Annotated in this window: 362 protein-coding genes, 10 tRNA genes, 1 rRNA gene and 4 pseudogenes (1 of these 377 cut by a window edge); 117 read left to right on the forward strand and 260 right to left on the reverse strand. The window is 50.8% G+C overall.

From position 1 onward, the window contains the following. From Q8P05_03525 to Q8P05_03565, 9 genes are all read right to left on the reverse strand, one after another. A protein-coding gene (locus tag Q8P05_03525) for a glycosyltransferase family 4 protein (GenBank protein ID MDP2666544.1) crosses the window boundary here: on the reverse strand, positions 1-888 show its 5' portion. Its footprint begins 246 nt before the window's first position; the window shows 888 of its 1,134 coding nt (coding positions 1-888); the start codon lies at positions 886-888; its stop codon lies off the left edge, out of view. Next, positions 885-1,874: a glycosyltransferase gene (locus tag Q8P05_03530; protein ID MDP2666545.1), complete on the reverse strand. Its 990-nt coding sequence runs from the start codon at positions 1,872-1,874 to the stop codon at positions 885-887. The genes Q8P05_03525 and Q8P05_03530 overlap by 4 nt, the downstream gene beginning before the upstream one ends. Before the next feature lie 59 nt (positions 1,875-1,933). Further along, positions 1,934-3,370 (reverse strand): radical SAM protein, encoded by a 1,437-nt coding sequence (locus Q8P05_03535; GenBank protein MDP2666546.1) that lies wholly within the window; start codon positions 3,368-3,370, stop codon positions 1,934-1,936. A 159-nt stretch (positions 3,371-3,529) separates the two neighbouring features. Further along, positions 3,530-4,129 carry a methyltransferase domain-containing protein gene (locus Q8P05_03540; protein ID MDP2666547.1) on the reverse strand — a complete coding sequence of 200 codons (600 nt, stop codon included), beginning with the start codon at positions 4,127-4,129 and terminating at the stop codon, positions 3,530-3,532. A gap of 3 nt (positions 4,130-4,132) precedes the next feature. Continuing rightward, positions 4,133-4,870: a sugar phosphate nucleotidyltransferase gene (locus Q8P05_03545; protein MDP2666548.1), complete on the reverse strand. Its 738-nt coding sequence runs from the start codon at positions 4,868-4,870 to the stop codon at positions 4,133-4,135. Continuing rightward, a complete protein-coding gene (locus Q8P05_03550) occupies positions 4,867-5,838 on the reverse strand; it encodes a GDP-mannose 4,6-dehydratase (GenBank protein ID MDP2666549.1) in 972 nt (323 codons plus the stop codon). Before Q8P05_03550 ends, Q8P05_03545 begins: the two co-directional genes overlap by 4 nt. A gap of 14 nt (positions 5,839-5,852) precedes the next feature. After that, positions 5,853-7,220 (reverse strand): glycosyltransferase, encoded by a 1,368-nt coding sequence (locus Q8P05_03555; protein MDP2666550.1) that lies wholly within the window; start codon positions 7,218-7,220, stop codon positions 5,853-5,855. A gap of 35 nt (positions 7,221-7,255) precedes the next feature. Continuing rightward, positions 7,256-7,726: a PssD/Cps14F family polysaccharide biosynthesis glycosyltransferase gene (gene pssD, locus Q8P05_03560; GenBank protein ID MDP2666551.1), complete on the reverse strand. Its 471-nt coding sequence runs from the start codon at positions 7,724-7,726 to the stop codon at positions 7,256-7,258. Beyond that, complete coding sequence (locus tag Q8P05_03565; GenBank protein ID MDP2666552.1) at positions 7,723-8,772, reverse strand: hypothetical protein; 1,050 nt, start codon at positions 8,770-8,772, stop codon at positions 7,723-7,725. Before Q8P05_03565 ends, pssD begins: the two co-directional genes overlap by 4 nt. A 157-nt stretch (positions 8,773-8,929) precedes the next feature. Between Q8P05_03565 and Q8P05_03570 the strand changes: the two genes are divergently transcribed. Then, complete coding sequence (locus Q8P05_03570; protein MDP2666553.1) at positions 8,930-9,619, forward strand: methyltransferase domain-containing protein; 690 nt, start codon at positions 8,930-8,932, stop codon at positions 9,617-9,619. On the opposite strand, the gene Q8P05_03575 is transcribed toward Q8P05_03570, so the two are convergent. The 3 genes from Q8P05_03575 to Q8P05_03585 form a co-directional block, all read right to left on the reverse strand. Next, positions 9,580-11,760: an STT3 domain-containing protein gene (locus Q8P05_03575; GenBank protein MDP2666554.1), complete on the reverse strand. Its 2,181-nt coding sequence runs from the start codon at positions 11,758-11,760 to the stop codon at positions 9,580-9,582. The two genes, Q8P05_03570 and Q8P05_03575, sit on opposite strands and share 40 nt — an antisense overlap. Before the next feature lie 276 nt (positions 11,761-12,036). Further along, positions 12,037-12,153 (reverse strand): 5S ribosomal RNA (gene rrf / locus Q8P05_03580). Positions 12,154-12,204: 51 nt separating this feature from the next. Beyond that, the gene (locus Q8P05_03585) at positions 12,205-12,918 is read right to left on the reverse strand and encodes a TATA-box-binding protein (protein MDP2666555.1); all 714 of its coding nucleotides are present in this window, start codon (positions 12,916-12,918) and stop codon (positions 12,205-12,207) included. A 472-nt stretch (positions 12,919-13,390) separates the two neighbouring features. On the opposite strand from Q8P05_03585, the gene Q8P05_03590 reads away from it, so the two are divergent. From Q8P05_03590 to rsmA, 4 genes are all read left to right on the forward strand, one after another. Beyond that, complete coding sequence (locus Q8P05_03590; protein ID MDP2666556.1) at positions 13,391-13,711, forward strand: 50S ribosomal protein L21e; 321 nt, start codon at positions 13,391-13,393, stop codon at positions 13,709-13,711. Then, on the forward strand, positions 13,708-14,043 hold the full coding sequence (locus Q8P05_03595; GenBank protein ID MDP2666557.1) for an RNA polymerase Rpb4 family protein: 336 nt from the start codon (positions 13,708-13,710) through the stop codon (positions 14,041-14,043). The genes Q8P05_03590 and Q8P05_03595 overlap by 4 nt, the downstream gene beginning before the upstream one ends. 86 nt (positions 14,044-14,129) lie before the next feature. After that, on the forward strand, positions 14,130-14,705 hold the full coding sequence (locus tag Q8P05_03600) for a DUF655 domain-containing protein (GenBank protein ID MDP2666558.1): 576 nt from the start codon (positions 14,130-14,132) through the stop codon (positions 14,703-14,705). A 5-nt stretch (positions 14,706-14,710) separates the two neighbouring features. Then, on the forward strand, positions 14,711-15,547 hold the full coding sequence (rsmA, locus tag Q8P05_03605; protein ID MDP2666559.1) for a 16S rRNA (adenine(1518)-N(6)/adenine(1519)-N(6))-dimethyltransferase RsmA: 837 nt from the start codon (positions 14,711-14,713) through the stop codon (positions 15,545-15,547). Between the two features lie 20 nt (positions 15,548-15,567). On the opposite strand, the gene Q8P05_03610 is transcribed toward rsmA, so the two are convergent. Continuing rightward, entirely contained in the window at positions 15,568-16,374 is an 807-nt protein-coding gene (locus Q8P05_03610; protein ID MDP2666560.1) for a hypothetical protein, read from the reverse strand. 318 nt (positions 16,375-16,692) lie between these two features. Here Q8P05_03610 and ftsZ point away from each other — a divergent pair, with 318 nt between their 5' ends. The 5 genes from ftsZ (at position 16,693) to Q8P05_03635 (ending at position 20,090) form a co-directional block, all read left to right on the forward strand. Next, positions 16,693-17,868, forward strand: coding sequence for a cell division protein FtsZ (gene ftsZ / locus Q8P05_03615; protein MDP2666561.1), 1,176 nt, complete (start codon positions 16,693-16,695; stop codon positions 17,866-17,868). Between the two features lie 6 nt (positions 17,869-17,874). Further along, positions 17,875-18,063, forward strand: coding sequence for a protein translocase SEC61 complex subunit gamma (locus tag Q8P05_03620; GenBank protein ID MDP2666562.1), 189 nt, complete (start codon positions 17,875-17,877; stop codon positions 18,061-18,063). 72 nt (positions 18,064-18,135) lie between these two features. Beyond that, on the forward strand, positions 18,136-18,576 hold the full coding sequence (locus tag Q8P05_03625) for a transcription elongation factor Spt5 (protein ID MDP2666563.1): 441 nt from the start codon (positions 18,136-18,138) through the stop codon (positions 18,574-18,576). Between the two features lie 12 nt (positions 18,577-18,588). Further along, positions 18,589-19,596 carry a glycosyltransferase family A protein gene (locus Q8P05_03630; protein MDP2666564.1) on the forward strand — a complete coding sequence of 336 codons (1,008 nt, stop codon included), beginning with the start codon at positions 18,589-18,591 and terminating at the stop codon, positions 19,594-19,596. A 23-nt stretch (positions 19,597-19,619) separates the two neighbouring features. Next, on the forward strand, positions 19,620-20,090 hold the full coding sequence (locus tag Q8P05_03635; protein ID MDP2666565.1) for a 50S ribosomal protein L11: 471 nt from the start codon (positions 19,620-19,622) through the stop codon (positions 20,088-20,090). A gap of 235 nt (positions 20,091-20,325) precedes the next feature. On the opposite strand, the gene Q8P05_03640 is transcribed toward Q8P05_03635, so the two are convergent. Beyond that, positions 20,326-21,177 carry an NAD(P)H-hydrate dehydratase gene (locus Q8P05_03640; GenBank protein ID MDP2666566.1) on the reverse strand — a complete coding sequence of 284 codons (852 nt, stop codon included), beginning with the start codon at positions 21,175-21,177 and terminating at the stop codon, positions 20,326-20,328. Between the two features lie 113 nt (positions 21,178-21,290). On the opposite strand from Q8P05_03640, the gene Q8P05_03645 reads away from it, so the two are divergent. From Q8P05_03645 to rpl12p, 3 genes are all read left to right on the forward strand, one after another. After that, on the forward strand, positions 21,291-21,971 hold the full coding sequence (locus Q8P05_03645; GenBank protein MDP2666567.1) for a hypothetical protein: 681 nt from the start codon (positions 21,291-21,293) through the stop codon (positions 21,969-21,971). Further along, positions 21,968-22,816, forward strand: coding sequence for a 50S ribosomal protein L10 (gene rplJ, locus Q8P05_03650; protein MDP2666568.1), 849 nt, complete (start codon positions 21,968-21,970; stop codon positions 22,814-22,816). The genes Q8P05_03645 and rplJ overlap by 4 nt, the downstream gene beginning before the upstream one ends. Before the next feature lie 87 nt (positions 22,817-22,903). Next, positions 22,904-23,206, forward strand: coding sequence for a 50S ribosomal protein P1 (rpl12p, locus tag Q8P05_03655; protein MDP2666569.1), 303 nt, complete (start codon positions 22,904-22,906; stop codon positions 23,204-23,206). Between the two features lie 39 nt (positions 23,207-23,245). On the opposite strand, the gene Q8P05_03660 is transcribed toward rpl12p, so the two are convergent. Together Q8P05_03660 and thrC are read right to left on the reverse strand one after the other, a co-directional pair. Next, positions 23,246-25,552, reverse strand: a complete 2,307-nt coding sequence (locus Q8P05_03660; GenBank protein ID MDP2666570.1) for a S16 family serine protease — start codon at positions 25,550-25,552, stop codon at positions 23,246-23,248. A 175-nt stretch (positions 25,553-25,727) separates the two neighbouring features. Beyond that, positions 25,728-26,687, reverse strand: a complete 960-nt coding sequence (thrC, locus tag Q8P05_03665) for a threonine synthase (GenBank protein ID MDP2666571.1) — start codon at positions 26,685-26,687, stop codon at positions 25,728-25,730. Between the two features lie 84 nt (positions 26,688-26,771). Here thrC and Q8P05_03670 point away from each other — a divergent pair, with 84 nt between their 5' ends. Next, positions 26,772-27,302 (forward strand): hypothetical protein, encoded by a 531-nt coding sequence (locus tag Q8P05_03670; GenBank protein MDP2666572.1) that lies wholly within the window; start codon positions 26,772-26,774, stop codon positions 27,300-27,302. A gap of 475 nt (positions 27,303-27,777) precedes the next feature. Here the strand turns inward: Q8P05_03670 and Q8P05_03675 are convergent, their stop codons facing one another. The 7 genes from Q8P05_03675 to Q8P05_03705 all read right to left on the reverse strand — a co-directional run bounded on the left by Q8P05_03675 (position 27,778) and on the right by Q8P05_03705 (position 47,140). Beyond that, positions 27,778-29,439: a glutamate--tRNA ligase family protein gene (locus tag Q8P05_03675; GenBank protein MDP2666573.1), complete on the reverse strand. Its 1,662-nt coding sequence runs from the start codon at positions 29,437-29,439 to the stop codon at positions 27,778-27,780. A 38-nt stretch (positions 29,440-29,477) separates the two neighbouring features. Further along, positions 29,478-30,242 (reverse strand): helix-turn-helix domain-containing protein, encoded by a 765-nt coding sequence (locus Q8P05_03680; GenBank protein MDP2666574.1) that lies wholly within the window; start codon positions 30,240-30,242, stop codon positions 29,478-29,480. Positions 30,243-30,319: 77 nt separating this feature from the next. After that, positions 30,320-30,781, reverse strand: coding sequence for a hypothetical protein (locus tag Q8P05_03685; GenBank protein MDP2666575.1), 462 nt, complete (start codon positions 30,779-30,781; stop codon positions 30,320-30,322). A 3-nt stretch (positions 30,782-30,784) separates the two neighbouring features. Next, on the reverse strand, positions 30,785-31,192 hold the full coding sequence (locus Q8P05_03690) for a hypothetical protein (GenBank protein ID MDP2666576.1): 408 nt from the start codon (positions 31,190-31,192) through the stop codon (positions 30,785-30,787). Between the two features lie 69 nt (positions 31,193-31,261). Then, positions 31,262-38,401 (reverse strand): hypothetical protein, encoded by a 7,140-nt coding sequence (locus Q8P05_03695; protein ID MDP2666577.1) that lies wholly within the window; start codon positions 38,399-38,401, stop codon positions 31,262-31,264. Positions 38,402-38,483: 82 nt separating this feature from the next. After that, complete coding sequence (locus Q8P05_03700) at positions 38,484-39,545, reverse strand: hypothetical protein (GenBank protein ID MDP2666578.1); 1,062 nt, start codon at positions 39,543-39,545, stop codon at positions 38,484-38,486. 158 nt (positions 39,546-39,703) lie between these two features. Further along, a complete protein-coding gene (locus Q8P05_03705; protein ID MDP2666579.1) occupies positions 39,704-47,140 on the reverse strand; it encodes a carboxypeptidase-like regulatory domain-containing protein in 7,437 nt (2,478 codons plus the stop codon). Between the two features lie 177 nt (positions 47,141-47,317). On the opposite strand from Q8P05_03705, the gene Q8P05_03710 reads away from it, so the two are divergent. Beyond that, positions 47,318-47,860 (forward strand): hypothetical protein, encoded by a 543-nt coding sequence (locus Q8P05_03710; GenBank protein MDP2666580.1) that lies wholly within the window; start codon positions 47,318-47,320, stop codon positions 47,858-47,860. Between the two features lie 278 nt (positions 47,861-48,138). Here Q8P05_03710 and Q8P05_03715 read toward each other — a convergent pair whose 3' ends face one another. From Q8P05_03715 to Q8P05_03745, 7 genes are all read right to left on the reverse strand, one after another. Further along, positions 48,139-48,573 carry a hypothetical protein gene (locus tag Q8P05_03715; protein MDP2666581.1) on the reverse strand — a complete coding sequence of 145 codons (435 nt, stop codon included), beginning with the start codon at positions 48,571-48,573 and terminating at the stop codon, positions 48,139-48,141. 898 nt (positions 48,574-49,471) lie between these two features. Beyond that, the gene (locus tag Q8P05_03720) at positions 49,472-49,939 is read right to left on the reverse strand and encodes a hypothetical protein (protein MDP2666582.1); all 468 of its coding nucleotides are present in this window, start codon (positions 49,937-49,939) and stop codon (positions 49,472-49,474) included. Between the two features lie 25 nt (positions 49,940-49,964). Then, complete coding sequence (locus tag Q8P05_03725) at positions 49,965-57,542, reverse strand: carboxypeptidase-like regulatory domain-containing protein (protein MDP2666583.1); 7,578 nt, start codon at positions 57,540-57,542, stop codon at positions 49,965-49,967. Positions 57,543-57,627: 85 nt separating this feature from the next. Then, positions 57,628-59,379: a hypothetical protein gene (locus Q8P05_03730; protein MDP2666584.1), complete on the reverse strand. Its 1,752-nt coding sequence runs from the start codon at positions 59,377-59,379 to the stop codon at positions 57,628-57,630. 49 nt (positions 59,380-59,428) lie between these two features. Then, complete coding sequence (locus Q8P05_03735) at positions 59,429-67,072, reverse strand: carboxypeptidase-like regulatory domain-containing protein (GenBank protein MDP2666585.1); 7,644 nt, start codon at positions 67,070-67,072, stop codon at positions 59,429-59,431. Positions 67,073-67,901: 829 nt separating this feature from the next. Further along, a complete protein-coding gene (locus tag Q8P05_03740) occupies positions 67,902-68,048 on the reverse strand; it encodes a lmo0937 family membrane protein (protein ID MDP2666586.1) in 147 nt (48 codons plus the stop codon). Positions 68,049-68,167: 119 nt separating this feature from the next. Further along, on the reverse strand, positions 68,168-68,710 hold the full coding sequence (locus tag Q8P05_03745) for an exosortase/archaeosortase family protein (GenBank protein MDP2666587.1): 543 nt from the start codon (positions 68,708-68,710) through the stop codon (positions 68,168-68,170). A 43-nt stretch (positions 68,711-68,753) separates the two neighbouring features. Between Q8P05_03745 and Q8P05_03750 the strand changes: the two genes are divergently transcribed. From Q8P05_03750 to Q8P05_03790, 9 genes are all read left to right on the forward strand, one after another. After that, a complete protein-coding gene (locus tag Q8P05_03750; GenBank protein ID MDP2666588.1) occupies positions 68,754-69,785 on the forward strand; it encodes a hypothetical protein in 1,032 nt (343 codons plus the stop codon). 165 nt (positions 69,786-69,950) lie between these two features. Continuing rightward, on the forward strand, positions 69,951-72,248 hold the full coding sequence (locus tag Q8P05_03755; GenBank protein MDP2666589.1) for a type II/IV secretion system ATPase subunit: 2,298 nt from the start codon (positions 69,951-69,953) through the stop codon (positions 72,246-72,248). A 1-nt stretch (position 72,249) separates the two neighbouring features. Then, a complete protein-coding gene (locus Q8P05_03760; GenBank protein ID MDP2666590.1) occupies positions 72,250-72,624 on the forward strand; it encodes a hypothetical protein in 375 nt (124 codons plus the stop codon). Positions 72,625-72,686: 62 nt separating this feature from the next. After that, a complete protein-coding gene (locus Q8P05_03765; GenBank protein MDP2666591.1) occupies positions 72,687-75,017 on the forward strand; it encodes a hypothetical protein in 2,331 nt (776 codons plus the stop codon). Positions 75,018-75,098: 81 nt separating this feature from the next. Further along, a complete protein-coding gene (locus tag Q8P05_03770; GenBank protein ID MDP2666592.1) occupies positions 75,099-75,689 on the forward strand; it encodes a hypothetical protein in 591 nt (196 codons plus the stop codon). 51 nt (positions 75,690-75,740) lie between these two features. Continuing rightward, positions 75,741-76,283, forward strand: coding sequence for a hypothetical protein (locus Q8P05_03775; protein MDP2666593.1), 543 nt, complete (start codon positions 75,741-75,743; stop codon positions 76,281-76,283). An 18-nt stretch (positions 76,284-76,301) separates the two neighbouring features. Beyond that, positions 76,302-76,829 (forward strand): hypothetical protein, encoded by a 528-nt coding sequence (locus Q8P05_03780; GenBank protein MDP2666594.1) that lies wholly within the window; start codon positions 76,302-76,304, stop codon positions 76,827-76,829. 284 nt (positions 76,830-77,113) lie between these two features. Then, positions 77,114-77,278 (forward strand): hypothetical protein, encoded by a 165-nt coding sequence (locus Q8P05_03785; GenBank protein MDP2666595.1) that lies wholly within the window; start codon positions 77,114-77,116, stop codon positions 77,276-77,278. A gap of 102 nt (positions 77,279-77,380) precedes the next feature. Beyond that, positions 77,381-77,923 (forward strand): hypothetical protein, encoded by a 543-nt coding sequence (locus tag Q8P05_03790; GenBank protein ID MDP2666596.1) that lies wholly within the window; start codon positions 77,381-77,383, stop codon positions 77,921-77,923. A 75-nt stretch (positions 77,924-77,998) separates the two neighbouring features. Here the strand turns inward: Q8P05_03790 and Q8P05_03795 are convergent, their stop codons facing one another. Both Q8P05_03795 and Q8P05_03800 read right to left on the reverse strand, forming a co-directional pair. After that, on the reverse strand, positions 77,999-78,514 hold the full coding sequence (locus Q8P05_03795) for a DUF2391 family protein (GenBank protein ID MDP2666597.1): 516 nt from the start codon (positions 78,512-78,514) through the stop codon (positions 77,999-78,001). Between the two features lie 56 nt (positions 78,515-78,570). Next, positions 78,571-79,038: a hypothetical protein gene (locus Q8P05_03800; GenBank protein ID MDP2666598.1), complete on the reverse strand. Its 468-nt coding sequence runs from the start codon at positions 79,036-79,038 to the stop codon at positions 78,571-78,573. Positions 79,039-79,165: 127 nt separating this feature from the next. Between Q8P05_03800 and Q8P05_03805 the strand changes: the two genes are divergently transcribed. The 4 genes from Q8P05_03805 (at position 79,166) to Q8P05_03820 (ending at position 84,109) form a co-directional block, all read left to right on the forward strand. After that, complete coding sequence (locus Q8P05_03805; protein ID MDP2666599.1) at positions 79,166-80,458, forward strand: hypothetical protein; 1,293 nt, start codon at positions 79,166-79,168, stop codon at positions 80,456-80,458. A gap of 107 nt (positions 80,459-80,565) precedes the next feature. Next, positions 80,566-81,282: an SDR family NAD(P)-dependent oxidoreductase gene (locus Q8P05_03810; protein MDP2666600.1), complete on the forward strand. Its 717-nt coding sequence runs from the start codon at positions 80,566-80,568 to the stop codon at positions 81,280-81,282. Between the two features lie 187 nt (positions 81,283-81,469). Next, a complete protein-coding gene (locus Q8P05_03815; protein ID MDP2666601.1) occupies positions 81,470-83,056 on the forward strand; it encodes an ABC-F family ATP-binding cassette domain-containing protein in 1,587 nt (528 codons plus the stop codon). 192 nt (positions 83,057-83,248) lie between these two features. Continuing rightward, positions 83,249-84,109: a hypothetical protein gene (locus Q8P05_03820; protein MDP2666602.1), complete on the forward strand. Its 861-nt coding sequence runs from the start codon at positions 83,249-83,251 to the stop codon at positions 84,107-84,109. Positions 84,110-84,203: 94 nt separating this feature from the next. On the opposite strand, the gene Q8P05_03825 is transcribed toward Q8P05_03820, so the two are convergent. Beyond that, positions 84,204-84,274, reverse strand: a tRNA-Asp gene (locus Q8P05_03825). Positions 84,275-84,431: 157 nt separating this feature from the next. Here Q8P05_03825 and Q8P05_03830 point away from each other — a divergent pair. Further along, positions 84,432-85,016: a YdeI/OmpD-associated family protein gene (locus Q8P05_03830; GenBank protein MDP2666603.1), complete on the forward strand. Its 585-nt coding sequence runs from the start codon at positions 84,432-84,434 to the stop codon at positions 85,014-85,016. 94 nt (positions 85,017-85,110) lie between these two features. Then, positions 85,111-85,569, forward strand: coding sequence for a hypothetical protein (locus Q8P05_03835; protein MDP2666604.1), 459 nt, complete (start codon positions 85,111-85,113; stop codon positions 85,567-85,569). A gap of 18 nt (positions 85,570-85,587) precedes the next feature. On the opposite strand, the gene Q8P05_03840 is transcribed toward Q8P05_03835, so the two are convergent. The 5 genes and pseudogenes from Q8P05_03840 to Q8P05_03860 all read right to left on the reverse strand — a co-directional run bounded on the left by Q8P05_03840 (position 85,588) and on the right by Q8P05_03860 (position 88,293). Next, entirely contained in the window at positions 85,588-86,412 is an 825-nt protein-coding gene (locus tag Q8P05_03840; protein MDP2666605.1) for a hypothetical protein, read from the reverse strand. 55 nt (positions 86,413-86,467) lie between these two features. Next, positions 86,468-86,929 (reverse strand): thioredoxin-dependent thiol peroxidase, encoded by a 462-nt coding sequence (gene bcp, locus Q8P05_03845; GenBank protein MDP2666606.1) that lies wholly within the window; start codon positions 86,927-86,929, stop codon positions 86,468-86,470. 53 nt (positions 86,930-86,982) lie between these two features. After that, complete coding sequence (locus Q8P05_03850; GenBank protein ID MDP2666607.1) at positions 86,983-87,375, reverse strand: iron-sulfur cluster assembly accessory protein; 393 nt, start codon at positions 87,373-87,375, stop codon at positions 86,983-86,985. Positions 87,376-87,501: 126 nt separating this feature from the next. After that, positions 87,502-87,651, reverse strand: a pseudogene (locus Q8P05_03855) (SWIB/MDM2 domain-containing protein). A gap of 102 nt (positions 87,652-87,753) precedes the next feature. Beyond that, positions 87,754-88,293, reverse strand: a complete 540-nt coding sequence (locus Q8P05_03860; GenBank protein MDP2666608.1) for a 2'-5' RNA ligase family protein — start codon at positions 88,291-88,293, stop codon at positions 87,754-87,756. A gap of 125 nt (positions 88,294-88,418) precedes the next feature. Here Q8P05_03860 and gatD point away from each other — a divergent pair, with 125 nt between their 5' ends. From gatD to Q8P05_03880, 4 genes are all read left to right on the forward strand, one after another. Continuing rightward, positions 88,419-89,723: a Glu-tRNA(Gln) amidotransferase subunit GatD gene (gene gatD, locus Q8P05_03865; protein MDP2666609.1), complete on the forward strand. Its 1,305-nt coding sequence runs from the start codon at positions 88,419-88,421 to the stop codon at positions 89,721-89,723. A gap of 44 nt (positions 89,724-89,767) precedes the next feature. Beyond that, positions 89,768-90,439, forward strand: a complete 672-nt coding sequence (locus Q8P05_03870) for a hypothetical protein (GenBank protein MDP2666610.1) — start codon at positions 89,768-89,770, stop codon at positions 90,437-90,439. Between the two features lie 108 nt (positions 90,440-90,547). Then, a complete protein-coding gene (locus Q8P05_03875) occupies positions 90,548-91,630 on the forward strand; it encodes a redoxin domain-containing protein (GenBank protein MDP2666611.1) in 1,083 nt (360 codons plus the stop codon). Positions 91,631-91,670: 40 nt separating this feature from the next. Next, positions 91,671-92,390, forward strand: coding sequence for a pirin family protein (locus tag Q8P05_03880; GenBank protein MDP2666612.1), 720 nt, complete (start codon positions 91,671-91,673; stop codon positions 92,388-92,390). A gap of 68 nt (positions 92,391-92,458) precedes the next feature. Here Q8P05_03880 and Q8P05_03885 read toward each other — a convergent pair whose 3' ends face one another. Beyond that, the gene (locus tag Q8P05_03885) at positions 92,459-93,196 is read right to left on the reverse strand and encodes a heparan-alpha-glucosaminide N-acetyltransferase (GenBank protein MDP2666613.1); all 738 of its coding nucleotides are present in this window, start codon (positions 93,194-93,196) and stop codon (positions 92,459-92,461) included. Positions 93,197-93,496: 300 nt separating this feature from the next. On the opposite strand from Q8P05_03885, the gene Q8P05_03890 reads away from it, so the two are divergent. From Q8P05_03890 to Q8P05_03900, 3 genes are all read left to right on the forward strand, one after another. After that, a complete protein-coding gene (locus Q8P05_03890; GenBank protein MDP2666614.1) occupies positions 93,497-93,700 on the forward strand; it encodes a hypothetical protein in 204 nt (67 codons plus the stop codon). Between the two features lie 3 nt (positions 93,701-93,703). Continuing rightward, complete coding sequence (locus Q8P05_03895; protein MDP2666615.1) at positions 93,704-94,027, forward strand: hypothetical protein; 324 nt, start codon at positions 93,704-93,706, stop codon at positions 94,025-94,027. A gap of 122 nt (positions 94,028-94,149) precedes the next feature. Beyond that, positions 94,150-94,800 carry a hypothetical protein gene (locus Q8P05_03900; protein MDP2666616.1) on the forward strand — a complete coding sequence of 217 codons (651 nt, stop codon included), beginning with the start codon at positions 94,150-94,152 and terminating at the stop codon, positions 94,798-94,800. A gap of 76 nt (positions 94,801-94,876) precedes the next feature. Here the strand turns inward: Q8P05_03900 and Q8P05_03905 are convergent, their stop codons facing one another. From Q8P05_03905 to Q8P05_03940, 8 genes are all read right to left on the reverse strand, one after another. Further along, positions 94,877-95,251, reverse strand: a complete 375-nt coding sequence (locus Q8P05_03905; GenBank protein MDP2666617.1) for a DUF1428 domain-containing protein — start codon at positions 95,249-95,251, stop codon at positions 94,877-94,879. A gap of 162 nt (positions 95,252-95,413) precedes the next feature. Next, on the reverse strand, positions 95,414-95,917 hold the full coding sequence (locus tag Q8P05_03910) for a hypothetical protein (GenBank protein MDP2666618.1): 504 nt from the start codon (positions 95,915-95,917) through the stop codon (positions 95,414-95,416). Between the two features lie 472 nt (positions 95,918-96,389). Further along, a complete protein-coding gene (locus Q8P05_03915) occupies positions 96,390-96,569 on the reverse strand; it encodes a DUF2683 family protein (protein ID MDP2666619.1) in 180 nt (59 codons plus the stop codon). Positions 96,570-96,624: 55 nt separating this feature from the next. Continuing rightward, positions 96,625-96,936 (reverse strand): hypothetical protein, encoded by a 312-nt coding sequence (locus tag Q8P05_03920; protein ID MDP2666620.1) that lies wholly within the window; start codon positions 96,934-96,936, stop codon positions 96,625-96,627. Positions 96,937-96,939: 3 nt separating this feature from the next. Next, positions 96,940-97,176: a hypothetical protein gene (locus Q8P05_03925; protein ID MDP2666621.1), complete on the reverse strand. Its 237-nt coding sequence runs from the start codon at positions 97,174-97,176 to the stop codon at positions 96,940-96,942. 179 nt (positions 97,177-97,355) lie between these two features. Next, positions 97,356-97,841, reverse strand: a complete 486-nt coding sequence (locus tag Q8P05_03930) for a PRC-barrel domain-containing protein (protein MDP2666622.1) — start codon at positions 97,839-97,841, stop codon at positions 97,356-97,358. Positions 97,842-98,135: 294 nt separating this feature from the next. Then, positions 98,136-99,122, reverse strand: coding sequence for an AI-2E family transporter (locus Q8P05_03935; protein MDP2666623.1), 987 nt, complete (start codon positions 99,120-99,122; stop codon positions 98,136-98,138). Between the two features lie 739 nt (positions 99,123-99,861). Then, entirely contained in the window at positions 99,862-101,877 is a 2,016-nt protein-coding gene (locus Q8P05_03940; GenBank protein ID MDP2666624.1) for a hypothetical protein, read from the reverse strand. A 92-nt stretch (positions 101,878-101,969) separates the two neighbouring features. On the opposite strand from Q8P05_03940, the gene Q8P05_03945 reads away from it, so the two are divergent. After that, positions 101,970-102,491, forward strand: coding sequence for a hypothetical protein (locus tag Q8P05_03945; GenBank protein ID MDP2666625.1), 522 nt, complete (start codon positions 101,970-101,972; stop codon positions 102,489-102,491). 106 nt (positions 102,492-102,597) lie between these two features. Here Q8P05_03945 and Q8P05_03950 read toward each other — a convergent pair whose 3' ends face one another. From Q8P05_03950 to Q8P05_03975, 6 genes are all read right to left on the reverse strand, one after another. Further along, positions 102,598-102,951, reverse strand: coding sequence for a type II toxin-antitoxin system PemK/MazF family toxin (locus Q8P05_03950; GenBank protein ID MDP2666626.1), 354 nt, complete (start codon positions 102,949-102,951; stop codon positions 102,598-102,600). Then, positions 102,932-103,147 carry a hypothetical protein gene (locus Q8P05_03955; GenBank protein ID MDP2666627.1) on the reverse strand — a complete coding sequence of 72 codons (216 nt, stop codon included), beginning with the start codon at positions 103,145-103,147 and terminating at the stop codon, positions 102,932-102,934. Before Q8P05_03955 ends, Q8P05_03950 begins: the two co-directional genes overlap by 20 nt. A gap of 243 nt (positions 103,148-103,390) precedes the next feature. Next, positions 103,391-104,281, reverse strand: coding sequence for an NAD(P)-binding domain-containing protein (locus Q8P05_03960; GenBank protein MDP2666628.1), 891 nt, complete (start codon positions 104,279-104,281; stop codon positions 103,391-103,393). A gap of 136 nt (positions 104,282-104,417) precedes the next feature. Further along, positions 104,418-105,695 carry an ATP-binding protein gene (locus tag Q8P05_03965; protein MDP2666629.1) on the reverse strand — a complete coding sequence of 426 codons (1,278 nt, stop codon included), beginning with the start codon at positions 105,693-105,695 and terminating at the stop codon, positions 104,418-104,420. Between the two features lie 128 nt (positions 105,696-105,823). After that, positions 105,824-106,078 carry a hypothetical protein gene (locus Q8P05_03970; GenBank protein MDP2666630.1) on the reverse strand — a complete coding sequence of 85 codons (255 nt, stop codon included), beginning with the start codon at positions 106,076-106,078 and terminating at the stop codon, positions 105,824-105,826. A 52-nt stretch (positions 106,079-106,130) separates the two neighbouring features. Beyond that, positions 106,131-106,433 (reverse strand): hypothetical protein, encoded by a 303-nt coding sequence (locus Q8P05_03975; GenBank protein MDP2666631.1) that lies wholly within the window; start codon positions 106,431-106,433, stop codon positions 106,131-106,133. A gap of 224 nt (positions 106,434-106,657) precedes the next feature. On the opposite strand from Q8P05_03975, the gene surE reads away from it, so the two are divergent. After that, the gene (surE, locus tag Q8P05_03980; GenBank protein MDP2666632.1) at positions 106,658-107,497 is read left to right on the forward strand and encodes a 5'/3'-nucleotidase SurE; all 840 of its coding nucleotides are present in this window, start codon (positions 106,658-106,660) and stop codon (positions 107,495-107,497) included. 133 nt (positions 107,498-107,630) lie between these two features. Here surE and Q8P05_03985 read toward each other — a convergent pair whose 3' ends face one another. Next, positions 107,631-107,906 (reverse strand): addiction module toxin RelE, encoded by a 276-nt coding sequence (locus Q8P05_03985; protein MDP2666633.1) that lies wholly within the window; start codon positions 107,904-107,906, stop codon positions 107,631-107,633. Positions 107,907-107,912: 6 nt separating this feature from the next. Next, a complete protein-coding gene (locus tag Q8P05_03990; protein MDP2666634.1) occupies positions 107,913-108,173 on the reverse strand; it encodes a DUF2683 family protein in 261 nt (86 codons plus the stop codon). Positions 108,174-108,385: 212 nt separating this feature from the next. Here Q8P05_03990 and Q8P05_03995 point away from each other — a divergent pair, with 212 nt between their 5' ends. Then, complete coding sequence (locus Q8P05_03995; protein ID MDP2666635.1) at positions 108,386-108,919, forward strand: hypothetical protein; 534 nt, start codon at positions 108,386-108,388, stop codon at positions 108,917-108,919. 162 nt (positions 108,920-109,081) lie between these two features. Here the strand turns inward: Q8P05_03995 and Q8P05_04000 are convergent, their stop codons facing one another. From Q8P05_04000 to Q8P05_04035, 8 genes are all read right to left on the reverse strand, one after another. Beyond that, positions 109,082-109,633, reverse strand: a complete 552-nt coding sequence (locus tag Q8P05_04000; GenBank protein MDP2666636.1) for an NUDIX hydrolase — start codon at positions 109,631-109,633, stop codon at positions 109,082-109,084. A 197-nt stretch (positions 109,634-109,830) separates the two neighbouring features. Next, positions 109,831-110,301: a hypothetical protein gene (locus Q8P05_04005; GenBank protein ID MDP2666637.1), complete on the reverse strand. Its 471-nt coding sequence runs from the start codon at positions 110,299-110,301 to the stop codon at positions 109,831-109,833. A gap of 170 nt (positions 110,302-110,471) precedes the next feature. Beyond that, positions 110,472-110,678, reverse strand: coding sequence for a type II toxin-antitoxin system HicA family toxin (locus Q8P05_04010; protein MDP2666638.1), 207 nt, complete (start codon positions 110,676-110,678; stop codon positions 110,472-110,474). Continuing rightward, entirely contained in the window at positions 110,675-110,890 is a 216-nt protein-coding gene (locus Q8P05_04015; protein MDP2666639.1) for a type II toxin-antitoxin system HicB family antitoxin, read from the reverse strand. Before Q8P05_04015 ends, Q8P05_04010 begins: the two co-directional genes overlap by 4 nt. Before the next feature lie 138 nt (positions 110,891-111,028). Then, the gene (locus Q8P05_04020) at positions 111,029-111,535 is read right to left on the reverse strand and encodes an adenylyltransferase/cytidyltransferase family protein (protein MDP2666640.1); all 507 of its coding nucleotides are present in this window, start codon (positions 111,533-111,535) and stop codon (positions 111,029-111,031) included. A 219-nt stretch (positions 111,536-111,754) separates the two neighbouring features. After that, positions 111,755-111,940: a UPF0175 family protein gene (locus Q8P05_04025; protein MDP2666641.1), complete on the reverse strand. Its 186-nt coding sequence runs from the start codon at positions 111,938-111,940 to the stop codon at positions 111,755-111,757. Then, positions 111,937-112,167, reverse strand: a complete 231-nt coding sequence (locus Q8P05_04030) for a type II toxin-antitoxin system HicA family toxin (protein MDP2666642.1) — start codon at positions 112,165-112,167, stop codon at positions 111,937-111,939. Before Q8P05_04030 ends, Q8P05_04025 begins: the two co-directional genes overlap by 4 nt. A 5-nt stretch (positions 112,168-112,172) precedes the next feature. Next, a complete protein-coding gene (locus Q8P05_04035) occupies positions 112,173-112,403 on the reverse strand; it encodes a type II toxin-antitoxin system HicB family antitoxin (protein ID MDP2666643.1) in 231 nt (76 codons plus the stop codon). 245 nt (positions 112,404-112,648) lie between these two features. Between Q8P05_04035 and Q8P05_04040 the strand changes: the two genes are divergently transcribed. Further along, positions 112,649-113,500, forward strand: a complete 852-nt coding sequence (locus tag Q8P05_04040) for a hypothetical protein (protein ID MDP2666644.1) — start codon at positions 112,649-112,651, stop codon at positions 113,498-113,500. Between the two features lie 117 nt (positions 113,501-113,617). Here the strand turns inward: Q8P05_04040 and Q8P05_04045 are convergent. Next, positions 113,618-113,690, reverse strand: a tRNA-Tyr gene (locus tag Q8P05_04045). 612 nt (positions 113,691-114,302) lie between these two features. Between Q8P05_04045 and Q8P05_04050 the strand changes: the two genes are divergently transcribed. From Q8P05_04050 to Q8P05_04080, 7 genes are all read left to right on the forward strand, one after another. Then, entirely contained in the window at positions 114,303-115,397 is a 1,095-nt protein-coding gene (locus Q8P05_04050; protein MDP2666645.1) for a hypothetical protein, read from the forward strand. A gap of 58 nt (positions 115,398-115,455) precedes the next feature. Beyond that, the gene (locus tag Q8P05_04055; GenBank protein MDP2666646.1) at positions 115,456-116,061 is read left to right on the forward strand and encodes a ferredoxin; all 606 of its coding nucleotides are present in this window, start codon (positions 115,456-115,458) and stop codon (positions 116,059-116,061) included. 30 nt (positions 116,062-116,091) lie between these two features. After that, positions 116,092-117,180 (forward strand): A/G-specific adenine glycosylase, encoded by a 1,089-nt coding sequence (mutY, locus tag Q8P05_04060; protein ID MDP2666647.1) that lies wholly within the window; start codon positions 116,092-116,094, stop codon positions 117,178-117,180. 139 nt (positions 117,181-117,319) lie between these two features. Continuing rightward, on the forward strand, positions 117,320-117,625 hold the full coding sequence (locus Q8P05_04065; protein MDP2666648.1) for a winged helix-turn-helix domain-containing protein: 306 nt from the start codon (positions 117,320-117,322) through the stop codon (positions 117,623-117,625). 23 nt (positions 117,626-117,648) lie between these two features. Further along, entirely contained in the window at positions 117,649-117,936 is a 288-nt protein-coding gene (locus Q8P05_04070) for a hypothetical protein (GenBank protein MDP2666649.1), read from the forward strand. 250 nt (positions 117,937-118,186) lie between these two features. Next, entirely contained in the window at positions 118,187-118,747 is a 561-nt protein-coding gene (locus Q8P05_04075; protein ID MDP2666650.1) for a thioredoxin family protein, read from the forward strand. A 24-nt stretch (positions 118,748-118,771) separates the two neighbouring features. Then, the gene (locus Q8P05_04080) at positions 118,772-119,497 is read left to right on the forward strand and encodes a cytochrome c biogenesis protein CcdA (GenBank protein ID MDP2666651.1); all 726 of its coding nucleotides are present in this window, start codon (positions 118,772-118,774) and stop codon (positions 119,495-119,497) included. Between the two features lie 212 nt (positions 119,498-119,709). On the opposite strand, the gene Q8P05_04085 is transcribed toward Q8P05_04080, so the two are convergent. The 4 genes from Q8P05_04085 to Q8P05_04100 all read right to left on the reverse strand — a co-directional run bounded on the left by Q8P05_04085 (position 119,710) and on the right by Q8P05_04100 (position 122,283). Then, positions 119,710-120,609: a phosphatase PAP2 family protein gene (locus Q8P05_04085; GenBank protein MDP2666652.1), complete on the reverse strand. Its 900-nt coding sequence runs from the start codon at positions 120,607-120,609 to the stop codon at positions 119,710-119,712. Positions 120,610-120,774: 165 nt separating this feature from the next. Continuing rightward, a tRNA-Pro gene (locus Q8P05_04090) sits at positions 120,775-120,847 on the reverse strand. Between the two features lie 62 nt (positions 120,848-120,909). Next, complete coding sequence (locus Q8P05_04095) at positions 120,910-121,416, reverse strand: hypothetical protein (protein MDP2666653.1); 507 nt, start codon at positions 121,414-121,416, stop codon at positions 120,910-120,912. A gap of 63 nt (positions 121,417-121,479) precedes the next feature. Further along, entirely contained in the window at positions 121,480-122,283 is an 804-nt protein-coding gene (locus Q8P05_04100) for a hypothetical protein (protein MDP2666654.1), read from the reverse strand. Between the two features lie 158 nt (positions 122,284-122,441). Between Q8P05_04100 and Q8P05_04105 the strand changes: the two genes are divergently transcribed. Further along, positions 122,442-122,720 (forward strand): hypothetical protein, encoded by a 279-nt coding sequence (locus Q8P05_04105; GenBank protein ID MDP2666655.1) that lies wholly within the window; start codon positions 122,442-122,444, stop codon positions 122,718-122,720. 78 nt (positions 122,721-122,798) lie between these two features. On the opposite strand, the gene Q8P05_04110 is transcribed toward Q8P05_04105, so the two are convergent. The 9 genes from Q8P05_04110 to Q8P05_04150 form a co-directional block, all read right to left on the reverse strand. Continuing rightward, positions 122,799-130,517, reverse strand: coding sequence for a MopE-related protein (locus Q8P05_04110; protein ID MDP2666656.1), 7,719 nt, complete (start codon positions 130,515-130,517; stop codon positions 122,799-122,801). A gap of 54 nt (positions 130,518-130,571) precedes the next feature. After that, entirely contained in the window at positions 130,572-131,852 is a 1,281-nt protein-coding gene (locus Q8P05_04115) for an APC family permease (GenBank protein MDP2666657.1), read from the reverse strand. 144 nt (positions 131,853-131,996) lie between these two features. Next, on the reverse strand, positions 131,997-132,350 hold the full coding sequence (locus Q8P05_04120) for a hypothetical protein (GenBank protein ID MDP2666658.1): 354 nt from the start codon (positions 132,348-132,350) through the stop codon (positions 131,997-131,999). Positions 132,351-132,446: 96 nt separating this feature from the next. After that, positions 132,447-132,740, reverse strand: coding sequence for a pro-sigmaK processing inhibitor BofA family protein (locus Q8P05_04125; GenBank protein ID MDP2666659.1), 294 nt, complete (start codon positions 132,738-132,740; stop codon positions 132,447-132,449). Then, positions 132,727-133,017 (reverse strand): hypothetical protein, encoded by a 291-nt coding sequence (locus Q8P05_04130; protein ID MDP2666660.1) that lies wholly within the window; start codon positions 133,015-133,017, stop codon positions 132,727-132,729. Before Q8P05_04130 ends, Q8P05_04125 begins: the two co-directional genes overlap by 14 nt. A gap of 9 nt (positions 133,018-133,026) precedes the next feature. Beyond that, complete coding sequence (locus Q8P05_04135; protein MDP2666661.1) at positions 133,027-133,287, reverse strand: pro-sigmaK processing inhibitor BofA family protein; 261 nt, start codon at positions 133,285-133,287, stop codon at positions 133,027-133,029. 57 nt (positions 133,288-133,344) lie between these two features. Continuing rightward, positions 133,345-133,941, reverse strand: a complete 597-nt coding sequence (locus Q8P05_04140) for a hypothetical protein (protein ID MDP2666662.1) — start codon at positions 133,939-133,941, stop codon at positions 133,345-133,347. 121 nt (positions 133,942-134,062) lie between these two features. Then, on the reverse strand, positions 134,063-134,518 hold the full coding sequence (locus tag Q8P05_04145; GenBank protein ID MDP2666663.1) for a PRC-barrel domain-containing protein: 456 nt from the start codon (positions 134,516-134,518) through the stop codon (positions 134,063-134,065). A gap of 121 nt (positions 134,519-134,639) precedes the next feature. Then, positions 134,640-135,329, reverse strand: a complete 690-nt coding sequence (locus tag Q8P05_04150) for a hypothetical protein (protein ID MDP2666664.1) — start codon at positions 135,327-135,329, stop codon at positions 134,640-134,642. A gap of 265 nt (positions 135,330-135,594) precedes the next feature. On the opposite strand from Q8P05_04150, the pseudogene Q8P05_04155 reads away from it, so the two are divergent. Beyond that, positions 135,595-135,798: pseudogene (locus Q8P05_04155) on the forward strand (PRC-barrel domain-containing protein). Positions 135,799-135,866: 68 nt separating this feature from the next. Beyond that, positions 135,867-136,013: pseudogene (locus Q8P05_04160) on the forward strand (plasmid stabilization protein). A gap of 288 nt (positions 136,014-136,301) precedes the next feature. Here Q8P05_04160 and Q8P05_04165 read toward each other — a convergent pair. From Q8P05_04165 to Q8P05_04210, 10 genes are all read right to left on the reverse strand, one after another. Next, on the reverse strand, positions 136,302-136,745 hold the full coding sequence (locus Q8P05_04165; GenBank protein MDP2666665.1) for a cupredoxin domain-containing protein: 444 nt from the start codon (positions 136,743-136,745) through the stop codon (positions 136,302-136,304). A gap of 177 nt (positions 136,746-136,922) precedes the next feature. After that, the gene (locus Q8P05_04170) at positions 136,923-137,360 is read right to left on the reverse strand and encodes a hypothetical protein (GenBank protein ID MDP2666666.1); all 438 of its coding nucleotides are present in this window, start codon (positions 137,358-137,360) and stop codon (positions 136,923-136,925) included. Positions 137,361-137,404: 44 nt separating this feature from the next. Further along, positions 137,405-139,684, reverse strand: coding sequence for a heavy metal translocating P-type ATPase (locus Q8P05_04175; GenBank protein ID MDP2666667.1), 2,280 nt, complete (start codon positions 139,682-139,684; stop codon positions 137,405-137,407). A 170-nt stretch (positions 139,685-139,854) separates the two neighbouring features. Then, on the reverse strand, positions 139,855-140,100 hold the full coding sequence (locus Q8P05_04180; GenBank protein MDP2666668.1) for a DUF5676 family membrane protein: 246 nt from the start codon (positions 140,098-140,100) through the stop codon (positions 139,855-139,857). Between the two features lie 139 nt (positions 140,101-140,239). After that, positions 140,240-140,713, reverse strand: a complete 474-nt coding sequence (locus Q8P05_04185) for a hypothetical protein (protein MDP2666669.1) — start codon at positions 140,711-140,713, stop codon at positions 140,240-140,242. A gap of 1 nt (position 140,714) precedes the next feature. Next, positions 140,715-141,188, reverse strand: coding sequence for a hypothetical protein (locus tag Q8P05_04190; GenBank protein MDP2666670.1), 474 nt, complete (start codon positions 141,186-141,188; stop codon positions 140,715-140,717). Between the two features lie 5 nt (positions 141,189-141,193). Beyond that, the gene (locus Q8P05_04195; protein MDP2666671.1) at positions 141,194-141,736 is read right to left on the reverse strand and encodes a hypothetical protein; all 543 of its coding nucleotides are present in this window, start codon (positions 141,734-141,736) and stop codon (positions 141,194-141,196) included. Position 141,737: 1 nt separating this feature from the next. Then, complete coding sequence (locus tag Q8P05_04200; GenBank protein ID MDP2666672.1) at positions 141,738-142,277, reverse strand: hypothetical protein; 540 nt, start codon at positions 142,275-142,277, stop codon at positions 141,738-141,740. A gap of 1 nt (position 142,278) precedes the next feature. Continuing rightward, positions 142,279-142,599 carry a hypothetical protein gene (locus tag Q8P05_04205; GenBank protein ID MDP2666673.1) on the reverse strand — a complete coding sequence of 107 codons (321 nt, stop codon included), beginning with the start codon at positions 142,597-142,599 and terminating at the stop codon, positions 142,279-142,281. Between the two features lies 1 nt (position 142,600). After that, entirely contained in the window at positions 142,601-143,281 is a 681-nt protein-coding gene (locus Q8P05_04210; protein ID MDP2666674.1) for a hypothetical protein, read from the reverse strand. A 151-nt stretch (positions 143,282-143,432) separates the two neighbouring features. Here Q8P05_04210 and Q8P05_04215 point away from each other — a divergent pair, with 151 nt between their 5' ends. Then, on the forward strand, positions 143,433-143,933 hold the full coding sequence (locus tag Q8P05_04215) for a hypothetical protein (GenBank protein MDP2666675.1): 501 nt from the start codon (positions 143,433-143,435) through the stop codon (positions 143,931-143,933). A 69-nt stretch (positions 143,934-144,002) separates the two neighbouring features. On the opposite strand, the gene Q8P05_04220 is transcribed toward Q8P05_04215, so the two are convergent. Together Q8P05_04220 and Q8P05_04225 are read right to left on the reverse strand one after the other, a co-directional pair. Then, complete coding sequence (locus tag Q8P05_04220) at positions 144,003-144,389, reverse strand: PIN domain-containing protein (GenBank protein ID MDP2666676.1); 387 nt, start codon at positions 144,387-144,389, stop codon at positions 144,003-144,005. After that, positions 144,389-144,571, reverse strand: a complete 183-nt coding sequence (locus Q8P05_04225; GenBank protein MDP2666677.1) for a hypothetical protein — start codon at positions 144,569-144,571, stop codon at positions 144,389-144,391. Before Q8P05_04225 ends, Q8P05_04220 begins: the two co-directional genes overlap by 1 nt. 146 nt (positions 144,572-144,717) lie before the next feature. On the opposite strand from Q8P05_04225, the gene Q8P05_04230 reads away from it, so the two are divergent. Then, complete coding sequence (locus Q8P05_04230; protein ID MDP2666678.1) at positions 144,718-145,149, forward strand: GNAT family N-acetyltransferase; 432 nt, start codon at positions 144,718-144,720, stop codon at positions 145,147-145,149. Between the two features lie 57 nt (positions 145,150-145,206). On the opposite strand, the gene Q8P05_04235 is transcribed toward Q8P05_04230, so the two are convergent. Then, entirely contained in the window at positions 145,207-146,553 is a 1,347-nt protein-coding gene (locus Q8P05_04235; GenBank protein ID MDP2666679.1) for a DASS family sodium-coupled anion symporter, read from the reverse strand. Positions 146,554-146,769: 216 nt separating this feature from the next. On the opposite strand from Q8P05_04235, the gene Q8P05_04240 reads away from it, so the two are divergent. Then, positions 146,770-147,609: a hypothetical protein gene (locus Q8P05_04240; GenBank protein ID MDP2666680.1), complete on the forward strand. Its 840-nt coding sequence runs from the start codon at positions 146,770-146,772 to the stop codon at positions 147,607-147,609. 184 nt (positions 147,610-147,793) lie between these two features. Further along, the gene (locus Q8P05_04245) at positions 147,794-148,738 is read left to right on the forward strand and encodes a Fic family protein (GenBank protein MDP2666681.1); all 945 of its coding nucleotides are present in this window, start codon (positions 147,794-147,796) and stop codon (positions 148,736-148,738) included. 199 nt (positions 148,739-148,937) lie between these two features. On the opposite strand, the gene Q8P05_04250 is transcribed toward Q8P05_04245, so the two are convergent. Together Q8P05_04250 and Q8P05_04255 are read right to left on the reverse strand one after the other, a co-directional pair. After that, a complete protein-coding gene (locus tag Q8P05_04250; protein ID MDP2666682.1) occupies positions 148,938-149,114 on the reverse strand; it encodes a hypothetical protein in 177 nt (58 codons plus the stop codon). Then, a complete protein-coding gene (locus Q8P05_04255; protein MDP2666683.1) occupies positions 149,105-149,710 on the reverse strand; it encodes a hypothetical protein in 606 nt (201 codons plus the stop codon). The genes Q8P05_04250 and Q8P05_04255 overlap by 10 nt, the downstream gene beginning before the upstream one ends. A gap of 189 nt (positions 149,711-149,899) precedes the next feature. Between Q8P05_04255 and Q8P05_04260 the strand changes: the two genes are divergently transcribed. After that, a complete protein-coding gene (locus Q8P05_04260) occupies positions 149,900-150,583 on the forward strand; it encodes a hypothetical protein (protein ID MDP2666684.1) in 684 nt (227 codons plus the stop codon). Between the two features lie 227 nt (positions 150,584-150,810). Here the strand turns inward: Q8P05_04260 and Q8P05_04265 are convergent, their stop codons facing one another. After that, entirely contained in the window at positions 150,811-151,149 is a 339-nt protein-coding gene (locus Q8P05_04265; GenBank protein ID MDP2666685.1) for a hypothetical protein, read from the reverse strand. After that, a complete protein-coding gene (locus tag Q8P05_04270) occupies positions 151,131-151,343 on the reverse strand; it encodes a hypothetical protein (protein MDP2666686.1) in 213 nt (70 codons plus the stop codon). The genes Q8P05_04265 and Q8P05_04270 overlap by 19 nt, the downstream gene beginning before the upstream one ends. 215 nt (positions 151,344-151,558) lie before the next feature. Here Q8P05_04270 and Q8P05_04275 point away from each other — a divergent pair, with 215 nt between their 5' ends. Both Q8P05_04275 and Q8P05_04280 read left to right on the forward strand, forming a co-directional pair. Next, positions 151,559-152,248 carry an SDR family oxidoreductase gene (locus Q8P05_04275; GenBank protein ID MDP2666687.1) on the forward strand — a complete coding sequence of 230 codons (690 nt, stop codon included), beginning with the start codon at positions 151,559-151,561 and terminating at the stop codon, positions 152,246-152,248. 108 nt (positions 152,249-152,356) lie between these two features. After that, positions 152,357-153,160: an alpha/beta fold hydrolase gene (locus tag Q8P05_04280; protein ID MDP2666688.1), complete on the forward strand. Its 804-nt coding sequence runs from the start codon at positions 152,357-152,359 to the stop codon at positions 153,158-153,160. 110 nt (positions 153,161-153,270) lie between these two features. Here Q8P05_04280 and Q8P05_04285 read toward each other — a convergent pair. Continuing rightward, a tRNA-Thr gene (locus Q8P05_04285) sits at positions 153,271-153,342 on the reverse strand. Positions 153,343-153,485: 143 nt separating this feature from the next. Then, entirely contained in the window at positions 153,486-153,677 is a 192-nt protein-coding gene (locus Q8P05_04290) for a hypothetical protein (protein ID MDP2666689.1), read from the reverse strand. Between the two features lie 215 nt (positions 153,678-153,892). Between Q8P05_04290 and Q8P05_04295 the strand changes: the two genes are divergently transcribed. Together Q8P05_04295 and Q8P05_04300 are read left to right on the forward strand one after the other, a co-directional pair. Further along, positions 153,893-154,582, forward strand: coding sequence for a YkgJ family cysteine cluster protein (locus Q8P05_04295; protein MDP2666690.1), 690 nt, complete (start codon positions 153,893-153,895; stop codon positions 154,580-154,582). A 73-nt stretch (positions 154,583-154,655) separates the two neighbouring features. Then, complete coding sequence (locus Q8P05_04300) at positions 154,656-155,420, forward strand: DUF4382 domain-containing protein (GenBank protein MDP2666691.1); 765 nt, start codon at positions 154,656-154,658, stop codon at positions 155,418-155,420. 71 nt (positions 155,421-155,491) lie between these two features. On the opposite strand, the gene Q8P05_04305 is transcribed toward Q8P05_04300, so the two are convergent. Continuing rightward, a complete protein-coding gene (locus tag Q8P05_04305) occupies positions 155,492-155,920 on the reverse strand; it encodes a DUF296 domain-containing protein (GenBank protein MDP2666692.1) in 429 nt (142 codons plus the stop codon). Between the two features lie 100 nt (positions 155,921-156,020). On the opposite strand from Q8P05_04305, the gene Q8P05_04310 reads away from it, so the two are divergent. Both Q8P05_04310 and Q8P05_04315 read left to right on the forward strand, forming a co-directional pair. After that, a complete protein-coding gene (locus tag Q8P05_04310) occupies positions 156,021-156,587 on the forward strand; it encodes a uracil-DNA glycosylase (protein MDP2666693.1) in 567 nt (188 codons plus the stop codon). Continuing rightward, positions 156,574-157,113: a hypothetical protein gene (locus tag Q8P05_04315; GenBank protein ID MDP2666694.1), complete on the forward strand. Its 540-nt coding sequence runs from the start codon at positions 156,574-156,576 to the stop codon at positions 157,111-157,113. Before Q8P05_04310 ends, Q8P05_04315 begins: the two co-directional genes overlap by 14 nt. A gap of 35 nt (positions 157,114-157,148) precedes the next feature. Here Q8P05_04315 and Q8P05_04320 read toward each other — a convergent pair whose 3' ends face one another. The 3 genes from Q8P05_04320 to Q8P05_04330 form a co-directional block, all read right to left on the reverse strand. After that, complete coding sequence (locus Q8P05_04320) at positions 157,149-157,322, reverse strand: hypothetical protein (GenBank protein ID MDP2666695.1); 174 nt, start codon at positions 157,320-157,322, stop codon at positions 157,149-157,151. Further along, the gene (locus Q8P05_04325) at positions 157,298-157,648 is read right to left on the reverse strand and encodes a hypothetical protein (GenBank protein ID MDP2666696.1); all 351 of its coding nucleotides are present in this window, start codon (positions 157,646-157,648) and stop codon (positions 157,298-157,300) included. Before Q8P05_04325 ends, Q8P05_04320 begins: the two co-directional genes overlap by 25 nt. A gap of 194 nt (positions 157,649-157,842) precedes the next feature. After that, entirely contained in the window at positions 157,843-158,334 is a 492-nt protein-coding gene (locus Q8P05_04330) for a TspO/MBR family protein (protein MDP2666697.1), read from the reverse strand. A 332-nt stretch (positions 158,335-158,666) separates the two neighbouring features. On the opposite strand from Q8P05_04330, the gene Q8P05_04335 reads away from it, so the two are divergent. Further along, positions 158,667-160,028 carry an NAD(P)/FAD-dependent oxidoreductase gene (locus Q8P05_04335; GenBank protein MDP2666698.1) on the forward strand — a complete coding sequence of 454 codons (1,362 nt, stop codon included), beginning with the start codon at positions 158,667-158,669 and terminating at the stop codon, positions 160,026-160,028. A gap of 84 nt (positions 160,029-160,112) precedes the next feature. Next, on the forward strand, positions 160,113-161,315 hold the full coding sequence (locus Q8P05_04340; protein MDP2666699.1) for an amidohydrolase family protein: 1,203 nt from the start codon (positions 160,113-160,115) through the stop codon (positions 161,313-161,315). 177 nt (positions 161,316-161,492) lie between these two features. On the opposite strand, the gene Q8P05_04345 is transcribed toward Q8P05_04340, so the two are convergent. Continuing rightward, positions 161,493-161,567 (reverse strand) — tRNA-Glu (locus Q8P05_04345). A 185-nt stretch (positions 161,568-161,752) separates the two neighbouring features. Here Q8P05_04345 and Q8P05_04350 point away from each other — a divergent pair. Beyond that, complete coding sequence (locus Q8P05_04350) at positions 161,753-162,340, forward strand: hypothetical protein (protein MDP2666700.1); 588 nt, start codon at positions 161,753-161,755, stop codon at positions 162,338-162,340. A 50-nt stretch (positions 162,341-162,390) separates the two neighbouring features. Here the strand turns inward: Q8P05_04350 and Q8P05_04355 are convergent, their stop codons facing one another. From Q8P05_04355 to Q8P05_04370, 4 genes are all read right to left on the reverse strand, one after another. Then, the gene (locus tag Q8P05_04355; protein ID MDP2666701.1) at positions 162,391-162,819 is read right to left on the reverse strand and encodes a hypothetical protein; all 429 of its coding nucleotides are present in this window, start codon (positions 162,817-162,819) and stop codon (positions 162,391-162,393) included. Between the two features lie 196 nt (positions 162,820-163,015). Beyond that, positions 163,016-163,453 carry a hypothetical protein gene (locus Q8P05_04360; GenBank protein ID MDP2666702.1) on the reverse strand — a complete coding sequence of 146 codons (438 nt, stop codon included), beginning with the start codon at positions 163,451-163,453 and terminating at the stop codon, positions 163,016-163,018. Positions 163,454-163,568: 115 nt separating this feature from the next. After that, positions 163,569-163,994: a hypothetical protein gene (locus Q8P05_04365; GenBank protein MDP2666703.1), complete on the reverse strand. Its 426-nt coding sequence runs from the start codon at positions 163,992-163,994 to the stop codon at positions 163,569-163,571. 115 nt (positions 163,995-164,109) lie between these two features. Beyond that, positions 164,110-164,577 carry a peptidylprolyl isomerase gene (locus Q8P05_04370; GenBank protein MDP2666704.1) on the reverse strand — a complete coding sequence of 156 codons (468 nt, stop codon included), beginning with the start codon at positions 164,575-164,577 and terminating at the stop codon, positions 164,110-164,112. A 154-nt stretch (positions 164,578-164,731) separates the two neighbouring features. Here Q8P05_04370 and Q8P05_04375 point away from each other — a divergent pair, with 154 nt between their 5' ends. After that, positions 164,732-165,394, forward strand: a complete 663-nt coding sequence (locus Q8P05_04375) for an NAD(P)H-dependent oxidoreductase (GenBank protein ID MDP2666705.1) — start codon at positions 164,732-164,734, stop codon at positions 165,392-165,394. An 18-nt stretch (positions 165,395-165,412) separates the two neighbouring features. Here Q8P05_04375 and Q8P05_04380 read toward each other — a convergent pair whose 3' ends face one another. The 9 genes from Q8P05_04380 to Q8P05_04420 form a co-directional block, all read right to left on the reverse strand. After that, positions 165,413-165,847 (reverse strand): VOC family protein, encoded by a 435-nt coding sequence (locus Q8P05_04380; protein MDP2666706.1) that lies wholly within the window; start codon positions 165,845-165,847, stop codon positions 165,413-165,415. 25 nt (positions 165,848-165,872) lie between these two features. Continuing rightward, positions 165,873-166,781: a VOC family protein gene (locus Q8P05_04385; protein ID MDP2666707.1), complete on the reverse strand. Its 909-nt coding sequence runs from the start codon at positions 166,779-166,781 to the stop codon at positions 165,873-165,875. A 305-nt stretch (positions 166,782-167,086) separates the two neighbouring features. Then, positions 167,087-168,583 carry a multicopper oxidase family protein gene (locus tag Q8P05_04390; GenBank protein ID MDP2666708.1) on the reverse strand — a complete coding sequence of 499 codons (1,497 nt, stop codon included), beginning with the start codon at positions 168,581-168,583 and terminating at the stop codon, positions 167,087-167,089. Positions 168,584-169,190: 607 nt separating this feature from the next. After that, positions 169,191-169,853, reverse strand: coding sequence for an RNA 2',3'-cyclic phosphodiesterase (thpR, locus tag Q8P05_04395; GenBank protein ID MDP2666709.1), 663 nt, complete (start codon positions 169,851-169,853; stop codon positions 169,191-169,193). Between the two features lie 32 nt (positions 169,854-169,885). Continuing rightward, positions 169,886-169,959, reverse strand: a tRNA-Met gene (locus Q8P05_04400). A 158-nt stretch (positions 169,960-170,117) separates the two neighbouring features. Further along, positions 170,118-170,828: a methyltransferase domain-containing protein gene (locus tag Q8P05_04405; protein MDP2666710.1), complete on the reverse strand. Its 711-nt coding sequence runs from the start codon at positions 170,826-170,828 to the stop codon at positions 170,118-170,120. Positions 170,829-170,836: 8 nt separating this feature from the next. Continuing rightward, positions 170,837-171,508 (reverse strand): ribose-5-phosphate isomerase A, encoded by a 672-nt coding sequence (locus Q8P05_04410; GenBank protein MDP2666711.1) that lies wholly within the window; start codon positions 171,506-171,508, stop codon positions 170,837-170,839. A 527-nt stretch (positions 171,509-172,035) separates the two neighbouring features. After that, positions 172,036-172,500: a YbhB/YbcL family Raf kinase inhibitor-like protein gene (locus tag Q8P05_04415; protein ID MDP2666712.1), complete on the reverse strand. Its 465-nt coding sequence runs from the start codon at positions 172,498-172,500 to the stop codon at positions 172,036-172,038. Positions 172,501-172,708: 208 nt separating this feature from the next. Continuing rightward, positions 172,709-172,780, reverse strand: a tRNA-Thr gene (locus Q8P05_04420). A gap of 307 nt (positions 172,781-173,087) precedes the next feature. Between Q8P05_04420 and Q8P05_04425 the strand changes: the two genes are divergently transcribed. Further along, positions 173,088-173,351, forward strand: coding sequence for a hypothetical protein (locus tag Q8P05_04425; protein ID MDP2666713.1), 264 nt, complete (start codon positions 173,088-173,090; stop codon positions 173,349-173,351). A 1-nt stretch (position 173,352) separates the two neighbouring features. Here Q8P05_04425 and hisS read toward each other — a convergent pair whose 3' ends face one another. Both hisS and Q8P05_04435 read right to left on the reverse strand, forming a co-directional pair. Further along, on the reverse strand, positions 173,353-174,663 hold the full coding sequence (hisS, locus tag Q8P05_04430) for a histidine--tRNA ligase (protein ID MDP2666714.1): 1,311 nt from the start codon (positions 174,661-174,663) through the stop codon (positions 173,353-173,355). 48 nt (positions 174,664-174,711) lie between these two features. Further along, positions 174,712-175,515 carry a hypothetical protein gene (locus Q8P05_04435; protein ID MDP2666715.1) on the reverse strand — a complete coding sequence of 268 codons (804 nt, stop codon included), beginning with the start codon at positions 175,513-175,515 and terminating at the stop codon, positions 174,712-174,714. A gap of 155 nt (positions 175,516-175,670) precedes the next feature. Between Q8P05_04435 and Q8P05_04440 the strand changes: the two genes are divergently transcribed. Continuing rightward, a tRNA-His gene (locus tag Q8P05_04440) sits at positions 175,671-175,741 on the forward strand. 49 nt (positions 175,742-175,790) lie between these two features. Here Q8P05_04440 and Q8P05_04445 read toward each other — a convergent pair. Then, positions 175,791-176,426, reverse strand: a complete 636-nt coding sequence (locus Q8P05_04445; protein ID MDP2666716.1) for a YIP1 family protein — start codon at positions 176,424-176,426, stop codon at positions 175,791-175,793. Positions 176,427-176,569: 143 nt separating this feature from the next. Here Q8P05_04445 and Q8P05_04450 point away from each other — a divergent pair. Next, positions 176,570-176,643: transfer RNA gene (locus Q8P05_04450), tRNA-Arg, on the forward strand. 177 nt (positions 176,644-176,820) lie between these two features. Here Q8P05_04450 and Q8P05_04455 read toward each other — a convergent pair. The 4 genes from Q8P05_04455 to Q8P05_04470 form a co-directional block, all read right to left on the reverse strand. Continuing rightward, a complete protein-coding gene (locus tag Q8P05_04455) occupies positions 176,821-178,011 on the reverse strand; it encodes a hypothetical protein (GenBank protein MDP2666717.1) in 1,191 nt (396 codons plus the stop codon). Further along, positions 178,008-178,913, reverse strand: coding sequence for a type II methionyl aminopeptidase (gene map / locus Q8P05_04460; protein MDP2666718.1), 906 nt, complete (start codon positions 178,911-178,913; stop codon positions 178,008-178,010). The genes Q8P05_04455 and map overlap by 4 nt, the downstream gene beginning before the upstream one ends. Positions 178,914-179,050: 137 nt before the next feature. Continuing rightward, the gene (locus tag Q8P05_04465; GenBank protein MDP2666719.1) at positions 179,051-179,872 is read right to left on the reverse strand and encodes a class 1 isoprenoid biosynthesis enzyme; all 822 of its coding nucleotides are present in this window, start codon (positions 179,870-179,872) and stop codon (positions 179,051-179,053) included. Positions 179,873-179,985: 113 nt separating this feature from the next. Continuing rightward, complete coding sequence (locus Q8P05_04470; GenBank protein MDP2666720.1) at positions 179,986-182,400, reverse strand: DNA-directed DNA polymerase; 2,415 nt, start codon at positions 182,398-182,400, stop codon at positions 179,986-179,988. 35 nt (positions 182,401-182,435) lie between these two features. On the opposite strand from Q8P05_04470, the gene Q8P05_04475 reads away from it, so the two are divergent. Further along, positions 182,436-182,903 carry a hypothetical protein gene (locus tag Q8P05_04475; protein MDP2666721.1) on the forward strand — a complete coding sequence of 156 codons (468 nt, stop codon included), beginning with the start codon at positions 182,436-182,438 and terminating at the stop codon, positions 182,901-182,903. A gap of 170 nt (positions 182,904-183,073) precedes the next feature. Here Q8P05_04475 and Q8P05_04480 read toward each other — a convergent pair whose 3' ends face one another. Further along, a complete protein-coding gene (locus Q8P05_04480; protein MDP2666722.1) occupies positions 183,074-184,615 on the reverse strand; it encodes a hypothetical protein in 1,542 nt (513 codons plus the stop codon). A gap of 69 nt (positions 184,616-184,684) precedes the next feature. Between Q8P05_04480 and Q8P05_04485 the strand changes: the two genes are divergently transcribed. Continuing rightward, complete coding sequence (locus Q8P05_04485) at positions 184,685-185,290, forward strand: hypothetical protein (protein ID MDP2666723.1); 606 nt, start codon at positions 184,685-184,687, stop codon at positions 185,288-185,290. 208 nt (positions 185,291-185,498) lie between these two features. On the opposite strand, the gene Q8P05_04490 is transcribed toward Q8P05_04485, so the two are convergent. The 41 genes from Q8P05_04490 to Q8P05_04690 form a co-directional block, all read right to left on the reverse strand. Next, entirely contained in the window at positions 185,499-185,903 is a 405-nt protein-coding gene (locus Q8P05_04490) for a hypothetical protein (protein MDP2666724.1), read from the reverse strand. Further along, positions 185,903-186,268 (reverse strand): hypothetical protein, encoded by a 366-nt coding sequence (locus Q8P05_04495; protein ID MDP2666725.1) that lies wholly within the window; start codon positions 186,266-186,268, stop codon positions 185,903-185,905. The genes Q8P05_04490 and Q8P05_04495 overlap by 1 nt, the downstream gene beginning before the upstream one ends. Before the next feature lie 7 nt (positions 186,269-186,275). Beyond that, positions 186,276-186,518 (reverse strand): hypothetical protein, encoded by a 243-nt coding sequence (locus tag Q8P05_04500; protein MDP2666726.1) that lies wholly within the window; start codon positions 186,516-186,518, stop codon positions 186,276-186,278. Positions 186,519-186,576: 58 nt separating this feature from the next. Then, on the reverse strand, positions 186,577-187,311 hold the full coding sequence (rpsB, locus tag Q8P05_04505) for a 30S ribosomal protein S2 (protein ID MDP2666727.1): 735 nt from the start codon (positions 187,309-187,311) through the stop codon (positions 186,577-186,579). Positions 187,312-187,317: 6 nt separating this feature from the next. Continuing rightward, on the reverse strand, positions 187,318-187,512 hold the full coding sequence (locus tag Q8P05_04510; protein MDP2666728.1) for a DNA-directed RNA polymerase subunit N: 195 nt from the start codon (positions 187,510-187,512) through the stop codon (positions 187,318-187,320). Positions 187,513-187,527: 15 nt separating this feature from the next. Then, entirely contained in the window at positions 187,528-187,935 is a 408-nt protein-coding gene (gene rpsI, locus Q8P05_04515) for a 30S ribosomal protein S9 (GenBank protein MDP2666729.1), read from the reverse strand. Positions 187,936-187,940: 5 nt separating this feature from the next. Then, positions 187,941-188,435 carry a 50S ribosomal protein L13 gene (rplM, locus tag Q8P05_04520; GenBank protein MDP2666730.1) on the reverse strand — a complete coding sequence of 165 codons (495 nt, stop codon included), beginning with the start codon at positions 188,433-188,435 and terminating at the stop codon, positions 187,941-187,943. A 1-nt stretch (position 188,436) separates the two neighbouring features. Beyond that, entirely contained in the window at positions 188,437-188,805 is a 369-nt protein-coding gene (locus Q8P05_04525) for a 50S ribosomal protein L18e (protein ID MDP2666731.1), read from the reverse strand. A gap of 131 nt (positions 188,806-188,936) precedes the next feature. Continuing rightward, positions 188,937-189,020, reverse strand: a tRNA-Leu gene (locus Q8P05_04530). A 244-nt stretch (positions 189,021-189,264) separates the two neighbouring features. Beyond that, entirely contained in the window at positions 189,265-190,032 is a 768-nt protein-coding gene (locus tag Q8P05_04535) for a DNA-directed RNA polymerase subunit D (protein ID MDP2666732.1), read from the reverse strand. A gap of 12 nt (positions 190,033-190,044) precedes the next feature. After that, positions 190,045-190,434, reverse strand: a complete 390-nt coding sequence (gene rpsK / locus Q8P05_04540; GenBank protein ID MDP2666733.1) for a 30S ribosomal protein S11 — start codon at positions 190,432-190,434, stop codon at positions 190,045-190,047. Positions 190,435-190,440: 6 nt separating this feature from the next. Then, positions 190,441-191,082, reverse strand: a complete 642-nt coding sequence (locus Q8P05_04545) for a 30S ribosomal protein S4 (protein MDP2666734.1) — start codon at positions 191,080-191,082, stop codon at positions 190,441-190,443. Positions 191,083-191,088: 6 nt separating this feature from the next. Further along, the gene (gene rpsM, locus Q8P05_04550; protein ID MDP2666735.1) at positions 191,089-191,574 is read right to left on the reverse strand and encodes a 30S ribosomal protein S13; all 486 of its coding nucleotides are present in this window, start codon (positions 191,572-191,574) and stop codon (positions 191,089-191,091) included. 17 nt (positions 191,575-191,591) lie between these two features. Then, a complete protein-coding gene (locus tag Q8P05_04555) occupies positions 191,592-191,816 on the reverse strand; it encodes a 50S ribosomal protein L14e (protein MDP2666736.1) in 225 nt (74 codons plus the stop codon). Continuing rightward, positions 191,813-192,154, reverse strand: coding sequence for a 50S ribosomal protein L34e (locus tag Q8P05_04560; GenBank protein MDP2666737.1), 342 nt, complete (start codon positions 192,152-192,154; stop codon positions 191,813-191,815). Before Q8P05_04560 ends, Q8P05_04555 begins: the two co-directional genes overlap by 4 nt. Positions 192,155-192,160: 6 nt before the next feature. Continuing rightward, entirely contained in the window at positions 192,161-192,628 is a 468-nt protein-coding gene (locus tag Q8P05_04565) for an EMC3/TMCO1 family protein (protein MDP2666738.1), read from the reverse strand. Positions 192,629-192,737: 109 nt separating this feature from the next. Further along, positions 192,738-194,123 (reverse strand): preprotein translocase subunit SecY, encoded by a 1,386-nt coding sequence (gene secY, locus Q8P05_04570; GenBank protein ID MDP2666739.1) that lies wholly within the window; start codon positions 194,121-194,123, stop codon positions 192,738-192,740. After that, on the reverse strand, positions 194,120-194,605 hold the full coding sequence (locus Q8P05_04575; protein MDP2666740.1) for an uL15m family ribosomal protein: 486 nt from the start codon (positions 194,603-194,605) through the stop codon (positions 194,120-194,122). The genes secY and Q8P05_04575 overlap by 4 nt, the downstream gene beginning before the upstream one ends. Before the next feature lie 10 nt (positions 194,606-194,615). Next, positions 194,616-195,077: a 50S ribosomal protein L30 gene (locus Q8P05_04580; protein MDP2666741.1), complete on the reverse strand. Its 462-nt coding sequence runs from the start codon at positions 195,075-195,077 to the stop codon at positions 194,616-194,618. Beyond that, positions 195,077-195,871 carry a 30S ribosomal protein S5 gene (gene rpsE / locus Q8P05_04585; protein ID MDP2666742.1) on the reverse strand — a complete coding sequence of 265 codons (795 nt, stop codon included), beginning with the start codon at positions 195,869-195,871 and terminating at the stop codon, positions 195,077-195,079. Before rpsE ends, Q8P05_04580 begins: the two co-directional genes overlap by 1 nt. Next, positions 195,868-196,452 carry a 50S ribosomal protein L18 gene (locus tag Q8P05_04590; GenBank protein ID MDP2666743.1) on the reverse strand — a complete coding sequence of 195 codons (585 nt, stop codon included), beginning with the start codon at positions 196,450-196,452 and terminating at the stop codon, positions 195,868-195,870. Before Q8P05_04590 ends, rpsE begins: the two co-directional genes overlap by 4 nt. Continuing rightward, positions 196,449-196,886, reverse strand: coding sequence for a 50S ribosomal protein L19e (locus tag Q8P05_04595; GenBank protein MDP2666744.1), 438 nt, complete (start codon positions 196,884-196,886; stop codon positions 196,449-196,451). The genes Q8P05_04590 and Q8P05_04595 overlap by 4 nt, the downstream gene beginning before the upstream one ends. A gap of 13 nt (positions 196,887-196,899) precedes the next feature. Then, complete coding sequence (locus Q8P05_04600) at positions 196,900-197,604, reverse strand: eL32 family ribosomal protein (GenBank protein ID MDP2666745.1); 705 nt, start codon at positions 197,602-197,604, stop codon at positions 196,900-196,902. Then, on the reverse strand, positions 197,601-198,152 hold the full coding sequence (rplF, locus tag Q8P05_04605) for a 50S ribosomal protein L6 (protein ID MDP2666746.1): 552 nt from the start codon (positions 198,150-198,152) through the stop codon (positions 197,601-197,603). Before rplF ends, Q8P05_04600 begins: the two co-directional genes overlap by 4 nt. 17 nt (positions 198,153-198,169) lie before the next feature. Then, positions 198,170-198,562 (reverse strand): 30S ribosomal protein S8, encoded by a 393-nt coding sequence (locus Q8P05_04610; GenBank protein MDP2666747.1) that lies wholly within the window; start codon positions 198,560-198,562, stop codon positions 198,170-198,172. A gap of 14 nt (positions 198,563-198,576) precedes the next feature. Continuing rightward, on the reverse strand, positions 198,577-198,723 hold the full coding sequence (locus tag Q8P05_04615) for a 30S ribosomal protein S14 (protein MDP2666748.1): 147 nt from the start codon (positions 198,721-198,723) through the stop codon (positions 198,577-198,579). A gap of 22 nt (positions 198,724-198,745) precedes the next feature. After that, positions 198,746-199,261: a 50S ribosomal protein L5 gene (locus tag Q8P05_04620; protein ID MDP2666749.1), complete on the reverse strand. Its 516-nt coding sequence runs from the start codon at positions 199,259-199,261 to the stop codon at positions 198,746-198,748. After that, entirely contained in the window at positions 199,258-200,025 is a 768-nt protein-coding gene (locus Q8P05_04625) for a S4 domain-containing protein (protein ID MDP2666750.1), read from the reverse strand. Before Q8P05_04625 ends, Q8P05_04620 begins: the two co-directional genes overlap by 4 nt. A 7-nt stretch (positions 200,026-200,032) precedes the next feature. Beyond that, positions 200,033-200,518 (reverse strand): 50S ribosomal protein L24, encoded by a 486-nt coding sequence (gene rplX / locus Q8P05_04630; protein ID MDP2666751.1) that lies wholly within the window; start codon positions 200,516-200,518, stop codon positions 200,033-200,035. A 10-nt stretch (positions 200,519-200,528) separates the two neighbouring features. Next, entirely contained in the window at positions 200,529-200,927 is a 399-nt protein-coding gene (locus tag Q8P05_04635) for a 50S ribosomal protein L14 (GenBank protein ID MDP2666752.1), read from the reverse strand. Then, the gene (rpsQ, locus tag Q8P05_04640; GenBank protein ID MDP2666753.1) at positions 200,924-201,307 is read right to left on the reverse strand and encodes a 30S ribosomal protein S17; all 384 of its coding nucleotides are present in this window, start codon (positions 201,305-201,307) and stop codon (positions 200,924-200,926) included. Before rpsQ ends, Q8P05_04635 begins: the two co-directional genes overlap by 4 nt. After that, a complete protein-coding gene (locus Q8P05_04645; GenBank protein ID MDP2666754.1) occupies positions 201,307-201,603 on the reverse strand; it encodes a ribonuclease P protein subunit in 297 nt (98 codons plus the stop codon). The genes rpsQ and Q8P05_04645 overlap by 1 nt, the downstream gene beginning before the upstream one ends. Continuing rightward, positions 201,596-201,895 (reverse strand): stress response translation initiation inhibitor YciH, encoded by a 300-nt coding sequence (gene yciH / locus Q8P05_04650; GenBank protein MDP2666755.1) that lies wholly within the window; start codon positions 201,893-201,895, stop codon positions 201,596-201,598. The genes Q8P05_04645 and yciH overlap by 8 nt, the downstream gene beginning before the upstream one ends. Positions 201,896-201,897: 2 nt before the next feature. After that, entirely contained in the window at positions 201,898-202,128 is a 231-nt protein-coding gene (rpmC, locus tag Q8P05_04655) for a 50S ribosomal protein L29 (GenBank protein MDP2666756.1), read from the reverse strand. After that, positions 202,125-203,156 carry a 30S ribosomal protein S3 gene (locus Q8P05_04660; protein MDP2666757.1) on the reverse strand — a complete coding sequence of 344 codons (1,032 nt, stop codon included), beginning with the start codon at positions 203,154-203,156 and terminating at the stop codon, positions 202,125-202,127. The genes rpmC and Q8P05_04660 overlap by 4 nt, the downstream gene beginning before the upstream one ends. Then, a complete protein-coding gene (locus tag Q8P05_04665; protein ID MDP2666758.1) occupies positions 203,153-203,629 on the reverse strand; it encodes a 50S ribosomal protein L22 in 477 nt (158 codons plus the stop codon). Before Q8P05_04665 ends, Q8P05_04660 begins: the two co-directional genes overlap by 4 nt. Before the next feature lie 10 nt (positions 203,630-203,639). Next, positions 203,640-204,038 carry a 30S ribosomal protein S19 gene (locus Q8P05_04670; protein ID MDP2666759.1) on the reverse strand — a complete coding sequence of 133 codons (399 nt, stop codon included), beginning with the start codon at positions 204,036-204,038 and terminating at the stop codon, positions 203,640-203,642. A 16-nt stretch (positions 204,039-204,054) separates the two neighbouring features. After that, a complete protein-coding gene (locus Q8P05_04675; protein ID MDP2666760.1) occupies positions 204,055-204,780 on the reverse strand; it encodes a 50S ribosomal protein L2 in 726 nt (241 codons plus the stop codon). A gap of 1 nt (position 204,781) precedes the next feature. Then, complete coding sequence (locus Q8P05_04680; protein ID MDP2666761.1) at positions 204,782-205,174, reverse strand: 50S ribosomal protein L23; 393 nt, start codon at positions 205,172-205,174, stop codon at positions 204,782-204,784. Between the two features lies 1 nt (position 205,175). Next, positions 205,176-205,985 carry a 50S ribosomal protein L4 gene (rpl4p, locus tag Q8P05_04685; protein ID MDP2666762.1) on the reverse strand — a complete coding sequence of 270 codons (810 nt, stop codon included), beginning with the start codon at positions 205,983-205,985 and terminating at the stop codon, positions 205,176-205,178. Then, positions 205,985-207,022, reverse strand: coding sequence for a 50S ribosomal protein L3 (locus Q8P05_04690; protein MDP2666763.1), 1,038 nt, complete (start codon positions 207,020-207,022; stop codon positions 205,985-205,987). The genes rpl4p and Q8P05_04690 overlap by 1 nt, the downstream gene beginning before the upstream one ends. A gap of 213 nt (positions 207,023-207,235) precedes the next feature. Here Q8P05_04690 and Q8P05_04695 point away from each other — a divergent pair, with 213 nt between their 5' ends. Beyond that, the gene (locus Q8P05_04695) at positions 207,236-207,781 is read left to right on the forward strand and encodes a hypothetical protein (GenBank protein MDP2666764.1); all 546 of its coding nucleotides are present in this window, start codon (positions 207,236-207,238) and stop codon (positions 207,779-207,781) included. Positions 207,782-207,852: 71 nt separating this feature from the next. Here Q8P05_04695 and Q8P05_04700 read toward each other — a convergent pair whose 3' ends face one another. After that, entirely contained in the window at positions 207,853-210,054 is a 2,202-nt protein-coding gene (locus Q8P05_04700) for a hypothetical protein (GenBank protein MDP2666765.1), read from the reverse strand. A gap of 164 nt (positions 210,055-210,218) precedes the next feature. Then, entirely contained in the window at positions 210,219-212,123 is a 1,905-nt protein-coding gene (locus Q8P05_04705) for a hypothetical protein (protein MDP2666766.1), read from the reverse strand. A 208-nt stretch (positions 212,124-212,331) separates the two neighbouring features. On the opposite strand from Q8P05_04705, the gene Q8P05_04710 reads away from it, so the two are divergent. Next, positions 212,332-212,829: a class I SAM-dependent methyltransferase gene (locus tag Q8P05_04710; protein MDP2666767.1), complete on the forward strand. Its 498-nt coding sequence runs from the start codon at positions 212,332-212,334 to the stop codon at positions 212,827-212,829. 243 nt (positions 212,830-213,072) lie between these two features. On the opposite strand, the gene Q8P05_04715 is transcribed toward Q8P05_04710, so the two are convergent. The 13 genes from Q8P05_04715 to Q8P05_04775 form a co-directional block, all read right to left on the reverse strand. Continuing rightward, positions 213,073-213,228, reverse strand: a complete 156-nt coding sequence (locus Q8P05_04715) for a hypothetical protein (GenBank protein MDP2666768.1) — start codon at positions 213,226-213,228, stop codon at positions 213,073-213,075. Between the two features lie 85 nt (positions 213,229-213,313). Beyond that, complete coding sequence (locus Q8P05_04720) at positions 213,314-214,240, reverse strand: hypothetical protein (protein MDP2666769.1); 927 nt, start codon at positions 214,238-214,240, stop codon at positions 213,314-213,316. Between the two features lie 115 nt (positions 214,241-214,355). Further along, the gene (locus tag Q8P05_04725) at positions 214,356-215,291 is read right to left on the reverse strand and encodes a TPM domain-containing protein (protein ID MDP2666770.1); all 936 of its coding nucleotides are present in this window, start codon (positions 215,289-215,291) and stop codon (positions 214,356-214,358) included. A gap of 9 nt (positions 215,292-215,300) precedes the next feature. Continuing rightward, a complete protein-coding gene (locus tag Q8P05_04730) occupies positions 215,301-215,882 on the reverse strand; it encodes a LemA family protein (GenBank protein ID MDP2666771.1) in 582 nt (193 codons plus the stop codon). Positions 215,883-215,986: 104 nt separating this feature from the next. Beyond that, entirely contained in the window at positions 215,987-216,328 is a 342-nt protein-coding gene (locus Q8P05_04735) for a hypothetical protein (protein MDP2666772.1), read from the reverse strand. A gap of 82 nt (positions 216,329-216,410) precedes the next feature. Beyond that, a complete protein-coding gene (locus Q8P05_04740) occupies positions 216,411-216,560 on the reverse strand; it encodes a hypothetical protein (protein MDP2666773.1) in 150 nt (49 codons plus the stop codon). Between the two features lie 58 nt (positions 216,561-216,618). Then, a complete protein-coding gene (rpsJ, locus tag Q8P05_04745; GenBank protein MDP2666774.1) occupies positions 216,619-216,930 on the reverse strand; it encodes a 30S ribosomal protein S10 in 312 nt (103 codons plus the stop codon). A 19-nt stretch (positions 216,931-216,949) separates the two neighbouring features. Beyond that, positions 216,950-218,218 (reverse strand): translation elongation factor EF-1 subunit alpha, encoded by a 1,269-nt coding sequence (gene tuf / locus Q8P05_04750; GenBank protein ID MDP2666775.1) that lies wholly within the window; start codon positions 218,216-218,218, stop codon positions 216,950-216,952. 461 nt (positions 218,219-218,679) lie between these two features. Beyond that, positions 218,680-220,332, reverse strand: a complete 1,653-nt coding sequence (locus Q8P05_04755) for a hypothetical protein (protein ID MDP2666776.1) — start codon at positions 220,330-220,332, stop codon at positions 218,680-218,682. A gap of 66 nt (positions 220,333-220,398) precedes the next feature. Next, positions 220,399-222,585: an elongation factor EF-2 gene (locus tag Q8P05_04760; GenBank protein MDP2666777.1), complete on the reverse strand. Its 2,187-nt coding sequence runs from the start codon at positions 222,583-222,585 to the stop codon at positions 220,399-220,401. Between the two features lie 319 nt (positions 222,586-222,904). Continuing rightward, the gene (locus Q8P05_04765; GenBank protein MDP2666778.1) at positions 222,905-223,513 is read right to left on the reverse strand and encodes a 30S ribosomal protein S7; all 609 of its coding nucleotides are present in this window, start codon (positions 223,511-223,513) and stop codon (positions 222,905-222,907) included. A gap of 15 nt (positions 223,514-223,528) precedes the next feature. After that, complete coding sequence (locus Q8P05_04770) at positions 223,529-223,957, reverse strand: 30S ribosomal protein S12 (GenBank protein MDP2666779.1); 429 nt, start codon at positions 223,955-223,957, stop codon at positions 223,529-223,531. Between the two features lie 50 nt (positions 223,958-224,007). Further along, the gene (locus Q8P05_04775; GenBank protein ID MDP2666780.1) at positions 224,008-224,370 is read right to left on the reverse strand and encodes a 50S ribosomal protein L30e; all 363 of its coding nucleotides are present in this window, start codon (positions 224,368-224,370) and stop codon (positions 224,008-224,010) included. 171 nt (positions 224,371-224,541) lie between these two features. Between Q8P05_04775 and Q8P05_04780 the strand changes: the two genes are divergently transcribed. Then, a complete protein-coding gene (locus tag Q8P05_04780; protein MDP2666781.1) occupies positions 224,542-224,790 on the forward strand; it encodes an AbrB/MazE/SpoVT family DNA-binding domain-containing protein in 249 nt (82 codons plus the stop codon). Further along, positions 224,775-225,110 (forward strand): type II toxin-antitoxin system PemK/MazF family toxin, encoded by a 336-nt coding sequence (locus tag Q8P05_04785; GenBank protein MDP2666782.1) that lies wholly within the window; start codon positions 224,775-224,777, stop codon positions 225,108-225,110. Before Q8P05_04780 ends, Q8P05_04785 begins: the two co-directional genes overlap by 16 nt. Position 225,111: 1 nt before the next feature. Here Q8P05_04785 and Q8P05_04790 read toward each other — a convergent pair whose 3' ends face one another. Genes Q8P05_04790 through Q8P05_04810 form a run of 5 tightly spaced genes read right to left on the reverse strand, consistent with a single transcriptional unit; the run spans position 225,112 to position 232,497 of the window. Beyond that, positions 225,112-226,305, reverse strand: coding sequence for a DNA-directed RNA polymerase subunit A'' (locus tag Q8P05_04790; GenBank protein MDP2666783.1), 1,194 nt, complete (start codon positions 226,303-226,305; stop codon positions 225,112-225,114). 30 nt (positions 226,306-226,335) lie between these two features. Beyond that, positions 226,336-228,945, reverse strand: a complete 2,610-nt coding sequence (locus tag Q8P05_04795) for a DNA-directed RNA polymerase subunit A' (protein ID MDP2666784.1) — start codon at positions 228,943-228,945, stop codon at positions 226,336-226,338. A gap of 13 nt (positions 228,946-228,958) precedes the next feature. Continuing rightward, positions 228,959-230,776, reverse strand: a complete 1,818-nt coding sequence (gene rpoB / locus Q8P05_04800; GenBank protein ID MDP2666785.1) for a DNA-directed RNA polymerase subunit B — start codon at positions 230,774-230,776, stop codon at positions 228,959-228,961. A 12-nt stretch (positions 230,777-230,788) separates the two neighbouring features. Beyond that, positions 230,789-232,264: a DNA-directed RNA polymerase subunit B'' gene (locus Q8P05_04805; protein ID MDP2666786.1), complete on the reverse strand. Its 1,476-nt coding sequence runs from the start codon at positions 232,262-232,264 to the stop codon at positions 230,789-230,791. Positions 232,265-232,266: 2 nt separating this feature from the next. Further along, on the reverse strand, positions 232,267-232,497 hold the full coding sequence (locus Q8P05_04810) for a DNA-directed RNA polymerase subunit H (GenBank protein ID MDP2666787.1): 231 nt from the start codon (positions 232,495-232,497) through the stop codon (positions 232,267-232,269). Positions 232,498-232,720: 223 nt separating this feature from the next. Here Q8P05_04810 and Q8P05_04815 point away from each other — a divergent pair, with 223 nt between their 5' ends. Further along, entirely contained in the window at positions 232,721-233,821 is a 1,101-nt protein-coding gene (locus Q8P05_04815; protein ID MDP2666788.1) for a mechanosensitive ion channel family protein, read from the forward strand. A 166-nt stretch (positions 233,822-233,987) separates the two neighbouring features. Then, positions 233,988-234,320: a hypothetical protein gene (locus Q8P05_04820; protein ID MDP2666789.1), complete on the forward strand. Its 333-nt coding sequence runs from the start codon at positions 233,988-233,990 to the stop codon at positions 234,318-234,320. On the opposite strand, the gene Q8P05_04825 is transcribed toward Q8P05_04820, so the two are convergent. Beyond that, complete coding sequence (locus tag Q8P05_04825; GenBank protein ID MDP2666790.1) at positions 234,313-234,540, reverse strand: hypothetical protein; 228 nt, start codon at positions 234,538-234,540, stop codon at positions 234,313-234,315. The genes Q8P05_04820 and Q8P05_04825 overlap by 8 nt on opposite strands. A 129-nt stretch (positions 234,541-234,669) precedes the next feature. Between Q8P05_04825 and Q8P05_04830 the strand changes: the two genes are divergently transcribed. From Q8P05_04830 to Q8P05_04845, 4 genes are read left to right on the forward strand one after another with little or no spacing between them, the layout of a single operon-like run. Beyond that, the gene (locus Q8P05_04830; GenBank protein ID MDP2666791.1) at positions 234,670-235,647 is read left to right on the forward strand and encodes a glycosyltransferase family 2 protein; all 978 of its coding nucleotides are present in this window, start codon (positions 234,670-234,672) and stop codon (positions 235,645-235,647) included. A gap of 38 nt (positions 235,648-235,685) precedes the next feature. Next, positions 235,686-236,000: a lycopene cyclase domain-containing protein gene (locus Q8P05_04835; protein MDP2666792.1), complete on the forward strand. Its 315-nt coding sequence runs from the start codon at positions 235,686-235,688 to the stop codon at positions 235,998-236,000. Next, positions 236,000-236,410, forward strand: a complete 411-nt coding sequence (locus Q8P05_04840; protein MDP2666793.1) for a lycopene cyclase domain-containing protein — start codon at positions 236,000-236,002, stop codon at positions 236,408-236,410. The genes Q8P05_04835 and Q8P05_04840 overlap by 1 nt, the downstream gene beginning before the upstream one ends. After that, positions 236,292-236,846 (forward strand): hypothetical protein, encoded by a 555-nt coding sequence (locus tag Q8P05_04845; protein MDP2666794.1) that lies wholly within the window; start codon positions 236,292-236,294, stop codon positions 236,844-236,846. Before Q8P05_04840 ends, Q8P05_04845 begins: the two co-directional genes overlap by 119 nt. On the opposite strand, the gene crtI is transcribed toward Q8P05_04845, so the two are convergent. From crtI to Q8P05_04905, 12 genes are all read right to left on the reverse strand, one after another. Continuing rightward, positions 236,840-238,369: a phytoene desaturase family protein gene (crtI, locus tag Q8P05_04850; protein MDP2666795.1), complete on the reverse strand. Its 1,530-nt coding sequence runs from the start codon at positions 238,367-238,369 to the stop codon at positions 236,840-236,842. The two genes, Q8P05_04845 and crtI, sit on opposite strands and share 7 nt — an antisense overlap. A 27-nt stretch (positions 238,370-238,396) precedes the next feature. Beyond that, the gene (locus Q8P05_04855) at positions 238,397-239,257 is read right to left on the reverse strand and encodes a phytoene/squalene synthase family protein (GenBank protein MDP2666796.1); all 861 of its coding nucleotides are present in this window, start codon (positions 239,255-239,257) and stop codon (positions 238,397-238,399) included. A gap of 99 nt (positions 239,258-239,356) precedes the next feature. Then, entirely contained in the window at positions 239,357-240,535 is a 1,179-nt protein-coding gene (locus Q8P05_04860; GenBank protein ID MDP2666797.1) for an NAD(P)/FAD-dependent oxidoreductase, read from the reverse strand. 94 nt (positions 240,536-240,629) lie between these two features. Continuing rightward, the gene (locus Q8P05_04865; GenBank protein ID MDP2666798.1) at positions 240,630-241,241 is read right to left on the reverse strand and encodes a Fe-Mn family superoxide dismutase; all 612 of its coding nucleotides are present in this window, start codon (positions 241,239-241,241) and stop codon (positions 240,630-240,632) included. A 118-nt stretch (positions 241,242-241,359) separates the two neighbouring features. Next, positions 241,360-242,001, reverse strand: a complete 642-nt coding sequence (locus Q8P05_04870) for a class I SAM-dependent methyltransferase (protein MDP2666799.1) — start codon at positions 241,999-242,001, stop codon at positions 241,360-241,362. Between the two features lie 2 nt (positions 242,002-242,003). Further along, positions 242,004-242,432 (reverse strand): DUF2203 domain-containing protein, encoded by a 429-nt coding sequence (locus tag Q8P05_04875; protein ID MDP2666800.1) that lies wholly within the window; start codon positions 242,430-242,432, stop codon positions 242,004-242,006. Positions 242,433-242,634: 202 nt separating this feature from the next. Continuing rightward, entirely contained in the window at positions 242,635-243,558 is a 924-nt protein-coding gene (locus Q8P05_04880) for a 2Fe-2S iron-sulfur cluster-binding protein (protein MDP2666801.1), read from the reverse strand. After that, the gene (locus Q8P05_04885; protein ID MDP2666802.1) at positions 243,533-245,248 is read right to left on the reverse strand and encodes an FAD-binding protein; all 1,716 of its coding nucleotides are present in this window, start codon (positions 245,246-245,248) and stop codon (positions 243,533-243,535) included. Before Q8P05_04885 ends, Q8P05_04880 begins: the two co-directional genes overlap by 26 nt. A 24-nt stretch (positions 245,249-245,272) precedes the next feature. Then, entirely contained in the window at positions 245,273-246,424 is a 1,152-nt protein-coding gene (locus tag Q8P05_04890; GenBank protein MDP2666803.1) for a glycosyltransferase, read from the reverse strand. 108 nt (positions 246,425-246,532) lie between these two features. Then, on the reverse strand, positions 246,533-247,258 hold the full coding sequence (locus Q8P05_04895) for a glycosyltransferase (GenBank protein MDP2666804.1): 726 nt from the start codon (positions 247,256-247,258) through the stop codon (positions 246,533-246,535). 131 nt (positions 247,259-247,389) lie between these two features. Further along, entirely contained in the window at positions 247,390-248,700 is a 1,311-nt protein-coding gene (locus Q8P05_04900; GenBank protein ID MDP2666805.1) for a geranylgeranyl reductase family protein, read from the reverse strand. A gap of 71 nt (positions 248,701-248,771) precedes the next feature. Continuing rightward, entirely contained in the window at positions 248,772-250,040 is a 1,269-nt protein-coding gene (locus Q8P05_04905; protein MDP2666806.1) for a DEAD/DEAH box helicase, read from the reverse strand. Positions 250,041-250,130: 90 nt separating this feature from the next. Here Q8P05_04905 and radC point away from each other — a divergent pair, with 90 nt between their 5' ends. After that, positions 250,131-250,796, forward strand: coding sequence for a DNA repair protein RadC (gene radC / locus Q8P05_04910; protein ID MDP2666807.1), 666 nt, complete (start codon positions 250,131-250,133; stop codon positions 250,794-250,796). Here radC and Q8P05_04915 read toward each other — a convergent pair. Further along, positions 250,793-252,520: a hypothetical protein gene (locus Q8P05_04915; GenBank protein ID MDP2666808.1), complete on the reverse strand. Its 1,728-nt coding sequence runs from the start codon at positions 252,518-252,520 to the stop codon at positions 250,793-250,795. The genes radC and Q8P05_04915 overlap by 4 nt on opposite strands. 58 nt (positions 252,521-252,578) lie before the next feature. Next, positions 252,579-253,109, reverse strand: a complete 531-nt coding sequence (locus Q8P05_04920) for an NUDIX domain-containing protein (GenBank protein MDP2666809.1) — start codon at positions 253,107-253,109, stop codon at positions 252,579-252,581. A gap of 62 nt (positions 253,110-253,171) precedes the next feature. Here Q8P05_04920 and Q8P05_04925 point away from each other — a divergent pair, with 62 nt between their 5' ends. Beyond that, positions 253,172-253,918, forward strand: a complete 747-nt coding sequence (locus tag Q8P05_04925; GenBank protein MDP2666810.1) for a DUF4013 domain-containing protein — start codon at positions 253,172-253,174, stop codon at positions 253,916-253,918. A 54-nt stretch (positions 253,919-253,972) separates the two neighbouring features. Here Q8P05_04925 and Q8P05_04930 read toward each other — a convergent pair whose 3' ends face one another. From Q8P05_04930 to Q8P05_04955, 6 genes are all read right to left on the reverse strand, one after another. Further along, complete coding sequence (locus Q8P05_04930) at positions 253,973-254,260, reverse strand: TRAM domain-containing protein (GenBank protein ID MDP2666811.1); 288 nt, start codon at positions 254,258-254,260, stop codon at positions 253,973-253,975. A 185-nt stretch (positions 254,261-254,445) separates the two neighbouring features. Continuing rightward, positions 254,446-255,687 carry a hypothetical protein gene (locus Q8P05_04935; protein MDP2666812.1) on the reverse strand — a complete coding sequence of 414 codons (1,242 nt, stop codon included), beginning with the start codon at positions 255,685-255,687 and terminating at the stop codon, positions 254,446-254,448. Continuing rightward, on the reverse strand, positions 255,680-256,225 hold the full coding sequence (locus Q8P05_04940) for an AAA family ATPase (GenBank protein ID MDP2666813.1): 546 nt from the start codon (positions 256,223-256,225) through the stop codon (positions 255,680-255,682). Before Q8P05_04940 ends, Q8P05_04935 begins: the two co-directional genes overlap by 8 nt. A 159-nt stretch (positions 256,226-256,384) precedes the next feature. After that, complete coding sequence (locus Q8P05_04945) at positions 256,385-256,615, reverse strand: hypothetical protein (GenBank protein ID MDP2666814.1); 231 nt, start codon at positions 256,613-256,615, stop codon at positions 256,385-256,387. Between the two features lie 324 nt (positions 256,616-256,939). Further along, positions 256,940-258,832 (reverse strand): beta-CASP ribonuclease aCPSF1, encoded by a 1,893-nt coding sequence (locus tag Q8P05_04950; GenBank protein ID MDP2666815.1) that lies wholly within the window; start codon positions 258,830-258,832, stop codon positions 256,940-256,942. Between the two features lie 146 nt (positions 258,833-258,978). Continuing rightward, entirely contained in the window at positions 258,979-259,623 is a 645-nt protein-coding gene (locus Q8P05_04955; GenBank protein ID MDP2666816.1) for a proteasome subunit beta, read from the reverse strand. 434 nt (positions 259,624-260,057) lie between these two features. On the opposite strand from Q8P05_04955, the gene Q8P05_04960 reads away from it, so the two are divergent. The 4 genes from Q8P05_04960 to Q8P05_04975 all read left to right on the forward strand — a co-directional run bounded on the left by Q8P05_04960 (position 260,058) and on the right by Q8P05_04975 (position 261,365). Then, positions 260,058-260,435, forward strand: a complete 378-nt coding sequence (locus Q8P05_04960; protein ID MDP2666817.1) for a hypothetical protein — start codon at positions 260,058-260,060, stop codon at positions 260,433-260,435. A gap of 59 nt (positions 260,436-260,494) precedes the next feature. After that, entirely contained in the window at positions 260,495-260,767 is a 273-nt protein-coding gene (locus Q8P05_04965) for a hypothetical protein (protein MDP2666818.1), read from the forward strand. Further along, on the forward strand, positions 260,746-261,087 hold the full coding sequence (locus tag Q8P05_04970; protein MDP2666819.1) for a YgiT-type zinc finger protein: 342 nt from the start codon (positions 260,746-260,748) through the stop codon (positions 261,085-261,087). Before Q8P05_04965 ends, Q8P05_04970 begins: the two co-directional genes overlap by 22 nt. 95 nt (positions 261,088-261,182) lie before the next feature. Next, on the forward strand, positions 261,183-261,365 hold the full coding sequence (locus tag Q8P05_04975) for a hypothetical protein (protein MDP2666820.1): 183 nt from the start codon (positions 261,183-261,185) through the stop codon (positions 261,363-261,365). Positions 261,366-261,371: 6 nt separating this feature from the next. Here the strand turns inward: Q8P05_04975 and Q8P05_04980 are convergent, their stop codons facing one another. Then, positions 261,372-262,094, reverse strand: a complete 723-nt coding sequence (locus Q8P05_04980) for a peptidylprolyl isomerase (GenBank protein MDP2666821.1) — start codon at positions 262,092-262,094, stop codon at positions 261,372-261,374. Positions 262,095-262,219: 125 nt separating this feature from the next. On the opposite strand from Q8P05_04980, the gene Q8P05_04985 reads away from it, so the two are divergent. Continuing rightward, the gene (locus Q8P05_04985; protein ID MDP2666822.1) at positions 262,220-263,800 is read left to right on the forward strand and encodes a hypothetical protein; all 1,581 of its coding nucleotides are present in this window, start codon (positions 262,220-262,222) and stop codon (positions 263,798-263,800) included. A 148-nt stretch (positions 263,801-263,948) separates the two neighbouring features. Continuing rightward, the gene (locus Q8P05_04990; GenBank protein ID MDP2666823.1) at positions 263,949-264,137 is read left to right on the forward strand and encodes a hypothetical protein; all 189 of its coding nucleotides are present in this window, start codon (positions 263,949-263,951) and stop codon (positions 264,135-264,137) included. 125 nt (positions 264,138-264,262) lie between these two features. Here Q8P05_04990 and Q8P05_04995 read toward each other — a convergent pair whose 3' ends face one another. After that, a complete protein-coding gene (locus Q8P05_04995; GenBank protein MDP2666824.1) occupies positions 264,263-264,625 on the reverse strand; it encodes a nascent polypeptide-associated complex protein in 363 nt (120 codons plus the stop codon). 80 nt (positions 264,626-264,705) lie between these two features. Here Q8P05_04995 and Q8P05_05000 point away from each other — a divergent pair, with 80 nt between their 5' ends. Genes Q8P05_05000 through Q8P05_05010 form a run of 3 tightly spaced genes read left to right on the forward strand, consistent with a single transcriptional unit; the run spans position 264,706 to position 266,030 of the window. After that, positions 264,706-265,371 carry a hypothetical protein gene (locus Q8P05_05000; protein MDP2666825.1) on the forward strand — a complete coding sequence of 222 codons (666 nt, stop codon included), beginning with the start codon at positions 264,706-264,708 and terminating at the stop codon, positions 265,369-265,371. 24 nt (positions 265,372-265,395) lie between these two features. After that, positions 265,396-265,707, forward strand: a complete 312-nt coding sequence (locus tag Q8P05_05005; protein MDP2666826.1) for a hypothetical protein — start codon at positions 265,396-265,398, stop codon at positions 265,705-265,707. 8 nt (positions 265,708-265,715) lie between these two features. Continuing rightward, complete coding sequence (locus tag Q8P05_05010) at positions 265,716-266,030, forward strand: hypothetical protein (protein ID MDP2666827.1); 315 nt, start codon at positions 265,716-265,718, stop codon at positions 266,028-266,030. A gap of 50 nt (positions 266,031-266,080) precedes the next feature. Here the strand turns inward: Q8P05_05010 and Q8P05_05015 are convergent, their stop codons facing one another. Next, complete coding sequence (locus tag Q8P05_05015) at positions 266,081-266,443, reverse strand: hypothetical protein (GenBank protein MDP2666828.1); 363 nt, start codon at positions 266,441-266,443, stop codon at positions 266,081-266,083. Between the two features lie 85 nt (positions 266,444-266,528). On the opposite strand from Q8P05_05015, the gene Q8P05_05020 reads away from it, so the two are divergent. The 4 genes from Q8P05_05020 to Q8P05_05035 are packed head-to-tail and all read left to right on the forward strand — an operon-like array spanning position 266,529 to position 270,894. Next, the gene (locus Q8P05_05020) at positions 266,529-267,959 is read left to right on the forward strand and encodes a thymidylate synthase (GenBank protein ID MDP2666829.1); all 1,431 of its coding nucleotides are present in this window, start codon (positions 266,529-266,531) and stop codon (positions 267,957-267,959) included. Between the two features lie 59 nt (positions 267,960-268,018). Next, positions 268,019-270,184 (forward strand): DEAD/DEAH box helicase, encoded by a 2,166-nt coding sequence (locus Q8P05_05025; protein MDP2666830.1) that lies wholly within the window; start codon positions 268,019-268,021, stop codon positions 270,182-270,184. 43 nt (positions 270,185-270,227) lie between these two features. Then, entirely contained in the window at positions 270,228-270,500 is a 273-nt protein-coding gene (locus Q8P05_05030; GenBank protein ID MDP2666831.1) for a ribbon-helix-helix domain-containing protein, read from the forward strand. After that, complete coding sequence (locus Q8P05_05035) at positions 270,463-270,894, forward strand: PIN domain-containing protein (GenBank protein MDP2666832.1); 432 nt, start codon at positions 270,463-270,465, stop codon at positions 270,892-270,894. The genes Q8P05_05030 and Q8P05_05035 overlap by 38 nt, the downstream gene beginning before the upstream one ends. Here Q8P05_05035 and Q8P05_05040 read toward each other — a convergent pair. Next, complete coding sequence (locus Q8P05_05040) at positions 270,887-271,252, reverse strand: NUDIX domain-containing protein (GenBank protein ID MDP2666833.1); 366 nt, start codon at positions 271,250-271,252, stop codon at positions 270,887-270,889. The genes Q8P05_05035 and Q8P05_05040 overlap by 8 nt on opposite strands. A 343-nt stretch (positions 271,253-271,595) precedes the next feature. Beyond that, entirely contained in the window at positions 271,596-272,816 is a 1,221-nt protein-coding gene (locus Q8P05_05045) for an AAA family ATPase (protein ID MDP2666834.1), read from the reverse strand. 136 nt (positions 272,817-272,952) lie between these two features. On the opposite strand from Q8P05_05045, the gene sepF reads away from it, so the two are divergent. Together sepF and Q8P05_05055 are read left to right on the forward strand one after the other, a co-directional pair. Beyond that, positions 272,953-273,321: a cell division protein SepF gene (gene sepF, locus Q8P05_05050; GenBank protein ID MDP2666835.1), complete on the forward strand. Its 369-nt coding sequence runs from the start codon at positions 272,953-272,955 to the stop codon at positions 273,319-273,321. A 103-nt stretch (positions 273,322-273,424) separates the two neighbouring features. After that, positions 273,425-274,195, forward strand: a complete 771-nt coding sequence (locus tag Q8P05_05055) for a hypothetical protein (GenBank protein MDP2666836.1) — start codon at positions 273,425-273,427, stop codon at positions 274,193-274,195. A gap of 115 nt (positions 274,196-274,310) precedes the next feature. Here the strand turns inward: Q8P05_05055 and polC are convergent, their stop codons facing one another. Genes polC through Q8P05_05070 form a run of 3 tightly spaced genes read right to left on the reverse strand, consistent with a single transcriptional unit; the run spans position 274,311 to position 279,797 of the window. Further along, complete coding sequence (polC, locus tag Q8P05_05060) at positions 274,311-277,751, reverse strand: DNA polymerase II large subunit (protein MDP2666837.1); 3,441 nt, start codon at positions 277,749-277,751, stop codon at positions 274,311-274,313. Next, positions 277,748-279,343, reverse strand: coding sequence for a metallophosphoesterase (locus Q8P05_05065; GenBank protein ID MDP2666838.1), 1,596 nt, complete (start codon positions 279,341-279,343; stop codon positions 277,748-277,750). The genes polC and Q8P05_05065 overlap by 4 nt, the downstream gene beginning before the upstream one ends. A 7-nt stretch (positions 279,344-279,350) precedes the next feature. Further along, positions 279,351-279,797 (reverse strand): UPF0147 family protein, encoded by a 447-nt coding sequence (locus tag Q8P05_05070; GenBank protein MDP2666839.1) that lies wholly within the window; start codon positions 279,795-279,797, stop codon positions 279,351-279,353. Positions 279,798-279,840: 43 nt separating this feature from the next. Here Q8P05_05070 and Q8P05_05075 point away from each other — a divergent pair, with 43 nt between their 5' ends. Further along, positions 279,841-280,500, forward strand: coding sequence for a hypothetical protein (locus Q8P05_05075; protein ID MDP2666840.1), 660 nt, complete (start codon positions 279,841-279,843; stop codon positions 280,498-280,500). A 19-nt stretch (positions 280,501-280,519) separates the two neighbouring features. Here Q8P05_05075 and Q8P05_05080 read toward each other — a convergent pair whose 3' ends face one another. Then, positions 280,520-281,506 carry a GTPase gene (locus Q8P05_05080; protein MDP2666841.1) on the reverse strand — a complete coding sequence of 329 codons (987 nt, stop codon included), beginning with the start codon at positions 281,504-281,506 and terminating at the stop codon, positions 280,520-280,522. Positions 281,507-281,601: 95 nt separating this feature from the next. Between Q8P05_05080 and Q8P05_05085 the strand changes: the two genes are divergently transcribed. Continuing rightward, positions 281,602-282,654 carry a hypothetical protein gene (locus tag Q8P05_05085; GenBank protein ID MDP2666842.1) on the forward strand — a complete coding sequence of 351 codons (1,053 nt, stop codon included), beginning with the start codon at positions 281,602-281,604 and terminating at the stop codon, positions 282,652-282,654. Beyond that, positions 282,651-284,330, forward strand: a complete 1,680-nt coding sequence (locus tag Q8P05_05090; GenBank protein ID MDP2666843.1) for a hypothetical protein — start codon at positions 282,651-282,653, stop codon at positions 284,328-284,330. Before Q8P05_05085 ends, Q8P05_05090 begins: the two co-directional genes overlap by 4 nt. Before the next feature lie 202 nt (positions 284,331-284,532). Here Q8P05_05090 and Q8P05_05095 read toward each other — a convergent pair whose 3' ends face one another. Together Q8P05_05095 and Q8P05_05100 are read right to left on the reverse strand one after the other, a co-directional pair. Next, entirely contained in the window at positions 284,533-285,042 is a 510-nt protein-coding gene (locus Q8P05_05095; protein ID MDP2666844.1) for a hypothetical protein, read from the reverse strand. Positions 285,043-285,046: 4 nt separating this feature from the next. Further along, complete coding sequence (locus tag Q8P05_05100; protein MDP2666845.1) at positions 285,047-285,559, reverse strand: CDP-2,3-bis-(O-geranylgeranyl)-sn-glycerol synthase; 513 nt, start codon at positions 285,557-285,559, stop codon at positions 285,047-285,049. Between the two features lie 58 nt (positions 285,560-285,617). Between Q8P05_05100 and sppA the strand changes: the two genes are divergently transcribed. Further along, entirely contained in the window at positions 285,618-286,628 is a 1,011-nt protein-coding gene (sppA, locus tag Q8P05_05105) for a signal peptide peptidase SppA (protein MDP2666846.1), read from the forward strand. Positions 286,629-286,891: 263 nt separating this feature from the next. Here the strand turns inward: sppA and Q8P05_05110 are convergent, their stop codons facing one another. From Q8P05_05110 to Q8P05_05120, 3 genes are read right to left on the reverse strand one after another with little or no spacing between them, the layout of a single operon-like run. Next, the gene (locus tag Q8P05_05110; GenBank protein MDP2666847.1) at positions 286,892-287,566 is read right to left on the reverse strand and encodes a DUF92 domain-containing protein; all 675 of its coding nucleotides are present in this window, start codon (positions 287,564-287,566) and stop codon (positions 286,892-286,894) included. 14 nt (positions 287,567-287,580) lie between these two features. After that, a complete protein-coding gene (locus tag Q8P05_05115; protein ID MDP2666848.1) occupies positions 287,581-288,177 on the reverse strand; it encodes a hypothetical protein in 597 nt (198 codons plus the stop codon). A gap of 11 nt (positions 288,178-288,188) precedes the next feature. Beyond that, positions 288,189-288,599, reverse strand: a complete 411-nt coding sequence (locus tag Q8P05_05120) for a 30S ribosomal protein S15 (GenBank protein MDP2666849.1) — start codon at positions 288,597-288,599, stop codon at positions 288,189-288,191. A 148-nt stretch (positions 288,600-288,747) separates the two neighbouring features. Here Q8P05_05120 and Q8P05_05125 point away from each other — a divergent pair, with 148 nt between their 5' ends. Further along, positions 288,748-289,239 (forward strand): hypothetical protein, encoded by a 492-nt coding sequence (locus Q8P05_05125; protein MDP2666850.1) that lies wholly within the window; start codon positions 288,748-288,750, stop codon positions 289,237-289,239. Between the two features lie 13 nt (positions 289,240-289,252). Here Q8P05_05125 and Q8P05_05130 read toward each other — a convergent pair whose 3' ends face one another. From Q8P05_05130 to Q8P05_05140, 3 genes are read right to left on the reverse strand one after another with little or no spacing between them, the layout of a single operon-like run. Continuing rightward, on the reverse strand, positions 289,253-289,891 hold the full coding sequence (locus tag Q8P05_05130) for a KEOPS complex kinase/ATPase Bud32 (protein MDP2666851.1): 639 nt from the start codon (positions 289,889-289,891) through the stop codon (positions 289,253-289,255). 34 nt (positions 289,892-289,925) lie between these two features. Then, a complete protein-coding gene (locus Q8P05_05135) occupies positions 289,926-290,471 on the reverse strand; it encodes a hypothetical protein (protein ID MDP2666852.1) in 546 nt (181 codons plus the stop codon). 20 nt (positions 290,472-290,491) lie between these two features. Next, positions 290,492-292,882, reverse strand: a complete 2,391-nt coding sequence (locus Q8P05_05140) for a valine--tRNA ligase (protein MDP2666853.1) — start codon at positions 292,880-292,882, stop codon at positions 290,492-290,494. 87 nt (positions 292,883-292,969) lie between these two features. Between Q8P05_05140 and Q8P05_05145 the strand changes: the two genes are divergently transcribed. Further along, positions 292,970-293,656 carry a hypothetical protein gene (locus tag Q8P05_05145; protein MDP2666854.1) on the forward strand — a complete coding sequence of 229 codons (687 nt, stop codon included), beginning with the start codon at positions 292,970-292,972 and terminating at the stop codon, positions 293,654-293,656. Here Q8P05_05145 and dnaJ read toward each other — a convergent pair. From dnaJ to grpE, 3 genes are all read right to left on the reverse strand, one after another. Further along, the gene (gene dnaJ, locus Q8P05_05150) at positions 293,645-294,772 is read right to left on the reverse strand and encodes a molecular chaperone DnaJ (GenBank protein MDP2666855.1); all 1,128 of its coding nucleotides are present in this window, start codon (positions 294,770-294,772) and stop codon (positions 293,645-293,647) included. The genes Q8P05_05145 and dnaJ overlap by 12 nt on opposite strands. A 73-nt stretch (positions 294,773-294,845) precedes the next feature. Next, positions 294,846-296,702 carry a molecular chaperone DnaK gene (dnaK, locus tag Q8P05_05155; protein ID MDP2666856.1) on the reverse strand — a complete coding sequence of 619 codons (1,857 nt, stop codon included), beginning with the start codon at positions 296,700-296,702 and terminating at the stop codon, positions 294,846-294,848. Continuing rightward, entirely contained in the window at positions 296,695-297,297 is a 603-nt protein-coding gene (grpE, locus tag Q8P05_05160; GenBank protein ID MDP2666857.1) for a nucleotide exchange factor GrpE, read from the reverse strand. The genes dnaK and grpE overlap by 8 nt, the downstream gene beginning before the upstream one ends. A 96-nt stretch (positions 297,298-297,393) precedes the next feature. Between grpE and Q8P05_05165 the strand changes: the two genes are divergently transcribed. The 5 genes from Q8P05_05165 (at position 297,394) to Q8P05_05185 (ending at position 301,599) form a co-directional block, all read left to right on the forward strand. Continuing rightward, complete coding sequence (locus Q8P05_05165) at positions 297,394-297,831, forward strand: hypothetical protein (GenBank protein ID MDP2666858.1); 438 nt, start codon at positions 297,394-297,396, stop codon at positions 297,829-297,831. A 69-nt stretch (positions 297,832-297,900) separates the two neighbouring features. Then, complete coding sequence (locus Q8P05_05170) at positions 297,901-298,416, forward strand: metalloprotease family protein (GenBank protein MDP2666859.1); 516 nt, start codon at positions 297,901-297,903, stop codon at positions 298,414-298,416. Between the two features lie 30 nt (positions 298,417-298,446). Further along, positions 298,447-300,273: a hypothetical protein gene (locus Q8P05_05175; protein MDP2666860.1), complete on the forward strand. Its 1,827-nt coding sequence runs from the start codon at positions 298,447-298,449 to the stop codon at positions 300,271-300,273. Beyond that, positions 300,270-300,578: a hypothetical protein gene (locus Q8P05_05180; GenBank protein ID MDP2666861.1), complete on the forward strand. Its 309-nt coding sequence runs from the start codon at positions 300,270-300,272 to the stop codon at positions 300,576-300,578. Before Q8P05_05175 ends, Q8P05_05180 begins: the two co-directional genes overlap by 4 nt. 535 nt (positions 300,579-301,113) lie before the next feature. After that, complete coding sequence (locus Q8P05_05185; GenBank protein MDP2666862.1) at positions 301,114-301,599, forward strand: adenylyltransferase/cytidyltransferase family protein; 486 nt, start codon at positions 301,114-301,116, stop codon at positions 301,597-301,599. Here the strand turns inward: Q8P05_05185 and kae1 are convergent. Genes kae1 through Q8P05_05220 form a run of 7 tightly spaced genes read right to left on the reverse strand, consistent with a single transcriptional unit; the run spans position 301,589 to position 304,925 of the window. Beyond that, complete coding sequence (gene kae1 / locus Q8P05_05190) at positions 301,589-302,566, reverse strand: KEOPS complex N(6)-L-threonylcarbamoyladenine synthase Kae1 (protein ID MDP2666863.1); 978 nt, start codon at positions 302,564-302,566, stop codon at positions 301,589-301,591. The genes Q8P05_05185 and kae1 overlap by 11 nt on opposite strands. 6 nt (positions 302,567-302,572) lie before the next feature. Then, the gene (locus tag Q8P05_05195; GenBank protein MDP2666864.1) at positions 302,573-303,103 is read right to left on the reverse strand and encodes a CPBP family intramembrane metalloprotease; all 531 of its coding nucleotides are present in this window, start codon (positions 303,101-303,103) and stop codon (positions 302,573-302,575) included. Next, positions 303,085-303,279: a 30S ribosomal protein S27ae gene (locus Q8P05_05200; GenBank protein MDP2666865.1), complete on the reverse strand. Its 195-nt coding sequence runs from the start codon at positions 303,277-303,279 to the stop codon at positions 303,085-303,087. Before Q8P05_05200 ends, Q8P05_05195 begins: the two co-directional genes overlap by 19 nt. Positions 303,280-303,296: 17 nt before the next feature. Continuing rightward, positions 303,297-303,680 (reverse strand): hypothetical protein, encoded by a 384-nt coding sequence (locus Q8P05_05205; protein MDP2666866.1) that lies wholly within the window; start codon positions 303,678-303,680, stop codon positions 303,297-303,299. A 10-nt stretch (positions 303,681-303,690) separates the two neighbouring features. Beyond that, positions 303,691-303,882: a transcription elongation factor subunit Spt4 gene (gene spt4 / locus Q8P05_05210; protein ID MDP2666867.1), complete on the reverse strand. Its 192-nt coding sequence runs from the start codon at positions 303,880-303,882 to the stop codon at positions 303,691-303,693. After that, positions 303,879-304,472 carry a DNA-directed RNA polymerase gene (locus tag Q8P05_05215; protein ID MDP2666868.1) on the reverse strand — a complete coding sequence of 198 codons (594 nt, stop codon included), beginning with the start codon at positions 304,470-304,472 and terminating at the stop codon, positions 303,879-303,881. Before Q8P05_05215 ends, spt4 begins: the two co-directional genes overlap by 4 nt. Positions 304,473-304,481: 9 nt before the next feature. After that, positions 304,482-304,925, reverse strand: coding sequence for a hypothetical protein (locus Q8P05_05220; protein MDP2666869.1), 444 nt, complete (start codon positions 304,923-304,925; stop codon positions 304,482-304,484). A 20-nt stretch (positions 304,926-304,945) separates the two neighbouring features. Here Q8P05_05220 and Q8P05_05225 point away from each other — a divergent pair, with 20 nt between their 5' ends. After that, positions 304,946-305,578, forward strand: a complete 633-nt coding sequence (locus Q8P05_05225) for a Yip1 family protein (protein ID MDP2666870.1) — start codon at positions 304,946-304,948, stop codon at positions 305,576-305,578. A gap of 25 nt (positions 305,579-305,603) precedes the next feature. Here Q8P05_05225 and Q8P05_05230 read toward each other — a convergent pair whose 3' ends face one another. The 6 genes and pseudogenes from Q8P05_05230 to dut all read right to left on the reverse strand — a co-directional run bounded on the left by Q8P05_05230 (position 305,604) and on the right by dut (position 310,729). Then, complete coding sequence (locus tag Q8P05_05230) at positions 305,604-306,830, reverse strand: translation initiation factor IF-2 subunit gamma (GenBank protein ID MDP2666871.1); 1,227 nt, start codon at positions 306,828-306,830, stop codon at positions 305,604-305,606. A gap of 106 nt (positions 306,831-306,936) precedes the next feature. Continuing rightward, the gene (locus Q8P05_05235; GenBank protein ID MDP2666872.1) at positions 306,937-307,326 is read right to left on the reverse strand and encodes a S6e family ribosomal protein; all 390 of its coding nucleotides are present in this window, start codon (positions 307,324-307,326) and stop codon (positions 306,937-306,939) included. Further along, positions 307,323-309,107: a translation initiation factor IF-2 gene (gene infB, locus Q8P05_05240; GenBank protein ID MDP2666873.1), complete on the reverse strand. Its 1,785-nt coding sequence runs from the start codon at positions 309,105-309,107 to the stop codon at positions 307,323-307,325. The genes Q8P05_05235 and infB overlap by 4 nt, the downstream gene beginning before the upstream one ends. A 121-nt stretch (positions 309,108-309,228) precedes the next feature. Then, a complete protein-coding gene (locus Q8P05_05245) occupies positions 309,229-309,738 on the reverse strand; it encodes a cytidine/deoxycytidylate deaminase family protein (GenBank protein MDP2666874.1) in 510 nt (169 codons plus the stop codon). Between the two features lie 135 nt (positions 309,739-309,873). Further along, a pseudogene (locus Q8P05_05250) lies at positions 309,874-310,248 on the reverse strand (AAA family ATPase). Positions 310,249-310,303: 55 nt separating this feature from the next. Beyond that, complete coding sequence (gene dut, locus Q8P05_05255) at positions 310,304-310,729, reverse strand: dUTP diphosphatase (GenBank protein MDP2666875.1); 426 nt, start codon at positions 310,727-310,729, stop codon at positions 310,304-310,306. A gap of 41 nt (positions 310,730-310,770) precedes the next feature. On the opposite strand from dut, the gene Q8P05_05260 reads away from it, so the two are divergent. Beyond that, on the forward strand, positions 310,771-311,073 hold the full coding sequence (locus Q8P05_05260; GenBank protein ID MDP2666876.1) for a hypothetical protein: 303 nt from the start codon (positions 310,771-310,773) through the stop codon (positions 311,071-311,073). A gap of 61 nt (positions 311,074-311,134) precedes the next feature. Here the strand turns inward: Q8P05_05260 and Q8P05_05265 are convergent, their stop codons facing one another. From Q8P05_05265 to Q8P05_05320, 12 genes are all read right to left on the reverse strand, one after another. Beyond that, positions 311,135-311,629 carry a nucleoside-diphosphate kinase gene (locus Q8P05_05265; GenBank protein ID MDP2666877.1) on the reverse strand — a complete coding sequence of 165 codons (495 nt, stop codon included), beginning with the start codon at positions 311,627-311,629 and terminating at the stop codon, positions 311,135-311,137. A gap of 4 nt (positions 311,630-311,633) precedes the next feature. Then, positions 311,634-311,867: a 50S ribosomal protein L24e gene (locus Q8P05_05270; protein ID MDP2666878.1), complete on the reverse strand. Its 234-nt coding sequence runs from the start codon at positions 311,865-311,867 to the stop codon at positions 311,634-311,636. Positions 311,868-311,882: 15 nt separating this feature from the next. Beyond that, positions 311,883-312,092 (reverse strand): 30S ribosomal protein S28e, encoded by a 210-nt coding sequence (locus Q8P05_05275; protein ID MDP2666879.1) that lies wholly within the window; start codon positions 312,090-312,092, stop codon positions 311,883-311,885. Positions 312,093-312,102: 10 nt separating this feature from the next. Beyond that, positions 312,103-312,465: a ribosomal L7Ae/L30e/S12e/Gadd45 family protein gene (locus Q8P05_05280; protein MDP2666880.1), complete on the reverse strand. Its 363-nt coding sequence runs from the start codon at positions 312,463-312,465 to the stop codon at positions 312,103-312,105. An 89-nt stretch (positions 312,466-312,554) separates the two neighbouring features. Beyond that, positions 312,555-313,472 (reverse strand): hypothetical protein, encoded by a 918-nt coding sequence (locus Q8P05_05285; protein MDP2666881.1) that lies wholly within the window; start codon positions 313,470-313,472, stop codon positions 312,555-312,557. Positions 313,473-313,478: 6 nt separating this feature from the next. Continuing rightward, on the reverse strand, positions 313,479-314,387 hold the full coding sequence (locus Q8P05_05290) for a glycosyltransferase family 2 protein (protein ID MDP2666882.1): 909 nt from the start codon (positions 314,385-314,387) through the stop codon (positions 313,479-313,481). A 34-nt stretch (positions 314,388-314,421) separates the two neighbouring features. Further along, positions 314,422-314,901, reverse strand: coding sequence for a YbaK/EbsC family protein (locus tag Q8P05_05295; protein ID MDP2666883.1), 480 nt, complete (start codon positions 314,899-314,901; stop codon positions 314,422-314,424). Positions 314,902-314,925: 24 nt separating this feature from the next. Further along, complete coding sequence (locus Q8P05_05300) at positions 314,926-315,150, reverse strand: hypothetical protein (protein MDP2666884.1); 225 nt, start codon at positions 315,148-315,150, stop codon at positions 314,926-314,928. A 6-nt stretch (positions 315,151-315,156) separates the two neighbouring features. Then, positions 315,157-315,429, reverse strand: a complete 273-nt coding sequence (locus Q8P05_05305) for a hypothetical protein (GenBank protein MDP2666885.1) — start codon at positions 315,427-315,429, stop codon at positions 315,157-315,159. Beyond that, on the reverse strand, positions 315,423-317,402 hold the full coding sequence (locus Q8P05_05310) for a FixH family protein (GenBank protein MDP2666886.1): 1,980 nt from the start codon (positions 317,400-317,402) through the stop codon (positions 315,423-315,425). The genes Q8P05_05305 and Q8P05_05310 overlap by 7 nt, the downstream gene beginning before the upstream one ends. 287 nt (positions 317,403-317,689) lie before the next feature. Beyond that, positions 317,690-318,730 carry a hypothetical protein gene (locus Q8P05_05315; protein ID MDP2666887.1) on the reverse strand — a complete coding sequence of 347 codons (1,041 nt, stop codon included), beginning with the start codon at positions 318,728-318,730 and terminating at the stop codon, positions 317,690-317,692. Between the two features lie 66 nt (positions 318,731-318,796). Beyond that, complete coding sequence (locus tag Q8P05_05320) at positions 318,797-319,426, reverse strand: hypothetical protein (GenBank protein MDP2666888.1); 630 nt, start codon at positions 319,424-319,426, stop codon at positions 318,797-318,799. A gap of 101 nt (positions 319,427-319,527) precedes the next feature. On the opposite strand from Q8P05_05320, the gene Q8P05_05325 reads away from it, so the two are divergent. Further along, complete coding sequence (locus Q8P05_05325; GenBank protein ID MDP2666889.1) at positions 319,528-320,715, forward strand: hypothetical protein; 1,188 nt, start codon at positions 319,528-319,530, stop codon at positions 320,713-320,715. On the opposite strand, the gene Q8P05_05330 is transcribed toward Q8P05_05325, so the two are convergent. Both Q8P05_05330 and Q8P05_05335 read right to left on the reverse strand, forming a co-directional pair. Then, positions 320,702-321,517 carry a hypothetical protein gene (locus Q8P05_05330; protein ID MDP2666890.1) on the reverse strand — a complete coding sequence of 272 codons (816 nt, stop codon included), beginning with the start codon at positions 321,515-321,517 and terminating at the stop codon, positions 320,702-320,704. The two genes, Q8P05_05325 and Q8P05_05330, sit on opposite strands and share 14 nt — an antisense overlap. Positions 321,518-321,614: 97 nt before the next feature. Further along, the gene (locus Q8P05_05335) at positions 321,615-322,136 is read right to left on the reverse strand and encodes a hypothetical protein (protein MDP2666891.1); all 522 of its coding nucleotides are present in this window, start codon (positions 322,134-322,136) and stop codon (positions 321,615-321,617) included. A gap of 289 nt (positions 322,137-322,425) precedes the next feature. Between Q8P05_05335 and gvpD the strand changes: the two genes are divergently transcribed. The 5 genes from gvpD (at position 322,426) to Q8P05_05360 (ending at position 326,398) form a co-directional block, all read left to right on the forward strand. Continuing rightward, complete coding sequence (gene gvpD / locus Q8P05_05340; protein MDP2666892.1) at positions 322,426-323,130, forward strand: gas vesicle protein GvpD; 705 nt, start codon at positions 322,426-322,428, stop codon at positions 323,128-323,130. Positions 323,131-323,280: 150 nt separating this feature from the next. Further along, positions 323,281-323,478 (forward strand): ribbon-helix-helix domain-containing protein, encoded by a 198-nt coding sequence (locus Q8P05_05345; protein ID MDP2666893.1) that lies wholly within the window; start codon positions 323,281-323,283, stop codon positions 323,476-323,478. Next, the gene (locus Q8P05_05350; protein MDP2666894.1) at positions 323,471-323,947 is read left to right on the forward strand and encodes a hypothetical protein; all 477 of its coding nucleotides are present in this window, start codon (positions 323,471-323,473) and stop codon (positions 323,945-323,947) included. Before Q8P05_05345 ends, Q8P05_05350 begins: the two co-directional genes overlap by 8 nt. A 341-nt stretch (positions 323,948-324,288) precedes the next feature. After that, entirely contained in the window at positions 324,289-325,560 is a 1,272-nt protein-coding gene (locus tag Q8P05_05355) for a tyrosine-type recombinase/integrase (protein ID MDP2666895.1), read from the forward strand. A 58-nt stretch (positions 325,561-325,618) separates the two neighbouring features. Next, a complete protein-coding gene (locus Q8P05_05360) occupies positions 325,619-326,398 on the forward strand; it encodes a hypothetical protein (GenBank protein MDP2666896.1) in 780 nt (259 codons plus the stop codon). Positions 326,399-326,451: 53 nt separating this feature from the next. On the opposite strand, the gene Q8P05_05365 is transcribed toward Q8P05_05360, so the two are convergent. The 9 genes from Q8P05_05365 to Q8P05_05405 form a co-directional block, all read right to left on the reverse strand. Beyond that, a complete protein-coding gene (locus tag Q8P05_05365) occupies positions 326,452-326,721 on the reverse strand; it encodes a hypothetical protein (GenBank protein MDP2666897.1) in 270 nt (89 codons plus the stop codon). Between the two features lie 40 nt (positions 326,722-326,761). Then, positions 326,762-327,061, reverse strand: a complete 300-nt coding sequence (locus Q8P05_05370) for a hypothetical protein (protein MDP2666898.1) — start codon at positions 327,059-327,061, stop codon at positions 326,762-326,764. Continuing rightward, the gene (locus Q8P05_05375; protein MDP2666899.1) at positions 327,061-328,038 is read right to left on the reverse strand and encodes a hypothetical protein; all 978 of its coding nucleotides are present in this window, start codon (positions 328,036-328,038) and stop codon (positions 327,061-327,063) included. The genes Q8P05_05370 and Q8P05_05375 overlap by 1 nt, the downstream gene beginning before the upstream one ends. 2 nt (positions 328,039-328,040) lie before the next feature. Continuing rightward, the gene (locus Q8P05_05380; protein MDP2666900.1) at positions 328,041-328,286 is read right to left on the reverse strand and encodes a hypothetical protein; all 246 of its coding nucleotides are present in this window, start codon (positions 328,284-328,286) and stop codon (positions 328,041-328,043) included. Between the two features lie 9 nt (positions 328,287-328,295). Next, a complete protein-coding gene (locus tag Q8P05_05385; GenBank protein ID MDP2666901.1) occupies positions 328,296-328,547 on the reverse strand; it encodes a hypothetical protein in 252 nt (83 codons plus the stop codon). Between the two features lie 28 nt (positions 328,548-328,575). Further along, positions 328,576-329,379, reverse strand: coding sequence for a hypothetical protein (locus tag Q8P05_05390; protein MDP2666902.1), 804 nt, complete (start codon positions 329,377-329,379; stop codon positions 328,576-328,578). A gap of 29 nt (positions 329,380-329,408) precedes the next feature. Next, positions 329,409-329,894, reverse strand: coding sequence for a hypothetical protein (locus tag Q8P05_05395; protein ID MDP2666903.1), 486 nt, complete (start codon positions 329,892-329,894; stop codon positions 329,409-329,411). A gap of 17 nt (positions 329,895-329,911) precedes the next feature. Further along, positions 329,912-330,376, reverse strand: coding sequence for a hypothetical protein (locus tag Q8P05_05400; protein ID MDP2666904.1), 465 nt, complete (start codon positions 330,374-330,376; stop codon positions 329,912-329,914). Beyond that, positions 330,373-331,502, reverse strand: a 1,130-nt coding sequence (locus tag Q8P05_05405; GenBank protein ID MDP2666905.1) for a LamG-like jellyroll fold domain-containing protein, incomplete at its 5' end; no start/stop codon positions are given. The genes Q8P05_05400 and Q8P05_05405, both read right to left, overlap by 4 nt.

A 331,502-nucleotide genomic window follows, 5' to 3' on the forward strand; every position in this document is an offset into this window, starting at 1 on the left:
TGCCATGGCTTCGATCGTGGATATCCCGAAACCCTCATATTCGGATGCAGAGGCGAAAATCCCGCTTTTCCTATATAGAGCCAAAAGGTTTTCGTCTACCATCTTCCCATGAAACCAAACGAAATCTTCCACCCCTTCTTCTTTGGCAATTTCTTTCAGTTCGGGCATCAATCCTTCCCAGTCCGCCCCCACGATATGCAATCGCGCACGAGGTTCTCGTTGATAGGCATGCGCAAATGCCCGAATGAGATTGTCCACCCGTTTATTCTTGGACAATCGGCCCACAAATAGAATGCTCCTTGGATCCTTTTCCGATTTAAAAGGTTGGAAAAAATCCTCCTGGACCCCATTAGGAATGAGGTGCGCCTTCCCTCCCTTATTTTCGACGAATGTTTTATCGGAAGGACTGATGGCGATTATTCCGTCAATTTGGCGAAGGGTGTGGGGGAGAATTATCATCTCATAAATTTGTTTTGGGATCATTCGATTCGCCGTATGATAGAAACCACCGTGCGTGGTGAGGACCAATTTTCCTCTTATACGGGATTTGTTGCCGCTCCAGGCCATAATATCCAGCCAGGCGCCATATCCATGAACATGAATAATATCCTTATCGAGGGTATGCTTCAAAAATAGTCTAATTGGCGGGATGGGGTAGAATGTTGGACCCCTTGATGGAACACGATGGATTGTGATCCCGGAATTTTTCTCTAATGGAGACAGCTTTTCTGTCCCGCGGGGACAGGTATTGAACACTATCACTTCTACGCGATGTCCATTAGCCGCTTGGCGGGTAGCCGTTTCCCAGATAACTTTCTCAATTCCCCCTATACAAGGAAAGGTATGGTTTCCCACATGGAGGATGCGTAGTTTTTTTCCTTGGCTCATGCCCACACCTTTTCATCCAAAAAACCCCGGATCATGCCCGTGGCGAAGGCAATGGACCGGAGGAAGTAAAGGCCGAAGGCGATGGCAACAAAATGAATCCCGTGTCTCCAGATATGGGGGATGGAAAAAAGGAATGTGAATACGTAGGCGAGGGCACTCACGCGGACCCAGAAGGTATAGTCCGGAATGGGAATCGAAATTAGAGCGAAAAATAGAATTCCAAGTGAAAAGGCCACATTGAATTTGAGCATGGTAGGAGTATAACTGTCCTGCACCGCTTTACGGGGGTGCTTGAGATACATGCGCATACGCCAATAGGCCCGCACGTGTTTCACGTGAATATACCTTTCGACTGTATCCGGGTGGGAATGGTAAACAATGGCCGCCGGATTGAATACCAGTCGATACCCTTTTTCAGATAACCGGTAGGAAAATTCCGCGTCCTCTCCCGAAGCGCGGGGAAAATGTTCATCGAATCCCCCATGGGAAAGGAAAATGTCTTTTCGGTAGGCCGCGCTGTAGCTCCCGATCCAATCCAGGAAAGATGAGCGCTTCATCTTCTCATAGCGAAATTCAATATCCGCTTGGTCAAATCGGGCCACCAGGGACTTTTGATGAGTACGGTAAGCCCCTTGCACGCCCGCCACTTTCTCATCGATGAATGGTTTCACCATTTCAGCCAACCAATTCTTTTCAGGGACGCAGTCGCTGTCCAAAAAAACAATGATTGGATTTTTTGATTCCCTTGCCCCCTTATTCCGTGCTTTAGCCGGTCCTTGATTTTCCTGCGAAATCACTCTCACCGATCGATATGATTTAGCCATTTCAGGGGTTCCATCCGTACTCCCGTCATCCACCACGATGATTTCATCCGGGGACAAGCTTTGTTCTTGAAGCGCATCCAGGCATGCCCGCAGCGTCCTGGTCGCGTTGTAGGCAGGAATGATGACGGTGGCCGGGGGGACTATTTTTTTTCGGGACACCATGCGATAACCTGGTTGCGTGAATTAAAAACGGATTGGATACATCCGTAGAATGATTCCCTTTATGGGGTGTTAAAGAGAGCCGTTCGTTGGTTGGTCTCGCCAAGAGAGGGTTTAGCCTGCGATTCAAATAGATATTTGAAAAAGGTCCTCCCACTCTTCATCAGACGCGGAAATTCATGAGGCGTGGTAATACCCTCCCATATCTTGGCGGCGATGAAAGTAGGCCGCATGTAAAAGTTTCGCCGTGCGTCATCACAGGCCTGCACCAATTCTTCCGCAGTAAGCTGATCCGTACTCACAATCGTGTTGTGCGTGCCATCCTCTAACAGCCAGTTCTCCCAATTTTCAGCTTTGATGGTGAGAAAATTGTTGGTTTTCGCCCACTCATAGGCTTCCGTTCCCGGATACACCATGATGGGGAAGAATTGCACCGTGTCGGGATTGACTTTCTTGGCAAACTCGACTGTCTTCTCAATCGTTTCGTGTGTTTCGCCCCGGTTCCCCATCATGAAGCACGCATGAACGAGCACGTTGGCTTCTTTGGTGTCGTTGAAGAATTGTTCGATCTTCTGGACATTCGTCCCTTTCTTGATGTTATTGAGTATTTCCTGGGTCGCGCTCTCCACTCCCACGCATACCAATCGACACCCGGCCTTTTTCATGATTTTCAATGTTTCCAGGTCCACGTCACAGCGAGCGTTTACCGTCCAGGTGACTTGGAGTCCACGATCGATGACCTCCTGGCAGATATCCTTTACCCGGTTCTTATCCAAAGTAAAGGTATCATCCTCGATCATGATATCCTTCACGTAAGGGAGGTTGTGTTTCACCCATTCGAATTCGTCCACGATGTTCTTCACCGAGCGCGAGCGAAAAATGTGACCGGTAAAATTCTGCGGCCAATCGCAAAAGGTACACCGGAAGGGGCAGCCTCGGCCCGTCATAATGGTAACCTCTGGGTATAGCACGGAGGGGTAAAAGTAATCACGGATGTTAAGATGTTCCGCCCAGACCTGCGAGGCGAACGGGAGTTTATCCAGATAGTCCGAGGGGACATCGGGGGCGTCCTCATTCTGGATGATGTTCCCTTGGCCGTCCCGGAAGGTAATGCCTTTCATCTTCTCATACGACGTCCCCTTTTCCAAATGGCCAGCTAATTCTACCGCCGTGAGATCGTATTCGCGTCGGAGTACCATATCGACGGCCGGGGCGATGGTTAAAGTATTTCCGGACACCGCCGATACGTGCGGCCCCACCATCGCAATGACAATTTCCGGATATTCTTGCTTGATGGCGGCCGCGACTTTGGCATCATTCACCACGGATGAGGTGACGGTGTGCATGATCAATAGTTTGGGTTGGAATTCCTTTACAACTTCGATCACTCGCTCGATGGACATCACGTCCTTGGAGGCAGTGGCGTCCACCAGCTTGGTACGATGACCATTCATCTCAAGGGAACCAGTGGCATAGCCAAGGAATATGGGGTAATACACGCACCCTCCCTTGCTCACGGCCGGGCTGCGCGAGTTTTTTGAAAACTGGGGAAAGTATGGCGGATTTAGCAATAATACGTTGATGCCCATGAGTTACCTCGTGAATACTGAACGAGTTTCTTTCAGTTTAAAAGGATAGTTACCATTTCGATATTTGTCCTATCCTTTCGTCATCATTCGATTGCGCGCTATTTTCCGTGCGATCACCACCATCTGCTCTCGCAGGGAATCCGGGAAAATATGATGGATTGTTTTCCGGATAGGAAAAAACCATTTGTGCGTGGCCCCGTCGGACGATTCTTCCGTATAGGGAAAGAAAACCATCTTTTGAATGGTGAATCCTCCTTGTTCCAGAAGCCCCCTTATTGAAACCGGGTCGAACAGTGATAGGTGAAGCGGCATCTCATAAGAGTGGGTGATGCGGTTGAGCCAGCTTTTTTGGTTGGGGGTGGAGAGGGCAAGTACGCCATTGTGTTCCAGCACGCGCCAGCATTCATCGATGAAAGCTTTCGGGTTCGCCACATGTTCGATAACTTCCCCCGCAAGAATACTATTGAAAGAACGATCTTCGAATGGCATTCGCTGACCGTCCCCCAATACTTGATTCGTGCGCACGTGAATGAGCTCGATGTCCAAGGAAACGATTTGGCTATCGGGAAACCGTTTCTTCAGCTCGTCATGCAGGGTTCCCGCACTCCCCCCAATATCAAGAACTTTCCCCGATAACGAGGCCAGCAATGTGTCGATGCGATTACGCATGGATCATTTCCTGTTTCCGTTTTGAGCCCATTCCTTCATCAGGACATTGGCCCTCTGGAGTTCCTCGATGCTTCCGGCGTCCAACCAGTGCCCAGTGAGTTTGGAGGCCGCGAGCGTGCCACGTTGGATATAATTATTGTGGATGTCCGTCACTTCCAGTTCCCCCCGAGCGCTGGGTTTCAGATTTTGGATGATGCTAAACACATGAGGGGTGAAGAAATACACCCCAATAGAGGCCCAAAGGCTGGGCGGCTGGGCGGGTTTTTCCACGAGTTTAACCACTTTCTCCCCCTCCAATACCGCGACCCCCATCTTCTTGGCTTCTTCATTCGTCGTCTCGAATAGCAGGATTCGAGCCTCTTCCTTCCCCGATTCGAAGGCTTCCACATGCGGTCGGATGCTCTGGGTGAGGATATTATCCCCATTGATGGCCACGAATCGCTCGTTTCCCACAAAATCCTCCGCCAGTCCGATGGCTTGGGGAATCCCCCCCGCCTCGTCCTGCACACGATAGGTAAATTTGACTCCGAATTGTTTCCCGGAGCCCATGAGCTTGAAGATGTTTCCCGCGTGCTCGGTGCCCGTCACGATGAGGATGTCAGTGATTCCAGCCGTTTTGAGAGTATTCAGAGGATAGAATATCATGGGCTGGTCATACACCGGCAACAGATGCTTATTGGTGACTGATGTCAGCGGACGCAAACGCGTCCCATTTCCACCAGCTAAGATGACTCCTTTCATTCCTTCTCACCTCCATGAGCGAAATGGTTCTCGTACCATTGTAATGTCCGTTTCAACCCTTCCGTCAATGAATGGGTGGGCCGCCACCCCAGTTCTTTTTGTGTGACAGAGATGTCACAGGTCACTTGGTCACGATCCTGCAGGGGTTGTTCGGTCTGCCATTCAATTGTGATATCATTCCGGGGCAGGAGGGCAAGCGCCTTCTCCACGATGTCACCAACCGAAACATTTTCTCCGCTCGCGAATGTATATTCCATTCTTTTCAAGTGGGGGGCACGCAATGCCAGGGCGAGCATTCCTTCCACGGCGTCTTCCACATACATGAAATCCCTCCGCACCTTCCCATCGCCCCGCAATACTATTTTCTTTTCAGTGAAAATTCCTTTCATGATGCGCGGCACTAACCGAGAAAAATTAAGGTCATTCCCCCCATAAGTATTGGTATTCCGCGCGACCGCTCCGGGGAGACTATAGGCATGCAAATAGCTGGCCACTATGACCTCAGCCGCCACTTTGCTGGCATCGTAGGGGTGGAGGGCCTCGGAGTAATTCGCCTTTCCTCCATGAGTAGAAAAATGAAATACTCGTACTGAACCGGCGAACACGGAAATCGGGGGATGTGGGGCTAACCGGATGGCCTCGAGCAGGTTCAGCGTTCCCATGACATTCGTTTGAATGGTATCATACGGTTGCTGGATGGATTGCCAGGTATCCGCTTGCGAGGCGAGATGAAACACATACGAATATTCCTCCTCTCGCAGGAGGCGGGCGATACCATTTCCATCCCGTATGTCAAGAGGATGGATTTCAATCGCCTTTCGAATGGAGGAAGTTAAGTTGGGGGCATCAGTTCGACGTGAAATACCATGCACCCGCGCTCCCCGTTCAATAAGAGAACGAGCAAGATGGCCACCGATAAACCCCGTGATGCCAGTCACGAGCACTTTTTCCCCTTTGAAGCTATCCATACCTCATTCCTCACCTAAACCAATAAATGCCCATGCCGGATGCTCCCAGCGAGTCGGGCGACCTTGATGGCCAACGCATAGCCTATCCCGATGAATGTGATAGCCGCAAAATGGAAAATCCCTCTATTAGAGAGGAATGTCAATCCTCGGGGGGAAGATAATACTGGTTCTTTCTCGTCATCTTCCCATAACCCGGTGGCGACCTTGAAATCCGCCACGGGATCGATGAAAACCTTGCCGCGAACATGGAGAAATGTATCGCAAAGAGGGGTGCGATGTTTTTTGCGGAGCAGCACATCATTCATGTGATAGCGTAACCGTTGAAGGGTATATCCCAGGATGTTCATTATTCCCTTGGGAGTGACTAGGGTCCTATCTTCCGTATACCGAGCGCCCGTGATCTTTTGGTAAGCGAATCCCAATTCAATTATGCGAAATGACAGATCGGTGTCCTCCCGGTAATAAAAGAAATCTTCATCATAGCCTCCCAGATGATTCAAAAGATCTTTCTTAAATCCCGTGCTGGTGCCTCCATAATGCCCATACGCGCTGACCGCCCCCACATCGGGGGAATTAAATCCATTCACCATGGTTTGCAACCAATCCGCATGGGGAATACAGTCATGATCCATATTGATGATCACCTCTCCCGAGGCGGCTTGAATCCCGGTATTGCGTGCCTTACATACCCCGGATCGGGGGAGAGTAATTATTTTTACTTTTTTGTTTTTTCCGAAATGGTTTCGCAATTGTTGCGGGGTGTTTCCATCAAAGCTCCCGTCATCCACTACGATAATTTCAAATTTTCCATCGAACTTTTGCCCAAGCATTGCATCCACCGCCCGGATGAGGGGTTCGCCCCCATTGAGGGTGGCAACGACGATGCTCGCGCTCTTTGGAGGGGTTGATTTTTTTTTCTTTGAGGGTAGTGAACTAAGAAGAGGATTGTTTGTCTCTCGCGCGATCCGTTCGAGGATGCGGGGAATGTACCCGATGGATTTTGAAGAGAATTTTATCCATCTTTTTTTTTGGATATGCGCCGCCAGTCCTTCCATGTCTTCAACAACATTCCCAAATTGTTCCACGTGAGATGCATGAGCGAGTTCAAGTTGATGGTCATCCGTGTGTTCACCCCATTTTTTCAACCGGGGAACGATAATCATCCGTTTCCTCGCGAGAATACCGGTGCCAATGTTCCCTTCTCCAGCGTGGGTGATGAATAATCGGGCGCGCCGCACGTGATTTTCGAATGCGTCAATGGGAAGGAATGGGATGCACTCCATTTTGGGATGAGTGAAAGGTGTATGTCCGGTCTGAAATACCACCTTCTCCCGGATAATACCTTGGTCCACCAGCCGTGCCACGGCGTCGGCGAGACGCATGAATGGTTGAGGATGCGTTCCTACCGAAATAAATATCATCCCAGATCATCTCCCGGCCGGACGAAAATGCTCCCTCCGAATATGCCCGATGGATACCATTTTTTGAGGGTTTTCCATTGATAAATGACATGATCCGCGAGGGGGGATATGATTCTCCCCGTCCATCCGGGAGTGGTGACGCGGCAGAAGCTCTCGATGAATACGATGGGAACCCCTTTGATTTTGGCCGCGAGGCAAACCGGAACGGTGACATCCGCCCCCGTGCTGATCACCAAATCCGGTTGTTCTTGGGAAATGATTTTCCATGCCCTGAAAAAAGCCTGTATCGTCTTGATCGGGTGGCGGGCCGGGCGGGAAATAAAATGCACTCTTTCGTATTGGGAAAGGGATAGGGTGTCGTCGCGCTGGAAGGTGACGAATACATGGTCGTGCTTGGAATAGAAGGGGGCCAGTTGCCGCATCTCAGTGAGGTGTCCGCCGGCCGAGCAGGTGAGGAGCAGCTTCATAACATTCCCCGTGTCCCGCCACCGGTGGCGGTGAAATTGCTCCAGAATACGAAAAGGGCAAATAGGGCCACGATAACCTGCAAGCCCAGGATGATAAGTACCACTTGCTTTTCTGAAAATTTTCCAAACCGCATCACCACATGCGTTAAACTTCCAATTTTTTCAGGAGATTGGAGCGTGCCGTCCTCTTGGATTATTCCAAAGCTCTGGGCCTGCATTTTCATACGGGCTTTCAATATGAGTTCGATGAAATAGAGGAGAAATAGCATCAGGCCCAATTTTTCGAGGTTTCCGATGATGGATACGGACGCGAATGCGGCTCCCATCATGAGGGTGAAAGAGTCTCCCGGGAATACTCTTGCCGGGAACCAGTTGTAGGCCAGAAAAGCCAATATTACTCCGATGAGGGCAAGCATGAGGATAATCACCTCGATCTCTCCCAACGCTAACCCGACGATGAGGAAAACGATGGCATTAATCAGCCCCATCCCCCCTTCCAGTCCATTCAGTCCCGCGAGCATGTTCATGGCATTGCTGGCCCCCGTCACCGCAATGGGCACAACGAGGAGCGAATAGAATAGTCCCAGGTTGACGAGTCCCAGGAGGGGAATGTCCATGGTAGGATCCCCGATCACTTGAGGCAAAACCATGAGAGGGAGTGCCGCGAACAAGGGAAATAGGGCGTGTTGGTATTGCCGTATTCCTTTGGTCCAACCAATGACATCGTCCACGATCCCAATCAACCCCACCACGACGATAGTAAGAATGGCCGCCAGGAGAGGGAGCAATTCCAATGGGGCGAATAACCCCACATAGGAATGAAAAAAAAGCGCGATCATCACCGCGAAAATAAACCCGAGCAACACGACCGTGCCCCCCATCCCGGCAACAATCGGTTTTCCTTTCTTGTTGAAATCCCCCCATTCGATTTTCTGGAGATGCATACGGCGGATGAAAAAAGGGTAGACGATGTAGTCGATGAGGAAGGCACTCAGAAGGATCAGCACGTAACCCAAGATCAACAAGTAGCCCAAGAATGGTTCCATTATATGAAGTCCCCCGTATTCGTATTATAATTCCGATGAAAAGAGGCGAATCCCCGCTTAAATGGAAATGTGGTTCATCCGTCGAAAGGAAATCTATTTAACTCGGACACTGATGGGAGTTCTTCGTGGTCAAATGGAAAAACAAGAATACGTAAAAATGCAGAGTCTGGAAAATGAGAATTGGTGGTACCAGTCGCGGAAACATCTCATTCATTTATTGGTGACTAAATTTGCCATGAAAATAGATTACATGATTGACGTGGGGTGCGGGAATGGAATGATTTTACATTCCTTTTCCAACATAGAAAAAAGGATTGGGATTGAAACCCATCCGTTGGCAGTTTCAAATGCTCGGGAAAAAGGTTTAACAATCATGGATAGCATCCGGGAAACACCCGATCAAGCAGACCTGGTCCTCCTCATGGATGTCATCGAGCATGTTCCAGATGACGTGACTTTTTTAAAAGAAGTATTGGCAAAATTAAGCTCGGATGGAAAAGCCATCATCACCGTACCCGCTTTCCAATGGCTGTGGAGCATTCATGATGAAAAAGTGCACCACTTTCGACGTTACTCCAAAAAAAGTCTAAACGCATGCATCCAGAAAGCCGGTGGGAAAGTGGATCATTTGTCTTATTGGAATGCCATTTTCTTTTTACCCGCGATGGCCCGAAAATGGTTTCCGCATGGGAAAGATGAAAGCGATTTGAAACCAATCTGGGGCCCCTTGAATAATTTGATGTATCATTTGGTATGTTTCGAGAATTCATTCAGTTCGAAGATTTCCATCCCTTTCGGGACGAGTGTCTATGCGGTAGTATCCAAGGGCGATTCATCAATGGAATAGATGCGCACGCCCCCCGCATTGCGGTAGACTTCGGTGTAATGAGATTGCACCGAAGCTTCCCCGAACCAGAGGCGCACCAGCATGCTCTCATTGGCCGCGCGGGAGAAGAAATAGACCTTACGATTATCGAAATCCCGATACATGAACAAGGGGGGGTCCCTATTCGTCTGATTGGGATTACTAGTCCAAGTGGTGGGGGTGGCATTCATCTGGGCCTCTGAAAATTGGTTGCCCCCGCAATTGTAATTAACCTCTTTTGTCAAAACCGTTTCCTCCCGAGAACAATTCATCACGAAACCCAACACCCCTTGGATGCGGGGATCATTGATGTTGGTGACTCCATAAGCATAAAATCCGAGGTTGGGAAGTTTCCCTAGCAAATCGTCCCCGAAGATGAGGTGGGTACTCCCATAGTTGGCGACGATAGCATTGGCCTGGTCCACGTCCCGAGCAAGGATGAACCGCGCCACATCGGAGGTAGCTTTAGTATCTGCATTCCGGTTATCGATGATGACCTTCCGATTGGCCAGGAAGGATATCCAGTGCCCTTCGTCCCACCAATTGAAGAACTTCGTTTCTCCTGGCAGATTTTCGTCGGCCCAGAACAGGGCTGTTTTCCATCCGGGGGAAAGTTCGATGTTGGGCACGTTTTGGGTTACAAATAAGGTGCCGATGCCCACGCTCAAGACAATCATGAATCCCATGGCCGCCGTCACCATCTTTTTCCGACGGATGGATTTATGGGAGACCCATCGCCAACCAAGCATCATCACGACGGCTCCCATCAAGGCAAGAGGCAACCCCCAATAGTAGGTGAACTTGAGTTTTCCCCAGGCCATGAAAAAGGTGACGAGCAACCAAATCAGGGGGATAACCAGGAATTCGAAATGCCTGGATCTCCGCAGGAGCAGATAGCCTATCGCGGGAATCCCGATGATGGCAAAGAGGACGAGGAAACTGTATTTGTTTCCGAAATAGTTTTTCCCTTCGCTCTCTTCCCCCACGGTTTGCCCCAACACATCCCCTGTTTGCAGACTGAAATTGAACATTGTCACGAGTAATGGGGATAAAATGAGGGCCAGGATGATGAGGATGTACAACCATTTGACAACGGTTCCCCCCCATTCCATCCGCTTCTTGGTGAACCATAACCCGGCCGATAGGATGGCCATTCCCAGGATGACAAGAATGGTATCCGCATATCCCAGTGTGGGATTTTTGAGAATCACCCCCAATATCCCCCCAAACTGATCAAGCCAACCCAGATTAGTTTGGATGGTGGCGCTGATGGCCAACAGGATGAATGCGACGAGCCATAATCCAGCGTAATGTTTCGCCTTCTCCAATTCATCCTCGCGCACCCAGAGAAGGAACTGCACGAATCCCACGCCAAGGAGGATGGGGATCAACATGTTGAATGCCGACCACGTGAAAACCATTAATGAGAAGCTGATGCCAGCGAGGAGGGCATCGGTGATATTTGATCTTTTCCATTCCGGTTCACGCACCGCCCGCACGAGAAAGACGAATCCAATGACCATCCAGATGAAACCAAGAGAATCATCTTCGAAAAACCCTCCCATGGTGCGGTACACGAATGCGGGGATCACCGCGGCCAATATTCCTGTCAATAACCCCGCGGCTTTTTCATGGGATCCTTTGAACAATTCTTTCCCCAGGAAATACATGGCTACAGCGATGAGTGCGCCGTAAAGGGCGGGCAATATCTTGATGAATAACACCCACACCTCGAAATCGTAGGGGGCATTAAATGTGAAAATTTTGTAGATGGCCGCGGAGATGTACCAGAACAACAGCGGAACATTTCCCAGCGTGGCCGCGGCGACATTTTGATAATAGCCCAAAGGGTCAATCATGGGAGCAGGAAGCCCTTGCAGAATGTAGGAAACCATGCGTGCGTGCCAGTACGAATCGAACTCGAAGAATAATTCGTATCGCATCAGCTGGGCGCGGACGATGAAACCAAGGATGAAAACGAGCAGGATGAATAGGAATTCTTTTCGCCAGAGTAAATGGGAAACCTTTTCTTTCCATTTGGTGAAATGGGATTCCTTTTTTGAGGATTCTTCCGGCACTGGAGAGGGAGGAGATTCTGGATGAGGCGCGGAATCCATTTCCATGCCACTACAATAAGCCATTTCGTTTTAAAGGGCCGCTTCCTCGGCACGCTTTCGATGGCCGCTTTCGATCGGCCGCCCCGAACCCGGGGTATCTCCGATACCCCTGAAGAAATAACAACGGATAAATCGGGCGTGCGTCCCGATGGACGTGGGAGGTCGTTGATCTCCCAGCAGCCGAAACGATTTCCATTCTCTTGCGTTATAAATCGTTTTTTGATCAAACTTTTTTTAAAAAGAGAGTCGTTTTTTTGATCAAACTTTTTTTAAAAAAAGTTTGATTGACAGCGTTGGCACGGCTCCAGGAGAAATCCCAGTGCCATTAACCACCGGTACGCGTTTCACTTCCGGGTTCGAGATGAGTCCGGGTGGGGCCACGCCCGTATGGCCGTCAATCGAATGGAATGGGATAAGGAAGGGTTAAAAAGGATTGGGCGAAGGCGCGTATCACACGTCTTTTTCCTCTCCCTCTACCGTATCGTCTTCAGTTTCCTCTTCGTCTTCATCCTCGTCCTCGTCGGGAGCGAGGGGGGATACTTTCTGCGATTTCTTCTTGGTGCCCCCTTTTTCGAGGCCACGAACCAAGTCGTCGGCGGTTTCCAGGCCGTGGATCATCTCTTTTTCGGTTTTGGCCCCCGCGCAGATCACTTTCCCGTTCTTGAATAACAGCATCGTCAGTTTGGGGTTATCCAATCGGAGGATGGCTCCCGGAAACTGCTCCGGCTCGTATTCCACATTGTCCAGTTGCATGGCCGTGGCGAACAGATCCAGATTCTGGTGCAGATTGCCCGTGGCCACAAGATTAACCACTTCATATTCAATGGTTTTGAGTATTTTCACGGAGGGCTGGATCTCATTGATCATTTTATTGGCTTTTTTGATGGCCAAATCAATTTGGGCCTGGGCGCTTGCTCCCGAACAGATGATCTTCCCATTCTTGAATAGGAGCATCGAGACCTTGGGTTCCTTCAGCTTGAGGATGGCCCCTGGAAACTGCTCCGGCTCGTATTCGATGTTGGGGATGGACATCGCCAGGTTATAGAGATCCAGATTGGCATTCAATCCCCCGGATGCCACCAGGTTCACAATAGAATAATCGATCTTCCTTCCCTTGTGGGTGAATGTATGTTGTTCAAAGACCTGTCCTGATCCTTCACTCATACTTATTCCTCCAACCCGTTTTCCCCGAGGCCTCTTCTTTAAAAAGGCTTTAAATATACCACCTTGCCCCCAACCCATTTAAAAAGGAAATGCCGGGCCCGTTCACGTGAAAAAGGGGTTTTGGGGTGCTACTGCAAGAGCTGTTTTCTGTTCCATCGGATGTACATGGGCTAATTTCCCAATTTCATCATTTCCCCTTTTTCGTCGCCAGAAAATGGTAATTTTAATGGCAGAAATAGGATTTTACGGGAGTCAGAGACGATATTATTTACCCATCAACCACCCATTCCAGGCCCCATCTTAACGTTTCCTCGTCTTAGATCAATTCCCAAAAATCCCTTTACCAATTCCATCCATCCTATTTCATCCCCTCCTGAGGTTCTTTCCCCAAAAGGCCGCTTTATAAGATTTTCTTTGCCGGTATCATGGAAAGCCCGCGAGTATATTTTTATCTTTCAGAGGAGCAGCACCCATGGCCAACAAGAAAGCACGAGGATATCGCGCCAACACGCGCGCCAAGATCCGCGGGGCCGCGACGCGCCCCACGGTGAACCAGCTCCTCCAAACATTCGATGTGGATGAGACGGTGCAGATTGTGATCAATGGAACCATTCATGCGGGCATGCCCTTCCGCCGCTTCCACGGCCTCACGGGCCAAGTAATAGGGCATCAAGGACGCGCCGTAAAGGTGAAGGCCTATTTGGGTAACCAGACGTGCATCGTGATCCTGAATCCTATCCACTTGAAAAGATTGACCACTATTTCAAAGAAAGAAGCCAAGGTGAGCGCATGATAGGGAAAGAGACATTGGAAAAGCACCCCATCTCCTTAGCCCACGTGAAGGATTTGCTAGAATCCCGCGAATCCACAAAAGAAGCTTCGTACGAACAGAACCAAACATTGGAGTATGTCACCAAATTCGCCAAGCTGAAAAAAGAGGACGCGGAAGGGCTCTATAACAATCTCATGAACATCGAAGGAATGAATGAGGATGCCGCGGTGAAGATCGTGGACTTCCTTCCCGAGGACGCGGAGGCATTGAAACTCATCCTCCCCAAGTCCTCCAAACTCGAGGAATCCATTTTCCCCGACATTCTTGAGCGGGTAAAGAAATTCCGGGGCTGATCCCATCAAAGTGGGGGTTGGCCGGGGTTTCCAGTTGGACACACCCATAAATACTCGGTCAGCCCTCCCTTCTACGAGTGATAACTATGAATGAAGAACGGGCTATCATACTGGATTTTCTCCCCCATGGAAAGAGCTCGAGCTTCAAGAGCGAACCCCTGGCTTTAGTCGTGGGAACGGCTTTCTTCACCCTGCTTGAGGTAGTGCCCAAACCCAATACCGAGCTCAAGCCCTTGGAAGAGGCCTACATTGGAAAGGAGGCCCGGGACAAGATTGACCATATCAAGCAGCGCACGACCTACGATAACCTCACCTCCAATGCCCGGGCGGAACTGGATAAGGCCATCGACAAGATCATTGGAATGAACGAAACTAAATTCCTCCAGTTCTTCAACAGTGCGGGACCCATCTCCCTCAAGCGGCATCGCCTGGAATTGTTACCGGGAGTAGGCAAGCACCACATGGAATTGATCCTCCGCGAACGCACCACTAAGCTATTCGATTCATTCACCGAGCTGGAGTCGCGGATAAAATTCCCCACGTCCGTCACCAGTATCCTCCGGCGACGCATCCTCAATGAATTGGAAGGTAAAGAGAAGCACTTCCTCTTCGTCCGCCCCCCGCAAATCGAGGATGAACGCCACGTCCGCCGATTCAGGTGATAGGCATGGGCGGCCTGGACGAGCTGCAGCGCGATATGGTCGCGCACTCCTTTTTTCCCGATAAGAAATTTTCGCAGCATTTTCTGGTGGATGAATCAATAATCCATCTCCTCGTGGATTCGGTGGGGGTGGGAAAAAAGAATAGTGTTCTCGAGATCGGCGGAGGCACGGGGTTTGTTACTCGGGCCATCCGCGAGACGGGAGCCCGCGTCATTGTGGTGGAAGTCCATGCTGCTTTGGCCGCGGTTCTTCAAGAAAAATTAGGCGACCAGAACGAGGTGCGAATCATTCAGAATGATATCTTGAAGGTTAATTTGAATCAATTGGACTTTGATACAGTCATCGCTTCTCCTCCGTATGCCATTTCAGATGACATTATGTATGCATTGTTCGCCCGCGGGTTCGATAATGCGTCATTGGTATGGCAATTGGAATTCGCCGAGAAGCTGTTGGCCCCCGAAGGAAGCGCGGAGTATAATGCGCTCTCCGTGCTGACCCAATATTTCTTCAATGGGGATATCGTGAAGAAGATTTCCCCCAAGGCATTCTACCCCATGCCCCAGCAGTTCTCCTCCATCCTCGTATTGAAGCGGAAAAAAGTTCCCCCCATTCCTAATCATGCCCAATTTGTCGAGTTTATTCGCACCCTTTTCCGGTTTAAGAACAAAACCCTGGCGAATGCCTTGCGCCTCGCGGCGCGGCATATTCCCACCATCCCCTCTTCCGAACAGTGTGCCCTACTCTTGCGTCCATTCGACTGGGCGGGGAAAAAGGTGTTCCTCCTTTCTCCAGTGGAGTTCGTGGCATTGTACCATGCGCTTCTACATTTACCTCAAAAATAAAATTAATGTCCTCTTTTTATTCAAGGTGTTGAGGCCGCGATGCAGTACGCCCGCGATGTTTCACTGGAAACATTTCCGCACAATGAAGCGTTTCGGGTGATCCCGGCCACGGCGATGAGACAGGCATCCTTGGCTCCCATGAATACTATGCGATCGCACTCAGACGCTGACCTCCGGGCAATAGCCACTTCCGTGAAGCAGGTGTCCCGTGCCTCGGTGCGCGGGATAGCATAGCAAATGTCCCCGTCCCGCGCAGAAATAGCAGCCTGGATGTAGCAGGATTCTTTCTTGTTTCCCAATAACCCATCGATGAACGTGCCCGTGGAAAAGATCTGGGCGCATTCGCTCGAGGACACAGGCGCAATGGGTCTGTCAACCGCCTGGCGGAATAAGGGGCCCGTGATGAGCGTGGGGTCACCCGGGTCAAGGACGCGGAATCCAGAAAGGGCGAGCCGAGCGGCATCCGGAGGATACGTGAATAGGCCGAAGACGAATGGTTCGGGGCACCCGCACACGGTGCAGGTCACATCCACATTTTGGTAGGCCAATTGGATGTCCAGCACGCGAATGTCCCGCTCTTCATAGAATGCCCGCACATAGGACAATTCCTCTTCCACGGGGAATTGAGCATAGGGGCGATTGTTCTCAATCCCCCATTGTTCCCTCCAGGGGAGCACGGTACATTTTCCTGGCTGCAACAACACCCATTCAGGGGCATCCATCGAGGCATCTGGGGCGATGGGCAACTCCCACTGGGTTACCCAGAAGAGAATTCCCAATGATATGAGAATGAGTCCCACCACCATGGCCACGGCCCGCTTGTCCATGAGCCCTTTTGGCGCTCCCTCTTTAAGAAAGGCCGCTACCCCCCCTTGCATAAAAGGACGGAATTTGACTCCTGTCGGCCGCCGGGGGATTGAAGAATCCCCCTCGTCCCTCGGAGCGCACGATCGAAAGCGATTATCATCGTCGTGTGGATTCAGAGTCGTTCCGGCCGCTGGGAGGGTGTAACCCTCCCACGTCCATCGGGGCGCACGATCGAAATCGTGCATGTGCAGGGGTAGGATTTAATACCTTGCACCCGGTAGTATGGTGCATAACCCATGCTCCGGGGGCATTGGGGAACAATGAGGGGTGATGTGGGAATGGAGAGCATTTTTCAACGGGGGGTTCAGCGCGCCGCGTCCAACCAATCCGGTTTCATGCCCAGTGGGGCCGTTAATCCCGATTCGATTACCCAAACGCAACCCCCTCAACCTATTCGGAATGATTTCACCGCCAAGGATGAGGAGTCCATCCGCCAATTCCTCAATGAATCCCAGGCCAAGATCGCCGTGGTCGGTGTCGGGGGCGGGGGAACCAATACGGTGCAGCGCCTCAATGAAGTGGGTTTGGATGGCGGGGAAACCTACGCCGTGAACACGGATGCGCAGGCTTTGTTGCATATCCATGCGACCCGGAAAATTTTGATTGGAAAGCAGCTTACGCGTGGATTGGGAGCGGGATCCGATCCGTCAGTAGGAGAGGCGGCCGCGCGCGAGAGTGAGGGAGAATTGAAGGAGTTGTTGCAAGGCTCCGATTTGGTTTTCATTACGTGTGGTATGGGTGGAGGTACGGGAACAGGAGCGGCCCCCGTCATTGCGAGCGTGGCGAAAGGGTTGAACGCCCTCACTGTGGGAGTGGTTACCCTCCCTTTCACTGTGGAGGGGCGCACGCGCATCGAGAATGCGTTAGAAGGATTGAACCGCTTGCGCAAGGAAGCGGATACCGTTATCATCATTCCCAACGACAAGATTTTGGAGATCGCTCCTGATTTGCCAGTGAACGCGGCCTTCAAGGTGGCCGATGAGGTGTTGGTGAATGCGGTGAAGGGAATCACCGAGATGGTCACCAAACCAGGATTGATCAACTTGGATTTTGCGGATTTGCGCACCATCCTTTCGCGAGGGGGAGCGGCGCTAATTGGGTTGGGGGAGAGCCGGGCTGACAAAGCGAGCGACGCGCGCGCGTTGGAAGCGGTGGAGAATGCTCTTACTTCACCCTTGCTGGATGTGGATATCTCCCACGCCACGAAAGCATTGATTAATGTCATTGGGGGCACGGATATGACCCTTCGCGAGGCCGAGATGATCGTGGAAGTGGTGGGCTCGCGCATTGATGGTAACGCCCATATCATTTGGGGGGCGATGATCGATGAGAGTATTCCCCGGTCGCAGATCCAAGCCATGGTTGTTGTGGCGGGGGGAAAAATCCCTTTCCTCGACAGCGTGCCCACTCAAGGGGCTGAACGGGTGGATTTGGATATCGAGTTTACGGAGTGATAAAACATGTTCAATCTCAAGGAGCGCTGGAATGATTTTCTCACGGGCGCCCAACGCGTGCTCACGGTGAGCAAGAAACCGGATGGGAATCAGTACAAGAGCATGGCCCGCATTACCGCGTTAGGAATCCTGGTGTTGGGGATCATCGGATTCGCCGTGGAATTAGTGAGTTTTTTGATCAAGAATCTCCTTTGAGGCGTCCTTTTTAAAGGCTTGTGGGGCCCATCCTCTCATACGATTTATCCATTTCCAGGGGAAGAGAAACCTATGATCTACACGGTGCGCACCACGGTGGGACAGGAGACCATGCTCATGGACCTCGTGGCCGCCAAATCCAAGAAAGAAGGGTTGGAAATTTACAGCATCGTCGTCATGCCCGGGTTAAAGGGGTATGTCCTGATCGAGGGGGATCATGAGAATACCGTCCAGCGAGCCATCGCCGGCCTCTCATTAGTAAAGGGCCGCGGGGTCGTGGCGGGAAAAATAAACATCGAGGAATTGAGCGCGGTGTTCGCGAGCAAACCCCTCATGGAAAGCATCAAACCCGATCAGAAAGTGGAGCTCATCTCCGGACCATTCAAAGGAGAGAAAGCCCGCGTCATCCGCGTGAATGATACCAAGGAAGAGGTCACCGTGGAATTGCTCGAGGCCACGGTGAAGATCCCGGTGACCATCAAAGCGGAGCACATCCGCGTGATCAAGGAATGAAGGATTTGTTTTATGGTCCGCCCGACCAAAGGAGAGAAGAAACCTCTCATCAGCGTAGTAATCGCAGGCCATAACCGCCCGGATTCGTTACGCGAGACCCTTCGCGCGCTACGCGAGCAGACCCTTCCCGCGTCCCAATATGAAGTATTGGTGATCGGGTTCCCCCCAACGACATTGCAAGCTGTTGCCGACGAAAACAAAAAACTGGCCAAGCACGCATTTCATTATCACGAAATAGGTTCTCGCTGGCCTGATGCTAAACGCAATGAGGGCATTCGCCGGGCGCTGGGTAACATCGTGGCGTTCACGGATGATGATGTGGTGCCGGCTCCCGATTGGCTGGAAAAAATAAAGGATTTTTTCCATTCTCATCCGGATGCGGTGGGAGTAGAGGGCCGAACTACCGGGAATAACACCCCCCTCCTCTCGCATGCGACGCGAAATGAAAAAGGATTTGAGTTTCCGGCCTGCAACTATGCGTTTCGTAAGGGCATTTTAGAAAAAATAGGGGGCTTTGATGAGGCATATCATTTCTTCCGCGAGGATACCGATCTCGCCTACAAGGCTATGCAGTTTGGAAAGGTGCCCTTCGATCCCCACATCCTTGTTTTCCATCCCACCCGTTTCACCCAACCGGCAGCCATCCTTCGAGAATTGGGAATGACGCGGGGTGAGATTCGCTTGGCCAAGAAGTTTCCCAAAACCTACTATCGGAAATACGGAATCGTCGGAAAGGGGGGATGGAAGCAGGCGCTCATTACCTGGGTGGCCGTAGGCGCGATCTTTTTCTTTCTGATGAAAGAATTTTGGTTGTTGGCACTCGTCATATTGTCCATCCTTTTCCTGATTCGATATTTAATTTCATTCAGAGGGAGAACATTCACCTTTTCCCAAGCCCTTTGGGTTTTTGCCTACATGGGAATTCGAGACCTCGCCTACCCATTCTTCTTTACCTATTATTGGTTCACCGAGCACCCTAAAGTAGAGGAAGCGGCGGGAAGCGAGCAATTGGCTTTATAAGTGTTTTTTGGGGGAAGATGGGAATGCCCGAAGTGAAAGTGTTGATCGATGGGGGAAAGGCCACGGCCGCGCCCCCTTTAGGGCCCGCGCTGGCCCCTTTGGGATTGAACGTGGGTAAAATCGTTTCTGAGATTAATGAAAAAACCAAATCCTTTTCCGGGATGAAGGTGCCCGTCACCATTGATATTGACGTGTCCAAGAAATATACTATTTCTGTCGGGAGCCCACCCACAAGTGCGTTAATAACCAAGGAAGCCGGCATCCCCAAAGGAACGGGCAACCCTAAGACCACGATGGTGGGAAATCTAACCTTCGACCAGGTGAAGAAGATTGCGGAGATGAAGTTGGGAAAAATCAATTCGTATGACGTGCGTAGTGCGTGCCGGGAGATCATCGGCACGTGCCATTCCATGGGCGTCACCATTGATGGGGTGCACCCGAAGCAGGCCCAGCAGGACTTCGCGGCTGGCAAATACGATGCGCAATTGGTATGATGGCGTGTCCCGAATATTTTATTTTTTAGTTTCATTCAATCCTCTCCTTTCACAAAAAACTAAAAGCCAAGAGTCATGAACGATAAAGCAATTATCCATTTTTGGCAAAACTATTTTTCAAATGGTATTCATTTTTTGATCGAACTTCATCGTAAACACTATTTTTCCGTCAACGCTTTTTCCAGTGGAAAAAGGGTTGTTACGATGCCCGCAAAACATGGTTTTGCTTGGTTTCTTAAAAAGTTCGTTTGGTGAGCGTGCGCGCTTCTTCAAGAATATCGCTGGCGATGTACCCGTACCATTTTTTTCTTTTCAATCTATCACTCATTCGTCCATTCAACCATGCGGCGCACGCGGCGGCTTCGAATGGGGGCATTCCTTGCGCCCAGAAGCTCGCGGTGAATCCGGCCAGGACATCCCCGAATCCCCCTTTGGTCATCCCGGGGTTGCCTGTCTTATTGATATAAGTTTTTGTTCCCCCCACGATCACGGAACGCCAATCCTTGAGATTGATGACCAGGTCATTCTTCCCAATCATGTCCCGCACCCTTTTTTTGCGGGCGGGAATTGAAAGACCCCGCACATCCATACCCGTCCAGAGGTGAAATTCTTTCACATGTGGAAGGGCGATGCAGTGGTTCAACCCTTTCAATCCTCGAGGCATGGCGTGGAAGGCATGCGCATCCACGACGAGCCGGGTGCCATCCCGCACGAGCATGGGAATGAGTTTTCGGAGCGCCGGTAGGCTTTGGTCCCCCGCCCCATTCCCCACCAGGACCACGTCGTTTTCCCTGGCAAGGGAGCGGATATGAGACACGTGACGAGAATTTATGTATAAGCCAGGGAGGGGGGCTCCTAATATGTCAGGAAAACCCGCATTGGCGCTTTGAACAATAGCCTGTGGCGCGCAGAGCGTGACCAAATCCCCTCCTCCGCGTAATACGGCCATGCTGGCTAGGATAGGCGCCCCGGCGTAGGGGGGAGAACCCCCTACGACGAGCACCCGCCCATGGTTTCCTTTATGGGCATTCCTTTTCCTCCGTGTCCAAAAATGGGTGATTTTCTTTTGGGGATTAAACCCTTTCATGAAGGGGATGCCAGGGCCCGGCTTTTTAATCCTTACCAATCGCAATTGGCTCACTTTCTGGTTCTCGCAATCGGGAAGCCGCTTCACCACTCGAGAGTGGGAGGTTTATCCGCATGCAAAAGCAGGCCGTGATCAAGACGCTGCAGCAGCTCCGCCAGACGGCGAAACCCCGCCAATTCAAGCAGACCATTGACATGACCATTAATTTCAAGAATATCGATTTCAAGAAGCTCGACAACCAGGTGGATGTGGATGTTCAGCTCCCTCATCCTGTTAAATCGGGACAAGGAAAAGTTCTATTGTTCGTCCGTGACAAGCAGTTCGCGGAGGAAGCCAAGGGGATTGTGGATATGATCATCCTGGAAGACCAGATCAAATCCATTTCCAAGAAGAAGGCCTCCGAGCTCGTGAACCAATACGCGGGTTTCCTCGCGGAGGGGCCCGTGATGTTGACAGTTGGAAAATATTTAGGTCAAATTCTCGCTCCCAAGGGCAAGATGCCCGCCCCTATCCCCCTGGACAAACAGAAACTCCAATCCCTGACCAGCCAGATGCGATCCGTGGTGAAGGTTTCCAATCGTAAAGGAAAGTCGATGCCTCTCGTGCATATTTCAGTGGGTAAGGAGGAGATGCCCGATGAGGATATCGCGGAGAATGCGCTGGCCGTTTATCAGGCTGTGCTCCCGGCCATAGGAAATAAGGAGACCAACATCAAAAGTGTGCTGATCAAGATGACCATGTCTCCCGCTCTCATGGTTGGGGCCAAAACCGTTCCAGCGGAGGCGACTTCATGACTCGCCACACCCGTGCATGGAAGGAAGGAGAGGTCACGCGCCTCGTGACGCTGGCGAAAGAATACCCGGTCATCGCCGTCGCTGACCTGAAGGATTTTCCAGCCAACCTGTATGGATCTCTCAAAACCCGACTCGCGGGAAAAGCAGTGGTAACTGTTTCCAAACGCAAGATGATGCACCGTGCCCTGGAGCAAGCGGGGGTCGAATCTAAGCTCAAGGAAAATGTGCAAGGAAACGCGGCCCTCATATTCAGCCGGGTGAATCCATTCGAATTATTTTCTCTCATCAAGCAATCCTCGGGAAAGGTTTCCGCACGAGTCGGCCAACTGGCTCCCGAAGACATCACCATTCCGGCCGGGGACACGGGTCTGCCACCCGGTCCCGCGCTATCGGATTTGAAAGCGGCCGGGTTGGTTGTGAAGGTGCAGGGGGCCACCATCGCCATCGTTTCTGATAAGCTGGTGGCCAAAAAGGGCGAACCCATTTCCGCCCCCGTGGCTAACGTATTGGGAAAATTGGGGATCAAGCCCATCCGTTTACGTCTCAATGTCATGTCCGCCCTGGAAGGAAACCAACTTTATCCCGCCAACTTACTGGACATCGATGAAGACGCCGTCTTCGCGTCGTTCATTCGCGCCGAGCAGGACGCCTTTAACCTGGCATTCAACGCCCGCGTATACAGCCCGCGCGTCACCGAGATGTTGCTCATGCAGGCCTTCCGCGAATCCAAAGCGGTGGCATTGGAAGGCAACATCCTCACCCCCGACACGGTGGGAGCTGTTTTGGGAAAAGCCCAGCGTGCTGCGCAGGGAATTAAATCTCAACTCCCGGAGGAACACGGATAAGGATTTCCTTTCCTCTCCTTTATTACAGTCATCCATCAATCAAAAATGAAAAAAAGGATCGACAACCAAAAACCGAGGTGACACGCCATGGAATACGTATATGCCGCCATGCTGCTGCATTCGGCCAAGCAGGAGATCAACGAGAGCGCTGTCATGAAGGTGCTGGAAGCCGCTGGTATCACGGCGGATGCCGCCCGCGTGAAAGCTTTGGTCGCCAGCTTGCAGAATGTCAACATCGACGAGGCGATTTCAAAGGCCGCCGTCGTGGCCGCCCCAGCCTCCGCACCGGCTGCCGGAGGGGACGCGAAAGCGGAAGCCAAAGCCGAACCCAAGGAAGAGAAGAAAACCGAGGAAGAGGCCGCGGCCGGACTGGCATCCCTATTTGGGTAATGCCGGCGGGGGAGGGAAACCCTCCCCCATACTCTTTTTTCATCCAGATTTTTTAGATGAAGAAGTCGGGTAATTTTGAGTCTTATTTTTGGGCCACTGTTTCCGAGTATTTTTCCCCACGGAAGGGGGGCGGATGGTTTTTCCTTTCTCTCCCGCGCGCAGGGCGATCATTCCGCTCCGCAATTGGGTGCTGATGTCCCTGATTTGCGTCTGGTAATGCTTGGCAAGCACCGCATACTCTTTCTCGGGCATCTTTCCTTGTGCCCGCTGGAATTGGGCGTGCCGCATCCCCTGCTTGGCGGCGAATAGCCGCGCTTCCAATTCATCCACGCGATATAAGGCACTCTCCGGGGGTAAGATGGTAGAGGCCGCGGCATAGTGGTGAGGTCCCCGACGGGTCTTGTAAATGGATATCCCCACCAGAAAAACCGCCAACACCACTCCCACCATGAGGAGCACAGTCACCAAGTCCAGGACCTTCCCCCCTGGAATAGTTACACTTCCTTTCCCATCCGGCCCTACAGTAAGGGGAAGGGGGGCAATCCCATTCAATAAATCAGAGGACAATGGCGTAAACCGGGAGGAGGGCAATGACTGATAGTATTTGGTCACATCCTCGGTGACGGTGTAGGTATAGTCAGCCAAGAGCGCGAGGGTTAATCCACTCCGGATGTTGCTCGCGGAAAGCGTTCCCTGTCCCTCCTCTCGATAATGATCGGCCGAATTGAGATAGAAGCGGGCATGGTCCAGGTAAAGCCTGGGCCACGCGAAATCCTTACCAGTCATCTTTTTCTCCAGATCAGCAATGTGATTCTCCAGCTCCGAACGCAAATCCGTGTTAGGGTCCTGGGCCATGAGCTCGGCGTTGACCAGGGCCAGGGCCGAAGCCCCATTCATGGCCGCGGACAAATGCCTTCCCATTTCCCTGTCCAAGATGGCTGCGTTCAATCGTCGTTGGGCGTCCGTGGCATCCCCCTGGATGAGCGTCAACCCCTGCGTGGCGTTGTCCACGAAATCGGCATAGTAATCCATGAAGGGCGATTGAGTCGTGATCCCATTTCGGGATTGTTGCACCCCAATGCGATAGAATTCCTGGGAGGATTCCCCCCAGGCGCGGGCAAACTCATAATCCTGCACGCGTTGCACCGATTGCACATATTGGGCATCTTCCGTAACGACAATAATAATTTCCCCGCTGCGCAAATCAATCAATTGTTCCTGCGCCCACGTCAACCGTTGCTGGGCCGCAATATACCATTCCACTCCCTCCACGGGGATGATTTGATCCAGTATTTTCTGTTGTTTCTCCACCCGATCTAACATCTCCCCTATTTTCACATCCAATTCGTCCGATTCCTTATCCAAAAGTTCAGGATTCGCCGCCACATCCAATACGAAATAGGCATTCACCTTGGCAAGAAAAGCGAAGTTCCCAGCGGAATAATAATACCCGTTCTGCGTGAGCAATTCCGCCTCGTTAATGGTTTTTTCTGAATCCGAAAGACTGCGATGCAGCACATCAATGAGCCCTGGATCATCGAGCAGGGAATTGGATAGGGCGGTCCGCGCCTCCAATATGACCGCGCGGGTCTGAGCAATCATGCGGGTGTTCATTTCCCCTAGGGGTTGGATAGAGGAAGATACATCTATCCTAGGAGGGATAAAAGTCTCTGGTTCTGGTGGGTTTATTTCCGATATATCAAGATCGTCCGGATCGGTATAGGCAAACTGGAGCACCTCATCCAACGTGGCCACTTCAATCACTTTCATCCCCCATTCTTCCAATGCGTAATCGGGTAGGTTGATGGTGCGTACCCCCCCGGGGAGTTTAACGACTTGCCGCGATTCCCCACTGGGGATTAGGAATAGTTTAACCCCATTCGCATGGGCTTCTTTCGCCTTCTCAAACACCCCACCCACCGGTCCCACTTCCCCTTTGATAGTAATGGTGCCCGTCAATCCCACGTGAATGGGAATAGGTTTGTCCTGGAGAGCGGCGATGACCAGCAAGGCCATGGCGCTCCCCGCGCTCGGCCCATCTACCACAGAGGCCTCGCTCTTGATGGAGAAAAAATAATCAAAATTTTTGGCGGTGGGAGAATAGTTCTGCGCCACCCGCACGGCAATTTTCTCCGTGCTCTGCGTGGCTGTTCCCACTAAAGGGCCTGAGACGGATGACCATATCTGTCCAGACCCGGGAACGACTTGCAATTGCAGATCCGCCGTGAGCGCGGTGCCATCCGGGGCCACGGCGAATACAGGAATAGAAGAACTGCTCAGCACCCCCTGCACCGGTACGGTTGTGAGGAGAAGCAGTCCCAAAACGAGCCAAAAAAAACGATTCATCACCCTCCAAGAACGTTCCGGGGTTTTATATATTCTCCTGATTCCCCAGGGGATTGACGCCCTCTATGCAGAGACATGGACCCGCCTAGATCATCGATGAATCAACTTCCCAGGACGACTAAAGAGGAAGGTATATCCCCTTTTTTTGACGAAACTTTTTCCTAAAAAGTCCGGGCTATTCTTTCAACCCATGCCCTCCGAGGATAACAATGGTTTTTCCTTTCCACGGATGATCATTCAAAACCGCATAGGTCGCGGCCCCCGAGTACTCACTATACAACCCTTCTCTTTCCGCCAATTGAACCTTAGCCTGTTTCAACCGCGCCTCTGAAACCGTGAAAATAGTTCCCCCGCTCGCATTCACGCTCATGAGGGCTTCCTGCCCATAGATGGGGTTGCCGCAGGCGATGGCACCCGCCATGGTTTTGGGGCGCGAAATGGGATCAAACCGAAGGGTTTTCTTTTTCCAGGCGTGATAGAGGGGAGCGCACGCCGCGGCCTGCACCCCTATAAGTCGAGGCATCTCAGGAATGGTTTTTCGCTCCTTCATCTCTCGAAAACCCGCGAAAAGCGCCGTGATCAGAGTCCCATTTCCGATGGGAACGATAATTTGTCGGGGAATTTTCCCCCGACATTGGTCAACCAATTCATAAGCCAATGTCTTCTGCCCCTCCATGCGGAGGGGATAATCTCCCGTGAGCATGGCGTTCTTCTTGTGGGAGGCCAACGCCCATGTTTTCTTAAGTGCTTGATTATAATCCCCTTTAACTTTCACCAGGCGCGCGCCATAGGCCTGGATCTGACTAATCTTATGGAGTGGCACGTTTTCAGGCAAGCAAATGGTCGCTTTAATCCCTGCGCGGGCCGCGTACGCGGCGATGCTCGCCCCCATGTTTCCGGTGCTGGCACAGATGACCTCATCATATTTACCTTGACGGGCGAAAGACACCTCCACCGTGGATCCACGATCTTTGAAGCTCCCCGTGGGGTTGGCAAACTCTAGTTTGAATGATGTTTTTCCATCAAATATGGATGGAACAAGAGGAGTATTCCCTTCCCCCATGGAGACAATATTCCTTTTCCCTGGATCGGGAAGATGAGGGGCATATCGCCAGATGCCGGGGGCGGTGGACATATACCTGGGAGGATTGACCTCTTTTTAATGGCGATCAAAACATTTCCCTCCCCCATTAAATAGGAAAACCCTTTCCTCTTCCCCATGGGCACACCTAAAAGAAGGGTTTACTCCCCCCGCGCTCAGAAAGCTATCATCGAACGTCATCTCGGGGGAAGTTCCCATCCCCCGGGATTGTATGAAGCGGTTCACAATCGGTTATTGGCCTCCTCTCGTTCTTCAGGCAGCAGGGGCAACAAACCCATGACCCCCAAGAAAGCAAGTAAACTAACGGAACGCGAACGAGCGCGCATACCTAAAGGGGCTTATTTCCCTCCACGCGAGCAACTTGATCTTGAAGGGGTGCGCCGACTTTATTTTCGCCGGTTTGCCACCAAATCTTCTTTGGAAGAAGCGGGAATTCCGCGTCGTTCGGATGTAGGTCGACGGGTCACCTTGGCCATGATGACCGAAGAGGCCGATGCCTTCGCCCAGGATTACATCCGGGAGAGCAAAGACAGACTGACCCCCACCAGGGAATTCATCTTTGAGATGAATAAGACGATCGGCGACGCCACCGCAAGCCAGAAATTCTTCATAGCATTCAAGCGTGCCTACCGCGCCCTGGCGGAATGAGCCTATGTCTCGCGTCCACTCATCTCTCCCCCCACTGACCAAAACCCGCTCTTTTTAATATTTGGAATAGGTGATTAGCCCATGGTTCCTAGACGCAGGCGCAGAATTCCTTTGGGAGCAGCCCATCATCAAGCATTAGAAACCGTCTCCCTCGGGAAGAGTAATATAGTATGGATAAGAAAAGGCGTCCAATTAAGGTCGCTGCTAGCAACAAAAGGCGGACGAGATTTTCTGGCGCGACGGAACACGCAAGATTCCAGGTTGTTCACCCAAGCAGTGAGTAAAGTTTTCAGTCGAGAAGATTGGGCTCGATTGTATTTGGCTCAACTCCGTTCAAACTACCCGCGATGATTCCCCTCCTCTGTAAGGCGGGATATCCTCCATTTACCCAGACTATGATTTTTGAAAATAAGTTGTTATTGATAAAACCTTTGGAAAAAAGTGATCGAACTTTTTAATAAAAAAAAAAGTCGAATTATGGATGCGTGAACCATAGCCCTATTTTTCCGTCCGCTTTGGAGTCGATTCGGCCATACCCCCTATGAGGGAAATATACTGTGTCGTCCACTTGAAGGTTGAGGATGGGGGGCCCGGCCACGCCGTATTGTATGGTGGCGTCGGGCATGGTGATTTCCACATCCACCCCTTCGATGAGCCAGGGCACTTGGTGCGTGTGGGCGATTTTGGCGGTGCTCACGAAGGCGGCGTTCCATTTGTAATCGTCCATTTGGTTGATTTTCACGATGTAGGCCCCGCGCAATCGGAGAGTGGCATCCATTTTCACATTGGCCAAATCCGATTTGGGAACCAAAAAGGATTGGGTTCCCTCTTTCAATGTGTAGGTCTGTTGATCCACTTCCACTTCCATTTGGGGAACAAAATCCACGTTCAATTGGATGGGATCTTGTATGAATGGGATGGAAGGACTATTCTCAACGTATGGTTTGTTGAATGTCGCCAATAGTTGAAGATCCAGATGGGTGTCGCTGGGCTTCACTCCCAGATCCAAGATAAGATCCTCAATCCCCTTGGGATGGAATCCTTTCCGGTGGAGCGCGCGGATGGTGAACAAACGAGGATCATCCCACCCGGTGTATTTCCCGTTCAGAATCCCTTCGAGCATCTTGCTCTTGCTCAAATCCGTTCCCGTCATGAGCAATCGTCCATGGTGGAAGGAATGAGGATACGCCCACCCAAAATGGGTGTAGACCCATTTTTGTTTGAGCATGTTCTGATAATGTTCTTGTCCCCGGATGATGAGGGTGATGTTCAACACATGGTCATCGATGGCCGAGGCGAAATTGTAGGAGGGCCACAGGTATTGGTCCTTCACCCGGTAGTGGTGGGGATTGTCCACAATTCGGGCGGCCCACCAGTCCCTCTGGGAGGGATCATCCAGGGTCAAATCCGTTTTGATGCGGAGGACCGCTTCTCCTTGTTTGAAGGAATGGGTGAGCATCTGCTCCAGTTTTTGGGATTGGATTCCTGCTTCTTCCTCCCGGCAGGGGCAGGCTTTTTTAGCTAAAGTCAACTTCCGCCATCCCTCGATGGCGCAGGTGCACACGTAGGCGTGGCCCATTCCCACGAGCTGGCGCATGTAATCGTGATACAACCCTAACCTATCAGAGGCCCGCACCACCTGGTCGGGGGCAATCCCAAACCAGGCGAGATCCTCCAAGTACATCTGTTCACCCCCCGCGATGGGCTTCTTGAGCTTGGGGTCGGTGTCATCGAAGCGGAGGAGGAATGTTCCCCCGTATTTGGACGCATAGCGATGGCTCAATAAAGCCGGGCGTAAGTGACCCAAGTGACCGGGAGCGCTGGGGTTGGGAGCATAGCGCGTGTTCACGGGCTCATGATCCGCCCATGCCAAATCCTCCAATCCCCCCTTCTTCTCGGGGATGTGGAGTTCAAACCCTTCGCTTTCGAAACGGGTATATTCTCCCGATATTGCTGATGAGTCCATTGAATTGACCCGCGCCACGGCCTCCTGGGCGATGGGAACCAATTGTTTCACGTCTGTTTGAGGATGCAAGGCCTTGAGCTTCCCTATGAGCGCCCCCACCTCCGCTTTTCCAGAATGGGCATGGGCATTGCGGATGGCATACCGGTAGGCGTCCTCATCCAGCATGGGCATAAACTTCATTCACCCCCATAGGTAATTAACCCAATCCCTCAGATGGGGGCTGGGGGGTTCCAGACCCGATCGAATTGGTGGCGGAGGGTTTCCGCGAGGGGGGGATGGTGGTTCCAGATACTGAAATGGTACTCAGGTTGGTCTTTTTTTATGTCGGAGAGCATCATAACCACTTTCTTCCCATCGATGATGTAGGCGTGCAGTCCATGGTGGGCGTGTTGGGCGTGTATTTTATGGTCAGCCCCTAAATGGGGGAGGGCCTCCAGAAAACTATTGGGGTGTTCCCCCGCGAGCTTAACCTCCACATCCCTTTGAGCGGCGCGGCGGAGCGAATCATGGAGAATGGGATGATGCACATCCAGGGCGGTTAGCCCGATGACTTCCTGGTGGGCGGTATCTATCTCCTGCGCCAAAATCTTGTAGAAGTCTCCCCTCGATTTCACTTTGAATATATTTTCCTCATTTTGAGCGGATGACGTGGTTTGATTAGCCAGAGTGGCTTCCCATTCCTTTGCGCGGTTTTCCAGGACTTCCAATTGACCGCGCTTCGCCTGCATGAGTTTGGTGAACACCTCGCGCGTGTCGAGAGCGCGGTATTTTTTGGGACGTGAAAAAATGGGAATAGCCAATCCCCGTTCGACGAGTTTATCTAATACATCATACACCCGTGTTTTGGGCACCTGAGCGGCCCGGCTCACTTCGGGAGATTCGGCTTCCTTCAGATGAAAAAGCGCCGCGAGGGTCTTGGCCTCGTACTCGGTGAGGCCCATTTCGGAAAGGAAGGAAGCCAATGGTTGATTCATTTTGTTACCCGAAGCAGTTACTGCATGAGAAGGGGATTCCCCATATTTAAACCAACCTTCCTCTTGGGTCGCGACCCTCATCCCCCATGCTTGGGCCCGAATCCCAGGAAGTCTTTGGCGATGATCACCAATGTCGTTCCTGACAGGGTGGCCAACACGATGGATACAAACCAGAGTGAGGCAAAAATCTCCCCATACTTGAAGACGAGGATGTACACCAAAATTCCCGTGATGAGCCAGGTGAGGGAACTATCCCCCAGGAATTCCCTGACAAAGGAATAGATTCCAAAAATCATGACGAGCTTGATGATCAGCCCCAATTGGGGGAAGATGAATTCGAGAGCATGCGGCACCAACATGAGGAGAATGATCAGGAAGATGACCCCAATGATGAGGTTGTTCTTGAGCCCTTCTAAAAAACTAGGTTGGCGCGGACGGAAAGGTCGTTCTTCTTCCTCGCGCGGACGCCCTTCCTCTTGACTCTCCCGCCGGCTATATTCTTCCCGCGATGGGATCTTTCTGAATTCATCCCGTGACATAGGTTATCGTCCCCGGGGTTGGCGCATCATTTGGTACGCGGTGGAGACGGGTTTCCCTCCTCCACCTGGTTTAGCCTGCATGGATTTCCCTAACCCTTTGGCATGCTTCTCCATTCCCTGCATGGGTTTGGAAAAACCTCCCAAAAAACCCAAGTCGATGAACAATCCCGTGGCTCCGAATAGGACCAATATATAGAGAAAGACCCCGGATCCGAAAAGCCTCCAGAAATCGAACAGCAGGAAAACGCTCAACCCGATAATCAATCCCAACGCCAGCAAAGGATGAGGCACATGATTGCGCACAAATGATACGATGAAAAGCAATCCCACGATCTTGAGCACCAATTCCAGGTCCCCAAACAAATTGGTTTGCAGAAGAAGGGGAATGGCTAAATCGAGGGTTATGGACATGCGTCTCGTAGGGCGGGGGAGGATAAAAAGAAAACGTGTTATGTAGCAGATTGCTTACTATTATTCTCATCATTGCGTGGGCGCGCCCACGCAGGTTTGTCCTGCCACAAGATTATTGGTCAATGCGCTGATGCTCGTCTGGGCCGTCTGCTTGTACAATTTCTCCGGATTCCAGAAGAATTGGGCTTTTACCCCGGAATCCGCCAGGCAAATGGTCTGATCCGCCACCAGGTCAAAGACATCCTGCAACGAATCAATGGTGGTGCTGGCATTGTTGTAGGGGAGAGTGGTAATTCCATCCAGGGATACCGCGTTGGAGGGGGTCGCATGATTGCTCGTGATAAATTGTACATTCCCCTGCGTCGCCTGCATCGCATAATCCGCTTGGGTGGGGGTATAGAAAATGGTGCGCAGGAACTCATTCCCTCCCACGCGGGCGTTTTCCCAATCCAATCCATACGTGAAGGGGAATGCCGTCACCCGATCCTCCGGGGTGGCGACGCGGTCGGGGGTGAAATTAAACCGCTCCCATACCGGGACACCCGTATAATCATAGCAGTTTCCCGCCCCCTCCCAGAATGTCAAATTATTTCCCGTCTGCACGGGCGCACCCTCCTTGGACAACTGGTAAAATATGGAGAATGGTTCCGTGCTCGCGGCATGATTAATCTTCATCATCAGCGGGGTCGCCAGGGATGGAGTGAAAACCAATCGTTGCGCGGTGTTCCCTCCCGGAGCCACTACTTCCAACACACTTCCCCGCGTGGAGGGCAAACTATTCATCTGCCGGATATCATCATTCCGCTCCACCGTCAATTTGGCCAGGGCCGTGCTCCCCTCTCCCGAATGGGTCTGCTCCAGCCCATCATTCACCCGAATGGGGGGCGTTCCCTGGTTGATGAATTCCAACCCGTACCCCACCCGGTCATATCGTGTATTCTGCAACCCCACCCCCCCGTCGAAGGGGAGTTTGTAGAACGGACTATTGGGGCTGGGGTTCTCCAGATGATAGAAGTCCACCCCCACACTTGCATTTGGGCTCCCATTGGCATCGAATAACGTCCAATCTTCCCCGAAGAACACCGACACATCCACGGTATATTTTCCGGGGGCAGGGAGGGTGGTGTCACTGAAATATTTGTTGCTGAACCCTAATCTATCGTCGCTCCCGTAATAGGCCGCCAGACCAAATGTCCCCTGGCTCCCGGTGAACCACGAGGGGGCGTCCGCAAAGGAGGTGTTCACATAATACTCACGGAAATCCGATTCGAAATCCGCCGAGTACCCATCTCGGATGAGGTAGGCCTCAAAATGGAACAATTCATTGAGCGTCTGAACATCCGGGATGCGGGATGTGAATTGAACGTTCGCGTTCACATGTTGGCCGAACACCGGATCATCCTTGTCTATCCACCGGTTGATGGCCGGCTTCCCCCCCAGAATAGCCGTCGTCTTGGGGAGCGTCTCGCAGGTTCCCAGGGCCGCATCCGAATAGCTCGCCACATCAATCCCCACAACATTGTTCGAAAAAGCGATGTTGGCGGTGGTGGTGCTCGTGAGATCGAAGCGCGTGCTGTAAAAATGAGGCAACACCCCCGATAGGGAGCACTCGATTCGCTGTGCGGTCCCGGCGGGAATAGTTGCATTGTTCCCGCAGGTCAGAGTCGGGGGATTAATCCCCCCCGAACCAATACCTTCTGCATCCTGGGGGGTCATCGTTCCATTAAACCCAACATCCTGCGTTATCGTCGTATTGTTCTGCACCACCCCGTGCAGCGTAATGGAATCCACGGAATCAAAGCGATACCCCGTCTCCGTGAATCCAATGAATCCTTCCGGCACCGTGTCCTGGTTGGCAAAACTCCCATCTCCCGGTTGAGCGTGGGGGTTGTCGGGGCAGGCGAATGAAAAGGTGTTCACCGATAGGAATTCCTGGAAGGCATTCACCCGTTTCATCAAATCGATATTGAATTGGGTGGCATCGCAGAAAATGGATTGGTCATTCCCCGCGTCGCACGCATAGAGGGGAATGCCCGTGGTGTCATTCCAGTTCCACGTGAGGGCGATTCGGGGCAGAGTGCCTTTCCCCGTCTGCCCCAATGTGTTGCCGCTCACACAGGCCACGCTGTCGAATTGCAAGGGAGGGAGAGACTGGTTGATATCTTGCGTCCTGAATTTGAGATGAAATTTCTCCTCCCTCACCCTATCTTCCGCGGGGGAACAATTCCCCTGACCCGGGGAAGGACCGATTCGAAGGTTCCCAAAATTCCCATTGCGGCATTCCACGGATGCCCGGCCCGCGTGGGCAAAATCCCCGTGGATGTGTTCCAATGCGCGCAGGGAAACCGTACCGAACAATGGATTAGGATTAGTATACCCGGATACATTGGTGAAAACCACTCCCGCTTGCTGGAAGGTATCCTCTCCCTTCGAGATCAAACCCGCGGCATCCAGTGCCCATTCTCCTGTGATATGATCTCGTACGTTAGGCGAAAGACGTATATCAATGGCATCCGGGGGAAGCGCTTGCTGGTCCGATCCCCCTGTGAGGTTGATGATGTAATCCATGAGCGTTTCCGTTTGATCCTTGTCGCATTCGTCCTCGAACAATGAATACAGCACGGCAATGGCTACAATGACGGCGGCGCAGGGAGCGCATATGCTGGCAGCGTACTTGGCCGCTATGATATAGGTAATAGCCCCCGCTCCGGCCGCCGCCCCCACATTCTGATAGGCTTTGGCGGATGCTTTCCCCCCAAACAAAGGATGAATGTCCACCCAGAACTTGGGATCCCAGGGCACCCCATCATACACATCCTTCCAATCACAGATACTGGCCTTCACACGTACCTGTTCGAGGAACAGCCTATTCAGTACCGTGGTGGCGTCTTTGGCATCCTGCTGGTAGAGGCTGAATCCTCCCTTGTCTAATTCGAACGCATAACTCAAGTCGCTATCCACTTGTACTTCCAGCGCGGCCACCCGTTTGTAGCTCGTTCCCGGCACCCGCGCATCCACTGTCAAATCATACGTCCCGGGCAGCGTGCCCCCCCGCCTTTCAACGGTGATCTCCCGGCTTCCTTTCAAATCGGTGATGCTAAACTGTGAGAGATATAATCTTCCTTCCGGGGCGCCCCCCGAGCAGTTGCTGTTATTGGCCCCCGCGCAGAAGAGAATATCCACCGGCACGTCCCCGCAATTAGTTGTATTAATTGTAAACCGTGCCTCATCCTCTTCCGATTCAATACGGATACCCCGCTCGGGTTCGGGATCCAGCACGATGCAGGTCTCCAGATTGGTTATTTGCACCCTCACGTCGAACGATTTTTCAATAGTCCTTCGTGCGTTCCCGCTCCCTATTTCAGCCCCGATGATGATGGTGAATTCGGCCGTGTTCCCTATATTTTGGGGGAAGGGAGTAAATGTCATCACGCTCGCGTACACCGTGTCTTCCGCGGGTTTAAAGCTCCCGAAGAGGGGCACGAAGGCATTGCTCCTCAGGGTTTCCGATGATTGGCTGCTTCCCCCAATGTCTGTGGTGGACAATTCCACATTCCCTATGGGGTTGCTGGTCCACACGATCTTGGCTTTCAGATTCTGTAACGTATATGGTTGCCCGTCCACCAGGCAGATGTTGGAAATTTGAAATTGGGTTTGGTTCTTGTTGTCGAAGGCGGTCGTATCAATTTTCCCCGTTGCTGGGGCTCCCGTGAATTGGATGGCTTCCCCGTCGCAGGCCCCCACTACATTAAGCGCAATGGTCATGGGAACCTGCTGCACCCACCTCTGCTGCGTGTCCTGGGTGGCAAAGGTTAGCAAGAGACTCCCCCTCAAGGTTTGGCCCGTGAAGGAGGCCGCGCTCGGGGTCGTGGCGGCTTTCACCTGAATCGTCTTCGTCTCCAGGGGCGCGATCACGGTGACATTAGCATACTGTTGTACAAAATTCTGCATCTCCCCATTCGCCAACAACCCTTGGAAGTCTCCTGTAATGCGGGCATCCATCAGGATAAGTGTCTGTTGGGTCTTATTGGTTATCCGGAGGGGAAGAAATTGTTCCGCATCCCCCGTGAGGGGCATCTGGAAGGACAGCGTGGCCGGATCAAAAAAAGCCACGTTCTCATCCACGATGATGGTAATGGGTTGGCTCGCCAGCCCCGCTTTCACGGCATCGAACACCAACCGCGTGCGGGGCAAGGAAGGGGGACCAATAAGGCTGGTTTTCCCCGCGATGTCGGTGAACTGCCTTGAAATGATTTGCTGGTGTTTGGAAGGGTCAATTTTGAGTAGGGTCACCATGGCATCTTGGACATCAAATCCTTTATCGTCCGTCACGGTAATGGCGAATGTGGTGGGGATGAATGCGGCGGCCATACTGGGATCCACAGTCACCCTAAGTTCTCCCGATTTCCCGATGCTGATTCCCGCCGTGTGCTCAAATACGATTTCCCCTTCATTGATGAGTTGAACCTTTATTTGCGTGGCTTTATCCTGTTTGGTCAAGAGCTCAACTTTCCCTGAGATCGTTTGGTATTGTTCGAGCGTTCCTACGGACAACCCCTGCCCTTCTCCCCCGGGCACATCATTCGTGGCTAATCCGGTGGATCGCAATACCCGGCCATCCGTTCCCACTACTTCATATCCCGTCAGTTGAACCTCCCCACTAGGGATGAATCCATCGTTGGCAATGAACACGCGGAGTTTGGGATCCGCGTACAGGGTGGGGGAGGTGCTGGTGATGACGAACGAATAATCATACGATTTGTTGACTTGCGTAGTGAAGGGTGGTCCCTCCACGAGTAGTTGGTCGTTCTCGTTAAACAATTGTTCTCCCGAGAAGCAGAACAGGTCATCGCACACGATGGGTTTTCCCTGGAAGTAGATCTGGTGGTAGGTCTCCGCGTACTGCCCTTCTTTCCCCGGGATGGAGGCACTCGTTCCCAGGGCACTATCATACGGGTCCCGCAGCCATTCGCTGCCTCGGATGGCCCATCCCCGATAATAGATAGGCAAACTGGTGAGGGCACCTGCCTGCGGGGAAATGCGGACATCAACCCCTATTTCATATACCCCGGGCCCAGGATTATCCCATTCCGCGTTAGCCCATTTAGCCTCACCAAACGTAAGGTTTTGGGCATCGTCATCAAACCCCAATGAGGGTTGGTAGGTGGTGCCCTTCACCACGTGCCCATTGGGGGTGTTGAGAGAGAGGATGGCCAGCACATCATTCTCCAAAAAGGCCTCATCCCCCACTCGAATATGTATCCCCGCTTTATCCAGATTAGTGAGAGGAGTGGGAATGCTCCATTCGAGCACCAGGGTGTACGTTTTCCCAGCCTTGAGTTCGTTCGCCCGGGTTTGCGTGAGGGGATTACGAACCTCCTTGAGTCGAATGAAAGGAGTATCTCCCAAAATGGTGGTAGGGAGGCGGACCACAATATTCTTAGTTTCTCCGGGATAGAGCTGGTGGCTCATACTGGCGTAGGTCGCAAACCCGCTCGCTCCCACGCGAACAAATACTTTTCGATCGGCCTTGAACGATTGCGACACTTTTCCCACGGAATCCGTTTGAACCTGGCAAGCGCCCGCCACACATTCATCAGTGCCATCGGTGAGGAATTCCACCGTGGCAAAAGGAATGGGTTGGCCTTCCAAATCCATCACCGAAACTTCAAGGGTTCCCGTCCCCAGACGCAGGGTTATTCCTGCCTGCGTGGCGGCTCGTGTATCCGAAGTGAAAATGGGCGAATCGCTTGGTCCCGCCGGGTATTTGGTGGCCCGCGCGAAATAGCTCCCGCTCTGCACCCCAGTGAAGGCAGCATTCCCATTGGCATCCGTGGTGCGCACGGGATATTGGTGGGCGATGAAAGAAGAGGCCGCATCATAGAGCAATACCTGCGCATTGTCCACGGGAAACCCATCTTCGTCCTGCACATGAATGGTCACGCGTCCCGAATTCTGGGGGGTCAATTTCTCCATTCCGAATACAATAGTAGGCATCCCCATTTGGATGAGCCCAATATCCTGCGTCTCACTCAAGTAATCCGGGTGGGAAACAGTAAGCAAAAAAGGTCCTTCTTCGTCCAGGGGGAATGATAATGTCCCCTCCTGGGTGGGGGTGGTTTGACTCACAACGACTTTGTTGTCCGACTTCCTAACGACATTAACCGTGGCATTGGGCAGGTAGGCCAGGGACACTTTGTCCTGCACGCGCACTAATAGCGTGCCCTGGATGGCCCGTCCCATCGTTAACGTGAGGGGGATAATCTGGTTGACCGGGATAGAAATATTTTCGCTCGTGGAGGTAGCAAATCTTCCTCCCGGATCGCTGCCACTCACGTATACTAATCCCGTTTCCACATCCGAAAAGCTGGCCACCCCGAAGGCATTGGTGAGCAATGACTGGATGAATACTCCATCTCCCGTGAAAAGGTCCACATTCATTCCCTCTAACACCGTGTTATCCACGGCATCCCGCACGGTGACGCGCAACGTTCCCTTTTCCCGCTCTTGGGATTGCAATCGGATGATAGCATTTTCAGGGGATAACAGATACCCTTCCAGTTTGGCATACCCATCCCCATTCACATTGGCCACGAGTCTTTCACACCCAGGAGGAGGGGTCACGGTGAATACTCCCCCACTCACGGTTAATGAATTAGGAATGACCTCCACTCCGGAGGTGCAGGATAAAGTAACTGTCAGGGTTTTCCCCGCTAAACTCTGCCCCCCCTCATCCACTAATTGAAAGGTGAGCGCCGACCCCGCCCGGGATCGCAGGATAAAACGAAAGTCCTTTTCGGAGGAGGTAACTATGCGTTGCTCCTGAAGTGGTTGGAAGGTGTCATCCAGTACCGCGATAGTAATGGTGGACCCGTGAGGAATGTTCTCAAGTGTTATCTTTCCCACCGAGTTGGTGATGCGATTCCGGGTTTCTCCTCCTTGAGTAAACGCCACTTCCACTCCGGGGAGGGGAGTGTTTTCCTCATCTGTGAAGGTGAACACCGCCGTGGTGGTGCCCCCTATCCCCAGGAGAGGAAGGACAATGAGCCCCAGCACCCCCAATAGGATCAACCCAATTACCAGGGAGAAGCTAGGTATTTTCTCATCTATGGGATCAATGACCTTGTAAACGGGGACATACCCTTCCAACCTGTCCAGTAAGGCATACCACTGGTCCTCCAGGCGATGATAGAACGTGCGCACACCCATGGGTTTCCAAACCCCTATGATGGGCAATGAAGGGAATCGGGCGTATATAAAGGTTGATTCCGGGTCTAAAAAAATGCCACCATTAAAGGTCCTTATACAACTTGGGCACCCTTTCTTTTTCAAAGGGGGGAAGGCCTACTTCTACCGCCACCTGATTGAAATGGGAGATAAGGATCTTTAGTCTTTTCAAAATAGGGGCTTGGCGCTCTTGAATATCTTTGATTTTCCGCTTCCAAGTCTTTCTAGTGGATTCAGGTGCTTTTTGGTTATTCAATTTTTCCATTAGTTCTTTCAATTTGGGATTTTCTTCCCTGAGGTTATCTATATTCCGGAGGATGGAATACAATAAAGTTATCTGCTCCCGTTGCAATCCAGGCCTCCCTATAACTCGCGACGCTCCCTCCAGTTGCCGGATGTTCCTATTCTGTTGAAATGTTAGAAGGTTGATGGCTGTCCGGATGTCTTTCTGATTTTTTATACGCTTTTCACTTTTCAAGGCGCGCTCTAATTCATACAGCCGTTGTTCCGCTAGCAAACATCGTTTCAGAAGAATTTCCCGGGCCCTCTTTTTCGACGGTCGCTTTCTCGGTCGCCCGGTACTTGAAGGAGAATCTTTTTCTTTACTCTTTTGTTTGACTACATTCATGGATTCCAACAGTTCTTCAAGTTCATGAATATTCGTGGGGACTCGGAGGCCATGTCGGCGCAATTCTAAACCCAATATGGCGATGTCGGTCGCAATTTTCCCTTCCAATTCAACAATATGGTTGGAAATTGATCGATAAACTTCTTCCCACACTTTCAGATTTTTGTTAGCCAACTTTCTTCTTTCCGAATCAATTTCATTCCGAATTATCCTCAATTGTTTCAATGTTTTTTCAATCTTCAGACGAACCGCATCCGATACGCGAGAAAGTTCTTCCCTTCTTTCCTCAGACATCCTGTCCTGGATTTTTAACTGATTTCTGGCGCCTTGTTCGATGATGTTACGCAATACCTCATTGCGGCGGGGATCAAAATCGGAAGGGTTAGGAGGAGGGCGTCGCTCTCCCTTTGGGATAATTTCTATCTTCCCAAGTTTTTGAGTAGGTCCTTTTTTCCCCCTACTCCCCCTACCAGGTGGTCGTCCTTTCCCCATAGGCATCCCTCGTCATCCCTGTCTCCGCAGTTGCTGAATCCTTTTTGATAATTCCCATTTTTTGTTTTGAATTATTTCAAGGCGGGCATGATCCCCCACCCCTTCCGCATCCCGGGTTTTTTTCCTCTTGGCAGCGGCATCTTATAACGACCTCATCCTTTGACTTATTTCACGATGCACATCGTTTCGGCTTCTTTCTCTTGCTTGGTGAGCGCGTTCATCACTTCTTTGGGGTTCCAGAAGAATTCAATTTTCGCCCCCGTGCTGCGCACGCACATGGCATCCTGCTTCACCAATCTTAATATTTCTTCCACGCTGCCCAACCGGTTGGAGGGGGTGTTGCCCGGCAGGACATTCGTCCCATTCAGGGGAATGGAGTTTCCTTTCACTAATTCTCCCGTGAATTCCATTCCGGTCTTCCAGGCCACACGCGTGATCTGCGATTGCGATTCCTGGGGGGTGTAGAAGATGGATTTGAAGAATGTGTTTCCCGCGTGGATGGTGTTAGCGCACCATTCAAATCCGTAGGCGATGTTCTCCTGCGCCCCCGTGAGGGCACAATCCGCATTGATGGCGCTCATATCGAAGCGGGGGGAATAATGATCGAGCATCGCATTGTCAGCAAAATCCCGGCAGTTGGGCCCCACCCCATACCAGGGGTTGCCTTGCGCTCCGATGTAGGATTGGCTGGTGTCATTCCCCACTCCCACGGAATAGAACCCATATACGTCGCTCTGCACGGCGTCATTGGCGATACGCATCATCACCGGAGTAGCGAAGCTGGGGCTCCAGGTGAGTTGCAGCTGTTGTGTCCCCTCCTGGGTTAGGCTCAATACCGTTCCCCGCTCAATGCTGTTGAGGATGGGATATGCATTCACCGTTTTTGTTGTTAATGTCGTGACGGGGGTGGAGTCGGCAATATCGATAGTGTCCACGCTCTCCGCGAGATCCATGTTCACCTTGACTTTTTCCCCGGTGTAGTTGACCCCATACCCCACTCTTCCTTGACCATCATCCGTACCAATGAGTCCGTTGAAGGGCAAGTAATAGAAGGGACTAATTTCCTCCACGGTGCTGGTTTTCTCCACGAGCACATTAATCACCGCATCCACTTCCCCATTCGTGAAGAAGGGCATCCCCACCTCATCAAATCGGATATCTAAAGTCACATCATAAATTCCGGGCCCGGGGAGCAGGTATCCTTCCGGAGGAAGAACAGATCCTTCCCTCTGCACAATCCAATGATCCCGATTAGTGAAGAACCGACGCAACCCGGTTTGAGGATCCAAATAGTAGGTGGGAGCGTCGAAGAAGCTGACCGTGGTGGCATACCTATCGAAATCCTGGAAGAAGTCGGGAGAAAATCGATCCTGCATGAGGTGGGCACGGTAATTAACAAGTCCCAGCAAGGAGTCCTTGTCGAATCCCGGGGGATAGATGAGAGATTTTCCTTCGTCCTCACTAGCTTTGATGAACGCCCCCAAACGAAGAGTAGTGAATGGCTCGCACGCCACCAATCCAGAATTAGCGCCGATGAAGAATTCAGTGGTGATGCTATCGGAGGCGGGCTGAGAATTGAAGCAGTTCTCGCATTCTTCAGGGGTGAGGATGGCGGTGACGGTGTACGCCCCTTCACTCAAATTGGATACCACAAATCCCACACTCACCTGGCTCCCCCCGGTGGGGACGAAAACGCTTTGAGTGCGGACAATAGGATTTGTCGTCGCGCCGATGGCCTTGTATTCAATGCGAAGTTGCGCGTTGTTGGGCGCGGGGGCCTTATTCTGGATGCCCACCACGATATTCACATCCGCCCCCCCAATCTTGTCCACGGCAATGGAAGAAATTCCAATGTCCGCCGCCGGGATAATCTGGTTTTGGCTCCCGGACAGATCATCCTGCACCGGGCACGCGAAGGGGGCGTTCTGCGTGATGAATTGGCGCAGCGTTTGCACCTTCTGGAGAGTGGCGATGGAAAACTGCGTGGCATCGCAGTAGATGTGAGTGGCATCCCCTTGCTTGTCCACGCGTCCCGCGTCGCAGGCGTCATAGGGGATGTCAGTGAAGTTCCATTTGAAGGCCACTTTTGGAACCGCCAAGTCCCCTGTTTTCCCTGTCTTCTCGGAGAAGGTGTCACAGCTCAGGGCGATGGGGGGCACCGCCGTAGCAAACCGGCTTTCGGGGGGAATGGCATTGTATTGGAGGTGGAATTTGCTCTTGAATTCCGTTTCGTCCTGCGCTTTCAATGCGTCTTCGTCAGGCACCTTGTTCTTGTATTTCTCTCCCGAGGCGTATTCAAATCTTTCCCCGAAAACTAAAAGGGTGCGGAATATGGTTTGGTTGACGAATTGGGAGATGTTGGTGAACGTCAACGAATCGGCCTCCACTCGCCCTGGGGTTTCTTTCTCCAGGTTTATTTTGGGCACGAGAGCTACTCCACTTTTGGTAACCCGTATGTCCTTGTCCGCCACCTGCTCATTCGCCCCTTTCTCCCCCGCAATCATGCGCATCCCCTCTATTTCCACATCCTTTCCCAACACCGTAGTATTGAATTCCTTGTCTCCCGATCCAAAATAATCGATGAGGCTCACCGCAATCGTCACCACCCCAAAGGAGACCCAGGGGTTCTGCGTCCCCAATGACAATTTCCCGGTGATTTTCCCCAGCGCACTGCCGATGGCCGACTCCTGGATCTTTTCCCGGGTGGAGGGTCGCTGGTCGGGGTTAGACTGGAGGAGCAAAACCAACCCAGTGGAGGGCATGGTTTCGGGTCCCTTTGTCATCGCTTGAGCCCATAATTCCCGAGCCCGATCGTCGGCCTCGGAGAGATTTTCGTCGAATCCCTTCAATGCCTTATCAAAGTCTTCCAACGCCCTCCGGGCTTTCGAGACATCCTTGGCATGGATCGCGTTCTCCAAGGTGACGTGGTGGGTTCCAGCCTCCAGATCAAATAGTAATGCATTTTCGAAAAACGTTTTGTAATCAACGGACGTTGGGTTATTCGGATTGAATGTCTCGGGCACCCGATCGCGCACGACGGAGAGGCGATGATCCATATCAAGTAGGGTATGCTCCTGCTGTCCCCAAATATATTCATACGCGCTCATGTCCGCTTCGGATGGCGGAGAAGGAGAGGATGTAGTGTCGGATGGCGGTGGAGTAGGCGGCGCAGGGGTCTCAGTGGTGGCGGCGGCCGCGGGATCCTCGGGCACCTTGTCGCGCCCCATGTAATCCTTTCCATCCAACCAATTCGTTCCGGCTGTTCCCAGGAAGGCAATCACTCCCGCCGCTAGTCCTTTCTTGAGGCTGTCTAGGAATTTCTTCTCGATCACCACGCGCACTTTCACCTTTTGCTGCGTGCAATGGTTTTCCAGGCGGGCGGTGTCAAATCCATCATTGGGATTATTGGGGTCATCAAATACATCGAATTCATAGCGGTTCAATTGCAAACAGGCATTAGGGTCTCTAATGCGGGCGCGGATGGTCTTGGCGCGAATGGGAACCTTGTCCTCATTCCCCTCAAGATTAACGTAAATGGGATATTGTCCCGGGTCCAATTGGTTGTCATTCACCTCAATGGTCTTTTTGTCATCCCCTTGAAGGGTGAATTGCTTCAGCGTCACTTCCAAATCGGTCTGCAGCCCCACTTCCACGGGTGACCCGCATCCCTTGGTTTCGATGGTGAAGGAATCCTTTTCTCCGGGGCGTAAATCAAGGATTTCCTTATCGTATATGACGCAGTCCCGCAGGTTGACCACACTCAATGCCGCTACCACGGTGCTCGTGAGCAATTGGGGTTTCCCTTCCTGTGGGTTTTCTGCTTGGAGAACAATATCTACTTTCGCATTCCCCTTAACCCCTCCATACGGCGTGAAATCCAGCCGTGCGATGATACTTTCCTGGGGATTGATAGTGGGGAGGAAGGGAGAGAAATAACCCGTTCGTATTTTGGCCGCACCAATGGCAGTAGGATTATCCTGCTTGAACACACTCAGAACTATTTCCCCTAATTCATTCCCGCTCCAGTCCGCGCGCGCCGCCAATTGGCGTAAGGAAATGGGGTTGCCTCCAATGCTGCAATTGTTCTGAATGCGAAATTCATACGTCACCGTGTCGCCGTCACTGCTCGTCTCCCAATTCCGGGGCACCGCATTGAAGCAGGTGGGGTCATCCACCGGGGCACTAATCCCTATCCCATATCGTAGGGGCAGGTCGAACACCCATTCCGTGCCATAACTTTCCGCCCGCACCTCGAGGACCGCATCCAAATCCACGTGTTCCAATAGCTGGCGCGCCTCCGGGGTCAATACGCTTCGCAGGTTCACCGTTAACAGTCCATTGGCCGGGAGGACATTCCCCACATAAGGAAGCAAAGCGGATTCGATCTTCTCCTTATCCAAAAGTCCCTGCAAATTACCCTGTATTTTCATGCGGGTAATGCGAAGAGGCAAGCTCGTTTGGTTGGTGATGGTGAAGGGGGTCGTTTTTTCTATTTGCGTTTTGGCATTGATGGATATCCCCAGCTTCTCTGGATCAAAGGCCAGAATGGCTCCCGATATGGCCAATTCCTGGATGGCGGGATTGAACCCCGCTTTCTCCACCTTCAGGAAGATTTTCTTCCCGGGGGCCTGGGCGGGCAAAGTGATTCGTGCGTTCCCGGCCGCGTCCGTGAACGTTTTCCCTATCACAATACCCAAATTGTTTTCCAATGTCACTAATGCTCCTTCCACTTCATCCCCGGTGGCGGAATTCTCAGCATGCACATCTAAGGTAATGGGTATGTTGCTCGGGTAGAAAGAAGGTGTTACATCCACACGCAGATCCTTGTCCCCCGTGATGTTCACCTGGATGCTCCGGCTGAACACGGATGAGAAATCAGAAACCAATTCGAAAGTGATTAATGTGCTTCCTGCGAGGCGCGGGATGAATTGAATGGTGCCTCCCACCTTCTTCTGGGGGGTCAAATTTCCCACTCCCAAGGGAGCGCGGAACTGGTTATCGTTCACAGTCCCGCTCAACCGGGCATTATCCGCATTGAAAATATCATACGTCGTGAAATCAATCCCTTCATTGGATGCGCCGATGCGCAGGTTGGCATTCGTGTGGAATCCCGTACCATTGTTCAACAGGTTGAAGGTAAGATTGTATTCATTGAATATCTGGGCGTTGAATTGTTCCCCCGCGTCCTCGATGCGCTGATCCTCAAGATCCAGGATGGAGGCGTCGAAGCAGAATTCTTTATCACATAAAGTGGTAACCCCCACCTGGTAAGTAGCCGATTTGGTGGCGGCGTACAATTCTTCCACCGGATTGGCATCCGAAGGATCACGTAAGATATCTCCGTTCTCGGCGCGCACCTTATAGAACAGTTTGAGCGTCTCCTGTGGGGCCACATTATCGCGCACGCTCAGGGTGACTTCGAATTCATAAATCCCCGGTTGAGGATCCCGATGCACCGCATTCACCCATTTAGCTGCGTCGAAGGTGATGCTTTCCCCATCACTATTCAACCCATTCTGGGGATCCCACGAGCTCCCTTTTACGACGACGGTGCGGGGAAAAGCAATACGGGAAACATACCATTCGTCCTTCTCCACGATATCCTTCTCCCCCGTACGCACATGAATATCCATGGTATCCAAATCATCCTGCTCTTCGGGAATGCTGATTCGAAATCGGGCTTGATACTCCCTTCCTTTTCCCACGCCCGTCACAATCTTTCCGCTCGAGTCAAACAGCCCCACTAATTCCATTTGGATGGAACCCCGAGGTTGAAGGGGGGGCATCACGACCTCAAAGCGTTGTGTGGTCTCCGGAAGAATGGGCTTCTGGATCGTAGTAACCGTGGCATAGTCTGTTTTCTGCACCACTAAAAACACGTCTTTGTCCGCCTTGCTGCGCTGGCCGGAGCGAGGCAGGATATACATCCCATTCGTGTCTGTCAAATCCGCTCCCAGGAGCTGGTTCTTGAACGCATTGAATACGGTTACCTTGGCAAATGGAATGGGGTTCCCCCGATTGTCAACCACGCGGATGCTCACCGTGCCATCCGGAATTTCCATGATCATGGTTAATGTATGCGTGGCCGGATCGTCGATGGCGAAGAAGTGCTCTCCGCTCAGCGCGGTTAACCCCGCTTTGTACGCGAAAGCGGTGTAGTTTCCTGTCACCACGTTCTTGAATTTAGCAACCCCATTGGCATCCGATACAATTTGTTCATAGGGGGCCAGGAACCCGGTGTCCGCATTATACAATATGACCGCCGCGTCCGCCACGGGAACATCATCCTGATCCTTCAATTGGATTTGGAATACTGCTCCATTCATTCCATCAAATTTCTCGAGCCCCAGGACGAGGGTGCTGGTGGTGCTCCCCAGCACGCTCTGTTGGGCAGGGATATAATCTTCCTTGGAGGCGGATATGGTATAGGAGAGCGTTCGGTCCGGAATGGAGAGAACTGCTTCCCCCGACGCATTGGTTGTTGTCGTTTGAAGCACGGTGTTCCCCTGTTTGAGCTTTACGATGGCGTCCCGCAACACGGCTTGGCTCAGCTTGTCCTGCACGCGCACATTCAATGTGCCCGCGGCCTCTTTAGTAACCGTAATCGTGACGGAAGCGGTGTCCCCGCTTCCCACGGATACGGTTTGTTGCGCACTCGTGTATATCCCGCGTGGGTCCGACACGACCATAGTATACGTCCCGGCCGCGACCCCCAATGAGACGCTTCCCCCCGCGTCCGTCAATCCCGCTTTGACCTCTATTCCATCGCGCTGCGCACTCACGTACAAGTCAGCCGCCGCCGCCCCCAATTGGTCTTTTACCGTGACGAAAATAGTGGCATCCGTAGTCGTGCGGGGAGATAGAATGATGTTCTGCACCTCCTTGGTGACGCGGAAGGATTGGATGGTTTCATATCCTGTAACTTCCACCGTCACGATGAGTTCCCCGCAGTCCGCATTGGGCGTCACCGTGAAAACGCCTCCAATACCACTGATGGGAGAAGGAGGGGTTCCATACGAGGAAGAGCACGCGAATGTGAGCACGGCATCATTCAACACGGGTTGTCCCACGGTATTGACTAATTTGATGGTGCGGGAAAGAGATTGGCTTTGAAGAGGGGTGAGAGCGATGACTTGCGTCCGATTGTCTGAAGAAGGAGTGAAGCTGCTCCGCACGACTTCCCATTGAGTCGTGTCCACTTCATAGTCGATTCGAGTCCCCCCCGCCACATTAAGAACAATTTCTCCCAGGGTATCGCTCACCAATGTTTCTGTTCTCCCCTGGTATGTAAATTGCACCGGCACATTGGGCAGGGGCGCCGAATCTGGGTCAACCACTAAAAATGTCACGGCGACTTCCGGTCCGGCGAAAATCCCGGTGAAGGGAAGGAAGAGAAAAGCCACTCCCAGAAGGACAAGTAAGGATACGAGGGCGAAGCTGGGTATCTTGGTGTCGATGGGATCGATGATCTTGTACACCGGCACCCCATGCTTGTCCAGGAAGTCGAGCCCCGCGTACCATTTGTCTTCGAGTGCGAAATAGGTTTGTTTGATGACGTCGCCCATGCTCCCCGCTCCCCATTCCGGGATGGAAATATGCACTCAAAGAGCCTTTTCTGCGTATTTAAAGGTATGGCCGGAAGCGGCTTTGCACATAAACCTATCATTCCCAAAAAAGGAACCTCCAGCACGAAAGGGCCTTCGATTCGACATTTCAGCCTCTAATGTTTCCAGTCGTTTATTGCATAAGTTTATAATTTACTAAATCCCCGTCAGGGCATGGGTATTTTGAAAAGGAATGTTCGCCGGGTCGCACGACGAGAGGCACGTGGAAAAGAGACGAACGCACCGAAGCCAATTTGGCCGACAACAAAAATACAAAGGTTGATCGCTTGGCACACACGCTTGGACAATATGTGCGATGATTCGTTGTATGTGTTGGAGAAGTTCAAAGTCAGTATAGCACGAGTAGGGATGGAGTACACCTACGACAGAGAACACATTGAAGGACTCTGGGGAAAGGGCAAATACGTGGAAGGGAACAGGAAAATACCTATCGAATGGTCTACTGGATGGGTAGACGCAGATACCCCCTTTGGAAAAGCCCTTCGCGACACAAACAAGCTTGTAATGGGACTGAAACTACATCAAAACAAAAAAGGAACCCTAACCCCAGGGCAAGTCTTAGTAAACAAAGAACGGTTGGATAAACTTATCCAGCAAATTCGCCGCGTGAAGACGCTTAATGCCACGCAATTACGGGAGTGCCTGCCGCGACCCCCAATGAGACGCTTCCCCCTGCGTCCGTCAATCCCGCTTTGACTTCAATCCCATCGCGCTGCGCGCTCACGTACAAGTCAGCCGCCGCCGCCCCCAATTGGTCTTTTACCGTGACAAAAATAGTGGCATCCTCGGGGGTGCGGGGGGGACAGGATGATATTCTGCACCTCTTTGGTAACGCGGAAGGAACTGCAACAGTAATCCCAAAGTCCCCTGCCACAACCAATGTATGCTAAACCAAGAATAATTCAACAAGGAACCAATATTTATGAAGTATCCAATGCACGAAAAGGAGGCTTGCCGCTCATAAACGGGACTTTTTAGGAACCTTTTGGGGAAAAGCCGCTGGATGTAGGCAGTAAAATCTCATCTATGATTGCGTGACACCTGTTCTTGAATTGAATCAATATTCTCATTAATCTGTGCCGCACTATTTCGGCTTCCTGCCCTTTATTGGCTAATACTTCCGCCGAAAATGTCATATCGCGGATATTCATATCTACTTTCCCAATCTCAATCAATGTGTTTGCAGCCAATCGACCTATTCGCTTCTGGCTTTTTAGATCCATATTTTTTATTATAATTTTGTATTCAGGATTGGCGAGTAGATGAAGAAATGAATGGAAATCCGGTTTGAAGAATGTGTGGATGAAATACTTATTTTGTGCCTTGACTTCGTCTCTACGTGGGAGGCCCTCATATCGTTTCAATGTATGATAATGATCTTCCAGATGAAGCTTTCGTTTTTTAGGCACTTGGAATGATTTGAGACGGTGCCGTAATTTTGGGGAAATGCCTCCTGGCAGCGCTCGTCTCTTTTTACCTTGAAAATGGGTTCTCGACTGACTAGGCATATAAAAATGCGATTATTTTCATTATATATAAAACAAATGGAAAGCCCACCGCCGTAATAGGATGGCAGTGGTGGAATAACCGGCTGTGTCCTTAAATTAGACCTTTTTTAGGCCTGCCTCTACGAAGTAGGCTTGGTTCCATAAAGGGTCTTCGATACCCCCCTCGAAATACTGATGGATGAGGCAGGTTATGAGAAAAATCTAATTTCCTGAATGCACACATCACCGCAAGTAATATCTCCTTCATAAATAATGACTCCAATAGCAGTCAATAAAACAATAATTCCAATTCCAACCAAAAATAGTAATAAAACTCTTCGAGTACTGGACTTTTCTTTTATGATATTTTGTATAGTAGGTTGTACCATAAAGAAAACGGTCAGTATGATTGTGAGGATAGTGTCGATGTACATTCGATTGGTAATAAGTAATAGTCCATTTCTTGATGAAACATGCCATGTTCCTAACCATGGAAGAAGTTGTCGAACAAACAGTACAAAAAAATTTGGTTCGAAAAATAAATATGCGAGTAAAAGTATTGGGGGAATAAAAGGTATGACAGACCATGCCAATTTTTTCATCATGAACCCTTAATCCTTCCGTGCGATTTCCAGCGAAAGCGCTTTACAGAATTTAAACTGAGTGGTTTACCGGGTTCTGTTGAAAATCTTTAATCCCCTTAAAAACCTGAATTTATAGAGCCAGACCTACTTTGTGGAATGAAACCTAATTTACGGACAAAGACGGAGTAACCCACTACCTTAATTCGACTCATTATTTAAATCTAACAAAATTTCCCTCACACCCCTAATCCCGCCAGAGGGAGGATGCGGCGCAGGGTTTCCATATCAGGGAATGCGTGCCAGAGCGCCCACACGAGCAGGCCGAATGCTAACACATACACTACATCATACCCGGCCGCGATGGCATAGTTGGGCAGCCGGACCTGACCATTTTCATAGATGTCTTCCAGGGCAAACCCTCCCAAAGTTTTTCCAAATAGGATGGCGGCCACAAGAGAAACGCCCAACAGGTTGCCCGAGATGGGAAAAACACTCACTAAAGGAGAGAGGAGCATCCCCAATAGGAAGAGGAACAACCACCCCATGATTCCAAAGAACAGGGTTCCCAGCCCCGCGCTCACCAAAATAAGTCCCAAAATCGCCAGCAGGGTGGGAGGGTCAAGGGAATAGGTAACCACTTGCGTCCCCAAAAAAACTCCCATCGTCCAGGCGAGGAAGAGGATGAGGAGGGCATGGTAGGTCATACGCGCAATAATTCTGGGAGAGTTATCAGGTGGCCGTGCACTGGAGGGCCGCGGGCACCACGTCTTCGGAGGCAAGATCCCAGATCACCGTGAACACATCCTTGGAGATGTCTCCGCAGGCTTGTCCGGTTTGGATGCGGGCGAGAATATCTTGCAACGATTGGGGCGCTGCGGCCGGGCCGCGAAGATCCATAAATTGGACCTGGGTGCTGGGGCTGGCAGGAGGCAATCCCACGGTGTTTGAAATAGTCTTCACATCCGCCGTCCCGGTGGTGCAGGCGGGGAGCAACCGATAATTTTTCTCCGGTGGAATAAAGGCCATCCCCGTGTACACATATTCGTTCCCCGCCAGATCCCCGACTAATGAAAAGTCGCCCGGTCGCCCGGTGTTGCAGGTGGGACCCGTGGTCGATGATACGGGTATTCCATTCGGGTTGGCGCAATCAATCCACCGGATGCTTGCTCCATTGATGGCCACTCCCGGGGGAATAGCGGCTTGCCCGGATTCCACAATGGTATATTGCAACGCAGGCTGGGAGGCGGGGCTGTCCATCCGCAGACGAATGGGGGCAGGAGTAGAAGGAGCATACTGGAAGCTATACCCCCCACCCCTCCCTTCCAGTCGGAAGAACGTGGGCACACCCTGCGCGGCCACGAGATCCCCGATGGCTGAAATAGTCTCATAGGTTTGGAGCGTGAGCAAGGGCACTCCCGTCGAAGGAATGCTGCTCGTGAACCCCACACTATCGTCCCGATAGGGCATTCCCGCGCTCACGGCGGGCAGGCTTAACCCAACCCCATAGCCGCTGCGTACCCTCCCAACGCCCGTTTTCCCATTGAAGGGAATGCGGAAGAAGGGGTTGTCCGCGTAGGCGGTGTTTCCGCTGTTTAGTTGCGTGTCAATTTCCCCCAGAGAAAGATAGGATACCGCATCTCGTTTAATTCGCACGGCCAGGGATTTCACGCCATCCGAATCATTTTCCCATGTGGCCACGAAGCTAGCGGGATACAACCCTGCCTCCGGGACAGGAGGGGAAATAAGCATGCGTTGAATAATATCCAAATTGGTTAGCATTTGGTTGTTGAAGGCCGCCGGGTAGTCATACCCTTCCCCGCTCACGAACGCCAAATCCGAGAGGAGGAACTGGGAGAAAGCATCCTGCATCATGTACACGTTCATATCCACGAACCTCCCGCGCAAAGAATCGATGTCCGCGTACGCCGTGTCCTGGAATGTCAATCCCCCTTTCTGTCGCGCATGGGACAGCACATACCCTAAGCGGGCAGCATCCCAAGCCTCTGCTTCCGTGTCCGTGGGAACGAGCATCCCCACTTGCACGGATTCGACGGCATCATAGATGGCCCGATATACTCCGGGGGTGAACTGATGACTGTCCCCGGGTTGAGTGAGGGAGGCGAGTGCCCAGCAGTCTGTCCCGCAGAGGGTTGGATTTATTTTGTTGGACTCATCGAAGAAATGCCTGAATTCGGAGAACAGCCATACGTATTTCTTCTCCCCATTTGGGAAAGTCACTTCATCGGCCCCCATTCCTTTGATTCCAGTCGCGACAAGCCTGCTCACCTTATCCGCGTCCAGCACGATCACCAATTGCTCCGCCAATTTATTCCCAGCCGCGTTGTTCTGTATTTCCTCGAACTTCTGTTTGACGAACGCCACGTAAGAAGTGTAATCGGCCGGCACTTCATTCAAATTGGGGGCGTTGCTCAGGGCGGTAAACACATTGTCAATGAGCAATTTGGCAGATTGGGAGGACGTGGTTTCTTTAACCACCCCATCCCCAGCCGAATTAACGAAGAAGGAGCGCGTGGGCTTCCCAGTCGTCTGGTCATCCGTGACGGTAATTTGATCATGAATAGCAAGCACGAAATTCTGGCTCGTGTAATCCTTATCAGCATCGCTGAACAATCCCGAGGCCTGGTTGGCTTTCACGAAGGTATCGAATTCCTTCAGACGTTTGGAGGTGAATATCATGAATTGCGTGGCATCGCAAAAGTATTGCGTGCAGTCCGGACTCCCCTCATAGGTCCAATCCCACGTGAGCCGGTCGAACCCATACTTGGAAACGAATCCGGGACCTTTCTCATAACCTGTTTCCGTGCAGGCCTGGGGGGTGAATATGGCCGTACTTGGTTTTCCCACGGGTTTGATGACAATGCGCACGGGCAGGGACACTTTCTGCGTTCCCGGGTTGGCAATGGTTCGCGTGACCTCCAAAGTTAGAATACCCTCGATGACCGCTTCCTGCGTCAGGTTAAGTGGACGATTGATCTGGACCTGGAGGTCGTGTTTTCCGGACACCGAAAAGATGGCTTGCACGCTCGGGTTTTGCCGGCTCGTGAGGATAGTAGGGGTGACACTCCGGATGTAATCCACTTGTCCGCAGAATTCTTTTCCGTCAATGATCCCGGTCTTCAGCACTGCATTGGGGGCTTTCGTGGTATGGGTGAGGATGGTCTGCCCCTGGAATTCCGCGTCCCCAAATTCGAGGGCGGCCGCCCCCGTGTCGGTGCCAATGGCACGAAAACGTAATGCGTCCTCATTGACGCATTCTGAATAGTTGGTGATGCTTTCACTTCCCCCCTGCAGCAAGGGGTTGATAGCTGAGGCCAGGTTGAAGAGGTTTTCGAATATCACGGGGAAGGGTTTCTGCTGCGGCCCCCCATATGGGTCCAAGTATTTCACCGAGATGGTGCCATAGGATTCGACCCGGTAATAATTAAGTTCCGCGAAGAATTTGAGGTCCAGCACCTGCTTGGGAAAGCTCCCTCCCTGGTCGAAGGGGGAGAGTTGATGTTGATACGTAGTGAGGTCGGGGAATATCTGGAACTCCAATACCTGCACGGTGTCGCGTCCGTCTCCTTGCGTGGAGATGCCTATGATTTGGATGTCCTGCACCAGGGAATTGGGTTGTTGGCTCACTCCTTGCTTGGGGTCCAATGTGGTATTTCCTTTGGCATCCTTGAGGGAAGCAATGGTCACCGTGTCCGCGCTGGGCACCAATCGTACACCCTCGTCGTAGCAATTGTTGTACACCTTTCCCTTCACCGGCTTCTGGATGAAATCATTAAAACGGTATTTGGTGGTGTTCAGGGAGATGCAATCCTGGTTGACCTCCGTGGGGGATCTCACGAGGACGCTTATGAACGCCACTTCCGTGGAAGGATCCGTACTCCCTTGCGCGCGGGCATTTACGTTCACCCCATATTTGCCTATGCGGTAACCGGGTTGCACGAACACCCGCTGCGTTTGCGTGGGTTTCAGTGAAAAGGTTCCCTGCGAGGACTGGAGATTGGGATCCACATCCAATACTATTTGTACTTCGGATTGGCACGCATTCTCTATGCGAAATTCGGTTCCCGCGCACCCGAATTGTCCTCCGGCCCCCGGGGCATAATTGTATCGGTCGAAATTGGGGTTGGCAAACGGCCCTTGAGCCCCGGCGAAGTAGTTGGCGGATTGCGGCGTGAACTGGGCCGAATAGGGACCCATGTTCCCAAACCCATCCACCCCTCCCGGTCCATACGCCCCAGGGTAGGTTCCCGTGAAGAATGGACTCCCATACGTGATATTAGAGGGAATGGCACTGGTTCCACTGGGATTAGATGTCTGGTTGAGCGTCTGGAACCCGGGGTTGAAATAGGGTACGCCCGTGGGTCGGTAGACTTGATTGTAATAATTGCTCATCTGACTAAAACCAGTGTTGAGGGCGCAGGTTTCTATTTCAAGGATGGGAGGAGCGTTGACCCGCACGCATTGCGTCAAATCATTGACGACGAGGTTCATGGTCACCGTCTTTTCCAGGTGATCCGGAAACCCGGTTCCCGTGAGGTTGGTGGCGCGGAATACGATTTGGGGTTGCGCAACTCCTGAAAGGATGTCTCCCGGGGCGAATGTAATGGTCACAATGGCCTCCCCATTGGCGGGGATGGCATCCAAAACGGTTTCATAAGCGGCCCCCAGGGTTTTGGTTTCCTGAGTCGTGGCACCGGTGAACGTCCCCAGGGAGTTCCCCGCGAGCTGTTTTACTTTCACCGCGAGGTCCGTGAGACGCACGGGAACCCCTTTCACCGTGCACGTGTTCTTGATCTCAAAGGCCTGCTGTTTCCTTTCCTTGGTTCCCACGAACGCATCCCAGGTCACGGGCTGTACGAGCAAACAATCCTCCACATCCACTTCCCCCCCGAATCCCAACTTGAGAGTGAGGGGAAGGGCATTGGTGAAGACTTTTCCCGAGGCTTCGTTTTCCACGATCACGAGGAGACTCCCTTTGAATGTTTTGGCGGCCAATAATTTCCTTCCTTTATCGGTGAGGTCGAGCGTGAATTGGATATTGGCATCCCCATTCACCGGCAATGTTTCCCCGATGACTTCATGGGTGATGAGGTCGAACCGCACGAGTTCCTCAAAATCCCCCGAGAGTTTGACATCTCGTATCACGAGGGGAATGCTGGCCAAATTCAGGGCGCGCACCTCTTTGGCCTTGCGCCCCGTGCCATTGATGATAAGCGTTTCATTCAATTGGGCCGGCTGGAACAGGAGGATGTCGGCTCCCACGGTGATGGATATGGTCACTGGCTTATACCCAGGTTTGGAAAGGGTAATGTCCAATTTGTCATTGACATTGGGTTCATTCAGTTCGAATGGAAAAATCCCCTCCCCATCCGTGAACCCGCTCGCGTGGAGCACGCTATTCTTCAGCACCTGCACATTCACATTTTCCAATGGAATAGCGGTTTCCCCCAGGGGTTTAGTTACGCGCACCAGGATTTGGTTGGATAGCAAAGGCAGTATGGCCTTGGGCACGATTTCCACTGTGAATACTTCGGCCGCGTCCACCCGGATAACCACATCCCTCGAAAACAATTCCTTTTTGTTGCTGACCATCTTGAGCGAGACGATGGATGTTCCTTCCTTGCTCGCGTCCACGTTCACGAATCCGAATACGACATTGTTTTGTTGGATGATGCCCACAGGTATCTCCGCTTTGTTCCCAGCTACGTTTCCCGTGCGCTTGGCCCCCACCGCATTAGTCACCTCGAATGCTCCTAAAGAGGCGCTCCCCGAGCTGGATTGGATCACCAAAGACGTGTCTTGCAACACTGCCTCCGAGGTACTATGAATGGTGAATAACATTTTGTGTCGTGTCCCAATATCCAATGTGGTGTCCCCCAGAAGAGGGGTTTGCAACCCATTGGCAATATCCTCCATCACGAGGGCGGCGCAGAATTCCTGGCTGCACACGCTCGCGCTCGCTCCCACACTGTAGGAAGCCAAATTAGTATTGGCATACAACCCCTGCTTCTGTTGGGTGGATTCGGCTCCCGCCAATACCGCGTCCACTGGAAATCGTACGAATGATCCCGTTTTCCCCCACCCGCGGTAAAACAATGGCAAATCCGTCCCTTGGGCCACGCTGTCCTTCACCCGCACATCCACTTCCACGATAGTAATGCCTTCCCGCGGGTTCTCGAAAACGATGTTGCCCCATTTCGCCTCTCCCGAGGTGAGGTGCTGGGCATCAATCCCCAATCCGGTGGGCGGGGTATATGTGGTGCCCCGTTGGATGTTAGTGGTGGGGGCACGGATATTAACCAGGGTCCAGGCATCATTCTCCATAGGATTCGTCTGCCCATCTACGGCGTTCCCTGTGCGCACGTGCATCCCCGTCTCATTGAAAATAGCATTGCGCGGGATGAAGAGGCCGAGTTGAATGGTATACGTTTGCCCCGGCGCCAATCCCGCGTCCGCGAGAAGAGGTTGGGTATTCACCCAGGTGCCGAGCACCCGCACTTCGAGGCGCTGGATATCCTTTACCAATTGCGCCGCCACCATTTGGGTTATTCCTTTCTTGAGGGCAATGGGTAGGGTTGTATAGGGAAGATGCTCCCCCTCCGTGATCACGAAATACACCTGCTTGTCGGCCCGTAATGTCACTTCTTTAGTCCCATCCACGTCGAGGGAAATCTCATTCCCCTCATTCTGGTGGGTGCGCGCATCAATAGGTTGGAGTCGGGCGCCCGCGAGGGGTTGTCCATCGAAACCAGTGACTTTAACAAGGATATTTCCCGTCCCAATCGTGAGGCGGATGGTGCTCTCGACATTCTCCCGGGCCCGCACCTCGAATACGTCCGATCGTATCTGGTCGGAAAACCCGGGTTTGTAGGCGCTCGCGAAATAACTTCCTTCTTCTAATGAGAGGAATAACACCGTGCCCCCTGCTCCCGTGGTCTTACTACTTCCAACCGTCGCTCCATTCCCTGATCGTTTCAATGAAACAATGGCGTTCTCCACGGGCTTCCCCAATTCGTCCACGACTCGAATAGTAACCCCTTGGGAATTCTGCAAGGTGGCTTTCGCCACCCCTATCTGGGTGTAGCCGGCCTCCGACACGGTGACTGGAACATTGGTCTTGAGATACGCCGGATGATCGATTCCCACTGAAAGATTTTGGGTGGTTGACACCGCGAAGGTTACTTGTCCTCCCTCATTGGTCTGCTTCTGCGTCACTACTTGATTAGCCCGGCTCAGGATGACGATGGCTCCCGACACCGGGCTTAATGTTGATTCATCCACTATTTGGAGGCGCACATCCCCAATGGTTTTGGGCTTCATGGTTAAGGTGATGGTGGCCGGGGCGTTTCCCATAACTTGCGTGGGAGCGCTTTCTATGGGCGCGTACAGATCGTCATACGCCCCCACCACATACGTGTCTTCTACCAGCCCCCTGAATTCAGCAAACCCCGTGGGATCGGTGAATTGGGTGTAGAGGACATCCCCAAAGGGATTGAGAATATTGATCGTGGCGCCCGCAATAGGTTGCGTCTGTTCATTGATGACGGTGACGCGAATAATCCCATTTCCTTGCACGGGGGGCACCACGTATACGGCAGGCTGGTTGCTTTCGAGATCAATGATCCCTGACTCTAATCGCACCCTATCGTCCAAAGATATAGCGGTGAGCGTGCCGCAGGATCCGGGCACGGATAATGAAATGAGGCCCGTGTTACTCGTTCGGGTCTCCGAGTAAGTGGCGTCCCCGGAGCAGGCGAATTGCAGGGTCACAGATTCCAAATAGGATTCACTGGAGTTGGCGCGATATACCTGGAGGGCAATGGAAGTAATTACATTGGTCGGACTCCCAATGAGGCTGATACGAGGAGTGCTGCTGCTAACGATAAGCGTGCGCTCTTGAAATGTATGGGTGTCCGAAGTGGCTCGAACAGTAATCGTTTGTCCCCCCGCCAACCCCGAAAATGAAGCGTTCCCCGTCGCGTCCGTGAGGAGGGTGCGCGAAACATTATCCCCCTGGATCTGGATGGAAACATTGGCCAACGGATTTTGGGTGTCGTCCTGCGCCAACACGTTGAGAGTGTTTCCCACGAGAATACTCCCACCCCCCAGAGCGGTGAACAACCCCACCAGCACCAAAAATGTCACCAATACCGCAAGAGGAAACGTAGGGATGTTCTGGGCCTCAATCTTATCTATTATACTATACACCGGCAACCCATGCTTATCCATCCAGTCGAGCAACGCGTAATATTTGTCCTCCCCCGCCGTGTATAGCCCCTTCAGCCCCATGCTCCAGGAATCCGTTTACCCCTTTTTATATGTTGGGGGATTCCCGGCCGGAAACACCCATTCCGTGGCTAATTAGGGAAATCCTTTACTCGCACGCGCTCACATCAATGGTGCATTCCTGCGCACTGTTGGCGGGATAGCATCGGAGATCCCCTCCCGTGAAGGGCGTTCCTTGCGTTTGTCCATACACCACGCACTGGTTGACCCCATCCCCATATTGGGTGAACAGGGGCACGTTGTTCACGTAGTCGCAGGGATCAGATGGGTCCAGGGAGTTGTTTCCACAAACAACGGGGGGCGGATGATACGTGTCGGGCAAAGCGCACGCGGTCTCCGGGCAGGCGCCCGCACTCACGATATCGCCCGTGACGAATAGTCCCGCGTAATCGCGGATGGTGGTCAGGCAATAACTCGTGCACCGTTCGACTTGCGCATTGGCCGCAAATGAATCGAGGATGCGCACCTCATACCGCAGGGGGGATCGGTGATCCACTACCGCGTACTGCGTGTTCGTATCCTCGAAGCGGAGGGTCACATTGATGGTTGAGAGTTTGGTGCAGTGCGCCTCCACTCCAAAGCTGGGGGCGTTTTCCAATCCCTCAAATGTAATCGTTTTACTGGGCACCCCCACGGGTTGACTCACAACAGTAATGTTGTTGGTGAGCAATCGAAAGTCAGGCGTTTGTGCGAGTTGGGTGAGGTTTATCTGCACTTGGTTCCCGATGATTCCTCGCGTGAGGGTGGAGAGTGCGGCCGCGCGCGATGGACCCACGGCGGGATCATAATGCGTGATGTTGGCATTGATAGATTGGCATAGGTTAAGCGATGCCGCGGGGGCATCGCAGGTTAATGGAACATTCTGGGGATAATAATCCTCGAATAGCGTCAATCCCGATTGCTCGGCCGGGCAGAGGTTTCCACCCTGCGCCCCCGGTGGGGGTTGCGCCCCGGGGCCTATCTGCGCGAGTCCGGGAGTAAACGGTTGGCTACGGTATCCGCACGCCCCCGAATCACACATTCCAACTCCCAAATTATTCAGTTGCGCATGAAACTGGGGGGATAACAATCCCCCGCCCCCCACCAATTGTCCTTGGGCCAATTCATGCGAATATTTGAGCGCGCGAAAAATGCGCAAGGGCACATAGATGCGGAATTGCCCGCGAGGGATTACCGGAGACACGATAACTCGTCCCGATGAGGGATCCCTCACGTGGATGGCGGGCAATTTCTCGTATTCGTCATCCGATATCAATGAAAAATCCAGGTTCACATAGAATGTTCCCACGCATTCCACGGGGGGTGTGGTTTCATCACATTGGATGACTTGCAAGTAGTCCTTTTGTGCCCCGGCGGTCTGGTTCAGCACGCTTTCGATGGCCTGCTTGATCTCGGGTTCTTGTCCCCCTTGAATGGTAAGCGTGTAACCCCCGATGCTCCTTTCTTTGGTGAGAATGATTTGATATAAATTGGCGGCAATTCGCCCGGCGATGATACTCCCATTGTTCCCTCCGAAATAGAAGGTGGAGAAATGCCCGATAACGTCCTTCCATTGTTGGGATTGGGCGCTGTACAAATAGGGGTTGTCCGGGGTCTGGGTGTATTCCTCAATAGCATTGCGGATGCCATAATTAACCACCTGCAATGCGTCCGCGCGCGTCAGATCCGCGAGGGTTTGCATCCGGCTCTGCGCTTCGATCTCCAACACCACTTCATTACTTGTGCGTTCCGCATTAATCATCGTATTAATGAGCAATCCCGCAAGGAGAATGAGGATGGCCGCCAGGAGCGCGGTGAAGAGGGTGAATCCCCTTTGGTTGCTAACTCGATTTGGTTTCATGGTATCCCCAACCCCCTTTCCTCTTCCTTCCAATTGAAACCATCGATTATTACCCACAGTCAACCCACGTCGCGGGCGCCACATACGCATCATTAGGGAGCAGGTCAATGGTCATGATCCTCCCTGTTTCGTTCTCAGAATCCTGACCCACCGTGATGGCATAGCTCTGCCCCTTCTCGAATACCAATTCTTGCGTCACCGCATCCAACACATTATTCGATCCCGTCTGGAGCGTTATTTTGTTCTCTATTTCCTTCGTCAGCATGCTCCGGTAGGCGAAATACCCCGCCACATTCCCCGCGCCCCCGCACACCAAACCTTGTCCCACGGCTTTGGTGATTTTCCCTGCTTTCGTCTGGAAATATTTGGAGGGGATTTTGAACGATTTGGCTTTTTCCAAAGATTCGCTCGCCAGACGGGAAACATCGCTCGCGTGGTGTTTGAACACCTCATCCGGATATGGGGACGCGTATCCCGTTCTCAACGCCTTCCTAAGGGAAGTTGTTTCCTTGTCAATTTGCGTGATACGGTCCAACACTTGCCCTTTCAGGGCATCCATTTCCGCTTTATTGAATCCCGGTTTGCCCTCATAAGCAGTAATGAGGTTATCGAATTTTTGGGCCGCATTATTTTGGATGGACGCGAAATTCCGGATCTGTTTCGCCCACTGGTCGGCCTCTACCACTGGAATGGTAGCGATTCGGGCAGGCTGTCGTACGCCGCCAGCCGGGGTGGGTGGAATGGTTAAATCCTTGAACCGTTCCATGTAGCCGGCCGCTACTAGTTTATTCCCTTCGATGCGCGTGATGATCTGTCGTTGGGTCTGTTCGATGAATGCCAAGTCAGTTTCTTTGATGAGATTAGTGGGATCCCCCACGCTCACCTTGCGCACGGGTTTCCATAGATTCTTGGGAACCGATGTCAGAGTTCCAAAGGCGGCTCCCGCGGCCGCGGGTTCGTTTTCCTCATCGATGTCAAAGGCAAAGTCGGTTCCTTCGCGCAACGCATTAACAGGATATCCCGCGATGTCGGCAGGGGTCTCCAAAAAGGTTCCATCCGCCTGTTCCTGGTGCACCGAAAACCATCCCGCCGCGCCCCCGGCGCCGCAGGATACGGCACAGTCGATGGCGCCCGCAGCCAGCGTCGTCCCCCCAAATATGAGACCGGCGCCCAATTGGCACGCCCCGCAGGTGATGGCGCAGGTGGCTCCGAAGGATAGGAGAGAGGCATCTTGGCGTTGACGCAAGGCTGCTTCATACACCGGGTTGTCAATGGCTTTGATCCCTTGCCCCGCATAACTCACATAGGATTCTCCCAACCCGCGTGTGGCGCTCAACTGCTGGGTCACCTGCTGAATGGTTTTCTGGGATTGATCTTCCGTCCAATCCACTGTTCCATGCCACGTCCCATCCCCTTTCTGCAAGGCTTTGGATAGCAATTGTTCCGGGGTCTGCGTGCAGGTACGGAGTTCGATTGAAAGGGGATCGGCGCGCACCCCGTCCAATGTCCGCGTAGCGATGCTTTCCACTTTCACCCGGTCGGCGCGCTGTTGGATGCGCGGATCGGTTTGGCCGCAGAGGAGCACCTCTTTCCGGTATACTTGTCCATTGGGATCGAAACCCAATTCGTATTCCGCTCCATAGGTAATAATATTAGTGGGTCGCTCAGATAATGCTTCTTCCGCCCCTCCGGTTTCATACAGATTCAATTCCGTGAGCCCCGGAATAGTGGTTCCATTGGGGTTGAGGGTATAGGAAACATTGCTCTTGATGTCCGACCTGGATTCTAAGGTGCAGCACGCGAGGGAAGAGCGGACCGCCAATCCGTTCACATTCGATGCTCCCGGGGAACACCCCTCATACGTGAACGCCCCCACGTCCTTGATGGAGAAGATGCGCCACGTCTGCAAATCGGGAGTAACACACCCATTCACATTACTCCCAAGGGAAGTGAGTATTTGCCCCACTTCCGAGATGACTTCTTTGGGCACATTTCCCTGGGTTCGTTTGACCGTCGTGAGGATGCGTTTGGGATCATTTCCTGTCGTAGTGGGATCCAGAGTGAGTTCCACTACACTCTCAGTTAGGTTCCCGATGCGCAAATCCAGGTGATTGCTTCCCGTGCGGAGGGCATACCTGTTCGGGCTCCCGAATACGGTGTCAGCCAACCATTCCCCTTGCGTGCGAAGCTCATCCGAGGATGTCACCATCCCCAAAAGGGTGTTCCGGTTGTTGTTGAAAGTAAGCGTCCCATCGCGGGGAAGAAAGTTAGCCGCATTAGTAATGGTGTCCTGGCATTCGGCGGTTTTCCGGTAAGTCACATGGGCCACCCCCACATTGATGTGGTTGGGTTGCAGTTGGTTGGCGGCCACCTCCACTCCCCCCATTAACGTAAGGGTGTATTGTCCGCATCCCTGGAGGGGCGGGATGAATACCAATCCCCCTAATCCCGTGCCGAGGCGTGAACGGAATACCTCTTCGGGATTCTCTCCTTGCAATCCCGGGTTGAGTTGCGCCTGCATCCCTTTGAGGCGGGGGTATTTTTCTCCCTGCATGGCATAGTTCATGATTTCAGGAGAAACGATGTCATGTTGCAAATACAGATCGAATGTCAGATTTTGTATGCCTAATTGGGGAAAAGTGCAATACCTCTGCGTCAAATCGCACCCCGTGAATTGGGAGGCATCATTCTTTTTTCCCTGCATGAGTTGGACGGTTTTGGAAATCTGTTGTTCGATGGTTTTGGATAAGAAATTGGCCGCCTGTTCGGCATCGCAGTATGCTTGCGTGCATTCATCCTTTTGGGCCACCACGGGGAATCGCACATCAATAGTGCCCCCGCCGCATAAGGGCACAGGGATAGCATTCGTTGAGAGTCCTTGCTCCAGTTCGTTCTCCCCAATGCGAATATCGATGAGGAGTGGATTGCTCGCCACGCCCCTTTGGGATAGGACTTGGATTCCTTCCACCTGGATGGATACTGTTTGACGGGTGGGGGTTTGTTTGGTGAGGAACAAGTGATAGGTTGCTTCCGCATCCTTCTCAATTATTTCATCTCCCGATTGAAGGGGGTTGATATCCAGCCCATTCGTCCCCACCGTTGAGGGAGTGATGCGGGTGATGCGCACGGGCTCGAGGCAGGTGTTGCGAATAGTGAATGGTTTGGATATCGTCCCGCTCAAAGTGGAGGAGGCAAACAGAATGGGGGTGTCCAAAGCGCTTATTTCAAGGCACGAGCTGGTTCCCGTTTGGATGGAAATGTCCACCCTCCGGAGGAGGATGCGTTTGCCTTCCACGATCCCTGAAATGACAATGGTCCGCGGAGGATTTTTTTCAGGGACGCGCGTCAGCTCCCCCACCAGATTTAAGGGGGGTTGCATCGTCTGACCGGGGGCTAATGTAACCCCTGTTCCTCGAGGAGCGATTTGAATGGCGCCTTCTAATTTCAATGCCAAACCAGGAATTGTTTCCCCCTCGATCTGGGCCTGCACCCCAAAAATGGGGACGCTCCCAATATTGGTGAGGGGAATAATGGCCCGGTCCGAGGCGGGTTGGTTGTCTTTCTGGATGAGAGTAAGTTCAACGCTCGCGGGAGCCTGCACCGCGGCCTGCCTATCCCAGAAATTGATTTCCAATGGCAGGCTCGCCGCGACTTGAGGGGCGCGGAAGGCCAAAGTATAGGTCAATGGGGACTTGGGATATCCCATCCCCACCTGGTAAGGAGAGGCCCTTCCCGCATACCCACTCATTCCAAACGCAGGATTCATCCCCGAAAATCCATCCCCATACCCATATCCCCCAAACCCGGTGTTGGCTTGGCGGAGCAACTCATTCGTGATGGAGATATCCACGGCCTTCTTTTGCCCATTTTTCAAAACCAATCCGGAGTCCACGGCTGCAATACGCAGCCCATCCACCTGCAAACTCCCATCCGGCGCAAGTATACTCGGCACCACATTCAATTCCTGGCCACAATTGTTAGTCACTTCCACACTCACCCGCTTGAGTTCGGGATTTGAATAATAGCCGCTCGCCTCATACCCATAGGCATTTGTTCCCGCGGCATTGTACACCTCGGTGTTGGGCGCGCCATACAATCCATAAGGGGAAATAGCGGGGTTCGTTTGGAAACCCCCAGCCCCCCCATACAAGGATCCGAAGGGCTGGGATTCCCCCATGAGGAGCACGGATAGTTTCTGCTTGTTGAACGCCAGGCACGCAGGATCAAGGGCCGGGTTGTAGGTGATGGAGAGTTGCGTATTTCCCCCGAGCACATGACCATTTAATACTTCTCCCTGCACGCGCAACGCGGTCGTTCCATGATGGCTACTTTGGGTGTCCGTCCCGGTGTAGGTCGCGCTTACTTGGATGATGGCACTCCCATTCGGGGGAATGGACGCAGGGGGAACAAATTCCATTTGGAGGGAGGTGGGAAATCCCTCGAATGGGACAAAGGTGCCGGTGATATTTGTGATGGGGTGCGGGGTGTTGTTGCGCACGCTAATATTTTGAGTGACCTTGGTCTGCCCAAAAGGAATAGCTATCGCCACTTTCTCTTCCAACTGAAGAGGGTTGCTAATTCCAATAGCCACACTCTCTTCAAATCGTTCAAACCCGGGAACATCTATTTTTACCGCATAAATGCCTGGGGCGAGGCGGTTAGCCAAAAGATATCCCCCGTTTTCTCCATTCTGGGGAAGATTGCGTCCTTTGGTGGAGATGGCCATTTTTCCTTTGGCATCTTGGAGGGAAATGAACGCATTGGTTATGGGATTTCCTTGTTCATCCTGCACGGTAATGCGGATTCCCTCTTCCAAGGGGATTTCCCTATCCAGTTGCACCTGCAACACGCGAGGATTGGTAAGAGTAATGGGAATCTCGCGCGACCAGGCGGTTTGACTCGTGACCAGGTTCACCTGGATACTTGTCTCCCCCTCCCCTTGAGTCACGAAATGGGCGCGGGCCTTTCCGGGGGAGGAAACAGAGAAAGTGGGCAGTGGGATAGAAATATTGGTTTCACGCACACCATCGCTATCCAACTTCCCGAAGGGGGGGACTTCTCCTTTGGTGAAGAACAGCAGGGGATCCGTGGCACTCGTACTCATACGGATGGTCGCGGAAGCAGTAGTGGCGAGCGGCACCAATCCGGGAGTGGTTGGGGAAGAAGCCGCGGCCCCAGTTGAAGTAGGGGGCGGGAGCATCTCCACGTGAAGGGCATACGTCTTTCCCGTGACGCCTCGAAACCCTCCTATTTCATACTCCCGATTGTTTTCATCCACGAAAAAAAGAGTCGCACACACATCCCCCGTGCAGAAGGGGAGGCGCGGGTAGATGGGAATGGGAATCGTGCGCGTGTCCGCATACAATCCTGATTTGGCGGGGGTGAAAGGCGCACTACCTAATCCGTCATCCGTGGGAGTGCGTTGGACTCCTCCCTCTCCTTCCAAGGAAGCCCGGTACTGCAGTTCCTGTGTCCCTGTGGGGATGCCCGCGCGCGCGGCGAGGCGCACATCGAAGATATGCGTGCCGGCTGGGTTATCAAGCGTGACCTCTATCCACTTATTGAAGCTACCCGCTTTCCCGCGCTGGGCCCGGTCTTTGGGTTCGTTCCCGGGGGGAGGATTAGGGGAATAGGTTTTCCCATATTCTATTTTGGTCGCATCCCCATTTAGACCGGTGATGCCTATGAATTGCGAGTCGATGGAAGTAATCGTGTCGCTGCCCGCGCGCACGTGAAACACTCCTTTCTTCCCGGGAGGAAAACGGACCTCAAACCGAGCGAATCCTTCGTGATCGGGGGCCAAACCCGGGATGGTATTTCCCCCGGCGTCAACCAATCCCAGGAATGTGATAGATGGCGCGTCCCCGACAGATGTAGTTTCCCCGATGACCACATCTATGTTCTCACTCCCATCCAATGTGAGGGTTTGGGAAAACGTATTCCCTTGGGCATCCCGGGTGCGGAGATTCACCACGCGATTTCCCAATACATCCACATTCACAAACCCATCCCCAACTTCTCCCGTGAACAAAACCTCTCCGGCTTGGGATGTGAAAGTAGCCTCTCCCTGAAAGGGCGCCCCCGTTGGCAGGCGCAGGTTGAAACGAATCTCATTAAGCCCATTCGTCAATGATAATGTGATTTTGTTGAGTCCCGCGGCGATGGTCACCTCTTCATTGTCAACGACATCCCCTTTGGCCGCTTCCACGAGGAGTGTTTTTCCGATAGGCACGCGCAGGGTGAAGCTTCCCCCCGCGTCCGCGCGCTGTTCATAAACATAGGGCAGCCACCCCCCTCCCTCCTTCTCCCACACCGTGAACACCGCATCATTAGCGGCCTTCCCATTCGCATGGCTCACGAACACCACGAGCGTCCCGGATTGCTCGGTGGTGATGGCATTCAGGAAAAGGGCAAGGGTTTTCTTCCCCTCCGAGGCGGGCAAATCATCCCATAATACCGGAGTACGCAATGGGAAATAATTAGGGTGGAAGGCCAGCACCCAATATGCGCGGGTTTGATTCAGCCCAGGGAATTCCGCGTCTCCCGAGAAAGAAGAAGAGAGGTCAGCCAATTTCTGGTTGTTAGCATCCAGAAGAAGAAGTTGCACGTTCGTAAGAGGATTGTTATTCCCCTGATTGCGGGTGGTGACAACAAGTGAAATTCCCCCACTCCCAAGGGAGGCAATGATGGTTTCTTCCTGGTTGCGCAGGGTGAGCCCATTCCCATTGGCGGTATTGGTTGAGAACCCGAGATACCCTTCTTTCTCAACCCGCACCCGAATAACCGTGCCCTTGGGAATGGTTTCAGAATGTTGCCCACTGGATGAAAGGATGTCCGTGTAGGTGGCCCCACTCGCAGCGTCCTCGATGACAATGCGCACATCCCCCAATAGGATTTTGGTTTGCGCATCAATGGCTTTCACCAAAACAGTGCTGGTCCCGCTCCGGGCATCCGCCTTGGGCGAGAGTTCTTTTATTTTGGTATCCGTTCCCGTGAATGTGATGATGTCCACGAGGTCCTCGTAATTGTTGGCTTTCAGGGTGAGGGATATGGCTTTGTTGAGAGGGGCGTTCAATAATGCCACCCCTTCCGCGTTAGTCGTAGTCGTCAATGGAAATTCATTCCCCGTCCACGTGGCAGATACCACGACCCCAGGGATAGGCGTCTGCGTCTCCTTGTCCACTATTTTTAATTTACCTACAATGGCTTCGTTATCCCCTTGAAGGATGATGCGTAGCCCGGTGTTGGTGCTGAGCAATGTGGCTTCGTTCGACTCATACCCTTGTTTCCGCGCCTGCACGGTAAGCACCGCTTGAGGGGATATTCCTTCTAACAAAATAGTTTGTCCATCCGAAGCCGTGAGTTCCTTGATAATATTCCCCTGCTCGTCAACGATCTGCAGCGAGGCGTTGCGCAAACTTTCCCCCGTATGGTCGCGGAGTTGAAGGGTAAAAGAAATATCCTGCGTCGTGGGAGTAGTGACCAGGTAAGCCAAACCCCCGATCAGCAGAACGAAAAGAGCCAGCGTCACGGGCAATGCGGGAATACCCTTGCTCTCCAAGGCATCATTGTACGCCCACGGAAAACCGATTCCCTTTTCCTCGAAAAAATCCAGGACACCATAATAGGCATCCTCCAGTTTCACGTAAAGGTTCCCCAACCCCGCGCTCAAACCCATAGCAATCCCACCCATCAAACCACGGGAATTTATAAAGGGCCGTTTTCGTCCGGCCGCACCGAGGGACGTGGGAGGTCATTGACCTCCCAGCGGCCGGAACAATTTGTTTCATTCCAATGTCCACTTTTCAACCAGGGCCGTTTTCGACCGGCCGCACCGAGGGACGAGGGGGATTTACAATCCCCCGGCGGCCGCTACGACCCATTTATCGCCAAGATAAAGAAAAACACGTTCGCCCGGCCGCACCGAACCCGGGGTATCTACGAAACCCCTGAAGAAAAGATATAGATTAACTCGTCCGGCTGCTCCGAAGGATGAGGGGAATTCTGTAAACCTCTGGAAATGACTTCCTCCGCGGCCTAAAGGCCGGGGTATCCATGCAGAGCTAGAACGTCAATCGGCTCGCGTGATCGCTCGCCCAACAATGGGCGACGAATGTCGCCGGCCAGTTTCGGAACCTTTTTCATAAAAGGTTCATCAAAAGCATTTTGATCGAACTTTTTTCAAAAGTTCGGCTGGCCGCTGCGATTTTGATCAACCTTTTCTTAAAAGGTTGAGGGCGAGGTATCCACCTTTTTCGCCGGCCTTTTTTCTAAAAAGGCCGAATGACTTCCTCCGCGGCCTAAAGGCCGGGGTATCCATGTAGAGCTAGAACGTCAATCGGCTCGCGCAATCGCTCGCCAAAAACTAGGCGACGAATGTCGCCCTGAAGGGCGAGGCATATCACCTTTTTCGCCGGCCTTCATCGTAAACACCTTTTTCCGCCAACGCTTTTTCCAGCGGAAAAAGGGTTGTTACGATGCCCGCAAAACATGGTTTTGCTTGGTTTTCTAAAAAGGCCGAGTTAGACCTTCTGGATTAGGCTCACGATAATCAATAGGATGGCGATGACCAACAGCACGTGGATTATTCCTCCAATACTGGGCAGGCCGATGAATCCTAGGAGCCAGAGAACCAAAATGACGATGGCAATAGTTTGAAGTGTGTTCATAGGAAGAACCTCCTCACCACCCATTCGGTGCTTCAAGAATATATATGGTTACTTTCCCCATTTCCTTATTTGACCTCTTTGGAGGGTTTTTCAGGTCATTTTCAGGATTTCAACTGTCCTCACACCCATCCCTTGGCGTGAACCCTTTTTTTTATCAGGGGGAAATGGATCCATCCGGCATAGATGAGGGCGAACCCCATGATTAATACGATTCGGAAAAGCACATCATGCGTGAATGTGGCAAACGCCAAAGAGGTGTGTTGGATCTGCATGATGGTGAGGATAATGCGGGTGAGATTGAGAATGAACAGCAAAGCGATTCCAACCACCAACCCCCTCACACGAGATCCCCATGGTTTCGTAGGCGTCGCGAGAATGGCGGCCCCTAACAATATCATTTCGAGCAAGCCTGAGCATAAGGGGGATATTTCAATGAGCGCATTTCCCGAATAGAATTGGATGGGATCCTCCGTCGCCCGGGTGATAATACCTAATGATTCCACTCCCCCCCGCGCCAGGTTGGCGAGGAGGGATTGCAGATACATTTCAAATGGCGCGAGGAGAATCCAAAACCCTCCCGCGATAAGTCCCATTTTTCCAAGGAATGGAAGGGCATCCCTCCACTTAGTTCGATGAGTGTCGGCGGAGGGGGCCTGCATCATTATAAAGGAAAAGCGATTGCCCTTGATAAATCAGGTCGTCCCCATGAAAAAACGAACCACGGCTTTCAAGAATACCAATCACGACTTGCTGTCGCCAGGCGCCATTCTCTTGCGTGCCCTCGGAATTGCGACGCACATCCCCTTGCTTACCGCGCAAGCCATGATCATCATCCTCACGCTCTTGGCATTAGCCATGTTCACTGTGTTCATGGGTGTCGCCGCGCTCGGCACAGCATTGGTGTTGGGTTTCCCCGGAGTGGGAGCGGCCGCCATTGGATTAGCGTTAATCATCTGGGTGATAGGAATTATTGGCATCAATGCGTTTGCCAATGGAATCCAATATCACATCACCATGCAGACCATTTCCAAAAAACCCATTGACATCAGCCTGGCGTGGAAACTATCCTCTGCCCGCGTGGGGGATGCCTTCGTCCTCCAGAGTATTCTCCTCATCTTCTTCCTAATTCTTTTAGGACTGGCGTTCCTTCCCATCCTGGTGAGCCTTCCATCCATTTCGACTGTTTTGGCGAATCCCCTCCAAATGGGATTGATGATCGGCCCCCTCTTTCTAGGTCTCTTTGCCGTGCTGATTATTTTATCCCCTTTCCTCATGCTCTTCCTCCCCATCGTGTTTTTCGAGGATGCGCATCCCGGGGAAGTCATCGAACGGGCCAGGAAGTACGTGAAAGGGAATTATTGGAGCATTCTCCTGGTGCTCGCTGGCCTGGTATTCATCAATATCTTCGTTTCCATGATTGCTGATTTCTTCTCGGGAACAATGACCCTTCCCTTTGATAAGAACCAGCGCGTCCTCCTTTTTGTGGGCGTGGTAATTCTTTCTTTCATTGTTCAAGCTATTGCCACATTGTATGCCACCACCTTCTCAGTGGTAACCCAAACGCTTTTGTACCTCAAAGTGGGAAAACCCCCAGAGAAAGTCACCTTCATCACCAGGGGCGCGGTATCGTATGCCCTTTCCCGCGTGGCCGGGGATTCCAAATCCACATTTTCCCTACCTGCTTCCTCCCGGACACCCAAATGGAAAACCCCCAAGCGCAAGACTAAATCGAGATGAAGTTCTTTTTGTCAATTTCCCATTCTGAATTGTCCAGATCGCCGATAAAATCGATTAATCTAATTCCCCAGTCTTTTTTCACCCATAACCCATTTTAACCCCCGAATGCTTTTCCGGCCGTATGATGGTTAAAAGAGCATCCCGCCCGTTGGAGGCAGATTCCCTATGAAGATTGGCGGTTTTGAAGTTGGCCCGTACGCGGTGAAGGAGTCCGGGGGAAAGAAGCACCTCATTTATGCGTGCAAGGATTGCGTGTATGGCGCGTCCCTCGCGGACGATCCGCATTGCCGATTCCACATCTTAACCATTCTTCAGAAAGTCGAAGCCGACCTCATCGTTCTCGCGGATGTGTATGAGCGGGTCTATGATGAGAAGCAAACAGTAGAGTGGAAAGAGATCGCCGACCTCATTGGGTATTTCCGTTCCGCGGAGCTGTGGGCCTACTCCCATTTAGGGGACGCGGACACGGAGAGCGAGGCAGAGTTCGGGGCGCGCCATGATGAAGTGATGCAGATCACGTATGAGGTGCTCTCCTTCGATCCCATCAAGGCCTATCTCAAACTCCTCGCCGCCGTCAAGCGGGAGACCATGAAAAGCAAGCAGGGGAGCGGTTCCAAGGTATACCTGCAGACCCTCCAGGATATCCGCCAAGGGTTCGAAAAAACAGCCCTCATCCGGCGCACGAAGGAATATTTAGTCAAACTTGAGAGCATCCCTAATTCCACGGAGTTGTACCGTCATTTCTATGAGGCGGAGATCAAACCCTCCTTCATTGGCTCGCGCCTCATGTTCGGTCAGGAGATTGAGAATTTCGAGCTGATCGATGAGTATGCGGTGGCCAAATCGAATGTCCAGATTTTCAACCACCCCCATAAAGTGGCTAAACTCTATTTCGTGAATCCCCCCGAGTATTCTTTATCCCCTGAAAAATATTTTCTTCTCTCCAAGACCAAAGAAGTGGTCTCCGGCTACAATCCAGGGCGAAGCGGCCTCTCGGACGCGGCGGCGACCCGCACTTATTTCGTACGGGTGTACCAGGCCACCATCCGAGATTTGGCCAAACGCAATAACATCCATCTCGCCCCCGAGGAAGTGGAGGAATTGGCGGAAATTGTTTCCAGGTACACCGTGGGGTATGGTATCCTGGAAGTACTATTGGGCGACCGGAAGATCACCGACATTTTCTTAGATTCCCCCATCGGGAGCAAACCCGTGTACATTGTGCACGCGGATTATGGGCATTGCTTGACCAATATTCTTTACACCGAAAACGAAGCGGAAGCCTTCGTCTCCAAGCTCCGTGCCATGTCTGGAAGGCCCTTCGATGAGGCCCACCCCGTGCTTGATTTCGATCTCCAGGGTCAGGAAACCCGTGTCGCGGTTATTGGAAAGCCTTTGGCCCCGGATGGCACGGCCTTCGCATTCCGTCTGCACAAAACAACCCCCTGGACACTGGAGCAATACATCGACAACAAATTCATCTCTCCCTTAGCCGCGGGCATGCTCTCATTCTTCATAGATAACAAAGCCACTATGCTCGTGACGGGCTCCCGGGGGGCGGGAAAAACCTCCCTTTTGGGGGCGATGATGCTTGAGATTTTACCCAATGCCCGCATCATCGTTCAGGAAGACACGCTCGAGCTCCCCGTGCCCTACATGAAGGACATCGGGTTCAATGTGCAACGGTTGAAAACGCGCTCCCCCATTGGGGTGAGCCAGAGCGACTCCGAGGTGTCCCCGGAGGAGGCCTTGCGCACCGCCTTACGTTTGGGTGATTCCGCCCTCGTTTTGGGGGAAGTGCGCTCGGAGGAAGCGCGTGTGCTGTATGAGGCCATGCGCGTGGGGGCCGCGGGCAATACCGTTTTGGGAACCATCCATGCTGATTCTGCATATTCAGTGTGGGATCGCGTGGTGAATGATCTCAAAGTTCCCACCACGAGCTTCAAGGCCACCGATTTAGTTGTTGTAGCCCGACCCATACGGTTTTCAGGATCATTGAAATCCCATCGCCGCTTGACTCAAATTACCGAGGTCAAGAAGCACTGGACCAAAGACCCGGATCAGGAAGGGGGGTTGCTGGACCTCATGCTCTATGATGCGCGCATGGATAACCTGGAACTCCTCGAGGATCATTTGAAGGAGAGCGAGCTCTTCGAGCGCGTGCGTCGCCTCTCAGGATTGACCCTCAACCAGATGTGGGAAGATATTCGCATGAATGCCAACGCCAAACTGCACATGGTGGAGCTCAAGAATAGACATTCCATTCCGGAGCTATTAGAGGCCGAATACACCGCGCCCGCCCGGAGCAAATTAGCTCTAATGAAAGACGAGCAGATTCAGCTCCAGGGGAAGCCGGATTATCCCAAACTATTAAATGAATGGAAGGAGTGGGTGGAGAAGAACACCGTTACTGCGGTGCTCCGCAAACGCAAGCAGCGCCAAGAGGAACAAGAGGAGGAATGATATGGTTCGACCGGGTGGAAAAAGATGGAAGCGTCGGTCCAAAAAAAAACCTACAAAGTACAGTAGCAAAAAAGGCAGAGAACATTTGGAAGAAAAAGAAAAACGCGCCAGATTAGAAAATTTAGCTGAACAGCGGGAACAAATATCTGAAAGAGGCCGATTACAGAAGATTAGTGAGCTTACCAATAGACTTCCACACATTTCTACCATGAACAAAAGAGAATTGGAGAAGGCGCGGCGGCAGTTCATAGCCGATAGGCGGATTCCAATAGAAATACGGGATATATTAAAAAAAATGACAACTGAAGAATTCAGACCATGGTGGATCCAGCATACTCATAATCGTATCCGGAGGCTTAAGGAATTGAATAACTAATTATGTATACAATAAATCACCCTAATCGTTTCCTATAAATACTGCATCCCGGTTCATGGACCATGCCCCCTCGTTTCGCCGCGCGGCATGCTCCGGGCGCCCCTCCCTCTTCCCAGGCAGCGTTTCGCCCCCCCTCCATCGGCAAGATGTACCGTGACATCCCATCGGCATCGGATGCCCTATTCACCAAGGAAGACTTGTCCATTCCTCCTGAGCATTGGTTCCTCCGCTTCTGCCGGGACATGTATAAGCGGTTTCCCGGTTTCGGTGCCAATGCTAGTTTCACTCCCCCCTACCAGGAGGCCTTGGATTTTCTGGGTTGGAAACTGCGTCCGCACGAATTTGCAGCGGCCATCAAAGGGAGTGCCGTTCTCGTGATAGGCGGGGGTTTCATTCTCGCGGTTCTCCTTGGACTGGTGTTTGGCACAACTATTGGTCCCCTCTTGGGAGTGGATCCCCTCATCACCATCATCTACCTCTTCATCCCCTTCATCCTCCTCGGTATTTTAGCCGCGCATGGGGTGCAATCCTTCCCCCTCAAGGAGGCCCAGCGCGAGCAGATGCGCGCCCTCACTTATGTTCCTGATATGGTGGGCTATATGATCATGTCCATGAAACTCGTTCCCAATCTCGAGAAAGCCGTTGAGTTCGCGGCCGAACATGGAAAGGGACGCATTTCCTTTGAATTGAGGCGCATCATCTGGAATACGCAGTTGGGCATCTACAACACCATCGCCGAAGGATTGGATGATCTCGCTTACAAATGGGGAAAATATTCCACCGAATTCAAGCAGGCGTTGATGAATATTCGCGCGTCAGTATTGGAGAACACCGAGGCCAAGCGCTACCAATTGCTCGACAAGACCATGGAGGATGTCCTTGAAGGGGTGCAGGGAAAGATGGAGCAATATGCCCGCGAGCTTTCCCAACCGTCCACCGCCCTATTCTATATCGGTGTCCTCCTCCCCCTCATCCTCATCATCATTCTCCCGGTGGGAAGCGCCTTCTCGGGTTCCCCTTTGGCGCAGCCCTTCATCCTTTTCCTCATCTACAACATCGGCCTCCCTCTGTTAGTTATTTGGTTCGGGATGCAATTGCTGGCTACTCGCCCCCCCACGTATGTTCCCCCCACGATCCCGGATTCCTATCCGGGTCTTCCTCCCAAGAATATGGTAGAAGTGAACAAATCCCCCATGAACATTTGGGTGGTGGTTTTAGGCATCCTTCTCGTGGGGGGCGCTATTTCAGGTTACCTCCATTTCTATGGGTTGGGCCTCGGCGATCCCACGGAATCCGGGTCACTCTATTTCCTCCAGCCCGACAAGACATTGGAAACCGTTCTCTCGGGGGACCGGAAACCATTGGACTGGTTCGAGCCCGGGGGGTCGCGCGAACAGCAGCTAATTGAACAAGGGTTTTCAGCCGAGCGGGCCACGCAAATAGTCAGCACCGAGAAAGCCCGCTTTTTCGCCCAGGTCGAAAACGATGTCACCCCCACCAATCTTATTTTCGGTCTGCTCATCACGTTTTCGTTTGCCATTTCTTCTTTCGTGGAATTAACCACGAATGCCAAGCGGCGGATCCAGAAAAAATTCATGGTGATGGAATCCGAATTCAAGGACTCATTGTACGTATTGGCCTCCCGCCTCGGGGAAAATAAACCCATCGAGGACGCCCTCCGCCATACGCAGACTTTTCTCCCCAACAATTCCGTTTCCCAAGAGGTTTTCGGCAAAACGGTGGACAACATTCACGTTTTAGGAATGCCCCTCGAGGCCGCGGTGTTCGACCCCGCCTACGGGAGTTTGAAACACAATCCCTCCCGCATGATCACCACCTCGATGAAGATTGCCATCGATTCGGTGCAGTTGGGAGTGGGAGTCGCGGCCCGGACGCTTGTATCATTATCCCGACAACTTGCCAATTCCGAGCGCGTGAGCAAGATGCTCACCATTTTGATTAAAGACATCACGGGCACCATGAAGTTGGTTTCGGTGTATATTGCCCCCATCGTTTTGGGCATCACCACGTCCCTCCAGAGAATCGTGGTCGTTACGCTCGTCAGTATCAACGCCACCTCCGCCGAATCCCAACCCCCTCCCAATCTCGCGGGAAGCATCCCGGGGTTCGACAGCTTCGGCTCGACGGACATAACCTCTTTTATCAAGCCGGACGTCATCGCCTCACTGGCAACACCGGGGGATTTCATGATCATCGTGGCAGTATATGTCATCGAACTGGTGCTCATCATGAACTATTTCATCACCCTCATAGAGGAGAACAATGAACTCTCCGCCCGGCGCCACGCGGCCCGCGCCCTCCCCATCGCAGTCATCCTCTTCGTGGCGAGCGCCATCCTGTCCAATATATTAGTGGCCGGTAACTTCGGCTAAAACTTTTTGGGAAAAAGTTTTATCAAAAAACGAAAAAAAAGAAGGAAAAATGTTTACCAAAAAAAAGGAAGATGCGTGAAAATGCGACCCCGATATCCGTCGACCAATTGGAATACCATAAATAAAAAGTTTCCTTCATCCGTCAAGAGTACGAAAAGGAATCCAACCAAAACTCCCACATTACCCCACGGCCGAATAATGGGTAACCGGGGGCAAGCCTTCGAGGCGTACCGCGTGCTCATCGCCGGGGTCATTACCCTCGCGGTGCTCGTGATCATCTTCGGCGCGCTGGGCTATTTCGAATCCCTTCGAGAGGACGCGAGCTATGAGACGCTGTACACGAGCTGGAAATCCGCCGTGGATTCCCCCAATGGAAAAGTAATCATCGCCTCCAAGCTTGCCTTCACCCAAGGCACTATTTTCTCCCGCCCTCAATTCGCCAGGCAAGTGAACCTTGAGAACGCATGCATCGCCTTGGAAGCGGAGTCTGCGGCCGGTTATCTTCTCAACGATACCAATCCCGATGCCCCTTTCATCCAGGTTTCGGGGAATATCCTGGGAAACGTGTATATGCAGTGCCGCCCCGACAATTTCATCTTTACTGACCCCCAGGTGGGATGCTACGTGTACTGCCTCCTCTCCTTCGGTAAGCCTCTGGCGAATACCCCCTAAACGCTGGGTATTCCCCTCTCCCCGGCGGCAACCTTTTTATAGCCAAAAACGATGGAAAAGCAGGTGATTGGAGATATGAATTCCCGAGGACAAACTTTTTCGACGTTTCAGTTGCTTATTTCCGCCATCGTGGCCCTGGCCATTTTGGTGTTGCTTCTTAATATCCTGGATATAATTCCAAAGCAAGACCAGCAAGTTTCAGTCGAGGCCACTAATCTGATTAAGAGCCAAAATAGTCGCCCCTCTGAACTGCGGACCTCATCGAATAAAGTAGTGGTAAAGACCGGTGATTCCCTCAATGCGAAATCGCTCGCGAACCAGTCAGGCTCTCTCACAGAGGAGCAATTATGTATTTCAAAAGGAGACTTCGCGAACGTCGATGATTTTGCATTCACAGATGCAGATGGAACCATTCTTCGGTTCAATGGTTCCCAGTTGAGCATAAAGATTTCAGTGATTTGCGACACGGGTTCGGAGTTGGAGGGAGATTTACTAACCAACGGAATTTCAGATAACTGGATGGATAGCCCCCAGTGCCAGGATGTTGCCCAGCTACAACAACAAGGATGTATTGTCGCGTTGCGCTACGCATAATAAAACGAAAGGAGTGATATGATTATGAATTTCCGAGGACAAGCCTTTTCGACATTCCAATTGCTCATCGCGGCCGTGGTGGCGCTCGCCATCTTGGTATTGCTTCTGAATATCATCGGTAGCCTCCCCTTCCTGAGCACCCAAAAACCGTCCACTGAATCAGTGAATCTGATCAAATCCCAGGTGAATGAACCCGGGGCCCTACGCACGAGCAACCGTCTCATTTTCGTGAGGGACGATTCCCTGAATACGCGCGCCATCGCATCTTCTTCAGGAATCCTTACCGAAGCCCAATTGTGTATCTCCAAGGGCGACCATGAAGATACAAGTGAATTCGAGTTCACATCCATCACGGAAGGGGATGTCCTCCGCTACAATGGCTCCCAATTAGGAGTGAAGATATCCGTCCTCTGCGACACGGGCACCGAACTCCAGGATGATCTCCTCAACAATGGGATTGATGAGGACTGGTTGGGGAATGAAAAGTGCTCGGACATCTCCCAATTGAACCAAACCGCCTGCGTCATCGTGCTTCGCTTCGCCTGACCGCTTTCGAGCGGTCGTCCCGATGGACGTGGGAGGTCGTTGACCTCCCAGCGGCCGAAATGATTTGTGTTCTAATGGCCGTTTCGTCCAGCGGCACGCTTTCGATGGCCGTTTTCGTCCGGCCGCCCCGAGGGACGAAGGAGGGTTACACCCTCCCGGCGGCCTTAATATTCAGTTTAATCCGGAGCCACGCGTCCTATTCGAATGGCAGAACCAAAAAAGAAGTCTTTAATTTCCCGTCAAGCCCCATAAACGCTTAATAACTCTGGTTCCGGTGTCAACGCATGAAAAGGTCCCTTTGGGAAGATAACATCGGCCAGGGCGAATTCAATTCCCTATACATGATTCTCATCCTCGTCATCGCCGCCCTACTCCTGATCACCGTAGTAAAACCCATGTTCCGACAATCCCAGGGACTTTCCACTAAAACCCCTGTCGTGGGTAGCTGACCGGCATTTTCCGAAACCTATTTAGTGACCAGATTCCTCCATTTCATCATGCCCGGAAAGAATCACCCCCTCCCAGTCCCGCCTCCGAGGGTCAGGAGACCCATGCCTACTGTCAAAAATAGAGTTGCCGCAGGGCTCGCCGCCATTGGATTGGGATTATTTGCCGGCAGGATGACTTATAGCTATTCCCACGGTAAGTCATTCCACGTCCATTCCAGAGCAATGCAAGCCAGGATAGACCGACACCAAAATCCGACCCTCCATGATCTGATGCAGGTTTTGAGCAAGCCCGATGCGGATCGAATCGCCGCGTTGTCCGCGTCGCTTTACTTAAAAGCCCAGAAAGATTCAGCCTTGATGAATAAAATGGCGAAGCAGGCCACCGAGACAGGAAAATACGACGTCAACCAACTCCCCCTCGACACGATCACATCTTTTTTCACCCCGGCCCAGCAGAGCGAGTTATCGAAATTAGCCGAAAATTATCCGACGGAACTTGTTAATTGGTCTAAGATTCATTTCCCCAAGCTGATCCAGAAGAGCAGGAAACGGGCGCGAGACACCGGAGTCGCCGTCGGGATAATGGTAGGATTATTAGGTTTGGCGATTATCGATGGGGTGTTATCCCAACGAACAGAGAAATAATTCTCCTTCGACCTAACTACAGTTTTGGTATCTCATACTAATGATAATAGGATCTTTTCAAACTAAATGTCCGGATCATTTCAGCATGTCCGCGGTGGCCGCGCCGATATTGGCGAACAATCCCACCATGACGATGAGCTTGGCTGCCCCCAGGATGGATGAGGTTTGCGTGGTGATAACCCCAAGGATGAAGAGCATGATGGCCGTCACGATGTAAGACACAAGGATCAATGAGAATATGCGGGTGGGAATAATTCCCAAAATCATTTCGTGCTCCACCACCTGGAATTTGGTGAAATAGAGGAGGAGGATGTTGAATGCCATAGTGGCGGCCACGATGGCGAGCATCTGCAATAAATCAAGCGTCTGGGAAAGCGTCCACACCTCCACCGACACCACAAGAGGCGCGCTCAGGATCATGGCGCCCACTATCTGCTGGGCGAGGTCATCCCGTACAAACCGGTCGGGGAGCTTCCGGGCCACCTTCTCATGAAGCACGCGAAGGATGCTCCGCTGTCCCTTTCGAATCTCGGATATTTCCTGCCGGAGCGCGAGCATTCGGTTGTCGGAAATAGATTTTCCTTTGGGCATCCTTGGATTGGGGGGAAAGGGCGCTTTTTAATCCTTATATGCCACTCCCCTCAATTTCAATGCCCTTTCTCTGGGGCGAACGCACCCAGGTAATGGAGTGTGAATAGGATGAGACCGATGGATAACAAATTCAACCAAACCGTGTTTTGCCCGATGAAGGCGATGGCCCCCACCGGAAGGAAGAAAGCTCCCAGACTGGCGCAGGCGGGGCATTGCGCCACGAGAAAAATACCCAGTGTCCCCACCCCACTAATCCCACTTCCCGTGACCTTTTGAGGGAGCGCACACGCTTTAGGTTGCCGCCACAGGTATATTTGGTAGGCGAATGTTATTCCAAAGAGGACAACGAAAACCCCCAGCAAAAAAGCGTGGAGCAAGGGTACATTGTTCATCCAGATGTCCAGGTTTTCCCCCACGAACTGGACCTGGGACAGCAAATAGATCCCGAGCATGACCAAAGCCGAGATGACCGCAATGAGCACATAAACGGGCTTCCGCAATACGGTTTGAATTCGCATGGGCATATGCCAAAAGAGTGAAAACCCGTTCTTAACTGTATTCCCTATTTCAATTTGATTTCGACAAAATCTGATTTGGAGCCCATTGACACCCAGAGCACATGTTTAAAAACAAGTAAACGATCCCTCAGGAATGTTGTCCAAAAAGGATTCCCAGAAAGAGTGGTTCCTAGTCGCCATCACCTTCATCCTCATAGCCTTGGTCGCGGTGGTAATGTTCCAGAATAACTCCACGGCAATGGTTACCCGCAATTACCAAGGGTCAGGTACCCAAGTGACTACCCCTTTAGGGGATATCCCCCCACAATTAATGGAGGAGCCAGCCATCGCGACCATGATAGAACCCGATCTAGAATTGCACCTGATTCGTTGCCAGGATCCAAATTGCATTAATACACCGTCTATAACGCCCCTCTTTTTGGGACTCGGCCCCTATGACCCTTTCAGGAGTATTAAATTACGAGATAACGGTAACCCGGTCATCCTCTATGATAAACCGGACAACACGGTGTTATTGGATTGCCATGACCCCTTATGCAATACATATACTCAAACCGACATTCCAGAAGTTCTCGGTCGCGATAATGTCAAGTCCTTCATCATTCCTTCCGACAATAAACCATTTATCGTCATTGGAGAACGAAGTGGAGCGTTTCCTCCAATTACATCCTTAAAAACAATCAAATGTGGGAATCCGACTTGTTCCTCTGGAAATGTGGTCACAACAATATACCAGATTATTTCATTGATCTATTTTCCTTCTGATATACAAATCGGTTCGGATGGATTCCCGCGGATTGTTTGGGTTAATCCATCCAGCGGCAGTGAGAATTCCTTAAGGTTTGTTCAATGTTTGAATAGTGCGTGTAGCTCCTTCCAAGAAAAAATTCTTGAGTCAGGTTCACCATCGACCTTTTTAATTGAATATTCTTCGGTGGCGTTTGATACAACTTCAGATGGGATTCCAACCATTGTATATCTCGTGAGCAATTCATCGTTAACGAATGCCGTCCGCATATTTAGTTGCCTTGATCCTGACTGCGCTAATGGTGGATCGGCGCAATCCCTCAATATTGAAGTGGATAGGAGAGCAAATATAATTATTCCAGAAGATGACTTACCAGTCATAACCTTTGGAACCCGAAACAGTAGCCCAAGAATGACGCTCATCAAATGTGGAGGTGCCGCATGCAACCCCCTTTTCAACTCCAACCCCATCATTTTTGGCAACTACGTAAGGGGCCATGCGTCCCTCATCTCCCCTACGACGGGTTTACCCCTCATTTTTTATCAAATGCGACCGGCTCAACCCCCATATTCACTACAATTGCGCGTGGCCAGATGCCAGGATCCAGCTTGTACAACCAGGTCCGAATCCATCCTCGACGATAATACAACTATTTATCGCATCGGTGCTGACAACTGAAAAAAAGTTATCGAACCATCGAAAGGAAAAAAATTGGTTTACAAAATTGCCACACTCTTTTTTGATACTGGTAAGTTTATATCCCCCTATTTCATTCATCCAGGTATATGATTTCCTTGAAAGGCAAGGTGGCTATCGTCACGGGGGGCACCAAGGGCATTGGAAAAGGGATCGCTGATTCATTATCTTCCTATGGGACCAAAGTGGTCGTGTGCGCCACTTCCAAAAAGCGGACCAAGCACCATTTCATCCAGGCGGATGTGTGCCGTCCGGAGGATGCCGAGCGCGTGGTAAAAGAAACCCTGAAGAAATTCGGCCGCCTCGACATCCTTGTGAACAACGCGGGCATATACCCCTTCGTCCCCTTTCCCCAGATGACATTCGACCAATGGCAAAAGGTGATGGACACCAACCTCAATGGGGTATTCCATTTCACTAAAGCGGTATTACCGCACATGATGAAAAAGAAATATGGAAAAATAATCAACATCGCCTCCATCGCAGGGGTTGTTGTCGGTTTCCCGGCGCTCGTGCACTATTCCACGACCAAAGCGGGGTTGATGGGGTTCACCCGGGCGGCGGCTCTGGATCTGGCGCCCTACAAAATTAACGTAAACGCCATCGCACCTGGAGCTATTCGCACGCCCGGGGTGAAAAAGGGGTTGGACGCCAAAGCCTTGGAAAAATTGACCCACATCATCCCTGAGGGAAAACTGGGGGCCGCCGCCGATATCGGGGAAACCGCCGCTTTCCTTGCCGCGGACGCATCCCAATATATCACCGGGCAGACCATCATCGTGGATGGCGGATTCACGGATGTGTGAAGGAATAACCTATTTCATTCCCATATCCTCATCCCCATTGTCCAGGATGTGTCCAGCATATTCATCCATTATGGGTGTCAACACCCCCACGACCTGAATCATTCCTGGCACAACCCTATTTCTTTTTAGATGCTCGGACCCCTTTTTCTCTATCAGCCCTCTTTAGTTAGGGGAAAAAGAGCCCATTATGGATATCATCATCAAGCACCTCTCCATCAGTATCGGGAAACAGGACCTCTTCCACGACGAAAACGTGGGCATCGCTCCCGGGGCCAAAGTGGGCATCATTGGCCGAAATGGGGTGGGGAAGAGTACCCTCCTCAAAGCGATTGTGGGAAAAGCGGATTATAATGGAAAAATCGACTACTCGGGGAAGGTGGGGTACTTCCCCCAGCATGTCGAATTAGATCCGGAGGCCACCTTCCTCCAGGAATTGGAGCGCGGGCTCCCCACTTCCCACCATGCGACACGTATTCAGGAGATTGAAACCCTCATGGGGGATCCAAAGGTGTATACGGACATGCCCCGCCTCACCGCCCTCACCGAGGAATACACCACCCTCCAGACCCGCGTCCAGAAGGAATCCCGCTCCCGCCACGACATGGATGTGCAGGAAGTCTTGTCTAAATTGAAAATTCCCGAATCCATCTTTTCCCTCAAAACGAAAGAGTTAAGCACGGGCCAGCGTGCCATCCTCGCCCTTGCTAAGATATTCTCCGCGGACTGCGACATCCTCTTATTGGATGAACCCACGAACCACTTGGATTTTGACCGGTTGGCCATTTTGGAGGATTACCTGCGTTCCTTCAAAGGCACCGTGCTGGTCGTCACGCACGACCGTTTTCTCCTCAACCGGGTGGCGGACACCATCCTCAAGATAGAGAATGGGAAGATCCTCAAATTCAATGGAAACTACGACACCTACTTGCGAGCTCGAGTCGACCAATTTTATGCCCAGCAGAAGGTCTTCGCCAATGAACAGAATTATCGCCGCGTCCAGCTCGAAAAAATCAACCGCATTGGTACTGCGCCCAAGAACGTGCGTCAGAGCGAATACCGCCGGAAAATGTTGGACGCCCGGGAGAAAGTGGCGGCCCCCGACATGGACAAGAGTGCGTTTGCCGTGCGATTCGATTCCAAGCCCATGAAGGCCCCTTACGTGATGGAGACGAAGGATTTGGACGTGGGATACGAGGAACCCCTCATCCGGCGCGTCACGTTCGCTATCGGGGCGCGTCAACGATTCGTTATTATTGGCCCTAATGGGTGCGGGAAAACCACGTTCTTGAAAACCATCGCCCGAAAGATCCCCCCGCTCGAGGGAAAAATTACCTTTTCCAGCGAGACCATCATCGGGTACGCGGATCAGGATCTGCAAGGCTTGAACGAAACTAAAACCCTGTACGAAGAAATCTATGCCCTCCTCCCCGACCAGGCCCTCGCGCGGGCCAACCTATCCATGATTGGATTCAAGAGCACCGAAGAGGTGGAGCGCCCCATTTCCTCTCTTTCCATGGGAGAAAAATCCAGGCTCAATTTGCTGAAGATTCTCCTCCACAAGCCCAACTTCCTCCTATTGGACGAGCCCACCAACCATTTGGACATCGACGCCCGCGAGATCATCGAGAACGCCTTCCTCCATTACAATGGAACCATCCTCGCCGTCTCCCACGACCGCTACTTCATCCACAAAGTCGCCAACCGCGTCGTGAAAATAGAAAACAAGCGGTTGATTGATGTGCCCAAGAAATTATCGCTCTCTTCTTTTACCTGAATATAAAACCATTCACAGGCCCTCTAGATGCCACCTGGGGGTTTGGCCGTAGGAGTGGAACTGCTTCCTATCCCATTTATTATTATTCCTATTGTGAGGCTCTTTCTTTATGGAAGGATTTGACAGGATTGCTTGCCATTTTTGAATCTCGTATTGAAGCACGTTTAATAATACAAGATTCTTCCTTCAAAGATGGGCGACCCAACCGTTCCTGTCTCAGTGGCCATCCAAAGGCTGAAAGATTTTGGAATAATCGATTGGATAATGATAAAAGCCATCGGGCCCCGCGAGACTATCTATGAATCTGAATTGAGGGTCATATTGGCAGCGATCAACAAAATGGGTGCTGAAAACATTAACGAAATTCTTTCGTGCTATACCAATGCTACTCTTAACCAATATGTGAATCTCACATTATCTAGACAAATTCGGATCAGGAATCCTCGTGATTCATTGTCTATCTTTTCCTTTTTGAGGGTATTTTCAACTCCCCTGGGTCGTCTCTTGAAAGACACTCGAATCAGAGGGGGCGGGTTTTCCCTCCGTTATTCGGAACTAGATGCGGACTCACCTTTATTTGGAGCGCTCGAAATTCTAAAAAAACCCCATCAGAGAGGAAGAGATTCAGTGAAAGTTGCTCGGATGAATTTCGACCTTTTTTTGACCCCGAGTAGGAAACCTGGTGTGATACTGGGAAATGTGCAAGGGGGATCGGCTCATCTTGTGAAAGAATTCACGCAAAAAAATGGACGGTTGCTCGAGTATTTTTTAAAACGGTTTACGGAAACTTTTCCCACACCCGAACAACGACGTGCATTGAATCCTCGTCGTCATCACGGGTATAGGAATCTTGAGCGGGAATATGTCGCCAATTCAATGTTGGAAAGGGGCAAACTCACTCAAATGGAATATGATGAAGAGAGCCCTGAGATGAAGGCAAAAGTGGCTCGAGAGATGCAACGAATCAAAACGGCCGCCACTGGAGCCCATAAAAGTGCATTCAAGAAAGCTGGATACCGAAGCTCCAAAAGAAGATACTGGAGATTAAAATAAAACGTTAGGTTGACATTAATCCTCAGCAATTTTAAACAAAGCCCGTAAGTTGTCAAGGTGTTCTGATATTGAGGGCGTTGAACCCAACATCTTACGCCCGCTCCGGGAATCGAACCCGGGCCTCCACCGTGACAGGGTGGAATCCTACCGCTAGACGAAACGGGCCGCTTTCGATCGGCCGCACCGTGGAACATGGAGAGATTCACGAAGCGTTTTTCGCGAGCCTTTTCCTAAAAGGCTCCTTCGAATCCTCGGTGGGCCGAACGTAACTACAAAGAATCGTGAAAAAAGCATTTAAAAGGCGGTGGGCCGGAAGAAGAGAATGCCAACCCCTTCCAACTTGTTCTATGCCCCCGACCGGGATACTTGGAGGAAGTGGCTCCAAAAACACCATGCGACCGCGAAAGAAATCTACTTAGTGTACTACAAGAAGGGTTCCGGCAAGCCCCGCGTGTCCTATAAAGCGGCCGTGGAGGAGGCCCTCTGCTTCGGGTGGATTGATTCCACGGCAAAAGGTATTGACGATGAACAGTACGCGCAGCGCTTCTCCCCAAGAAGAAAAAAATCATTCTGGTCCGAACCCAATCGGGAGCGCGTGCGCATGCTCATGAAACAAAAAAAAATGACTCCCGCCGGGTTGGCCGTGTTTCCACATCATGAGGATACGACCTCCCACGCTAAGAAATTCAAAGAGAAGCTCGTGATTCCCAAGGATATTGAGAAGGCCCTCAAAAAGGACCCGGAGACCTGGAAGCACTTTCAATCTTTCGACAAGACCTACAAACGTATTCGTGTGGGTTGGATTGATGCGGCGCGGAAGCGGCCTGAGATTTTTGCACAGCGTTTGAACTATTTTTTGAAGATGACCAAAAAGGGAAAGCGTTATGAAATGATGGAAAAAAAATAATTCCCTCTCCCCTGCTCCCCAGGTCCACCCCATTTGGAGGTAATATGCCGGATTTATATAGGGGGGGCGTATAAAGCGTCGGATGAACCTGGATATGGCGAAGAGATTCACCCCGCGTCAATTAAAGGCCGCCAAACTCTCCGGAACCTGGGGGGTAATCGTGGGGGCCACCACCTTAATCATCAACGCCGCTCCCTCTACCGCGTTGATCATCCTCGCGATCATCATCCCCCTCAGCCTCTTGGTGCCCGTGGTGATTGGTTTTATCACGGCTCGCGACGATTCAAAAAACAAAAAAGTTGGAACGGGGGAAGCCGTCAAAAGAACGGCGCCGATTGGAGTAGTATACGCGCTGGTGATGATCGCCATCGGATTGTTTTTCACCGTGTTCAATTATATGGTGGCCGCCCTCGTGTGGGGAGATGGTGACATTCTCATTGAAGGCATTCTCGTCGTGGTTGGAACATTGATTATTGGCCTTCCGGTCATGGCCATCATTGGAGTGCTAGGTGCCGCCATTGGGGGCGCGATTTATTCAGTCACGAAAAAATAGTTTTTGCAATTTTTCATTTTAGCAGCTGCATTCCTGCTCTCCCGTTTCCCAGTTACTGGTGACGTAGCCACAGGCCGTGCACGTGTAGTTCTGGCATCGGTAGCACCCGCCGCACTGGCTGTCACCCTTGCATTGGACGGTTTTGCACGCTCCCGAACTGCTGCAAATGCCGGTTGAACCGCAGTCCGAATCCGTCGAGCATTCTTCTCCTTCGTTGCTCGCACCAGGACCTACAAATTGGCAGTCTTCGAAGCAACTATCCTTCGTCTCCCAGGGATCGCACACGTTGTTTCCACAATTTGGCCGAAAGGTCTCAAGGGAGCAATCCGAAGGGCAATAGTCCGCGTCCTCTCCCGGCTGGCATGCGTCGTCGCCGCAGGAGGTACCTAAAATATTTTGCAAGGAGCAATCCTGGGGACAACTCTCATATGATTCCCCACCCTCGCACACCCCATTCGCACATTGAAAACCGGCGTACGGGCAATCGCCCGGGCAGGTTTCATAGGCCTCCCCATTGTCACATATTGTATTCCCGCATACTGCCGCCGGCAGAACCGAAGGCCCGCAGTCCTGCGGACAAGAAGTGCTCGTTTCTCCTGGTTCGCACTCGGTGTTTCCGCAGATGTTCCCAAGTTCATTGACTACGCTGCAGTCCTGCGGGCACGTTTCACGTGATTCTCCCCCTTCACAGATGTGGTTTCCACACGTGAAGGTTAAGGCTTGGACAGGATTCGTATTGACCGTATTCGTCGCGCCCGGGGTTGTATCATACGTGTTATTGTTGAGGCAGCCGCTAACTAACAGTAGGCCAAATAAGAGAACAAAAATAGCATTTGCTTTCATCACGAGCACGAAGCATTATGAATTATTTAAAGGTGTTGTCGGCATCAAAACCAGATCAGGCTTCATCCAAGACTTTCAGCACATCTTCTGCGTGCCCGGCAGGGGATACCTTGGGGAAGACTTTGAGAATCGTCCCATCTTCATCCAGGACAAATGTGCTCCGAATGATGCCCATGAATTTTTTCCCATATAGGCTTTTCTCTCCCCAAGCCCCATAGGCTTCAATAGCGTTTCTTTCAGGATCTGCGAGTAGGATAAAATTCAAATTGTATTTTTGTATAAATTTTTGGTGCGAGGCTTCATCGTCCTTGGAGATGCCTAATACAACCGTGTTTTTTCGTTTGATTTTGGGGAGCGCATCTCGAAATTCACAGGCTTCCGTGGTGCACCCGGGCGTGTCGTCGCGCGGGTAAAAGTACAGCACCACTTTCTTTCCCTTGAAATCGGAAAGTTTGACGGTTTTTCCGTCGGCATCCTTCAATTCGAAGGCGGGGGCTTTGGTTCCTTCTTTTGGCATGGTCATGAGCTATATCCACAAGGATTTTTTTATATGGAATATTCCCCAAAAAATTATGAAAATGATTTCCCGCACCCGCAGCTCCCGTGCACATTGGGGTTGTTCACGGCGAATCCCGCTCCTTGCAGGGATTCGGAGTAATCGATGGTGCTCCCTTTCAGCATGGGTTCGGACATCTTGTCCACGTACACCGGGACCCCGTGGAATTCCAGTTTGATATCAGATTCGTGCGGGCTATTTTCAAACGTGAGCGAATAGGTGAATCCCGAGCATCCCCCAGGCAATACCTGCACGCGTAAGCCATACCCTTCCTTGTTCTCCCTTATCATGAATGCCTTGAGCTTCTCCGCCGCTTGGGGTGTGAGTTCTACGATATGTTGGGTCTTCAGTAACGTATTCGCGCCGACCGTGGCGCCGCCGGTGGTGGTGCAGGCATCATTCATCATATCCCTCCGATATCGTATCCTGGAATAAAGAGTTAAAAAAAGCACTGGATAAAAGGGGCCTGCGGGATTGCGAGGCAATTCCCGCGAGGTGGTCTTCTGTTCAATCGAATGGTAATTTGGAAATATTTATTTGTTCGACAGATTGTTCTTCTTCACGAAGGCCCATAACTTCTTGGTCATCTCACTTGGCGGGATAGGCTTGTTCCCCATGATGTCCTCGATTGAGTCATTCCGCCCGGCGAAACTGATACTGTACCCCCCGAAGGCGGGTTTCTTCTTTGCAAATATAGCCATGATCCATCACTCCCGCGCCCGTTTAGCGCCACGTACCGCTACTCAATCGCAACAAGAGTTAAAAACCACACCCCCTTTTGGGCGTTATTCTGTAAGGGGGGAACGGGCGATTTCAGGGTAGGACACTTTTCCTTTCTCCTCCATAGATACCAGAAGAGAAAAAAATCGGGGGTAAAAAGGGATGTCAACCCCATGCGCGATAGGAATGGGGGGTGGGGGATAATTGGCTTTTTTCCTCCGGAACAACGTGACGTGCGGAATGAATTCTTTCATATCGTCATAAGGAAGTATGGGTGCGCAAACCGCCCGCAATGATTCCAGGAAACCATTTTCGTCCCGTGCAGGAACATAGCATACGTTCTTTCCGAAATAATACAATTGCTTCCCCCCAATCCAAATGGGTTGGGTGGAAGGAAATATCGTGCGCGAAAATATCTTGGCAATCATGGGGATGCGCGTGCGGGGAACATCCCCCATGTAATGGAGTGTGAGGTGATAATTTTCTCTTGGAACAGGCTTCCACCCCCCACGTACCATCACATCCCTAAAGGGAGTGGCATACGCCGCCTCGATATCCTTCCGTATTCCGGAAGGGAATTTCAGGGCAAAGAAAAGGGGGGGCATCCTATTTTGTTGAACGTCCCGGTTTATACAATTTTCTGGCAAGAAACCAAACCTCTTCCTCATTTGTCCTTCCGATCTGGCCCCCGGCCGATTCCTTCTTATTGGTGAAGGGATTTTCCATTCCTATGATTCCCCCCTCCCCAATCGTTCCATCCACCGTCCAGCCGGGGAACCATATTCACGTGTTTTGGAAAGGGGAATGGGTGCAGGGCATCGTGCTTCCCTCCCCGGAGGGGGAAACGGATTTTCTTCATCTCAAACTGACGAATGGGTATAACACCGGTCTCGCGTGGAAGGAAATAACGGATATGAAAATCCTCCCCACCCCCGCTCCAGTAATTAAAGAAAAGATTCCCATCCCCCCAGTACCCATTGACAAACCCATCCTTTCCCTCATCGCCGCGGGAGGCACGATTGGGAGCAAAGTGGATTACAAAACCCAGGGAGTGAGTGCGCTCATGACTCCGGAAGAATTAGTGGCGCTCATCCCTGAAATTGGGTCGTTCGCCACGTTCGGGACAATTATCTCCCCTTTTTCCAAATTGAGCGAGAACATCAATCCTTCGGATTGGATAAAACTGGCGCAGATGTGCCATGCTGAACTCATCAAGCCAGAGGTGAGGGGGGTGTTAGTTACGCATGGCACGGATACCCTGCATTACACGGCCGCGGCCCTCTCATTCATGCTGCGTGATTTAACCAAACCCGTTGTTCTGGTGGGGTCTCAAAGGTCTTCCGACCGTGGGAGCAGTGATGCCCCCTCCAATCTCATTTGCGCCTCACGCGTGGCCTTGGGGGAAGCGGCAGAGGTGGGAATCTGCATGCATGCCACGACCTCCGATGATTATTGTTTTTTCACCCGAGGGACGCGCGTAAGGAAAATGCACAGTTCCAGGCGCGATGCCTTCCGCCCAATCAATGATGTGCCCCTGGCCAAGGTTTTCATGGATGGAAAAGTTGAATGGATCGGGAATTTTCAACGAAGGGATAATACCAAGACCCCTATCCTGGATGCGGTGTTTGATACGAACGTGGTGCTCATCAAGTTCGTCCCGGGAATAAGTCCCGATACCATGGATTACCACCTCTCCCGAGGGGTTAAAGGGTTTCTCATCGAAGGCACGGGATTGGGACATGTTTCAGAAGAGTGGATTCCGGCCATCCAGCGGGCAACCGACGCCGGGGTACCTGTTTTCGTGACCACGCAAACATTGTATGGGCGCGTCAACCTCAACGTGTATTCGAATGGGCGTATGATGCAGAAGGCCGGCGCCGTGGGGTTGGAGGATATGCTCCCCGAGGTGGCCTATGTGAAGTTAGGATGGGTCCTCGGCCATACTCATGAAATGGAGAAGGTGCGCGAGATGATGCACACGGATTACGCGGGGGAAACCTCTTCCTTCAGCCGCGTGGATACCTTTCTCCTCTGACCTTTCCCTTGCTCTTTTTATAGGCCGGATTTTTGGTGGGGTGCATGGTCGATTTAGGTTCGGGGATATGGGCAGTAATAGACGCTTTCTTTGCCCTCTCCTGGGAAGATGTCTCCTTGTGGGTGTCGTACTCCTTGGCGCTGGTGGCTTATGGGGTGCTCGTCTGGCATTTTTACAGGTTTGTCGCCAAGCGTGATCTTTTTCCCAAGGACTTGACCTATTATGCCCCCGGCTGGGTGGGGGCTTTCGAGCATGTGGTCTTCGGTCTCCTGCGTTTCATGAAATATGGAATTCTCTTTCCAGTGATGACCTTCTTCTGGTTCGCCGGATTCACCTTCCTCCTTTTCTTGGTGGCCAAATTCAATACCCTGGAGGAAATTACCCTCATTGCCATCGCGCTCATTTCAGCCATCCGCATTTTGGCTTACTATAATGAAGAGCAGGCGCGGGATTTTTCCAAGCTCATCCCATTGTTGATGGTGGCCTTCTTCCTCACCGAACCCGATTTCTTCTCATTCGATAAGCTCGGCCACCGACTCGAGGATATCCCTCTGCTTTTCGAGACCCTCCTCCAATTCGTCATCTATTTGTCCGCCCTCGAATTAGCCCTACGTATTCTTCTCGATATCAAATGGTTGTTCTTTGGAAAAAATCCAGATGAGCTGGCCCAAGACGCCACTGGAAACACCTCGAATCGTACCCAACTGAAGAAATAACTTTACTATTTTAGAAAAAAGATCAATTTTTTCAAAAAAAAGGTTCGTTTTCTCAAAAGAAGGAATGGGGAGAATCTTTTTATCTTCCATAAAAGGGATTTGGGAATTATGATTATTTCCATTGAAAACCCGAAGACCCTGGCCCTCGTTCTCCTCCTGGTGGGGGGAGTCATTGCATTCATCCTCTTATCCAACCCCCTCAACCTGCCTTATTCCCTCCCGGTTTCATTGGATTCCCCCTACCCCAAAGCCCCTGAACTGCAGGGGATTGCGGGCACGATCAATGCTCCGGATGGATTTTCCCTGGCCGATGTGGAAGGGAAGGTTATTCTCGTTGATTTTTGGACCTACTCCTGCATCAATTGTATTCGCACGCAACCCTATCTGAATGCCTGGCATGAAAAATATGCCGATAGGGGGTTGGCCATCGTGGGAGTGCATACCCCCGAATTTGCATTCGAGGAAAAGTATGCCAATGTGCTGGCCGCGGTGGAGAAAGCCGGCATCATGTACCCGGTGGTGCTGGATAATGATTATTCTACGTGGCGCGCGTATGGCAATCACTATTGGCCCCGCAAGTATCTGATCGACGCTCAAGGATTCATCCGCTACGACCACATTGGAGAAGGGGGATATGCGGAGACGGAAGCCATGATCCAGAGTTTGTTGGCCGAACGCGATGCCCAGCCCTTTTTAGAGGAAAGCCTATCATCCGAAATAGGAGTCAATAATCCCGATTTCGCCCGCATCAGGACGCCCGAGCTCTACCTCGGGTATGCCTTCGCACGCACCCCTTTGGGGAATCCTGAAGGTTTTTCGCCCGAGCAGATTATTTCCTATTCCTTCCCTGATCCCTTGGTTTTCACTCCCAACATCGTGTATTTGGAAGGGGAATGGAAAAATGAATTGGATCATGTAACCCTTGTTTCTTCCACTGGAAAAATAGGCTTGCGGTTCACTGCCAAGCACGTGAACATCGTCGCGGGCGCAGGGGAGAATGAGAGTGTGCTCACGGTTGTTTTGTCGGCTCCCCCTGTCCAAAATGGTGGCGATACAAGTATTACGGAAAGGATACTCGTGAAAGAGGAGAAACTCTATCCCCTCATTTCCCTCTCGGATTATGGGGAGCAGGAAGTGATTATTGAAGTGGCGGGAGTTGGATTTCAACTCTACACCTTTACCTTTGGGTAAATACCCTTACTTTTGGGTATAGGGTTTTAGGGTCGGCTATATGAATGAAGTCATGATGACCATCCATCGGGCCCAAGACCATTATTCAGATCAGAATTCCTGGTTGACTACCCGCTGGCATTTCTCCTTTGGGCATTATGTCGATGAGGCCAACATGAATTGGGGCCCCCTGCGCGTGTTCAATGATGACGAGATCGCCCCCCACTCGGGATTCCCCTTGCACGCCCACGCCGACATGGAGATCGTGACTTACATTCTGGAAGGAGAACTATCCCATGAGGATGACCTGGGAAACATAGGCACGTTAACCTACCCCGAGGTCCAGCGCATGAGCGCGGGCACCGGGATCCGGCATGCCGAATTTAACCCTACGAATGCCCCTCTCAAACTGTTCCAGATGTGGGTGCTTCCCTCCCAATTGGGATTACCCCCCTCCTGGGAGCAAAAAGGGTTTCCGGATGAAGGGATGAAAAAGAACCAATGGGCCTTAATCTGTTCCCCGGACGGAAGAAAGGGCTCCCTGACCATCCACCAGGACGCCTATTTGTATGCCACCCGGCTGGGAAAAGGGAATACCTTATCCTATTCATTCAGGTCCCCCTCCCGCTTGGCCTATATTGTCATAGCGGAAGGAAAAATAGACGTGGAAAAACAAACTCTTTTTCCGCGCGACGCGGCCCGTGTCAAAGGGGTGAATGAACTTGTTTTCACCGCGACCACGGACGCCCATTTTTTGTTATGGGATCTCCCTGGAAATTGAAAAAAAAGAAGTTTATCTGGTCAGGAAGTGGGGGTCCAACGGATTTAGGGTACGGCTCTGAGAATACGTTAAATCGAAAGGTGAATTTTCCCTAGCCCTACCAGAATCCCCAGCAATAGGGGTTGGTGGATGAAATAGATGACCAGGGAGTTTCTCCCGATCCAACCCAAGAGTCGCGTAATTGGAGTTCCGTGCGATTGCCCCAACCAAGGATATACAGGATGTCCTCTGGGAAACAAGCGGTGCGACGCATACATTCCCAGAAGGAAGACCCCGAACCAAGGGAATAGGGGGAAATAGTCAAATGTGAGGAAAGGAAAGGGGATGATTCCGATGAGGGGGGGCAATATCCCATACAATGGGTTCGTGGAGAGGAGAATCCCACCCCCCAGGAAGAAGAGTCCGGCCACCAGGCTCCCCGTTTTTTGTGTCAGGAATGGAATCCCCAAAATCAAGGCGCTTCCGATGAGGTGGAGCACGCCGAACCATACCGTATATGTGGGAAACACCAACCAAGTGACTAGCGTGATGACCATCCCCAAACCCAATATGGCTAATCCCCGTTTGAATAAAGAAGAAAATCCCATTCCTCGGCGATGGGCATACAGCACCATGGACCCCCCCGCCAAACCGACGAACATCGCGGCCGCTCCACGGGCCAGAATAAACCAAAAGGGTTCATTCAGATCCACGATGGGTTCCACCAAAAAATTCCAGTCGAAGAGGAAATGATACCCCACCATAAGGAGGATACCCACTCCCCGCAGGGCATCCAGGAGGATAAATCGCGGGCGTTTCCCTTCCATGACTGGAGAAATAATTTCCTCTTCCTAAAAGGACAATGGTCGGGAGTGGAGGAAAAATAGGGATTTAATATCCGGGGATCAAAGAACCCCTCCTCGTCAAAGCGCGAATAGTTTTTTTTATCATGGTAGAATTCTTTCCCGTATAAGTCGCCAGGGGGAGTATCGCGGAGTATTGGATGGCTTCCCAAAAAAAAGCCCAAAAGGGGTTGAAAAAGCTTTACGTTCAGGCATATAATGAATGCTTATTTACTTCTTCGTGCACATTTCTCCTATTAAAAAAACAAAAACGAGGTGATCGGTATGGCAGTTAATGAGCACGGGCGGAATGTTCTTGACAAGGACCTCGAGAACGACCTGAAAGCGCACATCCATATGGCGAAAGAATATGCGCGTGAGCAGGATATGCGTTTCAAGTCGGCGGTGGGGGCCCACCCCTATGCATTCGTAGCGGGGGCATTTGTCGGGGGCATGCTGGTGGGCGCATTAATGTCCAAGAAGGGGTAAGGGATGCGGATAACCCCCATCATTTCCCAATTCCTGAAAGGACTTAAAAGTGCCTTCATCGCGGCAGCGGGACTGCGGACCTCCTTTTCAGAGGCCATCGCGGATGGAATTTCCACCGGGTGGGACCGCGTGTCCCCTCGCCTCATGAAGCAAGTGATTATCGGGGCAGTCCTCGTCACCGGGGTCGTATGGCTGGGCTTCGGTCTCGGAAAGCTGGTTGAATCCCTCCTATGGAACACCCCTGGTTTGGGACATATCCTGGTTGGATTGGTATTCCTCCTGGGGGGAGGGTGGTATTTGGCCACCCAGCCGACCGGGGTAAAGTAAGCGAGATGGTAAGAGAGAAAAATTCCGACGGTGACCCCTTGATCCCATTATGGTTTATTGGGAGTTTTTTCATCATTTTATTGGCTTTTTCGACTGGGGCTTGGGCACAATCAGAAGAGAACATGGTGTCCATTCCCCCCACGCAGGGGTGTGGTGTTGTTTATGGCGATACGCCTTTAACAATCACGAGTGGATGGCATATTCCCATGTTCGGGGGAAAAATGGGGGGAATTATTTCATTCGATTCCGATAGAAACAAAGGGATTTTACTCCTCAAGTCGCCCGCCCCCTCATTAGGTCACGATGGTCGGGCATTCTGTCCCCAGCTAATGGATCAATACGTAGAACACCTGCGCGTGGAAGCCCATATCCAGATGGATGAATCAGAATGGGGGTCGCGCCTATTTTTCGATTTCAAGGATGGATTCAATTTTTCGGCCGTATACCTGAGTTCACTATTTCAGAAGGTGGGTATTGAATACTGGGAGAATAATACCCACCACTATTTCGAATCCCCTTACTCTATACAGGAAGGGATACTCTATCCTGTGACCTATGAAGTGGATGGGAATATAGTTACACTCATAATGGATTACAATACGGTGATGCGTTTCCAAATCCCCTCCCGACGGGTGGGAAGCCTTGGCATCGAAACCTATCGGGGAAAAACCCACATACGAGATTTCAAGGTTTGGATAAACCAACCCCCTTTCATGCATTTGGGGTGCCGCGTGGTGCCTGGGGTTTTCTTTTCCAGGATGGGGGAAAAATAGGTTTCGTCGAAGAGGAAAAGAATGGGGCGTGCGTCGAGGCACGCGAGCCATTCGAAAAAATATTATTTCCAAGTTCTTATATTTGCACAATTGTCTTGAAACCGCCGAAGGCAAACCGTCTCATGTCCATGACATCGTTCATTTTTTCCATGTCTTTTTTGGTCATTTGTTTCTTCATTTCCTTCATGACGACTTTGTTCACGTCATCTCGGTGTTTCCGGGACTTGTACACGATGAACGAGAAAACCACCGTTTCGTTATTCTTCAGACGGGCCAATTTCTTGAAACCTTGCCCCATTCCTTTCCTGACACGCAGGTCTTCACCCACACACTCATAATAATCCAGTGCCCCATGCTTTTTCCACATTTTCTTTCCCATCGTGGCCATCTTCTTATAGGCCGATATTTTGTCTTTCCGAATAGGGATCACAAATCCATCCACGTATGTCATGAACCAATACCTCCTTCCGATGAAATAAACTTTTAGCCAATCCGCCCTTTTTATTTCAACCCTCCTTTAGGGTCCATCCCTATCCTCGAAGCTTCTTTCGTACGTCCACGCGTGATCTTAGGCCGAGCGTGATTCGTTTTCTCCAACTCCCCCTCAAATTAATCAAGTAAAACCAGGTAATATCCCAAAAAATATAAGACCAAAGAATAGTATTGCATTTTTGATAATCTCTAATAAAATGGTTCCAATTACAATAATTAATATGATCAGGTTATTCCATATCCCCTTTTTCATCCATCGATTGGTCTTGATTTTGGCCACTATAAAACCGCCCGCAATCGAGAAAAGTGTTAGAATGATAAAAATAACGGGCCAAAACCATTCGACCTTTTTATCGGTACCAAAAATTAGACCAATACGATATCCAATAAAAATCATCCATAATAATAGAATGATCAGAAATAGCGGAATAATATTCTCACCAATAGGGGGATGATAATCAGAATCAGACTGCTCCCAAGAAGGATTCGTCCAATTCTCCCAAAAAAAGAATCCATACAATAAAAGAAAGAGAATAGAGAGAATAATTAATGCAAAGATCGCGCTTCTTAGTGGGGGTTGACCAAGCCAATTTTCGCCGATAAGAAAACGTTTCAGACCAGTCACTCTTTCACCTTTATCGAGAAGTTGTTAGTAGAATAAAAACTATACTCCCATCTGTAAGGCAAATGATCCCAGGGTCGAGTCTGTGGAATAGAATTAATCCCGCCTCCCGAACTTGCTACCGCAGTACTTCCATTTTTTACCCGATAGCCCCCGGTAGGCTAAAAATGTTTACTGGCAATTCTATCCAAAAATACGGCACCACGAAAGCAAATAATTGCAAGTATAAAATATACACTACTCTATACCCTTTGTCAGATCCAGAAGCAACAAACAGAAAAACAAGCGCAAGCAAAAAAAGTACTATTTTGACTATTCTATTTTCAAGAAATCCTAAAAATCCAATGAGAATAGTAAAGATATTAGATTTAAATATTTATATTGGGTAAAGTGCTTTATCGAAGCCAGTACGGCCCATTCAAAGCGTATGTTTGGATGTGGCATCGTTTCAAATTTATTGCCACCTTTTTAATTTTTAATTTTTTTCGATTGCAAAGTATTCTTTTTTCTTCAGTTTTTCAGGTTCAATTCGAACTTTGAAAAATTTTATCATTTTTCTTATTGTCAATTCTTTGGTTGGCAGCGCGTGGGCTACTTTGAATATTTCAACTATTCTGTCTTCGTCGTTGGATAAATCGATTTGTATCTTGACCATGATTTACCTTGGTATCCGCTCAATACTTTATTAAAATTAAAAATGCATTTTCTCATTATTTTTGCAAATTCAAATATAGGTATCCGCTCGCCACAAAAAAGAAACCTATAACTATAAATCCAATCCCGGGGGTCGCGATCAGTGGTTCGAGCCAGGTGGCTAATCCAAACCCCACCAAAAGAATTCCCGTTAGAAGGACGGCACCCACTATCATGTTTTTCAAGAGTAGAGGCATCGACCGTGCGATTCCGACTTCTATGCCATCCGAAATAGAGGAAGAAATAGCTCCCTTTACCGTTTCCGCACGAAGGAGGATGATACTCCCCAGTCCTTTGATGATGGCTCCAATGCTACTCGACAAGCTCACCGTTTATCCCTTCTTCGAGATGAGCGCCCCGATTAACAAGCCGCCAAGAAATGCTCCAATGACAAATTCAAAGGGACGTTCGCTCACAGCATGTTCAACCATGGATTGCTTCTTCTTCACGTATGTGTGCGCGCCATGAACATTTGCATTAATCTGCTTGCGCGCATCATCTAAATTTGAATTAATTTGCTCCTCGAAATGTTTATCGAGAATACGTCCTTCCACCATTTTTGTAGTCATGTTTTTTACCTCGTTTTTTAAATTATTTAGATATTATTTTCCGCTGATGATGCAGCGGAAGAGGGCGATGATCTTTGATCAGTCGATCACCCGGTGCTGGGCACACTAGTGAAATTCAGTTAACCCAACCCTCTTCTTCTTCGACTATAGGAGGAGGTCATTCCCTCCGTGCTCATCTTCTATTCGATTCGACCGCCAACTTTGACAGCAGTTGCATCAAACAGGATGTTGAGCAGAACGCTCTCTCCCACGCCTTTCACAGCAGATTTGGCAAATACCACATCATTCGATAAGATTCCCGTTTCCACCACTAAAGCGGAAATGTTGTTCGAGTTTCCTTCTGTGCGAACTTCTTTGACCTTTCCAATTTCTTTTCCGCTGGAGTCGAAAACTTTTAACCCTTTATAATCCGAAACCGGACTCATGTTGAGTACGACTCCTTCCATTGAGAGCGATGCAATGTACTTTCGCCCTATAAAGGTGTCTTCACCGAAGAATCCTCGATCCATTTCAACTCCATCTAAGTTCAATGTCTGCGAGTCCAAACGGATTTCCATGACTTTCCCAACATCCTTTCCGTTGGAATCAAGAACTTTTTTGCCTTTCAAATCTTGCACACGCATCCCTGAGTCAAATTCTTTGTTTATCTGTCGAATTTCATGCATAGATTATCACCTCATGATAACACAGTTTAGTTGATCCAAACACCCAGCAAAACACGCGGGGGGCGCGCAAAAAATGCGACGTGCAATAATAGTCGGAAAAGTTTTTGATTGAAATACTTTTCCGTTGGTGTGTCATTTGTCGTTGTTGTATGGGTATTATGTGCCGACCTTTCTATAAAGAGGTCGTTGGAATCAACAAAGCAGGCATAATTGGAAAAAATATGTATTATAATAAGGCAATACAATACACCCCACTAGGTCCTATTTTGTTAACGATGGAGAAAAAGGACGATATTATCCATTGGGCCGCATCGCCCCTTTCACGATTCCAATGGCACTCGCGAGGATAATGGGGCCAAAAATAAATCCGAACACGCCAAAAAGTGAAATTCCACCAATAACGCCCACGATCATCACATAGGGATGGATTCGCGTCCGGTCGCCGATCCATTTGGCATAGAGGATTGTTTCCACTCCAAACGTGAGAATAACTCCAATAATCGCCACTCCCACCGCAATCTCATATTGCTGATTCACTGCATAGAAGATGGCCAGCGGCGCCCAAACCATAATAGGTCCAATGCTAGGAAGGAAAGCAAGAACAAAGATGAGTGCGGCCATGATGAGGCTCAGTTCCACTCCTAAAAAAGTAAAACCAACAAACGAGATAACAAACTCTAAAATCGCCATCACGAGCGTTCCGTATAGGATAGCTTGCGTATTGAGGTTGAGTTCGTAAATAATATGCTCCTTGTGTGAGGACGGGATGTATTTTCTCAATTCCGCGGAAAGTTTATCCCATTTACATAATGCATAATACATTCCAATAAGGGTAATGAACAGCCCTATTATCAAATTAGGAAGAGAAGCAAGAATGGAGGCAGTCATGTCTGAAACAATTTGATTAAACTGCGTTTGCATCGTGACGGCATTGAGATTAAAACCTCGAAACATGGGATTGATGGCAATAAGAGTGATGTAATGCGAAATGTTTCGATTGCTAATCGCATCCCCCGCTTCATTAATCGCGCCAACAACTACTAATGTAATGGGTACGACAACCAAAACAATGGCAACCAACACGCACGTCACCGCAGCCAAATTTGAACCGAGTTTGTCAACGAGTTTAAGATAGAGGGGGCGCGCCATGTATGCCAGCACATACGCTGAGAGTATGGCAATAACGAATGGCAACATTATTAATGATGCAAGAACAATAATGCCGAGTACGATCGCCCAAAACAAATATCCTTTGAGCTGGAGCTTATCACCGGATATCATATACCTTAATTCACTCAACCAATTGAAAAATAGATGTATTGAGATGGTATGCGATATATTAACGCGTGAATACACATATTTGGGCCTTATTTCACCATACGACCTATTTATAGGGTGGTGGTAGTTAGTTTGTACATTAGATACGCCATTTGACATGGCGTAATTAGAAAAAAAGGAGTTCAAAAACAAATGGCAAAAAAAACACGCGGAACACGAATGGCAAAAGCCGTTCGAAATGCGGCTAATACGAAAGGCGGTAAAGGACCCGTCATTAAACGAAAAGTCGGATTACGAATCATGAGATCCTAAGCTATTTTCGAAAGAGGAAGTGGGCAACTCATTTACCTGCTACTCTAATATGACTTTCTCCCCACTCTAAAGGATGGGTATCCGACAAATAGAAAACGTCACTTGCTCGCGTGTTCGCTCGCCAAACAATGGGCGACGAATGTCGCAGGCCAGTTTCGGAACCTTTTTCATAAAAGGTTCATCAAAAGCATTTTGATCGAACTTTTTTCAAAAGTTCGGCTGGCCGCTGCGATTTTGATCAACCTTTTCTTAAAAGGTTGAGGGCGAGGTATCTATCTTTTTCCCCGGGCTTCATCGTAAACGGTGTTTACGATGCCCGCAAAACAGGGTTTTGCTTGGTTTTCTAAAAAGCCCGAATGATAATTGCCTTCTCCCGTTTGACCGATCGTTTTCATTCGTTGTCTGCATAGTCCCTAGCGACCCTCCCGTATTAACTCGTGTTCACGATCAGTGTTCCGCCGGAGGTAGCAGTAGCCGGACCTACTTTAATGGCCACGCGTTGCACGTCGCTTCCCGTCATGGTAGGCCCTCCGTTAAATTGGGTGGTCCCGGGTGTGGTGTCGGTGTATGTAAGTTGAGGGGGGCCGTAGCGTTGCTGCAATACGTATCCCAATCCCGCGCCCGAAGTTACTTGGACAAACGATTCATACAGGGAGGTGGCATCGGCCAAACTGAATACATACACTATGCTTTCGCCAGTAGTAAGATTCCAATTATAGGTCAGTCCGGCGGAAATCGTGGTCGCTCCGCCTGAAATCATATCTAAATATGCTTGTTTTTCATGATAATTTGCGGGAGGAGTATAGGTGCAGCTCTGAGATTCGTTTTCGGTAGTGGAAGGTCTGTTCACCGTGGTTCCACAGGCATTGGCATCCGTACATGGTCTCGTTCTCATTCGGGTTTGCGTGGAATCGGGCTGGCATTCACTCCAATCGCTCCATCCCCCCCATTCGTCACAGGACCAGCTCTCGGTGCAATTGGACGGCGGGGTATACGTGCAGGATTGAGACTGTGTCTCGGTTTCGATAGGTCTCGTTGTTTCAGTCCCACAGGCATTGTCATCGGTGCAAAGCCGTTCTTGCGTGCGTGTTTGAGTGGAGGAAGAAGTGCACACGCTCCAATCGCTCCAATCCCCATACTCACCACACGACCATGATTCTTGGCAGGGGGCACAACTTTGCCTGGTCTCCGGTTTTGGACAATTCGCCGGAGTCGATTTACATAGGCGTGTCTGCAAATTGTTCGTGCATGCTCCCCATAATCCGCAATCCGGGAGGGGGCAAGCACTCTGGTTCGCTTCTGCCACTTCTTGGTTGGATTCCGGCGGGCCGAGCAAGTTGAACGTTTTTTCAGCGGCTAGGTAGGGAAGGGCCGCGTTGGCTCCCGCGATGAGACTTGAAACAAGGTCCGATGTCGGCGTGATTCCCGTCGTCGAAGAGATGTTGACTCCGGGCGTCACCACAATGACTTGACCATTTTTGGAAGCCCCCAGCACCCCTCCTATTTTGGAGAAAGGGAGTGTTGACTTGTCCAACATGCTCTTCACGCCATCTGTGACAAATCCCACGACATGACCTCCAGTGTCTTTAATCGTGGTGAGTGCAGATTTTACTTTGTCGAAAAATCCTTTCTCTTCCACTGTTGAACGCACGGGATCACAGGGTCCGGGGTTCTGTTGTTTCCACGTGTCCCAATTGAACGTGTCCAGATTGAAAGGTTCGCTCGTGGCAAGACTCAATTCTGCTTCCGTCAACGTGGGCGAGTCCAGCGTGTTTGAACAGGAACAGTCGCAATGAACCAGTTTTCGGTCGTAATCGTAATAGTAGCACGGTTGCTCCAATGCACACCCTGCTCCTCGCGCCGCGCATAATTCCGCGGTCTGCTTCTGGCAGCCCAGCGTCATTTTGGTAAAGGGATTCGCGGAAACATTTTCTTCAGTGGCAATGCAGGCGGAAACGCTGTACAAGTCCACATCGTCCTCGCAGTCCCAAGCCGCACAGGTAAAGGAGCAGGTGTACTGGTCGGAACCCGTTACACTCCCTTTTTCGTTTTCGGAGCACATGAAACTTAGAACGGCAGAGGAGATGTAAGTCTCATCATCCGCGTTCTCATTGTACGCACAATTATTGGTTCCTATGATGACATCCTGATTGCTGTAGCCGCTGCGTGCGGGAAGGACCTGTGTCGATCCCCTCATCCGGGAAACAAACCAATTGTCATACCCTTTGGTTTTCGCGTCCACCGCACAACGCTTGATCACCGCGCGCATGTGTTGGTCGCACAAGTCTCGATACTCGGAGGGCCAATCGTCATACGAATGCGTATTGTAGGAAGAATAATCCCCATAATCCCTTCCCGGTATTCCACCGAATGTATCCGCATATACGGGAATAGAAAATGCCAGTATTCCCGCGAGAACAAATAATACAATCCATCGACTTTCCATAGGGGAGGGGTTGTTTTCACTCAATAAAAAGTTTTGCCTTCCGCAGGGGGGAAAACCATACCTATTTATTCTCGGGGCCATTTCCCTTCTAGATGAAAACAGAGCGTCTAGGAATAATCGCAATGGGACTGCTCCTCTTTTTGGCAGGATGCACGTCTTCAAATATACAGTCTCCGACGCAGGAACAGCAAAGCAGTTTGCCAGCGGGAGATACCACGTCAACACCCCCTCCCACGACCCCGACTACGGGCCGCTCCATGGAAGAAACATCGACATTAACCACGGGCGAATTCGATGGGCTTATCCCCAACGCGGAAACCTCGCTGATTTTCCAAGCCTTGAACAACGCAGGAATAGCTGATGCAGCCGTAGAGTATCAAACCGAAACCGTGCTCGTGGCATTCGATTTGCCTTCCAGTATGACCAATGAGGGGGCTGCTTATTTTGCATTGGGGGTTGCTTCCAAATTCGCGCAACCCACTCAAATACTCTGGGTCCAAGTATTTGAGGGAAGTACATCCAAAACGTATTTCGTGAAAGCCGACACCGTTCAGAAATACACCACGGGAAAGTTGAATGAAAACCAACTAAAACTTGCGGTAACCGTGCAATAAAATCCTATCCAAAGAAACCGCCAAAAGTGCTTATTCTGTCCGTCCGGCGGGACGGTCTGAAGTGTGAGTGTTTGAGGTATTAGTCCCGCCTCCCCGGCTTTCTTTATCAGGAAAGTTCATACAGTTCCTTTATTTTGGATTTAACTTCGTCCAACTTGGCTGTATGAACTTCATCGACCTGGCGCAGAATCTTGTCCTTGACCAGTACTACCGGAAAATCCGCTCGAATAAAACTCTCTTTAGCCAGCATTTTTTTCTCCGTGCTTGCATTGGTCAGAATGCAATCAAAATCATTTTTCCGAGGCTTAGAAGTTATTTTCAGCATCACGATATCAGGAGACTTAGAATTATATTTTGCAGAGCTAACCACCAACCCTAATCGACGCTTGCTACCTTCTTGGTCCGAGTAGCGAACATCCGCCACAATGATTTGGCCCGGTTTAATGTTTGAGGAGTTCATCGGCGTCATCCCAGTCTTCTAACGCATGCTTTAGTGCATATGAACGAACGGCATCACTCGAATTCTTTTCACTTTTTTCCAGCTTCTCAAGCTTGCTTTCAAAGGCTCTTCGCGCGACTTCCGTCCACTTTACATCCGAGTGCTGACGCATCTTTTCATGCATCTCATCCGGCACATTCATCGTCATATTCGGCATCAAATCACCTTATATAAGTAAAATAAGTAAAGGAATATTTAAGCCTATCGGGGGCAAAGCGCCAAAGCCGCACTGAAAAGTTAACACCATAAAATGCGATTTTTGCCTTTTTGGTAAAATTTGGTGTTAACCGCCTCAAATATTCTGTTCCGGGAATCTTCCTGCTTTATTCACCCCCTCGCTTCTTAGCTCGGTGCAGTTAGTGAACTTAGTGTAATTGCTAACCATAGCTTACCTCCTAAACTACTTGTAACTGAGAAGCTTTTGGTGAGTATCCAGTATGTGATTCACGGAATGTTGAAGTTCCTTTGCTGATGCTACAAATCGTTTCTGCTCAATAGTATTAGGCGAAAAATGTGCAATTCTAAGCAATTTTCCTTTTTTTGCGATGAATGGAAGGGAAATAGTGAGGTCTTTGACACCTAAGAATGGTTTGTACAGATGGCCTGAGACTTGCACAGTCTGTTCCTTTGCATTTGTCAATCGTTCAAAAAAATCTCGAAAGGCTAAACCAGCGGCTTTGTGAGGAATTCCATGCGCACGGATAAAAGCCAACAATTCGAAATCCGTTTTGTGCGCTAATTCATCATATTTCTTTTCATTCGTTGAGTTGATGATTGGAATCGCCTTTCCATGAGTTCCAATACAGAAAACTTTTTTTCCAAGCACCTTTTCGTATCTCTTGGCATCCAATTCCATTCCAAAACCGAGAATATCATTACGGTTTAGTTTCAAACGCAAATAATTGGTAATTTCATCTACGGGATTGGTGACAACAATAATGCGGGTCTTTGAAGAAATCTTCTTGAGATAACGAAGAAGGTCGGCCACTGCTCCAAGATTAAATTTCAATTCATCCTGCCGAACTTCATACGTCGAACTCCTACTTATCATACTTTCAGTACGTGCACTATCGCTAATCCCAGAAAGTGAAAGGATAATGTAATCAACTTTTTGGAGAGCTGAAAGATTCTCTAAAACGCGCACCTTCGCGCTATCCAAATCAGCTGCTAATCCTTTTGCACTTTTGGATGTACGACTGTAGAACAAAAGCTCCTTCGTCTCTTTGAGCTCAACTAAATTTTCAGCAATAGCTCGGCCTGTTCGTCCACAGCCGATTAGTAGGATATGCATATCAGAAAGATTCCAATTCGACCCGACTTATAAGCAATAGTGTCCGGTCGTCGGGACAAGCCTGAAGCGTCAGAGAAGAAAGTATAGTCCCGCCTCCCGGACTCGCAATCGGATCTTCGGTTTTCATTCATTTATATTATTCTTCTAACAGCCATTTCCACACAGGCTTAACGTTTATTCTTTTACCGTCTTTCTGAATATTTTCTTCCTGATCAAACGTAAGGATGAGGCCTTTGCTTGCTTTTATTTCGCCCATTGCCTCCAAAAGACCATTAATTTCCCGATCTTTAGTCGTTGGGGTAAGAGCATAGGTTACTTGTACTGCTTCCAATTCGTTTGACCGCTTGAGAATGAAATCACATTCCTTCTTTCCCTTAAAATAAAATGTCTCCATATCTCGTCGCTTCAATTCCTGCATAACAATGGCTTCGAGTCGTTTTCCATTATCTGGATTGAATGCAGGCGAGAGAAACGTTTGAAAAGAGTTATCCGATAAGTAAACCTTTTTGGGATTAAGCGAACGCACTTTAGCAGAATATGAGAATTTGGATGAAGAGAAGATAAAAAAGGCGTCTTCTAGGTGATTTAGATAAAGGGAAATTGTTTTTTTGCTAACTTCCGTTCCTCTCCCCTTAAGCATTTTTTCGAAAGAGGTTATGGAAAAAAGAGACGAATTATTGTCAAGTATGTGATTCATAAGCACCTGCATAATATCTACACTCTTGACATTGTAACGTTCAACAATGTCCTTGTAAAAAGTGGTTTCATAATAGGTTTTTACCAGATCTTTTTTTTCATTCAATTCTTTTTGGGCCAAAAGAGGAAAACCGCCATAAGACATATATTCGTCAAACAATCTAAGGAGTAATCCTTTTTTTTCGCTAAATGGAATTGTTTTATCATAGCTAAATCCTTTTAACTGTAAAAATTCTTTGAACGAAAAAGGAAGCAGGAGAACACTCGTATATCGACCACGAAGTTCGGTAGCCACTTCCTTACTGAGAAGCTTAGAGGATGATCCGCTTAGTATAATGAAATATTTACCTGTATTATGAAGCCTTCGAATAAATTTGCTCCAAATAGGCGCTTCCTGAATCTCATCAAAAAAGAGATAATGTGGTTCCACCCCAGTCACCTCTCGGTGAGCCACAAATAATTCATCGAGGTGGCTGGAAGAAATTCCAGCCAAACGATTATCTTCAAAATCCAAGAAGAGAATCTCATTTCGATTAACTTTTTCGAGCAATTGCTTAATCGTCAAAAACATGATGGACGTTTTACCCACCCTCCGCGGACCGATAACTGCCTGGATGCTTTCCTTACTTGGTTTTAGATGTACACTTCTCTGGATCAATTCGGGCAAGGGTTTTTCCAGCCATTCCACGATCATTCGTTTGAAAATATCCCGATACATGCTAAATTATACCCAAGATCACCTTATATATGTTTCTTCATAGAAACAGTTTGACGGTTAATTGTTTCTTATAAGAAACAATTAAATATCACCCCCACCCCCCCAGCCAATCAAGGAGATGCATTCTTTCATACTTCCACGCTTTCTTGAATCAGCTTTTTCATCCTATCTTTAGGAGTATAAACCCAGATAATGCCTTTAGGAGTGTCTAAAACCATAAAGCGTTTCTCAAAATACTCAATAATCACGTCCAAGGTTGGGCGCATTATTTTGTTACCGGCTCGTTTCAATAGCTCATAGCGAGAAAGAGGCTCTTTGGCTTCTTTGAGTATTTCTTCGACTAAAAGAACGGTTTTGAGGGTGGGGTAGTGTAGGACCTGCATAAACGTCACCAACTACATTAATATAGACATATAACGCATATAAAGATATATTCTATTTGGCGTTCTTTCCGCTTGCTTTAGATAATCCCCAATACTTTATTTGACCAATGAAAAAACTGATGGTAAAAAGCACGTAAATGATAACAAAACTAAATTCAGTGAAAAAGAACCCAATATCAGCTAAATCACCGGTTGTAGATACTCTGAGTAAAAATCCTAACGAAAATAGAACCATCGGGAAAACAAAAATAGAAAGGAAATGAAGACCCGTCTTAAAACGAGAAAGAATAGAGTAAACAAAACCAATACTCAAAAGAAGCACAAACGGAATAAAAAAAATATAAATATTGGACATACGATACGTTGTTGCAATACCTATTTAATGGTTACACAATCTACCCGGGGGAAGACCAAAGGTTGAGTAAGTGATGGATTAGTCCCGGCTTCCCGGATTTACTTCTAAGAAACTTCCGACTTTTACCCGAGGTCTCGCTTAAAAGATCACACACCATAGCAAAACACCCTCCTGCGATAGTTAGTGAAGATTATCAATATAAGGAAGCAGATTGTCGGAGATATATGAAACAGATATTGCTAACAAATGACGACGGTTATCAGTCCGTTGGTTTCTACCCCTTGTTAAAGGAATTAGAAAAGAGTTTTTCTGTTACTTCGGTTGCACCGGAAAGCGAAAGGAGTTGGATAGGAAAATCGATTACAGCCAAAAAAGAATTAAAGGTCAAAAAAATAAACCTGAATGGAATCCCAATTTATGTTTGTAGTGGAACTCCTGCCGATTGCTCTCAATTGGGCATATATGAGTTTTCAAAAAAGCGACCGGATTTAGTGGTGTCCGGCATCAATATCGGTGCAAATGTTGGACATGGTAGAATACTGAGTTCGGGCACAATTGGTGCAGCAATGGAAGCGGCTATTGATGAAGTAAAGGCACTCGCCTCCTCACTTCAACTTCCCGATGATATACGCAAGTCAGCGGATTTCTTTCACCCCAAAAATTATTCCATGTTTGAGAATGCAGCAAAAATAACAGCTAAAATTGCAAAAATTGTGGTTCAATACCCATTTGAGAAAGGTGTGGACATTCTTTCTATCAACATACCATTTGAGGCCACCGTTGAGAATAAAATCCAGATTACGAGGCCACATCGAGAACCCTATCACCGACTTTTTGCGAAAAAAAACGAAGGATATAGTAAGAAATCAATCGGTGATTCGTCTGCTCGCGGCAAAATAGATTTCACATACAAAATCGGCACAGACAGTTATGCACTTTCTAAGAATAAAATTTCAATCACCCCTATTAGCTTGAACCTTTCACGCGAAGAATCGTTCAAAAAACTAAATCAGCTTCTCAAGAAGAACTGGTCGTCGGGACAAGAGCAGAGCTTGAGTAGGTGAATGGATTAGTCCCGCCTCCCGGACTCGAAATCGGGAAATCTCTGGTCTTTTGGAAGATAGGCTCGGCTGAAGCCTCGCGAAGAGTGTAGTTGGTGTACTTTGGGATGTTCTCTGAACTCATCTCAGCCTCCCTTCAATAAATGTTGTCGTGATGATCATAGTCCGCAAAAAGAACAAACTTTTTCGCTTTGTCATATTGAAAAGTTAAAACAAAGTGTTTGTCGATATGAACACGTTTGAAATCTTTCATCGTGTGGCGCAGGTTCTTGTAGTGTTCAATGGTATATTCATCCGAGTTCACAATTTGTTTAATTTTCTTGTTAATGATTAAAACTTTCTTGGGATCTCGCTTGGCTAAATTCCGTAGAATATCCTTCAGTTTGTCAGATAGGTCGTATTCCAGTGGCATAAGAAATCACAAGCCGCAGAGTTCATCTAGCTCTTTATCCGACATTCTGCGATTGGGGTGCTTACGATAATGCTCCTCCGTAATCTTCAAAATTTTTTTAGCATAGGCTTCGCTGGCTTCTTGTTCTACAAACTCATCTCCAAACATCTCGGCAAACTTATCCAAAGCCTCGCCTTTATCGCGCAAACCATACTTTTCCTTAACTACCCCCAAGACTCGGGAAGTATAGCCCTTCACTTTCGTATTAATGGCAACCGAATCACCCATTTAATATCACCTAATATAGAATTAGTTGAACTAATTAATAAGGCTTTGGACGCGAACCGCCAAAAAGAGCTCTATTCCGAAAATCTTCCGTTTCTATCCGAAACCTCAATTACGGGTTCGGTGTGGTTAGTGCACTTAGTGATATTCAATTGATTCATCTTTCCAATGTAGGAAATCCATACTTTTAATAATACTCCAAGGGATATAGGACTATGAATAGCGGTAGAAAACGTCCAGGACCAAGGAGCAATGGCAGAAGGGGATTGTTCCCAAAACCATTATCTTATTACCTCGGGAAGAAAAGAGGCAAGCAAGCTCGTAACCCAGCGGAAGACTTCATCGCTGGAAGATCCTCTCATCTAATTGCTCAGGATTTCGAAATGGCCCTTCTTAATAGACAAATTAATAGGCTAAATGCTAAACGTCGAGCCAAAATAATAACCCCTAAAGAAAGGGAAACTCTTTCATTTGCGCTTATTGAAAGAGCTACTCTCCAACTTCCAATCAGCAATTTACGGTGGGCTTTAGAAACAGCATTGGCATTCCATTCAGCAATTTGGAACCACCAAAATAATACACCTATTGGACAATACACTCCTTTATCATATAGCAAAGAGCATTGGACTGAACAATTAAATTTAATGATTCAATATTACCCACACTTCCGAAAATATGGTATAGGAAAAAAATATTTTGATTCATTCGTAAGACTGACACGCCAATTAATTGACACGCCAATTGATTGAATGAAAGCATTGAAGTAATTTTTTATTCCACCATAAGCATATCTGTCTTCGGGGCGATACCGAAGGTTGAGTATGTGAAATAGGATTAGTCCCGCATCCAGGATTCTATTCCGGGAATCTCTCGTTTTTTCTTGATTGCTCGCTTCTAAGCTCGCCAACCATTTATTTCATCCACTTGTAAATTTTTTTGCGCTCCCGATAGAGCTTGAGAATGCCTGTTGCAATAAAGTCGTTTTTTATTTTTCCAGATAGAACCATACGATAGGCTGTTAATAATGACTTTGGATGGACTGAAATGTCCTCATCTTCATCCTTCTCAAGGGGGTCGTATTCCAAATCGGTCGCCAGAAAGGCCGCCAGTTTCCATTCTAAAATTCCTAATCTGTCTTTTTCAATAAAAAGTTTCATTTTCTTTGCACGATAACCCGTTTCTTCGCGCAGTTCACGCTGAGCTGCTATATGAATATTTCTTTCCTTATCCACCCGTCCGCCCGGGACTCGCCAATCGTACTCGCTTGTTTTTTGGCGATACTCACGGGTAATCAAAACACGCTTTTGCTTATCGAAAGCAAAAACCACTACACTAGGGGGACGAACAGCGCGTTCAAAAATTGTTTTTTTACCACTTGGAAAAACCGCAGAAGCCTGTTCCACCCGGAAAAACTTGCCTTTGAATACGGACTTGTATTTTCCAACTTTTACTCGACCAACCATACCACTAACTCCTTCAAAATCTGGTTAATAAATCCGGTCGTCGGGACGAGTCGTAAGTGTCACAGAAGTAGAAATTAGTCCAGCCTCCCGGTAATGCACCAGGGGATCTTTCTTTGAATACAGGCTCGGTTGCTGCCTCGCTGACGTTGGTGCAGTAGTGATGATCGACCAACGTATCTCATCCAATCCAATATTTACTATTGGAAACGATAAATTATTCCTCTATTGCCAAGTTGAGCCTTCTGGAAATTAGGGTCCTCGCACACAACAAAATCGGTCTTTTTGTCTGCAAAATTCGTCTTTCGATAAAGCTCTGCTGGAACTAATCGATTAATATCCCAAACGAGTATTACTCTATCAGCTTTACCCTTGTAACGTTGACCCCTACCCAATGAAAGGATTTTATTAAATCCATTTTTCGGCAGCGGAACTCGTGAGAAAAATCGTTCTCTTTTCCAACCACTTACACTGCTGACCCCACTCTTTGTCAACCTATTTTTGTTCTGTCCAAGTGCACGCCGAAGTTTAGCCAGACGACCTTCAGCAGCGGATTTTTGTCCCGCTGTCATTTTAGCACTAGGACGACTCATTCGCAATTGAAAGACTCTCAAATCGTTTTGACGTCTCCTTATATTACGCGAAGCTGATGATATTCTCGACGTAGGCATGCAAGTAAAGAAAATTTAGTAGTTTAAAAAGATTTCCTGAATTCTAACGAAAAATGTAGTCCACCAGGCGGTCCGGCCTGAAGTGTGAGTGTTTGAGATATTAGTCCCGCCTCCCGGACTTGCAATCGGAGAATCTCTGATTTTCTGGAATAAAGGTTCGATAGGAAGACCTATTTGAAATCCTCTTCCGTCAACCCAGTTGCCTCAATAATCGATTTCAACGTCTTCGGGACAATGACTTTATGATTTGGTACCGTAACGGGCGGTCGCTCTGGGTGCTGAAGATGAATATGGCTGCCTTTTTGGTTTTTGATAGAGTAGCCTTTCTTCAAGAGAATACGCAAAACTTCTTTGCCAGAAACAACAGGAAGTTTCATACGGTAACAGAAACTTTCGTGACTTCCTTGTCACTATGGAGAGGGACACCCGATTCCGCCAATGACTCCAAATGCAACGCTATGGCCTCTTTGATATTTTCCAGCGCTCCCTCACGAGTTTCTCCTTGACTAATACATCCGGGCAACGCTGGAACGGTCACGGTATACCAGCCCGATTCACTGTCTTTTTCCAAATAAACTTTCCAATCCATATCAATACCCCCCTATTAGTCAATAAAAATCAATGCCTAACAAACCGCCAAATACGCCTTTATGCGTCCGGAGGGATGATGGCGAAGGTTGAGTCTATGAACAATGAAAGTCCCGCCTCTCTCGATGCCACAGGCAGGTTATCCCCTAATTCCATATGCTTCTTTGATCCGTTTTATTCCATTAAATTTTTTGATTAGTCTTGCAACCGATTTTCCAGTAAATTGCTCCCAGGATTGGTTAAAAGCGATGGCGTCCCTAATCTTAGTGGAGGAAATGGTCCCCGCCCGTTTTATTCGTTTAATTCTTACCTTTTTTCGAATGAGTTTGATAACCGTTTCTTTATCAGTATACAATACATCAAATTGGCCGCAGCACTCAAATAGATTTTGAATACCCACAGAATATGATTTTCCATCCATAACTACGACAACTTTCACTTTATTTGAATCGATTCCCTCTTCTTTCAAATAGGCTTGCATCATTTTTCTTTTTTCAGTTCCATCAAATGGGTTCCTTTTTGTATTTCTAAATTCAGCACTACCAACTACTACAAATAATTTATCTACTTCTTTCAAAATTCCCTTTATGACACGCAAATGCCCTTTATGCGGAGGATTAAATCGACCCCAATAAACCCCAATCATCACTCAATCATTTATCCGAAATTAATAAACGATGCTGAAAAGTATCTGCAAATTCGAACACTCTAATAAATTATAGTCCCGCCTCCCGGACTTGCGACCTGGGAATTTCCGGTCTTTTGGAATACAGGTTCGGCTTCTGCCTCACTATGAGTGTATTTAGTGCAGTTTATGCTATTCGACTGACTCATCTTATCTTTCCCAAGCTTCCGGCAGTTTCTATTATGTTAATAGTTTTTCAATTGCATAGCCGCCCACATAGTCTTCTTTTGTCAGAGGATTAGGTATCCCCCTTCGCTTGAGCTCATCCATCATTTCCCAAATACTTATCCCAGCCATCTCCGCGGCCCTTCCTATGCTCACTTTGCTTTCGGAGTATTGCTTGACCGCTTTTTCTAGATTATTCATAGTTTCTCAACTAACTTATAGAATTCTTCTTTTTCCATTTTCAATCCTTTTTTGATAATCTTATCTCGAATTCCCGTTCCAACGGGTTCGTTTCCATGAATGGGGATGGTCAGCACCCTTCCATCCGCATGTTCAAACTGATGATGACTTCCTTTAACTCTTTTTTCAGTAAACCCAAGCTTGATGACAATCTTGGCTAACTCTTTGCCGGAAAAGACTTTGGACAAAGTCGTTACACCTCAACGACTTGCAATCCTACAAACCGAGAGGATGAAACTTCATGCTCATTATTACGTTCCAGACAAAGTTCAATTACTTCCTTAATCCGCTTCAATAATTCATCCATTGTTTTGGCCTGGGTGTAGCACCCTTCCAACTCAGGAACTTCCCCCACAAGCCAACCCTCGTCGTCTTTTTCAATAACCATCGTAAAGGTCCGTTTAGCCATTTTTTCGTTTGTCATAGTATGACTCTCCAGTTACAGAATAAAACCTTTTCTTATGAAAACCGCCAAAAAACGTTTATTTGTCCGGCGGGACGAAACCGAAGGTTGAGTCTGTGAATAGAATTAGTCCCGCCTCCCGGACTTGCACCGGGGATCTTTCTTTGAATACAGGCTCGGCTGCTGCATCGCTTATCTTTGCTAAACTCTAACACACCTTTTGGTGCAGATAGTGAATTATAAAGAAATATAGCGTTCGTTATGCAATGAAAAGCACATACAAAAGAATTGGCGCTAGCATTCATACACGGTGGAGAACTTGGAGAAAAGCGCAGAGGCGGAAAGAAGCGATACAAGTTGGTTCAAAAATTGGGGAAGGAGCACAAGGAGTTATTCGTAGGGGACAATTTTTTCGGAATGAACGTTCACGTCCGATGATAGTAAAAAGATTCAAGGGAACACCAAGAACGGCAAATCATGAAGCCGTTTCCTCCTACTATCACCTGAAATTATTACATCAACTAGGATTTCCAACTACCCCCTTTTTTCATCTTTTTCGCGATCCTAGCAATAAAGCCTTTTCGTTAATGTTGAGTGATTTAACACGAAGACGAAACGGTGAAGAATACAATATTGTCCACGATTTACAAGAAATACAAGACGAGAACTATCGCAATTTAACCACCAAAGGGATGCATCCTAAAGACCTCACTGAAAGAACTATGCACTATTTTGTTAAGGGAAAGGACAGAATGATTAGTAATCCAGATGAGATTGATAAGCAAATACAAGAACTTAATAGTAAAGCCAGTAAGATTGGTATTACGCTTGGTAGAGAAGCATTTGTGGTTGTTGTGAATAACAAAACAAGACATGGACATGTTGTTATAAATGATGTAGCTGAAACAAATATTCCACAAAAATTATTCCCGGAAAACTTTATTCGAAAAGAGCACAGAAAAGATTTTTTTAATTTGAGAACAAATTGGAATTCAGCTTTTGAAAATGCTGTTATTATCGCTCTTAGTTTTCCAATAAGCGTACCTTTCCTAATTTATGAAAAAATTAATGAACAAATAATCGAGTACCGCTATAGACGGGAAAAAAAAGGAAAATAGTGAAGATGACACAAGAAAGCGGGAACGATTGATGAAAGACCAAAAGTGTCCGCCGTAAAAAAAGTTAACATTCATTGTCCGACGAGACAGCCCGATGTGTGAGAGTTTGAGGTATAGTCCCGCCTCCCGGACTTGCACCGGGGATCTTCCGGTCTACAGCCGGACGCATTAGCTACTATGCTAAGGCGGGAACTCTTCCCATCTCAGTTATCGCGAGCCTTTTCCAAAAAGGCTCAGCTACTCTACCAAGGCGGGAACCCTTTCCGCACTCACTTTTTTGATCACCTTTTTTTCTAAAAAGGTCACCTTTTTGATCAACCTTTTTTTCTAAAAGGTCACCTTTTTGATCAACCTTTTTTCTAAAAAGGTTGAGCTACTTTGGTAAGGCGGAAATCTTAATTAACTCCATACACCGAACAAGGGGACTCGAAAAGATTTGCCGAGTCAGAGTGGTATTGCGAAGCAATACCACGACCCCGAACGACCATATGGAATTTGGTCCGGCAAAAGGATTGGGTCCAGAAAAGCCTTTTAATAGGGCGGGGAAAAAACCCTGCGTGATTCTGGATTAAGGGTTTTGAGAGGGGATATGGAAAAGGGAGGATTTGGATATTTAGAGTAAGGATAAGGATCCCCTCTTCTTTCCCATTGCCCACATAACCCCCTAGGTTCACGGACGAAAATGCCTTCCGTCGATTGTTTAATTTCGATTCGTCGCGGGGTGAAGGCTTATATTGGGATTGCTTTTCCCTCCCGCCATACCTGGGGAGGTATTTCAATGGGGTTTCTTCGCCATAGCCTAATGGTCCTTTTCGTGATAGGATTAGCTATTCCTGCTTTTTCGCTGGCCGACGATTTCTCGTCGTATGCCTCCCATTACCGGGTTTTGGATAATACATCCCCCCAGGGGTGGGTGCCGGCGTATGATGCCATTTCTATTCAATCCGATTCCTTGCATAAAAATGGAGACGCGGCCTTCCGCACCAATGTGGATGTTTCCCGCCATTCCAGTCAACGGGCCTCGGTGCATACGAATCTATCGTCCCAGAATCTAGGTGTTTACAAGAACCGCGGGGGCATGATGTATTTGTGGTTCAAGCCCTCGGTGGCCACTCATCTCACCGATATTCGTGTCCGCCTGGGCAGCGATGCGTCCAATTATTTCGAATACATTACCACTCAGCCATACAACATCTCTTATTTCGTGGGCGCGCAATTGGTGCCCTTCGATCTGGAGGCCCCCTCCTCGGTCGTTGGAAGGCCCTCCATCCAGGATATTCGTCGGGTGCAGGTGCTCGTGTATTATACAGCCGCCCAACCTGATTTCGCGTTCACCATCAACCAAATCTGGGTGGAGAAGGGCGGGAATGCCTTCGGCGCCAATTGGGTCGTGCCTTTTTTTGGCGGGCGCCCGGATGGGTGGGCTCTCCCATACGTTTCCATGTGGAATAATGGCATGTCCCTCACTGACAATGATATCTTGTCCCTGGGTCACCATGGGAGGGTGTTTTATAGGCGTGAGGATTCGTCCAATAAATCCGCTTTCACCGTGGAGACGGATGTGAAAATAGTAAATGCGGCCTGGGGTAGCCGGTTGTTCTTCGATTTCATCGATGGGTTCAATTTCTCTGGGGTTTTCCTGACCAACCAATGGCAGAAGGCGGGAATTGAGTATTGGCAGAATGGCGTTCGTTCCTATCGCCAAATCCCTTTTACAATAATCCCAGGGCAGACCTACCGCGTCAAGTACGAGGTGAATAACCGCATCGTGAAGTTGTTCATCAATGGGGCCTATCTATTATCGTATACTCTCCCCTCCCGGCGCACCGGAGAATTGGGGATGGAATCGTTTCAGGGTACCTCCCATTTCTCGGCGTTCAATTTCCTCCCCGCTTAGATGATGAGTCGGGGAATGCCCCTAATCCCTTATAAGCCTGTTTTCCCACCCTTCGGATATGACCCCTATCCGCATCACCTTCGACCGTTCCAAATGCATTGCAGCCAAATCCTGTGTGAGCGCCGATCCTAATACCTTCGGTTTCGATGACACCGCTCAGAAGGCTATTCTCCGACATGGAACCCCCGCCGGGAATGATCTTTTTTCCCGCGTGATAGAAGGGGATGATCCCATGATTCGTCGGGCGATGGATGCGGCCGCTTCCTGCCCCGTGAATGCATTCAAGGTGGAGAATGTTTCCTCCGGGGACGTTTTGGTGACGGATAAGCTGGACACGCAGGGGGTTAAAGAGGTGCGGGCGACGTATGATGATGCCCGCGATTTTCGTCTCGATGAGAAGGGCTATTTCCTCCTCCGCACCATCCCCGAAAAAGACGAATTGGAAGTCGGCTTCTGCACCTCCAAAAATAGGATGGTGCTAAAAGTGGTGGGCCAGACCCCTATTGCGGTATACCATGCCCTGGCTCAGCAGGATTTGGGGTTACGTCCCGAGCACTATGCCTATCTGGGTAGGGAACTAGAAAAGGCCTACCATTGCCTTCGAATGGGTTTGGCGTATGTGCAGGATGACGAGCTCCACACTATGAGGCCATTAAAAAAATAGGCCTAAATAGGCGTCCCGTGTTAGGATAGGATGCCAAATCCCTTTCCAACCAGAAAACTCCTGCGTTGGTTCGCCACGCACCAGCGCCCTCTTCCCTGGAGAAAGACCTACAACCCTTACCAGGTCTGGGTGTCCGAGGTCATGGCCCAGCAGACGCAGATAAAGCAGATGCTTCCTTTCTATGAAAGATTCATGAAACGATTTCCCTCCCTCCGCGCATTGGCGGATGCCGATTCCCAGGACGTATTGAAAGCCTGGGAGGGGTTGGGGTATTATTCCCGCGCGCGGAACCTGCACGCCGCCGCTCGAACCGTGATGAAGGAAAAAAAGGGGGTGTTTCCCACATCCAAAAATGACCTCCTCCAACTCCAGGGATGTGGACCCTATATCGCTTCCGCCGTGGCCAGTATTGCCTTTAGGGAAGATGTGCCCGTGGTGGATGGGAATGTATTGCGGGTCATGTCCCGCGTCTGGGGGGATACGCGGGATGTCACCCTTTCCCAGACGAAAATCCATTTCGAACGGAAGTTAATAGAAATCCTTCCCCACGGTCAGGCACGGGCGTTCAACCAGGCGTTGATGGAAGTGGGGGCTCTGATTTGCACCCCCGAAAAACCCGCTTGTGGCGCTTGCCCGTTACATTCGGGATGCACAGCCTATGCCAATGGCACGCAAAACCGATTCCCGGTGAAATCCAAAAAGAAGAAACCCGTGTCGCGCATTTTTGCAGGGGTGGTCATCCGAGAAAAGGATCAGTTTCTTCTCATTCAGCGTCATGAAGCCTTATTGAAAGGTCTCTGGGAGTTTCCCACCATTCCCTATGCTCCGTTAACCCAATCCATATCGGATATTGAGGAAAATTTCCTTGCCAACGGCTTTCCGGTTATTCTGAGTGACCGGTTGGGAACCGTAAAACACGTCTATTCGCATTTCACCCAGCACGTGCACGTATTTTCCGGCCGCCCGATTGGAAAAGCCATTCAGGGGCACTGGGTTCCGGTGGCCCATTTGGAAAAAAAACCTTTTTCAGGGGTCCAACAGAAGATGTTCAACCTCATTTTTTCGCCGGTTGCCAATTCAGAAACTTCTGCCTCCCAGCAAAGATCTACCGCGCGATGAGGAAAACGTTGATACCATGGAATGTTTCGTGGTGAAGGCGGCGAACCCCCGATATTCTCTTTGAATGGAGCCTCTTTTTCCATTTACTTTCCATCGTTTAGGAGCAGGCTTCTTTAATATTAGCGTTCCTCCCATACCCATGCCACATGGGGAAGATCGGGTGTTCATGCGGGCGCTCCGCCTCGCATTGCTCGCCAGTCGAGGTGGGGGAATGCGGGGGCGCATCCTGGTGACTTTGGCTAAACAACCCTTGAATCCATTGGCATTGGCCAAGCAGTTGGGGGTGGATTACAAAACGTCCTTGTACCATTTGGAAAAGCTCCAGAAACAGAACCTCGTACTCAAGAAAGGCGATGGGTATGGCGCAGTGTACGTGGTGACATTCACTCCCGACCAGGAAGCCATCTTCCGGGGTATGGTAAGCGACATGGGAGAATCCTTATAACACGCGAGGAAGAGGAATAGACTATGGAAGAATTCATGATGTTCACCCTTTACCTTGAAGGGCTCAACGCCCTTCTCCTCCTGGGATTAGGGAGCATCTATTGGCAGAACTACCGCGCCCTCCCCACCCTGGTGGGGGCGGGGTTGTTGGTATTTTCCCTCATCCTCCTGCTCCAGAATGGAGCCGGGATTTTTCTCCATTTCACGGGGGGAGAATTATATGGCGCCATGGCCGCCACCCACGTTTTCGTGTTGAAGCTCATCGAAACCCTGGCCCTGGCCTTCCTGGCGTATTCCGCGTGGAAGGAATGACCACTTATTCCCAATCAAATGGTGGGCGAAATGGTAGCGCCTCTTTTTTCTAAAAAGAGCCGTTTTGATCAATCCTTTTCATAAAAAGGGCCCGTTTTTTGATCGAATTGTTTTCTAAAAAGGAGTCGTTTTTTGATCGAACTTTTTTTTAAAAAGTTCGTTTTCTAAAAAGCCCAAATGGGGATAATTCATATATACCAGCCCACTCGCATTCCCTCATCGTCCTCGATTGGGACAGGAAGGTTATCGCATGAAAACCACGATGATGCTTGGCATTGGATTGTTCCTATTCACCTTCGGTTGCCTGGCCGCGACCGCTCCCGAATCGGATTTGGAAACGTCCATGGTGAATGAATCCGGGGCCATGAAAAAGGATGGGGATGCCATGATGGACACGGATGGGGAGGCCATGTCCAAGACGGAAAACGGATCCATGGGAATAATAGACGATGCGAGCGTTTCTCCATTCCTCCAATATGTGCCATTCACCCAGTCGGCGTATGCGCAGGCTAAGGCTGATGGTAAAACCATTTTTCTTGAATTCTATGCCAATTGGTGTCCTATTTGCCGCGCGCAGGCGCCGGCTCTTGAATCCGGTTTAGTCAAAATCCAATCTGACAACCTCGTGGCCTTCCGCGTGAATTACAATGATTCCGATACCGATGCGGATGAATCGGCTTTGGCTAAGAAATTCAATATTATTTACCAGCACACCCACCTTGTAGTTGATGCGCAGGAAATAGTGCTCTTGCGTTCCCAGGAATCCTGGTCCGAGGAGGATGTGGTGGAGAAAATAGGGGCTTTCGCATAAGGTATATCTCTGGAAGCTTCTCCCATGGTCGACATCACCTTACCCATTGCTTTCGTCGCTGGCTTGGTTTCATTCCTATCCCCTTGCGTTTTGCCCCTTCTCCCAGCCTTCCTCACTTTTATCGCGGGCACGACCCTCCAACAGGGCCATGAGATCACTAAGGAACAGCGCACCAAAATCTTTCTCGCTTCCCTGTTTTTCGTTCTGGGTTTCTCCGTGGTCTTTTCAGTTTTGGGGGTGTTGCTCCAGAGCGTGCTCCAAACCTATGCGTATGATGTGCGGTCCTATTTGGGTTTCATTGGGGGATCGCTCATTATCATATTTGGATTAATGATGATGGGCTACATCAAAATCCCCGCTCTCCAGCGCGAGCATAAATTGAAAGTCACGCAAACTCGGTATACGTTTCTCACGGCCTTCCTTTTCGGAGCGGCCTTCGCGGTGGGCTGGACTCCCTGCGTGGGCGCCGTTTTAGGAACCGTGCTCACCCTTGCGGCCACTAATCCGGGGGTGGCGTTGCCTCTCATGCTCGCGTATTCCCTGGGTTTAGGCATCCCTTTCCTCCTGGTGGGCGCCTTCATCACCCGCGCGCAAGGGATCATCCAGTGGCTTTCGCCTCATTTGCTAATCATTAATTGGATATTTGGTTTGCTCCTGGTAATATTAGGAATCCTCGTCTTCACGGGCCAATTGGTGGTGTTGGCGAATGTGCTCACCGCTCCCTTCGTGGAGTGGGCGATGGGGAATTGAAAAATAGAAATGAGTAATCATCCTCTTTTCCACATTCGAACATTTCATTGGCGAACGCCCCGCGTTCGAGGTAACCGTGCAGCCGGCCGCATAGGGAAATTCTTTTTCGAGTTTGGTTTCGCGGAAAGGAGAATTGGCCGATCCAGAAGGGAGATTTTTGCAAATGCTCTAGGGAGAATCTGCGGAACAAAAAAAAAATCCTTTTTCTTCCATCACCTTTTTTTGGAAATAAAAGGGTCAAAAAAACGTTCCCACACCAATGGATAAACCAACGTGGCATACACTCCTATGAGGAAGAAGGCGGCGAAGGATACGATTTCATATCCCGGAACTAGGGATATCTGCGCATAGACTTCCCAGGCCAACCATCCGGTAGTGAGCAAACCCCCTCCCAGGCGGATAACGGTGGGAACAGTGAATGGCAAAGGGGTGTGAGACGATCGTTCTTCATACAACATGAAACCCGCGATGAATCCGAAGATAGCGCCCGCGTATATCATTGAATCCGGGGACACGAGAAACAATCCCAAACCGAGGATACCTATGAGTCCGATTAACAATTCATTCTGGCGCGCGCGAATCTTTTGGATGAGCAAGGCCTGGTGGGTGATTTTGGAAAGGATGATGCCGATGAGGGTTCCAAGAATTATTCCAACTCCCACATCCAAGAGATAGTGCACCCCCAAATATACGCGTGACAATCCCACGAGGACCACGAGCAATACCCCCACTCCCAAGAAAGAAGGGGGCACCCATTTTTCTGTCATCATCTGGCTGAATTGGGTGCTTACCAGCATGGCATGCCCACTCGGGAAACCGAATTTTCCCATTCCATCCACATATAATGGTTTGATCCCGTAGTCTATTCCCGGTCGCAGGCGCGCCACCGAGTACTTGAGTACCTCGGTGACCCCGCCCGCAATAATCAGGGCGAGCAATACTCGCAAGGCCATCGGACGGCGATGCATCCAATACAAGCACAGGATGACGCCCCCCCAGAATACTGGCGACCCTAACCAGGTGAGTAGAATCATGAAGCCCGTCACTAGGGGCGACGCGGAGGATTGGAGGAGCTGGGAGAAAGCGACCTCGAATGGAAAAGGGACCTGCATGCGGGTACCAATGGATTTCCAAATAAAAAGGAATGGGGGTGTTTCGATGGGACGTTGAGCCTATTGGTAGGTCGAACGATCGAATGAAAAAAAGACATGGGACCGCTCGTCCCTGAACACGGAGCCTTTTAAAAAAAGGCTCGCGAAAAAAAGAAAAAAAAGACATGGGACCGCTCGGATTTGAACCGAGGTCAACAGCTCCCAAAGCTGCCATCCTACCAGGCTAGACGACGGTCCCCCCTACTTAGTAGTTGGTCGGGCAAGATTTAACTATCTACTGTGGTGGGGATTTTCAAATGATTATGGTTGAATCCGGGATTGAAGTTCTTGCGCCACGTCCCCATCATGCTCCACCCCAATGAGGGTGACTTTCTGGTACATTTCACCCTCCCGATAAGTGAGGGTGATTTTTCCAATACCCATGCGGGAGGAGGCCCAGTCTTGGGTGGCCTTCACCCCCACCATCGCCAAATAGGGAATGAAGAAAACCCGCGTGGGGGTTTTCATCCATAATCCTTTATCCGTGAGCCACGCGTCCCTCTGGAGCACGTCCACGCGCCACAGCCACCGCATTACTGCTCCCACCAGCAAGGCCAAACCCGCAATGACAATGGCTTGGAAGAGGAAAATCTTCCAATTCCCCGCGTTGGTGCGATAGGTGTGAAGGAGAAAAATGAGGAGACCGATGAACCATACCCCCATGAGGGGCGAGGCGAGGATAGAATAGTAGGTGATGGTCCGCGGACTCGTCTTGATCTCATGGAGGATGGTTTCTCCCGGAGCGAGAGGGGGGATATTAGGTTCCATTACAAGGAAAAAAATCCCCCGGGAGTAAATAAAGGAGGGTGACCATCCCCAAAGAAAAAAAGGTCATTTTTTCTTCCGGAGCAAGCGTTTGAGTCCCGGTATCTCTATCTGGGAGGCTTCTGTGAATAAACCCCGGATGCGGAACAGTTTGCGTGCCAAATATGTGGAGGCATAGGAAGGCAAATGGTCATCCTTAACCTCCCGGGATGCCATTTCTTTGATGTAGGATAAAGTCGCACTCGGTTTGGCCGTTTTATCCGGGGCATTTTCAACCAGCCCCGGGAGTTGCTCTCCACCCAAAGACAGGAGATAAGCCTCGAATCGATTTTCCAAACTCACTTTGTAGGAGGACATGAATTCCATGAATGTTCGCGGATCCGCCCCCTCAGTAATGCGGTATTTCTTGATGCATTTCCATTTGGGATAGTTGGCGATGAACTGGATGAATCCTCCGTGCACGTCCATGGGGGGGAATACTCCGCCATAGCTAACACTCAAACCCTCCCGCTCAATCAGCTTCCGCGCACACCGAGCGCGGATGAATTGCTGCATCTCCTTCTTCTCTTTGGCCTGCCACCCCGGTTGATCGGTGGCCGTTGTAATGGCTTGCCCCATCTTGCGCGCCGTGAGCATAGGAAAGGCTTTGTCCGGATTAGGTTCCCCTAAGGCCTCCCCGAGTATTGCATCCACCTCAACCAGGGAAACAGCTTTCCCCAGGTAAGAGTCGATGGCAGCATCCGCCCCCCTGAGGGCCATGGGAAATATTCCCAATTGGACAGGCGTGCGGATGTCGTCCACAATAGGAATGCGCTTGCTCTCATTCCAATTCCCCAATTCCACCTGAAAATCAACGTATCCGGGTTCCATTCGTATACTGGGGGGCTGGACCATTATAAATCCGTATTGAGGGGCCGCTTTCTCCTCCATCTCTTATCCTATTTCATTGAGGGAACCCCTATCCCTATTTTTCCCAAGCAGGAGCCTAATGGTTTATATCCGCCATCCCCGAGGAATGTATTTCCCATATGACTAATCGTATGACCCTCACCGAGAAATGCCAGCGCTTTTTCCACCAGGTTCGCCACTTCGAGGTAAAGCAGGGTTTGGCGTTCGGGAGGTACACGCTTTCCGATTACCTTCTGTTCCTCACTGTAGGTATTTGGTTCGCCGCGATTCTACAGGGGTTTTTTTCCCAGGAAATATTATTCCAGATGGGTGGGGTTGTCCTTGTTCTTCTCCTCGCTTACCACATCGCCCTCTTCCTCGTTTCGGGGGGCCGGGGACGCGTCGTTGACTTCGTGTAAATCCTGGGAGAAAAAAATAACTCATATAGTTGTTCCAACTATTTTCCCCAAATAAATTGAATGCCGCCCAATTTTATCTCATGTTGCCAGGCCAAAGAGCTTGAGCACTAAACCAAACAAATAAAGAATAGGACTCGCCAACGCCACCACGAACGCATAAATGGAATTAGGCAGACTCACCGAACAGAAATTGGGACAGATACCCCCACAATCCACCCCCAACTCCCCCACATCCTTCACTTCATTCGTACACGCCGAAATAGTAGAAATGGGGCACCCCTCATCCACTTGGCTATCACAATCATTGTCGATGCCATCGCACAACTCGAGCGTCGGCACACACGTTTGAGGACCACCGCCGCCGCCACCGCCGCCACCACCACCGCCCCCACTGTCACCACCACCGCCCCCGGGCCCGGGTGGAGGCTCGGGCGCCGCGCGGGCATCCGCACAACTTGTATTGGAAAACGAATCACCCCTAATATTCTCAGCGAGCACCACAAAACAATACCCCTCTTCCGGGATCCCCGTATACGTGTAGGGGCTCGACGATTGTAAATTCACTACCCACCGGGTATTGTTGGCCGGATCGTCAAATTCCTGCCGGGAAATGCCCCCGCTGGCCACGGGATCGGATTCCAAAATCCCGCGGAGGATATAGATAGGCGCGGGCTGCCCGCCCGCATTCGTCCAGGTAACATTCACGCGTCCCGTGGCCGTGCCTGTGGCTGCGGTGACCGTGAAGCTTCCCGGCGGGGAATCCGATGAGCGCGCGGTAGCGCAGGAAGTGGTTGAATACGAGAACCCGTACGCATTCGTGGCCTTCGCGGCAAAGCAATAATCCGTGCTCGCCATCCCCGTGAACAGGAAGGGGTTGGAGGGATTGGTCTGGTCGTAATCCCATACCGTGCCCCCCTCGAACTCGCCGGAATCAATAATTCCATCAAGCGCGATGGGGTGGGAGGCCAATATCCCGCGAAGGATATAATCCACGGGCGCCGTTCCCCCAGCAAGGTCCCAGGCCACGTTCACCGTTCGGGCGGAGGGACCCGTGGTGGCGACCACATCGAAGTTGCCCGGGGGGTTATTGGCCGAGGTCTGCGAGGTCACCGTCAAAGGCATCGAATTAGAAACTATTCCGGGAGCGTTGCGCACGCGCACCGGGTAATCCGTGCTCCCCGTGGAACCCGCTCCCCCCAGGGCTTGGATTTGGGCCGCCGTCAGGTTGAAGCGCAATAGTGTCCCCCCCTGGTTCACAATATTAGGGGAAATAGGGGGGAGATTCCCCACGAGTATTTCAGAGTAGGTCTGGAAGTTGCTCCCCGTGAGGGCGATGGTGTAGTCCGAATCCTCTTCAACCGATTGGGGGGAAATCAGCGTGAGGATGGCCGGGGCTTCCGTTATGGTTAATATCAATCCGTTGGAGGTCCTGCTCCCATTCACCACAAACACATTGTGGGGTCCGACTCCCAACAATTGGGTCTGGGTGGCCGTGAGGGTAAACGTGAGGGAATTGCCATTGGGGTTCACGGCATCCGGTGTCAATAAAGGAAGAGTACCCACGCGCACTTTGGAATACGGGGTAAATTTGCTCCCAGATAGGGTGAATTGCTGGATCCCCCCCACTTGGACCGAATTGGGGTTGATGTTTGTAAGTGTAGGGGTGGGATCGGTGATCGTTAATGTCTTCGAATTGGAATTAATGAGGGTGTTGATGACCAATACGGTATGGAGGCCCACCCCCAGATTATTGTTCACTTGATCCAGGGAGGGATTGACCCGCAGCATGTCGGGAAGCGTGATGGTGGGGCTGCTGAAGGTCACGCTCCCTATTTTCACGCTGGGATTGGCGCCGAAATAATTGGATTGCAGGTTGATGGGGGGATTCGTATTGTATTCGATGGCCGAGGGGGTGACATTCAGCAATATGGGGGCGGAAATGACCAATTGTTGAGCGTTGGATGTTTGGCTGCCCGAGGTAACCGTCACGTTATGCGCATTTACTCCCAGGGAAAGGGTTTGGGCCGGTGTCAGGGAATACGTGAGCTGTGCGGCGTTCACCATCATCACCTGCGTGCAGGGCACGGCGAGCGCCCCCACCTTCAGGGTTCCAATCGTGCAGCTCACCGGGAAATTGGTTCCGTTTAATGTAATCACGGGTGAGGGGGCGTTGTAGGCGATGGTATTGGGGTTCATTCCGGAGGTAGTTGGAGCGCCTCCTCCGCCACCGGCCAATCCATCGAGGGCCCCCGCTTCGTGCGGGGATAGACGGAGGGTATTGGTAATATCCTCCGGCACCAAATAAGTCACATTGGCCGTGCCGATTATGGCTCCCGTGTCGGAAGGCCTGAACCCCAGGAAGTTTCCTCCATACGAATAATTATTTCCCCATCCCGTACTGGGCGGAGTTGTAAAATCCGTTAATCCTTGTCCGATTACATATCCCGTGCTCATGTTTCGCACGCCACTCGTGATGGTATTATTGGTTTGGTGCATGGCCACGACATTCCCAACTAATATTCCCTGATTACTCGTTCCCGATAGGAGTTGAATCGTGTAGGCGCCCGGACTCCCTTGATGATTATACACCACGTTATTCGCCAGCACCAATCCCGGTTGACCGTTCCAGGCAACTAATCCAATGCCATATCCGTTATTGGTATTGAATACAGTATTGTGAGATATTTCCAAATAATCCAAAGAGGCAGTATTATGAGTACCGTCAATGGCCTTATTCCCAATACGAGCGGTTACCAAATTGTTTCTGAAAACATGCCTCCCATTTTCGAATTGTACCCCATTATCGGAGCAATCATGGATCACATTTTTCTCGATGATGTTGCGTTGGTTAGAGAAATACGTTCCCGCGTGGGAAAGATCAAACCACATGCAGGGCCAATATCCTGCCGAATCGCCATAATAATTGTACGCCGCATGGTGAACATGGTTTTCCGCCACCCAATTGGAATGGGAACCCCTATTCAATTGGATTCCCGCAGCCTGCTTTCCGGTGTGATGGATATGATTGAGAGCAATAACAGCATTGGTGACAATTTGTGGTCCACCCATGGTTCCAAACATTACTGCAGTTCCTTTGATGATACCGGCTCCTTCTCCCACGTTGTGAATTTCATTTCTGGTAATAAACAAATAGGAATTGTTTATCCCACTAAATTGTCCTCCATGAATACCCGCGTTCGCGGTGTCGTGGATGCGCAATTGATCCAACCAAATATTACTGGCCTTATTGAAAATGATTCCTTTGTTTCCCCCGGTGATCTCAAATCCACGCAATGCCAAATAGGCCGCAGTAATCCCGCTCCCGGTTTGGCCGATGGCCAAAACATCGTTTCCCGCCCCACTCGCGGTTAATACCGGATTGGCACCGGCGGCCGCGACAACGAAAATAGGTTGTGAGGCGGTCCCCTGTGCGGTAATCCGCGCGGGATTGGGCATCTGATAGGTGCCCCCCGGAACAATGAGCTTCTGCCCGGGGGAGAGGTTGTTGATGGCACTCAGTAATTCCGTTCCCGTGCTCCCGGAGAAAGCGATCCCATTAATAGGTTCGAGCGTCGACCAGGGGGGAAAGTAGGGAGAGGAAGCCCCGCCCGTGTCGCCGATGTTCAGGGGGAAAGGCGCGGAAAAGACGCCGGTGTTCTCCATGCGCACATCGTGCGTCCCCACACCCAAATTAGTGACTTGAACCGCGGTCAGGGAAACATCGAAGCAGAGGGGTGCGGGCTGCCCGGGATAGTTGAATACGTTTGAACCCACGTGTATTTTGGGATTATTCCCCGGGTATCGGCAAGTGAAGGATAAAGTCGCGGCCTGGTTGGCGGGAATGGTATCCGGGATGATCGCATCGATGATGGGGGGGGAAATAGTCAAATCCACAGGAAGCGAGGTGTAAATCCCGGCGGTTACCGTCACCGGATGATCAGTCGCCCCCAGCGTCAGAGTGTTGGCCTTATTGAGCTGGAACTCTAGACTTGTGCCAGTGACATTTTGCATTTGCGAACTTGACGAAAGAATAGTCACCTGATTAGGGGGATTCCCAATCTTCACCGTAGGAGAATTCCCAAAATTGGTACCGGTAACAGTAATCCAGGGAGAAATAGCATTATACCCAATAGTATCCGGGTCCAAAGGCTCCGTAATCGTAGGTACATTAGGATCAGAAACCGAGAAAGACAATGAATTAGAATACGTATTCGCCCCCCGCTTCAAGCGAACCGAACCAATACCCAAACCAAGCGTGCTCAAATCACTTGTAGTGAGCGACGTGGTTAGAGCCACATTGCTGACAAACAACCCAATCTTGGATACGAAACATAATGAGGTGCCACAAGCTCCCTGAAACTCCACCCGATCCCCCGACTGGAATAAATAACCGGAAATAGCAATGGAATTGTAATTCTGACTCGTCACATACGCATTAGGGGTAACCGTGCTCAAAACGAATGACGACGCGCTCACGATAGGCAAAGTAATACTATTCGACATATCCGGTCCCTGAATCACCCGAGCCGAATGATTGCCCACCCCCAAAGTAGTAATATTAGATGTAGTAAGCGTCGCAGTAATAGAAGAGCTAATCGTCAAATTCACCACTGTTGAAGGGGCATTCTCCTTCGCGATGCGCAACGTATCCCCCGGCTCAATACCCGAACCCAGGAGAGTCAACGTATAATTCTGCCCAGGGGGATGAATAATAGGCGAAGGATTAGACGTGATGCCAGTTAGGAATAATGTATCCCCCGCACACGTGCAATTGCTCCCCCCCAGCATGGAAACGAAGGGCTGGATGCAATACCCCCCCAGATTCAAATTATTGGGATCGATGGGAGGCGAATTGTTCCCCAAGGGGCCGCAGGGATTATTGGTGAGCTCGCACTCTTCGACTCCAACCTGGATGATATTGTCCCCGCAAAAGGGGGTGGAACCACCCCCAATTGTATGGGAAGGATCGTTTTTATCGATCAATTGATTGCAATTGTTATCGATGCCATCCGCCGAGTTACCTTCGCTTCTCCCGGGGTGGATGTTGGCGCTGTTATCATTACAGTCCCCGTTGCACGTGGTCCATGTATCACCATCAGCATCAGCACAATTGTGTGGAGAAGTATTTTGATAGATTCCATTTACATATCCTCCACCCAAGTCATTTGGAACTTCGGTAGTTAAAGTTATTCCGCAAAAGACTTCATCATCCACGAAAAATATATCATTACCCCACACATTTTGCGATCCAGCAGAATATTGTTGATTTTTTCCTGCGGGGTGGATGATCGATCTCGAAATAAAATCTTTGAATTTTCCAACATATTCAGCAAATAAATCTTGTTGTCCGTTTTTCAAATAGTTCGGGTCACTACTTCGAAAAATGCCGGCAAGAATTAGCTCATTACAATAACCTGGAATGAACTGGGTTAGAGTATTATCTTGATATTGAGTATAGGTATCAGCTGGATAGGTGGAATTATGCCCGGTAATAAGTTTGTTATAAACACTAAATCCGCCAGTCCTTTCATTAATGTTTTGAGAAGGAATAGCCAGGTTGGGAGTCCTGTTTCGCACTTCCATCGGGGATTTATAGGCGTAAGTATACGTGTAGTGCAAATGATCCGCTACCGCATTTTTTATCATTGTCATTAAGCCGGCATCTGAGGGAGTCAGGACATCACGGTAGAATACAGCCAAAGCATGGGCGATCTGAGCATCATGATATGGCTGTATCCAAACATATGGTTGATTCGCCCCACAATTTATCCTAGCTTCGCAACTCAAAATTGAGGCATAATATTTTACAGGAAAAAAATCCCCGGTAGCCGGGTTGGTGCCTCTCAATCCATCCGCTTGCCTGTTCCTTTTTTGATCAGCGAAAGTGACAAGATTTGTTGCCATCGATTTGTAGATGGGATCCAATGTCATAGAGTAAGAATGGGAGAGCCAGATAATCGAACGGCCTATTCCCCGATCGGAAATTGTTCCACGCCCGCCAGCTTGATTAAATTCATAACGGGATGCTCCGATCTCGATAAATTGGGTCGTCAAATAGCGCCCCAGGTGGTCATCTAGAAACAGGTAACGGTAGTACGAATAGGCTAGAGACAGGTGTTCGGTATCCCGCCATTTCCATGAATGCCACATGGCAAATTGGTTACTATTGTTATTATTGTAGCTCGTTACGCTGCGTCCTTGGGCATCCGTCCGGTGTCCAGATGGGATTTGATTGTATTGACAATATCCCAAAACATCCTTTGCGTTATAAGGTGGCGGAAGGCAAACGATCCCACTCCCCCCATTCTGTTCATACGGAGTAGTTCTGTAATGGGACTCCATAACCTGCGGGTGTTCCTCCCGATTGAATCCGACATAATGGTTTGGGGTATGGATATGCCCATATTCGATGAATCGCATGGTCCGCAGATAATCGGTGGCGCAGCGGTCTCCGCAAGATAATAAGAATCGAGTCGCGAGAATTGAATCCTGATGGTAGTAGTCATAATATCCTCCGGATGATATGTCTTTCCCATTTGAGTAATCATATTGGCCAAAACGATGACCCAGTTGGGAATTATTCATCTGTTGTAATTTTTTCAAATATTGGGACTTGGCATCGGAAGTGTAGGATATGACTGAATTCAAATCCTCCGGGTTAAACATTTCTCGGAAAAAAACATCGTCGATTTGGTTGAACATTTTTAATGGTCCTCCAGATGAAACCCCGTTTTCTTCAATTGGATGCTTGTTAATTGAGGAGAACGAGACTACGGCGCGTGTCAGGAAACCCTGCCCCCCTGCGATGAAATTGCTCGCGTTTGTTACATTTGGCCCTTCATTATAGTTTGCACTTAAAATCTGTTGTCCATTTTCAGGCATGATCCAGAATGTACTCATCGTATTCGTGGAGGCAGGATCCAAAAAAGATGGCGGGAGTTTACTCTCATCCATCACGTAAATCGCATGATCGGCTGTAGCGGGCGTTCGGACCTCCATTTTGATATCAGTGTAAAATATGACCCCGTGGATGGGGTTCTGATATAACGGGCCATTTTGCACCGGTCCACCCGTATTGGATGGTTGCACATCTTCATCCAAATTGTTAGAGTTGATGAGCAGATGATCAACCGTCACAAAATTCTTTCCTGAGTAGGCCGACACGAAGAATACCGACGTGAACAAATAGCTCAAATCTTCGGGAGGTCCGCCCGCAACCGGATCATGGCGTTTATGAATTTCCCAAGTCTTGCGTACGGGTCCGTCTTCTTTGAGTTCCACGCAGTTAGAAGCAAATTTGGGTGTTGCATATCCTTTGGCGTTACAATTCCCCATCCCATCGACATCCAATGTAACAGCATATTCTCCACCTTTGATATCTCTCACCAAAATCCTCAATGAAGAATTATTCCTATTCCGTAACAGATCCTCCACTCCAGGCGCCCAGGTAAAGTTCGGGGAGCTCCCGGTGGAGAGGGTGTAAATGGTTTCCTGCCCCGCTTGCATGGAGGCAAGCACCCAGGCCACCGCGGTTCGAACGGAACCATCGCTGTAATAGGAGGTGGGTTGCACTTGCGTGGGAAGCGTGCCCACCTTCACCGAGGGCAGTTGGCTCACCGTCATCGCCCCGGGTCCGAAGGCAATGGGGATATTCACCGGATCGTTAGACAGGGGGGTGCTATTATTGTTCTTGATGAAAACCTGGTTTACTTGAAGTTGCTGCTGCGCCGCGACCAAACCGGCAAACAGTAACAGGAATAGGATTAACCCCGCCCAACGCATAGGAAACCAAGGCACGGAGAAAAATGTCGTTTATAAACTATTGTCCGATTTCCAACCAACTCCCCTTTTTTACCGATTCCCACGTTTCATACTCGAGGGGCGATGGAAGATATAATAGGCGGCCGCACCCGCCACCAGCACCGCTATTCCAAAGATCAGGGCGTCCTGGTCCACATATATGAGCATGAAGCCCGAGGTAATGAAACCAATGACCGAGGGGATAGGAATTTTTCCAATAGAGAGAGGAACCCTAAACCCCGTGTAGGTGTCCCGCGGTTTCATCCGGATGAGGATGAGGGCGAGGTTCATGAGAGCAAACACAATGAACAGCAATCCATCCGTGACGTGAGCCACAAACGTAATGTCTTTGTACGATGCCAACAGCACCGCGAGCACCGCCGCAACAATCAAGGCATTGCGCGGCTGATGCCCCTGCGTCAAACCAAGAAGGCGGGGCAGCGTTTTTTCTTTGGCCATTCCATACATGATTCGGGAGGCCGCGAGCAGGAGGAGGAGCACCGTGTTTCCCGTGGCAAAGAGCGCGATTAATCCCACCAGTAGGAAGGAGTCGCTTCCCCATACGGTGGCGACGACATCCGCGAGGGGCGCGGCGCTCGCTCCCAGGGCGGCCCCTCCCAATACTCCCACGGCGGCCGCGGCCACGAGAATGTAAAGGATAGTCGAGATCCCGATCGCCAAGAGCAGGGCGATGGGCATTATTTTGGTAGTGTTTTTGGTCTCCTCGGCCAATCGTACCAAGTCTTCAAATCCGAGGAAGGCAAAAAAGATGAGGGCCGCCGCCGAGAGCACCGTGGGAACGAATTCAATGGGTGGGAGAGCGAACCCTTCCCCCAAATGGGGAAATCCCACATAGATTACGATCAACAACCCGGCGATTTCTATAAGGGAAAGAAAACCCGCCACGCTCGCGCTCAATTTGGCACCAAACCAGATAATCAATGTGGAGAGTCCGAGGATCAGAATCATTCCCCAGAAAGCCGGCAGCGTGGTAAGGGCGGAGAGGTAGCTCCCGAATCCTAATGCAACGGTTGCAGTAGAAGCCACTCCCACGATGACCAATGCCAATCCAATGAGGAAGGCCCAGAATGAAGAAAAGGCGTTTTTGGCATACACATATTCGGCTCCCGCTTTTGGAAAACGCGAGGATAATTCCGAGTAGCTCAACCCCGTCATGATGGCAATGAATCCTGCCGCGGCAAAACTCGCCCACACATATTCCTGCGCGATCCCCGCGGCCTTCCCCACTAGCACATAGATACCGGCCCCCAGGATAACCCCGATACCCGCTAGGGTCAGTTCGAGCAACCCAATCTCGCGCGTGAGGGCCATGTGTGATTCTTACATCTGGTGAATAAAAATACCACTCGTAGTTCTCAGGTTTCATATCCCTAAAAAAATCATTTCCCCCTTAAAAAAAGAAAATAGCACGCGGACAAAAAAATTAGAAGTGGGGGATTTTTCCCCCTTATGAATTCAGCGTCGCCGTTTCTTCCGCCGGGCCGGTTTGGTAACGGCCCGATGGGCTTTCTTGGCTTCGGTTTCCAATGCTTCTAAGATGGCGTTGGCGCCGGCTTCCACCGCGTACGCGCCGGCCGTCACCATAGCGGCTACATCCCTGAGCTCATGGGCCTTGTCCCGGGTGGCCCGAACGGTTTGCCTGGCGCGGGGGGATGTTACCGCTTGGCGGATACGTTTTTCAGTGTTGGTCGCTGCTTTGGAAATACCTGAAGCGGTTTTCCGGACACGTCGGGTGACCCCCGAAGTAATGCTCCCTTTTCGGCGAGCTCCTTTCCGGGTGCGCGTGCTCTTTTTTCGTTTGGCTGCCATAAATCTACCTCCTCGTAATAATAGATGATGCTCACGGGAGGGAGACTAGACTATATAAGACCGGGCCCATTTCGCCACATTTTTTTTACAATTGGATTAGACGTCGATCCCCGCGAGCTCGAGTAACACCAGCAACAACAATCCCGGTATTCCTCCCAGGGCCACGATCAGGATGGTCCAGATGTTGATGCTGATATTGATGAATGGGAAAAAATTCACGATCACCAATAGCACCAATCCCACGAGACTGTTGATGATGATCCATCCCAGGGATTCCACGACATTCACCCCGAGCAGGATGATGGCGACCAATACCACCAGCAGCAGGAGAGGTCCTCCCGCCGCGCCATGTTGATTCATTATTCCTGTTGCGAACTCATTTCTTTTCATCCACAATCACCTCTTTTTCCTCCCGCGTGATTTCGCGGTGGCCACCTTTATCTGTCACCACTTTCTTCTCTTCCTTAATAATATGACTCACCCCTCCCTGGGGAATGGATTTAGTTTCTTCTTGTTTGGCGAGCAACATTACTCCTCCGGCAATGGCCAGAACGAGTCCAAGGAAGAAATCCATGGGTTCCCCTCCCTGATCCTTGCCTATTCCGGCGTAGGCGAGTAGGAAGAAAACGCCCCCCACCAAGACGATGATTCCAAGTACATGGAGCATGGTTTCCTCCTATATCAAAATACCGAACACATCCAGCAGGAGCAGCAGGATAATCCCGGGGATTCCTCCGATGGCGGCGATGAGCACGGTCCAGATATTAATGGGAATATCCACCACCGGCGCGAGGTTCAATATGGCCAGGGCAATAACCCCAATGAGGCTGTTGACCAACAGCCAAAAAACGCTTCCCACGAATCGCAGGCCGATGGCCACGAGCAATACTAACAGTACGAATGAAAGAATAGGTCCCAATACCAATACTTCAGCCATTTTTTCACCTCCGTTTTTCCTCATTTTTCGCCGCAACATGGATTGTTTCTCTGCTTGTCATTCCGACCACTTCTCTTCAGGTTCTTCCAGGAAGGACATCCATGAGGATTGGAATTCTTCCCACCCGTGCTCCAGGTTTTGCGCCGCCTCCGCGGTCATGTCCAGGAGGGGGTTCCCTTTCAATTGACCGAAGTCCGTAATCACCGCTTCCACCCGCCGCCCCTTGAGGCGCGGCTGGAACATATCGCGGGAGGCATTATACCCTTCGCTCCGCAATACCCCCACCTGCCGCACCACTTCCTCTTCGAAGGCCTGTTGCTGGAGGGCGTTCATGGGGAATAGGGGGATATATTCACTAATCAACATCTTTTCCCCCGGCCCTTCATGATAATACAGGAAGCGCACCATTTCCAAACCCAAACCATTCTTCTCATTCCGTTCCGCCAGCTCCTGGACCATTTGGTATTGGGCTTTTGGGTTGCCCCAAACGGAATGGTCGATGGGAAGCACGGGGTGAAATACTTTAACCACCGCATGTTGGTAGCGAGCGACATTCCCCTCCATGAAACCCACTTTCGCTTCATACACGATACCCTCTAATCCTTCCCCAATCCGACGGATCTTGTCGACGCGATGGATACTATTGGATGGCATGCCATTCACCTCCTGTGTTGCGTCAAGTTTTCGTTCATCGATATTTCATCCAGCATTCCAAAAAAAATCCGGCTGGATGGTCACGTCCTTTCCGTTCTTTTTCCTAGTTCTTGGAATCGCTTCATGCCTCCACTTCCACGTTGAGAAATACATTCTGATCCACGTGGTCAATCCTTCCGCTGGGCACGATGAGATCCGGTTTCCCCAATCCCCGATCTACAACGAGGGTCGCGATTTCATTGGAGTCGGCGACCCGGTTCACTTCTTTCACTTTGCCAATTTCTTTTCCCATATTGTCGAACACCTTCACCCCTTCAAGCTCTGTCACGGGATGCACAAGCAGGATGACCCCTTCCTTGGTCATTTTCTGTATGTATTCTCGGCCAATGAACTGGTCTTCTTCCACCAATCCCCGGTCGATGCGGATCCCTTCAACCACGAGTGAGTCGGGAGAGAGATAGATGTCCTTGACCTTCCCTATTTCTTCTCCGGAATGGGATAATACCTTTTCTCCCAGGATTTCCTTCACTTTCACCGAATCTCCTCGCGGAGTAAAACCGGTTCTCATTTTTTCCATACGCATCACCTCCCATCCCATGCGGTGAGGGGGACTAATATGCCTCCCGTTCCATTTAGAACAAAATAGGGGGGCAAGTGTCAGAACGTCCTCTCCCGATAATCATGAGCTTGTCTCCGTTTCACAATAATTGCTGGGTCTTCAACTCCTGCCCATTTTCAATGAGGGCTTTGAAACTGGCATACGCGCGGGCACTATTATGTTCCGATACCACAAAATGCACCTCGGGGGGCACCCCCAACACCATGTGGGGTATTCCCGTCTTGGAGAGTTCCATTGACACCTCGCTCATGAGACTGGGAGATTTGAATGCCGCCAATGGAATCTTGATCGTCACGATAGAGAAACCATGTTCAATCCGCAGCTGGTCGGGCGGAGGGATGCGTTCGAGGAGACGCGTCATCTTGCTTTGTTTGAGGAGTGCAATAATATGGGAGGATGACCCCATGATGATGCGGAATTCCGTGGACCCCCAGGGTTCCCCTTCGAGGGTGGAAAAAAGGATGTTTTCCACTTTCTCCGCGTTCTCGAGCATGGCAAACGACATCCCATCTTGAAGGGTGATGGAGGCTTTTTCCAGCATTTCCCTGAGATGGGGGTCATGGAGCCGGGTAGATTGCCGTTCCCCATATCGACGGATAGCGACCATCACCGAATCCACGTTAACCGTCTTCCCCATGTCCTTTTCGATGGCAGGCAACAGTTTGCGCGCCAACGCCGAATAATTAATGATGTCGTCGCGCAGGCCGGTCTTGATGAAGGGGTGCTCATCCAGGTAATGGGCGACCCATTCACTCACGGAATTGGCCATGCCACCAAAGGAGGGGATGAGCTATATAAGCAAACTTTTTTTGACATTCTGTTCTAATATAAACAATCCCCGCGCCGGATGATCCATTTAGGAAAAGAATGAAAGAGTAAATCTCCCATCATGCGAAATTGTTCCAAATTCTAATCTGGGGTGTCGGATTTGCGTATAGCGATAATTTATAGATTGAAAATCAAGTGGGAGTGGAGGTGTATGATATGGATGAAACCAGCCGCCACAATCGGGGAACCGAAAGCGTCAATATTATGCCCACCGTCTGGATGGAAAAAAAGTCCTCACCAACCAAGGAAAAGAGATGGGCAAGGTGAGAGATATCTGCCTCGACCAGAGGACCCTTGATTTCAGGGGGGTAGTCATCGATCGGGGACTCTTTGAAACCACCCTCTTCGTGGGGGAAGCACTATATCCAGGGGATTGGGGAGGATTCCCCTGTAGATCCCTCGCGTCCTAAAATAAGGACCATTCTCAAAAATAATTTTTTTATTATTCATTCGCACAAACCAAGGAGGTGCGATTCGCATGCCCGAAGCGTGGAGCCAAAAACGTGAGCGTCAATACAAGAAGATTAAGAAGTCCGTCCAAGACAGTGGAAAGTCGGCCGCCCGTGCCAAGGAAATAGCGGCAAGGACGGTGAACAAGACCCGCCGCCGGAAGGGCGAACTCAAAGGAAAGTCAATGTCATGAGAATTTTGATCTCTGACATATCATGCCACAATACAAAAAAAAATGAATGATAATCTTTCCCATCAACCAGGCGTGGAATGGATGACTTCCTCCGCGGCCTAAAGGCCGCGGTATCCAGTTAGGGAAGAACATCACAAGCTCGCGTGATTGCTTACCAAAAAATGGGCGACGCACAGTCGCCCTAAAGGGCGAGGTATCCACCTTTTTCGCCAGCCTTTTTTCTAAAAAGGCCGAATGATAATCTTTCCCATTAACCAGGCGTGGAATGGATCAGTACCCTCCCCCAGGAGGAGGGTTTCCATCTCCATTGGATGGCGGGGGTGGCGGTGGTTGGGAGGCGGGGGGAGTGGAAATGGTGTCCGGTGACCCTCCCGGCGACGCGGGGATGGTTCCGCCGGTTACCGTAATCGATCCTTCGGGGAGGGTAGGGTGAAACACACATCGGTAAGAGAAGGTGCCCGTCTGCGCAAAAGTATAGGAATAGGTTCCCCCGGGCGGGATGCTTCCCGAATCAAAACCCAGGCCGGTGACGGTGTGCGCCACCGTGTCATCATTGCGCCAGGTCACCGTATCCCCTACCCCAATGGTCAATGTTTGAGGCACGTAATTGAATCCCGTGATAGCGATGTCCGTTGGGGGAACTCCATTCCCAGGGGGTTGGGCGCACCCGGCGAGGAACAGCAATCCCAGGAGGGCAAGCACGAGTAGGCGCATGAATGAAGTTCTGTACGACCAATACTTATAAGGAAACTTTATTGGATCGGGAGAATCTTTGGGTATGAGCCCATTCTAACCAGGATATGGTGTCATTCCACGTATATCTTGAAAAACAATACGCTCGCGCCCTCATTCGAAAGGGCACCTCTGACTATCCCCACCCACCAGGGTAGGTCATCCCTCTTGCACGATGATAGTTCCGAATAAATGAGGGGCCAAGTGGTCGTGGTATTTCCATTCCCCCACATGGTTGAAGGTAAATGAGAATTCCTCTCCATTTGACAATCCCCGACAGGCATCGAATGCGCTCCCCAAACAGCCGCCCCCCTCGGGATAAGCGTTATGCGTGGGATGCACCGCCGAGGCCGGCCAATGAGGGTTAGTATCCGTGTTGCGGAAGGTGATGGTTTCCCCCTGTGTAATCGTGATGGTTGATGGGAAAAACCCGGACGAGGTGATGAGAATAATGTTGGGTTCCCCGGAAGTGGGAGGCGCCGGAGTAGCGGGAGGCGCGGGAATAGGGGGATTTCCCGCATCGGCGGGCTGGGCGCACCCCGATAATATAACGAGGAGGCTGATAGAAATGAGAAAAACCATTTTGGAATGCGCCATACCCCCTTATCCATTTTCTAGTATAAAAAAGGATAGTGAGGGCCTCATTTCCGGGGGCGATAATTCTTCATGAGAAGGGAATTGGAGACCACGGAGACACTGCTGAAGGCCATGGCTGTGCCCGCGATGACCGGGCTGAGCAGCCATCCTGTGTAGGGAAATAGGATGCCCGCGGCGATGGGTATTCCAATAATATTGTAGATGAAGGCCCAGAAGAAATTCTGCCTGATTTTTTTGAGGGTGTAATGACTGATGTCTATCGCTATGACCACATCCCGGAGGGAATTCTTGACGAGGATAATGTCTCCCGTCTCAATGGCCACGTCGGTGCCGGAACCAATGGCAATGCCCACGTCGGCTTGGGCGAGAGCGGGAGCATCATTCACTCCATCTCCCACCATGGCGACCTTTTTTCCGTCTGATTGGAGGCGCTTGATTATTTTGGCTTTGTCCTCGGGCAACACCTCCGCTATGACCCGGTGAATCCCAACCTGCCTTCCAATGGCCTCCGCGGTGCGGGGATTATCTCCCGTGAGCAAGATGGTTTCTTTTCCCATTTTTTGCAAGGAAGCAATAGCCGCAGACGAATCTTCTTTCACAGTGTCCGCGACTGCTATCAATCCCGTTAATCGGTCATTGATTCCCACAAGCATGACGGTTTTCCCCTCGTGCTCGAGGCGGGCCATTTCATTTTCTGCATTCGTTATAGCGATTCGGTGCTCGGTAAATAGTTTGCGCGTCCCGATGAGAACTCTTTTGCTCCCCGCCCGCGCCGTCACCCCCCCTCCCGGGATGGATTCAAATTTAGTAGTGGGAGGTAAAGAAATGCGTGATTTTTTGGCCGCCGAAACAATGGCCTCCGCGAGAGGGTGCTCGGATAGTTGTTCCACGGCCGCAGCAATCCCGAGCAGTTCCTTTTCACTCACCTGGAAAAGCGGAATGACATCCGTGACTTCAGGTTTTCCATGCGTAATGGTTCCCGTCTTGTCGAACACAATCACATCCAATGATTTCACGCGCTCAAATGCGGCCGCGTTCTTGAAAAGAATACCATTCTCCGCCCCTAAACCCGTGCCCACCATCACTGCGGTGGGAGTGGCCAGTCCGATGGCACAGGGGCACGCGATAATGAGTACCGTAACGAAAACCGTCAATGCGAACAGGAAGGGTTGTCCAGCGATGAAAAACCAGAATAGCCCGGAGAGAATGGCAATGATAATCACGATGGGCACAAATACTTCCGCGACCCGGTCCGCGAAGGCTTGGATGGGGGCTTTGCTCCCTTGCGCTTCTTCCACGATCTGAACAATTTGGGCCAGCATGGTATCCTTGCCCACTTTTTGGGCGCGAAATAAGAATGATCCTGTCTTGTTGATCGTGCTCCCTATCACGGTGTCACCAGGGTTCTTCTCCACGGGAATGCTTTCTCCGGTAATCATGCTCTCGTCAATGGAAGAATGGCCCTGGGTTACGGTACCATCCACCGGAACCTTCTGCCCGGGCTTAACCCGGATGATGTCGCCCACTTTAACTTCTTCGATGGGAATTGACACTTCTTTTCCATTTCGGATGACAATCGCGGTTTTGGCTTGGAGTCCTAACAATTTTTGCATGGCCGCGGACGTTTGTCCCTTGGCGCGGGCCTCGAAGTATTTTCCCAATAGAATAAAGGTAATTAGAAAAGCGGCTACCTCAAAGTACAAATCCTTCATGGAGAAGAGCGTGGATCCCGTGAGCATGGCGAGGGAGGCAATGACACTATACACGTAGGCGGAACCCACTCCCACGGCAACTAACGTATCCATGTTGGGGGATAGGACATTTTTCAATCCCCGAATGAAGAATTCCCGGCCAATCCATAATACAATGGTGGACAGGACCAATTGGATAATGATCTCGTTTGCGTGAATGAAAGAAGGAACTGGCAAAGGGAAAAAATTGGCTAACATCAAATACATGAGGGGAAGGGAAAGAATGAAAGAGAAGAGAAACTTTTGTTTGTAAGCCTCGACCTCTCCTTCCTTTAATTGAGCATGATCATGATGAGAACCGCCACCATGGGATGAATGATTCATACCCATAGGAGAATCTCCCATTCCTGGGTACAACTCATACCCTACTTTCTTTACGGCTTCCGCTAATTGTTTCTCGGTAACCGATTCATCGCTGGTCACGAAAGCTTTTTCCGAGGCAAAATTCACCGAGGCTAAATGTACCCCCGGGACTTTCCTCAATGCTTTCTCAATGGTGAGGGAGCATGAGGCGCAGTGCATACCCTTGATGGCGAAACTCCTTTTCTGGAGTGTGTCTGAATCCTTATCCATGTGTATCATGACCTCAATCCAATTTTATTGGAGTAACCCAAACTTCAATTCAATTAACCATTCCTCATTTTCAAGTAACCTTTTCTGGGAAAAAACATACAGCGCCCCAACCCAATACATGGGACGCCGATGACTTAAACGCCCCTCCGCATCGCCAATAATCAATAGGTTCAGGCAAATCGGTTGTAGATGAATGCTATCACGTACCCGAATAGGAACCCCATGATGCCGGCTTCGATAATGCCGAACAGGATGCCGATAGGAGAGAGGGTGAAGAACATGTGGGATTGCATCATCATCTGCGCCATCCCCCCATACATCCCCCAATTCCCGATAATCCCTAACACGAGCATGCTCAAAGCCGAAACCCCGGCTCCAGCCAATCCCAATGCCATCACATTCAATTTAGTCACCATTTTCCAATCAACCTCCCTCCGCTCACGCAGTCCGTTTTGTTATTTCACTGATAATGTCGATAGGACATTTCTAAATTCCCTCGTTTATATTCTTTTTTCTTTATACTCTCCTCGAATCGATTGGATAGCCAACTCATGTTCATGAACCAGCCCCCCAGACGAAAACCCGTTCGGCCGCCCCACCCACTCCTCGCAGGCGTAACGTCAGCATCCGAGCGTCTTCCACGATGGGAAACAAGAGGATTCCGCTCCGATGATGACCCCCGGGAGGGCTTCCTTCCCATCCCAATGCGGCGTACGTTTTCCCTCTTCCATCCTCGAGCACGCTGACCTGAGTTAAATCTTCTTCCAGGGAGATGCGATGGTTGTCTAATGTCACATCGAACCGAATACCGTCTGAGGAGATGACCTTGGGGGTCACACTCACGGTTACCTCATTCTGGTTGTCCACGAGCGAGGTGAAATCGGACGCACGCAGGGGGGCGGATTCCATCCCTGAGGGGGAAGGACTCTCAAGGAATAATCCATATCCCACCACCCCTACCACTAACACAAAGGCGAGCACCAGGCCCGCTCCTAAAATTTCTTTCGTTTGACTCAATGCACTCGTCATTTTATCCCTCCTCATTTTGTTTTTGGATAATCGTTTGGGTTTGAAAAGAAAGGGCGTCGGTCAATAATCCATGCGTCTCAAGGACGGTGAGCATGTGCACTAACCCATACGCTCCCGCCAGGAGACCAAAACCAAGGAATATTTGTTCATAGGACGCGAGCGCCGCGGCGATCCCCGCCATCCCTAATAGGGGAAATAAATCCAATACGTGATGCGCGCAGCAGGCAGCCATGCTTCCTGCGGATACCCCTCCCGCGGCCATCATGGCGGGGTTGGCTTTTCGCACGCGGTGCGCGAACGCATACAATCCCATCTGCGCTCCGAATAATCCCACTAATGGAAGGAGGAGGAAGCCATTGCGCTGGAGGCTGTCCAGGGCGTGCGCTTCTCCATTCAGTAGCGTGAGCAGTCCTAAATAGGCGGCGAGGAGGAGTACCGATGCCAGAAGGCCAATGCCAATATCCTGTTTCTCCATCCTCATCACTCCTTACAGCAGTCTACAAGTTTAGTGAAGAGTGCTGTCGCCTTCTGCATGGTAGTCGGGGGATCGGGAATCGAGGAAACGGGCGCCAGAATAGGTCTTCCTTTTTCCTTTTTTTCCATGGGAATATTCAACACAAAGAAAAGAGATAGAAGTTCAAATGCATGCGTAAAGAAGGGGAGGGCTTCCTTTTCTTGGTCGCGGGAATGGAGCTTGGTCCCCACCTCATACAGGCGCATGCTGGCCGCCAGCAGATGCTTGGAGGCGCACCATTCCTCCCCTTGTGGATTTTTGACCACCATTTTCATGGTTTCCTGACGCATGCCCCGGATCTCCTGCATGTAATCCAGGTATTTCGTTTCCTTGGTTTTGGCAAATGAAAAATAGAAATGCTCCTCCAGGCTGACGAGATTCATGAGGCCGATGGCCAAATCCTCGAGCGTGGACAAATCCCCTCCCTTCGTTTGAAAATCGTCGGGAAATGGATTCTCCTTTTTTCCATGAGAAATAGGATGCGAGGCGGAGGGAACATGGATCGCCATGTCAAGCCACCCCCCACTGCAACAGGGCCGCGGCACTCCCTACGAGAAGGAGGGAGAGCAAAACCCCTTGATATGGGATGAGGCTCTTTCCCCTGGTTTTACGAATACGCCCGTGCAGGCCATGCGCGACCAGCGCGGCAACCCCCCCGATGGCCACTCCCAAGTAGGATTTTTCAATCCAGTATACTTTATTGAGAAGCCCCCCGCTCTCTCCAAGGAGGCGCAGCGGCAATAGTATTTGGTCCGAGGGCAAGGCGTTCACGGCGATCGCGGTGAGGAGAAAGGTTCCCCCGATGACGAGCGCATCCTGGTGGGGAACGTATTTTTTCTTCATGGCCTGGGCGAACATCAACCCCATCACCATTCCCGCACCCCCCACAAAAGCCCCCACGGCTCCCAGGCCCATTCCCAAATAGGAAGCCGTCACCGCGCCCGTTCCCACGGCGAGCGTGCAGAGGGGGCAGTGGGCGTGAACCACGGGGCTTAACCCCAGGAGAGGGACCCCGAAGAGTCCCCCGCGCAGGAGGGAGGGTGCGTTCATATCAGCACCCGCCTACCATGGTTGGGGCGGCCGACGGAGCCGCGCTCGGCGTATTGGATGGGGCTGCGGGAGCAACGATATTCCCACTGAGCAACGCTCCGCCCGATCCGTTTACCTGCCGGATGTCCGCGGCGAGTTCCCCCACCTGGAGGAATTGCACCACGCTCATCGCGAGCAGGAGAAAGGCTCCCAGGATCAGGAAATAAGACACGGTGTTTCTTTCCGGGGAGGCGACCTCTTTCCCGGCTTCCTCATGTTGGGTGGGCGCACCCTCTTTTCCGTGCGCAGAGTGGTTTTTACAACAGTCCATGTGTTCGCTCATATTAGCACCCCCCCACCATACCGGAGCCGCTTCCCTTCTCTATTCCGCGGTAAGCGTTCGAGGAGAGGTTGATGAAATTCAATGGGATTCCATTGGATTCCAGAGCGACGGCTTTCTGAGATATTTGCGTCGGGAAGAAGAGGGCTTTCCATTTCCCTAATTCTTCGAGTATTTGGTCATCCGTGTATTCGTCCGGGTGTTCCGTCAGGATATACTTGGCCACTCCCCGCATGGCGAAGCTGTGCGCGCACCCGCACGCGGCTTCCCCATTAGCGAAAATAATGGATTCCGCCCCGCAGCAGTATTCACAGCTAATCTGCAATAGGGTCTTGATGTAGCGTTCCTTAGCCTCCCCCTCTAATGTAATTGATTGATCCAAAGTGGCCAGTTTCCGGATAGTGGCATCCGCTTTCTGGGGGGAGTCGGCGGAGACATCGTCATAGGATATACCTAATTCCGCTCCGTATACTGGGGGCACGCCCTTGGGAAGCCCGGCGTATAGTTCTATTTGAGCAGGCGGTGTCGTGGGGGGAGCAGTGATCATTCCCGTGGCGGGATTCATTTGCGTCCCCATGCCACTTCCCATCATTTCCTGCATGCTCCCTAATTGCATGAAATTAATTACCGAAAAGACCAGCGCCAGGGCCAATAGCCCAGATGTAAGGGTCGTTGTCCGATCCATAGTTCCATCATTCTCCTGCCATCCCTTCCCTGAGGGGAAGCGGATTTTTGATTAAGGAGGGAGCGAAACACCAATTATAGGTACGCGTGAAACTGGTTTCACTCCCCAAACATGGGTTTATATGGCTTTTTCGTCTGGGAATACATACATTATGCTTCCTCCACGCACCCTGGGATATGTTCTCGTAATTTGTGCCATCGTCCTGGGCGGCATCCTCTTTTCCCTCAAATCCAACGCGGACACGCAGGGATTGGCATTGTGCCAGGCCTACACCGAGCAGAACAAGGACATGGCCTCCTGCCCCGCGCACGACGACAACGTTTCCTGGTCTTTCATCACCGCCTTCGGCATCACCTTCATCGCCCTGGGCACGGGAGTGTATTTTGTAGTGGCACCTGTTCCTCCTTCCCCTCCCAATGAGGCGGTCGCCCTCTCCCCCGCCCCCACCTTCGATGCCTCTTCCCTGGAAGGGGATGAAAAAGGGGTGTGGGAAAAGATGGTGGAGGCCAACGGTTCATTATTCCAGAGTGACCTGACGCGAACAACGGGGTTTTCCAAGGTGAAGCTCTCCCGCATTCTGGACAAGCTGGAATCCAAAGGGGCCATCGAGCGCAAGCGCCGGGGAATGGCCAACCTGGTCGTGGCGAAGTAATTTCCAAACCATCCCGGAATGTTCAGTAGGCGGCCCTTGTCCTTATTATTTTAGGTTAAAAGTATCCTTTTACCAGGTGGTCTTGATATAGCCGGAGGCGATAATCGCCGGATCTTTAGTTATAGCCGTACCTCCTAATACCTTGGCCGTGGCCGTAATAATCTTATCATGGATTTCAGGCACCTTTTCTAAATGCTGGCACACTCGGATAATCCCGAGAGTCAAATCATAAACAATGTAGTTACTGCTTTCCCCTATTTTACCTAAAAGTTCGGAGAACAATTCACTTGAATCCTTTTTCTCGCAGATATAGAGTGCTTCTGCCAACACGATGGTTGGAATGACGATCGTGTTTTCACCTTTTTCGGCCTGCCGGAATACTGATGCGGCATTTGAGGATAATTGGATGTTTTCCGTCAAAAACCATAATAGTGAATGGGTATCCGCGATATACATCATCGTAATGAATGAAACAGAGACTTCTCAGAGTCGGCAATATCTGTTTCCGATATCTCGATGCTTTTCCAGAGTCCGGCGATTGACACTACCTTTTTAGCGCCAGGTTGGATGGCACTTTTCAGCTCATTCAACGCATGCTCCAGATCTTCCATCTTTTTAGCGAGCAATAGCGAATCCATATTATCATTTACCTAAAAGATTCTTTATATAGGTACTGGAGGTAAATCGCCATTAGCCCATTATTAAAATTCCACCTCCCAAACCATCCTGAAATGGTCAGAAGGCGGCCCTTAATCCTTATTAACCAAAAATTCCAACCCTTTCCATGCGCATCCGTCAAGCTACTGCCAAAGATATCATTCCCATGGCCCGTCTCATGATGGACGTTTACTCCAAGCCGCCATTCAATGCCCGCCGACCACTTTCGGAAGCGGTGAAGAGCCTCCGATACTACTTGAAGATGGGCCACGCATTCGTGGCAGAGGAAAGGAAAGAATTGGTGGGAGCTACTGTTCTCCGGGTCGATCGTTTTTGGGAAGGAAATGTCTTGATCATAGAGGATCTGGCGGTGAAGGAAACCCCTGGCTCCCAAAACGTGCGTAAGGCCCTCCTTTCCAGCATGAGGAAATACGCCAAGCAGAAAAAGGCACACCTGATCTCCTTCTCCACCCTCCTCAAATCCCCCAACCTTGGATTCTACGAGAAAAATGGATTCAAATTACGGAAGGATTTGGGGATATTCGAGAAGCGGATTTGAAAAGTATCCATTCAATCGACTTGACATTAATCGCCGCTCTTTTTTTTCTATGCGGTTTCACATCCATACGAATGTAGCGAAGGCCGATAACAGCAAAGCGGCGAGGAGGCTGAGGAGCAATCCCGTTTTGGCCATCTGGGGAACGGTGACAGCGCCCGTGGAGTAGGCGATGGCATTTGGAGGAGTGCCCATGGGGGCGGTGAAATCAATCGAGGCCGCGATCGCGGTGACCACCACAATGACCTCCACCGGTATCCCCAATGCGGGGGCGAGGGGGATGGTCAATGGAATCATGAGCGCGGCCGAGGCGGTGTTGGAGGCGAACATGGTGACGATAATCCCCACCACGGCGAGAAGGAAAATGAGAAGGAAAATAGGCAACCCCACCGCGTGCGCGGAGATGAGCGCCGCGAGGTGCGCGTCAATCCCGGTGGCCTGGAAGGCGCTCCCCAGAACAATGCCTGACCCAATGAGGGAAAGAATGGGCCAATCCACTTTCTTGAAATCTTCCGTTTCAAGCAAGCGGAATAAGTAGAGGAGGAGAATGGGTACTAATGCCACGACGCTCGTGGATAATTTCGTGAGAGAATCGGTGGCCCAGAGGAGCGCGGTGAGGAGGAATATCCCTATGACCAGCCGCTGGCCCTTGTTTAATTTTTCGATGTGAGGACGGAGTCGGAGCCTTTTGATTTCCGGAGGATAGATGCGCAGCACCACCCCCCAAATCACAAAAAGAAAAATGAGGACGAAAGGAAGGCCGTAGAACATCCAGTCCCAGAATCCGAAGGCCATTCCCATCTCCCCCAAATATTTGGCCGCGAGGGGATTGGGAGTAGATCCCACGAGTGTACCTAAACCCCCGACGGTGGCGGCGTAAGCCACCCCCAAAATAAAGGCTTTGGCGAAGGAGGACGTGGAAAGGGGCAGTTTGTTCTGGTGGAGCACAAATAGCACAATAGGAATCATCAGCGCGGCGGAGGCGGTGTTGGACATCCATAACGAGAGAAAGGCTGTGAGGAACATGAACCCGAGCAGCACCATGGATGGTTTCTCTCCCAGGTGGGATAATACCCGGTGGGCGATGAGGTGGTCCAATCCATGCTTCTGGAGGGCGATAGCCAGGACGAATCCTCCCAATAATAGAACGACAATGGGATCGAAGTAGAGAGGGAATATTTCCCCAGGAGAAAACCCCCCAAGCAGGATGAGGAGGAACGCAATGAGGAGACCCGTGATGTGCAAGGGCAATGCTTCCGTGAACCAATACACCACCGCCAGCACCGTAATGGCCAGCACCAATTGGGCCCGGGGTTCCCATCCTAAATCCAGGAAGAAATATACCAGCCCCGCGAGAACAGGACCCAAAACCAGCGTGCGCTCCCGCGATGCCCATCCCATACCCATCCAAAACCCTCCCCATTAAAATATCCCGCGGGCGGGTTGGAAAGCAGGAAATCAGTTAATCAGGTTCACATCGTTATTTGAGGATAAATCAAGCCCGATTGAATTCAAAAATGGGAGTCATTCAGTGATTCGATTTATTTCTCAAACGGATCTATCTTCCCTAGGCAAAGTTGAAAAGATAGGCAGGCTTATATTTCCAGAATTTTTCTTCCCAGAATGCGGTGGCAAAAAATTGGGGCAGCGATTGGGTTTGGTCTAATTATTTTTATTATCGCGTCCATTTTCACACCTAACAATCAGGATTCAACTTTATCCGTCATTTTATCGGTATCCACATTCCTCTTTGGGGTTTTCATCGCTTTTGCTATTTCAGATCGCCGCAGCCGCATGGATGCCATTCGTGAGAATGATTCTGTGGAACGTGGATATATCGAAGAATTGTATCGTCTGTCATCCATTTTTGGAAAAAAAATTCAAAAAGAATTCCAGATCGTTTTGGATAAATACCTTATGGCCACCCTCGACTATCCTATTTTCTATTACTATTTGACAGAGTACGAATTCAAGCAAATTGACAAAAAAATTAACGAACTGGATATTAGCGGGGATAAAGAAAAGATTGCCTATGGAAATATTATGGATATTATGGAGAAAATGGGGGTGGCCCGAAAAAAAACAATTGCACATATTGGAGACACTCTTTCAATTTTTGAATGGACCATATTCACCTTTCTTTCCATAATAATAATTTCAACCCTTTTACTGTCCAATTCTGGAGAAGTTTATTCTGCATTGGTGGTGGGGATCATGAGCTTTATCATTGCATTGCTTATCGTATTCCTCGACAGCCTGAATTCATTGCAATGGAAAGAGGAAGAACGGCTGTTTGAGCCATACCAGCGGACATTCGAAGCCATCGATTTGATGCGCTATTATCCTGAAGACCTGCTCAGGGAGGGTAGGATTACCAAACACGTTGGAATAAAATACCGGGTAGGCACATACACTTTTTTGAACAACAAGATAATAGGGAAAAAAATTTCCATCAAAGGATAGATATTTCCCTTTGGGCCCCGTACTAATGGTTGGGAGATAACTTTTTTGATTAAACTTTTTTCTTAAAAAAGTTAGTTTGATGAACCCTTTTTCAAAAGGTTCTTTACTAAAAAAGCCCGAGCAATAACCAATACACCCCTACAAAATCAATAGGTTTAAATTATTGTAGGGGTAATTAATGGGAATGGTTTCCAAGAAAAGGAAGCGAATAAGAGGAAATGAATATGACTACTGGAGCCTTTCGGTACGCTTGCCCAATGGAAAGGTCAGAACAGCCCAAAAAATGGTCCGGGACGGGGACGATCCGAAAACCATACGGGTTTGGGCTGATGCACAGGAACTCAAAATATGGCGGAATTGGGCCTCTCAATTCTACGCCGCCGACTCTATCTTTACCCCTGACCAAATCCAGAAAATAGAGGAAATGCGAATTGGATACAAAAAGATTACCCGCCGCTTGACCAAGAATCAACTAAAAGACTTGTTTGATCGCTTTACGGCCAATTTCACATATGAATCTAACGCACTGGAAGGAAGTTCTCTCACTCTCAAGGATGTAGCCATTATCTTGTTTGAGAAAAATATCATCAAAGGAAAAGATTTGCGTGAAATTTATGAAACAGTGAACTCAAGAAATGTAGTGAATCTCATCCTAAAACGAAAATTCAAAGTAACGGAAAAAGACATCATCCGCGTACATAAAATGCTGGTTGACAAAATGGATGTAGAAACAGGATACAAAAAAATACCAAATTGGCTTCCCGGAAGAAAGATTGAAACCACGATGCCCGAAAATGTCGAAAAAGAAATGAAATCATTGGTAGAATTCTACCAAAAAAATAAAACGACTACACACCCATTGAAATTAGCCGCCCAGATCCATGGCAAATTCGAAAAAATACATCCATTTGACGATGGAAATGGCCGCGTGGGACGCTTTCTTATTAACATCATGTTGGTCAATGATGGATATCCACCACTGATTATTCGGAAAACCCAACGCATCCACTACCTGAAATGCTTGGAAGATTTTGACAATGGATATACCCATAATATTGAGCGATTTTTACTGGAAAAATACAAAGACACCTACCGAAAATTCTTCGAAATATACATCAAATATATTTGAATGGGTTATCCTAAGCCCTCGGTGGGCAATGTGGTAATTAGTTCGAATCCTTGGAATTCCAAAAAAACCTTGTTTTTGATGATGAAAAGGGGGATTAATTAGCAGTACGACCCTGCCCTGTATGCGGTAGCGGCAGTTTTCCTTATTTCCTTTGGCCGAAAGTGCAATAGTGCATTAAATTGTGTATAAAGCCAATGCCCTATTTTTTCCCCAGGAATTTGGCGTGCTGTTTGCTCCACACGCTATTGGGTGTTTTCTTGAGCCAGTCCGCGTAGTAATCGATGAATGCCATCCGTTCTTTTCGGTTCTTTTCGACATCCGCACGGAGCGCCTTCCGATCCTTTTCCGTCAATCTGGGGACATCGCTCAGTTCCATAACACCCTCTCCGCCACATCCATAACCCCAATCTCGTTAATATGCCTTTGGAGGAGGGGCACGTCTATTTTTTCCAGGAAAAGCCGATACAAGTGCCGTGCGTCTTCAAAATCTTTATCCGTCCCCAGTAGTAATTTATATGCGATTTGGAGTTCGATCTCGGAGGTAAACAGGCGATGGCCATTGAGGATCACTTCAATCGGATGGCTCATCGAATAGTGGTTGTATTCCGACTTCGCATACTTGATCTCAAAATTCGGGATGACTTTCCCATTTAGGGCAAAGCGGATTGCGGTATCGTTCTCCAAGTATTCATGCAACGCATCCTGCGGATTGGTTGAATTAAGACAGTACATACCCGCCTCCTCTAAAGCGGCCCACCATTCACGCATCCTTTTTTCATCCAGCCGCTCGATGAATAAATCGACATCTTCCGTTTGCCGGCTTCTCCCGAATAAGATGGCAATGTACCCGGAAATGATGACATATTGGATGTCCATCCTATGCAAAATATCCACGAACCCGAGAACCAATTCGTCCAAGTCCGACAGTTCGCGGTCAAACACGATTTTCCCAGGAGAATACTCGAACTCCATGATACAAGAGAAACCCTCCCCTGGGTTATATCCCTTTGGGCAGGGAACCGCCAAAAAAAACCTCGCCACCAGAGCCCAACCCTTTGATAGAAGTCGAATCCATGACTCTTTTTAGGATGGAAAAATGATTGGTTTATTATTCATTTATTGAACCACAATGGTTTTAATTAATTCAAGAGGCACTTAATTGTGGCTGGATTTTTAACGCATGAGTGGATTGCCTATTTGGTATTGCAAAAGCTGAAAAGAAAACAAATTATTTCGCAATCTGAAAACATTGATGATTACTTTTTTGGCGCAGTCGCACCCGATATTCGGTACTCTGCAAATATTGCAAGAGAAATAACACATAAGCCAGGCGGTGAAGAATCGATATTCGAAATGTTAAAAATGAGCGTTCCTTCATTTCCCTTTGTCGCTGGATACGAAACCCACCTGATTACAGACATAGCTTGGTCCAATGATAAAAATTGGCTGAAGGAGAGTATTTACGAACATTATTCAATGAATGCGAATAATACTATTCAAAAAATTACCCTTTATGGTTTGGTCGATGATTATTTTCAAGCCAAGGCAGATTGGCTTTTTCCATATACGTGTGCTGGATATGTTTTTCGCGCGAATGATTTTGAAATTCTTAAAAGGATAAGAATATCTGAAAAAGAAATTTTGGCATATAAATCAATCCTGATTCCTTATTTGCGTGAACCTGGAATTGATAGTATAATCAATCTTGGTTTTTTTCCGGATAATAGAGATGAAACTCTGGTAGCACAGTTCTTGGATGATCATACTTCTATAACAAAATATTTGCAGAAATTTGAGAAAACGGCGGTTGAAAAATGTGTTGAAAGCTTGGAGAAATATGTATGAAGAACTGGGAAGGAATAGCTGTTAGAATTATTATTGGAATGGCAGGAGTGGTTGTATTTTTCCACCTGGTGGAGCGCCTATATTTGTTGTATTTTTTGTTTTTGGTTCTGACGACCCCATAACCTGAAAAGCCCTCGATGAGGTAAACCGTAACCCGTTCAAATCCCCAGCGCTCGCGTTTCTCTATTTATTTAGTTTGAGATTTCCAGGATTACCAGATAATGGGATCAAAACCCTTCGGCCCCAAGCGTTTGAAGAATGTGCTTAATGTCATCTATTACTTTCTGCTGGTTCTTTTTGTCAGAGATGCGAACGAATTTGATGAGGAGATCAACCAGTTCTTCTTGGGAAAATGCCTTGATTTTATTTCCATCCGCAATAAAGTAGAACCGGAATGATTTATACTTGAGTTCCTTGATCACGATGCCGCCTACCCTCCCGAGCGGCTTACCTTTTTTGGGATTTTCTTCCAAGGTTTCCAGGAGATCCAATATCTCATGCGATTCTCCCTTGAATTTTCGCTTGATTTCATCCAAAAGCGAGCGGACTATTTCGACCTGGGCCATTGCGCTTCAACCTCTTTCCGGGCTTCCTTGAGCGAAATCGTATTATTGGAAGCCATCAGAAATTCGCGCAGTTGAACCTTAACGGCCATGCTGTAGAGTCGCTGAAGAATCATATCATAACTTTCCCCCTTCGACCCGAAAGAAGAAATCTTCCGCTTAGTTTCAGTGGACAGCTGAATCGTCGTATTACTCATACCATAACAACTATAGCCACTATAGTTTAAAAGAATTCCTTCAACCACCCCCCCCAATAAATGGTATTTTTACAACCTTTCCAAACCCCTACCAATACGCCGGGAATTTGCTCCCCCCTACCTCAAGCCCTCGATGAGATTGGTACGTTAGGATAAAGTCCCACGCATTCCCAAAGTTGGAATGGATTAAAAGGACTTTACTGCCTCGTTCTCCCATGAATCTGCAGGGCAAGGTTGTGATTATAACTGGGGCGAGCCGAGGTCTTGGAAGGGAACTTGCATTGGCTTTTTCCAAGGAACTGGCTCATGTGGTGGCAAGCGCACGTTCCTCAAAAGAACTTAAGGTGCTTGAAGGTGAGACTAAGGGAATCAGTATTCAAGCGGATGTGATCAAGGATTCCGATATGCTTCAACTCGCCAAAAAGACGGTTTCAAAGTTTGGTCGAATTGATATCTGGGTGAATAATGCAGGGATTTGGATTCCCCACGGTCCAGTTGAAGAGCTTAATTTTTCTCGCGTTCGAGACGTTATTGAAGTAAACCTCTTTGGAACGATGCATGGATCAAAAGCAGCTCTCCTTCAAATGAAAAAACAAGGAAATGGAATGATCATTAACATTCTATCTACAAGTGCTTTAGACGCAAGAGCTGGAAGCTCTGCATATGGTGCGAGCAAGTACGGAATCATCGGATTTGCCAAAGCGCTTCGGAAAGAAGCTGAGCCCTCCGATATTCGAGTCGTGAACATTTATCCAGGCGGAATGCGCACTCATCTATTCGATGAAAAGATACCGGATAATTATTCCAGTTATATGAATCCAAAAGAAGTAGCTCAAAAAATCGTCGAAAATCTTAAGAAGGAAAATCCAGAAGAAGAATTAATACTTAAGAGGCCGAAGCCCTAAGCCCTCAATGGGCGCGAGACGGTAAGGGGTTCAAATCATATAAGGTAGTGTGGGATTGGTTTTGACCAATCTTGCGTGTTTAATAAAGTAGGAACAGATTCTTTTTACATGAAAAATCCGTTGAAACATTCCAGAAGGAAAAAACCCGCACCTAAAACGGATCGTGTAACCATTTTAAATCGCCGTGGAAAGCGGCTACACGGTTTCTTAACCAATGTTGGTAGTACTTCGATCGTGCTAGTACTCCCTGGTGCAGGGGAATCTTGTAATCAAATATTTTATCAAAAAATAGCAAAAGTAGCCGCTGCTCATGGATTGGACTGTTTACGCATGGATTTGTCAGGTTATGGTGAGAGCGAAGGAAATCGGTTTGAGATTACCCCAACGCTCCATGTTCAGGACGTGGTGGATATTTATACTCAACTAAAACCGAATTATTCTTCTTTCTATGCAGCCGGATTTTCATGGGGTGCGTACATAGCATTAATTACTTCACTGCATGTTCCCTTTCACCTTCAATTCATTTTTTCTCCCGCAATATTTTATGAAAATAGGGAAATCAATCATGCATTTAATCGCGCGTGGAAAAGGAATGGGTGGTTGCCGGATTATAATGTATTTGTGAAAAATGGGAGCATCCGACCGCAGAAAGAGAAACACCAACTAAATTATGCATTTTTGACCTCCCTCCGACGATATACGATTGATAACGTGAGCCGCACTCGTGTTCCAACGATATTAGGATGCGGAAAAAAAGAAAAACTATTTGTAAAACAAATAAATCAACTTAAAGAAAAAATTCATGCCCCCGTTCAAAAAAACCTTTTTTCAGGAGTTGGCCATGAAAGTCGAAATCCACTATATTATGAAAAGGCCCTCAAACTTATCAATGACAACTTGCCTACTATTTGATTTCAAACCACACCCTAACTAATGCCACAATTTCTTCCAAATCTAGTTCGCCATCCATTTCGGGGGACGTGCACCCTTTTCAGCTTTTGGATTTGAACTGGTTGCCTGAGAGCCCTCGGTGGGATTCGAACCCACGACCTGCGGTTTACAAAACCGCTGCTCTACCACTGAGCCACGAGGGCGGAATGCGATTTGGGAATGGAATGGCATTCTGACGCATGGCTATTCTGGAGCGGGAATCCATATAAATTCGGTCTCCAGACCAGAAGAAAAAGGGGCGGTCTCCGGTTGACCGCCAGGGGTAGGAAGCCTTATTCAGGCACCCTTATTTCCGGCGCTTTCGAACAATACGCTTTCGCGTAGAGCGGGCGCGCACGGTGCGCGTCTTCCGCGCGGGCTTTCGAACGGTTTTCACCGTTGTTCGGCCGCGTGTTTTCCGCACACTTTTTCGAACCGTTTTGGGACGGGTCGTTTTACGGGTTGTCTTGCGAACAACTCGTTTTGTTTTGCGTTGCACGTGGTTTACCTCCGACGTGTTTATGTAGACTAATTATGTCTGCATTTGTTATTTAAATGTTTGGAATGCATCTTTTGTCGTACAAATGCATGTTTGGCGCCAAAATGTTGGTGCAACGTGCAACAAGTTACAAAATAATGTGAAACACACGCCCAATGTTCGTGCGCAAGAAATATTATTTATCTTTTTGAATGAACAAACGGAAAAAAAGAAATATGATTACAAAAAAACCCAGCGAAAGAATCAGCGTGTGCCAAACCTGCGGCGAATGCTGCAAGCGGTATCCCATTTCCATCTTGCCACACGAGCGTTCCGCGCAAGCGAGGTTCATGGGAGTCAGCGAAGAGGAATTCACGCGCACACATACCCGGCTGCTCGTGCAATTGGTACCTTTTCCCTCCTCCGATCATCCATTGGCGATCGCCACGGCGATGTTGCCCAAAACATTGGTGCAAATACTTGAATCCAATGGATTGGATTCTCCGTATGTCATGATCCTCCCCATGGTGGGTTTGAGAAAAGAGGAATATTGCATCTTTTTCGATGCGGATACTTTCGGATGCACCACCCATCCCGTGAAACCCGCGCAGTGCCGGCTATTTCCTTTCACGAGCCTAAAGGAGAATGAGGATTATGCCACCCTCTATGATTTCTGCGGGTTGGCTACTATCAGTTCCCCGACACAGCATACCTTCGACCATCAACGAGCGCAGAAGGAGCGTATGCATGCCTATTTCGATGCCGTGGCCAAAGAAGGATTGGGTGGCGTCTGGGGAACCCTCCCCCTCAAGGGAAACATCCTTTTCAGGGGAAAAGAGGTTTCCACCATCAGAATGGACGAACTGAATGAATGGCTGTCATTATCCCGAAGCAAAACCCCCCATTTTGACAATCATCGAAAATAGATTCGTCTATCGTAGACTTTGGGAAGCTTTCAGGTAAAAATGTTCATAAACTCCCACCTCCCTCCTCTCTTTCATGAAAGCCACCTCTCATCCAAGAATCGGATGGGGTCTCCTTGCCGGATTGGTTTTGCTGTTATTGCTCGCCGGCTGTGCCCAACCCCCATCCTCAGGAAACAATATTCCCCCAGCCCCTAATCCTCCTCCCACCACCCAGGATGGACGATTAGTTTATGCCATCACCGATGCGGCCGCGGATCTGTCTTCCATTTCAAGGATCGACATGACCATCGACCGCGTGGAAACCCATTCGACAACGTCGGGTTGGACCACCGTTGCTTTCACCCCTCAAACATTCAACCTATTGGATCTCAGGGACCAGGATAAAGCCATGGTGCTCGCCGACGCCGAATTGAATGCCGGTTCATATGACCAGACAAGATTGCACGTGTCCTCTATTCTCATTACGGATATCGAGAACCAGACCCGGGAGGCTTTCCTCCCTTCAGGAGAGCTCCGATTTTCTTCCACCATGAACGTGGATGGGGGGAGCGTGAATACCATTCTCCTGGATGTCCTCGCGGATGTGTCATTGCATCAGACGGGGAATGGCCAATACATTTTTGCCCCCGTCATCCAGGTTGAAACCCGGGAAGATGCGGATGTGACCATCCAGAATGACGACACCATTGTAATAACCTCCGGGAACATCACCTCATCCACGCGTGTGGGCATGGATGTTCAGGGGAACGTGGGGGTGAATGTGCAGATCCCCGCGGACGCGAATGTGGTCATCGAGAATGGGATCGTGGTCATCCGAGGAAGCCTTCTCGTGACCTGAATAATGGATTTGAAACAGGAAATGGGGGATGTCCTATTTTTTGTCCCCCTCTTTTTTTTTATCTAAAAATGTCATTCTCGAATGCCCATTAATCCGTTGGCGGGCATATTCGGGTCAATGGGTTGGGTGAATTCAAGGGTCAATTGGAACCCATTGTGCGCAATTCCTTTGGTCAGTGTCCCATCCCACATCTGCATCCCCAGCATGAATCCCACGTGCAAGTCCCCATAAATCCCATCCTTGAGGTTCATGAAATGCCCTGACACCGAGACGATGCGCCCATTCCGCAGTTCCTGCGAGACGAAGCGGTTGTGATTGAAGTATTGCACCGTGGCTTCCTTCAGAAGTCCGTCGGCCGTGATCGCCGTGGTTTCTCTGATTCCGTGTTCGCGGATGGCTTGCCGCAACCCTTGGAGCACGTCATCCCCATCCTCGAACGCCAGGACGAGATTCTTCTTCGTGCTCCTTCCGGTGTAAATAGTCGAATCGAATTGGCTCATGCCTATTCCCCCTCTCTGCCATACATATCCTTTCCCGGTTTATTAGCCTATTCGATTGTGTAGCAATTACCTTTTTGTAGGGGTATCTCCTTCATCTTACATGGATACCCTTTCTTCCTTGGCCGCAGAGGCCCATACCTGCACCCGTTGCCCGCTGTCCCGCTCCCGCACCCTCGCGGTACCGGGAGAAGGGCCGTCGAACGCGACCATCCTTCTAATTGGAGAAGCCCCGGGGCGGAATGAAGACCTTCATGGGCGGCCTTTTGTGGGCGCGGCGGGAAAGAAGCTGGAGGGGCTCCTGGCTCAAGCGGGGTTGGCGCGGGAAGACGTATTCATTACTTCCGTCGTAAAATGCCGCCCCCCTGAAAACAGGGTGCCTACTTTTGAGGAGGCCACCACCTGCAAGATTAAATTCCTCCAACCCCAAATCCACCTCATTCGACCCGCGCTTATTGGCCTCATGGGACGGACGGCGATTTCCCACGTGTTGGGAGAGAAAATAGACCTGGAAACCATGCACGGGAAGGTACTGGAAAGGAATGGCCAGAGGTACATGATCCTCTACCATCCGGCCGCCATGATCTATAACCAGAACTTAAAGGCAGTCATGGAAAAGGATTTTAGGGAATTAACTCCTCATGGGGGGGAGAAACATGCCTTTCGTTAAACGAACACGTACTCCTCGCAAACCCCGGATGACCTCAAGCAGGGAACGGGCACTTCTTTCGCGGGTAGAATTGCGCCATGAAAAAAGGGTATCCGAGCTGAAAGATATTCGTTATGCTTTCGACCAAAAAGAGGAAGTGCGGCTCGCCCGGAAACGAGTTTGGGGTATTCTGCTGGGGGAAGAAAAAGCATCCACCATCTATGCCGCCTTGGTTCCCCTGCTGGGTTTCAAGCTGGATTATTTGGATGCCGCCTACAACCATGTTGTGATTGCCCTCGATAATACGGAACGTATCCTCCGGCGGAAGGACGTGCCTCCCGGCCTTCGCCGCGCCATCGAACGCCATGCGGAAACCCTCCGAGAGTTGCAGGATCGCTACTTGGAAGATATTGCTCATTTTTCGAATATCCAGACATTGTATAAGCGAACCGCCAAACGGGTCAAGGAAGAAGGGATCGACCCTCAGGAGGTTCAGAAAACATTTTCCCTTTTGCAGAAAGAAACGGATTATTATTACATTCTCTGAAAAGGATAAAGCAACCGGAAAAAAAAGTAGGTATCTCACTTCTTCCCCAAGAACTTAGCGTGCTGTTTGCTCCACACCTTGTTGGGGGTTTTTTTCAGCCACTCCGCGTAATGTTCCACGAATGCCATCCGCTGTTCCGAATTCCGGCGTTTCTCCTCTTCCATCTCCTTCCAGTCTTTCTCGGTCAATGTGGGAAGTCTTTTTTCCATAGAGTGTGCTCTGCCTGCTTTTCGACGCCCAATTCGCGTATATGATGGGATAACAACCCCGTATTTAACTTATCGGGGAATATTTTATACAAATGCCGCGCGTCCTCGAAATCCTTCTCCGTGCCCAAATACCATTTGTAGGCAATCTGTAGTTCAATCTCCGACGTGTATAGCAATCGCCCCTTCAGCCAGATCGGGATTCTCTTTTCCAAAGAATAGCCTGCATATTTCGACGTGGCATAATTCACTTCGAAGTTGGGTTCTGGTTTTCCATTCAACGAGAAACGGGGGGCGATTCCTTCCTCCAACACCTCCAACGTATCCATCAGGGAGAAAGCGTTAATGCATTCAAACCCTTCCTCTTCCAATATCTTCTACCATTCCTCCATTTTTTTCTCGTCCAACCTTTCGATGAACATATCCACATCAATAGTATTTCGCGCTCAACGATTTTTCACTCATGAAAGGAAGTCGTTTTCATTTATACTTTGGCGTATGGATCCTCCCTCGCTCCGGCAGGCTAAAAAACTGGATTTAGAAACAAAATAGCGAGATTGAGCAGCGCGGCGAAGCCGACCCAGAGGAGGTAGGGGTAGAGCAGATAGGCGGCCCTGGCGGAAATGGGTTTGAACGCACGGATGGTTTTCCATATGGCCCACCCCAGCAATAGGATGACAACGAACCCCAGCGCAGGCGATCGGAGGCCGAAGAAGGAGATGCTCCACAGCAAGTTCAATCCCAACTGGAGGCCGAACACCTTCAAGGCAGGAATGACCTTCTTCTGCTTGGATCCCCGCTCCTGCCAAACCAGATAGAGGGATATTCCCATCAGCAGGTACAAAAGGCCCCACGCCGGCCCGAACACCCAGGATGGAGGGGTGAAAAAGGGTTTCTCCAATGCCGCGTACCATATTGGGATGGCGGGCGTGGTGAACAGTGCACCCGCAATTCCTGCGAGCTGGCAAACTCCTATTGAGAGGATAAATCGGATTCCATTGAATGGTTTAGGCATACATTTTATTCCGGACCGGATACGATTTCATGACCCTATTCCAGGGCAGTGACAAGCGCTTGCTCCTCGGCCGTATTCGATGCACCGAAACAATTTTTTATTTATAAGCCTATTGAAGGCATTCGGGGCGAGAATTCTTCTTACCCCAAGGATATGTTATTCGACACAATTATAGCAATAGGAACCGGATTCCCTCATGAATGAATGTGAAACTGACCAGGGCAATTGCCGCGAGCACGAATTTCCTGAATGCTGCTAGACCCTCCACCACTAAAAGAGATGTTTTATAGACCAAAATAGGTATATTCGTTCATTTGGGAGTATTTACCACCATGAAAAAAAAGACCTCAATGGTAGATGTGATTGTTATTGGCACGGGTTCGGCCGGTTCAATCATCGCGTTTGCATGTCGTAAAGCGGGAAAAAAAGTTGCCATAATCGATGATAGAAAAGTAGGTGGAACGTGCGCGTTACGCGGATGCGATCCAAAAAAAGTACTAGTTGGTGCGGCTGATTTGATCGAGTGGAATTACCATATGCATGCTCAAAAAATTATTCATCCAGTTCCAAGAATAAATTGGAATGCGTTAATGCAGTTCAAACGAACCTTTACGGATCCCGTTCCTCTTTCGCTTGAAAAAGAATTAGCGGGTGCGGGCATTGCCTTATTCAAGGGACGCGCCATTTTCGTGGATGAACAAACCATTCAAGTAGGGGGAGAAATCCTCCTCAAGGGGAAAAAAATAGTGATTGCCACAGGGGCCGTTCCAAATGTCCCCCCCATTCCGGGTTCGAACCATTTCATTACGAGCGACGAATTTTTGGAATTAGAAAAACTTCCAAAGGACATTACATTCATCGGCGGAGGATACATTTCATTCGAGTTTGCGCACATCGCCGCTCGCGCCGGTTCACGCGTGCGGATTATTCACCGAAGCTCCCACGTATTGAAGGAATTTGATCCCGATTTGGTCAAAATGTTGGTTGAATATTCCAACGAAATAGGAATCGATATTCTGCTGGATTCAACCCCCACTAAAATTGAAAAGAAAAAAGATACCTATTACTTGACGGTTAAGGGGAAGTCCAAAAAAACCATTAAAACAGATTTAGTAGTGATTGGCTCAGGAAGAAAACCGGCGTTGGAAAAACTAAACCTGGAGAAAGCACATATTAAGTGGGATGGAAAAAAACTGTTACTGAATGCATACCTGCAAAGTATTTCCAATCCGCGCGTATTTGCAGCCGGCGATGCAGCGTCGAAAGGTCCACCCCTCTCTCCTGTGGCGGGGATCGATGGAAATGCGGTCGCCTACAACATGCTTAAGGCAAACAAAACAAAGCCCAATTATGCAGGAGTAGCATCCGTCGTTTTTTCCATTCCTCCGTTAGCCAAAGTGGGTTTAACGGTGACAGAAGCCCGAAAAAAGGGATTGCATTTCCATGTTAAATTCAAGAAAACCCACGAATGGTATTCGTCGCGACGCCTTAATGAAAGATGCTCCGGATTCAAAGTACTTGTAGAAAAAGAAACGGGAAAAATTCTTGGTGCCCATATTTTGGGGGAAAATGCGGAAGAACTAATCAATATCTTCGCACTCGCCATTCGATTAAACCTTTCCATGCATCAATTGAAAACGACTCCATTTGCTTACCCTTCTCATGGTTCAAATGTCCATTCCATGTTCCCTTAATTGGTGAGGGGGCCGACCGGAGCACGCTAATTCCTTTATGTTACCGATTGATAGTTTTATATTCAATGATTTAGCCATTGGACTATGATTCCTAAACCATTGATTCTGCTCGTCGTTTTGATGCTTGGGTGTATTCAGCCTGAGATTCCAGTAGAAGAAAACACCGTTCCCGCTACCCCTCCCGCACTTCAAAATGAGCTAATGGGAAATGAAACCAATGAGGAAGAAACAGAAATGGTTTCCCCCGATGAGATTTATTGGAAAGAGCGCGTGGAAGCAGCATTTGCTCCAGTAGAGTGTCCATCCCCTCCCCTAATAGATTATCCTGATTCCTATTACCAAGGTCCGCTCATCGATAATCACATTCACATTTCGTCTATTTTTGATGGAGGGCCTGGAAGCGAGCCCGAAAAAACTGATCATCCCGCATTAGGCGTCACTTCCCATATTACGGATTATATGTGTACCCTTCGCTACGATGGATCAATGCAAGCATTGACCTTTTTTCCAGTGTGGGATCCCATTGCCGATCAGTATTTGGATATTGCCAAGCGCACAATGAAAGAGTATCCCGATCTTTTTATCCCCTTTATTATGCCACCGGATGATGACGGGAATCCAAATGGTTTTCCCACCGTGGATGCGAAAAAGTTGGATGAATTTTTGAGCAGGCATCCGGGTTTATTTCGCGGCTATGGGGAAATAGGATTGTATGCGCGACCAGGAGGTGCTCCCGCACTTTTCCCGAATAGCCCGCGATTGAAGGAAATCTATCCCATTGTGCGAAAGCATAATCTTGTCGTGTACTTCCATTTAGGGGAAGGCCAGCAAGAGGCTTTTGAAGAAATTCTCTCGGAAAACCCGGATATTACCTTCATTTTTCACGGCGACCAACTCATTTCCTACCAGCAGGATGGAACGCAGTATTTGAGCGCAATTGAGGAAATCTTGGAAAACCATTCCAATGTGTATTATGAGGTGGATGAATTGTGGGGGGACGTTTGGTTATTGAAACCCGGCGCGTCCAAAGAGGATTTTCTAGCGCATTTTGAGGATTATGGGCCTTTGCTCGAAAAGGATGTGGCAACCTGGAAGCCCTTTATTGAACGTTTTCCCGACCAGGTTCTCTGGGGAAGCGATCGTGGAGTTTCTACATTGTGGGATTTGGATCGCGACGTGGCGTTCCAATTGCAGGATTACGTGCGCGCATTCATTGGAAAACTCGATCCGTCTGTGCAGGAAAAGTATGCCTACAAAAATTCAGAACGAATATTTGCAAAAAAATGACCTCCTCCCCCACGTGAACTACGGGGCACTAAAGTGCCCCGCGTCCTTCTCAACACGAAAAGAGAAAGGCGAAAAAATATTTCCGCGGGCGGGATTCATCCACCCACCAATGTGGGATAGGGTTCTCCCGAAAATGACCTAAAAAGAAAATGAGTGCACCTTGACTTTACAGGAAAATGCCCCGAGCGGGATTCGAACCCGCGTCCCCACCGTGAGAGGGTGATATCCTTGACCGGGCTAGACGATCGGGGCATCAGTTCTATTCCAAATGATTGGCCTACGGGGGGATTAAAAATCCCGCGACGGTTTCGATCGGGAGGGCTGGCCAGTACCCTGAAATGACCAGGTGACCGTTATTTCATTTGGGGGGCCCACTATTCCAAAAGAACCAGGGTGGTCCTTTTTAGGTACTTTTCACCCCATGAGAATGATAATCCATGTCCCCCCACCAATTCCTCCGCCTATTTTACACCCCCACCCAAGTGCTCCGCCAACAGCGGGATAAGGCCTCCCTGCCCGTCGCAATGATTAATCTCTTTCTCACGGGAGCCAACGCCGGGGTCGTGGGAATCCTTTATGTCACCCTCCTCCTGGATTCGTTTGGCACGCACCCCCCGGGAAAGGCTTTGGAACAGATTGGGGGTTATATTTTAGGGGAAGGGTTCCACGTGCTACTGTACCTTCCCTTCATCTCGGCGGTGGGGGCCGTTATTTTTCTGACTTTATTCATGGCTCTCGTTTGGATGATCGCCACCCAATTGGGGGGTCATGGGAGGTGGGTGGTGAATGTGTATTTGCTTTCCATCCTTTTCCTCCCGATCGCTATAGGCACCTTTCTCGTGAACCTCGCGCTCATCTTTCCTTTGGTGGGGGGACTTCTAGCCGTGGGATGGGGAATATACATCCTTTATTTGGTTATCCAAACCGTGTCGATTGCTAATGGTATTTCTCCATCTAAAAGTATTCTCGCATTGGTTTTCCCCGTCGCGCTGGCAGTAGGATTAATCCGCACCTTCACTGGGTGAATCGGCTATTTTGAAAATAGGAAGAGGGAGGGAATGCCCTCCCACTCATTTCAGATGCAACGTCCGGCTGAACAGGTTTTGTTCAAGTCTCCACAATCGTATTTGAAGGCATAGGCATGGTTGACCCGAGCCCCGTCATTGTTCACGTTCACATCCTTCCCACACGCATATTCGAGGAGCGTCTGGGTATTCACACATCCGTCCACGTACTGGATGGGCAATGGATGGTTTGGGAACCTAGCATTGAGGTCGCCCGACGTGGTGGGGTTAAACCCTCCGTCGGTGTCCAGGCAGGAAATGACGTCATTCGCGTCCCCGACCATGAGAGCATTATACAGCGGCCCCCCATTAACATTCCTCACCGTCACTGGAGTAACTGGGATGCGGGTGATATGCGCCCACACCAATGGAGCGATGACCAACACCACCAATAGGGCGATAACACCCAAGGCGATACTTCCTTTATGAAAATCCATCATTCATTCCTCCTTCCCAAAAATGGGGTAGAACAATCTTCGAATCCCGAGTTATATAAATGTATGGAAGGTCGCCCATCCGCTTGGAAATAAAGCAATCACCCCAAAGAATTCCAACCACCACGCACCAACCCATGAAACAGGTCTTGTTGATGTCTGCACAATTGAATTTGAAGGCATAGACATGATTGAGCAAACCTTAAACGCACCATGCGAGGAAGCAGAATTTGTTGAGATCCCGGCAGTTGAATTTGTAGGCGTACACCTTGTTGGGTTGGAATCCGGTTCCATTATGGTTGACATCGCTCCCGCATGCGAATTCCAGCTTGTAATCCCCGATAGGGGAACCTAAGCAATTCTCGTAGTAAACCAATTCCGCATTCCGGTCAGCCGATCGCATGCGCAACACGCTTCGGAATTCGGGATTAAATCCACTGAAGTGTTCGGTACAGGATATGGCATCCGAGGCTTCTCCCATTTGTATGGCGGAATAGGCGATGGCGTGATCCGGGTTGAATATCGTGACATTCGTGGGTTGTATTCGTTCAATGTGAGCCCACACCAATGGAGCGATGACCAACACCACCAATAGGGCGATAACACCCAAGGCGATACTTCCTTTATGAAAATCCATCATTCATTCCTCCTTCCCAGAAATGGGGCAGTACTACCATCAATTCAGGAGTTATAAAAATGTACTGAGGACTCACTCATCCATTTGGAAAAAGAGCGACACCCTCACAGAGTCCTAATCACACGCACCAACCAATGAAACAGGTCTTGTTGATGTCCGCGCAATTAAATTTATAGGCGTAGACATAATTGGTGATGAGCCCGTTTCCATTGTGGTTTACATCTTTCCCGCATGCGAATTCCGTTTTAGTGGTGTTGTCAAGGCACCGCTCGAAATAGACTAAATCCCCATTCCGGTCGGCGGATTGCATGTGCAGGGTGCCCATGAGGTGGGGTTTGAACCCTCCATCCGAGTCGAAGCAATACAGCGCATCATGGGTCTCTCCCACTTGTTTCGCGTGGTACGCATAGGTATCTCCCCGGTTTACTACAATCGCCCCCACGGCCTTCATCCGTTCCAAATGCGCCATCACGAGGGGCGCGATGAGCAATAGGCCCAATAGGGCCAGCCCGGCCCCCAGCATAAATGTCCGATTACTAGTCATCAAATTGCCTCCTTAATTGGGGTGGATGGAGTACTTGGGGTCGGCAAGGAATAAAAGGATAGGTTGTGTCACCTAGCCCAAAATAGATTAATGACGACTAAAATATTTCGTCCACCTATCTATCGAGCATTACCTTCTTCATGATCACGGGTTCCAATGGCGCGTCATTCCTTCCAGTGGGGGTTTTCCCAATGGCCTGCACCACCTCCATCCCCTCGATGACCTTTCCAAAGATGGCGTGCTTTCCATCCAGCCAGGGAGTGGGAACAAGAGTCACGAAAAACTGGCTGCCTCCTGTGTTAGGTCCCGCGTTCGCCATCGAAAGAATCCCGGGGGCGTTGTGTTTCAATCCTTCTCCAAATTCGTCCGGGATAGTATACCCCGGGCCCCCCGTTCCATTACCAGTGGGGTCGCCTCCCTGCAGCATGAAGCCCGCAATCACCCGGTGAAAAATCAACCCGTCATAGAATCCTTTAGTGACCAGGTCGAGGAAATTTTGGCTCGTCCGGGGGGCTTTATCCTGGAATAGTTCGGCCCTAAATCGGCCAAGAGTGGTTTCAAATGAGATGATGGGATTGGGCATGATGGGTTCCTCCGGGATCAATGCACTATCCGTGGGCGCTAATGCATAAAAATGGAGATAGATGAGAAGCCCGTTGATCCCCATTTCCGGGAGAGAAAACTCCTCCATTTTCCTGGAAAAGCATCTTTTTTAACTCCATTTCCACGGTTTCCCCATGCGCCGTCCCTTGAAATATTTTCCCTGCAAAATGCCGGCTTTCCGCGGGACCCTCCGGGTTTTGATACTGAATGGTTCACTAAAGCACGGATCCGAAAAATCCAATACGCAGGCATTAGTGGAAATCGTATTGCGGTTCATGCGCACCCACGCAAAAATCAAAGTGGAAAGCATTCGGCTTTCCGATCGCCATATTGAAGTAGGATTGGGTTTCAAAGAAAGCGAGCAGGATAAATGGCCTGAGATAGCCAAAAAGATTCGCGGAAGCGACATCATCCTTTTTGCCACCCCCATTTGGTGGGGCAACCGTTCCAGTTTAATGCAGCGGGTGATTGAGCGGTTAGATGCGTTTGACGAGGAACGTATGAAGGAAGGGCGGTCTTCCTTGTACAATAAAGTCGCCGGCATCGTAATCACCGGCAGCGAGGACGGGGCGCAGCAAACCATGGGGAGCCTCATGGAAGTGCTGAGCTGGATGGGCTTTACTTTACCCCCCGAATGCGCGGCCTATTGGGTGGGGGAAGTGGGTCAGAATCCAGCGAATGACAAGAAAAAAATGCTCAAGAATGCCGCGGCCAAATACATGGCCAAAACACTCGCACGGAATATGGCATACTATGCTAAATTGTTGAAAGTATATCCGTTGGAACCCCGGAAATGATTTTTTGGAATACAAGACCTATTGGGGTTTGGGATAGCGATAATTCACCAACCACTGAATGCTGAATTGATCCTGGAGCGACCCATAATAATCCCCCCAGGGTTGGTCGGCGATGGGCATTTCTATCTTTCCGCCTTGGGAGAGCGCATGGAATAGGCGGTCAGCTTCTTCTTTACTGTCAGGATGAATGGAAAGGTGAATGTTATTTCCTTTGATTAATTTCTGTCCTAGGGATTCCAAGACATCGGTGGCCATCAGCATGTGACCTTGTCCAATAGACAGTCCCACATGCATCACCTTGTTTTCATCCTCTTTTGAAATAGTCACTCCCTCCATGGGCATATCCTTGAATCGCACAACAGGGGTTAATTCCCCCCCAAAAACGGATTGGTAGAAACGGAAGGCGTCTTCCGTATTCCCCGCAAAATTGAGATACGCGTTTACTTGAATCATGGCTCTCACCTCGTTGTTGTTTTGATCAGGGGTTCCCATCATAGGCTTTTTTCAACCCCCCAATATCGAATTTCTTCATTTTTAGAAATGCCTGCGTGACCCGTTTCTTTTTCTCAGGATCATTTGTTTGCATCATTTCATTCATCGCCTTCGGAACAATTTGCCAGGAAACCCCGAATTTGTCTTTCAACCATCCGCATTGTTCGGCTTCAGGTACCGCCGAGAGCTTATCCCAGTAATAGTCGATCTCCCCCTGCGTCTCGCATTCGACGATGAGGGAGACTCCCTCGTTAAACCCAAAGGCATGGGGATAAGCGCTGTCCATGGCGGCGAACCATTGGTTTTCGAGCATAAAATCGGCAAACATAATGGTCCCTTCTTTGTCGTATTCGGCCCCTGCCGGATAACGGGCGGTTTGACCGCGTCGGGCATCCTTGAAAACGCTCACGTAGAAGTCGATGGCTTCCTCGGCCTGGCCCGCATGGTCCTTGGTGAATAGCAGCGAGGGTACGAGAGCCGTCCGCGATTCCCCTTCCGGATGGGTCAAAATAAGTTGCCAGGACACGCCGTACTTATCCTGCACCCACCCGTACCACTCGCTGAAGGGGTATTTCTGCAAGGGCATGAGTATTGTTCCCCCCGGCGTCAATTTTTCCCACAGTGCATCCAAATTTTTCCGCGCATGCGGGTCATTAGATGGATCAAAATTTACAAAAAACGAAATGGAAGGGTTAATTTTGAACAGGGGGCCCGCACTGATTGCCATGAAATCAAGTCCCGCAATGGAATATGAAACGATATCGCAGTCCCCGGAGGGCGTGTCATGAATTTGCGTCACATATATGATTTTCGAGTCGGGAAACACAGAAGTATAAAATTCCGCGGCCTCTTTTGCTTCTTTGTCAAACCATAGGTGGGGGGCGATATTTGACATGAATACAATAAGCACCTAAACCGTTTAATATGAAATGGTCAAAAGAAAAAAAGATCCAAGTCAAGTGGATTATTTGGTCTCACAGATTCAGTGCGGTCTGGACCACAAACCAAACCCCAATCAATGACTTCTTCCCCGGCCTAAAGGCCGGGGTATCCGATATGGGAAGGATGTCACCTACTCGCGTGATCGCTCGCCAAAAAATGGGCGACTCACGGTCGCCCTAAAGGGCGAGGTATAAACCTTTTTGATGAAACTTTTTTCTAAAAAGTTTCAATAAGATTTATTGCCAGCTCGGCGATTCATCATTCAACATGGATATTCGTCATCATTCCAGATTCCAAGTGTTCTGCAGTATGACAATGAAGCATCCATTCGCCTGGATTTGAGAACTCCACCGCAATATCGATTGTGCTGCCCGATGGAATGAGCACGGTGTCTTTCCAGGAGGCATTTTCTACAGGTTTTCCATCAATGGTTAACACAACAAATCGTTGTCCGTGTAAATGAATAGGGTGTTGCATGGGGTGCATACTGTCTTTCAAATTCTTTAGTCGAATGACCTTCCATGAATCCATTGAAGCGGTCTGCATAATGTCCATATTTTCATTTCCAGTCACGGGGTCACGGAGAATCCACGTGACATCCTCGCTGGAAGTGCCAGCGTTCATCATGAACATAGAATCTTCCCATTCCACTCCATCGCTGCTTGTCCCCCCATGCATCGTATGTCCACCCCCCATCATGGATTCCATAGACGGCCAATCAAGCGCAATGTCATATTCCCAATCCGGTTCGATTCCCTTCAACATTTCAAGTTTCTCTATGGGGGGTAAATCAGCGGAATCTGGCACCCATTCCGGTATATCCGATAATGCAATGGATGATGAGCCTACTTCTATCGTTCCAAAAACTGCTTTTCCGATGGGCGTTTGATTCAGCACTTCATACACCCCGGGTTGTGAAAATTGAACCTCCACGATGGCACGTTCGGAGGGGGCTAAGATAACTGCATCTGTTTCAACTGGCTCGGGCAAAAAACCTCCATCCATTGCCCGCACATATAACGTTTGTTCATCAATGGCAAAGCGCATGGGACGTGCATTTGAGACATTTACGAGCAAGAACCGAACCCACTCGCCCGTTTGAGTTTGTACACGTGCATCCGATTGACCGTTTACCAAGAGCTGATTCCCGTACCGTCCCATGAGTGCGAACAACGTTTTGTCTCCTGAAACTTGGATTTTATTTTTTGAAAGTTGTATATCATCCAACGCCCACGTAAATTCTTTCATGACTGGCAATGGATTTTGAGGTTCGACCCAGATGAGTCCATACATTCCCAAGTCCTGCTGCCGGTCCTCTCGGACATGAGGATGGTACCAATATAATCCAGCGTCGGGAAAGATCAAATCATATTGATATGTCTTTCCCGATGCCACCTCCTTCTGAGTACTGCCCGGGACACCATCATCTTTGTTGGCCACGCGAATTCCGTGCCAGTGTACGGTAGTAGGTTCGGGCAATTGATTAACAAAATTTATTTTGGCGTGCGAACCCTGCTTGACTTTAAGGAAGGGACCTGGAATGCTTTCGTTATACGCGTATCCATTTTGTGAAATCCCTTCGAGCGTCCATCGCACGGGTGAGGCGGTTAATGTGAATGTTTCATTATCAGGTAAATTAATGACGAGGGATTCTTTCGTAGTCGGCAGAACGCTTGCAAAGGGAGTATTGTTTTCTACACAACCGGCGAGCGATGCTATAACAACAACTCCAAGAAGGACGAGTGAAAGATTCATGTGTAATGAATTATTAACAGTTCTTTAAATTAAGATGGTATTGGGATAAGCACTTATTTTTTGAAAAAATGACTTCAGAATAGAATATGAATGAAAAAAAATAACCCAATGGGTGGAAATTGGAATTGTGAATATACCCCATAAAAAACAAGTGGCTTTCAGTTTGGGCGAAACTGCCGATAGTATTATGCTATTTGGTCGCTCCCTCTTTTGATAGGCGCCGGAACTCGGCTATGAGTTGCAGCATCGCAAATGACGTAAGTTTTCAACCTAGACGATGTACCTCGGGGGAGGTCTTAACCGCCCAGTGCAACATGCTTACTGATTCAAACTCTTTGGATACTGGCTTAATGCATAGCGACTATTTATTCATTGGCTCGAAAAAGGAAATTGTCCTATTTGGAATAAACATGGCGATCCAAACCGTCCCACAGTGTAGACAGCCGTGGCGAACGCGCCCAATCAAAAGAAAACCAAGGGGTCGCGTTACCACTCTGTATCGCAGCGGCCTGGCAAAGTGAACCAGTGTCTCAGAGGCGAATTTTTGTGGCAGTTTTGTGCTATGCCTTTTTTAGAATCTACAAACATAACTGAAAATTGTTCTTATTTAAAATCGTTTCCGGGAGATCACACGATGTTTTGATTGCCCATTTTTAGTGTATTTTTCAACCAGGACTATTTCTTTTGGGACATAGTCAAAGCGAAGAGAACTTCGATTGACTTTTTCACTCAAATCGCGGAGTTGATCGCTATCCATCTCTTTAGCAAGCGTGACATGAGGTGTATAATCAAACCTTTTTTGGGGCCATAATTCATATAACCATTTATTTAATTCTTTCAAAAAGCTGTTTGGATCGCGTACACGGGCAAATAAGATATTCGGAGACTGAAATGTTCCAACTGGCTTTTTTCCACCAATTTGAATCATGGCAGCAGATGGAAGTATTGTTTTTTGAAATCGTTCAATTAGTTTGTTCAGTTCACTTGGTGTCATATTCCCAACAAAGTGTAGCGTGATATGCAGTTTTTCAGGGTGTTGTATTTTAATATTCCTCTTTCCAGAAAGACGATTAAGCCAATGTCGTTGAACTTGTTTTTGTTGTGCAGGCGTTAATCGAACTGCAAAGAATACACGACGCACATTAGAATGGGAGGAGTGTGCTATTCTCCTCGGAAATAAACGCCCTTTTTCCGACTTGAAACGTGTACGCCCTAATTTCGATGTGACACCTAACGCACGCGGCTTTTTTCCCCTTAACAAAGAATGCATGAATCCGAATAGATCACGAAATTATTAAATCATGCCTCGGGGGAGACTTGAACTCCCGACCTCCGGGTTATGAATCCGGCGCTCTAGCCAACTGAGCTACCAAGGCAGGGTTTCGCCCCTGCGCGACGAGGGACTACGTTAGCAGGATTGCAAGCAATCCTGCAGTAGGCCTAACTCAATCATTTCGGTTTCACAAGGCTTAAAAATGGGCCGAGATGAGCGCGTTAAACGATACCCAATCCAGCAATCGCACCCTAAAACAGTTCATACGTGAGGGTCCGGAAGTTGCACAGTGAAGCTGACCTTATTCTTCTTCACGTGCCACTCAGGATGCTCCCGTTTGAGCCGAGTATATACTTTTTCCCATTGAACATCTAGACCAATTTCATCATTCACAATAATTCGATCGTGCGTTCCCAAAACAATTATACCCCCTGGCTTGAGTAGCGTGGCAAGTTTTTCGACATATGTATACGCGGTTTCGAACCCTGGCGACGTAGGTGAAACTAATTTAGGTAAAGGGTCCTTCATCAGGTATATTGTTCCCATGTTTGAATAAATTAAATCAAACCGGAGATGAGCGCGTTTGGTATAACGAAATAAATCCATGTCCACCCCGTGAATGAATATTACCCCCTCTTCCCTTCTCCATTCGGGGTATGAGTGTTTGGAGTACCCTATCATCTGAATGTGTGGACCAAACTCCCGTTGCAATTCACCCATAGCCAATCCTGCACCGCACCCCCAATCCAGTACGTTCAGACGGGACGATTTTTTCATTCGATGCCGCAGCCATCCAGCAATATCAAAGCGCAATTCCCCCGCCACAATGCGCAAGGAGGAGTGATCAAACGTATAATCAAAAGGAGAACGAGAATAGATTCGTTTTCCCTTCTGAGAGGCCACTCGTTCCACCCGAATCACACGAAGGGGCACGGGTTTTCCTTTTGGTTTGCTAGAGCGATAAACGGGCATGCATCCCCTCACTCAAACGTCAGCCGGCTTTTCACCCTTATTTCAGTTTCCCCCACTAATACAAGTCGATCGGCCATTCCGAGGAAGAGGCCGGTTTCGAGTACGCCCGGGATGAGACGGGATTGGGAATCAATTTCCTCTAAAGTCAGTTTGTCGTCGATCGTGGCTTCTACCAGATAGTGGCCGGACTCCGAGAGGGGGGGTTCTTTCTCGTATTTTGAATAATCCACTCGTCCGATTTGCTCGAGCAGGAGCAGGGTGCGTTTCCACCCGAAGGTGCTGATCTCGAAGGGCACGTCCCCGTGGATTTTGTCATACATCTCCTGGCTCGGGAGGATGGCGATCATCTCTCCCGCGGATTGGGCGATCATCTTGTCTCGAACCAGGGAGTAGGTGATGCGTTTGGTGAAATTGTAGTCCGAATCCGCCTGAGAGACGAATTCGAAGGCGATATCCACCTCCCGCTCATTGAGCGTGGTTAAAGGCAGATGGAATTGTTGGGCCGTGTGCACCTGGCTCGTGGACGTGGGAATGAGGGGGATTTCCCAGTGGTTCTGCTCGCAGAGCAGACCCAGCTTCTTGAGGAAGAGGTCTCCCAATTGGTTGGTGCCTATGGCGATGACCTTCCCGTCCTTGACGTATTTGGCCAGGAACGCGTCCACGTGATCTTCCGAGAGCATGCGGGAGAATGAGATTAGGGGGATATAAGGATTAGGGAGAAAAAGGAAGGAAGCCCGGGAAACTCCCGGGCGTTAATTTTAATGCCGATCCCGTTAGCGGCGGGCGCGGGGGCGCGAGCTTGCGGGGCTTCGGCGGGCTGAAGCGGCTGGGCTTCGGGCTCTCGAAGAGGCTCTTCGTGCAGCGGCCATGGTGGTGTTCCCTCCTTTTTGGTGATTAATGGATTTGGAAAGGAGTATTACCTCTTCTTTCCTCTCTTCCCCTTCTTGGCGGGGGTGACTTTTTTAGCCTTCTTTTTGGGCATTTTTTACATTCTCCTTTGAACGATTTTCTTAAAAAAAATCGTCGCATGGTGTGCAGTCTTCTGGTATTTAAACGTGTATCTTTTTTGGGGCGGTTTGGCGCGCGGGAACGACCGCCTCTCCTAATTTCGAAGGATGGAACACCCGTGCGCGTTTTCAAAACGGCGCCCTGAATGATGCAGAAATAGACTGTTTTTCGCCATTTTTTCAAATGGCCGAAGGAGGTGTCACCGCTTTCGGTCATAGCGCCCAATGAGTTGAGCGTCCTGGAGGATGCGGCCCACCATGGCATCCTCGACTTCTTTCTTGGAGACCCCTTCCCATAAATCCAATTTCCGGTCCAGGGCATAGAGCCGGAAGACATACCGGTGTTCCCTATCCGAGGGGCAGGGGCCGGTGTAGGCATTCTCCCCCTGCGTGTTCCGCCCCACCACTCCTTCGGGATTCGTTCCTTCTGGGATAGAAGCCGTGGAGGTGGGAATATCTATTACCACCCAATGGTCCCAGGAGGTGATTTTTTTGGTCATCCGCACTGATTCCGGGATGTCCGGGTCGTCCATGAGCAGGACGAGCGAGCGGGCATGCCCGGGCACTCCGGTGATGGTGAGGGGTGGGGATATGTTTTCCCCGTCACAGGTGTACTTTTGGGGAATTTTTTCTCCATGCGCGAATGCGGGGGATAGGAGTTTCATTCGGGCTACCTTCATAAGAGGACTATTTGGAAAATTATAAGGATACTTTTCAGGATGCATTAGAAAAGGGAATCCAAAATGGTTTGAAAAGGGGGCCCAGACTGGCGGGGGGGAATGGTATGTTCCCCTTCTTGGGTCCGAGGCCTCTGGGGAATAACGGTCAAAACGGCCACTGGGCAACTTTTTTTGAATAGGCTTTTGCCAAATAAGCCTCTGGCGAGAGTTGAACTCGCGACCTCCACATTACCAATGTGGCGCTCTACCACTGAGCTACAGAGGCCGTTTTCCTAAAGAGCACGCGGGGGAATCCATTTAAAGTGGGTGGCGGAGCATAGGTTATAGCGTTTTAAGATGAAGGGGAAAGTACTTTTCAGTATGAAAAATGACCCAAATGTCACCCTTTTTCATGAGCGGCGTTCCAATCCGACGAGACTCCCCCGAAAAAATTTCCTTTCCTTTTCCACTAAAAAAAACCCCATCCTCAAATAGAGGCGCATGAGGGAAGGCGTAAGCGTCGCTTCCGTCCGCTCCCGCATCCAGAATCGTTTCGGTCATCGGACGCGTTTACATCTATCAAGTCGGAGTGGTTGGAAGAAGTGAAAGAGGAAGTGGAGCGGAAGATCGCCATCGAATGGGATAGGATGAAGGAATATGCACCTTCTTTCACCCGAAAGATGATCGCCAGAGATTTCGCGCAAGGCAGTGGGAATGATGATGACATGTTCCGTCGGGCCCGGATTTTCATGGGAGGAGAAGAGGACAAGACCCTCTATTTCATTTTTTATGATCCCGTGAAGCAACGGTTCTGGTGTCATTCCACCCGGCGCATGGAGGATAACTTTCGGGATTAACTCATTTCAGGATTCGGCGCTCTATTTCTTTCTCCAGTTTCCCTTTCTCATCGAGGGGGATGAGTGTTTCTTCTCCGCTCGTCATATCACGGAGGGTAATTCCTCCATTTGCCGTTTCATCTTCACCCAGGATGAGCACCACTGGTATCCCCTGGGAATTGGCATAATTCATGTTTTTGCTTATTCCGCGGCGCATGAGGTCAATTTCCACACGTAATCCATAGGCGCGCAGCCGGTCAATGACATTCAGACAGGTAGGGAGGGTATCCCCAATGGGGATGACATAAACTTCCACCCGCGTCTCCTCGAATGTTTCAGCGAGAATATCCACCAGTCGATCCACTCCGAAAGAAATACCCACCGCGGGAAGCGAGGGACCCCCGAAATATTGGATGAGCGTGTCGTATCTCCCCCCACCCCCCACGGATGCCGTGATCCCGGCTTGGATCTCGAACACGCTTCCCGTGTAATAGTCCATTCCCCGCACGAGGGAAGGGTCATATGTCACGTATTCGTCTTTGCCTTGCGCCCCAAGCAGCGCCATTATCGTTTCAAGGGCCATAATCCCTTGCGTCGCGATGGCACTCGTCTTGACGTCATTCTTGGTCTTCTCGAGAGCGTCGTTCAAGTAGGTGAGGATGGTGATGGGCAGTTCGGCGGCCTGCAGTTCCTTCCGTACCCCTTCCTGTCCCAATTTATCCCACTTGTCCAGGATGCGCATGGCCTCCGTAGTACGAGAGGGGGGAATGCCATTCATGCTCATGAGTTCATTCATGATGCGTCGATCATTCAGTCGGATGGAAAAATCCTCGAATCCCAATGCCCGCATCGTGTCGATGGCAAATGAGAGGCATTCCGCATCGGCCTCCGGAAAAGGGGAACCGATGATGTCCACATCCCCCTGCGTGAATTCCCGGTAGCGGAAGGCTTGAGGGTTTTCATAGCGGTACACCGTTCCCAGGTTGAATGATTTAATGGGTTTAGGGAGATCAGGATTTCCTATGACTACGCGTGCGAGGGAGGTGGTGAATTCGAACCGTAATCCCAATTGGCGCTTGGATTGGTCCTCGAGACGAAACATCTCTTTCTGCACCGCGTCCCCCGCGCCCCCTTTGGCGGCGAGGAGATCATAGTATTCAATCACCGGCACCTGCATGGGTTCAAACCCATATTGGAGGGCTTTTTGGTAAATAATCTGTTCCACCCATCGTTTGACGCGCGCGGGTTTTCCAAGGATGTCGCGCATCCCCTTTACGGGTTGAAGGGGAATCCCTGGTTTCTCGTCATCCATACGTGAATTGGATTCGGCCATAACGTAGTCCCTTCCCCGATGCTATAAAAAAGGGGTGGGAAAGGGGGCTTATTCCCCTTTCTGCTTCCACCAGAGGGATTGGATGAATGCCCCCGCGGCGAGCACGGTGAATAGTCGTCCTGCCCAGGAGTAGGCATCTCCCGGCCCGGTGGATAGGAGGAAATCGGTGGCAATCAGAGCGAGCGTCCCCATCCCAATGAGGTGCCACTGCGCGGACTGCGAGGTCTTTCCCCGGTTGAGCAAGGCATACCGGATGGAGGCCAATACGAATAGGACTTGGACTATTGTCACCAGCTGCTGGCGCCAGAGCGAAGGAACCCCATCCGCGATGAATAATGATGGGAGGGTCGCGTGGAGTTGGTATAGACCCACCAGGAACACGATGAGGAGGGCCAGGGACACCATGACGATGTGGGGAGCCGCATGCAGCTTGCCCTGGCGGGGGGCGAATAAGAAGAATATCCCTGACAGCCCTAATCCGAATACGAGGAGGTAGTAGCCGAGGCTCGCATTGTCTTGGGCGAGCAGGCCGAATAATCCTGCCAATCCTAATCCGATGAACAGGAAGGTGACGCTCAGCATGCAAAGGGCAATCCCCTGGAAGAGGTCGAATTGGCTGCGCTCGGATACCGCGTGACGGAAGGATTCGGCGGCCACCAGGAGGATGAGGCCTCCGCTCAGCAAGTACAGAATGGCGCCCCCCCATTCCCATTCGGAGAAAGAGAAATTAGCCGAAAATATTTGGAGAGCGAAATGCACCACCAGCATGAGCACAATGAGCACCGGCATGGTGATGCGCGAAGGGAGCAACCATCGAGTGTGCCCTTCATAGTCATAGCGAGCCAGGATCATGCCGGGATGAAACCCATCGCCCTTTTTAATGGGCGCATCCGGGTTAGGCAATAAAACCCATGCTCTTTTTCACGAGGGATTTTCCATTTCCAGGGAAAAAGCGGCCCATAAAAAGGGCTTTTCATAAACCTTTTCCTTCGAATTCCATTGGAATGGCCCGTGCGGTGTGACGGTCGCATCCCAGCCTGTGGAGCTGGTGGAGGGGGTTCGACTCCCCCCATGGGCACTCATTTGGTAACAGTTTGAGGGGAAATTATCCTCTTTTCAACAAATTATCATACGCCGAACCCGATCGAACTGAAAATGGCGAAAACCAGAATTGGAATAAGTACTATAAGCAAACCAAATAGGATGACCAATAATATCATCCGGGCAATGAACGCTTGCCACACCTTTATTCTATTTGCGACGGCACTCGCGAGAATGGACAAGTAAAAGCTATAGAACAACATGATAACCAAAAGAATCATGATTATCCAAGCGATTACGGGAACAACGCTCGCGATGATACTCATGAGTATTAAGATTATCATCGTTGGGATATCAACTACCGATTGCAGGTAGACGTTTTGGGCATAGGTCCCATTGGATTTGAAAAGTTTGGAGAATAGTTTGTCCATTCCAGACGTAAAGCCGAAGTAGAGAAACATGGCCACTGAAAAGAAGATTGAAATAAAAAGTAGGGCCATCAGCACGGCCCCTGCCACTTCCAATCCTGAGGTGCCTTCAGGAACCATCGGTAGTTCATCGACGAAAACAGCCAGGATCGATAAAACAAGACCCACTATGAACCCCCATACCAGGAAGCGCTTGGCCGCGAGACGGGAGTCCGCGAATGAAAGCTCGCGCTTAAGGATTTCCCTGGGTTTGAGGAGCACACCAAAGTTAAGGTCGAATATCCTTTCGGTCATGGCAAGGGCAATGATTCAAGATATTTAAACTTTTAGGGGATGGTTGTTTCGCCAGGAAGAGAGGGGGTTGGCTTATAATCTTGTATCAGAGAGAATGTGGTGTCGACCTGTAGTATTGTGAACAGGTTTTGTCAATGAATAAAGCCCGTGTGGTGTAGTCTGGACAGCATAAAAGCTTGCGGAGCTTTAGACCTGGGTTCAAATCCCAGCACGGGTGTTGGTGGGGATTCGTACAATCCCTCCATTTTATTTTCGTCTTTGGTTTTAAAAAAAAAAATGAGTCGCCTCAATCACTTTTTTCAAAATGTGACGGTTGCCAGGATTTGTTTCCCGCGCCCCCAAACAAGCGCAATCATACTAAAGGGTGTAACGACTCAAATACGTATTCGGAATTTCAGCTCGACCCGGGAGGATAAGGGTTGGGTGCGGGAGCGGGGATGGGGGCGGGAGGAGCATCCGCGGGAGGCTCTTCCACGTGCTCGTACGTGGGGGTGCTGACATCGTCAGTGGTGGGAGGGGGCGAATAGGACCAGGAGGAGGGAGAGCTGGGGGTTTCGGGCACCGGTTCGGGGGCGTCTTGGCGCACGTCCTGCTCCCACCCCGCGATAGGAGAAGTTGGGATATAGGTTTCTTTGGGGATGTAGTTCGAGGCGATTGTTCCAAACACCGTGGCCATGGGTTGAATAATGAAGGTGGCGGCGAGAAAGTAGAGCAGCGAGCCCAACAGCGCGGCGAAAACCCAATAGTTTTCCCTCACGAAGGTGAAGCCGGGAACCTTGTCTTGCACCTGCGCCACAATAGCTTGCGGATCGAGTTGGCTTTGTTGTTCCCGCACTTGCGCCAGGATGGCGGCGCGATAGGATGGATCATCCAGGCTGGCGAGAGTGAGGTCGATGAGTTGGACGAAGGATTGGGCATCCGGGTCACTGCTGCCCCGGAGGTTCTGGAAATCAACGGAGGTGGTGATTTGGGTTAGGGTGTTGCGCTGGGATTGGATGAGGAAATCCGCTGTCACCTGATCCACGTCCAATTGAGAAAGGATGCGTCCTCCGAAGAGGGAGGCCTCGAAATCATGGTAGAGGGCGTCCCCCTGCGGCGCGGCGAATAAAGCCAGCGTCACCAGTACCCCGACCCCTAAAATCTGGAGTCCACGTTGCGCCCCATTGAAGCTACTGCGGAAAACGGGGAAGTTCTTGAGTTCCATTCGCTTGATGCGCGTGGTTTCAAGCATGAGGGGGATGCTTCCTAAGTAGAAGAGGGACAATGGATACCATTGGGCGAAATTCCCCCAAACCACAGCGGCAATGGCCAGGGCCAGAATCGTTGGAATGAGGGTCGCGATGTACACCCTGCCCCTTTCGTCCTTGTCCGAGTAGGCGGTGAACAATCCGATAGTGAGAGAGAAGAATACTGCGAATAATACAAATGTTCCGCTGATCAACACACTCAGAGCGTCCACATTTCCGATGGCCGTGAGCAATTGGTCAGGGGTCAGGCGGAGTTCATTGAGGAAAAAGGCCCACGCGAGCGTGGTCAGGAACACGAGTGCGCCGATTATGAGCGGCTTGTGCACATCCTCATTCATACCAGGCGCTTGACTGAATCCTGGTTTATTAACATGGTAGTCTCGAATTGGGCCACGATGGCCCCCTTCTTCTCCCGCAACACTGGATGAGGGGTGATGGCACCAAATTTCACCAGGTCGCGCAGCGCGGTCTTTCGGGAGAAATCCGACATATCCAAATCGCGGGCGAGCCATCGTTCCGCGAAGGGCAATCCTTCATAGTGTTCGAGGCAGAAATCAACCATGCGGCGCGCATGGGGATTGCGAACGGGCACCTTTTCATGCACTTCGAAAATTTCTATTTGGGGGGCCTCGAAAATTTCTCCATTTCCCCGGATGGAAGCGAAGGGTTCCATGGCGTAGGCATGTCCCTCTTCAATGGGGGATGGGTCGTCATTGGCAATATTTGGAATGGTAGGGGAACAGTGAGCCGTGTAGGCGTCGAGTCCGTGGCCGGACAAGTTGAGAATGGGATCCACCCCATATTTTTTCAGGGTGCCCCCGATGGCGGCTCCAAGAACTCGTACTTCCACTCCCATTTTGACTTCCTTGAACCCCGCTTCCAGAGCGGCTTGCGTGGCGGTGACCAAGTTGGCCACTTCCGCGTCGCCAGAGAAATCAAGTGTGAAGGCCGCGTCGACAATGTACCCGTCATGGTGCACCCCGATGTCCACTTTCAACACATCCCCTTTTTTCACCAGCGTCTCGTCCCCGGCGGATGGAGTATAGTGGGCGGCGATGTCATTCAGGGATAAGTTGATGGGAAAGGCGATGCCGCACCCGTTTTTTTTTGTCAAGGCCTCAATCTCTTCCGCGATATCCAATAGTTTCACTCCCGGCTGGATCATATCCCGCGCTTTCTGGCGGCAGAGCGCATGCACTTTAGCGGCGGTCTCGTAATGGGCAACAATGAGGGGGTCCATACCTTTACTCGGAGGGTAATATTGTTAAACGATGGCCTTTGAACCAATGCTTTTCAGGGGTTCAGTGAACACCCCCTTCTTCCTTGGTTAAGGTCGGATCAAAAGACCCAGCCGCAAGCGGAAGTAGCAATAAAGATCTAAATTGAAATGGGTTCCAGGAAGCGGGCGTGTGGGAAACTTAAGCGAGTGGATTCAATCTTTTTGATTTCATCAATATAGATTTTCCTTATGGCATCCTTTACTTTATCATTTAGCACCACATTTCGAGCCTTTGCAATTTCACCTTTCTTAGCCAATGATATAACTGATTTCTTATTGCCACCATACTTTATGAATAGAACTTCAGGAAGACGATTATTTCCAGATAAAAAATCGCCAAATGGTTCGTGATGTTTTTCGAAGTAATCTTGAATGTCGTCATTAATTTGTCGAATTATTCCTATAGAATGAGCAATTTTTTCTAATTTTTTACTCGGTTTTTTATTTGCTAACAATTGTCCCACATTAAATCCCGTAGAAACATGCCCACCCGTGAATAAACGAACAGCTAGAAAATAGTTTTCAAAACTACTTGACTTGTTTGAGGAGGAGATTAAAATCTCACCACGATATAAGTCAAATAAATAACCATGAATAGCTTGAAATAATTCAATCTTAAATGAATCCTTTGTTTTTAATAAATTAGAAATCTTTGTCATTTTTCGAATGGATTCAAACCGCAGTTTTTCTGCTTTGATTATAGTAAATGGAATTCCTTCTTGAACATAAATACAAGCTTTTCCGTTACGCGTTTTTGAGGCATCAATAATATCATCAAGCATCATTACAGAATCATCAAGACCATTAGATATTTCTCTAAGCAATTTTTCATGGTTGGATGGAAACTTTTTTGCAGTTGCAAACTCATATCCTGCTTTCACATATACTGCAAAACTTTTTTCGAATTTTTGCAATGCCATGATAATCCTATAAAAGTACTAAATAAAAACCAGCAGAGATAAAATTATGTAGTCATAATACTTTCTCTGCTTAAATCGTTTTTGAACAAACTATTTTAGAAAAAAAGTTTCTTTTAGTTAAACGCCCCCAGCCCGGTCTGTTTTCCTTGATTGCGCAAATCATGGGGGTCGTATCCCAGTTCCACGAGAATACGTTCGATGGCGGGTACAACTTGGTGGAGAATGTAGTATTCGGCGTCGTAGTCCCCTTCTTTCACGAATTCCTCGAGTTCGGCTTTCTCTGAAATGGTTTTTCCTTTGGTAGTTATGATGAACCCCAGCATGGCCCCCACTCGGATGTCTTTCCCCCGCTTCATGGCCTTGAGCGCGGCGGAGACATGGGGGGTTGTTGTAGCGTAGGATGAGGGACGGCGCTGCATCTGGGTGTGTACTACTAAATCCTTATTGGGAATTTTCCCTTCGCGGAGACGGGAAATAGTCAGTTGGACGGCTCTCAGCGCGGCCTCGGGATTCCCATTCACGAGGACTTCCTGGAGCACGGTCTTCTGCGTCTCCCGCGCAACCTTGGACCAGTCGCGCCGCACATACTCGAATCCAACGATCGTGAGTTGGTTGTCATAGTCCGCGAGGGCGTATCGTTTCTTGGCCGCGTGCCCCTCTTTCCTGGTGACAAAAAGCCCGCGCTTGTAGAGGCCTTCGAATTCCAGTTCCATAATGCCGGGCAGAGTTTTGTTTATTTTCTTCACGAGCGCGTGCATATCCTTTTCGTTTTTATCTGGTGGCAACAACAAAAATGCCGAATCTGTATCTGTGTAAATGGCAGTATATCCTTCTTTTTCAACATCCACAAGTGTCTTCTGAATATAGTGCCGCGCCCACGCAGTAATAGCCCGGGCGGATTCGCGGGAGTACCAGCGGAAGCGTGGAAATCCGAGCGTCCCAAAGAAGGAGTTGAGCAGTATCTTCAACGCCTGCTTGCGTGCTTTCAGATTGGGCTGGCGCGGATCGTCTTTGGAAAGGGTATCCATTTCTTTCTGCACGGCGATGCGCTGGCGGAGGATATCATCCATCACTGAGGCGACCAATCCTTTTTCTTTGGTGCAGAACCAGTGCCCCGTGGGGGCGCGGTTGGGGCCTTTCTGGCACTCCTTATGCGCACAATCCAGTGTCTCGGGGGAAATGTTGTGCGAGATCATAATACTTGGATACAGGGAGCGGAAGTCCAACACCGCCACGTGCGAATGCAAGCCGGCCGTGGGTTCCTTCACGTAACCCCCTTCGATGGGATTCTGGGTGCGGGCATTCACCTGTTCGTCCGTGGGGGGACTAGGGATGGGAATGTTTCGTGTTACACATTCGGCGAAAAGCACGGCCTCCACCAATTGGGAGGCGGTGGCGCGGCACGTATCCGAGACTGACAATCGGACGATTCTGGATATCTCGAGCAGGAGGGGAAGGAATTCCAGGGCGAGACGCTGGGTGAAAATAGTGTCATTGAGGTTGTAGAGGGCCAATTTTTCTAATCCTTTTTTGGTTTGCCAGATTTCGCGGATCTGAACATGGGTCAGCGTTTTCTCCCCTTCCCCGAAAACGGCCTGCATCACACTCCCCAAATCCAATTTCACGGTTTTGAGGGCCTGAAAACGATTCAAGAGGCGGGCGAGTTGCAACACATCCACGTGGGGCATCCCTTTTACCCGGGCTTCGTGCCCGCTGCCACGTCCCACGAGTTGGGGTTCACCAAATCCAAGGTCCAGGGACACCCCATGTTTCTGGGCGCGCGCCAGGAGAAAAGGAAAATCAAACCCATCACCATTGTAGGTGGCAATAATATCCACATTCGCGAGACGAAGGAATGTGATGAATTGTTCGAGAAGATGTTTTTCATCCCGAACCAAAGTGGTTAGGTCATCCACATGCTGGGGCATGAACACTTTGTTTCCTTCAGGAGTGGTAATGGCAATGGAAATGATTTCATCCGCGTCAGAATTGGGCGAAGTCCCTAACCCACATGTTTCGATGTCGAAAGAAGCAACTCGCCAAGACGCGGGGGGTGAATCGAGGGAAGAAATTGAATGGATATCTCCTGTTTGGTTTAGCGTCAATTCAATTTTCTGATTGGGAATGAGTTTTTTATCCAGGAGATAACGCCGGGTGTAGGGGATGTTATACTCATGCATCTCCTTCACATGAGGATAGCGGAGAATCAGCTCCCTCACCCCTAATAGGTCGGGAATGCGGTGGAAATCCAAGCGGATAAATACCTGGTTGGCTCGGGTGACTTTTTGGACGTGAGCAAGGCGGATACCTCCAGGGAACGTCTCATTTTCAAGGCTGGAAATCATTTCGGGAATGGGGAACCGGGAATCACATGTTATGTAGAAGTAAGGGGGGAATGTTCTATCCAGGAACAATTTCACCCCTCCCGGGGTGCGGACATATACCTCCACGACGCTCTTTCCCTGGTCTTCGTGCATCTGCACATCTAACAGCCACCCCTCCCCTGTTTCCTTGCTGCGCGAGGCCATACCTCTTTTTTAAGCCCCGACCGGTCTTTTAATCCATGCCCGACCCCCTCCCAGCCGGTTACCCGGCGCCTCCCCGCCCCCAAGGAGGGACGGATTACCTCTACACCCTCAACCGGGACCTCAAAGCCCTCAACGCCTCCGTCCTGGTCATCACCCAGAAGATCAAGTACCTCGTCCGCAACGAGAAAATACTCGGAAGAAATCTCATCATCATCAACAAGCGGGTCAAGGAACTCTCCACCTCCCTCGCCCAGACGCAAGGGGAAGGGATGTCCGATGAAACTAAACAACTCGTCTCTGACCTATCCCGCCAGGCGAGCGCCTTATCCTCCCAGCTCGTCCAACTGGAATCAAGGCTCGACACCCTCTCCCGCTCCGCCGCCAAGCAGGACGAGGTGAAAGAACTCAAATATATCATCGATGGGATGAACCCCTTGCATTACGTCACCCGCGAGCAAGTGGAAGAACTGATTGATAAGCGGTTGGGCGAACGGAAAAAATAAATCCTTTTTCCTAAAAAGCGTTCGTTTTTTTGATCAAACTTCATCGTAAACACTATTTTCCGCCAACGCTTTTTCCAGCGGAAAAAGGGTTGTTACGATGCTCGCAAAACATAGTTTTGCTTGGTTTCCTAAAAAGTTTCTTTTGATGAAACTTTTTTTTAAAAAGTTCGTTATGAGAACAAGAAGTCTCCCACCACGCGCTGGGAGTAGGTGTCTCTCAGGGTGACGCGGTAGTTTTTGCGGCCCACCAAAGCCACTCCGGCCTGGCGTCCGCCGATGACGGAGATTTGGGCGTCGCAGAGGTTGCGGACATTCTGCGGGAGATCGATGCCGTGGGCTGAAGAGAGGATAAACCCCACGTCCTGGGTGTTGCTCTCGCTCAACAGCCGTTCCAGTTCCCGGTGCAAGGCGGGTTCCCGGCGGGGGTCGAATAGGGGCATGGCCTCTGGAATGACAATGAGGGATTTCATTCTATCGGATACTCCTTTCCGGGTGTACCAGGAATAGATCCCCTTCATGATGGTGTACACCAGGAGGTTGCGCAGGCGCGGGGGGGTATGAGGCAGACGCACAACTCCTATTCGTCCGATGGATTGGAACCAGCTCTTGGATATCTCCTCAATAGGATTGGTCCCGTCGAATAGTTTGGGGAATGTTTGGTCCAATAGGGTAAGGAGTCGTATGAGGCTGTTGATCTGGAAGGAGGAGAATGTGTCCGAGGGGGGGAGTTGTCTCAAAATGCGCACCCCTTCGTCAATGGAGGTCACGGAATGCTCGCGCAGAAATCGAGCGAGGTGCAATCCCAATTCATGATGCTCCAATCCCAGTATTTCCACCATGGCCTCAGGAGGAACAGTTGAGAGTTCGATCTTCAAATTTTCGAAAGGCAGGAATTCCTTCAGGGGAAAACCAATGGGGTCCCCTTCAATCTTTTGCATGTGCAACGTGTCCGCGCTCGCGTTGGGATTGCGCATGACCGAGAATGTGTTGTTCCAGTCCATTATGACCACGGGGATGTTGGAGAATAAGGCCCCTTCCGCGATGACCTGAAGCACGTGTTCCCGGTGCTCTTTCCGCCCCCCTTCCACAAGGGTTTTCTTGAAGAAGAGAATGGGTTCCTTCACTAGCAATCCTGCTTGGGTCGTTCCCAATATGAATTCCCCGGGAAGCGCCCCGCTATGCGCTTGCGGCGTGCGAATAGTCTGATCCCCCTCGCGGGAATAGTGGGCACTCGTGGCGAGCATGGGAATGAGCATGGGCGCGCTGAAGAAGGCATTCCGCACCTTCTCATTGGTCTGGGCTAATGGGGTCATCTGGATGTCATAGGCCCGTGCCACTTCTTTCAGCAGGGAGTTCCCCACCTCTATTTTCTTGAGAAGTATATCCGTCTGCTCGAGCACGATGCCCTCCTCCCACGCCACCGACACGGGGTCGCTGCCCAATATGAGAAAGGTATGCGTCTCGTCCACGCTGTGTTTAGTCCATACCAATAAGTCCCGTGGCAGGGTTTGAACAAACCCCCGGACATCTCCAGTGGCCTCGTACACCTGGTAGAATTCGCACGTGGCTTGGGTGAATGTTCCCCCTTCCGGGTGCAGGGTTTGGATGTAGATCCATTTTTCGGGGCTCGTGTACACCTCGAGTGACTGATCCTGGATATTCCCTTTCAGGAGCAGCGACCAGGGTCCTTGGGCGATCTTGAACAACGGCATGGGGATTCCAACGGAAGAGGTTTTTTATAGCAGGGTTGGTTCCTATTTAAAGCGCACGCGAGGCTGGCCATGGTCAATGACGAAATCATCCTCAACACCATTCGCAAGATGCAGGACGCGGGTCTCTCGGATAACATCATCCGTTCTACTCTTTCTGACCTGGGGTTGGGCAACGAGCAGGTCCAATCCTTCCTCTCCCGCGCGGGAATAAAAGACTCATCCCAAGGTCTTTCCTTTCCGGCCTCCCCCCCTCCTCCCTTATCTGAAAAACCCAATACGGCTTCCAGGGGAGAATCCAACCCTTCCTTGTCAGAAGCCGACCACGAGGCCATCGCTTCCCGCACGAGCGAAGTGTTGCAGCAGCAGATGGCCCATCGGGAACAGTCCATACAAAATGAGCATTCCCTGCGTGACAGCATCACCCATTTGGCACTGGAACAGCACGGCGAACAATTGAAGGACACCCACTCCGCGGTGGTCGAGCTCCATGACCGGCTGGACGGGATGAATATCGATACCCTTTCTTCCCGCCTCGCTGGATTAGGCACGCGCACGGATGTCATCGCCAATGACGTATCCGAAATTAAATCCCGCATGGGGGCTTTGAATGCCCTGATGCAGAAAGTCCTTGAGACGGAACAGAAACTCTTGTTCGGGAGCAAGGACAAGAAATAGCCTTTAGTCATTTGCCCCCGATGTTCTTTTCGACAGAATATTTTTCTAAACCGTTTTCTTGTAAATTTTTTCTAGGTCGTTTTTGATCGCCCTTTTTTCTAAAAGGAGGGTTTTTGATCAAACTTTTTCCCAAAAAGTTTGATGAGGAAGCTTTTTTCTGAGTCGATTTTTTGATAAAACTTTTTCCTAAAAAGTTTTTAAAAAAGTTTCATTTGAAGAGCTTGTGTAGCCCGTCCCAGAATTGTTCCGCCATGGTGGCGAGGGCGTGCATGGGTTGGGGGATGTTCCATTGGTAATTGTATGCGTCCTTATAGGATTTGGCTCCTTTGGGGAGGATGGTTTCTTGGGTCTTCTCCGAGAGGGCTTTTCCTATGTTTTCGAATGTCCCTTTGGGATGGCTTCCTTTCGCCGCTTCCATGGCGTGGTATTCCTCCTCGTATATTTTTTTGGCCTTTTCAATCCCTTTTTTGGCCCCTCGGGTAATCGTCCGAGTGGAATAGAAAACCATGTACACGAGAAATAGCAGGCCGCCTGCGATTAGCCAGAATAGGTTTCCCGTCGCCGCGAGCGCCACGAGAATGACTAATAGCAGAATCCATCCTCCCTCACTCATTAGTGGCCGCCCCCCATGCCTCCAAATCCACCCATTCCTCCTCCCATGCCGCCGCCCATACCCCCATCCATTCCCTGGAGCATCGCCAGCATGTCGGGGGACATCGCGGCCTGTTCCTCCGAAGGCTTCACTCCCACAAAATAGGCCAATCCCACGAGCGCCACGACGACATAGAGTAATTCTCCTTTCAGCGCCCCCCCGAAGATGAAAAATACGACCCCTGTCACGAGCGTGAGCAATATTCCCGGAATTGAGCGTAGGCTGATGAGCAAAAATACGAGGATGGCGAGGCTCAGCCAGATCTGGCTGTATTGCATGGTGAAGGCCAGCAGGAACACCGCCACCGCGTACGTGAAGGAGTCCATGCGTCGTTCACTTCCCGAAGACGTTCACTTTGGTGAAAACGTCTTTTCCGAATGTAGCGAAAGCCCATAAAAAAACGAGCCCCCACACGAGCTCGGGAAACTGGTAAAACGTGAGGAACATGATTACAAGGGCCGTGACGAAAGCGAGCTTGGTGCTCCCCACATTTCCTTTGGCCCAGTTGTAGATCCAGATGAATAGGAATATGGTGATGGCCAATTGGACGTTTTCCGTGAGGGATTGGAGGAGCATGCGCTCCTATTTTGGACGAAATCCCCTTATTTAAGGGAATGGTCATTTTGGAGAAAAGTTATCCGGAGGCGGCCTCGTCGTAGCGGGAAAAACGTCCTCTCCCTCGTCCCCCATTCCCACCCATGCGGGGTCGGCGTTTGCGCGCACCATCGTCATCCCCTTCCCGCACCGGGTGTTCGAACTCTTCGGGCGTCCTGGTAAAGGATTCTTCATCCGCGATCTTTCCCGTTCCGATTAAATAGCCCCGGGCCAGGAGCCAATAGATGAGGGCCAGGGATTTGCGCCCTTTATTGTTCACGGGAAGAACCACATCGATGTTTCTGAGTTCATTGTTCGTTGATGCTAATGCCACTACAGCTGCCCGGGCGAGGGAGGCTTCTTGGATGGCTTGCACATCGGACTCTGGTTCGGTGATGATGACCACTTTGGGTTGTAAAAATTCCTTCCCTTCGGGATTGGTAAATGTTCCGGGCACGAATCGTCCGGTGAGCGCGCGGCATCCGATGGTCGCGGCGAATTCTTCAACCGGTGTTTTCCCATACATCTTTCGGCTGACCACAATAATTTCATGCGGGGCATACCGGGAGAGGAATTGTCCCACGTGCTTGACGCGTTGGTCAATCATCTGGATATCCAGCACTTTTAGCCCGTCCCGACGCTGTTTGTAGATGTACTTTCCCATATCCCCTGATTTGAATCGGGCGCCGATGTGGGCACCGGAAGTAAGGTATTTCTCCATGAGGGGATTAGTCCCGACGGGGGTGTTCTGGATATCATCTTGTTTGTCAGTCATCGGCAATCACACGTTATATCGCATCACGTCATCGATTAATTCGACATGACTGCGGAGCATTCGTCGGCAACAATACCTTGTTATCCCCAATTCTTGGAAAATATCTTCCCATTTCTCTCCCTTCTTGACACGGGATTGAATTTCGTCATGGTATCCCGCGACGGGTTTTCCGCATGAGAAGCATCGTACTGGCATGATCATATGGTTCCCTCCGAATCAGCGTTTGGAATGCTGTTTCTTCCTCCGTGCTTTGGGCCCTAAAGGTTTCTTTGGTTCGGTCCGCCGGGGATCGTCCACGAGGAGCATCCGGTCGTATTGGAGGTATTTCTTTCGCAGGTCATCCCCTAGATGTTCCGCTAAGGCTTTGGCCAGCGTGGCCCTAACCGCCACCGCTTGGGACATGGGCCCTGATCCCTGCACCCTGACATCAAAATCGAATGCATGGGCCGCTTCCCCCGCCAGGAGCAATGGTTCCCGGATAAAGGTTTGTACCTCAGGGGGTTCCACGAGATTCAGGTGGCGGGCATTGATCCTCACCACCCCCCTCCCGGGAGAGATGATGGTTTTGGCGATAGCCTCTTTCTTCTTGGCCTTGAACATCATTTGCTTTTTCCGTTTCGCCATGTCATTCACCTGTCTTTCAATCCGGTGTACCCGATGGATTCGGCTAATTGCAACACGCTAAAAACCCCTTTGGCTCTCTGATTGCGGGCTTTTTCCAGTGGTTCAAATGTTTTTCCTTCATATTGGGTGGGTGTCCCGATGTAAACCCGCAAACGCCGCAGAGCCTCGCGTCCCCGCATCCGTTTGGAGGGCAACATCCCCTCGATGATCTCTTTGAGGATGCGGTCGGGCATTTTAGAGAAGCGGGGTCCGAATTCAGGATTTCCTTTGGGACGTAAATCAAGTCGTTTTTGCCAGCGGGTCGAGAGCACGATGGGATTTCCAGTGAAAACGGCCTTCTCCGCATTCACAATAATCACACGCTTCCCCTTCAGCAAGTCTTGCGCCACGTGAGAAGCCAGACGCCCGACCACGAGATTAGTCGCATCGACATGGTGTGTCGCATCCCCCCTACTGGGTGGGGAGGAAGCTGGTTTTTTAGTTATAGGGGGGTTGGTCATTCTATTTCACCACCATCATCCGAGAGGAAGGAATATTGTTTTCAATCAATTGGGCGAGCGTGTAAATCGTTCCTTGCTTCCCCGTGATTTTATCTCTCGCCGCCTGCGAGAACCCCAGGGCGGCCACTTCCATCTTCTCAGAAACATCCCCTTTCCCCATGACTTTTCCGGGGACGACGAATACCTTGTCCTTGAATCGGATGGCCATCCCATTGAGATGATCCACATTCACTTCCGCCCGGTTGCGGGTGGAAGTTTGGATGAGCGTGGCGAGCGTGCGGAACACATTCTGCTTGGTCTTTTTTCCCTGCTTGTCCAACTGCACCACGAGTTGTCGCGTCATTGGATTGGTTGGTCCGCTTCGTTTCATTTTTTTCACCTGATAATATTCTTTTCTTTTTTTGGCCACCGGGAAATTAGAAAAAGGTTGGCGAAAACCTTTTAGCCGGGAGGTTTCCGAGAAACCTCCCCATGTCCAAACGCCCAAATGGAATTTGGGCATGCACGGGGGAGGATTCGAACCTCCGAAGGCACTAAGCCACCAGATCTTAAGTCTGGCCCCTTTGACCGCTCGGGAACCCGTGCCACAAACTTTTTGGGAAAAAGTTTGATCAAAAACCTTTCCTCTTGAAAAAAGTTTGATCAAAAAACCCTTTCCTTTTGGAAAAAGGCTTAATCAAACAAACTTTTCATTGTGGAATAATCCCGAAGAATTGGCTATCCCCCCGTTTTCTTTTTGGGAAATCTGGGGGGTCAAAACCGCTTCCATCTAGGAAAATGGCTCCGAATCGGTTAAAAGGCGCTAGGGGCAGTGGGTGCCTCTGGCTGGTCACAATCCATCTTTCACCCGGTCGGCGAAGTCTTTTGCTTTGCTTTCCATAATCGAAATGGCCTCTTCTACGAGCTGCCTGGTTGAGAGGGCCCCGGTTCCTTCCATCGTCATGACGAACCCGCTTTCATCTGGGTCGACTTGGATGATTCCCGCGCCACCCACTTCCTCGCAATGCCCGCAGAGGGTGCAGTCGCTCGGTTCCGTGATGCTGATCTTCTTTCCTTTCATTTCAATGATGTTCACGGGACAGCTCTTCACCAGCTTTTCTCCCATTTCGGGGGAAATATTCTCATTAATCGTGAATAGGGGTAACATGCGGTAGCCCACGATGGCGGGTTGGTATTTGACATGATCCTTCCCCACCCCCACGACGCATTCCCCTTCCAGCCGAATGTGTTGATCGGCTTTGAGCTTAGCCAGGGGAATCTTTTTGTCCAGGACTTGGATTCCCTCATCCAGGATCTTGATGTCCCCGCTGTACACCGTGCAGGGTCCTTCTGCTTCAAGGGTCATTTTCACTTTGTCTCCCAGTTTGTAGGATTTGGGATCCATGGAAATAGGAACCAGTCCCAATCGGTGTCCTATGAATTCGTCGAATAACACCCCATTGTTTTCATAGATACTCAGTTCCTCAATGGCGAGCGTAGGTACTTCAGACATGATGATGCGGCGCAAGGCGTTCATCGTCGCCAGATTTGTCCCTTTGACCAGGAGTTGGGTTCGGCTCCCTTTCTCCGACAAAACTTTTATCACGTTTCTCGCCATGTTCATTCCCTCTTAGACCTTTTTGCTCCGGTGTTTTTTCTTCTTGCGTGTCCCATCATGGGGAACAGGGGTTACATTCTCGATGGAAATAATCCGCATCCCATTCCGTGTCAAGCTCCGGATGGCGGCTTCGGCTCCCTGCCCGGGATTGCGGGGTCGGATGCCCCCTTTCGCGCGCACTCTCACGTGGACTTGGTCGATGCCTTTTTCCCGTGCTTTCTGCGCGATGGTTTCGGCGATCTTCATGGCGGCATAAGGGCTTCCTTCTTTGTGTTGGGTCTTGATAACCACTCCCCCTGAGCACTTGGCAAGGGTTTCCGCTCCCGTCACATCGGTGAGGAGCATAATCGTATTGTTGTGCGTCGCGAACACGTGGATCAGTCCTATTTTGTCGTTGGCCATGGGGGTTCACTTCCCTTCCTCGGTGGCGTCGGCTGCTTCGGGAGATACAGGAGCTTCTCCTTCTTCTCCGACTAATGGGGTTTCAACCCCTTGGGGTTCGCCGCGGGCTTCCGCGAATTCATTCTCCAATTGTTTCCGGTCCTTCTCTTTCCCATCCGGGGATAGGAGAATCATGGGCTTCCCATAGTAGGCCAGGGCGACCTCTTCATCCTTGGTTACAACATAGGAGGGAATCGTCACTTTCTTTCCATTCAGGGAAATGTGTCCATGCGTGATGAATTGGCGGGCTTGTTTGGAGGTGTTGGCCAGGCGCTTGCGCCACACCACGGTTTGGAGGCGTCGTTCGAGGAAGCTGTCAACCGTGAGGGAGAGCACATCATTGAGCGTGGGTTTTCCCCGCATGATGCCCAGTTTAATCATGTTGTCTAAAAGTTCTTTCTCCCGGGCCGGTCGTTCTTCTAGAGGGAGGGCCAGCACCGCTTTGGCGTTGGCGCGTTTCTTCCGTAATATGGCTTCGACCCGTCGGAGTTCTCGCTTATTGGTCAAGCCGTAGGAATCGACCATCTGTCGCTCGTGTTCCAGAATTTTCCGGTCCCACGGTTTCTTGGGGCTCCCATATTTCTTTTTCAAGTGTCGCGGATCACCCATAAAATATCACTTCTTCTCTCCCTTCGTGGCGGGAGCCTCTTTCTTCTTATCCACACCCACCGAGGCGCCTCGTTTTCGTCCACTCGTCTTGGTGCGTTGCCCGCGTACGGTTAGTCCGAGGGAGTGTCGCACGCCTTTGTAGGAGTGCAATTTCTTCATCGTCTGCAAATCATTCCGGATGGCGAAATCCAGGTCGTTCATGACGAGATGGCCATCTTTTCCGGCAATGGCTTGGCGGCGATTAACAGCCCACAGGGGCACCTGATGGAGCAGTGGGTTCAGCACGATCTGTTCGAGGTGGGCATCCATGTCTTCTGGGAGTTCCCCGATCTTAGTCAAGTGGGATACGTGGTGCACCCGTTCGAATTCATAAGCGAGGATGCGTGCCATGCGCGTGCCGATCCCCTTGATCTCGGCGAGGGCGTGATAAATAGGTTTGTTCCCATTCAAGTCGCGTCCGGCGATACGCACGATATATCGGTTCTCAGCCATAACTATTCATTTTCCCCCTAATTCCCCTTCAACATGTCGGTGATATCTTTATGCGTATAATCGGCGGCCAGTTTTACTTTCTTCTCGGTTGGGATGAGATGACGCACATTGCATTTCCTTTTGGTCCGCGCTCCTTCCGCTAATACGAATCCATCTTTCAATGCTCCGACGACGACTATTTTTTTCCCCGCGTCTCTCCCAGAGGATTTGTAACAAACCCGGCCTATTTCAAAAAGGGTCATGCGGCTTCCCTCCGGAGGAGGTGATCGACATACGGTTGAAGGGGCAGATCTACATCGCCTATGGTTTTCTTTCCCGCGGCCACGAGGGCCATTTCATGCACCACGCGCCTTCGCGCCTTTGTTCCCAGGATGCCTCCAAATGGAACAGAAGGTCGGCGATGGGTCTTGGCGAGCTTGCTCATCTTTTTAGGATTCGTCCCATGGGGAACGCCATGCAGCACTTCATTGGTGAGGGCAGAGCGGAGTATTTTTCGTTTTTTATCGCGAACTACCATTCGGGTCCCTTTGGCGGTCTTGCGGAACCCGCGGAGTTTTCGTCGATCGGATTTGTTGGGCATGGTTTTTCACGTTCCAGATAATATCTTCTTTTCCGCGCGGTCTTCATATAGGGCGAGCACGCGGTTCACCGTAAAACTGATGATCAAGCTGCAGAGCATATACCACCAGAACCAATCCGCCTGATCCCACACGAGGGTGAGGGGGAAAAACAGATCGATTTTGGCTTCATGATATATGCTGGTGGCGAATACGAACAGCGGCAGCACGACGAGGATAGATCCAATCATCATCTTGGGCATGTGTTTCATGCTCTTGGTGGTGAGTTCCATCATCTCGCGTTGGACGCGGTCGATTTCGTCTTTGCTGGCCCCTCCTTTTTTCAATAGTTCCCGGTGCTCCTGACTCTTGGCTTTCATCTCTTTCTGATTTTTCCTGAATTCCTTCCGGTCGATCAGCACGATTTGCAGGATTTGAGATACGAATACGATTGCGCCCGCAATCAACACCAAATCCACGCCCGCATTGATTAACATCGTGTTTTAGACGAAAAACCCCCTTTTTCCAGGTGAAAAGGCAGGTCCTCGTCACCTACACCCCCTGGGGAATGTTTTAAAAGGTATCAAGGGTTCCGCGTCGTTCCTCCTATTTTTCCCCGAAGAATCCTTTGAGGGCGGGGTGCAGGTCCATGAGCTGCGCCTTCGCCAGTTCCTCGTATAACCGATACACGATCCCCACGGTCAGCAAAACCCCTGTTCCGGAAACCAGGGAGGCCGTGGTGATATCCGAGAGGCCCGCGAGGAGTCCTACGAAAATGGACCCCAATATGGTGACGTGGGGGATGTATCGGTCCAACACCTTCTGCATGATTCTTGGATCCCGTCTGAAACCCGGGATGCTCATCCCACTCCTATCCAGTTGTTCGGAGACCGCTTTGCTTCCCTGTCCCCCTAATTCGATCCAGAATCGTCCAAAAACAACACACGCTCCCACGAGGAGGAGAATATAGACTAACGCCTGCAGCACCTCCATTCCCGTAGAAGAAGTAATTCCGAGTGTCAACAGCCCCTCCAGGAGAGAAAATCCTCCCCCCACTTGGGGGTAGCTGGTGGCCCATGCGAGGCCGGAGGTAATGGTGTTCGCCACCGGGATGCTTTGGGTGATGGCCGCCCATAATTGGATGTTGGCGAACAGGGCAGCCGCCAGGATAACCGGCATGTTGCTCACATAGAGGAGTTTAACCGGAAATCTTCCTCCCGCCCCGGTTTGCCCCATGGCGATGGGAATGTTCACATGCATCCCTTCTGCGAATACGATGACGAGGAATATGAGTAGCACGAATATGATGGGTAGAAAACCCACGAAGGCCTGGTAGGCGTTTCCTTCCAGCAAAGCCTGGCCGATGGTGAAGATACGTCCTGCGCTCCCGAAGGCGTCCGCGGGCCGGAATACTTGCCAGAAGAATCCTTGCGACACCCCTCCGGCGATGAACAATCCTATTCCGCTCCCAATCCCCCACTTACTGACTAACTCATCCAAGTACATGAGGATAATGCTCCCCACCGCGATCTGTAGAACAACGAAAAGGAACATCCCTGGGGCTGCCGTGAGAAACCCCACTCCCTGCACTCCGAATCCCAAGAAGGCCGCTCCCTCGAAGAAGGATAGGATAATAGCCAACAGTTTCTGAGCCGCCGTGAACCGGGCTTTGTTCTCTGGAATGGATAGGTCAATCTTCAAAAATCCGCCGCCCACCAATAGTTGGAGAATGATGGAAGCCAGGACAATCGGCCCAATCCCCACCGTGATCAGGGATCCAATATCCGAGGCCAGGATGGTCTGCAGGGCTTCCGATTGGACCTCGGATTCTCCCGTCAGCCCAATGAGGGCTACTTGCCCCATGGCGAAGAATAGGATGAGGGCGAGGGCGCTGTAAATCAGGCGTGTCTTGAGCGTGGGAGTGGTTTCGGGCCGTCGCACTTCGGGAAGGAGCTTGAGGATTGGGTCTAATCGTTCGAAGAAGCCGCTCATGGGCTATCTCCTTCCCCCGCCACAGGGTCTGCGACTTTCGTCTCGCCCGTGCCGGATTCGAATCCTTCTTCTATCTCTCCGTCCGCGCCTTCTATCTTGGTGCGCGCTTTCTCGGATACGCGTATATGTTGAACGTAAATGGGGATACCTATTTCTCCTCCCCCGAGTAATTTGGATATTCCCACGCGCCGCCCATCCACGATGAGCATCCCCTCTTCTTCTTTGACCCATCCTTTCTCTTTCCACCCGGGCAAGGCGGCGGCGACCTGGCCCACGTTCAAAGCTTTCCCTTTGGGTTGGCCTTTCAATCGTACTTTCTGTCCGAATGTCTGCCAGTATTTGGAGAACTTGTGCTTTTGGCTTCCCGCTCGTCCTCTTCCACCCCTATTTCCCGCGCCCCGGTTGTTCTTGGTGTTCCCATGTCCATGCGTGCGTTTCCCGAGCTGGGTGCGGTTTCTCGTTTTTTGGCGGCGTACGACCATATTCTTTCCCTCACATCATCGACTGGACCAGAGAATCAATTCCATTCGTATAGGGTCCCAGCGACCCTCCCACCCGGGTGGATTTTTTAATGCCTTTCCTGGCAAATCCCCCTCGAGGGGCATTCAGCCTGAAAACGGGTTTGATTCCTAAGGCTATGAGCGTGATTTTTTCTTCCGCAATGGCTTTCCCCGCTTCCTCGAAGGAGGCAAGGTGATGCTGTTTCAGCCAGTCGTCCGTTACCCGTAAGTCACCTGGCCTTCGACCCCGTTTGGCAAGCAATTGGGCGATGGTCTCCGGGGCTATTTTCCCATACCCGATGTAATCCTTCACCTTGTGGATCATTCCTTTCGTCACCGGGTTATCGGGCACCAGCACTAAATGGTTTTTCCGGTCGAGCTGGAGCAAGTCCAATGTCTTTCGTATGTCGTGACGCACGTCCTTCAAACCCCGAATGCGGATGAGGGCGAGCATCAGGTATTCCCTCCCGTGGCAGCGAATTTTCGTTCTATGTCCGGGGAGATGCGCACGCGATTCAATCGTTCAAGGGCATTATAGGCAGCCCGCACGAAGTTGAGTTTGGTGTCGCTCGACCCTCTAGTTTGTCCCCAAACATCCGTTATTCCGGCGAACCTGAAAACATCCTGGATCTGCTGCCCCACCACTAAACCGGTGCCCCGGGGGGCGGGGTGCAGGGTGACGCGCACACTTCCCGAACGTCCGGTCACCTTGAATGGAACACTCCGCGTAGTCTTAGAGAAATCCTCCCAGCTCCCTGAGCCGGTGCGCACGGGCATGAGGTTCATCTTGGCATTCCGCGTGGCTTTCCGAATGGCTGGGAACCTTTCCTTGTCCGAGCCCATGCCCAATCCGATATATTTCTTCCCATCCCCCACCAGGACGAAAGCAGAAAAGTTGAACTTCCTTCCAGAAGAACGGACATAGGCTGTTTTTCGGGTGTCAATGAGCTTGTCCATGAGATCAGGGATGAGGAGGTCCACGATGGGTTCTTCCTTAATGGGGAGGTTGCGGGCCCACAGCTCTTCCATCGTCGAAATATCCCCCTGTTTCACTAGGCGCCCAGCTTCCGTCTTGGGGTTCCAGTCCAGCAATGCCTGTTGCCGCATCTCCTCTCCCCGGGTCATCGCGGGGGTCGGGGTGTCCCCATCCACGGGGGTTTCCCCTCGCCGGGGACTGATTCCACGTCGGGAATCTCCTCCCCCGCGTCGGGGTCCTTTTCCAATAGGTTTTCGTCGATCGTTTCTCATGACTTCAACCCCATTTCAATCTGCTGCTTGGCCCGTTCCACCATGCGTGAGAATGCGGGCCAATCCCCATTCTTCTTGGCGTATGTGGAGAACTGCACCGTATGCTTTTTAGACGCCTCGTGTCCCGCGAAGGCTTCGATGTGCTGCCCCTTCAGACGGGATTCGGCGGGGAAAGCGTCCGGGTTAGCGGGAATATTTATCCCTGCGTCGCGGAGGCCTTTCACCGTGGCAAATAAACGGGTGCCCCGGATGGGGCGTTGCACCCCAATGTCAATGATGGCGGCCTTCCCTTCTTTCCCCAGAAATTTCTTTCCCGCGAGATACCCCACCAAGTAAGCGGCGGGAATATTTCCCCCATGCCCCGTGTAGGCATACGTGGATAATTCCCCCGTATGAGCGGCTGTGATAACATGATCCATTCCCTTTTCGGATCGGACGAATTGTACGCGCACGTGGTTGGTGCTTTTCCGGATGACCGCGCGCACGGCTCCGCTTTTGAGGAAAGCGAGCCGTTTGGTATAATTGGTGCGCCCTTCCCGTCGCCGTCGGAAGGAGGTTTGGAACGTGCTCGTCTTGGTCATGCCTTTTCCTCCTTGGCAATAGTCTCGAGGTGGCGTTTTCCTCGGAACACGTTCCCTTTGACCTGGCGGTAGAGTTTAGCGTAATTTCCTTTCAGCTCGCCACTGGTTCGCATCTCGCGCAGTTTTTTGCGGAGGGATCGGACGCGGGCGATCCATTGCTTCTTGGGTTGTGTCCGCGCTTTCTTGGTGCCGGTGCGTTTCCCCATGCCTGATTTGCGTCCTTTCCTTTTCTTGGCGTGCAGGATGCGTGCACCTCCGCGGGAATGATAATGGTCTTTCCGCTTGCGCACGATGCGCTGGGCGACCAGTTTGCGCACGTCATCCCGGGTCATGGCTTCCGTGGCGGGCTTTATTTCCGTGGGGTTGATCCAGATCTTGCTTTCTCCCACATCCAGGATGTCGGCGGCCATGCGTTTGAGTTTGCGTGGATTCATCAGGCATCCTCCGTCAGTTCAATACCTTGATCTTCTTTTCGTTCGCATAGGTGATGAGCTGGATGCGCTTTTTCCGGCCCACCGTAGCGGCGATGCGGGCCGCTTGAGTCTTTCCCAGGCTATCCAACTCTTTCTTCGTGGCGACCCGCACCTCGTCGTACCCGGAAGGGTGTTTTCCCCGAATGGTTTTGGGCATCCGATACCCGGTTTGGGGGTAGGCTCCATCATCTTTGCGGCGCAGGATATCAATGCCCCGGGGCTTGCGCCACTTGTCAAATTTAGGATTGTTTCGCGTGCGCAGGTTCTTTTTTCCAAACCGTCCCCAGAAAACGGGTTTCCATTTTCCAATGAGATCTCCCTGGATGGCCTTTATCGTATCTTCTGTGCGCACCTTCTCTTTTTTCACCCATGCGTCCTTTTTCCCTTTTTTCTTGACGGTTTTTTCCACCCCTAATTTCTCGTCCTTTTTTGCCCCTTTCTTCAATTCTTTTTTATCATTAAGAGTGGGTTTAGCGGGGTCGGTAGCCGTTTTTGTTCCTTCAGGAATTGCTGTTTTTGTTTCTGATTGGGACATATTCTCACCGATAGATTTACTTTTGATGGAAACAGGCTTCGATGTCTTTTGATCCGTTTGGGTTTGGCCGGCTGGCTGATTGGGGCGAGCATTTTTTTCCGGCGCGACAGGCGAGTTGGCTGGAATATTGGTTTCGTCGGTCATGCGGGGGTCCCTTTGCTCGTGATGTAAATCCCATCCTGGAATACGCGTTGGTCTTTTTTCGTGTTGCGGCAGGCATTCTCGATGTTGGCGGCGGTCTGGGAGACCGCTTCCACATTGTTGCCAGTGATGGTGATTAATTTTCCCTTCACATCCACTTTAGTATTATCCCCCACGATCCGGGCGAAGCGGGGGTTTTTCTCTCCCAGATAATTAGCTATTTCAAGCGTCCGTTCCTTCACCTTCACATTCATGGGGAAGTGGGAGTGGACAATGGCCAGGGTGTACACATAGGGGGTTTGCAACCCGTGGATGAGATTCTTGATATGCGATTCATACGTTCGGAGGATGGCCAGGGTCTTCCGTTTGGTGTTGAGGGGGGTGAGGATAATGGCTTCTCCTTCCACTTTCACCTCAACCGATGGCTCGCGCAGGATCTTGAGGGTGGAGGTATTTCCTTTGGTAAAGGTAAGCGTTCCCCCCTCGTAGTGGGCGGTGGTGCCTGCGGGCAGCCGGGTGGTGATGATCTGTTCTCCCATATAATTATCCATCCTGTTCGGAAACCTTTTTAGTAGACGTAGGCCAGGAGCCTCCCCCCGATAGCCTTAGCTTTAGTCTCATCGTGCGCCAACACCCCTTGGGAGGTGGACACGATGATCGTGCCCATGTCCTTGGCGGGCAGGTATCTTTTCTCAAACCGTTCGAAGTCATTCCGTTTCACCGCATACCGGGGCTTGATCGCGGCCACTTGATTGATGCGTCCGATGAGTTCAATTCGGTAGAGGCGTTTGTTTCCTTCCTCGACTGGTTCGAAATGACCCACGTACCCTTTCGCCTGGAGGACGCGTAATATTTCTCCCAGGAGGCGGGACGCTGGTTTGAGGAGGATTGTTTTTTTGGAGGCGTTTTCGCTGTTTCGGATGTGCGTCAGCGCGTCGGCCAGGGTGTCCATTTGTGTCATGTTCCGTCTCCTCCTCACTCGTACTTCTTGAATCCCATCATGGGGGCGAACTCTTTGAAGCATCGTCGGCATAAGTCAACCCCATATTTGCGGATCAGGCCCTTGTTGTTTTTGCAGTTTTTGCAGAAGGGTCGCGGCCGCTTTTTTTTCTCTTGCTTCATCCGTTGTTTGGCCTCATTCATCTCAAACCACCTTTGCCCCGAATGTTTCATTCATGAACGTCATGGCATCCTCTTTGGTGATGCGGTGATGTTTTCCCACTTTCCCGGGTCGAAGGGCGCGGCGTTTGATGCGGTATCCTTTCCGTTCCAGGGTCACCAGGACATCGAAACCCCGGATTCCCATCTTGGGATCATATTTGATTCCGGGGAGATCGATATATTCCCTGATCCCAAACCCAAGGTTCCCATTTTTGTCGAAATTGCGTTTGGTGAGTGTGTTCTCTTTGGCGACGAGGGCGTTTTTGAGGAATGCTTCCGCTGTTTTCTTGCGAAGCGTGGTTTTCACCCCGATGGGAAGGCCTTCCCTTATTCCCCACGCGGGAATCTTCACTTTGGATTTGGTCTGCACCACTTTCATACCCGTTATCTTGTGCAGAATTTCTCCTGCTTTCTTGAGGGGTTCCCCTGTTTCCCCCACCCCCATGTTGACGGTGACCTTTTCGATGCGTATCCCCCGCATGGGATTATCTGTTTTCATGGCGCTTCCTCCTCAGAGGAAATAGGGATGAGGGGGTTCGTTTCCTGTATCCATCCCGCCGTCGTCTCATCGATGACCATGATATTGCGTATCGTCGTCTGGAATTTCTCTTTTCCCTCGGCCAGATTCACTAATTTCTTCCGTTTCATCGTGCCGGGCACTATTTCCTCCACTTTCGCCACTTCCCCGACGTGGGTCCCCCCAATGATAAACACGCGACTCCCTTTCTGTAGGGGGAGATGTTCCCCCATCACGTGTCCGTCTTTCATCTGGACAATAACCGAATCGTCCACTTTCATGAGAACGTCATTATTCGGCGAATAGACATACCCATCCTGCGTCTGGACAAGGATTTTGTTCCCTTTCACCCTAGTTTTTCTAACGATTTTCACTGGCTTCTGGCCCGCTCGATCAGCCGGGGTTTCACGGGTCATTAACCTCCCTTTCCCGTCCAGGAGGAGGGTGTATTGCTTCTTCACGGTGGGGATGGAAATGATGTCAAACAACCCCACGGGATACCGATATTCCTTCCGGGGGATAGTGTCCACGTGGATGTTTCCCGCGGATATAATTTGGCGGGCCTCCCGGAGCGTGCGGGCTATTTTCAGCAGATCGCGCACCACGAATCCCAGGGGCACGCTGGTTTCCCGGGTATATCCTCCCGAATTCTGTCGGATGGCCCACACGTGTCTCTTCCTCTGGAGATGACGGATGGGGGCGACGGCGAGGCGCTTCTGTTTGGTGGGGTTTCCTTTCTTAGCCATATTTTCTTCACTCCCTTTTTCCTTCCGTGATCAGGGGATTCGGTATCATCGTCCTGCTCTCATCCTTATTTGGAACGGAGGGTTTTTCCTTCTTGTTTATGGAAGAAATTCCTTTCCCTTTGGTTTCCGTCGCTGGGGCTTTTCCTCGCTTGGCATGGGAGAGGCGACGTTTATCCTTCCCATCCATCCCGGTAACAAGGAGATTACTAGGTTTGAATCCAACGAAGGCCTCTTTCCCATCGGTCTTCTTGTGAGTGAATCCCTGCAAAAACACCTTGTTCCTTTTGGAGTCAACCTGCGTCACATTCCCTGTTTTTCCTTTGTAGTCCCCGCGCGCCACCTTCACCGTGTCGCCCACTCGAAGGGGGAGGGCGCGCGTCTTATGCTTCTGCCTCAGTTCCTTGGAGAGGGGGGCGGCCATCATACGGTGGTGCGTGCGTTGGTCGGCCTCATACCAGATTAGGCGTTGTTTGCGGGGGTTGATCGATGCCATGTTGCTTCACCTACACGATTCCTGCTGAGATTCCAGCTATTTTGGGGTAGCGTTCCCCCACTTCCTTGGCCACAACCCCCTTGATCTCGGAGGCTTTGGGCAACCCTTTGTCGTCTACGAGAACAACGGCATTATCTTCAAACTTGATCCGCGTGCCATCCGGGCGGCGGCATTCTTTTTTTGTCCGCACGATCACCGCGCGTTCAACCTTGCTGCGAATCTGGGGTTTACCCGTTTTCACCACTACATTAACTAAATCCCCTAATCCTGCCGATGGCTGCATACGTTTACGGGCAGTGTGGCGGAACACCGATATGATCTCCACCTCTTTCGCTCCCGAGTTGTCGGTGCAGATGCATCGGGATTTCTTGGTTAATCCTTTGGTGATGGAGGCGCTCAGGGCTTTCATTCTTTTTCCTCCGGCTTTTCCTTTTCCATTTGCTTAGCGCGCACGTGCATCCCTTCCGTCATATCCTCATGGATGATTTCCCCGCGCGTGTGACCTATAATCTCGGTGACCAGGAAATTCTTGGTCTTGCTGATCTTCCGCGTTTCACCTATGCGAACGATATCATTCTCCTTGGCGTTGATCCATTCTGGATTGTGGGCGTGGATCTTGGATTTGACCTTCTTGTACCGTTCAAACTTCCGGCTGTAGGCCACGGATTCCCTCAATATGGTAACGGTTTGGGGGGTCTTAGCCGCGATCACGCGCCCTACGAATTCGCTTCCGCGGACACGCAGATTGGCGGCCTTGCCGGTTCGCAGGGGACTCTTTTTCTTAGGCATCAGCGGTTCCCCCATAGTGCTTTCAATCGTCCCACCGGGGAATACAATAGGTTTTTCCCTTCCAGTATCACCTGTTCATCTCCCAGGTTGAAGGCAAATATGCTTTCATTCTTGGGAACCATTTTGATCCCTTTCTCCGTTTCCACAGTGAACGTGCGTTGGGTTTCGTCCACGATTTTCCCTTCTATCTTCCCTTTATTCGGGTCGCGGCTGGTGACCACATGAACGTTTATTCCAATGAGTTCGTGGACCGGAAGGCGTTCCGGGGTGATGATGTATTTTTTCCCTTTAATCATATATTGAACTCTCCTTGAATCCTTCTGCTAGCAATACCTTTTTCACTTCTTTCCTATGGTTCCCCTGCAATTCGATGCGGGTCTTGTCCAATGTTCCCCCGCACGCGAGTTTGCTTTTGAGCACTTTCACCATTTCCTTGGCGACCTCGGGTTCCAAACCTTCCACAATAGTAATGTATTTCCGGAACCGGCGTTGTTCCAGACGGATGGTTATTTTTTGGCTTTCCTTGGCGATTTGTCCGCAGACACAGATGTTTTTGGGCAATCCGCACGTGGCACATATGCTTTCCATGCTCAGGTCTTCACCTCGTTCCCCGAAGACGGGGTTTTCATCCCCTTCTCCTTCTGGATGGTTAGTATTCGCGCAATCTGCACCCGGATGGTGCGGGCTTTCCCGGGGTTCTCCGGGCGCGTGTTGGTTGACTTAACCGCCTGTTCCTTGGCGAGGGCGTTGCGCAGCTCCTTCAATTTGAGAGCCGCCTCATCCTTCCCCATGGCGCGGAGGTCATTGAGGCGCTTATTCATGCCGCATCCTCCTTTTTCTCTTCCGGCGTATGAGTTTCCTCGATGGTCTTGGGTGGAATAGGGGGTTCCGTAGTTTCAGGAGTTGGGGTGCTCACATCAACGTCCGCAATAGCAGGGGTCGTTTTCTCTTCAGAGGGGGGTGGTTCACTTATGATGGAAATATTTTGGTTCGTCACGGACTCTTTTTCTCCCGTTTCCTCGGTTGGGGGTTGAGATGGGGAATTGTCTTTCTTCTTTCGGGGCTTGCGGGCTTTGGTTTCCACCTTGGGGTTTGGTGATGGAAGGGCCTGTGATTCCGCCACTCCTTTTATCGGAACGGATTCATTTTCAGGAGTGGGAGAGGTGGTTTCCGGGGTAGGCGTGTCTTCCCCTTGTGGAGGGGTTTCCACAGATGTTCCTTCGGGGGCGGCGGCAAGGGTTTTCCGCGCGGCAAGGAGCGGACGAATGTCCACTTTGTCAGGAAAATAGGTTCCAGGGGCGATGATGCGAACCGTCAGTCCGATGGCACCAACCTTGGGATACATGGTGACTTTGGCTTCGTCCACACGGAAGCGTTGTTCGCCCACTTTTTTCATGTAGCCCTTGGCAAATCGTACTTGTCGTTTCCGTCCTCCTTTCCCAGCCAGCTTTCCGGATAAAACGATTTCCACTCCCTCGGCGCCCGCGCGTTCAATATCCGAGAGGGTGCGGAAAGCAACACTTCTCCAGGTGAATCCGCGTTCGATGGAGTTCTTCACGCGATCCGCCACACTCTTGGCGTCCAGATCGGGGTTGGCGATTTCCCGTATTTCAAGCTGGGGGTTGTCTACTCCATAATTCTTCTGGATGGCATCGGTGAGGGAGCGGATGTTCTGTCCCCCTTTTCCTATTGCTAATCCCGGTCGCGAGACATTTACGATGATGCGAGTTACCAAGGGTGTTTTCACCATCTCAAAACCCGTGAACCCGGCGCGGCCGAGCTCGCTCTTGAGGTACTGGTGGAGTTGCACCTTCTTCAGTCCCTGTTTGACGAATGTCTTTTCGATCATGCCTTCACCTCGGCCACCACGATTTCAATATGCGTGCTTTTTTCCTTTCGGTTCTTTCCTGAAATCCGTCCTTGGGATTGGCTGGACTGCCTCCGGAACCCGATGCACGCCGTAGCATGGATGATTTTCAACTTGTCGCGATCCAATCCCTTCACGTCCGCATTATGCCGGACGCTCCCTAAGAGTTTCAGCCAGGCCATACTGGCCCTCACCGGATACCGCCCCCCTTTCGTCCCCTCCATGGCATTCCCTTTCCGGTGGGGGACTTTTTTGTGGTAGATATGTAGAGGCAAGGGGGTCTGCTGTTCCGCCACCCGGTCCAAGAGCTGCAGGGCATTCCCGATCATTCTCCCCTTGATGGTTCGGCTGATCTCGAGGCTGTATTTCATGCTGATGGGAACGTTCGTGGAATAGGCCCGGGCCATGCGGGTGGGGTCGTAGGTTCCAGCATAGTTGTAGGTGCGTTTGGTCATTGTTTCTTCCTCACTTCGATACCGCCGAGCTGGATTTCGTGGAACCCAACCCTGCCTTTCCATGGGTGATTCGTTTGCGTGTCAGGACATATTCCCCGAGGCGATGGCCCACCATCTCGGGTTGGATCTCGACGATGTCGAATGCATTTCCCTTGTGCACGGCAAACTTCAACCCTACCATCTGGGGGAGGATGACAAATTGTCTTTGGTGCGTCCGCAATGGTTTGATGGGGGGTTTCCCTTGCAGGGTCAATTCCCGTGCTTTCATTATTTTTTTGACGAACAGTTGGTCCATTCCCCGGGTAATTGAGCGTCGCGCACGGGATGGCACGATTTTGGCAAATTCGTCGATGGGCATCGCCTGCATCTCTTCAACGGTTTTTCCTCGGTATAGTATCTCTTTGGCCATAAGTGTGCGTTCACCTTCAGTTCTTCTTTCTCCGTCCCGTCCGTCTGGATGCAATGGCCCCCACTTTTCGTCCGGCCGGCGCTCCGCGAGCCGTCGACTTGGACTTCCCCGGGTGGTGCTGGCTTCCCCCGAAGGGATGGGCATTTGGATTCATGGCGACTCCGCGGACGATGGCGTGTCGCTTTCGCTTGGCCTTACGCTCATGGTGTTTCTTCCCCGCTTTCATAAATGGTTTTTCGGTTCGGGTGGCGCAGGACACCATGCCAATGGTCGCTCGGGCATCCGGATGCACGTGGATGGTTTTCCCACTGGGGAGTTTCACGAGCACGTGTTTGGCTTCCTTCGTCACAACGACGGCATACCCCCCCGACCCCCTCACCAGTTTTCCCCCATCGCCAGGGCGTATCTCCACATTGCAGATAGGGGCCCCTTCCGGAACGAAGCGGAGGGGGAGGATGTTGCCTATTTCCACTCCCGCGTCTTTCCCGTATTCGATTCGCTGTCCCTGCATCAGCCCTTCAGGGGCAATGATATAAGTTTGAATGCGACCGGGTAATAGTATTTCTCCCAGCACCGCAGTTTTAGTGGGATCGTCCACGAGATCCATAACTTGTCCCACTACCTTTCCGGTGCGCTGGTCGTCAGTGTAAGGAACATACCGCACCCCCGCAACCCCATGGAAGCTGGCGCGAAAGGTGGTGCCGCCTTTCCCGCGGCGCTGGTGAATGAGGCGCTTCCCCATATCAGATGACCCCCAGCTTGGCCGCGAGTTCTTCGGCCTTGTTTTTTTTGTCGAGTTTCACGGTAACTTTTTTCCGACCCTTCATGTCATTAACCACATTCACTTTTTCCACCCGCACCCCATATACTTTTTCAATGAGCTTCTTCACGTCAGTACGCGTGGCTTTTTGGTGGGCAACAAAGGAAATTTTGTTCTCTTTTTCGATGAGCGTAATGGCTTTTTCCGTCATGAGGGGGTATTTCAAATAACCAAAATCTTCCAGTTCGAAAGCGAATCCTTTCGCGGGGGTGGGAACCTTGGCCTTGGCCTCGGGTGGCGCCTTCTTGGCTTCCTGGGCGTGGGCCTTCATCTTTTCTTCCTGTTTGGCGTCCAGGACAGCGGCGCGGTCGACCATGTCAAGCCCCTCCTTGCTTGGTCATCAAACCCGCGAGGGCGCTTTCAGTCCAGATGGTTAGTCTTCCCGCATGGGTTCCAGGGGCCAAATGCGCGGCGTTGAGCGTGCGCATCGACACCACGTCCACTCCCGCTAGATTGCGGGCGGCGCGGGCGATTTTGGGTTGGCCTTCCACAACAATGAGGATGGATTTCTTCTGCTTGTAGGGTTTTCCCCGGTTTTTCATCTTGCCTGCGCGGTTTTTCCTCTGTTTCTTGGCATGGGTGACATCCTCCAGCACATGAAGGGCTTGTAACGCCTCCCTCACATCCTTGGTTTTGGTCAATGCTTCAAATGAATGGTCCACGAGGAGGGGAAAAATGTTTTCATCAAACCGGTGGCCGCGGCGCTTGACCATATCCCTATTCACCGATGCCGCGATGGCGCTCGCAATGGCTTTCTTTCGTTCCTTGGCGTTGATGTATTCTTCCCGCTTGGCCTCCACTTTAGGAGGGTGGGCCATGGGTCCCCCACGGGCTTGTGGTACGGAGGCCACCTTTCCATAGAGGATGCCTCGCCGGTTGCGCATGCGGGGCAGGCGGGCGCGGCCCACATTGATCGTGCGGTACATCGTGGGTTTTCCCCGCACCCCAATGTATTCCGCGGTATTGTTTCGTCCCGAACCCGGTTTCTTTCCCATGGGTTGTAACCGCGAGGATTCCACCGCCAGAACGGCGCGCTTGATGAGGTGCGGCCAGTAGGGGGTGTGAAAAACGGCTGGGAGTTCCAGGTCCTTAGCCTTCTCTCCCTTGTTGGAATAGAGCGCGGGCATCACACGGCCCCCGCAGTAGAGGAGGTAATCGTGATGTTCCCTATCCGATAATCATTCCGGGGTTGGGGCCGAACACACGTGCGCAGTCCGATCAACCGTTTCACGGGTCCGGGAACGCTTCCCGCGAGGAGCATGTATTCATTCTGGATAACCCCATAATGCATGAATCCTGACTTGGGGTTTATTTTTTTGGCATCGTCTGATATTGTGAGGATGCGTTTGTTGAATTCGGTGCGGTTATGATACCCCAATTGTCCCGGTCGGGCCACGGTGAACATGACTGTTTTTGGTCGGAGCGGGGAAATGCTTCCCACCGCCCGGATGTATTTGGCTTTTGGTCGGAATGTTTTAACCCCAAACCGAGCTACCACCCCTCCGAATCCGAATCCGCGGGTCACCGCTCGGACATCCACGTCCTCATTCGCCTCGAATATTTCGCTGACGGCGATGGTTTTCCCCATCTTTTCCTTGGCGTAGGCCAGTTGTTCCTCCACCGTTCCGGATAGGGCTACCTCGGCGATCTCGGCCTTCTTCTTTCCGAATCCCACTTTTTCGGGGTGGGTGTGCACGAGTAGTCGGAGGCAGTGGAGGGCCTCCTTTTGGGTGTCCAATTGTTCAAAAGTGAGTTTTTCTCTAGAAACCGTTTTTTTTTCTGTGTTCCGTTTGTGCGGATATTTTTTCTTGAATGAGGGGATGCGTTTCTGCGCCCCCTTTTCCAGCTTATCAACCGTTAGTTCGCCGTGCGCATGGAGGCCATACGCATTCTTGGTGTAGGCACGGACCCCCCACACCTGTAGGGGAGGGCATTCGATCACCGTGGTGGGAATCTGAATGTCCATGTTCTGTCGTCTTCCTTTGGGATGCTGGCTCTGCGCGAGGACATGGACCATCCCCGCTTTGTAGCCGAAAAAGTTGAGTGGCTTAGTGGGCCCTTCTCCTATTGGAAAGGAGCGGAAGCTCGGCGTTTGTTTGCGTGCACGGACGCGGGGGCGGTAGGCGATGCTCCCCTTCCTTGGGTTGTGCCGGGCTCGGACCATGGGATATCTCTCTATGGATTGGACGCGGAAAATACACCCTAAAAACAGCCTTTGCAGGCGGTATTTACCCCCTTTTGGGAGGGGGCAGTGTACCTTCCCCGATACCCAATTCCCCTTGGCAATCATTTATATAGGTGATGGCCAAGGACCCATTCCGTATCTCTCCAGGCGTGGGCCAAACAAATAAATAGCGTCCCCCCTCCTGGGGAGGGCATGCCTACCCGAAATGCGTTCAAACGGTTCGTTCAAAAGATGAGACATAGACGAATCTTGGGTGAAATATTGGATGAAAATAGAGGAAGACGCCCGACCGATATCCCATCCGAAGAGTTGATGCGCATCGGAGGAGCTACATCAAGGAGCCGAAAAAGGCCAGCTGAAGTTGCCGTCGGCCGATCAATGGCTGACTTTAAACAATGGATCGAAAAGATCGCAATCTATGAAACAGGAAAGGCAATCGCAATTGAAAAAGGGACGAAAATAGTTAGAAAAGGTGCACAAAAAAAATTGAACAAATCCCGCCCACGCGGAAAGCGCTCGCCCTACAAACTGACGGGTTTGGGAAACTCAGATGCCCGCGCAACATTGAAATGGAACCAAGAAATTAGGAAACGATTGGCAGACATGTCTATTTTCCGGAGTCCCGAAGCCGGCCGGTTTTTGGCGGAACGAGCGATGGCCGAGCAATGGGAACGCTTGCCGGACGCCCGAAAAAAAGAAATGCTCGCATGGATGAAAAAGAACGGGCGCGCTAAATAGCCCGGCTATTTCATTATTTTTTCCCGAGTCCCCCAAAAGGGACAATGGAATGATCCACACGAAACCCGCGTTTACTTCTTCCGCGGCGCCACCCATACTTCATCGGGCCATTCCTCTTCGGTGACGCGGGGGGCCCAGGCTTGTGCGGGAAAAAACCGGGAGCGGATCCAGAACCAGGCTCCCGCAAGGATGAGGAGCACTAATATTCCCAACCAAAAACCCCTGGCGCCGCTCACGAATGCAGTGGCTTGCGCCACGGAGTTGGTGCTGGGCTTCAGGATGAGGGTGTGCGGCGCGGATTGGGTGGCGAATCCCACGAATTGGATAGGGATATTCCGCGGTTGCATCAACCAGGCGTCGGGCGAAATGGTATAGGTCACCCGTTTGGTTTCCATGGGAGCCAATGCAATGGGGGTTTCCCCTTCTATTTTCCAACCAGTGGGAACCGTGATCAGGATATTCCCTTCATGAGACTGATTGGTCGTATTTTGGATGAGCACATCCACCGTGTACGCGTTGCGCGTCACGGGTTCCTCCACCACTTCCGGGGTGATGCGCACCTTTTCCTCGAATACGATGTTATACATGTGCGTCACGATGTACCCCTCGCTCGCCACCTGCAGAATGAGTTGGCTCCCATTCTGCAAAAGGGACACCGGAAGAAGGATAATAGGTTCATCAAATCCCCCCACGCGAACGATTTTTTCGAATGTCTGGCCGGTAGGTTTCACGGTTAGTGTGAGAGTGGCATCGTGGGAATAGAAGCTCGTGTTCATCAGAGGAATGGCGAATGTGGATGCGTTTCCGATGACAATTTCGGATGGGGGGTTATTCAATTGGATGGGAGCTTGCGTGACGCTCGAGAAGAACAATGGGCGATCTTCCCCCTCCAAAGCGCATCCTTCGATGAGGGGTTGAAGATGAAGAGTATTCACTTGGGAATTGGTCTCGACGCGTACCGCGTGAATGACGTGGGAAAGGGGGGGTACAGCGATGACAGATGGGATGATGATTCCGTCTTCCAGGGTTAGCGCGACGCGAGCCGTTTGAGTGAGAGGGTTTATCAGTTCGATGGGGATGGTTTGCCCTTCCTTCACTAATCCCCCATCGAGAATGATCTTGAAGTCGGCGCATTGTTCCCCTTGTGTCCCATGGAAAGTGAATGGGATGCGCATGTTGGGAATGGCGCACGCCGTGGTATCGGTGAAATGTCCTTGGATGGTGATGAACGCACTCCCGTCGAATGACACATCATTCCTGAATCCGGTGGATTGCAGGGAGAATTCCCCAGTCTTAGTTGAGCGAATGGTTTGGGGAGTGGCCAACAGGGAATAGTCAAGTTGGTAATTGACATCCTGTATCTGGAAGTGGTCCACATGGAAGGTTTGATCGGAGTTGTTCTGCAAGAATAGGGAATGGGTATTGTTTTCTCCTGCGCGCACGTCGAAATGGGCGGGTAGCACACGCAGTTCGGTGCAGGCGAAGACATTGGTGAATGTGTTTTCCACTGTCACCTCGAATGCCCCGTCGATGTCCCCGAATGAACAGTCCTGGCCATTTGAAAAAGCCCCTCGGGTTTCCAGGAATACATGATCCACGACATCCTCGCTTACCCGTTGCGTGCGGATTTCAATGCGCACGGGTTGGCGAGTATGCCGCGGGATGCTTTTTATAAAATCCGCATCATTGAATCCGGGGTTCAATCGCGTGCTGAACTCGGGAGAATCATCAAAGACATTGAATCCTTGCAGGGTGAAATCCTCAGAGGAATCGTTGCGCAGGAAAACCGTGTGGATGATTGTGACATCCTCGGCCACCGAAACATCCGTGGTCTCGAATGAAATGGCTTTGCATACGTCCGCCGAATCCTGGATAGTGACATCGATGGTGAAAGTGAGGTCAGCCAATGAACAAGAAGGGGTATTGTCGAATGCCCCCCGCAGGGAAACGTTGAATGAGGTGGTTTGGTCTCCATTCACATCTTGAGTAGTGTATCGTAGGACCAGGTTCCCACTCCCATTTTCCTGGATCTCGTCGGGAAACGAATCTACCGTGATATCAATTCGCGAATCATCCTCTTCCACCCGGACATCATCCAAATCAAAGGAATCATTCCCCTCATTCTCAATCCGAAGGGTCAGCACACGATTAATCCTGCTTTCGGATAAAACAACCGAATCAGGAGTGACGGTGATGTCATTGCAGGTGGCGGCAAAGGCCGGGGTGGCCAGCAAGAACAAACAAACTCCCAATATGCCTAGGAAACGGCGCATATACCCAATGAGAAGCCCCACCTTTAAATATCATTACTTTAACCCGTGAATCAGTTACTCGAACTTTTTAGGAAAAAGTTCGATCAAAAAACGACTATTTTAAAGAAAAAATCAATCCAAAAACGACTATTTCTAAGAAAAAAAGGTCAATCAAAAACGACCAGCTATGGGCCGTGCTCTTCCTCAATCATTTTCTTCAATCGACGTAATATTTCTTTTTTGGGGTCGTCGACTGGTTCCTCCGGCACGGCTTGGGCCACTTGTTTTTCCTGTCGAGTGAGGGTTTGATTCAGGGCATCTATTGAAGCCTGCTCCTTCTCCTCCTGCTCGTGTTCCTTCTCTTTCTGTTCAAGATATGCCCAGTCCGCGGGGGTGAGATTTTCCTGATCCTCTTCGTCCGCTTGGGAAGGGATTTGGGTTTCCTTTGGTTGAAGAGGAGAGAGTGGAGATTTGGTTTCGGGAGGCGCGGAAGAAATGGGTCGTGGTTCGTCATCCATTCCTTTGGGGGCCAGGGGAGGTATCGCCACTTCTCCGGATTCCTTATTCGGGCGCGCGGGAGGAGGGGTAATTTCGGGGGTGTTTAACCTTTCTCGGGGGACCGACCAGGGAGGAACATAGGGGCGGGGGCCACGCGGGGCTGATTCGAGAGGAGTATGAGACGGATCTCGAAGCCCCTTGGGTTGAATTGGGAATTTTTCTTGGGAGCTATCCATTTCGGATTTGTATGGCAATGGAGCTGTTTCCGGGACAGGAGGATTGGGGGCTATCGTGGGCGCCTCTTCTTGGCGTTGGGCATCGATGTGTTGCAAATAGGATGTTGGTTTTGCTTGACCTGTTTCCATGTTGGGTGTCACTGTTTGAGGGACTGGCGAATTCCCTTCGTTTCGCGTGGATGGGGTGTTTTCCACCCTCCTCCCCGATGGGGGAAACGTTTCCTGCGTCGGAAGGTGTGCCTCTTTCAAAGGGGGTGGGGCCATGGGGTCCGTCCTTTTTTCAGGGGAAACCGATATTTTTTCTTCACGGGGACGCGGTATTTCGACTTGGAGGGAGGGGATGTCAGCGTACTTTTTTCCCTCTTCTTGCATTTCATAGGGAGTGGGATTCCCCTGCGGGGCGATGATGGGTTCCGCCGATCCGAATCCTTCCCACTTGGACGTATTATTGGTCGTCGTCCCCCGCGCATCCTTTTTCCAAGGTGGAGCAAAAGATGGGGGTGCGGCGTCTTTCCCAGGAAGTGAACGAATATCCTTGGATGGGGTAACCACCTGGTTGGTTGATGGTGGTTTCAAATGTGGAGACGCCGGGGCTGAGGGTGGGGGAAAGGGTGATGTAAAAGAAGGAGGGGTCGTGGGGGTGGGGGTGGGAATCCCAACCCTCGTCGGTTGCAACACGATATCTTTTTCGGTGCTCGGAGGCATCGGTGCACGTTCGGGGATGATCGGCACAGAGGATGAGGGAGTAGAAGAAAGGGGGAAATCCTTTTTTTGTCCAGGAAGGATGGCTCGGGTTGGGCTGACGGTTCCTCGTGGGGCCATTTCCTGTTTGGGTCGCATGAAGGGGAGCATTTGGGCGAATGTGAATGGTTTTTTGGGTGGCGTGTTTAATGGCTTTGGATTCGATGCGATGGCGCGTTGGAGGGGGGTGGGCGGCTGTGCAGGTATAGTCGGCAATGGAGAAGCAGGGAGGAGAGATGGTCCCTGCGTCCGAATGGGAGAATAGAGTGGCGCATTTCCCGGTGATAAATTTTTTTGGGTCGATGAGAGACGGGGGGAAATGGACATGTTCTTGTTGGCGAATGGGCGCGCAGGAGTTATCGTTCCATGGGCACTCCCCTGCATCATGGTGGCTAACTGCTGGCGCATTTGACCTTGGGCGTTGGAGCTGGCGCGCGTGGGTTGGGAGGTAATCAAGGGTTGTCGTCTGGGTTTTGGTTTTCCGAATATCGCTTGGGCAACGCGCTGTCCCAATCCGGGTTGCGGTAATTTGGGAACGAGTTCTCCGTGGGAAATCTTTTCCCGACGTTGCTTGAGGAATTCGTCGATCTCATCCACATCCTCTGAAACGGGCATAGCTACCCAGACTTTTCCGACTATAAAAAAGAACGCTCATGCGCCAACCAAAAATCCCCAGCGGGATCCCCACGACTCCCAATGCAATCTCGGTAGGATCGGGTTCAGCCGCATTCATGAACGGAGGAGCTGTCGATCAAAAGAATTTCTCTTGCGGGAAAAATCAGTCTATTAAAAAAGGGCACCGCCTATTGGAGTAAGTGGTCTCATGCGCCAAAAATTCATCGACTGGTTTTTTTATGATCCCTTGTTCAAAAAGTTGAACGTGCGGACCGTATTAGATGTGGGATCGGAAAATGGTAAGATGATTAAATATTTCTCCAGACGGGGAGCTAAAGTCACGGCGATCGACCTGGAGCCCACGCGACCCGAAATCAAAAAGATGGACTTTTTGAATAATGTTTTCGCGGACGGACAGTTTGATTTGGTGTACAGTGCGCACACCATTGAACACATTCCCACCCCGGAAAAATTTTCTTTGGAAATGCTGCGTGTATCAAAACAATACGTGTGTCTTGTAGCTCCCTTACCGGGCAAGCAATTCTGGGATCAGCCCGATCATATTCGACCGTACACAAAAGAAACATTAAAACGCATTTTTCACTTGAATAAGTGGATCATCTGCAAAGAAATACGTTTTCCCGGGTTTGAGCCCATCGCTCTCGTGTTGTTTGACAAGAAGGATTCACGCCTCGTTCGAAATTGAAGCGAATCATTGCTTCATAATCTTTCGCAAGGATCTGAAAGTATACCCATTTTCCACGCTTCCTGAAACGACACGCTTCTTAGGAATCGCGGATACGTATGGTGCGATATACCCGCGGAACACCGCCTCCAATTTTGCATTTATGGGATTTCGGCGTTTTTCCCTTCATGGTTCGACATTCGCGTTCCACAATTTTGATAGCTGGTTCAACGCGGGTTTTTGTGCACACAGGAAGCTCTGGTGCTATTGATACTGTTTGAATGTCGCCGCATACTGAGCCAGCATGCGATTAGGTTTTATAGGAGCGAGTTCATGCGGGTAGAAAAGAAGGAACAATTTCCTGTCCCCAAAAAGTCCTCTCCCAACCTCTTTCTTTTCTCCGAATGCGGGTGCGCGCATTTTTGATCGAACTTCCGGGTAAAACCAAAAAGGTTTTGCGGGCCTCGCAGAACAACGTTCTGCAAGGTTTTTCAAAAAGTTCGTTTTACTTGCGGCGCTGCGAATAGGCCAACAGCAATCCCGCGAGGACAAGGACGATTCCCAGTCCAATCACAGGATTGGTAATGAAACCCAAGAGTCCGGTGGCGGGCGAACCAGCATTCGGGACCTCGTTCGCGATGGGTAAAATACTCCCGCGCGGAATGCCCGCTTCGCCCAATGCGATTTCTGTGGGATTGGGTTCCACCGTGTTCACGAACGTGGGGGCTGATGTCAAGGGGGTATTCGTTCCATCTCCTGACGCGGGTGGGGACAAAGAAAGATTGTTCCCTTGCCATAAAGGATTGAATGAGAACAGGGGCACAGGGCCGCTTGATCCATCGTCATCATCATCCGTGGACGATTGCGTGCTGGGGCCTTCACAATTATCCCCTTCGCAGATCGTGGGATTAGTGTTCTGCCCATTCGTCGGAGTGCATCCGATGGTGCCGACGGCGCAGGGCGCTGGCTGGCAATTAATGGTTCCCTCTACTGGACAGGGGTCCTTGGGAGGGCAATTGGAATCGCCGTTTAACTCACAAGGATTAGGTTGATTGCAATCCGGTTCATTCACCGGACATGGATCCGTTACTTCTTTATCGCGTATCCGGCGGCCGCTAGAGCCAGGTCCGCTGGGTCCTTGAGGCGCGGGGGCCGCATCGATGCTCTGGGCCGATGTATTTCCTGTAGAAGGTGAAGATGATTCGGTGTTACTGGCAGGTGGCGCGGGTGCGGAATTGTTTCCCCCATCATTGCTTGAGGTTGTGCGCGTTGATTCATTTGTTGGCGTGGTGGGTGCCGGAGCCGATTCCGTGGCACCGGTGCCTGAAGATCCCGAATCATTTGTCGTCGCCGGAGCGTCGGGCGCGCTGTCGGCGAATCCAAAGGGTGACAGCATCAGGCTCATCACGATGAGGACCATTCCCAGTTTCATTCCGTTCATTCTCAATCAGCTCCTTCCAATTAGATGATGGTGATTTCAATCTTTTAATGTATACGTTTTAAATGAAATTGCGTTAACGACCTCAATTCATACGGCGATTGTAGAATTAAAACCTTCCTCCGAACCCTCCGCCCCCCGTGCTTCCTCCCCCAAATCCCCCAAATCCCCCACCGCCTCGTCCGAAGCCGCTCCCGATATACCCCCCTCCGATGCCCCTTCCCCTCCCAAGCGAAGGAGAGTTACCGGAATGAGATAAGTCCGTGGGGAGGGGTTGAAAGAGCGCCACGTACAGGAAATAGAGGCTCGTGAGTAATGCCCCATGAAACACATTGAGAGTGAGGGCAGTGAATATTCCCCCGATGCTGAAGAAAAGGAGCCCGGTGAAAAAATAGAGGATGACATTGGCAGCCCGCATTTTTTTCTTTTGGGGATCTCCTGCACTATTTTTCCAAATTTTGAATAGGATTATTGCAAAAAGACCCAGTGCGATTACCGTCGACCATCTTTCGGTTTCAGGAAAGGCGACGGAAAAAGAATCCGCTTGCGCAATGACATCCGGATCCCCCCGCACGTACCCTTCCATCGTTATCACCCCTGCTTCCAACCCACCCGCAAAATCCCCTTCTTGGAAGAATGGGACCATTTTTCCTTCGGCGATCTGCCGGAGACGCGCATCCGGGAGCATCCCTTCCAATCCATATCCTGTTTCGATGAAGTAGGACCGTTCCTGCAGGGCGATGACGATCAGCAAACCTGTGTCCTTCTGGGCCTCCCCAATTTTCCATGCCTCAAACACGCGCGTAGTGAATTCGAAAATATCCCCTCCTTCCAAAGTGGGAATGGTGAGCACCACCATCTCCACCCCAGTCTCCTCATCCAATGTTTTCAGCCGGGTTTCAAGTAACCCTTGTTGATCTGGAGGAATGATGTTGGCGGTGTCCGTGATGTATCCTTGCGGCAACGGCACGGCCTGGGCCGCGACGGTGGCTCCCAGAACGAGGAGAAAAATCAATACCCCTATTTTCATTTTCCACATGATCATGATATCTCATCACGTGAAATCAGTAGGAACAATGGGCGCGTTCTCAGCCCCGGCCACGGATTCGAAGAAGGGCTTGGCCTCTCTATCTCCCACGAAAAATGAGTTGGGGATGAGACGGATGTAGGTGTTGTATTCCCGCACCGCATCATTATACCGCTTACGGGACACACTGATGCGGTTCTCCGTTCCTTCGAGTTGCGCCATCAAATCGCGAAAGGCTTGGGTGGCCGTCAGCTCGGGATAGTTTTCAAATGTCAATATGATTTTCGACAGGGTGCTTTCCAGTTGGTTGGCGGTTTGAACTTGTGAGTCCACAGTGCCCCCTTGCTGCCATTGGGTGCGAAGTTGGGTTATCTCCGTCAGCGTTTCCTGCTCGAATCCCGCGACTCCTTTCACGGTGTTCACCAAATTAGGGATAAGGTCCACCCGGCGCTGGTAATCCGCCTGCACATTGGCCCACTCCCCATCGACCGCTAAATCGCGTTGCGTGGCCCCATTGTATATCCCCATGACCCATAGCCCGAGGAAGAGAACCAATACCACGGCAATGCCCACTGGGGCGACCCAATTGGGTAATCCTTTTTCGGCCATGCTTTTCCCTCCAGAATGTAATCCTGAAACCCCAATGAGAATAAAAGAGGAAGAGAAAAGGAGATTAAAAAAGGAAAAAGGGGGGATAGCCCCCCCCGGTCTACCTAGTGATTGCTGGCCAGGTTCCAGACGGCTTTAATCCCCACGATCACGGCAGCGGGTGCCATGAGGGCGGCGATGTAGGCGAATATGCTTCCCAGCGGGGGTCCCACGATGGGGATCAGGGTCCAATTGACGGCTCCCGCCACCAACAGGGCGATGACCGCTACCAGGAAGGATGTAATCTCTTTATCGCTGATGTTCAGCAGTCCGATGATGGCACCCAAGATCACGAAGATCAATGGTAACCAGTTCGCGGCCTCGCCGAAGCTTTGCCCCAGGATTCCAGCGATGATGGCGAGAACCACCCCGATGATGAATGCCCAGGATCCAATCTTCTGCTCCATTGATGAAACACCTCCTCAGTGTTTCCCTGCAGACCATAAGCCCGCGGGGGTTCATCTACTCCACTTCCTGAATTATGTCCTTTTAATAAACATTCTTTTTTGGAGCCGTATTTGCGGCAAAGAGCGAAAATAAAGCGGGTAATCTGAATTCTTGGAAAAAAGAAAGAGGGAGCACGGTTTCTATTCTAATTGGACTTGGATGTTCGCCAATACCTGGCGCAATAATACCCATAACCCTCTCATGGTTGGAGGAAAAAAAAATCCTATTATTTTTAAGGAAAAAAAGCCCTTTATTTATCGCGCAATTCAATCTCGATATGCACGTTTTCGGGGATGTCCACGCGCATGACCCGGCGTAGCGTGCGCTCGTCCGCCTGAATATCGATCAGGCGCTTGTGTACGCGCATCTGCCATTTCTCGAATGTCTCCGTTCCCCCACCGCATGGGGATTTGCGCGTGGGCAAAATCAATTTTTTGGTGGGCAGGGGCACTAATCCCGAATGCTTGACCCCCGTCCGATCCGCGACGTCCAATATCTTCCCTGAAATGTCTTGGAGGGAATCCAGGCTGGGGCTCGTCAATTTGATACGGGCATTCTGCATGAATCATCCCTCAAAAAAATCACTCGCGGGGCGTGACTTGCATCACGACCCCGGCGGCGACCGTCGCTCCCATATCCCGCACGGCAAATCTTCCGAGGGAAGGGAATTTCTTGAACTCTTCCACGACCAGCGGGCGCTGCGGCACGATTTTCACGATGGCCGCATCCCCGGTCTTGAGGAACTTAGGATTCTCTTCCGCCGCTTGCCCGGTCTTGGGGTCGATGCGCTTCTGCAATTCCGCGAAGGTACAGGACATTTGGGCCGTGTGCATGTGGAACACGGGGGTGTATCCTTGGGGGATAGCAGTGGGGTGGTTCAGCACAACAATCTGGGCGATGAACTCCTTCGCAACGGTCGGGGCATTCTGCGGGTGTCCCACGACGTCCCCGCGGTTAATATCCTTCCGTTCCAGCCCCCGGACATTGAACCCCACATTATCCCCTGGAATGGCTTGCGTGAGTTGTTCGTGATGCGCCTCAAGGGATTTTATTTCCCCTTGGGCCTTGGAGGGCATGACGATAATTTTGTCCCCCGGCTTGGCGATCCCGGTTTCCACGCGTCCTACTGGCACGGTGCCCACTCCCTTGATGGAGTAGACATCCTGGATGGGCAGCCGCAGGGGCTTGTCGGTGGGCAGGGTGGGCGCCGTCAGTTCGTCCAGGCGCTGGAGCAAGGTCTTCCCTTTATACCAGGGCATGTTGGTGCTGGCCTTGGCGACATTATCCCCGATCCATGCGGAAACGGGAACATAGTCCACTTGTTCGTCCTTGAAGCCCACCATCTTTACGAGCTTATGCATCTCTTCTTTGCGCTTGTTGAACTCTTCTTCCTTATACCCTATTTCATCCATCTTATTGATGGCAACTGTCAGGGATTTGATTCCCATCACGTTGGCTAAAAACGCGTGTTCCTTTGTTTGAGGCTGTGGGCCGTCTTTTGCTGACACCACGAGCACGGCGGAGTCCGCCTGGGAGGTGCCGGTGATCATGTTCTTGACGAAGTCCCGGTGTCCCGGGGCGTCGATGATAGTGAAATCGTGCTTCTGTCCCTTGAACTTCTTGTAGGACAGGTCGATGGTGACCCCGCGCTCCCGCTCTTCCTTGAGGGAGTCCATCACATAGGCGAAGGCGAATGAGCCTTTTCCCTTGGCTTCGGCTTCTTCCTTGATCTTGCGGTACTCATTCTCTGGGAGGGCGCCCGTGTCGTACATGAACCGCCCGACGAGGGTGGATTTACCATGGTCGACGTGACCGATGAAAATCAAGTTGATGTGGGATCTTTCAGCCATATTTTTCTCCTCCAAACTTTTTAGGAAAAAGTTTGATCAAAAAACTTCCCCCCCTTCTATGAGAATGAAACTGATGCCCATTCCCATGCCAATGGGGAAAAGCCCGATCGGAACCTTTTTCCGTGTGTTTTTCCCGCACCAAAGGGATTAGCCACCCTTTCCAGCACGTATAGCCAATTCCCCCTGGCAATCATTTAAATAGGTAATGGCCACGGTGGGCATCCTGCCATCTCTTAGTGGTTAAAGATCAATGGGGGAAGACCCTCTGCAATCCCTCACGGCACTTTTGTTCCAAGGGAGTGGAAAGTTCCATCGTAGGTTTTTTCCCATATCAAGATGATTTTATTTCCGCATGGACTTTTCAGGTTTAGACCCTGGTCGAAACGCCACGGCGAGAAAAAAAGTTGCCCGGCCCCCAGAGTATTTACCATAATTTATTCCACCAATTTTTATTCCACTAATTACCCGTCATTATCATACAATTGGTGATACAACCGATAGAAGTCGCGGGTGGTATTGGTCATGGAATAGGCGTCCGTTTCGGGGTACAGGTCATCCGGCAAAGGGAAGTAGGATGAGATAGCTATATCATCCGGGTCGCCCCCGGCTGCCTTGAAATCAACCAAATCCCGGAGGGTGTTTTCATAGAAGGCTTGGTTGCTCGTATGCCCTCCTTCCGCCGATCCATAATAGATACCGAAGCGTATTCCCTTATCCCGGAAGTATTCCTGTATCAACACATATTTTCTCCAATCATCCACCCATGGAGGACGATCAAACCGGGTTTCGGACTGGTAGAAATCCAGCTGTTCCCCGTTATCTTGGACTACTTGGAGGAAGACATCCAATTGCGCGAGTAAATCCCCTGAGTCCTTCCACGTGGAAGAGGGGTAGGGGCCCACCGAATAATGAGGGGCGGCAATGGTCAACCCAATTTTGACCCCCGGATACCGCGCGCGCATGGCTTGCATGTATTCCACTGTCTCACTGGAGGCGCGCGTGATATCGAAGCCGCAGGGATCCATCACACTGTCGGAGAACGGTCCGTCCATGTCGATGTAGTGGATGATGCCTCCCACCGCGACAAACCGATCCAGTATCCCAATATCAATAGCCGCCTGTTGGCTACCATCGCAGAGAGGATCTCGTAATCCCCCCACTTCGAAGGCGGCTTCAATCTGGTTGCTGAACAGAACGGGAACAATGATCTCCAGCTCGCCTTCATTGAGGTTATTGATCTGCCCGATGTAGAATTTGAAGGTGTGGAGGAATCCTTTCACCTCATCCCAACCGGCATCCGCATTGAAAATGAATTTTCCCAGATCCCGTCGCCCCTCATATAATTTGTTGGGGGCCATCCAGAAGCGTTTGCCATTTTCGGATCCCTTGGAGGAAAACGTTTGACATATCCCGCAATCCAGGGAGCAGGTATCGCAGGACTCAGTGCCATTGCACACATTGTCCCCGCAGAAAGGATTGGGGGTGCAGGCCTGCTGCGTGCCCGGTTCGTTTTGCGTCGTACCGCATTCATTCAGATCGGTACAGGACCTGGTTTGCGTGCCATTCGTACAAGGACCCCAATCCGAACAGAACCAATTTTCGATGCAGGCGCATTGGCCGCAATCCGCAGAGCACGTGGTACACGTTTCAGTAGACTCGCAAACACTATTACCACACACTGGGGCGCAAGTCCCACAATCCTGGGGACACGTAGAACAACTCTCGGAATTGGAACAAAAATTGTCCCCACAAACAAAATTAGGAGCACACGTCCCACAATCTTGCGCACAACTCTGGCAAGACTCCCCCGCATCACAGATAGTATTACCGCAAATGGGGGTAATGGGAACGCAATCCTGAATGAGAGTGGGCCTGCCCTCAACCGTATTGCAGGCATTACCATCCGTGCACGTGCGAACCTGCTTCCCATTTGTACACGCCGACCAGCCCGAGCACACCCATTCAGGGTCACACGAAACAGGAGGACCCGGAGGAGTAATAGGAGGTTCGGGGATAATGGGCGGCGGCGCAAAGAAAACCACCCCCAAAACAACGGCCATGAGCACCAGCCCACTAATCCCAATGAGAAAAAGGGCCGTGATCTTGCCTTCCATTCCCGGGAAAGGCGAACCCCATTTAAAAATCCTCTCAATTCTCCTCGGAGGATGACTTTCTTTTTGTTATTCGAGGAAGAAATGGAACGCCTTGACTTCGGGGTCCATTCCCTTGCGCTTGCGCACTTCTTCAACGGTCTTTTTTTGTAACTCCGGGGGCAGAACTTCGTATCCGTGGTATTCGGCCGTCCAGATGACCCTTCCTTGTGTGGCCCCTCGGATGGCTTGGGAAAATCCGATGAGTTCCTTCACGGGGGCCAATCCCACGATGATGGTCTGATCCCCCTCGTTCTTGATTTCAGTGATCTGGCACCGCCGCTGCTGCAGTTCCTTGGACACCGCCCCCATGTAGTCCTCGGGGGTTGTAATGGAGAGCAGTTGTTTGGGTTCCTCCAAGTGGGCTTTGGCCTGGAGCATACACGCATAAATCGTCCGTGACACCACGGGTATGATTTGGGATGGTCCGCGGTGGATGGCATCCTCATGGAGGGTGGCGTCTTCGAGTGTAATCTTGATCCCATGGACCTCTTCCTTGGCCAGTGGACCATTTTTCATGGCCTCTTGAAAACCCTGGATGACCAGTTCGCGTATTTCATGGAGGGCCTGTATTCCTTTCGTCCCATCTACTAAAACGTTGTCGTTCTCCACGGCCCACACCTTTTTTGCTTCGTCATTGGAAAACCCAGCATTGACAAAGGTGTTGATCCAATCTTTATCCTTGAGCTTCACTTTCCCTTTGACCTTATGTTCGTTGAAATAGGTCTTCATCTCGTCCGTCAGGGGCTCCACTCGCATGTGTAATTTGTTATGGCGATTGGGGGATTTCCCTTCCAACTCTTCGGATGCATGGGAGATGGATTCATGATAAACCACGATGGGCGGAGACACCGTGATGGGAATATTGTGCGTCTTCTCAATCCGGTATTGATTTATTTCCAGGTGCAATTCCCCCATCCCCGATAATAGGTGTTCGCCCGTCTGTTGGTTGATGCTCGCCCGGAGATTGGGATCTTCCTTCGTGAGCTGGCGGATCGTCTCGATGAGCTTGGGTAAATCTTTCGTCTGCTTGGCTTCGATGGAAACCGTGATGACCGGTTCAACATTCGTCTTGAAGGATTCGAATTCCTTCATGTCAATCTCAGAAATAGTCTGCCCGGCATAGGCCTCTCGCAGCCCGACAATGGCTCCAATGCTCCCCGCGGGAACGCTTTCCACTTCCACGAATTCCGGCCCCATGTACACCCCCACCCGGTTGATGAGGGCTTCCTTCTGTATTCCAATGAGCTTGACGTGAGTCCCTTTTTTGATGGTGCCTGAATACACCCTTCCCGTGGCGATGTCCCCGGCATGGGGATCTACTGAGACATCGGTGATCATCATGGCGACAATTCCATTAGGGTCGCATGTTGACATGCTGGTTCCCACCTCGCTCGCGGGATCCCCGGTCCAGATGACGGGCGTTCGATACTTTTGCGCCTCGATGGGGTTAGGAAGATGCTCCACCACCATTTCAAAAATCGTGTCTTCCAAAGGGGATTTGTCCGCGATCTCTTTCTGCTGACCGGCTTTCATCCACTCGTACACTTGCTTGAAATTGATTCCCGTGCGGGACATGCTCTTCGTGGATACGGCCCAATGATTATAGGCGCTCCCGAAAGCCACACTCCCTTCAGCGGGGTTCACCAGCCATTTCTTCCCTTCCGGAAGATTTTTCTGGATGAGATTATTCACTTGCGTGATGACGCGGACAAATCGTTTTTGCATCTCCGCCTCGTCGATCTGAAGTTCATTAATGAGCCTATCTACTTTGTTGATGAACAGCACCGGCTTCACGTTCTCCCGCAGGGCCTGCCGAATGACTGTTTCCGTTTGGGGCATGACCCCTTCCACCGCATCCACCACCAATACCACCCCATCCACCGCGCGCATCGCCCGGATAACCTCTCCACCGAAGTCCACATGGCCCGGGGTATCAATGAGGTTGATGAGATAGGGTTTCCCGTGCAAATTGGGCACCAGGGAGATGTTGGCCGCGTTAATGGTGATGCCCCGCGCCTGTTCCTGGTCCTCATAGTCCATGAACTGCTGCTTCCCCGCGAGCTCCTTGTTGATGAGGCCGGCGGCGGCGATGAGGTTATCGCTCATCGTTGTCTTTCCATGATCGATATGAGCCACAATCCCGATGTTCCGCACGTCCGTCTGATGGTTCATCAGCTTGTTCGCCGTGGCGGCCATCTCTTCTTTTCGACCCATTGTTGACTCACTCTCGTAAAAACGCTAAAAGGTAGGAATGTTCCCCCAATCGCTACCATTTGGCCATATGGAATGTTTTTAAACGATTGGGCAAATCACGGTAGATCGGTAAACCTGGCTTTGCCTTTGTCGTCGTACAGGCTGTCGATGATCTTTCCAAGCATATCCACGAGATTCCCCAAACGGTAGATGCGGGCATTCAATTTCTGGTATTCATATGTACGAGGGGAGTATTCCGCCGCCTGTATTTTGTGATATGCAAGTTGGACAGATAAAATGAATGACAGGTTGGCCCATCTTCAAAAAAGATTGGGGTGGATTAACGCGAGGCGATGGCAATTCGTTCAATCTCGTTCTTGCGCTTGATGGACATGGCGTTGTTGTCGCCTTTCCCGGCGGCGATGAGTTCTTTTGCCAGGGCTTCCGCGGCGCTCGTATTGTTGTTGAAACTCCCATAGAATCCCGCGAGGGCCAGATTCTTGATGCTCTCATCCACCCGCTTGAGGGGGGCCACGTCCACGGCTTGCGAATAGGCCACTCCCCCCTTCTTGAGGCGGGTGATGTCTTCCCGGGGAGCGGAATTCTCGATGGCGCGGACGTATACTTGGATGGGATTTTCATTCGTTTGGGTGTGTACAATGTCGAAGGCGTTCTGCACGATGCGCATCGCCTGGATCTTCTTCCCACAACTTCCGCGTCCGCGGATGTATTTTCCGCTCAGCTTCCGTTTTCCTTGGCCGGAGCGCATCACCTTGTTGATCAGCCGTTCGACCACATTGATATTCTCTTTGTCGAAGGCGTGCTTAACCCCTTTTCCAAAAGAATGAGGGATGATCTTGGGTGCCAATCCTATTTGCCGCGTCAGCGTGATATCTTCCACTTTTACTTCCGATGGATCCCATTTTCCAAAAATCATGATCTCGCCCATGCTTTCACCAGTACCTTAGCGTTTGACCTTCTCCTTCTTCCCGGTGCGGAGCATCTCTAAACTTTGCCCATTCACATGCGTTACGCGATATTTTACACCCCATTGAGACCCATACGGTCCACCCTGACTCCCCCCAATCCCTTCGATAATCACTTCATCATGCTCGTCAACGAATTTGATGGCCCCATCCCTGGGGCAGAAAGCGGTGACCTGTTTTCCATTCTTGATTAATTGGACGCGTACACATTTGGCAATCCCTGAGTGGGGCTGTTTCTGGGTGACTCCCCGTTTTTCGAGGACGATGGCCTTGGCTTGAGGACTTCCCTGCAGGGGATCGTATTTTTCCCGTAGTCGGAGGACGGCGCGTTTGTGGTAGGGATCCTTCATCCGCCACTTCTTGCGTTTCTCTTCCAATTGTCGGGCTGAAAATTCTCCGCGTCCCATTCATTCACCCATACCCTAAATCCCTCGAAAAAGTATTATAAAGGCCACAATCACGCACCCTTCTTCTTCCGTCCTTTCCGTTTAGGAGCTATATCCTCGGAGGTCGAGGTATCCGGGATGGTTAAAACATTGGATTTCCCTTCCTCCAGGACGAGAAGAGTCGACACCACAAAAGGTTTGCCGCACACCGATCCCAATTCCAGGCCATTTCCAAGATAGGCATACGTTGGAATTCCCAATAGGGTGGCGAGGGTCGCTACCCCCTCCTTAGTCACTCCAGGGGTGTTTTGTGCCATAACCACGAGCTTCCCTTCCCCATGGCGGAGCGCATCCTGCGTCTGCTTCACCCCGAATAACACTTTCCCCGTGTCCACAGCGCGTCTGATTTCCTTGCTGGCTTCGGCCGCATCCATACTCCACATCCCTCCTAAGGGTGCTTCTCATGGATAACATTCAATGAGAATGAGCCAATCCTCCATGAAAAGGCATTTAAATGGTCGGCTTCTTCCCCAGCCCAACTGATAAAAAAAGTAGAAAAGTAAGAAAAACAAGGAATTATATACTTATAGCGTAATAATAGTGGTATGAGTGATGTAGCGATTGTTACCGTTAGTGCCAAAGGACAGATTCAGCTTCCAAAGCGCATGCGGGATAGCTTGAAATTGAGTGAGGGCGCCCGCTTGTTTATGGAAGAGAAAAATGGGACGATTACCTTGCAAAAAATGGAACATAAGGCCATGGATGCGGATTGGTCAAGTTATCTTCTTTCGCACAAATCCCTTGCCAAAACATGGGATACCAAAGAAGAGGACGAAGCATGGAAACATTTGTAGTGGGGGATGTGGTCGTGGTACCCTTCCCTTATAGCAATTTTAAGGAGTTTAAGCGTCGACCGGCAGTAGTGTTGACTATGCCCATGGGAAAAGATTTTATTCTCTGCCAAATAACTGGCCGGTCACAGCGTGATTCTTTTGTTATTCCATTGATGGATGAGGATATTGAGGGAGGACAATTGCAATTGGAAAGCTACATTCGCCCAAATAAATTAAGCACGATGGAAGTGGGATTGATCGAATACAAGATTGGTGCCCTTACTCTCGATAAAAGAAAATCGCTTTTGAAGGTTATTCGCGGATTATTTGAACATAATTAAATCACGGGTTCTTCATCACCAAATCGACGACGCCCGTGCCCACTTTGATGGGTTGCCCCACGATGATGTTTTCCACAACACCCTGCAAGCGTTCGCGTTCGCCATAGAAGGCGGCGTCCAGGAGGTGTTTGGCCGTCTCTTCAAATGAGGCGCGGGCGAATGGCGAGCTCTTTTTCCGCGTGATGCCCGTTCGAACAATTCCTCGTATTTCCCCATCGAATGTCATGGAATCGGCAAGCAGGATGATGTGACGCAGGTCCACGGCGATGCTGTTCTCGCGGAGCACCTTATCGAGTTCATACACGATGGATGCGCGCCCGGCTTCAATTCCTAAAACACGCGAAACCTCCTTCACGTCATTAGTAATGGTGCGTGTGCCATCCACTTCCTTCATCTTGAAGATGCTCTTCAGGTTGCTCCCGGAGGTCTTCACGATGAATTCCCCATTCTCTTCAAACACGATGGCCTTGCGGATGCCCCGAATTCCTTGTAATCGGGTCTGCAATAGCTTCAACAAATTTTTACGGATCTTGAGGAGAGACTCTTCTTTGTCCTTCAGTTCCAGTTTGATATTCCCATTGGGCAAGTCAACATGTTTCATCTTAACCTTATCAACAATCATCTTCATTAGGTCTTTCTCATCCAACCCCTTGTCCTGGATCTCCGCCCGGTTAGGAGTCACTTCGATGACCCGTTCGGCGTAGCGTTCCTTGAAGATAATGACATCATCCATCCGCAAATCCACCAGGGAGGCCGCGAACACGCGGGCTTTTTCTTTGTCGACGCGCAGGGCGGGGTCGCTCAAGTAAATAGTCATCGTAGGATACTTGGCCTTCGACCGGGCGTCAACAATCTCCTCCACTCTTTGGATTCCGCTCCCCACCGACACTTCCGCGGCTCCCGCGTAGTGTTTTGTACGCAGGGTCAATTGAGTCCCTGGCTCCCCCAAGGATTGCGCGGCGATGATCCCCACCCCTTCTCCGGGTTGGGCTTTGGCATAAATGTACTTCTTCCGGATCTCATGGAGCAGTTGTTCGAATTGTTCATCCGTGAGATTCAATTCAAGGGAGAGGCGTTGGGCTTCCTCATAGGCTTTCCGGGGCATCCCAAATTGGGCCACGTGATCCACAAATTCCACCTGTTCAGCCTGCTGGGTAGCATCCAGATTCAGTGTTTCTTGGGTTTCGTCAGCCATACCTTTTCCTCCGCAATCGTCCTTCAAATGTCATTTCTTCTCCTTCGCCTGCTGCAAACGCGCCCACACCTCATCAATGGTGACAAAGCTCCCGCTGCTCGTCCGACCGGGGAAAATACCATCTTCCCCATAGCGGAACTGCACAATGTCCTTGCTCGCCGAGCGCACGGTTTCATCGTTGGAGACATGGAGATCTTTCAGGCTGTTGGCGAGCCGTCTATATAAGTAGCCGGATACCTTCGTCGCCACCCCCGTGTCTATTTCCCCTTGTCGGCCTCCCATGGAGTGCATGAAGTATTCGGTGGGTGACATTCCCAGGACGAAGTTGCTCTGAACAAACCCTCCCGCGATGGGCCCAATGTCCCCTTTCTTGTTGGTCGTGATCAGTCGCCCCTTGAATCCTTTCTTGGGCCGTCCGGAGCGGATGGATATTTGTCCATAGATCCCGGAGGTGTAACCCACATTCAGCAGGCTGCCTCGGGCGCCCGACACGATGATGGGAAAAGAGTCCAGCGTGGGTCGGGTTGTCTCGAAGAGCTCGTGGAGTTTTCGTTCCGCGATCTTGGATTGCACTTTGGCCCGAATACTAGTGCCCAATCGCACCATGAGCAATTCAAATGAATCTGGTACAGTTCGTCCGGGAATGGGTTCGAGTGTCCCGTCGAGGAATTTTTGGGTCAGGGCATCCCCTTCAAGGAGTTCTTCCGCGATGGCGTCCTCTCTCGCCTTAGTAATCATCTCGTTCGCCTCGAATTCAGAAATACCAATGGAAATCCCTTTCATGGTGAGCAATTCGTGCGTGATGCGGGACATCTTGTAATAGTATTGTTCCAGTACTTCAGGAGGGTAGTTGCGGGCCATATTTTCAATAAGGCGGAGGGTGCCATCCACGATTCCCGAGATAAGTTTTCCATTCTCAATCTTCACCAGGGCTTCCTCGTACATACGTTCATTCCCCTGGCGCGGGATACCTATCGATTTGAGGTTGCGGGCGACATGGTTGGGGTAGGTGATGCTGAGGTCCTTGGGTAAGATTTGCGAGAAAATAAGTTTCCCCGAATATTTTTTCCCCCTATCGGGGTCTGGAAGTTGGGTGATGCCCATCTTGTAGAGGTAGTGCATCGCTTCCTCCCGAGTGAATTCGGTCTGCGACATCGTTAAGATGAACAACCCGGATTGATCGTCTTCCTTTCCGGTGATTTCGGGATGCCCGTGGCGGGGCGATACTATTTGATCCTGCACATACATGAGTTCCCGGGCTTCCGCCACCCCTTCCTGCGTCTGCGGGACGTGGATGTTCATCTCATCCCCATCGAAGTCGGCGTTATACGGGTTGCACACGATGGGGTTCATCCGGATGGCCTTGTTGGGCATCACTTTCACTTCATGGGCGAGCATCGAGAGCCGGTGAAGTGAGGGTTGTCGGTTGAACAAGACAATATCCCCATCCTGGAGCGTGCGTTCGATCTTGCTCCCCACTTCCATCTCGTCAACGACTTCTTTCTTGTTTAATTCTGAAATCTTTTTCCGGAGGCCATTGGGTTTAGTCACATAAACGACTTTGTCGGATTTTTTAACGAGCTTCTTCATCTCCTCGATATTCCATTCCGTCACGTATTCTGGGACCGTGAGGGTGTTGGCAATGGGTTCTGGCACCCCCACCTGGTTGATGGATAAATAGGGGTCGGGGATGATGGTGGATCGCGCCGCGTAATTGACTCGCTTCCCCGTCAAGTTATATCTGAAGCGCCCTTTCTTCCCCTTGAGGCGCTGCACGAGCGTGCGCAGGCTGCGTCCGGACCGGTGTTTGGCCGGAGGCACGCCCGCGGTGTCATTGTCAAAGTAGGTAGTCACGTGGTATTGGAGGAGATCCCACAAATCCTCGATGATGAGCTGCGGGGCGCCCGCGTCAATGTTGTCTTTCAGGCGCAGGTTGATGCGGATGACATCCACCAGTTTGTGGGTTAAATCGTCTTCAGATTTGATCCCGCTCTCCAGGGTGATGGAGGGACGAATGGTAATGGGGGGCACTTGTAGCGTTGTAAGGATAAACCATTCAGGTCGGATGCGGGTGACGTCATATCCGAACAGCGCCAGATCTTCCTCCGGAACCTTCTCCACCCATTCCCTAATCTGGGAGGGGTACAACCTATCCTTCTCGATGTAGTAGTTGGTGGGTTTGTCCAATGTAACCTCGGGCCGCGCCGCATTGCAGTGGGGGCATTTCTTCTTGGTCTTGGCCTTCTTGACCAGCATCTTCACGGCTTCCTCTTTCCCCACGCGCTCGATGGCCAATTTGTATTCCACTAATGATTCGTCTTTCAAGGTGATGCGCCCGCATTCTTGACACGTGGCGAGGAGTATTTCCTCTAATTTGTTGGAGAACTTGGGATGGACAACTGGTCGAACCATCTCTAAACTCCCGAAGTGGCCGGGGCACTGTTTCATCTTTTGTCCGCAGGTCTTGCAGCGCAGGGATGGGTTGATGACCCCCAGATGCGGGTCCATCAGACCCCCTTCCATGGGATAGCCGTCCTTATCATACGTCTCGGGCGATTTGATCTCGATGGAGGACATCCGTCGTATCTGTTCCGGCGACAATATGCCGAATTCGATGTTGTCGATGCGTTTGATGATCATGTGTTTCGCCTCCTCACGCCCTATCCGTCAGATGCAGTCGGGGATAGATGCCCAACGCCTTCAGTTCGTCCAATAATAGTTTGAAACCATAGCTCATCTGCACCGGATACACCAGCGTGCTCTCGCACATGGGGCAGAACCTTCGTTTGCGTATCTGGTCGTTCACGGCGATAATCCCACAATTCTGGCAGACCAATTCGACGACCTTGTCGGAGTCGTCGATGAATTTTTCCTGAAGCAGCATGGCGGCCCCATGCCCCACGAGGGTTTCGCCTTCCATCTCCCCAAAACGGAGGCCGCCCTCCTTCTCTTTCCCTTCCGTGGGTTGGCGTGTTAATATCTGCACCGGCCCGCGCGACCGGGCTTGGAGTTTGTGGGCCACCATATGGAAGAGTCTCCGGTAGGCAATGACGCCCGTGAATATTTCCCCTTCAATCTTTTTTCCGGTGCGGCCGTCGTAGAAGGCTTCCTTCCCGTCCGGACGGAATCCGAAGCGCTGGAGCACCTGTTTGAGATCGTCCACGCTGTCTTCGCTGAAGGGCGTTCCATCCACCGGAACCCCCGTGAGGGCGGCGGCCTTTCCGGTGAGTGTCTCGAGCATGTGGCCAATAGTCATTCGTGTGGGAATGGCATGGGGGTTGAGGATCAAATCCGGTTTGATTCCATGTTCAGTGAAGGGCATGTCTTCCTCTGGGATGATGGCGCCGATGACCCCTTTCTGCCCGTGTTTGGACGCATATTTGTCACCGGGCTCGGGAATCATGGTGGTGCGGACCTTGACTTTTGCCAAGCGTGCCCCGCTCCCCCCTTCGGTGACGATGACGCGGTCGATCATCCCGGGTTTTCCTTTTCGGGGGAATAAGGAGGCTTCGCGTCTTTTTTCCTGGATGACCCCGAAATCGGTGATTTCTTCAAGGAAGCGGGGTGGGGATGTTTTTCCGATGATGACATCCTTGTCGCTGACATAGGTTTCCAATTCCCCCAGTCCATCGGACCCGAGGCGTTTGTAGAATTCCTCTCCCAGGTGCCCCACCGCATCCTCGGAGGGGATTTCAAATTTGTCTATTTGTCCTCCGGGATAACGGGTTTCTTCGCTCTCATAGCTGCGGAAATAGGCGGCGCGTCCCAATCCGCGTTCGACAGCGCCCTTGTTCAACACCACCGCATCGAGGAGATTGAATCCCATGTAAGGCATGATGGCCACCACAAAATTCTGGTTCATGGGCCGGTTGTCCGTGTGCAGATGGTCAATCGTCTTCGTCCGCACGAGCTCGGATTGGGGGTAATAGAGAAGATACCCCTCCGTGTCGGTGCGCAGGTTATAGTTGATGGACGAGATCCCCAATGCTTGCTTGAACACCTTTGCCCCATGCAATGTCTTTCCCGCGAGGTTATGCTGGAGGAAAGGAATCATGCTCGAGATGATGGAGAATATCCCCACCGGGTTGATTTCGAGGTGCGTGGTCTGCGGGGAAATATCTTCCTCCCGAATGGCCACGAGGGCGTTCTCTTCCTCTTCCGCATCCAGGTATTCGATGTGGCCCTGGTGCACTAAATCGTTCCACGTGAGTTTGCCATCGCGCACGGCCTTGACCACTTCAGGAGTGATGCGGGGCTTCCCATTTTCCACTACAACAAGCGGCCTTTGGATGCGCCCCCCATCCGTGTTCACATACAATTCTTTCGTGTCCTCATGCAGGGCGATGTTCACTTGTGGATCTATTTTTCCCTGGCGTCGTTTGGTAATCAGGTCCTTCGTCAATCTGGCGATGTCCGCATGAAAGCCCACCAGCTTCCCGTTCACGAATACTTTTCCTTCGAATGCCGCCATGTCTTCATCGCCTCACTTCAGGTGCACATCCATCTCTTTCAATAGTTTTTCAACCGGATTCGGGTTCACGTCCATCGTGACCTCGGAGAACAGCCCCATGTTCTTCACCAATCCGCATTGTGGTCCATCCGGGGTTTCAATGCAGCACAACCTTCCCCAGTGGGTTCCGTGCACGTCTCGTGCCTCGTACAGTTCGCGGTTCTTGTTCAGTGGGGATTTTACTTTGCGGAATTCGGTGAGGGGACCTAAATAGTTCACCCGATCCATGAAACGGGATACCCCGGTGCTGCGGCCGATCCAGTTTCCGGTACTCATCCCGAAAAGGATGCGTTCGGTCACCGCTCCGGGACGCACAACGGTGGAAATGTTGAGTTTCCTCCGCCGGGTTACCGTGCGATCAATCTGGAAGGTGAGGTCCTTGATGAAATATTTGAAGGAGTGCCGGAAGAGATGCTCCATGAGCTTTCCCGGGAGTTCAAGACGTTTGTTGGCATAATGGTCCTTGTCGTCCATTCCCCTCAATCCATTGGCGCGTTCGATGGCACGGGTGGCCATGGTGGCAAGGTAGTAGGCTTTGGCCCGGCGATCCTCTTTCTGGTCTCCAATGTGGGGTAGGAGGAAGGCGTCGATCACTTCTTGCGCACGGCGCAGGCGATAATCGATAACTTGTCCGGGGGCCACATATTTGCCAATGCGGTCCAGGGCATCCTCTTCGTCCGTGACATCATTGGCCTCAGAGTTGATGAGCACATCATTCCGCACTTCAGGGGAATCCGGGAAAGCGTTTTGGATCTCTTGCTCATCTTTCAATCCTAATGCGCGCAGCAATGCGAACAAGCGGAGTTTTCGGGGGGATGCGGGAAACGTAACGGAGAGCATCCCGTCTTTAGCCCGCGTCACGCGGACGCGTCCCTTGAATGCCCCCTTCGTGGAGATGACCTCCGCATTCGTCTTGTCTCCCGTGGATTCGGTGGTGAGAATCCTATCGGAGGCCAATACTTCTTGGGCGGTCAGGGCCTTTTCGCTTCCATTAATGACGAAATATCCCCCAAAATCCATGGGATCTTCCCCCATGTTAATCAGTTCTTCGGCCGTCTTCCCCTGAAGGTGGCACAATTTGGATTTGAGCATGACGGGGAGTTCCCCGATGTAGGTTTTCTTCACATCCTGCTCCACATCCCGGCGGAGTAGACGCATCGTCAGGAAAAGAGGAGCTGAATACGTCCTATTTCGTATGCGTGCTTCCATGGGATAGAAGTCGTTGCGCGGGCTCCCATCCGCTTCCACGATGCGGGGTTTGAGCACTTCGATGTCTTCCAATTCGATGCGCACCTCTTCAATCTTGGGGACAATCGTCTTGTTCTCATGGATGATTTCATTCAGATGCTCATCGATGAACTGATTGAAAGACCTCACATTCGTGTCGGCGAAATTCTTTGATTTAAACCAGGATTGCGTGAGGACATCGGAAGAGGGGCTTTTAGTCATGCTCACATCACCCGCCGGTAGTAGATGGATTCCCCCGCTACGGGGGAGATGCGGATGATGCGGATGATATCCCCCACTTTCCCGCCGAGTTCAACAGTGACAGGATCTTCTTGTGAAATTTGGGGGAGTTTGTCCATCTCCAACCCAAATTGGGAGAGCAATGTTTTGGCTTCCTCGTGGGAAAGCAATTCGTGTTGGGGAACCAAGTGGTGTTCGGATAACGATTTGAGCATGTCGACCCCTTCCTGCGGTTCTCCAGGCAAAGGGACGGGTAACCCCCGGTTAGGCGAAAAATCGCTCCCTGCAAAAAACATTGCGCCCGACAGAACCACAAACCCTCGCGGTAACCAAGGAATCCGAGATAACGCTTATAAAGTTGTAGGCGGGCCCGCATGTTTCCCCTATTCCTGGAAGAAGCGGGTACGTTTAAAGGGGATTTCCTCCCCCCATGGGGGTATGGCATCCGTGTTCCTCCAGACGATTCTCCAATTGGACACTACTATTTTCGGGAATACGGTGGAGCAGTACCTCCTCTACGCGGGGACGGTAGTCCTCTTTATCCTGGGGGGGAGGATCCTCCAGTACATCCTTGACATCTATGGCAAGCGTTTGGCCGCCAAAACCAAATCGGATTGGGATGATATCCTGATTGACGTCATTTCCACCCCCGCCCGGTTCCTGTTGACCACGGCAGGATTGGTCATCGCAGCCGAATTGTTCCTTACATTTTCCTCTCCTGAGATTGAAGCCTTCTACTACAATGTGGTCGGCCTTCTATTCCTGGGGGTCATCACCTGGTCGCTCATCAAATTAGTTGACATTTTTGCTGAAAGGGTGCTGATGAAGCTGGCCGCCCAGACCAAATCCAATCTGGATGACCAACTCGTGCCCCTATTCAAACGGGCCGCCAAATACCTCATTGTGATTCTCGCCCTGCTCCTCGCCATGAGCAACTTTGGTTATGACATCACCGCCCTCCTCGCGGGATTGGGAATTGGAGGGTTGGCGGTGGCCTTCGCGGCGCAGGAGACCATCAAGGACATCTTCGGGGGCATCGTGATCTTCTCCAACAAGACATTCCTCGTGGGGGATAGGATTACCGTTGATAATATCACGGGAGTCGTGGAGCAAATCAACATGCGCACCACCCGCCTGCGCAATTGGGAGGGACGATTAGTCACTTTCCCCAATTCTAAGATCGCCGCTTCAACCATTGAGAATTGGGCCAAGGCCCAAGCGCGGCGGACATTCATGACCATCCAAGTGACATATGATACGCCCTCCAAAAAGCTGGAGAAAGCCAAAGAAATATTGAAGGAGGCCGTTGATTCCACGGAAGGGACGTTGCGCGAGGAAGGAAAGGGCAAAGCATTAGTCTGGTTCGCCAATTTCAGCGCCCACTCATTGGATATTAATTTCATCTATTGGGTGCAGGACGAGAAACGCCTCCTCGACATCTGGGATGAAGTGAACATGAAGATCAAGAACGGCTTCGAGAAAACCAAGATCGAATTCGCCTATCCCACGCAAACGCTGTTCCTCCAAAAGAATAAATAAGGCTGGGAATGTGGGTTGGGATAGCTATGGCAAACAAGGGTAAAATCTGTTCCTGCGTCAATTACGGGAAAAGAAATAAAAGAAATTATACATGGCAACCACTCTGAAGACAAAAACGATGAACAAAGAAAATTGGGCGCGTCGGCAAAAAATAAGAGTGAAATTAATGAATGAATGGATTCGTTCCAAGAAAAAAACCTTTACCGAATTGTTAGAACACCATTTTTTGGATCGCCGTTCGGCGGCCGCGAATTACGCATTGCGACGAATGGGCATCTTCGGGGCTAATCGACGCCAAATCATGGGTTGGATTAAACAGATGGCCCATGCCACAATCATGATGAATAAGGTCTCCCACAATAGCAGCGAATATAATATATGGAAGGATAATCGCCGCCTGTATGAAAGAAGAATCAATGAGTTGTTTGGAAGCGAAAGCGATAATGAAACTTTTAAGGAATATTTCAAATATTTCCTCGAACACACAAATATTAAATGAATCGCTTCTTTTTGGAGGAACCCCGTTTCGCTTTCCCCCGTTTTCCCTCTCTGGAAATATCTTTTTCCGCGTGCAGCTCTTTCATGGGATTGGCGAATAGCCCATAGAAAATAATGGCGAGCAAGAGGATGATGCTCGCCCACTCCCTTCCCGTTTCAGTGAAATAAATCACGAGCCCCACCACGGCCACCGCCACCACCGCCCAAAACCATCCACTCATTCAATTCTGATGGCGGGGGCCGAAAATATAAGGGTGCGGGCCAATGGAAGGGAAGGGCGCAGCAAACAGAAGACGGGGGGTGGACCCCAATCTATTATAAAGACCAAACCGTATTTAGGAGCGTTTTCCATGCCCAATACCCACGATATTGCCATTCTTATCCCGGCCCGGAACGAGGCCAGGAACCTCCCCGCCACCATCGAAGCGGTGTCCCAGTCCGACCCCGTCAAAGGCTATGGGATGGACATTACTGTCTGCGCCAATGCGTGTACGGATGCCACCCCCAAGGTGTTGGAGCGCCTGAAAACCCGCCACCAGAATCTGACCACCATCCACGAATGGGTGCCTGGAAAGCCGCACGCGCTGAACGCCCTACTCGCCCACACCGAAGATACCAAATCCATGGGAAGCGAGGACGTAGTTGTATTCCTGGATGCGGATGCCCAGGTTCAAAAGGAGACCATTTCCCAATTAGCTAATTCCCTCCAACGCAATCGCCGATTGAAGGGAGTGAGCGCCAATGATATCCCCCAAGCCCCTTTGTCCGAAAGTGTGATGGCCCACCTCCTCTTCGGGATGAGTGAGGTTTCCATTTCTTCCATCGCCATGCAGGACCGAAAATCATCCTGCACCGCAGTCCGCGCAAGCGCCGTGCGTGGGGTTCGATTTCCAGAGAACATCATTGCAGATGAAGTGTGGCTGGGCATGTATTTGGGGTTTGATTCCGTGGATACGCACCCTCAAGCCATAGTGAAGGTAAAAGCCCCCGCTCACTTTCTTGAATTCGCCACGCGGCGCGTGAAACATGTGATGGGATTATATCAGTTGGAGGAACACTTCAGTTCGGAAGAGCTGCGCGCCAACATCCCTCTTGGAATACACGAGCACCTAAAAGCCTTGGTGATCGAGCCTGAGATCAGGGAGCAGTTCTCCCAATTGGATGCGGTGTATAAGGTAGCGAACATCCTTTCCTTCCCCGTGCATGCCGCCATCAAGACAATAGCATGGGTAGGATACCGTATCATGCCCAAGACGCGATCCTCAACACGCACGCTCATGAAGAATGAGGACGTTTCTCCCGCTTCTACCCTTTCCCCCTCCGCGTGAGAGGAAACCCTTTTCTGGTTCGGTCTTGTTTCTTTTCCATGAGCGGGATTCTCTATCTCCTATACCTGGTCCTCGTCCTTGGGGGGACGCTGGCCATGATTAAGATAATGAGCATTCGTTTCTCCCCCCGGAAAGCGTGGAGTGCCGTGAATGCTATTGGAATAGTGGCGCTTCTCTTTATCGCGTGGGATACCCTGGCGGTGGCGCGGGGGCATTGGACATTCGGTCCTGAACACCTCATGGGTCTTTTTATCGGCAACCAGCCCATCGAAGAAATACTATTCTTTTTCATCATCCCCTTCTTCGGATTGGGGGTTTGGGAATGGGTAGGTCAAAAGAATGGAGGGGCCTGATGGAATACACCATTTGGGTTTCCCTGGCCCTGTTCGGGGTGTGGATGTTAGACCTGATCCTGGAAACGAAAGTCATTCGACCCACGCGCCGGTTGGTTTTCACCACTGGAATATTCCTCGTATTCCAGCTCGTATTCGACAACCTGTTTACTTCCCAGGGGATATGGAGGTTTAATCCAAACGCAGTATTGGGAATATACCTTCCCATCATCCCCCTCGAGAACCTCCTGTTCGGCACCGCCTTGTTGTGGAGCACTCTTATTTTATACACGCAATTCCAGAAGATGCAATATGACCCGCATCCCCCCAAAGAAGCGCCCGCTACTTTCCCGGATCAGACGGTCTTCCCATTTCCAAAAAAAAGCATTGTATCGCGAACGACTGAGAACCATTTCCGAGGAAATACTTGAGATAAAAAAGAGATTGAAACACCTGCAACAGCAGACCATCCGATCACCCCGGACAGAAATGGATCTATTGGTCAGGTTACGCGATTATCACCAAAAGCTGTTGCACTATCGCTTGCTCCGGAAGGAAGGGTTAAATGTGGTCGGGCGGGCATTGAATGATCCCATCGCCTTTTTCCGCGTGCAGCGCATGCGCGCCAAACGGATTATCAAGCGTTGGTGGGGAAAACGAGTGGTTTCGCTGGAAGAGTACGCCGATGCCCAGCATGAACTCATGGAACTGGAATTCTTGGAACGGATGGAACAGATTGGGGGACATTGGTCGCTCACACGACTCGAGAAAAAGAGGTTATTGGAACTGCAAGGCATAAAGCCGCATTTGGAAAAGGCCATGGCCAAATATCAAAGGAGAAAAGGGGATGAAAACGTTCATCAATGACCTTCGGTCTCCTGCAGGAGGCGTTCACACGTGCGGGCCGAAATAAGAACCATGGGCATCCCACTTCCTGGATGGGTGCTGGCGCCCACGAAATAGAGGTTTTCCACCTCCTCGCTTTTTTGGGAGGGCCGGAAAACACTGCTCTGGAGGAATAGCGGGGCTAATCCGAATGTCGAGCCGAAGTGCATGCCTCCTAATTTTTCCCAATCATCTGGGGTGAAGATTTCAATCATCTCGATGTTCTTACGGAGGTCCGTCAACCCGCTGGCCTCCAATCTTTCCAGTACGCGCTGGGTGAAAACCTCTTTCTCGCTTTTCCAATCCACTCCTCCATCTTTTTTGAGATGGGGAACAGGAACCAAGACATTCAGTAAGTGTTTCCCCCGTGGGGCCGTTTTGGGATGGGTGCGTGTTGGAACATTCACGTAGAAACTGGGTTGGGTGGGCAGGATTTTTTCATCGAAAATCTCCCTGAAATTCATTAGAAAATCCGGGGAGAAGAACACATTGTGGTGCAGGAGTTGCGGATAATCTTTCTTCACTCCCAGGTGGAGCATGAAGGCCGAACAGCCATAGGTTAGGGAGTCTATCTTCTTGTCGGGGTAGTAGGTTGTCCGGTTTTCACGGGGAATCAACCGTGCATACGTCGCGGGCAGGTCAAGATTGCTGATGAGGGTATCTGTGGTTATGGTTTTCCCATTCTTCAATACGATACCTCTGGCCCCCTTCTCTTCTACCATTATTCGTTCCACGGGGCACGAATAGTGGATTACCACCCCCAACTCGCGGGCCAACGTTTCAATCCCCCTCATGATGGTTGGCATCCCCCCAGACGGGTACCATACTCCCTCCATCATCTCGATGAAAGGAATCATGGAATAGGTTCCCGGGGTGCGCAAGGGGCTCTCCCCCACGTACATACTTTGAAAAGAGAAGGCTAATCGTATCTTTTCATCCGGAAAAAAACTTCCGGCGTGTTCCCACATGGAGGTGAATCCATCGGCCCCCAGCATCTTTCCCCATTCTCCCGATAAAACCAATGCTTTCACCGTTGAATGATTTCGGTCGATGAAGGCAGGGTAGATGGTGTCATATTTTTGTTGCTCATACGCGAGAAAATCCAATACCCCCTGCCACGACCCGGAGGATACGCGCTCAAACTCTTTTTTGGCATGGGGAAGACGGCTGGACATATCCAAAGATGTTCCATCCCAATAGTGAATCCGGAGATAGGGATGGAGATTTTCAAACTGGAAATAGTTTTCCATGCGTCGCCCGCAGTACGAGAAGAGTTCCTCGAATTCTCCCGGCATCAGTACAAACGTGGGCCCCCGGTCGATGGTATATCCCTTTTTGGTGAAAGAAGATAGTCTCCCTCCCGGAAATGGATTTTTCTCGAACACGTGAACGTTTTTACCGCGTGAGGCGAGGCGGCAGGCGAGCGCCAACCCTCCCAACCCCGCCCCGATGATGGCAAATGAAACGTGAGAAGGAATTATTTTTTTCACGGGGCGCGGGGGCATACGCGATAGGAATGAATTATCCTTCTTTTAAGGGTGTCCGGGGAGGATGGTTTTTTGCTCCTGACATATTTGGCGCATGCGCGAATCCGACACCCGAACACGGGAGGAAAACACATCGTATCCTCGCTGTTCAATTTCATCCAAAATCCCTTCGTATAGCGCGCCGCAAAGGAAAGTTCCCATGCGTGCGTGACGAGGAATGGAATACTTGGCCTCGCGCGCGGGCACATAAAATGAGCGGGCCCGGGCCACCTGGAAACGCATGAGTTCCTGGAATGCTGGAGTGATTTTCCCGGCGGCCAACTCCTCCTCCGTGTATCCGAACGATTTAATATCTTCGTGGGGTAAATACACGCGCCCTATTTCAAAATCCTCTTGGATGTCCCGGAGGATATTAGTGAGCTGCATCCCAATGCCTAAAGCGACCGCGGCGGACATACTCGCTAGCGGCGCGCCCACCAATCGAGCCATCATCCGTCCGGGGATGCCTCCCGCGGCGGCGCAATAGTGGTGTAATGATTCAAATGTCGCATAGCGATGACACGTCAAATCCCTCCGCAATCCCTCGATGAGGGCGAATCCGTCGGTCTGGGGAATCCAATATTCCCGGCAGGTATTCACGAATGCGGATAGGATGGGGTGAGACGCGGAATTATTTTCCCATCCGTGGTGCAAATCCTTTTCCCATTCCTGCAATTTATTTTTTTTGCTCGATGGATCCATTTTTCCATCGACAATATCATCGGTGGCCCGGCAGAAAAGGTGTACAGCGGTAGCGGCTCGTCGGATGTCTAAAGGGAAACTCTCGGCAGCGATTGCGAAGCTCGATAGGGATTCAGTGAGAGGAACGGATTGGGGGGAAGTAATAGAATACATCTGCCGCCGCATGGTCAGAAAACAGATTCAACCCTTATAAGGGAATGACGTTATCCCCACTTGAATGAAGGATTATCCAACAAAAAGGTTGGCGTCTATTCGCATGCGCGCTCACCACCCATAATGCGCCGCTCGGGAATATCCGAAGGCGAGGAATGCGTCCACGATCCCTTTTTGGTAGAGGTCGTAGTTGCGGGTGAGGACGTGATATCCCACTTTGGCTTTGTCCAGGGTGGAGAGGTCTGAGAGCTCAGCGGGCATGAGTCGCCCGATGCGATTCAGTTCGGCGTCAGTGAAATTGTACAAGGCTTTTTTCCCTTGGATAATTCTATCATAAGAGGGAAATTCTGCTTTCCATTTCTTCTCATAGAGGGATAAACCTGCTTTAGTCACATCCCCTTTGGTTAAGGCGTCCTTTGCCACCTCCGCGGCCATCTGACCCGAGACCATTCCCAGTTGGGTGCCTCCTTCGAATAAAGGAGAGGTAAACCCAGCCGCGTCCCCGATGAGGAGTATCCCATCAGCATACGTGTTCTTCACCGGCCCCGAAGAGGGGATGGGCCCTCCGAATGTCTTGACCTTGGCTTTTCCCTCCCATCCCATTTCTTTCACGAATTGGTCCAAATAGATTTTGGCCTTGGGAATATCGTGCGTCACCAACCCCACGTTGGCCCGCCCATCGTTCTTGGGGATCATCCACAGGTAGCCCTCTGGCGCTAGCCGGGGCCACAAGTAAAAATCCAGGTAGCCTTCCTGGGGGATGTCCAGGAGTTCATACTGGATGCCCGTCGTCACCCCGAATCGGGGATTGAGTTGGAGCATCCTGTTTCCCACTCCCGCCGCACCTGAACCATCAATGATCATTTTTGACCTGATTTTTCCCTGGGAAGTATCCACGTCCCATTCCCCAGTTGTTCGTGTCAATCCCGTCACGCGGGTGGATAACGACAAATGGCTCCCCGCGTCCTGGGCCCGCGCGGCCAACCATTTCTCGAAGGCCTGTTTCTCGAGCACGTATCCTTTTTCAGTCAATTTGACTTTGTGGGAGTCTGGGAATATCACTTGCACCCCATTCACGGGGAGGGCGATAACTTCTTTGGGAAATTTGACCCCGCACCTTATTTCGGTCATCTCGCTCAGACATTCCCCGCAATGCACCGGCTCCCCGATCGCCGCATGCTCTTCCACGAGGATGGTTTTCAATCCCCTCCGGGCCGCATGATAGGCAGCATTACCCCCAGCTGGGCCGGCGCCGATGACCAGGACATCGTATACGGATGATGGGTCCATGGAATAGAAAGGAGCGGGAATGATTTAAAAGCGTGCCAAGTCCCCGATAGGGGGGAACGCTTTTCTTTTCCCATAGGAAGAAGACATTCCTTTTTTATCCCTGGGCAGGTGACCGCATCTCGAACATCCGGGCATTAGCCGCCTTCTCTTCCATGAATCCCCAGTTCAGATTTTTCATGAATATCTCGATGTATTCTTTTCGGTTGGTCCCATAGTCCAGGAAATAGGCATGCTCGTACACATCCAATATCAGGACCGCGGAACAATCCCAGATACCTCCTTGGTTGTGGGCGTCGCAGATGTAGTTATGCAGTTTCATGTCCTGCCAATCGAATGCCAGCACCACCCATCCCCGGGCGGCCATCCCCAGGGCTTTGAATTCGGCCTCCCATTTTTCATACGACCCAAAATCCTCTTCGATCATTTTCAACAGGTTTCCACTAGGCCTTCCTCCCTTCCCCCCGAGGGCGGCGAAATAGCCTTCGTGTAATCGCACCCCATTGACGGCGAATCCTTCTTCTATCTTGACGGCGCGCAATTGGGAATAGGTCTGGTTGGCCTTGGTGAGATCAACCGTTTTGAGGGCCTCCCTCAACTCATCCGTCTTCTTCACATAGCCCACATATAGTACGTCGTGGTGTTCCGAGATCTGCTTCTCGGTGAGCCCCTGCAAGCTCTTGTAAGTCAATGGTTTGGGTTCAGTCATGATAGCATCATCCTCCCGATTCTGTTACCTATACGCCATTACTACTAAAAAAAGGGCTCCTTTGTCATTAATTATTTTTCGTCCGGGTAGTAGTCCTCATTTTAATTTCGAATGGTTATCAGGGGCGATGAAGCACGATCGCATACCCGCGCGCTATTTCCTGGAGCACCCCACTCTTTGGGATGAATTCTCCTAGAATAGGGTCCACGAGGGCAAAAGTCTCACCCCATTTGGTGCGGGGAGCACTCGCTTCCAGGAAGGCCTCATCAGTGGGGGTCATTTCCCCTTCCAATTGGTCTGAATTGGCCTCGATGACCCGCAGGCGCACCCACAAGTAAGCTTTTCCCCCTTTTCCTAATGCGCGGGCGATGCGGGGAAGAAGGGAGGGAAGGTTCCCCATCTCATGAAGGGCGCGGAAGCTCAGGATGAGGTCACATTCCAGGGGCAATGGGAGTTCGTGCACGTCTCCCTGTAGAAATTCGTCCGGCGGGTAAAAGGGGGGCAGGAGGTCTACCCCCATCGTGTGGACGCGGTCCCCGAAATGGGTTTTGAGCTCGTGCAGCACCTGCGCGTTCCCACACCCGATGTCGAGCAAGCGTATTCTTTTTTTTTCTTTCAATAAATCCTGGATGATTTGAATGAGAGTTTTGGATTCTCCCATGTTTCGGAGGAAGGTGTCATAGAGCGAGAGCGTGTTGTCCCGCACAATCACGTCCTGCTCATACAATGCCAGGTATTTGGTGGCCTGGGGGGTGGGCATAACTATAACAGCGCGCGCTGCTCGTCCGCGAGCCTTTCCTTGAGCAGGGCGATGGGTTGTCTCCCATTGAACCCAGAGTCTTCATCGTGGAAATAGAGCACTTCGGATTCGTCGTATTGCCAGCAGAGCAATAGGTCCTTTCCCCCCATTTTGGTGTAGAAATCAACCAGCCCTTGAGAGACGTCCTTCACATAGCAACCCATCCGTGTGAGGGTTTCGAGTTCGGCAAAATATTTGAATGACAATTCATGATAACGCTTGTTGATGTTGATGGCCAGTATTTGGGCCTTCAGATCAGGGGAGTACGCGTGCACTTTAACCCCCGTGAGGGCGAGGAGCTCGTCATGAATAGTCATGAGTTTCTCCATGTGGCGTTTCACTTTGGGAAGGATGCGTTCGACTTCCTCAACGGTGAAATAATAACGGGACATGAACAAGTAGCGAAGCCACCGTTTTTATAGATTCTCTATTAAGGCTTCCCTCGGCGCGCGGGCGGCCATCTGTTTATTATAAAAGAAACGGTCCCCCGCCAATTCGATGTCGATGCGTCTTGCAATGAGTTTATCCCGGTGGAAGTTTATCGGGATGCCATCCATTTCGTAAAAAGGCTAGTTATTGCAGCAAGAAACCATCTCATCCCTGCTTTTCATTCGGAATGGTGTCCATAAACCATTTAATCTTCTGCCCCGGGTGTAGGGTGCGCGGGCACTCATCGGCCTTTTCCAACGAGTAGGGCACCGGCAGGTGTTTTTTGATGATGGCCACGCGCGTGGCATCCCCATCCCGCGCATCCACGGCATACTGATGCGCCTTGACGAATGCGGCCGGACTCAAACCCCCTGTTTTCCAAACTTCGGCGGAGGCGTGGCATATCCCGCATAGGGTACATTGATGGGCGTCCCCCAATTGTCTTATTTCATCTGGAGACATTCTGTAGCGGCGAATATCCATTTGTTTTCGAGGGACGAGGTGGGAATTTACTTGAGTTAGTTGGTGGAAGAACTCTTTCTCGTCGCACACTAAATCCTTGATTACCCTCTCCGGGGTCAGGGGGTCGATGCGGATGCTCCCGTTTTGATCGATATGATCCCCTACTTTGATGACGCATCCTAAGACGGGGCGGCCATTCACTCGCATCCCGCAGGAACCACAACTGGCGTGTCCACAGTTTGAGCGAAAGGTCAAACTTCCATCCTGGGTGTGTTTGAGTCGCAGAAGGAGTTCCGCGACACTCTCCCCCTCTTTTGGGGAGATGGCATACTCATGCGTGCGGGGACCGAAATCCATGTGAGGATTATATCGGCTGACCCGCACGAACCAGGTGGAAGGGAATACGTGTTTGGGGATTCTTTTTGGGGGAGATCGATTGGTTTTCCGGGGGTTAATTAGAGGTTTCCTTTTTTTCAATGGGATATTTTTTTTCTTTTGAATATATTTTTTCTGTTTTCGAGGGAAAATAGTTTTCCTCGGAGAGGGTTTGCCTTTTGGAATAAGCGTTGATTTCCGTTTCTTTGTTTTAAGTCGGGCCATATTAGTAATGCCTTCCTTCCGGCGCATAGCCTTTGATCACCACGCTCTTATAGGTTAGCGCCACGCCCTTCCCTTTTTTGGTCGCGAGGGTGTGTTTCAACCATTTGGCATTGTCCCTCCGGGGATAATCGATACGAGTATGCGTGCCTCGGCTCTCGGTGCGGGCGAGGGCGCTGGCCAATATGGCTTCGGAGATGGAAACCAAATGATGAGTCTCGAGAGCCGCGAGGAGATCGGTGTTGTACACAGGGGATTTGTCGTCCACGTGTAATTGTTCAATCTGCGTGCGAATCTTCTCCCAGCCCCGCATCCCCCGGGAGAGAGACGCGTTACTCCGGTAGATCCCGCAGGTTTGGGTCATTAATTGGGACAATTTTTCCTGAACGTCATAGGATTTGAATCCATGGGACGTGGTCAAAAACCGGTTAATCCTTTCCCGCGCGCGTTCCAGGTGGATGGAATCATGGGGCTTGAGTGAAGATTTGCGGGTGCGCACCTGGTGACTCATTCGCAAACCTGCGATGCGGCCGAATACCAGGCTTTCCAGCACCGTGTTTCCTCCCAATCCATTGGCCCCATGCACGCCCGCGCAGGCCGTTTCCCCGGCCGCATACAGATGGGGGAGAATTGTGTTACGGGCATCCGTCACGACGCGGGTTTGCAGGTCGATGGGAATACCCCCCATAGTGAGGTGCGCCGCGGGGGAAACGGGAATATGTTCTTGCGTGCCATCGATATTCAAATGGGTTTTGACCATGTGGATGGTTTCAGGAAGATGCGCTGAAATGGCTTTTTCTCCCATTGGCCGTGCGTCCAATAATACATGATCATTTTGGGGACCCACTCCCCTTTTGCTCATTATTTCCTTGGCAATCGCCCGGGCGATAATATCCCGGGGCGCCCGTTCCAGGGCAGTGGGGGCATACCGCTTCATGAAGCGTTCGCCTTTCGCATTGAGCAGGTGCGCCCCTTCTCCGCAGGCCGCCTCCGGGATAACATATCCTTTTCCATGCATCCCGGTGGGGTGGAATTGGACAAACTCCATGTCTTCCAATGGCAATCCCGCGTTGAAGGCCAATGCGAGCCCATCCCCTGTGCTGGCATTCGTATTTGTGGTGGGAGAAAAAATCCTTCCCGATCCTCCGGTGGCCAGCATCACCGCGCGGGCATGGGCCTCGATGAGTTTCCCTTTTTGAATGTCCAGGAGAATGGCTCCTTGGCAACCATTTTCTTCTACAACCAAACCCACACAAAAATAATCCGTGTACATCGTAGGATGGGTCTTCATGAGTTGATCATGCAAGAGGTGCAGGAGCAGGTGCCCCGTGCGATCCTCCGCGTAATGAGTGCGAGGTTTTTGATGCCCCCCAAGGACGCGTCGGGCCATCTCTCCTTTTTGGGTGCGTGAAAACGCGAGCCCCCAAGAAGATTCCAGTTCCTTCACTCGGGCGGGGGCCTCTTGGCACATTATTTCGATGGCGTCCTGGTCCCCGAGAAAATCGCCCCCATAAACGGTGTCATTGAAATGCTTTTTCCAATCATCCTGTGGCCCCATCGCCGCATTGATACCATCACTTGCGTCCGCTACATGAGCGCGCACCGGGTGGACCTTGGAAACGATTCCCACGTCCATGTTCTGCTGGCGTGCCTCGATCGCCGCCCGTTGTCCGGCGATCCCTGCGCCAATGATGAGGATGTCGTGGGAGATGGAGGGCATATCCTCCCGACTAAAACAGCCCATTTAAGGCTGTTGGGAAACCATTTCCTGATACATGCGGAGCCATTCCCTGGCGATGGCCTCCTGGCTGTAGCGCTTCACCCATTTTTTGGCGTTAGTAACCAGTTTTTTCCGCAGGGGGGGATGTTCCATTATTTTTACCACTTTCTCCGCGGCATCCCGAGCATCCCCATTGGCAAACAATAGTCCCCGCTCGTTTTTCCCCAGAGCCACAGGGATAGCCCGCATGGCGCATCCCACGATGGGAAGGCCGGCGGCCATTGCTTCAAGAATGTACAATCCTTGCGTCTCCATGGGGGAGGGGGCGAGGAGGACATGATTTCGCTTCACCGCGGTCGCCAATGCTTTCCCGGATTTTGGTCCAATGAAATGCACATGTTTCCCTAATCCCAAGTCGAATGCTTTCCGTTTCAGGGATGTCTCGGCCGGTCCAGCCCCAATGAGATTCAGAATAAAAGCGGGATCTTTTTCGCGCAATAGTTTAAGCACCTCGATGGCCACATCGATTCGCTTTTCAAATGAAATTCTTCCGAAATAAACCAGGTTTTTAGTCTTCTTGGGAGGGGTGGCTTTAGTCGAGGCGAATAGATGGTAATCGATGCCATTGCTGAGCACCCGCACCTTTGAAAACCCATGGAAAATCAATTCATCCGCCAACACCTGAGTGGGGGTTGAAATGAGATCGCACCGGCCATAGAAGCGCTGGGTGTAAGTCCAAGTGAGTTGCTTCATGATGGGATTATCCTTGAGGAGGGGGAGGGGCACGTATTCCAGGAACTCAGATACGAGGGTGTGAAATGTCCCGATGACGGGAATCTTGTTTCGTTGGGCGAGTTTGATCCCCTGATCGGCCACAAAAAAAGGGGTGTGGATGTGCACTATTTCCGGATTAAAATCTTTGAATTTTTTTTCGGCCTCGTGGGAAAAAGAATAAGCGATGAGGTAATCTGGATAGGTGGGCAATGGTCGCGCGGGCAACCAAACCACTTCCACGTGTTTAATGGATGGAAATGTTTTCACCTCACCCGCCGGCTTGGGAGCATAGATGAGGAAAGAATGCCCCTGCCGTGAGAGGACACGGACCATGTTGAGGATGCTCGTGGTGACCCCATTGATTTGGGGCCAGAAGGAGTCGGTGAATATGGCGATGCGCATGAGTTGCCTCGTTGAAAATACTTGTCGATTCACCCAAACCTTCCATTAATTTTATGTGATTGAATGGATATCTACCTCGATTAGGAGTTTATATGACCATAATGTTAGTCAATCCCGCACGTCCTCGTATTTCTGCGAGGCTCTTCCGGTGAGGTGGTACCGCACCCCATTGAAGAGGTGGAATCCAACGTAGCGCAGGTATCCCCATTTCTTCACGCGTCGGGCCGAGACGAAATGGTGGAGAAATTGGTCATAGTGCAGATCCCCGTGGTGTCGGGCGCGCTTACCCAGATCCAGGTCCTCGCACGTGATGTAGGCGGTGTTGAATCCCCCGATTTTCTCGAATACTTCCCGGCGGATGGCGATGTTGCTTCCGATGGGGTTGTGCATGCGCAGGAAGCTCATGACCCGCAGGAATTTGGGCATGAAGAAAGTGGAGAGGAATTGTTCCTGTTTGGACACATCGGAATAAAACACGGGGCCGTAGATCATGGAGACGGATGGATTTTTTTGGAATGTCTCACATATCTTCCTGGCCCAATCCCTCGGGGCGCGCGAATCCGCATCGGTGAAAGCGATGATGTTCCCTTCCGCCACCCCCGCGCCGGCCTGGCGCTCATATGCGATGCTGCGATTTTTTTCCACGACCACCTTGTCCGCCAGAGGACGTGCCAATGCTACTGTTTTATCCTCGGAATTCCCGTCCGCCACGATAATTTCATAATTCCCTTGGAAATCCTGGTCGCGCAGGGAATTAAGACAAGTCGCGATGTTCTTCTCCTCATTGAGAGTGCATACGACGATGGAAAGGGCAATGGGTTGAGGAGCAACCATACCTATTGGAAGAGAGCGTGGAAATATTAAAGTGATAGTGAGGGATCAGAAATTGGGCAAACCCAACCTCCTAATCCATCCTTTCGACTCCAAGACAGGTTGAACAGATGAGTTGAAAATTTCAGTGGCCACTAGGCGAATAGCAGTTTGAGGTAGAATCCGGGCGAGATGAAGTTTTTCCGTGCTTCCTCGTTCACGAGCATGCCCGAGATGGTGTCGCGGATCTCTTTGCTCTTGGCGGCCTTCCCTATGACCAGGTTGAGCAGCCATTGGTGGCGGCCCATTTTCTGGAGCATGTAGCTCGTCTGCATCTCGGGCCCAATTTCTTTCCATAATTCATCCGCGTACCATTGCATGAAGGCGGGGGAGAAATCATGGGCTTTATAGGCGCGGTCGATGGCTTCCGCGGCGAATTTTCCGGAGGTCATGGCATTCCCTATGCCTTCTCCCGAAAAAGGGTCGACGAGCGAGGCCGCGTCCCCGATGAGCAGCCATCCTTTTCCATGGAGGGTGCGTCTGAAACTCCCAAAGGGCAATGTCCATCCTTTAATGTCTCCCAACCGTTCCGCGTTCTTGAAGCGTTCCTTGAAAAGCGGGTGTTCCTGGATCACCTTTTCGGTTTCCTGCACGAGGTTAACCCCTTTCTTCTGTCGGTCTGCCCGCACCATGCCCAATCCCACATTGGCCTTCCCATCTTCGAGGGGGAATATCCAGAAATACCCCGGCATCACCGAGTCCACGAAGTGAATTTCGATATTAGGAGTTAGTCCCGCGACGCCTTTGTAATACACCCGTGTCGCCTCGCAGAGGTGCTCGTCGGGTATCTTTTCCACTCCCACCTTTTGAGCGACCACCGAGTACACGCTGTCGGCGCCGATGACGAATGTGGAGTGGAATGCGTGAATTTCCTTCGTGAGAAGATCCATACCCCTCACTCCGATGACGGTCTTTTCATCATCAAAAAGGAGATCAGTTACCTGGAATTGCTCCCTGACCTCAACCCTTTCCCGGGCGTGACGGAAGAGGAAATAGTCAAATTCCATGCGTCGGGCCACATACCCTCGAGGCTTGTTCTTTTCCTCTTCATTCTTGTAGGGCATGGGAATCTCGAGCATTTCCCCTTTAGGAGAGGAGAAGACGAGGCCATATACCTTGGCGTGGTCGATAGTTTCCATTTCTCCATCCAAACCCAGGGCTTTCAGCATTCCCACGCTCTTCCCTGAAACCGCGTCCCCGCAAATCTTGTCGCGCGGATATTTCTGTTTCTCGAGGAGCAATACCTTGTATCCTTTCTCCTGGAGGAACATGGCGGCGCTACTCCCCCCCGGTCCGGCACCCACGACGATGACATCATACTTAGGAGTAGTTGTTTGGGGGGGCAAAACAGGGGGTGATTCCTCCCCCGTTTGAATGGGAGTCAGCGAAGTGATTTGGGAGGGCATATCCCATCATGGGTCGCGAAAAGGGATTTAAACGCGTGGGGTGGCGGCCTTTCCCAAATAGGCCCTTTTCCTTATTTGGCTCTAATCTCATGCACTTTGGCATTCATGAGCAGTTCCAGCTCTTTGAGTTGTTGCTGTTGGGCCATATTGGTGACGAATGTCACGGCAATCCCTTTCCGTCCTTGCCGCGCTGTCCTTCCGATGCGGTGGATGTAAGTCTCATATTCCTCTGGAAAGTCAAAGTTAATCACATGGGAGATGTCCTCGACATGGATGCCCCGCGACGCCACATTCGTGGCGAGGAGGAGGGGAAATTTCCCTTCTTTGAAGTCTCGTAAATTGCGTTCGCGCTGGGCTTGGGTCATATCCCCATGTATTTTTGCCACGGGAAAGCGGCGGCGTTCTAATTGGTGGGCGAGCCAGTCCACCGTGCGCTTGGTCGAGCAGAAAATGATCCCCCGAGTCACGTCGAATTGGTGCACCAACCCCAGAAGGGTGGAAACGCGTTGCTTGGGATCCACATTCACGAAGTATTGGATGATGTTTTCTACAGTAAGAGTGTCCTGGCTGAGGTTCACTTCAAGAAAATCCCGCATGTGCTTGCGCGCCAGCTTTTTGATACCGGAAGGCATGGTCGCGGAGAAGAGGAGTGTCTGTCGTTCTTTGGGGGCGTAGGAGAGGATGGTTTCGATGTCATCCACGAATCCCATGTCGAGCATCTTGTCTGCCTCGTCCAGAACGACGACGCGCAGGCGGGAGAGATTGAGCACTTTCTGCCGGAGGAAATCCATTATTCTTCCAGGAGTTCCGACGACAATGTGGGCGCCCCGCTTGAGTTCGGTGATTTGCGCATTCATATTGGCGCCACCGAAAACAGCGACGACATGCGCGGGGGTATGTTTCCCTATCTTCTGGATCTCGTGCTTCACTTGCAGGGCGAGTTCGCGCGTGGGAACGACGATCAGGGCTTGAGGGGATTTTATTGTTGGATCCACGTGCTGGAGGATAGGGATGCCGAAGGCGGCGGTCTTCCCCGTACCCGTTTTGGCTTGCCCGAGGACATCCTTTCCATCCTGGATGAGGGGAATGGTTTCGTGTTGGATGGGCGTAGGAATAGTATACCCATGTTCATCCAGACTGCGTATTATGTCGGAGGGTATTCCGAAAGCGTGAAAGGTGAGGGGGGGCTCATCGGTCTCCACGAGAATACTTTCATCCAGTGGAGGGGGAGAAATGGGAGATGGAGTTTGGCTCATTTTCTTTTTGATGGGTATTGAGGAAGGAAGCCGCGGGGTTTTGGTCCGGCGGGGGATTGTTTTTTTCCGTTTGGGAGGGGTCATGACTATAATGGGGAGAGAGGGAATTATAAAACCCCAATTCATGTAGAAGCCAACGTGGGTTTTTCTTCTATTTCATGGGTTAGGAAAGCCATGAAGCTCCAGGCCTGGCCCCCCCACCTGCGTCCGCGAGAGCGGGGAAAGGAGGAAGGGTTCCATGTCCTTTCCGACGCCGAATTGCTGGCCATCCTTTTGCGCACCGGGAGGAAAGGGAAGAATGCGGTGGAACTGGCTCATGAGGTTTTGCGGGGATGCGAGGGAGATTTGACCCGTTTGCAGGCGGGGGAAACGGATGACCTCATCCAGAATGGATTGGGAAATGTCCAAGCCATCACCGTGAAGGCCGCGCTCGAGTTAGGCACCCGGATGAACACCCGGCATGAGATACCGCGCTCGCGGGGGGATATGGAGGCATCTATTGCCACCCGTATCCGGGGGTTGGCGCATGAAGTGTTCTATGTGATTCCCCTTGACCGAAGGGATAGGGCACTTGGAAACCCGGTGAAGATCAGCGAAGGGACGCGGTATGCGGTGATGGTGGAACCCCGAGATGTGTTGCGGGTGGCGGTGCAGAGGAATGCGGCGCGTCTCGTGCTCATGCATAATCATCCTTCCCAGGATGCCTCCCCTTCGGCGCAGGACTTGTTGCTCACCAAACAAATTTTGGAAGGATGCGCATGGATTGATGTGGAGTTGGCGGACCACCTCATCGTGACGCGTGAAGAATTATTCAGGATGCGGGAGGAAGGGCTGTTCTAATTTCCTTCCGTCGTCAGAACAGGATAAACCTGCGTGGCCTCGCGTTTGAACGTGACAGATGGGCGCAGGAAACCATGCGTCCCCAAATGGGTTTCACTCCACGCGGGCACTTCAATATACACCCCTAACCCGCTTTCGGTGTCGCAGGCCTTGCTCGTGGATATGGGCACGGTGTGAATACTCACGTCATAGGGGAGTATGCCTTGCGTGGCCAACCATTCAATCATGCGTTCCTTTACCCCTGCTTCATTCCCCTGCGTCAAATCTGGACTCCCCCAAGGAGGAGTGGCGCAGAATTTGGTGGGATAGAATAAGGGGATGGGGGCGGTGTTGGATTGGGAGGTGAACATCACGAGCTGTTCCTCTCCCGCGCGGACGAACATCCTGTCTTCGAGGAGGCGCATGCTTTCCGCGTCCGCGATCCCCAATCCATACACCTTGTTGGAGCGGACGGTACACTTGTTATCGAGGTTGAATCCATTGATGAAGGCCATTTCTTTGACGGTGATGCCATCTTCCTCCAACCATTCTTTCATGAGTTGCATATCCCTTTCGGGGGAGATAACCGGCTGCTTGGGAACCTTCCACGGGTTGGCGTAGCATTGGAAGGGCATGAACACATACCACTCGAGCAACTCATACGAGGGAGGAGAATGGAGCTCTGGGATGCTTCCGATGAGGGTGAATCCCAGTGTTTCGGCCGCCGCTTGTTGGGATGGAGGAAGAATGATATGATAAGTTGCGCCACTCCCACATGTGCACGCGGCGCAGGCCACAAACCCTTGAGGAGGCGGAACATACCGGGTGTTTTCTGGGGTGAGGGTGTTATCCTCCAACCATTGGGTAAAGGCCGCGCGGTCAGCTTCCGCATTAAGGGGCTGCTCGGGGTCTTGCCAGGGGTTGGTGTGGCATTGTTTCAGGTCATAGCGCAGGAGCGAATACCCTTCCGTGAGAATGGTAGCAGTTATTGAGTTGGAGTAGGCCGTTCGAAGAGAGGTGCACCCTCCCTGGGATAACGGTTGGGTTGAGTCGCACCCGATGCCATAGGGAATAGTCCCCCGATATTCTCCACTCATTTGGATGGTGCCCTCGAATGCGATGCGCGTCTGGGGCGCCAATGAGGATGGAAGGCCTTCCCAAACACACGTGTTAGGGATAATGGGGGTGGTGCCTTCCAATGCCATCCGCTCCCAGATGAAATTATTGCAACCGCCATAGAAAATGGATTGGTCGGTGGGGTTGTAGAAAAATATTCGGTAAGACACAGCATTGGTTCCAGTTGGAGTAGTATCGTCACGTAGTGAACTCACAATATGCGCAAAGGGTTCATTCATGGGGACAAACCCCGCGGCTTCTAATGGGCCGCGGTTCATCGCATCGGGAGCATGCACGAGTAAATAGTCTCCCCGCGGGCAATTGAGCGCCGCGCATACCGCGACATCCCGCGCGAGGAAAAATGCGTCGTCGTATGAAATGGTTTGGGTGGACAGCCACTCCCTCGCGCGATTGATTTCGGTGGGATCCGCGAGGTAGGGGAGGTCCGCCACCTGCCAGGGATTGGTGTTCGACTGAATGGGAGCATAAAACCACCATTCCCCGGGGGGAATAGGAGAGGGTTGTCCGTTCCCGGGAGGAAGACCATTGTCATTTCCATTGGAGGGGGTTTGGACACATCCCGCAAGGACGAGGAAGAGCAATATGGCGAGGATGGAGAGGTATCGCATGCCCTTTGTAAGAGGGTGGAGTTTTTTAATCCATTTTAATGGTTCGCCATCGGCTTTTCTATTTTTTAGGGTCGGGCATCCGGGGCAGGGCTTCAGGGTGAATGACCCGGGCGGCGGCGCGGAGAATGGATTTGAATGTGCGGAATTTGACGCGGGCGTAGGCCGCTTCCAATGTCACCCATTCGATGGCGTCGTGTTCGTGGGAGATTATGGCCTCTCCTTCCTTGCTTTCAGCGAGAAAAAATATGACCTCTCGCGGGATGGCCTTTCCGGCGCGGTACATCGTATACCTATTTACGTGCCGGAATCCTGGGAGGAAACGAATATTTTTCAACCCCGTTTCTTCGAATACCTCGCGTCGCGCGGTCTGCTCTTCATTCTCTCCCCGTTCCATCCGTCCTTGGGGGGATCCCCAATTGTGGGAATAGGTTGAGCGCAGCAGCAACACCTTTTTCCCCCGGAACACAATGGCTCCGCAGGATTTCCCGGGGTGGGGTTCGCGGGGGGCAGAGGGTTTCATCCGACACTCCTGAAGGAATCCCGAACCATAAATAATGGGACGGGTGGGGGAGGGGTATAAGGATGACATAAACGGGGAGTTTATAAAGTAAAACCGGGTGCCTTCGGCATGGGAGAATGGGGGTATGGTATATGATTCATTTCGTGGAGGCTGTCAAACGGCCATTGAAGACTAATCCAGTGACCGTGATGCTGGGGGTTTTGTTCTCTACTTTTATTCCCCTCCAGGCATTCGTGCATGGATTGGGTATTGAAGCGGCACGGCGGACCTTGCGCAGCCAGGACACCATGCCCCATTTCGATGATTTCGTAGACGCCTTCCTTACAGGGCTAATGGTGTTCGTGGTCACCGTCCTCTATTTCCTCCCCGCCATGCTACTCTTGGTGGGTGGGATTGCGGTATCTTTTCCTTTTCTCGTGAGCATCGTCTCGCAGATATTATTGTATCCGTTTGCGTCCCTCCAGAGTTTGATGACATTGCTCCTCGGGAGCCCAGTGGTGGGGGGCCTCGTGGTTCTTCTCGGATTCCTGGCCGCCATCATGCTCCCGGTGGGATTGCAATTTTTTGCTCATGACAAGCGCGTGGGGAGCGCGTTCCAATTCTCCAAGATTCTACCGGTTATCGTGAGCCCGCACTATTGGATCACCTGGCTCCTCATGGCCGCCTATGGATTGGTGCTGTTGGGATTAGTGACTATTCTCTCTGCCCCCGGTTTCAGTATCATCTCCCTAATCCTGGCAGGCATCGCCTGGTACATGTGGTGGATGACCTGGTACACCATGATGGGGGAATCCGTCAGGGAAGCGGAAGGGTGGCATGCCCGTTCTCGTGCGACGCATACAACAAGTTTCAAGCGAAAGTTTAAGCGAAAACGATAAATAGGGTAAAATTGGGCGGAGAGCCCCTCCGCCTTTTCCCAAAAAATAGGAATTTTATTCGTCCGATGCCGCCGCTTCGGTGGCTTCTGGCGCTGGTTCGTCATTGGTTTCGATGACTTCCCCAAAGCTCACCTTTCCCCGCACCGCGGTGACGCGCACCTTAACGTGCTGTCCTTGCTGGGTGTTGGGAACCACGATGACGAATCCTTGGACCTTGGCGATGCCATCCCCTTTCTCGCCGATGCCTTCGATGACCACATCATAGATGTCGCCTTCTTTCACGGGGACCGGGCCGAAGTTCCGGCGGGGTCGATCGAAATCCATTCCATTCTCTTCATCCATATTGACTGACCTCCAATGGCAAGAAAGGGTTTTGCACAAAACCCCCGAAAAGGGTGATCCAATTGATAGGGGCGCGGGGGAAAGGGGTGGGTAAACAGAAGAAGGCTAATGCGGGCATGTGAATCCATTCAGGGAGGGAATTATACCTATACGCCCCCCCGAGGCTTATAAAACCGCGCCGTTCCTCATGCCGGCTGGAACCGTTTCTTAGGTTTGGGAGGCTCGGGCACGGGCTTGGATGGGGAGATGATGAACAAATACACCCCGATGCTCACCAGGAGGACGAGTAATGAGATACCCCACCCCACCCAGGGATTGGGGTGCACCACTTGGAGAGTGGCACTCTGGCACCCGGCTGATAACGTGGGGTTAGAGGCGGAGGTGAGCGTGCATCCCAGTTCATACGTGCCGGCTTCTGAGAAGGTGACGGTGAACACCCGGGTTTCCGCCCGCGCGGGGTGGAGGAGGGGAATGATGAGGGTTTCCGGGGCGATGCGTTCTCCCGGGGTAATGGTAAAAATGGCCCGCACGTCCTCCACCGGATCTAACCCATCATTTTGAACAATCCATTCCAATTGAATGGGCTGGCCGGTCTCGATTTGATTCTGGGGGACGAGAAAGGCGCCCTTCACATTGAAGATGGGCGCATCCACATCCAGATAGGCGCGGGTGGATTCCAGTACCTTCTCTTCCCCGAAGATGGTGGTAAAAGTGAGCACGGCCGGGGGCAAAAGGATTTGGACGGGGCGCAGGGGTTTGATGGAGTAAGTAATTACTTTCGTCTCCCCGGGGTAAATCCTTTCCGTGAACCCGGTTTCCCCCTTCACCAGAGGGATGTAATCCAGGGGGTATTTCCGGTAATCCACTTTCACGTCCCCGGGAAGGGTGCCACTGTTGTGTACCTTCACGCTGACCTGGATCTCTTTCCCCAAAATAGGATTGGTGCCCGCAATATAGGTCTCGAAGTCCCCGTTCTGGTCGAAGCGGGGCATCTGATATCGGCCAATGGTGCCGGTCTCTGAAACCAAAATGGTTTGCGTCACCGCGGAAGGGTTCGCGCAGAGGCGAATAGAGATAGTGCTGGTTTGCTCGGAGGCAGGGATAATGACATGATGGGCCGCTCCCCCTTCTACATCGGTGGAAATAATAGTGGCAAAAGGGGTATAATCCTCATTCAGGAATAGGGTGATGTTGGCATCCGGATCGAATGCCGGGTTGAATGTGGGGTGGAGAGTGATGATGGTGTAGTTCCCGTCCCCGAATCCGGGGAAGGGAGCAAATGAGAACGAGGCGCATTGGGAGGTATCGTCAGTGGTTACCCCGGGGAAACCATACGCGGCCAATGGTTCTTCGGCTAGCGTGAGCGCATAGCCCGAACCGCTAATGCTCATAATGAGCAGGATGATTCCCAATCCCCACTTAGGCAAAACGTCCCCCCTGCCGGCGCGTTAATTTATTCCATATGGTAGTGCGGACGACCTTTTTAGGGGTATGGGTTTGGACAATGATAATTTTCTTGGGGGAATAGTTTTTTCGCACACGCATGAGGCAATAACCATTCTCCTCAGCCATGACATTATCATATATTTTGACTTCAGAGTAGCCCCTGGAACGCAGCCTTTTTTCCAATACTTTTGAATCGCACCTCAGCACGATGACCAAATCTACTGGGATATTCATTTCGCAGGCCACGTGCCCTTCGATGATGAGATTTTTTTCTGTTTCCCCGATCAAGTGAATAAGGGCGTCCGCGTACGCCTGGAGGTTCACCTCGAATTCTTTTGTGAGGGCATTCATCTTCCCTAATTCCATTCGTCTCGTGAACGTTTTTTCTGATATGACTTTGGCGTTAAGTTTTTTTCCAAGAAAAGCGGCGTGCGTGGTTTTGCCGGTGCCAGGCGTGCCCGTGATGAGGAGGATAAATGGAGACCTGGTCCGGGGAGGGCGGACCATTTTTCGTACCATAATGATATCCCCTCAAGCGGATCCTTGATAAGGATGCGGGTTGGTTAACGCAGGCGAGGACTTGGTAGAAAGGTTTTTTCACGGGAGTGAACTCGTGTCGACATAAAAAAAGAAGGAGGCGGCCTTCAGGGGGAAGAGACCGCCACCCTTGTAGGGAAGTTATCCCATTTTTCCAGTATGGAAAAACTGGGAAGCGTGAGAGGGTGGGCCGGCGCGCCGATAGGTGGGGTGAACTACCGGGCGCCCATGTCGCCCAACCCGTTTTGCCCATGCGATGGCATGATCTGCCACCAATTGCCCTTGCCGTTCGAGGAGGGTCTCGCTCGGTGTGAGAGTAGAGTGGATGTCATCCGTGGCCTTTCTATTCCTTTGGGGGGGTTTGGGATGCATACTCACACTCCGCCCAGCATATCCCATCGGACTATAAATACTTATCGGAAAAAGAAGGGTAACCCGGGTTTTTTTTCGACTTTGGAGTTTTATCATAACTGAAAAAGGAAAATAGAGGGTAATATGACCCCCGATTCTTGTGTATAATCAAAAAATGGGGAAAAAAAGTTTTGGAATCTCCTTTTGGATAGTGAAAGGCTAAAATAGTCACTATGTAGAATTGACCTAAATACAAAAAGAGTTTGGTTTTATTTGAAATAGGTTATGTAAATAAGTCTTTTTGGCCCAAGAATACCCCGTAATAACAGAAAAAGTAATCGTTAATTAGCGCAGGCGGATAGTGTCCAAATTACGAATGGCCGTGGAGGAAATCCCATATTTCTGGGAGATGAATTTGGCGAAAGCGACTGTTTTGATCTTGTTTCCATGGTCAACGATGATACGCTTGGGTTTGGGATTGAGATTCCGGATGTAGTTTTCCAGTTGTCTTCGATCGCTGTGCCCTGAATATCCATCAAGGCTCTCCACGCGCATCCTGATTTGGAGCTCCTTAGTCTTCCCTTTCTCATCCGTAATGGGAATGGTGCGGATGCCCTGCTGGATCTTGCTTCCTAAACTCCCCATCCCTTGATACCCAGTGAAGGTGAGGGCGTTTTTTTCATCCTCAGCCATACGATGGAAATAGTCCAAACTCGCCCCCCCATTGAGCATCCCCGAGGAGGCCAGGATGATGGCGTTTCCTTTCGCCAATATCTCATCCCGCTCCTTGAAGGTGGCGTTGGCGAATAAGGGACTGGTGAAGGGCGAATCATTCGTTAATATTCGGCGCTGGATGTTCTGGCGAAGGTATTCCGGGTACGCGGTGTGGATGGCACTGGCTTCTTTAGTGAGTCCATCCACGTACACCTTGGCCTCCGGAAGTAACCCTTTTCGATAAAAGTCTTCGATGACCAGCATGACCTCCTGTCCCCGCCCCACGGCAAATACCGGGATGAGCATGTTGCCTCCTTTCCCTAATGTTTCCTGGATGAGGCGTAACAGCTTCTTATCCTCGTCCTCCCGGGAGGGTTGGACGTCATTTTCCCCTCCATAGGTGGATTCGAGAATGAGTGTTTCCACGCGCGGATAGTGTAAATCAAGGGTGTCGAAGAGACGCGTATACCCATATTTCATGTCCGCGCTGTACACGAGGTTATGGAGCCCATCCCCCACATGCAGGTGCACGGAGGCCGATCCCAAGATGTGGGCGGCGTTATGGAAGGTCATCCGCATATCAGGGGAAATGTCAGTGACTTCCCGGTAGTCCCGGGTGATGACATGCTTCAATTCCTCCTTCACATCCTTTTCCGTGTAGGGGGGGTCTTTTCCCTCCCTGGCTACCAGGTCAATATAGTCAAATTGGAGCAACCCCATGATATCCCGCGTGGGCTCGGTGCAGTACACCGGTCCCCGGTACCCCATGCGGAACAGATAAGGCAAAAACCCCTGATGGTCCATGTGCGCATGGGAAATAATGACCGCATCCAATTCAGTGAGAGGGAAATAAAGGGCGTCCAGGTAGGGATAAGGATCGCCCCCCTGGGAAGGGTTGATGCCGCAGTCGATGAGCACTTTAGTGATGGGAGTGTCCACGAGCATGCAGCTCCGGCCTATTTCCCTGAATGCCCCTAACCCGGTGAGCCGGACCCAATCATGTTTGGATGAGGTATCGCGGTAGATGCGTTTGGCCGTCTCTTGGAGAATTTTCTTTCGTTCGGCGGCGTGCTTGTGTAAATGATATCGAATCCCCGTGAGGAATTCGGAGTCCGAGGAGGGAGCGCGGATAATTTTGGGGGTCCACCCCGTCTGGAGGATGATGCGCTTGCTGGTTTCCCCCCCTTTTCCAATCACAAGCCCCGGTTTGTCGGCTTCGATGACCACTTGATGAAAAGGATCCACGAAGGTGATGTTTTTGACTCCGGCTTCGACAGGTACTAACCCCTGGATGGCGCGTTTAGCGTCAGTAGGATCCTGCAAGAGGCTTTTGTCAGAGCGAATGGTAATTTTCTTCTTCAGCTCGAAAGCGATCTTGGCCACGAAATTGGTGGTGCCCCCGAAGAAGGCTTCCGGTTTTTTGGTGTAGAGAATGATTTCTGGCCCTTCAAAATCAATAGAGGTAACCTGGCAGGTCTTGGGCAGGGCATCCTTGATGTGCTTCTCGATGGTTTTCATGTCCATGTTTAATCGTCCTAGTTGCGGCTATTTTTTGCGGCTATTTTATGTGGCTATTTTTTATTTTCCCGTATTTCCGGTGGAGGGGGAATAGGAGGTATGGGATAAGCGTGAGAATGGGTTTTGGGTTGAATCAAGGGTAGAAGTGTTGTTTATTGGTAAGAGGCGATGATCTTGTCCACATCCTTTCGGTCCAGTTCCTGAATTCCTTTGGTGTCAATGACCATGACGGAGATACTATTCCCCCCGGACATGACATCGCGTTTCTTGCTCGCCATAACCGCCTGAACGGCCAATTTGATGGCATCCTCTTTCTTGAGGGTACTCTTGTACTGCGTGTCAAAAACGCCTATGGCGAATTCGCTTCCCGATCCGGTGACGGTGAAATCGTCATATTCGGCCACAGCCCCCACCGCATCCATGGAATAGAGTCGGGGGGATTGGCTGGTAAACCCGCCCATGATGAACTGAACCATGAATGGATAATATCGGTTTCCGTTTAATATATTCGCCACGAACGTGGCCATGGCCTTCGTGGTAATGGGATTTTCCCTTTCTATTTCAAACAGCTTGGCCTGCGATCGCAAATACCTTACGAGTGTTTGGGCGTCTCCCATGCCCCCCGCAATGGTAACCCCTATTTGGTCGGTGAGCTTGAATACTTTTTTGGCTTCCAATTCCCCCGCGAAGAAACCCATTGTGGCTTTCATGTCCGCGGCCAGAACAACGGCATCTTTTACTTTAACACCCACCGTGGTCGTGCCCGTGTGTTTAATGGGCGCCTGGGTCTTTTCCATCATCGCGTTCACGAAAACCATCCCAGAAAAATGAGGAATACACTCATTAAAGAGGCACTTTGTTTAAAAATGGCACGCTTGGTGGGCTGAAATGACTTCTCCCCTTTCTATGGTCAAACATCCACCCCCCCTTTGAGCAAAATCCTTTTCTAAAAAGAGGTCGTTTTTTGATGAAACTTCATCGTAAACACCATTTTTCCGTCAACGCTTTTTCCAACGGAAAAAGGGTTGTTACGATGCCCGCAAAACACCGTTTTGCTTGGTTTCTTAAAAAGTTTCTTTTGATCGAACTTTTTAGGAAAAAGTTCGAATGGAAATAAATAGGAAAACATCTGACCAAATAATCCCATTTTTCTCGGCGGTTCTTGGCGGTGAGGGGCCTCTCTAAAGTCAGGGTTATAGTTTTTGATCGCGTGTGGATTGAAGGTGATAAAATGGAATCCACTTCAACGGTGAAAGAACAAAATGAAAAGACATTTTTTACACTTCCTTCACAAGTCATGAAAAGCTGCAACATCAAACCATTCATGTGTGCGGAAATGAGTTTGAAGGATAAAAGGATTATTTTGTCTTCATTTGAAAAATTGGTTGACTTGAAAGTCAACTTGAAAACAAAGACGCTGGAGATTTTACAAGAATACCGGCGGAGGAATGGATATGCTTCCTTAGATGAAGCAATTACTAACTTTATCGGGGAACATTGGAGTAAGAAAAAAACCAAAACTGTTTACATTTATCCGGAAGGCTTTATTGAAAGTGGATATGAACGAATTGAACAATATCGAAAAGAACAAGACAAAGGCAAACAGTGATGGTATGACCAATGCACTATTTGGTATTGCTTTATATACTTTGAAGGGGGTGGATTAGTATGCTGGTTTCATGGAGCCGCCACGCAAAGTTACGCTTTGCAGAACGGGCACTCCTGTATGGAGTCAACTATGGAGATATTGAATTGGAAATCAAGCGTCAAATAGTAAAAATTGCGGAAGGTAAAAATAAGTTCAAAACAATATTTCCAGTATTGGATGGAAAAATTTTATTAACAGCTGCCAAGATAGAGACTAATGAATATATTCATATACTGACCCTTTGGGAAGCGAGCGAGCACGAGGTAAAGTTATGGAAACAAAAAAAGAAATAGCATGTCATTTATGTGGGGGAAAAGCCTTACTGCGATTTGAAGAATTAGAGTTAGGTGGAGGAAAAGTGGTTATTCGAGAATCACCCTACTATTCCTGCCAAAAATGCAAGGAAGAATTTTCCACAAGCGAGCAGATGCATGAACTGAGTCAGTCGATTAATCAAGCATTTTTCTTTGTCCGACCTATTATTCATGCAGGAAGAAGTTTGGCCGTCACTTTCCCTGCGGATTTGGTGCAATTTTCAAACCTAAAAAAGGGAGAAAAAATCTGTATTATCCCTGAAGGAAAACGGGAATGGCGTGTCCAAATAACCCATTAACCTTTTTGAGGGTAAACATTTCATTCCTATACGAATATTTACTTTTTAAGAGAATGAAACAGAAATACAGCTAAACCAGGGGATATAAACGAATCATGATCCGACGGCCTGAAACGCTTTATTTTTATCAACAACCAGTAATCAATGCATTTGTTGTTGATCCCGAAAAAGCCAGGGAAGAAGTCCGCCAATCCATGCGCAGATTATACTATACTGTCGCCCGAAAGGAAGGATATCTGAAAAAGGGTAACGCCTACTTAGTAAAGCAACTCACGTGAACATCATCAATGCTGCGCGCCATCGTGCATGGTGCCATCGGCGTGCACGTGGGATTCTTGGAAGTCTTTCTTCTCGAACACGGTGTGCACAATCACTTTTTCCACTCCATTCACACTGTCTAATACCAGTTTGGCAAATCCCGGCACGCGGGATTGAACAGTCTGCATCAGTCGGATGGGCAATGTCAATTCGACCTCTTTCCCTTTTCTTTCGACGGAAACCATTTGTCCGGGAAAGGCTTTCTCGCGGAGGGCATCCAGTTGTTCCTTTTCATCGGTATAATGCTTCTCCACCTTGATATCATACGCCACCGCGTGCCCAGCGAAATCCGGGTTGAAGTCCACCCGTACTCGTCCGCCGGAGACACTTTGAACCTTTCCCACCATGTCATTGGCGTTTACAACTGTTCCGGGCGTGGGCGGCACGTTATTTTTCTTGAATTCACTCAAGGGAATCACTTTCACCAATTCGGGGTTGCGGGGTCCGAAGGCCATATCGGGTTCGAGTTCAACGTGGCGTTCTTCCCCTACTTTCATGCTTTCAATTTCTTTCTCCAATCCGGGAAGAACCTCTTGATAGCCCGCAATGACCACGATGGGTGCATACTTCCGCGTGGGAGCAAAAACCCCTTCCTTCTGCGCCACTTCCGCGTGGGTGGTGTCGAATACCTTGCCGGTGACTTTATCTCGACCGGTGAATGAGATGGCGATGATGTCCCCTTTCTGCATGAGATTAAACCCTCGTTTCAGATATAGTGAACCGCCCCCAAAGGCTTTTATGGATGAGTGCGCGTGCCTTTTCCTTGGTTGTCCGGCCCGTTTTTAACCTTTTTCAGGGTGGTGAGGAAGTACACATGGATCATTCTCCCAACCAAACCGAAAAAACAACCCTTCCTGAGGACACGTCCAAAGGTACCCATTCAACCCTCCCACCCATTGAACCACCAACTGCTTCACCCGCTCCTTCTCCCTCCCCCCAGCCGGTTTCATCTCCATCTCCGGTAATGACACATTCCTCATTCAACCGTGCATCACCCAATACCCCTCCCTCAAAGAAACCATCGGCCTTTTCCCCTCCACCCAAAGAAAACGTGGAGTCCTTCTGGAATCCCATGCGCATCGGGGCCGCGGTGATTATCCTGCTCATGCTCCTCTCGGGGGTGGCGGTGTTCATAGGGAGCCAGCAAGTGGCTCCGGGGGATGATAATCCCATCGCGCGTGGCACCACGGTGTACATCGCGGAAGAAGTGGAAGCGGTGGTGCTGCAGACATTTCCATCAATGATTGTCGCGGGCCAGACCAGCGAGCCTGATAAAACTCAATTGGATGCTCCCTTGCAGGTTATTCCGGGGGTCGTCAGTTTAACCTCCCAATACACGCAATCCAACCCCACCACAGGAGAATGGACCTATCGCGCCGATATCGTGTTGACGGCGGATGCGGATAAACAAGCGATTGTGTCCGCGGTGCAGGGTTTGGGATTGTTCAATACGCCCGAAATCTATTTCCAGGCCCTCGTGCGCGTTCCCACCTCCTTGGATACGGTAGACTTGGAAGGCAACCCCCGCAGCCTCACCTTGCCCTCCGCCCAAATCGAAGGATTAGTATCCCCTTTCAGCCAGGTCGGGGATAACATTGCGGGAGGTATTATCATATTCTTCCAGGATGGATCGTTCTTCGGAGCGACGATGGTGGAATCCCAGAATATTACCCGGGCCCCCCAGCCTTTTTTGGCGGAGATAGAAGGAGAGGTCCTCGCCCTCCAGCCCACGTTAAGCGTTACCGGGACGATTGATTACTCCCCTTTGTTCACGCAGGATTATTTGAATAGCGGGTTGCGATCCGTTCCGGGCGTCACTCACGTAGGACAGTTGCTGGCCCCGCAAGTGGATAACCAATTGTTCGTCTCATTCCAGGACGCCAACGCATTAGAGGGGCCCCTTCGTTTGTTCGTTTTGGAGAATGATTTCAAGTATGGGAATCCCCAATTCTTTTCTAATGGATTCACGGTGGAGCTACGCAATGTCACCGTGGCCCAAGCCAAAGAGGAGTGGCGCGAGGCCGTGAACGCGGCCGCCAACGCCACCGTTCCCATGGAGTTTCAGGCCCCCCTTACGTCTTTCCTCATTGATGTGAATACATCTTCGGAAGCTAACATCGGGCAGACGGCTCTGGCATTAGAAATGTATTTTGCGGGGTGGGATGCCAATGTGGACGCACAGGTGTACCAATCCGCGACGCTGGGGGCCCAAGAGGTATTCATTCCCGATTACAATATTACTCTCCCTATTCCCGCGGGAACATTCCCGGGGGTGCTCCTCCCCGGACATGGGGTGGGGGATATGGTGATGGTCGTAGTGAATGGGGTGCTCATTGGCAATGAGATTGTTTTCCTTTCGGGAGTGGAAGACCCGCCCGAAGGGACACAGGTTTAAAAACGGCGATTTAGTCTCCCAGTGGAGAGGTGAACGTATGTTGTTCCAGGACACAGGATTATTGGTCATTTTCATGGGGCAGGTGGTTTCCATCGCCCTCGCCATCGTATTACTATACCGGTTGTCCCAGCGACAGGGGCGATAACCCATGTTTCAGAGTCCCGAGCTCTTCATCGTATTCGTGACGCAAGTACTGGTGATTATCCTCTACTTGTCCGCCCTCGTGCGATACACGCGACTCACGGACACGCGATCAACCCATCGCGCGGCATCCCGTGCGAGCCCAGCCAAACACTCATCGGCCAAGCGCAAGATCAGGAGAAAGTCTCGCGTATAGAGCGAAGAGTGTAACGTTCGTTCTACCGATAGCCGAGATTTGAAAATCATTTTCCTCATTTTATTTAAATAATAAAAAAAATATTTATTCAACAAAAAATATTCTCGTATTTTAGCGAATCATGATTATTCGTCTTTCTTGAGCGATGCGATCGCCGCGGCCATGTCCCCGTCGTGGGCTTCCAGGGCGTCTTTGGCCTGTTCTTGGGATACATTGGCTTGCTGCGCGACCAGCGCAATGTCGTCTTCAGGAATGGGTGGAGCGGATGTGGAACCCCCTTCTTCCGTGTGCGCGTCCCCCGAAATAGTATACGTTTTTTGCCCTTTCATCTCCATGCAGTTCACGCTCGGTTGGTCGAAAACTAGTTTGGTTCCATTATCCAATTCAATAGTCACGCGGGCCGCGGAGAGATCTTCGCTGGTGATGCCCATCTGCCGCATCATGGCTTTCATCTGGGAGGGGTTCACCCCACCCAATCCGGGGAACATGCAGGAGTTGGAACCAAAGGGCATAAAAAAAGGGGCCCTTTTTCCCCAGGATTTATAGGGGTTGGCCCAGGAAATGGAGTATGCCCGTGGACGTGATAGAGAGCTATGCCAAGTTCGAGTCGCGTTTCGGTATGGATCCCTTTTTTGTCGCGGATTCCCCCAAGGGAAGGGCCATCCGGGAGTATTTTGAGCGGAAAGGGGTGTTGCAGGTGGAAACAATGGCCCCTGGATCGTGGCCCAAACTCATCTACCCTTCCGAGGAGAAGATCGCCGCCCGCCTGCGCGAGTTGGAAGGGGAATATGCCAAACAGCGGCGGATCAAAGGGGAATGGGAATGGACGCGTTTCCGCACCCGCTCGCATGGGGTGGTGTCTCATGTGAAGAAAGTAATGGATCCCTTGTATTGGCAGCATGTCACCAAAACAGTGACCGATAAGTCATATCGGGAGGACGCCAAGCTCATTGATTTGCATTCCCATTTAGTGGCGGATGTGAACTACCGGCCCATGATCCGCGCATTCGTACACAACGAGGATTACCGCAAACAATTATCCGAAACCGTGAAAACGAGCATCGTATACCGCGATCATAAAGGGTTGGGGAAACATTCCAAGGACAAACGGGCGTTACAGTTGCAGGTCTCCGAATCCCTTTTGAAAAAGACAGAAGTTCATTTGCGTGAGCTCCGGGACCAGGTGTTCGTTTACCGCCAGCTGTTGTCATGGAGCCGGGAGGGGAAGGAATAAATTAGGGGTTGCTTTTTGACAAATATGAATATTCCCCGTTGCGTCTTGATCGATGAAAAGGCATTCGATCGCATGACCCCTAAACCCCCGATAATAGGGAAACATAGGGGGATAGATGGACACCTGTATGTCATAATCGAAGAACGCCGCCTGATAGAGTTAAACCTGAATGTCGAAGGACCCGTGATTCGATTGCCCAGGGAAGTGGTGGAAAAACTCAAGGATCCAAGGCCCGGAGAACCCTTCCATATTCGCGGCCCAGGAGCGCCTGCAACCATTTTCCATGAACGCCGCCGTCCCAAGCCACCTCAACCCACCCGGCGGCGCATTCGATAGCGGAACCTATGGCGGTTTACCCTTTCCAAATGGTCATATTCTTGACCCGACCCAAGTCGAATGACTCCAAGCAGGAGGTAGTCGTCATGCAGCCCATACAAAAATTCCAAGCCGGCGCCGTTATCGCGAGCGTCTGGAAAAATACGAGCAAAGAAGGGGCGGAATACTTTTCAGTGTCCCTGGACAAGCGCTATAAGGATGCGCAGGGAGATTGGAAATCCTCTTCCTCCTTCAAACCCGCGGATCTTCCCAAGGCCGCGTTACTCATGAACAAGGCTTACGAGTTCATCGTCCTCAAACACGATGCCCCCGTGGAAGCGTGAAGGGATACCCCGGTCTTACCTCCCGGGGCTCCTCCCTAACCCCCCATACATCATTCACCAAGCGCTTTCCCTATTTTGTCTATCATATCACTGGCGTCAGCGTACTCGATGAAAATATTGGATATAATCCGAAGTGAAGAGGAGATTGCATTTCCTTTCCGGTAAAGGCAGATGATTTGAACACCTGAGTGGTCGGCCCATCCTAGTTCGATCCCAAGTCCGGTGGAGGGATATGAAACTTCGGCCAACACATAATGGCAAGTCGGGATAATATCACGAGAGGAAGCAGGCTCCCCATCTCTTTCATGGGGCAGAATAATGTCATGGATTTGATTGAGAGAACTATTACGTAATGGATTATACAATTCGGTCCGAAAATCGAACCCACTCGCGTGCGCCACGTATATTCTCATTTCGATTAATAAGTGAGATATTGTTTTTATATACCCGTTTTGAGCCCTGACAGTAACATTAAAGTATGAAACGCGATTCTTGGGTATGGCTTCCGATTCCTATATCCCTGGAAATTCGTCATCTTCCACGGTCATCTGCACGTTCTGGACCATGGCCAAGCCGGTGGCGGAGAAACTGGATACCAATAAATTTTCAGTCTGCGCCAACCTGTATTCCATGGATGGCATTAACACCATCGCCCGCGCCATTTTGCAAAACCCGCATTGGCGAAATTTGATTTTATTCGGGGCGGATCTAACGCACACTGGGGATATCCTCACCCAATTTTTCGAGAAAGGAATAGAGGAAGATGGAAAAATAGCGGGAACCACCTTCTCTTTCCAGAAAGAGATCCCTCGCGAGGCGCTGAATACCTTGCAGAAAGAAGTGGTGGTGCATGATGCCCGCGGGAAATCATTTGAAGAATTGATCCAATTGGTCAACGGGCTGAAAAACAAACCTCCTTTCGCCGATCCACAAACTTTTCCCGAACCACAACCCCCGGAGATCCAGACGTTCCATTCTGAAAAACAGGGCTTCCTCATCCGCGCTCCCACCATTTCCCATGGGTGGTTGCAGGTGTTGGATATAATCCTTAAATTTGGGGAGGAGAAACCAACCGAATATGGGAACCAGATGAAGGAGTTACTTAATGTCCAATGCATCATCGAGGGGGATGATGAAAACATCCCTGAATTCCTGCCATTTACTCCACGTGATCTCGAGGACTACACCAAAAAAGTGCTCACCCCGGAGGTGCCGCCAAACGTGGCCTACACCTATGGTTCGCGTCTCCACGCGTGGCCGGGAGAACAGCCCATCGATCAAGTCCAGTATATGATCGATTACTTGAAGAAAACCCCCCATACGCGTCGAGCGGTCGCCGTGACATGGCACGTGGGAATAGATATGGTGGATAAGAACCCACCCTGCCTGACGGAGATTATTTGGTCGGTTTCCCATGGAAAATTGCATCAGACCTGTTTGGTTCGGTCCCATGATATGTTCGAGGGATGGCCGCTCAACCTTTTCGGTTGGCGCGAGCTCCAGAAAAGAGTGTCACGGGAAACGGGTATTCCTTTGGGCTCGCTCATCGTGCTGTCCACGAGCGCCCACATTTATGACACCAAATGGGAGGAATCCAAACGCATCCTGCAAAAATACTATCTCCCTTCCGCCTACCGGTTCGACGCGGATCCGAGGGGGAATTTCGTCATCCAGATAGTGGAGGGGGAGGGAGAAAAGGCTATCCAGGTACAGCACTTTACCTTCGACGGTCAAAAAACCCAATTCGTTTTCGAACCATCCAAGAAAGCAGAAAAGCAAGCCCTGGAGGAGTTGTTCACCCGGCTCGCCCATTCCAACCTCGTCTCGCGACAGGACCACGCGTACTATTTGGGGGCCGAGTTGCACAAGGCGATGATAGCCATCCGCTTGGGAAAAGAGTATCACCAGGACAAGGAAATCCTTCTCTGACTCCGGCGGCCCACCTTCCAAATGGTTTAATGGAAGAAGTCCCCTCAATAAAGGCCACCATGATGCATGACATCCCCCTGATCGTGAAAGAAGCCAATGGGTTTGACCAATTCAATCCCATGCAATCCGCGGTGCTCGCGGCGCCGTGGCAGAAGCAATCCCTTCTCGTGGCCTCTCCCACCGCTTCCGGAAAAACCATCATTGCTGAGCTCACCGGATTGGAAAGCATTCTCAACAAAAGGAAAAAAGCCATGTATACCTGTCCCTTGCGTGCGCTCGCCAGCGAGCACCATGCGGATTTGAAGAAAAAATACGCTCAAAAACTAGACATCAAGATGGCCGTTTCCACGGGGGAAATGGATTCCTCTTCCAAATATCTTTCCAACTATGATTTCATTTTTACCACGTATGAAAAATTGGATTCATTGCTCGTGCACCAGGCGGATTGGCTGCAGCAATTAGGGGTGCTCATCATCGACGAGATCCATGAATTGGATTCGGACCGTGGTCCCACGCTCGAAATGGTCATCACCAAGCTCCGAATGATCAACCCATCCTTACAGATAATAGGATTGAGCGCCACCATCCCTAATGCGGACGAGGTCGCGGCCTGGCTGAAAGCGGAGTTGGTTCAATCGAATTACCGGCCGGTTCCCTTGAAGGAAGGGGTGCATTATGACGGAACCATTTTTTTCAAGGGCGATGAAAAGAAATCCCTTTCAAAAGAAGACCCCCTTGAGGGGATCATCGGGGATACGCTCGCACAACGGAAGCAATCACTGGTGTTCGCTAACACGCGGGCGCGCGCGGAAAGCCTGGCGAAGCAAACGGGAGGGTTGGTGGCGCCGTCCTTGTCTCTGGTCGAAAAGAAATCCTTGGATCGAGTGGCGGTGCGCATCGAGAATGCCCTTGAGAGCCCGACCGCGCAGTGCCAAAAACTAGCCTCATTCGTCAGAAGCGGGGTCGCTTTCCACCATGCGGGTTTGGTGCAGCGCCAACGGGAATTAATAGAAGAGCATTTCCGAGGGGGGCTCATCAAGACGATCTGCGCCACTCCCACGTTGGCCGCGGGAGTTAACACTCCGGCCTTCCGCGTCATCATCACCTCGCTCCACCGGTATGATTTCAATGGCCTGAATCCCATTCCCATCCGTGAATACCGCCAGATGAGTGGTCGCGCGGGTCGGCCTAAATATGATGCGGCGGGGGAATCCATTGTTCTCTGCAAATCCGAAGCGGATGCCGAGGAGGTCATGACGCGTTACATCCTGGGAGAAATGGAGCCCATACAATCCCGTTTGGGAAGAGAGCCCGTGCTTCGCATGCATCTCTTAGCGCTCATTGCCAGCCGCTACGTGTCGGATACTCCCACCCTGGATAATTTCTTTTCCCGCACATTGTACGCACACCAGTTCAGGCAGATGGACATGCTGCAGCGCATGCTCCAAGGGCTGGTGAAGGAATTATATGAATTGGGTTTCATCGATGGGGAAGAAAACAGGTTTTGGGCCACACCGTTGGGAAAGCGGGTCGCGGAATTGTATTTGGATCCCCTCTCCGCGAATGCGGTTATTCAGAAGCTCCAGCGAAAGGATTTGGATATTTTCGGTGCCTTGTATACGATGGTCGACACCACCGAATTGCGCCCTTATGTAAACGTGTCCCGCAAGAATGAAGCGGCATTATGGGAGCAATTCCAATCCCGCACGGACGAAATACCTTTGGATGGGGAAGAGGCTTTGTTCACCGACATGCAACTCCTCGAGAAATTCCAGACAACCAAGTTTTTCGAGGCATGGATTAACGAGATGGGGGATCAGGAGATTTTGGATGAATTCAGGCTTCAGCCCGGGATCATCCGAACTAAACTGAGGAATGCGGATTGGGTAATGTATGCCATGGTGGAATTGGCGCCTCTCGTGAAAGCCCAGGGGCATGTGAAAATGCTTTCCAAGCTGCGGAAACGTCTCCTTTCGGGGATCAAAGAGGAATTAATTCTCCTCTGCGAGCTTAGGGGGATAGGAAGGGTTCGCGCGCGGCGCCTGCATAACGCGGGCATCACGAATGTGAGCGATGTCAAAAACGCCCGGGCCGAAGACCTGGCCAAGATTATCGGCCCCGCCCCCGCATTGGGTGTGAAAAAACAGCTTGGGGACACCATTCAAAAAGGCACCCAAAAAACCATCGAATCCGCCATGCGGGAGCAGAAGACGCTGTTCGATTGAAATCCAGATATATTTAAATTAGTCCTCGATATAAATATACCAAATGAGTACTACCATTATCACCCGCGCGGTCGATGAGGACGTGGAAAAGGCTTTCCGCCAATTTGTGGCGCGGAAGTACGGTACCGAAAAGGGAGTATTAAGCAAGGCGACCGAGGATGCCTACAAAAAGCTCATGGAAGAAGACTTAGTAGAGTTTCATCGGCGACGCGCCATCGAAAGGCTTGAAAAAGGGATTAACATTGGGTTCAAAGGATACAAAAGTAGGAGTGAACTCTATGAATCCCGACTCAAAAAACAACTTCCTCGACACTAATATCATTGTTTATGCTTTTGATCCCACCGTATCAGAAAAACATACAGTAGCTAAGCGAATAGTTGAACAAATAACCAAAGGAGAGACAACCGCTTGTATCAGTAATCAAATTTTAGCTGAAATGTCATCCGTATTATTGGGAAAAACAATGGAACATAAAGAGCAGGTCCGACAATTTGTTGAATCTATTCAGCATATTCCGACATGGCAAATAGTACACTACACATCAAAAACAATTGAAACAACCCTTCAAAGTATTGAGAAACAAAAAGACTTTTGGGATAACTTAATCGCCCAAACCATGCTTGAAAACGGCATCACCAAAATCTACACGGAAAACACGAAGGATTTTTCAAAAATAAAGGGGATTAAAGCGGTGAATCCGTTCAGGTGATTTTATTTTTATTTAAAAGATAAAAATTCAATATCTTCTTAGTTCCATTGCTCATTTTTATTTTATCCCCTTGATTCCACCAGACCAAATATTTGATTTCGTTTTTTGGTCTTTCATACCCTTTAGGCTTAATCAAAAAAACCTTATGATTCACACTAGTATTTACTTCAAACAAAAATTCACAAGAAACAGTTTCTAAATCAGTCTCTTCTTCTAATTCTCTTATCGCGGCCCTCCTCCTACTCTCGCCTTTTCCAGCCCCGCCACCAGGAAGCATAAAAGTCCGATGTTTATCGGAAGCGAGTAATATTCCTTTTCCAGGAATATCCACAATAGCAGTGCCCCGTCTTCGAGTCATATTTCATTCCGGAAATTTATTTTTAAGTTTACTAAGTCTCACAGTTTGATATTAAGCCAATTTACCTAAACCATTGTTTGATGTTCAGCCATATCTGAACTCCGAGTATACCAATTATTAAAGAAAAATTTGTCGTTGAAAATGTTTCGGCATTAACGAAGTAATTGTAAAGAACCCAGAAAAACAGGAAAACCTGAATAAATTTAGGAATTCTACGAATATGGAAAAGCCGATGACGCGTATGGTCGTTAAAATGTTTAGGTGGGTGTCCGCCATTAGGCATATGCCATAAATCTATCAACACAATAAAAAACTTATCTTGTAATGAGAAAAATAGCCAAATCTACCCCGCAAATTCCTTTTCCAGCACTTCCTTGATCTTCTGCGCATCCACTTTGAGTTTGATGAAGCGGGTTTGTCCTTTGACCCCGGGGCCGGAGGCCGTAGTGACGATCAGCCCGTACATCTCCAGCTGGTTGATGTATTCCCGGTACCACCGGGCGCTCACCGTGTCGTCGAAATTGAATTTTTTGGCGGTGCGCTCGTATTCCTCATATACCTCTCCCGAATACAAAACCCCCTCCATGCGTTCCCCGGAGAGGGTCTGCACGGGTTTCTTGTGCTGGGTAAGGGCGGCGATGGTGTATAGTACCAGTTTCTCGTGATCAGGGAGCACAGTAACGTGTTCCAATATGATTTCCTGCTCCACCGAGGCCCGCGCCGATTTCACGTGCTGGTCCATCACTTTAGTTAGGTGTTGATCGTCCGCGAGTTCTCCGGCGCGCAGGAGTAGTTTGATGGCGGTGCGCGCATCCCCGCTCTCTTGAGCCGCGAGGGCGGCGGCCAATGAAATGGCCCCATTTTCCACCGCGTCCTTCTGAAATGCCTCTTGCACGCGCTGTTCGAGGATGGTGCGCAACTGCTCCGCGTTGTAGGGAGGAAATATCATCTCCTGCTGGCACAATGAGGATTTGGTGCGGGGATCCAAGGCGTCCTTGAAGAGCAAATTGTTGGATATCCCAATGATGCTGATTCCCCCCACCTGCAATTCGTCATTGCTCCGGGTGAGGGCATAAATGAGTTCGTCCAAGTCGCGGACTTTGTCCAATTCATCCAAGACGAGAATAAAATGGGTGGATGTTTCCCGGACGAATGATATGAGCTTCTCGTAGAGGTAGGCGGCGGAATATCCTTGAAAGGCCCTATCGGGCTGATCAGGAAAGAGTTCCCGAAGGGATTTGAGCAATACTTTGTATTTCTTGTTGTGGGTCCGACAGTTGATGTAGACGTGGCGGATTTTGAGCTGTTTCTGCTGGGCGAATAGGAGGAGCTCGTCCATCACATGCTTTGTGGTCGATGTCTTACCCGTGCCGGGTTTGCCATAGATGAATAGGTTGTCTGGTCTCTGGCCCCGCAAGGTCACCGCCACAATCCGGCTGATGCTCGTCTGCTGGTCCTCCCGGAAAGGAAGATTTTGGGGGGTGTAATGGGGCATGATCTTATTTCTATCTAGAAAAACCGTGGGTTTAGAGAACTCAGCTTCGAACATGTTCTGCAAACCCATGGGACCAACCTCCCAGGTAGAAGGAGCCACAACCTATTTAACGCTCAAGGGTTCGCCTTTCGAAAGACAGGTTTAATAATGCGTAAAGCGTAATAGGAAACAACAGTCCTTTTGATTAGGAGAGGGGGTATCCATAATGGGCTTTTTAGACAAAGTATTCACCAGCCAGACCGAACAGGTCGATGTGGAGGAATTCCTCAACAACATGGATGTGGAGGAAGAGGCGATCGTGGAGGATGCGGACGCCTATGTTAAATCCGTCACCCTAAGGGGGGTTGAGGACGTTCGCGCCATCGAGCATGAACTCAAGGAAGGAAATTTGGTCTTGATGAACATCGAGGACGCCCAGAAACGCAACCCCAAGGGATTGCGAGATTTGGTGGTTTCGGTGAAAGACGTGGTTTCCCAGATAGATGGGGATATCGCGGGGATCGCCCAGGGAAGGCTTTTAGCCACCCCGGCCCGCGTCAAGATCATGAAGCGCAAGAGCACCGGTTTTCAATAATAGCCTCATTGTTTTGAGGGAGGGCCCCATTCCAGGAATGGCGCCCCACCTTTCTTTTTCACCATCTCCTTTTTCTACCCTGATTTGATTTCCTTCCCGTATAATGAAAGATAAAATGCCCCACTTGCCTCCGGTCCTTTCTCTAGAAGAGGCCATATCCCTTGTGGAGGATGAGCTCGCGGCCAATGAATGGCATGACGTGGAGGTGCCCAAACCCACGTTGGAGTTTGTCCCCTATTTCATTTTCCATTTTGATTTTTTCGTGGAATCCCAAGATAGTGAAGAAGGGAGGAAGGGCGCCCGGCACGTGGAAGAAAGCGTGGAGGGGGTGTCAGCGCTGAATGCGGTGACCAATAAATTGGAGGGGGAGGTCGCGGATCGTTTGGAGCTCGAACAGGTGGCCGAGGAATACACCCATCCTAAGAATGTTCACGTGACCATCAAACAGCCCCGCTTCGAGAAGGAGGAGGTCAAACCCTCCGTGCAGATCAAGATCGCGGCCCAGGAACAAGTACCCCGGGGCCATGTTCATATCTCTGGATTAATGTTAGTGTATTTTCCTTTCTGGAGGCTCACTGTGGACCTAGACGGGGAAACAACCTCTTTGCGCATGGATGCGGTCGCGGGGGAACTGGAAGGAGCGGGAGAAATCATCCCTTTCCGGGGGAAGACGCGGGGCGAGGTGTTCAAGGAAACCCTTTCGGATCTGCGCTCGGCCTGGAATTGGGTGCAGTATACTCGCGAACTTTTTCATGATGTATGGGCCACCCTCAACCCGAATGCTCCCAACCCGGCTAACTATTGGTTGATCATCTACTTCCTTGTAGCCATCATCCTCATCCTATTAGCCATCGGCCTGATTCCCACTTCATAATAAAAAAATAGTTTGCCATCGATAATGACTCATCTCGGATAATGTTCAGCGTGAATCGGCCGCCGGGAGGGTGTAACCCTCCCTCGTCCCTCGGGGCGCACGCTCGAAAGCGTGCTTAGGCAAACTCGAACAATGATTTCTGCGTCTGTTTCTCAGGGGGAAAAACCGCGTCGATTTCTGTTTCCGCGAGCTGGATGCGTTGCTTAAGATATTGGGATAAGTTATGCGTATGGATAATTTTCTTGGCGATCTCCAGGTATTTGCGCACGCTCCCTTGGGCAATGGTGAGGATGATGTTGCCATTCTCGCATTTCTGGCAGTTTCCCGTGAGGGGAATGCGGCGGTATTTGGCGTTGCATTTGGTGCAGCGGAATGTTTGTCTTGAAAAGGCCCGCGTGTTACCAATGATATCCGGAAACAGATGCGACACCACCACCCGTTCCATGGAATCGATGAAGTGCACGGGGGCCAATCGGGCTTGGAGCTTGGCCTGGGCCTGGAGCTTGTCATCCATGCTCTCCAGGCGGGTATAACTGCTTTGCGTGGGCCCCCCATCAAACCGGGGGGTAGGATGAGTGAACCCGAGTTGGGTGTATTGGTCTTCGTTACCCAGCTTCAGTTTCACGATGGGTACATCCGATATTTTTGGTTCCGAATAGAGTAATGTTTTCTCGTAGAATGATACTGGATATCGAGTGCAGGTTTCCATCTCGTACACCTCATCATCAATTTCCTGAGGGTTCAGCGCGAGGGTGAACACGAGGGGGGCGTCCATTCGTCCACCCCGGGAGTGGGACAAGTAGGAGTGGGAGAAATTGAGCAAGGCGTCCATGAGGAGCATCACCGAATCCTGATCCCCGTCCACGTTTCTTCTTTTGCACATAATGAAGTAGGGGTGTCCCCACCCCAAACGGGATTTGGTAAACCCGATGACGCGTCCCACGATCCCGGCGCTCGTATGAGGGGCGAGGCCGATGACCAATTGGCCGATGACATCCTCTTTGGTTTGGGCGTTGAAGTGGGGGGGCAGTTTGTAGAATTTGGTCAGCAGGTCATCCGAGTATTTCATGGCGCGCAATAGCCAATCCCCACACCCTTCATTTACTACAATATCCTGGGGGAATAATTCCACGAGCTGATCCCCTTTCTCCAGAGGATTACCATGCATGTCATGCGAATACCCCAGCGCATGCGCCCGATCGATGCTCATCCCCAATTCGTCGGGGTAGAAATGGGTGAGCGGGGCATTCAATAGTTCAAACCGACTGGTACCATCCCGGAATACATGCAAATCGTGCTTGGCGCGCAAAATCCCTTTTTCAAGAGGCTCGGCTTTCTTGGTGTCGGAGATAAGTCCTTTCACTCCTTTCACGGGCTCGGGGATGCGTTCCGAGAGATTTTTAGCGGCCCATTCGAGGTGCTCCCGCACATCCACCGAATGCGCGACCCCAACCTTCGTAGGAGAGCCGCACCGGGAACAAATGGGGGTGAGGGAGAGGGCGCCACATTCTTTATTAGTGCATCCGAGTTGGGCGATGGTGATTTGGTCACACGGCACGCAATGCTTGGAGGCCATGAGCCGGTGGCAGGTGGGGCATTCGTAGAGGGCGATTTCGGTGAGGACCTTTCCGGTGGATGGGTTAGTTGTGCGTGTCTTACTCATGACGAGTCCGGCCGCCCGGTTGATGCTGCGCGTGTTTCCTCCCGCGATTCCAATAGGAAAGAGGACGTGGGGGTTGCCCTTCATCGTGCGGGGGGTGGCCGCTTCCGGTCGCCCCATGCGTCCTCCGGAGAATACTCCCGCCCGGTCCAAGATGGGAATGCCGGCAGCAGTTGAAAGGAGATCAAGCGTGTTTTGGTCTTCGGCCGGGAGAGGGAGGGGGTGGCGAAGAAATAGGCGCAGGGCCTCTGACACGTCTTCGTCGAACACCAGTTTCTCATTATTTATCCTATGAGGGATTCCGGCGCGTTCCAATAGTCGTTTCAGAGTAGGAGGAAGGAGAAGAAGACCCATTCCCATCACGTCATCATTCGCCGCGCGGATGGCCGCCACTATTTCCCGTGTTTCCTCCGGGGTCCAGATGCGGTAAAACCAGGTGTGGTGGGGGTGGAGGGGAATAGTGAGTTGTTCCGATATCGCAATAGCGTCTTGTATTGAGGGGGTTTGGAATGGATTCTGGAGATAGGGTTGCGTGTCCACCCGTGTTTTTTTTCCCTCGTGTTGCGCGCGTTCAACGAGACCCACCCACCATTCGGGAACAAAGGGGCTGGGGACCAATGGGTGCGCGGCCTTCCTGAAATCCCCGATGGTGATGAGCATGTCTCCCAGGAATAGGATTTTTTCCACGTGAGGTCGAATGGCTTGGGCATCAGGGAGGGTGTTCACTTGTTTCACTGTGCCGTCCTTGAGGAGCACCGTGGGGCCATCAATGCTTTCCACTGGAAATATCTGCGCGGCCTTCCCTGGCCGTTCGATGCGCATGTGCGTTCCCACGGCGATGAAATCATCCAGAATATGCATGAGAGCAGGATTGAAGGCTTTTCCAGCGATTCCGGTGTTTCGGCTTCGGCCATACCGGATGCGGAATCCCCCCCACTCCAAGGGGTAGGCGAGCAGGGGTCTCCCGGCCGCGACCCCTTCTAGGTATTTCCAGTTGGGTTTCATCTCCACAATCTGATCGGCCTTCTTCTCCACTTTGATGAATTTTTCAAGGAAGCTCCAATCCAACCCCAGGCGCTTGGCCCACGACATCACTTTCTGGGCCTTCAAACCCAATCCTTCGGTTACCACTAATCCCATGCCCCCTCGGATACGGTTGCTGGGAATACGAAGAAGGTTGCGGTGCGCAGTGACCTCCATTTCTTCCGTGGGAATGCCATTGATGCAAACCGGGCATCCCGATACGATAATCCTAATTTCATCCAGGGAGAGTTTAATTTGACGGGACACGATGTCGGTTTGGTAAGTATTGACTTCCTCCGCGTAGCGTTCCACTTCCTCTGGAGTGGGGGTGTAGGATCCCAGTTTCAATAGTTTTTGGGCGTAATCCCCCAGGATGAGAGGCAGCACGGCCGCGCTTCCTCCCGCGGCACGGATGGGTCCGGCGAAATAGATGTCCACGTATTTGGTTCCATCAGTATTGCGCGTGAGCTTCACATAAGGCAACCCGTCCAGGGGGGCGACCACCACCCCTTCCGTCATGATGACCATACAGGTCTTGATTCCCTGCTCCACCCGTTTCTCGTCATCCGGTTCAATATACCACCCTTCCTCCTGGAGAACGATTTCCTTGAAAATGGCGAACAGGGCGTCCATGCGGTCGTTGTGAATAACCAATAATTCCCTGAAACGCTTGGCCACTCCCGGGGGACCAGTGAGCTTCTCAGTGCGATCCGCCAAATCCGTCACGGGGATGCATTCCACTTGGGAATCGACATCGTATCCCGTAGCGCGGGCCTTAGTAGCTATTTCGAATTGGGTGTTTACCTCCTGGATGAGGCCATTGAAATACGCGCGGGTGCGGGGGTCTGAAGTAATATCCACGTGCAGGGTCATGGCATCCCTTCCAGGAGGGGGAGGGGGGCGTCTTTGTCAAAACGGGACTCCCTGAGAGTGGCGTCCTTGAAGAAGAATTGGGGTACTCTTCCGGGGGTGTTGATGAATCCCTTGCTCGCCGCGTAGGCGGAGGTGGTTTGCCAGCACCCATTGTTGACGATGGTGGTGCCCCGGTATTGGGAGTAGGCGTTGTAGTGGTTGTCTCCTCCGATGTAGATGTCGGGGTGTTCGCGCACGAGCATGTAGGCCTTGGGTTCGGGGGCATACGGGTGTTTAGTCCCATACACGCTCATCAAATCCCGTTTGATGAGCAATTCCTTGATGGCCTCTTCGGGTTTGGTGGGGGAAATGTTCAAGGCGAACATGGTGCCGATGAGGCCGGAGCCATGGTAGATGAGCGTTTTCTGCCCTTCAATCTCCACCCATGCGGGGGAGGGGAGGAAGTGGAAATTTTTCATTCCGTAGAGGCGGGGGAGAAACTCCTTCATAACGGGAGGTTGAGGGTCGTGCCAGCGGCAGGGGTCATGATTTCCGGGGGTGATGAATACTTCCAAGTGTTCGGGGAGGGATAATAGGTAATCCTCGAATTGGCGGTACTGCTCATAGATGTCCTTTACTTCCAATTCATTTATCTGGCTGGGATATACCCCTATTCCGTCCACACAATCCCCCGCGATTACCAAGTATTTGAGTTTTCCCACACGGAGCTGTTCGCTGGGCGAACCTACCTTTCCATTGGTCCATCCCACGAACTTCTCGAACCAATCCCTAAGAAAAAGTTTGCTCCCGATGTGGATGTCGCTCGTGATCAATAATCCCAGATCCACCTCACTAGTTTTAGGTTTCCTTTGGGGCAGGTCCGGCCAATCGAAGTCAGTGACAATGAGCAATTCCCCTGATCGGGCGCGCTTGCATTTCATTCCAATCACGTCATCCTGGGTGATGCGCCCGGCTTTGCGGATCAATTCATCTTGGTTAGAGGGAATGAGGGCTTTGGCATGCCCATCTAAATCTTCAATGTCCAGGAGGATGTGGCCATTCTTGGTGGGTTTATGTTCGGTGACCATGACGACGAGATCGAATTCCGCATCCCGGCCGAGGCGGTCTATTTTCCCAAGGGATTTGGGGGAGTAGCCCCGCGCTTTTAGTTCCCCGGAGAGAAAGGTGTATTTGTCCTGGAAGAGCTGGAGGAAATCCAGGGCTTTCCCTTTGGATTCGGAGGCCCCGTCATAATTGAGGTGGTGCAAAATTTTATAATTGGCCGAATACTCGGTGGCCAGGGGTCTGGGGTTGGATACGGTTGATTCAAGGGTATTGGAAAGCGTGTCCTCCGCGGGGGAGTGGGACAGTTTCCGTTCCACGTGCACGCGGGAAACAAAAAAAGTGTGGTCGCGCGCGAGAGCGGCGAGGATGGGGTGAAAGTCCTGTTGCGCTAATAATTCAACCGCATCGGGGTGAAGAATCAACCCATGCGTGTCGGCCGCGGCAATCAGCTCTTCTTTCCTTCTGGAAATATCTGGCGACGCGGGAGTAGCCTCGCGAGGTGGATTTTCCCGTGAGGGGGTTAGAATGGATGTTTTTTCGGTTTCCACGAGACATCTACCCGAGCTTCTCTTTCAATGCCTCGAGCTCGGAGATGATAGTCCATAAATCGGTGCGGGAATGCGCGGGAAGGTTAACGTCATTGGAAACGTCGTCCAGGGTATAGATGGCCCGGGATAACGCCACATCATCTTGGGCTGAGAGAATGGTTCTCTTGGCGTCTTCCACCGCCCCCCGGATATTGCGGGGAACCGAATGGTCTTCCAAAACCCCATCCATCAGCTCCGCGATGGCGTCAATGTCATTCTTGTAAGTGGTGATACTCTTGGCCATAAATACCAAATTCCTGTCCTTCATTTCCTGCACGTCCTTCCCATAGGTTGTTCCTGGTGACACTCGAATAAGGATCGCCGATGTCAAGGCATCGCACCCAATCAAAGGGTGCTTGAAGGGAGTGAGGGGCTTAGGCTCTATAAAGGTATGCGCGGGAAAACGCTTATTCATATCGCCCCCATAGTTTTAAATAGGTAAAATGGGTGCTCCCTCCATGGCAAATCTTGCGAGGAGAATAGGGCGCAGTGTCGGTGGTGCTGCTAGTCGGAGCACTCGGGAAAAACACTCAGTCGCTCGCGCGGTGCGTCCGCCGCGTTTTAGAACACTAAACCAACAATTGAAATGGACTATAGAGATGGATGTAAAACTTAATCAATTTTCTGGATTGGTAGAAGAGAACAGAGAATTATTGGTTTCTGGAAAGGGATTCAAGCGAGATAAAAATGGAAATGTCATAGGGCCAGATGGGTCAGAATTGGTTGGTGGAAAAGTTTTGATGCGAACTGCCCGGGTATATATTCCCGCATTAGCGGTAATGGGGAGCATGTTGGGTACATTGGGTCCAAGCCTTGAACCAAAGAGGATTGCTTATGGGGGAGTTCTAGGCGCTTTTATTGGAGTAAGCACTCTTATTGGAGTAGGCGCCACAGAATTTATAAACTTCCGCCCGTATCAGAAGCCCTTCCTTCAATTGGAAAAAGCGTTAAAAGGCAAATTATTCATAGCGAGTGAAACAAGAGATTTGACGAAGGAACAATTGCAGCATAATCAGGCCGTCATAAGTTCCATCGTAAAGCGCCTCAGAGAACTCCAGGAGCATAACGAGAATGTTCGAACATTGCTCATTCAAACTAGAAAGCTTCGATCCGATTGAGTTTGTTCGGGGAAAAAGATCATACCCCCAACCCCAGCACCTTTCCCACGCGCTCCCGGAGGGGGCTTGGGATGCCTTCCCCTTCTTCGATGAGGGTGTCTCCGAAAATATCTTTCGTGGATTTGATGTCCGCGGGAGCAGCCGCATCCGTTTTGTTGAGGATTAAGAGGAAGGGGAGGGAGAATTGTTTCTGGAGACTCATGAGGAGGGCGTGCTGTTGCGCCAGGGGATATCCCGAGGTGGGGGTGGGGTCGATGACGAATAGGATGGCGTTGGCCACGTGATGTAAAGCGGCCATGGCCTTCTTTTCGATGGGGTTGCGCTTCTCCGGAGGACGATCCAACAATCCAGGCGTGTCGATGACCTGGATGTCATGATATTTCCATTGGAAGTAACCTAATTGTAACGATTTGGTGGTGAATGGGAAAGAGGCGATGCGCGCCTTGCTCCCGGTGAGCCGCCCCAACAAAGTCGTTTTGCCCGTGTTGGGATATCCTGCCAAAACAATCGTGGGGATATCCGTGCGGATGTCCGGCACCTCCTTCATCAATTGATTAGCCTTGTTCATGATGGCCACGCTCTCCCCCAACGAGTCCATGATATTGGCCACGCGCCCAAAGAAGGATTTGCTGGCCTTATCCATCTGCTTGAGGGCATCGGGGGAGGTGAGGTGCATCCGTTGACGCCCTTGGACGAGTTGTTTCTTGAGGAGCTTGCGCACCGCCACCATTTGGGAGACGGATTGCTTGACCTTCACGATATTCACGGTTTCAGGGAGAAGTTCTTGATAGAAGGGGTGGAGGTCCTTGAAGGTGGGAACGGAAATGATCATGCGGTGGAGCTGTTTATCCAGGTATTCGATGAAGAGCTCCATCTTCAGGATGACCTTGGCTTTGCGGTTCTGGATCGTGCTCGTGCGTAATCGTTTGCCCGGCATCCGCCGGCGGGCATAGGTAAAGGCCTCTTCCACCAGGCGTTCAGGGGTGGGGAGGGAGTAGAAGCGCATACCTAAGGATTCCCAAAAACGGTTTTTAAAGTGGCGGCGCCTTTAAAAAAAAGGGGATTTATAGGGGTTTGGGTGGCTGGGTATGGTGGATTCGGATGGGCTTTACGTTATATGATCACCGGTATAAGCGTCTCATGCTCCTCCCCCTCATCGTGGGGATCGCCGCGCTGATTATTGTTTTCATCTATCCCGGCGTCACCCTGGGATTGGATTTCGCGGGGGGCACGCGGGTCGTTGTCAATACGGACCTTCTCCAGGAGCAGCCCGTGAAGGACCTTCTTTCCTCCGAGTTGGGGTTGCCGGAAGTGAAGGTGCAGATCGTGAGTTCTCCCCTCGGGACGAATGCGCGCATCGAATACGCGGAACCAAGACCCCTGGCGGAAGCGCGGGTGCTGTTGGACCGCGCGGCCCAAGCGCAGGAAGATAATCCCACGCAAGCGGAAGGGTTGTTGCGCGAAGCCCTTCTCAAATTGAATAGGACTCCCTCTTCTTCCGGGGTGGATGCTTTGATCGTCGAAACCGCCCAGGCCATCAATGAAGAAAGTCAATCCATCGCGGATGCGGTGAGGGAATCCCTTACTTTGCGTTTCGGATTGCCGGCTTCTACCTCCTTCACTGTAGAAGAGGTCACCCCCACTTTCGGCGCCAGCTTCTTGGGGAACGCCTTGTTTGTGGGGTTGATTTCCATCATCTTGCTGACCATCGTCATCTTTATTTTTTTCAGGGAATGGGTGCCCAGCCTCGCGGTGGTGGAGGCAGCGTTGTTTGACATGCTCATCGCCGTGGCGCTCGCCACCCTGTTTGGTTTTTCTTTCACCCTTGCGGCCGTGGCGGCGTTGCTCATGCTCATCGGGTATTCAGTAGACACCGATATCCTCCTGACTACCCGTATTCTCAAGCGGAAGGACAAGGATGTCTTTGCCCGGGCCAATGATACATTAATCACCGGCCTCACCGTCACGGGAACCTTGTTCGGGGCCGCATTGGTGATGTTGATCGTATCCTGGTATGCTCAAATAACCACCATATTCGAGATCGCCGCCATTGTCTTGTTTGGAATGATTGGGGATCTTATCGCCACCTGGTTCACCAACGCCCCCATCCTCTTGTGGTATTGGGAGAAGAAGCACGGGAAGGTGAGCGCATGACCCAGAATAAATTATGGAGTAATTGGAAGGTGCTCCTGTGGATGGCCTTCGTGCTCATTAGTCTATTCCTCATCATCCGCATTGATACCTCGGATGGATTTTCATTGACCCACAATCTCAAACTGGGCTCGGAATTCTCGGGGGGCACCCTATTTCAGTTGCAATTGGCGCATCCCGCCACGGCCGATGAGATGCAGGACATCCGGTTGATTGTGGAGAAGCGGTTGAACCCCACGGGCATTAGGGATGTCACGGTTTCGAGTACCGGCCAATCCATTGTTCTGGCCCAGGTGGCAGAAACCCAACCGGAAGAGGTGGAGAAACAGCAAGCCCTCCTCCTTCGCCAGGGTCGATTCGAATCCTTCCTCAATGGGAAGCTCATTTTTGACGGCAGCCAAATCGTTCAAGTCATCGAGAGCGCCCAGCAGGGTTTTGGCGCCCAACCCATTGGGGTGGGCAATCAGTATCAGTGGACCCTCCCCTTTCTCTTGAATGATAAAGCGGCCAATGATTTCGCCCGGGCGGCCTTTCACCAGTGCACCCAATCAGGGTTTAGTGCGGGACAGCCGCAGTATGATTGTGCTTTTACCTATTTCTTTATCGACCGCCCCGCGGACGCGGTAATTATTTATCCCCAGGACGTACGCGCGGCGGACAACGCAAAGGTATTCACCTCTACCCAAGTCCAGCTCCCGGAAGATATTTCCATTTCCCAGATACTGGACAATGCGGATCTTCACGTGATCATGATAGACGCCAATGCGGCAGAGTTGGACGCTAATCAGATGGCGTTTCTGCAATCCCTCCCGTCCTCCGTGCAGACCGCTATCCTCCCCCCTGGAGTTAGTCAAGATATCCGCGCGCAATTGGAAGCCGATGGATTAACAGTGGAAACCCGTCCCCTCGATGACCAAAACCCGTGGATCGTGCAGGTGTCCGGCTTGCGGGATGCCATTTCATTGTCCCCGGGGGTTACAGGGTTGGATCCCTTCATCGACAACATCGATGACGTGACGCCTCAGCAATTCCTGGTCATCCAGGGGGTGGCTCCGGATGCGGCCACGGCCAAACAACGGTTGGATGATTTGCGCGTGATCCTCAAGAGCGGAGCGTTACCCATTCCAATTATCTCCATCAACAAGCAAACGGTTTCTCCTGAATTGGGAGAGCAGTTCCTGAGCAGCGTGTGGATCATGGGATTGTTGGCCTTGGCCGTGGTGGGTCTCATCATATTTTTACGTTATCGTCAATGGAACCTGGTCATCCCCGTGTTGGGAGTGGGTTTGTCGGAGATCATCATGATCCTGGGTTTCGCCGCCTATGTGCAATGGAACCTGGATTTGGCTTCCATGGCAGGGATTCTGGCCGCCGTTGGGACGGGGGTTGACTCCGAAGTCATCATGACAGATGAAATATTGCAAGGCGCCCATGAAGAATCCGAGTCCGAGAAAGGGTGGTCGGACCGGGCCAAGCGCGCCTTTTTCATCGTGGCGGCCGCCGCGAGCACGAGCATCGCCACCATGCTCCCCCTCGTCATCCTGGGATCGGGGATAGGTAAGCTCAGCGGATTCGCTCTTACCACCATCGCCGGGGTATTGTTAGGCGTTTTAATCTCCCGCCCCGCCTTCAACGAAGTCATCAAGACCATCCTCACTCCCAAGAAGCATGAGGAATGAGCCTTTTTTTCTTAAAAAAAAATGTTTTTTGATCGAACAGTTTCCTAAAAAGCGTTCGGTTTTTTGATGAAACTTCATCGTAAACACCATTTTTCCGTCAACGCTTTTTCCAACGGAAAAAGGGTTATTACGATGCCCGCAAAATATCGTTTTGCTTGGTTTTCTAAAAAGTTTCTTTCCTAAAAAATCCGATTCATCTTTTTCATTTCACCAAATGGGCCGCCAGATGGGTGACTCCTTTCGTTCCCAGCGCGCGAGAAAGCAGGGCATACCATAACCCCACGGCCACTCCACTCATAAGGAACCAGCTCACTACGTGGAAAAATTCCGCGGCCACTGCGCCGAAGGCGAATCCCATTCCAACGACTCCCGCGACGCGCAATAGGTTCAATACGAGGAGGGTGACGACTCCGAGTAGGCCCCATTCCCATTTTTGGGAGCGCGCGGGGTGACGAAAACCTAAGAGGAGAGCGAGGAATATACCCGCGCTCGTGAATCCCAAGCACTCAGGAGTTATGGCAAACGCTCCTTCTTGGAATGGGATGAAGATTCCATTCACTTGGATGGCAAAAAGTATGCCTATAAACCGTGAAAGGGTCTCCTGGAAAAAAGAGAGGGGAACAAACCGCAACCCTAATTGGATGAGGATAAAAACAGCGAGGAAGCGAATCGTGAATTCCCGGATGCGGGGGTGCGAGAGGAAGCGGGCCATTTCGTCACCAGGGAACGCTCTTTATTTTCAACATGAAAGCGAGGCGGTTGAATAGCGAATGGAGGGTGGGGGTGATGAGCAGGAGGATCCCGGCCTCGAGGGGGGTGGGGACATACAAAAATAATCCGAATACCAATCCCCCGATCACGAAATCCAATTGGTCCAACAGGGGAGCGGGGTGGCCGGATTTTAAATTGAGCCGCCGTTTGATGAAGCTTCCGATAGCATCTCCTGCGATGGCCCCGAAGGATAAAAGAAAGGAATAAGTCACGTATTCGGGGGATATTCCGTGGGTGAATGCCGGAAATAAATAGTGGAGGAGGAACCCAGAGAATGTTCCCACGAGGATGCCCATCCCGGCCCCTTTCCAGGTTTTACCCATTCCAAATATGGGTCGGCCGTCTCGCCATGTCAGGTGGAAATCAATAGGCGTTTTCCCCCCGAACACCATAGCCGAGGAGTTAGCCAGGTATAATGGAGCGGCCGTCAGGAAAAGGTACACCCAGAGGGCAGGCATGGGGGAGGAATGCCCTTCCCCATTTTAAGGATTTAAGTGCGGGTATACTCGATTCCCCATGCGCCGTGCCCCTTCATCTCCCCAACCTGTTCCGGATGCCAAGATCACCCCCTGGCCGGATGAACGGGAAAATACCCCTCCCCCTTCCATCAGGCGGGGTCGCGGGATGAGGGATTGGATCGTGCTGATTGCCGCCGTCATTCTGGGGATTTATGTTTTGGGTTTTCTTCTCTTGCTCTTGGATTCCCCTGGAAGCGGGGGAAACCTTTTTCGAGGCGGGGGGAGCATCGCTCTCATCCCGGTGGAAGGGGAGATAACGTCTTCACCAGGGAATGGAGTGACATCCTACCAAGAAATTATCCAGTCGCTGGACGAGGCCTCATCCAATACCAGCGTGCGGGCCGTGTTGCTGGAGATCAACAGCGGTGGGGGGAGTGTCGTGGCCACGCATCAGGTGGTGACCCGTATTCGGGAGATGGATAAGCCAGTCGTGGCTTGGATTGGGGAGGCAGGAGCCAGCGGGGCCTATTATATCGCGGCCGCCGGAAACCATATCATCGCCGATCCGGACGCCATCACGGGAAGCATAGGAGTGATTTCGCGTCAGCCCAAATTCTATGAATTGCTCGAAAAGATCGGGGTTGAATGGGTAACCATCCAAACGGGAGAATTGAAGGACATCGGATCCCCTTTCCGGGCGATGACAGAAGAGGAGCGGGAGCTCTTTGAACAGTTGGTGGAGGAATCCTTTTTGGAATTCGTGAAGGATATCCGTTCATTCCGTGGAGATAATCTGGTGGAAGAGCGTTTTCTGGAAGTATTGGATGGTCGCATTGTATCAGGACGGCAGGCCGTTCTAGCCGGTTTAATCGATGAAACGGGAACGAGGGAATACGCCATTCTGAAAGCCGGGGAGTTGGGGGGCATCGAGGGAAAACCCAATGTCATTGTCATGCGGGAAGAGCGCTTTACTTTAGGGGATTTGCTTTTCGCCATGGGTCAGCAGTTTGGGAAAGGATTCACTTCGAGCGCGGCCGGGTTGGATACGCCAGCGTTGTCGGCGAGATAACCTGTATTCCTTCTTTGATACGTTGGTATCCCCCGGAATTGGACCCAACACTTCCCAAAAAAAGTTCGTTTTTGATCAAACTTTTTTCTAAAAAGAAGTCATTTTTTGATCAAACTTTTTTTATAAAAAAGTTTGTTTTGATGAAACTTTTTCCTAAAAAGTACCTTTTTTTGATCGAACTTTTTTCTAAAAAGTTCGTTTGATGAAACTTTTTTCCAAAATGTTATTTTTTTGATCAACCTTTTTTTCCAAAAAAGGTTGTTCTAGAACAACAGCGCAAAAAACACGCCGATGATCAGGGCGGAGAGGAAGTTGGTGAGGTTGTTGTCGGCATACCCCTCTTTCTGGAGGGTGGCTCCAATGAGGCTGTCGAGAACCGATCCCATGATTCCCGCCAGGGTGAGAGCGGCCAGCCAGAACACGTCTTGCGTGAGGACATATCCTAAAATCCCGAAAATTATTCCGCCCGCAGCGGCCGCGACCAGGCCTAACACCGTAATTCCTCCATCCGTCCCAGGTGTGACGGGTTTGAGAGTGGTAATGAGGAGCGGGGGGTCTTTGGACATCCCTCCAATTTCGCTGGAAAGGGTGTCCGCGAACGCGGAGGCGAGCGAAGCAAAATAGCCCACACTGAAAGGAACGGGATTGATGATCAGCGCCAGTAATGCCGGTCCCACGTTCCCGATGATGTTCACGGTGGATCGAGTGCCGTGTTCCTTTTGCCTATATTTTCCTCGTACAAATCGAGTGACGCTTTCCCCCACTAGGAAGAAGAGGATGATGGCAAAAAAGGCTCCCAACCCCCCGCGTTCGGCGACAAATAGGGCGACGATCCCTCCAATAAAAATACCGGGGAGGTCGAGCAAGCGCTTGTGAATCACCAAGGCAATAACAACCAACAACACAGCGCCCACCACGAGCGCGGTTTCAGGGATCATGATTTTCAGTGGGATTAGATTCGGCGGATCTTGATGACATCCACCCGCTTGAGGGGGGATATCTTGTGCGCGGCCTGGGAAGTGGCCGTTGTTCCATCCCCTAATACAAGGGAGTGGAGCAATCCCTCGTATTCGCTTTCGAGCGCAAACGCCACCATATTATCGTGCATGATCTTGCGAACAGCCGTCTGCTGGGACTGGGACATGCGTCCGGCGGTCAATGCCAGGCTTTTCACGCGCGCCCGCACCCCGTCTTTGGTTACCACATCATCCACGCTCTCCACTTTGGAGGAACGTCGGCGCACCAGTCGTTTGAGAGCGCCGGTCTGCACGTGCATCGAGTCGAAAATGGTATTGGCATTGGTGCCTTGGACATCCAGCACGCGGAAATTGAGCATAACCTGGGTTTTCTTGATGTTTCCCGTGAGATCGCGGGCGCTCACTGAGATAATTCGGCCCACCATCTTCTCCGATTCTTCCGCGGGGGTTTCCCCAATGAGACGGTGGCTGAAGGACGCAGGAGCAAGAATGTGAAACCATTTTTTATTCTTCCATTTGTCAACGGTCTTCCGTCTCTTCACGGGGGGTTTGGTGGGTGTTTTTTCAGCCATAGGAGTTCACTTTACTTCATGAGCAGCGCTGCGGATTCGGGGGTGTATCGCCACCCGGCAGGGAGCTTGTTGGTTTGGATATAGTAGTGCACGCGTCGCCTGATTTTGGAGACGGTGAGCTGGTACCCCCGCTTGGAGGTCATATCCTTCTTATTGGCGAGCATGTGTTTATGGAGCACCACAGTCTTCCGGATGAGGTTCATCAGGTCTTCCGGGATGTCCCCGGCCAGATTCTTTTCGGTGAGGATTTGAGTAACCCGTTTTTGGGTGATGGCCTTGACATGAGGAATCCCATACTGGTCCCGCAGAGCCACCCCTATTTGGCTGGCCGACAATCCCTGATTGGCCAATTGGGTGATGAGCCCTTCTATTTCTTGGGGCGAATAGTCCACATATTGGCCGGTCTTGCTTTGCTCACTCATGCGTGGAAAAACCTCTTTTTCTTTCAAAACCGCTTTTTCGGGCGGCACCGGGTATGCCGGATGAGGGCCATACCCAGCTTGGTACCAGAACCAAGATAATCAACCCTCCTGGGGAAGGTTTTTATAGGTTAGGCTTCGATCGGAAGATATGAAAAATCTCCTTCATCGGGTGAAGAAAGCCATCCAGGCGCATCGGGTACAACGGCGAGCCCGAAAGCCTATTCCGGCCAAACGGTGGGGGAAAGAATTGTTTCCATTTATCTTCAATTTTTTGGATGATTTTTCCATTGCCCAGCGGGCCAAAAAAAATCACCAGACGCGCCTGCGATTGGAAGCCGCCGAAGGGGCGCGCGAGCGTCTGAAGGATCTGAGTGATTTTGGATTTAAAATAGCGGTTTCCCGGGCGTTGACCGCGGCGGGTGTTTTTGACCAAAAAATGAGGAATGAAGTAACCCGCATCGTGGTCCGGGTCGGTGTTCATCAGCAGGAAGGGGATGTTAATCAGATGAAAGCGCGCTTAATCAAAATATTGGGAAAGCGAAAATACAACCGGTTTATTTCCATTATCCGTCGCGAGTCAGTGGTGGGGGGAGACGAATTTGAGAGATTGTTACACCAAATGAGGCGCCGGAAGGGCTAGAGACGCCTCCCTTTCAGGCGTACCGGATCCTTTTTTCCACGGCTTCCATCTGGTCCAGAACGGCTTTTTTTCCGCCATGGTCGACGTAGGCCTGCTGGATGGCCGTCCACCCTTCGGGGAACGTAGAATGAGTCGCGGAAAATGTTTTTTTGAGATTCACCAGGTCCACGGCCAAATCTTCTATCTTGCGCGAGTGAAACGCCAGGCCAAAATCAATCATCACCAGATTTCCAGGCTTGGTTTTGGAGGGGAAGGGCACCATCACATTGCTCGTGGTCAAATCCCCGTGGACCATACCATGCGTATGGAGTGTGGCGATCATCCGGCCGAATTGGGCGCAATAGGCTGTTTTCTGCGAGGCGGGATGTTTTTTCAAAAGGAAATGCTTCAACCGCTCCCCCGGGATAAAGGTCATGTAAATGGCACTCTTTCTCACGTCAATGAGATACACGAGAGGGGTGAGCACCCCATGCGTCTTGGCCGCGTGCATGAGGCGCGCTTCTCGTCCCAGGCGCTCCCCTCGGAGTCGGGCATCTAAATCGGGGTGGCGATATCCTTTAGGGACGCGCGTCTTTCGGATCAGAACAAGCGAGCCAAGCGTTACTTTTTCAAGTACGGCCTCCGCGCCGATTGAGAGGATGGAAAGTGCCATTTAGGAATAGGAACGGGCGCCCCCTTATTATGGTTTAAGTCACGATACACCCGCGTTGCACCAGTTCAGCCATTTCGGTATGCGTGCGGGCCATTCCCTCCAATGTGGCGAGGGCTTGGAGGAGGTAGTCCGCTCCCAGTTCATTGGCGATAGTCGTATTCGTTCTAACGGAATCGAATCCAGCGCGGGCCGCGAGGGCGTCGGTGCGGGCCTCCTGGAACAATTGAAGGATGCGTTCCCCGGGTTGTTCGGGCCCGCAGTCCAAGAGGGACACATCCTGGTTCAACCAAAGAGATAAGGCGGCTTCCGCCTTTTCCACGCTGGATAGGGAGGCAAGAGAGGCCTCCAGATAGGACGTGAGGGGAGATGATGATAAGGGATTGGTTGAAATTTGGGATTGGTGTTTCACCAATTCATCCCGGTAAGCCATGCGCCCGGTGTCGGTAGCAGGTATGAGGAGTCCATCCGGGACGAATTGAACCCGAACATCATGTAATTCGCGCGCGAGCGCCGTTTCATTCGGGCCCAGGATGCAGCCGCTGAGCAGGAGGATGAAAAAGAGTCCCATGAGTCGTTTCATGGGAAGGAAAACCGGTGCGGCTATTTAAGGGTTAATGCGAAGGGTTCGCCGAATGCCAACTCTTGAATGGCATGCGCCGTCCGGATATCTTTTTCGAGTGCCGCGAAGCGAGCAGGAATGCGCGCGTGAGGAATAGGAGATTTGAGGGACAGCCCATTTTCTTTCTTGGTTTTCCAGATAAGGGAATTGAGATCCATCAATTCCTGGGTGGAAAATGAAATGTCATACGTGTGTTCGGCCGTGGGATAGGGAAGGGTGTGCACATCTTCTCCGTGGAGCGTGTGATATACATGGGCGGTGAACAAGGGGAGGATGGGGGCGAATGCCCGGAGGAGGGTGTCGAGGCAATAGTGGAGCGAGTAGAGGGCCCCATTCTGTTCCGCGGGAGTGAAGGCATTGTTTTCATTGTAAGCACGGTTTTTCACGAGTTCCACGTAGTGCGAGGAGAATGTTTCCCAGAGGAAGTGGCGCAAGGAAGAGGCGGGAGTGTAATAATCATAGTCCTCGAATCCTTTTTCGCAAGTTTCCACCACCCGACCCATTTCAGTCAGAATCCATTGGTCCAGGGGCTGCAATTCTTTTCCTTCGTTGAGCGTAGGGAGCCCGGATATGAACCGGGCGATATTTAGGAATTTGGTCAGGGTTTTTCCGGAGGCCTCGATGCGACCATAGCTGCAGGACAAATCAGTACGAGAGATATTTCCTTCGGTGGCGATCCAAAGGCGCAGGGGCTCCGCTCCATATTTATCGAGAATATCCTGAGGGTTGATGACGTTCCCTAAAGACTTGGACATTTTGGTGCCTTTTTCATCGAGGATGTGGTAATTCACCCATACGACTTGGAAGAGTGGGGCGTCGTGCAAGAGGTAGTGTTTGAGCAGGGAATAATACAACCAGGTCCGAATGATTTCTTTCCCCTGCGGGCGAAGGGTGACTGGCAAATGGGCTTGGAAAAAAGGGTCATTGCGTCCTTTTCCTAGAATGTAAGCCGCGGAATTGGAGGAGTCGAACCACGTGTCAAGAACCCGGGTTTCTCCCGTGAAGGAAGCATGGCCGCAGGTTTGGCAGGCCTCGGCGGGACATTTTTCTTTCCAGGGACGGTAATATTTTCCTTTTGTGGGAACATAGGGGGTGCGACAGCTCCCGCAATACCAGAGGGGGATTTCCGTCCCGTAGTACCGTCGCCGGGATATAGGCCAGTCAATCTTGATGTTCTGGATCCAATCCACCAGGATCTTTCGGGAGGACTCATCATAGAATGTAAGTCCTTCCGCGATGCGGCGCATGGCCTCTTTCGCATGGGTCTGTTTAACGTAGTATTCGGGCATCGTGATGAATTCAATGATGTCCTTGGAGCGTTCACACAATGGAACGGAGTGGGTTATTTTTTCCTGCTTGTCAAGCAAGCCCTTTTCTTTCAATTCAGTGGCAACCCGTATGCGTGCGTCCTTCGTTTTCAATCCGGAAAGGAATCCCGCGACATTCGTCATTAATCCTTCTTCATTGATGCAGGATTGGGGTTCGATTCCCATTTCGATGAGAAAACGGATAGCATCCGTGTCCCCGGCCGAGCGAGACATGAAGACGAGGCCAGTTCCAAATGTGGGGTCGGCGGCCGGGTGCGCCACGATGGGAACCTCCAAATCAAATAATGGGACTTTCGCTTTTTTCCCTTCGAGATGCGTGTACCGCGTGTCGGAAGGATGATAGATAACCATGGCGGCCGTGCACAATAGTTCAGGTCGCGTCGTGGCGATGACCAGTTTCTCATTTGAATCGGAGGCAGTGAAAATGACATAGGTGAGGAATGTTTCTTTTTCCCCTCGGATAATTTCGCTGTCCGCCAGCGTGGTGCGGCAGCCCGGGCAATAGTTGTTGAGCCGCGCGTCCTCGTAAATCAATCCCTTATTCCATAGGTCGATGAACGTATCCTGTGTGAGGGTGCGATAGGCCACGCTATCGGTTTCATACATGTCCCCCACGCGCCCCCCTATTTCCCAGGAGGTGTAGCTGTGACCCAAACGGAAGAAGGTGTCCAGGGAGGCCGTAGAGGCATCATTGAGTACTGTTTGACACATTCCCAGGAATTGTTCCCGATCCACCTCATGAAGACGAACATTGAATTTTTTTTCAGCCGCCATCTCGATGGGCAACCCATTTCGGTCCAACCCAATGGGGAATAGTACCTCATACCCCTTCATGCGCTTGTAGCGCGCGAAAAAATCCATGATAGTGTACGTGGCCGCGTGTCCCATGTGGACTGGAGTATTTACATAAGGGGGTGGGGTGTCGATGGAGAATACTTTCTTAGAGGTGTTGGCGTCGAAGGCGTAGGCATGGGCTTTCTTCCATTGCTCCAAGAGCGGCCCCTCTAATGCCTTGTCCCATCGTTTGGCTTCCAGGGCTGGCATAACGTGAATGTTTATGAAAGGGGTTTAAAGGCCCACTCTCCCGACGGTTAACGTGACATTTAAAGAGGCAAAATTTCTGAATTCAAAATGAATCTTCCTAAACCCAGACTACCAAAACGGACTCTGGAGAAGGCAACCGTCGTAGGAGTACATCACACAACCAGAACAAATAGCCGTGTAAATCGAAACGTGGCGCGGGTGATTGAGATTCTTAGAGAACTCAAGAAAAGAGGAGATACTAAAGTTGGAATTGAATGTTTGGAAGACACCCCACAAGCTCGGAATAATCCCCCGAGGCGCTATTTTCACGCTTTGTACTTAAGAGCCAAACGTATGGGTATTCAACTGGTGGAAGTAGAGGATAATAAAGTGTTTCACCTGAAAACCTTGGTTGAAACATTGAGCGCCCCACTCAGGGCCAAAACACACTTGACGGTTGGCGCTAAATATTTCGGCGAATTCACTCAAAAGGAGCTGCATGAGATTATTAACGCGTTGAACTATTTCAGGTCCATTAGGATGGCTGAAATTGCTAAGGCCGAAAAATTGAACACCTTCATTGTAGGAGGTAAACACGCTATGCAATTAAACACTCCATCATACCAGGTTGTTTTTCTAGAGAAACATCCAGATATGTACCACGCCAGACCGCATACGTTGGAGGATCAACGCGTGAGAGAAAAAAGATACTTTGAAAAGTGGGAGAGGCTAATCCATGAAATGTACCAAGCATCTTCAGTAAAAAGTAACCGAGCGCGGCGCTCACAACCCTAAAAATCCTTTTTTCTTTGGGCTTTTCGTGGGGGGGCCTTTCTCTAATCCCCGCAGTTCTTCCAGGAGCTCTTTTTCCCGCTTAGATATTTTTGAAGGCACCTGCACGCGCACGCGTACGAAGAAGTCGCCGTGGGCATTCCCTTTCAGGTGGGGGATACCTTTCCCTTTCATACGGAAAACCCTCCCGGGATCGGTGGCGGGGGGAATAGTAAGCGTGGCTTTTCCTTTGAGAATAGGCACTTCAATTTCCCCACCTAAAACGGCATCCGCATAGGAGATGGGAATTTCGGTGAACACATCATACCCGTCCCGTTGAAATAATTCATGCGGGAGAATACGCACAATAACGTATAGGTCGCCTGTTTTTCCAGTAGAGGAAGCATTGCCTTGCCCGGTGAGGCGGATGTGCTGGCCGTGGTCGATTCCCGCGGGAAAGGTGATGTCGATATCTTCCTTTTTGGATTGGATGCCTTTTCCCTTGCAGGTTTCACACGGGTCTTTCACCATTTCTCCCGTGCCCCGGCACCGGGAGCATGGCATGCTGGTTTGGAACATCCCGAAGGCGGTGCGTTGGGTGTGCACCTCCATCCCTCTACCTTTGCACACCGTGCAGGTCTCTTTCTTCCCAGTCTTGGATCCTGTTCCCTGGCAAGTAGGACATGTGACGGAGCGGGTGAGGGTAATGGTTTTGGTAGTTCCGAAGGCGGCTTCCTCGAAAGTCAATTCTATTTCCCCTCGGAGATTCAGATTTTCACGCGGACGTCCAAACCCCGTGCTTCCCCCTCCGAAGGCTTGGCGGAGGACGTCTTCAAACCCCCCGAAATCGGTGAAGGCGCTGCTGAAGAAATCCGCGAAGTCCCCATATCCTCCAGAAGAGAATCCTCCAGGATATCCTTGGGAAAAAGCCTCCGAGCCATATTGGTCATAGCTCTGCCTCTTCTGGGGGTCGGAGAGCACCTGGTAGGCTTCGGCCACTTCCTTGAATTTTTCAGTGGATTGAGAATCTGGATTCACGTCCGGGTGCCACTGCTTGGCGAGCTTCTTGTAGGCGGATTTGATCTCGCTCTCGGAGGCGGAGCGGGGAATCCCGAGCACATCATAATAGTCTTTTCCCATAAGCAGGCCTTCCGAGGAAGAGCAAGGTCACGCGGCATATAAAGGCGCGTTTTGGTGACCATGAGTCTTCCGTCTACTTGGCTTTGGGCTCATCATCGTGGACCTTGAAGGTGGCATCCACGGGTTCGTCTTTGGTTTCATCCTCGTTGGTTCCTCCTTGGGGTGGGGGCGTGGGGGGGGTTGACTGGTAGATCTCTTTCCCTATTTCCTGGAGATCCTTATTGAAAGATGTCAAGGCGGTCTTTATTTCCCCCACGGGTTTGGGTTCCTTCCCCAGCAATCCTTTCAGTGCCTCAATCCCCTTCTCCACTTTTTCCTTGGTGGCGGGTTTGATCTTGTCTTTCATGTCGGTGAGCATCTGTTCGGTACTGTATACCAGGGCATCCGCTTGGTTCACTGTTTCCACCTCTTCCTTGCGCTTCAAATCCTGCTCGGCATAGGATTGGGCTTCCTGGCGCATGCGCTCCACTTCCTTCTCGTCCAGTTTTTGCGCAGCCACAATCTGGATGCTCTGCTGTTTGCCTGTTCCTTTGTCCACGGCCGTGACGTGCAATATCCCATTGGCATCGATGTCGAATGTCACTTCCACTTGAGGCACGCCTCGAGGAGCAGGAAGAATCCCTTGGAGGACGAAGGTGCCTAATAGTTTGTTGTCCACCCCCATGGGGCGTTCCCCTTGAAACACCTTGATTTCTACCGCGGGCTGGTTGTCGGCGGCCGTGGAGAATATTTGGCTTTTCTTGTGGGGGATAGTGGTGTTGCGTTCGATGAGCTTGGTCATCACTCCCCCTAAAGTTTCTATTCCCAGACTGAGAGGAGTGACATCCAGGAGAAGCACATCCTTGATCTCCCCGCCCAGCACGCCAGCTTGGATGGCGGCGCCCATGGCGACACATTCCATGGGATCAACCCCCGTCTCCCCTTTCGTGCCTAAAATGCGTTCAACAAAGCTTCGCACGATGGGCATGCGCGTGGGTCCCCCCACCATGATGACCTTAGATATGTCACCTGGGGTATATTTGGCGTCGGCCAAAGCCTGGTTGATGGGCTTTTCACATCGCTGGACAATGGGCCGCACCAGTTCTTCCAATTTGGCCCGGTTGAGCTTGAGCACAAGGTGTTTAGGTCCACTTGAGTCGGCGGTGATGTAGGGGAGGTTGATCTCGGTTTCAAGGGTCGTCGATAGCTCTATTTTGGCGCGCTCGGCTCCTTCCTGCACGCGTTGCATGGCCGTCTTGTCTTTGGACACATCCACTCTTTCGAGGCGTTGGAATTCCTTCACGAGGTAATTCACGAGCACCGCATCCATGTCCGTGCCCCCGAGTTGGGTGTCTCCAGAAGTGGCTTTCACCTCGAACACTCCATCCCCGAATTCCATTACCGTAACGTCCAGTGTTCCCCCACCCAGGTCGAACACCAAAATTTTCTGTTCGCCCGTCTTCTTATCCAATCCATAGGCCAGGGAGGCGGCCGTGGGTTCGTTGATGATGCGGATGACCTCCAACCCAGCAATGCGGCCGGCATCCTTAGTAGCTTGGCGCTGGTTATCATCAAAATACGCGGGAACTGTAATAACCGCTTTCTCCACCTTGTCCCCGAGGAAGGACTCCGCGTCCTTCTTTATCTTTTGGAGGATGAATGCCGAAATCTGGGGGGGCGTGTAAGTTTTCCCATGCACTGTATAGGTGTGATTGGTTCCCATCTTCCGCTTGGCCGCGGTGATGGTTCCTTCCGGATTGGAAACGGCTTGCCGGCGCGCGGGCTCCCCGACTAACACCTGGTTGTCTTTGGTGAATGCCACCACGGAAGGAAAGGCCTTTCCATATAGAGTGTTGCCTTCCGCGCTTGGGATGATGCGGGGCTTCCCCCCTTCTAATACGGCCGCGGCCGAGTTGGATGTCCCCAAGTCGATTCCAATCACTTTACTCATTGTTTTTCCCCCCTGTGGTGTTATGGATTTCCGGATCGGTTGTTTGTGTGTCCGGAGTGAAAGTATTTACATTGACTTTGGCCGTGCGGAGCACGGTATCATTGAATAGGTAGCCTTTCTGGTATTCTTCCAGAACGATTCCCTCTTCTTTTTGGGGGTCGTTTCCCTGTTGCAGGCACTCGTGAAAATGGGGATCGAATTTTTTTCCTTTGGCTAAAATAGGGCGGATACCATGGTGATTCAATATGGCCAGGAATTGCTGACGGAGGGATTCCATTCCTTTCAACAAATCGGGGGAGGCATGCTGGGCCGCGGCGTCTAATGCATCCGCGAATGAGAGGAGGTCGCGGAACGCCAATGCCTTTCCCTGCATCTGACTCTCAGCCATTTCCCGCACCATGCGTTTGCGGTAATTCTCAAAATCCGCCTGCACCCTCTGAAGGGTGGCGAGGAGATCATGTGAGGAGAGAGAGGATTTAGGAGACTCCTGAGAGGAATGAGAGGATTTGGGAGAATCGGGGGGGGTGGGGGATTCAATGGTCTCCGGAGGAGAAGACGATTTCAGGTTTGCGAGTGGGGGTTTGGGATCGGCCATGAGAGTCACCAGATTTCAAAAGTGTCCATATTTTTTGGATAATAACATGGATTTCTAGTCATCCTTCATTTAAACCTTCCGGTCCTGAAGAAAAGCATGCCGTCCCTCCGGCAGTCCGGGTTCCGGATTGTCATCCGCCGGGTGGAACCGCCTTTCGAGCGGGATCCTGAGCAAGAAATGGAGTGGATCTGTCAAAGCCTGGGTTTCCTCCCCCTGAGGGGGGATCGGACGGCCATTGATATTTTCAAGCGGGTAGTGAAGGCCACCGAGGAAGGAAATGGAATTTCTTCCACCCAATTGGCGATCGCCTTGTCGTTGTCCCGGGGAGCGGTTATCAATCAACTCAACAACCTCCTCCGAAGTGGGTTAGTGGTGAAGGAAGGTCACAAATATTTTGCCCGCTCCCGGAGCATGGTGCGCACCCTCCGGGAGGTGGAGGAGGATGTCAAGCGCATATTCGACACGATGGAAGCGTATGCGCGGGAGATAGACAAGGAATTCGGCGTCTGGGAGAATGATTTTCCGGGGAGATGAATAGCCTCCGATCATTTTAGCGTTGATGAAAAGCATTCTCATTTATTGGTGAGCGTTTCCTAGAATTGTATGACATGGCACGCAGTATTATTTCCAGGCGTGTGGGTGCATGAGCTTTCCCACGCACTAGGATGCGTGCTCTCGGGGGTGCCGGTGCACCGGATTGAAGTGAAGATGTCCTCCGGAAGGGTGGTGCATGCCCCCCCTACGTGCCGGGGGAGCGTGCTCATCGGTCTCGCTCCACTCGTTATAGGCACTTTCCTGGCGCTGTTCGCTTTCTCCTGGGGGAAGGCGGAGGGATGGTCTTCCCCTTTCTTGGCCCTATTTTGGGGATGGTTGGGTTTCGCCATCGCGTTTCATTCCATCCCCAGCTATACGGATATGCGCAACATCCCCGCCACCGCCGTGCGTCGGATGGGAGAATTGTGGACAAGCAACCATTCCCTGGGGAGGAAATTAGTCTTTTCCCCAGGGTATGGAGGGGCATGGGTGGGGGGATGGATGATGGCCATAGGGGGAATGCTGGTCAACACCTCGGTTTTATTCAGGATCCTTTGGGGAATTGGGATATGGGGGGTAGCGTGATCTTTTATAGCGGGGGGGAGTGGGGGTGTCATGCGAGCATGGGGCATCTTAGGGATTTTGGGCATCCTCGCCCTGGCGGGATGCATTGATCTCATTTACGCCCCCGACCCGGGGAAGACACAGAACCCGGTGGCGTGCGATTTGTTCACCGATTTCACCAGCAAGGACGCGTGCTTCCGTGATAAGGCGGTAGCGGAGAAGGATGGGTCCGCGTGTGAACGGATTGTGACCCCGGAGATTAAGGATGAGTGTTGGGCGCGCCTCTCCCCTATCCTGAAAGATATTTCCCTCTGCCTGCGAGTAACTTCTCCATCCACCCAGGCGACGTGTTTTGAATCCCAACCCGGTTTACTCGCGGCCGGGAAAATATGCCCATCCTTTACATTGGCATCCGAAAGGGAAACCTGCTACTATCATGCCGCCCGCGTGACGAATGATTACATTTTGTGCGAGAAGACGGGGGCGCAGAAGGATGCCTGTTTGAATGCGGTAGCCATCCGGTTGGCATCCGCGAGCGTGTGCTTAGGTATTTTGAACCTGGATTCCAGGGATACGTGCCTCCATGATACGGCCATCGCTTCCAAGGAAGGGGCGGCTTGCGGGCAAATCCAATCCCTTTCCATGAGGGATGACTGCTTTTTGAGCGTGGCCGTGGCCCAAGTGAATAGCAAGCTCTGTGCGTCCATTGCGAGTACGCCATTGAAAGCCTCGTGTTTGGTGCAGGTGAAGAATGCCGCCACCTCCACATTGGAATGCCAAACCCTCTCTGATTTCGCATTGCGGGATGATTGCTTGGTGCAGTTGGCCTCGTCCAATATCCAAACCGATATCTGCGGTCTCGTCCTCAACGATGCCAAACGGGTTACTTGTTATGCACAAGTGGCCTTGCGCGTGGGGGATGTGGGAATCTGCGACTACATCATCCAAGCGGTTGAAAAGCAGGCGTGCATCCAACGCATCGCGTCCAATAAAGGAACATTAGAGGCCTGCGATTTCTTGAGTGGGGTGCCCCGGGACGAATGCATCATCCAGATTGCCGTGAAAGAAGGGAGCATGCAGTATTGCCTCTTCACCCGCACCATAACTTCGAGCGTGGATTACACTGATTTATGTTATGCCACCGTAGCTAAACAGACCAACCAGCCCCAACCCTGCTTGCGTATCCAGGAGGCGGGAGAAAAGGATTCGTGCCTGCACGATGTGGGCATCGCCACCCAAAATGTCTCGACGTGCGGTTTCATTACTTCAAAATCCATCCTAAGCGCGTGCCTCGCGGCCGTTGGCGCCAGTCAAGGGGATGCCTCGGCCTGCGCCTCCATTCCAGTGAAAGAAAGCAAGGATGCGTGTTACAAAGATCTGGCTATCCAACAGGATAATGCCGGGTTGTGCGGGAACATATTGAATAATTTCACCCGGGATGCGTGTTATTCTCGAGTAGGGCGAGACACCTCCGATGTGGGGGTTTGCCTGCTCATCATTTCATCCACGCTGGAGGATGCCTGCGTGAGCGAGGTGGCCATTGCGCTATCCGATGCCACGTATTGCCAACACATAGGGACGAGTAACATCATCCTGCAGGACGATTGCCTGGAGAAGGTGGCCCTGGCCCGCGCGGAATATTCCATCTGTGCCGGGCTTTCTAATGATACCAAGCGGGGGGTCTGCACGGGGAAGGTGGCCGTGCTGACGGGGAATGCCAACGCCTGCGGAGCGCTTCCTCTGGCGCCGGTGAAGGACAAAATTTTCCAATACAAAGCGCGGGACGCCTGCTGGAATCAAGTGGCGACCCAGGGAAAAGTCCCCGAGCTCTGCGCCAACATATATGATGATACCCTCCGGAGTGCGTGTGAACCATGAGACGAAAAAAGTTGGGAACCAGAAGGACGTGGGGCAATACTTCCATCGCCGAGGTATTAGGATATCATGTCAACCGTGTCCGGGGCGATCATCGCATCCTCTTTCTATGGGTGGTTGAAATATTGTTGGCCGTTGGATTGGCCGCGAGCATGGCCATCTACTTGGACCCGGATATCAATGTGGTCCCTTTTCCATGGAATATTATCGCCTTCCTGATTATGTTGAGTATTGGGATTTGGCTCCACACCTATACGCGGCCCTACCGGATGGCCCGGCGAGTAATGTATAAGCGTTCCCGCAGCTAAACCATTCCTATCCTCTGATTGAAAAAAAAGAAATTTTGCATCCGTTCTAAAATCACCTATTTAGATCAACCCGAATCCAAAAATAGATACTTTTTTTGATCAAAATTTTTTTCTAGAAAAGAGCACGTTTTTTGATCAAACTTTTTCCTAAAAAAAGTCCGTTTTTTGATCAAACTTTTTTCTAAAAAAAGTCGTTTTTTGATCAACCTTTTTCCTAAAAAGTTTGAAAAAAAGGAAAAGGCCGGGTAGCCGGCCGTATTCCATTTATGCTCGGCGCGCGCGGCGTCGCGCGGGGCGTCGGGCCGCGGGCTTTCGGGCCGTCGTACGGCGTCGCGTAGTGCGGCGTCGGGCGGTGGTCGTTGTGGCCTTGCGGCGCACTCGGCGTCTTTTTGCCGGTCGGGCGGCGGATGCAGCAGCGCTGCGGCTTCTTGCTCTTCGTCTTACAGCCATTTGGGTTTACCTCCTTATAGGCAACAGTTAATTATGTGCAAGCAACCAATCGCGGTATATAAATGTTTGCCAATTTGTCATCGTAATGCATACAAATACGCGTTTTACATCATCAAATGATCGTGCACCGCGCCAATGGGTGCGCGTCGTGGCCGCGGGAACATTTGATTGGGTGCACCCGGGACATGTGCATTTTCTTTCGGCGGCCAAGGCGCTGGGGGATCATCTCACCGTGATTGTAGCCCGGGATGCCACGGTGCGCCGCATCAAAGGGACTTTCCCTATTACCCCCGAGGAGGGCCGAAAAGCCGTCATTTCGGCCGTGAGGGGGGTGGATGCAGCCGTTTTAGGGAACGAGGGGGATATTTTCCAAAAAATAGTTGAATTGAACCCGGATATCCTGGCGATGGGGTATGATCAACAGCCGGAGGATGAGGCATTACGGAAGGCTTTGGCGGAGCGGGGGCTTTCGTGCCAAGTCGTGCGCATCTCCTCCTGGCATCCGGAATCCAATAAAACATCGGTGCTCAAAAGGCGGTTGGGTATAGAAACAAATCGCCTCACCACGTGATGGCCACCTGGTCGGTGCGGTAGCGCTGGTTGACGGTCGTTTCGTTGATGATTTGTTTCCGTCCAGAGGCGTGTTCGATCCACGCTTGCCAGGCAATCATGGCCCCATTGTCCATCGCATAGGGAGTGGGGACTATGTGAAGGGCGGCTCCGCGTTCTGCGCAGAGGGTGCGGAGCATATTTCCTAAGGCGCGGGAGGCGGCTACTCCTCCAGTGACGAGCACTTCTTTCTTTTCAGTATGCGCGAGCGCCCGTTCGGTGACTTCACTAATCATGGCGAAGGCGGTGTGCATGAATGAATAGCACAAATCATTTTCGTCGGTTTTTCCTATTTTTTTTTGAGCCTCCGTGAGCAGCCCAGCGAACACCAGATCCATCCCTTTCACCGAATAAGGGAGAGGAATCAGGTTTTTTCCTTTGGTATAGTTTTGGTCAATCACCGGCCCCCCCGGGAAACCATATCCCATTTTCCTCCCAAATTGGTCGAGGGCGTTCCCCACCCCCATATCTAATGTTTCCCCCAGGATGCGGTAGCGTCCATTTTCTTCCGCGATAATCTGGGTGTTGGCCCCCGAAGCATACACCACTACCGGGTCCCCCGCCCCTGTCTTTTTTTTCCCTATTTCGATGTGGGCGACGCAGTGGTTAACCCCCAAGAGGGGGATGGCATATTTTTGGGAGAGGAATCGGGAGGCGATAGCCCCCGTGCGGAGGCAGGGACCTAACCCTGGTCCTTGGGCAAAGCCGAGGAGTGATATATCCTTCATTCCCAATCCGGCGTGTGTAAGTGCGTCCCGGATGATGCGCGGACCGTTTGCGAGATGGTGTTCGGCCGCGAGGCGGGGATGAATGCCCGCGTCGGAATGGGTGTAGGATGATTTGGTATTGGCGAGCACATCCCCTTTCTCATCCACGATTCCCGCGCCGAAGGTGTGGGCGGTGCTCTCGAGGCCGAGGGTGTAGGGCATAGGGAGTTACACCCAAATGAAAATTATAAAGAGATTGAAGGCCACGTGAGCAATGAAACCAGGGAGGATGGATTGCCCTTCCTTCCTTGAATAGTTGAGGATGAGGGCGGCGAGGAATGTTCCCAAAACCTCGAGAATTGACCCATACCCCAGATGAAAGGCGGCAAAGAAGAGGGCGGAGGGAATGTTTCCAAATACGGTGTAGGCGAATCCCCTGAAAAACATCTCTTCGGCGAGCGCGACGAATATCACATAGAGCAGAGTAATGAGGGGAACCACCGCCAATGTTTGAGCGTAGGCCACCACGCCTTGGGTATCATCCACTCCCCCCAAAGATCCGAGGAGGTGAATCCCCAAGTTGAGGAAAACCAGGGCGAGAATGGTGATGAGAATAAGGGGAAGGTGTTTGGTGTTTAGTTTTTTCCCGAAGAAATCATACCGCGCGAACAAGGGAATTTTGGATAGGAGGAGGGAGGCGAGGAAGAAGAAGAGGGGGAGGGCTAGCGGATAAGTTTGGATCAGATGGTCGATTTCCATTCGCTATACCCACAGTTCCCGCATGATTCACGATTGGTATGCATCGCCAGAAATACTCCAGGCCCGCATTTGGGGCAGAATTTCCCTTTTCGCGCGATGGCATCCGTTTTAGTTTCATACCGCGTGGATTTGCTCGTCTTTTTGGTTTTGGGGGCGGGTTTTCCTTTGTCGGCCATAGGGCTTATTCACCTCGTCACTCGGTCTCCGGTTTGGTTTCGGATTTGGTTTCAGCGGGCGGGGAATCTTTTGTTTCAGTCCCCCCACTGGGTGTATCCTTTGGGGACGTTTCTTTTTCCCCGGTGCTAATTCCATGGCGCTTGCGCGCGTATTCGGGTTCAATTCTAAGCAGGTCTTCCATCGAATCGTATTTTTTGGCAAACCCCACTACGCGGGAGGTGCCGAAAGTGTGGTCGATGTTCTCGATAATAACTAACTGTTCATCCACCCCCAATTGGGCCGCCAGGCGGGTGCGCAATGTTTTCCGGTCGGGAATGGTTTTCACATCCAATAGCTCGAAATTGAGTTCTTCCCGGTGCAAGAGGGGGTTCTTGTGGCGTCCTTCGATCTCTATTTCCATGTTTTCACCCTCATCGGCTCAGGCGCAGGGCATATTTGCCCTGGCCCTTGATTCCCATCTTCTGGGCGACTTCGCTTTTTTCAGGATTCACGAAATACACGAGGCCCGACCAGAAGGTCGTGGATTCGGTGCTGTGGCAGACCGGGCACTCCTTCTCATCCTCGTACAGTTTATTGCAGGAGCGGCACGCCTTCTCTTTCATGCGACATCCCCTCCCTTGGGGGGCGCTTTGCCCTTGGGTTTAGCGACGCGGGCGGGTTTGATCTTGGCCCATTCCTTCTTCCCCAACCCGGGTTGGCGCATGGTCAACCCTATTTTTGAATCGGGCACTGAATTCTTCATGCTCACGCTCACGATGCGGGCGATGACATTATCCCCCACCTTCAAGGTGCGCTTGCTATCCCGTCCAATGAATCCAGGGAGTTTAGCGTCGAAGCTCACGAAGTCATCGGCAATTTGGGACACATGAATCAACCCCTCAATGGGGCCGGTGCGGAGGAACGCCCCGAACTCCGTGGCCTCGGAGATGTTTCCTTCCACGACTTCATTCACTTGGGGTTTGTATGAAATGAATGTGATCTGGGAATCGAAATAGGCCGCGGGGTCTCCGGGAACAATTTTCCCTTCCCCTAACCGTTTGGCGTCCACGATGGCCACCACCACCCCCGTATCGGGATCCACGAGCCCCTCCACGTCCTCGCGCACGATTTCTAAAACCGCATGGTCCAGATGGCCCGAGAATTTGGTGGGGGGCACCCGGATGGTATCACGAATGGTAATGAGCGCGTACATGGAAAAACCCTATTGCCAATCCAGGTATTTGGACTGGCGCACGACTATAGCCCGCTGGGGAGCGTTTTTAAGGCTTTGTCTCAGGGCCTTGTCGTTGGTGGCCACGATCATTCCTTTGGTGGCCAATTGGCGTAAGGCGTCATCTCCATTGGCGGCCGTGACCGAAATGATTTCCACTCCAAAACGGGGAAGCGCATCCAGCGCCACGCGAGCCGCTGTCCCTGTTTTCCCGCGTTCAATGGAGAGGGATTGAAGCTCCTGCTTCACCTGGATGGGAATGACAAGCGCACAAGGGCCCACCAAATCCTTAATCTGCGTGAAGATGTCGATCTTCAACCGGGTCATGTCGAGGAGGAGATTAGTATCCAGGGCCACGTGCGGGAGGGAAATAGCATCACCTGATACGGGAATAGCGGGGGATGGTTTATATAGAGCGGCCTCCGATTCTGACATAGGATAGGAGGGGTTAGCTGATGGATATTGTTGGATTTTTTGATGTAATCACTAAGCCGGAGGCAACCCTGACACGTCTACGGAAGAATGCGAATACTGGGGAAGCGGTTAAATTGTATGCCATTGCCGGAGGGATTTTTGGTCTGTTGCTCGCACTCATGGTGGTGACAGTGAGCGGTATCATTGGTCTAACGGCACTCACTGGAAACCAGACTGGCATGATGGGAATGTTAGGTGGTTTAGGGTTATTGTCGCTCATCGTACTCCCTATTCTGGGAGCACTTTTTTTCATCCTCATTTTTGGTTTCCAAAGCGGATTGTATTTCCTAGTGGCGTCATTACTTGGGGGAAAAGGGACTTTTGCTCATAACATTTTCCTAAATTCACGATTTTTTTGGCCGGTGTTTGTGGTGAACATCATCACGGCGGTATTGAGTGTTATTCCCATCCTAGGACTGCTTATCCAGTTGGGTTGGTGGATTTATGCGATTTACTTGACGGTCATTTGGATATCCATAGCAAATGGAATCAGCAAGCTGAGAGCGTTCGTCGTATGGTTAATCCCATCCATCGTCATTCTGGGAATCCTGTTCCTTATCTTCGGGGCCGTTCTACTGGCAACCATCGGGGCGGCGGGGGCAAATCTCGGTTGATTTGAAAATGGGATAGGAATTTTATTTAGTGTACGATTCCCCATCCCCCCAGCCGCCACGCGGCTTTGTCGCGGCGGGAGATGGCGATCTTTTGCCCTTCCTCCACGGGCATCTTTCCTTTCAGCTTGAGGTGAAAGGTATTTTTCTTGATTGACACGATTTCCCCTACTTGAGTATGGGTGCCGATGGTGAGAACCAACAATTCATGCACATGGGGAAAGGGCAGTTTTTCCCCGAGAAGGCGGGGCAGTTCGTGCCACTCCATGGTAAATGTCTCCGTGGGAGCGGGCATCGATCCCGGGGCGGAGAGGATCTGGCCTTTGAACTTGTCCATACTGGTTATCCCCGGGTCTAGGAGCGTGCCAACCGCAATCAACCCTCCCGGGTGCGCAGTCTTCAGTTCCCCTTCCGCGATGTGGATGGAGTCCACGTGGATACGGAAAGGTTTTCCATCGATGCCGGGGGTGATTTCCACTTCCTGTCCTTTGGAAAGGAGTCCTTGCACGATGCTTCCTCCTAAAACCCCTCCTTTGATTTGAGAAATTTCCGTTCCCGGACGATTCACATCGAATGAGCGGGAGATATACATTCGGAATGGTTTTTTCTCGTCGACCGGGGGCGTTGGAATGTAGGTCTCGATGGCTTCGATCAGCGCATCGATGTTGACATTGAATGTCGCCGAGATGGGGATGATTGGCACGTTTTCATAGCCATAGTCTTTCAAGAACTGCACTATTTCGGCGTGACTTTCTTGGGCCCGCTCGGGGGGCACGAGGTCCACTTTATTTTGTACTACGACGATGTGGGTGATGCCCCCGATCTGGAGGGCCAGGAGGTGTTCCGCGGTCCGGGGTTGGGGGCATTTTTCATTGGCAGCCACGACGAGCAACGCGCCTTGCATGAGGGCGGCGCCCGAGAGCATCGTAGTCATGAGCGTCTCGTGCCCGGGGGCATCGATGAAAGAGACCTTGCGCCTGATTTTTCCTTTTACCCCATCCTTCTCGGGGGCGACACCATATTTGGCGACTCCTTCAATGCCCGGGTATTCATAGAAAGTGGTGTCCGCGTAACCCAGGCGGATGGATATGCCCCGTTTCAGTTCTTCGGAATGGGTGTCGGTCCATTTACCGGACAAGGCCTGTGTTAAACTGGTTTTTCCATGGTCCACGTGGCCTATCAATCCGATGTTTATTTCCGCTTGGTGGGGGCCGGGCGCGTTCTTTTCTTTTGAGGTTTTGGTCGTGGGTTTCATGTCATGGATTGAAGACTCGGCGGGTTGGATGTCCAGGGCTGCGGCGGCGGATATTTCTTTCTTTTTGCGAGGCATATTTGGAAGAGGGTGGGGAACAGGATTTAAGCTATTCCTTCGCCTCCGTTTTTTCCTCTTTCTTGCCCCACAATTCGTCCAATGAAGGTGAACCGGATTGGGTCACCTTGATGTTGACCTGGTGGATATCCTCCGCGATGGTGTTGCCGCGCAATGGACGTTTGCGCCGTTCGCCTTTCTCGCCTTTCCGAAATCCCACTCCCGGAAATATCAATAATTTTTTTCTTCCAGTCCCAGGAAATCGGCTAATCATGGGGGTGCCTGTCTTGTCCGAGCCCCCGGTAATGAGCCCTTTATATCCGTCGAGACCGATGGGGGATAAATCCACTTCATCCCCTATCTTTTTCCCCACGAAGGGGGTTTGCTCCAATTTCTTGGTGTAGGCTTTCCGTGCCTGCGGGTCTGAGACCACGATATTCATTCGTATCCCTCCTCGGGTGGTGTTTCTGATACGCGTAAACGGTGAATGTCCTTGAGCAATTCTTTCTCTTCCGGAGTTATTTTATCTCCCAGTTTCATGAGTATCGCGTGCATGGCTGGAGCAATATATGAATAGAATACGTCATGCGGATTCACATTCTTCCCAATAACCCCTTGGTCGATGGAGATGGCGACATCCTTCCCGGTCTCCGCGATTTCGATTTCATCCTTCTCGGATTGGATGCCTACGACCCTCCCCACTTTTTCCCCGCGCGCATTAAGGAGTTCCGTCCCCTTCTTCAGGCGCCCATTCAGGATGCGCACCCCCACTACGGCGGGTTTAGATTGACGAAAAACAAATCCGGGTAGGACTTGGAGTTTACAGGGGAAAATGACCTGTTGCATTAGACGAATATTTGACTGGCTCTTCTGCGTCTCCACCCAGGCCAGGTAGTCTTCCGTCAGGGAATAGATGATGGTGCTCTCAAATAGTTTCACTTGTTCTTTTTCCGCGTCCCCGCGGGCGGCGTCATGCACGGAGGTGTTGAAAGCAAAGATAACCCCCAAATAGGGGTCTTTCGCCCGGATGGCCGCAGCCTCCATGACATCCCGGCGGGTCACCTGGCCCACATCCGCCCGTTTGATACGAATAGAATGGGTTTGGAGGAGTTTCACTAGGGCTTCGAGACTCCCAAGCGTATCCGTTTTGAGGATAACCCCCAGGTGGTCGTTCTCTATTTTGATTCGGTTCACTTCCTGCGTGATGTGCTGGGCTTCATTTCCCGTATGCACCACCAGGAAAGGCGATCCGGCTAAGGCGTTGTCCAGGTCGGGGGCTGAAATCTTGACTCCGGCGGCCGCATATATTTCCTTCACCGAAATGAATGTTTCCGCCATACGGATATCCGTGAGAATATTGGGTCGCAACAGGGCGCGCACTTTGGATTGAATAACCCCATCCCTTCCCGCCACTACAAAGGCATCCCCCACCTTGATGTGGCCATCGTAGAGGATGACATCCAATGTCGTGCCCATTCCTTTTTCCTCGCGCACCTCGAGACACGTCCCTTTCCCCGGGGAATTGGAGACGACCCGCAGTTTGGTTTCCAAAAATTTTTGGGATATTCCCGCGAGGAACACCAGCATCTCAGGGATGCCTTCCCCCGTGGGGTTGCAGATGGGGACGATGGCAATTTCTTTCGTGGTATCTTCCACCCGGTCAAATCGTTCACTGGCGAAACCCATCCCATGCAATTCCCCCACAAGAGTATAGAGGCGCTCGTCCAACCGCTTCTGTACCGCAGGAAGCTGGCGGGCGTGGTTCTCGAGGAATGAACCGGGGGCGCTGTCATACCCTTCAAGGAGGTCCAGTTTGTTCAACCCCACCACAAACGGCACTTTGTAGGCGCGGAGGATGGAGATGGCTTCCCTAGTTTGGGGTTGCAATCCCTTATTCACATCCACGAGCAACACCCCCAAATCCGCGATGCTGCTCCCCCTTTCGCGGAGGTTGGCAAAGGCTTCATGACCGGGGGTATCGATGAAGAGCAATCCCGGGATGGATAGCTTGAATCCGAATTTTTGGATGAGGGGACCCGCGATATTTTGAATCGTGGAAAGGGGTATTTCCGTGGCCCCAATGTGCTGGGTGATAAACCCCGCTTCTTTCGCCGCGACATTCGTTGAGCGGACCTTGTCCAAAAACGTTGTTTTTCCACTGTCCACGTGACCCAAGACCGCGACAATGGGTGTGCGCAACGTGGTATATTTGTATTCTTCCATGCTATTTCCCTCATCACCAAATTTGACGCAGCCAGAGGAAGCTTTTGATGAAATTCGTCTCAAAAGTTCCCGGGATCCGGCGGCACGAGGAACTTCCCTTCCCAAGGGCTTAAAAAATGGCCTACTGCTGGCGATAGCGTTGGAGGGTATCCTCAATATATTCTAATTTTATTCCAGCGCTGGCGAGCATCGTCTCGCTTTCCGCCCCGTCATGGTATTTGCCTTGGCTTAAAACACGGGTAATGCCCACTCCGATGATGAGCATGGCGCACGTTCGGCAGGGGGTCATTTTGCAATAGAGGGTGGTATCCTGGAGGGAGATACCTTGTCGGGCCGCCTGAAGAATGGCATTCTGTTCGGCATGCAGGGTGCGGACGCAATGCCAGCTCTCCCTCCCATCCTCATGGACCACCTTCTTCATCTGGTGCCCCACTTCATCGCAGTGTTTCATCCCGGGAGGGGATCCCACGTAACCTGTTGTGAGGATATGTTTCCCCCTCACGATCACGCAACCGCTTCGCCCCCGGTCACAGGTCGCGCGTTTGGCCACGACCCTAGTCATCTCCATGAAATACTCGTCCCAGGAGGGGCGGCGATGGAAATAATTTAGCTTGTCTAGGAAGGATGAAATTTCCTGATAGAAGTCCTCAAATGTCCCATTATTGAGCACCACGAAATCGGCCATTTCCTTTACCGCCAGTAATTGTTGCCCGGCGCTGTCGGGGTTAGTATATTCCCGCTCTTCCATCTGCTTGAAATCATCGAAATTTTGTGGATCGTTTTCCCGGTTACGTAGGCGAGCCCTCTCAAAACGCGCCTGAATATCGGCGTCCACGAAGATGAGATAAAAATCCTTATTTTTTTTGAGCTCCTCCACTTCGGCCGGATTGCGGATGGACGCAAAGGAATAGTTTCCACCCGGATCGATGTCGGCCAGCGCCCGTTTGGCGAGGACAGCGTTTCCCTCTTTCTGGCGCAGATCAGTTCCGAGGGTAATCAGACCCTCCCGCGTGATGGGAATTCCCAAGACATTCGATTCCTTGCGCAATTCATCAGAGAGGGAACGGCGGACAAACCCTTTTCGTTCAAGAAACTCGGCGAGCGTATCCTTCCCCGCGGCATAAAATCCGGTGATGCCCATTAACATGCGTTTCCCCCCACCCTTCCTTACGTCGAAAGAGACATAAAAACCATGCTCATTTTAGGCCCGTGCTCCCGAATCCCTTGTCCCCTCGGATGGTAGTATCCAATTGGGTGACTTCTTCAATCTCCGGGTGGGCGATGGGTTGGATGAGAAGTTGGGCGACTTTTTGGCCCTTTTCGAGGGTAATGGGTTCCTTTCCATGATTGATCACCACGATCTTTATTTCCCCCCGGTAGGTTTCGTCCAAAACTCCCCCCATGACGTGAAGCCCGTTCTTCAACGGGGGCCCCGATTTGTCCCAAATCAGCCCCACGTGACCTGGAGGGAGAGCCAAGGCAATGCCCGTGGAAACAGCCATTCGTTCCCCGGGTTGGATAACGTATTCGTCATTCGCATACAGGTCCATCCCCGCGTCTCCGGGGATGGCATACTTGGGTAGGATGGCGTCGGGGTGGAGTTTCTTAATGCGCAGGTGCATCCCAGGGCAAGGTTATTAATCAATAAAAACGTTCGGGTTAGATGAAAAGAAATAATATGCCAAGAATTAGCCCTTTTCTTGGTGGAATAATAGTAAAAAGGCCTTATCAATATTCAGAATTGACAGTGAATGATAAACGAAGATTAGACACAATGTATGTTCGCGTAGGAAGATATCGTAGAAAAGAATTAATAACTGATAAAGAGGCCGCTAACGTTTACACCTTTGCCAAAAACTACTATATTAAGCATGGAAAGATACCTACAATGGAAGAATTACGCGTGGTATTTCCATTCCTAAATAACGCTTGGCAAATAATTTTTCGCAAACGTGAAAAGATATAGTAAACTACCCCCCAATCAATGGATAGCCATTCAATTGGGGGATAAAAGAAAGTAGGTTGCCCTATTTCCCCAACACATGTCGGTCGTGGACACTAGTATACGTGTGCACCTCTTCCGGGGTGAACCATAGGGGAATTTCGCGCTGGGCGTCTTCCTGGGAGGAGGAGGCGTGCACGAGGTTGCGAATGACCTGATCGTGGACGTCTGCGTACGCGAAACTTTGGTGCGTGAAGTCTCCTCGGATGGTTCCAGGGAGAGCGGATTTGGGTTCGGTGGGCCCGATCATTTTCCTCACTTGGTCGATGGCATGAATACCTTCCACCACGATTGCCAATACCGGTCCCTCCGTGAGAAAGCGCACGTTCTGGTCGAACACCTTTTCCCCGCGGCGCTGTGCCACGTCTGCGTAATGGGCGGCGGCGTGGTCCTTGTCCACCCACACCATTTTGCACCCTACTATCTTCAATCCCACATCCTCGAACCGGCATAGTATACGTCCCATGAGCCCGCGTTGAACGGTATCGGGTTTTAACAAAATGAGGGATCGTTCCAACACAGAATCAACTCGACACTTCTTCTTTCTTCTTGGCCTTTTCGTGCTGTCGTTGGGCAATGTTGGCGGCTTTGGTCTTGGCGAATTCTTTGGTCCACCGGGTTTTCCGGGGCTGGCGTTTTAGTTTAATCATGTTGGTCTCGCACTTCCGAGAGCAGAAGCTGAACACTTGGCCGGTTTTCTTCACGAATAAGAGGCCGGTTCCCTTGGCAATTTTGTTCCCGCAGAAAGTGCAATCCATCCCCTTTCCCTTCCTTCACCGCGCGCGGATCTCCTTGGCCTCGCGCTCCGTATTCAACAATACCAACACGTCCCCTTTCTTGAGGTTGCCTTTCACATTTCTTCGTTTTACGCGCCCTTTTTCGGGGCCGTCCAAAATCTTGCATAGGACTTGAGTTATCTCGCCATGCACGCCCGTGCGTTTGACTATTTCCACGACTTCCGCGGGGGTTCCCATTTCACTCATAAACCATCACCTATTTGGCCAATTCCATCAGTTTTTTAGCAAGGGTTTCTAGTTCATTCTGCGCATCCCCGGGTTCCACCACCGCAACGGCAGCCGTCCCTACTCCCAACCCTGATTTTTCTCCCAGCTCCTTCTTGGATCCCATGAAGGAATAGGGGATTTTTTTCTCCTTGCAGAGCAAGGGCAGATGCATCGTCAACTCTTTTGGATTGACATCCTGGGCAATCACCACCAACTTTGCCTGGTCGCGCTCGATGGCCTTGGTGACTTCATTGACCCCGATGCGAAGCTTCCCATTCTTTTTCCGGAGTTCGGATAGGAATTCCCCCTGCTGTTCCTGCAGGGCCTTGGGGACGTCAAATACAGTACTCATGCTCAACCACCTCACCCTCGCGGGTTCATCGGCGAAAAAATCGCCTGTTTCTAACCTAAAGCCCCGGGAAAGGGCTTATAAATGGAGGCCTAGCGGCGGCGATGAGGCCATCGGGGAATGATCCTCCTAAAGCGTGATGGGGGACGGACAGATTTTTTTTGGGTATTCTTTCCGCGAGGATGGAGAGCCAAATCCACTAGAAACTGAGGGGATTGCCCGCGGACATATTCCACATCCCGGAGCTTAAATTTCTGTGAAATAAAAGAAGCCGGATCTTCGCCACGGCCTACCTTGACTAAAACACCTATCCCACACTTCCGGAGCAACTGCGGGTCGGCATCGCTGATGGCCATGGTTGTTTTGGGATTGAATGACCAGCCCTTTCGCCCGAAATGCGATTTGATGGCCGGGATTTTTTCGACGGCCGGAATAGATGTGTGCGTTTCGCCCACGAAATATTCCAATCCACTCACTTTCCCAGCGCGAGCCCCGCGATCGAACGTTTGTTTCGATCCGACAACGGCATCCACTCTCAATCCGAACCGCCCACGAAGGTGGGCAGCTAATCGTTTCCCTAAAATGTCGGACGTTCCGGTGGTAAGGACGATTTTCACGCCTGGATTTTCCCTCTTGATCTGTTGAAGGGCGCCAATCACCCCCCAGTTGAATATACCTTCTCCGTAGGCACGATCAACTATTTCCTTCCAATCTCGTGCCGTCCATCCATGGCTCTTCTGAAGTTCATGCCCCCAATGTTTGACATCGGCAAAATTGGCTTTCCCAGATTTGACGCGCGCTTTCTGTTCAGCGTAAGCCTGCCGTGCCCCTTCGGGGCCAAGGATTTTTTCGAGCGCCCGATAAGGAGTTAGAACATCCAATAGAGTGTAATCAATATCCACTACAATGGTATCGATGCGCGGGGGGATTGAAGCTGTCTTCCTCTTCACGTAAAACAGGGCTGATTGAAGGGCATAGCTGCCCAATAGTTTAGCTTTCCCGAGTCCCATGCACTTTCATCGTGTGCCCCTTTTTGTACTTTTCTGCATTTTCCATGTTCCTCCACCTTTTCTGCCCAAATATGAGCGGGCTTTCACTGCTGAGTAAAAAACAGGGGCTGCCCATAATGCCATTCTTTGTTTTGAGCTTAAGCTAGAATAGGCTGAAATTCCTCTTTGGAATGCTCGTAACACACTCGGATTCACGAATGCATTTACTCTTTTTCGACCAAACATTTTACGTAATTGAAGAACCCCTTTCCATTGGCGAACCGCTTGTTTCCACGTTTCCCGGATTGAAGCAGGAGGGTGATAAACAACTCGAGCACTTGGAATTCGACGAACATTTTCAATACCTAATCGTAATGAAATAAACAAATCATCGTTTAGAATAGTAGATGGGATGTGGCCAATTTTAGGCACGGCTGATCCGCGCATCATCAAACACTTTCCGTCCAAATAGCGAAATCCGGCCACTTGATGGGGTATATCGGCTAAATTTTCAGATAGCTTCCTATTTCGCGATGCGTGTATAGAGGCACCCACCCCCTCCAATCTAATATTCGTCTTTAATTCGTTATACAGCCTGGCGAGGGCATAAGTGGAAATAGTAACATCTCCTGTAATGAGTGCTAAGGCAACCGATTTCGACGTCCATGCATGAGTTAAAATTGCATTTAGTGCCTCTGGTCGATTCGAAATGGATCGCTGTATAATAACAATATTTTCCTTCGGAATATTAAGTCGATGAATAGCTAAACGAATGGCTTCAACATTTTCTTTCAGCTTTTTTGAATTTGAATCATTGGCACAAACAATAATCCTTTTTTCTACTCCAACCAAATCAGCATTCCACACCGATGCAATAGTCTGCCCAATGAATTCTGGTTCACGATGCGTTGTAATCCCGATGACGAGCTGATGCATAACAGGAATTTAGTATGGGCCCCTATTAATTCTCCTATTTTTGGGGGATAGATGCGAAATTCAATAGCCGCTGGGGCAATATTTTCCTCAAATCTGCCGTTCGGATGCGCACGCTTTCCGTGAGCAATCCGATGTTGAACTCCGCCCACTCGTGGTCGAACACACTTTCGTCGAGGTAGATGGGTAAAGGAGTGGAAAACCAAAAAGGAGGAACGGCCCCGGGCTCGCACCCCGTTTTTTCCAATACGATTTCCTTGGAGGCCAATTTCACCTTCTTGAATTCCAAAATTTCCCCGAACCGTTTCAAATCCATCTTTAGGTCCGCGGCCAGCAATGCCAAAACCACCCCCCGCTCGGTTTCAAGAACCATGGCTTTCACCCCATTGTGCAATTCTCCTTTCCGCGCGGCCATGGCCTGCTGGGAGGTGTACACCGGCTCGTGAGTGAAATGCTCGAATGGGATATTTTGTTCCTTAAAAGTGCGGAGGATGGCATCGCGTTCGGATTGGCCCATAATTAAAATGGAAGCGATCTGGTTTTATTTGGCGTGCTTGACCTGGTGTAACGATTGCCGCAGTCGCTTGTCGGTTTCCAATATCTGACGCGCGAGATGCGTGTTCAAATCCACGAGCTCGTTATGCTTGTCCTGCAATCCATGCAGACAGCGGGTTATTTGTTGGTTGGAATAGCGAATCAAGTATACTGCCACAATCAAGGACATGAGGAATAATCCCACCGAGACGAATAGCGTTCCGATGGCCATAACAAGTCACTTCCGGATGGGGGCGGTTTGCCGCACCTCGGTCGACTCGCTCCCTTTTCGAACGTGTTTGATGGATTCGATTTCCCCGCGCAAGGACTTTTCATTCATGATAACTGTTTTGGTGAGACGGGCATTGAGTTTCATGAGCTCCAAATTCTTATCCCGGAGATGGGAGATGCTGCCCATGAGCTGTTGGTTGGAATACCGGATGAGATAGACAGCTACGATCAGCTGGACTATGAATAGGCCGACGGCCATCACCATTTCAGTCGTTACCATGCTGGGGTTTCCCTCTCGATAAGGCCAAGAATTCGGCCTATTAAAACATTACCCCGTTTGGGGCGTTCCTGAGGGGGAATATAGCACCGGTTTACTTTCAGATAGGGGGCGATGAAGGGAATTTTGGGGAGAGGATTTGGAAGGGCGGAGGCCTGGTGGGTATAATGGTGTCGGAACCAGATGAGCAGGGCGAGGAGCAGAATAACCCCTAATATGAGGAGCATAGTAAGTCCCTCCCGGGAAAGGAGAGGGGATTGCTGTTCGAGGGTGGCGAGCAATGCTCCCAATCGGGAGAGTCGGGTGGAGATGTCGATGAGCAAAGGCCCCAATGTTTCAAAATCCCCAGCCAGCAATTTTCCTTTGGCCTGGGCGAGATCCGATTGGATAGCCAATAGTTGTGTCCGCGCGTCCGCGATGTCGAATCCCCGGCGCTGCATATCATCAATGGTTTTTTCCAATTGGTCCGCGCGCCATTCCAAGTCCGCCAGAAGTTGAGCATAATATTCGTTGGGTGTTGTCACCCCAAAATGCACCGTTTTAGATTGAATGGTATTGTAAGCGTACACATTCACGTATACCGTATGGATCCCCACTCCCGCATGGAGGGGGATGAAGGGGGCATATTCCAGGGCACGGGTTTCCCCTGCGGAAAGGGATAGCGTCGTGGCCGAGCGACCATATTCCAATTGTTGCGCATCCACCACATACCAATCCACCCGCACGTTATCCTCCTGAAAATCCCCACTATTGAAAAGGTTGACCGTGAAGGGGTAGCTGAGGCCCAGGGCGCTCTTTTCCGAGGGGGCGGAAATGGTGAATGTCAGCGCGTGCTCGCCCCGCACGTCCATGTTCAAGTCATAGGTATCATACAGCACGACCCCGCTCGCGGAGCGGAGCTCCATGCGCAGGTGATGCATCCCAAATTCGATGGGGGTAAAGGCTGGGTCGACGAGGAAGAGGGTGGATTGGAAGGGTGACAGGTCGGAAATGGGTTTTTCCCCGGTAATCACATAGGAAGAGGGGGTTGTGATGGTATACCGGAGCAGGTAATCCGTGAAAAGCGTGGTGAGGTTCTGCACGCGGGCGTACATCCCGGAAGGAGCGCCTTTGGCGAGTTCGGGTTGGAAAAAAACCTCCAGGATTTGTGCGCGTTTGGCCACACTCGCTCCCCCACCACCTCCAGTGCCACCCCCACCGCCTCCACCGCTGCTCCCCCCGCTACCGCCCCCACTACTTCCCCCCCCGCCCCCCGAAGGAGATGCCAGCACCGTGAATGTCCCCGTATTGTCCCAGACGAAACGGTTGCCGCACGTGAAAAGGGAGGCCACGGTATATTCCCCCGCCGGAGAGGGGCCGAAAAAGGTTTTGACAAACTCCCCATTAGGTAATTGGGACATGCTCGCATTGGCATCCGCGATGGTTCCATCCGGGTAGTAGGTGGTGGTGTTGGCGTTGATGTCATAGACCGCATTTCCATCCGCATTGGTGATGGTGTTGCGGATGGTACCTAGCTCCCCAATGTTGAGGTCGAAGCCATTGTTGAGGAATGCGGTGGTCCAGGAGAGGGCACCCAAATAGACGTAGCCATTGATGTCCCCTTTGGCGCCCGATAGACCCTGGTACGCGGTGACTTGGAGAAAGTATTCCCCATTGAGATCAAAATTGAATGAATGGGTGTAGGTGCTGTCCCCGTTATTGGTGAAGTTCACATCCACGCTGGAGGCGTCGGGTTTTAGGATGGCGGCGAAGACATTGGCGTCTGAAACGGGGTGGCCGAATTGGATACCTTCTACCGAGGCGGTGATGAGGGTGTTTCCGGTGGCGGAAGGACACAAGGGGTAAGAGAGGGTGACAATGTATCCCGTTTCCAGGTTGGGAATCCACGTGACTCCCGTCGCGGCCCCGCTCACGGAGAGGGGAAGCATTAATCCCAAGAGGATCAGGAGGAGGAGATGGGTCAATCTCACATGCATGCGTAGCGGAGCGGGTTGGCGTTAATTAATGGTTTCCCCCTTGGGCGTGGGAAGGGTAGTCAATCCCACCCATTTGGCTCGCCCCAGAGCGGGCAGTATCTCTCCAAAAAGGGCCCGTTTTTAATCGGATTTATTTCCAAAAAATGTTCGTTTTTTTAATCAAGCCTTTTTTCTAAAAAAATTAAAAAAATTCGTTTTTTGATGAAACTTTTTTCTAAAAAGTTTCTTTTGATCAAACTTTTTACTAAAAAGGTTTCTGAAAAGTTTATTCTAAAAAAGCCGGTCCCTTAATCGGACACCGTGATGTTGAGGGTGACGTAGTTGTCCGCTGGGCGGAAGTATCCCATCGTGGCATACAACCCTTTGTGCTCATTGGACCATTTCGTGCTCAATTCACGAGGGGGGGCCGTGGGGTTGATCCCCACGACATACACTCCGGGTGGGGTGTCGTCTTTCACCGTGCCTTCAATAGTAACACGCGTCGCCCAGTCCTTGTCAAAAACAGGAAAAGTGGGTCCTAATAGGAAGTAGGGTTGCCCGGTCTTCTCCTCGCGGATGGTGATATCGAAATACTGGGCAGCGTCGCCATTGGGTACGAATTGTACTCCTACATAGTTCTGGATGTTCCACCCATTCGTGGCGAAAACAATTGCGGAGAAGGTGCGGCGGCCGCTATGGGAAATAGTATCGTGCTGCGTGTCGGGATACGTCCTGAGAGCGGAGTCCCCCCAGTAATTGAGCGATGGGTTGATCCACCCGATGAAGGCATAGTATTGGTTCACCACCGCGAGTTCAGTCCCTTGAAAATGGAATTCAGGTTGACTGTAATACGCGTGCCCCAAATTCCCTAACTGAAAAATATTCCCAACTTGCAAATCATAAGCCACTTCGGGAAAATCATAAGGAACGGGGGGCAATTGGGAGAAAATCTGTTCCTCGGAGGCGAGGTCGCAGCAGTCCAGGAAGAATTGTTTGGTTTCTTCCAAAGTTAGCCCCATATTCGCGGCCGCCTTCTCATAAATATCATATTTGTCGCGGTCCACCTTGAACACTTCCTTCAGGTAGCGCGCCTTCGACAGGGTAGCGGGGTCCACGCGCGGGCCGATAACTGAATTAGGAGAGGCGAATGAGGAGGCAGGGGGCACATTATTCGTCCCGGATTCGATATCGGGAGAAATAGGTTCCGCAGCCCCGGTTACGAGACCGGTGAACAGGGAGGTGGAAGAGACGAGGTAGAGGCCGATGCCCAGTACCGCAAGGATAGCGACGCCCAACACCCAGGGATTGGAGGACGGTTTCTTTTTGGTGGCGGATGGTTTGGGGGCCATAATGGGTTTTTCCTTGTTATTCGGAGTATGGGACTGAAATTAATAAACCCTTCCTCTTGGGGGGCATCAGCTGAAGTCGCTTCCCAGTTGTTGGGAGGCGTTGTGGTCGCCGGAGGAGACAAAGCTGTTGAAGTCCCCGGAATAGCACAACTGGGTGCTCGCGAATGGATCCAAAGCAGTGATCACTCTGGATCCGGCCGTCCAATTGGAGGAATTGAAATTCTTGCAGGTGGTGGTGCCGGGAGCCACCGTCGTACTTGAAACGCTGCAGTCCTTCTCCCATCCCCCTAATCCGGCCGTGCCGCAGCCCGTGCTACCCTGCCAAACCTTGAGTACGAGGTTCACGTCCGCCCCCGCGAGCGCGGAGGCGAAATTGGCGTCCACATTCAGGGCGCCGGTCCCCGTGTTGGAAACCGACATCGCAGCCTGGGAGGAGGACTGGCAATTAGCATCCGCCGCTCGGGTGCTTGAGGGCACGACGCGGGCCGCATTCCCATCCGCATCTGGATCGTGCTGGGCGTTGGCTTCCACAAAGAAGAATGCGGCCGAGGTGCAGGGCGACCCATAAGTGACAGAGATGGATTTGGCCGTGGCCACAAACCAGGTCATTGTGGTGGTGACCACGTTGGCCGAGGCAATTGTTCCAAAGAGGATGAAACCCAATAGGAGGAGTGAAATAATGGATACGGATCGCATAACATGGCCTCGACGTGACCTGCCACGCATAAGTCCTTTATAAATGTAATTGTGCGGCGCGCCCCGTTCCTTTAAGTCCTGGAAAAATATCTATTTCTGATATGCCTGGTTCATTCGGGGATTGGCTAGTGGGGGGAAAACAAACCGTATCTTGCACCCCGGAAGAGGCCGCCCGGCGGTTGGAAGCCATTTTGGGGGTGGATCGGACGAGAACCGCGGAAATAGTGGCCATGCGGGCCGCCGAGGTGAAACATACCCTCAGTCGGATGATTCCCACAATGGATGAAAAGGGGGCCCAATGGCTGGAACGTTTGACTCCCCCCCGGAGTGAGGAGGCATTGTTGGCGTACGCGGTGGAAGCCCATCCCTATTTCGAGACGCAAGTAGGGCCCGCGATGCGACCAGGGGCAAACGAAAATTCATCCTCACATTGGTGGGGGGAATTGGAGGAGGCCTTGCTGGATATGCGCCGGGTGGCGGTGCAGAATCTATCCAAGCATCCCGCGCAGAAAGGATTGGGGTTATTGTCCCGCTGGCGAGAGTCCGTTGAGCGTGATGAGGAAGCCTCCCGTCGCGTGTATGGTTTGGAGCGGGAGTTAAGGAATACGTTGCGCGGGCAGAATGAGGTGGAAGATGAGGAGGCCGCCCTTTCGGGGGGGAAAGGGTATGATACGTATTTTCGTTTGCGGGAGTCGCGTGATTCTCTTTTGCGTCGGAAGCAGGGGTTGGAATCCCAATGGATGCACGTGTGGGAAAAGGTGGCCCCGGTTTTGGAGAAATTGTATGCTGATACTCCTTCATTCGCCGCAATGGAGAACGCCCAATTGAGGTTGTTGCAATTATACCTCGCCCACCCCCAAAATGCGCGGGCGCGGGACGTGCATGGCGCGGGATTGGTAATGGTATTGAGATTGGCGGTGGACGCATTGGAAGAGAAAGAGAATTCAAGTGACGAGGAGGCGGCGCGGGAAATAATATTAGGCGCCCTGGAGGAAAAAGTATTCACGGATTATTTCTGGTTGGCCAATGAACTGGAGGTGGCCTTGCAGGGGAACGCCAAAGAATTGCATTCCCACCCCATCCACCGGAGGAAACAAAAATTAATGGTGCGGATGGCCCAACTCGAGAGGGATAAGGATCGTATTAAAGGAGAATTGGAGGAGGCTCGGGAAGCTTTGGATAAATCCGGGGTGGTGCGGCGGCGGGCCTGGCAGGAGGCCACTTCCTTCATCACCATGGAGTGGGGGTGGGAAATTGTTTTTGAAGAATCCCCATTTATGTCACCGTGATCACGCGATCGACGAATTGGGATAGGGTTTCAGTAACTGAATGTCCTTCATCCGTTTGGATGAGGATAAACAACCCAATCGTGTTGTCGCTCCGGTTCTTGGCGATGACGGTGTGGCAGAATTTTTCCACGGATTGGGGAGAATTGTAGACGAGCAAGGTGGAAACCGAGTCCAGGATGAGGAAGCGTTGGTTGGCCACCACCCCTTTCATTTTTTCGGAGATAGCCATGTTCATCTCCACCAAAGCTAAAGGAGAATCCAAATAGGTTACTTGCGCGGTGTTCTCCACTTCCTTCCCCGTGAGGGGGGTAATGACGTCGATGAACATCACATTACTCGGGAGGGGGGTTATCTGCTTGGCGATGTCCATGAAAGGCTTGTTCACCGTGACGTAGACCCCGGGGATTTTTTGGGATTGGAAATAGGTGATGAGGGCATGGGGAATACGGGAATAGTCTTTCACATCCACGAGCAGGAGATTAGCACTCCCCAGGGGCAGCGATTCAAGGATCGTTTGGAGCTTAGCCTCAAACTCCTTGCCCGGCCTCAGCATCTCATTGAGTTGGGCGTCATCCAGCGCGCGGGGGGATGACGAATCGGAATTAGATTGAGTGGTAGAAGGGGATTCGGTTGGCACCGACTTTGATGGGGTGGGAGAAGAATTAGTCGAAGTGGGAAAAGGCTTTGTCGGAGCGGGAGAAATAGTAGGAGCAGCAGGGTCCGGCGCGGACGGTTTGGATGCGTCTCCGCGAATGAAAACAGAAACCCCTTTCCCGGGAGATGGAGAGTCGTCGAGGGCCATACGAGCAAGAGCGGGATTGCGTAATAAAAAAAGGATGGGCACTCCCCCCAAAAAAGGAGGAGTGGGGCACCGGGTGGTGCCCAAGAAAGTTATGCTATTAGATGGTTCCGCGGCAACCGCCGCCAGCTGCCAATCCTGTTAATTGGCCAGCGTCATACGTAAAAGAATATACCAGGTCGTAAGAACCAGAAGCCAAATTAGGATCCTGATCGAGGGTTACAATCTTCGACTCATTCGGCGCTAGTGAACCGGGCCCTATGCCTAATATCAATTGAGCTGTTTGAGCATAGGTCGTGCCACCACCATGTCTACCAGTGATGTCGAGTGTCTGCAATGTAACCCCTTGACCGGTCTGATTCACTAACACAAAATCGGTCGTATCTGCAGTTATATTACTCTGGGAAACCGTGAACTGCCCAAACCGGGAGTCACACTGGTTTCCTTGAATGGTGCTCGGGTTTATTAGGACCACGAGCGCGGCGACCGCGATTACGATGACGACCAGGGCCCAGCCGTAGGTCATCAGGTATTCGAGCGCCGATTGTCCTTTTTGGTTTATTCTGAATTTCATGTTGTTGCTCTCCTCCTTTGCAAAGAAAGGCAATTGGCTGGAGGTCACACCAATTCGTCTTATATAAACCTTGGCGTCTTCCGGGCACGCTCGGCAGGATAAACGTTGGCGATTGTTCGGTTTCTGCCGGATTCCGACCGATTTGGATAGTACGGATGAACAAAATGCGTCTTTTGGATGGGGCATTTGGGCCTACAAATATTACAATATAGTAGAAGAGTAGGAGAGGAGGGAAGCCGGGTAAACAAGGCGATGGGATAAAAGACTTGATAGAAAGGATTTGGTTTCCTCGGGCGGCACCCGCCCGCTTTTAAACGGGCGAATCCTCTTGGGGAGAATGGTCGCATTAAGTATAGTGGAGCGCACCCCCACGGAAGTGATGGGATTGGACGAGTTAATCCAGGGGGGCATTCCCAAGGGGAATCTCGTCGTGTTGACTGGGGACCCGGGCTCGGGAAAAACCATTTTCTGCCTGCAATATCTTTACCATGGCGCCATCAAGCATGGGGAGGTGGGGGTGTTTATTTCCCTGGAGGAGAAACCGGAGGAGCTCTTGGAGACCGCGGGGATATTTGGATGGGATTTCAAACCATTAATCAAGAGCGGGAAGATCATTTTTCAGACCGTGGAATTGTACGATTTTGATAAGCTGAAGGACAGCATTGAGGATTTGGTAACCAAACATGAGGCCAAGCGCCTGGTCATCGACCCAGGAGTTATCTTCCACTTGTATTTCGAGAAGGAATTGGATGCGCGCAAACGCATCCTGTCCTTGGGAAAAATGCTCAAGAAGCTGAATATCACCTCCCTCATCACCAATGAAAACAGCACCCTCCACGCGGGATTGTATGGGTTGGAGGAGTACGTGGCGGATGGGGTCATATTGTTGTACCACACCCGCGTGGAAAACCGGTTCGTGCGAAGTATAGGAATTTTGAAGATGCGCGACACCAAGATCACGGATAAGCTGCGGCCTGTCCGCATCACCACGGAAGGGGTGGAAGTGCTTCCCAAAGAAGAATTGTTCTCGGAAGTGTTGTGAGTCTAGTTTCGGGGAGGCACTTATAGTGTCAATGGGGGAATTAACCAGTCACCACTTTGATAGACCCAACGGGGTAAACAGGAACCCATCACCCGGCAAGGATGACGGCCAATAAGATATAAATAGTATCACCATGGTAATACTATTGAGGTGATTGTCTTGGAAACGATTCCGGCCAAAGTCACAAGCAAGTTAGTCGGGGAAATAGACGAATTGATTAAGGAAGGGTGGTATGCCAACCGCAGTGAGGTAGTGCGCGATGCGATTCGCGATTTGGTGAAAAAACTACGCGCCGAAAAACTGGAACAGGCCATCAAAGAAGATGTAAATTGGGGATTGCATGGCTAAAAAACGTATAGCCGTGTTGGATGCCGGGCCCTACATTCACTTGAAAGAAATCGGGGCACTGAAGGCACTCACGATTTTTGAATTAAATGTCCCCTTGGAAGTTCTGGACGAGGTAAAATCCCTGGATGGCATTTCCTGCACCCATCCCCCGGTCAAAAACAAATCCATGATAGGCATCCTCAGCACCCAATATGAATTAGGTTTGGGAGAATCCGCAGCGATAGCGCTATGCAAAGAAAAGAATATTGACTTGCTTCTCACCGATGATTTAGACGCCCGAACAGTCGCCCAAAAATTGGATCTACAACCTCACGGAACAATCGGAATACTATTACGCGCATACCGAGAAAAAGTATTCACCAAAAAAGAAACAATGGTATTCGTGAGGAAACTGAAAACGGACTCAACCATCTACATCACCAACAACCTCATCGAATATATATTGAAAGAAATCGACGAGAGCAAATAGGAATAACATTCCCTCACCGGCCTGAACCAGTTGCCCGGGAACCCTTGGTTGGCACCGGCTCGTGAAGAAAAAAGCTGTGAATTACGGGGCACTGAAGTGCCCCGCGTCCGTTGGAACGACGAATTAGAAGGAATAAGCCGAAAGATCAATGGCGGGATTCATCTGCCTGCTGAAGCAGGCAGGGTTCTTCCGAAAACGGCTCTAAAATATTGTGGGATGGTTTAATGGTAAGACGCGACCTTGCCAAGGTAGTAGCCCGGGTTCGATTCCCGGTCGCTGCATCTAACTGCCAGTTAGAGTGCCGTATGTCTTTTTGAATGTTGGAAAAGGCAGGCACTACTATGCGAACCGAAAAAAGCTTTCATGACTACCCACGCATGCTCAAACGCTTGTGCGAAAGAATATGGCCAGAAGAGTACCCAGGGGAACTAAGAGAGGGACAAAAGTCATTCCAATTGAACCCCCGAAACAAACAGATCCTCAAAGACCTGCTCTCCCATTTGGAACGCGAAAATTATAGCAGCGCGCGAATCATCCGCCTGGTAAGTTTCGTAGCCCTCCTGGGAGAAATGTTAGGAAAGGATTTTGACAAAGCCACCAAAGAAGACATTCAGGGAACCGATGGAATTGTGTCTAAAATCCTAAAGAAGTGGTCCAACGACACCACGCGCGAGATGGGAATACAATCCACCAAACAGTTCTACAAATGGCTGCTGGGAGAAAACGAAGAATATCCAGACATCGTTCGAAAAATAAAATTCCGACGAAAATACAAGGAAGAATATCTGAAGGAGATTCTAACAAAAGAAGAGGTGGCGAAAGTCATTGATACAGCCGACCATCCAATGAAGAAAGCCTTAATTGGGACGCTATATTCGGCAGGGCCGCGCATTAGTGAATTGGGCCTATTAAGCGTGAAGGATGTGGAGTTCCAAGATGACGAAGCAGTCATTAGTATTACCGAATCAAAGACCAGGAGACGCCGCGTTATTATCGTTAACTCCACCGTCAAACTCTTGCATGATTGGTTTGCCATCCACCCAAATCGAAACAAACCAGACTTTCGGGAAACACCATTATTTGTCAGTGTATCACACCAAAAATATGGAAGAAGAATGGAATATGCATCTATTTGCAAAATGCTGAAAGTAACAACCGCACTCGCGGGTATTCAAAAACCATGTAACCCGCATCACTGGCGCCATAGTTTCGCGACTCACTTGGCGCAAGATGGATACAGCGAATATCAAATCAAAATTATTCTCGGCCACTCCATGACCTCTAAGTCAACAGCCAGATACATCCACATGGCAGGGCAAGGAGTATTCGATGTAGTCCGAAAGAAAAATGGTAAAAAAATCATGGATGAAGGAGCCCAAAAACCCGCTTTGGAATACAAAAAATGTGATACATGTGGATATGGGGAGAACACATTTAATCAACTTGTCTGCAACAAGTGCATGCGCCCCCTTGGGATAGCTGAAAGACTCCAATACAAAGATCAACTATCAGAAATTCGAGGCAAAATGGAGAATATGGAGAAAGCCTATCACCTACTGCTCAAGGCCCACCTGGAAACAATCGAATCAGAAAAGAGCAAACAAGCATTGTAGGCAATTTGGCACCTTTTGATGCCACAATGCTTTATAACCTAAAGATTGAGTCTTGGATATGGTTAAAGGAAAACCTGCTCAGAAACCCAAAGCGGTCGCTACCCACCGATTTAACAAGTTTTCAGTCGGGCGAGCAGCGGTGCTCTATAAACGTGGAATGTCCCGCGCGCTCGTATTAGAACACTTCTTCCGCACCTACGCCAAATCCTGGGGCATCCGGGATTACTTCGAAATGTATCAATACCTATTCGAAAAGGGCCCCGGACGAAGACCTAATCTCGCAAAGATGTTCGAGGGCAAGTCGGAGGGCCAGATCAGAGACGCATTTTTCGAGTGGCGACAAAAGAATATGAAGAGTTCTGGAAGACAGTCAGAACGAATGAGAAAACTCCATCAAGACCCAGAATTCCAAAAGAGACACAAAGCACAAGCGTCAGAACGAATGAGAAAACTCTGGAAAGATCCGGAATGGCGCACTCGCCAGACTGAACTTATACGCGTAGCACTACAGCGACATTGGGATATCATACACAATGACCTATTAGCGGAATTCAGGGGTCGGGGGCTAATTCAAACATATGATTTTCGCACCGAGGAGAGAGTCGCAGGAACAACCAAAACACCTCAGTCGGAAGCCATAGAAAGAGAGCGAAAAACACAAGTAGAAAAAGGAATCGCAAAACTTCAACCAGAAGAATCAGAAGCAATTACATCCACCTTTTTTGAAGGAAACGACTACCCAACCACTGCCGAAAATATGGCAATAACGCTACCAGAATTAAATGAAATTTTAGATAGGGCCTATCGAAAGCTCGCGAAAGAACTGCGCGACCTTTAATAAAAAAAATAATGCCGGATAAGCCATAAAATGCCTATCCGAACAAAGAAGTTTTATCGTCTTTCGAGCCAGGCTTTTGCGCCTTTGTATACGTTGTTTAGGAACGTATAGGCTACGAATGAAAATCCCGTTGTTTCGAGCTCGTTCGTGTTTAATCCTGCGCCCGCGGCAATTAGTCCGAGGAAAGCACCCCATACCATTGCGGGTAAAAACTTTCGCCAGTCGAAAACTTCTCCTTGACCAACATTTTTGGCCGCACCGCTGAATCCAGCAATAGCTCCACCAAAAAGTCCGGCCAGCATTATACTGATTAGGTCTTCCATAGAAGATTCCCCCTCTCCACTGTGTTGTAGAGTGTGATAGTCATAGAAAGTAGCTCACGGCTGCACTGACAATGATTGATGCTATGGCGGCCATGACTACGATTTGTCCTTTTTGCGTATTCACCCATGCTTCGAGAGTTCGAATGCGTTTATTGAAATCATCATGCCATTCCGCATCATCCGTTACGTGTCTCTTTTGTTCGTCCCGATCGCGCACTGCTACTTCACGAAGCGTATCCACATGTCCAGCAGTCTTTGCATGAGCCACTTTGAGTTCTGATACCGATTGGATTAGTTTGTCGATTTTGTCTTCCATCCGAAATAGTAATTCGGTTTCCATTAGTTGTTCCCCCCGATTGGTTCAATGACTACTTTTGATCCGAGAAAAGACTGGAAGTCTGATTCGTCTTGTGGGGTAATGAATTTGTTCCACGCATTGCGTTGATTGAACGAGAACCACACACCCCAAATTCCAAAATCATCTGTTTTATTTTTCGCATCAATTGTAGTGGGTAACTTTGTAATTTTGGAAGCATTTTCGAATCCACTTCCATACGTTGAATTGAAATGATGAAATTTTTCGGTCTCATCCGCATAGCCATAAAGTGTGGCATGTCCCCCCAGGTTACAATTTCCTATGGCAATTCTTCCCTTCCAATCCGGAATGCCAGCCGCATTCCAATAGGTCTTTAGATAGACGGCCCAGCTGTCGCAGTCCGCCGCTTTCTGTTCTTTGATTCGGATGCGTTCATTAATTTCAAAGGGAAACTCCCACACCTCGGGAAAAGAAGGGCCGTAAAGATTCCAGTCGAAAGCGTATCCATACTTCTTTTTCTTTGCCCACTTGTAGATCTCCAGCATTATTTCGTCATGGTTTCCCTTTTCAGTTTGGAATCCTTCTTTCTTTACCTCTTCTTTTATGCGCCAGTCCTCAGGAGTGATCAACAACCGGGGATCAATGCTCATGAGCTTGTCAAACTTGGGAAGCGGTCGACAAGAATAGGAAATATTGGCTTTGGGATATTTTGCATTCCAGAATTTTGCATTTTCATCTTGCCCTTCCGCATCGATTTGCTGCGTAACGAGCGCATTATATTTCTGCACCCATTCATCTGTTTTCTTTTGAACCTCCACTTTTTCATTCGCAATTTTGGTAACTTTCTTTTTTGTTTCTAACAGCTCTTCGGACTGTATCGCGTTGTCCGTTTGAGCATCGCGAAGTTCTTGTTGAGCATTCTTCAATTTCGCCAATTCTGTAGCACAAAGAACTTGACAAACCGCTCCACGAGCGCTATCCAATTTTTCTATCAAGCTCACTTTTAGCACTCCTGCTTTAGCAATGTTGCTACGGCCTCAATGTTTCCCAATTCGAGCGCGTTCACGAGTTCCATGCAGCGGTTTAATCCCCGCACATGGTTCCAAACCTGTTCCTGATGCCTCAATGCCTCTGCGTAACGCTTGTTTCGAATAGCGTTTTCGGTTTTCTCCAGCCACGTCGTCATTTCTTTTTTGTGAGCGAAATAGTGGGCCACAAGGTTTTCGATTTTTTGAGTGGTATAGTCCATTTTTTACACCTACTGCAGTGGCGTTCCGGGCACAATCACCCATTGGTTCTGCGTTTTTTCTTCTGGGGTTAGGTCGTTTTGTCGAGTGACCGTAATGCGTTTTACGGCTCCTGCGTGAATGTAATAATCTTTTTTTTGTGCAGGATGGTCGAATATGCGGTATCCTGAGCACCCGGAATTGAAGTTGGCAGCGGGAATATCTGTCAATGTTTCGTTTGTTCCATCGGTGTACTCGATTTCGATTGTTAGCGTTTCAGACATAGTTTTTTTCCTCCAAGATTTATTTTTTTTAGTCGATTATTCTCCCAACGAAAACCACATCGTAGAATAGCGGTTTGTTGTCCGTTGTCGAGAGCGACGCACTATTCAAAACAGATATTCCACTCGTGCAACACGAAAATCCAGGTTGATGGGGAACAGATGAGGTGGTGCCCGTGCTGATGGATTGGGTATCGCTTCCACCTGTTCCGCCGGAAGTGCTATTTCCGCGGAGAAACTTATTTCCCCCATTCAAATCTGGAAGTGTTTGTCCATTGTAGGGTGAGTCCGTATTGCTGACGGTTCCCCCACTTAATTCTTGAAAACCATACTTTAGTGCGGGAGTGTTGGTATAGGATTTTAGCCACACTTTTACTTCGCCGATAAATCCATCGCGCCCCATGATGGGTCGAATGTCTCGGATTTGATCATTGGTAATCGCCGTGTCATTAGCTGGAACAAGAATGTAGGCCAGTGGAATAGTAGGAGCACTGGAAGCCGGAATCGTTGGTCGTATAGGAGTAGCGGCAGGAGTTCCGGCCAGGTATCCTTTTGTAACCGTTCCTGCGATCGTGTCCACGATTAAATAAATCGCATCGTAACGCGGATTGGTGGCATCGGCGGTATCAAGCGTTTGCGTGGTAGCCGTAAAGCTAATCGGTACTCCGGCTACGTTTACGACCCCTGCTTTGAGGTCGACAACCATGTCCGAGGCACTGGATCCTTGATCGACTCGACAGCCGAATTCTACCCAACAATTTAGACTTCGGTTTGCTTCGGAATCAAATCCCGGATCTCCATCGGTCTTAGGATACTGTCCTTCAGTGGCCGCCATAATCGGTCACCTCGAACTGTAACCGATATTTAATACTCCCTACGCACAATGCGCTGCTCTTTTTTTTCGCGTTGCGCCATACGTTTTACATCTTCTTGGGCCTGTGCAATGTGATCATCTATTTGGGCGGGAGTAACGTGTCCAATTTTTACTCCTCTCCGTCGAGCTATTGGTGAAAGTCCGGTTTCTTGCATGATGCGATCCTTGCGTTCGCGTGCCGCTTCATATCCTTTTTTTCCTGGATTATTTTGCGCGTGATGTCGTTTGAAGTGGATACAATACTCGCACCAAATTCCCTTTCCCATCTCACAATCCACTTGAACCTTTTGGGCTATTCCCACACTGTTCTTGTAATCATAATACGGGTACGCGCAAGGCACAGTAATTTCTTTCTCATTATTTTTCATTCGTACCAGCCGCGCTTTTTCTATTGCGATGGATTTTCTTCGCTGTTCGGCCACTGCTAAAATAAATCCCTTATTAGCTTCGGCGAGTAGTTGTCCAGGTGTAGTCATTCGTTTTTCCTCCCATTTTATCCGCTGATGTACTCTATGGTGTAGGCCCAGTCCATTTCGACCGAGCTATCTTTGTCAATCGTTGAAAAAGTGGCGCGTGTAACCAAAATGCCTGAAACTGCTGCGGTGAGTAATCCGACTTCCGAGAATGTTCCGGGTGTGTTTCCTTCTGTTTTGAGAATGGGCCATTCAAATCGTACTTTTCCAATACCGATGCTTGCGTCTACGGTTACGGCTTTTCGTATGATCTCGGCTCCCAGCGTGGTGTCTCCAGAGGTGGGTGACGTTGTGCTGTTTCCTAATGCTGCGTGGGTAATTTTTGCGGAAGACAGGCCGGCGATTAGGTCGCGATGTAAATCAGCCCCATTATTCGTCATGAGATTGTACGTATCGACCACCTTGATTCGCGTTCCATTGGCAAATCTTTTCCATGCTTCAATGTGACCTCTAATTTTTGTTTTTTGTTCGATTTCGTATGTCATGCGCTTGCCCCCGTAATTGCATTTAGTGTTTTAATTGTCCGTCGTGGTGAACCACGTCCTGCAACAGCGATAGTGTCATACGCTGAGATGGTCATGTAATCGAAGGTGATTGAATCCGCGCCGGAGACGACCCATCTTTTTTGAATGAAATTTACGCTCGCCCAATTGATTGCTTTAGTGGCCCATGCAATATCGTCTAAATCGATCAGCAAATAGGTGGGTTGATCGTTATCGAGTGCAAATGCTGAAACGTGTCCGGCCACTTTCCATGCGTATTGTTTTGCTTGATTTTCGCAATAGTTTGTTGAGGATGATCCAATTCGAACGTCAAAGTCTGTTACATTTCCTCCATTGAGGATGTATCCCCATACTCCGAGCGTTCCGCGCCAAGGATAGAACCAGGTGTTGTCCCATATTGCGTTTGTGATGCTTCCGTGATTTGCATTTGCACTGCTATCACTTGCTTGGGTTCCTGTTCCTATATTGAGTTTCCACCATCCAATAAGATTTGTCGTAGAAATTTGAGTAGGCTTATTGTATATGGCTGCGACTTCAACCGATCCAACTAATCGATTCCAGAATGCTGCATTAGCGATTCTTCCATTGAATTCAAATCCAGCCGTGAGATCTCCGCGTGTTGCAATGGCGAGTGCAATGTTGTTGAGAATGCTTCCCGTAATCGAGGTCGTCGATGATCCGGATCCAATTTCTACTCCATTGACATAGGTTCGAATAATACGATTGGGGCCATCATTCGTAAACGTAAGCATGTCCCACTGTGCATCGGTTACGGAGCCAACCGGGGAGGTGGCCGTGTTTGTGCCATCGAAGAGTTGGAGGGCAACTGTATTTCCTGCAGCACTGCATAGCGCGTGATAGCCGGCGCTGGCCGTATCTCCTGCTTTCGAAAATAGTCGCTTATTTCCGGTGCCCCCACTTGTTTTGTTGACCCATAGGTTAATGGTAAATGAGTCTGTTTTTTCGAGATCATAGGCACTAATCTCGGGTATGGCCACGTAGTCTCCGCTTCCATCAAAATTCAAGCAATAAGTTTTGAGGGTATTAACCAGGTTGAGTGTGCTTCCTCCATAATTTACGATTCCTGTTCCGGTGGAAACTGCCCACG

This window comes from Candidatus Diapherotrites archaeon, assembly GCA_030688545.1.
In the GTDB taxonomy this organism is placed as follows: domain Archaea; phylum Iainarchaeota; class Iainarchaeia; order Iainarchaeales; family VGJJ01; genus VGJJ01.

Excerpts from the sequence above, each read along its gene's own strand:
- Q8P05_04465 (MDP2666719.1), bottom strand. The coding sequence starts at position 179,872 with ATGGCATTGCAAAAATTCGAAAAAAGTTTTGCAGTATATGTGAAAGCA.
- Q8P05_03530 (MDP2666545.1), bottom strand. The coding sequence starts at position 1,874 with ATGGTGTCCCGAAAAAAAATAGTCCCCCCGGCCACCGTCATCATTCCT.
- Q8P05_05125 (MDP2666850.1), top strand. The coding sequence starts at position 288,748 with ATGAAAAATCTCCTTCATCGGGTGAAGAAAGCCATCCAGGCGCATCGG.
- secY (MDP2666739.1), bottom strand. The coding sequence starts at position 194,123 with ATGAGCGGCTTCTTCGAACGATTAGACCCAATCCTCAAGCTCCTTCCC.
- Q8P05_04350 (MDP2666700.1), top strand. The coding sequence starts at position 161,753 with ATGTCCCCCCACCAATTCCTCCGCCTATTTTACACCCCCACCCAAGTG.
- Q8P05_05015 (MDP2666828.1), bottom strand. The coding sequence starts at position 266,443 with ATGAGAATATACGTGGCGCACGCGAGTGGGTTCGATTTTCGGACCGAA.
- tuf (MDP2666775.1), bottom strand. The coding sequence starts at position 218,218 with ATGGCTGAAAGATCCCACATCAACTTGATTTTCATCGGTCACGTCGAC.
- Q8P05_03955 (MDP2666627.1), bottom strand. The coding sequence starts at position 103,147 with ATGCCGAATATGACGATGAATGTGCCGGATGAGATGCATGAAAAGATG.
- Q8P05_05325 (MDP2666889.1), top strand. The coding sequence starts at position 319,528 with ATGCCTGGTTCATTCGGGGATTGGCTAGTGGGGGGAAAACAAACCGTA.
- Q8P05_04020 (MDP2666640.1), bottom strand. The coding sequence starts at position 111,535 with ATGATTGGGGTTTATTGGGGTCGATTTAATCCTCCGCATAAAGGGCAT.
- Q8P05_05230 (MDP2666871.1), bottom strand. The coding sequence starts at position 306,830 with ATGAAACCCACGACCAAAACCTCAAAAGAAAAGAACGCGCCCGGCCCC.
- Q8P05_04615 (MDP2666748.1), bottom strand. The coding sequence starts at position 198,723 with ATGAAGCAAGAGAAAAAAAAGCGGCCGCGACCCTTCTGCAAAAACTGC.
- Q8P05_04055 (MDP2666646.1), top strand. The coding sequence starts at position 115,456 with ATGACCCCTATCCGCATCACCTTCGACCGTTCCAAATGCATTGCAGCC.
- Q8P05_04130 (MDP2666660.1), bottom strand. The coding sequence starts at position 133,017 with ATGCTCCATGTACTTGGAATCATCGTCTTGGTGGGGGGCGTTTTCTTC.
- Q8P05_05355 (MDP2666895.1), top strand. The coding sequence starts at position 324,289 with ATGCGAACCGAAAAAAGCTTTCATGACTACCCACGCATGCTCAAACGC.
- Q8P05_04645 (MDP2666754.1), bottom strand. The coding sequence starts at position 201,603 with ATGATTAAAGGGAAAAAATACATCATCACCCCGGAACGCCTTCCGGTC.
- Q8P05_04275 (MDP2666687.1), top strand. The coding sequence starts at position 151,559 with ATGAATCTGCAGGGCAAGGTTGTGATTATAACTGGGGCGAGCCGAGGT.
- Q8P05_05235 (MDP2666872.1), bottom strand. The coding sequence starts at position 307,326 with ATGAATATCGTGGTCTCAGACCCGCAGGCACGGAAAGCCTACACCAAG.
- Q8P05_05115 (MDP2666848.1), bottom strand. The coding sequence starts at position 288,177 with ATGGCTGAAAAAACACCCACCAAACCCCCCGTGAAGAGACGGAAGACC.
- Q8P05_04680 (MDP2666761.1), bottom strand. The coding sequence starts at position 205,174 with ATGGTCGACCGCGCCGCTGTCCTGGACGCCAAACAGGAAGAAAAGATG.
- Q8P05_04300 (MDP2666691.1), top strand. The coding sequence starts at position 154,656 with ATGAAAGCCACCTCTCATCCAAGAATCGGATGGGGTCTCCTTGCCGGA.
- Q8P05_03810 (MDP2666600.1), top strand. The coding sequence starts at position 80,566 with ATGATTTCCTTGAAAGGCAAGGTGGCTATCGTCACGGGGGGCACCAAG.
- Q8P05_05220 (MDP2666869.1), bottom strand. The coding sequence starts at position 304,925 with ATGTCAGAATCGGAGGCCGCTCTATATAAACCATCCCCCGCTATTCCC.
- Q8P05_04855 (MDP2666796.1), bottom strand. The coding sequence starts at position 239,257 with ATGCGGCGGCAGATGTATTCTATTACTTCCCCCCAATCCGTTCCTCTC.
- Q8P05_03740 (MDP2666586.1), bottom strand. The coding sequence starts at position 68,048 with ATGAACACACTTCAAACTATTGCCATCGTCATTTTGGTTCTCTGGCTC.
- Q8P05_04205 (MDP2666673.1), bottom strand. The coding sequence starts at position 142,599 with ATGAGCGAACACATGGACTGTTGTAAAAACCACTCTGCGCACGGAAAA.
- Q8P05_03620 (MDP2666562.1), top strand. The coding sequence starts at position 17,875 with ATGTTCAATCTCAAGGAGCGCTGGAATGATTTTCTCACGGGCGCCCAA.
- Q8P05_05400 (MDP2666904.1), bottom strand. The coding sequence starts at position 330,376 with ATGACATACGAAATCGAACAAAAAACAAAAATTAGAGGTCACATTGAA.
- Q8P05_05165 (MDP2666858.1), top strand. The coding sequence starts at position 297,394 with ATGCCGTCCCTCCGGCAGTCCGGGTTCCGGATTGTCATCCGCCGGGTG.
- Q8P05_05350 (MDP2666894.1), top strand. The coding sequence starts at position 323,471 with ATGGCTAAAAAACGTATAGCCGTGTTGGATGCCGGGCCCTACATTCAC.
- Q8P05_03800 (MDP2666598.1), bottom strand. The coding sequence starts at position 79,038 with ATGCCCATGCGAATTCAAACCGTATTGCGGAAGCCCGTTTATGTGCTC.
- Q8P05_05390 (MDP2666902.1), bottom strand. The coding sequence starts at position 329,379 with ATGGCGGCCACTGAAGGACAGTATCCTAAGACCGATGGAGATCCGGGA.
- Q8P05_04830 (MDP2666791.1), top strand. The coding sequence starts at position 234,670 with ATGCCCAATACCCACGATATTGCCATTCTTATCCCGGCCCGGAACGAG.
- Q8P05_05120 (MDP2666849.1), bottom strand. The coding sequence starts at position 288,599 with ATGAGTGAGCAAAGCAAGACCGGCCAATATGTGGACTATTCGCCCCAA.
- Q8P05_03790 (MDP2666596.1), top strand. The coding sequence starts at position 77,381 with ATGCCTACTGTCAAAAATAGAGTTGCCGCAGGGCTCGCCGCCATTGGA.
- Q8P05_04970 (MDP2666819.1), top strand. The coding sequence starts at position 260,746 with ATGGAAACAAAAAAAGAAATAGCATGTCATTTATGTGGGGGAAAAGCC.
- hisS (MDP2666714.1), bottom strand. The coding sequence starts at position 174,663 with ATGGCCGAATCCAATTCACGTATGGATGACGAGAAACCAGGGATTCCC.
- Q8P05_04480 (MDP2666722.1), bottom strand. The coding sequence starts at position 184,615 with ATGCCGTTGTTCAAGATCGCCCAAGGACCCTGGTCGCTGCTCCTGAAA.
- Q8P05_05080 (MDP2666841.1), bottom strand. The coding sequence starts at position 281,506 with ATGCGCTTCTACTCCCTCCCCACCCCTGAACGCCTGGTGGAAGAGGCC.
- rpl4p (MDP2666762.1), bottom strand. The coding sequence starts at position 205,985 with ATGCCCGCGCTCTATTCCAACAAGGGAGAGAAGGCTAAGGACCTGGAA.
- rpsB (MDP2666727.1), bottom strand. The coding sequence starts at position 187,311 with ATGACTGACAAACAAGATGATATCCAGAACACCCCCGTCGGGACTAAT.
- Q8P05_04980 (MDP2666821.1), bottom strand. The coding sequence starts at position 262,094 with ATGCAGAAAGGGGACATCATCGCCATCTCATTCACCGGTCGAGATAAA.
- rsmA (MDP2666559.1), top strand. The coding sequence starts at position 14,711 with ATGGGCGGCCTGGACGAGCTGCAGCGCGATATGGTCGCGCACTCCTTT.
- Q8P05_03640 (MDP2666566.1), bottom strand. The coding sequence starts at position 21,177 with ATGAAAGGGTTTAATCCCCAAAAGAAAATCACCCATTTTTGGACACGG.
- Q8P05_04760 (MDP2666777.1), bottom strand. The coding sequence starts at position 222,585 with ATGGGTCGAAAAGAAGAGATGGCCGCCACGGCGAACAAGCTGATGAAC.
- Q8P05_04250 (MDP2666682.1), bottom strand. The coding sequence starts at position 149,114 with ATGGAACTGAGCGATGTCCCCAGATTGACGGAAAAGGATCGGAAGGCG.
- bcp (MDP2666606.1), bottom strand. The coding sequence starts at position 86,929 with ATGCCAAAAGAAGGAACCAAAGCCCCCGCCTTCGAATTGAAGGATGCC.
- Q8P05_04040 (MDP2666644.1), top strand. The coding sequence starts at position 112,649 with ATGAAAAGCACATACAAAAGAATTGGCGCTAGCATTCATACACGGTGG.
- Q8P05_03925 (MDP2666621.1), bottom strand. The coding sequence starts at position 97,176 with ATGACTACAAAAATGGTGGAAGGACGTATTCTCGATAAACATTTCGAG.
- Q8P05_03660 (MDP2666570.1), bottom strand. The coding sequence starts at position 25,552 with ATGAATCGTTTTTTTTGGCTCGTTTTGGGACTGCTTCTCCTCACAACC.
- thpR (MDP2666709.1), bottom strand. The coding sequence starts at position 169,853 with ATGCATTCTTTGTTAAGGGGAAAAAAGCCGCGTGCGTTAGGTGTCACA.
- rpsI (MDP2666729.1), bottom strand. The coding sequence starts at position 187,935 with ATGGCGAAACGGAAAAAGCAAATGATGTTCAAGGCCAAGAAGAAAGAG.
- Q8P05_04010 (MDP2666638.1), bottom strand. The coding sequence starts at position 110,678 with ATGAAACTTCCTGTTGTTTCTGGCAAAGAAGTTTTGCGTATTCTCTTG.
- Q8P05_04720 (MDP2666769.1), bottom strand. The coding sequence starts at position 214,240 with ATGAAACTGGGAATGGTCCTCATCGTGATGAGCCTGATGCTGTCACCC.
- Q8P05_03900 (MDP2666616.1), top strand. The coding sequence starts at position 94,150 with ATGGTGTCCATTCCCCCCACGCAGGGGTGTGGTGTTGTTTATGGCGAT.
- Q8P05_04600 (MDP2666745.1), bottom strand. The coding sequence starts at position 197,604 with ATGACCGACGAAACCAATATTCCAGCCAACTCGCCTGTCGCGCCGGAA.
- Q8P05_04905 (MDP2666806.1), bottom strand. The coding sequence starts at position 250,040 with ATGACCCCTCCCAAACGGAAAAAAACAATCCCCCGCCGGACCAAAACC.
- Q8P05_05145 (MDP2666854.1), top strand. The coding sequence starts at position 292,970 with ATGAATCTTCCTAAACCCAGACTACCAAAACGGACTCTGGAGAAGGCA.
- Q8P05_03795 (MDP2666597.1), bottom strand. The coding sequence starts at position 78,514 with ATGCCCAAAGGAAAATCTATTTCCGACAACCGAATGCTCGCGCTCCGG.
- Q8P05_04495 (MDP2666725.1), bottom strand. The coding sequence starts at position 186,268 with ATGGACTCCTTCACGTACGCGGTGGCGGTGTTCCTGCTGGCCTTCACC.
- dut (MDP2666875.1), bottom strand. The coding sequence starts at position 310,729 with ATGCACCTGCGCATTAAGAAACTCCACCCCGACGCCATCCTACCCAAG.
- Q8P05_04185 (MDP2666669.1), bottom strand. The coding sequence starts at position 140,713 with ATGACGAGTGCATTGAGTCAAACGAAAGAAATTTTAGGAGCGGGCCTG.
- Q8P05_04000 (MDP2666636.1), bottom strand. The coding sequence starts at position 109,633 with ATGGTTGGTCGAGTAAAAGTTGGAAAATACAAGTCCGTATTCAAAGGC.
- Q8P05_04080 (MDP2666651.1), top strand. The coding sequence starts at position 118,772 with ATGGTCGACATCACCTTACCCATTGCTTTCGTCGCTGGCTTGGTTTCA.
- Q8P05_03630 (MDP2666564.1), top strand. The coding sequence starts at position 18,589 with ATGGTCCGCCCGACCAAAGGAGAGAAGAAACCTCTCATCAGCGTAGTA.
- Q8P05_03635 (MDP2666565.1), top strand. The coding sequence starts at position 19,620 with ATGCCCGAAGTGAAAGTGTTGATCGATGGGGGAAAGGCCACGGCCGCG.
- rplF (MDP2666746.1), bottom strand. The coding sequence starts at position 198,152 with ATGGATAATTATATGGGAGAACAGATCATCACCACCCGGCTGCCCGCA.
- Q8P05_04375 (MDP2666705.1), top strand. The coding sequence starts at position 164,732 with ATGCGCCGTCCCTTGAAATATTTTCCCTGCAAAATGCCGGCTTTCCGC.
- Q8P05_04095 (MDP2666653.1), bottom strand. The coding sequence starts at position 121,416 with ATGGAACCTAATATCCCCCCTCTCGCTCCGGGAGAAACCATCCTCCAT.
- Q8P05_03570 (MDP2666553.1), top strand. The coding sequence starts at position 8,930 with ATGCAGAGTCTGGAAAATGAGAATTGGTGGTACCAGTCGCGGAAACAT.
- Q8P05_04305 (MDP2666692.1), bottom strand. The coding sequence starts at position 155,920 with ATGAGCCAATTCGATTCGACTATTTACACCGGAAGGAGCACGAAGAAG.
- Q8P05_04870 (MDP2666799.1), bottom strand. The coding sequence starts at position 242,001 with ATGCCCACCCCCCAGGCCACCAAATACCTGGCATTGTATGAGCAGGAC.
- Q8P05_04175 (MDP2666667.1), bottom strand. The coding sequence starts at position 139,684 with ATGGATAAGGATTCAGACACACTCCAGAAAAGGAGTTTCGCCATCAAG.
- Q8P05_04470 (MDP2666720.1), bottom strand. The coding sequence starts at position 182,400 with ATGGCCTCGCGCAGCAAGGAAACAGGGGAGGGGTGGCTGTTAGATGTG.
- rpsE (MDP2666742.1), bottom strand. The coding sequence starts at position 195,871 with ATGAGAAACGATCGACGAAAACCTATTGGAAAAGGACCCCGACGCGGG.
- Q8P05_04140 (MDP2666662.1), bottom strand. The coding sequence starts at position 133,941 with ATGCCATCCAATAGTATCCATCGCGTCGACAAGATCCGTCGGATTGGG.
- Q8P05_04865 (MDP2666798.1), bottom strand. The coding sequence starts at position 241,241 with ATGACTGAACCCAAACCATTGACTTACAAGAGCTTGCAGGGGCTCACC.
- Q8P05_05275 (MDP2666879.1), bottom strand. The coding sequence starts at position 312,092 with ATGAGTGAAATGGGAACCCCCGCGGAAGTCGTGGAAATAGTCAAACGC.
- rpl12p (MDP2666569.1), top strand. The coding sequence starts at position 22,904 with ATGGAATACGTATATGCCGCCATGCTGCTGCATTCGGCCAAGCAGGAG.
- Q8P05_04015 (MDP2666639.1), bottom strand. The coding sequence starts at position 110,890 with ATGGATTGGAAAGTTTATTTGGAAAAAGACAGTGAATCGGGCTGGTAT.
- Q8P05_03675 (MDP2666573.1), bottom strand. The coding sequence starts at position 29,439 with ATGCCCATGCTGGATGAGGACGCCTACCGGTATGCCATCCGCAATGCC.
- Q8P05_05135 (MDP2666852.1), bottom strand. The coding sequence starts at position 290,471 with ATGAAACGACTCATGGGACTCTTTTTCATCCTCCTGCTCAGCGGCTGC.
- Q8P05_05295 (MDP2666883.1), bottom strand. The coding sequence starts at position 314,901 with ATGGGCCAATCCGAACGCGATGCCATCCTCCGCACTTTTAAGGAACAA.
- Q8P05_03840 (MDP2666605.1), bottom strand. The coding sequence starts at position 86,412 with ATGAAAGCAAATGCTATTTTTGTTCTCTTATTTGGCCTACTGTTAGTT.
- Q8P05_04580 (MDP2666741.1), bottom strand. The coding sequence starts at position 195,077 with ATGCTCGCCCTCATCCGCATTCGGGGTTTGAAGGACGTGCGTCACGAC.
- Q8P05_04125 (MDP2666659.1), bottom strand. The coding sequence starts at position 132,740 with ATGAAAAGAAATGAGTTCGCAACAGGAATAATGAATCAACATGGCGCG.
- Q8P05_04105 (MDP2666655.1), top strand. The coding sequence starts at position 122,442 with ATGACTAATCGTATGACCCTCACCGAGAAATGCCAGCGCTTTTTCCAC.
- Q8P05_04960 (MDP2666817.1), top strand. The coding sequence starts at position 260,058 with ATGGAATCCACTTCAACGGTGAAAGAACAAAATGAAAAGACATTTTTT.
- Q8P05_03730 (MDP2666584.1), bottom strand. The coding sequence starts at position 59,379 with ATGAAACCAAATCGAGTTAGCAACCAAAGGGGATTCACCCTCTTCACC.
- Q8P05_04940 (MDP2666813.1), bottom strand. The coding sequence starts at position 256,225 with ATGGTACGAAAAATGGTCCGCCCTCCCCGGACCAGGTCTCCATTTATC.
- Q8P05_04525 (MDP2666731.1), bottom strand. The coding sequence starts at position 188,805 with ATGAAACGAAGCGGACCAACCAATCCAATGACGCGACAACTCGTGGTG.
- Q8P05_04755 (MDP2666776.1), bottom strand. The coding sequence starts at position 220,332 with ATGGAAGGCAAGATCACGGCCCTTTTTCTCATTGGGATTAGTGGGCTG.
- Q8P05_04625 (MDP2666750.1), bottom strand. The coding sequence starts at position 200,025 with ATGGCTAAGAAAGGAAACCCCACCAAACAGAAGCGCCTCGCCGTCGCC.
- Q8P05_03690 (MDP2666576.1), bottom strand. The coding sequence starts at position 31,192 with ATGTCCATAACCCTCGATTTAGCCATTCCCCTTCTTCTGCAAACCAAT.
- Q8P05_04950 (MDP2666815.1), bottom strand. The coding sequence starts at position 258,832 with ATGGACATGAAAACCATCGAGAAGCACATCAAGGATGCCCTGCCCAAG.
- Q8P05_03760 (MDP2666590.1), top strand. The coding sequence starts at position 72,250 with ATGGTTCGACCGGGTGGAAAAAGATGGAAGCGTCGGTCCAAAAAAAAA.
- Q8P05_04840 (MDP2666793.1), top strand. The coding sequence starts at position 236,000 with ATGGAATACACCATTTGGGTTTCCCTGGCCCTGTTCGGGGTGTGGATG.
- Q8P05_04310 (MDP2666693.1), top strand. The coding sequence starts at position 156,021 with ATGGATACCCTTTCTTCCTTGGCCGCAGAGGCCCATACCTGCACCCGT.
- Q8P05_04560 (MDP2666737.1), bottom strand. The coding sequence starts at position 192,154 with ATGCCCAACAAATCCGATCGACGAAAACTCCGCGGGTTCCGCAAGACC.
- Q8P05_04200 (MDP2666672.1), bottom strand. The coding sequence starts at position 142,277 with ATGAACGCACCCTCCCTCCTGCGCGGGGGACTCTTCGGGGTCCCTCTC.
- Q8P05_04005 (MDP2666637.1), bottom strand. The coding sequence starts at position 110,301 with ATGCCTACGTCGAGAATATCATCAGCTTCGCGTAATATAAGGAGACGT.
- Q8P05_05285 (MDP2666881.1), bottom strand. The coding sequence starts at position 313,472 with ATGGGACTCGGGAAAGCTAAACTATTGGGCAGCTATGCCCTTCAATCA.
- Q8P05_05090 (MDP2666843.1), top strand. The coding sequence starts at position 282,651 with ATGACCCAGAATAAATTATGGAGTAATTGGAAGGTGCTCCTGTGGATG.
- Q8P05_04325 (MDP2666696.1), bottom strand. The coding sequence starts at position 157,648 with ATGGATACGTTGGAGGTGTTGGAGGAAGGAATCGCCCCCCGTTTCTCG.
- rpmC (MDP2666756.1), bottom strand. The coding sequence starts at position 202,128 with ATGAATAAGCGCCTCAATGACCTCCGCGCCATGGGGAAGGATGAGGCG.
- Q8P05_04295 (MDP2666690.1), top strand. The coding sequence starts at position 153,893 with ATGATTACAAAAAAACCCAGCGAAAGAATCAGCGTGTGCCAAACCTGC.
- rpsJ (MDP2666774.1), bottom strand. The coding sequence starts at position 216,930 with ATGCAGAATGCCCGTATCAAATTGACGAGCCCCAGCCTGGATTCCCTC.
- pssD (MDP2666551.1), bottom strand. The coding sequence starts at position 7,726 with ATGAAGCTGCTCCTCACCTGCTCGGCCGGCGGACACCTCACTGAGATG.
- Q8P05_05360 (MDP2666896.1), top strand. The coding sequence starts at position 325,619 with ATGGTTAAAGGAAAACCTGCTCAGAAACCCAAAGCGGTCGCTACCCAC.
- Q8P05_04545 (MDP2666734.1), bottom strand. The coding sequence starts at position 191,082 with ATGGGTGATCCGCGACACTTGAAAAAGAAATATGGGAGCCCCAAGAAA.
- Q8P05_03565 (MDP2666552.1), bottom strand. The coding sequence starts at position 8,772 with ATGGAACCATTCTTGGGCTACTTGTTGATCTTGGGTTACGTGCTGATC.
- Q8P05_04390 (MDP2666708.1), bottom strand. The coding sequence starts at position 168,583 with ATGAATCTTTCACTCGTCCTTCTTGGAGTTGTTGTTATAGCATCGCTC.
- map (MDP2666718.1), bottom strand. The coding sequence starts at position 178,913 with ATGGACCCCCTCATTGTTGCCCATTACGAGACCGCCGCTAAAGTGCAT.
- Q8P05_04770 (MDP2666779.1), bottom strand. The coding sequence starts at position 223,957 with ATGGGACGCGGAGAATTTTCAGCCCGACAATTGGAAGAGAAACGCAAG.
- rpsM (MDP2666735.1), bottom strand. The coding sequence starts at position 191,574 with ATGGCTGAGAACCGATATATCGTGCGTATCGCCGGACGCGACTTGAAT.
- Q8P05_05110 (MDP2666847.1), bottom strand. The coding sequence starts at position 287,566 with ATGATCCCTGAAACCGCGCTCGTGGTGGGCGCTGTGTTGTTGGTTGTT.
- Q8P05_04715 (MDP2666768.1), bottom strand. The coding sequence starts at position 213,228 with ATGCGCGCACCCGCATTCGGAGAAAAGAAAGAGGTTGGGAGAGGACTT.
- Q8P05_05385 (MDP2666901.1), bottom strand. The coding sequence starts at position 328,547 with ATGTCTGAAACGCTAACAATCGAAATCGAGTACACCGATGGAACAAAC.
- Q8P05_03935 (MDP2666623.1), bottom strand. The coding sequence starts at position 99,122 with ATGATATCCGGTGATAAGCTCCAGCTCAAAGGATATTTGTTTTGGGCG.
- Q8P05_05380 (MDP2666900.1), bottom strand. The coding sequence starts at position 328,286 with ATGGACTATACCACTCAAAAAATCGAAAACCTTGTGGCCCACTATTTC.
- Q8P05_03950 (MDP2666626.1), bottom strand. The coding sequence starts at position 102,951 with ATGAACTCCTCAAACATTAAACCGGGCCAAATCATTGTGGCGGATGTT.
- Q8P05_03600 (MDP2666558.1), top strand. The coding sequence starts at position 14,130 with ATGAATGAAGAACGGGCTATCATACTGGATTTTCTCCCCCATGGAAAG.
- Q8P05_03720 (MDP2666582.1), bottom strand. The coding sequence starts at position 49,939 with ATGACCTACCATGCCCTCCTCATCCTCTTCCTCGCCTGGACGATGGGA.
- Q8P05_04955 (MDP2666816.1), bottom strand. The coding sequence starts at position 259,623 with ATGGAAAAGACCCAGGCGCCCATTAAACACACGGGCACGACCACGGTG.
- Q8P05_05185 (MDP2666862.1), top strand. The coding sequence starts at position 301,114 with ATGCATACAAATACGCGTTTTACATCATCAAATGATCGTGCACCGCGC.
- Q8P05_03940 (MDP2666624.1), bottom strand. The coding sequence starts at position 101,877 with ATGGAAAGTCGATGGATTGTATTATTTGTTCTCGCGGGAATACTGGCA.
- Q8P05_04690 (MDP2666763.1), bottom strand. The coding sequence starts at position 207,022 with ATGGTCCGAGCCCGGCACAACCCAAGGAAGGGGAGCATCGCCTACCGC.
- Q8P05_04380 (MDP2666706.1), bottom strand. The coding sequence starts at position 165,847 with ATGATTCAAGTAAACGCGTATCTCAATTTTGCGGGGAATACGGAAGAC.
- infB (MDP2666873.1), bottom strand. The coding sequence starts at position 309,107 with ATGGAAGAATACAAATATACCACGTTGCGCACACCCATTGTCGCGGTC.
- Q8P05_04445 (MDP2666716.1), bottom strand. The coding sequence starts at position 176,426 with ATGACCGAAAGGATATTCGACCTTAACTTTGGTGTGCTCCTCAAACCC.
- Q8P05_04165 (MDP2666665.1), bottom strand. The coding sequence starts at position 136,745 with ATGCGCCTACTCGTGCTTGCCCTCCTGGGATTGCTGTTCCTCGCCGGG.
- Q8P05_05140 (MDP2666853.1), bottom strand. The coding sequence starts at position 292,882 with ATGCCAGCCCTGGAAGCCAAACGATGGGACAAGGCATTAGAGGGGCCG.
- Q8P05_04845 (MDP2666794.1), top strand. The coding sequence starts at position 236,292 with ATGACCCGCATCCCCCCAAAGAAGCGCCCGCTACTTTCCCGGATCAGA.
- Q8P05_04785 (MDP2666782.1), top strand. The coding sequence starts at position 224,775 with ATGGAAACATTTGTAGTGGGGGATGTGGTCGTGGTACCCTTCCCTTAT.
- Q8P05_05320 (MDP2666888.1), bottom strand. The coding sequence starts at position 319,426 with ATGCGATCCGTATCCATTATTTCACTCCTCCTATTGGGTTTCATCCTC.
- rplJ (MDP2666568.1), top strand. The coding sequence starts at position 21,968 with ATGACTCGCCACACCCGTGCATGGAAGGAAGGAGAGGTCACGCGCCTC.
- Q8P05_04050 (MDP2666645.1), top strand. The coding sequence starts at position 114,303 with ATGGTCCTTTTCGTGATAGGATTAGCTATTCCTGCTTTTTCGCTGGCC.
- Q8P05_03905 (MDP2666617.1), bottom strand. The coding sequence starts at position 95,251 with ATGACATACGTGGATGGATTTGTGATCCCTATTCGGAAAGACAAAATA.
- thrC (MDP2666571.1), bottom strand. The coding sequence starts at position 26,687 with ATGTCCACCGCCCCCGGCATCTGGCGATATGCCCCTCATCTTCCCGAT.
- Q8P05_05095 (MDP2666844.1), bottom strand. The coding sequence starts at position 285,042 with ATGGCCCGCTTCCTCTCGCACCCCCGCATCCGGGAATTCACGATTCGC.
- Q8P05_05070 (MDP2666839.1), bottom strand. The coding sequence starts at position 279,797 with ATGAATAAGCGTTTTCCCGCGCATACCTTTATAGAGCCTAAGCCCCTC.
- Q8P05_03995 (MDP2666635.1), top strand. The coding sequence starts at position 108,386 with ATGAATAGCGGTAGAAAACGTCCAGGACCAAGGAGCAATGGCAGAAGG.
- Q8P05_03625 (MDP2666563.1), top strand. The coding sequence starts at position 18,136 with ATGATCTACACGGTGCGCACCACGGTGGGACAGGAGACCATGCTCATG.
- Q8P05_04805 (MDP2666786.1), bottom strand. The coding sequence starts at position 232,264 with ATGACTAAAAGCCCCTCTTCCGATGTCCTCACGCAATCCTGGTTTAAA.
- Q8P05_04340 (MDP2666699.1), top strand. The coding sequence starts at position 160,113 with ATGATTCCTAAACCATTGATTCTGCTCGTCGTTTTGATGCTTGGGTGT.
- Q8P05_04210 (MDP2666674.1), bottom strand. The coding sequence starts at position 143,281 with ATGGATCGGACAACGACCCTTACATCTGGGCTATTGGCCCTGGCGCTG.
- Q8P05_04220 (MDP2666676.1), bottom strand. The coding sequence starts at position 144,389 with ATGTATATCGCGGATACCCATTCACTATTATGGTTTTTGACGGAAAAC.
- Q8P05_04775 (MDP2666780.1), bottom strand. The coding sequence starts at position 224,370 with ATGGATGCGGCCGAAGCCAGCAAGGAAATCAGACGCGCTGTGGACACG.
- Q8P05_04880 (MDP2666801.1), bottom strand. The coding sequence starts at position 243,558 with ATGCGCCGGAAGGAAGGCATTACTAATATGGCCCGACTTAAAACAAAG.
- Q8P05_05130 (MDP2666851.1), bottom strand. The coding sequence starts at position 289,891 with ATGGCACTTTCCATCCTCTCAATCGGCGCGGAGGCCGTACTTGAAAAA.
- Q8P05_03685 (MDP2666575.1), bottom strand. The coding sequence starts at position 30,781 with ATGTCACGGGATGAATTCAGAAAGATCCCATCGCGGGAAGAATATAGC.
- Q8P05_03850 (MDP2666607.1), bottom strand. The coding sequence starts at position 87,375 with ATGATGAATGATGCCTGCACCACCACCGGCGGCGCCACGGTCGGCGCG.
- Q8P05_05180 (MDP2666861.1), top strand. The coding sequence starts at position 300,270 with ATGAGACGAAAAAAGTTGGGAACCAGAAGGACGTGGGGCAATACTTCC.
- Q8P05_04675 (MDP2666760.1), bottom strand. The coding sequence starts at position 204,780 with ATGGGGAAGCGCCTCATTCACCAGCGCCGCGGGAAAGGCGGCACCACC.
- ftsZ (MDP2666561.1), top strand. The coding sequence starts at position 16,693 with ATGGAGAGCATTTTTCAACGGGGGGTTCAGCGCGCCGCGTCCAACCAA.
- Q8P05_04180 (MDP2666668.1), bottom strand. The coding sequence starts at position 140,100 with ATGGTGACTAAATTGAATGTGATGGCATTGGGATTGGCTGGAGCCGGG.
- rplX (MDP2666751.1), bottom strand. The coding sequence starts at position 200,518 with ATGGCATCGATCAACCCCCGCAAACAACGCCTAATCTGGTATGAGGCC.
- Q8P05_04025 (MDP2666641.1), bottom strand. The coding sequence starts at position 111,940 with ATGAATAATCTAGAAAAAGCGGTCAAGCAATACTCCGAAAGCAAAGTG.
- Q8P05_04475 (MDP2666721.1), top strand. The coding sequence starts at position 182,436 with ATGCCCGACCCCCTCCCAGCCGGTTACCCGGCGCCTCCCCGCCCCCAA.
- Q8P05_04410 (MDP2666711.1), bottom strand. The coding sequence starts at position 171,508 with ATGCTCTCGGAAGATCACGTGGACGCGTTCCTGGCCAAATACGTCAAG.
- Q8P05_03805 (MDP2666599.1), top strand. The coding sequence starts at position 79,166 with ATGTTGTCCAAAAAGGATTCCCAGAAAGAGTGGTTCCTAGTCGCCATC.
- kae1 (MDP2666863.1), bottom strand. The coding sequence starts at position 302,566 with ATGCCCTACACCCTCGGCCTCGAGAGCACCGCCCACACCTTCGGCGCG.
- Q8P05_04035 (MDP2666643.1), bottom strand. The coding sequence starts at position 112,403 with ATGACAAACGAAAAAATGGCTAAACGGACCTTTACGATGGTTATTGAA.
- Q8P05_04810 (MDP2666787.1), bottom strand. The coding sequence starts at position 232,497 with ATGCTCAAATCGTTATCCGAACACCACTTGGTTCCCCAACACGAATTG.
- Q8P05_04405 (MDP2666710.1), bottom strand. The coding sequence starts at position 170,828 with ATGCCCGTTTATCGCTCTAGCAAACCAAAAGGAAAACCCGTGCCCCTT.
- rplM (MDP2666730.1), bottom strand. The coding sequence starts at position 188,435 with ATGACCAACCCCCCTATAACTAAAAAACCAGCTTCCTCCCCACCCAGT.
- Q8P05_03985 (MDP2666633.1), bottom strand. The coding sequence starts at position 107,906 with ATGCCACTGGAATACGACCTATCTGACAAACTGAAGGATATTCTACGG.
- Q8P05_04730 (MDP2666771.1), bottom strand. The coding sequence starts at position 215,882 with ATGGCCGAAAAAGGATTACCCAATTGGGTCGCCCCAGTGGGCATTGCC.
- Q8P05_03820 (MDP2666602.1), top strand. The coding sequence starts at position 83,249 with ATGGGCGACCCAACCGTTCCTGTCTCAGTGGCCATCCAAAGGCTGAAA.
- Q8P05_05370 (MDP2666898.1), bottom strand. The coding sequence starts at position 327,061 with ATGGAAACCGAATTACTATTTCGGATGGAAGACAAAATCGACAAACTA.
- Q8P05_03670 (MDP2666572.1), top strand. The coding sequence starts at position 26,772 with ATGGGCACACCTAAAAGAAGGGTTTACTCCCCCCGCGCTCAGAAAGCT.
- Q8P05_04070 (MDP2666649.1), top strand. The coding sequence starts at position 117,649 with ATGGAAGAATTCATGATGTTCACCCTTTACCTTGAAGGGCTCAACGCC.
- gvpD (MDP2666892.1), top strand. The coding sequence starts at position 322,426 with ATGGTCGCATTAAGTATAGTGGAGCGCACCCCCACGGAAGTGATGGGA.
- sppA (MDP2666846.1), top strand. The coding sequence starts at position 285,618 with ATGCGCCGTGCCCCTTCATCTCCCCAACCTGTTCCGGATGCCAAGATC.
- Q8P05_04665 (MDP2666758.1), bottom strand. The coding sequence starts at position 203,629 with ATGACCAAACGCACCTACAACTATGCTGGAACCTACGACCCCACCCGC.
- Q8P05_04415 (MDP2666712.1), bottom strand. The coding sequence starts at position 172,500 with ATGAAACTCCTATCCCCCGCATTCGCGCATGGAGAAAAAATTCCCCAA.
- Q8P05_04075 (MDP2666650.1), top strand. The coding sequence starts at position 118,187 with ATGAAAACCACGATGATGCTTGGCATTGGATTGTTCCTATTCACCTTC.
- Q8P05_03880 (MDP2666612.1), top strand. The coding sequence starts at position 91,671 with ATGAATGAAGTCATGATGACCATCCATCGGGCCCAAGACCATTATTCA.
- Q8P05_04900 (MDP2666805.1), bottom strand. The coding sequence starts at position 248,700 with ATGCCCTCCCAAATCACTTCGCTGACTCCCATTCAAACGGGGGAGGAA.
- Q8P05_04215 (MDP2666675.1), top strand. The coding sequence starts at position 143,433 with ATGCTTCCTCCACGCACCCTGGGATATGTTCTCGTAATTTGTGCCATC.
- Q8P05_04335 (MDP2666698.1), top strand. The coding sequence starts at position 158,667 with ATGAAAAAAAAGACCTCAATGGTAGATGTGATTGTTATTGGCACGGGT.
- radC (MDP2666807.1), top strand. The coding sequence starts at position 250,131 with ATGAAGCTCCAGGCCTGGCCCCCCCACCTGCGTCCGCGAGAGCGGGGA.
- gatD (MDP2666609.1), top strand. The coding sequence starts at position 88,419 with ATGATTCCCCCCTCCCCAATCGTTCCATCCACCGTCCAGCCGGGGAAC.
- Q8P05_05045 (MDP2666834.1), bottom strand. The coding sequence starts at position 272,816 with ATGGGTTTGCAGAACATGTTCGAAGCTGAGTTCTCTAAACCCACGGTT.
- Q8P05_04705 (MDP2666766.1), bottom strand. The coding sequence starts at position 212,123 with ATGCCCGTTTCAGAGGATGTGGATGAGATCGACGAATTCCTCAAGCAA.
- Q8P05_04265 (MDP2666685.1), bottom strand. The coding sequence starts at position 151,149 with ATGGCCCAGGTCGAAATAGTCCGCTCGCTTTTGGATGAAATCAAGCGA.
- Q8P05_05025 (MDP2666830.1), top strand. The coding sequence starts at position 268,019 with ATGATGCATGACATCCCCCTGATCGTGAAAGAAGCCAATGGGTTTGAC.
- Q8P05_05000 (MDP2666825.1), top strand. The coding sequence starts at position 264,706 with ATGCCCGTGGACGTGATAGAGAGCTATGCCAAGTTCGAGTCGCGTTTC.
- surE (MDP2666632.1), top strand. The coding sequence starts at position 106,658 with ATGAAACAGATATTGCTAACAAATGACGACGGTTATCAGTCCGTTGGT.
- Q8P05_04590 (MDP2666743.1), bottom strand. The coding sequence starts at position 196,452 with ATGACCAAGACGAGCACGTTCCAAACCTCCTTCCGACGGCGACGGGAA.
- Q8P05_03945 (MDP2666625.1), top strand. The coding sequence starts at position 101,970 with ATGAAAACAGAGCGTCTAGGAATAATCGCAATGGGACTGCTCCTCTTT.
- Q8P05_03835 (MDP2666604.1), top strand. The coding sequence starts at position 85,111 with ATGGCGAAGAGATTCACCCCGCGTCAATTAAAGGCCGCCAAACTCTCC.
- Q8P05_03775 (MDP2666593.1), top strand. The coding sequence starts at position 75,741 with ATGGAAAAGCAGGTGATTGGAGATATGAATTCCCGAGGACAAACTTTT.
- Q8P05_04575 (MDP2666740.1), bottom strand. The coding sequence starts at position 194,605 with ATGGTCGTACGCCGCCAAAAAACGAGAAACCGCACCCAGCTCGGGAAA.
- Q8P05_03780 (MDP2666594.1), top strand. The coding sequence starts at position 76,302 with ATGATTATGAATTTCCGAGGACAAGCCTTTTCGACATTCCAATTGCTC.
- Q8P05_05200 (MDP2666865.1), bottom strand. The coding sequence starts at position 303,279 with ATGGCCGACAAAGGAAAACCCGCCCCCAAAACCAAAAAGACGAGCAAA.
- Q8P05_03735 (MDP2666585.1), bottom strand. The coding sequence starts at position 67,072 with ATGGGTGGGATTGCTATGGGTTTGAGCGCGGGGTTGGGGAACCTTTAC.
- Q8P05_03555 (MDP2666550.1), bottom strand. The coding sequence starts at position 7,220 with ATGCGTCTCGCCGACGCCGTGGCACGGCTGGTGGACCAAGGTATTATC.
- polC (MDP2666837.1), bottom strand. The coding sequence starts at position 277,751 with ATGACCCTGCACGTGGATATTACTTCAGACCCCCGCACCCGCGCGTAT.
- Q8P05_04190 (MDP2666670.1), bottom strand. The coding sequence starts at position 141,188 with ATGGAGAAACAGGATATTGGCATTGGCCTTCTGGCATCGGTACTCCTC.
- Q8P05_04485 (MDP2666723.1), top strand. The coding sequence starts at position 184,685 with ATGGTCAATGACGAAATCATCCTCAACACCATTCGCAAGATGCAGGAC.
- Q8P05_05055 (MDP2666836.1), top strand. The coding sequence starts at position 273,425 with ATGAAAGATAAAATGCCCCACTTGCCTCCGGTCCTTTCTCTAGAAGAG.
- Q8P05_04245 (MDP2666681.1), top strand. The coding sequence starts at position 147,794 with ATGGTTTCCAAGAAAAGGAAGCGAATAAGAGGAAATGAATATGACTAC.
- Q8P05_03725 (MDP2666583.1), bottom strand. The coding sequence starts at position 57,542 with ATGGGGCTGAAGGGGCTATACACGGCGGGGGAGGACAAATATTACGCG.
- Q8P05_04235 (MDP2666679.1), bottom strand. The coding sequence starts at position 146,553 with ATGGGTATGGGATGGGCATCGCGGGAGCGCACGCTGGTTTTGGGTCCT.
- Q8P05_03990 (MDP2666634.1), bottom strand. The coding sequence starts at position 108,173 with ATGGGTGATTCGGTTGCCATTAATACGAAAGTGAAGGGCTATACTTCC.
- grpE (MDP2666857.1), bottom strand. The coding sequence starts at position 297,297 with ATGGCCGATCCCAAACCCCCACTCGCAAACCTGAAATCGTCTTCTCCT.
- Q8P05_04225 (MDP2666677.1), bottom strand. The coding sequence starts at position 144,571 with ATGGATTCGCTATTGCTCGCTAAAAAGATGGAAGATCTGGAGCATGCG.
- crtI (MDP2666795.1), bottom strand. The coding sequence starts at position 238,369 with ATGCCCCCGCGCCCCGTGAAAAAAATAATTCCTTCTCACGTTTCATTT.
- Q8P05_03830 (MDP2666603.1), top strand. The coding sequence starts at position 84,432 with ATGCCAACCCCTTCCAACTTGTTCTATGCCCCCGACCGGGATACTTGG.
- Q8P05_04240 (MDP2666680.1), top strand. The coding sequence starts at position 146,770 with ATGCGGTGGCAAAAAATTGGGGCAGCGATTGGGTTTGGTCTAATTATT.
- Q8P05_04270 (MDP2666686.1), bottom strand. The coding sequence starts at position 151,343 with ATGAGTAATACGACGATTCAGCTGTCCACTGAAACTAAGCGGAAGATT.
- Q8P05_04915 (MDP2666808.1), bottom strand. The coding sequence starts at position 252,520 with ATGCGATACCTCTCCATCCTCGCCATATTGCTCTTCCTCGTCCTTGCG.
- Q8P05_04815 (MDP2666788.1), top strand. The coding sequence starts at position 232,721 with ATGGCATCCGTGTTCCTCCAGACGATTCTCCAATTGGACACTACTATT.
- Q8P05_04255 (MDP2666683.1), bottom strand. The coding sequence starts at position 149,710 with ATGGAGTTCGAGTATTCTCCTGGGAAAATCGTGTTTGACCGCGAACTG.
- Q8P05_03755 (MDP2666589.1), top strand. The coding sequence starts at position 69,951 with ATGAAGATTGGCGGTTTTGAAGTTGGCCCGTACGCGGTGAAGGAGTCC.
- Q8P05_05075 (MDP2666840.1), top strand. The coding sequence starts at position 279,841 with ATGGCAAATCTTGCGAGGAGAATAGGGCGCAGTGTCGGTGGTGCTGCT.
- Q8P05_04920 (MDP2666809.1), bottom strand. The coding sequence starts at position 253,109 with ATGTCATCCTTATACCCCTCCCCCACCCGTCCCATTATTTATGGTTCG.
- Q8P05_04825 (MDP2666790.1), bottom strand. The coding sequence starts at position 234,540 with ATGAGTGGATGGTTTTGGGCGGTGGTGGCGGTGGCCGTGGTGGGGCTC.
- Q8P05_04385 (MDP2666707.1), bottom strand. The coding sequence starts at position 166,781 with ATGTCAAATATCGCCCCCCACCTATGGTTTGACAAAGAAGCAAAAGAG.
- Q8P05_03680 (MDP2666574.1), bottom strand. The coding sequence starts at position 30,242 with ATGAATCAACCATTGGCTTCCTTCCTTTCCGAAATGGGCCTCACCGAG.
- Q8P05_04670 (MDP2666759.1), bottom strand. The coding sequence starts at position 204,038 with ATGGCCAAAGAGATACTATACCGAGGAAAAACCGTTGAAGAGATGCAG.
- Q8P05_05215 (MDP2666868.1), bottom strand. The coding sequence starts at position 304,472 with ATGTACGCGCTCATTACCATTCGTGATACCATCCGGGTGCCCCCCACC.
- Q8P05_03960 (MDP2666628.1), bottom strand. The coding sequence starts at position 104,281 with ATGCATATCCTACTAATCGGCTGTGGACGAACAGGCCGAGCTATTGCT.
- Q8P05_03815 (MDP2666601.1), top strand. The coding sequence starts at position 81,470 with ATGGATATCATCATCAAGCACCTCTCCATCAGTATCGGGAAACAGGAC.
- Q8P05_04740 (MDP2666773.1), bottom strand. The coding sequence starts at position 216,560 with ATGGGTATTATTGCGCCAGGTATTGGCGAACATCCAAGTCCAATTAGA.
- Q8P05_05315 (MDP2666887.1), bottom strand. The coding sequence starts at position 318,730 with ATGGCCCCCAAACCATCCGCCACCAAAAAGAAACCGTCCTCCAATCCC.
- sepF (MDP2666835.1), top strand. The coding sequence starts at position 272,953 with ATGGGCTTTTTAGACAAAGTATTCACCAGCCAGACCGAACAGGTCGAT.
- Q8P05_04565 (MDP2666738.1), bottom strand. The coding sequence starts at position 192,628 with ATGTTAATCAATGCGGGCGTGGATTTGGTGTTGATTGCGGGCGCAATC.
- Q8P05_03770 (MDP2666592.1), top strand. The coding sequence starts at position 75,099 with ATGCGACCCCGATATCCGTCGACCAATTGGAATACCATAAATAAAAAG.
- Q8P05_05085 (MDP2666842.1), top strand. The coding sequence starts at position 281,602 with ATGGGCTTTACGTTATATGATCACCGGTATAAGCGTCTCATGCTCCTC.
- Q8P05_05195 (MDP2666864.1), bottom strand. The coding sequence starts at position 303,103 with ATGGAAATCGACCATCTGATCCAAACTTATCCGCTAGCCCTCCCCCTC.
- Q8P05_04355 (MDP2666701.1), bottom strand. The coding sequence starts at position 162,819 with ATGATGGATTTTCATAAAGGAAGTATCGCCTTGGGTGTTATCGCCCTA.
- Q8P05_04985 (MDP2666822.1), top strand. The coding sequence starts at position 262,220 with ATGGATCATTCTCCCAACCAAACCGAAAAAACAACCCTTCCTGAGGAC.
- Q8P05_05395 (MDP2666903.1), bottom strand. The coding sequence starts at position 329,894 with ATGACTACACCTGGACAACTACTCGCCGAAGCTAATAAGGGATTTATT.
- Q8P05_03915 (MDP2666619.1), bottom strand. The coding sequence starts at position 96,569 with ATGGTCAAGATACAAATCGATTTATCCAACGACGAAGACAGAATAGTT.
- Q8P05_04990 (MDP2666823.1), top strand. The coding sequence starts at position 263,949 with ATGTTTCAGAGTCCCGAGCTCTTCATCGTATTCGTGACGCAAGTACTG.
- Q8P05_04170 (MDP2666666.1), bottom strand. The coding sequence starts at position 137,360 with ATGGCGCATTCCAAAATGGTTTTTCTCATTTCTATCAGCCTCCTCGTT.
- Q8P05_03860 (MDP2666608.1), bottom strand. The coding sequence starts at position 88,293 with ATGCCCCCCCTTTTCTTTGCCCTGAAATTCCCTTCCGGAATACGGAAG.
- Q8P05_04135 (MDP2666661.1), bottom strand. The coding sequence starts at position 133,287 with ATGGCTGAAGTATTGGTATTGGGACCTATTCTTTCATTCGTACTGTTA.
- Q8P05_03765 (MDP2666591.1), top strand. The coding sequence starts at position 72,687 with ATGCCCCCTCGTTTCGCCGCGCGGCATGCTCCGGGCGCCCCTCCCTCT.
- Q8P05_04510 (MDP2666728.1), bottom strand. The coding sequence starts at position 187,512 with ATGATCATGCCAGTACGATGCTTCTCATGCGGAAAACCCGTCGCGGGA.
- Q8P05_05365 (MDP2666897.1), bottom strand. The coding sequence starts at position 326,721 with ATGGAAGACCTAATCAGTATAATGCTGGCCGGACTTTTTGGTGGAGCT.
- Q8P05_05260 (MDP2666876.1), top strand. The coding sequence starts at position 310,771 with ATGAAAAGAAATAATATGCCAAGAATTAGCCCTTTTCTTGGTGGAATA.
- Q8P05_04365 (MDP2666703.1), bottom strand. The coding sequence starts at position 163,994 with ATGACTAGTAATCGGACATTTATGCTGGGGGCCGGGCTGGCCCTATTG.
- Q8P05_03870 (MDP2666610.1), top strand. The coding sequence starts at position 89,768 with ATGGTCGATTTAGGTTCGGGGATATGGGCAGTAATAGACGCTTTCTTT.
- Q8P05_03540 (MDP2666547.1), bottom strand. The coding sequence starts at position 4,129 with ATGCGTAATCGCATCGACACATTGCTGGCCTCGTTATCGGGGAAAGTT.
- Q8P05_04455 (MDP2666717.1), bottom strand. The coding sequence starts at position 178,011 with ATGAATGAGGATGTGCACAAGCCGCTCATAATCGGCGCACTCGTGTTC.
- Q8P05_03885 (MDP2666613.1), bottom strand. The coding sequence starts at position 93,196 with ATGGAAGGGAAACGCCCGCGATTTATCCTCCTGGATGCCCTGCGGGGA.
- Q8P05_04610 (MDP2666747.1), bottom strand. The coding sequence starts at position 198,562 with ATGACACAAATGGACACCCTGGCCGACGCGCTGACGCACATCCGAAAC.
- Q8P05_04595 (MDP2666744.1), bottom strand. The coding sequence starts at position 196,886 with ATGAATCCACGCAAACTCAAACGCATGGCCGCCGACATCCTGGATGTG.
- dnaK (MDP2666856.1), bottom strand. The coding sequence starts at position 296,702 with ATGAGTAAAGTGATTGGAATCGACTTGGGGACATCCAACTCGGCCGCG.
- Q8P05_04995 (MDP2666824.1), bottom strand. The coding sequence starts at position 264,625 with ATGTTCCCCGGATTGGGTGGGGTGAACCCCTCCCAGATGAAAGCCATG.
- Q8P05_04120 (MDP2666658.1), bottom strand. The coding sequence starts at position 132,350 with ATGGCAGCCAAACGAAAAAAGAGCACGCGCACCCGGAAAGGAGCTCGC.
- Q8P05_04360 (MDP2666702.1), bottom strand. The coding sequence starts at position 163,453 with ATGATGGATTTTCATAAAGGAAGTATCGCCTTGGGTGTTATCGCCCTA.
- Q8P05_03970 (MDP2666630.1), bottom strand. The coding sequence starts at position 106,078 with ATGCAGGTCCTACACTACCCCACCCTCAAAACCGTTCTTTTAGTCGAA.
- Q8P05_04280 (MDP2666688.1), top strand. The coding sequence starts at position 152,357 with ATGAAAAATCCGTTGAAACATTCCAGAAGGAAAAAACCCGCACCTAAA.
- Q8P05_03545 (MDP2666548.1), bottom strand. The coding sequence starts at position 4,870 with ATGAAAGGAGTCATCTTAGCTGGTGGAAATGGGACGCGTTTGCGTCCG.
- Q8P05_05035 (MDP2666832.1), top strand. The coding sequence starts at position 270,463 with ATGAATCCCGACTCAAAAAACAACTTCCTCGACACTAATATCATTGTT.
- Q8P05_05030 (MDP2666831.1), top strand. The coding sequence starts at position 270,228 with ATGAGTACTACCATTATCACCCGCGCGGTCGATGAGGACGTGGAAAAG.
- Q8P05_03890 (MDP2666614.1), top strand. The coding sequence starts at position 93,497 with ATGGCAGTTAATGAGCACGGGCGGAATGTTCTTGACAAGGACCTCGAG.
- Q8P05_03710 (MDP2666580.1), top strand. The coding sequence starts at position 47,318 with ATGGGTATTTTGAAAAGGAATGTTCGCCGGGTCGCACGACGAGAGGCA.
- Q8P05_04150 (MDP2666664.1), bottom strand. The coding sequence starts at position 135,329 with ATGGCCAATTCCGTGAGTGAATGGGTCGCCCATTACCTGGATGAGCAC.
- Q8P05_04930 (MDP2666811.1), bottom strand. The coding sequence starts at position 254,260 with ATGGATGAAGAGAATGGAATGGATTTCGATCGACCCCGCCGGAACTTC.
- Q8P05_04500 (MDP2666726.1), bottom strand. The coding sequence starts at position 186,518 with ATGCTCCTCCAATCCCTCACGGAAAACGTCCAATTGGCCATCACCATA.
- Q8P05_04975 (MDP2666820.1), top strand. The coding sequence starts at position 261,183 with ATGATCCGACGGCCTGAAACGCTTTATTTTTATCAACAACCAGTAATC.
- Q8P05_03610 (MDP2666560.1), bottom strand. The coding sequence starts at position 16,374 with ATGGACAAGCGGGCCGTGGCCATGGTGGTGGGACTCATTCTCATATCA.
- Q8P05_04895 (MDP2666804.1), bottom strand. The coding sequence starts at position 247,258 with ATGGTTGCTCCTCAACCCATTGCCCTTTCCATCGTCGTATGCACTCTC.
- Q8P05_03875 (MDP2666611.1), top strand. The coding sequence starts at position 90,548 with ATGATTATTTCCATTGAAAACCCGAAGACCCTGGCCCTCGTTCTCCTC.
- Q8P05_05300 (MDP2666884.1), bottom strand. The coding sequence starts at position 315,150 with ATGGCCATCGGAACGCTATTCGTCTCGGTGGGATTATTCCTCATGTCC.
- Q8P05_04315 (MDP2666694.1), top strand. The coding sequence starts at position 156,574 with ATGCCTTTCGTTAAACGAACACGTACTCCTCGCAAACCCCGGATGACC.
- Q8P05_05100 (MDP2666845.1), bottom strand. The coding sequence starts at position 285,559 with ATGCCTGCCCTCTGGGTGTACCTTTTCCTGACGGCCGCTCCATTATAC.
- Q8P05_04725 (MDP2666770.1), bottom strand. The coding sequence starts at position 215,291 with ATGATCATGTGGAAAATGAAAATAGGGGTATTGATTTTTCTCCTCGTT.
- Q8P05_05010 (MDP2666827.1), top strand. The coding sequence starts at position 265,716 with ATGGCGGTTTACCCTTTCCAAATGGTCATATTCTTGACCCGACCCAAG.
- Q8P05_04145 (MDP2666663.1), bottom strand. The coding sequence starts at position 134,518 with ATGGAAAAAATGAGAACCGGTTTTACTCCGCGAGGAGATTCGGTGAAA.
- Q8P05_04765 (MDP2666778.1), bottom strand. The coding sequence starts at position 223,513 with ATGGGCGAGATCATGATTTTTGGAAAATGGGATCCATCGGAAGTAAAA.
- Q8P05_04795 (MDP2666784.1), bottom strand. The coding sequence starts at position 228,945 with ATGATCATCAAACGCATCGACAACATCGAATTCGGCATATTGTCGCCG.
- Q8P05_04115 (MDP2666657.1), bottom strand. The coding sequence starts at position 131,852 with ATGGCCCTCACGCGCGAGATTGGGTTGCTCGAACTGACCCTAGCGGGT.
- Q8P05_05310 (MDP2666886.1), bottom strand. The coding sequence starts at position 317,402 with ATGCATGTGAGATTGACCCATCTCCTCCTCCTGATCCTCTTGGGATTA.
- Q8P05_04230 (MDP2666678.1), top strand. The coding sequence starts at position 144,718 with ATGCGCATCCGTCAAGCTACTGCCAAAGATATCATTCCCATGGCCCGT.
- Q8P05_05020 (MDP2666829.1), top strand. The coding sequence starts at position 266,529 with ATGGCTTCCGATTCCTATATCCCTGGAAATTCGTCATCTTCCACGGTC.
- Q8P05_05330 (MDP2666890.1), bottom strand. The coding sequence starts at position 321,517 with ATGGCCCTCGACGACTCTCCATCTCCCGGGAAAGGGGTTTCTGTTTTC.
- Q8P05_04965 (MDP2666818.1), top strand. The coding sequence starts at position 260,495 with ATGCTGGTTTCATGGAGCCGCCACGCAAAGTTACGCTTTGCAGAACGG.
- yciH (MDP2666755.1), bottom strand. The coding sequence starts at position 201,895 with ATGGAAAGCATATGTGCCACGTGCGGATTGCCCAAAAACATCTGTGTC.
- Q8P05_03645 (MDP2666567.1), top strand. The coding sequence starts at position 21,291 with ATGCAAAAGCAGGCCGTGATCAAGACGCTGCAGCAGCTCCGCCAGACG.
- Q8P05_05005 (MDP2666826.1), top strand. The coding sequence starts at position 265,396 with ATGAATATTCCCCGTTGCGTCTTGATCGATGAAAAGGCATTCGATCGC.
- dnaJ (MDP2666855.1), bottom strand. The coding sequence starts at position 294,772 with ATGGGAAAAGACTATTATGATGTGCTCGGGATTCCCCGCTCCGCCTCC.
- Q8P05_03930 (MDP2666622.1), bottom strand. The coding sequence starts at position 97,841 with ATGCATGAAATTCGACAGATAAACAAAGAATTTGACTCAGGGATGCGT.
- Q8P05_03750 (MDP2666588.1), top strand. The coding sequence starts at position 68,754 with ATGAAAAAACGAACCACGGCTTTCAAGAATACCAATCACGACTTGCTG.
- Q8P05_04885 (MDP2666802.1), bottom strand. The coding sequence starts at position 245,248 with ATGCCCTCCATCTCCCACGACATCCTCATCATTGGCGCAGGGATCGCC.
- Q8P05_03965 (MDP2666629.1), bottom strand. The coding sequence starts at position 105,695 with ATGTATCGGGATATTTTCAAACGAATGATCGTGGAATGGCTGGAAAAA.
- Q8P05_05175 (MDP2666860.1), top strand. The coding sequence starts at position 298,447 with ATGCGAGCATGGGGCATCTTAGGGATTTTGGGCATCCTCGCCCTGGCG.
- Q8P05_03590 (MDP2666556.1), top strand. The coding sequence starts at position 13,391 with ATGGCCAACAAGAAAGCACGAGGATATCGCGCCAACACGCGCGCCAAG.
- rpsK (MDP2666733.1), bottom strand. The coding sequence starts at position 190,434 with ATGGCCAACGACAAAATAGGACTGATCCACGTGTTCGCGACGCACAAC.
- Q8P05_05280 (MDP2666880.1), bottom strand. The coding sequence starts at position 312,465 with ATGAGTACTGTATTTGACGTCCCCAAGGCCCTGCAGGAACAGCAGGGG.
- Q8P05_04620 (MDP2666749.1), bottom strand. The coding sequence starts at position 199,261 with ATGAAAACAGATAATCCCATGCGGGGGATACGCATCGAAAAGGTCACC.
- rpsQ (MDP2666753.1), bottom strand. The coding sequence starts at position 201,307 with ATGCCTAAGAAAAAGAGTCCCCTGCGAACCGGCAAGGCCGCCAATCTG.
- Q8P05_04555 (MDP2666736.1), bottom strand. The coding sequence starts at position 191,816 with ATGACCCTTTTTGAAATAGGCCGGGTTTGTTACAAATCCTCTGGGAGA.
- Q8P05_04780 (MDP2666781.1), top strand. The coding sequence starts at position 224,542 with ATGAGTGATGTAGCGATTGTTACCGTTAGTGCCAAAGGACAGATTCAG.
- Q8P05_04790 (MDP2666783.1), bottom strand. The coding sequence starts at position 226,305 with ATGGCTGACGAAACCCAAGAAACACTGAATCTGGATGCTACCCAGCAG.
- Q8P05_03575 (MDP2666554.1), bottom strand. The coding sequence starts at position 11,760 with ATGGAAATGGATTCCGCGCCTCATCCAGAATCTCCTCCCTCTCCAGTG.
- Q8P05_03695 (MDP2666577.1), bottom strand. The coding sequence starts at position 38,401 with ATGGGTGTGCGCACGTTCTATCATCGCCTGGAGGACCAGTGGTATGCC.
- Q8P05_04820 (MDP2666789.1), top strand. The coding sequence starts at position 233,988 with ATGAATGAATGGATTCGTTCCAAGAAAAAAACCTTTACCGAATTGTTA.
- Q8P05_05270 (MDP2666878.1), bottom strand. The coding sequence starts at position 311,867 with ATGGATTGCACTTTCTGCGGGAACAAAATTGCCAAGGGAACCGGCCTC.
- Q8P05_04085 (MDP2666652.1), bottom strand. The coding sequence starts at position 120,609 with ATGCAGGTCCCTTTTCCATTCGAGGTCGCTTTCTCCCAGCTCCTCCAA.
- Q8P05_04535 (MDP2666732.1), bottom strand. The coding sequence starts at position 190,032 with ATGGCGAGAAACGTGATAAAAGTTTTGTCGGAGAAAGGGAGCCGAACC.
- Q8P05_03700 (MDP2666578.1), bottom strand. The coding sequence starts at position 39,545 with ATGCCTATGGGGAAAGGACGACCACCTGGTAGGGGGAGTAGGGGGAAA.
- Q8P05_03745 (MDP2666587.1), bottom strand. The coding sequence starts at position 68,710 with ATGATGCAGGCCCCCTCCGCCGACACTCATCGAACTAAGTGGAGGGAT.
- Q8P05_05305 (MDP2666885.1), bottom strand. The coding sequence starts at position 315,429 with ATGGTAACGACTGAAATGGTGATGGCCGTCGGCCTATTCATAGTCCAG.
- Q8P05_04635 (MDP2666752.1), bottom strand. The coding sequence starts at position 200,927 with ATGAAAGCCCTGAGCGCCTCCATCACCAAAGGATTAACCAAGAAATCC.
- Q8P05_05040 (MDP2666833.1), bottom strand. The coding sequence starts at position 271,252 with ATGACTCGAAGACGGGGCACTGCTATTGTGGATATTCCTGGAAAAGGA.
- mutY (MDP2666647.1), top strand. The coding sequence starts at position 116,092 with ATGCCAAATCCCTTTCCAACCAGAAAACTCCTGCGTTGGTTCGCCACG.
- Q8P05_05225 (MDP2666870.1), top strand. The coding sequence starts at position 304,946 with ATGGATATTGTTGGATTTTTTGATGTAATCACTAAGCCGGAGGCAACC.
- spt4 (MDP2666867.1), bottom strand. The coding sequence starts at position 303,882 with ATGAAAGAGAAGGCGTGCCGCTCCTGCAATAAACTGTACGAGGATGAG.
- Q8P05_03595 (MDP2666557.1), top strand. The coding sequence starts at position 13,708 with ATGATAGGGAAAGAGACATTGGAAAAGCACCCCATCTCCTTAGCCCAC.
- Q8P05_04660 (MDP2666757.1), bottom strand. The coding sequence starts at position 203,156 with ATGATCGAAAAGACATTCGTCAAACAGGGACTGAAGAAGGTGCAACTC.
- Q8P05_04195 (MDP2666671.1), bottom strand. The coding sequence starts at position 141,736 with ATGGCGATCCATGTTCCCTCCGCCTCGCATCCTATTTCTCATGGAAAA.
- Q8P05_03895 (MDP2666615.1), top strand. The coding sequence starts at position 93,704 with ATGCGGATAACCCCCATCATTTCCCAATTCCTGAAAGGACTTAAAAGT.
- Q8P05_04735 (MDP2666772.1), bottom strand. The coding sequence starts at position 216,328 with ATGGAGCAGAAGATTGGATCCTGGGCATTCATCATCGGGGTGGTTCTC.
- Q8P05_04945 (MDP2666814.1), bottom strand. The coding sequence starts at position 256,615 with ATGCATCCCAAACCCCCCCAAAGGAATAGAAAGGCCACGGATGACATC.
- rpoB (MDP2666785.1), bottom strand. The coding sequence starts at position 230,776 with ATGGCGGCATTCGAAGGAAAAGTATTCGTGAACGGGAAGCTGGTGGGC.
- Q8P05_04890 (MDP2666803.1), bottom strand. The coding sequence starts at position 246,424 with ATGCGCATCGCCATATTCACCGACTCCTTCTGGCCCCAAATCAATGGG.
- Q8P05_03550 (MDP2666549.1), bottom strand. The coding sequence starts at position 5,838 with ATGGATAGCTTCAAAGGGGAAAAAGTGCTCGTGACTGGCATCACGGGG.
- Q8P05_03785 (MDP2666595.1), top strand. The coding sequence starts at position 77,114 with ATGAAAAGGTCCCTTTGGGAAGATAACATCGGCCAGGGCGAATTCAAT.
- Q8P05_04710 (MDP2666767.1), top strand. The coding sequence starts at position 212,332 with ATGCGCCAAAAATTCATCGACTGGTTTTTTTATGATCCCTTGTTCAAA.
- Q8P05_04700 (MDP2666765.1), bottom strand. The coding sequence starts at position 210,054 with ATGCGCCGTTTCCTAGGCATATTGGGAGTTTGTTTGTTCTTGCTGGCC.
- Q8P05_05170 (MDP2666859.1), top strand. The coding sequence starts at position 297,901 with ATGACATGGCACGCAGTATTATTTCCAGGCGTGTGGGTGCATGAGCTT.
- Q8P05_04435 (MDP2666715.1), bottom strand. The coding sequence starts at position 175,515 with ATGATCCTGGCTCGCTATGACTATGAAGGGCACACTCGATGGTTGCTC.
- Q8P05_04925 (MDP2666810.1), top strand. The coding sequence starts at position 253,172 with ATGATTCATTTCGTGGAGGCTGTCAAACGGCCATTGAAGACTAATCCA.
- Q8P05_04835 (MDP2666792.1), top strand. The coding sequence starts at position 235,686 with ATGAGCGGGATTCTCTATCTCCTATACCTGGTCCTCGTCCTTGGGGGG.
- Q8P05_04860 (MDP2666797.1), bottom strand. The coding sequence starts at position 240,535 with ATGGACCCATCATCCGTATACGATGTCCTGGTCATCGGCGCCGGCCCA.
- Q8P05_04065 (MDP2666648.1), top strand. The coding sequence starts at position 117,320 with ATGCCACATGGGGAAGATCGGGTGTTCATGCGGGCGCTCCGCCTCGCA.
- Q8P05_03585 (MDP2666555.1), bottom strand. The coding sequence starts at position 12,918 with ATGAGTGAAGGATCAGGACAGGTCTTTGAACAACATACATTCACCCAC.
- Q8P05_03975 (MDP2666631.1), bottom strand. The coding sequence starts at position 106,433 with ATGTCCAATATTTATATTTTTTTTATTCCGTTTGTGCTTCTTTTGAGT.
- Q8P05_05290 (MDP2666882.1), bottom strand. The coding sequence starts at position 314,387 with ATGCATCAGCTCGTCATCGGGATTACAACGCATCGTGAACCAGAATTC.
- Q8P05_04490 (MDP2666724.1), bottom strand. The coding sequence starts at position 185,903 with ATGAGTGAGGGAGGATGGATTCTGCTATTAGTCATTCTCGTGGCGCTC.
- Q8P05_04370 (MDP2666704.1), bottom strand. The coding sequence starts at position 164,577 with ATGCCCAATCCCATCATCTCATTTGAAACCACTCTTGGCCGATTTAGG.
- Q8P05_04100 (MDP2666654.1), bottom strand. The coding sequence starts at position 122,283 with ATGGAACCCGGATACGTTGATTTTCAGGTGGAATTGGGGAATTGGAAT.
- Q8P05_04695 (MDP2666764.1), top strand. The coding sequence starts at position 207,236 with ATGCCTACCCGAAATGCGTTCAAACGGTTCGTTCAAAAGATGAGACAT.
- Q8P05_04875 (MDP2666800.1), bottom strand. The coding sequence starts at position 242,432 with ATGTCCCGTTATTATTTCACCGTTGAGGAAGTCGAACGCATCCTTCCC.
- Q8P05_04330 (MDP2666697.1), bottom strand. The coding sequence starts at position 158,334 with ATGCCTAAACCATTCAATGGAATCCGATTTATCCTCTCAATAGGAGTT.
- Q8P05_05205 (MDP2666866.1), bottom strand. The coding sequence starts at position 303,680 with ATGGAAATAGAGATCGAAGGACGCCACAAGAACCCCCTCTTGCACCGG.
- Q8P05_04320 (MDP2666695.1), bottom strand. The coding sequence starts at position 157,322 with ATGGAAAAAAGACTTCCCACATTGACCGAGAAAGACTGGAAGGAGATG.